The sequence below is a fragment of the Streptomyces sp. NPDC046931 genome (assembly GCF_040644655.1).
GTDB lineage: Bacteria > Actinomycetota > Actinomycetes > Streptomycetales > Streptomycetaceae > Streptomyces.
Map to the genome: position 1 here is coordinate 112,767 of NZ_JBEYWX010000004.1, position 323,955 is coordinate 436,721.

Sequence of the window (323,955 nt, forward strand, 5' to 3'; positions counted from 1 at the left end):
GTGCGGGACGTGCGCGTCGACCGGCAGCTCGATCTTGACCTCGAGCGGCGGCTCCTCCTCCACGCCGCCCTCCAGGGAGGCGCGGTAGTCCGCGACCGCCTCGCCGACCATCCGCACATACAGATCGAAGCCGACGCCCGCGATATGGCCCGACTGCTCGCCACCGAGCAGATTGCCCGCGCCGCGGATCTCCAGGTCCTTCATCGCCACATACATGCCCGCGCCCATCTCCGTGTGCTGGGCGATGGTCGCCAGACGCTCGTGCGCCGTCTCCGTCAGCGGCTTCTCCGGCGGGTACAGGAAGTAGGCGTAACCCCGTTCGCGGCCCCGGCCGACACGGCCGCGGAGCTGGTGCAGCTGCGAGAGGCCGAAGTTGTCGCCGCGCTCCACGATCAGGGTGTTGGCGTTGGAGATGTCGATGCCCGACTCGACGATCGTGGTGGAGACCAGGACGTCGTACCTCTTCTCCCAGAAGTCCACGACCACCTGCTCCAGCGTCTGCTCGGACATCTGGCCGTGGGCGGTGGCGATGCGCGCCTCCGGCACGATCTCGCGCAGCCGCGCCGCGGCCCGGTCGATCGACTCCACCCGGTTGTGGATGTAGAAGACCTGGCCCTCGCGCAGCAGTTCGCGGCGGATGGCGGCGCCGATCTGCTTCTCCTCGTACGGCCCGACGAACGTGAGCACCGGGTGGCGCTCCTCCGGCGGGGTCGTGATCGTGGACATCTCGCGGATTCCCGTCACCGCCATCTCCAGCGTCCTCGGGATCGGGGTCGCGGACATGGTCAGCACGTCGACGTTCGCCCGCAGCTTCTTCAGCTGCTCCTTGTGCTCCACACCGAAGCGCTGCTCCTCGTCGACGATGACGAGGCCCAGGTCCTTGAACTTCGTCTCCGACGAGAACAGCCGGTGCGTGCCGATCACGATGTCCACCGAGCCCTCGCGCAGGCCCTCCAGGACCGCTTTCGCCTGCGTGTCCGTCTGGAAGCGGGACAGCGCCTTCACCTGCACCGGGAACTGGGAGTAGCGCTCGGAGAAGGTACCGAAGTGCTGCTGCACCAGCAGTGTGGTGGGCACGAGGACCGCGACCTGCTTGCCGTCCTGCACCGCCTTGAAGGCGGCCCGGACCGCGATCTCCGTCTTGCCGTAGCCCACGTCGCCGCAGATCAGGCGGTCCATCGGGACCGACTTCTCCATGTCCTCCTTGACCTCGGCGATCGTGGTCAGCTGGTCGGGCGTCTCCGCGTACGGGAAGGCGTCCTCCAGCTCCCGCTGCCACGGCGTGTCCGCGCCGAAGGCATGGCCGGGCGCCGCCATCCGCGCGCTGTACAGCTTGATCAGGTCCGCGGCGATCTCCTTGACCGCCTTCTTCGCCCGCGCCTTGGTCTTCGTCCAGTCGGCGCCGCCAAGGCGGTGCAGGGTCGGGGCCTCGCCGCCGACGTACTTGGTGATCTGCTCCAGCTGGTCGGTCGGAATGTAGAGCCGGTCACCGGGCTGGCCGCGCTTGGCCGGGGCGTACTCCACCACCAGGTACTCGCGGGTCGCGCCCTGGACCGTGCGCTGCACCATCTCGATGTAGCGGCCCACGCCGTGCTGCTCGTGGACGATGTAGTCGCCGGACTCCAGGGTCAGCGGGTCGATCGTCTTACGGCGGCGGGCCGGCATCCGGGCGCCGTCGCGTCCGGCGGTCCGCTGGCCGGAGAGGTCGGTCTCCGTGAGGACGGCGAGCTTCAGGGCCGGATCCACGAAGCCGTACTCGATCGAGCCGCACGCCACATGCACCACCGACGGGGTCACCGCCGCGAGGTCGGCGTCCAGGCGGGCCGCGATGCCCTCGTTCCCCAGCACCTCGACCGTGCGGGACGCCGGGCCGTGGCCCTCCGTCACGAACACCGCGCGCCAGCTGTCGGCGAGCCAGCCTTTGGTGTCGGCGAGCGCCTTCGCGGTGTCGCCGCGGTAGGTCTCCGGGGCGTGCATACCGAGCTTGAGGGTGTCCCCGTCGAGCGTGTCCAGGTCGTCGGCGCCCGCCGCGAACGGTGACACCGACCACCACATCATGCCCAGCTCACGGGCGCGTTCCCGGACGTCCGCGAGGGACCACAGGGAGGCCGCGCCGACGTCGATCGGCGCCTCGCCGCCGCCCGCCGTGGCCGCCCAGGACGCCTGAAGGAACTCCTGACTGGTCGCCACCAGGTCCGCGGCCCGCGTCCGCACCCGCTCCGGGTCGCACACGACGGCCATGGCGCCCTGGGGCAGCACATCGAGCAGCAGCTCCATGTCGTCGACCAGGACGGGGGCGAGGGACTCCATGCCCTCCACGGCGATGCCCTCGGCGATCTTGCCGAGCAGCTCGCCCAGCTCGGGGTGCTGTTCGGCGAGCGCGGCCGCCCGTGCCCGCACCTCCTGCGTGAGCAGCAGCTCACGGCATGGAGGTGCCCACAGGCCGTGCTCGGCGACCTCCAGGGAGCGCTGGTCGGCGACCTTGAAGTAACGGATCTCCTCGACGTCGTCGCCCCAGAACTCGATCCGCAGCGGGTGCTCCTCGGTGGGCGGGAAGACATCCAGGATGCCGCCGCGCACGGCGAACTCGCCGCGCTTCTCGACCAGCTCCACCCGGGAGTACGCGGCCGCCGCAAGGGCGTCCACCACCTCGTTCAGATCGGCCTGCTGTCCGCTGCGCAGGGCGACCGGCTCCAGCTCGCCCAGGCCCTTGACCTGGGGCTGGAGCACGGAGCGGACGGGGGCGACGACGACGGAGACCGGGCCGGTCTCCGGGTCGTCCTGGCTCGGATGGGCGAGGCGTCTGAGGACCGCGAGCCGCCGGCCCACGGTGTCGCTGCGCGGGCTGAGCCGCTCGTGCGGGAGGGTCTCCCACGACGGGTACTCCACGACGCCGTCCGGCGGCAGCACGGAGCGCAGCGCGGCGGCGAGGTCTTCGGCCTCGCGTCCCGTCGCGGTCACGGCGAGGACGGGCCTGCCCGCGTCCCGGGCGAGCGCGGCCACGGCGAAGGGCCGCGCCGCCGGGGGGCCGACCAGGTCGACGTACCTCCGGTTGCCGTCGGTCGCGGCCTTGACCGCTTCCGCGAGTGCGGCGTCCTTGACGACGGCGTCGAGCAGACCGTGCAGGCTCATGAGGGGGTATCCCGTCCCGAGTGGGCAACACGAACGCCCGGCCACGAGGTTTTCGGGGCCGGGGGTCTCCAGCGTACGACGCCGGGTTCGGCAATGCCGGGGCTGTGGACAACGCCTCCCCGGAAGGATCCGAAGCGGGGGGCAAGGCATAGGAACAGAGCGTGGGAACGCGGGAACAGTGCGGCGGGAACAGGGCACGGGGTGGCCCGGTGCCGGAGAGCCACTGCCCCCGGCACCGGGCCACCCCCCGTGCCCCCGTGCCTCTCGCCCCGGGCTACTCCGTGGCGATCGCGTTCAGTACGTTCATCCGGCCCGCCCGGAACGCCGGAACCAGGGCGGCGAGCAGGCCCACGAACGCCGAGCCGACGAAGACCGCGATGATCGTGGGCCACGGGATCTCCAGGACCTTCAGGCCTTCCAGGGCGAGGAGCTTCTGGGCGGTCGCGCCCCAGCCCATGCCCAGGCCCAGGCCCAGCAGGGCACCGAACAGGGCGATCACCACCGACTCCAGCCGGATCATCCGGCGCAGCTGGCGGCGTGACAGGCCGATCGCACGCATCAGGCCGATCTCCCGTGTGCGCTCCACCACCGACAGCGCCAGCGTGTTCACCACACCCAGGACCGCCACGATGATCGCAAGGGCCAGCAGACCGTAGATCATGTTCAGCAGCCGGCCTATCTGGTCCTTCAGCGCCTTCTTGTAGTCGGTCTGGTCACGGACCGTGTACTGCGGATAGTCGTGCAGCGCCGACTTCAGCGCCGTGTACGCGGCGGCCTGCTGCCCGTCCCTGGCCGAGGCGAAGACCAGCACGTCGAGCGGCATCCTGTCGGACGGGACGTACCTCGCCACCGTCGCGATCGACACATACATCGCACCCTTGTCGATCACGACGTCGTCGCTGGTGATCGCGCGGACCGTGAGATGGGCCGTCCTGCCGTCCCGGAAGGCGACCGCGACCTTCGAGCCGAGCCGGATGCCGTGCTTCTCGGCGAAGCCCTCGAAGACGGACATCGAGTCGGGCCGGTAGGCGTCCGCGAGGTCGCCGGCGACCGTCTTGGTACGCAGGTCCTGCGCGTACGTCGGGTCCGCGGCGTTGACGGTCTCCTTCGTGGTGGTGCTGCCGTCGGGCGTGGTCAGCGAGACGTCCAGCACCTTGTACTCGGTGACCCGCTTCAGGCCCGGCGTCGACTTCATCGCCCGCACCGCCTGGGGAGTGATCAGCTGGCCGCTGTCCGACTGCACGATGAAGTCGGTGCCGACCGTCTTGTCGAGCTGCTCCGTCGCCGAGGCCACCATCGAGGAGCCGACCACGGACAGGCAGGCCACCAGTGCGAGACCGATCATCAATGCGGCGCCCGTCGCACCGGTGCGGCGCGGATTGCGCAGCGCGTTGCGCTCGGCCATGCGTCCGACCGGGCCGAAGACCCGCAGCACGACCGCGCCGAGCGCCCGGACCACCCCGCCCGCGAGCAGCGGGCCGACGACGACGAGGCCGATGAGCGAGAGGACCACGCCGAGCCCGAGCCACAGCGAGCCGTCCTTGGCCCGGTCGTCCGCGGCGGCCGCATACAGGGCGCAGCCGCCGGCGCCGGTGAGGACCAGTCCGAGCGCGGCCCGCAGCCGGCCGGCCTTGGCGTCCACGGGGGCGCCCGCGTCGCGCAGCGCGGCCATCGGGGAGACCTTCCCGGCACGCCGGGCAGGCAGGTACGCGGCCAGCACCGTGACCACGACACCCAGCGCAAGGCCGATCACCGGAGTCGTCCAGGCGACCGTCAGGTCGTCGGTCGACAGATTCATGCCCATCGACCCCATGAGCTTCATCAGCCCGATCGCGATGCCGACGCCGGCGCCGACGCCGAGCACCGAGCCGAACACACCCAGCAGGAGAGCCTCGACCAGCACCGAGCGGTTGACCTGCCGGCGTGAGGAGCCGATGGCCCGCATCAGGCCGATCTCACGGGTGCGCTGGGCGACCAGCATGGAGAAGGTGTTGATGATCAGGAAGACGCCGACGAGGAAGGCGATCCCGGCGAAGCCGAGCATCGCGTACTTCATCACGTTCAGGAAGCTGCTGATGCTCTTCTGGTTGGCGTCGGCGACCTCCTTGGCGGTCTGCACCTTGTAACCGCCGCCGAGCCGCGCCGCCACGTCCCGCTTCAGCCGGGCGTCGCTGACGCCGGAGGCGGCGGTGACATTGACGTTCGTGTAGACGCCCGTCTTCCCGACCAGGGTCTGCTGGGCGGTCCTCGTGTCCAGGTAGAAGACCGCGGCACCGGGGTTGGTGACGGTGAACGAGGCGATGCCCGAGATCTTCGCCGTGTGCGTACCGACCGCGCTGATCACGCCGATCTCGTCGCCGAGCCGCAGGTGGTGCTGGTCGGCGGTGTCCGCGTCGACCATGACCTGACCGAAGCCGTGCGGCGCAGCGCCGGCGGTGATCTTCATGGTGCGGGCGTCGTTGCCGTTCCAGCTGCCGACGATGGTCGGCGCGCCGCTCTTCGGCGACAGGTTCCGCTTTTCCGTGTCGACGACGGTCACCGAGGTCGAGAAGACCGTGCCCTCCGCCGACTTCACCCCGTCGGTCCCGCGCACTTCGCCGAGCACGGAGGCGGGCATGGTGGGCGGCCTGCCGTTGCCCGAGCGGGTCTCGCCGGTGTCCGAGGCGTCCTTCGCGCTGACCGTGACGTCGGACGCGGTCGCCGTGAACAGTTTGTCGAACGTCGTGTTCATCGTGTCGGTGAACACGAGCGTGCCGCACACGAACGCCACCGACAGCAGGACCGCGACGGCCGACAGGGCCATGCGTCCCTTGTGCGCGAAGAAGTTGCGCATCGATGTCTTCAGCACGGTCATGACGTGCGCCCCCGGGCGTCGAAGTCCTTCATCCGGTCCAGGACCTGATCCGCCGTCGGCTGGTGCATCTCGTCCACGATCCGGCCGTCGGCGAGATACAGCACCCGGTCCGCGTAGGACGCGGCGACCGGGTCGTGGGTGACCATGACGATGGTCTGGCCCAGCTCGTCCACCGAGCGGCGCAGGAAGCCGAGCACCTCGGCGCCGGCCCGGGAGTCGAGGTTCCCGGTGGGCTCGTCACCGAAGATGATCTCCGGGCGGGCGGCCAGGGCCCGGGCCACGGCGACGCGCTGCTGCTGACCGCCGGAGAGCTGGGCGGGCCGGTGCTTGAGGCGGCCCGCCAGGCCGACGGTCTCCACGACCCGCTCCAGCCAGGCGCGGTCGGGCTTGCGGCCCGCTATGTCCATGGGAAGCGTGATGTTCTCCAGCGCGTTCAGCGTCGGCAGCAGGTTGAACGCCTGGAAGATGAAGCCGATCCGGTCCCGGCGCAGCTGGGTGAGCTTCTTGTCCTTCAGGCCCGTGATCTCGGTCTCGTCGAGGAATATCCGACCGCTGGTCACGGTGTCGAGTCCGGCGAGACAGTGCATCAGCGTGGACTTGCCGGACCCGGAGGGACCCATGATCGCGGTGAAGTGACCGCGGGCGATGTCCACGTCGACGTGGTCGAGGGCGACGACCCGGGTCTCCCCGGCCCCGTACGCCTTGACGACCTGTCGCGCTCGCGCGGCAACGGCCGTACGCCCTCCAGTGCCCCCGTGCCTGGGAATGGTTACGGCCGATGTCATGACAAATCTCCTCTTTCCATTACGACTAGGACTCGTTGTGAACAGGACTCATTGCGAATCAGACGTGCGGTGCCGCGTCGGGTGACATGCCACGAGACGCGTGCAACCGCGCCCCGTGGCCGAAGGAATGACTGGCGATGTCGACCAGTCTGGTGGCGGAGGGGTCCAGTCCGCGCTGGTGCCCGGCCCCGTCTTCCACTGGGGAAAACCCCACCCTCTCCGCTGCGGCCGGCACGACCCCCGTGCGTGCCGACCGCTCCCCAGCGGCGTAAAGCCAGGTTAAGGACGGTCCGCCGCCCGCTCCTCCTCCGTCGGGACGAAACCACCCCGGGCCACAATGCGGAGATACCCCTAAGGGCCGTCCACCGACGGGTGGACCCTTTCTCAGGGTCGGCTCCACCCCCCGGCGGACCGAGCCTCCACCCTCCCCCCGCGTCAGGGTCAAGTGGGAAGCTTGCGTGCGGCGGACAACAGGCCCTGGGGAGGGGAAACCGGTGGACCGTACGAAACCCGCTCTACGCGACACCGCACGGCGCACCGGAACCGACCGGCGTGGTGCCGTGGTCGCCGCGCTGATGCTGGCGATGGCGCTCGCCGCGCTCGACTCGACGATCGTGGCGACCGCCGTACCGCAGATCGTCGGCGACCTCGGCGGCTTCTCCGTCTTCTCCTGGCTGTTCTCGGGGTATCTGCTGGCCGTGACGGTGACACTGCCCGTCTACGGCAAGCTCTCCGACACCTTCGGCCGCAAGCCGGTGCTGATCGCGGGCGCCTCCGTCTTCCTGCTCGGCTCGCTGTTGTGCGCGCTCGCCTGGAACATGGGAGCGCTGATCGCCTTCCGTATCGTGCAGGGCCTGGGCGGCGGCGCGCTCCAGGGCACGGTCCAGACGCTCGCCGCCGATCTGTACCCGCTCGAGGAACGCCCGAAGATCCAGGCCAAGCTGTCCACGGTGTGGGCGGTGTCCGCGATCGCGGGTCCGGCGCTCGGCGGGATCCTCGCCGCCTATGCGGACTGGCGGTGGATCTTCCTCGTCAACCTGCCGATAGGGGCGCTCGCGCTCTGGCTGATCGTCCGCCATCTGCACGAGCCCCACCGCGCGGCGCGCGCCCGGCCCCGTATCGACTGGGCGGGCGCGCTCACGGTGTTCGCCTGCGGGGGCGTGCTGCTGACGGCGCTGGTGCAGGGCGGCGTGGCCTGGCCCTGGCTGTCGGCGCCCTCCCTGGCGCTGTTCGGCACGGGCCTCGCCCTGCTCGCGGTGGTGGTGGCGGTCGAACGCCGGGCGGCGGAGCCCATCATCCCCGGGTGGGTGTGGCAGCGCCGTACGATCGCCGCGGTCAATCTGGCGCTCGGCGCGCTGGGCCTGCTGATGGTGGCGCCGACGGTCTTCCTGCCGACATACGCGCAGGCGGTGCTCGGACTCGCCCCGCTCACGGCGGGATTCGTGCTGTCCGTCTGGACGGTGAGCTGGCCGGTGTCCGCCGCGCTGAGCCAGCACGTGTACCGGCGCATCGGCTTCCGCGACACGGCGATGCTCGGTATCGGCACCGCGGCGCTGCTCCTGCTGGCCTTCCCCTTCCTGCCGTACCCCGGCGAGGCCTGGCAGCCCACCCTGCTGATGCTCCTGCTGGGCGGTGCGCTCGGCCTCTTCCAGCTTCCGCTGATCATCGGCGTCCAGTCGACCGTGGGCTGGGCGGAACGCGGCACGACGACCGCTTCGGTCCTCTTCTGCCGTCAGACCGGCCAGACCGTGGGGGCGTCGGTGTTCGGCGCCGTGGCCAACGGCGTGCTGTCCGCACGTCTGGGCGGCACGGGCGACCTCGACTCGGTCACTCGGGGCCTCGGCACCGGCACCACGGCCGAGACGACACGCCGGGCGATCGCGGCCGCGGTGCACGCGGTGTACCTGGGCGCCTCGTGCGCGGCCGCACTCGCCTTCGTGGTCCTGCTGTGCGTGGCACCGCGCCGCTTCCCGGTTCTGATCCGGGACGCCCCGGACAGCCGGGACTGAAGTACACACCGGTGACGGCACAGCCGAGGCGGCGGTCCAAGAAGTAGTCGGGGAAGTAAGCGCATACCGACCGATCAGTTTGGTGAAAAGCCCGCACAGGGCCGATCGCCGCGAGTAGCGTGCGTCGCCGCCCACCGCTCCCTGCGGTCCGCCGCCACAGGCCCGAGCCATGCAAGGAGAAACCGGATGTCCGATGCATTCCGGTCGCCGTACTCGTCCCCCGAACACGTTCCTCCGCACCACTCACCACCGTCGTATCCCACCTACCCCTGGCAGCCGCCGCCCGCCGAGCAGGTCCGGCGGCGGCCACCGAGCCACCCGCCACTCGGACACCACAGCGACCTGCGGGTGCTGCGCACCGCCTACCGCTGGCAGCGCCGCGTGGCCACGCTCACCGCGCTGGGCTACTTCACGCTGTTCCTGATCCTGTCCGCGTTCGCGCCGTCGTTCATGACCACCGAGGTCTCGGGCGGTCTGACCACGGGCCTGCTGCTGGGCCTGCTCCAGGTCCCCGTCGCCTGCCTGGCGATCGGCGTCTACGAGTACACCGCCCGCCACACCGTCGACCCGATCGCCGACCGCATCCGTAGGCAGGCCAGCCTGGACGCCAGGCAGGAGACCATGCGATGACCGCAACGAGCGCACTCGGCACGATGAGCACGGCGAGCGGGGCGAACCCGGCCGGCGGATTCACCGGGTTCAGCAATTCCTCGCAGGCCATGTCGCTGGTCGCGTTCACCACCGTCGCCACGATCACGCTCCTGCTGTGCGTGATGACCGGACCCGACCGCGACGACCTCGACGAGTTCTACACCGGCTACAACTCCCTGTCCCCGATGCGCAACGGCCTCGCCATCGCCGGGGACTACATCTCCGCCGCGACCGTGCTCGGCACCAGCGGGATCATCGCGCTCACCGGCTACGACGGCGTCGTCCTCGCGCTGAGCACGGCCCTGTCGCTGATGCTGCTGATGTTCCTGCTGGCCGAACCCCTGCGCAACGCGGGCCGGTTCACCATGGGCGACGTGCTGGCGCGCCGCATGCCGGGGCGGGCGGTGCGCACGGCCGCCTGCGGGGTGACCCTCGCCGCGCTGCTGCCGATGATGCTCGTCCAACTCGCCGGCACCGGCGACCTGCTGGCCTTCCTCCTCGGGTTCTCCGGCGACTCCGTGAAGACGGGCTGCATCATCGGGCTCGGCGCCCTGATGATCAGTTACGCGGCCATCGGCGGCATGAAGGGCACCGCCCTCATCCAGATCATGAAGATCGTGATGCTGCTCGGCACCGGCTTCGCCGTCGCCGCTCTGGTGCTGCGCCGCTTCGACTGGGACCCGGGCGCGCTGCTCGCGGCCGCCGCCGGCAACAGCGGGGTCGGCAGCGCCTTCCTGCACTCGGGCCTGGAGTTCGCGGGCGGACCGGCCCCCCGCCTCGACATGATCACCTCTGAGCTGACGGTGGTGCTCGGCGGCGCCTGCCTGCCGCACATCACCATGCGGATGTACACGGCGAACAGCGCCCGGCAGGTACGCCGCTCACTGTCCTGGGCGGTGCCCTCGGTGGCCCTGTTCGTACCGGTGATCACCGTGATCGGATTCGGCGCGACCGCTCTGATCGGGCGCGAGACCATCGCGGCGGCCGACCCTCAGGGCAACACCGCCTATCTGCTGGGCACCCGGGCCGCGTTCGGGGCGACCGTGTCCACCGCGGGGACGGTGCTGTTCACCGCGGTGGCCACGGCGGTCTTCCTGACCCTGCTGGCATCCGTCGCCGGGATGATCCTCGCCTGCGCCAACTCCCTGGCGCACGACGTGTTCGCGGCCCGCGTGCAGGAGATGCCGGCGCGCCGTGAGATGGCCCTGGCACGTCTGTCGGCGCTGGCGGTGGGCGTCACGGCGATACTGCTCGCCGCCCTCGTCCAGCACCGCAGCCTTCAGCCGCTGGTGACGCTCTCCTTCTGCATCGGCGCGTCGGCGATCGCACCGGCCCTGGTGTACGGCCTCTTCTGGCGCCGCTACACCCGGACCGGACTGCTGTGCACCCTGGTCGGCGGCACGCTGACGGTCCTCGTCCTGATGACCGGCACCAACCTGGTGTCCGGCTCGCCCTCGTCGGCCTTCCCCGAAGCCGACTTCAACTGGTTCCCGTTCACCACCACCGGCCTGGTCTCCATTCCCCTGGGCTTCGCCTACGGCTGGCTGGGCACGATCGCCTCCGGCCGCCGCCAGGCCGCCGAGCAGCGCCGGCAGTACGAGGCGGTGGAGGGGTGGATCCTGGCGGGGGCGGTCCGCAGAGATAGGTGATCACCGAGCGGGGGAGACGGCGCCCGCGGGGTCGGTCCTCGCGGGCCCTCATTGGCCCTCATTGGTCTTCATTGGTCTTCATTGGTCCTCATTGAGCCTCGTGGGGCCTTGATGGGGCCTGACGGGGCCTGACGGGCCTAATGGGGCCTGATAGGGCTGGTGGAGCCCGATAGGCCTGATGGGCGCCCTACTCCGCGGGAGCTCGGCCCGTCAGCATGGCGAGGCTGTTGCGCACATGGTCCATCTGGGCCTGGACGCAGTCCCACGCCTCGCCGTGCTCCCGCAAAACCCTTTCCGTCTCGCGCGCGATACGGTCCTCCCGCAGCCGCGCCTCGGCGACCAGCTCCGCGGCACGCGCCTGGGCGTCCCGCTGCACCCGCCGCGCCGACTCCCCGGCCTCGGCGAGCGCCCGCTCCGCCTCCGCCAAAGCGGCCTCCGCGTGCTCCACCCGTTCCGCCTCCCACGCCTCCAGCCGCGCCAGCCGTTCGGCCTCCGCGCGCTCCTCGCCCTCCCACAGTTCGGCCTGCTCCCGCTCCTGACCGACGAGCAGGGCCTCGGTGCGCTGCCGTACCTCCCGCAACGCGGCGAGCGCCTGCGCGCGCCCCTCCTTGACCTCGCGCCGCGCCGCGACCCGTACCTCGTCGGCCTCGGCACGGGCCGCCAGCAGCCGGGTACGGATCCGCTCCTCGGCCTCCCCGCGCACTTCGTCGGCGTACGCCTGCGCGGCCTCGCGCACCCGCCGCCCCTCCTCCTCCGCCTCCGCGACCAGCTGCGCCGCGTCCCGCCGGGCGCCCTCCCGCACGGCCTGGGCCTCCTCCTGCGCCAGGCCGAACACCCGACGGGCCCCGTCGCCGAGGGCCTCATAGGTCTGCGGGGGCAGTTGCGCCACCGTCTCGTGCAGCCGCGCCAGTGCGGCCTCCATGTCCTTGGCCAGCACGGTCAGTCGGGCGGCCCTCTCCCAGGCGCCGTCACGCTCCCGCGAGAGGGCCGCGGTATACGCGTCGGCCTGGTCGGGACGGTAGCCGCGCCGCACGGACACAAAGCCGTGCGGCGACCCCGATGCGCTGCTCATCGTGGAACCCCTCTCCACCTGACCCACACGAAGCGACGATTCGCGCACATCCTTATGGATCAGACGGAAGTGTTCATAACACGACACTCCGCGCATAAGCAATGGACAGGGATGAGTCAGGAGGTGCACGCGGGGTATCGCGCGCGCGGTCGCACCGGGGGCCCCACACGCCGTCGCACACCACGGCGCGCACACGGCACAACAACCGCTCGGCGCGCACCCGGACACACAAGCGGAAGCAGAAGCGGGCCCGGCAACGGACCGAAAGCGGCCCAGAAGCGGCCCGAAAACGGCCCGAAAACGGGAACGGAAAAGGGCCGGGCCCGGTCGCACGAAGGAGTACGGCGACCGGGCCCGGCCCTTGACGGAGCGTCAGCGGAGGATTGTCACAGCAGACCGTCCCACATCTGCTCGAGCAGCACCGACCACCAGCTGTCCGGCGAACCGAGCGCCGCCGGATCGAGGGAGGCCAGCTGCGCCTGGAAATCGACGGTCCAGCGGCCCGCCTGCTCCTGATTGAGCCCGTACCTCAGCCGCCACATCCGACCGAGCAGCGCCAGGCAGCGCACGAACTCGGGCAGCCCCGTGTTCACGTACTGCGGCGGTACGGAAACACCACCGGGCCCGGCCTCCACCGGCACCGCGACGATGTTCGCCGTCCCGTACTGCACACAGATCGCCTTGCCGAAGTCGCTGCCGAGGACGAGGTACGAGCCCGCGTCCGCGGCCGGCTGCAACCCGCGCTCCTGCGCCAGTTCGGCCAGCGTCGGCACCGGACGGCCCGGCTGGGCCTGCGCCCAGAAGAACGGACCCATGTCGACCGGCAGTCCCGCCATCATCAGAAGCTGCGCCACGATCGGCGGTACGCCCTGCCGGGAGACCGCGGCCTGCTCGAACCGGAAGATCCCCGGCCCGAAGGCGGCAGCCAGTTCCTGCGCGATGCCCTCCGGCGGGATCGGCGGCGCGGGCTGCAAGGGCGGCAGTGGCGCACGCACCGGACCCGGACGCGCCGGGCCGTCCGCCACCTGATGCAACTCACCCTGGTGCGCGAGCAGTTGCTGCATGCCCTGCCGGCGCGAGGCATGGTCGGTGCCGTACGGGGCGATGCTGGCGATCCGGGCCTGCGGCCAGTTCTCCCGGATCATCCGCGCGCAGTAGGCGCCCGGCAGCTCGCACGACTCCAGCTCCGTGTGCAGCTCGAGCACCTGGTCCGGCGGGACGTTCAGGGCGCGCAGCTCATGGAAGATCTGCCATTCCGGGTGCGGGGTGCCCGGCGCCGAACGCCGGATCAGCTGCTGCTCGGAACCGTCCTGCGCACGGTAGCGCAGCACGGCCTGATAGCCGGGGCCGACCGTCGGCACGCCCTGCGGATAACCGTACGACGGCTGCGGCCCGGGCACCGGCTCCGGGGCCCCGGGCGCCGCACCCGGACCCCCCGGCGGCGGGGACACCCCCGGACCTCCCACAGGGGGCCCGGCCAGCACGGTCTCGGCATGGTGCACGGCACCGGGGCCGACCGGGGCGCCGGGAGCCGCCGGGACCCCCGGGACCCCCGGGACCCCCGGGACCCCCGGGACCCCCGGGACCCCCGGGGCGCCCGGGGCGCCCGGGGCAGCCGGGATCCCGGATGCGGCCTTCACACCGAGAGCCGCAGGAGCACCCGGCACACCCGGAGCGTTGGGCGGGCCCGGAGGGTTGGGCGCGCCCGGGGTGCCCGGGGGCACACCCGGACCGACGGTCGGACCGGCCAGCATCGTGGCCGCGTGGTGCACATCACCCGGCGTGCCGGTCGACGGCTGCGGCGCACCCGGCAGCGGTGCACCCGGGGCCACCGCGGCGCCGGGGCCCTCCGGGCCGAGCTGCGAGACGAGCTGTGTGGGCACGTAGCCGCCCGCGGGAGCGCCCGGCGCCGACGGCTGCGGCGTGACACCCGGCCGCGCCCCCGGCGCGCCAGGAGCGCCCGGCGGAGGCGGCGCACCACCCGCGCGCGCGGCCCGCGGCGGCGCCGCCTTGCTGGTCGCCGCGTCGGCGATGTCCTCGGCGTTCGGCGCGAGCCGACGCCCGGGCGCGGGCGAACCGTCCGCAGCCTGGGGCACGTTCGGGATCTGCGGCACACCTGGAGCCTGCGGGCCACCGGGCGGCGGCGGTCCGGGAGGCGGAGGCGGCCCCTGCGGCACACCTGGAGCCTGCGGGCCACCGGGCGGCGGCCCCGGACGCGGAGGCGGCCCCTGCGGCACACCAGGCCGGGCCTGCGGCACAGGCCCACCCTGAGGCACACCCGGTACCCCCTGAGGCACACCAGGCACCCCCTGAGGCGCGCCCTGCAACGGGGTCTTCGCGTCCGGCGCGGACGCGGGCGGCGGCGTACCGTCGTCGGCGTCGCTCAGCGGGGGCGCGATCACGGTCGCCGGAAGCGGTACCGAACGGTCCTCGCCCCCGTCGGCGTTGGTGTCGGTCCCCGCCCACGGCGTCGCCCCCTCAGGCACGCCGGGTACCGCGTCCCGTATCTCGTCCTCGCCCCCGGCCGCGGGCCACGCCGTCGCGGGTGTCGCACCCGGGACCCCCGGGACTCCAGCCCCCGAGGACCCGGGAGCGGCGGCAGCGGCAGGCGCGGCCGGCGCGTTCGCGGCAGCGGCCGGAGACGACCCGGCGCCTGCCGGCGCCCCCGCGGGCGCACCGGACGGCGACGCGGACGGCGCCCCGCCACCCAGCGGCCGATCCGGGGCCCCCCTCCGGTCCGCCTCCTGCTGGAGCCACTCCGGCGGACTCAGCAGAAACGACGTCTGGTTCAGATCGCCCCGGGCGGCAGGCGCCGGCACCTGCCGCGCCGCCGTCTCCCTCGCTCCGTACTCCTCCTCGTAACGGCGGATCACCTCACCCACCGGCAGCCCCGGCCACAGCGTCGCCTCACCGCTGTCACGGGCGATGACGAGCCGCTGCTCGCCCCCGTCCGACCGCGGCCCCCCGGCCCGGTCCTCCGCCCACACCACGAACCCGAGCCCGAACTCCCGTACGCGCACCTCACGATGCAGGTACGACGGAACGTCCCCGTTGATCCACTCTTCCGCGCGCTCCTGCGCCTGCGCGAACGTCACCATGGCCCGAACTCACTCCCCTGCCCCGGACACCGACGACACCGGCATCACACGCGCGAACCCGCCGTCCACCATCAGATTCGCCACGGTCTCCAACTCCGGCGGATTGCCCGCGAGCCGCGCCAGGAACGCGTCGAAGTCGTCGCCACACGGAAGCAACAGCCGCTCCGCCCGCTCGGCCGGCGTCCACGACGCATCCACATCACGCGCGTCGTCGTACGCACAGAACCAGACCGAACCGATGCGGTCACCCTTCACCTTCACGGCCAGCAGACCGCCCTGCACAAAAGCGACGCCCAGATAGTCCTTCGTCAGATGGTCCCGCAGGCACTTGTTCACGTACACCAGGTCGTTGACCGCCGCCTCGTCCCGCACCGTGAAGAACGGCTGGTCGACCAGCAGCCCCAACCCCACGTCCAGCGCCGCGCCCACCGGCGCACAACCACCCGCGGCCTTCAGGAACGACCGGTAGGCACCCGGCAGCCGGTACCCCAGATCCTCCTCGACGCCCTGAACCTGCTGCTCCGTCACCGCGACCGAGGACTTCGGCAGCCCGAAGTGCGCCGGCCTCGTCTCCTGCAACGGCCGCGTCCCCCGCTTGTCCTGGTCGACACCCGTGGTCGCGATCCCGCCGTGGTGCCGAAGCAAAGCCTTCACCTCGACCGGGACCAGCTCCAGCCGACGCGACCCGCGGACGTGGTGCCATGTCCAGCCGTGCGGCGTCGCCACCGCCGGAACCGTGTCCCACAGCTCGTGCCCGGACGCCGCGAGCGCCGCGTTCGCCGACACATAGTCAGTCAGCCGCAACTCGTCCACGCCGAAACCCTCCGGCGGCTCCGCGATCTCCGCTGCCGCACGGGCGTAGAGCGAGAAGTCCGGGTAGCCGTACTCGTCCACGCGCACCCCGCCCGGATGACGAGCGGCCCGGACCGGGTCCGGAAAGTGCACGACCTGGCCCGCGTAGGCCGCATTGGGCGGCGCGGCCTGCCCTCCGGCCTGACGGCCGGGAGGTACCCCCAGCCCGAGCCGACCTGTCGTCATGACGGTTGCCCCCTGCGGCGTTCTGTCTGGCCTGTACGGCGGTGTCGTTGGCGGACATCGACAGCCTATGCGGTACGACGACACAGGTCATCGGGCCACCGGTGGCACCCCGGCCGACGGCCCGCCCGGTACCGTGACCAGCCGTCACACAGATGTGACGGTGAGCCGAAGCCCTGGCGTGTCGCGGCGCCCCAGCTTCCGCACCGGGCACGGCATTTGGCAGTCTGTGTCCCGCCCGGGGGATGTAAGGGAGGGGAAGACGACCCATGAACGCGACACAAACAGATACGTCGGACGACCCGCGCATCGGCTGGAGCACCACCGGGACGGCCCCCATCCCCACCCTCCGTCACCGCCGCGACGGCATACTCCCCACCGTCGCCGCCGCCCTCTCCGTCCGCGGCGCCACCCTCACCGGCACCGCCGCACGCGGCGACCAGCCACCCGCCCTGCACCCGCTCGTCCAGGACTTCCTCGACAGCCTCACCAGCGGCCAGCGCGACCGCTTCACCGGGCGGTGCGCCGAAGCGATCCTCATCTCCCGCCACATCACCGCCGCCGACGCCGCCCGCAGCAAACGCGCCTCCCGCAAGCCGATGACCAACGGCGAGGCCCGCAAGGCCCTCAAGCAGGCCAAACTCACCGCCCGCCGCATCCGCGAGGACGGCGACCCGCTGCACGGCAGCTTCGCCGCCCCCTGCCGTGCCTGCACCGCCCTCAGCAACCACTTCGGCGTACGCATCGTCGACCCCACGGCGCAGGGCTGACACTCCCCCCGGCCCCGAACCACCGCACACCTCGCCCCCCACACACCACACACCACGTACACACCGCACGACGGCGCACGCGCGCCGGTCCACGGCACTCGACGAACGAAGGGCAGATGCACACCGACCGCTCCTCAAGCACACGCTTCTCCGTCCCCGTGGACGCCGCACTGCGCGCCGCCGGCTGGCAACCCGGCCGCTGGAACATAAGACAGGCGGAAGTCTGGGCCGACGCCCTGCGCGAGCACACCTCCCCCGCGGGCCACCGGCACACCGTGTTCCCCGCGGCCGTCGAGGCATGGGCGGAATTCGGCGACCTCCGCATCACCGCACAGGGCCCCGGACGGCAGCTCTCTCCCGCCGCCCTCCACCTGGACCCCCTGCACGGCCTCCACATGGCCCGCACCCTCGGCGACCTCGGCCGCGCCCTCGACACCGACGTCTGCCCCCTCGGTGAGGAATCCGACAGCCGCGCCCTGCTCGCCATCGACACCGAAGGCCGCGTCTACGCCCTCGACCACACCGGCGACTGGTACCTGGGACCCGACATCGACCACGGCCTCACCACCCTGCTGACGGGCATCGAGCCGGTCCGCCTCACCGCCGGGTGACGGTGACGCCGAAGGCCCGCGCCGACCGGCACCCCCGCGGCCCGCATGCCCAACGGCACCCCCGCCGACCAGATGCCCACCGGCACCACCCGCACCGCGACCGGCCGTACGAGCCCCGCACCCCCGCTACGCCGCCTCCGCCGGAATCACCGCCGACACCCGGAAGCCACCCGCATCCGTAGGCCCCGACACAAACACCCCGCCCAGCGCACTGACCCGCTCCTTCATCCCCACCAGGCCATTGCCCCCACTGGGCAGCCGCGCCTCCCGAGCCGACCCCGGCTCCGGCGGCGGCTCGTTCTCCACCTGCATCGCGATCTCCGCCGCACGATGCGCGAGCCGCACATGCGTCTTCGCGCCCGCCGCATGCTTGTGCACGTTGGTCAGCGCCTCCTGTACCACCCGGTACGCGGTCTGCTCGACCTCACGCGCGTACGACCGCGCCTCGCCCTCGACCGACAGGTTCACGACCATCCCGGCCGCCGCCGACTGCCCGATCAGCTCCTCCAGCTCCGCCAGGCACGGCCCCTCGGAGGAGTCCTCGAAAACCCGCGACGCCGCCGCGGCCGCCGCCCCCACGGCCGCCAACGGCACCGTGGACCGGGCAGGCCGTCCCACGGCCCCATCCCCCGTCCGCAGCACTCCGAGCATCTCCCGCAACTCGGTCAGCGCCTGCCGCCCCATGTCCCCCACCAGCACGGCGTTCCTGACCGCCTTCTCGGGATCCTTCCGCGCCACCGCCTGGAGCGCGGCCGCGTGCACGACCATGAGGCTCACCCGGTGCGCCACCACGTCGTGCATCTCCCGGGCGATCCGGGTCCGCTCCTCGTTGCGCGCCCACTCGGCCCGCTCCTCCGCCCGCTCCGCGAGCAGCATCAGCTCCCGCTCCAGCGAGTCCGCCCGCTCCCGCAGGCTCTCCATCAGCCGCCGCCGGGCACCGATGTAGAGCCCCAGCAGGACCGGCGGGGCCGTCATGCCCAGCGCCGTCGTGACGGACAGGAAGGGGATGAACCCGCCGGCGATCGACAGATCCCCCCGAACCAGCCCCTGGTGGGCCCGCACGTACGTCACGATGAACATCCCGGCGAACGACATGCCCGCCAGGGCGGCGGTGATCCGCCGGGGCAGCTCCGAGGCGGCCAGGGTGTACAGCCCCACCACGCCCATCAGGAACCCCATCTGGGCGGGCGTGATCGCGATGGACACCAGTACGACGGCGACCGGCCACCGGCGCCTGAGCAGCAGGGTCACACCGGCGAACAGCCCGAACGCCATCCCCACGGGGACGGGCAGGCCGGCGTCCCGCGAGAACTGGATCCCCTCGACCGCGCACTCCACGGCGGACAGCGCGGCGAGCGAGATGTCGAGCACGGCACTGCGCCACCGCGCCCACCACCAGGGGCCTTCCCCGGCCCCTGTGCGGACTTCCCCCGTCCTGGTCATGGCTCCAGCCTACGGGCGCGGGGCGGGGGTTTTCCGGTGAGTTTCGGCTGCCGCGTCACACCACACCCCGTAATCGAACAGAAGCGAAACCGTCCGGAATCCCTCGAACTGCTGAATCGCACACCGTTCGACCCTGGAAGCCCGGATTCCGCCCCGAGGCTATGCCCATGGCACACGCACAGGGCAAGTACGCGGACTTCGAGAGCCTCAGGGAGCGGGCGGTGACACTGCGACGGGCCGGCTACAGCCTTCGCCAGATCCGCGACGAGCTGAAGATCTTCAACAACGACATCCTCAGCCGGCTGGTGAAGGGCGAGCCCCCACCGTCCTGGACGAGGCGCCCGAACGCCAAGGACGACCTCCGCGCGAGGGCACGGGAACTACGCCTCCAGGGCTGGACGTACGACCGGATCGAGGCGGAGCTGGGGTGCTCGAGGAGCTCGGTCTCGCTGTGGGTGCGGGATCTGCCGAGGCCCGAACCTCGCTATACCCCGGAGGAACAGCAAGCCCTCATGCGCGAGGGACTGGCGAGGCGCCGCGCCGCGGAGCACGATGACCGCAGGAAAACCAAGTTCGCGGCGTTCCGCGAGATCGCAGCGCTGACGGACCGCGAGCTGTTTCTGGCGGGAGTCGCGCTCTACTGGGCCGAAGGGTCGAAGAGCAAGCCTTACGACCGACGCGAGCGGGCGATCTTCGTCAACAGCGACCCGGGGGTGGTCCAGACCTACCTCGCGTGGCTCGACCTGCTCGAGGTGGACCGGGAGCGCCTGGGTTTCCGCGTACTCATCCACGAGTCCGCCGATGTGCAGGCCGCACAGCGCTACTGGGCCGACATCGCCGGCGTCGACGTGTCGGCCTTCGCGAAACCGACGCTCAAGAAGCACAACCCCAAGACGGTCCGCAAGAACACCGGGGACGACTACCACGGCTGCCTGGTCATCGCCGTGGCGAAGAGCGCTCATCTGTACAACCGCATCGAGGGCTGGTGGGAGGGAATCGTGGCCCACGCGCAGGCACGTCTCCGGTAAGGTCTGAGGCGCTGTCCCCCGTGGTGTAACTGGCAGCACACTGGTTTTTGGTACCAGCAGGACAAGGTTCGAATCCTTGCGGGGGAGCCACAGCACACAAGACCTCGCTCCGGGCCCTGACAGCACCGTCAGGGCCCGCTCTCATGTCCCCCCAGGAACACCCCGGTATCCTGCGGATGTCCACCCCACCCCATGAAGCCGAAGGGCATCCCCGTGAGCGCCATCCGCCCGGCCGCCGTCGTCGTTCTCGCAGCGGGTGAGGGCACCCGTATGAAGTCGGCCACACCCAAGGTCCTGCACGACATCTGCGGCCGTTCCCTCGTCGGTCATGTGCTCGCCGCCGCACGCGAATTGAAGCCCGAGAACCTCGTCGTCGTCGTGGGCCACGCCAGGGAGAAGGTCGGCGCCCATCTCGCCGAGATCGACCCGGGTGTCCGCACGGCCGTCCAGACCGAGCAGAACGGCACCGGCCACGCCGTCCGGATGGCCCTGGAGGAGCTGGGCGGGTCCGTCGACGGAACCGTGGTCGTCGTGTGTGGAGACACCCCGCTGCTCACCGGTGAAACGCTCCGCCGCCTGGCCGGCACGCACCAGGAGGACGGCAACGCCGTCACGGTGCTCACCGCGGAGGTGCCCGACGCCACCGGCTACGGCCGTATCGTCCGGGACGGCACCGGTGCCGTCACCGCGATCGTCGAGCACAAGGACGCCTCCGACGCCCAGCGCGCGATCCGTGAGATCAACTCCGGGGTCTTCGCCTTCGACGGGCAGCTTCTCGCCGAGTCCCTGAAGAAGGTCAGGACCGACAACAGCCAGGGTGAGGAGTACCTGACGGACGTGCTCGGCATACTGCGGTCGGCCGGGCACCGGGTCGGCGCGTCCGTGGCGGGCGACCACCGGGAGATCGCCGGCATCAACAACCGGGTGCAGCTGGCCGAGGCGCGCCGCATCCTCAACGACCGGCTGCTGACCGAGGCGATGCTGGCCGGGGTCACGATCGTCGACCCGGCGACCACGTGGGTCGATGTGACGGTCACCTTCGAGCAGGACGCGGTGGTGCAGCCGGGGACACAGCTGACCGGGGCCACGCATATCGGTGAGGGGGCCGAGGTCGGACCCAACTCGCGGCTGAAGGACACCCGGGTGGGCGCGGGGGCACGGGTGGACAACACCGTCTCCGACGGCGCGGTCGTGGGGCCCCAGGCGTCGGTGGGCCCGTACGCGTATCTGCGGCCCGGTACGCATCTGGGCGTGAGGTCCAAGGTCGGTACGTATGTGGAGACCAAGAACGCCTCCATCGGTGAGGGCACGAAGGTGCCGCATCTGTCGTACGTGGGCGACGCGACGATCGGTGAGTACACGAACATCGGTGCGGCGAGCGTGTTCGTGAACTATGACGGACAGGACAAACACCACACCACGGTGGGGTCGCACTGCCGTACCGGTTCGGACAACATGTTTGTGGCTCCTGTCACGGTCGGGGACGGTGCGTACACCGCCGCGGGGTCCGTGATCACGAAGGACGTGCCGCCCGGTTCGCTGGCCGTGGCCCGTGGTCAGCAGCGGAATATCGAGGGTTGGGTGGCTCGTAAGCGTCCGGGGAGCGCGGCGGCGAAGGCGGCCGAGGCGGCTTCCCGGGAGCCGGAGGGCGAAGACTGAGCGGAAACAGGTGCGTCTGACACGGCGTACCGTGATAAGTGCACACCCGCACCCCCACCAGCCGAGACGGCGGATCGCATCCCGCGGACGTGGGCTGCGAGGCCCCTTGGCGCCGAGCTGAGAACACCTCTGAGGAGACAGTGTCGTGACCGGGATCAAGACGACCGGCCAGAAGAAGTTGATGTTCTTCTCCGGCCGCGCCCACCCCGAGCTTGCCGAGGAGGTCGCCCACCAGCTGGATGTCGGGGTCGTCCCGACGAAGGCCTTCGACTTCGCGAACGGTGAGATCTACGTCCGCTACCAGGAGTCGGCGCGTGGCGCCGACTGCTTCCTGATCCAGAGCCACACGGCTCCGATCAACAAGTGGATCATGGAGCAGTTGATCATGATCGACGCGCTGAAGCGCGCGTCGGCCCGCTCCATCACGGTGATTGTGCCCTTCTACGGTTACGCGCGGCAGGACAAGAAGCACCGGGGACGTGAACCGATTTCGGCGCGTCTGATCGCGGACCTGATGAAGACGGCGGGTGCGGACCGCATCCTCACGGTGGATCTGCACACGGACCAGATCCAGGGCTTCTTCGACGGGCCGGTGGATCACCTGTTCGCGCTGCCGCTGCTGGCGGACTACGTGGGTCACAAGGTGGACCGCGAGAAGCTGACCGTGGTGTCGCCGGACGCGGGCCGGGTGCGGGTCGCGGACCGTTGGTGCGACCGTCTGGGTGCACCGCTGGCGATCGTGCACAAGCGGCGCGACAAGGACGTGGCGAACCAGGTGACGGTGCACGAGGTCGTCGGTGATGTGCGGGGCCGGATCTGTGTCCTGGTCGACGACATGATCGACACGGGTGGCACGATCTGTGCGGCTGCGGACGCGCTGTTCGCCCATGGTGCGGAGGACGTGATCGTGACGGCCACGCACGGTGTGCTGTCCGGTCCGGCGGCGGACCGTCTGAAGAACTCGAAGGTGAGTGAGTTCGTGTTCACGAACACGCTGCCGACGCCGGGTGAGCTGGAGCTGGACAAGATCACGGTGCTGTCGATCGCGCCGACGATCGCGAGGGCGGTGCGCGAGGTGTTCCAGGACGGCTCGGTGACGAGTCTGTTCGACGAGCAGTGATGCCGGACGGTGCACGAGCGGTGATGCCGCTCGGCCGGTGACGGTGTCCGGCCGGTGACGGTGTCCGGCTGATGATCCTTTTGGGTGCGGCCTCCCCTCCGAGTAGACTGCTCGAGTTGCTCGGCGAGGGAGGCCGTACTCATGCGTACGGCGGTCCGTAATCGACGCGCTCTTCGTAGCAGGCCGTTCGTGGCCGGGTGACCACGTTCGTTCGCTGATTTCTACGAGGAGTGAAGATGTCCGAGGTGAAGCTCGTCGCCCAGACGCGCACCGAGTTCGGTAAGGGTGCCGCGCGTCGTATCCGTCGTGAGAGCAAGGTTCCGGGTGTGCTCTACGGGCACGGTACGCAGCCGCTGCACCTGACGCTGCCGGGTCACGACCTGCTGCTGGCGCTGCGTACGCCGAACGTCCTGATCTCGCTGGACATCGACGGCAAGACCGAGCTGGCGATCCCGAAGGCCGTGCAGCGTGACCCGCTGAAGGGCTTCCTGGAGCACGTCGACCTGCTGCTGGTGAAGCGCGGCGAGAAGGTCACCGTCGAGATCCCGGTCCACACCGAGGGCGAGCTCGCCGCGGGTGGCAATCTGCTGGAGCACGTCCTGAACGCGCTGCCGGTCGAGGCCGAGGCCACGCACATCCCCGAGGCGCTCACCGTCTCGGTCGAGGGTCTGGCGGCCGGTGCCTCGGTCCACGCCAAGGACATCGCTCTGCCGAGCGGTGTGACGCTGGCCGTCGACGAGGACGCGGTCGTGCTGCAGGTCCTGGCCGCGCAGGCCGAGGAGGCGCCGGCGGGCGAGGAGGCCGAGGGCGAAGAGGCCGCCGAGGCCTGATCCTCACCGTCATCGTTTTGTCAGCCGCTGTTCCCGGGAGGGGCAGCGGCTGGCGCGTATCAAGGAGACATGGACGTGACGACCGACGCGGGCGGTCCCTGGCTGGTTGTGGGTCTCGGGAATCCGGGGCCTGATTACGCGATGAACCGGCACAATGTCGGGTTCATGGTGGCCGATCTGCTGGCGGAGCGGATCGGGGGGAAGTTCAAGCGGGCGGGCAAGGCGCAGGCGCAGGTAGTGGAGGGGCGGATCGGTCCGCCGGGTCCGGCGAGCCGTCGGGTGATCCTGGCGAAGCCGATGTCGTACATGAATCTGTCGGGTGGTCCGGTGAACGCCCTGCGGGACTTCTACAAGGTGCCGGTGGCGAACATCGTGGCGGTGCACGATGAGCTGGACATCGACTACGGGACGCTGCGGCTGAAGCTGGGCGGCGGCGACAACGGGCACAACGGGCTGAAGTCGATGACGAAGGCGATGGGGGCGGACTATCACCGGGTGCGGTTCGGGATCGGGCGTCCGCCGGGGCGTATGCAGGTCGCGGATTTCGTGCTGAAGGACTTCTCGTCGGCGGAGCGCAAGGAGCTGGACTACTTCGTGGACCGTGCGGCGGACGGGGTGGAGTGTCTGGTGATCGAGGGGCTGGAGCGGGCGCAAAGCACGTACAACTCCTGACTTGTCGGTCCGCGGGGCGGTGCCGGAGTTGACCGGGCACAGCGGCATGGCCAAGGATCGCGGCCATGCCTTCTGCTGCCTCCTCCAGCCAGGGCTCGGTCGCGGTGCTGCGCCTCGGGCGGTTCGCGGCGATGGGTACGGTCGCCGCGCTGATCCTGATCGCCGGCGTCTGGGGTTCCTGGGGCACCGCGCAGTACGTGATGCTGACCAAGGGCCGTGAGCGGGGCACGGTGGAGGTGACCCGGTGCGGGGAGGACACGTGCAGTGGTCCGTTCACTCCTCTGTCGGCCGGGGCGAGGCCGCGCGCGAGGGTTGTGATCCGTCAGACGGTCGCGGTGCAGCAGGGGCAGACGTACACGGTGGTCGTGAAGCCGGATTCGGACGACGTCGTGCGGTCGGGCCCGGCGGGAATCCTGTATGCGTGGATTCCGCTGGGCGGGGCGCTGTTGCTGGCGTCGGTCGTGGTGGCGGGCGGGTTGCGGCTGGTGCGTGCGGCGTGGGTGCTGGCGGGGGCGGGGATCGCGCTGCTGACGGCCGCGTTCGTGGTGCTCTGAGGGTGTTCGGGCGACTTCCATGTCTGTGGAAGGTCCATGTGTTGTGCGTTCGTGATTGACCCGTCGCCGGGCTGGGCCGGAAGCTGAGCCGCCCCCTCCACATCTTCCGTCGGCCTTTCTCGAAGATGGACTGCCCATGCGTACCCTCACGTTCTCCGGCGCTTTCGTCGCCGCCGCCTCAGCGGCCCTGCTGTCCGCTCCCTCCGCCCATGCGACGGCCCCGGGCGACAACGGCACGGTGAAGATCCATGACGCCTCGACCGGCGAGGAGCTGCGCCGTAACGAACCGCACGTCTGCACGTTCTACCTCGACGCCTTCGGGTTCGACGGCGTCCAGCAGGTCGACTGGCACATCGAGGCCTGGGCTCCGACCGCCGCCACCAAGGGCGAGACGGTGAAGTCGGGTGCCCTCACCCTGGACTCCGGGGGCCACGGCCGTACGCAGGACCTGTCGCTGCCCGACGGGCACTACAAGCTGTTCTGGAACTTCGACGGTGAGAAGGGCGCCGCCAAGCACAAGGTGTTCTGGACGGACTGCGGCGACGGCAAGGGTTCGGGGCCGGGCGGTGGCCCCTCCGCGAGCGCGACGCCGTCCGCGAGCGCGACGCCGTCCGCCCCGGTGTCCGGCGGGCCGTCTCCGGCCGCGTCGACTGGTGCGGCGTCGTCCGCGTCGCCCGGTGCGTCCGCCGCGGTGTCGTCGGCTCCGTCGCCTCAGGGCGGGGGTGGCGATCTCGCCGAGACCGGCAGCGCTGCCCCGGTGGGTGCGCTGGCCGGGGCCGCGGCGGCGCTGGTCGCCGCGGGCGGTTACCTGGTGGTCCGCCGCAGGGCGGCCGGCCGGGGCTGACCTATGGCACGGCAGTGCCCCCGGGCCCGTGCGGGGCTCGGGGGCACTGTCGTGTTCAGGGGCGTGTCAGCCGGTGTTGCGCAGTCCGGCCGCCACGCCGTTGACCGTCAGCAGCAGGGCGCGGGAGAGCAGCGGGTCGGGTTCGGCGCCGTCGGCGGCGGCGTCGCGCTGGCGCTTGAGCAGGGCGACCTGGAGGTAGGAGATCGGGTCGAGGTAGGCGTCGCGGATGGCGAAGGTCTGCTTGAGGACGGGCTGGGCGTCCAGCAGTTCGCTCCCGCCGGTGATCCGCAGGACCTCGCGGACGGTCAGCTCGTGTTCGGCCTGGATGGTCTCGAAGACGTGCTTGAGTTCGTCGGGTACGAGGGTGTCCACGTAGTGGCGCGCGATCCGCAGGTCGGTCTTGGCCAGGGTCATCTCCACGTTGGAGACGAAGTTGCGGAAGAAGTGCCACTGTTCGTGCATCTCGGCGAGCACGGTGTCGAGGCCGGCCTCGCGCAGCGCCTTCAGGCCGGAGCCGACGCCGAACCAGCCGGGGACGATCTGCCGGGACTGGGTCCAGCCGAACACCCAGGGGATGGCGCGCAGCCCGTCGAGTCCGGCGCCGGAGTCGGGGCGGCGGGAGGGGCGGGAGCCGAGGTGGAGGTCGGCGAGCTGGTCGACGGGGGTGGAGGCGAAGAAGTAGGCGGGCAGGTCGGGGTCCTCGACGAGCCTGCGGTAGGCGGCGTGGGCGGCGTCGGAGACGACGTCCATGGCGGCGTCCCAGCGGGCGAGGGCCTCGTCGGACTGGCGGGGGGCGGTGTGCAGCGCGGATGCCTGGAGGGTGGCGGCGACCGTGAGTTCCAGGTTCTCGCGGGCGAGGGAGGGGATGAGGTACTTGTCGGAGATGACCTCGCCCTGTTCGGTGACCTTGATCTCGCCTTCCAGGGTGCCCCAGGGCTGGGCGAGGATCGCGTCGTGGGTCGGGCCGCCGCCCCGTCCGACGGTGCCGCCGCGGCCGTGGAAGAGCCGCAGGCGCACGCCGTAGCGGTGGGCGACGTCGCGCAGGCGGCGCTGGGCGCGGTGGATCTCCCACTGGGAGGTGGTGATGCCGCCGAACTTGGAGGAGTCGCTGTAGCCGAGCATGACCTCCTGGACGTCGCCGCGCAGGGCGACGAGGCGGCGGTAGGAGGGGTCGGCGAGCATGTCCTCGAGGATGGTGTCGGCGGCCCTGAGCTCGTCGGTGGTCTCCAGGAGCGGGACGATGCCGATCTTCGCCCAGCCGGCGTGCAGGTCGACCAGGCCGGCCTCGCGGGCGAGGACGGCGGCGGCGAACACGTCGTCGGCGCCCTGGCACATGGAGATGATGTAGGACTCGACGACCTCGGGGCCGAAGACGTCCAGGGCCCGCTTGACCGTCTCGAAGACGCCGAGGGTCTTGGTGCCGGCCGCGTCGAGGGGAGCGGGGGTGGGGGCCAGGGGCCGCCGGGAGCGCAGTTCCTTGGCGAGCAGCTTGTGCCGGTACTCGCGGGGCATGTCCTCGTAGCGCCAGGATTCCTCGCCGAGCCGGTCGAAGAGCTGGCCGAGGGCGTGGTGGTGGGCGTCGGCGTGCTCGCGGACGTCCATGGTGGCGAGCTGGAGACCGAAGGCGGCGAGGGTGCGGATGGTGCGGGCGAGGTGGCCGTCGGCGAAGAGGTGGCCGCGGTGGGTGCGCAGGGAGGTCTGGATGATCCGCAGGTCGTGCAGGAGCTCGTTGGTGCCGAGGTAGTCCCGCCCGGGCTGGTGTGCGGTGCCCTTGGCCAGGCGCTTCTTGGTGTTGACGAGCTTCTGGCGGATGCAGGTCGCCTTGAGGCGGTAGGGCTCCTCGGCGTTGAGGCGCTTGTAGCGGGGGCTGATGCCGGGCAGCCGGTCCAGGTCGGCCTTCAGGGACTCGAGGAGTTCGTCGGTGGCGCCGGTGTAGCGGATGGACTGGGAGAGCAGTCCGCGCAGCTCGTCGATCATGTCCAGCGCGTCGTTGATGCCGTGCTCGTGCTGGAGGATGAGCACCTCCCAGGTGACCTCGGGGGTCACGTTGGGGTTGCCGTCGCGGTCGCCGCCGATCCAGGTGCCGAAGGTGAGGGGGCGGGTGTCGTCGGGCAGCTTGACGCCGACGCGCTCCAGTTCGGCGGTGAGGTCCTCCAGGACGTCGCCGACCGCGCCGGCGTGCAGTTCGTCCAGGTAGTAGATGGCGTTGCGGGCCTCGTCGGCGGGTTCCGGGCGGACGACCCTGAGCTCGTCGGTCTGCCAGACGAGGTCGATGTTCTCGGCGAGCCGGGTGTCGTGGCGACGGCGGTCGCTGACCAGGACCGGGGTCTCCAGGAGCGCGGCGATGCGCCGGAGCTTGTTGAGGACGGAGCGGCGCGCGGCCTCGGTGGGGTGCGCGGTGAAGACGGGGCGGACGTTGAGGTGGCGGACGGTGTCGCGGAGGTGCTCGGCGTCGGCGTCCTTGAGCCGGTCGGCGGTGCGGGCGAGGAGTCCGCCTTCGGCGGCGCGCTTGGCGCGCAGTTCGCGGCCGCGGTGCACCTGCTCGGTGACGTTCGCCAGGTGGAAGTAGATCGAGAAGGCACGTACCAGCTTGGCGGCGGTCTCCAGTTCGGTGCCGCGCAGCAGCTCGGCGGCGGCCTCCCCGTCCTCGCGGGTCAGCCGGCGGACTCGCTCGACCAGTTCCAGGAGCTCGGGGCCCTCCTGTCTGACGAGGGTCTCGCCGAGTAGATCACCCAGTCGGCGGATGTCCGCGCGCAGCTCGCTGCTGGTCGTCGTGGTCTGGTCGTCGGCACTGCTCACAGGTGCGGCTCCTTGCAGTGTTGAAGCTCATCTGGGAGGGGACCCGGAGCGGTGCCGCGCGGCGGGTGCCGCATACGGGCCGGGCATCCGGGAAGAAAACAGAGCGGACCGCGCTGTCCGACCGACTCCAAGGATAGGTGGCCACGCTGACGCGCAGCCTCAGGGGCTCTTGCCGCCGGGCGGCGCGCTGCCATACTTACGACGCCGTAGGTTACGGAAGCGTAAGGTCTCCGTCGGATCCGGGGAGCCCTCTGGGTCCGTATCCCGGGCACCTGCCTCAACCCTCGACCCTCGACCCCACAGGGGACGCCCATGACCACAAGCTCCGATGTGATCGAAGACGCCCCGGAGGCGAACGACGACACCGCGCTGCCCTCGGCGACGCTGGGTGGCGAGCAGAAGCGCTCGATCGAGCAGATCACCCTGCTGCTCTTCATCACCGTCCCCTTCCTGGCGCTTGTCGCCGCGGTGCCGCTGGCCTGGGGATGGGGTGTGAGCTGGCTCGATCTGGGTCTGCTGGTCTTCTTCTACTACCTGGGCTGTCACGGCATCACGATCGGTTTCCACCGCCACTTCACCCATGGCTCGTTCAAGGCGAAGCGGCCCTTGAAGATCGCTCTGGCGATCGCCGGGTCGATGGCCGTGGAGGGGCCGCTGGTGCGCTGGGTCGCCGATCACCGCAAGCACCACAAGTTCTCGGACGCCGAGGGCGACCCTCACTCTCCCTGGCGTTACGGGGAGACGGTGCCCGCGCTGATGAAGGGCCTGTGGTGGGCTCATATCGGCTGGATGTTCGATGAGGAGCAGACGCCGCAGGACAAGTACGCGCCGGATCTGATCAAGGACCGGGCGCTGCGGGCGATCTCCCGCCAGTTCGTGCTGTGGACGGTGTTGTCGCTGCTGCTGCCGCCGCTGATCGGCGGTCTGGTGACGATGTCCTGGTGGGGCGCTTTCACGGCGTTGTTCTGGGGATCCCTCGTCCGGGTGGCGTTGCTGCACCATGTGACCTGGTCGATCAACTCCATCTGTCACGCGGTCGGCAAGCGCCCGTTCAAGTCCCGGGACCGGTCGGGGAACGTGTGGTGGCTGGCGGTCCTGTCGTGCGGCGAGTCGTGGCACAACCTGCACCACGCGGATCCGACGTCGGCGCGGCACGGGGTGGAGCGGGGCCAGCTGGACTCCTCGGCGCGGATCATCCGCTGGTTCGAGCAGCTGGGCTGGGCATACGACGTGCGCTGGCCGTCACGCTCGCGTATCGATTCCCGCCGCAGCACCGAGGGGAAGGGCTCCCGGCGCGGGAAGGCGACCGCCGGCACGGCATGATTGACAGCGTGGCGACCGACTCCTCCAGCACTCCCAGCACCGACAAGCCGCGGCGGACCCGCCGCACCCGGATGACCGGGGCGGAGCGCCGTCAGCAGTTGCTGGAGATCGGTCGCACGCTGTTCGCCGCGAAGGGGTTCGAGGGCACGTCGGTGGAGGAGATCGCGGCGAAGGCCGGGGTCTCCAAGCCGGTGGTGTACGAGCACTTCGGCGGCAAGGAGGGCCTGTACGCGGTGGTGGTCGACCGCGAGATGCGGCGCCTGCTGGACATGGTGACGAGCTCGCTGACGGCGGGGCATCCGCGGGAGCTGTGCGAGCAGGCGGCGTTCGCGCTGCTGGACTACATCGAGGAGTACACGGACGGGTTCCGCATCCTGGTCCGTGACTCGCCGATCCCGCAGTCGACGGGTTCCTTCGCGTCCCTGATCTCGGACATCGCCACGCAGGTGGAGGACATCCTGGGCCGCGAGTTCAAGAGCCGCGGCTTCGACCCGAAGCTGGCCCCGCTGTACGCGCAGGCGCTGGTGGGCATGGTGGCGCTGACGGGCCAGTGGTGGCTGGATGTGCGCCGCCCGAAGAAGGCCGAGGTCGCGGCGCATCTGGTGAATCTGGCGTGGCACGGGCTGGACGGTCTGGAGCCGAAGCCTCGGCTGATAGGTCATCGCAAGAGCTGACGCCCGGGGTCCCTGATCACCCGATGTGATGAGCTTTGTCGGTCTCGCCCGCTACGGTGGGTACACGGTCCGAGAATCCCGTTCATGGGACGAATCCCATGTCTGCCGAGCCGTTCGCCATCGACATCGACCTCGACATCACGCTGGACGCTCTCAGGCGTCTGTAGCCAGCGGCTCCAGGAACTCCAGCCGGTTCCCCACCGGATCCTCCGAGTAGAAGCGCCGGTGGCCCGGCAGGTCGCCGTCCCAGGTCACCGTCGCTCCATGCGCGGCGAGCCGGGCGGCGTACGCCTCGATGTCCGTCACCCGCAGCCCCGGGTGCGCCTTCCGCGCGGGCCGGAAGTCCTCCTCGATCCCCAGGTGCAGCTGCACGGCCCCCGCCTGGAACCAGCAGCCACCGCGCCCCGCGAGCACCGGCGGCTTGGGGATCTCGGCCATGCCCAGGACATCGCCGTAGTACGCCCGCAGCAGCTCCTCGGAGCCGGGCGGGGCCGCGAGCTGGACGTGGTCGACGGCGGCCAGCACGGCTCAGGCCCCCTTCGTGGCGACGGCGAAGATGCGGCGGAACGGGAACACCGTGCCGTGGCCGCCGGCCGGGTACGCCTCGCGCAGGGCCGCGCGGTAGTCGGCGAGGAACTTTTCCGCCTCGTCGCCCAGCTCGGTGAGGACGGGCCGCAGTCCGGTGCCCTTCACCCAGTCCAGGACCGGGTCCTCGCCCTGGAGCAGATGCAGGTACGTCGTCTCCCAGACGTCCGCCTCGCAGCCGAGGCCGGTGAGGTGCTCCAGGTAGGCGTGGGGAGTGAGCACGGCGTCGTCATGGCGCAGGGTCCCGGCCAGGCGGTCCTTCCAGCGGGCGGAGTGAGCGAGCTCCCGCATCAGCCGGTGGCTGGGGGAGTCGAAGTTTCCGGGCACCTGGAAGGCGAAGGTGCCGCCCGGTTTCAGCGCGGCCACCCAGTCGGGGAAGCGGCCGGCGTGTCCGGGCACCCATTGCAGGGTGGCGTTGCTGATGATCAGGTCGTACGGCTCCGCGGGCGTCCAGGTGCGGGCGTCGGCGTGGGCGAAGTCGAGGCGGCCTCCCCCAAGCTCTCGGCTTCGCTCGAACAGGGAGGCACCCCCATCCGCGGTGGGGCCTTCGTGGTGGGTGTGGGCCCGGTCGAGCATCTCGGGCGAGTTGTCGTAGCCGGTGATGTGGGCGGTGGGCCAGCGGTCGGCGAGCAGGACGGTGACGTTGCCGGGGCCGCAGCCGAGGTCGGCGATGCGGGGCGGGCTGTCGGGCAACGTGGGGACGCGGGCGAGCAGGTCGACGAAGGGGCGGGCACGGTGACCGGCGTGGCGCAGGTACTGCGCGGGGTCCCAGGTGGGCGCGGCGGGCATAGCAGGGCCTCCTCGTGGTGAACGGCTCGACGTCCGCGTACGGAGGCGTCGCCCCCGTTTGACGACGCCTCCGCACGCAAGGTCATCCTCGTATCCAGCTATCTCGACGTCAAGAGACTCCACATCAAGAGACTTCATGTCGACACAACCACTACACTGATCGTCATGGAGGACGAGGTCGATCGGCTGGTCGCGGCATGGCGCCGAGAGCGCCCGGACCTCGACGTGGAACCGCTCGAGGTCCTCAGCCGGGTGAGCAGGCTGGCCCGGCACCTGGACCGTGCGCGCCGGCTGGCATTCTCCGAGCACAGTCTGGAGCCCTGGGAGTTCGACGTTCTCACCGCGCTTCGCCGGGCCGGCACCCCCTATCAGCTCTCCCCCGGCCAGCTGCTGACCCAGACACTGGTCACCTCGGGCACGATGACCAACCGCATCGACCGCCTGGCGAAGAAGGGCCTGGTCGAGCGGCTGCCCGATCCCAGCGACCGCCGGGGCGTACTGGTGCGCCTCACCGACGAGGGCCGGGACCGGGCGGACCAGGCGCTCGCCGGACTGCTCGACCAGGAGCGCGCGATCCTGTCGGAGCTGAGCTCGGCCCAGCGCGGTGAACTGGCCGCGCTGCTACGCCAGCTGACCGCCCCGTTCGACAACATCCCCGGCTAGGTCGACCGGCCCGACCCCGGCACGGCGGGCGAGGGCGACGGCGGCGAGGGTGGAGTGGACGCCCAGCTTCCCCAGCACGTTCTGCATATGGGTGCGGACGGTGTGCGGGGACAGGAACAGCCGCTCGGCGACGGCCTTGCGGCCGAGCCCGGCGACCATACACCGCAGCACTTCCCGCTCTCGGGGCGTCAGGGACTCCACCAGCCGCTCGCTCTCGGTGCGGTGCTTGCGGGCCGCGGTCAGCTCGCGCAGGACACCGGTGAGCAGGGCGGGCGGAAGGTGCGTCTCGTCGCGCAACACGCCCCGGATGACGGTGAGCAGCCGGGACAGCGAGCAGTCCTTGGCGACCCAGCCGGAAGCGCCCGCCTGAAGGGCGACGGCGGCCCGGCGCGGGTCGTCCTTCTCGGCGAGGACGACGATCCGCACACCGGGCTGTCCGGAGCGGACACCGGCGACGAGTGAGATGCCGTCGACGAGCCCGTCCTCGTTGGCCTCCTGGACGGGAACCGCGGGACGAGAGCCCGGCAGATTGCCGCCGAGGTCCGCGTCGACGAGCATCACGTCGAATCTGCGGCCCTCCGCGGCCGCGCGGTCCAGGCAGCGCAGAGCGGCCGGACCACTGCCGGCCGCGGACACCTCGACATCGGGCTCGGCGGCCAGGGCGGCCGCGAGCGACTCGGCGAAGATACGGTGGTCGTCGACGACCAGGACTCGGATGCGCACCACTGAAAACCCCCACTGCTCGGGGGACGACCGGCGCGAGTACGGCGCCCGGAATGCTCCCCGGTTTTCCGCTGGGACGGGGCACCGCAGCCACACGGCCGCCGCCGTGCTGGAACAGCTACCCCACCCCGGGCGTCGTACCCGACTGTCTCGCCCCCTGATCAGCACCGGCCCCCACCGGCGCTGTTCACAGGGTAGGGCCGTCGGCCTGGAGCGGAAGGAATTTTGCAGAACTGGTTGTCCAGGGCGTTTATGGTGTGCCGCATGTTTCGTATCGAGACAGAAGTCGACAAGGAGCGGCGCGATCTGCTCCGCGCTCGGCTGCTGGAGGCGAACACGGCGGCCTCGCCGGTGCTGCGCGCGTTGCGCGGAACGCCGGGGGAGCGCGAAGTCCCGCTGCATGTCTGGGCGTTCGACGCGGCAGGGGATCTGGCGGGCGGACTGGTCGGCCACACCTGGGCGAGCTGGCTGTACGTGGCCTATCTGTGGGTGGACGAGCACCACCGCGGTGCGGGCCTCGGCACGCGTCTGCTCGCTCAGGCGGAGCGCGTCGCGCGCGAGGAGCGCGGCTGCCTGGCCGCGCGCCTGGAGACCTGGGACTTCCAGGCCCCGGAGTTCTACCGGAAGCAGGGTTACGAGGTGGTGTGCGTGATCCCCGACTATCCGCCGGGGATCACGGAGTACACGCTGACCAAGAAGCTCAGCCGAGCTGCCGGGCCCCTGCCGACGGCACCGCCGGGAACACCCGGGGCGCGGTGAAACCGGCGGCGCCGAACGCCTCCTCGATCGCCTTCGTGACCGTGTCCGCGTCGGCGGCCTCCGTCAGGACGATCGCCGAGCCGCCGAAGCCGCCGCCCGTCATCCGGGCACCCAGTGCGCCGGACGCGTTCGCCGTGTCCACCACCAGGTCCAGCTCCGGGCAGGAGATGCGCAGGTCGTCCCGCAGGGAGACATGGCCCTCCGTCAGCACGGACCCGATCGCCCGGATGTCGCCCGTGTCCAGCAGGGCGACGACCCGGTCGACACGGTGGTCGTCCGAGACCACATGGCGCACATAGCGGCGCGCTCGCTCGTCCGGCAGGCGCGCGAGCGCATCCTGAAGGTCCTCGTAGGCGACGTCCCGCAGATGCGAGACCCCGAGCTGCCGTGCGCCCTCCTCGCAGCCCTCGCGCCGCTCGGCGTACGCCCCGTCGCCCAGCGCGTGCTTCACCCGGGTGTCGACGACGAGCAGCGCGAGGCCCTGAGCGGCAGGGTCGAAGGGGATCTGGCGCAGGGACAGGTCACGGCAGTCCAGGTGCAGGGCGTGGCCCTGTGTGGAGCACGCCGACGCCATCTGGTCCATGACGCCGCACGGCACGCCCACGAAGTCGTTCTCGGCGCGCTGGGCGAGCTTCGCCAGCTCGGGTCGGGTCAGGCCGAGCCCGTAGAGGTCGTTCAGCGCGAGGGCGGTGACCACCTCCAGCGCCGCCGACGAGGACAGTCCCGCGCCCGTCGGCACCGTGGAGGACAGATGGAGGTCGGCGCCGGTGACCGGGTGGCCCGCCGCACGCAGCACCCAGACGACGCCCGCCGGGTAGGCGGCCCAGCCGGTGTCCGTCCGCGGCCGGAGCTCGTCGACGTGCAGTTCGACGACCGGTCCCCCGATGTCCGCCGAGTGCAGCCGCAGCACGCCGTCGGTGCGGCGGGAGACCGCGGCGAGCGCCGTGTGCGGCAGGGCGAACGGCATCACGAACCCCTCGTTGAAGTCCGTGTACTCGCCGATCAGGTTCACCCGGCCCGGTGCCGCCCAGACGCCATCCGGAGCCGTCCCGTACAGCTTTGTGAACCCCTCGCGTACGCCCATCTACTCTTCCCCTGCGACGCTCTGCGCGAACTCCCAGGCGTCCGCGACGATGCCCGCGAGGTCCGCGCGGGACGGGTTCCAGCCCAGCCGCTCACGGGCGGTGGCCGCGGAGGCGACCAGGACCGCCGGGTCGCCGCCCCGGCGCGGGGCCACGACCTCCGGGATCGGATGCCCGGTGACCTGACGCACGGTCTCGATGACCTCGCGCACCGAGAAGCCGTTGCCGTTGCCGAGGTTGCAGATCAGATGCTCGCCGGGGGTGGCGGCGTCCAGGGCCAGCAGGTGGGCCTCGGCGAGGTCCGCGACGTGGATGTAGTCGCGGACGCAGGTGCCGTCCGGCGTCGGGTAGTCGTCGCCGAACACCGAGATGGCCTCCCGCCTGCCCTGCGCGACCTGGAGGACGAGCGGGATCAGGTGGGACTCCGGGTCGTGCCGCTCACCGCAGCTGCCGTAGGCGCCGGCGACGTTGAAGTAGCGCAGGGACACCGCGCCCAGGCCGTGCGCGGCCGCCTCACCGCTGATCATGTGGTCGACGGCGAGCTTGGAGGCGCCGTAGGGGGAGGTCGGCGCGGTCGGGTCGGTCTCGGTGATCGGCGTGCTGACCGGCTCGCCGTAGGTCGCCGCGGTGGAGGAGAAGACGAGCTTGCGCACGCCCGTCTCGCGCATCGCGGCGAGCAGCGCCATCGTGCCGCCGACGTTGTTGTCCCAGTACTTCTCGGGCTTCATGACCGACTCGCCGACCTGCGAGAACGCGGCGAAGTGCAGGACCGCGTCGAAGGAGGGGTCGAGCCACTTGGCGGCGTCACGGAGGTCGCCCTCGACGAAGGAAGCGCCCGCCGGTACGCCTTCGCGGAAGCCGGTGGAGAGGTTGTCGAGGACGACGACCTCGTGGCCCGCTTCCAGCAGGTGCTGCGCGACCACGCTGCCCACATAGCCCGCGCCACCGGTGACCAGGTACTTCCCACTCATGAACTCGCTACCTCTCGCAGTCGCTGGGCCGCGGCTTCCGGCGGCACGTCGTTGATGAACACGTTCATGCCGGACTCGGAACCCGCGAGAAACTTCAGCTTGCCGGAAGTGCGGCGAATGGTGAAAAGCTCGAGGTGGAGCGCGAAGTCGCCACGGTTGACGGCTGTGCCTTCCTCGCCCTGCCTCGCGCCGAACGGCGCCTGGTGCCAGGCGGCGATGTAGGGCGTCGGAGCCTCCCGGTCGCCGAAGATCCGGTCGAAGCGCCTCAAGAGTTCCAGATACACCTGGGGGAACTCTGTGCGGGCGGCCTCGTCCAGCGCGAGCAGGTCGGGCACGCGGCGCCGAGGATAGAGGTGGACCTCGTACGGCCAGTGCGCGGCGTAGGGAACGAAGGCGGCCCAGTGTTCACCCCGCAGGACGACCCGCTCGTCGGCCAGCTCGCGCTCCAGCACGGCGTCGAACAGGTTCTCGCCGCCGGTCGCCTCCTTGTGGGCGGCGAGCGAACGGAGCATGAGGGCGGTGCGCGGGGTGGTGAAGGGGTACGCGTAGATCTGGCCGTGCGGATGGCCGAGGGTCACGCCGATCTCCTGGCCGCGGTTCTCGAAGCAGAAGACCTGCTCGACGGCGGGCAGATGGGACAGCTCCGCGGTGCGGTCGGTCCAGGCGTCCAGTACCAGCCGGGCCTGCTCCTCGGTCAGGTCGGCGAAGGACGCGTCATGGTCGGAGGTGAAGCAGACGACCTCGCAGCGGCCGGAGTCGCCGGCGAGCGAGGGGAAGCGGTTCTCGAAGACGACGACGTCGTAGGAGGAGTCCGGGATCTCGCTCAGCCGGTCCCCCCGGGAGGGGCACAGGGGGCACTCGTCGGCGGGTGGGAGGTAGGTGCGCCCCTGGCGGTGGGAGGCGACGGCGACACAGTCGCCGAGCAGCGGGTCGCGGCGGATCCCGGAGGTCGTGACGGTCCGCTCCAGCGGCCGGCGGTCCACCGCGTCGCGCACGGTGTCGTCGTGCAGGTCGTAGTAGATGAGCTCACGACCGTCGGCCAGCCGGGTCGAGGTCTTCTTCACGACGCCTTGCCTTTCTGCTGCACTGCCGGACTCCCCGTCCACGACCCTGCCCTCTTCGAACATAACTCAACACAACAAACCACGATTCACCACAGCAGTCAACATCACAATCCAACAAAGGGCATCATCAGAACTGTTCAAAAATCGAATGCTGAGGCGTAGGTTCCGCACTGTTCGGTTCACGCAACGAAGCGGGTGATCATGCAGACCCCCACATACCCGGCCGTCGGCCACGCCGTTCTGGCAGCCGGTCTACGGCTGCCGACCAACGGCCTCGACTACACGATCCTCGGGATTTACTTCGCCGTCGTCCTGGGCATCGGCTTCGCCGCCCGCCGCTCCGTGAAGACCAGCCTCGACTTCTTCCTCTCCGGACGCTCCCTGCCCGCCTGGATCACCGGCCTGGCCTTCATCTCGGCGAACCTGGCCGCCACCGAGATCCTCGGCATGGCCGCCAACAGCGCCCAGTACGGCGCCTACACGGTGCACTGGTACTGGATCGGCGCCATCCCGGCCATGGTGTTCCTGGGCCTGGTGATGATGCCCTTCTACTACGGCTCCAAGGTCCGCTCGGTCCCCGAGTTCCTGCTGCTCCGCTTCGACAAGTCGGCCCACCTGCTCAGTTCCGTCCTGTTCGCCTTCGCCGCCATCCTCATCGCCGGGGTGAACCTCTACGCCCTCGCGATCGTCGTCGAGGCACTGCTCGGCTGGCCCCAGTGGGTGGCGATCGTGGTAGCCGGCTTCTTCGTCCTCGCCTACATCACCCTCGGCGGCCTGTCGTCCGCGATCTACAACGAGGTACTTCAGTTCTTCGTCATCCTCGCGGCCCTCATCCCCATCACCGTGCTCGGTCTGAAGAAGGCCGGCGGCTGGGGCGGGCTGACCGACAAGCTCAGCGCGATCCATGGCCACGACTTCACCACCGCGTGGGGCGGCACCGGCATCGGTCATGCCAACCCGCTGGGCGCGAACTGGCTGACGATCGTCCTCGGCCTCGGCTTCGTCCTGTCCTTCGGCTACTGGACGACCAACTTCGCCGAGGTGCAGCGCGCCCTGTCCGCGAAGAACCTCTCCGCCGCCCAGCGCACCCCGCTGATCGCCGCCTACCCGAAGGTCTTCATCGTGTTCCTGGTGATGATCCCGGGTCTGGTCGCCGCCGCCCTGGTCCCCAAGATCGGTACCCCCGGCTCCGGCCTCCAGTACAACGACGCCATCCCGTACCTGATGCAGGAGCTGCTGCCCAACGGCGTGCTCGGCATCGCGGTGACCGGACTGCTCGCCGCCTTCATGGCCGGCATGGCGGCCAACGTCTCGTCCTTCAACACCGTGTTCACCAACGACATCTGGGCGAAGTACGCGGTCAAGCACCGCGAGGACCTGTACTACGTGCGGTTCGGCCGCCTCATCACGGCGATCGGCGTGCTCGCGTCGATCGGCACGGCGTTCCTGGCGTCCTCGTTCTCGAACATCATGAGCTACCTCCAGACGCTGTTCTCCTTCTTCAACGTGCCGATGTTCGTCGTCTTCATCGTCGGCATGTTCTGGAAGCGCGCGTCCGCGAAGTCCGGCTTCTGGGGTCTGCTCGCAGGCACGGTGACCGCGATGGTGAACTACTTCGTCATCTACAAGAACGGCATCATCCGCATCCCCTCCGACCAGGGCGCCAACTTCGTCTCCGCGATCGCCGGGTTCGTGGCCGGTGCGGTCGTCATGGTGGTGGTGTCGCTGTTCACCGCGCCCAAGCCGCAGGAGAGCCTCCAGGGACTGGTGTACGGCACCAGGTCCCCCGGCATGGCCGAGCCGCCCGCCGCGGGCGACGACGCCTGGTACCGCAAGCCGGCCCTGCTGGGCTGGGGCGCGGTCGTCCTCGCCGCCGCCTGCTACATCCCGTTCTCGATCTGACCGCGGGAGGATGGAGAAACCATGTCCGAGTACTCCGAGCACGAGGTCCAGCGCGAAGTCACCGAGCTGGAGTCCAAGTCCGCGACCGCGGCCCGCATCTTCGACCTGCGCCGCATCATCGGCGGACTGTTCGTGATCTACGGCGTCATCGTCATGATCGCGGGCTTCACGGCCTCCGACGCCGAGATCGCCAAGGCCCAGGGCGTCAACATCAACCTGTGGACGGGCCTGGGCATGCTGCTGCTCGGCCTGTTCTTCCTGCTCTGGCTCATGCTGCGCCCGGCGGCCCCGCCGCTGACGCCAAAGGAGAAGTCCGAGTGACACGGGCGGGCGGCCGGGGCCCCTCGGGACCCCGGCCGCGGCGCCCTTGCCGCCACCTGAGGGGCTCGCCCTACTGAGGAGTCCCCGAGCCCGTCCGCGGCGAGGCGATGGGCGGCCGAGGGCCCGCACGGTCCAGCAGGCCGGTGCGCGCCGCGAGGGCCGCCGCCTCCAGCCGGGAGCCGACGCCCAGTTTCATCAGGACCCGCTGCACATGGGTGCGGGCCGTGGAGGGGGCTATGCCCATGCCGGCCGCGATCAGCCGGGTGTCCTCGCCGTCCGCGACCCGCACCAGGACCTCCACCTCGCGCGGGGTGAGCATCTGGAGCAGACGCTGCCCCTCGTCGTCCGGCTGCGCCGCCGGGTTGAGCAACTCGCTGAACGCTCCCTGCAACAGCTGCGGCGCCACCGCCGCCTCACCCGCCCGCGCCTTCATGATCGCCCGCTCGACGCCCTCGATCCGCTCGTCGTGGCGTACGTAGCCCGCGGCGCCGGCGGCGAAGGCCGCCGCGATGCCCCGCGGGTTCGGCACCGGCCCGAGGACCAGCACCGCCACCTGCGGACGCTCCCGCTTGATGCGCACCACCGGGTCGAAGACCCCGGGCTCGGCGGGTGTCGCCGTGCCCAGCAGGCACACCTCGGGTGCCCTGGCGATCACCAGTTCCGCCGCGCCCGCGGCGGGCGCCGCCGCGGCGAGCACCCGGTGCCCCCGCAGTTTCAGCGCCGAGGCCAGTGCCTCGGCAAGCAGCCGGTGGTCGTCGACCACCATGAGCCGCACTCCCATCGAGCAACCCCCCAGTCCCCCCCATGGATGCCCACTATGGATGCCCACTGGCCCGCACGGACAGAGGTCCCCCGGCGCACCCCCCGCCCTCCATGCCCCCGGAAGCTACACGCTTGTTCGACGTTGCGCTTCCCTTACCGGTGAGAAGCGCCCCGGATTGCCGAAATCCCGCCCATTCGCGCCTGATGAGGGGTACGTGCAGGATCCCGCCCCTGAACAGGAGCGAGGCCCTCACCGAGAGCGCCCGAGCGCTCCCGCGCGCTCCCTGGTACCCGACCCGGGGGGTGTACGACGCCGGGCACCGTGTGCGCACCGCCCGCCGAACGCCTACGCGTCCTCGGCGAGTTCCAGCCAGCGCAGCTCCAGCTCCTCCCGCTCGCCGACGAGTCCCCGCAGTTCGGCGTCCAGCCCGGCCACCTTCTCGAAGTCCGTCGCGTGCTCGGCGATCTGCTCGTGGAGCCCGGCCTCCCGCTCGGAGATCTTGTCCAGCTGCCGCTCGATCCGCTGTAGTTCCTTCTTGGCGGCACGGGCGTCGGCGGCCGAGACGGCGGACTTCGCGGCCACGGGCGCCGGGGCGGCGGCCGCGGCGGCTTCCTCCATGCGGTGACGCCGCTCCAGGTACTCGTCGATGCCGCGCGGCAGCATCCGCAGCGTGGAGTCGCCGAGGAGGGCGTACACCCTGTCGGTCGTGCGCTCCACGAAGAACCGGTCGTGGGAGATCACGATCATCGAACCGGGCCAGCCGTCGAGCACGTCCTCGAGCTGGGTGAGGGTCTCGATGTCGAGGTCGTTGGTGGGCTCGTCGAGGAACAGCACGTTCGGCTCGTTCATGAGCAGCCGCAGGAGCTGAAGCCGTCGGCGCTCACCACCGGAGAGGTCCCCCACCGGCGTCCACTGCTTCTCCTTGGTGAAGCCGAAGGTCTCGCACAGCTGCCCCGCGGTCATCTCGCGCCCCTTGCCGAGGTCGACCCGCTCCCGCACCCTCTGCACGGCCTCCAGCACGCGCCAGCTGGGGTCGAGTTCGGTGACCTCCTGCGACAGATAGGCGAGCTTGACGGTCTTGCCGACGACGATCCGGCCGCCGGCGGGCTGCGTCTCCCCCTGGCTGCGGGCGGCGTCGGCCAGCGCACGCAGCAGAGAGGTCTTGCCGGCGCCGTTCACCCCGACCAGGCCGATGCGGTCGCCGGGGCCGAGCTGCCAGGTGACGTGCTTGAGCAGCACCTTGGGTCCGGCCTGAACGGTGATGTCCTCGAGGTCGAAGACGGTTCTCCCGAGCCGGGAGGAGGCGAACTTCGTCAGCTCGCTGCTGTCCCGGGGCGGCGGCACGTCCTTGATCAGCTCGTTGGCGGCCTCGACGCGGAAGCGGGGCTTGGAGGTCCGGGCGGGCGCCCCGCGCCGCAGCCAGGCCAGCTCCTTCCTGACCAGGTTCTGCCGCTTGGCCTCCTCCGTGGCGGCGATGCGCTCGCGCTCGGCACGGGCGAAGACATAGTCGGAGTAGCCGCCCTCGTACTCGTGGACCGTGCCCCGCTGCACGTCCCACATACGGGTGCACACCTGGTCGAGGAACCACCGGTCGTGGGTGACGCACACCAGCGCGGAGCGGCGCTCGCGCAGGTGGTTCGCGAGCCAGGAGATGCCCTCGACGTCGAGGTGGTTGGTGGGCTCGTCGAGAACGATCAGGTCCTGCTCGGCGATCAGCAGCTTGGCGAGCGCGATACGGCGCCGCTCGCCGCCGGACAGGGGGCCGATGACGGTGTCGAGCCCCTTCGGGAACCCCGGCAGGTCGAGCCCGCCGAACAGACCCGTGAGCACGTCCCGGACCTTGGCGTTGCCGGCCCACTCGTGGTCGGCCATGTCCCGGATGACCTCGTGCCGGACGGTGGCGGCGGGGTCGAGGGAGTCGTGCTGGGTGAGCACGCCGAGGTGCAGCCCGCCGGAGTGGGTGACACGGCCGGAGTCGGCCTCCTCCAGCTTGGCGAGCATCCGGATCAGGGTGGTCTTGCCGTCGCCGTTGCGTCCGACGACACCGATCCGGTCGCCTTCGGACACGCCGAGCGAGACACCGTCGAGCAGGGCACGGGTGCCGTACACCTTGCTGATGTTCTCGACATTGACCAGGTTGACGGCCATTTCACTCCTGCGCACGGGGGACGGTCAGCCTTCAAGCGTAGGGCCTCCGGGGCGGGTGACGGCGCGCGAGGGCTCGTCACTCTTTGTGGTGACGTGATCCGGGAACGGCGGCTACCGTGGACGACAGGCAGCAGGAATCCCGTCCATGGGAGGAACCATGACCGCCGAGTCCACCGAGCAGTCTCGCTGGCCGATGCCGCCGATGGACGGTTACACCGTGGACGACCTGTTCACACTGCCCGATCTCCCGCCGCACACCGAGTTGATCGACGGGAGCCTGGTCTTCGTGAGTCCGCAGCGCTACTTCCACTTCACGGCGATCGATCTGCTCGTGAGTGGCTTGCGCAGCACCCTGCCGCCCGAGCTGAAGGTCGCCCGCGAGATGACCGTCGTGCTGGACAAACGCAACGGGCCCGAGCCGGACATCTCCGTGGTCAAGGCGAGCGCCAAGACGGGACCGGCGCAAACGCACTTCAACGGCACGGATGTCTTGCTGGCCGTCGAGGTCATTTCCCCGGAGTCCGAATCACGCGACCGCCACACCAAGCCCCACAAGTACGCCGCAGCGGGAATTGACCACTTCTGGCTGGTCGACATGGCCGGCTCGGACAGCCGCCCGGCCGTGCAGGTCTACGAGCTGTCCCAGACCACCCACACGTACGCCTTGACCGGAATTCACCACGATCACCTCAAAGTCGACGTGCCGTACACCATCGACATCGACCTGACCGCCATCGACACCCTCTGAGCCCCCGGGCCGCCTTCACGCGGCCCCACCCCGCCCGCGCCCCGCCCGCTCCACCAGCAGCCACCCCGCGAGAGTCATCGTCACGGCTGTGGGCGCGGTCACGTGAACGGCTATCAGCAGGGCCGTACGGCCTTCGAGGAGTCCCCCGAAGCCGACCATCGACAGGCCCAGCACCCCGAACAAGGACAGGGTGACGCCGAGCGCGGCAGCGGGTCCCGCCCAGGCGCGCGGCGCACTGGACTCCCGTACGCCCGACGGTTTTTCGAAGGTACGGAAGAGGGCCACCAGGACCGCGGTGAGTATCGCGGCGGCCGCGATCCGCAATGGTACCTGCACCAACCACGTACCCGAGCCGGGTGCCGGGAGCCGCACGCCCGCCGCCAGCAGCACCCCGTAGACGCCGAGCATCGCCGTGAGATGCCACAGGAAGGCGGTCATGGAGACGCCGCCCGCCGTGACGACCGCGCGCCACACCCGCGGGCGCCGCAGCCACCGTGTGACGGGGACACGCAGCAGCTCCACCGCCCCGACCAGCCACAGCCCGTGGCACAGCAGCGCGAGGGTGGGCGGCGCCATGTTGGAGATCTTCTCTCCGGGCATCCCGACCATGGACAGCGGATAGGGCCCGTACGCGACCAGCAGCACGGCCCCCGCGAGTCCGGCGCCGCCGAGGAGGTACGGCCGGCGGATCCTGCCGTCCGCGCGCAGGAATCCGAGCTGGTGGATCGCGAGCCAGACGAAGGCGAAGTTCAGGAACTCGACGTAGGGGACGCCCGGTCCGAAGCGGAGCACATCGACGGCCACGGCGGCCGCGACGAGCGCGCCGAACGCGCCCCATCCCCAGCGCTCGTGGAGCCGGAGCAGCGGCGGGGTGAAGGCGACCATCGCGAGATAGATCCCGACGAACCACAGCGGCTGGGCCACCAGCCGCAGCGCTATGTCGAGCAATCCACCACCGGCCCCGGCCAGTTGGAGGACGAGGGCCGCGGCGCCCCACACCCCTGTGAACACGACCGTCGGCCGCAGCAGCCGCCGCAGCCGGGCGCGCAGGAAGGCCGAGTACGCCTTGGGGGTCTGGCGCCGGGCGGAACGGCAGGACAGTGCGTGCGCGAAGCCGCCCACGTAGAAGAACACCGGCATCACCTGGAACAGCCAGGTCAGCGGCTGGAGCCGGGGCTGGAGGGCGAGCAGGTTCCCCACCTGGACATGTCCGTCCGGGTCCAGGGACACGGCCGCCATCAGCCAGTGCCCGAGCACGACGACGCCGAGCGAGCCGGCCCTCAGCAGATCGACGAACCGGTCACGGGATTCCGGGGTGGCCGCGGCCAGATCACTGGGTCTCATGCCGGTACGGTCGCGCGGCGCCCGGGTGCCGCGGCAGCGTGCTCGTACTCAACCGTCGTCTGAGTACGAGCACGGACCGGGCCGTCTCAGACGACGGTCGCCCCCGGCGCCGGCGACGACGCCACCCGCGCCGAGCGGCAGGTGCCCGAAGCCATGAGCGCCCGCGCGATCCGTGCCGCGGCGGCGGCGTCCCTCGCGAGGAACGCCGTCGTCGGTCCCGACCCCGACACCAGCCCGGTCAGCGCCCCCGCCGCGCGCCCGGCGGCCAGTGTGTCCGCCAGCTCGGGGAACAGGGACAGCGCGGCCGGCTGGAGGTCGTTGGAGACCGCGGCCGCGAGCGCGTCCGCGTCCCCCTTCGCCAGTGCGTCCAGCAGATCCTGCGAGGCGACGGGCTCGGGAATCCGTACGCCCTCGTTCAGCCGGTCGAACTCCCGGAAGACGGCCGGCGTGGACAGTCCCCGCCCGGCCGTCGCGAACACCCAGTGGAACGTCCCGCCGACCTCCAGCGCCGTGAGCTTCTCACCCCGCCCGGTGCCCAGCGCCGCCCCGCCCACCAGGCTGAACGGTACATCGCTGCCCAACTCGGCGCAGATGCCGAGGAGTTCCTCCCGGGAGGCGCCCGTTGCCCACAGCGCGTCGCACGCCACCAGCGCCCCGGCGCCGTCCGCGCTGCCGCCCGCCATACCGCCCGCGACCGGGATGTCCTTGACGATGTGCAGGTGCACATCCGGCGTGCGGCCGTACCGCTCGGCGAGCGCGAGGGCCGCGCGGGCCGCCAGGTTCGTACGGTCCAGGGGCACTTCGCCGGCGTCCGGGCCGGAGCAGGTGATGCGGGGGCCGCCGGCGGACGGGGTCACCGTGATCTCGTCGTACAGGCCGACGGCCAGGAAGACGTTGGCCAGGTCGTGGAAGCCGTCCGGGCGGGCCGCGCCCACCGCGAGCTGGACGTTGACCTTGGCGGGTACGCGTACCGTCACGCTCACTTACTCGGACTCCTCCGTGCGGAATGCGGCCCGCCGCGCAGCGGCCGTCTGATGCTGTGCCGTCCGCGGTCCCGCGGCCTCGGCGATGCGCGCGAAGTCCTCGATCGTCAGGGACTCGCCGCGCGCCTGCGGCGAGATGCCGGCGGCGACGAGTGCGGCCTCGGCCGCGGCGGCCGAACCCGCCCATCCGGCGAGCGCCGCCCGCAGTGTCTTGCGCCGCTGCGCGAACGCCGCGTCCACCACCGCGAACACCTCCGCCTTGGACGCGGTGGTCCTGACCGGCTCGGCCCGCCGGACCAGCGAGACCAGCCCGCTGTCCACGTTGGGCGCGGGCCAGAAGACATTGCGCCCGATGGCCCCGGCGCGCTTGACGTCGGCGTACCAGTTGGCCTTCACGGACGGCACCCCGTACACCTTGGAGCCGGGCGCGGCGGCCAGCCGGTCCGCGACCTCGGACTGCACCATCACCAGCGTCCGCTCGATGCTCGGGAACGTGGCGAGCATGTGCAGGAGCACGGGGACGGCGACGTTGTACGGCAGGTTCGCGACGAGCGCGGTGGGTGCGGGACCCGGCAGCTCCCGCACGTGCAGGGCGTCGGAGTGCACCAGCGCGAACCGTTCGGCGCGCGCGGGCATCCGCGCGGCGATGGTCGCGGGCAGCGCCCCCGCCAGCACGTCGTCGATCTCGACGGCGGTGACCCGCTCGGCGACCTCCAGCAGCGCCAGCGTCAGGGATCCGAGGCCGGGCCCCACCTCCACCACCACGTCGTCGGGCCGCACGTCGGCGGTGCGCACGATGCGCCGCACGGTGTTGGCGTCGATGACGAAGTTCTGGCCGCGTTGCTTGGTGGGGCGTACGCCGAGGGCCGCCGCCAGCTCACGGACGTCGGCGGGGCCCAGCAGGGCGTCGGGGGTGGGGCTGCTCACGGACCAAGGGTACGGGGCGGCGCGGGGCGCCCGTGCCCGCGCCGGCCCCGCCCGCCCCGCTCACCTGTACAGCCGTGACCCGCAGTGCGGCCAGGGGCTGGTCCCCTGGCGCACGTACAGCTTCTTCGCGCGGTAGGTCTGCTCCTCCGCCGGGGCGTCCTGCGGCCGGCCGGAGCCGCCGGTGCTGCGCCAGGTGCGCCGGTCGAACTGGTAGAGGCCCCCGTAGGTGCCGGACGGGTCCACCGCGCGCGGCTCGCCCCTGGACTCGCAGTACGCGAGCCCCTCCCAGTCGAGGTGGTCCGCGCCCGCCACAGACTGCGGGCGCGCCCTGGTGCCCACCCGGACCAGCTGGGCGGTGGGCCGCTGCACCACCTCGGCGCGGACCCGGCGCGGCCGCTGCCGGACGCCGTTGACGGAGCGCAGGGCGTAGGTCACCCGGCGGGTGCCCGGCTGTCCGGCGCGGGCCACGAGCACGGTGCCCCGGAACAGGGTCGGGTCCTTGGTGAGGCGCACGGCGAACGGGATGGGCTCCTCGCGCACCTCCCGGGAGCCCCGCACCCGCAGCACGGTCACCGTCTGCCCGTCGACCGGGAAACTGCCCGGCGACACGGAGGTCGTGTCCTCCCCGCGCAGGGTGATCCCGGCCTGTCCGAGGGCCTCCCGGACGGTCGCCGCGTTCGTGCGGAGCGTGCGCAGCCGCCCGTCCGCCATGACCGTCAGCGTGCGCTCGGTGCGGACGTCCAGCGCGAGCCCTTCGCGATGGATCCGCACGGAGCGCGAGGTCGATACGTACGCGCCCTCGGCACGCACCCCGAGCTGCTCGAGCGCGCCGTCCACCGTGTGCGCCGTCGTCCACACCACCCGCCGGTGCCCGTCGAGAGTGAGGCGCACCGGGCGTCCGTAGTGCACCACGACCTCTTCGCCGCTGGTCAGCGGTGTGCCGGGCGAGGGCGCGACGACGTCGTGGGTCCCCACCGCCACCCCCTCCTGGGCGAGCAGTTCGCCCACGTCGTCGGCGAACGTGTGCAGGATGCGGTGCCTGCCGTCCACGGTCAGCTCGACGGCCTTGTCCTTGGCGATGAACGCGGTGGTGCCTCCGGCGAGGAAGGCGACCACCAGGGCCTGCGGGAGGAGACGGCGCACGGGGTGGGTGCGCGCGGCGCCCTTCCGGCGGCGCGCCGCATGCCGGGCCTGGGTGCGGCCCCCGGTGCGCGGGGCGGCCTCCGTCTGCCGGCGCAGCAGCGGCCCCGTGGTCTGTCTGGCGCGCGCCGCGTGGACGCGCGCCTCGTATGCGGGCCGGTAGGTGTCCTGGTACATCCGGCCGTACGGTTCGTTGTCCTCGTACTCCGGTCTGGGGCCGTACTTCCCGTACGGCGGGTACTGCCGGTTGCTCACGACGACACGCTCCAGAGAAGGTCCGAAACGGGCGACCAACGTAGCGGCTGGCCGTCACTCTCCAAAGCAACGCCGTCACACGGTGTCGCGACACGCCCACGGGCGGCGGCCGCGCGTACCCCGGGAGGCCGTCGCCGGGGCGGCGGGGGTCAGTAGCCGAAGGCGCGTGCCGTGTTGTCCGCGAGGGCCGAGGCCAGCTCGTCCTCCGCGATGCCCCGCACCGCGGCCATCGCACGGACCGTGACCGGAACGAGGTACGGCGCGTTGGGCCGTCCGCGGTACGGCGCGGGCGTCAGGAAGGGCGCGTCGGTCTCCACGAGGACGAGGTTCAGGGGGGCCACGGCGAGCGCGTCGCGCAGCGGCCGAGCGTTCTTGAAGGTCACGTTGCCGGCGAACGACATGAAGTATCCGGCGCGCGCGCAGACCTCGGCCATCGCCGCGTCGCCCGAGTAGCAGTGGAAGACGGTCCGCTCGGGCGCGCCCTCCTCCTTGAGGATGCGCAGCACGTCGGCATGGGCGTCGCGGTCGTGGATGACCAGCGCCTTGCCGTGCCGCTTGGCGATCTCGATGTGCGCGCGGAAGGACCGCTCCTGCGCGGCCTTGCCCTCGGGCCCGGTGCGGAAGTAGTCGAGGCCGGTCTCGCCGACGCCCTTGACCTCCGGCAGCGCGGCGAGACGGTCGATCTCGGCGAGCGCCTCGTCCAGGGCGGCGTCCCCGCCCGGCTCACGCGCGCCCTGCCGGGACCAGCCGTCGGGGTCCCCGTGCACGATGCGCGGGGCCTCGTTCGGGTGCAGGGCCACCGCCGCGTGCACCGCGCCGTACGTCGCGGCCGTCTCGGCGGCCCAGCGCGAGCCCTGCACATCGCAGCCGACCTGGACGACCGTCGTCACGCCGACCGCCGCCGCCTTGGCGAGGCTCTCCTCGACGGTGCCGGACTGCATGTCGAGGTGGGTGTGCGAGTCGGCGACGGAGACGCCGAGGGGCTCGGGAAGCGGGGGCGGCGCGTGCTTGTCGGACGCTGGGGAAGGCATGCCCCGATCCTACGGAAGGGGCACGCCGCCCCGGAAAGGCCCGCCTGCCGGTCTCGTCCCGCCGCCCGGTTGCGGCTCGTCCCGCGCCCGGCCCCGGCTCATCCCGCTTTGCGGTGGTGGAACGGGTGGAGCAGGTCGGACAGATGCCAGTGGTGATGCTCCTTGGGCTTCGCCGGCTCCGTCCGGGGCTCGTCGAGGCCGCTGCCGACGGCCCGTGTCACCGGGCGGTGGTGCGGGTGCAGCGAGTTCTGCGCGGAGGACACCTGGCCGGGGCGCATGATGCGCACCACAGGGCTGTCGCAGTTCAGACAGGCGGGACGGCGCAGCGGCGACGGCACCACGCGGCCGCCCGCCACGTATATGACGAACTCGTTGCCGGCGCCGTCGAGGTGGTGCTCTATCTCGTACGACTGCTCCCAGCCGTGCCCGCATCGCATGCAGGCGAAGGAATAGGACTCATGGACGACGGCGGTCGCGGCACCTCGGTCGTACTGCCCGGTGACGTCACCGGCCGCTGCGCCCTGGCCGGTGCGCCCTGCGATCTCACTCATGCCAGCTCCTCTTGTCCGCTGGACAAGCGCCCCGGTGGGGCGGGCTTCCCCTGAATCCCGCGGGCCCCACGGCGGGCGAGGGACGGGTACGTCCCTGCCCCCAGTGGACGCCTCCACCAGTGCGAAGGCATCAGTGCCTGTCGAGTGTTGGAGGCGATTTGGACGTTGCTTGCCCAAGTGCCCCGGATGGGGGCGTTACGGCTTTGCCTTCCACGACAGCCCTTTGCCCGTCCATGGGGCGCCCGCTCATGGGAGATGCCCCCTGCTCAGAGGGGGTACGAGCGCCCAGGGACCGCCACCTTCGGCCGCACCCGGGCGCCGACCAGTCACCGTTCGGACCGCGCCCCGTCGGCGTTCTTCGCGGCCACCACCGCATCGAAGACCTCCCGCTTCGGCAGGCCCGCCGCCGCGGCCACCGCCGCGATCGCCTCCTTGCGGCGCTCCCCGGCCTCCTCCCGCACCCGGACGCGGCGCACCAGCTCGGCGGCGTCCAGTTCCCCGGCCGCCTGCTCGCCGGCCCCCTCCACGACGACGGTGATCTCGCCCCGGACGCCCTCGGCTGCCCACTCCGCCAGCTCACCCAGCGGACCGCGCCTGACCTCCTCGTACGTCTTGGTCAGCTCACGGCAGACGGCGGCCCTGCGCCCGGCGCCGAACACCTCGGCCATGGCGGCGAGGGTGGCCTCGAGCCGGTGCGGCGCCTCGAAGTAGACGAGGGTGCGCCGCTCGCCGGCCACCTCGCGCAGCCGCGACAGCCGCTCGCCCGCCTTGCGCGGCAGGAACCCCTCGAAGCAGAAACGGTCCACGGGCAGCCCGGACAGCGCGAGCGCGGTGAGCACGGCGGAGGGACCTGGCACGGCGGTGACCCGGACGTCCTTCTCCACGGCGGCGGCGACCAGCCGGTACCCGGGGTCGGACACCGAGGGCATCCCCGCGTCGGTGACGAGCAGCACCCGCGCCCCGCCCGCCAGCGCCTCGACCAGCTCCGGGGTGCGGGCGGACTCGTTGCCCTCGAAGTAGGACACCACGCGCCCGGCGGGCTGCACCCCCAGCGCCTGGGTGAGCCGGCGCAGCCGGCGGGTGTCCTCGGCGGCGATCACATCGGCGATGGCCAGCTCCTCGGCGAGCCGGGGCGGCGCGTCCGCGATGTCCCCGATCGGGGTGCCTGCGAGGACCAGGGTTCCGGGCGTTACTGTCACGTTTCCATCCTCGCAGGCGCCATGCACGGGACTCACACAGACGTGTTCCCTACGATGGCGCGGTGACCAGTACCGCGTCCTCCACGGACACCCGGCAGGGCCAGGCCACCGCAGACCAGCGGCCGACGTGGCAGCAGCGGCTGCGCCGTTTCGGATACGCGGCGCCTGAGAGAAGCGACGTACGCGACCGGCTGATGCCGCCGTACAGCGAGCCCAGCCCGCGCATCAGCGCGGCGCTCGGCCTGCGCGGGGAGGTCGCCGGCCGCATCACCCGCTGGTCGGCGTGGGGCGGCCCGCTGCTCGTGACGCTCATGGCCGGGCTGATGCGGTTCTGGAACCTGGGCAGTCCCAGGGCGGTGATATTCGACGAGACGTACTACGCCAAGGACGCCTGGGCGCTCGTCCACAACGGGTACGAGTCGAACTGGGCCAAGAACGCCAACGACCTGATCCTTCAGCACAACGGCCATGTGGCGATCCCCACGGACGCCGCGTACGTGGTGCATCCGCCGGTCGGCAAGTACGTCATCGGCCTCGGGGAACTGCTCTTCGGGTTCGATCCCTTCGGCTGGCGCTTCATGACGGCGCTGCTGGGCACGCTCTCGGTGCTGCTGCTGTGCCGCATCGGCCGCCGCCTGTTCCGCTCGACCTTCCTCGGCTGCCTGGCGGGCGCGCTGATGGCGGTGGACGGGCTCCAGTTCGTGATGAGCCGCACCTCGCTCCTCGACGGCGTCCTGGAGTTCTTCGTCCTCGCGGCGTTCGGCTGTCTGCTCGTCGACCGCGACCGGGCGCGCGCGAAACTGGCGGCCGCGCTCCCCGCGGACGCCGACGGCCGGGTGCGTCCCGACGTGTACGCCGCCGAGACCACCCGGCTGGGGTGGCGTCCCTGGCGCTGGGCGGCGGGCGTGCTGCTCGGCCTCGCCATCGGCACCAAGTGGAACGGCCTCTACATCCTGGCGGCCTTCTGTGTGATGGCGGTGCTGTGGGACGTGGGCGCGCGCCGGGTGGCGGGCGCCCGCCGTCCGTACGCGACGGTCCTCAAGCGCGACACCGGCATCACCTTCCTGGCGACGGTCCCGGTGGCGCTGGTCGTGTACGTGACCTCCTGGATCGGCTGGATCCTGTCCCCCGCCGACGGCTCGGGCGGCTACTTCCGCAACTGGGCGGCCACGGACGGCAAGGGCGGCACCTGGACGTTCCTGCCGGACTGGCTGCGCAGCCTGTGGCACTACGAGCACGAGGTCTACCTCTTCCACGTGGGCCTGTCGTCCCCGCACACGTACCAGTCGAACCCGTGGAGCTGGATCGTGGCGGGCCGCCCCGTCTCGTACTTCTACGAGTCCCCCGCCCCCGGCCAGTCCGGCTGCCCCTCGGACGCGGGCGAGAAGTGCGCCCGCGAGGTCCTCGCGATCGGCACCCCGATGCTGTGGTGGGCGGCCTGCTTCGCCATCCTGTACGTCCTGTGGCGCTGGGCGTTCCGCCGCGACTGGCGGGCGGGAGCGATCGCCTGCGGTATCGCGGCCGGCTATCTGCCCTGGTTCCTGTACCAGGAGCGCACGATCTTCTACTTCTACGCGGTCGTCTTCGTCCCCTTCCTGTGCCTGGCGGTGGCGATGATGATCGGCGCCCTCCTCGGCCCCCCCGGCTCGGACGAACGCCGCCGTGTCGTGGGAGCGGCGGGCGCGGGCGTCCTGGTCCTGCTGATCGCCTGGAACTTCATCTACTTCTGGCCGATCTACACGGGCACGGCCATCCCGATCGACCAGTGGCGGTCGCGGATGTGGCTGGACACCTGGGTCTAGCTGGGCGAACCTGCTGGGTGGGCGTGGCCGCTGGCCGCGCCCACCCGGTCGTTGTTGGTCGTTAGGGCGGCGGCACGCCGGCACTCGCACCCAGGCTGCAAACCACCATCGAGCGTCGTCGCCAGCGCGTCGAGAAGCCCCCACAGGCCTGTAAGCGCTGCTTCGTCCAACTGCCCTCGACGGGCGTTTGTGACTCGTGCGGTTAGTCCCACAGCGCTCGAGAGCCCTCAGGACGGCGCGACAAATGGCCGCGCCCGTGTTGGTCGTTAGGCAGTCGTACTGCGCCGGCTCCGGAGGCCCCTTGCATGTTGCGAGATTCGGCTGGTTGGAGCGTTCTGCGCCCTGCCGTAGCCAGTCTCATCCCGCAAACCCGCCGCGGGTGCCCCCGGCAGCCGCTGCCGCAGTGATCACTGGAAGGGGCAGCCGGGGTTCGGCGCATCCTCCGAGAACGGGGCGCCGTGCGGCAGGACGTAGAGCACGTCCAAGACGAGGGGCGTGTCCCCCATGTTGCGGCCGATGTGGACGTAGCCGGCTCCGGCCGGTTCCTGAATGGCGCTGCCTGTGGGGTACACGCCGTCGGAGGCGCAGGTGGAATCGAAGTGGCTGAGGGTGCCCTGCTTGACGATGCCGTACAGCGGGCCGTCGTGGTAGTGCCAGCCTGTGCTCTGCCCGGGCGGGACGGTGATCTCCCGCAGGGTGTAGTCGGTGCCGTTCACGGTGGTCTGACGGATCACGCGGGCGGTGACCCCCGGTCCCGGAGGCGTGGCCTGGGCGGTGCCGCAGACCAGGACGGTGGCAGCGGTCACCACCCCTGTTATGGCGGTACGGAGAGCGTGGCGCATGCGGGGCCTCCTGCAGGTACGAGAGCCGATACCGCCGTGAACATAAGGCCGGACAGGGGCCGTTGGGGCCGGAACCCACTCATCCGCAGCCGACCTCGGGCGGTGGCGCCCCATGAGGGAGGAAGATTGCCCCGGTCCGTCACTCCTCGCCGCTCTCCTCGGCAACCTGGTCGAGTGTGCCGCCGGTGCGGACCGAGCGGGCCCGGCGCGCGTCGGGCGTACCGTGCCCGCTCGCCCGTCCGCTGTCCTTCTTCGGCAAGGCCCAGGTTCCGGACCTCCGCCGGAAGACCTGGTCCTTCGCCGTGACGTGGGGCGGGTGGGCACAGACGGATTTTGGCCGCTCGACGTGGCCCCGACCACAGGTAAACGCCCTGGCCGGGGCCCTACCGGGCTGGATCACGCAGACTTCATCCACTTCTGGCCGTTCTACTCTCTTGCACCACCTGAACGCGCCCCTCGCCGAAGGCTGCCGCCTGCGCGGAGTCCTGCCCGCCCCCGGCGCCGTACGGATCGCCATCCATGCCGGAGACGACGAGACCGGCATGACGTTCCTCCACGAAACCCCCAACGACACGGTGGCTCCCGCCTACCTCCCTGGCATCCTGCGCACCGTCCTGGCCGGAACCCGGATCCACGGCAGCAGCGACGTCAGCGATGCCATGGGGATGACGCTCATCCGGCTACGCCCGGAGGAGATCACCTGGGACCCGGAGCCCGAACAGGGCCAGGCGCTCACCGTCCTACGCGCCCTGACCGACCCCGGCGACGACGAGAACCCCTTCCTGATCGGGTTCCTGATGCACGGCAACAGCCTGCTGCGCCTGTATGTGCGGCGTCCCGGCCGCTCAGGCGTCATCGGCGCCGACATCCGCCTGACCGACACGCCTACCGCGCTGATCGCCTCCCTCCCCGCCCTCATCGAGGAAGACGGGCGTCACCAGCCCGCCGCGGACGACCCCCACTGCGATCCGCTGGTAGACCTGACCGACAGGCAGGGCTGTACCTCAAGGACAGCGCCGTCCAGTGTTCGCATCCCGGATCACGGCCCATCTGCTTCCGGCCCACGGGTGTAGCCACGACCGCTAGCCCACGTCCGCCCCACCGGACGGTGGTCTCGGTTCGCCGTCGAGCCGGTCCGCGAGGATCATCGCGACATCGTCCGCCAGGTCGCCTTCGGCATGGCGGGTCAGCGCCTGGTGCAGCTGCTCCAGGAATTCCGGTGGGGTGGTGCCGGCGTGTATCCCCTCCATGGTCTCCGGAAGAGCGAAGAATTGGCTGTCCCGGTCGCGGGCCTCGATCACGCCGTCGGTGTACAGCAACAGACGGTCACCGGGGAGGAAGGGATAGCTCTCGGCTTTGGGGGGAGGGCCGCTGATGAAATCTTCCAGCCCGAGAGGCGGCAAGGGCGAGCTCGGCATCAAGGCCGTCGTCCTGCCCTGGCGCAGCAGCAGCGGCGGCGGATGACCACGGTTGACCAGCTGCACCACGGGTTCGTCCGGCACCTGCGCGATGAGCGCCGTGACGAACCCCTCCATCAGGACCTCCTGACCGTATGCACCCGGTACGGCGACTTCCCTTCGCAGCGCGGCGGCACAGTGGTTCATGACCTCGACCAACTCGTCCTCGTAGTGCACGGCCTCCCGGAACGCACCCAACGTCGCCGCGACGGCTCGGACCGCGGTGAGCCCCTTGCCCCGGACGTCCCCCACGATCATCCGGACGCCGTACCGGGTCTGCACGGCCTCGTACAGATCACCGCCCACCTGTGCCCCCGTACCGGCCGCAAGGCACATGCTGGCCGCCAGCACCGGGCCCAGTCGCGCGGGTACGGGCCGCAGCACGACCTCCTGTGCCGCCACGGCGATCCGGCGAACCTGGTCGAGCTCTCTCTGCCGGCGCGTCTGCACGGCGCTGCTCGCGACGAAGCCGGCCACCGAGACCAGGACCAGGGCCAGGAAGTTGGTGTAGACCTGCACGGTGCCCCATGCCTGGTTGTAGGTCGCCGTGATGATGCTGATCGCCAGCGCTAGAGCCGCTGCCGCGGTGGTCCCCCTGGGGCCCAGCGTGACCCCCGCCAGCGCCGGGATCGCGGTGAGAAGGGGACCGGTGTAGATGAAGTGGGCAGGCGTGAGCTCGATGAGCAGGACGGCCAGCGCGATCAAGAAGGGCACACACTGCATCAGTGCGAACAGGACCCGGCTTCGGCTCCCTGTTCCGTGCAGAGGGGACGAGCGCAAGCGCGACCGCATGCATTCAGCCTGCCCCGCCGAAGCTCACGGCTCCACTTTCCGCTCTCACGGTATCCTCGCCGCCTGACGCCCAGGGCACTGCCGGATCACGCGGCAGGAGAGACATGAGCTGGGCTTTCGGCCGCTGGGCGCCACGACGCCGGGAGCCGGTGGGGCGGAGCCAGATGATCGTTCGCGTGAGGTCGGCGTCCTCGGCCCGGGTGACGCGGTCGGGGGCCGCCGACTTGCGGCGCTCGCCGCAGTGCGCAGCGTGAGCGTCAGCTCCTTCGGGCGGCCCTTGGACGCCCGGGCGCCGTCCGCCCTGATGAACGCCATGGCCGGGTAGATCCCGCCGTTGCGGATAACGGTCCGCGACACCCGGGTGGTCGGCTTTCGCCTCAGCAGCGACCGTGTCCGATGTTGCAGGCGCAGGCGCCTGCGCCTTGAGTCTCCCCGGGCCAGCGCCGGCGGGCGCACGCCCGCGTTCGCGGATGTGGCTGGGCGCAGGGATCTGGGTTGTTTTCGGGCATGTTTCTGATCACTCTTCGGACAACGAACGAAGACGTCAGTCACAAACGTCTCCTGAGTCGCTTACATTGCGAGACCGACGGGGAAGGGGGAGCGCGCCATGCGCAAGGGGGCCAAAGCCGCCATAGTCGGCGGGGTGTTCGTGGTGATGCTGGGGGGTGCCGGGTACGGGGCGTACAACGTTCTGTCGGCGCTCCACGGGAGTTCGGCGAGCGGTGGCGTCGGCGCTCCCGCAGCCGTGAAGAGCGGGCCGCCGTCCGCGGACGAGGTCAAGGAGGCGAGTGCCAGGTTCCTCGCCGCCTGGGCGAAGGGCGACGCCTCCACCGCGGCCTCGTACACCAACAACGCGGGGGCCGCCGGGCAGTTGCTGGCCGCGTACGGCGGCAGTGCGCACATCACCGCGGTGCACATCACTCCGGGCGCCCGCAGCGGGGATTCGGTGCCGTTCTCCGTCAAGGCGGCCGTGTCCTACGGGGGAACGTCCAAGCCGCTAACGTACGACAGCGAACTGACCGTCGTACGCGGGATGACCACCGGTCGTGCGCTGGTCGACTGGCAGCCGTCGGTCGTGTATCCCTCCCTGGAGAAGGGCGACACGCTCGTCACCGGTGAGGCCAAGGTCCCGCCGATCGAGGCGGTGGGCCGCGACGGCGTGGTGCTGACCGCGGAGAAGTACCCGTCCCTCGGCCCGATCCTGGACGCACTGCGCGAGAAGTACGGTGACAAGGCCGGCGGGAAGCCGGGCATCGAACTCTCCGTCGAGCGCGCAAACCCGAACACGCCCGGCAAGACCCTGCTGACACTCGTCAAGGGCACGCCCGGCAAGCTGCACACCACGATCCGCGCCGCCGCGCAGGCGGCGGCCGAACGGGCCGTGCGGCAGTACCCGGAGTCGTCGGTGGTCGCGGTGCAGCCGAGCACGGGCGAGGTGCTCGCGGTCGCCAACCACCGCAAGGACCAGTTCAACGCGGCCTTCGAGGGGCGCCTCGCGCCCGGATCCACGATGAAGATCGTCACCTCGGCGATGCTCATCGACAACCGTGTCACCTCGATGAACGGCCCCGCGCCCTGTACGTCCACGGCCACCTGGCAGAGCCAGACCTTCACCAACCTCAAGGGCCTCACCGCCAACGAGCACGCGAGCCTCGCCAACAGCTTCATGCGCTCGTGCAACACCGCGTTCGTGAAGCTGATCGACGAGAAGCCGCTCACGGACGCCTCCCTGACGGCCGAGGCCGAGCAGCGCTTCGGTCTCGGGCAGAACAACTGGAAGACGGGCATCGTCTCCTTCGACGGCAGCGTCCCCGCCTCCACCGGCCCCGACCGCGCCGCCAACGCCATCGGCCAGGGCCAGGTCCAGATGAGCCCGCTGAACATGGCGTCGGTCACAGCCACCGCGATCACGGGCACGTTCCGGCAGCCGTACCTCGTCTCCCCGAAGCTGGACGGCCGTCAACTCGCCACCGCCAAGGGCCTGTCGTCCGGCACGGTGGCCCAGCTGCGCGCGATGATGCGACTGACGGCGACCCAGGGCACGGCCGCGCGCGCGATGTCCGGGCTCGGCGGGGACATCGGTGCCAAGACCGGATCCGCCGAGGTCGACGGGCAGGCCAGGTCCAACAGCTGGTTCACCGGCTACCGGGGCGACATCGCGGCGGCGGCCATGACCCAGCAGGGCGGGCACGGCGGCGACGCGGCAGGCCCTATCGTCGCAGCTGTGCTACGAACCGGCGGCTGACGTCACCCCTGTCACCCCGGGACTCTAGTGTGGTTGTACTCGTTGAGGAGCGTGAGGGCACAGGGGACCCGGAGACTGCGGAGGATCGAAAGCGGTGGGCAAGAGAAGACGCGCGGCCGAGCGGACGAACAGCCGCCCGCTGGTGATCGGAGGGCTGATCGCCCTCGCCGGTGTGGGCGGGGCGGTCGGCGCCTACAGCCTGTTCGGCGGGGGCGCGGCGGCCGACGACGGCAGGGCGTCCACGGCCCACCACAAATCCGTGAAGTCGGGCCCGTTGTCGGCGTCCGAGGTCCGCACGACGGCCGCGGCGTTCCTCACCGCCTGGCAGCAGGGCGACACCACCAAGGCGGCCGCCGTCACGGACGACGCGGCGGCCACGGACCAGGCCCTGACGGGCTACCGCAAGGACGCGCACATCACCGGTGTGACCCTGACCCGCGGTACGCCCTCCGGGGCGTCGGTCCCCTTCTCCGTCAAGGCGACGGTGTCGTACCAGGGGAAGAGCAGGCCCCTGACGTACGCGACGAAACTGACGGTCGTACGCCGCACCGAGGACGGCGCGCCGCGGGTGCGATGGCAGTCGTCGGTGGTGCACCCGGACCTGGCCGAGGGTGACCGCCTGGTGACGGGTGAGGCGGGCGCTCCGCCCGTCAAGGCGCTGGACCGCGCCGGCGGCGAGCTGACGACCGCTCGCTACCCCTCGCTGGGCACGGTGCTGGACGGCCTGCGCGAGAAGTACGGCAAGAAGGCCGGGGGGAAGGCGGGCATCGAACTGCGCATCGTGCGCAAACCGGCCGCCAAGGGCAGCCAGAAGACGCCCGACAAGACCCTGGTGACGCTGAGCGAGGGCACGCCGGGCACGGTGAGGACCACGCTGAACCCGGCGCTCCAGGCGAAGGCGGAGCAGCAGGTGGCGGGCAAGTCCAAGGCGTCCGTCGTCGTCATGCGGCCCTCCACGGGCGAGATCCTGGCGGTGGCGAACTCGAGCCACGGCTTCAACGTGGCCTTCCAGGGCTCCCTCGCCCCGGGCTCCACGATGAAGATCGTGACGTCGACCCTGCTGTTCGAGAAGGGCCTGGCGAAGGCGGACAAACCGCACCCATGCCCCAAGTACGTGACGTACGGCGGCTGGAAGTTCCAGAACGACGACAAGTTCGAGATCAAGAACGGCACGTTCAAGGCGAGTTTCGCGGCGTCCTGCAACACCGCCTTCATCAGCCAGGCGAAGGAGCTGGGGAACGACGACCTCACCCGGGTCGCCCAGCAGATCTACGGCCTGAGCAGTAACAACTGGGCGATCGGCGTCCCGTCCTTCGACGGCGCGGTCCCGGTGCAGAGCTCGGCCCAGATGGCGGCGTCGCTGATCGGCCAGGGCGGGGTGCGCATGAACCCGCTGAACATGGCCTCGGTGGTGTCGACCGCGAAGACGGGCGTCTTCCACCAGCCGTACCTGGTCTCCCCCTCGGTGGACCACCGCACGACGGCGAAGGCGACCCGCACCATGTCGTCCTCCACACAGGCCCAGTTGAAGGAGGTCCTCCAGTACACGGCCGCGGCGGGAACGGCCGCCAAGGCCATGGCGGGTCTGGGCCCGGACTACGGCGCGAAGACGGGGTCGGCGGAGGTCGACGGCCAGAAAAAGCCCAACGGCTGGTTCACCGCCTGGAAGGGCGACCTGGCGGCCGCGGGCGTGGTCCAGGCCGGCGGCCACGGCGGTGACTCGGCGGGCCCGATCGTGGCCGCGTTGCTGCGGGCGGGGAGCTGACGGACGGCGACCGGGCGCCACGTAACCAGGTCGCTTACGCTGTACACACACCGCTAGCGTGCCTTGCATGACGTCTTCGGAATCAGGAGCCCACCCCCGTTTCGCCGACGCCCTCGAGGAGCTGGGGCTCGGCGAACTCCATGCCCGGATCCGCCGTTTCCCGGACGCGACCCGGACCGCCGCCGAGGCCGCCGCGGCGATCGGGTGCGAGCTGAGCCAGATCTGCAAGTCGCTGGTCTTCGCCGCGGACGGGGTCCCGGTGCTGGTGCTCATGGACGGTGCCTCCCGGGTCGACGTCGAGCGCGTCCGGGAGGAACTCGGTGTGGAGACGGTCACCCGGGCGGGCGCTGGCCTCGTGCGGGAGACCACCGGGTACGCGATCGGCGGTGTGCCGCCGTTCGGGCACCGGACTAGGACACATGTGCTCGCCGACCGTTCGCTGCTGGACCACGACACCGTGTGGGCCGCCGCCGGCACCCCGCACACCGTGTTCCCGATGGACCCGAAGACATTGATCGCCCACGCGGGCGGCACGCTGGTGGACGTTCGCGAGCGGTCCGCGTGACGCCGGCCGTCACCGTGGCGGTCCTGCTCGCCGCCGTCACGCACGCATCCTGGAACGCGATCGCACACCGCATCACCGACAAGCTCATCGGGTTCACCCTGATCGCGGGCGGCGGCGCGCTCATCGGGCTCGCGATGATCCCGTTCACGGCGTTCCCCGCGGCGCCGGCCTGGCCGTACCTCTTCGCCTCCGCGGCCGTCCACATCGTGTACTACGCCCTGCTGATGAGGTCGTTCCGGCTGGGCGATTTCGGGCAGGCCTACCCGATCGCGCGCGGGACCGCTCCGCTGGTGGTGACCGTGCTCGCGGCGGTGTTCGCGCACGAGGTGCCGGACGGCTGGGCGGCGGCCGGTGTCGCCGTGTCGTGCGCCGGGCTGACCGGGGTGGCGCTGTGGGGGCTGCGCGGGCACCGGCCCCCCTGGGCGGCCATCGGCGCCGCGCTCGCCACGGGACTGACGATCGCCGGTTACACCGTCGTGGACGGGCTCGGGGTCAGGGCGTCGGGCTCCTCCTTCGGGTACATCGCGTGGCTCATGGCCGTCCAGGGAGTCGTGATCCCCCTGTACGCCGCTTACCGTTGGCGGGGCGAACTCCCCAATCGGCTAAGGCCGTTCGCATCCCTGGGATTCCTGGGCTCGGCGCTGTCGGTGGCGGCGTACGCCCTGGTCCTGTGGGCCCAGACGCGGGCCGAACTGGCCCCGATCGCGGCTCTGCGGGAGTCCTCGATCATCGTCGGCGCCGCGATCGGCGCTGTGTTCTTCAAGGAGCGATTCGGGCTCCCGCGGATCGCGGCGGCGGGGCTGCTGGTGCTCGGGATCGGGCTGATGCTGCACGCGGGCTAGCGGGCCCTACAAGTGGCGGCGGCGCACACAGCGGCCGACGATGCAGCCAGAGGGAGGCACCCGACCGGCCGCCAGGCGCGGCTCCGGGGGCTTGTCCGCGCCGCCTTCGGGAAGGTTCGCCCCTGAGTGAGGAGTCCGAGCATGGTCCTGAGCGAGCATGATCCTCGGCGAGCTTGCCGAAGCGCACTGTCCACCGTATGGATCAGGAAGTCGACGTCATGACCGACCAGCTCACCGTGAGCGTCCTGGGCACCGGAATCATGGGGGCCGCGATGGCCCGCAACATCGCCCGCGCCGGACACACCGTCCGTGCCTGGAACCGGACCCGCGCCAAGGCCGAACCCCTGGCCGCGGACGGCGCGCACGTCGTCGACTCGCCCGCCGAGGCCGTGCGGGACGCCGACGTCGTCCTGACCATGCTCTACGACGGCCCCGCGGTCCTGGAGGTCATGCGCGAGGCCGCACCCGCCCTGCGCCCCGGCACCGTCTGGGCCCAGTCGACGACCGCGGGGCTCGACTCCGTCACCGTGCTGGCCGGCTTCGCCCGCGAACACGGTCTGGTCTTCTACGACGCCCCGGTGCTCGGTACCCGCGAGCCCGCGGAGGCCGGCCAGCTGACCGTGCTGGCCGCGGGCCCCGCCGAGAGCCGGGACACGGTCACGCCCGTCTTCGACGCGGTCGGCGCCCGGACGATGTGGATCGGCGAGGAGGGCGCCGAGGCGGGCGCCACCCGCCTCAAGCTGGTCACCAACAGCTGGGTCCTCGCGGTGACCGCGGCGGGCGGCGAGGTACTGGCCCTGGCCCGGGGCCTGGGCGTGGACCCGGACCGCTTCTTCGACCTCATCGGGGGCGGCCCGCTCGACATGGGCTATCTGCGCGCGAAGGCCGACGTCATCCTCGGCGGCAAGCTGACCCCGCCCAGTTTCGCGGTGGCGACCGCGGAGAAGGACGCCCGTCTGATCGTGCGGGCCGGGCAGACGAGCGGTGTCCGCCTCGACGTGGCCGCCGCGACCGCCGAGCGCCTCCGTCGCGCGGCCGCCCAGGGCCACGCGGACGAGGACATGGCCGCCGCCTACTTCGCCAGCTTCGACGACAGTCCCCGTTCCTGAGGCCGAGGAGGTCCCATGTCCGAACCGCCCCTTCCCGCCGAGGCCGTGGCGCTGCTGCGCCGTCCCAATCCCGGTGTCATCGCCACCCTGCGCGCGGACGGCGCGCCCGTCTCCACCCCCACCTGGTATTTGTGGGAGGACGGCCGGGTGCTGGTCAACATGGACGAGGGCCGGGTCCGCCTGAATCACCTGCGCCGGGACCCGCGCGTGAGCCTCACCGTCCTCGACGATGGCAGCTGGTACACCCATGTCACGCTCCTCGGCCGGGTCACGGAGATGTACGACGACGAGGGCCTCGCGGACATCGACCGCCTCTCCCGGCACTACCTCGGCAAGCCCTACCCGGAACGTGCGCGGGCCCGGGTCAGTGCCTGGATCGAGGTCGACCGGTGGCACGGCTGGGGAGAGTTGAAGGACAGCGACCAGGCGTCCCCGTGATCCGTGCGCCGCGTGCCCGTGCGGAGCCGGACCCGCTCAGGCCGTGCGTCCAAGGGCGAGGAGGAGCACCCTGGAATCAGCGGTTCCGGAGGTGATCGTCATGATGCACACCGCAGTCGGATGGCATGTCGAGCTGGAATTCGAGGAGGACGACGAGCGCACGCGGGCGGCGGCACTGGTACGGCTTCCCGACGGGAACGAAGTACGGTCCCACGGGTACGCCAGCCGTCACCACACCGACTCGAATCAGCCCCGGGTCGGGGAGGAGATCGCGGGTGCGCGGGCGCTGAACGAGCTGGCGATGCAGCTGCTCACGAAGGCGCACGATGAGATCGACGAGGCGTCGGGCAGGTCGTCGCGCCCACTGACGCACTGAACTCCTGAGGGCGACGCCCGCACGCGACCGCGCGACCGGGCCTCGGCCTGCTCCATCCTGCCCCGCGGACGGCCTCGGGGGCGGGCAGTTTTGCGTCTCAGTCGTGTCTCCGCGCCGCGTACGCCTCCCGTCGCGCCGTCTACGCCAGTGAGGTGCGCACCGCGCGTACCAGTGCCTGCGCCCTCGGGTCCGCCGTCACGCTTTTGCGGAAGCCGTTCGTGACATAGCCGAAGGCGATGCCCGACTCCGGGTCCGCGAAGCCGAGCGCGCCGCCGCGGCCCGGGTGGCCGAAGGAGCCGGGGCCGAGCAGCGGGGACGCACTGCCGTGCAGCATGTAGCCGAGGCCGAAGCGGGTGGTGACGACCAGCACACGGTCCGGGCCGGCCGAGGCCTCCGCGCGGGCCCGTTCCAGCGTCTCGGGGGCGAACAGCCGTACGCCGTCGATCCCGCCGCTCAGCGCCGCGTAGAAGCGTGCGAGACCGTCCGCCGTCGCGATGCCGTTAGACGCGGGCAGGACCGCCGCGCGGTAGGCGGGGTCGTTCTCGTCGGGCCCCGGGGTGATGGCGGCGAAGGCGCGGCGGGTGAGGCTCGCGGGGTCGGCGTACGCCTCGGCGACCGCGCGCTTGGGGCGGGCGCGCAGCGCACCGTCCTGCGCCGGAGGCTCGACGGGCCCGACCCGTCCCACCCGGTGTGCCTGCGTTTCGGGCAACCCCACCCACAGGTCGAGGCCCAGCGGTCCGGCGATCTCGTCGGCGATCCACGCGCCGATCGAGCGGCCGGTGGTCCGCCGCACCAGCTCGCCCGTCAGCCAGCTGTACGTCTGCGCGTGGTAGCCATGGTCCGTGCCGGGCTCCCAGGCGGGTGCCTGCGCGGCCAGCACGGCGGCGGCGAGATCCGGGTCGTCGGCCTCGGCGAGCGTGAGCGTACGGTCGAGCACCGGCACACCGGCGCGGTGCGCCAGCACATGCCGCACCAGTGTGTGCTCCTTGCCCTGCGCCTTGAACTCCGGCCAGTAGTGGCCGACCGGCGCGTCCAGGTCCAGCTCACCGCGCTCGGCCAGCATCAGCAGGACGGCCGCGGCGACCCCCTTGGTGGCGGAGCGCACGATCTGTGCGGTGCCCTGCTCCCACGGCCGGGTACCGTCGACGTCCCGGCTGCCGCCCCACAGGTCCACGACCTTGCGTCCGTCCCGGTACACGGCGACGGCCGCCCCGCGCTCCCCCAGCGCCTCGAAGTTCCGTACGAACGCTTCCCTGACCGGCTCGAAGCCCTCGGCCACCACACCGTTCACGTCCACGTCCACGTTCCCTTCACTCACCTGCGACAGTGAGTGAAACACGGGCGCCCGGCCTTCGATTCCTCACTCGTCGAGCCGAAGGGCCCCGGCCATTGCCACTTTGCCCAGCAGCGTCGAGCCGAGGGGCCCCCGGCCTTTGCCCAGCAGTGGCGAGCCCTCGCCGACGGTCCTCGTTGGTCACCCGCTCACGGTCACGGACGGCCCGCCCCCGTCGGCACGGATCGGGGATCGAAGCCGAAGGGCAGCTCCAGACGGTGGGCCCGCATGAGTACGTCGTCGGCGAGCAGCTCGGCCGTCGTCCCGTCCGCCGCGATCACGCCCTCGCTCAGGATCAGGGAGCGCGGGCACAGCTCCAGCGCGTACGGCAGGTCGTGCGTGACCATGAGGACCGTGACGTCCAGCGAGCGCAGGATGTCGGCGAGTTCGCGCCGCGAGGCGGGGTCGAGGTTCGACGAAGGCTCGTCCAGGACGAGGATCTCCGGCTCCATGGCGAGGACGGTCGCCACCGCCACCCGGCGACGCTGGCCGAAGGACAGGTGGTGCGGCGGGCGGTCCTTGAAGTCCGCCATGCCGACCTGTGCGAGGGCACGGTCGACGCGGGCCTCGAGCTCCGCGCCCTTCAGTCCGGCGGTGGCGGGCCCGAAGGCCACGTCCTCGCGGACCGTGGGCATGAAGAGCTGGTCGTCCGGATCCTGGAAGACGATGCCGACCTTGCGGCGGATCTCGGCCATGTGCCGCTTGCCGACGGGCAGCCCGGCGACCGTCACCGTGCCGGTGCCGCCGCTCAGGATGCCGTTGAGGTGCAGCACGAGCGTGGTCTTCCCGGCGCCGTTCGGCCCGAGCAGCGCGACCCGCTCGCCGCGCCCGATCGAGAAGTCGACGCCGTAGAGGGCCTGGTGCCCGTCGGGGTAGGCGAAGGCCAGTCGGGCCACTTCCAGCGAAGGTGTCACAGGGTCCATCCCAGCAGGCAGACGACGAGGGCGGCGAAGGGCAGGGCCAGGGCGGAGGACCACTGGGCACGGGACGCGGTCACCTGGTCGATGACCGGCAGGGAACCGGCATAGCCGCGGCTGACCATCGCGAGGTGCACGCGCTCGCCGCGCTCGTACGAGCGGATGAACAGCGCCCCCGCGGACTTGGCGAGCACCCCCCAGTGCCGTACGCCCCTGGCCTCGAAGCCGCGCGACTCCCGCGCGATCCGCATCCGCCGCATCTCGTCGGTGATGACATCGCCGTAGCGGATCATGAAGGAGGCGATCTGCACGAGGAGTGGGGGGAGCTTGAGCCGCTGGAGTCCGAGGAGCAGTTCGCGCAGTTCGGTGGTGGCGGCCAGGAGCACGGAGGCGGCCACGCCGAGGGTGCCCTTGGCGAGGACGTTCCAGGCCCCCCACAGTCCGTTGACGCTCAGCGACAGGCCGAGGACGTCGACGCGGTCGCCCTCGGCCACGAACGGCATGAGCACGGCGAAGGCGACGAAAGGTACCTCGATCAGCAGCCGCCGCAGGAGGAAGGCGGCCGGGACGCGGGCCGCGTACGCGACGAGGCCGAGCAGGCCGGCGTACAGCGCGAACGCCCATATGGCCTCGCGGGGCGTCGACACCACGACCACCACGAACGCGAAGGCGGCTGCGAGCTTGGTGTGCGGCGGCAGGGTGTGCACGGGCGAGTGCCCGTGCCGGTAGAGCCTGTGCGCGTGGCCGGCCCCCACGTCAGCCCGCCTCGACGGGCTCGCCGCCACGGCGTCGGCGCAGGGCCCAGAAGACCGCGCTGCCTGCGACGACGGTGGCACCGACACCGATCACGCCCGCCAGTCCGCCGGAGAGGCGGGCGTCGCGGATGTCCTTGACGGAGTAGTCGGCGAGCGGGGAGTCGGCGCTCGGGTGCCGCTCGGTCTTCTTGTCGATGCCCTGGTCGGCGGCGACCTTTTCCAGGCCGTCGGGGCTGGAGGAGGCATAGAAGCTGACGACACCGGCGAGGACGAGGGACGTGACGAGGCCGGTGATCCACAGCCCGCGGCGGGAGCGGGCGGCGACGGGTTCGGAGGTGGCTGCCGGCGCGTCGACCAGTTCGCCGCCGAGGCGCAGCTTGAGGCGCTGCGTGAGGCCCCGGGCCCCGTGGACGAGATCGGGCCGTACGGCGATGACGGCGCCGACCGTGAGGGCGGTGATGGTGGCCTCGCCGATGCCGATGAGGACATGAACGCCGATCATCGCGGTGGCGACCTTGCCGATCGCGACGTCGGTGGTGCCGCCGATCGCGTAGATCAGCGTGAAGACGACGGCGGCGGCCGGGACGGAGACGAGGGCAGCGAGGAAGGAGGCGACGGTGACCGAGCGACGCGTGCGGGGCAGGGCCTTGACCAGCCCGCGGAAGACGGCGTAGGCGACCACGGTCGTCACGATGGCCATGTCGGTGATGTTGACGCCCAGGGCGGTCAGGCCGCCGTCGGCGAAGAGGATGCCCTGCATCAGCAGCACGACGGAGACGCACAGGATGCCGGTGAACGGCCCGGCCAGGATGGCGGCGAGCGCCCCGCCGAGCAGATGACCGCTGGTGCCGGCGGCGACCGGGAAGTTCAGCATCTGCACGGCGAAGATGAAGGCGGCCACCAGGCCGGCCAGGGGTGCGGTCCGTTCGTCGAGTTCACGCCGGGCGCCCTTGAGGCTGACCGCCAGGGCGCCCGCGGCGAGGACGCCGGTCGCGGCGGAGGTGGGAGCGTCGATGAATCCGTCGGGCACATGCACGCAGGGAGGATACCCGCTTATTGCGAATGGCTTGCAAGAGCTGGGAGAGAGTGAGAGCAGATTCCAGGCGACAGGCGCCGCTTTCCTCCCGCTATGCGACATTGGAAGGGGCACAGAAAGCGGATTCACAGGTCCTGCTCGGGTGAGCGGCGTGAGGAGTGGTCCGATGTCCGTGGTGGAACAGTACGCACGAGCCCATCTCGTCACCGACTCCCCGGAAGCCCCGGACGCGGTCCCCGTGATCCTTCGCTACGACCCGGACCGGGACCCCCGCTCCGTCCGCATCGGCCTCCCCGGCCCCCACGAGTGGGCCTTCTCCCGGGAGCTCCTGGAAAAGGGCCTGCGCGCCCCGGCGGGCCGCGGCGACGTCCGCATCTGGCCGTGCGGCCGGGTCCAGGCGGTGATGGAGCTGCACTCGGCGCGGGGGGTGGAGGTGGTCCAGTTCGAGTCGAAGGAACTGGTGCACTTCCTGCAGCGCACCTATCTCGCGGGAGCGACCGCACTCCACTGACCCCGCCCTCTACGCCCATGCAGCACGCACGCCGAGTACAGGCTGCCGCCCGTCCTCCTCGTGGTCCGCCAGGACCGGGGGTACCGCCGAGTGGGCGTCCCGGCCTGTGAGCATCGGCCCGCCGGAGTGGTCCGCCCTGACCCTGCGTCCTCTGGTCCTGGGACCGGACCAGGTCCCCATCGTCGATGACCCCGCCGAGGCCGCCCGGGACATCCCGCTGGCGGTCTTATCCGCCATGCTGCACAGCCGCGATCACCGCGTCGACCATGCTTAAGGCCCTCGTAGCAGCCCTGAAGAGCCCGCCGGCTCGGCCGCCGAAGTCTTCGCCGACGACGGCCCGGCCGAGTAGGACCACCGAACGCCGCCCACGGCACGGCAGCAGGGCGCCCCACCCGGTGGTGGGGCGCCCTGTTCGTGTTCGGGCAGCGGCGATCAGGCCCGTACCAACTCGCGGTCCGAGCCGCGGTCGGCGTCGGCCGCGGTGCGCAGGCTCTCACCCTCGACGTCCACATTGGGCAGGACCCGGCCCAGCCATTTCGGCAGCCACCACGCCCTGCGGCCGAGGAGCGCCAGGATCGCCGGCACGAGCGCCATGCGGACCACGAACGCGTCGAAGAAGACCGCGACCGCGAGACCGAAGCCGATCATCTTGATCATCGACTCGCTGGAGCCGATGAAGCCGGAGAAGACGGCGATCATGATGACCGCGGCCGCGGTGACGACCCGGGCACCGTGCTTGAAGCCGGTCACGATCGCCTGGCCCGGGGTCTCCCCGTGGACGTACGCCTCACGCATCCGGGTCACCAGGAAGACCTCGTAGTCCATCGCCAGGCCGAAGACCACGCCGATCATGAAGATCGGCATCATCGACATGATCGGGCCGGTCTCCTCGACACCCATCAGTCCGGACAGCCAGCCCCACTGGAAGACCGCGACCACCGCGCCGAGCGCCGCCGTCACCGAGAGCAGGAAGCCGAGCGCCGCCTTCAGCGGGACCAGGATCGAGCGGAAGACCACGATCAGGAGGAGGAAGGCGAGGCCGACCACCAGCGCCAGATAGGGGACCAGCGCGTCGTTCAGCTTCTGCGAGACGTCGATGTTCATCGCAGTCGTGCCCGTGACCAGCAGCTTCGCATCGGTGTCCGCCTTGATGCCGACGCCCGCGTCACGGATGCCGTGCACCAGGTCCTCGGTGGTGCCGGAGGACGGCTTGGAACCGGGGATCACGGTGATCATGGCGGTGTCACCGGACTTGTTGTACGTCGCCGGCGTCACCGTCACGACGTCCTTCATGCCCTTGATGTCGCTGGTCACCGTGGTGACCGCCGCCTTCGGATCGTCGCTGGCCTTAGCGTCGACGACCACCATCAGCGGCCCGTTGAACCCGGGACCGAAGCCCTCGGAGAGCAGGTCGTACGCCCGGCGCTGCGTGGTGGACGTCGGCTGCGAACCGTCGTCCGGCAGGCCCAGCTGAAGCCGGGCCGCCGGAACGGCCGCGGCGCCGAGCCCCACGACACCCAGCAGCAGGACGGCCAGCGGACGGCGGACGACGAAGCTCGCCCAGCGCGTGCCCATGTTCGGCCGGTCCTTGCCGGCGGTGGCCCGCCCACCGCCCAGCAGCCTGCTCTTCTCGCCAGCGGGCTTGACCCTGCGGCCCGCGTAGCCCAGCAGAGCCGGGATCATCGTCAGCGCGATCAGGACCGCGATGGCGACCGTGCCCGCCGCGGCGACGCCCATCTTCGTCAGCATCGGGATGTTGACCACGGCCAGGCCCACCAGCGCGATCACGACCGTCAGGCCCGCGAAGACCACCGCCGAGCCCGCCGTTCCGACCGCCCGGCCGACCGCCTCCTCACGCTCACGGCCCTCGGCCAGCTCCGTCCGGTAGCGGGAGACGATGAACAGCGCGTAGTCGATGCCCACCGCGAGACCGATCATCGTCGCCAGCGTGGAGGTGGTCGAGCCCAGGTCCAGGGCGTTCGCCAGCGTCGTGATCGTGGAGACGCCGATGCCGACGCCGATCAGGGCGGTGAGCAGGGGCAGTCCGGCGGCCATCAGCGAACCGAAGGTGATGACGAGAACGACCGCGGCGACCGCGATGCCGATGATCTCGGTCGAACCGGTCTCAGGCACGGCCGACAGCGCGTCACCGCCGACCTCGACGGTCAGCCCGCTGCCCCGGGCGCTCTGCGCGGCCTCCTTCAGGGCGTCCTTGGAGGCGTCCTTCAGCTCCATGCCGGAGACCTTGTACTTCACCTGGGCGTAGGCGACCGAGCCGTCCTTGCTGACGGCGTGGGCGGCGAACGGGTCGGCGACGGAGACGACTTCGGAGCCGGCGCGCAGTTCCCTGACGGTCTTCTCGACGACCGCCTTGTTGTCCTTCGCCGTCACCTTCTCCCCGCCCGGCGCCTTGAAGACGACACGTGCGGTCGCCCCGTCGGCGCTCATCCCGGGGAAGCGCTGTTCCAGCAGGTCGAAGGCCCTCTGGGCCTCGGTGCCGGGGACGGAGAAGGAAGAGGAGCCCGCTACAGGGGCGCTGGCGGCGCCGACGCCCGCGAGCGTCAGCAGCGCCACCCATATCAGGGCGACGAAGTGCCGTCGCCGGAAGGCGAGTCGGCCGAGTCTGTAGAGAAACGTGGCCACGAGGGCGTACTCCCGGTCATGTCGTGAGGTGTTCAGGGCAGGATTGATCAGCCCGACGACGTGAGCGGTGACGTCAGGTGGGGGCTAGCTGCGGGGACTGGTCAGGTGGTGGGCGCGCCGAGGGCGGGGAGGACCACGGCGTCGAGGTACGAGATGAGGAAGGCCTGGGTCGGCGGCTGGTCGTCCAACAGCGTGCGGGTGGCGAAGCCGCCGACCAGCATGTGCACCAGGAAGTCCAGCGCCGGACAGTCCGGACGGATCTCGCCCCGCTCGACGGCGCGTTGCAGCACACGCTGGAACTCCGCCATCTCGGGTTCGATGAGCTGCTCCCGGAACGCCCGGCGCAGGTCGTCGTTGTGGTGCATCGCCATGGCGACACCCCGCATCAGAGCGGAGTTCTGCTCCATGACGCAGTCGTCCTCGCGTGCCACGAGGGCGTGCAGGTCGCCCCGGAGCGAGCCGGTGTCGACATCGCCGACGGGGCCCGGCTTACCGTGCCGGATGGCCTTCACGACCAGCTCGGCCTTGCCGCCCCACTGGCGGTAGAGGGTGGCCTTGCTGGACCGGGTGCGGGCGGCCACGGCGTCCATCGTCAGGGCGTCGTACCCGACCTCCCTGAGCAGGTCGAGCACGGCCTCGTACAGCTCGGCCTCGCGCTCCGGGGTGATCCGACTGCGCCGCGCCGTTGCGGTCTCAGTCATGCGGCTCACCTTCCTGCTTCGCGTCCGGGGCGGCGACGCTCCGAACGACACCCTTTCGTACTACGGAAGATACTCCTCCCGGCGAGCGAAACGAAACCGTTTCGTACGTGCCCTGAATCACGGACTCGCCGCTCAACCGATGCAGCGTGCGCGCGAGCACCTGAACGGCCCACGAGTTGCCGCGACCCGTCGGCAGGAAAAGCATGGGTAGGTGAGCGACACGAGCGACGTGTACGAGAACGGCCCCGGCTATCTCCACTACCCGCATCTGCACGGCGACCGACTCTGCTTCGCCGCCGAGGACGACCTGTGGGTGGCCCCGCTGGAGGGACCCGGCCGCGCCTGGCGGCTCACCGTCGACCGCACGAAGATCGGTCACCCCCGCTTCTCGCCGGACGGCCGCCACATCGCGTACACGAGCTGGCGCAGCCTCGTTCCCGAGATCCATCTGACGCCGGTGGACGGCGGTCCCAGCCGGCGGCTCACGTTCTGGGGCAGCGGCGACACCCGGGTCTGCGGCTGGACACCCCCCGACGAGGACGGAACCACCCACATTCTCGCCGTCGCCTCGCACGGCGAGCCCTTCACCCACTTCACCTGGGCCTACAAGGTCCCCACCGACGGCGCCCCCGGCGGCAAGCTCCCCTGGGGTCCCGTCTCGGACATCGCCGTGGCCGACATCGGCGACGAGCACATGACCCTGCTGCTCACCGGCACCCCTCCGCACGAACCGGCCTCCTGGAAGCGCTACCGCGGCGGCGCGACGGGCCGGCTCTGGCTGCACGGACAACGGCTGCTCGCCGACCTCGACGGCCACCTCAGCTCGCCGATGTTCGTGGCCGGGCGGATCGCCTTCCTCTCCGACCACGAAGGCGTCGGCAACCTGTACTCGTGCGCCTACGACGGCTCCGACCTGCGCCGCCACAGCGACCACGACGCCTTCTACGCCCGGCACGCCTCCAGCGACGGCTCACGGGTGGTGTACCAGTGCGCGGGTGACCTGTGGATCGTCGACGACCTGTCCGCCGACTCGGTCCCGCGCCGCCTCGACATACGCCTGGGCGGGCCACGTGCGGGGCGCCGCAGGTACCAGGTGCCGGCCGCGCACCACCTGGACGGCATCTCTGTGGACGAGACCGGCCGGGCCAGCGCGGTCGTCGTCCGCGGCAGCCTGTACTGGCTCACCCACCGCGACGGCCCCGCGCGAACGATCACGGACACACCCGGCGTCCGGGTGCGGCTGCCGGAGATGCTGGGCCTCGGCGGGCAGGTCGCCTACGTCACCGACGCGGAGGGCGAGGACGCGATCGAGATCGCGTATCTGCCGAGGGCCTCCGGCGACCCTGCCCCGCGCAGGCTGGCCTCCGGGCAGCTGGGCCGGGTCCTGGAGATGGTGTCGGACCCACAGGGCGAGCGTCTCGCGGTCGCCTCGCACGACGGGCGGCTGCTGCTGATCGACGCGGAGGGTCCGGAAGAGGCCGGTGCCGCGGAGGAGTCGGCCGGTGTGGCGGGAGAGGCGGCGGGTGCGGCGGGAGAGGCGGCCCGTGCGGCGGAGGAGACGACAGGGGCCGCCGAGGCCGCTGCGGCTGACGGCGAAACCGCTGTGGCAGAGGGGGAAGCCCCCGCGCGGAAGACCACCGCTGCGGCGCAGAAGACCACGATGCAGGAGTCCGCGGGCACGACCGGCGACGCGGGCACGACCGGCGACGCGGCGGGTACGACCGGCGACGCGGCGGGTACGACCGGCGGCCTGGCGAAGTCGACAGACGGCTCCGCGAGGACGACCAGTGGCTCGACGGAGACAACAGACGACTCCCCGGAGACAACAGACGACTCCCCGGAGACGACCAGCGACTCCCCGGAGACGACCAGCGGCTCGCCGGAGGCGACGGCGAACTCCGCGGGGACCGGGACCACGAGCGAGGGAGTCATCGAGCTGATCCGGTCGGTCAACGGCCCGGTGCGGGATCTCGCGTTCTCCCCGGACGGGGCCTGGCTGACGTGGTCGCACCCGGGGATCGGCCGGTCGCTGCGGCAGATCAAGATGGCACGGATAAAGGACCGGCTCACCGTCGATGTCACCAACGGCCGCTTCGAGGACGAGAATCCGGTGTTCACCCGGGACGGCCGCTATCTGGCGTTCCTGTCCTGGCGCGGGTTCGACCCGGTGTACGACGTGCACACCGGGGACCTGTCCTTCCCGCTCGGCTGCCGCCCCTACCTGGTTCCGCTGTCGTCGGCGACCCCTTCCCCCTTCGCGCTGAACCCGGAGGGACGCCCCGCGGCCGGCGGCCTGGACCCGCTGGAGGAAGAGGAGGGCGACGGGGTGGTGACCGTCGAGGTCGAGGGCCTGGCCAGCCGGGTGACGCCGTTCCCGGTCGCGGCGTCGAAGTACTCGTCGCTGCACCCGGTGGCGGGCGGCGGGCTGGTCTGGCTGCGCTGGCCGATCTCCGGGGCACTCGGCGAGACGTTCGTGAACCCGGACGACACCTCCGGCCGTCCCACCCTCGAGCACTTCACGATCAGCAAGGCCAAGAAGTCCGAACTGGTGGGCCATCTTGACTGGTATGCGGTGAGCGGGGACGGAACGCGGCTGGTGGTCGTCGACGAGGGCGATCTGCGGGCGGTTCCCTCGACGGAGGTCGGCGACAGCGACACCTCGGTCTGGATCGACACGCGGCGCATCATGCACGAGGTGGACCCGGCGGCGGAGTGGCGGCAGGCGTACGCGGAGGCGGGCCGCCTCATACGGGCGTACTTCTGGGAGCCGCACATGTGCGGGCTCGACTGGGACGGGATTCTGGAGCAGTACCGCCCGCTGGTCGAACGGGTCGCGTCGCCGGACGAGTTCGCCGACCTGCTGCGGGAGGTACTGGGCGAACTGGGCACCTCGCACGCGTATGTGGCAGCGGCACGGCGCAACGAGGGGCCGGCCCACTACCAGCGCCACCAGGGCCTGCTCGGCGCCAATTTCGTGTGCCGTGACGGCAGCTGGGTGGTGAAGCGGATCCTGCCGGGCGAGTCCTCGGACTCCAAGGCGCGCTCGCCGCTGGCGGGTACGGGGATCCGGGAGGGAGCCGTCCTGACCCATGTGGACGGACGGCCGGTGGATCCGGTGAGGGGACCGTATCCGCTGCTGGCGGGCGCGGGCGGTACGACGGTCGAGCTGACGTTCCGGCCGGCCGAGGGCGGCGGGGGGCCGCCGCGCAGGGTCGCGGTGGTTCCGCTGGTCGACGAGCGGCCGTTGCGCTACCAGGACTGGGTGGCCAAACGCCGGTCGGTCGTACGCGAGCTGAGCGGAGGCCGCTGCGGATATCTGCACATCCCGGACTTGGGGGGCTCGGGCTGGGCGCAGTTCAACCGGGACGTGCGGAAGGAGGTCTCGCTGCCGGCGCTCATCGTGGACGTACGGGGCAACGCGGGCGGCCACATCAGCGAACTGGTCATCGAGAAGCTGACGCGCAAGATCCTGGGCTGGGACCTGACACGCAACGCCCAGCCGGTGTCGTACCCCTCGAACGCGCCGCGCGGGCCGATCGTCGCGCTCGCCGACGAGGCCACGGCCTCCGACGGCGACATGATCACGGCGGCGTTCAAGGTGCTGAAGCTCTGCCCGGTGGTGGGCCAGCGCACCTGGGGCGGTGTGGTCGGCATGACGGGCCGCCACCGACTGGGTGACGGCACGGTGATCACGGTCCCGATGAACGCGGCCTGGTTCGAGGCGTACGGCTGGTCGATCGAGAACCACGGAGTCGACCCGGACCTGGAGATTCTGCGCACCCCGCTGGACTGGGCGGAGGGCCGTCAGAAGCAGTTGGACGACGCGGTCCGGCTCGCCCTGGATCTGCTGCACACCCAACCGCCGGCCACACCACCGGACTACAGCGACGTCCCGGACAGAGCCCGCCCGAAACTGCCGCCGCGGACGACGGGTTAGCGCGCGTGGGGCGTCCCCCTCCGGAGGGGGACGCCCCACGCGGGTCAAGACCGGACGGCGAACTACATGTCGTAGTCCTGGTTGAAGCGGTCCTCCGCGTCGTCCTGCAGCCGTCGCGTGTCGTCTTCGCGCTGCCGGCCGCGCTGCTGGGCCTGCTGGCCGCGCTCCTGACCCTGCCGGCCACGCTCCTGAGCCTGCTGGCCGCGCTCCTGACCCTGCTGGCCGCGCTCCTGACCCTGCCGGCCACGCTCTTGCGCCTGCTGCTTCGCCTGCTGCGTCTTCTGCTTGGCCTGCTGCTTCACCTGTTCGGCCTTGTCCTGGAACTGGTCCTTCATGCCCATGTGGGTTCACTCCCGTAGTGGGTGAGGGGATCGGGCTCGACCAGACTTACACGCACCGACAAAGCACGCATTTCGATCAGTTACGCAGCGTATGGCGATGCTGCTCATCGGCCTCCCCGCCGGCGCCCACCAGCCCCGTCCGCACCGCCTTGAGCCGCGGCTCGAAGCGCCGCATCTCCCGCTGTCCCACCGTGGCGATGATCCCGGGCAGATAGCCGCGCACGGCCTGCATCCCGCGCAGCCACGCCTGCCCGTAGACATGGCTCGACCGCCGCTCGATCCCGGTCACGATCCGGTCCACCGCCGGTCCCAGCGGATACGTCTTGCTGGACGGCCACGGCAGTCGCTGCCGCAACTCCCGCATGACGTCGTCCCGGTCGGCCCCCCGCACCATGTCCGTGTCGGTCCAGGACAGGTATCCGACGCCGACGCGTACGCCGTGGTGCGCGACCTCGGCGCGCAGGCTGTGTGCGTACGCCTCCACGCCCGACTTGGACGCGCAGTAGGCCGTCATCATCGGCGCGGGCGTGATCGCCGCGAGCGAGGCGATCTGGAGCAGATAGCCGCGGCTCTCGATCAGCGCCGGCAGGAAGGAGCGGGCCGTGACGGCCGAGCCGATGAGATTGACCTCGATCACCCGCCGCCATGCCTCGGGATCGGATGCGGCGAACGGCCCTCCGTTGGCCACACCCGCGTTGGCGACCACGATGTCCACCTTTCCGAACCGCTCCCGCACCTCCCCCGCGACGCGCGTCATCGCCTCCTGGTCGGTGACATCGGCGTACCAGTGGCCGCTGTCCCCGTACAGCCCCTCGGAGACCCGCTTGAGCGCGTCCGCCTCGAGACCGACGAGCGCGACCCTCACCCCGCGGACCGACAGCTTGCGGGCCAGCAGTTCGCCGACGCCCCGCGCGGCACCGGTGACGACCGCCACCCGGCCCTCCAGGCTCACCCTGCTCATGCGCCCTCCCTGACCTGTGCGTCTTTCGCGTATGCCACGACGAGTTTTCGGATCTTCCCGGTCACCAGCTCCGGCGCCTCCACCGGGGTCATATGGCCGAGCCCCGGCAGTTCCGTGCTGCCCACGCAGTGGGGCAGCGAAGCGACCAGCGCCCGTGTGTGCACCGGCGGGGTGAGCCGGTCGGCGGTGCCGACCAGGACCTCCGTCGGAACGCTCAACTCCGCTACGCCGCTCTCCAGATCCAGCGCCTCCAGCATGCGCGACCAGGTGTGACGCACTTCCCGCGGGCAGCCGTGCACGACCCGCGCGCACGCCTCCACCATGGCGGGCGCCGAACGGGCGCCCATGGTGGCGTACTTGAGGATGCGCAGGGACAGCGGTGTGACCGGCCCGAGCGGGGCGCGGGAGCCTAGCACGCGCGCCGTGAGCCAGGTGCGCACGCGCCCGGCGCGCATCGGCAGTACACGAGCCTCGGCAACCAGGCGCGCACTCCCCGTACTGCACAACAGAACAGCCGCCGTGTGCGCCCGGAAGCGGGCGCGCGCGGCCGCGGCCAGCACCGTCATCCCGCCCATGGAGTGCCCCACGACCACGGCCTTCTCGCCCGGCGCGAGCGTGGCGGAGAGCACCGCTTCCAGGTCGTCGGCGAGTGCTTCGGGGGTGCACGTGGGGCTCGCGGGACTGCGCCCGTGTCCCCGCTGGTCGTAGGCGATCACCCGGTGATCGGCGGCGAGGTCCCGGATCTGCGCCGCCCAGAAGGCGGTCGAGCAGGTCCAGCCATGGGCGAGGACCACCGGGGGCGCGCCCTCGGGTCCGTGGACCTCGACGTGCAGCCGGGCGCCGTCGACCGAGCGGACGGTCAGCTCCCGGGCGGGGGCGGGCGGCGCGTACGCCCCGCTCGTGACATACGCCGGCCGGCTCATGCGGGCGCCTCCGTCCTCGCCCCGGCGGGGCGCTCGTCCTGCCGGGGCGTCCGGGAGGCCCGGACCGCCTCGTACTCTCCCAGATCGACCCGGCGGGTCGCGCTGCGGAACTCCGTTGTCGTACCCGGCCAGATGGTGGTGTTGCGGCCGCTCGCGTCGAGGTACCAGCTGGTGCAGCCGCCGGTGTTCCACACCGTGCGCTTCATACGCTCCTGCACCTTGTGGTTCCAGGCGTCGACGGCGGCCGGCCGGGCGTCGAGCGCGACCCGGCCGCCGAGCACGTCCAACTGCCGCAGGAAGTCGGCCATGTAGTTCAACTGGGACTCGATCATCAGGATCATCGAGGAGTTCCCGAGACCGGTGTTGGGCCCGATGATCGACATCCAGTTGGGGAACCCGGCGGCGGTCGCGCCACGCAGCGCCTTCATGCCGCCGCTCCAGGACCGGGCGAGCGTCCGCCCCTCGGCGCCGACCACCCGATCGGCGATCGGCATGTCCGTGACGTGGAAGCCGGTGCCGAAGACGATCACATCGGCCTCGGTCTCGGTGCCGTCCGCGGCGATCAGGGTCGGGCCGCGGACCTCGCTCAGCCCGGATGCGACGACCTCCACATTGGGCCGGGTGAGCGCCGGATAGTACGAGTTGGAGAGCAGGATCCGCTTGCAGCCGATGCGGTAGTCCGGGGTCAGCTTGGCCCGGAGCGCCGGGTCCTTGACCGCCCGTGCGATGTTCCGCCGGGCCATCCGCTCGATCAGGCCCAGCTCGTCGGGGTGCTTGGTGAACGCCTGGACCTGAAGTTCCCGGATGCCCCACAGGAGGCCGCGGCGCAGCTGCGTGGTGAACGGCAGGGCGCGGTGCAGCCGGCGCTCCAGGCCGCTGATGTCGCGGTCGACGCGGGGCATCACCCACGGCGGTGTGCGCTGGAAGACGGTGAGCCTGCCGACGACCGGCTGTATCTCGGGAACGATCTGGATCGCGGAGGCCCCCGTACCGATCATGGCGACGCGCTTGCCGCGCAGATCGTGGTCGTGGTCCCAGCGGGCGGAGTGGAAGATCTTCCCCGGGAAACCGTCCAGGCCCGGAACGGCCGGGATCTTCGGGTCGGACAGCGGTCCGGTGGCGGAGACGACGACATCTGCGGTGAGCGGCCCGCTGCTGGTCTCGATCGCCCAGTGCAGCTTCTCGCCGTCCCAGGTCATGAGCTTCACTTCGGAGTCGAAGCGGAGGTGGGGCCGCAGCCCGAAGACGTCCGCCACATGCTCCAGATAGGCGCGGATGTGCTCCTGCCCGGAGAAGGTGCGGGGCCAGTCGGGGTTGGGCGCGAACGAGAACGAGTACAGATGCGACGGGACGTCACATGCGCAGCCGGGGTAGCTGTTGTCGCGCCAGGTCCCGCCGACGCCGCTCGCCCGCTCCAGGACGACGAAGTCGGTGACGCCCTCCCGGCGCAGCCGCACGGCGGCCCCCAGCCCGCCGAATCCGGACCCGATCACCGCCACCCGTACATGAGGCACATGTTCGTGCTCGGCCATCCCGAAGCCTCCCGGTCCCTGGGCCGGCTCACCTGGCGCCTGGTCAGGGGAGCCGCTACGACTATGCCAGTAGACACTGGCATAGTGGGGAGAGTAGGGCAGCGGCGTACCGATGGGTAGAGGGCGGTACGAGGAAAGTTACCGACGGTACGACGTAGGGTGCGGGCGTGGCAGAGGACGGGGAGCGGCGCGAGTACCGCATGGAGGAGCTGGCCAAAGAGGCCGGCATCACGGTGCGCACCCTGCGCTTCTATCGCGAGCGCAAGCTGATCCAGCCGCCGCGCCGCGTGGGCCGTATCGCCTGGTACGACGACACCCATCTGGCCCGACTGCGCACGATCTCGGCGCTTCTGGAGCGCGGCCACACCCTCAGCGGCATCGCCGAGCTCGCCGAGGCGTTCGACCACGGGCGCGACGTCGGCGATCTGCTGGGGCTCGGCGCGCCCACCGAGGAGACCCCGGTCCGCCTCACCCCGGAGGCCCTGGCCGACGAGTTCGGCGCCGAGGCGACCCCGGAGAACCTCGCCGCGGCCCTCGAGCTCGGCTACCTCGGCACGGACGGCGGCAAGATCGTCCACATCAGCCGTCGGCTCCTCGACGTCTCGGCGGCGCTGGTCCGCGAGGGCATCCCGCTCGCGGACGTCCTGGCCGCCGCCCGCCGCGTGCGCGACCACACGGAGGCCCTGGCGGATGTCTTCGCGGACCTGATGAGCGCACACCAACGCTCCCCCGAGGACGCCGAGCGCCTGCGGCCGCTGGCCAAGAGCGTGGTGGACGCGGAACTCTCACTGGCCCTGGACCGCCGCCTGCGTGGGGCGTAGGACCGCCCGGCCGTCAGGCCCTCGCCCGGGTCACTCGAAGGCCACCGTCACGGGAGCGTGATCGGACCACCGCTCGCCATGGGAGGCCGCCCGCTCCACCACGGCCTTGACGGCCCGGCCGGCGAGTCCGGGGGTCGCCACGGCCAGGTCGATCCGCCACCCCGAGTCGTTGTCGAAGGCGCGCCCCCGGTAGGACCACCAGGTGTACGGCCCCTCCGCGTCGGGGTGCAGCGCCCGCACCACGTCGACGTAACCGCCGTCCTCGGGATCGAAGACCCGGCTCAGCCACTCCCGCTCCTGGGGCAGGAAGCCGGAGTTCTTCTGGTTGCCGCGCCAGTTCTTGAGGTCGGCCTCGCGGTGCGCGATGTTCCAGTCGCCGCACACGAGGACCTCGCGTCCGTCGGCGGCCGCCCGCCCCCGCAGCTCCTTCAGATAGCCGAGGAACTCGGCCATGAACCTGACCTTCTCGTCCTGGCGTTCGGTGCCGACCTCGCCGGAGGGCAGATAGAGGCTGGCGACGGTGACACCGGGCAGGTCCGCCTCGATGTACCGTCCGCTGCCGTCGAACTCTGCCGACCCGAACCCCACGCGGACGCGGTCCGGCTCGCGGCGCGTGTAGAGCGACACCCCGGCGCGCCCCTTGGCGGCGGCGGGCGCGTGCACGGCATGCCATCCGTCGGGCGTCCGCACGTCCACGGGAATCTGCCCGGGTTCGGCCCGGACCTCCTGAAGGCACAGCACATCGGCCGAGGTCCCGGCCAGCCACTCCACGAACCCCTTCTTCGCGGCGGCCCGGATCCCGTTCACATTCACGGAGGTCACAGTCAGCACGCCGGAACCCTACCGGCACACTGGGAGGGACCCGTCCGCGATAATGAATAGTTGTACGATCATCAGCATGAATATACGCCGCGTCTCCTTCGACCACCCCGACGCCGTCAAGCTCAGCGACCAGGTCCAGGCCGAGTACCACCTGCGTTACGGCGACGGCGGCGACGCCACCGCTCTGGACCCGGCGATGTTCCAGCCTCCGGCCGGCCTGTATCTGATCGCATACGACGAGTGGGAACGCCCCGTCGCCACGGGCGGCTGGCGGGGCCAGGAGAAGAACGACGAGGGTTATCTCGACGGGGACGCCGAGGTCAAACGCATGTTCGTCATAGCGGAGATGCGGGGCCGCGGTCTGGCGCGCCGCATCCTGGCCGCCCTGGAGGAGGACGCCCGTGCAGCGGGCCGCACCCGCATGGTCCTGGAGACGGGCAGCAAGCAGCCGGAGGCCGTGGCCCTCTACACCTCCAGCGGCTACGAGCCGTGCGCCAAGTTCGGCTACTACCGCTTCCACGACCTGAGCCTCTGCTTCGCAAAGCCGCTGTAGGCCGCCCGGGGGCCCGCCAGCCCTGCCCTGCGGGCTCGCCGCACACAGCCGACGCCTGCGGCTCCCGCACCGGACGAGGCCTGCGGGCTCCCGCACCGACCGGCGCCTGCGGACTCCCTCACACCGCCACACCGCCACACCGCGCGCCGCGCCCCGAACTGTGCGGCGCCCGGGCCGTGTTCGGCACAACGAAAAATCCCGCCCGATCTTCCGATCGGACGGGATCTTCTCAACTGCCCTGAGCTTCAGGGAGTTGTTGCGGTGGACCTGAGGGGATTTGAACCCCTGGCCCCCTCGATGCGAACGAGGTGCGCTACCGGACTGCGCCACAGGCCCTTGCAACGAGTGAAACTCTAGCATCCCCATCGGCCGGTCTGGAAATCCGTTCCGCGCAGGTCAGCCGCGGGGGTGCGACCGGGCCCCACCGGTCCCTACTCGTTGGCGGCCCGGGGACGTTCTCCGTCCTCGTACTGATCGAACAGCGGAGTGCGTCCGCGCTCCCGGGACCGTCTCGCCGAGGCCGCCCTGCGGGCGTCGCTCCGGCCGCCGTCACCGGCTCCCGGTCGCTCCTGGGCCCCGGCGGGTTCCTCCGGGTCCGGTTCGTCGCGATCGGCCGCGGAGACCCCGGGCACGGGCGCCGCCGCCTCCGCCGCGCTCGACCGGGCGGAGCTCCAGGCGTCCGGCTTCCCGAGGTCCACGCTCGGCGTCGCCCGCGGCGCGACCGGCGCGGTCACATACGTCGGCAGCGGCACCGGCACGGGATCCCAGCTGTCCCCGTGCCCGGGCCTGCGCTGCCGCTCGCGCTGCTGGTCCACCCACTCGGCGTGATCGGTCTGCTCGACCAGGGCCCGCCGGTCCGCGGCGAGCGCTGACATCCCGGGGTCGCTCTCGGGCTCGGATCCGTCCTCCGGCTGCTCGTCCGCGTCGGACGGGGCCGGGGGCCGCCGCCGGGGCTGCCGTTCCCGCAGCCGCTGTGCGGCCGCCTCGGCCCGGCGGCGGTCCATCGTGTAGATGAACCGCTTGCGCTCCTGCGACCGCAGATAGGCGATGTACGCGCTCAGCAGCACGGCGGGCACGCCCGGTGCCCACAGGAACGCCAGCCCCCCGACCGCGGCGACGATCGCGCCGAGCGTGAAGGCGAGGAAGAGCACCACGGTGGTGCGCCGGCGCCGCGCGAGCACCTTCGAGCGCCGGGCGCGGGCCCTCGCCTCCGCCGAGGGCGCCTTCCGGGCCCCGGGCGCGCCCCGGCCGGCCGGCTCCCGGCGGGCCGGGGCCTCCGGCTCGGCCCGCGTACGCTCCCGCCGACCTTTCGGAGGCATGGCGAAGGCCCGGACGTCCACCGAGCCGGTGACGCCGTCCGGGTGATCACTGGGCTCCCCCTCCTCGGTGGAGCGCGCCCGCAGGTCCTTGGCGTATCGACGCTCCATGCCCGCCCGTCCGGACAGCAGCCGGATGGCGGTGCTGAAGCGTTCCGTCGGACGAGACTCGTTGAGCTCGTCCTGCCTACGGAGCCACATCGGCACCAAGTAGGCGGCCCAGGCCCCGACAATGACTGCGTAGATGAGGCCGCTGCTGCTCACGCCTCACACGGTAGAGGGGTTTGCATGAGGCCATCTGCCAATTGGGCCGGTGTGTCGCACGATCTGGCTGATATTTCGAACTTTTTTTGGGATCGATGCGATCAACAGGCCGACGGGACCGCTAATGCATTGGCCCAAGGCGATCGTCACCCGATCAATTTCGAACACATTTTTTATTTTCCGGGGTGGGCCTGCCGGGAACGCGCCTGACGCCAGCGCGCGAGAAGTCCCTCGGGCACCTCTTCGGCGGTGAGCGCGAAGACGAGGTGGTCCCGCCAGGCCCCGTCGATGTGCAGATAACGCGGCCGGAGCCCCTCCTCGCGGAATCCGAGTTTCTCCACCACCCGGCGGCTCGGCCCGTTCTCGGGGCGAATGCAGACTTCGATGCGATGCAGCCCGACGGTCCGGAAGCAGTGGTCGACGACGAGCGCCACGGCCGTCGGCATCACCCCGCGGCCCGCGACCGCCTCGTCCACCCAGTAGCCGACGTGCCCCGAGCACATCGAGCCCCAGGTGATCCCGGCCACCGTCAACTGACCCACGAGACGCCCCTGGTACTCGATGACGAAGGGCAGCATCCGGCCCGCGGTCGCCTCCCTGCGCAGATGCCGGACCATCTGGCGGTAGGTCGGCCGGTGCGCGATCGGGCCGCTCGGCGTGGGCGGCGGAATGGTCGCCTCCCACGGCCGCAGCCACTCCCGGTTGCGGCGGTTGACCTCGCGCCAGACCCGCTGGTCGCGCAGCCGTATCGGCCGGAGGACGACATCGCCGTCCGCCAGCTCAACGGGCCAGGATGGGCTGTTCAGCTCGCACCCCCACTCGGTCTGGGGCGGTTTTCGCCGGCCGTCGCTCCGCCCGCGCCGGCCCCCGGGGCCGCCGGTCCGCCCGCGTCGGCTCTCGGGTGGTCGCCGCCGCGGATCTGGTCGACTGCGTGCACCAACAGTGGTTCCAGGACGGTCAGACCGTCCCTGACCCCGCCGGTGGACCCCGGCAGGTTGACGATCAGCGTTCCCTCGGCGACCCCGGCGGTTCCCCGGGAGAGGGCCGCAGTCGGCACCTTCTCCCTTCCGAACGCCCTGATGGCCTCGGGAATGCCCGGAATCTCGTAGTCGATCACCGCACGGGTCGCCTCGGGGGTGCGGTCCGTGGGCGAGATCCCGGTGCCGCCGGTCGTCACGATCACGTCGTAGCCCGCCCGGACGCCGGTCCGCAGCGCCTGCTTCACCGGGTGGCCGTCCGGGACGACCCACGGTCCGTCGGCGGCGAAACCGCACCGGGTGAGCGCCTCCACGATCAGGGGGCCGCCCTTGTCCTCGTACACGCCCGCGGCCGCGCGGTTGGACGCGGTCACCACCAGGGCCGCGTACGGCGCGGTCAGGGCGCCGCCGGCCGGCCGACCGGCCGGCGCCGTCATGCCCGGCTCCAGTCGCCCGACTTCCCGCCGGTCTTCTCCTCCACGCGCACGTCCGTGATCACGGCTCCCTTGTCGACCGCCTTGACCATGTCGATCACGGTGAGCGCCGCGACGCTGACCGCGGTGAGCGCCTCCATCTCGACGCCCGTGCGGTCGGTGGTCTTCACGGTCGCCGTGATCTCGACGGCGTCGTCCGTGACGGACAGATCCAGCTTCACACCCGACACCGACAACGGGTGGCACAGCGGGATGAGGTCCGGGGTGCGCTTGGCGCCCATGATGCCCGCGATACGCGCGGTGGCGAGCGCGTCACCCTTGGGGACACCCTCTCCGCGCAGCAGCTCCACCACGCGCGCGGAGACCAGCACGCGTCCACTGGCGCGGGCGGTGCGCTCGGTGACGTCCTTCCCGGAGACGTCGACCATGCGGGCCGCCCCGGCGTCGTCGATGTGGGTCAGTCGGTCCTGCGTACTCATCTGCTGCGGTGCTCCCCATCCGGGCCCTGCGGTGCAGCGCACGGGCCTGTTGTGCGCGACACGGTACCGCCAAGTCGGCGGGCCCGGCCGGTCAAGGTCCACGGTCCGGACGCACCGGCGGACATCCCCCTCCCGGCGCCCGGACGAAGCCCCCCAACCCGGGCACCGCCCGGGGCCTCGGGTCGCGGGATCACCCGAGGAGGACCACCTCGACCTCGGTGCCCGGCTCGACGGACGTGTCGTCCTCGGGAACGACGATCAGCGCGTCGGCCTGCGCGAGGGCCGCGATCAGGTGGGAGCCCGCGCCGCCGACCGGTGTCACCGTGCCGTCGGCGTACCTGCCGCGCAGGAACTGCCGCCGGCCCGCGGGAGAGGTCAGTGCCTTGTCCGCCTCCAGGACGGCCCTGGTCCTGGGGCGGTGCACGTCCTTCAGGCCCATCAGGGTGCGGATCACGGGACGGACGAACAGTTCGAAGGAGACGTACGACGACACCGGGTTGCCGGGCAGCGCGAGCAGCGGTGTGTGGTCGGGGCCGATGGAGCCGAAGCCCTGTGGCTTGCCGGGCTGCATGGCGAGCTTGCGGAACTCGACGCCGCCGCCCTCCTCCGTGTCGCCGACGGCGGAGAGTGCCTCCTTGACGACGTCGTACGCCCCCACGCTCACCCCTCCGGTGGTGACCATGAGGTCGGCGCGGACGAGCTGGTCCTCGATGGTGGCGCGGAGCGTGTCCGCGTCGTCGGCGACCGCGCCCACCCGGTAGCCGATCGCCCCGGCGTCCCGGGCGGCGGCGGTGAGGGCGAAGCTGTTGGAGTCGTAGATCTGGCCGTCCGCCAGTTCCTCGTCGGGCTGGACGAGTTCGCTGCCGGTGGACAGGACGACCACGCGCGGGCGCGGACGCACCCGGGCCGTGCCGCGGCCGATCGCGGCGAGCAGCGCGATCTGCGGCGGCCCGATGACCGTACCCGCCGTGAGGGCGAGATCGCCGGCCTGCACATCGCTGCCCTTCGCGCGTACGTGCGCGCGTGCCTCGGCCGGGCGGTGCACCCGCACCTGCCCGGAGGCACCCTCGGGCGAGAGGCTGCGGGCGCGCATCCCGGTGACGGGGCCGCCGCCCAGTCCGCCATCGGTCCACTCCACGGGCACCACGGCCTCGGCGCCGGGCGGCAGGGGAGCGCCGGTCATGATGCGCGCGGCCTGGCCGGGACCCACCCGGAGCAGGTCGGCCGCCCCGGCCGCGACGTCCCCGATGACCGTGAGGGCGGCCGGGAACTCCTCGCTCGCGCCCGCGACGTCCGCGACCCGCACCGCATAGCCGTCCATGGAGCTGTTGTCGAACGGCGGCAGGGAGACAGGCACCGTGACGTCGTCGACCAGCACACAGCCCAGGGCGTCGAGCAGTTGCAGCTCGATGGGTTCCAGCGGGCGGACGGTGGCGAGGATGTCCTCCAGGTGCTCGTCCACCGACCAGAGGCGGTCCTGGCCGGTGGCGGGGGTCGCGGCGGCGCTCAAATCGCTACATCTCCTCGGATACGTAACTGCGAAGCCAGGCCCGGAAGTCCGGCCCCAGGTCCTCACGTTCGCACGCGAGTCTGACAATGGCACGCAGATAGTCGCCGCGGTCGCCGGTGTCGTAACGGCGGCCCTTGAAGACGACGCCGTGCACGGGGCCACCGATCTTCTCGTCCTCGGCGAGCTGCTGGAGGGCGTCGGTCAGCTGGATCTCGCCGCCGCGGCCCGGCTCCGTCTTGCGCAGTATGTCGAAGATGTGCGGGTCGAGGACATAGCGGCCGATGACCGCGAAGTTCGACGGGGCGTCCGCCGGGTCCGGCTTCTCGATCAGCCCGGTCACCTTGACCACGTCGCCGTCCTCGGTGGTCTCGACGGCCGCGCACCCGTAGAGGTGGATCTGCTCCGGCGCGACCTCCATGAGTGCGATGACGCTTCCGCCGCGCTGCTCCTGGACCTCGACCATGCGGGCCAGCAGGGGGTCGCGCGGGTCGATGAGGTCGTCGCCGAGGAGGACGGCGAAGGGCTCGTGGCCGACGTGCGGGGCGGCGCACAGCACGGCGTGGCCGAGGCCCCTGGGGTCGCCCTGGCGGACGTAGTGCATGGTGGCGAGGTCGCTGGACTCCTGGACCTTCGAAAGCCGCTCGGCGTCGCCCTTATTCTCCAGGGCCGATTCGAGCTCGTAGTTGCGGTCGAAGTGGTCCTCGAGGGGGCGCTTGTTGCGGCCGGTGACCATGAGGACATCGTCGAGCCCCGCGGAGACGGCCTCCTCGACCACGTACTGGATCGCGGGCTTGTCCACGACCGGCAGCATTTCCTTGGGAGTGGCCTTGGTGGCCGGCAGGAACCGGGTGCCGAGACCTGCCGCGGGGATGACAGCCTTGGTGATCCGGGGGTTCGACTCAGTCATGCCCGCCACCTTATCGGGTGGCTTTGTGAGGTATCTGTGGCCCCGGTTAATTCGCTCTCATATGAGCAGATTAAGGAAGGCAGGACGGCGACCAGTGGTTCCCAGGGAACACGAGGCAGAGCCTGACAAGCGAATGTTGCGGCGAGGACTCCTCTCGGTGAGAAGCAGGTTGACGGCGGATGACGTCGACGAGGCGGCGGCCGCGCTGGCCGAGCGGGCCCTGGAGCTGCCCGAACTGGCGAACGCGCGCACGGTCGCGGCATACGTCTCCGTGGGAGCGGAACCCGGCACGCTCGCGCTCCTGGACGCGCTGCGCGCGCGGGGCGTGCGCGTTCTGCTGCCGGTGCTGCTGCCGGACAACGACCTGGACTGGGGCGCGTACACCGGGCCGGACCGCCTGGTCCGCGTGCGGCACGGCTCCAGGATGGCCCTCTTGGAGCCCGCGGGCGAACGCCTGGGCCCGGAAGCCGTCCAGCAGGCCGACGCGGTACTGCTGCCCGGCCTGGCCGTGGACGCGCGCGGCATGCGCCTCGGCCGCGGCGGAGGCTCGTACGACCGCGTGCTGGCCCGCCTGGAGCGCTCGGGAGCCGACCCGGCGCTGGTGGTGCTCCTGTACGAGGCGGAGGTCGTCGAACGCGTCCCAGAAGAGGCGCATGACCGTCCGGTGCACGCGGTGGTGACGCCGTCCGGCGTGCGCCGCTTCCACTAGCCCCTGGAGTGCGGGAACGGCCCTCCACGCACGCGTGGAGGGCCGTTCTCAGCCGGCGCCGGAGGTCAGGGCTTGAGCTCCAGCGTGTCGGACGTGCCCTTGTCGACCGCGCCCTTCGAGAAGTTCCACGGCAGCAGTTCGCCCTCGGCCCACTTCTCCGTCTGGTCGGTGTAGTGGGCGCTGTAGGCGTGCCCCGAGGCGCCGGACAGGTTGATCCACTTGGACTTGTCGAGGTCGTCCAGGTTGACCACCATGCGCATCGACGGCACCCAGACGACGCTGTAGCCGCCCGCCGCGTTCCAGCCCGTGGCGTTCACGGTCGCCTCGCCGCCGTCGAGCTTCCAGGGCCCGCGGTTGAGCATGTACTGGAGTATGCCGGGACCGTCGGCACCGAGGGTCTGGTTCTTCAGGAACAGACGGTGCAGCCGGCCCCAGCTCCAGGTGTCCAGGTCCTTGCCGAGCTTGGCGGTCAGCTCCCAGCGAGCGTCCTTCATGGCCCGCGCGAACAGCTCGTCACGCGTCGTGCCGGCCTTGTCGGTGCGCGTCTTGGGCATGTGCCACCAGTCGTTCTTCTCGTCGTCGACGAGGGTGCGCACCACCTCGAACCAGCGGTCGCCGCCGTCGGGCTGCGCCTGGTCGGCGTCGCGCTGGCCGCACTCGCGCACCTTCCGGTCCGCGTCCGCGGGGCCGGTGACGTCGGCCGGCTCGACCCACAGGCACTGGCCCTTGACCCTCAGTTCCCTGGGCAGCTTGTTGCCGAACGCGAGCTTGAGGATGTTGCGCCACACGGCGTTGAAGTACGCGGCCGCCGCCGAGTCGGCGTCCTGGGTGTAGTCCCAGCCCTCCAGCAGCTTCTGCGCCTCACGGACGTGCTTGTCGGAGACGTCGATCTTGAGCAGCTTGGGCACCAGGAGCTTGGCGATCTCGCTGCTGCTGTCGAGCTGCATCTGCCGCATGTCGTCGGTCGAGATCTTGCCGCCGCCCTTGATCTTCGACTCGATCAGGTCGGTGATCCGCTGGCTGCGGGTGCCGTAGCCCCAGTCCGTGGTGAGCGTGTAGGGGTACTCGTTCTTGTCGATCACGGCCTGGTTGGCGGTGACGATGTAGCCGCGGCCGGGGTTGTACTCGTACGGCAGCGCGTTCTTCGGGATGTATCCGGTCCACTGGTACTTGGGGTCCCAGCCGGGCGCCGGGAGCGAGCCGTCGTCACCCGACGCGCGCGCGGGGATCTTGCCCGGCAGCTGGTATCCGATGTTGCCCTTGGTGTCGGCGTAGATCAGGTTCTGCGAGGGCACGTCGAAGCCCTTGGCCCCCACGCGAAACTCGTTCCAGTTCGACGCCTTGTCGATCTGGAAGACGGCGTCCATGGAGGTGCCCGGGTCCAGGGCGGTCCAGCGCAGCGCGATGGCGTAGCCGTCGCCACGGTCGGGGGCCGCGGTGTCGACGACGGCCTTCCTGCCGACCTTGACGAGCTCGTCGTCGCGGTCGGAGAGCAGCGGGCCGTTGTTCGTCTCCCGGACCACGATCTCCTTGGAGTCCCCTCCGGCGACCTTGATCGTCTCGGTACGGGTGGTGAACGGCTTCACCTTGCCGTCGTAGAGGTATCCGGCTCCGGACAGCTTCTCCAGGTAGAGATCGGTGACGTCGACGCCGGAGTTGGTCATGCCCCAGGCGATGTTCCCGTTGTGGCCGATGACCACCCCGGGCATGCCGGCGAAGGTGTACCCGGTCACGTCGTACTGGCAGGAGCGGGACAGGGTCGTGCAGTGCAGGCCCATCTGGTACCAGACCGACGGCAGCGAGGCCGACAGGTGCGGGTCGTTGGCCAGCAGCGGCTTTCCGGTGATGGTGTGGCTGCCGGCGACGACCCAGGAGTTCGAGCCGATGCCGTTGCCGTTGACACCCACGGCGGTGGGAACGCCGTCCAGGGCCTTGGACAGACGCGCCAGCTGGCCCTGCAGACCCGAGGTGCCGGACGTGCCGGTCGCGCCCGTCGTGCCACCGGCGCCCGTGCCCGTGCCCGTCGTGCCCCTCGTGCCGGTGGTCGAGGAGCGGGAGGTGCCGGTCGCCGACCCGGAGCCCGTCGCGCCGCCCGGCTCGAACGCCTTGGTGAGGGCGTTGTACTGGCCCCCCTGGACGATCGGCTTGTTACGGCCGTACGGGTACTGCGGGTACAGGTCCGCGACCTGCTTCGGACCGAGCCGGCTGGCCATCAGCGAGCGGTCGATCTCCTCCTGCATGTTGCCGCGCAGGTCCCAGGCCATGGCCTTGAGCCAGGAGACCGAGTCCACCGGCGTCCACGCCGCGGGCCTGTAGTCGTTGCTGAGGGCCAGCGCCGCGTACTCCAGGGAGATGTCCTTGCCGTCCTTGCCCTGAAGATAGGCGTTGACTCCCTTGGCGTACGCCTGGAGGTACTTCTTGGTGGCGGCCGACAGCTTGGTGTCGTATTCCTCGCGCGCCACCCGGTCCCAGCCGAGGGTGCGCAGGAACTCGTCGTTCTTGACCTGGCTCTTGCCGAACATCTCGGACAGGCGCCCGGAGGTCATGTGGCGGCGCACGTCCATCTCGTAGAACCGGTCCTGCGCCTGGACGTATCCCTGCGCCATGAACAGGTCCTCGTCGGAGGAGGCGTAGATCTGCGGGATCCCGTAACCGTCACGCTTGACCTGGACGGGACCCGACAGGCCGTCGAGCGTGATCGAACCCTTGGTCTGCGGCAAAGAGGCGCGGACGGTGCTGACGGACCAATACCCGCCATAGCCGAAACCTCCCACAAGGGCCACAACCAGGACGATCACGAGCAGACGGGCTCTGCGCCCCTTCTTCCTGCCGGACTTGCCGGGCTTCTGGCCGGAAGAGGCGGTGGTGTTGGGGGGCATCGCTGTCCTTGCTGTCCTAACACGAGCGGCAGGGCGGGCTGTGCTTTCTACTGAGCGCTGGAGCAACCATAGGCGCAGGGCCCCCGCGGCCTTGACGCGGAGTCGGGAACGCGCCCGGACGGGAGTTCGATCGTGCGGCCTGGAGCGTCAAGAAAGCGTCAAGAGTTAGGTAAGGTAACGAAGTAACTGTCCTGAAGATCCCGGCAGGACCGCATTCACTGCCGGGCCCAGGGCGTCCGCACCGCGGCGCCCGGATTGGCGAGAAGGGAACGGCCGCTGACTGTCCACCACCTCAACCAGCTCCTGCTCGTCTGTTCGCTCGTCCTGCTAGTCGCGGTGGCAGCGGTACGCGTCTCCTCACGCAGCGGGCTCCCCAGCCTGCTCGTATACCTGGGCATCGGTATCGCCATGGGGCAGGACGGGGTCGGCGGCGTCCACTTCAACAACGCCGTGCTGACCCAGGTGATCGGCTACGCGGCTCTGGTGGTGATCCTGGCCGAGGGCGGTCTCGGCACCAAGTGGAAGGAGATCAAACCCGCGCTCCCAGCGGCCTCCTCCATGGCACTCTTCGGCGTCGCGGTGAGCGTGGGGGTCACGGCCGCCGGCGCGCACTACCTGATCGGCCTGCCCTGGCGGCAGTCGCTCATCATCGGAGCGGTGGTGTCGTCGACCGACGCGGCGGCCGTCTTCTCGGTGCTGCGGAAAATCCCGCTCCCCACGCGTGTGACGGCCGTTCTGGAGGCCGAGTCCGGCTTCAACGACGCCCCCGTGGTCATCCTCGTCGTGGCCTTCTCGGCCGCCGGCCCGGTGGAGCACTGGTACACGCTGCTGCTGGAGATATTCGCGGAGCTGGCCGTCGGCGCCGCCATCGGCCTCGCGGTGGGCTGGCTCGGCTCCTGGGGCCTGCGGCATGTCGCGCTGCCCGCCTCCGGCCTCTACCCGATCGCCGTCATGGCCATCGCGGTCATGGCGTACGCGGGCGGCGCGCTCGCGCACGGCAGCGGCTTCCTCGCCGTGTACCTCGCCTCGATGATGCTCGGCAACGCCAAGCTGCCGCACTGGCCCGCGACACGCGGTTTCGCCGAGGGGCTCGGCTGGATCGCCCAGATCGGCATGTTCGTCCTGCTCGGTCTTCTGGTCACCCCGCACGAACTGGGCGACGACGTGCTGCCCGCGCTGGTCATCGGCCTGGTGCTGACCATGGTGGCGCGCCCCCTGAGCGTGGTGCTGAGCCTGGCGCCGTTCCGGATGCCCTGGCAGGAGCAGACGCTGATGTCGTGGGCCGGGCTGCGCGGTGCGGTGCCCATCATCCTGGCGACGATCCCCATGGTGAACGGAGTCGAGAGCAGCCGCCGCATCTTCAACATGGTCTTCGTGCTCGTCGTCGTCTACACCCTGATCCAGGGCCCGACCCTGCCGTGGCTGGCTCGCACCCTGCGCCTGGGCCAGGGCCCCGAGGCCGCCGACCTCGGCATCGAGTCGGCACCCCTGGAGCGGCTGCGCGGGCATCTGCTGTCCGTCGCGATCCCCGAAGGCTCCCGGATGCACGGCGTGGAGGTCAGCGAGCTGCGGCTGCCGCCCGGGGCGGCGGTCACCCTCGTGGTCCGGGACGGCAGCTCGTTCGTGCCGCTGCCCACGACGGTGCTGCGGCGCCGGGACGAGCTCCTCGTCGTCGCCACGGACGAGGTCCGCGACGCGGCGGAGAAGCGGCTCAGAGCCGTCGGCCAGGGCGGCAAGCTGGCCGGATGGCTGGGGCTGGGGAACGGGCGCCCGGGAGCCTGACCTGCGAAAGCAGGTGTTACGGCAGCATTTCGAGCGGTTCACACCTCTGGCAATCACAGGCGAACGATCCAGTGGTGCCCTTTTTCACAGGCATGCCCGCCTGCCACCTCGGTACAATCAAGGCGACCTTGATCGAACCAACTCTGCCTGACGCAGAGCTGGCGCGACCGTATGGCGGCCGGGCACCCCGAGAGGTGGCACCGGTATCTACCGCAGTCCGCGCAAGAGGACAGCTCTCGGCGCGCCCTCGCACGGCGAGCCGGCCCATGGAAGGGGCCGCGCGCTACCAGGCGGCAGAAAGGCACGGGCCGTGGTGTCCACGGTCACCTCGAAGTCGTCCCGTCCGGGCTACGGACAGCTGCTGCGCACCCGCGGCGCCTGGACGTTCCTGCTCCCCGGCTTCGCCGCTCGCCAGCCGTTCGCGATGCTCACCCTGTCCATCGTGCTGCTGGTCCAGCACACGGCCGGCTCCTACGGGACCGCGGGCGCCGTCGCGGCGGCCACCGGCGTCTCCATGGCGCTGTTCGCGCCCTACAGCGGGCGTCTCGCCGACCGTCACGGCCAGCGGGCCGTGCTGCTCCCCGGCGTCCTGGCGCACACCGTCGCGGCCTCCTCCCTCACCGCGCTCGCCCTGGCCCACGCGCCCCTGTGGGCCCTGTTCGCGGCGGCCGTCCCGACCGGCGCCTCGGTGCCCCAGATCGGCCCCATGGTCCGTGCCCGCTGGGGCGTGAAGCTCAAGGACTCGCCCCTGATGCCGACGGCGGCGGCCTTCGAGTCGGTCACCGACGAGCTGACCTTCGTGCTCGGACCACTGCTGGCGACGGCCCTGTGCACCGCCGTGGCCCCGGCCGCGGGCCTGGTGGCCGAGGCGGCACTGACCCTGGTCGGCGGTGTGCTGTTCGCCGCCCAGAGGGGCACACAGCCGCCCGCCGCCGAGCTTCACGCGCGCGTGAAGCAGGCCTCAGCGCTGAGTGTCCCCGGAGTGCGGGTGCTGGTCGTGACCTTCCTGGGCATCGGTTCCGTCTTCGGCGGCATGCAGGTCTCTCTCGCCGCGTTCAGCGAATCGATCGGCTCCCCCGGCCTGAACGGCGTCCTGTACGGCGTCTTCGCCGCCGGCAACATGCTCTCGGGCATCGTCTGCGGAGCCGTCGCCTGGAAGGCCGCCCCGCAGCGCCGTCTCGTCCTCGGCTACGCGGCCCTTGCGCTGGCCGCCTCCGCCCTGTGGACCGCGCACTCCGTGGCCGTCCTGGGCGGCCTCGGCCTCCTGGTGGGCATGTGCATCGCGCCCGCCCTGATCACCGGCTACACGCTCGTGGAGGGCCTGGTCCCGGCGAGCGCCCGCACCGAGGCCTTCACCTGGCTGACCGGCGCGGTCGCGTTCGGCCAGGCGGCCGCGGTCACCGTCGCCGGGCAGCTGGAGGACCGCCTGTGGAACGGCGCCGGCTTCCTCGTCCCGATGGGTGGCACGGTGCTGGCCCTGGTGACCCTGGTGGCACTGCGGTCACGGCTGGCGGCACGGCCTCGCGGGCGCACCGTGGCACGTGGTGTCGGTCACCGCTCCCCGGTCACGGTGGACTGATCCCGAGGAATACGTCACTATGGATCGTCGTTAGCACTCATCGAGTCAGAGTGCCAGGAGGAAGACAAGTGCCGACCTACCAGTACCAGTGCACCGAGTGCGGCGAGGGCCTCGAGGCGGTGCAGAAGTTCACCGACGACGCCCTGACCGAGTGCCCCAACTGCGGTGGCCGCCTGAAGAAGGTGTTCTCCGCGGTCGGCATCGTCTTCAAGGGCTCCGGCTTCTACCGCAACGACAGCCGCGGCTCGTCGTCGAGCAGCAGCCCGGCGTCCACGAAGTCGTCGAGCTCCTCGACGTCCTCGTCCTCGTCCGACTCCGGGTCGTCGTCGACGAGCTCCGCGTCCAGCTCAGCAGCGTAGGGCTCCGCCCCGGCGCGAGGCTCCGCCCCCGGCGCGAGGCACTGCCTCGGACCCTGCCGTCGCACCGACGGCGGGGTCCTCAGGTTTCCCGCCCGCCCCTGGACGGCACTGCGGGGGCGGGCGGTCTCCCACTCGCCTGTGTTCCCCCGCGTTCCTCTGCGTTCCCCTGCTTTCCGGTCCGGACGGAGGCAGGGGATTCATGCCGCCCGGGGCCCGCTACTGTGCTGGCCATGGCGAACGCAGAGATCGGTGTCATCGGCGGCTCGGGCTTCTACTCGTTCCTCGACGATGTGACCGAGATACAGGTCGACACCCCGTACGGGGCACCCAGCGACTCCCTCTTCCTCGGCGAGATCGCCGGGCGGAAGGTCGCTTTCCTCCCCCGCCACGGCCGCGGCCACCATCTCCCGCCGCACCGGATCAACTACCGCGCCAATCTCTGGGCGCTGCGCTCCGTCGGCGTACGGCAGGTGCTCGGGCCGTGCGCCGTGGGCGGGCTGCGCCCCGAGTACGGCCCCGGGACACTGCTCGTCCCAGACCAGCTGGTGGACCGTACGAAGGCCCGGACGCAGACGTACTTCGACGGCCTTCCGCTGCCCGACGGCACCGTGCCGAACGTGGTGCACGTCTCGCTCGCCGACCCGTACTGCCCCGTCGGCCGCAAGGCCGCGCTGACAGCGGCGTACGGGCGGGACTGGGAGCCGGTGGACGGCGGCACGCTGGTCGTGGTCGAGGGTCCGCGGTTCTCCACCCGTGCCGAATCGTTGTGGCACCAGGCGCAGGGCTGGTCCGTGGTCGGCATGACCGGCCACCCCGAGGCCGCGCTCGCCCGTGAGCTGGAGCTGTGCTACACGTCGTTGACCCTCGTGACGGATCTGGACGCGGGGGCCGAGACCGGTGAGGGCGTCTCGCACGACGAGGTGCTGAAGGTTTTCGCGGCCAACGTGGACCGGCTGCGGGGCGTGCTGTTCGACGCGGTCGCGGGGCTGCCGGCGAACGAGGCGCGGGACTGCCTGTGCACGAGCGCGCTGGGCGGGATGGACCCGGGTTTCGAGCTGCCGTGACGTCGCGGGGGCGGCGCGGCCGGAACGTCCCGTTCGGGTGACCAGGTTGTCCACAACCGGCCGGTAGTCCACGGGCGTCGGCGGAGTACGCCGCGAAGCCTCATCGTGGAGGGCGTCTCGCTCCCACGACGCAGGTGGTGATCACCATGGCTCGGCTCTCTCCGTCTCACCTCGGCCCGTCCGCGCATCCGGCACACGTCCACACCTCCCCGCAGGTCCACACCGCCGCACCTCCGCCGTACCTCGGCGTTTCCCCCCACCCTCCGTACCTCGACGCGTCCGTGCATCCGCCGGACAGGGGCGCCTCCCCTCCCCCGCCGGACGGTGACCCCTTTACGCACCCGCCGGACCTCGGGGCCGGCGACCGCTCGGACGCGCCCCCGACATGCCCGGTGCCGCACTTCGCGCCTGTGCGCGTGCGCGGCGGGCGGCATCGGCTGCACCGTCTGCTGCGGCATCGGAGGCGGGCCGTGGCCACGGGGCTGGCGGTCACCGCCGCCGCGCTGGTCGCGGCGGGCCCGCACGGCTCCGCAGGGGCGCGGGGGCATCCGGGAGCCGGCAGACCGCCCACGACGACGGCGGGGCCCGCAGGACCCCCGCGCCCGGCCGAGATGGTCACGGCCCCGGTGCGGATCGCGGACGGAGCGGCCGCGCGGCTGTTACGCCCGGGCGACCGGGTCGATGTGATCGCGGCCGACGGCGGCGGCAGCGCCAGGGTGGTCGCGTCTGGGGTGCGGGTGATCCGGGTGCCGGACGTCGAGCCCACCGACAGCGGCGCGCTGGTCGTGCTCTCCGTTCCGCGCGCCACGGCCACGCGCCTGGCCGGTGCCGGCGCGACCTCACGTCTGGCGGTGACGCTGTGCTGAGCACGCCGGGGACGCTCGTCGACCGGGCCCCGAGCCGCGGCTGTCCGTCCCTGGGGTGGACAGCCGCCGGAGGCCGTGACGTAGGTTGCGGAGCTGTTCGTTCCGGAGCTTGTGCAGTCGAGGAGGGGTCACCGGTGAGCGAGAAGAAGGCGCCGAGCGCCATGCAGGGGTTCAAGGCGTTCCTGATGCGGGGGAACGTCGTCGATCTGGCGGTCGCGGTGGTCATCGGCGCCGCCTTCACCGGCATCGTGAACTCCGTGGTGAAAGGAGTCATCAACCCGGTCGTGGGTGCGCTCGGCACCCAGAGCCTGGAAGGCTACAGCTCCTGCATCAAGGGGCCCTGCACGGGCACGGGGGCGAGCGCGACGGGGGTCCGGATCCTGTGGGGTTCGGTCCTCGGCGCCACGCTCAACTTCTTGATCACCGCAGCGGTCGTCTACTTCCTGATGGTTCTGCCCATGGCCAGGTTCCTGGCCCGGCAGGAGGCGCGCCGCAAGGCGAAGGAGGGAACGCACGAGGTGATCGAGGTGACCGAGCTGGAGGTGCTCAAGGAGATCCGCGACGCCCTCGTCACCCAGCGCAGCTCGGGGCGAACCGGGTCATAACGGCACGGTTCCTGGGGGAACGGATCCTCGCGAACCCGATCCTCGGGGAACAGGCCCGTGCGGAACTGGCCCGTGCGGATCGAGAGCTGACAGGCACTGGCAGGCAGACCGCCCCCTACCCCCACGCGCTCACAGGTGGTGGGGCGGCTTCTCGTCGAGGAACCGCGCAAGATCGGCCGCGCCGTCGCCGGTCGCGCCGGACCCTTCGCCCCACCCCCGGTCCGTGTCGTCCGAGGACGGCCGGCTCAGCGGGTCGTCGAACACAAGGGCGTCCTTCGGGTCGGGCTTGGCATCGCGCGGCGCACTGCCGGGGGTGGTGCTCATACCTCCAGCGTACGTCCGCGGCACCCGGGGGCCGTGGCCGGTCCTTTCCGCCGGGCGGCAAGGACCGGGGCGGCCGAATACCGGTGCGGGTGGCCGTGTGCCGGTACGCGTGACCGCCGGAGTGGCCCGGCGGTGCCGTGGCAACCCCGAGGGGTACGGCAGCGCGGTGCGGCGACGGATCATGGGGGAATGACAGTTGACGCTCTGACAGATGTCGTGGGCTTGCGGGTGGGCCATGCCACCCGGACCGGGGACGGCTGGCTGACCGGCACCACGGTCGTCCTGGCCCCCGAGGGCGGGGCCGTGGCGGCCGTGGACGTGCGCGGTGGCGGGCCCGGCACCAAGGAGACCGACGCACTGGACCCGCGCAATCTGGTGCAGAAGGTCGAGGCGGTCGTCCTCACGGGAGGCAGCGCGTACGGACTGGACGCGGCGTCGGGGGTGATGGCCTGGCTGGAGGAGCGCGGGCGCGGGGTGCGCGTCGGTGCCGATCCGGCGCACGTGGTGCCCGTCGTGCCCGCCGCCTGCGTGTTCGACCTGGGACGCGGCGGCGACTTCAAGGCCCGTCCGGACGCGGCGGTCGGCCGGGCCGCGGTCGAGGCGGCCGCGGCGAGCGAGCCGGGCGCGCCGGTGGCGGAGGGCTGTGTCGGTGCGGGCACGGGGGCGACGGCCGGCCCGGTCAAGGGCGGGATCGGCACGGCGAGCACCGTGCTCGGCTCGGGAATCACGGTGGGTGCCCTGGTCGTGTGCAACGCGGTCGGCTCGGTGGTGGAACCGACGACGGGCGCGCTGTACGGGGAGTTGGCCCAGGGCCGGGTCGACCTACCGGCGCGGGAGGTGCACGAGGCCGCGCAGCGGCGGCTCACCGAAAAGGCGGCGAAGTCCGGGCCCCCTCCGCTGAACACGACCCTCGCGGTCGTGGCGACCGACGCCGACCTCACCAAGGCGCAGGCGCAGAAGCTCGCGGGCACGGCGCACGACGGCATCGCACGCGCCGTACGGCCCGTACATCTGCTCAACGACGGGGACACGGTGTTCGCGCTGGCGACCGGCGCGCGCCCGCTCGCCTCCACGGGCCCCCTCGCGCTGAACGAGGTGCTCGCGGCGAGCGCGGACCTCGTGACGCGCGCGATCGTGCGGGCCGTGCGCGCCGCCGGATCGGTCGACGGGCCGGGCGGATCGTGGCCGTCGTACGGGGAGTTGTACGGGCGGCTGTAAGGGGGGTGGGGGCGAAAGGGGCCGGGACGGGAGATTGTCCCGGTTCTGTCACATGGTGGTGTTCGTCGGGGAGGCACGGGAACCCATTGCCGGGACGTGCGCTCTTTCTCCACGTACTCGAGCGGATCACGCACATCACAAAGACCTGGAGAAGCCCGTGACAACGCCGGACATACGAGCGCGGCGCGTACTGGGGGCCTGTGCCGCCCTGATGGTCGGCAGCCTGACCCTCACCGCCTGCGGCGGCAGCGCCAACGCCGACAACAAGAGCGCAAAGGACTCGAAGGACTCCAAGACCTCCGCCGCGACGATCGCCATCTCCGCCAAGGATGGCGCCACCGACGCGTCGATCAACGCGACCGGGGTGAAGGTCAGCGGCGGGAAGCTCACCGAGGTGAAGATGACGGTGTCGGGGACGAGCGCCGTCGTCCCGGGGGAGATCTCCGCGGACGGGACGTCCTGGAAACCGAAGGAGCAGCTGGAGCGCGGGACGAAGTACGCGATCTCGGCGACCGCCAAGGACGCGAACAACCGGGTCGCGGCCGCCAACTCCATCTTCACGACGGTCTCTTCGGCGAACAGCTTCATCGGTACCTACACACCCGACAACGGCACGACGGTCGGTGTCGGTATGCCGGTGTCCTTCACCTTCAACAAGGCGATCACCGACAAGAAGGCCGTGCAGTCGCACATCACGGTGAGCTCCAGCAGCGGGCAGCAGGTCGTGGGGCACTGGTTCGGCACGCAGCGGCTGGACTTCCGGCCCGAGGAGTACTGGAAGGCCGGCTCCAAGGTCACGATGAAGATCGACCTGGACGGGGTCGAGGGGGCGCACGGTACATACGGCGTCCAGAAGAAGACCGTGACCTTCACCATCGGCCGTTCCCAGGTCGCCACGGTGGACGCCCGGACGCAGACCATGACGGTGGTGCGCGACGGACAGACCGTCAAGACGGTCCCGGTCTCGACCGGAAGCCCGCAGCACACCACGTACAACGGGCAGATGGTGATCTCCGAGAAGTTCACGCAGACCCGTATGAACAGCCAGACGGTCGGACTGGGCGGCGAGTACGACATCCCGGATGTGCCGCACGCGATGCGGCTGACCACCTCCGGAACGTTCATCCACGGCAACTACTGGTACAGCAAGGGCAACCCGCCCTTCGGCCGCGAGGGCACCAGCCACGGCTGCGTCGGACTCGCGGACGTGCAGGGCGCACAGGGGAGCACAAGCGCGAAGTGGTTCTACGACAACTCGCTGATCGGGGACGTCGTGATCGTCAAGAACTCCCCGGACACGACGGTCGCTCCGGACAACGGCCTCAACGGCTGGAACATGCCGTGGAGCGCATGGACCGCAGGAAGTGCCGTCTGACCAGCAAGTTCTGACGAGATCTCGGGCCGCGCGGGAACCAGCCGCGCGGCCCGCGCGTTTTCCCACCGTACGTTTTCTCGGTTCCCGGACATGATGTCCGACCAAGGGGCTACGGTATGCACCCACTAGGTGACATGCAGCAACGCCGGGAGAGACCTTGAGCGTTCCGTACGAGACGGCAGCGCACGAGCCAGCCGAGTCGCCCGAGTCTCCGGAGGAGCACCTCGCGCGACTGCTGGGCCGCGCCCTGAACTCCTTCGAGCTGCCCGACGAGGCGATAGGGATGCTGGACTGCGCGCTGGCCGACGACAGTTCGCTGCACTCGGCGCACCACAGCGCGGGCCTGCACCGGGAGACGTACCGGCACACATGGCTGCTGGCGGACGGCTCGGCGGTCACTCTGTGGGAGCTCGTCCACAACACGGGGCCCGGCGGCCATCTGGAACACGAGGTGTACGTGGACGAGGAGGAACTGCGCGCCGCCACGGCCCGGCTTCCGCTGCCTGTGGACACCCCCGACTTCGAGCTGCCCGTGCCGGTGCAGCTGTCCCCCGTGCCCGAACCCCGTCACGCCTACCGCCCCGACGACTCGGCGGACCACGCCCGCCGGCTGCTGCGCCGGGCGGAGAACGCGGACCGCCCGGGCGCGGATGTGGAGTCGTTACTGCTGCGCTCGGCGTTCGCGCACGAGATCACGCAGTCCTTCGGTCGGCCGGGCCCGGCCGCGCGGGCGCGACTGAGCTTCTCGCTCTACGAGCACGCGTTCCTGCTCCGCGACGGCCGGGAGCTGTCCTTGTGGGAGGTCGAGCACACGGCGACGCCGGACGGACGGCACATGTGCGAGGTGTACGCGACGGAGGATGCGGCGCGGGAGGCGATGGAGCGCCGGGCGGCGGCGCCTGCCGGCACCGCTGACGACTCCTGAGGCCGCAAGGCCCCGGACGACAGGGCCTAGGAGCGCCCCTCACGGAACTGCCGCATCAGCACGGCGAAGGCGTCCCGTTCGGCGGGCGTGAGTTCGACGCTCTCCAGGTCCGGACCCGACTGCGACTGCTGGGGCAGGGCCCGTAGCACCTCGCGGTGCCGCCGGGCGGCGCCCTCGGAACGGGCGTACCGCTGGGCCGCCTCCTCGAAGCGGCGCCGGCGCAGAGCGCGGCCCACGCAGCCGATACAAACGGCGGTCACCAAGACGAGGGCGGGCACGCCCAACAACTGGAGGGTCGACACATGCGCAGGCATGAACCCCAGTAGACACCATGATCCGGGCCTTTGATGCCGGACCGTGACGCATCTCGCAGGTACGACGAGTACCACCAATACGGTAAAAACGTCCGTAAGTACAGCAAATACCTCAAGTACGGCGAACGGGCTCAGAGGCGAGTGATGAGGCCGTCATCCCCGAACCCGCGCTGCCGCGCGCGCGTGTCGGCCGCAACAGCCTCACCGGGGTTGCGGCCGACGCGTGTTGTGGTGCGGTCTCCGGTCAGGCGGCGACCGGCTCCTGTGACTCGGACGGGGCCGCTACGGCGGTGCCGGCTTCCGTGGCCGCACCCTCGGGGCTCCGCTCGCGCATGCCCTTCAGGACCACCACCAGGGCGGCGGTCACGCACACGCCGGCGGCGATCGCCACCAGGTAGAGGAGCGGGTTGCCGATCAGCGGGACCACGAAGATGCCGCCGTGGGGGGCGCGCAGGGTGGCGCCGAAGACCATCGACAGAGCACCGGTGAGCGCGCCGCCGATCATCGACGAGGGGATCACCCGCAGCGGGTCGGCCGCCGCGAACGGGATCGCGCCCTCGGAGATGAAGGAGGCACCCAGCACCCAGGCGGCCTTGCCGTTCTCCCGCTCGGTGTGCGTGAAGAGCTTGCCGCGGACCGTCGTCGCCAGGGCCATCGCCAACGGCGGGACCATGCCGGCGGCCATCACCGCGGCCATGATCTTCATCGCGGAGTCGCCCGGGTCGGAGACCGCGATACCGGCCGTGGCGAAGGTGTACGCGACCTTGTTGACGGGGCCGCCGAGGTCGAAGCACATCATCAGCCCGAGCAGTGCGCCGAGCAGGACGGCGTTGGTGCCCGTGAGACCGTTCAGCCAGTCGGTCAGCCCCTTCTGCGCGGACGCGATGGGCTTTCCGACCACGACGAACATCAGGAATCCGACGATCGCCGAGGAGATCAGCGGTATCACCACCACCGGCATGATGCCGCGCAGCGCCGCCGGGATGTCGATCCTCTGGATGGCCAGGACCACGCCGCCGGCGAGAAGACCGGCGACCAGACCGCCTAGGAATCCCGCGTTGATGGTGAGGGCGATCGAGCCGCCGACGAAGCCGGGGACGAGACCGGGCCGGTCCGCCATGCCGTAGGCGATGTAGCCGGCCAGGACCGGGACGAGGAAGCCGAAGGACACCACGCCGATCTGGAAGAGCAGCGCGGCCCAGCTGTCCGTCTGGGCCCACACGAAGTGGTCCATGACCGACGGCGCCTTGTTGATCTTGTAGCCGCCGATCGCGAAGCCGAGGGCGATCAGCAGACCGCCCGCGGCGACGAACGGGACCATGTAGCTCACACCGGACATCAGCCACTTGCGCAGCTTGGTGCCGTAGCCCTCGCCGGAGTCACCGGCGCGCTCCACCGGGGTCCCGGGAGCCGCGGCCGCCGTCACCTCCCCGCGCGCGGACTTGTCGCGCACCTCGGCGATCAGCTCGGCGGGCCGGCTGATGCCCGCCTTCACGCCGACGTCGACGGTCGGCTTGCCGGCGAAGCGGTCCTTGTCCCGTACAGGCACATCGTGAGCGAAGATCACGCCGTCCGCCGCCTCGATGACGGCCGGGTCGAGCCGGGTGAAGCCGGCCGAGCCCTGGGTCTCCACGACGACTTCGATGCCCACCTCGCGGCCCGCGTTCTCCAGCGACTCGGCGGCCATATAGGTGTGCGCGATCCCGGTGGGGCAGGAGGTGACGGCGACGATACGGAACGGCTGCCCGGCCGGGGCACCGGTGGCACCTTCGGAGCCCCCGGCACCCTCCGAACCCTCAGCGCCTTCCGAGCCCCCGGCACCCTCGGAGCCTTCGGAGCTCTCCCCGGTGGCCAGGGCTTCGTCCCCCCGGATGAGCGCGGCAGCCGTCGCCGCGTCGTCCACCGACCGCAGCGCGGAGGTGAACTCGGCGTTCATCAGCTCGCGGGCGAGGGACGACAGGATCGTCAGATGCGCGTCGTCCGCACCCGCCGGGGCGGCGATCAGGAAGATCAGGTCGGCCGGGCCGTCCGCGGCGCCGAAGTCGATGCCCCCTGCGCTGCGTCCGAAGGCGAGCGTCGGCTCGGTGACGTGCTCACTGCGGCAGTGCGGGATGCCGATGCCGCCGTCGAGGCCGGTGGGCATCTGCGCCTCGCGGGCCGCGACATCGGCGAGGAAGCCCTCCAGGTCGGTCACCCGGCCCTGGGCCACCATCCGCTCGGCGAGGGCACGTGCCGCCGCCTCCTTGGTGTCGGCGGACAGGCCGAGATCGACCAAATCCGCGGTGATCATCTCGCTCATCGCGGGCTCCTTCGCACGCGTATCGCCCGACGGGTGGGACGGGCGCTGATGGGGACGGGGGTGCAGGGCGGTGGTACGGGGAGGAAGGGGGTGCCACGGGTGCGCGCGCTCATGACACCGGCTCCGTCAGCACGCGGTCCGCGGGCACCTCCGACGTGACCGTGACGGCGGAGGGGTCCAGGTCGCCCGGGGTCGGCATCACGCTGCCGGGCAACTGGACCGCCGCGGCGCCGTGGGCGACGGCCGAGGCCAGGGCCTCGGGTCCGGCACCGCCCGCGATCAGGAAGCCGGCGAGGGAGGAGTCACCGGCGCCGACGTTGCTGCGCACGGCGTCGACGTGTGCGCTGCCGAACCACACGCCCGCGTCGGACACGAGCAGTTGCCCGTCCGCGCCGAGACTCGCGAGCACGGCGCCCGCCCCCATGGCGCGGAGCTCCTCGGCCGCCTTGACCGCGTCGCCGACGGTGGCGAGGGGGCGCCCGACGGCCGCCGCGAGTTCCTCGGCGTTCGGCTTCACCACGTCCGGTCGCTCGCGCAGCGCCTCGAGGAGCGCGGGGCCCGAGGTGTCGAGCGCGATCCTGGCACCCGCGGCGTGGGCGCGGGCGACCAGGTCGGCGTACCAGGACGGGGCCAGGCCGCGCGGGAGACTGCCGCAGCAGGTGATCCAGGTGGTGTCGGCCGCGCGGTACTGCTCGCGAACCGCCTCCAGGAGCAGCTCGGCCTCGGCGGGGGAGAGTTCGGGACCGGGAGCGTTGATCTTGGTGAGGACGCCGTCGGGTTCGGCGACCGAGATGTTGGAGCGGGTGGCTCCGGCGATCGGTACCGGCGCCACGTCGATGCCCTGGTCGTGCAGCAACTCGGCGACGAGCGCCCCCGGCGCCCCGCCCAGCGGGAGCACAGCGACCGTGCGCCGCCCGGCGGCGGCGACCGCGCGCGAGACGTTCACACCCTTGCCGCCCGGGTCCATGCGTTCGCCGGTGGCCCGGATGACCTCGCCGCGGTCGAGTGACGGGACCTCGTACGTACGGTCGAGGGAGGGGTTCGGGGTGACGGTGAGAATCATGCGCGCACCACTTCCGTGCCGCCGCGTTCGATCGCGAGGGCGTCCTCGGGGCTCAGTCCCGTGTCGGTGATCAGCAGGTCCACATCACCGAGGTCTCCGAAGCGGGCGAAGTGCTCCTGGCCGTGCTTGGAGGAGTCGGCGAGCAGCACCACCCTGCGTGCGGCACGGATGGCGGCGCGCTTGACGGCGGCCTCGGCGAGGTCGGGCGTGGTCAGCCCGTGGTCGGCGGAGAAGCCGTTGGCGGCGATGAACACGACATCGGCGCGGATCTCGCCGTACGCGCGCAGCGCCCAGGCGTCCACGGCGGCGCGCGTACGGTGCCGTACGCGCCCCCCGACCAGATGGAGCTGGATGCCGGGGTGGTCCGCGAGGCGGGCCGCCGTGGGGAGGCTGTGGGTGACAACGGTGAGGGCGGCCTCCAGGGGGAGGTCCCCCGCCAGCCGGGCGACGGTCGAGCCGGCGTCGAGGATCACCGTGCCGTCGCTCGGCAGTTCGGCGACCGCCGCCTTGGCGATCCGGTCCTTCTCGTCGGCCGCGGTGGACTCCCGCTCGGCGAGATCCGGCTCGAAGTCCAGGCGTCCGGCGGGTATGGCACCGCCGTGCACCCGGCGCACCAGACCGGCGCGGTCCAGAGCCTTCAGATCGCGACGGATCGTTTCCGCGGTGACCTGGAACTCCTCGGCCAGCGACACCACGTCCACCCGGCCGCCCTCACGGGCGAGCCGCAGGATCTCCTGCTGCCGCTCCGGTGCGTACATGTCCGTTCGCCTCCGACCGATGCCCGAACGTGTGGTTTCCCTGCGGAGGCTACGACCGAGTTTCGGAAAAGTAAACAGGTTCGGACATGCCACCGGACACAAGCGGGCGCGCCTCGGGCCGACGCGAACTCCGCCTGCCGGGCCTCGCACACACGGCGGCGCCCGGCGGGGTCGCATGGAACGCGACCCCCGGGCGCCGTCGGCACCGCACACTTCGGCACCGCACACTCAGGAGACCAGCACTCGCCCGTCGACGGCCTCCGGCTCCGCCTCGGCACCCTCCACATGCTGCGCCGGCCGCTTCGGCAGCGCGAACATCAGCAGGAAGATCGCCACCATCACCGCCACGACCCAGCCCAGCGCGTGCTGGAAGGCGTGCGCGAAGGCCGGACCCACCTCGGCGGGGGCGAGCCGGTCGTCGATCTCGCCGAAGAAGACCACCGACACCAGCCCGAGGCCCAGCGCGTTGCCCATCTGCTGCACCGTGTTGATCAGCCCCGACGCCGAACCGGAGTGCTCCCGCGGCACCTCGGAGAGGACGGCGTCCGTCAGCGGCGCGACGATCAGCCCCATGCCCGCGCCCATGACCACCAGCGGCAGCGCCATCTGCCAGGAGGCTATGGACAGGCCGTAGCGATGGGCCTCTGCGATGTAGAGGAGCACACCCGCCGCCATCACCAGCGCGCCCGCCTGGAGCACCTTGCGGCCGAAGCGCGGGACCAGCTTCTGCACCGACATCCCGGCAGCCGTGGAGACCGCGAGCGAGAACGGCACGCCCGTCAGCCCCGCCCGCAGGGCGCTCCAGCCCAGCCCCACCTGCATGTACAGCGTCCAGACCAGGAAGAAGACACCGAGGCCGATCCCGAACACCGTCTGCACCGCTATGCCCGCGGCGAAGCTCTTCACCCGGAACAGCGACAGTTCGACGAGAGGGGAGCCGTCACGGGCGGCCTTGCGCCGCTCGTACGCCACCAGCAACCCGAAGACGACCAGCGCACCGGCCATCGACAGATACCCCCACAGCGGCCAGCCCAGCTCCCGGCCGCGCGTGAGCGGGTAGAGCAGCATCAGCAGGCCGAGCGTCACCAGGGCCACCCCGACCAGGTCGAGACGCAGTGCCCGCGGGGCCTTCGACTCCGTGATGAACCGCCGGCCGAGCAGGTACGCCGCCACGCCGACCGGCAGGTTGATCAGGAAGATGGGGCGCCACTCAAGCCCGAACAGGTTCCACTCGGTCAGCAGCGCGCCGAGCAGCGGTCCGGAGACGGCTCCGAGCCCGACGATGGCGCCGAACAGTCCGAAGACCTTGCCCCGCTCGTGCGCCGGGAAAGTGGCGTGCACGATCGACAGCACCTGCGGCACCATCATCGCCGCCATCGCGCCCTGAAGGATCCGCGAGGCGACCAGCATCTCCGGGTTCGCCGCGAAGCCGCACAGGGCCGACGCGAGCGTGAAGCCGCCGACGCCGATCAGGAACAGGCGCTTGCGGCCGTGGATGTCGCCGAGGCGGCCGCCGGTGATGAGGCCGGCGGCGAAGGCGAGCGCGTATCCCGCGGTGATCCACTGGATCTGGCTGAAGGAGGCGCCCGCGTCCCGCTGGATGGAGGGGATGGCGATGTTGACGATCGTGACGTCGACCAGGTCCATGAAGGCCGCGGTCATCACGATCGCGAGCGCGAACCAGCGACGCCGGTCGCTCGCGCCCGGGTGGGCGCCGGCCGGGTGCGCGCCGGCCGCGTCGGTACTGAGGGTGCTGTCGGTGGAGGTCATGCTCCGAAGGTAGAGGCCCAATAGGTCAGATCATGACCTAATACGTCGGCATCCTTGTCTCATGACGACCGACACCCCGGCACGGCTCCTCCACTTGCTGTCCCTGTTGCAGACACCTCGCGAGTGGCCCGGCGGCGAGCTCGCCGAGCGGCTCGGGGTGTCACGGCGCACGGTCCGGCGCGACATCGACCGGCTGCGCGAGCTGGGCTACCCGGTTCAGGCCAGCAAGGGCGCCGACGGCGGGTACCGGCTGGTCGCCGGGAAGGCGATGCCGCCGCTCGTGCTCGACGACGAGGAGGCCGTGGCGATCGCGGTCGGGCTGCGCGCGGGCGCCGGACACGCGGTCGAGGGCGTGGAGGAGGCCTCCGTACGGGCCCTGGCCAAGCTGGAGCAGGTGCTGCCGGGACGGCTGCGTCACCGCGTCGCCACACTCCAGGCCGCCACCACCGCGCTGACCAGCGGCGACGGCGCGAGTATCGCGCCGGAGACGCTGACCGTGATGGCCTCGACGATCGCGGGCCGGGAGCGGCTGCGGTTCGCGTACCGTGCCAAGGACGGCACCGAGTCACGGCGCCTGACCGAGCCGTACCGGCTGGTGTCGACGGGACGCCGCTGGTACCTCGTCGCCTACGACCTCGAACGCGACGACTGGCGCACGTTCCGGGTCGACCGGGTCACCACGCCCTTCGCGACGGGCGTGCGGTTCACGCAACGTGAGCTGCCGGCACGGAGCGCGGAGGAATATCTGCGGCAGTCGATGTACCGGCGCCAGGAGACCTACGAGTTCGAGGCGACCTTCGCCGCGCCCGCGGACGTGGTGGCGGCGCTTCTGCCCCGCTGGTTCGACGCCCCCGAGCCCCTCGACGACCGCAGATGCCGGGTGCGCGGCACGGCGAGCGACTCGGTGGACTGGCTGGCGGTGCGACTGGCCATGGTGGACTGCGCGTTCACCGTCCACCGGCCGCCCGAACTGGTCGCCCGCACCCGGGAATTGGGGGCACGCCTGAGCCGAGCGGCGGACACCGGGCCGATGTGAGACGACCGAGGCACGACGGCCGGTCCCTCTGACAGCCCGGAACGCCCGACGGAAAGGAGCCGACGAGAAGCAGGGGCGTCAGCCGGTCCCCCACGCGAACTCCCCGAGGGCCTCGAGGTTGCGTACGGCGAGAGCGGCGGGCCCGTGGGGGCCGTCGGCCGGGCGGTCGCCCGCGGCCCAGGTCTCCACCGCCACACGGACGGCGGCGCCGGCGATGGCGGCCGCGAAACGGAGGGCGGGCGTGACGGTCGCTGACGCCTCGTCACCCTTCCCCGTCCGCACCGCCAGCACCTGTGCCAGCTCCCGCTCCGCGGCCTGGCAGATCTCGGCCCAGACCTTGGTGAGCGCGGGATTGGTGTCGATGAGGCGCAGCAGGGTGCGGACCCACTCCAGGGAGGTCGCGGACACGCCGACGCCCGGGGTCAGGGTGTGGACCGCCGCGTGATGCAGGGCCTCGGCGACGGTCAGCTCGGCGGGGGCCTCACGTACCGCCTGCGCCCATCGGTGGGCGCCCTCGGAGAACAGCGGCGCGAGCGCCTCCTCCTTGGTCGCGAAGTAGCGGTAGAAGGTGCGCGGGGCGACGCCGGCGGCGCGGGCGATGTCCTCGGCACGGGTGGCGCGCAGACCGTTCCGCATGAACAGGCCCGCTGCGGCCCGCGCTATCTCCATGCGCGTCGCAGCCTTGCGCCGCTCGATCAGCGACTCGCCCTTGTCGCGCCGGTCACGCTGGTCCTGCTGATCACGCCGGTCCTGCTCGTCCTGCCGGTCCTGCTGATCACGCCGGCGCTGCTCGTCCTGCTGCTCTTGCTCGTCCCGCCGGTCCCGCCCGTCCCGCTCGACCTGCCGGTCGCGCATGGTGCGTGGATCGCGTTCGTCGCGCTCAGGGGTACGCCGCCCGTCTGCGGACGCGCCCCCGGGTTGTTGCGTCGTACGGCGGGAGGAGGTCCCGCCCGTACGGTTGGTACCGGTCACGACGGCAGGTTATGCCGCTGTGGCACAATCTGCCATCCGGGCCGCCCCGGGGTTCAGGTCCGGGGCGACCCGGTCGACCTGCCCCTGTCCGAGCACAGGGCGGCGCCGGACCCCGGCGCCAGGGGGGAGCGGCGCCGGACCCCGGCGCCAGGGGGGAGCGGCGCCGGAGCCCGGCTCGGAAAGAGTCCCGCCGCCGGGGGGAGTGCGTCGGGACCCGGCTGGGAGGGCGCGGGCGGGCACAGCCCGTACGAGGGCCCGGAGGTCTTGTGCCCCGGACCCGGCGGGTTGAAGCGACGCAACAGCGCCAAGTCGCGCCACCCGGCGCGGCGGGCCGGGTACACGCCCCGGCCCCGCGGACGCCGTTACGCCGCCGCGTCGAACCCGGTGTCCCGGGCCAGCTTCTTCAGCTCCAGCAGCGCGTGCTTCTCGATCTGCCGGATCCGCTCGCGCGTCAGACCGTGCTCCTTGCCGACCTCGGTCAAGGTGCGCTCCCGGCCGTCCTCGATGCCGTACCGCATCTTGATGATCGACGCCGTGCGCTGATCGAGCCGGCCGATGAGGTCGTCCAGTTCCTCGCTGCGCAGCAGCGTGAGCACCGACTGCTCCGGAGACACCGCGGAGGTGTCCTCGAGCAGGTCGCCGAACTGGGTCTCGCCCTCGTCGTCCACCGACATGTTCAGCGACACCGGGTCGCGGGCCCAGTCGAGGACGTCGCTGATGCGCGCCGCCGTCGAGTCCAGCTCGGACGCGATCTCGGCGGGCTCGGGGTCCCGGCCGTGCTCGCGGTTGAACTCGCGCTGCACGCGGCGGATGCGGCCCAGCTCCTCGACCAGGTGCACGGGAAGCCGGATGGTCCGGGACTGGTCGGCGATCGACCGGGTGATGGCCTGACGGATCCACCACGTCGCGTAGGTCGAGAACTTGAAGCCCTTGCGGTAGTCGAACTTCTCGACCGCGCGCACCAGGCCGGCGTTGCCCTCCTGGATCAGGTCGAGCAGCGGCAGGCCACTGCGCGGATAGCGGCGCGCGACGGCCACGACGAGCCGCAGGTTCGACCGTATGAAGATGTCCTTGGCCCGCTCGCCCTCGGCGACCAGAGCCTCCAACTCCTCACGGCTGGCATCCGCCTTGGCCTCCTCCTCACCGTCGAGGATCTGCCGCGCGAACACACCGGCCTCGATGATCTGGGACAGCTCGACCTCCCTGGCGGCGTCGAGCAGAGGTGTACGCGCGATCTCGTCGAGGTACATGCCGACCAGGTCGCGATCGGCGATCTCGCCGCCATGGGCGCGAACACTGTTTGCCGCGTCTACGGTCTCGCCTTCGGCGGCCTGGCGACGGGCGACGGCACGGGTTGCCATGCGTGCTCCCTTGCGATGGTGGGCTGGCGGATGGTCCTGTGGCGTTTAAGACACCCTTCCGGGTGCCCTGCATCCGAAGGAAACAACGACTGCAATCCGGACAGAATTCCCACCCTGACCCTCGATTTTTCTGATCATGCAGTACCCTGTGCCGCCACCGGGGAGGCAGGATGACGTCGCAACGTACAGAGGTGCAGGTCAGGCCGGGCAGGGAGAGCGACCTCTCCGCCCTCACGGACATCTACAACCACTACGTACGCGAGACGCCCATCACCTTCGATACCGCAGTCTTCACGCCGGAAGAGCGACGCCCTTGGCTGCTCTCCCACCCTGAAGACGGGCCCCACCGGCTGATGGTTGCCGTGGACCGGGACTCACAGGAGGTTCTGGGGTACGCCACATCCAGCGGCTTCCGCGCCAAGCCCGCCTACGCGACCTCGGTGGAGGTGACGGTCTACCTCGCCCCGCACGCCACGGCCCGCGGCGTGGGCACGAGTCTGTACGGGGCCCTCTTCGAGGCGCTCGCGAACGAGGACCTGCACCGCGCCTACGCGGGCATCGCCCAGCCCAACGAAGCGTCCGTGCGCCTGCACGAACGCTTCGGCTTCCGGCACGTGGGCACCTACCGGCAGGTGGGCCGCAAGTTCGGCCGGTACTGGGATGTGGCCTGGTACGAGAAGGAGCTGTGACCGCGGGGATCGACCGCGCGGCGGCTCAGCCGAACTGGACCGACCTCTTCGCCAGCCCCATCCAGAACCCGTCGATCACCGGCCTGTGCGTGTCCAGTTCCCCCATGGCGTCCGCCGCGCCCAGCGTCACGAAGAGCGGGGCGAAGTGTTCCGTGCGGGGGTGGGCGAGCCGGCCCGCCGGGGATGTGCGGGTGAAGTCCAGCAGCGCATCGATGTCGCCGGCCTCCAGCGCGCGGTGGCCCCAGTCGTCGAACTCCGCCGACCACGCGGGCACTGACCCGCCCGGGTGCCGCAGGGCCGCCAGATTGTGGGTGAAGAAGCCGGAGCCGATGATCAGGACGCCCTCGTCGCGCAACGGCGCCAGCCTGCGGCCGATCTCCAGAAGCTTCACCGGTTCGAGGGTCGGCAGGGAGATCTGAAGGACCGGGACGTCGGCCTCGGGGAACATCTCGACCAGCGGCACATACGCGCCGTGGTCCAGGCCGCGGTCCGGGAAGTCCTGGACCGGCATACCGGGGGCCCGCAGGAGTTTCCGTACGGAGTCGGCGAGGTCCGGGGCGCCCGGGGCGGCATAGGCCACCCGGTAGTAGTGCTCGGGGAAGCCCCAGAAGTCGTAGACCAGCGGGACCGTCTCCACCGCACCGAGAGCGAGCGGGGCCTCCTCCCAGTGGGCCGAGACCATGAGGATCGCCCGGGGGCGGGGCAGACCGGCGGACCAGGCCCCGAGCTGCCGGGGCCAGACCGGGTCGTCGGCCAGCGGGGGTGCACCATGGCTCAGATAGAGGGCGGGCATGCGCTCGGGCGCGGTGCGCTCCTCGGCGACGGCGGACATGGCGGCGGCTCCCTTCGGCCTACTTGCTTGAATCCTCAAGCTCTCTCGAAAGGGTAGCGACGACTTGTTTAAGTTTCAAGAAGGAGCCTCGTACAGTGGAGCACATGAAGACGGCACCCGCTGAGGACACCCGCTGGCTCACCGACGGGGAGCAGCGCATATGGCGTGCTTACATGCACGCCGTCACCCTTCTCGAGGACCACCTCGACCGTCAGCTCCAGCGCGACGCGGGCATGCCGCACGTGTACTACGGACTGCTCGTCCAGCTCGCCGAGGCGCCGCGCAGGCGGATGAGGATGACCGAGCTGGCGATAGGCGCGAAGATCACCCGTTCCCGGCTCTCGCACGCCGTCGCCCGTCTCGAGAAGAAGGGCTGGGTGCGCCGCGAGGACTGCCCCTCCGACAAGCGCGGCCAGGTCGCGGTCCTCACGGACGCGGGCTACGAGGTGCTGGCACGTACCGCGCCCGGTCATGTGGCGGCCGTGCGCCAGGCACTGTTCGCCCGGCTCACCCCGGAGCAGCAGAAGTCCCTCGGCGAGATCATGTCGGTGATCGCCGAGGGACTCCAGCCCAAGGATGCGGGGGCGGACCTGCCCTGGCTCCGCTGAGCCCGGACGGACAACGGCCCGCGGCGTACGTCGCCCGCACCCACCGCGCACGCGGCCGCCCCGGCCCCGCCCGAGAGCGGAGCCGGGGCGGGTCCGGCGTCCGGTGGGAGGCCTCCACCGCCCGTGCGGTCAGTGGGCGACCACCGGGACGTGCACCTCGTCCTCGGCCCCCTCGCCCGTGCCGCTGCCCGAGACCTGTGCGGTGCCCGGGCGTCCGGCGTTGACGAAGGTCAGGGCGACCACCGCGGCGACCACGAGGATGCCGACGGCGAACCAGATGGCGTTCGCGTAGCCGTGCACCATGCCCTGGAGCTGGACCAGCTGCTGCTGGGGCTTGGAGGCAGCCGTCGCGATGTGGTCCTTGATGTAGGACGTGGTCGCCGAGGCAGCGATCGTGTTCAGCAGGGCCGTACCGATCGCGCCGCCCACCTGCTGCGAGGTGTTGACCATCGCGGAGGCGACACCCGCGTCCCGCGGCTGCACGCCGTGCGTGGCCAGGGACATGGCCGGCATGAACGCCGTACCCATGCCGAGGCCGAGCAGCACCAGCGCCGGCAGCACGAGGGCCGCGTAGGAGGAACCGATCTCCAGCTGCGCCAGCAGGAACATACCGGCGGCGGCCACCAGGAATCCGGGGCCCATCAGCAGACGCGCGGGGAGGCGGGTCATCAGCCGGGTGCCGATCTGGGTCGAGCCGGTGATCATGCCGGCCACCATCGGCAGGAAGGCGAAGCCGGTCTTGACCGGCGAGTAGCCCTTCACGACCTGGAGGTAGTAGGTCAGGAAGAGGAACGTGCCGAACATCGCGATGACCGCGAGGCCGAGGGAGAGGTAGACACCGCCACGGTTGCGGTCGGTGACCACGCGCAGCGGCAGCAGCGGGGCCTTGACCCGGGACTCGGTGACCACGAACGCCAGGATCAGGACCGCCGACGCGACGAACAGGCCGACCGTCAGGGAGGCGCCCCAGCCGTCGGACTCGGCACGCGTGAAGCCGTAGACGAGGGAGACGAGACCGAGGGTGGAGAGGATGACGCCCGGGACGTCGAGCGGCGAGCGGTTGCGGCCGCCCTCGGGCTCCTGGATGACGAAGTAGGCGCCGGCCGCCGCGACCACGGCGAACGGGATGTTGACGAAGAACGTCCAGCGCCAGTCCAGGTACTCGGTGAGGAAGCCGCCCAGGATCAGACCGACGGCGCCGCCGCCACCGGCGATCGCGCCGTAGATGCCGAACGCCTTGGCGCGCTCCTTGGCCTCCGTGAACATCACCGCGAGCAGGGACAGCGCGGCCGGGGCGAGGAGGGCGCCGAAGACGCCCTGGAGGGCGCGGGCGCCGAACATCATCGCGCCGGACTGCGCCGCGCCGCCGAGCGCGGAAGCGGCGGCGAAGCCGGTCAGGCCGATGACGAAGGCCCGCTTGCGGCCCCACAGGTCGGCCACCCGGCCGCCGAAGAGCAGCAGCCCGCCGAAGGCGAGGGCGTACGCGGTGACGACCCACTGACGGTTGCCGTCGGATATCCCGAGGTCCTGCTGGGCGGACGGCAGCGCGATGTTCACGATGGTGGCGTCGAGGACGACCATCAGCTGGGCGAGCGCGATGAAGACGAGCGCCCGCCAGCGTCGGGCGTCGGGAGCGGAAGCGGCGGGGGCGCTTCGGGCGGTTGCAGACATGGAGGTACCCACTTCGGGACTTTGTGACGGAAAGATCGGGAAGGCCGGACAGGTCGGAAAGGGGAGGTGGAGAAGGACGTGGAAGGGCGTGGAAGGGCGGGACTGGGCTGGGCGGAGCTTCGGCTCGTCGGCGGTGACGCCGGGGCGTCCTTCGTCGTCACGTCTGCGGGCGGTACGTGAGGTCCGCGCTCGCCGCAGAACGTCGTCCGTCGGTACAGACGGGTGAGGCTCGCGGAACTAATCGGTACGGGTCGCTGTCGGTCGTTGCCGGTCGGCAGTGATCACTGCCAGTCGCTACGGGTCTCTCAGGATCGGCGCAGGTCCTCCATGGTCATGGCCGTACCCGGCAGCTCGGAGCGGGCCGGGGCCCGCAGTCCGTCCAGGAACAGCTGAAGATGACGATGCATGAAGCGGTCGGCGCTGAAGCACGCCGTACCGGCCGGCGGCCTGCTGAGCTGGGCGACGGCGATCGTCAGATCACCGACGCCCACGTCCGGACGGAGCTGCCCGGCGGCCTTGGCCCGGTCCATGATCTTCTCGATGAGCCGCTCGATCCGTTCACCTGCGGCTTCCAGGTCGGGGTGGCGCTCGTCGAATGTGCTGGAGACCATCGGGCACAGGGCGCTGATCCGCTCGTCGGCGGCGGCGTGCGCGAAACGCTCCAGCGCCTCGAAGGCGTCGGCGCACTCGGCGAGTGCCCGCTCGGCTTCCTCGGACGTACGGTCGAGGACCCAGCAGAGCACCTCGCGGACGAGTGCGTCGCGGTCGGGGAAGTTGCGGTACACCGTGGCGTTGCCGACGCCCGCCCGGCGGGCGATCTCGTCGAACGGCACATCGGGGCCGAACTCGACGAACATCTCCCGGGCGGCGGTGACGATCCGCTCCCGGTTGCGCAGGGCGTCGGCGCGCGGCCTGGACGCTCGGCGCTGTACGGGGGTTGCGGTCTGCACGGCGTACTCCTAGGCGAGTGGAACGCGAACCGGGGACTCGTTCCCCGTTTCGCTCGGACACCGGTCTAAACGGGGAATCCGTCCCCGGTTATTTCCACGGCATCGCCTCAATTCCCGTGACCTGCGTCACACCCCTGGGCTCGGTCGGGCCGGCCCCCTCCCCGGCACCCGATCCCCGCGATCCCCGCCCCGGCATGCGATCCGCGCCCGGGCACGCATCACCGACACGATCCCCGCCCCGGCACCCAATCCGCGCCCGGAGCACGCGATCCCCTCCCCGGCACCCGATCCCCGCCTCGGGCACCCGCCCCCTCCTCAGCACCCGATCCCCACCCCGGCGCGATCCCCACCCCGGCACCCGATCCCCGCCCCGGCGCGATCCCCACCCCGGCACCCGATCCCCGCCCGGGCACGCGATCCGCGCCCGGGCACGCGATCCGCGCCCCAGACTCCCCGCACCCGTTTCACGCCTCCCCTCGCCCGCCTTCACCCCCTCCGCGCCCGAGAACCCCTCGTTCGGTCTCCTCCAGCGCGCGCCCCCCGAGCGCGCGCCACAGGGTGATCGCAAGGGTGCAGCCGGACACCGGCGGCTGCCGTGGAGCGGAGGGCCACCGCATGCAGCTGTCCCGTCGCCGGGTACACCCTCGCCGCGCCGCCTCCCTCGCCTCGGTCACCGCTCTGACACTGGCGATCTCCACCTCGGCCGGCACCGGGCAGCTGACGGCGGACTCCGCGACACCCGGCCCCGTCGCCCCGGTCCGTTCCTCGGCACTGCGCCCCTGCCTGATCCACGGCCACCCGAACATCCAGATGCCCGAAGGCATCCCGACCCCCTCCGGCTACGCCCGCTCCACCGGCACCATCCACGCCCTGACCGTGATGGTCGACTTCTCCGACGCCCCCGGCCAGGGCAGCGCGCTGGGCCGGTTCGCCGAGTTCTTCCCGCAGACCCGGCAGTGGTTCGCCACCGGCTCGTACGGCCGCCTCAACTACCGCGCGGAGACGCCCATACGCCACTGGCTGCGGATGCCGAAACCGTTCAAGGCGTACGGGATGGAGCGCGGCGCCCCCTTCGACCCCGGCTACCGCCGACTCGTCCAGGACATCGTCGCCGCCGTCGACCCCAAGGTGGACTTCCGCCGCTACGACCTGCTGAACGTGCTGGCCACCCCGAACGCCGGCCCCTCCGCCCTGGACACCGTCCTGTCCGTGACCTTCGCCGGCAACACCGACGCGCCCCTCGCCGACGGCGTCCCCGTCGCCAACGCGTCCTTCATCTACAGCCGCCAGGACGACGGCTCGGGCTCCTACACCGCGACCGGCTACCGGGTCCTGCCCCACGAGAACAGCCACACCTTCGGCCTGCCCGACCTCTACACCCAGGAGGGCGGCACTGCCGTCGGGCACTGGGACATCATGAGCGAGGACTGGGGCGCCGACAACGATCTGCTCGGCTGGCACAAATGGAAGCTCGGCTGGCTCGACGACACCCAGGTCGCCTGTGCGGCCGGACGCGGCACGACCTCGTACAGGCTGACCCCGCTGGCCCGGGCCGGCGGACGCAAGCTGGTCTTCGTACCGCTCAGTTCCCGGGCCGGATACGCCCTCGAAGTGCGCACCCGCGAGGGCAACGACGCGGCGGTGTGCCGGCCCGGCGTCCTCGTCTACCGCGTCGACGCGGACGTCGACACCGGCAACGGGCCCATCACTGTCCACGACTCCCGGCCCGGCAGCGGCGGCTGCACCCGCAGCCCCAATGTGCAGGCCGAGCTGTCCGATGCGACGTTCCTCCCCGGGCAGTCCTTCAAGGACACGAAGGCGGGAATCGTCATCAGCGTGGTGGGAAAGGACCGGTCGGGCAACTTCCGGGTGCACGTCACACGTCACACGCCGGCGAAGCGGTAGCCGCCACACGCTGGTGGGGCGTAGCCGCCACACGCCGGCGAAGCGGTAGCCGTCACACGCCGGTGAGGCGGTAGCCGTCGCACGCCGGTGAGCACGGAGGGTCAGCTCGGAGGGTCAGCTCGCCTCCGCCCGCCTCCCCGCCGCCACCACTCCCCGCAGCGCCGGCGCCGAGGCTATGCGCGGAAGGAGCAGCGACCAGAAGCGGGTGAGGGTGGTGTGCGACAGCCAGCGCACGTCGTACTCCCCCAGGGCGGCGAAGCCGACCGTCGCGCCGACCACCGTCGCCACCAGGTCCCGCGGTGCCACGTCGGAGAGCAGCCCCTCGTGTGCGGCCCGCACCACGGCGTCCTCCACCCAGGCGTGCCACCGTTCGTGCAGATCTCCGCTCCGGCCCGCGTCCCGCGCCCCGTCGCCGAGGCCGAACCCCGCACGCAGCACGACGTCCTGGCGCAGGCCCTGCAACAGGGCATGGCTCGTGTCGACGAGCGACTGGAGTGAGCCGCCGAGCTGCGGCGGCGGCCGCTCGGCGGAAGTGATCCGCTCGAAGCGCCGGGCCGCCGCATCCCGTACCGCCGCGGCGAGTGCGGCCTTGCTGGGGAAGTGGAAGTGCAGCGCTCCGTTGCTGACCCCCGCACGGGAGCTGATCATCGAGAGCGAGACACCCTCGAAGCCGTCCTGGGTGAAGAGTTCGGCGGCGGACTGGATCAAGGCATTGCGCGTTCGTACCGCACGTTCCTGCTTGGCCATCACACGCTCCGTTGGGCTGGATCAGGAGCATAACAAACCGCATGTGCGGTTTTCAATTGCGCGAGCAACTACCCCGGAAGCTCTCCCCCGACACATACGGAGGGGCGGAATCCTGCTCCCCGAAAGCGACGGATTTCGTCTGAATCGGGCCGGAAATCACATCAGTTCGGTCGCAGTACGACTGGAAGCGACCCATACCCGTTGACGATGAAGGACTGCACCGGTTCGACCCCCTCCACCGGAATTACAGACTCCAGATCAGGGAAGCGGGTGAAGAGCGCCGACAGCGCGGAGGTCGCCTCGAGCCGCGCCAACGGGGCGCCCACACAACGGTGTACGCCGTACCCGAAACCCAGGTCGTCCCGCCGGCCGGTCCTCAGCACATCGAAGACTCCTACGTCGTCCCCGTACGCCCCGGGATCCGAGGCCGCACCGGCGAAGGAGACCAGGATCGCGTCGCCCTTCTCGATCCGTACACCGTCCAGATCGATGTCCTCCACGGCGAACCGCATCGGCGAGTACGCGGCGGGGCTGTGCGTGCGCAGCGTCTCACCGACCACGTCGGCCCAGCCGGCACGGCCCTCCCGCACATGCGCGCGCTGCTCCGGGTGCGCGCACAGCGCGCCCACCGCGTTGGTGATGAGGGTGCACGAGGTCTCCTGACCTGCGGCGACCATCAGATAGAGAGTGCCGAGGAGTTCCTGCTCGGTCAGCCGGCCCTCCGTGCCGTCCCGGGCCTCGATGAGGGCGGTCGTCAGATCGTCACCGGGCGCGGCCCGCTTCTCGGCGACCAGTGCGGCCAGCATCCCGAAGACCCTCACCTGCGCCGCGGCCATCTCGTCCCCGGGCACCGCCGTACCGAACACCAAGTCCAGGTCCGTGCACAAGGGTTCACGGTCCCCCTCGGCGACGCCGAACAACTCACAGATCACCCGCATGGGCAGTGGCTTGGCGAACCGCGCCCGCAGATCGACCACTTCGCCCGCCGGAACCGCGGCCAGTTCGTCCAGCAGCGCCTCGGCGATCTCCTCGACGCGGGGCCGCAGGGCCTCCGTGCGGCGCGCGGTGAAGGCGGCGGCGACCAGCCGGCGCAGCCGCGCATGCCGCTCCCCGTAGGCGAAGAGCATGTTCTCGTTCGCCACCCACGGGTAGAGCGGCCAGTCCTCGCGGATGCGGCCCGCGACGAAGTCGGGCCAGTGCCGCCGGGCGTCCTTGGACACCCGCGGGTCCATGAGGAGTTGTTTGACGTACGTCTGCCGTACGACGGCCCAGGCGCGCACCCCGCCGGGCAGCTCCACCTCGACCGCGGGTCCCCGCGCCCGCAACATGGCGGTCTCGCCCGCCAGATCACGCCCCGTCACATCCAGGGCGTACGGGCATGTGGTCATGTCCATCGTGCACTCCGCTCGGTCGGTCGGTCCGTTCGGGATTCGGTGTGGCACGCCGCCCGGCGCACCACGGTGGTACTCACGCACCTGCACGGGGAGACACGCCCGCCCTCCCCGTACGAGAGCCGGAGGCTTCCGCCCGACTCCCCCGTCACCTCCCCTGGCACCCCCGGCGCCCCACCCCCGGCTCCGGCTCCGTTCGCCGGCCGGTAAACTCACCGGCCCCGGCCGGCCGGGGGCACTCGTCACCGCGCGCCACCCGCCTCGCGAACCGTGGCCACGACACACCCCCCGCGCCCGCGCATCCGTGGCCGCGCCCCCCAGCCAGGCCCGCGACCCCGTGGTCGCGGCACACCCCTCGCCTCGGGCCGCGCCCGCCGCCATGTCACCCGTCCGCGCTCGTCGCCTCCGACTGACGCTGTCTCATGGCGGCTTCGTACACCTTCGGCCCCCGGTCGGGGGAGAAGTCCAGGCGGACCAGCACACCCGGCACGGCGACCGAGGGCATCAGATGCCGGTAGAGGTCGGCGACCCGCTCGGCCAGATCCACCCGCTCGGTCATGATCCGCGAAAGGACCTGGACGCCCGTGAAGGCACCGACGAACAGTTTGGCGAGTGCTTCCACATCGGCGTGCGGAAGTATCTCGCCCCGCCGCTTAGCCTCCTCGAAGAGGGACTGCGTGTGCTCGGTCCACGCCTGCATCGGCACCCGCCGGTTGAGATGGTCCTTGGGCGACCCCTGGTCCACGGTCAGCCGCACACTGCCCTGGACGATCGGGTCACCGGTGTCCTTCCGGAGCAGATAGGCGAGCAGCAGCGCCTCGTCCAACGACTCCTGAAGCTTCAGTTCCTGCGCCGGGACGAGCGGGAGGGAGGAGACCTGCGCGGCCAGGACCGCCTGGGCCAGCTCCTCCTTGGAGGTGAAGTGGAAGTAGAGCGCGCCCTTGGTCACCCCGGACCTCTGCAGCACATCGGAGATCGTCGCCGCCTCGTACCCGACCTCGTCGAACACCTCGGCCGCGGCGAGCAGGATCGCCTGCCGCGTCCTGATGGCCCGCTCCTGCCGTGCCACAAGCACCCTCCGCACCAGCCCGCACCGCGGGGAAGAGACCAGACGGCCTCTACTCGACGCCTCAGGACAATAAAACCAGCCATACGGTTTTTCAACCCGGAGGCGTCGGGGCCACCAACTATCCCATCTCCTCCCAAAGTTCTGCAGAAGTGTCGACGTTCACCGGATGCAGGGACAGAAGGCCCTTGAAATAAAAACCGGATGGTACGTATCTTCGCTCACGTGCTTCACACCTGACCGAACCTACCCAGGGGGAAGCTCGATGACTGTCACGTCGTCCGAGGCCTTAACTACGGGGACAGCCGTACACCCGGCACCAGCCGCACATCCGGCGGCGGCGGAAATCCCGGCCCCAGCGGCACACCCGACGGCAACCCAAAGCACGGCACGAACCGCACACCCGGCGGCGGCCGAAAACCCGGCGACGCACGAACACCCGGTGATACCTCAACACCCGGCCATGCTCGACCACCCGACGCCGCTCCATCACCCGACGCCACTCCATCACCGGGTGACCGCTGAAGCCATGGCCGACTCAGCGGCCTCGACCCTCTTCAAGGCACCGTCGCCCTCCGAAGTGCCGACGCCCCCCGAAGTGCCGACGCCCTCCGAAGAGGTCGCCGCCGACCTCACGCGCCTCCTGTTCGAGGGCCCGCACCGCGAGCGGCGGCACGGGGTCTGGCGCAGGACGATCTCCGGCCGCGCATTCTCGTACCGGCCCGGGCTGCCCCCGGGCGAGCGGGCCGCCCTCTCGTACGACCGTCTGCGCCTCCTCAACGACGTCCTCGCGGACCCCGAGCGGTTCGCGGCCGACCCGCACCGGCTGGCTGCCCTGCACGAGTGGATCGGACCGGTGGACGGAGGGCTGACCACCCTCGCGAGCATCCACTACAACCTGTTCCTCGGCAGCCTCGTCGACCACGACCACGAGGGCCGTGATCTGTCCGCCTTCACCGCACTGGACTGCACAGGAACGTTTCTGTGCACCGAGCTGGAGCACGGCAACGACGTGGCCTCGATGGAGACCGTCGCGGTCTTCGACCGCAGAAGCGGCGGCTTCCGTCTGCACACCCCGACGCCGGGCGCGCAGAAGTTCATGCCCAACACCAGCCTCACCGGCGGCCCCAAGACCGCGGTCGTCGCCGCCCGGCTCCTCATGGACGACGAGGACCAGGGCGTCTTCCTCTTCCTCACCCCGCTCAGCGACGAGAGCGGACATCTGCCCGGGGTCACGGTCCGCCGGCTGCCGGACCGCACCGGCACCCCCGTCGACCACTGCCTGACCTCCTTCGACCAACTGTGGCTGCCCCGCGAGGCACTCCTGGAGGCCGACCACGGCCGCCTGAACCGCGACGGCACGCTCACCAGCAACCTCGGCAACAAGCGCAAGCGGCTCCTGCGCTCCATCAACCGCGTCACCATGGGCAAGCTCTGCATGAGCGCCGGCACCCTCGGCATGGCACGCGCCGCGCTCACCGTCGCGGTCCGCTACTCCCACAGCCGTCTCATCGCCGGGCCCCGTGCCGGTGAGCGCATCCCGCTCGCCGCCCACCGCAGCCACCACAGCCGGCTGCTCGACGGGCTGGCGACGGCGTACGCGATGACGTTCCTGCACCGCGCGATGGTCGACCGGTTCGCCGCCCAGACCGAGGAGGACCGCGACGAGGTCGAGCGGCTCACGGCCATCGCCAAGGGCTGGATCACCTGGGAGGCACGGGGGATCGCCACCGAGTGCCGCGAACGCTGCGGCGCACAGGGCCTGTTCCCCGCCAACGGCATCTCCGACCTCACCGCGAACATCGAGGGCGGCATCACCGCTGAGGGCGACAACCTGGTGATCTGGGTGAAGGCCGCCTCCGAGATGGTCTTCGGGCACGAATGCGCAAAGCCGGAGACACTGCCGGCCGGAGACCTGACGGACCTGCCGTTCCTACGGGGACTGCTCGCCCAGGTCGAAGCCATCTGGCAGGCCCGGGCCCGCACCGCCCTGCGCGAGGGCCCGTCCGGCGATCCGGTCGGCCGCTGGAACGCCACCTCCGGTGCCGCCCTGGAGATGGTCTCCGCACACGCCTGCCTCCAGGCCACGGACGCCCTCGCCGCGGCGGCCGACGAGGCGGCGGACCCGAGGTCGGCCGCACTGCTGCGCTCCCTGTGCCGCCTGTTCGTGCTCCGCCGCCTCCGCGAGCACACCGGCGACCTGCTCGCCGAGGGCCATCTCACCCCGGACCAGGTCCGCGCCCTGCCGAAGACCCTGGACGCGGCCGTCGCCGACCTCGCGCCGCACATGATGACCCTGGTCGACGCGTTCGACTTCCCGGCGGAACTGCTGTCCGCGATCCCGATCGCGAGCGGGCGAACGATCGTACGAACCATGCCGGACCAGCAGCCAGGACCGCACTGAGACGACAGCCGGCGAACCAGGGAGCACCACCCCCCGAAAAGGGCCCGTCCACCGGCGGACGCCCCACGAACGGACGCCCCACGAACGAACCTCCCACGGACGTACCTCCCACGGACGGGCCCTTCGCCTGACCCCCCGACCGGAAGCGGTGAGAGAATGCCGGTGTCTCTCATTTGGTGATAACTACCTCTTTGGTGATATCCGGCTATCAAGAAAAGTGCACGCCATGACGACCCGCCCCGGACTCCGGGAGAGGAAGAAGACCAAGACCCGCCGACTGCTGCGACAGGAGGCACTCCGCCTCTTCACCGAACAGGGATACGACCACACGACCGTCGAGCAGATCTGCGACGCGGTCGAGGTCTCGCCGAGCACGTTCTTCCGCTACTTCCCCGCGAAGGAGGACGTCGTCCTCAGCGACGATCACGACCCGCCCCCACAGCCGCCGACCACAAGCCGGGACCCTTCGGAACCACTCAAACCACTCACCGACGTCGTACGCGCAACACTCTTCGACCTACTGGAACAGCGCATCAGCCAGGACCGGGAGACCATGCTGGCCCGCCTCCGGCTGGTCTCGCGGGTACAGCCCCTGCGGGCGCGTATGTGGCAACAGCAGGAAGCCCGGATCGCCAGCACTGCGGCCCTGCTCGCCGAACGCGCCGGCAAGGACCCGAACGCCTACGACGTCCGCGTCACCGCAGCCGTGCTGATCGCGGTGACCACGGAGACGCTCCTGTACTGGGCGGACCACAACGGCGAGCCCGACCTCACGGCCCTCTTCACCCGCGCCCTGACCCACCTGGGCGGCCTCACCCTCTGACACAGCCCCGCCGACCGCCAATGCCCGGAGTCCCGGAGCCCCGGCATCGGGACGTCTCGGCGTCTCGGAGACCCGCGAACAATCGATCAGCCCAAGACCCCGGCCTCGTCCCCACCGCCCCGCCCCGATCCGCTAACCTGTTGGAACCGCCTCCAGGGGCGGCGATAACCTTGCAGAAGCGGGGACGAACGCTCACCCAGAGCATTCACCACGCCTTCCGCCAGGCCCCGCCTTCGTAGCTCAGGGGATAGAGCACCGCTCTCCTAAAGCGGGTGTCGCAGGTTCGAATCCTGCCGGGGGCACCAGCCAAAAGGCCCCGGACCGATCTTGGTCCGGGGCCTTTGACGGCACCAATTGACGGCAGTCGTCTCTCAGGCGTCTGGCAGACGGCGCTTGAGCGGCCGGTCCATGTGGCTGATCGCTTCCCGCTGGGTGTCGTGCACGACGTGCGTGTACACGTCCATCGTGATGCTGATCTGACTGTGCCCGAGGATCTCCATGATGACCCGCGGCGCGACGCCGGCCGCCGTCAGCAGCGTGGCGCAGCCGTGCCGAGCGTCATGCAGCCGGACCACCCGCAGCCCCGCATCGGCCGCGACCCGCGTGAAGGACCGGTAGACGTTCCGCGGCTCGATCGGCCGACCGTTCCGCGTGGCGAAGACATAGCCGGTCTCGGACCAGGCGACGCCTGTGCGCGCGAACGTCTGCCGCTGCCGAAGCCGGTGCCAGCGCAGCGGCGCGATGCACAGGGCGGGCATCGGCACCACACGGCTACGGCGGCTCTTGGGGTCGTCGTCGTACAGAGTTCCCCTGCGACGCTGGGTCTGCTGTCGCACGTGCAGGACGCGGTTGTCCAGGTCCACATCCGACCAGCGCAGGCCCACCAGCTCCCCGCGCCGCAGGCCCATGGCGATGGCCAGCACGAACATGGCGTACAACGGATCCGTGCGCGCGGCCTCCAAGAAGGCCAGCGTCTCCTCCAAGGTCCATGGGCGGATCTCCCGCTGCTTTACGCGCGGCGACTCCACCAGGGACGCTACGTTCCGCGTGATCAATTCCTCGCGCACGGCTGCGGTGAGCGCTGTGCGCAGTACCCGGTGCGCCTCCTTCGCCAACGACGCGGCGACCTCGGTCACCGTCGCTCCCGCCAGCACCGCCAGAACAGCCCGGTATCTCTGCTCAACGACCGACAACTCCACCAGCGCCAATCCCGACCTCCCCACACACGCCGCAACGACGCGCACAGAAAAGCCGATCACGGCCACTGTCAACCATCAGCTGGGATCGAACTGTCAAGCATCACCCGGGATCGGACAACTAGCGCGAGCACCAGCGCGGCCAAACTTTCCCTACTTCATCAAGCACCCGTCGTCGCTTCGCTCCTCCGGGCGGGCGCGGGCGGCCGGCGGCGCCCGCGCTCATGTCTCCGCCCCGCTCGGCACCGCCGGCCGCCCGCTCCCGCCCAAGAGGCAGGCACACAGCGCATGAGGTCAGAACACGTCGTGGCTGGGGCGCGCCAAAGCAGCTCCGTAAGTTGTTCGGTGGCCCGGGAGGGCCGGATGTGGCTTCAAAGCAGCTTGCCGACCGTGGCTTGGCTGGAGTGGCCGTCCGGTCCTTCGGGGCGCCCTGGTCGCTGATTGAAAAGCGCGGAACGCGTCGCTGTTTACGGAGCTGACGACGGGGTGTCCTACGAGCGGGAGTCACGATCCCGCAGGGCACTGATGCTGCCACTGGCATCACTGAAATGCTCATAGGCATGAGCCCGCCGACGCGCGTCACGAAAGGCTCTCGTAGCCGCCGCTTCGATTTGCTGCGCTTCCGGACTCGAAACCATCCGGCGCCGTTCACGGCGCACCAGCACGACCATTGCGGCCGCCACGATCGAAGCGAGCGTTAACGCAGTCAGCACCAGGTAGACCATCGTCACCCCCTACTCGTCTCAAACCGCGCCGCGCGATCTGGTGCGCCTCGGCACTGATCACCAGGGGCTGCGAGGGAAGCGTACCCATCGGCCATCACAGCTGAACAGGCCAGCGTCTCGCCAGCTCAGCCCCCACCCGCATACGCGATCTCCCAAGCTAGCGACGGCCCTGGAATGGAGCCCCGGGGCCGTCTCGGGGCCGTTGAAGGGTGCTCAACGACAACCAACGCTGACAACCGCCGACAGTTAAGTCACAGGTCGCAGCGTTGGTCGATTGCACGGCCGCAGGTCAGAAAACCGGCCCTTCACTTCCAGAAGAACTGAGGGGGCATGATGCGCGGGTCAGCGAACGAGCAGCCGGTGTTGGGGAGGTTGGCTCACCATCGGCTGAGCACTCAGACTGGGACCATGCCCCGCAAGCCCCGTCGTAGCCAGTCGTTTCAGCAGTTCCTCGCATCGATGGAACCAGCTGATCCGCCCGCACAGTGAATGCCCGTCGTCGAGACTGGTGTGATCGACGAGCACGCCGGAACTCGGTGGCAGCTGAAGCGTGGTCCTCTGGACGTTCGGGTGGCTCGGCGATTGGCCACTTCAGCATCGTTGATGGTCGTTGGGGACGGGGCAAGTGCGAGGTTCCGAGACGTCCCCGTTAACCAGCGCACCGAGACCTGGACGCGTGCAGAGGCGCGCTACGAAGGTCCGGGAGGGACCATCAAGGGCCCGGATTGGCCGATCGAGCCTGTGTTACGGCCGTTCGATGTTGCTGCTGGATAAGACTTGCTAGACCTGTACAGCAGCGAGGTACAGCAACCGCTGCGACCGCAGACAGCCAGCAGTAGCCCTACCTGGCTCTCCGCCCAGCGCAACGACGGTCAGCGACCGTCGCGCCCGTAGTTCGCATCAAGGAGGCAGTCGTGCCCGTGCAGCGATCAGAAGTCAGTTCGGGACGCTTTGATGGTCTTGCACTCGAGCTTCTTGGCGTCCTTGATCTCGTCCGCGTTCACCAGCGCACCAGCGTCCTTGTCGGTGAACTTCTGGCCCGGGGCGAGGTTCTCGGCGGTTGACATGAAGTCGTTGACCTTCTTGCCGTCGGCCAGGACCTCGCCCTCAACGAAGTACGAGTATCGGCGGTCGCCGTTGTTGGCGTAGTCGACGTGGATGGCCATCTCCTTGATGCCGAGGTCGCCGGTGACCACGTCGCACTTAGTGACCTTGAAGTCCTTCATGACCTCGGACTCCTTGGCGCCGCCGGTCTTGGACTTACCGTCGCCGACGGTGGTGGAGTCGTACGACTTGTCCAGCTCCTTACCGGCCTTGTCGACGGCGGAGAAGAACAGGGCGTTCATGGCGAAGAACATCACGATCGCTACAGCCGACGTGACGAGGCCGGTGATGCCGGCGCCCTTGCCCTTGCGGACCTTGCCCGCCTTGGAGAGGCCGATGGCGCCGAAGATGATGCCAAGGATCGCGAGCGGCCAGACGACAACGTTGAGGACAGGGATGAAGCTGACTACGACGGCGATGATGCCGAGGACGAGTGCGGTGGTGGCCAGGCCGTTGCTGCCGGGCTGCTGGGGCTCGCCGTAGCCGGGCTGCTGGGGCTGGGGCGGGTACTGCTGGCTCATGGTCCCCCCTGGGGCTTGGGTTGTGACTTGCGAGTGTGTGACTTGTGGAGCTGCTGTGTGGTTGCCTCGATCTGGTGTTATTCACCTGATCGTTATGAACTGCCGGGGGCTGCGAGGCCGGGCCCCCTGCCTGTCAGTGATTGAGCTTGCGGTGGGCATGCCGCGCGATTCCAGGTCACCGAAGGAAGCCCACGGCATCCGAGCTGGTCAGAGCCGTGGGCTTCGTCAGGACCACTGGTCAGCCAGAAGGCTGATCAGTAGACCGGCTTGTGAGCACACTCCCGGGCCTTCCTCGGCGCGCGGAAGGGTGTTCAGTGATGATCAACGTCGACGCACGCAGCGATTACGGAGTGGTGTTCTTCTTTAGTGTCTGCGTCACGCTCGTCAGGCACGCCTGCATGAACTCGCCCCGGTCGATCGCGATCGAGGTGTACTGGTTGCTCAGCGACGTGTAGAAGTCGGAGCACGTCGAGTCGTTCGGGGTGAACACTTGGTTGCCCGCGCTGTCGTACGTGCCCTGCTGGATCGCACCCGACGCGAAAATCCCCATCAGCGTGGACTTCCCGAACGTCGGCACCTTCTTGGTCACCGTCTTCGTGACCGTCTTCGGCGGCTGGTTCTTCAGCGCCTTCGCCTCGGCCTGCGCCTTGTGTTCTCCCTTGCGCGCGGCGTCGACCTGGCTCTGTCCGTACATCCCCACGGTCACCGCAGCAGCGATGGCCAGGACAGCGACCCCGGCCGCACCTGCCGCGAGGAACTTCAGCTTGCCCCCGCCTCGCTTCTCCTCGATCTCCGGCACCTCCGCCACCAGTCCCTCGACCGGCAGCTCGTCCGTCTCGCTCACTTGCTCAATCCTCCCCAGTGCGACAGCTTCTCGGTGCCTCCCCTAGGCCACGCCGCCGCGGCTGAATTTTCACGGTTCAACTACCTCTCGTCAAGTGATCGTCCCGCCCGTAGTTCGCATCGCGGGGCGCACCGCGGCACCCCCGCTCGGGCCGTCTCTGGGCCGTCCGAGGGCGGCCGACGACGACAGGCAGGAACAGCAACCATGCAGTTCCTTGGCCGGGTGCTGCGCGCGCCGCCAAGCGGATCCTGACGGCAGTAGATGACGGCAACAGGGCCGTACGCATGGGGACCTTGGCGGTAGCACGAGGACTGCCTTGAGCCCTTGGTGTAGCAACGCGGCAGCGCGCATGCAGCTAAGAATGAACTCCTAAAGCGGGTGTCGCAGGTTCGAATCCTGCCGGGGGCACCAGCCAAAAGGCCCCGGACCGATCATGGTCCGGGGCCTTTGACATCTACTTCTGACATCAGCGGGTGCGGTCACCCGCGATCGGGGCGCCTCTTTCGCAGCAGCCGGTCCATGTGGCTCATGGCCTCGCGCTGCGTGTCCTGGACGACGTGGGTGTAGACGTCCATGGTGATGCTGATCTGAGAGTGGCCCAGGATCTCCATCACGACGCGGGGTGCGACTCCAGCCGCCGTCAGGAGAGTCGCGGTGCCGTGGCGAGCATCGTGCAGCCGGATCACTCTGAGGCCGGCGGACTGGGCGACGCGGGTGAAGGAGCGGTAGACGTTCCGCGGCTCGACCGGGCGGCCCGTCCGAGTGGTGAAGACGTACGCGGACTCCTGCCACCCCTCCCCCGCCTTCGCATGGGCAGCCGCCTGTCGCACGCGGTGCCAGCGCAGGGGCGCGATGCAGAGGGCGGGCAGCGGAACGGCACGGCGACGGCGGCTCTTCGGATCGTCGTCGTAGAGGACACCACGGCGCCGCTGCATCTGCTGGCGGACGTAGAGCACCCGGTTGTCCAGGTCGACGTCCGACCAGCGAAGCCCAACGATCTCTCCCCGGCGCAGCCCCATTGCGATGGCGAGCACGAATGCCGCATAGAGCGGGTCCGTGCGGGCGGCGGCGAGGAAGTCGAGGGTCTCGTCCAGGGTCCAGGGGCTCAGCTCCCGCTCCTTGACCCGGGGCGGCTCGACCAGCTTCGCCACGTTCCGCGTGATCAGTTCCTCCCGGCAGGCCGAGGACAACGCCGACCGCAGCACGCGGTGAGCCTCCTTGGCCGTGGCCGTGGCCGCGGTCGCCTCCAGCTCCAGGCGCACGAGGAAGCGGCGCACGTCGGCGCCGCCCAGCGATTCGAGCCGCTTCGCGCCGAGGAGCGGCACCAGATAGAGCCGCGAAGGCGACCTCGACTGGGTCGTCGCGGTCGACTCGACCATCGTCCGTGCCCACCAGCACGCCGCCGGGGCTCGACAAAAAGGGCACCGGCCGGCGAGCCGGACGACCATGCCATCGGACGGTCCCGCGGCGGGCTGACCACCAAGATCCATCTTGCCGCACACAGTCACTGCCGCCCACTGGCCTTCGTCATCACGCCCGGCCAGGCAGGTGACGCACCCGCGTTCACCCAGGTCATGTCGCGCTTACGGGTGCCCAGGCGGACCGGCCGTGCCAGAATCACGCCGGATGGTCCTGGCCGACAAGGCGTATTCGTCCCGCGCGGTCCGATCGCATCTGCGCCGGCGCGGGATCCGGGCAGTGATTCCGCAGCCCGCCGACCAGGCCTCCAACCGCAAACGCCTCGGCCGTCGCGGCGGCAGGCCACCCGCCTTCGACCGCGACGCCTACAGCCAACGCAACACGGTCGAGCGGTGCGTCAACAAACTCAAGCAGCGGCGCGGCCTGGCCACCCGCTACGACAAGACCGCCACCATCTACCTCGCCGGACTCCACCTCGCCGCCATCTTCATCTGGTCAGCGAGGTGATCCGAGAGAAATGGCCTAGCTCTCGGCGGCAGCCTTCAACATCCGCAAAACGTCTTGATGCCCCTTGCGGAGCTTCTCGTCGCTGTAGAAGAGCGTGAGGAGCGGGCCGGAGAGCGACTCTTCAAGGGTAGCGAGGGTGCCGCCGTCCGCAGTCGGCGCCAACCGCATCCGATCGATCGCCTTCATGTAGCCCATCGCCAGGCCCGTCCAGGTGAGCTCCCGCTCAGGTGTGACGACGGCGAAGGTGGACTTGATGGATGTGCCGCGGACCTTCCAACGGAAGCAGGCATCCGGCTCCATGATCCCGAGCTTGGTAACGCGAGCGTCGGAGCGCCAGGCGGGCCAGTTGCGCATGTCGCTGATCAGCCGCCACACGGTGGAGACCGGGGCATTGATCGTGACCGAGCTGATCGACTTGACCGGCGCATCCTCGTCCAGGAGTCCTTTCTTGGCGTACTCCTCGTGCAACTTCATGAGTGACGGACCCGCGTAGAAGAGCTTCATGACCTTCCCCCTGACTGTAAGAGCAATGCTCTTTTATGAGAGCGGAGCTCTCCAACGAGAGCAATGCTCTCTACGTTGGCGAGGGACGTCAAGCCCTTCCCGAGCTGACCTTGCTGCCGCACAGCGCCCGCGGCGTCTGGGCTGTCCGAGGTGACCGCAGCAGCCAACAGCGACAGGTGACGACCAGTGGCATGGAAGGCGTCCACCGGCATGTGGAACCAGAGCCCGTCGAGGATGTCGAGTAGTGGCGTCAGCCTGGGCAAGCAGGGCGGTGAAGACCTTCTCCCAGGTGCCGTCGACGGCCCACTTCCGCAGCCGGTTGTGAGCTCCCTTCCACGAGCCGAAGTGCTCGGGTAGGTCCATCCACGGCGTTCCGGTGCGGTACTGACGGGTCAACCAGGCTGTACCGGATCGACGTTCGATCTCTCTCAGCAGGTATCGAACCCGCAGGTCATCGGGCACGACGGCCCAGCCCTCACACTGATGTGGATCTTGCCGTCCGGCTCTGTGTCGAACGCGACGTGCACGGCCGCAGCGAATGAGACACCCGCGGGCGCATACTGGAGGCGATGACAAAGCCTGCTGCACCCAAGCGCCACTTGCCTACCAGCCCCTTCAAGGCTCGGCTCACCCCGGCTCCCAAGCACTTCGCCGTGGGCGACCAGGTCACGCACGACACGTACGGCCTCGGCCGGGTGATCGGCCTCGAGGACGGGATCGCGGCACTCGTGGATTTCGGCTCGACGCGAGAGCGGATTTTGAGCCCGTACGCCAAGATGACCAAGCTGTAGGACCGCTGCGCCCAGTCGCGGCAAGCCACGTCCCTTCAGCGACCTGACCAAGGGAGACCTCTCATCGATCCGACCTCGCTGTTCTCCGCTCTCGAAGGGGCACCCCGCTGTTCTGCCACAGCCTTGCCGCCTCCGACGACAAACCCCTTCCAGGCCCCGGACTTCGGAGAAGACGAAACTTCCGTAGTCGAGGACGCGCAAGGACACGTCTCGGGCTCGAGTGCGGCGTGACCCGCGTGGTCCAAAGCAGCCGGATTCCACCGATTACGGGGATTCGGCAGCCGTCCACGGGTCTCCCGTCTCCGTTTCCGTTCTCACAAGCGGTACGGATCAGCAGGCTTCTCTGACATCCACGGCTGACATCGACAACGCCGGACGGAGGCGTACACCAGCGTCTCCATCCGGCCGTCTCGTCAGTCGACGGCAGCAGCCGTAGCGGGGTCCGTCGGTGACGACCGGGACGCCGGGACGCCTCCCGGGCAGCCGATCCATGTGACTCATGGCCTCACTGCGTGTCCTGGACGACTTGCGTGCACACCTACTTGGTGATGTTGACCGGGAGTGCCCGAGGATCTCGTTCGGGACGTTGTGCAGCCGGATGACGCGTCGGATGCGCGGCCGGCGCACGGGCCCCGGTCTCTGGCCCCATGCCGGCTCCCGACCAAAGCCGCGCCACCGCCCGCGCGGGCACGCTCCCCGTGTCTTCGACCCGCAGGGCTATGATCGCCAGAGTGGATGACACCGTGATACCCGGAGCTCTGACCAGTGAGGCGCAGCTCCGAGAGTTGTACGCGGACCCCGGGGAACGGGCGGTACGCAAAGAACTCGACCACATCGACGAGATGTCGCGCCGCCTCATCGCGATCTCGCCCGTGGTGTTCGTCGCCACCAGCGATGCCGATGGCCGCTGTGACGTGGCCCCTCGGGGCGGCACCCCCGGTTTCGTCACGGTTCTCGACGAGCGTCACGTGGTGATTCCGGACGCGACGGGGAACAACCGGCTGGACAGCTGTCGCAACATCCTGGCCAACGGGCACGCCGGGCTCAACTTCGTCATCCCTGGCCGGGACACGACGCTTCGTGTCAACGGGGAAGCCTGGATCACGGCCGATGAAGACCTGCTGGCGCGGCTGACCCCGGTCGGCAAGCCGCCGAAAACTGCGCTGGTCGTGCGGGCCGACGAAGTGTACGTCCACTGCGCCAAGGCGTTCGTCCGGTCGAAGTTCTGGCGCCCCGAGGCATGGCCGCTCAAGGAGGAGCAGCCGACGCCGGCCGAGGTCGCTCTTGCTCATCAGCGCGACCCCAACCTGACGCTCGCCGAGGTCGAGCAGGATCAGCGTGACTCCCTCCTGCACCGACTGGCCTGATATCGGTTCGCCGCGGCGACACGCATCAGGTGCCGAGTCCGATCAGGAGTGACCCGCTGTCAGCCTGATCGGCACACGCGTATGCCGCACCACCGCATGTGCGAGCGGTACAGCGGCGAAGCACAGCAACCACCGCCCCCCGACCGACCGTTCTTCAGACGGCCAAGTGGGTAGGATCCGGTCCCTGCTTCAGGTGATCGGCTCGTGTGAGGGACACCCCGGGAGTGTATGCATGCGACGCGACTTCTACGCGACGGTGGCGCAAGTGCTGCCGGTGTTATTACTGGCGCTCGTGTTCGAATCCCGGCACTTGGAGCGCATAGGCGGCCAGCGGCGTCGGTTACGCCGCGAAGATCCGGAGAATGGCGTGCGGTTCTGGACCAAGGGCCGGGTTCGCGTCTACACGCTGTCCGTCGCTGTGATCGTGCTTGGCGACGTGGGGTTGTGTGTGCTGGTTCTGGCCGGAAGCGTCCCTGACAGCACGCCGCTGCGTGGCTTCGTAGTGGCAGGAGTGATCCTGACGTTGGCGACCTTGTTGTTTCGGATTTCGGTCGACGTCGTGGGTGCCACCCGTGAGTTGCAGACACGCACTGGGTCCGGCCGTTGAGGCTCCGCATGAGACACAGAGGGCTTAGCCCCCAACCGAGAACCCGGGACGAAGAAGTCGCGCCGGACGCGTGCCAACCGCGTGCCGGATCGTGCGGGGAACCAGGGGGACAGCGGGGAAGCAGCAGACCGCCCACCGGGCGTCTACACCCCTGCGCCGCAGGCCAGACCCGCAGCGAGGGTCAGGATCGCGAGGGGGGATCATCCGCTCATGCGCATACGACGAGAGGTCCGCTGGGTCTTGTGGGGGCTGTGGCTTGCGTGTCTGGTGTTCTCCGTCTGGTTCTTCGCGGAGGTGATCACGCTGTTCCTGCAGGCCGAGTCCTGGTGACACGTACGGGGTGGTGGCCGGTTCGGCCGCGGCCGGTTTCAGGGGAGTCACACTCGCAGGCTGGGATGTGGGAGAAGGGCACGCGTGCCCCCTGTGTGCCCCATCGGACGGCCATAGGCGGGGAACAGCGAGGGTCGGCACGCGAGGGGGAGCCTTCCACTCCGTTCGAGGGTGCTTGGAGGCGCTCCCTGTGCAGACCACCATCTTCCTGCTGCGGAGCGCACTGGGTCTTGGAGGCGGTTTGGTGGGCCTCTGGGAGCTGACACGCCAAGCTTCGGGACCGGGATGGCGAAAGCCGCGGTTCATCACTGCGATGGCGGCTTTGGCTCTCGCCGCGCTGCTCGCCGTCTAGAGATGGCGGCCGGGAATTCCGGTGAGAGAACCCGTCGACGACGCCGGACGGCGGCGCACACGAGCGCTCCTGTCCGGCCGTAGCGGTGCCGGCCCGCGCCGCCAAGGCAGCTTGCGGCATGCACATGCCGACAATGCTCTCGGCTCCCTCCAGCGAGGAGCGCACGACCGCTCCCACACCGGCCCGGATCGTGGCACCGAGTCGGCTTCGCAATGGCCCGATCGCGGTCACTGGCCATGTGCCGACAGATCAGCGCAGCCCGAGACACAGCCGGCACCGCTCCGCATGACGCGGTGATCACAGGAAAGACGTTCGGCTTCCAACGGGTGAATCCAGCCGTTCGGTGAGTGGCGGCCGGCGGGGCAGCGGGTAGGTCATCCTGCATACCGGACAAGTAGCGGGCAGGGAGCAGCCCTATGCCGAAGTTCCTCATCCAGGCCACCTATACGCCTGAGGGCACGAAGGGTCTGCTCAAGGATGGCGGGAGTGGCCGCCGCGAGGCCGTCGACCGGGTCGTCGCCGACCTCGGCGGGACGGTCGAGGCCATGTACTTCGCCTTCGGGGAGGACGACTTCGTGTGCATTCTCGACTTCCCCGATCCAGTGTCGATGGCCGCCGCCAGCCTCGCCGTCAAGGCCAGCGGCGCCCTCCACACCCGGGCCACCCCCCTCCTCACCCTCGAAGAGATCGACGAGGCCACCCGTCGGCAGGTCACCTTCCGCGCTCCCGGCAAGTAAAAAGGGCGCAGAGTCGATCTGCCCCAGCCGTACCGGTTGGCCAAGTCGGTCGAGGAGCTCCACGGCGCCTTCCAGACCGATGGTCTCGGCGCCCTTGCGGCGCGTGTGCCTGAGACGGTGTCCGTAGACATGAGCGTGTGACTCGGCGGAAGTGGGGCCCTCCCGAGCAACGTGAGACGCGCCGCTGCGGAGCGCAGCAAGGGCGGCGTCCCTGGCCGTCCGACGGCAGCCGACGACGACCCAGGGCGAGAAGACATCTGCGGATAATCGTCGGCGCGCACCGCAATGACGGCTCACGATGCCTCCGTGACCTTCATGATTGTTCGCGGAAGCGCTGAAGACGGGCCACACCGAGATGCGGCGGTGCCGATGTCGACCACGGTATGGCCAGGCTGCCCACGAACGAAGTGGGCTGGAAGTGGTGGGTAACTTCGTCATGACCTACTTGAACCCGCGGGTTTGGCTCGCCGGGTGTGCAGTGGCGACATCGGTGCTTCTGCTCACCTCCTGCACCTCCGACGAGGGGGAGGACAAGGCCGGAGGCTCGTCGCAGTCGTCTGCGCCAAGTAACTCGGCAGCGACAACTGGTCCGTCCGAGAAGAAGGTTACCGAGCAGGCTCAGGCGGCCCTTGCCGCTGTGCACAGCGGCAGGCTCTTCGCTGCCGGCGCGGAGCGGGTGACCGACGGCGTCCACGCCGGGACCATCCTGAGCAAGGGCAAGAACTACAAGCTCAACCTGGTCTGTGTCGGCAGTGGCAGCGCTCAGTTGTCGTTCACACCGGCGAGCACCGGCCCGAAGGCCACGGTGCCGTGCGATCAGTCGCTGGTCCAGCGGCGGATCACAGGAGACGGACCGGTCCGCATCAACGTCGACGGCGTCAAGGGTGCGACAGGCGTGATCGCCTGGCAGGTCGACGCCATCTGACCTACGCGAACAGTGAGCGTCCTCCGGCATCGCCGCTGAGGGCGCTCACCGCGTGCGGTGGACCCCAGCGATCGCGTCCACCATGAGCGGCATGCCGAAGCAGAGCTCACCCAACGTGAACCCTGGTGCCCTTCTGCGTACCTGCTCCATCGATCTTGCGACCGGGCGGCACGGTGAGCAGATGACACCTGTGCGTCACCACCGCTCACCGGGTTGTTCGTAGACTACGCGCGAACGGCGATAAACTTACCCAAATCGGTGGCCCGGCTTCCGGACCTGGGCTGCCGCTCGACCTGTGCGACCTTGTGGAGCGGCATGGTGGCGAGGTCTCCTGGGGAACGCGGAGTCACGCGCAGCGCTGGTGCGCGGGGCAGGTTGCTGCCCGTGCTGCCTGTTCTGCTGATGGTCATGGGCCTGTTCATCGGCCTGTTCACACCCCGCGATGTCAGGCCGGATGCCTTCCTGGCCACGGCCATGGTTTCTGCCGCCGCGCTGCTGCCCCTGTGGGGGACCGTGCTCGTCGGAGTGGGCTCGTGCACCGTCTTTGTCGGCCTGATGGTGGACTTCCATGCGCTGCAGGATGCGACCGCCTACTCGGAGCTGGCCACCCTCGCGGCGATTGCGGCGTTCTCCGTCTTCTTCAACCGCCTGCTCGGCCGACGCGCCCATCAGCTGGTTCAGGTCCGCTCGGTGGCCGAGGCCGCCCAGCTGGCGGTGCTGCATCCGGTACCGCGACACCTCGGGGCCGTCACCCTCGAGAGTCTGTACCTGGCTGCCGCGGCGGAGGCCCGGATCGGGGGCGACCTGTACGAGGCGATACGCACCCAGCACGGCGTGCGGCTGCTCATCGGCGACGTACGTGGCAAGGGTCTGCTCGCGATCCAGACGGCCGCGACGCTGCTCAGCGCTTTCCGCGAGGCCGCCCATGACGCGCCCGACCTGCCCCACCTGGCGTGCCGCCTGGAGACGAGCATGAGCCGCGATGCTTCCCGGTACCCGGGGGTTCCGGGCTCGGAGATCGCTGAACGTTTCATCACCGCGCTCCTGGCCGAGATCCCGGATGATGAGCCGGTCGTCCGGACCGTCACCTGCGGGCACCCGCCCCCGCTGCTGCTGCACCGCGGCGAGGTCCGGGAGCTGCGGCCCGCCGCCCCCTCGCCGCCGCTCAACCTGGGCATGCCGGTGAGCGGCGGGTACCACGTCGATCTCGCCCCTTTCCACCCCGCAGACCAGCTCCTGCTGTACACCGACGGGGTCACTGAGACCCGCGACCGCTCCGGCGCCTTCTACCCCCTCGCCGAACGCATCCGCTCATGGAGCGGCGAGGCGCCGCACCAGCTCCTCGACCATCTCCACCGCGACCTGATCGCCTACAGCGGCGGTGAGCTCGACGACGACATCGCTGTCCTCGTCGCCTGGCGGCGCTCGAGTCACTGAGCCTGAGACGCGCGCTACGCTGGCTCGGCCAGCGGAGCCGTGAGCCGCAGGTCACATTTGGCTCACATCAACGACACCGGACGACGGCGTACACATGCACCTTCCCCTCCGGTTGTCACGACGGCGAAAGGCCCAGCTCGGGGTGGATTCCCGACCTGGGCCTTGCGCTGTCCAGACCAATACAGCCGTCCATATCCATCCGAAGCGTCTCTTCGCCCTTCGCTGTCAGCCGGATATGACGCTTGGGACTGCTCGGCCTTCCCGTTCACCACACCGCATCTGACGGTGCGGTGAACGGGCCGGCCTGCCCTGGCGAGTGCTCGCCGTCAGGCCGCGCAACGGGCGAAAGCCTGCACAGTCCCGGGCTGCTGCGACTCGTTCTGGAACTGGATCTGCCACTGTGTGGCGCTCATTGCACGGCTGCCCGTCACGTCGATGGTGGCTGAGGACACATTCCAGCCACCGCTGAGGGCATTGGCGCCCGCAGGGCAGGTGACGATGATGACCTTGGTCTGGCCGGCCGCTATGGACTCGACCGGGCTGCTTGCGACGGGGGCCGGGTCCGTCACATTCACGGCCAGCGCGGGGGACGCCAGGCCGAGGGCCAGCGCGGGGACGGCGGCCAGAGCGAGGAGCTTGGTGCGACTCATGGTTTGACCTCCTTGGGTGGTTCATGCGTTCTGGATGAATCGAACGCATGAGCCCAGGCTAGGAGCGAGGCGGACGGGACCGCCATCTGATGCCACCCGTTAGAGTGATGGTCTGTTTACTCACCGTTACCGGCCGTGGTCGCTGGGAATAGCTGCGACCGTCTGCCCGCGGCGTGTCCGGTGCACCGGTGAGTGACGGGAGCAACGGACCCTGACGCCCATGACCGAGAAGTCGGTCCGCGACCAACTCCCCCGGCGGCAAACCGATTCCAAGGCGCTGCACACCCCGAGCGGTCACGCTGCCGGCCAGCTGAGACAGCCCCCACCCCGGGACGACCGATATCGAAACCGACCGGTCCACCAACATCGGCCGCGCAAAGGCCGGTTGGGCGGGCACCTGCGGCCAACGGCAGCCAAGGGCCGTTTATCCAGCGGTCGTCGGCTTCGGCGGCTGGTCGCTAGCGCGCGACGAGTGACCCGGCACTTTCCGTGGGGAAGAGCGGGTAGACCCAGACTCGCCCATTCGACGTGACAGCGGGGCCCTCACCCTGACTCAAAGGGCCCCAGGAGCCAAAACGTCCCGCCAGAAAGATCCGGCGGACCGCCATGAACGCCGAGGTCGGCCCGCCCCTCTTGAGATAACACGCGCATTCGGGTGATTCCGCAGCGGTTGTTGAGCCACCGGCCCGGAACGACACGAAGAGTTCAACCTCGCTGATTGCGTTTGCGTGTTGCCCCGACACGTATACGGTGATACTTGCTCGCATCGCAGCAAGCAATCGCCGTCGGAGAGGAAACGTTTATGCCCATTTCAAAGTGGTATCTGGTGGCCGCTTCGATGCTCGCACTATCAGCTGCCGGACTCCCTGCCTCCGCGTCCTCAAGCTCCCAGCCTCGGAGCAATGAGGTAGAGGGAAAGCGTCACGAAGCAATCCCGAACCCCTACGAAGTCATCCGCCTTCACGGGCAGATGACACACTACAAGAGGCTTAGCAATGGAGATCGCGCAACCGGCGTAGGCAATCAGGTCTTCATCACGGAAAAGCTCTTCCGCAACAAGGTTCAGTACGGCTTTTCCGCAACGGAGTGCACCCAGGTCGGAGGACCCTTGAATCCGACCCCTGCGAATCCGACCACTCAGCTGTGTTCAGGCGTTTACAGCCTTCGCAACGGGCAGGTCAGCTGGCAGAACACGCTCTCCGTTTCGCGCGAAGGGATTCCGGCGCCGTGGAAGACCGCTATCACAGGCGGCACGGGCGCGTATACACATGCTCGCGGGTACATCCTCGTCGACGGGAAGGCGCGGAACTACACGCTTTATCTCCTTCGGACGTCCCCGTCCCCGTCGTGAAAGCGCGAGGCTAGGACCCTCTTCGCCCGCATTGCCTTGATTGCCTCCGCGATACCTCGCACCACGATGTCGGGGCCGCGGAGGCAATCAGCCCATCGACAGCCATGGACACCCCACGCCGCGCGCAGTCCGGCCTCGCGGCCCCCTGAGAGGCCGCCTCGGGGTTGTCCCTGGCATCTGGCAGCACCTCTTTGCCATTCAGCGCGACACGAGAATCCAGCCCCTACGGCCCAGGTCTTCCAGGGGCTTCAGAGTGCGCCGGCCGGGTCACGTTCCTCGTCCTCGCCCTCAGGGTCCGCACTTACGCCGATTCCGGACCCGCGTGCCCATCCATGACGGCGCGCCTCGGCATCTGCCCGTCACCCGCCCGCCGTAGCGCGGCCCCTTCACTCCCTTCCCGCCACTGACGTCCCGCCACTGACTGCAAAGTCTATCGACATCAAGTATCTTGACGTCGAGATTGACTCGAACGGCGGAACGGGGGCCTGGCCATGCGATGGGCGGGGGATGGACTGCTAGCGCAGCTGCGGCGGCCGCCAGGGGGGCGGGACGCGCGGATCATGCTGCTCGCGCAGTGCGTGGACCGGGCCGGGACGGGGATGTGGGCCGCGGCCTCCGTGCTGTACTTCACCTTCGTGAGCCGGCTGGACGCGCGCGAGCTCGGACTGCTGCTGGGGGTGGGGGCAGTCGCGGGGATCGCCGGGTCGCCGCTGGCGGGGCGGGCCGCCGAACGGTTCACGGTGCGTGGCCTGCTGATCGGCAGTCATCTGCTGCGGCTCGGAACAATGGGTCTGCTGCTGGTCGCCGACGACTTCGCCACCCTGCTGCCCGTGGTCGCCCTCACCTGTCTGGGAGAGCGAGCGGCCAAGACGCTGGAGATGCTCTTCGCCACCCGGGTCGCGGGTGAGCAGCGAACCACCTACCAGGCGCTGTTCCGCAGCGTGGCCAACGCCGGATACGCGCTCGGCGCGGGCATCGCCGCGATCGGCCTCGGAGTAGGGACCACGAACGCCTATCGCGCGCTGATCCTGGCCAACGCGCTCTCCTTCATACTGGCCGCCGCACTGGTCTGGCGGACCCGGGAGCCGGTCGGCCACGGCCTGGTTGTGGCACAGAGCGGCGACGGCGGCACCACTGACGAACCGCCCCACGCCGCCAGTCCTTGGCGGGATCGCGGCTACCTGCTCTTCGTACTGCTCGACATCCCGATGAACCTGGACGACTCGGTTCTCAACGTCGGCCTGCCGCTGTGGCTGGTGCACCACACCAGCGCGCCGCATGCGGTCGTGCCCGCCTTCCTGGTGGTCAACACCGTGCTCGTGGTGGTCCTCCAGCTTCGGGTCTCGGCACGGGTCCAAGGCCGGCGCGGGGCGGCTGTGGCAGTGGGCTGGTACGGCATGGCGCTGCCCGCCTGCTCCCTGGTACTGGCGACCGCGACCGGCGGCGGGGCCTGGTCGGCCTCGCTCGCCATGCTGGCGGCCGCGATACTGGTCACCCTGGCGGAACTCATACGGTCGGTGAGTTCCTGGGAACTGGCGGTCAGCCTGGCGCCGCCGCGTGCCCGGGCTTCCTACCTGGGAGTGGCCGGCATGTCCCAGTCGGTACAGAAGTCGCTGGGTCCGCTGCTGCTGACCGGTGCGGTCATGACGGCCGGTCCGGCGGGCTGGCTGGCGCTCGGCGCAGCCGTCACCGGGCTGAGCCTGGTGCAACGACGCGCCAGCCTGCGGCGATTGGAGACCCTCTACGCGCCGTCACGGGCCGTCAGCGCCGTTGGCGGTCGGATTTCGCAAGGGCGATCACAGTGGAGGCGAGAGCCGTCGTGACGAGGCTTCCCCTCATGACCAGCCCCACGCCGACTATGAAAAGGCCGCTGGAGTCGTCCGACCGGTCGCCGTAGGCGGCAACCGTCAGGCCGGCCGTGGTGCCGAGCACAGCGCCTGCGATGTAGCCGCGGGACGCCGCCCAGCACACAGGGGCCAGCAGAGTCAGCACCAGCCCGCTCACCTGCCACGCCTCGTAAGAGCCGGTCGCCGTACCGTCTGGCTGCATGTCACGCTGCTGGTCCCAGCCCAGCCAGGCAGCCCATAGCGCCTGCGATACCCCGGCCAGGACGAGGATCGACAGCGGCTGGAGAACGGGTTTCGGTGGAAGTCCTTCGCGCATGATCCAACGGTGTCGGCTCGCCCGATCGCCGGCCGGAGCGCGAGTACTCGGTTCCACCCGAGTACATGAGTCATGGGCATCGTGGCCTGGACGGCCAAGGGCCGGCTCAGGAGGGTTTCCCTCCCAGGCCGGCCCTTGGCCGTCTCAGCCGCCGTGCCGCACGGTCCGGCAGATCAGTGGGCGGGGCCAGGATCCGGGCCAGGATGTTGTGGACGGTCCCCGTGACGGCCGCGGGCCCGCTTGCGAACCGCTTCACCGGCAAGCACGCCAACACCTACCTGCCCGCGGGTCACTCGGAGGTGCGGACGGCCTCCGGCTTGCCCGCCGAAGCTTGTTCACCACCGGGTACCGGCGCGAAGGCCGCCGTGGCGATGCCCCGGATGTACGGGGACTCGGCGCCCTTCAGGCCGGTGGGGTTGAGCGAGTACACCACGCGGCGGGCGAGGTTCCTGGTGGCGAACATGCCGCTGGTGTAGCCGGGGCGCGAGCCGGTCTTGCCCCAGATCTCGGTGCCGTCGGGGAAGGTGAAGCGCATCAGCCCCATGCTGAAGCAGGCATGCGCGGCGGTGGGGCCCTGCTCGCAGTTCTTGTTGTCGTGGTTGGGCACGTCCGGGACGTTGAACAGCAGCCTCTGCTGGGCGGGCGGCAGAAGCCGGCCGCCGAGCAGCGCGGTCAGGAAGCGGTCCAGGTCGGCGGCGCTGGAGATCATCCCGCCCTCGGCCCACGGCCACGCGGCCTGCTCGGTCACGTCGGCCTCCCGGGTGGTGCCGTCCGCGCCGATGACCGTGAGATAACCGTGGGAGTGCGGGCCGGGCAGCCGGGTGTCGTCCACCGCGGGCGCCGAGGTAGCGTGCAGGCCGAGCGGCCGGATGATCCGGTCACGCACCTCCTCGGCGAAGGAGCGGCCACCGACCCGCTCGACGACCAGGCCGGCGATGAAGGTGTTCAGACCGTTGTACTCCTGTGCGGTGCCGGGCGCGAAGTCCATCGGCCGGCCTTCGACCAGGCCCTCCACCACCTGGCGCGGAGTCCAGCTCTCGAAGCGGTGGTCGACGAACCACTGATTGCTGCCGTCGCCCCAGAAGGCCGCTCCGCCGCCACCGGGCAGGCCGCTGGTGTGGTTGAGCAGCTCTCCCACCGTGACCGGCGGGTAGTCGGCGGGCAGCAGTCCGGGCAGGTACTGCTGGACCGTGCCGTCGAGGTCGAGTCGGTGTTCGGCGGCCAGTTGCAGCACGACGGTGGCGGTGAAGACCTTGGAGATGCTGCCGATCCGGAAGCGGGCGTCCGCCGGCACCGGCTGTCCGGTGGCGAGGTCGGCCGTGCCGGAGGTGCCTGCCCACCGGCCCGCCCTGCCGGACACCCGGAGCAGCGCGCCGGTGACGTCGGCGTTGGGCAGCCCGGCGATGGCCTTCCGCAGCGCGGCGGGGCTCAGCGGAGGCAGCGACTCGGCGGCGGGTGTGGTCGCGGCGGCCGCCCCGGCGGCGGACGCCGGTACGGCCGCGCCCGCCGGTACGGCCGCGCCCGCCGGTACGGCCGCGCCCGCCGAGAGGACGGCGAGCAGGCCGGTGGCGGCGGCCACGGTGGTCCAGCGGGCGAGGCGTGAGGTGCTGTGCACAGTCGGACTCCGGAGTGATTCGACGTCAGGGCCCGTCTCTCGGGCCGCACTTGACTCTGCCCCGCATCGCCCCGCGCGGTCATCCGGGTCGAGCCCTCAAGATCCCCTGATGTATCTCCCGGGGTTTTCCCTGAGACCGGCCGACGCCCAACCGCCCGCGGCCGGCACCGCCACGCCGCCCCGTTCTTCGAATGTCCTCCGCATGGCCCCGGCGCGGCTCGGCTCGGTCGTGGGAGTCGCTGGTTAGCTAAGAGTGGTCAGGTCTTCGGCGGAGCGAGGCGGACATGGGCGACGTGAACGAGGTCAACAAGAGGATCATCGGTGAGTTCCGGGCGCAGGGCGGCGTCGTCGGCGGCTTCTTCGAGGGCAAGCATCTGCTGCTTCTGCACACGGTCGGCCGCCGTACCGGCCAGGCGCGCGTGAACCCCCTGGTCTACGCGGCCGACGGCGACAATCTGCTGGTCTGCGGCTCCTCGCGCGGTGCGGAGAAGGACCCGGCGTGGGTGGGAAACGTCGCCGTCATGTCCGAGGTGACCGTCGAGGTGGGCGACCGCGTTCTGAGGGCGACGCCCACCGTCGTGCGGCATCCGTCGCCCGAGTGGGAGCGTCTCTACGGGATCTGGTCGGCGTACTGGCCCGACAGCACGCAGTACGAGAACAAGACGTCCCGCAGGTTCCCCGTCGTGAAACTGGAGCCCGTAGCGGTGGTGCCGGCTTCCGCGGGTGAGAACGGGGCGGCTCACGGGGCCTTGGTGCAGGGCCACGAAGGCCGGGTGGCACTCGAGGAGAGATGACCGCGGACCGGGTCTGGGTTCTGGGCGCCACGGGCCGCTGCGGCCGGGCGATCGCCGCCCGGCTGACGGCCGGCCATCTGCCGCCGGTCCTGGTCGGCCGCGATCCCGGGCGCCTGCACGAGCTGGCCGGGGCACTCGGCGGGAAGCCGCGGATCGTGGTGACCGGGTCGGTCGACGCCATCACGGCGCAGCTGACCCGGCACGCGCCGGCGGTCGTGATCAACACGATCGGTCCGTTCACCGAGACGGCGGCACCGATCGCGCGCGCGTGCCCGCCCGGTACTCACTACGTCGATCTCGCGAACGAACTCTCCGCCGTCACTGGGCTGCTGGGACGGCGTGAGGAGGCGATCGCGGCCGGACGGTGTCTCGTGACGGGTGCCGGATTCGGCGTGCTCGCCACGGAGAGCCTCGTACTGAGGCTGTGTGAGGACCGGCCCCCGGCGGCGTGCGTGAGGGTCGACGCGGTGCCGAAGGCCGTGGCCGGGGACGGCCTCGTCGGCTGTGCCCTGGCGGCGAGCATCGTCGACAGTCTCGCGCTCGGCGGACGCCGCTACGAGCACGGCCGGCTCGTACGCACCAGGCTGGGGGCCGATGCCGAGTGGTTCGCCCTGCCCGACGGGACGAGGGCGCACACCGTCGGCGGTCCGAGCGGCGAGCTGGAGGCCGCCCACCGGGCCAGCGGTGCGCCGTTCGTGGTCGCCGCCACGAGCGCGGTGCCTGCCGGCCGGGCGGCGCGCGCCGTCCTGCCGGTGGCGGCGGTGTTGCTGTCGCATCCGGTGCCGGCTCGCGCCGCCAAGCGCCGGCTCGCTCGCGTCCGGGTCACCACGCGCGGGCGCAGCGGGGAGTTCTCCTGGGCGCGGGCCCGGGTGCGGGACGTCGACGGCCGCACCCTGGAAGGGTGGCTGCGCACCGGTCCGGCCACGGAGTTCACCGCCGCGGTGGCGGCCGGGGTCGCGAGCCGTCTCGTCCGTGGCGAGGGCCGGCCGGGCGCCCACACACCCGGTTCGCTCTTCGGTCCGGAGCTGGCCGTGGAAGCGGGCGGGCGGTTCCTCCTCGGCCGGCCGTCCCTCCTCGACGGGCGGTTCACCTCGTTCCCCTCGGGCAAGGGGCACCCGGGCCACGCGAGCGATGGCTGAAGCGGGTCACCGGTCTGCCCGCGCGAGCCCGTGCGGGGGACGCGCCGGGGAGATGAACCCGTGTGGCCTGCACCGAGTGGTGGAGCGTGCGCCGGGGAGATGAACGCGTGTGGTCCGCGCTACGGGGACGGGCGTGCGCCGGAACGTCGGGATACCAGCCGCGCCGCCATGCTCCGCGGCGGACGGCGGCGGCTCGAAAGCCGCCGGTGAGGGGTGCTCGCGGGCAGCCGGACCCGGGAACGGCCGGGGGTCCTCCGCTTCCCGGCCGCGGCGCTTGTTGCGGGGCGGGCGCTGGGGCCACCACAGCACGTACGCGGCGGAGCCGACCGCGAACGCCAGCCGGATCAGCCCCCGGGCGGAGTCGGAGGGGACCAGCAGCGCGCTGCCGTACAGCGAGATCAGCGCGATCCAGCTGACCCACGGCACCAGTCGCCGCTGCCCGATCGAGTCCCAGATCAGGGTGCCGAGCAGGACCGAGGCGTTGTAGTACGTGTACACGCTCGGGTCCAGGACGATCCGGGCGTCGGCGGCGAGCAGTACCACGGCCGCCCAGCGGCGCCGGAGCACCGCCAGCCCGCCCAGGCCGATGCCGAGTGCCATCTGCGCCGGCCGGTCCCACCAGGGGGTGTCCGGGTCGTCCACACCGAACCAGCGCAGCGACGACGCGGACTGGTTGGGGATGGTGAAGCGGGCGGCGGCCAGGGTGTCCATATGGGTGAGGTAGAACGGCAGCCACGCGGCGGCCACCAGCCCGGCCGCCCAGGCGGCGGAGCGCAGCAGCGCGGGCCGGGGCAGGACCAGCAGCAGCGGCAGAAAGCCCACCGCCCACGGCTTGGAGTCCATGGCCAGCGCCAGGAAGACGCCGACGGCGACGGCGTTGCCGCGCACCAGCGCTCGTACGGCGAACGTGGTGAAGAACAGCGCCAGCACGTCGTCGAGATGCGCGAACCGCACCGAGACCTCGACCCACATGGGGATGAAGGCGGCTCCGGCCACCAGCACCCGCTGCTGGAGGCGCCTGTGGTTCAGCCCGGTGCCGAGGTTGTGGTCGGCGGCCGCGCGGCCGATGAGAACCAGCATGTACAGACCCAGCCCGGACATGAAGGCCTCGGCCAGGTTCTCGCCGACGGCCGCGGGGTACGGGGCGAACAGCCCGGCGACCAGGAAGCTGACCGGTCCGATCTGGAGTTCGGGATGGTTGGCGTAGAGAGCGAGGCCGCCGCCGGGCACCTGACTGAACAGCAGCTCCTCACCGGTCTTCAGATAGTGCCAGGACACGGCGCCGTGGCGTTCGGCCACGAAGAACCAGGCCGCCGTCCACAGGGTCAGCAGCGCATGGTGCCATCGCACCGGCCAGTGTCCGATCCGGCCGATCCGTGCCCTGTCCCCGGACGCGGATCGCGCCGTCTCCGCATTGCGCACATTCCGTCCTTCCCCTGCACGGCAAGACGCTTGCTGATTTGCGCAACTATAGAGTGAGCTCCTGACGCGTACGCACGCACCCGGACCCGATGCGCCGTATCCCGCCGCACGTTGGGTGATAATCCCAGCCATGGACTCACCGTCCCGGCGTCTGCTCGCCGACGTCCTCGCCGTGGGCGCCCCGTACCCTCTGGCGATCGCCGGTGGCTACGCGGTCCTCGCGCACGGTCTGGTGGACCGGCCCAGCCGGGGCGTGGACGTCGCCACGGAGAGCCCTGAGCGGATGGAGGTCATCGCCTCCGCCGTGCGGGCGGGCCTGGCGGAACGGGGCTGGCTCGTACGCTCCCTGGAGTCGGACCCGCTCTCGGCGCGGCTGGTCGTCGGCGACCCGGACTCGGGCGGGGAGTGCGAACTCAACGTCCTCAAGGAGGTGCTGTGGCGTCCGCCGGTCCTCACGGATCTGGGTCTGACCGTCTCCCTCGAGGACGCGGTCGGCACCAAGGTGCGCGCCCTGGCCGACCGCGGTTTCGCCCGGGACCTCATCGACGTGCACGCCGCCTCGGACCGCTGGAGCCGTCCCGAGCTGGAGGAACTCGGCCGGCGCCACGCCCGTGACACCTTCGACCTCACCGATCTCCAGGCCCGGCTGACCGGCATGGAGTGGGTGGAGGACAGGGAGTTCGCGGCCTACGGGGCCGACGACGACGCGATCGCCCAACTCCGGCGGTGGGCGCAGGAATGGGCCGACGACATCGCGGAGCGGCTCGCGGAGTCGGAGGAACCACCCGAGGAGTGAGGCCGGCGCAATCCCGCAGGAGTGAGGCCGCCGCGACCGTCAGCGGAAATCCGGGTCATCACTCCTAATGATCATTCATTCCTTCATACCGCAACGCGCGGACGGGGGCGGGTGTTGGGCGTGGTGTCCGGCACGGCACCACCGAAAGGGAGAACCGTCATGGCTTCGCGTCACGTCATCCGTCTCGCCACGGCGTTCACCGCCGCCGCGACGCTGCTCCTGACCGTCCCGCACGCCGCGCAGACCGCACAGGCCACCACTTTGACGGGGTGCAGGGTCCCCGCCGTCGTCCGGATCGACGGACACGTCACCCACAGGACGTACCACACGTCCCGCGGCATGACGCGCCCCCGCCCGCGTCCGCACGGTGACGCGTTACGGCACGCCGGTCCGTGCCGCCGCATCACACGGTGAGCCCGTACGGTTTCTTGACGAACTCCTGACGCGACGGCCGCATCCGGTGATCCGGTCCGTGGTGTCCCCTTGGATGTCACTCATCGACACCCTGTGAGGGAAGTGAAGTGCCATGGAAGGCACCGTCGTCGCGGTTGTGCTGGTCGCCGTGCTGGTCCTGCTCGTGCTGCGCAGTGGGATGCGCGTGGTCAACCAGGTCGAGCGTGGGGTCGTGTTCCGCTGGGGGAAGGCGCTGCCGCAGCACCGGCAGCCGGGCATCACCTTCCTGATCCCGTTCGCCGACCGGATGCGCAAGGTGAACGTGCAGGTGGTGACCATGCCGGTGCCGACGCAGGAGGGCATCACCAAGGACAACGTCTCCGTCAAGGTCGACGCCGTCGTGTACTTCCGGGTGACCGACCCGGTGCGGGCCTCGATCGAGGTCCAGGACTACATCTTCGCGGTCGGCCAGGTCGCCCAGTCCTCACTGCGGTCCATCATCGGCAAGAGCGATCTGGACGACCTGCTGTCCGACCGGGAGCGGCTGCACGAAGGCCTGGCCCTGATGATCGACAGCCCGGCCGCCGGATGGGGCGTGCACATCGACCGGGTCGAGATCAAGGACGTCCAGCTGCCGGAGTCGCTGAAGCGCTCCATGTCCCGGCAGGCGGAGGCGGAGCGCGAACGGCGCGCCCGTGTCATCACGGCGGACGGCGAGTTCCAGGCGGCCCGGCAGCTCGCCAACGCCTCGCGCATCATGTCGGACACACCGGAGGCCATGCAGCTGCGACTGCTTCAGACGGTCGTGGAGGTGGCGGCCGAGAAGAACTCGACCCTCGTGATGCCCTTCCCGGTGGAACTGCTGCGCTACTTCGACCGGGCGGCGCGCCAGTTCGGCCCCGAGGGCGGCCTCGAGAACGGCCACGCGGAGCATCGCCGGGACGACCCCGCGGACGGCCGCAAGGACGGGGCCGAGGACGGCCGCAAGGACGGGGCCGAGGACGGCCGCAAGGACGGGGCCGAGGACACCGGCACCTGAACGATCGCGGTCCCGGGCCTGCCCGCCCGGGACCGCCGGCAAGCACTCAGTCCCGTCGGACGCCGGGGCCGGGAGGCCGAACAGGTTCCGGGACCGAGCCCGCGGCCGTCCCGAGGGACGGCCGGCGGCCGGCCGCCGCTCCCGCCCACGCCAGGACCGAGGTCGCCAGGAGCGACGCCGTCGCCATCAGCGCCATCGCCACTGCGGGGGCGGTGAGTTGGGCCAGTGTCCCGGCCAGGGCCGCGCTCACGCCCTGCATCGTGAGCATGCCGGCGGAGTGCAGGCCGAGGGCGTGGCCGCTCAGCTCCCGTGGGGTCAGGCTCATCAGGCGTTCCTGCTGGATGAGGCTCGCGCCGAAGCCGACCGAGGCGAGCGCCGCGCAGGCGGCCGCCACGGGCACGGCGGGACGCAGCGCGAACAGCAGATACGGGGCCGCCAGGAGCAGCAGGAACGGAATGCCCAGCCGGCGGCGCAGGGCGGGCGGAAGGAGTCGGCCCGTGGCGACGTCCCCGGCGAACATGCCGAGCGCCGCGCATGCGAACAGCACGCCCGCCCGGTCGGGCGCGTAGGAGACGTAGAGCGATTCGCAGCCGACGACCAGGCCGTTGGGGACCCACAGCAGGAGGTAGGTCGTCCGGCGCGGCGGGGACGACCACAGCAGCCCGTTGGTGCGCCAGGTCTGCGCGATCGTCGGACGGCCGGAGGTACGCGGAGTACGACGGGTCAGACCGAGGCGGGCGCCCACGGCCGCCGCGAGATACAGCGCCGACGCGATCAGCAGGGTCGTCCGCGGAGACAGCACCGTCACCAGGACGCCGCCCGCCGCGTACCCGCAGACTTGCAGGATGCCGTTCATCATGTTGAAGACGGAACGGCCCAGCAGATAGCCGTCCCGCGACAGGATGTCGTTGAGCAGACCCCAGCGGACACCGCCGCCGAGGGACTGGACCAGGCCCAGCAGCAGAACCAGCGCGAAGACCGCGCCCAGCGGCAGTCCGGGCGCCGCCATCGCCGCCGTACCCACCGCGAACACACTCGCGATGCCCGTCATCGTCGCGCGTGGCGGCAACCGGTCCGCCGCCGACAGCAGCGTCGTGGCGCCCACGACCTGGGCCAGCTGCGGCCCGAACATGCTCACCGCGGACAGCAGGGGCGAGTCGGTGGCCCGGTACACAAGCGTGCCCAGCGCCAGGCCGCCGAGGGTGGAGGCGGCCGTCTGGAGGGAGGCGGTCAGGAAGAGCGGGGCGAACTCGCGGGCGCGGAAGAGGTCGGAGTAGCTGCGCATGGCCGGAGTCTGAGCGGGCGCCGGGAGCCGTCGTTAATCTTTCGCGTACCTGCGAAAGGTCGCAGCCGGCCGTCGACGCCCATGAGTCGATGACACACATGAGTCGACGACGCCGGCCAGTCGATGCCGCCGACGAGCCGGGAGGGGCGCGGACACCATGGGTCTCTGGTACGTCAACGCCGACACCCTCGCCGGAAGCCGCTTCGTGCTCTCGCCGCTCGCGGAGACCTTCGCCGGCCTCAAGGTGCTGCACGCGGGCAGCGCCTCCCACCCCGGGGAACGCCCCTGGCTGCAGACGCATCTGCCCGGCTACCGCCGGCGCCTGGCCGGGGACCCCGTCACCGCGCTCCTCGTCCGCTGCGGCCTGGGCATGGAGTGGATCGCGGACTTCCTCACCCCCACCCCGAGGGACGGGGAGACCTTCGAGGAGGGGGTCGCCCGGATCCGCGCCGCGTCACCGGACGAGGCCCGCGCCCATCTCACCGTCTCTGTGCGCGGCCCGCTCCCGTCCCTCCTGGACCGCGACGACCTGCCCGAGCGCGCCGCCGACCTGCTGACCTACGTGTGGACGCAGACCGTGCTGCCCTCCTGGGACCGGCGGCGCCATGTCCTGGAGGCCGATGTGGTCGCGCGGACCGCGCGGCTCGCCCGGGACGGCTGGGCGGCCGCGGTGGACACCCTGCGGCCGGGCCGGACACGCTGGCTCGGCGGAAACCGGCTCCAGGTCAACCTCCACGAGAATCCGCCGCGCGAGATCTCCGGCGCGCAGCTGGTGTTCGTCCCCGTCACTCCCCAGACCGGCTGGGTCTCCTGGGAGGAACGCGACCGGTACGCCGTCGTCTACCCGTGCACCGGAGTGCTGGCCGGGGGTCCGCACCGGGCGGTGCCGACGAGCCTCGCCACGCTTCTCGGGCCGGCGCGGGCCCGCGTCCTCGTGCTCCTCGACTCGCCGCTGAGCACCAGCCAGCTCGTCGCCGTGACCGGGCAGGGGCTCGGCTCGGTCGGGCGCCATCTCAGGGTGCTGCTGGACGCGGGGCTGGTGGAGCGGCGGCCGGCGGGACGCTCGGTGCTGTACTCGCGCTCGGCCGCGGGTGAGGTGCTGATCACCACACAGCATGGCTGACGGGAATGTCACGGGGCGGGGTTAGCATCCGCTGCATGACGACTACTGACGACACCGCCGGATCCGTACTCGACGTGGAGATCGGCGCCCTTCAGGGCGGTCCCGCGCAGCTCGCCCAGTACGCGGGCAAGGCCGTGCTCGTGGTGAACGTGGCCTCCAAGTGCGGTCTGACCCCGCAGTACGCGGGCCTGGAGCGGCTCCAGGAGCGGTTCGCGCCGCTGGGCTTCACCGTGCTCGGGGTGCCCTGCAACCAGTTCCTCGGGCAGGAGCCCGGCAGCGCCGAGGAGATCGCGGAGTTCTGCTCGGCGACGTACGGCGTGACCTTCCCGATGACGGAGAAGATCGAGGTGAACGGCGAGGGGCGGCACGTGCTGTACGACCGCCTCGTCGGCTTCGCGGACGCCGAGGGGCACAGCGGGGACATCCGCTGGAACTTCGAGAAGTTCCTGATCGGGAAGGACGGCCGAGTCGCCGCCCGGTTCTCGCCACAGGCCGAGCCGGAGTCGGCCGAGGTCGTGGCGGCCGTGGAGAAGGCCCTCGCCTGAGCCCGGCGCACGCTTGACCTTGCCGCTTGACCTTCACCCTGGGGCAGACGCGAGCGTCCTCGTCACCGGGCGGAAGGCGTCCGGTGACGGAGGAGGACGGGGTGACCGACGACCTGCTCACCATCGGCGTGTTCGCCGCCCGCTCGCGGCTGTCGCCGAAGGCACTGCGGCTCTACGACCGGCTGGGGCTGCTCGCCCCCGCGTACGTCGACGAGACGAACGGCTACCGCTACTACCGCGCCGACCAGGTCGAACGCGCCCGTACGGTGGCCCTGCTGCGCCGGCTCGACATGCCGCTCGCCGGGATCACCGAGGTGGTGAGGGCGGCCGAGTCGGACGGCGTCCGGGCGTCCGCGCTGCTCGCCGCCTACTGGGCGGACGTCGAGAGGCGGATCGCCGCTCAGCGGACCCTCGCCGAATACCTCCGTGGACGGCTGTCGGGGAGGAGTTCCGAGATGTACGGGAAGTTCGTGGTGGAGACGGTGGAGGTACCGGAGCAGGTGCTGATCACCGAGACGCGGCATGTGCTGGCCGAGGAGCTGCCGGCGTGGATCGGGGCCTCGCTGGGGCGGCTGGAGGGCGCGGCCCGGGAGTGCGGCGCAGTGGCCGGGGCGCCGTTCGTGGTCTACCACGCGGAGGTGTCGCAGGAGAGCGACGGACCCGCGGAGGCGTGCGTGCCGGTGGCCGACCGGGAGGCGGCGCGGGCGTGGGCCGAGGAGCAGGGACGGGCGTGGGAGACCCGGGTACGGGTGGAGCCCGCGCAGCGGCTCGCGTACACCCGCATCGCCAAGGCGCAGGTCGCGCATCCGCAGATCCTCGCGGCGTTCGAGGCGGTGGAGGCGTGGGTGTCGGAACAGGGGCTGGAGTACGCGGGGCCCTGCCGGGAGGTCTACTTCGCGGACTGGGACGCGGCGGGGCCCGAGGACGCGGTGTGCGACGTGGCGTTTCCGGTAGGGGGTCCCGCCGCGGCCGGGGCGTAGGGCGCGTCGGCCCGGGTGGCGCGGCGGTTCCGGCCGCGCCACTCCGGCGAACGAGCGGGCCACCGGGGCTCGCGCGCCCCGGCCGCCGGGCGCTCCACCGTCAGCGCAGCTCCTCCGGGCACGGCGTCCCCCGCGGCAGCTGGTACGGCGCCGCCAGGCGGTAGGTGCCCGCGCGCGGGGCCACGAGTTCCGTCCACTTGTCGCCCGACGCGTCCTGCGGCGTCTCCATCAGACAGCCGTTGACGTTGTCGTACGTCTTCGGCGTGCCCTCGGGGCGGTGCTTGGACTGCCGCGTCTCCTGCGGCGGCTTGACGCCCTTGCCCTGCGCGTCGACCAGGCCCAGCCACGGCGAGTACGGAATGCGGATGAGCACCCGGCCCGCCCTCTTCACCTCGATCGTCAGTTCGCCCTGGTCCGCGCGGTCGACGACCGCCGGGGGATCCGCCAGCGGCACGGGGTCGGTCACCGCGAACAGCTGCCAGTTGGCGTCGACCCAGATCTGCCTCAGATAGGGCATGCCCCGCTGGACGAGCTGCCGCTCGCGTTCGCCGCCGCCGTTCCCGTCCGGTTCGTCCTTCGGCAGCACCACGTAGTGCACCGCCCAGCGCTGGAGCCACTCGTGGTAGTTCGCGGAGTTGAGCGTGTCGTCGTAGAAGAGGGGGTTGCGCTCCATGTCGGCCTGCCGGTTCCAGCCGCGGGCCAGGTTCACATACGGCGCCAGCGCAGACGCCTCGCGGTGCGAGCGCGCGGGGACCACCTCCACACGGCCCTTCTCGGCACCCACCACCTGAAGCTGGTTCACCAGCGGGGCCAGCTCACGCGCCCAGGACGCCGTCGGGGTGGTGTGGATGATGTCGTCGACCGTCTTGATACCGATCCAGGTGGTGAAGCCGGCGACGGCGATGACGGTGACGTACCACTTACGGCTGCGCGGCACCGTGAACGGCAGCGCCGCGACCAGCGCCACGCCCGCGAACAGCATCGCCAGCCGGGTGATGTTCGAGCCGATCTGGGAGCTGATCAGCCAGACGAGCACCACGGACAGCCCGTACACCGCCGCGGTGATCCGTACCGTCTTCCACTCCTCGGGGACCAGGTAGAAGACCAGAACCGCGAGGAGGAACGGCAGGATCACCGACGCCCAGGTCATCGGCTGCGTACCGGAGAACGGGAACAGCCAGGCCGAGAGGGCCACCACCACGGTCGGGGCGAGGCCGAGGGCCCAGGCGCCCGGGCGGCGCTTCTGGAGGAACAGCGCCACCGCCACCAGGCCGACGAACAGGCCCGCCACCGGTGACGACATCGTGGCCAGGGCGGCCAGCGGGGCGGCGCTCAGGGCCTTCGCCCAGCGTTTGTGACGCCAGCGGTACGGCCAGCAGAAGACGCACGCCGTCGCGCCCAGGGCGAACATCGTGCCGAGACCGAACGTCACCCGGCCCGAGATGGCGTTGCACACCAGCGCGAACACTCCGGCCAGGGCGGGCCACCACGGCTCGCGGACCGCTCGGCTGCGGATGAGGACCAGCGTCAGCAGCCCCGCCGAGACCGTCCCCGCGATCATCATCGTCGTACGGACCCCGAGCACCGACATCAGATACGGCGACACCACGCTGTACGACACCGGGTGCATGCCGCCGTACCACGCGAGGTTGTACGCCGAGTCCGGGTGCCGTCCGACGAACTCCGCCCACGCGTCCTGCGCGGCGAGGTCACCGCCACTGTTCGCGAAGGCGAAGAACCACACGATGTGCAGCAGCCCGGCGAGTGCCGTGACCGCGAGCACGGGGTGCCTGCGGGCCAGGTCCGCGCCACGCGAGGACCTCAGACGGGTGAGCAGGATGCGCGGCCTGGGGGCCGCCGGGCCGCCCTCGGGCGGTGTGGCCGGGTCGGGGTGCACGGTCGTGTCAGCGGCGGGCTCGCCCCGCGGTATTCGCGGGCCCGTGTTCCGGGCCGGATGCCGGCCCCGATCGGCGTCGTCGGCGTGTGTCGGCTCCGCTGTGGCCACCTGAAGGCACTCCCCGTGTCCCGTTTCCGTTCTCGCCCGCGTCCGGTTCCGTTCCCGTCCCGTGCCCGGACACCCGCGAAAGTTCCGTGACTGTTCCGTCGGGGTTCCCTCGGAAGTCCGTCCCGGGCCAGGCATCGCGGCTCGGGCCTGCCCCGGTCTCGCGACGCTAGCACGCACCCCGCCGACGGGCCCCCGGGTGGGGGCCGCCGACGGGGTGCGCCACGTCCGTACCTGCGGGACGGGTTCTACGGCGACTCAGCCCAGCCGGGTGAACTTCGCGCCGTAACCCGGCTCGGCGAGGTCCTTCTCGAGGGCGACCGGAATCGTCACCGCATGGCTGGAGCCGTCACCGACCGTCAGCTTGCCGACGACCGTGCCGGCCTTCGCCTCGTGCGGGACCGCCTTGCCGTCGCCCCCGATGGAGAGCGTGGTCCGCAGGCCCGGCCAGCCGACCGCCTTCATGTTCCGCGTGGCGACCACCGGCGTCCTGCCGCCCAACTGGTCGTCCACATACCCGACGACCTCGCCCTTCTTCACCACCGTCGCGGTGGTCAGGCTCTGCTGGACCTTGTCGATCAGCTTCTGGCTGTTGGTGATCGCCAGCTGGAGGCTGTCCCAGACCCGGCCGCTGTGGGCGTCCTGGTTGAGGACCGCGCCGTAGATCGTCTGCGTCTTGCCGTCGACGACCTTCGTGGCCGCCCACACCAGGTTGCCGCCGGCCGGGGTCGACGAACCCGTCTTCAGACCGATCACACCGACCTGCTTCACCAGCAGGTCGTTGTTGTTGTAGATCGCCCCGGTGAGACCGGGGATATCCGCCTTGGCCATCCCGACGATGCCGCGGAACACCGGGTTCTGCATGACCTTCTTCGCCAGCTTCAGCTGGTCGACGGCGGTGCTGACCGTCGACTTGTCCAGGCCGCTCGGGTCCGTGTACGTGGTGTGCGTCATACCGAGCTGCTTCGCGGCGGCGTTCATCTTGCCGACGAAGGTCTTGTGGTCCGAGTCCCAGCGGGCGAGCAGGCGCGCCGCGTTGTTCCCGGAGGGGATCATCAGCATCTGGAGCATCTGCCGCTCGGTGAACTTCTGACCCTTCTTCACGGCCGCCGTCGACTCGTCCTCGTTCTTGGACTCGTCCTCGGCCTGCTGGTCCACGGTGATCTGCGGGCCGCCGTCGTTCCCCTTGAGCGGGTGCTCCTGAAGGGTGACGTACGCCGTCATGATCTTGGTGACACTCGCGATCGGCCGCGGGGTCTGCGCGCCCTGACTGCCGACCATGCCGACACCCTCGACCTCGATGGCCGACTGCCCCTGCCCCGGCCAGGGCAGGTCGAGCCTGCTGCCGTCGAAGGTGTACGTCTCGTCGGCGCTCAGCCCGAGGGTCGGGCTCGGCAGCGGACGGACCGCCTGCACGACCGCAAAGATGATCACGAGCAGCACGGCGAGCGGGGTCCAGATCTTGACCCGCCGCAGGACGGTGCGCACCGGAGTCTCCGGCGGCGGCGGAGTGTTCGTCAGCTCGGCGAGCAGGTCCAGCGGGGGCTTCGGCGGCAGCGGCTGCTGGGTGGTGCGCTCGGGGCCGACCCGGGGCAGCGCGGCGGTCGCGTCGGCGGGCTTGACCTGTCCGGGCTCGGGCTCTGCGGTCTTGGGCTGCGGGGCCTTGGGCTGCGGAACCCTCGGCTGCGGGGACCTGGGCTCGTCCAGCGGCTTCAGCGCGACGAACTTGCTGGTGCGGTCGGCGGGTGCGGAGGACTTGGCCGCCCATGAGGGGGCGGGCTTCTCCGCCTTATCCGCCTCCTCCGCCGTATCTACCTTTTCGGGCTCTTCTGACTTTTCCGGCGAGTCCGGCGAGTCCGACGACTCCTGCGACTTGGTGGCGCCACCGAGCTTGAGCATGGTGGTGGGCTGATCGACGGATTTACCGGACGTCCCGGACTTTTCGGACTTCTCCGACTCCTCGGCGGACTTGGCCGACTTGGCGTCGCCGAGCTTGAGCATGGTCGTGGGCTGATCGACGGACTTACCGGACGCCTCAGGCTTCCCGGACTTCTCCGACTCCTTGGCGGACTTGGCCGACTTGGCGTCGCCGAGCTTGAGCATGGTCGTGGGCTGGTCCACGGCGGGACGACGCGGCGCCTTGAAGACGGCGGTGGGCTGGTCCACGGGCGGCTCGGAGTCGCTCTCAGCGTCGCCCTCGGCGCCGTCCTCGGTGTCGTCCTCGGTGTCGGCGTCAGCGGCCTCTGCCTCATCGGACTCCGCATCCGCCTCCGCGTCGGCATCGGCATCGGCATCGGCATCGGCATCGGAGGAACCGTCAGGCGCGTCCTCACTCTCCGACGTTGCCGTCGCGCTCTCCTCCTCGGAGCCCTCGGCGGCCTCCTCGGCACCCACGCCCGCCGCGTCGTCGGGCTCCGCCTCAGCGGATCCCTCGTCATCGGACTCCGCGTCATCGGACTCCGCGTCATCGGACTCCGCGTCATCGGACTCCGCGTCATCGGACTCCGCCTCGACAGGCCCCTCGTCGCCGGACCGGCCCTCCGTCTCCTCGGCCTCGGCCCCGGCCCCGGCCTCCGCGCCCTCGTCCGCCCCGGCAGCCTGGTCCTCGGCGGCGTCGGCGGCGTCGGCGGCGTCCTCGGACGCGGTCTCCGCCTCCGACGTGTCCTCCGCCGCGTCCCCTGCCTCGTCCGCGCTGCGCACCCAGGACGCCAGCGACGCCTGCTGCCGCCCGCCGCCCCCGGCGGACCCCTTGGAACCGCCAGAAGCCGCGGTGGCCTTGGTGGCTCCCTCGCCACCCCCGGCGTCCTCGGAGAGCCCTTCACCGTCCCGGACGTCCTCGTCCACGGCCGTGCCGGCGGAGCCCCGCAGTTCACGCGTGGACAACACCGCCGTCGCCTGGTCGACTCGCGCCTTCTCGCCGGTCACCGCGAGCCGGGGGTCGCGGTCGCCCGCCGCCGGCCCCGGAACCGCAGCCCCGCTCCGCGACGTCGCTTCCGCCGACGACGCGTGCTGCTTCGACCTGTCGGGGGACTCGCCCGCCACCGATGCCTCCTCCTTGCGCCACGCACCCACTCGCGCGCCTCGCCCAACCGTGAACCGCCGCCCGGACACCGCTGTCCGAACCATGTACCAGTGTCCTGTGTGAGGGATTGACCCCTGCGCTAGACGAGAACGACATACCTACCGGTTCCACTACATTCCGGTCACGCACTCTCGACAGACCAATGTGAGAGGGGTCACCCTGTCATTCATCCACGCGGGGAGGCATGGATGGGCAGGAGCCGCAGAACACTTCCGGAAGAACTTCTGCTGCTGGCACTGGACCCGACCACGGGTACCACTGCACAGCCGCAGTCGCTCGACCTCGGTCTGGCCGGAGCACAGCTAGTGGAGCTGGCGCTGGCCGGACGGATAGCCCCAGACGGGGATCGTATCGCCGTGGTGGTACCACGGCCGACTGGAGATCCGACTCTGGACTGTGCGTTGGAGTTGCTGCGCAGGCGCGGCGCTCCGGTACGGGCCGTCCACTGGATCGGCGGGCCACGTCTCGGGCTGCGCCAGACCTACCTTTCGCATCTGGAGCGGTGCGGCATGGTCCATGCCGTGCCGGGCCAGATGTGCGGGGTGTTGCCGACGACGCGCTATCAGGCGACGGACACGGCCATCAGCCGGGAGATCAAGGCCCGGCTGGATTCCGCGATCCGCACCGGCGTTCCGCCGGACCCGCGGACCGCGGCGCTCGCCGCGCTGGCCCATGCGGTCGGTCTCGGCAAGCACCTGTATCCGGGCAACGAGGGACGCTCGTCCCGCTCCCGGCTGCGGGATCTGATCAGGCACGACCCCATGGGCGGCCTCGTGGCGCACGCCGTGATGGACGTCCAGAACGGCGCGGTCGCGCAACCGCGCCGCAGCCCGGCCCAGGCCGGCCGCCAGGCCACCGCGGCCAGGCCCGCACCGGAACCCGCCCGCGGTGTTCCCATGCAGCCGCGCCGCGGATCGATGGCACGCGTCGTGGCCCACTGAGCCGCAGTACAACGGCCCGGCACGACCGGCCGAGCCGGCGGCACCGGTACGGCCGGAACCGCACGACCCGGCGCCTGCGCCACCCCGAGACCCGGTTCGGGAGCCGCCGGCCCGCGCGGGGCGATGAGACGGACGTCCACAGGACGGCACACTCACCGCCCCGCGCGGCCGCATGCGCGCGTCGTCGGCCAAGCGGCGTGCGCGCGACGCATATCCGCCGTTTTCCAGCGGTAGAAAGCACCTTGGTGGCAATCTGCTCAGCAGCAGATACGCAAAGTAGAGGCAGGCAGCCGGAGGTGCACGTCCGTGGCGTCGAATGTCAATCCCACCGTCCGGCGACGCCGGCTGGGCCAGGAGCTGCGCCGGCTCCGTGAACTGAAGGGCATGACCGCAGAAGAGGTCGCCGAACGGCTGCTCGTCTCCCAGTCCAAGATCAGCCGACTGGAGAACGGCCGCCGCAGCATCAGCCAGCGCGATGTCCGCGACCTGTGCGGAGTCTACGAGGTCGACGACCAGCGCGTCGTCGACTCGCTGATGGAGATGGCGCGCGACTCCCGCCAGCAAGGCTGGTGGCACGCGTTCGGGGACATCCCCTACAGCGTCTACATCGGCCTGGAGACGGACGCGGAATCCCTGCGCGTCTACGAACCCCAGGTCATCACCGGCCTGTTGCAGACCCGCTCCTACGCCGAGGCCCTCATCCAGGGCGCGCTGCCCGAGACGTCCGCCGCGGACATCGAAAAGCGCGTACAGGTGCGGATGCGGCGCCAGGAACGCATCGCCGCCGAACTGCACCCGCTGCGTCTGTGGGTGGTGCTGGACGAGGCCGCCCTCCGCCGGGCCGTGGGCAACAACCATGTGATGCGGGAGCAGTTGGAGCACCTCGGCGAGATGTCCCAGCTTCCGCATGTCACGGTGCAGGTCCTGCCGTTCAAGGCGGGCGCCCATCCCGGCCTCAACGGCCAGTACGCGATCCTGGAGTTCGCCGACGCGGCCGACTCCAGCGTGGTGTACCTCGAGGGCGTCACCAGTGACCTGTATCTGGAAAAGGCCCACGACGTGCAGAAGTACGCCGTGATGTACGAGCATCTGCGGGCTCAGGCGCTCAGCGTGGAGGAGTCCCGCCGGTTCATCGCGGACGCGGCCAAGGACTACGCGCAGTGAGGCCGTCGCGGGCCTCCGCATAAGAGGGCCGCGGATTTTACATCAGTGAAACCTTTAGGCGGAAGGCCCGACTGGAATATGCCATCCGGTCGAGTGAATAGACCCTCCAGCCCAGCAGGTTGCCGAGTAGCTTCGATCACGCCATCAGCCAAACAAGTTGGCGCGATTCGCACCGCGGGACAGACACGTCTCGCGGGGCGAGGGCAGCAACTCAGCAACTCGCTACCGGAGTGAACATGGCCGTTCTTCAGGGGACCACGGAAACGTGGACCAAGTCGTCGTATTCGACGGGCAACGGCGCCTGCGTCGAGGTCAAATCGCCCAAGGCGGCGGCGCTCGCCGTGCGCGATTCCAAGGTTCCCGAGGGGCCCGTCCTGGCTTTCCCGGCCGATGCCTGGAACGCCTTCGTGACGTCGATCAAGTAGCACCGCCCACCACAACTCCACAGACAGCACCGACAAGGCCCTCTCGACTGGTCCGCCGTCCCGGCCGAGGGGGCACGTCCTTGTTCTCCGAGGGTGTGCGCCGGGGCATTCAGCGGAGATCGCTCACGTACCGGTCCGTCCCCGGCACCGTAGGAACGAACGGCGCCACCAGTTCCACCCTCCCCAGCCCCGCTTCCGCCACCTCCCCGTCCAGGCCCGTGAAGTGGGACTCCCAGCAGTGCCTCGGGTCCGTTTCCAGGAACCACAGCAGGGTCAGGCGGGTGTCCACGCCCTCCACCTGCTTCACGTACGTCATCCGGTCACCGGGCAGCGGGGTCGGACGAAAAAGCGTGACCATGGCCGAGGGTGAGCCCGCGAGGCGCCCGGGGAGGTGGCGGGCCCGGAGCCACTCCAGCAGCTCGGCGCGCTGCTGCGGCCCCTCCGCGTCGACGACCTCCAGGACCAGGCCCGCGTACGGGTGGTCCAGCGCGTGCATGTCGCGCGGACCCGCCGCGCCGTCCCGGTACACCGTGGCCACGTGGTCCTGGAAGGCCGTGAAGACGTGGGTGCGGTCCCGGTACACGCGCGCGTCGCGGTTGAGGCGCTTGTTGATGGCGACCGTCCAGCGCATGTGGTCGTCGTAGCGGCCCTTGGTGATCCAGTACGTGGAGAGATAGCAGCCCGCCGTGACCGGCTGCGCCACCGCCGACTTCTCGGGATACCGAAGCAGTTGCAGGTCCCGGGCGGCTACCCAGCGGCGGCCGGCGAACATCCAGGGCATGGCCATGGCGCCGGCGTAGTAGTGGTCGTCCTCGTACCAGCGGTTGTACGCGTACTCGTGTCCGGGGTGCGGCTCCACCATGGTGATCAGTGCATGGCCCGGGTGGACGCCGTAGGGCCCGAGGGCGGCCAGTTCCGCGTACACCGCGCTGTGTGTGTCCTCACCCATCGCCTTCCCCTTCCCTCCTCCGCAGGACCCCCTTACTCTGACGCTCCGTCAGACGATGCGCCATATCCGGGAGGGCCCGATGTCACTGCTCCGGGACAAGACCGTCGTGGTGTCGGGCGTCGGCGCCGGGCTCGGCCACCAGGTCGCTGCGGCCGTGGTCCGCGACGGCGGCAACGCGGTGCTCGGCGCCCGTACGGAGGAGAACCTCGCCAAGACCGCCGTCGCGCTCGATCCGGACGGCGCGCACACGGCACACCGGGCGACGGACATCACCGACGAGACGCAGTGCGAGGCGCTCGCGGCGCTGGCGCTGGAACGGTTCGGCGGAATCGACGCGGTGGTCCATGTCGCCGCATGGGACAGCCACTTCGGCGGCCTTCAGGACGCGGACTTCGCCACCTGGCACTCGGTCATCGACGTGAATCTGCTGGGCACCCTGCGGATGACACGGGCCTGCCTGCCGGGCCTCAAGGACGGCGGCGGCTCGGTGGTCTTCATCGGCACGCAGTCGTCGGTCGCCGCGCCGTCCCAGGTGCGACAGGCGGCCTACGCGGCGTCGAAGGGGGCGCTGACCAGTTCCATGTACTCGCTGGCCCGGGAGCTCGGCCCGTACCGGATCCGGGTCAACACCGTGCTGCCGGGCTGGATGTGGGGCCCGCCCGTCCAGGCGTACGTCCGGTTCACCGCGCACACCGAGGGCGTACCGGAGGCGGAGGTGACACGGCGCCTGACGGACCGGATGGCTCTGCCGGAGCTGGCCACCGACGGCGATGTGGCGGACGCCGCGGTGTTCCTGGCCTCCGACCGGGCGCGGGCGATCACAGGCCAGTCCCTGCTCGTGAACGCCGGCGAACTGATGCGCTGAACGCCGCCCGGGCCCCCGCCCGGGCCGGCCGGTGCAGCCGCATGCCCCACGTCTCCCCTCCGGGCGGCACGGGACCCGCATCCCGTGAGCCCGATCCATCGGATGTCTCCGGACTGGTGAAGTGCCCGCCGATGGTGTGGTCCGCGTCACGAGCGCGGCAACCGGCGCACCAGTCAAGGGACGGTGAAGTCGTTCGACTCACTGACTTGCGTTCATACCTGTGACCGGGGAGGTCTTGACCACCTGCCTGGCCGGCGGTTCAATGATCGCGATCCCGTTCATCCTGGGCCTGCGGCGCCCGTTCCGCAGATCGGGCCCGACGGCGGCGCTCGGCAGCTGGGCGGCCGGCCTGCTGGCGTTCTTCTTCGTCAACTACCATCCGGACTTCTCCCAGCGCACGGACGTGAAGCTGGAGTACCGGGTGGCGCTGCCGATGGCCGTCTCGCTGGTGCTGTACGTCCTGATCGGCCTGGTGAAGCCGGAGGACACACCGGAGCGGGACGCGATCATCGAGTCGGTGAACACGGACGACGACGGGGCGACCGCGTCCCTGCCCGCTCCGGATTCCGTCCAGCCCGCCCCGGGTACGACAAGCCCCTCCGGCGCCTGAGGGGGGCTCCTACGCCCGGGGGTAACGCGCCAGCCACCCCGGCGCGGAGCCCGTAGGGCTGTGGAGCGCGGGACCCTGCGTCATCTCCATGGCGAAGTCGTCCGCCAGGACCAGCATCGTGGGACGGCCCTCCAGCTCGGCCAGCCAGGCCGGCGGCAGGGCCGTCTCGCCGTGCAGGGCCCCCAGCAGCCCGCCCGTCAGCGCCCCCGCGGCCCCCGAAGGCCCACCGTGGTTCACCGCGAGGCACAGCCCGTGCCGCATGTCCTCCCCCACGAGCGCGCAGTACACGGCGACCGCCAGCACCCCCTCCGCCGTACCGGGGGCCGCCAGCTCCTCGATCCGGGCGGGCGTGGGCATCCCCTGCCGTACGGTGCCCAGCGCACGCTGAAGCGCCTCCGCGACCGGCTGCTGCTCCGGCCGTGGGGCGAGCAGCGCGAGCGCCCGCTGCACGGCCGCGTCCAGGGTCTCCCCGCGGGCCAGCGCGTGCACGATCACGGCGTACGCGCCCGCGGCGAAGTACGCGGTGGGGTGCCCGTGCGTCTGTGCCGCGCACTCGATCGCGAGTTGCAGCACCAGCTGCGGATCCCAGCCGACGAGCAGCCCGAAGGGCGCGGAGCGGGTCGCCGCCTCGGGGCCCCGCTCGCCCGGGTTCTTGGGCGCGTCCAGCGTGCCCATGGTGTCGTCACCGAGCCCGAGCAGACAGGCCCGGGCCGGGGAGCGGGGCGAGTACAGCCACTCCTCGCGGGCCAGCCAGCCGTCCTCCGTGCGGCGCTCGTCAGGCCCCCAGTCCCGTTGGGTGACCGCCCAGCGCAGATACGCCCGGTGCAGATCGCTCGGCGGATGCCAGGCGCCGGTGTCACGGCGGACCTGGGCGCGGATGAGCCCGTCGACGGAGAACAGGGTGAGCTGGGTGTGCTGGGTGATCGCGCCGCGCCCGGCGGGGCCGGCGGCGAGGTCGACGAGCCCCTCGGGCCCGTGCGTCTGCTGGATCTGCTCCAGCGACAGCCCGTCGAGCGGAGCGCCCAGCGCATCGCCGACGGCAACCCCGAGCAGCGTACCGCGCACCCGGCTGCGGAAGTCCTGCTGCTCGGTGCGGCCCCAGATGGCACCGGTTGTCGCACCCACCCCAGGCCTCCTCATGGCACCGCCCGCACGTCCGACGCGCAGCACTGTAATCGAACGGGGACGACCGGTCGGGGCGCTGGAGGGTCATGCACACCACACTTCGGTGCCCGAAAATGATCTAGGAGTCGCCGGAAGCCCTCTCCATAGTTGGACCATGGCCGAAACCAGAACCCCCCACACCCCGCCCGCCCTCGGCGTCGCCGCCACCCTCCTCGTCGGCACCGTCGCCCTGTACATCGCGCTCGTCGCGTTCGGGAACATCACCGACTTCGGGACCAATCAGCAGTTCGTCCGCCATGTCCTCGCGATGGACACCACGTTCAAGGACGACGACCTGATGTGGCGCGCGATCACCTCCCAAGCGGTGCAGGACTCCGCCTACGTCGCGATCATCGTCTGGGAGACACTGGCCGCCCTCGTCCTGATCGCCGCGACCTGGCTGTGGACCCGGCGCCACCCGCGCGCCCGGCAGCTCTCCACCGTAGGCCTGTCGATGCTCCTGCTGCTGTTCGGCGCGGGCTTCGTCGCGATAGGCGGGGAGTGGTTCGCCATGTGGCAGTCCAAGTCATGGAACGGCCTGGACGCGGCCACCCGGGTCATCGTCCTCACCGGAGTGGTCCTGCTGGCGACACATCTGCCGGGGGCGGCCCCGGAGGACAACTGATCCCTCCGGGACGTCCCGATCGATCCCGCGTGCCTGTCCGCTGGGCACGCTGCCGGTGGCCGTCACTCCAAGACCGGCAGCAGCTCCGGCAGATGGCCGTCCGACGCCGCCGCCGCACGCTGTCGCTCCTCCGGCACCTCGCCGTAGAGCGTGGTGCGGGGCTTCGCCGGGCGGCCCGCCGCCTCCGCCACCGCGACCAGTTCCCCGACCGACTTGTAGGAGCCGTACGAGGAGCCCGCCATACGGGAGATGGTCTCCTCCATCAGGGTGCCGCCCAGGTCGTTGGCGCCGGAGCGGAGCATCTCCGCGGCACCCTCCGTGCCCAGCTTAACCCAGCTTGTCTGAATATTGGGGATATGGGGGTGGAGCAACAGCCTCGCCATCGCCGTCACCGCCCGGTTGTCCCGCATCGTCGGGCCGGGGCGGGCGATGCCCGCCAGGTAGACGGGCGCATTGGTGTGGATGAAGGGAAGGGTGACGAACTCCGTGAAGCCGCCCGTCCGCTGCTGGACGCGGGACAGGGTACGGAGATGGCCGAGCCAGTGGCGGGGCTGGTCGACATGGCCGTACATCATCGTCGAGGAGGAGCGGATGCCCAGTTCGTGGGCCGTGGTGACGACCTCGATCCACGTGGCCGTCGGCAGTTTGCCCTTGGTGAGGACCCAGCGGACCTCGTCGTCCAGGATCTCCGCCGCCGTGCCGGGGATCGTGTCGAGACCGGCCTCCTTCGCCGCCGTCAGCCATTCGCGGATCGACAGACCGGTGCGGGTGGCACCGTTCACCACCTCCATCGGGGAGAAGGCGTGCACATGCATGCCGGGGACCCGGGACTTCACCGCCTTCGCGATGTCGAAGTAGGCCGTTCCCGGCAGGTCGGGGTGGATGCCACCCTGCATGCACACCTCCACCGCGCCCACGTCCCAGGCCTGTTGAGCCCGGTCCGCGACCTGCTCCAGCGACAGCGTGTAGGCGTCGGTGTCCGTACGGCGCTGGGCGAACGCGCAGAAGCGGCAGCCGGTGTAGCAGACGTTCGTGAAGTTGATGTTCCGGGTGACGACATAGGTGACGTCGTCGCCCACCGCGGACTTCCGCACCTCGTCCGCGGTCCGGCACAGCGCGTCCAGGGCGGGGCCGTCCGCGTGCAGCAGGGCCAGCGCCTCGGCGTCCGTCAGCCGCGTGGGGTCGTCCGCCGCCGTGCGCAGCGCCGCCCGTACGTCCGCGTCGATGCGCTGCGGCGCCATGCCCGCGGCGGCCGCCTCCCGCAGCACCTCCCAGTCGCCGTACACCTCGTCGAAGTCGTCCCGGCGGTCGCCCGTGCGGCCGTCGGTGTCGATCGTGCGGTGCAGATCGGTGCGCCCCGAGGGGGTGAACACCTCCTCGGGCTCCTGCCACGGATGCCCCTCCACCACCGCGTCCGCCCGGGCCAGGCCCGTCTCCGGGTCGGCGAGGGCGTCCACGTGCGGGCGCAGCCGCGGGTCCAGCCACGGCTCCCCGCGCCGCACGAACTCCGGGTACACACAGAGGCGTTCACGCAACGCGAAGCCGGCCGCCGCGGACCGCTCCCTCAGCTGCTCGATCTGCGGCCACGGCCGCTCCGGGTTCACATGGTCGACGGTCAGCGGGGACACCCCGCCCCAGTCGTCGATACCGGCGCCGATCAGCCGCTCGTACTCGCCGTCCACCAGGTTCGGCGGTGCCTGAAGGCAGGCGCTCGGCCCCATGATGTGGCGCGCCACCGCCACCGTCGCGACCAGTTCGTCGAGTTCCGCGTCCGGCATCCCGCGCATCGCCGTGTCCGGCTTGGCGCGGAAGTTCTGGATGATCAGCTCCTGGATGCCGTGGTACGTCCGCGCCACCTTCCGCAGCGCGAACAGCGACTCGGCGCGCTCCTCGTACGTCTCGCCGATCCCGATGAGGATCCCGGAGGTGAAGGGCACCGAGGAGCGGCCCGCGTCCTGAAGGACCCGCAGACGCACCGCGGGTTCCTTGTCGGGGGAGCCGTAGTGGGGTCCACCCGGCTCGGACCACAACCGCCGGGCCGTCGTCTCCAGCATCATCCCCATCGACGGCGCCACCGGCTTGAGGCGCTGGAAGTCCGTCCACGACATGACGCCCGGGTTGAGATGGGGCAGCAGGCCCGTCTCCTCCAGGATCCGGACGGAGACGGCCCGGACGTAGGCGATCGTGTCGTCGTAGCCGTGCGCGTCCAGCCACTCGCGTGCCTCCGGCCAGCGGTCCTCCGGCTTGTCACCGAGGGTGATCAGGGCCTCTTTACAGCCCAGGGCCGCGCCCTTGCGCGCGATGTCCAGGACCTCGTCCGGGGACATGAACATCCCGTGCCCGGCCCGGCGCAGCTTGCCCGGCACGGTGACGAAGGTGCAGTAGTGGCACTTGTCCCGGCACAGGCGGGTCAGCGGGATGAAGACGCTCTTCGAGTACGTGATGACACCGGACCGGCCCGCCGCCCGAAGGCCAGCGTCCCTGACCCGGGCGGCCGACGCGGTGAGGTCGTCGAGGTCCGCGCCGCGGGCCTGGAGCAGCACCGCGGCCTCGGTGACGTCGAGTGCGACACCCTCGCGGGCACGTTTGAGGGCGCGACGCAGGGAGTTCTCGGTGGGTCCGGTTCCGGAGGTCGCGGAAGTCGTCATCCCCTGAGCATACGTTTGCCGTGATCACCCCAGGGAGGGTCCAGCAGGCCCATGGGACGGGCGGTCGCCACGCGGCGTCGTCACCGGCCGGAGCGGGCACCTGATGTTCCGCCGACACGCGGTGGGCGATCGGCTTCCCGTGCACCGCAGTTCACGGCCGGGGACGACAGTGGAACCCGCTACCCCTGCCCACCCCCTGTCATCCGACACGTTGGGAGCAGCAGCATGTGCGAGGACGACCACGGCATCGGCAGACGCGCCCTGTTCGTGACGAGTGCGGCCGTCGCGCTTACGTTGGGAACCGTGAGCTTCTCCCACGGTCCCGCCGCCGAGGCGGCCGACAACCAGGAGACGAGGACCGTGCGCGGCACGCTGCCCGCCGGTTCCCCCGACTTCGTCTACCTCCCCGTCGACGTCCCAGGGGGCGTCCGGGAGATCAAGGTCGCCTACACCTACGACAAGCCGTCCGTTCCGGCCGGCACCCAGGGCAACGCCCTCGACATCGGCCTCTTCGACGAACGCGGCACCGAACTGGGCGGCAAGGGCTTCCGCGGCTGGTCCGGCGGCGCGCGCTCCGAGTTCTTCGTCCGCGCGGACGACGCGACCCCCGGCTACCTGCCCGGCCCGGTCCACCCCGGCACCTGGCACATCGCGCTCGGCCCCTACACGGTGGCCCCGCAGGGCCTGACCTACGAGATCACCATCACCCTCACCTACGGCGAGCAGGGCGTCACCCCGACGCCGGTGTATCCGCCGTCGCGGGCCAAGGGCCGGGGCCGCGCCTGGTACCGGGGCGACTGCCATATGCACTCCTGGTACTCCGACGGACGCCGCACCCCCGCGGAGATCGCGGCACTGGCCCGGGCCGCGGGTCTGGACTTCATCAACAGCTCCGAGCACAACACGCACTCCTCGCACGCCCACTGGGCCGAGCAGGCGGGCGACGACCTGCTGATCCTGCTCGGGGAGGAGGTGACCACCCGGAACGGGCACGTGCTCGCCCTGGGCACCGACCCGGGCACCTTCGTCGACTGGCGCTACCGGGCGCGGGACAACCGCTGGGCCCGGTTCGCCGGGGAGATCCACCGGGCGGGCGGACTGGTCGTCCCGGCCCATCCGCACGCCACCTGCGTCGGCTGCGGCTGGAAGTTCGGCTTCGCCGAGGCGGACGCGGTGGAGGTGTGGAACGGCCCCTTCACGCCGGACGACGAGGCGACGCTGGCGGAGTGGGACAACACACTGGTCGCGTCGGTCCGGGAGGGGCACGGCCGATGGCTCCCGGCCATCGGCAACAGCGATGCGCACCGCGACCCCGACGCGATCGGCAGCCCGCAGACGGTGGTCCTCGCCGACGACCTGACCAGAGGGGCCATCCAGGAGGGCATCCGCGCGGGCCGCGCGTACGTCGCCGAGTCCAAGAACGTCTCGCTGGCCTTCACCGCGGCGGGCGGCCGCGGCGAGCACACGGGGATCGGCGGGCGGCTGCGGGTGGACCGCGACGCCCCGGTCACGGTCCGGCTGGAGGTCCAGGGCGCGCCCCGCTGCACGATCCGTTTCGTCACCGACCAGGGAGTGCTGTTCACCAGCGATCCGCTGCCGGTGTCCGGTGCGGGCACGGTGGAGTGGCACACGACACCGGCGTACGCGGCCTACGTACGGGCGGAGCTGCGGCACGAGGCGGCGGCGGGCCCGGTGCCGGGCGCCATGGCCGCGTTCACGAACCCGATCTTCCTCGGCAGGGCGTAGGCCACCGGGGCGCGCGGCTGATTTCCGCGCGCCCCGCGGAGCGGTCTGCGAGACTGCGCGCAGTGCCTCGCCCGTCACGTCGTCAGGGGAACACGACACCATGCCAGGCTTCGCCGACCTCAAGTACCGTGCGGTCACCGCGCTTCAGCGCCACGTCGTCAATCCGGTGCAGCGCCGCATGCCGCTCCAGACGCTCCTGGAGACCACGGGCCGGGTCTCGGGCCTGCCGCGCCGGACCCCCCTGGGCGGGCGCCGCATCGGTGACTCCTTCTGGCTGGTGTCCGAGCACGGCGAGAAGTCCCAGTACATTCGCAATATCCGGGTCGACCCCCGGGTACGGGTCCGCATCCGGGGCCGCTGGCACACGGGCACGGCCCATGTGCTCCCCGACGACGACCCTCAGGCCCGTCTCAGGACGCTGCCCCGCCTCAACAGCGCGGCGGTACGAGCCCTCGGCACAGGGCTGCTCACGGTCCGGGTGGACCTGGACTGACGCTCATGCCACCCGGGCGGCGAGCTCCAGCACCAGCCGCCGCACCGTCTCCGGCGCCCGCAGCGCCCGCAGCGTCGGCAGGTGGTCGCATGCCGGAAGACGCACCAGGGTGCAGCCCGGGATGCGGGCGGCCATCTCCTCGTTGCAGCACACCACTTCGGGCATGTCCCGCTCACCGAGGACGAGCACACAGGGCACGGCCGGTTCGCCGAGGCGGGGGAAGGCCGGCGGGTCCTCGGCCTGGTGGCCGTATGTGCTGAACCAGGCGGGGATCGCCCTCCTCACCGGCCTCGCTCATCCCGGCCACACGATCGCCTGAAGCTCGCCGTACGCGTGCAGGGCGTACGAGCCCACGTCGCGGCCGACCCCGCTCTTCTTGAAGCCGCCGAACGGGGCCTCCATATTGCGGCCCACGGTGTTGACGCCCACCTGGCCCGCCCTCAGCCGGCGGGCGACACGGAACGCGCGGGCCACGTCCCGGGACCAGACGTAGTCGATCAGGCCGTAGTCGGTGTCGTTGGCCAGGGCGATGCCCTCCTCCTCGTCGTCGAACGGCACGACCACGACCACCGGGCCGAAGATCTCCTCCCGCACCACCCGCATGTCGGGCGTGCAGTCCGCGAGGAGGGCGGGAGCGACGTAGAAGCCCCTCTCCAGCGGCGGGCGCCGGCCCCCGGCCACCAGCCGCGCCCCCTCCTTGCGGCCCAGTTCCACATATGCCTCCACGCGGTCCCGGTGCGCCGCCGAGATCAGCGGCCCCACCACCGTGCCCGGGTCGCGCGGGTCGCCCACCGTCAGCCGCCGTGCCAGCTCGGCCAGTTCGGTCACCATCCGGTCGTACACCTCCCGCTGGGCGATCACCCGGGTCGGCGCCGTGCAGATCTGGCCGCTGTAGAAGGAGAACGTGGTGGCCGTGCCGGCGACCGCCGCGGCGACGTCCGCGTCGTCGAAGACGAGCGCCGCGCCCTTCCCGCCCAGCTCCATCAGCTGCCGTTTCATGGACCGGCCGCACACCTCGGCGATCCGCTGCCCCACGGCCGTGGAGCCGGTGAAGCTCACCATGTCCACCTCCGGGCAGTCCACGGCCGCCTCGCCGACCTCCGGCCGTGCACCGCTCACCACGTTCACCACGCCCGGCGGCGCACCCGCCTCCTGAAGGGCCTCCGCCATGCGGTAGACGGACAGCGGGTCCTGCGGAGCCGGCTTGACGACCACCGTGTTGCCCATGGCCAGCGCGGGTGCGACCTTGCCGGCCGCGTTCGCCCAAGGGTTGTTGTACGAGGTGATGCAGGTGACCACGCCGACCGGCTGACGCACCGCGAGCGCCCCCAGGACGGCGGCCCCGCCGAACGGCCCCGCCTCGCTGATCTGCGGCGGCAGCGGCTGCTCCACGGGCTCCACGCGTGCGTACCGCTGGAACCGGGCCGCCGCGACCCCGACCTGCATCCCGCGCGCCGTACGGGTGGTGGCGCCGCTCTCCGCCTGCGCCAGGCCCGCGTACGGCACGAGGTTGCGCCGTACCACGTCCGCCGCCCGCGCCAGGATGGCCGCCCGTTCCTCGGGGGCCGTCCGCGACCAGGGTCCGAGGGCGGTGCGGGCCGCGGCGGCCGCCGCGTGCACCTGCTCCGGTGATGCCTCCGGCGCCCATCCGACGGCCTCCTCGGTCGCCGGGTCGACGACCTCGTAGTAACCCCCGTCGGGCTCGGCCCACGCCCCGCCGATGAACAGCCGCTGCCGCGTCGTCACGTGGTGCCCACCGTCCTGGTGTCCCGTCCGGAGCGCAGCACCCTGCCCGGCACGGCCCCGGTCACCACGTCGTCCCGTATCACCTCGACCCCGTTGACCCAGACCGCGCTCACCCCGATCGCCCTGGAGTCCAGCCGCGGGCTCTCCCCCGGCAGGTCGTGCACCAGGACGGCCCGGCCGGCGTCGATCCGCTCCGGGTCGAACAGGACCAGATCCGCATGGAAGCCCCCCCTCACCAGGCCGCGCTCCCGCAGCCCGAACAGCCGGGCGGGATCGTCGGTCAGCATCTTCACGGCCCGCTCCAGCGGCACCAGCTTCCGGCCGCGCAGACAGTCCCCGAGGAACCGGGTGGTGTACGGGGCCCCGCACATGCGGTCCAGATGGGCGCCCGCGTCGGAGCCGCCGAGCAGGACGTCCTCGTGCCGCCAGGTCTCGGCCCGCAGCGCCCAGGAGGCCGGGTCGTTGTCGGTGGGCATGGGCCACAGGACCGTCCGCAGCTCGTCCTCGGCGCAGATCTCGACCAGACAGGTGAAGGGGTCCTGGCCGCGCTCGGCGGCGATGTCCTGCACCACCCGCCCGGTCAGGCCCTCGTTGCGCGGGCTGTAGGTGTCCCCGATGACGTACCGCCCGAAATCGGTGAGGCGTCGGAGAACGCCCGCCTCCTTGGAGGCGGCGCGCCGGAGCATCTCGGCCTGTACCTCCGGGTCGCGGAGCTTCACGATCCGCTCGGGCACCGGCAGGCCGAGGACCGGACCCCAGCCGGGGATCAGGTTGAGCGCGCAGAAGGTGCGGAGCGACATGTTCATCGGCGTGAGGATCGGCATGGTGAGGGCCACCACACGGCCGCCCGCCTTCCGGGCACGCTCGCTCGCGAGCAGCTGGCGCGGCACGCGCTCCGGGACGGCGGCGTCGATCGTGAGCACATTCCAGTTCAGGGGCCGTCCGGCGGTCGCGCTCATCTCCATGAGCAGGTTGATCTCGACGTCGCTGAACTGGTCCATGCAGCCCGCCACGATCGCCTCGATCTGGGTGCCCTCGTGCTGGCCCACCGCCCGGGACAGGGCCAGCAGCTCGGCCGGCCGGGCGTGGCGGGAGGCGACCGGCCGGCCGTCGCCGTCGGCGTGCGTGGCCGACTGGGTGGTGGACAGGCCCCAGGCACCCGCGTCCATGGCCTCGTGGAAGAGCCGGAGCATGGCGTCCATCTGCTCGGGGGTTGGCTGCCCGCCGACCGCGTCCGGTCCCATCACATGGCGGCGCAGCGCGCAGTGTCCCGCCATGAAGCCCGCGTTGACGGCGATCCTGCCTTCGAGGGCGTCGAGGTACTCCCCGAAGCCGCCCCAGTTCCAGGGCGCCCCCTCCTCCAGGGCGACCAGGGACATGCCCTCCACCTTGGCCATCATCCGGCGGGTGTAGTCGGCGTCCTCCGGGCGGGCGGGGTTGAGCGGGGCGAGCGTGAAGCCGCAGTTGCCGGCGGCGACCGTGGTGACCCCGTGGTTCAGGGACGGCGTCGCGTAGGGGTCCCAGAAGAGCTGGGCGTCGTAATGGGTGTGCGGGTCGACGAAACCGGGGGCGAGAACGAGCCCGGTCGCGTCCTCCCGCGTGCGCGTCTGCTCGGTGACTCGGCCGACTGCGGCGACACGGCCGTCCCGTATGCCCACGTCCGCCGTGTACGCGGGCGCTCCCGTCCCGTCCACGACGGTCGCACCCTTGATGACGTGATCGAGCATGGAACCTTGCCTCCTTGACCTCCGGTGCGGGTAAGCGTCCCGAGCGGGGCGCGGAGCTGTGTCGATATCCGGCTCCGCCGCGTGGGCGCGAACAGCGGCTTCGGACCGGCAGTCGCCGGACGGCCCGCGGTCCGACGGCGATCAGGCGCTCTGCCTGAACCGCGAGGTGCGATGCACCGGGTCCGTGTCGATCTTCGGGATCACGTGCTCGCCGATCAGCCGGATCGTCCGGAGCGTCTCCTCCTTGGGGATCCCGACCGGCAGCCCGAAGCTGAGCTGGTCGGCCCCGGCCTGCTCCCACCGCTTGCACTGGGTGAGGACCTCGTCCGGGTCGCCGCAGATCAGCAGCTCCTCCTCGATGAGCAGTTCGATGAACTCCTCGGTGTACTCGGGAAGCGTCTCGGGCCAGACGGGGAAGCCCTCCGGGCGCGGGAAGGTGTCGTGGTAGCGGAAGACGAGGGAGGGCAGGTAGTGCAGTCCGCCCGCCGCCGCGACCCGGATCGCCTCCTCGTGCGTGGGCGCGCACACGGCGGTGGTCGTCACCATCACGTTGTCGTTGACGAAGTCCCCGACGGGCTCGGCGTCCACGATCGCCGTCTTGTACTGCTCCAGGACCCACTCCATGTCGGAGACCTTCTGCACGCTGAACCCGAGCACCCCGAGGCCCTTGCGCGCGGCCATGGCGTACGAGGGCGGGGATCCGGCCGCGTACCACATCGCGGGGTGCGACTTCCCGTACGGCCTGGGGAGCACCTTGCGCGGCGGCAGCGACCAGTGCTTGCCCCTGAAGCCCGGATACTCGTCCTGGAGCCACATCTTGGGGAACTCGGCGATGGTCTCCTCCCAGATCTCCTTGGTGTGGTTCATGTCGGTGATGCCGGGGAGGAAGCCGAGGATCTCGTGCGAGCCGGCCCCTCGGCCGCTGCCGAACTCGAAGCGGCCCTCGGTGAGGTGGTCGAGCATGGCGACCTTCTCGGCGACCTTCACCGGGTGGTTCACCGGGGCGAGGGGATTGAAGATGCCGGAGCCGAGGTGGATGCGCTCGGTGGCGTGGGCCAGGTAGCCGAGGAAGACGTCGTTGGCGGACAGATGGGAGTACTCCTCGAGAAAGTGGTGTTCGGAGGCCCAGGCGTACTTGAAGCCGGACCTGTCCGCCTGGATGACGTACTCGGTCTCCTCCATCAGCGCCTTGTGCTCCGCGAGCGGGTCGGTCTCGGCCCGCTTGCCGACGTATCCCTGTACAAAGAGCCCGAATTCCACGGAGTTCACCGTCCCCACGGTTGTCTTTCCGACCTGCCTGACGCACGCGCCCGGATATCTGACATACCGTCAGCTCCATTGCCGCCGACTGTGACACCGCCCGATGACACCGTCAATAGCTGACGGGTCGTCAGGCGACGGCATCACAGGACGGACACCCCGGCCAGCCATCCCCCGTCGATCACGAACGGCTGCCCGGTGACATAGGAGGAGTCCTCCGAGGTCAGGAAGAGAGCGAGCCGCGCCACCTCCTCCGGCCTGCCGATCCGGCCGAGCGGCACCAGCCTGCGGTACAGCTGGTCAAGGGCCCTGGACGTCTCCTCGACGTCCGCGTCGCCGTCCAGCAGGGACGGGTTGGACATCGCGGTGTCGATGGCGCCGGGGCACAGGGCGTTGACGCGAATCCCCCGCGGCGCCAGCTCGATAGCAGCGACCCGGGTGAGGCCCAGGACGGCGTGCTTGGTCGCCGCGTACGTGCCCACGGCCGCCATGCCCGTCATCGCGGTGTACGAGGCGGTGTTGACGATGGTGCCGCCCCCGGCGGCCGCGATCTCGGGCGCGACCGCCCTGATACCGAGGAAGCAGCCCACCTGGTTGACCTGGACGACCTGCATGAACTCGTCGAGGGGCGTGTCGACCAGGGAGTTGAACCGGAGGATCCCGGCGTTGTTGACCAGCCCGTCGATCCGCCCGTACACGTCCTTCGCCCGGGCCACGGCGGCGGCCCAGTCCGCCTCCCGGCCCACGTCCAGATGGACATAGCGCTGCCCGAGCTCCTTGGCGAGGGCCTCCCCCTGGTCGTCGAGCACGTCCCCGAGCACGACCCGGGCGCCCTCCGCGGTGAACAGCCGCGCCTCCTGCTCGCCCTGCCCGCGCGCCGCACCCGTGACGATGACGACGCGCCCGTCCAGCTTGCCCATGACCCTCCTCAGTGCAGACGGGGCGCGACCTCGGCCCCGAACGCCGCGATCTGGTCGCTGAGTTCCGCGCGGCACCGGCTGCGGAACCGCACCTGGATCTGGTGCACGCCCATCGCGCGGTAGGCGCGCAGGGAGTCGGCGACCGCCTCCGGCGCGCCGCTGACCGTGCGCCGCCCGACCTCCCAGCCCGGCTCGCCGACGTACAGCGGTTCGGTGAGGGCGCCCACGGTGAAGGGCTCCTCGAGACCCGCCTCGGCCCGCAGCCGCGTCAGACGGGCGATCTGGGCGGCCAGCCGGTCACGCGGGTCGCCCTGCGGCAGCCAGCCGTCCCCCTTGAGCGCGGCCCGGCGCACGGCGGCGGGCGAGGAGCCGCCCACCCAGATAGGAATACGGGCCTGGGCGGGCCGGGGGCGCTGACCGAGCCCCTCGAAGTCGTACGCCTTCCCGTGGTGGACGGGGAACTCCTGCGGCCCCAGCGCCGCCCTGAGTGCGTCGATCGCCTCGTCGAGCAGGGCACCCCGCTGCCGGAAGTCCACACCCAGCGCCTCGAACTCCTCCGGTACGTGCCCGGCCCCCACCCCGAGGACGAGCCGCCCGCCGCACAGACGGTCGAGGGTCGCGTACTGCTTGGCCGTGACGAGGGGGTGCCGCAGCACGACGACCGCGACATGGCTGAGCAGCCGTACCCGCGCGGTGACGGCCGCCAGATAGGACAGCGTGGCGACGGGGTCGTACCAGACCGTCCCCATGTCCGCGGCGAGCCGGCGCGGAATGGCGACATGGTCGCAGCTCGCGAGGTAGTCGAACCCGGCCCGGTCGGCGGCCCGGGCGATCTCCGCCAGGTCCTCCGGGCCGGCGCCGGCCTCCCAGGACTCGGCGAAGAGCCTGCTCAGGGACTGGACGGGCAGCTGCATCCCGTACCGCAGGGGCCCGCTCACCGCCCGCCGCCCGGACCCGCCCACAGACCGTCGTCCGTCAGCCCCAGCAGCTCGATGGCGTTGCGCCGCACGATCCGGTCGACGGTGTCCGCGTCCAGGTGCCCCATCTGGGCCTCCCCGACCTCACGCGACTTCGGCCATGTGGAGTCGGAGTGCGGGTAGTCGGTCTCGTACAGCACGTTTCCGGCCCCGATCGCGTCCAGGTTGCGCAGGCCGAAGGCGTCGTCGAAGAAGCAGCCGTAGACGTGGTCGGCGAAGAGCTCCGACGGCGGGCGGTGCACCTTGTCCGCGACACCGCCCCAGGCACGGTTCTCCTCCCACACCACGTCGGCCCGCTCGAGGATGTAAGGGATCCAGCCGATCTGGCCCTCCGCGTACATCACCCTCAGCCGGGGGAACCGCTCGAACTTGCCGCTCATCAGCCAGTCGACCATCGAGAAGCAGCAGTTGGCGAAGGTGATCGTGGATCCGACGGCCGGCGGGGCGTCCGCGGACGTGGACGGCATCCGGCTGCTGGAGCCGATGTGCATCGCCACGACGGTGCCTGTCTCGTCGCAGGCGGCGAGGAAGGGGTCCCAGTCGTCGGTGTGCACGGACGGCAGCCCGAGGCGCGGCGGGATCTCCGAGAAGGCGACGGCACGCACGCCGCGCTCGGCGTTGCGGCGAACCTCCGCGGCGGCGAGCTCCGCGTCCCAGAGGGGGATGAGGGCGAGCGGTATGAGCCGGCCGTGCGCCTCGGGGCCGCACCACTCCTCCACCATCCAGTCGTTGTACGCACGCACGCACAGCAGCCCCAGCTCGCGGTCCTGGGCCTCGGTGAAGGTCTGGCCGCAGAAGCGCGGGAACGTCGGGAAGCAGAGGGCGGACCGGACATGGTTGACGTCCATGTCGGCGAGGCGCTGGGGCACGTCGTAGGAGCCCGGCCGCATCTGCTCGTAGGTGATCACCTCGAGCCTGATCTCGTCCCTGTCGTACCCCACGGCCGTGTCGAGGCGGGTGAGGGGACGGTGCAGGTTCTCGTACACCCACCAGTCGCCGAGCGGGCCCTCGTCGCCTGGCTCGCCCATCACGGGGGCGAACCTCCCGCCGAGGAAGGTCATTTCCTTCAGTGGCGCACGGACGATACGCGGGCCGATGTCCCGGTACTTCCCGGGCAGCCGGTCCTGCCAGACGTGCGGGGGCTCCACCGTGTGGTCGTCGACGGAGATGATCTGCGGGAACGTGCCGTTGCTCGGTGAGGTCTCCATGCCGGTCACCGTAGCGCTGATCTGACGAACCGTCAGCTAGCCGACGGCCTCCCCGTATGTATCCCGACCGACCGGTATGGGAAGACTGTGTGTGGGCCATGTGACGCCCGGCACCACGGCCTGTGATCGCCGTCTCCCACAGCTGACGCATCCGCCATGAACAAGGCAAACTGGCCTCTCGGTTGTGGACGTTCGGCAGGGTGCCAGGGGGCAGCGATGGACGGTGTACCGCGGGTGCCGGAGCGGCGGAGTGCCGGGGAGTCGGCGGCTCTGCGCTTCGGCGTGCTCGGACCGGTGCGCGCCTGGCGCGGGGAGGAGCCGCTGGCCACGGGCTCACCACAGCAGCGCGCGCTGCTGGCCGCGCTGCTGCTGCGCGAGGGACGCACGGCGACGGCGTCCGAACTGATCGACGCGCTCTGGGGCGGCGAACCGCCGCCGCGCGCCCTGGCAGCGGTACGGACGTACGCCTCCCGGCTGCGCAAGGTCCTCTCCCCCGGCGTACTCGTCAGCGAGTCCGGCGGGTACGCGCTGCGCCTGCCCGACGCCCGCTCCCTGGACCTCGCCGCCGCCCAGGAACTGGCCGCGGAGGCGGAGAAAGCCAAGAACTCCGGGGACCTGTGCCATGCCCGGCACCTCCTGAACGAGGCACTGTCCCTGTGGGACGGTGAGCCGCTGGCGAACATACCCGGCCCCTACGCGGACACCCAGCGCACCCGCCTGGAGGAATGGCGCCTCCAGCTGCTGGAGACCCGCCTCGACATGGACCTGGAGCAGGGCTGCCACGCCGAGGCGGTCTCCGAACTGACCGCCCTGACGGCGGCACACCCGCTGCGCGAGCGGCTGCGCGAACTGCTGATGCTGGCGCTGTACCGCTCCGGCCGCCAGGCGGAGGCGCTCGCGGTGTACGCGGACACCCGCCGCCTCCTGGCCGACGAACTCGGAGTCGACCCACGCCCCGGCCTGAAGGACCTCCAGCAACGGATCCTCCAGGCGGACCCCGGCCTCGCGGAACCGTCGGCACCGGCGCCGGAGCCCGCCGCCGCCCCGGTACGGCCGGCTCAGCTGCCCGCCACCGTCCCCGACTTCACCGGTCGGACGGCCTTCGTGGAGGAGCTGGGCAAGGTGCTGGCGTCGGCGGAGGGCCGGGTGATGGCGGTGTCGGCGCTGGCCGGGATCGGCGGCGTCGGCAAGACGACGCTGGCGGTCCACGTCGCCCACCAGGCCCGGGGCGCCTTCCCTGACGGCCAGCTGTACGTGGACCTCCAGGGCGCGGGCCCGAGGGCGGCGGAACCGGAGACGGTCCTCGGCTCCTTCCTGCGCGCCCTCGGCACGGCGGACTCGGCGATCCCGGACTCGCTGGAGGAACGGGCCGCCCTCTACCGCTCCGTCCTGGACGGCCGACGGGTCCTGGTCCTGCTGGACAACGCGAAGGACGCGGCCCAGGTCCGGCCGCTGCTCCCGGGCACGGAGGGCTGCGCCGCGCTGGTGACCTCGCGCGTGCGGATGGTGGACCTGGCGGGCGCGCACCTGGTGGACCTGGACGTGATGTCGCCGGACGAGGCGCTGTCGCTGTTCACGAAGATCGTGGGCGGGGAGCGGGTGACCTCCGAGCGCGAGGCCGCGCTGGACGTGGTGGCGGCGTGCGGATTCCTGCCGCTGGCGATCCGGATCGCGGCGTCGCGGCTGGCGGCACGCAGGACATGGACGGTTTCGGTGCTCGCGGCGAAGCTGGCGGACGAGCGACGGCGGCTGGATGAACTCCAGGCCGGGGACCTGGCGGTGAAGGCGACCTTCGAACTGGGCTACGGCCAGCTGGAGCCGGCCCAGGCCCGGGCCTTCCGCCTGCTGGGCCTGGCGGACGGCCCGGACATATCCCTGGCGGCGGCCGCCGCGGTCCTGGACCTCCCGGTGGACGAGACGGAGGACCTGCTGGAGTCCCTGGTCGACACATCCCTGCTGGAGTCGGCGGCCCCGGGCCGCTACCGCTACCACGACCTGGTCCGCCTCTACGCGCGTGCGTGCGCGGAACGGGACGAGCATCCGCCGAGCGAGCGGGACGCGGCGATGTCCCGACTGCTGGACTTCTATCTGGCGACGGCGGCGGGGGTCTACGCGATCGAACGCCCCGGGGACCGGCTGGTGGACCATCTCCAGCCGACCCAATATCCGGGGTTGACGTTCGAGGACCGGCATCAGGCACAGGACTGGCTGTACGCGGAGGCGGCCTGCCTGCTTGCCTGCATGCGCCAATTCGGGACGTCAGGAACGCTGCTCCGCGCCATCGACCTCCTGTGGGCGGCAGTCGATCTCTCGGAGTCCGGTGCCAACGCCAGGGAATACGAAGCCGTAGCCATAACCCTGCGCGACGCCGCGCGCTCGAGCCAGGACCGGCGGACGGAGGGCCGAGCCTCCGTCGTCCTCGCCGTCGCCCACCACCTTTCCGGGCGCTTCGCGGAAGCGGACGACGCGGCACGCGAGGCCCTGCAACTCGCCGAATCGCTGACGGACCCCCTGGCGCGCTGCTGGGCGGCCAACATCCGCGGCGCGATGGCTTTCTACCAAAGCCGGTACGCGGACGCGGAACAGCACATGGAACAGGCCCTGGCGGACTTCCGCGACTGCGAGGACCTGGCCGGGGAGGCGAGTGTGCTGTGCAACCTTTCGCGTATCCACCTTGCCACGGGGCGGCCGCGCAGCGCCGTGGTGCTCGCCCAGCAAGGCATCGAAACCTATGAGGCCTTGGGGCACGCCCTGAAGGGCGCGAACGGCCGCTACGCACTGGGCATGGCCCTCACCCGGAACGAGTTGTACGGGGAGGCCAACGACCAGTTGCACGCGGCTCTGAAGGTCTTTCGCGACAGCCGCCAGCGCCTCTGGGAGGGGATGACCCTGCTCAGGCTCGCCGAGGTGGACCTGGCGGCCCAACGCCCCGCACAGGCCTCGACCAACGCCGAAGCCGCCCTGACCGTGCTCCGTGGCATCGGCGGGGAGTGGCGGCGTGGCAACGTCCTCACCGTGCTGGGACGGGCTCTCAGTGGAATCGGGCAGTCGGGAAGGGCCCAAGTGTGCTGGCAGGAAGCCCTCACCACCTACGAGGCGCTGGGATCTCCCGAGGCCGAGACCGTCCGGGCGTTGCTGGCACCGGCCGCTGCCGCATAGGCACGCCACGGCGTTCATCGTTCGTTTATCGCCGGACGGCACTCTCGTTCTGTCGATCCGTTGCGTCGGGGGGCCGACGGACCGCCGATGAGGTCGTCCAGCCCACGGTCTAGGGTGAGGCGACCCGGTGGCTCGCCCGGCCGTCCATTCGGGGGAACGGCCGGGCGGGCCCTGCTTTTCAGTTGAGTTCCAAGGGGAGGAAGCACCATGAGCGACACCACGAAGGACGAGCCGGTCGTCGACCCGGACAACGTCCACATCACCGGTGGCAAGGACGACGGCACGGTCAAGCCGGACAACGTCCACATCACCGAGGCCGAGGACAACGGCATCTTCAAGCCGGACAACGTCCACATCACGTCCGAACCCAGCTAGACCTTCCTCCCACACGGGGATCGGCCGCGGCGGCGCGGAGGGGGAGCCGCCGCGGCCGAAGTGTGTCAGGGGGCAGGGCCCTCTTCCACTTCCAGGTCGTCGTCCCCCGGGGTGCCGGGTTGTCCACGGGGGCGGCGGGACTCCCGGGGACTCCGCGACCTTGGCGGTATGGAGCGGAAGGCCTTACGGGAGTCGGTCGAGGGCGGGGTGCTGCTCACCTCACGAGCCCTCGCCGCGGGCTGGCCCCGGCGGAGCCTCGCTCGGGCTCTACGGGCGGAAGGCTGGACTCCACTGCAATCCGGCGCTTGGGCAGAGCCGGGGCGGGTGCCTGACCTCGCCACACCGCTTGGGGCCGTGCAGTTCCTCAAGCCGCGGCTCGTCGTGAGCCACCACTCGGCGGCGGCACTCTGGCGGATCGAGACGCTCGCCCGGACCCGCGAGACGCCCCTGGAATTCACCGACCCCTCGCTCACTCTCCGCCGCGACGGCAAGAGCGTACGTGTGCATCGCATCCCCCTCCCCCAGGTCGAGGTCGTGCAGCGGTGCGGACTGCTCGTCACGGAGGTCCCCCGGACCCTTGCCGACCTCCTGCGTACCGGCCCCAGGGACGAAGCCCTCGTCGCGGTGGAGTCGGCGCTCGGCCGGCGCACCGTCGGCAGGGCGCGCCGCCTGCCGCTCACCACCCCAGCCGACCCCCGGGTGCTTCGCCGCGTCGCGCCGCCCGGGCCAACCCCCGAGCGCCCGGCCGCCCCGCCTCCGCCTCAACGGCCCCGCCCCCGGAGGTCGCCCTTCAGTACCTTGCCGCTCGCGTTTCTCGGGAGTTGCGGGAGGAACTCCACCTCCCTCGGGACCTTGTAGTTCGCCATCTCCCTGCGGGACCAGGCGATCAGGTCGTCGCCGGTCAGCACGGCACCCGGCCGCCGTACCACGTAGGCTTTGCCGACCTCGCCCAGCCGGGTGTCCGGTACGCCGATCACCGCCACGTCCGCCACGTCCGGGTGCAGAGCGAGGAGTTGCTCTATCTCCGCCGGGTAGGCGTTGAAGCCGCCGACGATGAACATGTCCTTGATGCGGTCCGTGATGCGGAGGTTGCCCGCTCCGTCCAGTACGCCCACGTCGCCCGTGCGGAGCCAGCCGTCCGGGCCCAGGACGTCCGATGTGGCCGTAGCGTCCTCGAAGTAACCCTGCATGACGTTGAAGCCTCGGACCAGGATCTCCCCGGGGGCGCCCGGGGGCAGGGGCTCGCCCTTCGGGTCCACCACTCTGACCTCCGTGCCGGGGATCGCCCTTCCCGACGTCGACGCGATCAGTGACGGGTCGTCGCCGCGACGGCACATCGTCACGAAACCGCTCGCCTCCGACAGGCCGTACGCCGTCAGGACCGTCGCGACGCCGAGTTCCCCGCGCAGGCGTTCCACCAGGCGCAGCGGTACCACCGCAGCTCCCGTGACCACCAGCCGCAGTGCGGAGAGGTCGTGGGCGTCACGCGAGGGGTGGTCGAGGAGGGACTGGTGGAGGGTGGGCGGGCCGGGGAGGACGGAGATCCGCTCCGCGGCGATGTTCGCCAGCGCCGTGTCCACGTTGAACACCGGCTGCGGGATCATCGTCGCGCCCCGCATCAGGCAGGCCAGCACTCCGGCCTTGTAGCCGAACGTGTGGAAGAAGGGGTTCACGATCAGATAGCGGTCGCCCTGCCGCAGGCCCGCCAGGTCGCTCCAGATCCCGTACGCGCGCAGTGTCTGGGCATGGGTGATCAGCGCGCCTTTGGGGCGGCCGGTGGTGCCGGAGGTGAAGATGATGTCCGACGGCGCCTCGCCGGTCACGGCCGAAGCCCGTCGCCGCACCTCCGGCTCCCCGACGCCCTCCCCGCTCGCCAGGAAGTCCTTCCAGGTGCGGAAGTCGGCCGGGGCGTCGTCCGCCAGGACCACCACCTGCTCCAGGTGGGGCAGGCGAGGGAGCGGGCCGTTTCCAGGGCCGTCACCCGCCGCGCGTCGCAGCGAGGCCACGTACGACGTGCCCAGGAACGTGCCCGTCACGAACAGCAGCCTCGCCCGGCTCCGCTCCAGGACGTACGCGGCCTCGCCGCCCTTGAAGCGCGTGTTGAGGGGGACCAGGACCGCGCCCGCCGAGACCGCGCCCAGCGCCGAGACGATCCAGTCCAGGGTGTTGGGGGCCCAGATCGCCACGCGGTCGCCGACGCCTACGCCGTTCGCGATGCAGGCCGCCGCCGCGCGGTCCACGCGGGCCCCCAGTTCGGCGTACGAGATCCGGGTGCGGCCCTCGACCACCGCCTCCACGTCGCCGTAGCGACGGACGGCGCTCCGGACCAGGCCCGGAATGCCGCCCCACTCCACGTCACCGCGCACAGCGACCTCCCCACGGCACGCATAGCTGACTGACCGTCAGATTAGCTGTAGCCTGACGACCTGTCAGCTAAACCGCTCGGGGGGAGAGGTGCACCCATGGCAGGGCTCAAGGACGCCACCGCCATCGTCGGCATCGGCCAGACCGCCTTCGCCAGGCGGCTCCCGGAGTCCGAGAAGGCCCTGGCCTGCCGCGCCATCCTCGCCGCCCTCGACGACGCCGGGATCGCACCCGGCGAGGTCGACGCGCTCGCCTCGTACACCATGGAGGAGACCGACGAGGTGGAGGTGGCGAAGGCCCTCGGGCTCGGGGACCTCACCTTCTTCAGCAAGGTCGGTTACGGAGGCGGCGGTTCCTGTGCCACCGTCGCGCACCTGGCCGCCGCCGTCGCGACCGGGCAGGCGACCGTCGGCGTCGCCTGGCGGTCCCGCAAGCGCGGCAGCGGGCCACGGCCGTGGCGGAACACCGCCGCCCAACTGCCCACTCCGGCCCAGTGGACGCGGCCCTTCGGACTGCTCAGGCCGGTCGACGAGATCGGCATGCTGGCCCGCCGCTACATGCACGAGTACGGGGCGACCAGGGACCACTTCTTCAACGTCGCCCTCGCCTGCCGGAACCGGGCCAACCAGAATCCCGCCGCCATCATGTACGAGCGGCCGCTGACGCGGGAGATGTACATGACCTCCCGGTGGATCAGTGAGCCGCTCTGCCTCTTCGACAACTGCCTCGAGACCGACGGCGCGCTGGCCTGCGTGATCGTCTCCGCCGAGCGCGCCCGCGACTGCCCGCACCGGCTCGTGTACATTCACGCGGCCGCCCAGGGGCTGCCCGCCCAGCACCACGGCATGGTCAACTACTGGAACGACGACCCGCTCACCGGACCGGCCTGGACGGCGGCCCGACATCTGTGGAAGCACGCCGACTTCACCCCGGACGACGTGGACGTCGCACAGATCTACGACGCGTTCACCCCTCTCGTACCGCTCTCCCTCGAGGGCTACGGCTTCTGCGGCAGAGGGGAGGGCGCCGCCTTCACCGAGGGTGGAGCCCTGGAGATCGGCGGGCGACTGCCCGTGAACACCGCGGGCGGCGGTCTGTCCGAGGCGTACGTCCACGGATTCAACCTGATCAGCGAGGGCGTGAGGCAGCTGCGCGGAACCGGCACCGCGCAGGTTCCGGGCGCCACCACCTGTCTGATCACCGCTGGTGAGGGCGTACCGACCTCCGCCCTGCTGCTGAGGAGCTGATCCATGGCCGACAGCCTTCTGTCCCCCGTTCCCGACGACGACGGCGCGCCCTTCTGGGAGTACGCCGGGCAGGGCGAACTGCGCGTCCAGGCCTGCACCGACTGCGGTGAGCTCCGTTTCCCGCCGCGGCCCTGCTGCCCGCACTGCCGGTCGTTCACGAGCGAGTGGCGGCGGGTGAGCGGGAAAGGGCGGATCTGGTCGTACGTCGTCCCGTATCCGCCGCTGCTCCCGGCCTATGCGGCGCGGGCGCCGTACAACGTGGTCGTGGTGGAGCTGGCCGAGGCCCCGCGTATCCGGCTGGTCGGGAACCTCGTCTCCGACGACGACGCGCCGCTGGACTCGATCCCGCCCGACCAGGTCCGGATCGGTGCGAGGGTGCAGGTCGTCTTCGGCGCGGACGGGCTGCCGCGGTGGGTCGAGGAGCGGCCGTGAGCCGGGGGCTGCGGGTCGCCGCCGACCGGTCCACGGGTGTCGCGGTCGTCACTCTCGACCGGCCGGCCAAGCTCAACGCGATCGATACGGCGATGGCCGGAGAACTGCGCTCCTGCTGGGGGCGGTTGCGGTTCGACGACTCCGTACGGGCCGTCGTGCTCACGGGGGCGGGTGAGCGGGCCTTCTGCACGGGGATCGACCGGGACACCCGGGTGCCGCAGCCCCGTTCGCCGTACATGGTGGACGATCCGCTGCTCCGGGTCGGGCCGAAGGCGAACGACCTGTGGAAACCGGTGATCGCCGCCGTGCGGGGCATGGTCTGTGGAGGGGCGTTCTATCTCCTCGGCGAGAGCGAGTTCGTCGTGGCGGACACCACCGCGACCTTTTTCGATCCGCACACCACGTACGGGATGGTCAGCGCGTACGAGTCGGTCCACATGGCGCACCGGATGCCCTGCGGAGAGGCGGCGCGCATGGCCCTGATGGGCACCGCCGAGCGGATCTCCGCACGTCGGGCCTACGAGGTGGGCCTGGTGTCCGAACTCACCGGGGCCGGTGGCGCGGTGGAGGCGGCGGTGCGCTGCGCCGAGGTCATCGCGTCCTATCCGCCCGAGGGGGTCCAGGGCACCGTGCGGGCCCTGTGGGCGGCGAAGGAGGCGGCTCGTGCGCAGGCCTTCGCGCAGGCGCCGCAGCTGATCGCGCTCGGGAACCTGCCGCCCGAACGGCAGGCGGAGCTGTTCGCCGCCCGGCGGACGGAGGGCCACCGGGTGCGGTGAGCACGGGGCGCCCGAGGGCGGCCGTCACTCCGGTACGACGGCCGTCCACGCCCGCGGGGCTCAGGCCGTCCGCGCCGTACCCGTTCCCTTCTCCGCGTCCAGCGCGTACACACAGCGGTCCTTGCTGCACGCGTACACCACGCCGTCCTTCACCACGGGCGCGCCGGTGATCTCCCCGCCCGTGGCCAGCTTCCAGCGCAGGCGCCCGTCGTCGGCCTTCAGCGTGTACAGCAGGTGGTCCGTGGAGCCGAAGTGGATACGGCCGTCCGCGACCGCCGGGGTGCCCACGATGTCGCCGCCCGCCTGGAAGCGCCATTTCGGGGTGCCCGTCACCGCGTCCAGGGTGTACAGGCCCTTGCCGCTGCCCACGTGGACGTGTCCCGCGGCGACCAGTACGGGGTCGATGGCCGCCCGCGACTCGGTCGCGATGCGCCAGCGGTCGCGGCCGTCCGCCGCGTCGAGGGCGTAGACCGTGCCGAGGTAGTCCGCGAGGTAGATGCCGCCGCCGGTGACCGCCGGGCCGGGCACGAAGGCGGGCGGGGACAGGAACACCGCCGGCGCCTCGAAGTGCCAGCGCACCATGCCGGTCGCCACCTCGACGGCCAGCACCCGGGTGCCGGCCGAGACGTACACACAGCCGTCCGACGCGTGCGTCAGGCGCAACGGGACGCCGCCGCAGGACGCCGCGTCGCCGATCGGGTACGACCAGCGTTCCTCGCCCGTACGGGCCTGAAGGGCCCGCAGCCGGGCGTCCTTCCACACGTACACGGTGCCGTCGTGGACCACCGGCCCGGCCTCCGGCGACTCGAAGTCGGTCTGGGCGCCGGTGATCTCCCACAGCTTCTGCCCGTTGGACGCCTCCCAGGCCTGGACGCCACCGCCGCGGGTCCCGGTGACGACCGTGCCCCGGTCGGCCTTGAGCGAGTACACCCAGCCGTCCAGGGACAGCCGCCACAGGTCCGTGCCCTCGCGGGCGTCCAGGGCGAAGAGCGTGGGGCCGTCCGAGGCGTGGACGCGGCCGTCGGCGACCGCCATCGACCAGGCGACGTCGCGTGTCTTGAAGCGGCGGCGGCCCGTGGCCACGTCCAGGGCGTGCACTTCGAAGGAGGTCACGTACACCAGATCGTCGGCGACCGCCGGCGTGCCCCATACGTCGTTGGACATGCGGAAGCGCCACGGGCGCCAGCCGGAGGCCGTCTCGGGGGCCGCGGGCGCGATCGCGGGTACGGCTCCGGCCGCGCCGTTGACCCCGGCGGCCGGACGGGACCAGGACGCGGCGAGGCCGGCCTCGGGGGGAGGGGCCTTCACGGCGGCCGCCCGCGCGTCGGCGACCCGGGGCCCGGGACCGATGGGGACCGATGCGCCCGCGAGCCGTACCGGTCCGGCGTCGGGCGCGCCGACCGGCATCGGCACCGGGTCGCGGGACGGCGGGGGCGGCACCGCGGGCCGTCCGGCGCCTGCCCCGCCGCTGCGGTTGCCGGCGGAGGGCGGGCTGGCCGGCGGGCGCCCGCCGCGGCGGGCCTCGATCAGGCTGACCGCCTTCTCGGGCAGCCATGCCGAGGCCGTACCGCTGTCGTCGGAGCCGGAGCCGAAGAGGTGGGGTGCGAGCTGCGCCTGGAGGTCGGCCGGGTTGGGGCGGGCGGTGGCCTCCATCTGCATGCAGGACTCGATGAGCGGGCGCAGCTCGTCCGGCAGGCCGGACAGGTCCGGGCCCTCGCGCAGCAGCATGAAGACGGTCTCGACCGGGTTGGCGCCGTGGAAGGGGGGATGTCCGGTGGCCGCGAAGACGAGCATCGAGCCGAGCGAGAAGACATCGCTCGCGCCGGTCACGCTGCGCGAGTCCTTCGCCTGTTCGGGGGACATGTAGGCGGGCGTACCGACCGCGACGTTCGTCATCGTCAGACGTGTGTTCGATACGCCGGAGGCGATACCGAAGTCGATCACACGGGGGCCGTCCTCGACGACGAGGACGTTCGACGGCTTGAGGTCACGGTGGACCAGGCCCGCCCCGTGGATGGACTGCAAGGCCTCCGCCACGCCCGCGGCCAGCCAGCGCACCGCCTGGGCCGGCAGTGGCCCGCATTCGGTCACTATCTCCTCGAGGGAGGGCGCGGGCACATAGGCGGTGGCGAGCCACGGCACGGCCGCGCGCGGGTCGGCGTCGACCACGGCCGCCGTGTAGAAGCCGGAGACCGCCCGGGCGGCCTCCACCTCACGTGTGAAGCGCACCCGGAACAGCTGGTCCTCTGCCAGCTCCGTGCGCACCGTCTTGATCGCCACGCGCCGGCCCGACGCCGAGCGCGCGAGATAGACCAGCCCCATGCCGCCGGCACCCAGCCGTCCCAGCACCTCGAACGGCCCGATCCGCCGCGGATCGTGCTGCGTCAGCTGATCCACCACTTGCCTGCCACCTCCCCGTACGGGTCGCGTCATCCGCCACGTGCACGCGACCCCGTGCAGCGTCTCACCACCGCACCGCCGTGGCGGCACGCACCCCGATTCTTCCTGTCCGGGCCACCGGTTGCGAACCCGGGGGCGGATCGGGGTGTCTCCGGACAAAACCACGTCAGACCGCTCCGGGGGAAGCGGGCGCCCGCATGGTGGAACGCCCGGCGTACCCCGGAAGTGCCGCGGAAAGCCGCGGAAATGCCGCCCCCGGCGGCATTTCCGGAACGCCCTCGGCGGCCTGTGGAGCGGCCGAAGCGGCGCCTGCTACCTCTGGAGCAGCGCGAAGGAAGCCCCCTGATTGTCCGTGACCACCGCCACTCGTCCGTACGAGGCCTCGAACGGCGGTACCTGTACCCGGCCGCCCAGACGGCCCACCGCCTCGATCGCCGCCGCGGCGTCCTCGACGCCGAAGTGGACGAGGAAGTGGGGCGGCATCTCGGCGGGGAAGACGTCCTCGATCGGCGCGCGCCCGAAGTCGGGGACGGCGCCCGGCCCGAACAGGGCGTCGTGGAAGAGTCCCGTGTAGAAGGCGTCGGCGACGGCCGTGTCCCGCGTGTACAGCTCGGACCAGGTGAAGGTGCCGGGTTCGTGCCGCTTGGCGAAGCCCGGGTGCGTCCCGGCCTGCCACAGCCCGAACACGGCGCCCTCGGGGTCCGCGGTCAGTGCCATGGTGCCGAGACCGCCCACGGGGGTGGGCGGGATGACGACCTGGCCGCCGGCCGCCCGGATACCCTCGGCGAGCGCGGCGGCGTCGGGCGTCGCGAAGTACACCGTCCAGACGGTGGGCATGCGGCCGTCCCGCTTGCGCACCAGCGCGGCCACCGGTTCGCCGTCCAGGCGCGCCCACACGGACGAGCCGTACGCCTCCTCGAAGGTCCACCCGAAGAGCGCACCGTAGAACCGCCTGCCCGCCTCGACGTCCGGCAGCTGGGCGTCGACCCAGCAGGGGACGCCTTCCGGGAAGGCGGTGCCGTCCGGACCCGCGCCACCGGAGGGCAGTTTTTCGGCCATGCCGCCAAGTTAAAAGGGATTCCCGCGGGGCGCTCGGCGTACGTACTCCCTTCTCACCAGCCACAGGAGCAGTCACCAGCCCCTGCACTCCCCATTTGCAGTCGGCCGAATCGCGCTCCCATCACCCCTCGGTAAGCTGACGGCATGACAGGACAAGTACGTACCGTCGACGGCCGTGTGGCCGGTCGGCGCGGGCAGGCGACCCGGCAGAAGCTGCTCGACTGCCTCAGCGAGATGCTCAGCTCGTCGCCGTACCGGGACGTCAAAGTCATCGATGTCGCCCGGAAGGCCGGGACGTCCCCCGCCACCTTCTACCAGTACTTCCCGGACGTCGAGGGCGCCGTCCTGGAGATCGCCGAGCAAATGGCCGCGGAGGGCGCCGGGTTGACCCGGCTGCTCGAGGGACGCTCATGGACCGGCAAGGCGGGCTGGCAGACCGCGCAGGAACTCGTGGACGGTTTCCTGGAGTTCTGGCGCAAGCACGACGCGATCCTCAGGGTGGTCGACCTGGGCGCGGCCGAGGGCGACAAGCGCTTCTACAAGATCCGCATGAAGATCCTGAACTCCGTGACCAACTCCCTCGCGGACTCGATCGCCGAACTCCAGTCCAAGGGCAGGGTCGACAAGGACGTGAGCCCGGCGGCCGTGGCCGGCGCGCTCGTGGCGATGCTCGCGTCCGTGGCCTCCCACCAGAAGGGGTTCACTTCCTGGGGCGTCAAGCAGGCCGAACTGAAGCCGAATCTCGCGCTGTTGGTGCACCTTGGCGTGACCGGGAGGAAGCCGACGAGATAGTGCTTGTGCGCACCTTTTTCCCTGACGGTCGTACCTTTCGCTGCTTTCGCTGACCAGGCCGGCTGTTACTGCATACGTTCTGTCATACGGGCGGTGGTCCACTCCGGTGGGCCGCCGCCCGCTGTTCATGCCCGCTTCATGGGCAGCGGGCGGTCCTCCACCACGTGCTTCATCACCAGGGTGGACGTCAACCGCTGCACGCCCGGCAGCGTCGCCAGACGCTCGTCGTAGAGCCGCTGGAAGGCGGCGAGGTCGACGGTGGCGATCCGCAGCAGATAGTCGGGGTCGCCGAAGAGCCGCTGGGCCTCCAGGACGTGCTCCACCTCGCTCAGCGCCCGCTCGAACCCGGCGACGGTGTCCCGGTCCTCCTGGCGCATCGAGACGAAGACCAGCGCCTCGAAGTTCAGCCCGACGGCGGCCGGGTCCACCACCGCCCGGTAGCCGCGGATCGCGCCGCTGCGCTCCAGCTCGCGCAGCCGCCGGTGACACGGCGAGACGCTGAGCCGCACCCGCCCGGCCAGTTCGGTCACGGTCAGCCGCCCGTCCTGTTGCAGCTCGGCAAGGATTTTCTGGTCCATGGTGTCCATGGGGTAGATCTTCCCCCATTACTGACGAGATCGGAGAAACTTCGGGAACACTTTCGGCCTCTTCACGCCTAATGTCACCGTCATGAACACGGGTGCGGTGATGTCCTTCCTCGCCGTGGACCTGCTGCTGGTCTGCGTGCCGGGCGCCGACTGGGCGTATGCGATCGCGGCGGGCCTGCGCGGGCGGTCGGTGGTGCCCGCCGTCGCCGGTCTGGTGGCCGGGTACGCGGTGCACACGGCCCTGGCGACGGCGGGGCTCGCGATGGTGGTGGCGGGGTCGCCGGGGTTGCTGACGGTGCTGACGGTGGCGGGTGCCGGGTACCTGGTGTGGCTCGGCTGGGGAGTGCTGCGCCGCCCCACCGCCCCGGGCGCGGCCGCCGGGCGGGCCGCCGACGCGAGCGTGGCCCGGGTCTTCCTGCGGGGCGCCGGCATCAGCGTCCTCAACCCCAAGGGCCTGCTGCTCTACCTCTCCGTGCTGCCGCAGTTCCTGGACGCGAGGGGCGCGCGGCTGCCGGTGGCGGCGCAGACGGCGGTGCTCGGGCTCGGGCACATGGTGTGCTGTGCGGCCGTCTACCTCACCGTCGGGGTCCTGGCCCGGGCGCTCCTGGCCGCCCGGCCCGCCGCGGCCCGCGCGGTCACCCGGACGAGCGGTGCCGCGATGCTGGGGATCGGCGCGTTCCTGCTGGTGGAGCGTCTGGCGACGCTGTGACCGTCGTATGGGCCGGGCGACGGGACGCGCGACGGGGTCCGCTTCGGCCGCCCGACGGCCCCGCATCGGCGCCGACGGGGTCCGCTTCGGCCACCCGACGGGCTCCGCATCGGCGCCGACGGGGTCCGCTTCGGCCACCCGGCGGGCTCCGCATCGGCCGTGCGAGCGGCCGCGCGGGCTGCGCCCTCAGCGCCGTACGAGCCGGAAGAGCCGGATCTCGCGCTCCACCCTCGCCTGGTAGGTCGCATACGGCGGCCAGAAGGCCAGCACCGCCCTCCAGGCCGCCTCCCGCTCCTCGCCCGTCAGCAGATGGGCCGTGACCGGGATGTCCTCTCCCTGCCAGCTGATCCCGGCGTCGGGGTGGACGAGAAGGTTGGCGGTCCAGGCGGGGTGGCCGGGCCGCCCGAAGTTGGAGCCGATCAGGATCCAGCTGCCGCCCCGCTCTGGCATGCATGCCAGGGGTGTGCGGCGCTCGAGGCCGCTCCTCGCGCCGGTGCAGGTGAGGATCACGCCCGGCAGCATCCGTGCGCTGAGCAGCACCTTGCCCCGGGTCATCCGGTGCACCGCACGGTCCAGCGCGGGCACGACGTGCGGCGCGACCTTGGCGAAGGCCCGGGCCGAGGACACCTTCTGAACGATCCGCACCCCTCTGGCCGTCATACCGCCACCTCCTTCTCCCCGAAGAGCCGGGCCGTGTCGGCCGCGTGTGCCCGCAGCCGGTGGACGGGCCCGAACAGCAGCTCGTCCCCTGCCGCCCGTTTGAAGAACAGATGGGCCTCGTGTTCCCAGGTGAATCCGATGCCGCCGTGCAACTGGATCGCCTCCGCGGCCGCGGTCCGCAGCGTGCGGAGCGCCTGGGCGAGGGCGAGCCCGCCGACCCGCTCCCCGTGGCCGCCGGCCCAGGCCGCGTAGTACGCCGCCGAACGCGCCGCCTGCACCCGGACGTACACATCGGCCAGCCGGTGCTTGACGGCCTGGAAGGAGCCGATCGCCCGCCCGAACTGTTCCCGCTGCTTGACGTACGCGACGGTCCGCTCCAGGGCACGGTCGGCGGCCCCGACGGCCTCGCAGGCGACGACCGCGGCGGCGCGGTCCCCTACGGCCGCGAGCACCTCGGGCACATCGGTGCCGTCCTCGCCCAGCAAGTCCGCCTCGGCATCGCGCAGTTGGATGCGCGCGCAGGGGCGCGTCGCGTCGAGGGCGGTTCCCCGCGTCCGTACCCCGCCGTCCCGCACCAGGAACAGCAGGGTCCGGGACCGGGCGAACCCGCCGGTGTGCGCGGCGACGACCAGCAGCCCGGCGCTGTGCCCGTCGAGCACCTGCCCGGCCTCCCCGTACAGCCGCCAGGCCCCGTCCGACCGCCGGGCCTGCATCCCGCCGGCGCGTCCGCCGCCCGCCCAGCCGCCCCGGTTGTCACCGACCAGGCGGAGGGCGGTGGCGAGTGCGGTCCCGGGCACGGCGAGGGCGGCCGTCAGCTCTCCTGCGGCGATGCGGGGGAGCAGGTCGGCGCGCTGGGCGTCGGTGCCCAGGGCGAGCAGCAGGGGAGCGGCGAGAACGGCCGTGGACAGCAGCGGGGAGGGGGCGAGGCAGCGTCCCGTCTCTTCGCAGGCGAGGGCGAGTTCGGTGGTGGTGCAGCCGGAGCCGCCGTAGGTCTCGGGGAGCGCGAGCCCGGGCAGGCCGAGCCGGCGGGCGAGCACGGCCCACAGAGCGGGGTCGTATCCGGTGTCCGTGTCGACGGCGGCCCGGACGTCCTGCGGCCCGCAGTGCCGCGCGAGCACGTCCCGCACCGTGCGGCGGATCTCGTCCTGTTCGGCGGTGAAGCGGGCGTCCATGAGCAGGTCCCCTCTGCGTCTGACGAACCGTCATATTAGGACGGGTCCGCACGCATGCACAGGTCCGGCGGCCGACTATCTGATGTACCGTCAGATACATGAGTGCTGTGACCGGGCGGCCCAAGGCCGCGATCGCGGGCGTGGCCCTGTCCGACTGCGGCCGGCTCGACGACGTGACGCCGTACGCCCTGCACGCCCAGGCCGCCCGCCGCGCCCTGGCCGACTCCGGGCTGGACCGCTCGGTGATCGACGGCTTCGCCTCCGCGGGCCTGGGCACGCTCGCCCCGGCGGAGGTCGCCGAGTATCTGGGGCTGCGGCCCACCTGGGTCGACTCCACGTCCGTCGGCGGCTCCACCTGGGAGGTCATGGCGGCGCACGCGGTGGACGCGATCGCGGCGGGCCACGCGCGGGCGGTGCTCCTGGCCTACGGCTCCACGGCCCGCGCGGATGTACGGGCCGGCCGCCGCACCGGCACCCTGTCCTTCGGTACACGCGGGCCCCTGCAGTTCGAGGCCCCGTACGGTCACACGCTGGTCGCCAAGTACGCGATGGCGGCCCGCCGCCATATGCACCGGTACGGCACCACGCTCGAGCAGCTCGCCGAGGTGGCCGTGCAGACGCGGGCGAACGCGGCCGCGAACCCGGAGGCGATGTTCCGCACTCCGGTCACCGTGGACGAGGTCCTGTCCGGCCCGGTGATCGCGGACCCCTTCACCAAGCTGCACTGCTGCATACGGTCCGACGGCGGGGCGGCGGTGCTGCTGGTGGCCCGGGAACTGGTACGGGACTGCCGTACGGCACCGGTGTGGGTGCTGGGAACCGGGGAGCACGTCTCGCACACGGCCATGTCCGAATGGCCCGACTTCACCGTGTCCCCGGCGGCGGTGAGCGGCCGTCTCGCCTTCCGGCGGGCGGGCGTACGCCCCGAGGAGATCGACTTCGCGGAGATCTACGACGCGTTCACCTATATGACCCTGGTCACGCTGGAGGACCTCGGGTTCTGCGGGAAGGGTGAAGGCGGGGCCTTCGTGGAGAAGGGGCGGCTGCTGGTGCGGGGCGGACAGCTGCCGGTGAACACGGACGGGGGCGGCCTCTCGGCCCAGCACCCCGGGATGCGGGGGCTGTTCCTGCTGGTGGAGGCGGTACGGCAGCTGCGCGGGGAGGCCGGGGACCGGCAAGTGCGCCGCCCTGAGGGCGAGTTGCCCCGACTGGCCGTCGCGTCCGGTACCGGGGGCTGGTTCTGTTCGTCGGGGACGATGGTGCTGGGGCGGTGAGCCGAAGGGCTGGGCCTACGGCCGCCATGTGCTGGACGTGAACCCCGTGGCCCCGCCACCCTCGGCGGGCTGGTTCCGCGAGGGTGGGCCCGGTCCCGCGGGGCCGGTGAACCGGGCGGCGGCGCGGGGCCGGGCGGGGTGGACCGGGACGGGTCAGGCACCCAGGGCGCGGACCATGCGGACGATGGCGGTCATCTGCGGTGCGCTCTTGACCGCGTAGTCCGCCGCATGGGTCGCCTTCGCCACCACGGGCGATCCCGGCTGGCCCGCGTACCGTGAACCCGACCGCGCGGTCCGCCGGTTCGGCGACTCGCCGGACATCGTCCACGATCCCCGCGGCGACCTGCGGGTCCGGTGGGAGGGCGTGCGCTGAAGCGCCGCCGCTCGTCCGCGCGTCGCCGCTCGTCCGCGCGCCCGGCCCCGAGCGCGGCCCCTCCGGGACCGCCAGGCCCGGGAGGCATACTCGGGACATGGGAACGGATCTTCATGAGCTGCTCAGGTCCCTCCGGGTCTGGGACGTCGAGCTGCCCTCCTTCGATCCGGCGACCGCGCCCGCTGACCCGCTGACGCTGTTCACGGAGTGGTTCGCGGAGGCGGTGGCAGCGGGCCAGACCGAGCCGCACACGATGTCGCTGGCGACGGCGGACGCCGACGGCACACCCGACGTCCGCACGGTGATGCTGCACGGAGCGGATGCGCAGGGCTGGGCGTTCGCGACGCACGCGGGCAGTCGCAAGGGGCGGCAGCTGGCGGTGCGCCCGTATGCCGCCCTGGGTTTCTACTGGCCCGTCCAGGGCCGCCAGGTCCGGGTGCGCGGGCCGGTCACGGCCGCGCCCTCCGAGGAGGGACAGGCGGATCTGCACGCGCGCTCGACGGGCGCGCTGGCGGCGGCGCTCACGGGCCGCCAGAGCGAATTGCTCGGTTCGCCCGAGGAGTTGGCGCGGGCGTCGGAAGAGGCGTGGGAGCGGGCACAGCGGGAGCCGGACACTCCGGTCCCGTCCTGGACGCTCTTCCGGCTCCGTCCGGACGAGGTGGAGTTCTTCCAGGGGGACGCAGGACGCCGGCACGTACGGCTGGTTTACCGCCGTGAGCGCGAGGGGTGGGCCAGGCAGCTGCTGTGGCCCTGACGGCGCGCGGTCAGGAGAGCCCCGGTCCGGGATCGAGCTCGGGCTCCGGGTCGCTCGCAATGCGCGCATGCAGGTGCACGTCCCGGAAGGCGTCCTGCCGGCCCTGCTCGAACATGGCGCCGCGCAACGTTCCCTCGTACCGGAAGCCACAGCGTTCCGCGATACGGCAGGACGCCTCGTGGCCCAGGGCGTGGCCCAGTTCCAGGCGGTGGAGACCCAGGTCGGTCAGGGCCCAGCGGGCGGCGACGGCCAGGGCGCGGGTGGCGACGCCGCCGCCGCGGGCCTCGGGCAGCACCCAGTAGCCGACGCGGGCGACACTCAGGACATGGTCGATGTCGTTGACGCCGATGTGCCCCAGCGTCGTACCGCTCGCCGCGTCCGTGATCCGGAACGAGGCGTTCCTCCCCTCCGCCGCACCCGCCGCCTTCGATCGCAGCGACTCGCGCGCGTCGGCCCGGTCCCGCACGATCTTCAGCGGTGTGTTCCACCGCCCGAAGTCCGGGTCCGTCAGCCCCCGGAACCATGCGTCCAGCTGCTCCTCGGACTCCGGATCCCAGCCGGTCAGCCGCAGTCCGTGGCCCTGTTGTTCGGGGATGGGGGACGAGGGGAGGGAGGTCGAGGTGAGGGGGGACGGGATGGGGGTCTTCGGGTGTATGTCGGCCATCGGGCCATTCAACCAACTGCGTGCACCGTGATCAGCGGCCCGGCGGCCGGAACACCGGCACGCCCTCCCTGAAGGCCGCCTCCAGCTCCATCCCGACCCGCAGTCCGGACTCCCCGCACTCCACCACCTCGGTCATCATCCGGGGCCCCTCCGCGAGCTCGACCACGGCGGCGACGTACGGTGTGCGCTCCCGGAAGGGCGGCAGATCGTTGCGATGGACGACGGACCAGGTGTGGAGCGTGGCGCGCCCGCTCGCCCGCTCCCAGGTCACGTCCTCGCTCCAGCAGTGCGGGCAGAACTCCCGCGGGTAGTGGTGGGCGCGTCCGCATGCCGAGCAGCGACGGATCAGCAGCCTCCCCTCGGCTGCCGCGTCCCAGTAGGCCCGTGTGAAGGCGTCCGCCTCGGGGACGTCGAAGCGCCCGCTCACCGGAACAGCCCCAGCGCGCTGTCGACCGACCAGGTCTGCCATGCCATCCCGAACAACCCGACCAGCGAGATCAGCGCCATCATCGAGTTCTGGCCCTGCTCGGCCCAGTCATGGATCATGAGCGTGAAGTAGAGGAGGTTGAGGAGCAGCCCGCCGGCCAGGGCGACCGGGGTCAGAAAGCCCGCGATCAGGCCGAGTCCGAGGGCCAGTTCGGCGTAGGCGACCACGTACGCCATCGTCCGCGGCCGGGGCGCCACCACCGCGTCGAAGCCTTTGCGTACCGCCGCCCACCGGTGCCTGGCCGCGATGTCCGCGGCCCAGGCGATCCCGCTGCCCTGCTCGAACCACGCCTTCTTGTCCTTGTGCCGCCAGCTCTCCAGCCACCACAGTCCGAGCCCGATGCGGAGCACGGCGAACCATTCCGCGCCGGTGAGCCAGATCGTGTCCATGAGACGCCCGCCCTCCCACCCAGAGCTTCCTGACGGTACGTCAGTTCAGCGCAGGGGGACCGACCATGCAAGACGCGTGCGGACACGAGGTACGCGGATGCGACGCATGCGGATGCGACGCACCCGGGCAGGATTCCCACCTCCGGGCCTCGGCCCCGCACCCCGGGCACGATTCCCACCTCCGGGCCTCGGCCCCACACCCCGGCCCCGCACTCCGACCCCGTCCTCCGGCCACGCGCCCCTCCCACACGACCCGTGAACCGGCCACCGGCCCGCCACAATCGGTCCGTCTACGTCACCGGACCCATCCGGTCCTCCTACAGCCGTGATCAATTCGCAATCGATTCCGGTCTTGACCGAGACCCATCAACCACCAGCGGGATTACGCTCCCGCTCATGGCCGACTCGACTGCTGTTCCGCCGCACTCCGTGGTGCCGGTCCACGAGGACCGACCGGTCTACGTCATCGGCGGCGGACCGGGCGGTCTGGCCGCGGCCTGCGCGCTGCGCGCCCGGGGCGTACGCGCCGTCGTACTGGAGAGGTCCGACCGCGTCGGGGCGTCCTGGCGGCGCCACTACGACCGGCTGCATCTGCACACCACCCGGCGCCTCTCGGCCCTGCCCGGGCTGCCGATGCCGAGGTCCTTCGGACGCTGGGTGGCGCGCGACGACATGGTGCGCTACCTGGAGAAGTACGCCGAGCACCACCAACTGGAGATCGTCACCGGCGTCGAGGTCTCACGCGTCGAGCCCGCTCCGGACGGCACCGGCTGGCTGCTGCACGCCACCGGCGGCCGCCGGCTGACCGGCAGCGCGGTCGTCGTCGCCACCGGCTACAACCACACCCCGCGCCTGCCCGACTGGCCGGGTCTCGACACCTATACCGGCGAGTTCCTGCACGCCGGCGACTACCGCAGCGCGGGGCCCTTCGCCGGGCGTGACGTCCTCGTCGTGGGCGTCGGCAACACCGGCGCCGAGATCGCCGTCGACCTGGTGGAGGGCGGGGCCTCCCGGGTGCGGCTGTCGGTACGGACGCCACCCCACATCGTGCGCCGTTCCACCGCGGGGTGGGCCGCCCAGTACACGGGGGTGCTCGTCCGCCGGCTGCCGGTGCGTCTCGTCGACCGGCTGGCCGGGCCGATGGCGAAGCTGAGCGTGCCCGACCTGTCGGCGTACGGGCTGCCCCGGCCCGGCACGGGGCTGTACAGCCGGGTCAACGAAGGCGCCATCCCGGTGCAGGATGTCGGGCTGATCGAGGCCGTGCGCAAGGGGCGGGTCGAGATCGTGGCGGCCGTCGAGAGTTTCGAGGACGGCAAGGTCGTCCACGCCGACGGCAGCCGGACCGAGCCGGAGGCGGTGATCGCCGCCACCGGGTACGTCCGTGCGCTGGAGGGGCTGGTCGGCCACCTCGATGTCCTGGACGTCCACGGCAGGCCGGTCGCGCACGGCGCCCGCACCGCGGACACCGCACCCGGCCTCCACTTCACGGGATTCACCAATCCGATCAGCGGCATGCTCCGCGAACTGGCCCGCGACGCGGAGAGGATAGCGAAGGCGGTGGCCCGCAGCGTGGAGCGGACCCGCACCGCCCACTGACCCGGCCGCGACCCCCCAGCCCGGCCCTCTGGCCGCACTCCCAGGGGCTTCCGTCGTCACGGCGGCGTGGTTGCCCGCCGCCGCCCGCGGGCAGTCTTTGTCTGCACGAGCGTTCCTGACACGACATCAGTTCAGTAACCTGACGATGCGTCAGTTTTTGGAGCGGTCTCACAGGAGCGGGCGGAGCGATGCTTGGATCAACCCATGGCAGCCTGACCACCGACTCCCGCAGGGCCCGGGTCGTCGCCTGCGAGGAGCGGACCTCGCCCGTGGTGCACGGCAGGCCGGCCGGCGCCGGGGAACTCGACGTCAGCGGACGGCCGCTGTACGCCGGCGTCCCCGATCTGGACCGGTTCTTCCGGCCCGAGTCCGTCGCCGTCGTCGGGGCCTCCGACACCGAGGGACGGCCCAGCACCGGGATCACCCGGCAGCTGCTGTCCTGGGCCGAACGCATGGGCGCCCGGCTCTACCCCGTGCACCCCACACGCCCGTCCGTCTTCGGCCTTCCGTGCGCTGCCTCCGTCTCCGACCTGCCCGAACAGATCGATCTCGCCGTCCTGCTCGTCTCCGACCCTCTTCCGGTCATCGAGGAACTCACCACCGCCAAGGTGAAGTTCGCCGTCTCCTTCGCCTCCGGGTTCGCCGAGACCGGTGAGCCGGGCGCGGCCGCCCAGGCCCGGCTCGCCGCGGCCGTGGAACGGTCCGGGATCCGGCTGCTCGGCCCCAACACCAACCTCAACGCCTTCGAGCGGTTCCGGGACGACCTCGACGGGCCGGCCATTGCGCTCATCACCCAGTCCGGCCACCAGGGGCGGCCCGTCTTCGCGCTCCAGGAGCTGGGCGTACGGCTCTCCCACTGGGCCCCGACCGGCAACGAGGCCGACCTGGAGACCGCCGACTTCATCTCCTACTTCGCCGAGCGGCCCGAGGTCGGTGCGATCGCCTGCTACATCGAGGGGCTGAAGGACGGCCGCTCCTTCCTCCTGGCCGCCGACCGGGCCGCCCGGCGCGGGGTGCCGGTCGTCGCGATCAAGGTCGGCCGCACCGAGACCGGCGCCCGCACCGCCACCTCACACACCGGCAAGCTCACCGGCGCGGACGACGTGGTCGACGCGGCGATGCGGCAGTTCGGGATCATCCGGGTCGACGGGCTGGACGAACTCCAGGACACCGCCACCCTGCTGGCCCGGGCCCGCGCCCCGCGCGCGGACGGTGTCGTCGTGTATTCGATCTCGGGCGGCACGGGCGCGCACGTCGCGGATCTCGCGGCCGAGGCGGGGCTGCGCCTGCCGCTGCTTTCCGAGGCCAGGCAGGCCGAGCTGCACCAGTGGATACCCCCGTACCTGAGCGTGGCCAACCCCGTCGACAACGGCGGTCACCCGGTGGGCGACTGGCGCGGACGCAAGATCATCGACTCGATCCTGGACGACCCGGAGGTCGGGGTGCTCATCTGCCCCGTCACCGGGCCCTTCCCCCCGCTGAGCGACAAGCTCGTACAGGACCTCGTGGACGCGGCGGAGCACACGGACAAGCTGGTGTGCGTGGTGTGGGGGTCGCCGGTCGGCACCGAGGCCGCCTATCGAGAGACGCTGCTCGGGTCCTCGCGAGTGGCCACCTTCCGCACCGTCACGAACTGCCTCACGGCCGTCCGTGCCCACCTGGACCACCACCGCTTCGCCGATGGCTACCGCTCCCCCTTCGACGAGGCCCCCCGCACCCCCTCGCCGTCCTTCCGCAAGGCGAGAGCCCTGATGCGGCCCGGAGAGCAGCTGAGCGAGCACGCGGCGAAGCAGCTGCTGCGGGCCTACGGCATCCGCGTGCCGCGCGAGCAGCTGGTGACCAGCGCGGCGGCCGCCGTGCGCGCGGCGGGGCTCGTCGGCTACCCGGTGGTGATGAAGGCGTCCGGCGCGCGGATCGCCCACAAGACCGAACTCGGCCTGGTGAAGATCGGGCTCACTTCCGCCAGCCAGGTCCGGGACGCCTACCGGGAGCTGACGGACATCGCGCGCTACGAGGGGATCGCGCTCGACGGCGTGCTCGTGTGCCAGATGGTGGAGCGTGGTGTCGAGATGGTCGTCGGCATCGGTCACGACCGGCTCTTCGGGCCCACGGTCACGGTCGGGCTCGGCGGTGTGCTCGTCGAGGTGCTGCGGGACGCGGCCGTGCGTGTCCCGCCGTTCGGCGAGGAGCAGGCGCGGGCCATGCTCCTCGAACTGCGCGGGCGGCCCCTGCTGGACGGCGTGCGCGGGCGTCCCCCGGCCGATGTGGACGCGCTCGTCGAGGTCGTGCTCCGCGTCCAGCGCATGGCCCTGGAGCTCGGGGACGAGATCGCGGAACTGGACATCAATCCGCTCATGGTGCTGCCCAGAGGGCAGGGAGCCGTCGCCCTGGACGCGCTGGCGGTGTGCCGCTGAGTCCCGGACCAGCCGACCCGTCAACCAGCCCGCCAACCGGCCCGCAAGCCGGCCCGCCGGCCGACCCGCCAGAAGAACGACGAAACGGAACATGATGGTGTCCTCCCCCGAAGATCCCGTCGAGTCATTGATACGGCACACCACTGACAGTCGCGTCTGCTGGCTCACCCTCAACCGTCCCGCATCCCTCAACGCCATCAACCCTGCCCTGCGGGAACACCTGATCCAAAGCCTTCTCGACGCGTCCGCCGACCCGGCCGTGCGCGCCGTGGTCCTCACCGGTGCGGGCCGCGGCTTCTGCGCGGGCGCGGACCTGCGCGGCGGCCCGGCGGCCGGTGAGCGGATCCCCGGCGACGTCGCCCGGACCATCCGCCGGGGCGCCCAGCGTCTGATCGCCGCGGTCCTCGACTGCGAGAAACCGGTGATCGCCGCCGTGAACGGCACCGCCGCCGGCCTCGGCGCACATCTCGCCCTCGCCTGCGACCTCGTACTGGCCGCCGCGTCTGCCCGGTTCACCGAGGTCTTCGTGCGGCGTGGGCTGGTGCCGGACGGCGGCGGCGCCTATCTGCTGCCCCGGCTGGTCGGCCCGCAGCGCGCCAAGGAACTGATGTTCTTCGGCGACGCGCTGACCGCGCAGGACGCGGAGCGTCTGGGCCTGGTCAACCGGGTGGTGCCGGCGGAGGGTCTGGAGGAGGCCGCCCGCACCTGGGCGGAGCGGCTGGCCGCCGGGCCGACCCGCGCCCTCGCACTCACCAAGCAGCTGGTCAACGCCTCCCTGGACGGCGACCGGGCCACCGCCTTCGCCGCCGAGGCGGCGGCCCAGGAGATCAACATGACGACAGCGGACGCGAACGAGGGCGTCGCGAGCTTCGTCGAGCGCCGGGACCCGCGCTACCGGGGCCGTTGAGGGCTGTCGAGGGGTTCACTTCTGACATTTCGTCAGCTTCAATGAGTGCCGTGATGGGACACGCAGGGATGGCGGCCACCGCCGTCCGCTACCTCAGGTCGGTCGGGGCTCCCACGGTCGCGGAGCCTGTCGAGGCGCTGCCGAGGCCCGAGCTGCGGGCCGTCGGCGACGACGAACGCGCGCCGGCCGACCCGGGGGAGTTCCGGCGCGTCCTCGGGCATTTCGCGACCGGGGTCACCGTGATCACCGCGCCCGACGCGGACGGCGGGACCGGGCCCGCCGGGTTCGCCTGCCAGTCCTTCTCGTCCCTCTCCCTCGACCCTCCGCTGGTCGTCTTCCTCGTCGGCCGGACGTCGCGGACCTGGCCGCGGATCGCCCGCGCGGGCGTCTTCTGCGTCAACGTGCTGGGCGCGGACCAGGGCGAGCTGTGCCGCGGCTTCGCGGTGAGCGGCGGGGACAAGTTCGCCGGCGTGGACCATGAGCCCGCGCCGTTCTCCGGCTCGCCGCGCCTTGCCGGCGCCACGGCGTGGATCGACTGCGCGATCCACGCCGTGCACACGGGCGGGGACCATCTGATCGTGGTGGGCCGGGTGGAGGCCCTGGGAACCGGCGAGGGCAGCACGGACGCTCCGCTGCTGTTCCACAAGGGCCGGTTCCTGTAGTGCTGTTGGGCTGTGCCTGATGGCCCTGAGCGCTGTGCCCTGTCACCCCATCCCCCGTCGCCCCGTCGCCCCGTCGCCCCGGGCGACCGTCACGCGCGCGCCGGCACGCCCGTCGGCCGGCGGCGGATCACCAGCGCCATCAGGGCGGCCGCCGCGCACAGGGCGCCCGATGCGTACCAGACCACGTCATAGGAGCCGAACGTGTCCCGCGCGACACCGCCGAGGAACGCGACGAGGGCGGCGCCGACCTGGTGCGAGGCCAGGACCCAGCCGAAGACGATGGCGCTGTCCTCGCCGTACTGCTCCCGGCACAGGGCCAGGGTGGGCGGGACGGTGGCGACCCAGTCCAGGCCGTAGAAGACGATGAAGAAGATCATCGGCGGGTGGACGCCGGGGGCCAGCAGCATGGGCAGGAAGAGCAGCGAGACGCCGCGCAGGGCGTAGTACACGGCGAGCAGCCGGCGCGGTTCGAAGCGGTCCGTGAACCAGCCCGAGGCGATGGTGCCCGCCACGTCGAAGACCCCGATGACGGCGAGCAGCGAGGCGGCCGCCGTGATCGGCATGCCGTGGTCGTGGGCCGCCGGCACGAAGTGGGTCTGGATCAGGCCGTTGGTGGAGGCGCCGCAGATCGCAAAGGTTCCGGCCAGCAGCCAGAACGGGCCCGTGCGCACCGCCGAGAGCAGCACGGTGACGGCCCGGCGGGCGGCGCCGCGCACGGGTTCCGGGCGCGGCACGAACTCCCCTGCTCCGTAGGGCTTCTGGCCCACGTCCGCCGGGTGGTCCCGCAGCAGCAGCCATACGAAGGGGACGACCGCGAGGGCGGCGAGGGCCACCGTCACCGCGGCCGGGCGCCAGCCGTGCCGCTCGACCGTCCAGGACAGCACGGGCAGGAAGATCAGCTGCCCGGAGGCCGACGCGGCGGTGAGTATGCCGCTCACCAGTCCGCGGCGCGTGGTGAACCAGCGGTTCGTGACCGTCGCCGCGAACGCGAGCGCCATCGCCCCCGTGCCCAGGCCGACGAGCAGACCCCAGCAGAGCAGAAGCTGCCAGGCGGCGGTCATCCACACGGTCGCGCCCGAGCCGAGCGCGATGACCGCGAGGGCCACGGCGACGACACGGCGGATGCCGAAGCGGTCCATCAGGGCGGCCGCGAAGGGCGCGGTGAGCCCGTACAGCGCCAGGTTGACGGACACCGCCGCGCCGATCGTGCCCCGTGACCAGCCGAACTCCTGATGCAGCGGGTCGATCAGCAAGCCAGGCAGTGAACGGAAGGCGGCGGCGCCGATGATCACCACAAAGGTGACGGCGGCGACGAACCACGCCCGGTGGATGCCGTGCGGCGTCTTGTCGGTCCGGGGTTCCTCTACGGCTGCGGCTTCCGTTGTCTGGGTCACGTCCTAGAGGATTCTGGCCGGGATCCCTCCGATCGAGTGGCCCGGAAGACATCCTTCATTAGGATCGGGCCATGACCCGTGAGCCAGCGTTCCGGCCGCACCGCGTCGTCGTCCTCGCCCTGGACGGGCTGCTCCCCTTCGAGCTGGGCATTCCGCACCGGATCTTCGGGCGCCCGAAGGACGCCGAGGGACGGCATCTGTACGAAGTCGTCACCTGTTCGGTCCGGCCACCCGGGCCGGTGGAGACCGAGGCCGACTTCGTCGTCCAGGTGGCGCACGGCCCTGAGGTGCTGGCCACCGCCGACACCGTCATCGTGCCCGCGTCGTACGAGCTGGGTCCGGTCTTCGAGCGGGGCGTCCTCACCGACGAACTGGCCGCCGCGCTCGCGCACATCCGGTCCGGCACCCGGCTCGCCTCCATCTGCACGGGCAGCTACGTCCTCGCGGCCGCCGGCCTCCTCGACGGGCGGCCCGCCACCACGCACTGGGCCGACGCCGAGCACTTCCAGCGGACGTTTCCGCAGGTCCGGGTCGATGCGGACGTCCTGTTCATCGACGACGGCGACATCCTGACCTCCGCCGGGGTGGCGGCCGGGATCGACCTGTGCCTGCACATGGTGCGCCGCGACCACGGCACCGCGATCGCCAACGAGGTGGCTCGCCGAACGGTGGTACCCCCGCATCGCGACGGCGGCCAGGCCCAGTACATCCACCGCCCCGTGCCGGACCCTCAGCTGGCCACCACGACCACCGCCCGCGCCTGGGCCCTCGGCCGTCTCCACCAGCCCATCCAGCTGCGCGACATGGCGGAGCAGGAGTCCATGTCCGTACGCACCTTCACGCGCCGCTTCCGCGAGGAGGTCGGCGTCAGCCCCGGCCAGTGGCTCACCCGGCAGCGCGTCGAACGGGCCCGCCACCTGCTGGAGTCCACGGACCTGACGATCGACCAGGTGGCGCGGGATGCCGGCTTCGGCACGGCCCAGTCGATGCGGCAGCACCTACAGGCGGCACTCGGGGTCACGCCCACCGTCTACCGGCGGACGTTCCGCACCGGTGCCGCGGACCCGGTCGGCGGCCGTACCGCCGGCGCCGGCGGCCAGGACCGCGCCGTCGCCTCCGCCGACCGGGAGTGAGGCCGGACGACGGACGCCCTCGCCCCATGCGCCGGCCGCCGTGAGCATGAGGGTCAGGGCGATGCCCGCCAGGATCGCCGTCGACGGCGCGGCGAAGCGGAGCAGCGCGCCCGCGAGGGAGCCGGTGGCCGCGTAGCCGACGCCCACCGCCGCGTACATCACCGAGTAGCCCGCGGCCAGGGCACCGGCCGGGAGGACCTCGCGCAGCGCCAGATTGCGGGTGACCATCGCGCCCCCCTGGAGCATCCCCGCGACGACCAGCGCCCCGGCGACCAAGGCCGTGACCGGTATCAGCGCGGCGAACGCCAGGCACAGGGAGAGCCCGCACAGCAGCACCACGCTCCGGGTGCGCAGTGCGCCCGGCCACGAGCGCAGCCCGTACACGAACGCGCCGATCCCCGAGCCCACGGAGAGCCCGGTCAGCAGCGGTCCCGACCAGCCGACGGGCGCTCCGCGCTGTTCCAGGAGAGCGGGCAGCACGAGTTCGGCGAGCGAGAGCAGGGACAGGCCGGCGGCCGCCGTGACATACACCGGCCAGGCGCGGACGAGAAGCCGGGACACCGATCCGCCGTCGCCGCCCACGGGGTCCGCCTCCCATCCGGGCGGCAGCAGCAACAGACCGGGGACGGACGCGGCCATGAGGGCAGCCGCCAGCAGCAGCGGAACCCGGGATGCCACGCCGAGGGCGAGACCGGTGACGGCGGCCGGGGAGACGGCCCAGATCCCGGACGTCAGCAGGGACTCGACGGACAGGGCCTGGGCGGCCGCCCGCCGGGGAACGAGCCCGGTGAGCAGGGACCGCAGTCCGCCGGGGACCGCGGCCGGGGCGCCGCCGGCCAGGAACGCGAACGCCCCGAGGACCGCGGGGTGGGCGGCCGGGAACGTGCCGAGGCCCGCGAAACCGGTCGCTCCGGCCGCGAGGCCCACGGCCAGGTGGGGGCGGGCCCGGTCAGAACGCATCCGCATGCCGAGAACGGGGGCGCCGAGGATCTCACCGATGACGTAGACCGCGGCCAGGGTCGCGCCCAGGGTGTAGCCGCCGGGGCGGTCACGGGCGAGGAAGACCAGGGCGAGCGGGGCCATGGCGACCGGCATGCGGGCGCCGATCGCCACCACGGCCCAGGTCAGGACCGGCCCGGAGGCCACGTCTCGGTATGGCATGCGTCCGAAGGTAGGGGAGGGCACCGACAGCGGCCCACGGAATTTCCGGCCCTGTGGACAACGGTCTCAGAAGGTCAGCACCGCCCTCGCCACCCGCCCCTCGTGCGCGTCCGCGGCGGCCTTCTCGTAGTCCTCGACCGGGTATGTCGCCGTCACCAGCTCGTCCAGCAGCAGGCGGCCCTCGCGGTACAGCCGGGCGTAGAGCGCGATGTCCCGCTGGGGGCGGGAGGAGCCGTAGCGGCAGCCCAGGATGGACTTGTCCAGGTACATCGACGACACCCGGAAGGCCGCCTCCGCCGTCGCGGGCGGCACCCCCAGCAGGACCGCCTGCCCATGGCGGTCCAGGGAGTCGATCGCCGCGCGGATCAGCTCCACCCGGCCCACACACTCGAACGCGTGGTCGGCTCCGGTCGGCAGAACGTCCCTCACCCGGTCGGTCGAGGTCAGGAAGTCCGTCGCACCGAAATGCCGTGCCACCGCCTCCTTCTCCGGGTTGGCGTCCACGGCCACGATCCGTGACGCGCCCGCGATCCGGGCGCCCTGAAGGACGTTGAGACCGATCCCGCCCGCGCCGATGACGAGGACGGTGTCGCCCTGGTCCACCCGTGCCCGGTTGAGTACGGCGCCCACCCCGGTCAGGACACCGCACCCGATCAGCGCCGCCGAGGGCATCGGGATGTCCTCGGGGAGGCGCACCGCCTGGACGGCCTTCACCACGGTGCGTTCCGCGAACGCGGAGTTCGACGCGAACTGGTACACCGGCCGGCCGCCCCGGGTGAACGGCCGTCCGGGCCGGCCGATCGCCTCCCTGCACATCGTCGGCCGGCCCCGGTCGCAGTCCGCGCACGCCCCGCAGTTCGCCAGGGTGGACAGCGCCACATGGTCCCCGGGCCGGACGTGGGTGACACCGTCGCCCACCGCCTCCACCACCCCCGCGCCCTCATGGCCGAGCACCACGGGCACCGGGAAGGGTATGGTCCCGTCCACCACGGACAGATCGCTGTGGCACAGTCCCGCCGCGGCGATCGCCACCCGCACCTCGCCCGGGCCCGGGCCCCGTACCTCCAGGTCGTCCACGACCCGCGGCTGTGCGCCGTCGTAGATCACGCCTCGTATCGCGCCTGGCATCGCAACTCCCTCAGGCTGCCGGTCCCCTGGGTTCCTTGGGCAGGCCGAGCACGCGCTCGGCGATGATCGTGCGCTGGATCTCGTCCGAGCCGCCGTAGACGGTGTCGGCGCGGCCGAAGAGGAACAGGTGCTGGTCGGCGTCCAGTTCGTACGGGGTTCCCGGCGTCCAGTCGGCCGGGCCCGCCGCCCCCGCCGCCCCGCGTACCAGCATCGCCAGCTCGCCCAGCCGCTGGTGCCAGCGGCCCCATAGCAGCTTGGCCACGCTGGGGGCGCCCGCGTCCGCCGTGCCGCCCAGGGTGCGCAGGGCGTTCCAGCGCATGGTCCGCAGTTCGGCCCACTGGTCGACGAGCCGGGCGCGTACGACGGGGTCGTCCGCCGCGCCGGTCGCCACCGCCGTCCGTACGACCTCGCCCAGCTCCCGGGCGAAGCCGATCTGCTGGGCCAGGGTGGAGACGCCGCGCTCGAAGCCGAGCAGGCTCATCGCGACCCGCCAGCCCCCTCCCTCGCCGCCCACCACGTGCTCGGCGCGGGCCGCCGCCCCGTCGAAGAACACCTCGTTGAACTCGCTGGTCCCGGTGAGCTGCCGGATCGGCCGGACCTCGACGCGGCCGGGCTGGTCCATCGGGACGAGGAGGAAGGTCAGGCCGCGGTGCCGGGGTGCGGCCGGGTCGGTGCGGGCGAGAACGAAGCACCAGTCGGCCTCGTGGGCCAGGGAGGTCCAGATCTTCTGGCCGGTGACACGGTAGGTGCACGGGGTGTCGCGTACGGCGGCGGTGCGGACGCCCGCGAGGTCGGAGCCGGCGCCGGGCTCGCTGTAGCCCTGGCACCAGAGTTCCTCGCCGCGCGCTATGGGAGGAAGGAAGCGGGACTTCTGCTCCGGGGTGGCGTGCGCGATGAGGGTGGGGGCGAGGAGGTTCTCGCCGATGTGGCCGGACCGGGGCGGCGCCCCCGACCGGGCGTACTCCTCCGCCCAGACGACCTGCTGGGTGAGGGTGGCGCGGCGGTTGCCGTGGCCGCCCTCCGGCCAGCCGAGGCCGATCCAGCCGGCGGCGCCGAGGGTGCGTTCCCAGTCGCGCCGGCCGGTGTCGGGGGCGAGGTGGGCCCGCAGCCAGGCCCTCGCCTCGGCTCGGAAGGCCCGGTCTTCGGGGTTGGGGCCGAACTCCACGGTCACCGCCTCATGTCGGGTTGCCTGGTGTGCTCAGCCGCGGTCGGTGACCGCGTCACGCGTTGGGCCGGGCGCCTTCCCGGGCCGCCCGCTCCATCGCCTCCAGCTGCGCGAGGAGCGGCATCGGGTCCGTCCCCACCGCCCCGGTCAGGACGCCGGCGATCCTCTCCGGCGTCCAGGGGCCCTCCGCGTAGGCCGCCCTCAGCTCCCTCGGCTGGGCCCAGACGGCGAGCTTGGGACCGGCGATGGTGTACACCTGACCGGTGATGCGCTGCTCCCGGGCGCGGTCCGACAGCAGGTAGACCACCAGCGCGGCCACGTCCTCCGGTTCGCCGATCTCCTTGAGCTCCAGGGGGACGTTCGCCGACATCCGGGTGCGGGCCACCGGCGCCACCGCGTTCGCCGTCACCCCGTACTTGTGCAGGCCCAGCGCGGCGCTGCGTACCAGGGAGATGATGCCGCCCTTGGCCGCGCTGTAGTTGGCCTGCGCGACCGATCCCCGGTGGTTGCCGCTCGTGAAGCCGATCAGGGTGCCCGACCGCTGGGCGCGCATCACGGCGGATGCCGCGCGGAACACCGTGAAGGTGCCCTTGAGATGGGTGGCGACCACGGGGTCCCACTCCTCCTCCGTCATGTTGAACAGCATCCGCTCGCGCAGGATCCCGGCCACGCACACAACGCCGTCCAGGCGGCCGTACGACGCGAGCGCCTCGTCCACGACCCGCTGCCCGCCCCTCATCGTCGCGATGTCGTCGGCCACCGCGACGGCCTCGCCGCCCGCCGTCTCGATCTCCTTGACCACGGCCTCGGCGACCGCGCTGGTGGGTGCGGCGCCCTCCACGGACACCCCGAGGTCGTTGACGACGACCCGGGCTCCCTCGGCGGCCGCGGCCAGCGCGACCGCCCGTCCGATCCCGCGGCCCGCACCGGTCACGGCGACGACCTTGCCTGCCAAGAAGTTCCCCATGCCCGGCCCCTTCCCACAGATTCTGACGGTCCGTTAGTTTCTTGATTCTACGGCCCGTCAGCTGCTCGGAGACAAGCCCCGGGGAGGAGTCATGTCACTGCCGGCCGAGTTCCGTGACATCGCCAAGCGCGTCAACAACTGGGGGCGTTGGGGCGGCGACGACGAGATCGGGACGCTGAACCTCATCACCGACGAGGTGGTGCGTGAGGCCGCGGCCTGCGTGCGCGGCGGGCTGCGCGTTCCGCTCGCCCTCCCCCTGCGGCAGGACGGGGTGCAGACCGGTGTGATCCCGGGACGGGTCAATCCGCTGCACGTCATGGTGCAGATCAATCAGGAGCTCTTCGGACCCGGCACCGTGGCGTGCAGCGACGACGCGGTGACCATGGGGTTGCAGGCGGGCACCCACTGGGACGCGCTCAGCCATGTCTCGCACTCCGGGAGGCTCTACAACGGGCGCCCGGCCGGGACCATCACCCCCCACGGCGGCGCGGCGTTCGCCGGGATCGACAAGCCGCGGCACATCGTCTCCCGCGGTGTCCTGCTCGACGTGCCCCGCGCGCTCGGCAGGGAACGGCTCGGCGGCGGGCACGCCGTCGCCCCCGAAGACCTGGACGCGGCCGAGGAGTTCGCCGGTACGCGCGTGCGGGCCGGGGACATCGTGCTGGTGCGGACCGGGCAGATCCGGACCTATCTCGCCGGCGACCGGCACGCCTACGGATATCCGTCACCGGGACTGTCCGTGCGCGCCCCGGAGTGGTTCCACGCGCGCGATGTGGCGGCCGTCGCGAACGACACGCTCACCTTTGAGATCTTTCCTCCCGAGATCGAGGATCTGTGGCTGCCCGTCCATGCGCTGGATCTTGTGGAGATGGGGATGCCGCAGGGCCAGAACTGGAATCTCGAAGAGTTGTCCACAGCCTGTGGAGAAACGGGGCGCTTCACCTTCCTGCTGTCGGCGACGCCCGAGCCCTTCACCGGCGGCACGGGAGCACCCGTGGCCCCGGTGGCGATCCTCTGAGAAGTGGTACCGCTGGTGATCCTCTGAGAAGGGGATGGCGGCGCGTCCGTGCCCGCCCCGAGCGCGGCACCGCGCACCGCCATCCCGCTCCGGCGCGCCCGCCCCGCTCCTCGGACGGTCTCGAGGAGACCGTCTGGCCCCGTAAGGAGCCGACGCCGAATCGCGATCCGCACTCGTCGAGGGTTTCCGTCACCGCAACCCTCGTCGTCCCCTCGCGGCGCATCGCTGGACACCAGCGTGATCACCCGGGCACCCCGCGTCAACAGCCCCTCGGCAATTCCTGACTGACGGTCTTTTCATGAGGGCGCGCGCGGAAGCGCACCCCGGCGCACCGACGGTGCACCGCTCCCGGCGACCGGGGCCGTGCGGGCGCACATCCGGGCGCGCGCCCGTGCCGCGGACCGCCGGGGCACCCCGGGGGCCCGCCGGATGGCGCCCGTCGGAGGAAGTTCGCCCGGAGAGTGCCGACCGGACCGGGCTTGCTAGACCGCGCCGTAGGCGAGGTCGGCAAGCGCCGACTCCGCCGTGCGTACCCCGATCCGGCGGGTCACTCCCGCGGTACAGCGGTCCACTTCGCACCAGATGCGCTTGCCCGGACCCTCCGGGTCCCAGCCCCAGCGGTCGGCGAGACCGTCGACGAGTTCCAGGCCGCGGCCGCCGGTCTCGTCACCCCGCGCGTGCCGGGGGACGGGCGGGCGGGCACTGGTGTCGGCCACCTCGAGACGGACGGTGCCGGCCGGGGCGCCGGAGGAGTCGTCCCGGACACCTGTCAGCAGCAGGCGCAGCACGGCCGGGCAGCCGGTGTGCACCACGGCGTTGGTGACCAGTTCGGAGACGAGCAGGATCAAGGTCTCGGCCAGCGGCTCGTCCGCGCCTATCCCCGACCCGGCGAGCCGGGAACGGGCCCACCTTCGCGCTCGCCCCACCTCCGCGGGGTCGGGCCGGACCTCCAGCTGCACTTGAAGCACCTGCACCGCTCACACCATCCGAACCGGCGGACACATCGCCTCGCGCCTCACGAGCGCCACGATCGTGGTCATCGTCTGCATGGCAGGAACCAGGATCACGCACCGTGATTCCCTTGCACGACAGCATGGTTGACGTACAGTCACCCCAACAAGCGCTTCGGGCATATTCCAGCGCGAAGGAGTACGCGTACGGCATACTGTGCGACGCTTGCCACGGGGAGTCGAACAGGCAGGTGCGGGGGTCCGCACCGCCCAGCGAGCGGCACGCATCGCCGGATCCGGCGCCGCCACAGGGGCCGCGTCGGTATGGCTCGCGCTCGGGACCACTCGCATCTCACACAAGGTACCGGAGCCCCGCGCCGACTCCAGCCCGTGACAAGTCACGCATAGGACACAACCCGATATCAACGCTCTGTGATTACGGATTGACACAATCCGCGACATCCATGGCACCCCATCCCGGAGAATGCCTGTACAGAGCCCCTCAGGCCGTTCCGGAGAGAAGATCCTCGGCGAGCATGTCGTCACTGTGTGCATTCGGCCCCGCACGGTGGGTCCGCACCCAGGCCCGCTTCAGGAAGAGGTGCACCTCGGACTCCCAGGTGAAGCCCATCCCGCCGTGCACCTGGAGGCAGTCGCGCGCCCCGCGGACGGCCGCCTCGTCGGCGAGCAGGCGGGCCGTGGCGATGTCGAGGGGATCGGCGGTGACCGCGGCGGCGTACACGGCCGCCCGGGCCGTCTCCACCCGCACCAGACCCTGCGCGCACAGATGCTTGACCGCCTGGAAGGCACCGATCGGCCGTCCGAACTGCTCCCGGGTCCGTGCGTACGCCACCCCCAGCTCGCAGGCCCGGGCGGCGCCGCCCAGTTGCTCGGCGGCGGTGAGCAGGACGGCCACCGGGTCCGGGGCGGGGGTCGCACCCCGGACCGTTGCCACCCGGTGCAGGGGCGTGAGCGGATCCACCGAGCGGACCGGTACGGCGCCGCTCGCGTCCCCCCGTACGACGTCCGCCTGCGCCAGCCACTCCACCAGGCCACCCGACACGTCCGTGACCACCGTCTCACCGCTCGCCGCGCCCGCCACCTCGCCGGCCGCCAGGTGTGTGGCCACCAGCGGACCCGGCAGGAGGGCCCGGCCCGCCTCCTCGAAGGCCAGCACCGCCTCGGGCAGCCCCGCTCCGGCCCCGCCCTCCGCCTCCGGCAGCCGCAGCGCGAACAGGCCCGCCGCGCCCAGCTCGCGCCAGAGCGCGCGGTCCAGCACGCCGGGCCGCCCGACGGCGGCCCGCAGCGCGTCCCGGCCGAAGCGGCGCGCCAGCAGTGCGCGCACGCCCGCCCGCAGAGCCTCCTGTTCGTCGTTCAGTCGGAAGCGCACGGTGAGTCACCGCCCTTTCGGCAGGCCCAGAATGCGTTCGGCCACGATGTTCCGCTGAATCTGCGAGGTGCCCGCCGCGATCGTGTAGGACAGCGAGGACAGCCGGTCCAGGACCCAGGGGTGGTCGAGGTCGAGGGAGCCGGCGCCCAGCACCTCGGCGGCGGTGTCGAACAGTTCCTGACGGGCGTGCGAGTACCTCAGTTTGAAGACCGAGCCTCCGACGCCGGGCACTCCCCCGGTCTTCTCCGCCTCGCTCACATTCCACTGCGTGAGCCGCCACAGGGCACGGAACTCCGCGTTCAGCCGGCCCAGCCGCCGCCGGAGCGGGGCGTCGTCCCAGCGGCCGCCGTCGTGTGCCGCACGGGCCAGCTCGCGCAGTACGCGGCGGCAGGCCACCACCTCCCCGACGAACGCCGTGCCGCGTTCGAAGGAGAGCGTCACCATGGTCACGCGCCAGCCGTCGTTCTCGGCGCCGACCCGGTTGGCCACCGGCACCCGCACCTCGTCGAGGAACACCTCGGCGAACTCGTTCGACCCCGCGAGCGTCCGCAGCGGCCGTACGGTGACGCCCGGCGCGTCCATGGGCATCGCGAGCCAGGTGATGCCCCGGTGTTTCGGCGCCGAGGTGTCCGTACGGACCAGCAGCTCGCACCAGTCGGCCACTTCGGCGTGCGAGGTCCAGATCTTGGACCCGCTCACCACATAGGTGTCTCCGTCCCGCCACGCGCGCGTGCGCAGCGAGGCCAGGTCGGAGCCGGCGTCCGGCTCGCTGAACCCCTGGCACCACACCTCCTCGCCGCGCAGCACGGGCGGCAGCCAGCGCGCCCGCTGCCCGGGGGTGCCCTCGGCGGCGATCGTCGGTCCCGCGTGCAGCAGCCCGACGAAGTTGGCACCCACATAGGGGGCGCCCGCCTTCTCCGTCTCCTCCAGGAAGATCAGGTGCTGGGTGGGGGTGGCCCCCCGTCCGCCCGCGTCCACGGCCCAGTGCAGACCCGCGTATCCGGCGTCGTACAGCATCCGCTGCCAGCCCAGGTCGTAGGCGCGCCGGGCCGGCCAGTCGTCGGGGGACGGCTTCGGGGGCAGGGTCGGCAGCACCTCGGCCAGCCATGCGCGCAGCCGGGCCCGGAACTCCTCCTCCTCGGGCGAGTGGGCGAGTTCCACTAGCGGTCCGGGTACGACGTGCTCACCATTGGTTTCCGGCCCCTCCCTGTCGCACATTATCTGATGGTTCGTCAGTTCGGTCCGGGAAGCAGATTAACTCCGCACCCCTGGACCGGCAAGGCGAGCGGCCCTACGCTCGGCGCACTATCTGACTAACCGTCAGCTCAGGGGGCCGATGTGAACGACACCGCGCACGCGCTGGGCACCTCCCGGACGCTGTGGGAACTGGCCGCCCGGCGCGCCGCCCTCACCCCCGACCGGCCCGTTCTGCTCCAGGACGACCGTTCCCTGAGCTTCGGTGAGCTGTGCGAGCGGGCCGAGCGGGTGGCCGCCGGGCTGTACGGCATGGGTGTACGCCCGGGGACCGTGGTCGCCTGGCAGCTGCCCACCCGGATCGAGACGGCCCTGCTGTCCTTCGCACTGGCCCGCCTCGGGGCCGTCCAGACGCCGGTCATCCCCTTCTACCGCGAACGCGAGGTCGGCTTCGCGCTCCACCGGGCGGGGGCGGAGTTCTTCGCGGTGCCGGGCACCTGGCGGGGCTTCGACCACACGGCGATGGCGCGGCGGCTCGGCGCGCGGGGCGTCTTCCGGGCGTACGACGGCGAGGACCTGCCCGACGGGAACCCGTCCGTGCTGCCTCCCCCGCCCGCCGACGGCACCTCGGTCCGCTGGATCTACTGGACCTCCGGGACGACCTCCGACCCCAAGGGCGTGCTGCACACGGACCGTTCGCTCATCGCGGGCGGGTCCTGCCTCGCGCACGCGCTGCACCTGTCCGAGCACGACGTGGGCTCGATCGCCTTCCCGTACGCGCATATCGGCGGCCCCGACTACACGGTGATGCTGCTGCTGTACGGCTTCCCGGCGGTGATGTTCGAGCGGTTCGCGCTGCCGGAGGCGCTGGAGGGCTACCGCAGGCACGGGGTGACGGTGGCCGGCGGGTCCACCGCCTTCTACTCGATGTTCCTCGCCGAGCAGCGCAAACAGCCGGGAGTCCCGCTCATCCCGACGCTGCGGCTGCTGGCGGGCGGAGGGGCGCCCAAGCCCCCCGAGCTCTACCACCGCGTCGTGCGCGAGATGGGGGTGCAGCTCGCCCACGGCTACGGCATGACCGAGGTGCCCATGATCACCATGGGGCGGCCGGACGACTCGGCCACGGACCTGGCGACGACGGAGGGGCGGCCGCCCGAGGGGATGGAGATACGGATCGTCGACGGCGAGGTGCGCCTGCGGGGAGAAGCCGTCTGCCAGGGGTATCTGGACCCGGCCCGGACGGCGGAGGCCTTCGACGATGAGGGGTTCTTCGTCACCGGCGACCTCGGACACCTCACCGACAGCGGTCATCTGGTGCTGACCGGACGACTGAAGGACGTCATCATCCGCAAGGGCGAGAACATCTCGGCCAAGGAGATCGAGGACCTGCTGCACGGGCACCCCGCGGTGCGGGACGTGGCGGTGATCGGGCTGCCCGACGAGGAGTGCGGCGAACGCGTCTGCGCGGTGGTGGAACGTCAGCCTGGCGCGCGGGTGTTGACCTTGGACGCGGTCGCCTCGTATCTGCGCGCCGAAGGACTGTCCGTGCACAAGCTGCCGGAGCGGCTCGAGGTGGTGGACGCCCTTCCGCGGAGCGACACCCTGCGGAAGGTGCTCAAGTACAGGCTGCGGGAGCGCTACTCCGGCACGGTGAAGTAGCGCGCGAACGCGGCCACGATCTCCGTCTCGCCGACGTGGCCGTCACTGTCCGCGTCGAGCGCCTCGGCGGCCGCCCGGGCGGTGTCCTCGCCCACCCCGAGCGCCCTGAGGACACGCGCGGTCTCCTGCACGGTGGCCCGGCCGTCGTGGTCACCGTCCGCGACGGCGAGCGCCGCGTGCAGGAAGGGGCGGGCGATCTCCGCGAACCGCTCGGGGTTGTCGCGCAGCCGCTTGACCGCGCTGCCCACGAACTCCTCACGGGTGATGCGCTGGTCGCCGTCCCGGTCCGCTATGCCGGCCATGCCCTGCCAGAACGCCTCGCCACCCGCGTACAGAGCCTGCCCCTGCTCGGATCTGGCCGCGGTGCCGAACTCGGTGAGGACGGACTTGGCCGCCGCACTGAAGTCCTCGCGGTCGATATAGCCGTTGCCGTCCTGGTCGAAGGTGGCGAACCGGGCGGCGATCCTGCGCTCGTACTCGGTGCTGACCATGATGTTCTCGGGCCGCCTTACGTGAGGTCGGTGGTGCGTCTGGCACGGAGCGTACGATGCCGGAGGTGCGCGGGGAGACGGAAAACGACGCTTGTACCAAGACCGCAGGAATTCTGCGACAACAGTGTGGCCGTCCTGCGACGTTCCGTTGACCGGCATGCGCCGGGCGCGCCGTCGCGCGTGGGCGCAAGGACTGGAGCCGGGGGGGCGCAAGGGCTCACACGGGGAGCGCAGGGCTTACGCGGAGAGAGGGCGTGACTCCTCGTCGGTGGCCGAGACGACATCCGCGTAGACCTCGAAGAGGCGGCGCACCCCGAGGGCGGCGAGGACGCGGTTGACGTGGGAGCCCTCCACCGCGCTGCGTCCGGGCAGGATCAGTCTGAGCCCGCCCCGGCAGGAGCGGATCAGCCGGCGGGTGGCGATGAGCACGCCGACACCGCTGGAGTCGCAGAAGACGACCTCCGACAGGTCGAGGACCACGCGATGGCGGCCGTCCGCCACGGCGTCGTGCACCCGCTGGCGCAGCACCGGGGAGGTCACCAGGTCCAATTCGCCCGCGACATGGAGCACGGCCCACTCACCGCGCTCCCCGTAGGTCACCTTGAGCGTCACCGCCACGCCTCCCGCTCGCTTGCGTCCCGACAAAAACGGAAGCCGTCCCTACGCTTCCATCAGCGTGGCTGCCCCAACGCCTCTCCATGAAACACCGAACTATCGATCGAAAGCGCGTGGTAGATGAGCCAATCCGGTCGGTAACGATCCGGTCCGTTCATTCCCGATCGGAGGCCGTGGATGGGAGTCGTCGTCCGCGACACCGGTCCCATGCGGCTGCTCCCCCTATCACCTGCGGCGCGCCGAGGGGCGCACATTGCCGCAAAGGGGCGTGCGCTGTCCGACGTGCCGACTACATTCGAGGAGGCAGGGGCCACAGGCTGGGCCGGACCGGGGCGCCGGGCAGGGAGGGGGGAGGAGGGGCCGCATGGCGAAGAAGGACGCACCACCCCGGTGGGACCGCAGGATGCAGCAGCGGCTCACCCGCGGCGAGGCGGCCGCGCTCGGCGAGTGCTACGACCGGTTCGCCTCGCTCGTGCACGGGCTCGCCCACCGTGTGCTCGGGGACGAGGAAGCGGCCGACGGCATCACGCGAGAGGTGTTCGCCCATGTCTGGCACAACCCCGAGGCCTACGACCCGAAGCAGGGTCCCCTGCGTTCCTGGGTCGCCATGCTGACCCACCGGCTCGCCGTCCAGCGGCTGCGCGCCACCGAGACCGCCGCGCTCGCCCGGTGCGGCCGGGGCACCCCCGAGGAGCTGGAGCACAAGGTGCGCCACGCCGCGGTCACGGCCCGCGCGGACTACATCGTCACCTCGATGCCGGCACCGCTGCGCGCCGCCCTGGAACGGGCCTACTTCCAGCGCCGGGACTACCGCCAGACGGCCACCGACCTCGGCATCACGGAGGACGAGGCCCGCCGCCGTCTCCGCCTCGGCCTCCAACTGCTGTCCACTGCCTACGAGACCGACCCCTCGGGACCCGACGCCGCCCCGGACGAACCGGGGGCCGCGTGACGTCCCAAGGACCGCCCGTGCTCGAGCACCGGGTGCTGAAGTCGCTGCTCGGGGCCTGGGCGCTCGCCGCCTGTTCGGCGGAGGAGACCGCGGCCGTGGAGGCGCACCTCGGCGGCTGCGGCCCGTGCGCGGACGAGGCGCGGCGGCTGCGCGAGGCCGTGGGGCTGTTGCAGCGCCCGGAGAGCCTCGACCTGGATCCGGGCCTGCGCACCCGGGTCCTGGAGAGCTGCCTGGACCGGCGCCCGCCCCGTATCCCGGTACCGGACTGGGCCGCTCCGTACGACGCGGAGGCCGCGCGCCTGGACGCCCTGCTCCAGGACATAGGCGAGGCCGAGTGGCACGCGCCCGTACGGCTGCGGTGGTTCGACGGGAACCGGCCGGCGAGTCGTCGTACGACCGTCGCGGGGGTGATCGCCCATCTGCTCTCCGTGGACGGGCTGGTGGCGGTGACGCTGGGGCTCGACGACCCGCTCGCGGGCGCGGCCGCCGGGTCCGCCACGCCACGCGGGCGCACGGAGGCGTACTGGCGCGACTCCCACTTCCCGCCGACCCGGTCCGTGCGGGTTCCCTGGCGCGAGCAGAGTCACCAACTGGTGCGGACGGTGTCGTTCACCGGCGGGACCGGGAAGCTCTCGGTGCCGTACGGCGGGTTCGAGCTGCCGCTGCGCGACGCGATGCTGGACCGGGCCTTCGAGTGCTGGGTGCACGCGGAGGACATCGCGGGCGCCGTCGACTATCCGTACGAGCCGCCGGCGCCGCGCCATCTGAACCGGATGATCGACCTGGCGGCGCGGATGCTGCCCGCCGTGCTTGCGGCACGGCGGCGAGCCGGGCTGGCCTCGCCCGCCCGCACCCGGCACCTGGTTCCGGCGGGGGAGCCCGGGCGCAGCCTGCGTCTGGAGATCGAGGGCTCGGGCGGCGGCGAGTGGCTGATCGCCCTCGAATCCCCCGGCGCGGTCGCCTCCGCCGAGCACGAGGTGGCGCATGTCGCACTGGACGGAGCGGAGTTCTGCCGGCTGGCCGCCGGCCATGTGCCGCCCGAGGAAGCGGCCGCGGGGCAGCTCGGCGACCGGGAGGCGATCAGGGACGTGCTGTTCGCGGCCGCGTCCCTGAGCCGGATGTAGACCGGGGCCCTACGCGAACACCACCGTGCGCCGGCCGTTCAGCAGGATCCGGCGTTCGGCGTGCCACTTGACCGCGCGCGCCAGCGCCTGGCACTCCACGTCGCGGCCGATCGCCACCAGCTGGTCCGGGGTCACTCCATGGCCGACCCGCTCGACCTCCTGCTCGATGATCGGGCCCTCGTCGAGGTCGGCCGTGACGTAGTGCGCGGTGGCACCGATCAGCTTGACCCCGCGCGCGTGGGCCTGGTGGTACGGCTTCGCGCCCTTGAAGCTCGGCAGGAACGAGTGGTGGATGTTGATGATCCGGCCGCTGAGCTGCTTGCACAGGTCGTCCGAGAGCACCTGCATATAGCGGGCCAGGACCACCAGCTCGACGTCGCACTCGCGGACCAGCTCGAGCATCCGCGCCTCGGCCTCGGGCTTGGTGTCCTTCGTCACAGCGATGTGGTGGAAGGGGATGTTGTACGAGCCCACCAGCTCGGCGAAGTCGGTGTGGTTGGACACGACGGCCGCTATCTCGACGGGCAGCGCGCCGGTCCGGGCGCGGAAGAGCAGGTCGTTCAGGCAGTGGCCGAACTTGCTGACCATCAGGATGACGCGCATCTTCTCGTCGGCCCGGTTGATCTGCCATTCCATCTGGAAGGAGTCGCCGATCGCCGCGAAGCTCGCCCGCAGTTTGTCCACGGTGACCGGAGCTTCCGCGGAGAAGTGGACCCGCATGAAGAACAGTCCTGTGTCGTGGTCTCCGAACTGCTGGCTGTCCACGATGTTGCAGCCGGTCATGAAGAGGTAGCTCGACACGGCGTGCACGATGCCCTGCTTGTCCGGGCACGAGAGGGTGAGGACGTACTGGTCGGCGGGGGCCGCGGCCCGGGAGGACTGCTCACTCATGCACGCCAGGGTCTCATGTCCGCGGGCCCGCAGGGGGCGCCGTCCCGCCACGCGGACGGCGCAGCGGGACGGCTACGCCGTCCGCGTGAGGATGCGCAGCACCTCGAGCGTCCGCGGGGGCGTGTCCGGGTCGTCGCCGTCGCTCACCGAGAGCCGCACATGCGCGTCGCGTGCCGCCCGCACCGCCTCCGGCCAGCCGTGGTGGTCGAGGTACGCCGCCACGGGCGCGTCCGGCCCGACCTGGTGCATGATCCGCAGCACGCGCAGGACGGCGGTGTCCACGAGGGCCGCCTCCTGCGAGTCGCGGAAGATCGTGCCGACGTACTTCTCGGCCGACCAGTTGTCCAGCCAGGTGTCCTCGACCAGGCGGTACACGGCGTCGGTGAAGTCGCCGTATCCGTCGATACCGGCCATCCAGACATCTCGCTGGAACACCGGGTCGGAGAGCATGTGCAGCGCGGAGCGCACATTGCTGCGCCAGCGCCACCACGGCATGTCGTTGAGTGGCATGCCGCCCATGGTGGAGGAGCGACGGCCGCGACGGGAAGAGTTCTCCGAACCTTGCACGGTCACCGATCGTACGTTCCCCGTTGAATACGCATCACCGGCCCCCGCAATTCACCTCTGAGTCACCTCGCGTTGACCGGAGGTCACTTCCGGGTTAGTGATGTGACGGAATCGTGAGTGTCCATGACCGGCAGGCGAGACACCAGCTCCTCCCCCACCCGCACCCCTGTGCAGGGCTCCGTCCGCAGAGCAGCGACTCCCCGTGTCAGGGCGGCCCTGTTCTCCGCGGGCGCGCTGGTGGCGGTCGCGTCGATCGCCGCCGCATGCGGTGTCGTCCCCGGGACCACGGGGGGATCCGGGGACAACACCGTGACCGTCATGACCTGGGCGCCGGAGAAGACCTCGGCGACCAACAAGCCGGGCATGCCGGCCATGGCCAGGGCGTACGCGCGCTACATCAACGCGCACGGCGGACTCGGCGGCCGCAAGCTCAACGTTCTGACCTGCAACGACCACAACGACTACGTGGGCGCGGCGAAATGCGCCCGCACCGCCGTCAAGGAGAACGTCGTCGCGGTCGTCGGCTCCTACAGCCAGTACGCGTCCTCCTTCCTCTCCCCGCTGGAGTCGGCGGGCATCCCCTACATCGGCGGCTACGGGCTCACCGACGACGAGTTCAAGAGCGTGCTCTCCTACCCCGTCAACGGCGGTCAGCCCGCACTGCTGGCCGGACTCGGCGAGGAGCTGGGCGCGAAGTGCGGTCCCGTCGCGCTGGTGCGGCCCGACACCATCGCCGGCGACCAGCTCCCGCTGCTGCTCAACGCCGGGCTGAAGGCGGGCGGCCACGACGCGGCCGCCGACGTGCGCGCCGCCGAGGACGCCACCGCCCTCGACGTCCAGGCGCAGGAGGCACTTCGGAAGGCGACCACGACCCCTCAGAGGAAGGGGTGCGTGGTGCCCTCCCTCGACGAGCGCACCGGCACCTTCATGGACTCCTTCCGCCGGCTGAGCGACGGGTACCCGGCGGTGGGCACGGCCTCCGTGCTCGGCAGCGTCGACCAGTCCGCCATCGACGCGTCGGGCGGCAAGTCGGGTCCGTACGAGGGCGCATACGTCACCAGCTGGTACCCGGAGGCCTCCGACGCGCGCTGGGACTCCATGAAGAAGGTGATCCGCGAGCAGGCCTTCGGCGACAACCGGATCGATCCGGCGGACGCCGGGGTGCAGACCACCTGGATCGCGTACACCGTCCTGGCGAAGGCCGTCGCCTCGCTCGGCAACGGCGAGGTCTCGGCGCGGACGATCCGCGCGGCCCTCGACAACGGCCTGCAAGTGGACACGGGCGGTCTCACGCCGACCCTGAGGTGGCGCTTCCAGGACCTGACCGCGGTCGTCGACTTCCCACGCCTGATCAACTCGGACGTGACCTTCCAGGTCGTCCGCGACGGGCAGCTGGTGGGGGCACGCAAGGGCTTTGTGAACGTGTCGAAGACCCTGGAGAACGCGACGAGCTCGTGATGCGCCCCCTCCCCGCAACCGGGTGATGCGCCCCCTCCCCGCAACCGGGTGAGGCGCCCCGCCGCGAGGACCGGGTGAGGCGCCCCGCGGCGGTCAGAGCTGGGTCGGCTGGCGCTGGGTCAGGCCGTACTTCTGCGCGATGGCGTTCCACAGGCCCGCGGCCTTGCTCTTCTGGGCGCTGGCGGTGACGCTGGCCCGGTTGCCGGCCGCGGTCTGGCCGGTGGTGCGCGCCTGGCCCTTCTTGCACGCCTTCTTGTTGCCCGAGACCTGGTCGGCCCAGGCGGCGTAGTGGGTGTCGGCGGCCGCGGACGCCTTCCAGGCGCTGGTGAGCGCGGCGGTCAGCTCGCCGTGACCGGGGAGCTTGTCCACCGCGAGCCCGGACAGCCGGGTGACCAGGTCGTTGCGCTGCTTAGCCGCGTCGCGCAGGGCGTTGGCGGCCTGGTCGAGGTTCTGGCAGCCCTTGACGTCGGCCACCGCCTTGATCACCGTGCCGCGGCTGTTGCCGCTGTCGGCGAGGAGCTTGTCGAGCGCGGCGGCCTGCGCCTGGGCGGGGTCGGCACCGTCCGGGGAGGAGGACGAGGAGTCCTTGGCCGGTCCGGTCGCCGCGACGGACGTGCTGTGGTTGTCCTTGCCGTCGCCGCCCCCACCGCCGAGCAGGGCGCCCGCCCCGATGCCGAGGACCACGATGCCCACGCCGACGGCCGCGAGGAGCGGGATGCGCGAGCGGATACCGCCGCCTCCCTCGTCGCCGCCGTCCCGGCCCGCGGGCATGCCCGGTGCGCCCGCCGCGTCGAACCGCGGCAGGTGCTGGGTGGACTCGGCTCCGCCCGAGCCGTCGCGGAAGAGGTTGTCGAACACGGCGGGCGGCTGACCGGCGGTCCCGGGCGCAGCCGGCGGCGCACCGTAGGGGGCCGGGCCCGGCTGCCCGGGTACGGGCGGGAGGTACTGCGTGGCCTGCGCATCGGGACCGGGGGCGGAAGGCACGGCCCCGGCACGCCCGAGGAACCGGGTCGCGTCGTCCGCCGGCATCTCCGGCGGCAGGGCTCCCGCGCCGACCGGCGGGAGGAACTGCGTCGCGCCCTCGTCGGGCGCGTTGGTCACCGGGGGGATGTACTGCGTGGCGCCCTCGTCCGCGGGTGGCAGGGGCGCGGAGTGCTGCGGGTGCGGTGCGGCCTGGGCGCCGGGCTGTCCGTGCATCCCGTACGGGGACGGCTGCGCGCTCTCGGGCGGCAGGGGTCCGGCCCCCTGCTGCGGTGCGGGACCGGTGCCCCAGGCGGTCCGTGGGTCGGCGGACTCCCAGGACGGCTGTGCGCCCCAGGACTGCCCCGCGTCGGCGCCGCCCCAGTTCTGGGCGGGCGGCGTCTGGGCGGACTGCCCCGGGCCCCACGGCTGGCCCCAGCTCTGTCCGCCTGCCGGGGCTGCCTGGCCGTCGCGACCACCCGTCGGGACGGTGGAACCGTTCGTTCCGCCCGCCGTGCCCGGCAGCAAGGGCTCGCCGCCGTCGGAGGGCAGCACGATGCCTTCGCGCGCGGGCCGCGCCGAGGGCTCCTCGCCCTGTCCACTCTGCGTCACCGGGACTCCTACGAATGGGGGAACCTACGGAATCGTCGGCTCACGCTACCGGGTCCCTGGAGCCGGGTGCCACGCAGCACGGGCGGAGCGTCCCGCCGAGGGGCGGGGGAACCGCGCGAGCAGCCACAAACCACCCGGCAGCGACGATGCTCCGCCGACGGGGATGCGTCCCGGGGGCCGGACGCGCCGCCCGGGCATACGCCGCCCCGGCCGGCACCAGGCCCGTCACCGGGACCAGCCCCGCCACCGCAGCCCGGGCCTCGCGCCGACAGCCCGACCCCGGGAACGGACCCCGCCCCTCAGCCTCAGCCTCAGCCTCAGCCCGCCAGGATGGCCGGGCCCCGGAACACGCCCCGCCACCGCGCCCCAAGCCAAGCCGCAAGCACAGCCCGACTGCGCGACCCCGCCCGGCCTACGCCGCCGCGGCCAGTTCCATTCGGGCCCCGAACTCCCGTACCACCGCCTCCTCCCGGTACGGCTCCAGCCGCTGCTGCAAGTCCTCCAGATACTCTGCGCCACGGTTGGAGCGCAGGGAGGCGAGCAGTTCCACCGCCTTCAGGCCGGTGTGGCAGGCCTGTTCCACCTCCCGCTGCTGCACCTGGGCGGTGGCGAGCAGCACATAGCCGATCGCCCGGCGCCTGGCCCGGGACTCGGGGTGCCCCTCGAGGGATTCCTCCGCGCGCCGCACGGCCGCCTCGGCCTGCCCCAGATCCCGGTGGCAGTGGGCCAGTTCGTCCGCCAGATACGCATGGTCGAAGTGGGCGATCCACGCCGGATCGTCCCCGGAGGCCGCATTGACCGCCTCCAGCGCCGTGACCGCGCGCCCCGCCGCGAGCTGCGTGGCACGCACATCTCCCATCAGCGCATGCCCCCGCGCCTCGGCCGCATGGAACATCGCCTCCGCGCGCGGTGTGACCCGCCCGCGCGCCCCCTCCTGGGCCGCGCGCGCCAACTGTGCGATCTCGCGTGGGTTTCCGAGCTGCGCGGCGAGGTGGCTCATGGAGGCCGCGAGCACATAGCCGCCGTAGCCCCGGTCCCCCGCCGCCTGGGCGAGCCGCAGCGCCTGGATGTAGTACCGCTGGGCGAGACCGGGCTGCCCGGTGTCGACGGCCATGTACCCGGCGAGCTCGGTCAACCGCGCGACCGCGGCGAACAGCTCACGCCCCACGGCCTCCCGGTAGGAGCCGGCCAGCAGTCCCGAGACGACACTGTTGAGGTAGTGCACGACGACCGGGCGCACATGCCCGCTGCCGTACTGGTGGTCCAGCTCCACCAGCGCCTGGGTGGTCGCGCGCACCGCGGCCACGTCCGACGGGCCCACCCGCGGCCCGGCCGACCGGGCGACCTGCGCGTCCGGCGCGGAGATCAGCCAGTCCCGGCTCGGCTCGACCAGAGCGGACGCGGCCACCGACGAGCCGGACAGGAAGTCCCGGCGGCCGACGTCGCTGCGCCACAGCTCGCAGACCTGCTCGATGGCGCCGAGCACCGTCGGCGAGAACTGCAGGCCCACGCCGGACGCGAGGTTCTTGCCGTTGGCCATGCCGATCTCGTCGATCGTGACCGTGCGGCCGAGCTTGCGGCCGAGCGCCTCGGCGATGATCGCCGGGGCCCGGCCCCTCGGCTGCTGTCCTCGCAGCCAACGGGCCACCGACGTCTTGTCGTAACGCAGATCGAGGCCGTGTTCCGCACCGCACATGTTGACCCGGCGGGCCAGCCCCGCGTTCGAGCAGCCCGCTTCCTGAATGAGTGCTTGCAGCCGTTCGTTCGGCTGTCGCGCGACGAGTGGCCTTGCGGCCATGGCGTACCCCCTGTGGCTGCGGTGCCTGCTCACGCACCGAGTTGACGTGTCTTCAGCGGCCGGACCGCCGGAGCACCTTCGTGTGCACCGAAAAGATCCGGCCTTGAAGATCGATGCCCAGCGGACATGCCTCTGATGCGAGACATGCGAGGATTGCCGGGGTAACGACTGTTGCCGAACCCCTCACCTGGTTACCCCACCCCCGCTGCCGTTCCTCTTGCGCGCCCCCACCCGTGCATCCATGCGCCCCGCCCGCGAAAACGATGCTCCTCCCCGGCGCATGTAGGACAAAAAGGACATGCCCAAAAACCGTTTCCGGAACGGGAGATGGCTCGCGGTAAGCGGCCGTAACCCCCGGTGACGGCTGGAGTTGAGTTCATCGTGGAAGAGACCATCGCGGGCCCTGAAGCTGCCCACATCCCGAAGCAGCGCGGCGACTCCCTCCTGGAAGCCGCGGTTCGTTACATCGAGGAACGCCACTGGGAGGTGTTTCCGGGGACGTGGCTGGAAGCCGTGGACGGGATGCACCGCTGCTCCTGTGGTCAGCCCACGTGCCCCACGCCCGGCGCCCATCCGGCACGCGACGACTGGACGACGCAGGCGACCGGCAGTGCGACGGTCGCACGCCGTCTGTGGTCCAAGCAGCCCAGGGCGTCCATCCTGCTGCCCACCGGACGCACCTTCGACGCCGTCGACGTCCCGGAGACGGCCGGCTTCCTCGCCCTCGCACGCATGGAGCGGATGGAGCTGACCCTCGGGCCGGTGACGCTGACGCCGGACCGGCGTATGCAGTTCTTCGTCCTCCCCGGCGCTTCGGCGAAGGTCACCGACCTGGTGCGGAACCTGGGCTGGTCGCCGTCCTCCCTCGACCTGGTCACCCTCGGCGAGGGCGGGTACGTGACAGTGCCGCCCACACGGTATGGATCTCGGGGGGCCGTGCAGTGGGCCTGCCGGCCGACGCCGGCGAACCGGTGGCTGCCGGACGCGGAGGAGTTGATCTCTCCGTTGGCGTACGCGTGCGGCAGGGACCGGTAGGCGGTATCCGGCCCGGTCCGCGGGATGCGGGTTCCCCGGCGGCTGCCGGCCCCCTTTGCGATCGCTCGCCCCCGCGCTGCGGAGCCGTATGACGGTCACGGTCCCGCGCCCCTGCCGGGGCACGCCTCCCCCTAAGGTGCTCCTATGAGCGAGGGAGCTGGGGCGGGTATGGCCGCCGTACGGGTGCAGGGGCTCTGGAAGAGGTACGGGGAGCAGGTCGCCGTCGCGGGCATCGATCTGGAGTTGCCCGCCGGACGGTTCATCGGGCTCGTCGGGCCGAACGGCGCCGGAAAGACCACCACCCTGTCCATGGTCACCGGGCTGCTGCGGCCCGACCAGGGAACCGTCGAGATCGCCGGGCACGACGTGTGGCGGGACCCGGTCGCGGTCAAGGCCCGTATCGGCGTACTGCCCGAGGGGCTGCGTCTCTTCGAACGCCTCTCCGGGCGCGAACTGCTCGCGTACACGGGCAGGCTGCGCGGACTGCCCGGCGCCGAGGTGGACAAGCGGGCCACCCAGCTCCTCGACGTCCTCGACCTGGCCGGGGCCCAGCACAAACTCGTCGTCGACTACTCGACCGGCATGCGCAAGAAGATCGGGCTGGCCGCCGCCCTCCTCCACAACCCGGAAGTCCTCTTCCTGGACGAGCCGTTCGAAGGCGTGGACCCCGTCTCCGCGCAGACCATCCGCGGCGTCCTGGAGCGGTACACCTCCTCGGGTGCCACCGTCGTCTTCTCCTCCCATGTCATGGAGCTGGTCGAGTCGCTGTGCGACTGGGTCGCGGTCATGGCCGCCGGGCGCATCCGCGCGCACGGCCCGCTCGCCGAGGTGCGCGGCGGCGCGCCCACGCTCCAGCAGGCGTTCCTCGAGCTCGTCGGTGCGCGCGCCCACAGCGCCGGCACCGACCTCGACTGGCTCGGCGGCGGCGCCCGATGAGCACCACCGGTCTCACCGCCACCGTCGTACGCCTCAAGCTGTCCCTGCTGCGCAACGGGCTGCGGCAGTCCGCCGGGCGGCGGGCCGTGTATCTCACGTCCGTCGTCGTCGTGATCCTGTTCGCCGCCCTCCAGCTGATCGGTCTGATCGCCCTGCGCGGCAGCGCGCACGCCACCACCATCGCCGTGCTGCTGGCCGAGATCCTGGCGCTGGGCTGGGCCGTCATGCCGCTGTTCTTCCCCAGCGGGGACGAGACGCTGGACCCGACCCGCCTGGTGATGCTGCCGCTGCGCCCGCAGCCGCTCATACGGGCCCTGCTGGCGGCCTCCCTGGTCGGCATCGGGCCCCTGTTCACGCTGTGTCTGCTCGCCGGTTCGGTGCTGGCCGTGGCGCACGGGGCGGCCGCCTACGCGACCGCCGTCGCCGCCGTGGTTCTCGCGCTGCTGGTGTGCGTGGCGCTCGCGCGGGCCGTCGCCGCCGCCAACGTCCGGCTGCTGACCAGCCGCAAGGGCCGCGATCTGGCCGTCCTGAGCGGGCTTGTCATCGCGGTCGGCACCCAGCTCGTGAACTTCGGCGCCCAGCGGCTGGGAACGGCCGGACTGGGACAGCTGGACCCGGTCGGGAACGTGCTGCGCTGGATCCCGCCCGCCTCCGCGATCGGCGCGGTGGACTCGGTGGGCAAGGGCTCCTACGGCACCGGGCTCGCCCAGCTCGCGCTGAGCGCCGCCGCCGTGGCGGGGCTGGGAGCCCTGTGGTCGCGCAGTCTGACGAAGTTGATGACCGCGCCGGACGAGTCCACGCTCCAGGCCGCCGAACCGGGCCCCCGGGAACGCGGCTCGGCGGGGCCCTCCCGGCTGCTGCCCCAGGGCCGCACCGGCACGGTGATGGAGCGCAGTCTGCGCTACGTGTGGCGCGACCCCAAGACCAAGGCGGCGTGGGTGACCTCGCTCGCGATCGGGCTGATCGTGCCGGTCTTCAACGCCCTCCAGGGCACCGGCTCCCTCTACTTCGCCTGCTTCGCGGCGGGGATGCTCGGCATCCAGATGTACAACCAGTTCGGCCAGGACACCTCCGCCTTCTGGATGGTCGCGATGGCGATCTCCTCGCCCCGTGACGCCTACGCCGAACTGCGCGGCCGTGCGCTGGCCCTGCTGCTGATCACACTGCCGTACGCCACTCTCGTCACCGTCGTCACCACCGCGCTGCTCGACGACTGGCCCAAGCTGCCCGAGGTGCTCGGGCTGTCCTTCGCCCTGCTCGGCGCCATGCTGGCCACCGGCGCCTGGTCCTCGGCCCGCTTCCCGTACTCGATCCCGCAGGAGGGCTACAAGAACGTGGCCCCCGGGCAGGCCGGGCTCGCCTGGATCTCCATCCTCGGCGGCATGGTCTCGGCCGCCCTGCTCTCCTCGCCCGTGATCGCGGCCACGATCTGGCTGAACGTCACGGCGGGCGGGGACCGCTGGAGCTGGCTGCTGCTGCCCGCCGGCGCCGCGTACGGGGCGCTGCTCCTCCTCCTCGGCCTACGCCTCGCGGCTCCCCGTACGGCGAAACGGCTGCCGGAGATCCTGGCGGCGGTCAGCAAGGGCTAGGGAACGTCCGGCGGCCGTCGTCGGTGGGCCGGCAGGTGCGATCGCCGGGCGGCCGGTCAGGACGGGGTGAGCAGGCCGTCCAGGAACGGTTCGATCGCGGCGCGCCATGCATCCGGCTGGTCGTAGTGGACGAGGTGGCCGGCATCGGGCACCTCCGCGTACCGGCCGTGCGGCAGGACGCGCACCATCTCCTGGGCCTCCGCCCGGCCCAGTTCGCCGTCCAGGCCGCGGACGACCAGGGCCGGGCACTGGACCTGTGCCAGTTCCTCCCAGTGCGCGTCGTACACCCACGTCTGGCGCGACTTGAGCATCTGCTCGGGTTCGAAGACGGGCCGCCAGCCGTCCGCGGACTCGGCCATCACCTCGGCGTAGAACGCGCCGCGGGCCGGATTGGGGCGCTCCACCCAGGGGTCGTCCTCACCGAACCACTTGCGGACGTCGGCGAGGGTGGCGAAGGGCAGGGGCCAGGACTTGAACCAGCCCTCCCACTCGCGCTGCGAGGCGGCGCCGAGCGCGGAGGCCCGCATATCGCAGATGACCAGGCCGCGGACCAGATCGGGGCGCTTGGCGGCGAGCTGCCAGGCGGTCAGGGCGCCCATGGCGTGGCCGATGAGGACGGCGGGGGCGAGGCCGAGCTGTTCGACGGCGGCCTCGGCGTCGTCGACGTAGTCCTCGCGGGTGTAGTCACCCTCGGGCGGTTTGCCGCTCCGGCCGTGACCGCGCTGGTCGAGCGCGACGGCGCGACGGCGCTCGGACAGCCAGCGGGCGGTGGAGGCCCAGTGCGAGGCCCGCCCCATGAGCCCGTGCAGTAACAGCACTCCGGGCACACGCTCGTTCTCCCCGGTCTTGGGAGGGTCGGCGAACTCCCATGCGGCGAGGCGTACGCCGTCCGCTCCCGTCACGTCGATGCGCCGCACCATCCTCCAGGCACCCCCCTGCTCCGCTCGGACCGCTCGCCCCGCTTCGCGCGGTCGGTCCACGCGCTCGTCCTGCTGCCGCTGTCGCCCTGCTGCTCCTGCTGTTTCCGCTGTTTCTGACGCACAATGCGCCGATTGGTACAGCGCACGGTCCGATGAGACCGTCACCCCCACGCTATCGAATGACTATTCGAAAATGCGGTTCCGGAGGGCAACACCCCTCCTTCGAGTGACCCCCCTCGATGATTGGCCGCCGTCTGCGCGGGGAGATCTTCTGCGGGAGGCGGACCGCTCGGGGAAAACCGGTCCGAGGGGGATGACCCTGAGAGCTCGGGGCTCCGGGTCAGAACAGGGGAGGACAGGCCCCGGCGCCCAAGGGCGCCGGGGCTCACCCCATGCCCGTGGCACATCCGCCCGCTCCCTTCCTGACCAGGCGACATCGCCGTCATCCACCGGCCAAGAGCCCTCAGGTCATATGCCTTATGCGACAGCCTCGCACGCGAACGGCCGAAGCGCTGCGATTCCGCACACTGAATCTTGGTTCCGGCGGTAACGCAAGACCGCCACAACCGCCCCTGGAATCACGGGAGTTGACGGGCTCGGGATGAACGCCGCGTGCGTCGGGGGCGATTGAGGGCCGCCGGAGCGTACGGCTCTCGATGTGGAACCGCTCAGCGCTTGGCCACGAACACATGGGACGCGATGTCCGACGCCAGCTCGGCGGCCTCCCCGCCGCTGCCGACCAGGACGCCGCCCGCGGACTCCGTCACGCTGACCACCGAGCCGGGCTGCACGCCCGCCCGCCGCAGCGTGTACATCAGCTGCGCATCCGTCTGGATGGGCTCGCCGATGCGCCGCACGACGACGGTCTTGCCGTCCGTGCCCGGGTCGAGCTCGGCCAGCGAGACCATGCCCTCGTCCAGGAACGGGTCCGCGCCGTCCTTCTCGCCCAGCTCCTCCAGGCCCGGGATCGGGTTGCCGTAGGGCGACTCGGTGGGGTGGCGCAGCAGCTCCAGGACACGGCGCTCCACCGCCTCGCTCATCACGTGCTCCCAGCGACACGCCTCGGCGTGCACCTGCTCCCACTCCAGCCCGATCACGTCGACCAGCAGGCACTCGGCGAGGCGGTGCTTGCGCATCACGCGGGTGGCGAGGCGACGGCCCTCGTCCGTGAGCTGAAGGTGGCGGTCCGGCGCGACCGCCACCAGACCGTCACGCTCCATCCGCGCCACCGTCTGGCTGACCGTCGGACCACTCTGGTCCAGCCGCTCGGCGATGCGGGCGCGCATGGGGACCACGCCTTCCTCCTCGAGCTCGAGGATGGTGCGGAGATACATCTCCGTGGTGTCGATCAGTCCGGACATACGTGCCCCTCGATGAGATCTGCCGGAGGCTCCACGGCTCACCGGCGCGTGCGCTGGCCCTGGATTCAATTCTGACGCATCCCACTGACAACCGGGGCGCGGCGAAGCAACCAGGGGGTTACGGGGGTCCCGGCGGCGGGTATGGGAGCGCGTCCGAACGCGCGGGTGCCGTGTTGACATCCCACTGGTCCAGACCGCAACGTGATCCGCGACACGGGCCGTCACGGGCGCCGGTGCGTGGTCGGTGTGCCGTGTGGGCGCCGTCCGCCGGGATCGAGACACCGAGACTACGAAGGGGACGCCGCCGATGAGCGAGAGGCCGAGTGGCGGGGAGCCACGGGGCGGGGAGCGGCCGGGCGGGGAGCCGCGGCAGGCGAGCACGCCGGCCGAGCGGTTCTTCGACGCGGCGATCGGGCTGCTGCGGCGGGTTCGGGAGGAGGAGGCGGAGCCGGTCGCGGCGGCGGGCGCCCTGATCGCGGACACCGTCGCCTCGGGCGGCCGCCTGTTCGCCTTCGGCGCGGGGCACTCCTCGCTGGCCGCGCAGGACCTCGTCTACCGTGCGGGCGGCCTCGCCCTGATGAACCTGCTCGCGGTCCCCGGTGTCGTGGGCGTCGACGTCATGCCGGCCACCCTGGGCTCCGCGCTGGAGCGGGTCGACGGCCTGGCCAGCGCGGTGCTCGACTCCAGCCCGCTGCGGTCGGGCGACCTGCTGTTGATCATCTCCCTGTCCGGACGCAATGCGCTCCCGGTGGAGATGGCCGTGAACGCCCGCGCCCTCGGCGTCAAGGTCATCGGGGTGACCTCGGTGGCGTACGCCTCGGAGACGAAGTCGCGGCACGCCTCCGGCACGTACCTCAAGGACCACTGCGACCTCGTGCTCGACTCGAAGATCGCGGTGGGTGACGCCGAGCTGACCCTCGACACCATCCCCGCGCCCTTCGCCCCCGCCTCCACCGTCGTCACCACGGCCCTGCTCCAGGCGGTCATGGCAACGGCCGCTGCCGACCTCGCCGACCGCGGCATCGAGCCGCCGCTGCTCAGGTCGGGGAACGTCGACGGCGGCCACGATTGGAACAGGCGGGTGCTGCGGGAGTACGGCGACCGGATCTTCTACCGGCAGCAATAGCCGGCCGCGCCCCCGCGCCGGCTACCGCGCGTCCCGCGCCAGGTCGGCCAGGTCCAGGGCGGCGGCGATCCGTACCGCCACGTCCTCCCCGTAGACCGCGTCGGCGCGTTCGAACCGGCTGCGTCCGGCGCCCCGCAGAAACGTGACCACCCCCAGTGTCCGGCCCCGGCTGCGGAGCACCGCGCACAGCGCGTGGACCGCGTCCGGGGGCCACTGCCGGGCGAGCGCCCACTCCCGTGCCCGCTCCGGGTCCACCGAGCCCGCGCCGGCCCGCACGCATCCGGCGCGCTCCACGCACTGGAGGGCCGGGTGTCCCTCGCCGTACCGGACGGGCAGCCCGGCCTTTCCGGCGAGCAGGCTGGGGCCGGGTGCGCCGGCCGGTGTCTCGGCGGCCCGCACCAGGCGCACCGGGCCCTCCCCGTCCGCCACCGGACCGCCCGCCACCCGGTCGAGCACGGCGTGATCGGCGAATCCGGCGAGCGCGAAGTCCAGATGGACGGTGGCCGCCTCCGCCGGGTCCTCGCACTCGGCGGCCGCCCGCGCGGCGCGGTGCAGCTGGTTGGCGCGGAAGCGCAGCAGCGCCGCCTCCTGCTCGCTCTGTTTGGCCTCGGTGACGTCCTGGAACAGCCATCCCACACCCAGCGGGACCGGTTCCTCCGCGAGCGGGGTGGCCAGCCGTACGAATCCGCTGCGCCAGCACCGCCGCTTCTCGCCCTCCGCCGTGCGCAGGCTCACCCACATCTCGGCCGGTGCGGGCGGCGCGCCCTCGGCGAGCACATGCGTCAGCGCGCTCTCCAGCTCCTCGACCCCCTGCGCCAGCAGCTCCCCGAGCGGACGTCCGAGCACGGCCGTGCGGCCGATGCCGAGCGCCCGGGCGGCGTGGGCGTTGACGACGGCGGGCCGCAGGTCGGCGTCGACCAGCACCACGCCCCAGCTCGCGTCCTCGAACAGGGCCTCGCTGAGCGCGATGGAGCGCTCCAGGTCGATCTGCGCATGGACCTCGCTGAAGGCGCAGTAGACCCCGGCGGGCTTCCCGTCGGGTCCCCGCACGGCCGCGGACTGGGTGCGCACCAGCACCCGCCCGCCGTCCTTGGTGAGCAGCGCGAACTCGTGCACCTGGCGCCCGGGGGCCTGCATCGCGGACATCAGCCACGCCTCGACCTCGGCGGCGTCGGCGCTGCGCACGGCCCAGCCGGCGAATCCGTGCCGCCCCACGGCCTCGGCGGCGGCCCAGCCGAGAATCCGCTCGGCCTCGCGGTTCCAGTGGGTCACGACGCCCTCGGCGTCCAGGGCGCACAACGCCGCGTCCATCCCGTCGAGGAGCGCGGCCAGAAGATCGGAACCGTCCCGCTCGGGCTCGCCCGGCCCCAGCTCGTCCGTGGTCCCCCTACGCCGGGAAGCACTCACCTGGAACCCCCTGCAGGCTGCTGCGTCCGTACGTACGGCGCTCGTCCCCTCACTCCTTCTCATTCAACTCGAACGTGACCCAGCCCACATGCGCTTCCGGAAAGATTCTACGAAATCGTTGCACCGGCACCGGCCTCGCTCCCGGCGTGCCGGGGACCGCGCCAAACAGCGCCGCCGGTCTCCGGAAAAAGCTGTTGATCGGTGGCGAACCGGTTCTTAAGGTGGGGAGCACCGAAGAAAGGAGGTGGTTCGGAGCATGTACGCACACCGGACGTCGGAGGTGGCTGCGGGCTAGCGCCCGTCACCACACCCGTTGCGGTGCCGGACCAGCGCGTACGCGTTACGTGCAGCCGGCCTAATCCAACGCAGTCACCCGACCCGCGAGCTCGCCGGTACGTCCGGCCGGCTTCTCCGCCGCCAGGCGGGGGGACCAGAGCTCGCGGGTCGTCTGCGTTCGACGGCGGTTCGACGGCGGATTCAGGGGCTGAGCCGCTCCACCCGCCAGGTCCCGTCGGGTTCCGCGACATAGCGGAGTCGGTCGTGGAGGCGGTTCGCGCGGCCCTGCCAGAACTCGACGGTCTCCGGAACGACGCGGAAGCCGCCCCAGTGCGGCGGGAGGGGGACCTGGGAGTCCTCCGGGTAGCGGGCACTCAGCTCCTCGTAGGCGGCGTCGAGCTCGGCCCGGGTGCGGATGACCGAGGACTGCGTGCTGGCCCAGGCGCCGAGCTGGGAGCCGTGCGGGCGGGTGCGGAAGTAGGCGGCGGTCTCGTCGCGGCCGGTGCGGTACGCGGTGCCGGTGACGATGACCTGGCGGGCCATGGGGTGCCAGGGGAAGAGCAGCGAGATCCGGGCGTTGGCCGCGAGGTCCTGGGCCTTGCGCGAGTCGTAGTTGGTGTAGAAGACGAAGCCCTGGTCGTCGTACTGCTTCAGAAGGACCGTGCGCGAGCTGGGACGGCCGTCCGCGTCCGCGGTGCAGACCACCATCGCGTTCGGCTCGTAGATCATCCCGGCCACGGCGGCCTGCGCGGCCTGCTTGAACCAGAGGGCGAACTGGTCCATGGGGTGGGCGGCGAGCGAGGTCTCGTCGAGCCCCTCGGCGCGGTAGTGCGCCCGCATCTCGGCCGGGTTGTGGGTGAGTTCCTCGGCGGGGCCTTCGGCCGCGCGTTCGACGATGGGTTCGAGGACGGGTTCCGCGGCGGCCGAGGCCGCGGCCGCGGCGGCCTCGGCGGCGGAGAGGTCCTCGGCGGAGGGGACGGAGGACCGGGCGGGGTATGTGGATCCGGCTTCGGCTGCGGGTTCGGATGCCGGTTCGTCCGGGCGGCGGTCGGTCACGCCGTCATCTTGCCGCATTGTCCGCGGCTCCCGAGAGGGGTGCGGTTCACCACCGCGTGGCACCGAGTGCCGCTTGCTCTCCCCAAAGGTGACACCCGGGGATATCGTGCTGATGCCGTTCGGATGGGGTGACCGCCGACCGATCGGGGCATCACCGGAGTGACCGTTTTGGACCGCGAGTCTTCGAGAACGACCGTGAAGGACCGTGGAACCGGGACGGGCACTCCCCTTCCCGCAGCCGACGTCCACCGCCCGAGTCCGTCCCACCGGGCCGTGGACCGGGGCCGACGGGAATCCCATTGACCACATCCGCCGCACACATCACGAGGAGCCGCCTGATGTCCGACTTCGTACCCGGGCTCGAAGGAGTCGTCGCGTTCGAGACGGAGATCGCCGAACCGGACAAGGAGGGCGGTGCCCTGCGGTACCGGGGCGTCGACATCGAGGATCTGGTCGGCCACGTCTCGTTCGGCAATGTCTGGGGACTGCTGGTCGACGGGGCCTTCAACCCCGGACTGCCGCCCGCCGAGCCGTTCCCGATCCCGGTGCACTCCGGTGACATCCGGGTGGACGTGCAGTCGGCGCTCGCCATGCTCGCCCCCGTGTGGGGCCTGAAACCGCTCCTCGACATCGACGTGGAGCAGGCCCGCGAGGACCTCGCCCGCGCGGCCGTCATGGCGCTGTCGTACGTCGCCCAGTCGGCCCGTGGCCAGGGGCTGCCGATGGTGCCGCAGCGCGAGATCGACAAGGCGCACTCCATCGTCGAGCGCTTCATGATCCGCTGGCGGGGCGAGCCGGACCCCAAGCACGTCGCGGCCGTCGACGCCTACTGGACGTCGGCCGCCGAGCACGGCATGAACGCCTCGACGTTCACGGCCCGGGTGATCGCGTCCACGGGCGCGGACGTGGCGGCCGCGCTGTCCGGCGCCGTGGGCGCCATGTCCGGACCGCTGCACGGCGGCGCGCCCTCCCGTGTGCTCGGCATGATCGAGGAGATCGAGCGGACCGGTGACGCGGAGGCGTATGTGAGGCACGCCCTGGACCGGGGCGAGCGGCTTATGGGCTTCGGGCACCGCGTGTACCGCGCCGAGGACCCGCGGGCACGGGTGCTGCGCCGCACGGCCCGGGAGCTGGGCGCTCCCCGCTTCGAGATCGCGGAGGCGCTGGAGAAGGCGGCCCTGGAGGAGCTGCACAACCGCCGCCCCGACCGGGTCCTCGCCACGAACGTGGAGTTCTGGGCGGCGATCATCCTGGACTTCGCCGAGGTCCCCGCGCACATGTTCACATCGATGTTCACCTGCGCCCGGACGGCCGGCTGGTCGGCGCACATCCTGGAGCAGAAGCGCACGGGCCGCCTGGTGCGCCCGTCGGCCCGCTATGTGGGCCCCGGCCCCCGCAGCCCTCAGGAGATCGAGGGCTATGCGGACATGACCCGCTGAGGCCGCTCAAGGCCTGCGGGAATCACCTCCCCGGCCGCCGGCGCCCCCCGGCGGCCGGGGTCACGCCGGGGTGAGCAGGGCCGCGTGGTGGCGTTCGGCGGTACGGGGGTGGGCCCGGAGCTTGCCCTTGAGCTCGTTGTAGCCGTACTCGGCGAACAGCGGGTTGGCCGGGTCGGCGGTGATGCCGGGTGCGGTGGAGGCGCCCGGGAAGGCCAGCGGCTCGATACGGGCGTCCAGGCGCGGGTTGAAGAAGAACGGCACGGAGAACCGCTCGGTGGCGCCGAGCGGGCTGACGACCCGGTGGTTGGTGGCCAGCAGACAGCCGTTGGTGGCCACCTCCAGCAGTTCGCCCAGGTTCACCACGAACGCCCCGTCCAGCGGCGGCACGTCGTGGAACCGCCCGTCCTCGCGCTGCACCTGGAGCCCGCCGACCCGGTCCTGGAGCAGCAGCGTCAGGAAGCCGTAGTCCTTGTGGGCGCCGACGCCCTGGTCGGCGCCGTCGTCCGCGCTGCCCGGATAGCGGACCAGCTTGAGGTGGGGGTGGGCGCGGTCGCCGAAGACCGGGTCGTAGAAGTCGGGGGCCGCGCCGATCGCGGCGAGCAGCTCGTGCAGCAGCCGCTCGGCGACCCCGCTGAGCCGGTCGATCCAGGCGAGCGCGGCGGTGCGCAGCTCGGGGAGGGCCGCGGGCCACTGGTTGGGCCCCTGGAGCCACCAGTAGGGGGCCTCACCGGGGCCGGGGGCACGGACGGGCCGTTCCGCGCCTATGTCGAGCTGGTCGCGCCAGTCGCGGGCGCCGGCGGTGCGTTCGTCGCCGATGCGCGTGTAGCCCCGGAAGTGGGGCGAGTTCGCGTTGTCCAGGGCTAGACGGTCCGCTTCGGGCAGGGCGAAGAAGGCCCACATGGCGCCGAGCAGGGCCTCGGTCTCGGCCCGGCTGACACCGTGCCCGACGAGCTGGAAGAAGCCCACGTCGTGGGCGGCGCTGTGGAGCTGCGCGTGGAACAGCGCCCGGTCCTCGGGGCCGCGGTCGGCGGCGGAGAGATCGATGATCGGGAGTTGGTCGTACGACGGGTTCGTCATGGGTGCGTCCGCAGGGTGTACGGGGGCACGGGGCGGCCGCCGGGGGTGGGGCGGAGCCCCTGGGTGCCACGGAAGGGCGAAGAGGGGGCTGGGTCAGGCGGAAAGCCGACAGCCCATGCTCGTGACGCGCACGTAGTCCACGTGTCGGCGTCGAACGAGCATCGGAAGCATGGGCCAAGGGTAACGCTCCCCGGCCACGCTCCCGGTGCCTCTTCGGTCACACCCGCCGGCTCAGCCCAGTGCCTCCTCCAGCAGGGCCCCCCACTGCGCGACCACCCGTTCCCGGCGGGCGGCGTCGTCCGTGAGAAGGTTCGCGAGGCCCAGCCCGCGGGCCATGTCCATCAGCCCCTGCACCGTCTCCCGCACGCCGGGCCGGGACTCGTCGGCGCCCAGCAGATCGACCGCGATCCGGTGCGTCTCACGGCCGACGCGGGCCTCCAGTTCCGTCACACGCGGGCGCAGCTGTTCCTCGTCGGAGGCGGCGACCCACAGATGCAGAGCGGCGCGGAACAGCGGCCCGGTGTAGAGGTCGACGAGGGCCGCGACCACCGCACGGCGGTCGGCGGCACCCCCCGGGAACAGCGCCCTCAGCGCCGTGGAGCGCTCCTCGGCCACGTACTCCACGGCCGCCGTGAACAGGTCCTCGCGGGTCGGGAAGTGGTGCTGGGCGGCGCCGCGGGAGACGCCCGCGCGTTCGGCGACGGCGGAGACCGTGGAGCCCGCCCAGCCGTGTTCGGCGAGGCACGCCACCGCGGCTTCGAGCAGCCGTTGCCTGGTGACCCTGCTGCGGTCCTGCTTCGGAACGCGTTCGGCCGTGCTCACACCACCCATACGGGATCCCGTCTCTCGAGGAAGGCCGTCATCCCCTCGCGGGCCTGCGGGGAGGCGAACAGCCGGGCCGAGAGCGCGGTCAGATCGGCCGCGTCCCGGTCGAAGGTCTCCAGCACAGTAGCCGTGAGCAGCCGCTTGGTCTCGGCCAGGCCCTGGGGCGAGGCCCGGCGCAGTCCGTCGAGCACGGGGGCGAGGACCTCGTCGACATCGGTGCCCGAGACCGTGAGCAGTCCGGTGCGCACGGCCTCGGCGGCGTCGAAGCGCTCACCGGTGAGGTAGTGGCGGGCGAGGGCACGGGGGTTAGTGCGGGGCAGCAGGGGCAGGGAGATCACGGCGGGGGCCACCCCGATGCGGACCTCGGTGAAGGCGAAGGTGGCGCCGGTGGAGGCGGCCGCGATGTCGCAGGCGCCGAGCAGGCCGAGGCCGCCCGCCCGTACGTGCCCGGTGACCCGGGCGACGACGGGTGTGCGCAGCTCGACGATCCGCCGCAGCAGCCCGACCATCGCGTCGGGGTGCGGGGGGTCGCGCAGATCGGCGCCCGCACAGAAGGTGGTGCCGGTGTGGGTGAGGACCACGGCGCGTACGTCGTCGTCCTCACCGCAGCGGATGAGCGCGTCCGTCAGGTCCCCGGCCAGCGCGGCCGAGAGGGCGTTGCGGTTGCCGGGCGAGTCGAGGGTGAGGGTGGTGATGCCACGGTGGTGCGTGGCATGGACGAGTTCGGTCACGGCTGCTCCCCGGGTGCCGGCGGACGGTCTTTCTAGTACGACTTCGGAAGGCCGAGGCTCTGGTGGGAGACGTAGTTGAGCACCATCTCCCGGCTCACGGGCGCGATGCGGGCCACGCGCGCGGCCGTGACGAGCGAGGCGAGCCCGTACTCGCGGGTGAGGCCGTTGCCGCCGAGGGTGTGCACGGCCTGGTCGACGGCCCGCACACAGGCCTCGCCGGCGGCGTACTTGGCCATGTTGGCGGCCTCCCCGGCGGCGATGTCGTCCCCGGAGTCGTACAGGAAGGCGGCCTTCTGCATCATCAGCCGGGCCAGTTCGAGGTCGATGTGCGCCTGCGCGAGGGGATGGGCGATCGCCTGGTGGGCGCCGATGGGCTGCTTCCAGACGGTGCGGTCGCGCGCGTACTCGACTGCTCTGCCGAGCGCGTACCGGCCCATCCCGATGGCGAAGGCCGCCGTCATGATGCGCTCGGGGTTGAGTCCGGCGAACAGCTGGAGCAGCCCGGCGTCCTCGTCGCCGACGAGCGCGTCGGCGGGCAGTCGTACGTCGTCCAGGACCAGCTCGAACTGCTTCTCGGCCGCGTTGAGTTCCATGTCGATCGGCCGCTTCCGGAAGCCCTCGGCGTCCGTCGGGACGATGAACAGGCAGGGCTTGAGCCGTCCGGTACGGGCGTCCTCGGTGCGGCCGACGATCAGCACCGCGTCGGCCATGTCCACACCGGAGATGAAGACCTTGCGGCCGGTGAGCAGCCAGTCAGCGCCGTCGCGCCGGGCCGTGGTGGTGATGCGGTGGCTGTTGGAGCCGGCGTCGGGTTCGGTGATGCCGAAGGCCATGAGCCGGGTGCCGTCGGCGAGTCCGGGGAGCCAGGCGTGTTTCTGCGCCTCGGTACCGAAGCGGGAGATCACTGTGCCGCAGATGGCCGGGGAGACGACGAGCATGAGGAGAGGCGAGCCTGCGGCGCCGAGTTCTTCGAGGACGATGGAGAGTTCCGTGATGCCGCCGCCTCCGCCGCCGTACTCCTCGGGCAGGTTGACGCCGAGGTAGCCGAGCTTTCCGGCATCGGACCAGAGTTCGGTGAGGGGCTTGCCTTCGGCGACGGTGCGGGTGAGGTATTCACGGCCGTAGCGCTTGCCGAGGGCGGCTACCGCGGTTCGCAGTGCCCTGTGCTCTTCGGACTCGATGAGGGTGGTCATGCGATTCCTCCGGGTGCGGCTTGTCGTGTGGTTGCTCGCGCTCACGCGGCGGTGGCCGCGTGTCGAAACAGCCCCGCGCCCCTAGCGCGGGTCGCTCTCGACCACGGCCAAGAGCGTGCCCGGCTCCACCTGCTGTCCAGGGGTCACCGGGAGGGCGGTCAGGGTGCCTGCCGCCGGGGCCGTGATCTTGTGCTCCATCTTCATCGCCTCCAGCCAGAACAAGGGCTCCCCGGCCCGTACGGCCGATCCGACGGCCAGGCCCTCGGCGACGCGTACGACCGTTCCCGGCATCGGCGCGAGCAGGGAGCCGGGGGCGTGGTGGGCGGTCGGTTCCCGGAAGCGGGGCAGGGCGGTGAGGGCGGTCGGTCCGGCGTACACCTGGTCGCCGTATCGGGCCATCTCGAACTTCCGCCGCACCCCGTCCACTTCGAGGACCACGAGCCGGGCGTCCGCGTGCACGACCCGGACCCCGTCCGCCGCCAGGCCCTCGCGGGTGTGCCGGTAGCGCACCTCGTGCTCCTCGCCCGCCACGAGGTACCGCTTGACCTGCTCCTGGGACGGCAGATTGCGCCAGCCGCCGAACCGTGAGCGGCCGTGCGCGTCGGCGAGGGCGGCGGCCAAGGGTGCGTACGGGTCGGGGGCGGGCTCGGTCAGCCCCGCCAGATGGCGGTCGTAGAAACCGGTGTCCATGCCGGCGGCCGTGAAGTCCTCGTGGCGCAGGGAGCGTACGAGCAGGTCCCGGTTGGTCACCGGGCCATGGATCTCGGCCCGCTCCAGGGCGCCCGCGAGCCGTCGGACGGCCTCCGCGCGCGTGGGGGCGTGGACGACGGCCTTGGCGAGCATCGGGTCGTAGTGGACGCCGATCGTGTCGCCGTCCGCGTAGCCCGTGTCCAGGCGGACGCCCGGCACTGCCAGGCGGTGCAGGGTCCCCGTCTGCGGGGCCCAGCCTCGCGCCGGGTCCTCGGCGTAGAGGCGGGCCTCGATCGCGTGGCCACGCGCGCGTGGAGGCTCCGGGTCGAGGGCGGCGCCTTCCGCGATCCGTATCTGAAGCGCCACCAGGTCGATCCCGAACACCTCCTCGGTGACGGGGTGTTCCACCTGGAGCCGGGTGTTCATCTCCAGGAAGTGCGCGCGGCCGTCGGCGACCAGGAACTCCACGGTGCCCGCGCCCACGTAGTCGACGGCACGGGCGGCCCGTACGGCCATCGCGCACAGGGCGCCGGCGAGTTCGGGCGCGAGGCCGGGCGCCGGGGCCTCCTCGATCACCTTCTGGTGGCGCCGCTGAAGGGTGCAGTCGCGGGTGCCGAGCGTCCACACCGTTCCGTGGGTGTCGGCGAGGACCTGCACCTCCACATGGCGTCCGCCCTCCACGTACGGCTCGACGAAGACCTCGTCGTCGCCGAAGGCGCCGAGGGCCTCGGCGCGCGCGGCGGTCAGCTCCGCGTCCAGGTCGGCGAGGTCCCGTACGACCCGCATGCCGCGTCCGCCGCCGCCGGCCGCCGCCTTGACCAGGACGGGCAGGTCGGCGGCCGTGACCGTGGCCAGGGGTTCCAGGCCCATCAGCTTCTTCGCCCGCGTCTTGGAGGCCATCGCCTCGATCGCCTGCGGGGGCGGCCCGATCCACTTCAGGCCCGCGTCCAGCACCGCGCGCGCGAAGCCGGCGTTCTCGGACAGGAAGCCGTACCCGGGGTGCACCGCGTCGGCGCCCGCCGCGCGGGCCGCCCGCACGATCAGGTCGCCGCGCAGATACGTGTCCGCGGGCGCCGCGCCCGGCAGCCGTACCGCCGCGTCGGCCACGCGCGCGTGCAGGGCGTGCGCGTCGGCGTCCGAATGCACGGCGACCGTACGGATGCCCAGCTCGCGGCAGGTACGGACGATACGGCAGGCGATCTCGCCGCGGTTCGCCACCAGAACGGAATCAATCACGGGGCCTCACATCCGGAAGACGCCGAATCCGCCACGCGCGCCCTCGTAGGGCGCCGTGTGGATCGCGGACAGGCACAGGCCGAGGACGGTGCGGGTGTCGCGGGGGTCGATGACCCCGTCGTCGTACAGCCGCCCGGACAGGAACATCGGCAGGGACTCGGTCTCGATCTGCTGCTCCACCATCGCGCGCAGGGCGGCGTCCGCGTCCTCGTCGTAGGGCCGGCCTCTGGCGGCCGCGGACTGGCGGGCGACGATCGACAGGACGCCGGCGAGCTGCTGGGGGCCCATGACGGCGGACTTGGCGCTGGGCCAGGCGAACAGGAAGCGCGGATCGTACGCCCGCCCGCACATGCCGTAGTGCCCCGCCCCGTACGAGGCGCCCATGAGCACGGACAGGTGCGGGACCCGGCTGTTGGACACCGCGTTGATCATCATCGCGCCGTGCTTGATGATGCCGCCCTGCTCGTACTCCCTGCCGACCATGTAGCCGGTGGTGTTGTGCAGGAAGACCAGCGGGATGTCCCGCTGGTTGGCCAGCTGGATGAACTGGGCGGCCTTCTGGGACTCCTCGCTGAAGAGCACCCCCTGGGCGTTGGCCAGTACCCCGACCGGGTAGCCGTGCAGGGTGGCCCACCCGGTGCACAGGCTGGTCCCGTACAGCGGTTTGAACTCGTCGAAGTCCGAGCCGTCGACGACACGGGCGATGACCTCGCGCGGGTCGAAGGGCACCTTCAGCTCGCCGGGCACGATGCCGAGGAGTTCCTCCTCGTCGTACAGGGGAGGGAGCGCGGGGACGGGATCGGGGTACGCCTTGCGGTGGTTGAGGCGGGCGACCACGCGACGGGCCTGGCGCAGGGCGTCCCGCTCGTCGACGGCGTAGTAGTCCGCGAGGCCCGACACGCGCGCGTGCATCTCGGCGCCGCCCAGGGACTCGTCGTCGCTCTCCTCGCCGGTGGCCATCTTCACGAGCGGAGGTCCGCCGAGGAAGACCTTGGCCCGCTCCTTCACCATGATCACGTGGTCGGACATGCCGGGGACGTAGGCCCCGCCGGCGGTGGAGTTGCCGAAGACGACGGCGACGGTGGGGATCCCGGCGGCGGACAGACGGGTCAGATCCCTGAAGATCGCGCCGCCGGGAATGAAGATCTCCTTCTGGGAGGGCAGGTCCGCGCCCCCGGACTCCACCAGGCTGATGCAGGGCAGCCGGTTGGCGAGCGCGATGTCGTTGGCCCGCAGCGCCTTCTTCAGGCTCCACGGGTTGCTGGCGCCGCCCCGCACGGTGGGATCGTTGGCGGTGATCAGGCACTCGACACCCTCGACGACACCGATGCCGGTGACGAGCGAGGCGCCCACCGCGTGGTCGCTTCCCCAGGCGGCCAGGGGCGACAGCTCCAGAAAGGGGGTGTCGGGATCGAGAAGCAGTTCGATCCGTTCACGGGCGAGGAGCTTGCCACGCCCGCGGTGCCGCTCGACGTACTTCTCGCCGCCTCCCGCCAGTGCCTTGGCGTGTTCGGCGTCCAGCTCGGCGAGCTTGGCGAGCATGGCCTCGCGGTTGGCCCGGTACTCCGGGCCACCCGTGTCCAGGGCCGAGGCAAGGACGGTCACAACAGGTCCTCCGGTATGTCCAGGTGGCGGGCGCGCAGCCATTCGCCCAGGCCCTTGGCCTGCGGGTCGAAGCGGTGCTGCGCGGCGACGCCCTCGCCGAGGAGTCCCTCGACGACGAAGTTCACGGCGCGCAGGTTCGGCAGGACGTGGCGTACGACGGGCAGGCCGGCCGTCTCCGGCAGGAGTGCGCGGAAGCGGTCGACGGTGAGCGTGTGGGCGAGCCAGCGCCAGGCCGGGTCGGTGCGCGCCCACACTCCGACATTGGCGTCGCCGCCCTTGTCCCCGCTGCGGGCCCCCGCGACCAGACCGAGGGGTGCCCGGCGGACCGGGCCCGGCGGCAGCGGTTCGGGCAGGGGCGGCTCCGGCACGTCCTCGAGGTCGCGGGTGTCCCGGGCGGGGGTCACGGGGATCCGCCGCCCGTCGTGGAGCACCGCCACATGGCCGACGGTGTCGCGGTCCACATGGGCCGCCTCGAAGACCCCGTAGGGGGAGCCCTTGCCCGGTGGGGCGACCACGTGGAAGCCGGGGTAACTGCCGAGCGCCAGTTCGATCGCAGCGCCGCCGACCGCCCGGCCCACGGCCTCCTGTTCGGGGGAGCGCACGACCATCCGCAGCAGGGCGCTCGCCGTCTCCTCGGTCGGGGCGTCGGGGTGGTCGGTGCGGGCGAGGTCCCAGCGCACCTCGGCGGGCCGGGCCTTGGCCGCCGCCAGGGCCTCCTCCATCTGGGTCCTGACGTACGCGGCCTTGGCCTCGATGTCGAGCCCCGTCAGCACGAAGGCGACCTCGTTGCGGAAGCCGCCGAGCCGGTTCAGGCCGACCTTGAGCGTCGGGGGCGGCGCCTCTCCGCGCACGCCCTCGACGCGCACCCGGTCGGCCCCCTCCCGGGTGAGCCGGACGGTGTCGAGGCGGGCGGTGACGTCCGGGCCCGCGTACCGGGCGCCGGTCGTCTCGTACAGCAGCTGCGCGGTGACCGTGCCGACGTCGACGACACCACCGGTGCCGTCGTGCTTGGTGATCACGCTGCTGCCGTCCTCGTGGATCTCGGCGAGCGGGAAGCCGGGGCGGCGCAGAGTCGCGGGCGGGTGCTCGGTGAAGAAGGCGTAGTTGCCGCCGGTGGCCTGCGTCCCGCACTCCAGGATGTGGCCGGCGACCACGGCGCCGGCCAGCCGGTCGTACTGGTGCGGCGTCCAGCCGAAGTGGGCGACGGCGGGCCCGGTGACCAGTGCGGCGTCCGTGACGCGCCCGGTGACCACGATGTCGGCGCCCTCGCGCAGGCAGGCGGCGATGCCATGGCCGCCGAGGTAGGCGTGGGCGGCGAGGGTGCCGGGGTGGGAGGCGGTGAGGTCGTCGCCCGCGACGTGCGCCACCCGGACGGGGATGCCGAGGCGGTCGGCGAGCTCCCGTACGGCGTCGGCGAGCCCGGCGGGGTTGAGGCCGCCCGCGTTCGTCACGATCCGCACACCCCGCTCCTGGGCGAGGCCCAGGCACTCCTCCAACTGGCCCAGGAAGGTGCGTGCGTAGCCCCCGGTGGGGTTCTTGAGGCGGTCCCGGCCGAGGATCAGCATCGTCAGCTCGGCGAGGTAGTCGCCGGTGACGACGTCGAGCGGGCCGCCGGTGAGCATCTCGCGCAGGGCGTCGAAGCGGTCGCCGTAGAAGCCGGAGGCGTTGCCGATGCGCAGCGGCCTCACGCGGTGGCCCCCTTCGGCGGGCGTCCGGCGCCCGCCGGGCCCGCGAAGGCCTGCGCGATGTCCAGCCAGCGGTCGGCGTCCGGGCCCTCGGCGCGCAGGCCGAGGTCGGCCCGGTGTGCGCGCTGGGTGACCAGGAGGCAGAAGTCGAGGGCCGGACCGGTGACACGTTGCTGGGCGTCATCGGGGCCGTACGCCCACACGTCTCCGGACGGGCCGACGAGTTCCACACGGAACGGATCGGCGGGGGCGGGCAGTTCGTTGACCGCGTAGGCGAAGTCACGGGTACGGAAGCCCAGTCTGGCGATGTGCCGGAGCCGGTCGCTCGAGGTGGGCGGAACACCGAGCGCGTCCGCCACGTCCAGGCCGTGGGCCCAGGTCTCCATGAGACGGGCGGTGGCCATGGAGGCGGTGGACATCGGCGGGCCGTACCAGGGGTGACGGGCGCCGTGCGGTGCCTCGCGCAGGGCCCGGTCGAGCGCCGCACGGCTCTCGCGCCACTCGGCGAGCAGTCGCGCGGGCGGCAGCGCGGCTCCCTCGCGCGCGGCCTCGTCGACCCAGGTACCGGGCGACCGGAGCGCCTTCTCGACCTCCGCCGCGAACGCCTCCGGCTCCGTGACGGCCACCAGGGCGGCCCGGTCCGTCCAGGCGAGATGCGCGATCTGATGGGCGACGGTCCAGCCCGGGGCGGGCGTGGCGAGCGCCCAGCGCTCCTCACCCGACTCGGCGACCAGCCGGTCGAGTTCCTCGCCCTCCCGGCTCAGATCGTCGATCACTGACGACACGTCGGACACGATGCGCTCCCCTCGGGGCACGACGGTGTGCGTGGCGGTGCGCTGAGGAGCATGGCAGCGGGCCAGGAAACAATCAAGCATGCTTGCACGGATTTTGTTTCCACATCCCGCCACCCCTGTGTGCGGATATGGCTACTCTGCGTGATGGGAGGTGGTCGGCATGCGAAGCCGTGAACTCGACCCGAGCGCGTCGCCGTTGGACTACTACGGCTATGAGCTGCGCAGGGCGCGGGAGGCAGCGGGTCTCACGTTGGCACAGCTCGGGTCGGTCGTCTTCCGCACCGGGTCACTGATCGGCCAGATCGAGACGGCCGCGAAGGTGCCCCAGCGGGACTTCTCGGAGCGGCTGGATGCGGCGCTGGGGACGGACGGGTTGTTCTCGCGGTTGGTGGGGCAATGAACCCGGGCGGGGCTCCGGATGCCACGGTCTGACAGGCCTCTCGGACGGATTCGTCAAGGGTTCACACACCCGGTCGAGTGCACTACCCTGGACCGTTAGGTACAGCATGCTGCACAATCCCCGACTCGAATCCCCCGGAAGGCCCCGTGAACCCCGCCGGCACCGCCCCCTCCTCCCCGGCCCCGGCCGCGACCGCGCCGAAGTCCGCGCCGTCGTCGCCTCGCGGGCCGGGCCGTCGCGGTTCTCTCGGGCCCGTGGGGCTGGTGCTCGCGGGAGGCGTCTCCGTGCAGTTCGGCGGGGCGCTCGCGGTGAGTCTGATGCCGCGGGCCGGCGCGCTCGGCGTGGTCACCCTGCGGCTCGTCGTGGCGGCCGGGGTGCTGCTCCTGGTCTGCCGGCCCCGGTTGCGCGGGCACTCGCGCGCCGACTGGGGCACGGTGGTCGTCTTCGGCATCACCATGGCCGCGATGAACGGCCTCTTCTACCAGGCCGTCGACCGCATTCCACTGGGCCTCGCCGTGACGATGGAGGTCCTCGGCCCGCTGGCCCTGTCGGTGCTCGCCTCCCGCCGGGTGGTGAACCTGGTCTGGGCGGGCCTCGCCCTGGCCGGAGTCTTCCTCCTGGGCGGCGGAGGCTTCGGCGACCTGAACACGGCGGGTGTCGCCTTCGCCCTGTCGGCGGGCGCGATGTGGGCGGCGTACATCGTCTTCAGCGCCCGTACCGGACGGCGTTTCCCGCAGGCCGACGGGCTGGCGCTGGCGATGGGGGTCGCCGCGTTGCTGTTCATGCCGCTGGGGATCGCCGAGTCGGGCACCAAGCTGCTCGTACCGACGACGCTCGGGCTGGGCGCGGGCGTGGCGATGCTCTCCTCCGTGCTGCCCTACACCCTCGAACTCCTCGCCTTGCGCCGGCTGCCCGCCTCCACGTTCGCGATCCTGATGAGCCTGGAACCGGCGCTCGCGGCGACCGCCGGATTCCTGGTCCTCGGCCAGTCCCTGACCACGACCCAGGCGGTGGCGATCGCCCTGGTCATCGCGGCGAGCATGGGCGCGGTCCGGACCCAGACCCGCCGGGCCGCGCCTCTGGCCCAGCCCGAAGCCTGATCCGGCCCGCCTCGGCCTGACCCGGCCTCACCGGCGGGACATGTACAGGTTCAGTGCCTTGTGCAGCAGCCGGTTGAGCGGGAAGTCCCACTCGCCCAGGTACTCCGCCGCATGCCCGCCCGTGCCGACCTTGAAGCGGAGGAGGCCGAGAAGGTGGTCGGTGTCCTCCAGGGTGTCGGTGATGCCGCGCATGTCGTAGACGGCGGCGCCCAGCGCGTGGGCGTCGCTCAGCATCCGCCACTGGATCGCGTTGCTCGGCTGCACCTCGCGTCTGCGGACGGTGGAGGCGCCGTACGAGTACCAGACGTGTGTGCCGACCCTCAGCATCGTCGCGGCGGCCAGCACCTCCCCGTCGTGATGGGCGAGGTAGAGCCGCATGCGGTCCGGGTGCTCCGCCGTCAGCGCGGTCCACATCCGCCGGAAGTACGGCAGCGGGCGCGGGATGAAACGGTCGCGTTCGGCGGTCTCCGTGTAGAGGGCGTAAAAGGCGGGCAGATCGCCGTAGCCGCCCTGGACCACCTTCACGCCCGCCTTCTCGGCCTTCTTCACATTGCGGCGCCACTGCTGGTTGAGGCCGCGGTGGACCTCGTCCAGCGTCCGTCCCGCGAGCGGCACCTGGAAGACGTACCGGGGCTGTCCGGCCGCGAAGCCGTCCTCACCGCCCGGTTCCGCCTGCCGCCAGCCCATGCGGCGCAGCCGGTCGGCCACCTGAGACGCGCCGGGTTCCTCCTCGGTCGACGGGACGTCCCCCAGCCGCCGCGCCGCCGGGTCGGCGATCGCCGCCTTGACAGCCTCGGCGCTCCAGCGGCGCACCAGCACGGGCGGGCCCATCTTCACCGAGAAGGCGCCGCGGCTCCTCAGACAGTCGAGCAGTGGCGCCAGCCACCGGTCCAGGTCCGGTGCGTGCCAGTCGATCACCGGGCCCTCGGGCAGATACGCCAGGTAGCGCCTGAGCTTCGGCAGCGGGCGCAGCAGGACCAGGCCCGCACCGACCGGCCGCCCGCCGCCCTCCTCGAACCAGCCGAGGCTCTCCGCCCGCCAGTCCGGCTTCACCTCGCCCCACGACGGCACCTGCATATGGCTGACCGACGGGCGCGCGGTGACGAAGTCCAGGTGTTCCTCGCGGGAGATCGGGCGGACGCGAAGGGTCATGCGGGGCTCCTCGGTGAGTGACACGGTGACACCGGCACGGCCCCCCGCTCCTCGATCGTGCCGGACACCCGCCGACCCTTCATCCCGGCCAGGGGGATTTCACCGCGCTGGCCGTCACCCGCCGGTTGCCCTCCCGGTGCCTTTCCCGGTTCCCCCCAAGCCGGCCCCGGTCCTTCCCAGCCCTTCCGGGCCGGTCCCGGTCCTCTCCAGCCCCTCCGCCAGCACCTCCGCCAGGTGCCGTGCCCTGCGGCCCGCGAGCTGGTCCAGCTGGGTGCGGCAGGAGAAGCCGTCCGCCAGGACCACCGCGTTCCCCGGCGCCGACCGCACCGCCGGGAGCAACTGCTCCTCCGCGCATGCCGTCGAGACCTCGTAGTGGCCCTTCTCGAACCCGAAGTCGCCGGCCAGCCCGCAGCAGCCGCCGCTCAGCTCTCCCGTCAGACCCGCCGCCGCGCGCAGCCGCCGGTCGGCCGCGTCACCCAGGACGGCATGCTGGTGGCAGTGCGTCTGGCCGACCACCGGGGCGTCCACCGCCGGGGGTGTCCAGTCGGAGGCGTACCGTTCCAGGGCTTCCGCGAACGTCACCACCCCCGCCGCCAGCCGGGCGGCGCGCGGATCGTCGTGCAGCAGCTCCGGAAGGTCCGTGCGGAGGGCGGCCGCACAGCTCGGTTCGAGGACGACCACCGGGAGGCCGGCCGCCAGGACGGGTTCCATCAGATCGAGGCTGCGGCGCATGACGGCGCGGGCTCGGTCGAGCTGGCCCGTGGAGACATAGGTCAGGCCGCAGCAGACCCGGCCGTGGCGCGAGGTCGGCCGGGCGGGCCGGCTCCGTACCGCCGGCGGCAGCAGTACCCGCAGGCCCGCCGCCTCCAGCACCCGTACGGCCGCCATGCCGACGGACGGTGACAGATGCTCGGTGAACGTGTCCGGCCACAGAACGACCCGGGCGGCGGCGGGCGCCCCGGCGCCCGCCCAGTCCCGGCGCGCCGCCCGGCGGCGCCACCACCGGGTGAACGTCTCCCGCGCCAGAGGCGGTATCCGCCGCTCGGGGGCGATGCCCGCCATCCGCTTGGCGAGTGCGGCGGCCGGGCCCAGGGACGCGAGCGCGTTGACCGCCGGCGCCGTGCGGGTGCGGGCGACGGCCCGCAGCCACAGCGGCAGCCACCCCATCGCGTAGTGCGCGGCCGGTCTGCGCCGCCCGGCGTAGTGGTGGTGCAGGAACTCCGCCTTGTAGGTGGCCATGTCGACGCCGACCGGACAGTCCGTGCGGCAGCCCTTGCAGGACAGACACAGGTCCAGGGCGTCCCGTACCTCCGTCGACCGCCAGCCGTCGGTGACGACCTCGCCCGCCAGCATCTCGTGCAGCAGCCGGGCCCGTCCGCGCGTGGAGTGCTCCTCCTCGCCGGTCGCCCGGAACGAAGGGCACATGACGCCCGCGCCGGACACCGTCGTGGTACGGCACTTGGCGACGCCCACGCAGCGCCGGACCGCCGCCGAGAAGTCGCCGCCGTCCGCCGGATAACCGAAGGAGACGTCCACCGGTTCACGGGGCAGCACCGCGAACCGGAGGCCCGCATCCAGCGGGGCCGGGCGGACCAGCATCCCGGGGTTGAGCAGGTCGTCCGGGTCCCAGACGCCCTTCGCCCGCTCGAACAGGGCGACCAGGTCCGGTCCGTACATCGCCGGCAGCAGCTCGGCCCGGGCCTGCCCGTCGCCGTGCTCCCCGGAGAGCGAGCCGCCGTGGGAGACGACCAGGGCGGCGAGTTCCTCGGAGAAGCGGCGGAAGCGGGCGACGCCCGCCGGTGACAGCAGGTCGAAGTCGATGCGGACGTGGATGCAGCCGTCCCCGAAGTGCCCGTACGGCGCCCCGTGCAGGCCGTGCTTCGCCAGCAGGCCTCTGAAGTCCCGGAGGTACTCCCCGAGGCGGGCCGGGGGAACCGCGCAGTCCTCCCAGCCCGGCCATGCCTCCCGGCCGTCCGGCCTGCGGGTCGCCGCACCGCTCGCGTCCTCGCGCAGCCGCCACAGGGCGCGCTGCGCGACCGGGTCCGTGACCACCACGGCGTCCGTGACATCCGCGGCCCGGACGATCGCCTCGGCACGCGCGCGTGCCTCGGCCGCGCTCGCGCCGCCCGTCTCCACGAACAGCCAGGCACCGCCGCGCGGCAGCCCCGCCGAGGCCGGTACGAGGTCGGCGGCCATGCCCTCCACGGTCAGCGGGCCCCACGGCAGCAGTCCGGCCGCCGCCTGGGCCGCCGCGCTCTCGTCCGCGTACGCCAGCACGGCCAGGGCCTGGGCGCGCGGAGCCTCGACGAGGCCCACGACCGCCTCCGTCAGCACGCCCAGGGTTCCCTCGGAGCCGCAGAACGAGCGGGCCACGTCCGCTCCGTTCTCGGGGAGCAGCGCGTCCAGCGCGTACCCGGAGATACGGCGCGGGAGGACCGGATATCCCGTGCGCAGCAGCGCCAACTCGCCCTGCACCAAGGGGAGCAGGCCCTCGGGCGCGCCCTGCCCGCCACGGCCCGGCGTGAGCGCCTCGCCCCGCGCGGTGAGCACCGACAGCTCGCGCACGCTGTCCGCCGTGGTGCCCCAGGCCACGGAGTGGGAGCCGCACGCGTTGTTGCCGATCATTCCGCCGAGGGTGCAGCGGGCGTGGGTGGAGGGGTCCGGGCCGAAGCGCAGCCCGTGCGGGGCGGCGGCCTCCTGAAGACGGTCAAGGACCAGACCGGGCTGGACCACCGCCGTGCGTGCCTCGGGGTCGAGGGACACGACCCGGTTCATGAACCGGGTGAAGTCGAGCACCACGCCCGTCCCCGTGGCCTGCCCGGCGATCGACGTGCCGCCGCCGCGGGCTACCACCGGCGCGGCGTGCGCCCGGCACACGCTCAGCACGGCCGCCACGTCGTCCGCGTCCCGGGGGGCGACCACGCCGAGCGGCACGCGCCGGTAGTTGGAGGCGTCCATGGTGTGCAGTGCCCGCGCCGTCGTACGGAAGTCGACGGTGCCGCGCACCACGGCGCTCAGGTCCGCGCACAGCGCGGCGGCGTCCACACCCGTGGCCGCAGGCCGCCGTTCCTCGGGATCCGTCATGGTCCCCAGCATGCCTCCCCACGACGGACCGTGACCGCCCACACCGTCGGGCGAACCCACACCGTCGGGCGAACCTGGAAGCCGGGACGGGGCTGCCCGCGCTCCATGTCCTCGCCGTCCCCGTCGCCCTGCCGGTGCGGCTGACCTGGTAGGTCCTCACAAGTCCACGGGCCGGAGGGCCTCGTCTCATCGAACGGACACGTTTCCGCCCGGTTTCGCCGAGGGGATACGCTCCGGCTCGTGGCTGACATCCAGATTCCTGCTGACCTCAAGCCCGCGGACGGCCGTTTCGGCGCGGGTCCCTCCAAGGTGCGGGTGGAGGCGCTGGACGCGCTCGCCGCCACGGGCAGCTCCCTGCTCGGCACCTCTCACCGCCAGGCCCCGGTCAAGAACCTGGTCGGCAAGGTACGCGAGGGCGTCCGCGAGCTGTTCCAGCTTCCCGACGGCTACGAGGTCATCCTCGGCAACGGCGGCTCCACCGCGTTCTGGGACATCGCGACCCACGGTCTGATCGAGAACAAGTCGCAGCACCTCAGCTTCGGCGAGTTCTCCTCCAAGTTCGCCAAGGCCGCGAAGCTCGCCCCCTGGCTCGCCGAGCCCACGGTCATCTCCGCCGCCCCCGGCACGCACCCCGAGGCCGAAGCGGAGCAGGGCGTCGACGTCTACGCCTTCACGCACAACGAGACGTCCACGGGCGTCGCGATGCCGATCAAGCGCGTCGGGGGCGCGGACCCCGGGTCCCTGGTCCTCGTGGACGCCACCTCCGGCGCGGGCGGCCTCCCGGTCGACATCGCCGAGACGGACGTCTACTACTTCGCCCCCCAGAAGTCCTTCGCCTCCGACGGCGGCCTGTGGATCGGCGTCTTCTCCCCGGCCGCGATCGAGCGCGCCGAGCGGATCCACGCCTCCGGCCGCCACGTTCCGGAGTTCTTCAGCCTTCCCACGGCGATCGACAACTCCCGCAAGAACCAGACGTACAACACCCCGGCCCTCGCCACCCTGTTCCTGCTCAACGAGCAGCTGGAGTGGCTGAACGGCCAGGGCGGCCTGGACTTCGCGGTCCGCCGCACGGCCACCTCCGCCCGGACGCTGTACGGCTGGGCCGAGGACGTGAAGTTCGCGACCCCGTTCGTCGCCGATCCGGCCAAGCGCTCCCAGGTCATCGGCACGATCGACTTCTTCGACGAGGTCGACGCGTCGGCGGTCGCCAAGGTGCTGCGCGCCAACGGCATCGTGGACACCGAGCCGTACCGCAAGCTCGGCCGCAACCAGCTGCGCGTGGCGATGTTCCCGGCGATCGACCCGGCGGACGTCGAGGCGCTGACCCGCTGCATCGACTACGTGATCGAGAAGCTCTGACCTTCCCGGCTCACGACGTGCCGCGCGTACGTCGGCGAGGGGCGCCCGGTGAGCACCGGGCGCCCCTCGGCCGTCTCTACGACTTCCTGCCCAGCAGCCGTTTGAGCCCGAACACCAGCGCAAGGCCCACGGCCAGGACCACGGCACCGACCTTGTAGTCGGCGTTCAGAGGCGTGCCGCCGTCCGAGCCGGCCCGTGAAGTCCCCTTCTGCGAAGGCGATGCGGAACCGCCGGATCCGTGGGCTCCGGGCACGCTCCCGGGCTGCACCGGGCTGTCGGAGCCCTCGCTCCCGTACAGGAGCCTCAAGCCGTCGACGGTGTAGGTGACCGACTCGCCCTGCCGCTGAAGGGGCACCTCGAGGCGGGCCTGCCGCTTGATGCGCCCGCCGTTCCACGCGTAGGCGATACCGCCGAAGTAGCCGCGGACCGCGAACTGTTCACCGTCGGGCGAGAAGGCCGCGTCGGTGGCCCACAGGTCGACGGCGGCGACGGGCCGGAAGACGTTCGTCCCGGTGGACGACAGCCGGGCCGGGCCCTCGTACAGGTGCCCGCCGTCCTCCTTCTTGTCGATGATGTAGACCCGTCCGGTCCTGGGGTGCACCATCAGGGACTCGGCGTCCCGGGGGCCGTTCGCGTACTTCACCACGTACTGGGTGGCGCGGACCGTCTGGTCCTTCAGCACCCTGGGCTCGGGCAGCTGGTAGATCCACACATAGGGCCACCGGCCGCCGAAGTTGTCGCCGATGTCGCCGACGTAGATCTCGTTGCCCGGGCCGATGGAGATCGCCTCGACGTCGCGGGGCCTGCCGACGCCGCGGAGGGTGACGGTGGCGACGGTCTTCCCGGTGCGGCCGTCCACCGCGTACAGGTACGGGCCGTCGTCGCTGTCGTTGTGGGTCCAGTAGATCCCCGGGTGCAGACGCGAGGCGGCGAGCCCGCTGGACTCGGTGATCCGGGGGTCCTTGATGGTGAAGCCGCCGTCCGAGTCGGCGGAGGCGGGTGCGGCGCAGGCACCGGCGAGAAGGGCCCCGGCAAGGAACGCGAGCGATCGACGCATGCCCCAAGCCTGCCATCCGGCGCCCCTGTTCAGCGGCCGGGCGGGTCCGCCCGCCGGTGCCGGGCAGGCGTGTCGATCCTCACACCGGCCCGCCCCATACGTCCCTCCTGTGGCCCACCGTGATCGTCCATGATGAGCGGATGCTCCGGTTCATGCCCGTAGGCGACTCCATGACGATCGGCAGCGCGGGCGAGCACACGTGGCGCTACCGGCTGTGGCGGCACCTGTGCGAAACGTACGACGGCCCGTTCTCGCTCGTCGGCCCGCGCGAGACTCTCCACGACAAGGCCACGGACACGCCGACGTCGTACGCCTACGCCGACCCCGGCTTCCCCCGCGCCCATCTCGCGGGCTGGGGCGAGGGCTGGGTCCATATGGCGCCGCTGATCGGCGGGGCCGTGCGGGAGTCACGGGCGGACGTGCTGCTGGTCTCCCTCGGCCTGATCGACCTCGGCTTCTACACGAACGCCGAGCAGACGGCGGAGAACGCACGGAAGTTCGTGGCGGAGGCACGGCGGGCCAACCCGCGCATCCGTATGGTGCTGCTGCCGGTGATCCCGAACATCCGGGCCGAGGCGGACGCCACGTTCGGGGCCGAGGTCGCGCTCTTCAACGACCTTCTGGCGAAGTCGGTGGCGGACCTCGACGAGCCCCGGTCGCCGGTCCTGCTGGCGTCTCCCCCGCCGTCGTACGACATCCACCGGGACACCTACGACGGCACGCACCCGAACGCGAGAGGCGAGCACAGGATCGCGGAGGCCTTCGTGGATGCGATGTACCAGGGGTGGGGGATCGCCGGGCCTTACTCGGCCTGAACGTATCGACCGAATACGGGCGTGCCTCGGTCACTGTGCGTATCGTTGTACTGCGCGGCCGCACTCGTGCGGAGGGGCGGCCGGGCACGAGCGCCATGACCGTCCTTGACGACAGGATCGAGATGGCCGACGCCAACACCAAGCGTTTGGACGAGTGGTTCGAACGCCTCGAGCGCATGCCCGTCCCCGAAGGCTTCAGGGTCGAGATCGTCGGGGGCAACGTCCACATGACACCGCAGCGTGACACCCACTGGCTGATCATCCGCCACATTGTGCGGGCGCTGGAGGACAGGTTCGGCAGGAACGTCACCGTGTTCTCGGACGTCCGGATCGACTTCCCGGGGCATGAGAACGGCTTCTGTCCTGACGTGGCCAAGCTCGGCGACTCCGCCGAGAAGGACGACGAGGGCCGCTGGCGCTACCAGGATGTCGAGTTCGTCGCCGAAGTCATCTCCGAGGGCACCGCCGCCAACGACTACGGCCCCAAGAAGCGTGCGTACGCCCTCGCCGAGGTCCCCCTCTACGTCATCGCCGACCCGTACCAGGGCAGGTGCCGCATCTACAGGCACCCCAAGGGCGGCGACTACATCACCGAGACGACGGTCCCCTTCGGAGAGGATCTGGACCTCACCGACACCGTTGTCGGCCTCACCCTCGAGACAGCCGGCTTCCCCCGCGACTGACCCGGGCCGCCGCCCAAAACCCCCTTGCCTAGAGCGCACTCCACGCCTTTGGGTAGGCATTCATGAAGTACACGCAGCTCGGACGTACGGGACTCAAGGTCAGCCGGCTCGTCCTCGGGACCATGAACTTCGGTCCGCAGACCGACGAGGCCGACAGCCACGCGATCATGGACGCGGCGCTGGACGCGGGCATCAACTTCTTCGACACCGCCAATGTCTACGGCTGGGGCGAGAACAAGGGCCGTACCGAGAGGATCATCGGCAGCTGGTTCGCCAAGGGCGGCGAGCGGCGCGACAAGGTCGTGCTCGCCACCAAGGCGTACGGCAACATGGCGCCGGACGGCGACGCCTGGCCCAACCACGACAAGCTCTCCGCACTCAACATCCGGCGGTCGGTTGACGCCAGCCTCAGGCGGCTGGGGACCGACTACATCGACCTCTACCAGTTCCACCACATCGACCGCGCCACTCCCTTCGAGGAGATCTGGCAGGCCATCGACGTCCTGGTGCAGCAGGGGAAGATCCTCTACGCCGGATCCAGCAACTTCCCCGGGTACAAGATCGCCCAGGCCAACGAGATCGCCGCCCGCCGGCACGGCACGATCGGCCTCGTCAGCGAACAGTGCCTGTACAACCTCTACGAGCGCCGCGCCGAGATGGAGGTCATCCCGGCGGCGCAGGACTACGGGCTCGGGGTCATCCCGTGGTCGCCGCTGCACGGCGGGCTGCTGGGGGGCGTCATCAAGAAGGAGGTCGAGGGTGGCCGCCGGGCCGGTGGCCGGACCGCCGAGGCGCTCGCCGATCCCGCCGTACGGACGCGGATCCAGGCCTACGAGGACCTGCTCGACAAGCACGGCATCGAGCCAGGCGAGGCGGGCCTCGCCTGGCTGCTGACCCGCCCCGCCGTCACCGGCCCCATCGTCGGCCCCCGCACCGCCGGGCAGCTGGAGTCGGCGCTGCGGGCGGTCGAGCTGGAACTCCCGGAGGAGCTTCTGGCCGGGCTCGACGAGATCTTCCCGGGCCCGGGGCCGTCCCCGGAGGCGTTCGCCTGGTGAGCCGGCACGGCTCCCGGCAGGACGGGCCGGCCGCGCTCCGCATCACCTGCCGAGCGCGGCCGCCACGGCTACGAGGGCGAACATCAGCACAAGCGCACCGGCCATGATCCGGTTCCGGGTTTTCGGGTCCACGTCTTCGAGACTAACCGGCCCGTCCTAGGACCCGTCCGCCGGACCGTGCTCCGCCGGCCGGAGCGGCCAGCGGGCGACCTCCTCATAGCGGGGCTGCTCGCCGGGCACTCCGGACTTCGGCAGATGGCTGCGGACCAGACTCAGCCCGTCCACCGTCCACATGCGGCTGCCGAAGCCGCGCAGGGCATCGACGTAAGGGCGTACGTCCACCGCGTCCCGGCTGCGCGCCACCGTCAGGTGGGCCTTGTAGCGGCGGTGCTCCCCCATCGGTACGCCCGCCTTCCGCGCCGCCGCCTCCGAGCGCTCGGCCAGCAGCCGCAGGGTCGGCAGGTCGCCCTCGGCGCCCGTCCACAGCGCCCGCCCGTGCCCGAACTGTCCGCCGCCCCGCAGCGCGAGCCGGAAGGACGGCGTGCGGCGGGCCGCGCGCTCCAGGTGCGCGGAGAGGTCCGGTACGACCTCCTCGTCGACCTCCCCGTAGAAGGCGAGGGTGAAGTGCCAGCCGGGGCGGCCGGTCCAGCGCAGTCCGTCCGCTCCGGGCAGCCGCTTCAACTCGGCGACTTCTCGGCCCAGTGCCCGGGTGACGTCCTCCGGTGGCAGAAGCGCGGCGAAGAGTCTCATGGCACCAGTCTCCCCGGGGCGACCCCGAACGTCCGGGCGTGTCCTGGTCACCGTGCGTATCGTTGTACCGCGCGGCTGCATGCGACCAGGCAGCAGCGGGGAGGAGCGGCACAGTGACTGTTCTCGCAGACAGGATCGAGATGGCCGACCAGGGCGAGGAGCTCAGCCTCGACACTATGTTCGAGTGGCTGGAGCGGATGCACATCCCCGAGGGTTTCAAGACCGAGATCGTCGAGGGGGGCATCTTCGTGACGCCGCAGCGGGACACCCACTGGGAAATCATCCTGGACATCGTCGAGCAACTGCGCACCAAGTACCCGCGCAAGCACGTGAAGTCCGATGTCCGCATCGACTACCCGGGGCATCTCAACGGCTTCGCGTCCGACGTCGTGGGGCTCACGAAGGATGCCCGGCCGGACGACAAGGGCCACTGGCGTCACCAGGACGTCGAGTTCGTCGCCGAGGTGATCTCCAGGGACACCGCCCGCAACGACTACGGGCCGAAGAAGGCCGCGTACGCCGCCGCCGAGGTGCCGGTGTACCTGATCGTGGATCCGTACACCGGAACGTGGCACCTGCACACTCTGCCGCAGGACGGCGAGTACCGAGGCAAGCTCACCCTCGACTTCGGCGAGGAGATCGACCTGACCGGGACCGTGGTGGGCCTCGTCCTCAAGACGGACGAGTTCCCCCGGGGCTGACCCCGGACCCCGGGGTCCGGGGCCTGGATCCCCGGGATCCAGGGTCCGGTCTACGCCGCCGTCGCCAGCTCCTCCCGCCGTTCGCGCGGCACGAACCGGACCTTCGGATGGCCGTGGCTCCAGGCGACCGACAGGCGCAGGCCGCCGGCCCGGGCCAGAAACAGGCCGATGGTCACGGCCGCCGCCAGCGAGATCAGACCGCCCACGGCGAAGCCGATCCGGGCGCCGTACACGTCCGTGATCCAGCCGACCACGGGCGCCCCGAGGGGCGTACCGCCCATGAAGACCATCATGAACAGGGCCATGACGCGGCCGCGCATCGCCGGATCGGTGCCCATCTGGACGGCCGTGTTCGCCGTGACGTTGACCGTCAGCCCGAAGATGCCGATCGGGACCATCAGCAGCGCGAACAGCCACAGCGACGGGGCCCCGGCCGTCACGATCTCCAGCCCGCCGAACAGCGCCGCCGCCGCGATCAGCACCCGCAGCCGGGCCGTGCCGCGGCGGGCGGCGAGCAGCGCGCCGGTCAGCGAGCCGAGCGCTATCAGCGTGTTGAACAGGCTGTAGGCCCCGGCACCCGCGTGGAAGACGTCGTCCGCGTAGGCCGACAGCCACACCGGGAAGTTGAAGCCGAAGGTGCCGATGAAACCGACCAGGACGATCGGCCAGATCAGCTCCGGGTGCCCGGCGACATAGCGCAGCCCCTCGCGGAGCTGGCCCTTGCCGCGCGGGGCGCGCTCCACGACGTGCAGCTCGCGGGCGCGCATCAGCAGCAGTCCGGCGATGGGGGCGAGAAAGGACAGGCCGTTGAACAGGAAGGCCCAGCCCGTGCCGACGCCGGTGATCAGGATGCCCGCGACCGCCGGGCCGACCAGGCGGGCGGACTGGAAGTTCGCCGAGTTGAGGCTGACCGCGTTCTGAAGCTGCCGGGGGCCGACCATCTCCGAGACGAAGGACTGACGGGCGGGGTTGTCCAGGACCGTGGCGAGTCCGACGGCGAAGGCGGCGACGTACACATGCCAGACGTGGACGTGGCCGGAGAGGGTCAGCAGGGCGAGGACGAGGCCCGTGGCACCCATCGCGGACTGTGTGACCAGGAGGGTCGGGCGCTTGGGGAGCCGGTCGACGAGCACTCCGCCGTACAGCCCGAAGAGCAGCATCGGCAGGAACTGGAGTGCCGTGGTGACACCGACGGCGGTGGAGGAACCGGTCAGGCTCAGCACGAGCCAGTCCTGTGCGATGCGCTGCATCCAGGTGCCGGTGTTGGAGACGGCCTGGCCCAGGAAGAAGAGCCGGTAGTTGCGGACCCGCAGGGAGCTGAACATCGAGGACGTGCGGGTCCCGGCGCGTTCGGCGGAGTCGGAGCCACCGGAATCCGTGGGGGGCTTGGGGTGCTCCGGGCGTTCGGGGTACTCAGGGCGCTCCGGGTACTCCGGGTACTCGGGGCTTTGGGGGCTTTGGGGGAGAGTGGACAGGGAGTCGTGGGTGGCTGGTGCGGGGGCGGAAGCTGCTCCGGTTCCCGTACTCAAAGGGGTTCGCCTCCTTGCGATGACGGCTTCGTACGTACGCGGGTGGGGGCCGCGTCCGGCGGGGACGCCCGCCGTCACAGATGTGCGAGCTTTTCCAGGACGGGGGCGGCCGCGCGGAGCTTCGCCCACTCGTCGTCGTCCAGGCCCTCGACCAGGCCGGCCAGGAACGCGTTCCGCTTGCGGCGGCTCTCCTCGAGCATCGCCTCGGCCCGCTCGGTCTGGGTGACCACCTTCTGGCGCCGGTCTTCGGGGTGCGGCTCCAGCCTGACCAGGCCCTTGCTCTCCAGCAGTGCCACGATGCGGGTCATCGACGGCGGCTGGACGTGCTCCTTGCGGGCAAGCTCGCCGGGCGTGGCGGAGCCGCAGCGGGACAGGGTGCCGAGCACCGACATCTCGGTGGGGCTCAGCGACTCGTCGACCCGCTGGTGCTTGAGTCGGCGCGAGAGGCGCATCACAGCGGAGCGGAGAGCGTTCACGGCGGCAGCGTCGTCGCCATGGGTCAGGTCAGCCATGCTCTTTAGGGTAACTCATTACTTTCCCTAAAGACCACCCCGAGACCCCGGCTCCGGGGTGACTCCGGCCACTGCCGGCCGTACGGTTCCGGGACCTCCCGGGAAACCGCTGAGCAGCACAGACCACCCGAACGAGTGATCCCGCGGGGGAACGCGGCGCACCGGCCGCAGGGATCCGGCGACCCTCGTACGCATGGGAACCAGCGTGCTCAGCGTGCGGATAGACGGGGAGCTGCTCGAGCGGCTCCGCCGGCACGCCGCCAGAAGAGGAATGAGCGTCCAGGACTATGTCGTCCGGACGCTCATTCGGAGTGACTTCGACGAGCGGTTCCGGGCCGCCGTCGAGGAGACGGAGAGGTTCTACGGGGTCACCTGACCCCGCCCCGCGGGGAGCGGGTCAGGTCAGGCCCAGCGCCGGCATCAGGTAGTAGAAGGCGAACACCGCCGACACCACGTACATCGCGACGGGGATCTCGCGGGCGCGGCCCGCGGCCAGGCGCAGGACCACGAAGGTGATGAAGCCCATGCCGATGCCATTGGTGATCGAGTACGTGAAGGGCATCATCAGCATCGTCACGAAGGCCGGGACGGCGATCGTGTAGTCCGCCCAGTCGATCTCCTTGACCGAGTGGGACAGGATCAGGAAGCCGACCGCGACCAGGGCCGGGGTGGCCGCCTGGGACGGGACCATCGTGGCGACCGGGGTGAGGAAGAGGGCCGCGGCGAAGAGGGCACCCGTGACGACGTTCGCGAAGCCCGTGCGCGCACCCTCGCCGACGCCTGCCGTGGACTCCACGAAGCAGGTGGTGGCCGAGGAGGAGCTGGCACCGCCCGCCGCGACCGCGATGCCGTCGACGAAGAGCACCTTGTTCATGCCCGGCATATAGCCCTCGGCGTCGGTCAGCTTGGCCTCGTCGCCGATGCCCATGATCGTGCCCATCGCGTCGAAGAAACACGACAGCAGGACCGTGAAGACGAAGAGGATTCCGGTCAGGACCCCGACCTTGCCGAAGCCGCCGAACAGGCTGACCTTGCCGATCAGGCCGAAGTCGGGGGTGGCGACCGGGTTGCCGGGCCACTTCGGGACGGTCAGACCCCAGGAGGGGATCCTGGCGACCGCGTTGAGCACCACCGCGAGGACCGTCATCGCGACGATCGAGATCAGGATCGCACCCGGCACCTTGCGCACCATCAGTGCGAAGGTGAGCAGCGTACCGAGGACGAAGAGCAGGACCGGCCAGCCGGTGAGGTGTCCGCCGGTGCCGAGCTGGAGCGGGACCGTGGTCTGCGCGGCGTCCGGTATACGGGTGACGAAGCCGGAGTCCACGAGGCCGATCAGCATGATGAACAGGCCGATGCCGATCGCGATGCCCTTGCGCAGACCGAGCGGCACCGCGTTCATCACCCGCTCGCGCAGACCGGTGGCGACCAGCAGCATCACCAGGAAGCCGGCGAGGACGACCATGCCCATCGCGTCCGGCCATGACATACGCGGGGCGAGCTGGAGAGCGACGACCGTGTTCACGCCGAGACCGGCCGCGAGCGCGATCGGGACATTGCCGATCACCCCCATGAGCAGCGTGGTGAAGGCGGCGGTCAGGGCGGTCGCGGTGACCAGCTGGCCGTGGTCCAGGTGGTGCCCGTACATGTCCTTCGCGCTGCCGAGGATGATCGGGTTCAGCACGATGATGTACGCCATCGCGAAGAAGGTGGCGAAACCGCCCCGGATCTCGCGCGAGAGCGTGCTGCCCCGTTCGGAGATCTTGAAGTAGCGGTCGAGGGCACCGGACGGGGGCCGGGTGCCCGGCTGCTGCGGAGCGGCCTTGGCGGGGGCCGAGGTGGACATGCGGGACCTCAGGGATGTGGGGGACTGCGGATGGACGCTGACAAACGTGATCGAGTCTCGCCCTCGCGTGATCGCCAGCAGGTCTCCCCCATGACGCTGTTGGCATTTCATACGAACATAAGCGGCCAGACTCGAACTGTTTCAGTATGAACATATAAGGCGCAGATCGCTATCTCCGCGCGTAGACCCTTCAGCGGCAAGGCTCCCGGGGTCCGCCCCGGCCGCCTTGCCCGGCCCTCGTAAGCTGTGCGCATGGCGAAGTGGACCCCCAGACACGAGGCGCCGGAGCCCCTGGAGGGCCCCGTGGTCGCCACCATCACCGGCGGCACGATCCTCTGGTTCGTCCTCTTCCTGGTCCAGCTGCCGTTCTACGGCTGGTTCGCCGACCACGGGCACACCTGGTGGCTGTGGACGTGCCTGGCGGGCGCCGGGCTCGGCTGCATCGGCATCTGGTACGTGCGCAGGCGGGACGCGGCGATCAAAAGGGCTGCGGCCGAGCGGTAGTTCAGGGGCCGTCTCGTACAACCACCGCAGGAGAGCCGTCCTCCCCCGGTCGGATCTTCGAGGCGCTCGAGGGGTGAGGGCGCACATCCGCACGTAACGTCGAATGCATGACCCACATCGACGCGGGCGCCGAACTCGATCCCGTGCACCCCGCCCCCGTACCCGGGCGGACACGAGGACTGTCCGCCGCCGAGGTGGCCGGGCGGGTCGCCCGCGGTGACGTCAACGACATCCCCGTCCGCAGCAGCCGCTCCCTGGGCGAGATCGTCCGCGCCAACGTCTTCACCCGCTTCAACGCGATCATCGGCGTTCTCTGGCTGGTCATGCTGTTCGTGGCGCCGTTCCAGGACAGCCTCTTCGGCTACGTGATCATCGCCAACACCGGTATCGGCATCATCCAGGAGTGGCGGGCCAAGAAGACCCTGGACTCGCTCGCGGTGATCGGCGAGGCGAGGCCCACGGTACGCCGGGACGGGGTGGCCGCCGAGATCGGCACCTCCGAGATCGTGCTCGACGACATCATCGAGATCGGACCCGGTGACAAGATCGTGGTCGACGGCATCTGCGTCGAGACCGACGGACTGGAGATCGACGAGTCACTGCTGACCGGTGAGGCCGACCCCGTCGTCAAACGGGCCGGGGACCCCGTCTTGTCCGGAAGCTTCGTCGTCGCCGGTGGCGGCGCCTTCCGGGTGACCAAGGTGGGACGCGCGGCGTACGCCGCCCAGCTCGCCGAGGAGGCCACCCGGTTCACGCTCGTCCACTCCGAGCTGCGCAGCGGCATCTCCACGATCCTCAAGTACGTGACGTGGATGATGGTCCCGACGGCGATCGGCCTCGTCATCAGCCAGCTCGTGGTCAAACAGCACGGGTTCAAGGACTCCGTCGCGCGCACGGTCGGCGGCATCGTGCCCATGGTCCCCGAGGGACTCGTCCTGCTGACCTCCGTGGCCTTCGCCATCGGCGTCATCCGGCTGGGGCGCAAACAGGTCCTCGTCCAGGAACTGCCCGCCATCGAGGGCCTCGCCCGCGTCGACACGGTCTGCCTGGACAAGACGGGGACGCTCACCGAGGGCGGCATGGACGTCACCGAGCTCCGGCCGCTCCAGGGCGCCGACGAGACGTACATACGCAAGGTCCTCGGCGCGCTCGGCGAGTCCGACCCGCGCCCGAACGCCTCCCTCCAGGCGATCATCGACGCCTACCCGGACAGCGAGGACTGGCGTTGCACCGAGGCCCTGCCCTTCTCCTCCGCCCGCAAGTACAGCGGCGCGTCCTTCAGCGAGGGCAACGGCGAGGCCAGCACCTGGCTCCTGGGCGCCCCCGACATCCTGCTGGACCCCGACGACCCGGCCCTGGCCGAGACCGAGCGCCTGAACGAGCAGGGGCTGCGCGTGCTGCTGCTGGCCCGCACCTCCCGGGACCTCGACGACCACCGGGTCAAGGACGGCACCCGTCCCACCGCCCTGGTCGTCCTGGAGCAGCGGCTGCGCCCGGACGCCGCGGACACCCTGCGGTACTTCGGCGACCAGAACGTCCGCGCCAAGGTGATCTCCGGCGACAACGCGGTGTCCGTGGGCGCGGTGGCCGGAAAGCTGGGCATCGCCGGCCGGGTCGTGGACGCCCGCCGCCTTCCCCCCAACCAGGCGGAGATGGCCAAGTCGCTGGACAAGGGCACGGTGTTCGGACGGGTCACCCCACAGCAGAAGCGGGACATGGTGGGCGCCCTCCAGTCGCGCGGGCACACGGTGGCGATGACGGGCGACGGGGTGAACGACGTGCTCGCTCTCAAGGACGCGGACATCGGCGTCTCGATGGGTTCGGGCTCGGAGGCGACACGGGCCGTGGCACAGATCGTGCTGCTCGACAACAGCTTCGCGACACTGCCGTCGGTGGTCGGTGAGGGCCGGCGGGTGATCGGGAACATCACCCGGGTCGCCACCCTCTTCCTGGTGAAGACGGTCTACTCGGTGCTACTGGCGGTACTGGTGGTGTGCTCGCAGGTGGAGTACCCGTTTCTGCCCCGGCACCTGACCCTGCTGTCGACCCTGACGATCGGCGTGCCGGCCTTCTTCCTGGCGCTGGCCCCCAACACGGAGCGGGCCAGGCCCCACTTCGTCCGGCGGGTCATGCGGTACTCGATCCCGGGCGGGGTCATGGCGGCCGTCGCGACCTTCGTGACCTATCTGGTCGCCCGTCACCACTACACGGGCCCGGGCTCGCTGGAAGCGGAGACCAGCGCGGCGACCCTCACGCTCTTCCTGATCACGATGTGGGTGCTGGCCATCGTCGCGCGGCCCTACACCTGGTGGCGGATCTCCCTGGTGGCCGCGATGGGCCTGGCATTCCTGTTCGTCCTGGCCGTGCCCGCGCTCCAGCACTTCTTCGCACTGAAGCTGGTGGGCGTGACGGTCCCCTGGATCGCGGTGGGGATCGCGGCGATCGCGGCGGCCGCCCTGGAATCCGTCTGGAAGTGGGTCGACCGCCGCGTGCCCGCCTAGACGGGACCGTCTGGAGGGGACCGCCTGGCAGAGGCGTCCTGCCGAGTACTACACGGTGGGCCACATGCTCTTGCCGGCCGCCACCTTGCCCTTGCCGTCACCCGCGTACCAGCGCAGGTCGCCGTTGGACCACAGGGCGGCCAGGTCCGCCTTGCCGTCTCCGTCGAAGTCGCCGCCCAGCACGGCCCGCATGCTGCCCCAGCTCTTGTCGGGGTACATGGAGCGGGCCTTGTCGAAGGTTCCGTCGGCCTTGCCCGGGTAGAGGTTCAAGGAGCCGTCGGCCCCGACGGCGGCGATGTCGTCGCGGCCGTCTTCGTTGAAGTCACCGGTGGCGATGCGCTTCGCCTTCCAGGTCTTGTCCGGCCACATGGCCTTCTTCTGGTTGACCAGGTTGCCGCTCGCGTCCCTCTTGTACGTGTAGAGGGAGCCGTCGGGCCACTGGAACAGCAGGGTGTCGCGTCCCGGGGTCTTGCTGTGGAGGGTGGCGACGGGCAGGCCGTCCTTCCAGGCCGAGTCGGACCACATCTTGGGCCGCGTCCACAGGTTCTGGGCCCAGGAGCGCCGCTCGCCCATGAAGAGGTCGCCGTCGTCCTCGACGGTGACCACCTCGAGCCCCGCGCCCTCCTTGAAGTCACCGGCGATGATCTGCTTCTGGTTGGGGCGGCCGAGGCCGGGCAGGAATGCGCCGTATTCCAGCTTGCCGTCGGGGCGGCCGTAGAAGACGTGCGCGGGGCCGCGCATCAGGACGGCCGCGATGTCCGTGCGTCCGTCGCCGTTGAAGTCGGCTGCCGTGACGGCGTCGGTGAGGTAGTCCTTGCTGGACATGAGCCGGACCTGCTGCACCCAGCCCGCGATGTCGTCGACGCGAGAGGCGATGGCCCCGGTACGGGTCTCCTCGGTGCCGAAGCAACCGCCGTTCCAGGAGGCCTTGACCACGCCGATCACGTGGCCCCTGGCGTTGAGGACCGGGCCGCCCGCGTCGCCCTGGCACAGGGCGCCACCGCCGTTGCTCGGGGAGATCGCGAGGGTCGAGGCGTTCACGGTGTCCACGGTGAAGGAACCGGTGTGCGCCCGGCCGGGGACCCACTCGTCCTTGGTGCGTCCGTACCCGACGGCCCTGAGCTGGTCGCCCTGGACCGGTGCGGTGGTGTCGAGCTTGGCCTCGTCGATGTCCGGGAACGGGCCGTCCAGGGGGTTGTCGAACGTGACCGGGTTGTTGATGCGCGCCATGACCAGGTCGCGGTCGGGGTGCGGGACCAGCTCGATGACCTTCTGCTTCAGCAGCGCCTCCGGGCCGGGCCGGTTGCCGTCGGTGGTCACCACGGTGGTGTACGGAGGGTCGCCGGCCTTGAGCTTGGAGGCCTGCTGGGGATCGGCGGCGAAGCAGCTGGCGGCGGTGAGCACCCACTGGGGGTCGACCAGGGTGCCGGAGCAGCCGCGTTCGTTGTCCTTGTCGTAGGCGATGTGCAGCTTCACCGCGAACTGGTCGGTGCCGTCCTGGACCTGGTCACCGTTGACGGACTGGGCCGGGGGCGCCATCAGCAGTCCGGTCGCGAGACCGGCCGTCAGAACACCGGCCGTCCAGACCGTGCGCTTCCCGCGCGGGCGGGGATGAGTCACGTTTTCCTCGAATCACAGGGCTTGCTCTGCGTGTGCAGAAGGCGTGTCGGATCCATGCGCCGTGTGGCGCACGGAAGTTGGGGGGCGCGGCGCGGGGGCAGCCGGTCAGCCGGTGACGCGGAGCTCCACGAGCACCGACCTGGCACCTCCGTGATGGCGCCTTTGGCGGTGAGGTCCGTGCTGGCCGGGTGGTCGGCGGCCGGAACGAAAAAGCCTGCGGATACGCCGAAGAAGGTCAGACGAGTGCCCGGCGATGACAGGCCGGTCCGCACTGCTGAAGACGCCTCAAAATGAACCCCCGTGACTGCGTCAGAACTCAAGGCGCCGGCGACTTGACAGCCGAAAAGGCGCGAGTGGTGAAATCCCCTTGGCCGAAAGCCACCGCTGGTCAGACGGGGCAAAGGCGGGTCATACGCTAGCCAAAGCCTCACTATTCGTCAACACAACACCTCCACGCACAACTTGACAAGCCATCACAAGCCCGCGGTCGATACCCCGCCAAGAGGGATTAAAGGGACATTGTTCCGGCTGGCCTCCGCCACCGCCGCCCCACGGCACCGTAAATCGGATTGAATTGCGCGCATCACCGGCGGCGCGCTGCCCATTCCCCGAATCCGAAGGCTCGCATTCATGAATAACGGCCGCTTCGCCGGGATCCCGGCGAAGCGGCCGTGGTGCGGCAGAGATTTACTTCACATCGACGAAGTCACCCGCGGCGTTGACCGCCGGGGTCGTCGTAGTGCCCGCGAAGGAGTAACGGAAATAGCCGTCGGTGGAGGCCGTGACGGTGGTCTTCAGGTTGCCGTAGGTGTCCGTCTTGATGGTCTTCAGCGTGGTGTAGGTGCTGGAGCCCTTCTTGCGGAACTGCAGCTTCACCGACTGGCCGCTGTACCCGGCGTACTTGTTGGTCTCCCAGTTGGCGCGCGACAGCTTGCCCTTGACCGTGAGCGTCTTGCCCTTCGTCACCGGCTCCGGGGAGGCGTCGGTCGTCAGCGTGGAGTTGCGCTGGATCAGGGTCTTGCCGAGTCCGCCCTGCTCGGCGACGCCGACCTTGGAGATGTCCGGGTCGGCCGTGTCCAGCTGGCCGTTCCAGTCGATGGCCCCGGCGGCGGCGCCCCAGGTGCCGGCGTTCGCGTTCTCCAGGTCCCCGTAGGCCGGGTAGATGTCGATCGTGCCCTTGCAGGTCGCGGCGGTCGACGAGGTGGCGGTGCAGGTGGCCGACCTGTCCCCGATGAGGATGTTGTCCGGGCTGTCGTAGGAGCCCTTGTAGAGGTAGGGGTCCGTCTCGAAGTCCGACGAGGTGATGTCGACGTCGGCGCCGTGGGTCAGGGTGTACGAGACCGGGACGGAGACGTGGGCGGTGGTGCCCACCTTGTACGCCTTGCCGATCTTGAAGTTGGAGAAGGTGACGTTCAGGTCGTACGGCGCGCCGTCGGTGCCGGTGCGGGCGGTGAACGCCTGCTTGCCGGAGGTCGCGTGGGCGGACTGCAGGACCTTCGCGACGGCCGCGCGGTGGGAAGGGGCGGCGTCGGCGGCCTGCGCGGCCGGAACGGCGAAGGCGGAAAGGGCCAGGGCGCCGGATACGGCGGCCGCAGTGGCACGAATGCGCATGGCGTTCTCCAGGTGGAGAAAGGGCCCGCGGTTGACTCACGCGGGACCCGAGTGTCTGGGGAGTCTGTTGACTCGCATGATCAGATCCACGGCCGGATCAGAAGGTTGTATACGGCCGGATGATTTCCTCGGGCAACCCGTCCGGCCGCCGGTCCCGGAAAAGGGCCGGTCCCCGCGCCCTGCCGGGGCGCGGGGACCGGGCGGTGCCTCTCAGGTCACTGCACGTCGACGTAGTCACCCGTGGCGCTGACCGCCGGGGTCGTCGTGGTGCCCGCGAAGGAGTAGCGGAAGTAGCCGTCGGTGGAGGCCGTGACGGTGGTCTTCAGGTTGCCGTAGGTGTCCGTCTTGATGGTCTTCAGCGTGGTGTAGGTGCTGGAGCCCTTCTTGCGGAACTGCAGCTTCACCGACTGGCCGCTGTACCCGGCGTACTTGTTGGTCTCCCAGTTGGCGCGGGCGAGCTTGCCCTTGACCGTGAGCGTCTTGCCCTTCGTCACCGGCTCCGGGGAGGCGTCGGCCGTCAGTTTCGACAGGCGCTGCACCTTGGTGTAGCCGAGGTCGCCCTGCCAGGTGATGTGGTTGCTCTTGTCCACGGCGACGCCGCCGACCTTCCACGTACCGGCGTCGGCGTTGAACAGGTCGCCCTCGGTCGGGCGGATCTCGATGGTCCCGGTGCAGTGCAGCACCGTCGAGGAGGCGGCCGTGCAGGTGCCGGGCTCGTCCCCGGCCTCCAGAGCGGTCGGCGAGGTGATCTTGTCGCCGCGGTAGATGACCGGGCCGGTGGCGAAGCTGCTCGGGCTGAGGCTCGCGGGGTGCGTCACGGTGTAGGTGACGGGGACGGAGACCTTGGCCGTGGTGCCGACGACGATGTTCTTTGCCTTGTTCACCTTGACGTTCGAGAAGGTGACGGCAGGGCCGGCCGTACCGGCGGCGTGCGCGGCCGGTACGGCGAAGGCGGAGAGGGCCAGGGCGCCGGAGACGGCGGCCACGGTGGCACGAATGCGCATGGGTTCCCCAACTGGAGAAAAGGGCCCGCGGGTTGGCTCACGCGGGACCCGAGTGTCTGGGGAGTCTGTTGACTCGCATGATCAGATCCACGGCCGAAACTCATGGTTGTACGCGGCTGGATCTTTTTGTCACCGCATTACCCGGCCTCAGTCGAACCAGCGGTCCCGGGCCAGCTCCTCCGTGCGTGAGGGGTCCTCCAGGAGCGCGGCGACCTCGAAGCGGCGCGGCCACTGGCCCGCCGCCCAGGCGAGACCCGCGGCGACGCCCTCCAGGGTGGCGGCGTGCAGCACACCGTCCGAGGTCAGCCGCCAGTCGATGTCCACGCCGTCGACGACCAGCTCCTCGTGCTCGACGTACGACGCCGGGGTGGACGGGCCGAGCAGCACCCGTACGGAATCCGGAACGTCGTGCTCGGCGCCCTCGGAGGTCACCTCGCCCGTCACCGACTCGCTCAGGCGCCGCACCTGGAACAGCTCCGCGAGATCGGCGGCCCGCGTCGGGCGCACCGGCAGCAGCGGGACGCCCTCGGTGAAGGGCAGCAGGTCCGGCGAGTCGACGACCACCGCGTCGGCGGCGTCCACGACGGTCACCCGGCCGTCGACGACCGCGCGCAGTTCGTCCGGCAGGGTCACCTGGTCCGGGTCGAGGTCGGCCAGCGCCGTGTAGAGGGCGTGCAGCTGGGCGGCGGACACGGGCCGCTCGGGGCCGGCGAGCCGGTCGAGCAGTTCGGCGGCACCGCCGGGCTCGTCGAGCAGGGCGGCCACGGACGTGCGTACGCCGAGCGCCCGCAGCACCTGCTCGTCGTCGAAGCCGGTGGCGTCGGCCTCGTCGTACAGTCCGCGCAGCAGCGGGTCGCCGCCCGCAGCGCGCAGGCCCGCGGGGCGGCGGCCGTCGAGCACCGGGTGGCCGCGCAGCCACCAGGCGGTGTACGGCCGTACGACCTCATGGGTGCCGTCGGGCAGCAGAATGCGCACCGGCTGGGTGAGCGCGTCCCGCAGCGGCGGCTCGGACAGCAGGGCGAGGGCCGCCGGCCAGCGGCCGTCGTCGACGAGGTCGAGGTCGCGCACGGCGACGATCTCGGTCGCCACCGGCGGCACCGGGGTGTCGGGCAGCCGGTCCAGGACGTCCTCGCACCACACGTCGACGGCGTCGAGCAGCCCGGCGTCGTCCGGCTCGGCGAAGTCCGAGTCGCGGGGCTCCAGTTCGTCGGGGTCCAGGACCACGTCGGTGGCGCGGACCAGGGCGAAGTTCGCCAGCACCCCGCAGGCGGTCAGCGGCTGTTCGCCCCAGCGCTCGGCCAGCTCCTGGTCGACCAGCGCGAGTTCGCCCTCCCGCAGCACGCTCGCGAAGGGGCTTCCGGGCAGCACGAGTTCCCCGGCGGGCGCGAGTTCGCCGTCCTCGTCGGGCAGGGCGAGGGCACCGAGCCAGGGCTCGTCACCGGGGTCGAGCGCGGCCTCCCGGACCAGGGCGAGCACGGTGTCGGCGAGTTCCTCGGCGTCCAGGCCCTCCTGGTCCCAGCCGGGCCCCTCGTCGTCGAGGGAGGCGGCGACGGCGGCCCGCACCTGCGGAGTGGTGAGCACGGCACGCGGGGTGGCCGGCAGCGCGCCCAGCTTCTCCAGGAGCGGATGGGAGGCGTCCGGGTGGGCGACCTTCAAGCCCAGTCGCGCCAGGACCTCGGGCGTCACCGGCGGCCCGTCGACGGTCGGCAGCAGCACCTGCCGGGGGCCGATGGTCGTACGGGCTCCCCCCGTGCCGAAGCCCTGGGAGATGTCCCCGGCGAGCGGCACCGGAAGCCCCGTCAGCCGGTCCGGGTCGACCCCGGCCAGACTGTCGTACAGCCGCCACCACCAGTCGGGCTCCTTCTCCAGGCCCGCCAGCCGGTCGGCCGCCTCGGTCAGCTGCACCCGGGCGACGCCCAGCGTCCGCAGCTCCGCGCGTCGTTCGAGACCCGCGGGCAGCAGGCTGGGCAGCACCTCGGCGAGGACCCGCACGGTCTCGGCACCGGCCCCCTCGACGATCTCGGCGTCCCGCGGCCGCAGCGCCTCGGGCAGCTCGGGGTCCTCACCCGGGTCATGGGCGGGCGGCAGGAAGGCGGTGCGCGGCAGCCGCTCCAGGACGGCCCGGCGCAGGGCGCCGTCCAGCTCGCCCTTGCCCAGCGGACCCGGCACCAGGTCGATCAGGCCGGCGGTCACCGGGCGCCAGTCGGCGAGGAGTTCGGCGTACGCGTCGGCCGCGCGCTCCACCAGGAAGCCGGTGAGCGGGCCGGGCGCGGCGCGGCGGCGGGTGGTGTCCAGCGGGAACGAGGCGATGAGCAGCGCGGGCACGCCGAGCGGCTCGTCGCTGGGCGTGGGAGCGTGCACGACCGGTGCGGTACGGGGCCGCACGGGGGTGCCGTCGTCGGCGGCGGGGACGGCCCAGGTGACGGACCAGTGGGGACGCAGCCGCTCCTCGACCGGGCGGTCGGCGAGGAGGTCCGGCGTGAGGGGGCCGTGCCGGGAGACGGTGCGCCAGCGGGTGGTGCCCTCGCGGGAGTCCTCGATCACGGTGTCGGTGCCCTCGGCGCGGCGGCGCAGGGTGCGTACCTCCTGGTCGCCGATCTCGACGACGACTTCCTGAAGACCGGGCAGGGCGAGCAGGAGGGCGTCGTCGACGGTGTGCAGCAGCCGCTCGGCCAGGTCGGTGGCGGCCGCGTCGCGCAGCGGGAGGATGACGACGGTGTCGTACGGGTCGGGAGCGCTGCCCTCGGCGGCGTACGGCAACCGCAGCAGCGGCACATGCCCGTCGCGGCGGCGGATCTCGTCCCCGAGGCCGGGGCTGTGCCGGGCGGTCTCCCCGGCCAGCTCCCGGGCCTCGGCCAGGGACCAGCGGACTCCGCCGTGCCGGCCGACGACGGCGGGCTCGTCGCTGACGGCGAGGACGGACGCGAAGCCGACGCCGAAGCGGCCGACGGCCTGCTCGTGGGTGTCGCGCTTGGCGGAGGCGCGGAGGGTGGACAGCGACTCCACGCCGGCCGCGTCCAGGGGGGCACCGGTGTTGGCGGCGACCAGCACACCGTCGCGGAGGGTGAGCCGCAGCCGGCCGGGGACCTTCGCCCTGCCCGCCGCGTCGGCGGCGTTCTGCGCGAGCTCGACGACCAGGCGGTCGCGGTACCCGCCGAGTACCAGGTCCTCCTCGGCGTTGGCGTCCTCGCGGAACCGGGCCGGGCTGGTGGCCCAGGCGTCCAGCACCCCGCGCCGCAGCCGGGCCGTTCCGAACGGGTCCGCGCCCTCGGCCGCAGGCCGCACGAATACGCTCACGCTTTCACTCTCCCTCTCGCGGCGTGCCCGTGCCTGCCGCGGGACGAAAGTACCGTCTGCCGGGGCGGCCGGTGCCGGGGGCTGCGCCCGGGGATCCCCGCCGCGGCCCGGACGGGCATGCCCCCGGCGGCCGGGCCGACCGGATCGTGCGGGAGCGGGACCGCCTTGTGCCTGGACAGGGGCGTGCGGGGGTGACGGCTAGGAGTGCCCCAGCTCGGCCGCCGACTCGTCCGCCACCGCCGGTACCGAACCCGAGTCCGGGGAGGGACGCAGCGGGAACGGCTCCACCTTCGTCTCGTCGACCACCGGCGGGGGCGGCTGCGGAGCCTTCGGCATGACCGCCGCCTCCGAGTGGGCGCCGCAGCCGTACGCCAGGGAGACCACATGGCCGTCGGCCGGGGAGAACTCGTTCGCGCACACGCCGAAGGCCTGCCCGAGCGAGCCCCCGATCGGCACCAGGAAGCCGCAGCTGACACAGGAGGCCGGAGCCGCCTGCGCCATCGGCGTCTTCGGGCCGAAGGCCTCGTCCCAGCGGTCGGCGGCGGTGTACAGGCCGTAGCGGGACAGGACCCGGGCGCGGCGCATGCCCAGCTCCTCCGCGACCGCCGAGATCGAACCGCGCGAGGGCGCCATCGGCAGGTTCGCGGGAGCGCCCGCGGTCACCTCCACGTCCTCCGCCTCGACCAGCTCCGCCATCTCGCCGGAGACCGGGGAGTTCGGCGCGGGCTCCGCCTCGCCCGAGAAGCCGGGCTCCAGGCGCAGGTCCTCGGCGTCCGTCGGCAGCAGGTCGCCGGGGCCGAGGTCGCCGGGACGCAGCCGCTCGCTCCAAGGCACCCACTCCGGCGCGAGCAGCGCGTCGGAGCCGGGCAGGAGCACCGTCTCGTCGAGCGTGACGATCTTCGCGCGGGACGCCCGCGCGACCGTCACCGCCCAGCGCCAGCCCCGGTACCCCGGCTCCTTGCACTCGAAGAAGTGCGTGACAACGCGGTCGCCCTCGGACACCATCCCGACGTGCTCGCCGACGACGCCGGGCGCGGCGGCCTCCTCGGCGGCGGCGCGGGCGAGGTCGACGGCCTCGGCGCACAGGCGGTCGGGGGTGCGGCTTCGCGGTGTCGCTGCGCTCACAGGTATCGCTTCTCTCCTACGCCGTCTCACGGGTGCGCCCTTCCCGGCTGGGGGAGCGGACGGAGCGGACCGGCGGACCGCGTCGACGTCCGCGCCCGATTGCGCTCGGGCGCACCTACCCCACCCATTCTGCGGGATGGATGAGAGGCGCGCGGCCGAGAACAATCGCCACGGCGCGCTACGCACGCTACCCTCTCCGCGCCCCGGGGCCCACACCGAGTGCCGCGCTCTGTCTGACGCGGGCTCTCCGTGCGCCGGGCCGGTACGCCGTCGGCATGGTTTCCGGACCGTCCGGCACGGCTCGCGGCCATCCGGCACGATGGCCGGTTCCGCACCCCGGCCGCTCGCTCCCACGCGCCCCCATCCGTGCGGTAACCGCACTACCCCCGGCCTTCTCGGGGCACTATGACGGGGTGGCAGCCGCGAGGTCGTCCCACGAAGCCGCCGGGGTGGGCGGAGTCGAAGGGCGCAGCCGGGAGAGCGGTTCGGGCCGGTTCGCAGGGTCCGTCCGCGCGGTCGGCCGTGCCCTGCACTTCCCCGTCACCGGCGCCGCGCGCGGCATCCGCAAGATCACCCACGCACACGGCGCAGGGGAGTCCGGCCTCGGCAGGCTGATCGAGCTGCACGCCGTGAACGGCGCCGGTGACGTCATGGTCACCGTCGCTCTCGCCTCCACCGTCTTCTTCTCCGTGCCGACCGACGAGGCCCGCGGACGTGTCGCCCTCTACCTCGCCATCACCATGGCCCCGTTCACGGTCCTGGCGCCCGTGATCGGCCCGCTCCTCGACCGGCTGCCGCACGGCCGCAGGGCCGCGATGGCGGGCGCGATGCTCGCCCGGGCCCTGCTCGCACTGATCATCTCCGGGGCGGTCGCGAGCGGCAGCCTGGAGCTGTACCCGGCCGCGCTCGGCGTACTCGTGGCCTCCAAGGCGTACGGCGTCGTCCGCAGCGCTGTGGTGCCCCGGCTGCTGCCGCCCGGCTTCTCCCTGGTGAAGGCCAATTCCCGGGTGACCCTCGGCGGTCTCCTCGCCACCGGCATGGCCGCCCCCGTCGCTGCGGGCCTGCACACCATCGGACCGGCCTGGCCGCTGTACGGAGCATTCGTGATTTTCGTCGCGGGGACGTTCCTGTCGTTCTCGCTGCACCCGAAGGTCGACTCCGCCAAGGGCGAGGACATCGCGCTGCTCGCCGCGGACGCCGAACACCTGCACGGGCCGCACCGCAGGACGACCCTGCGCCGCCCCGGGCTGCGCACGGTCGGCCCGGCCGTCACCCATGCCCTGGCCGCCAACGCCTCGCTGCGCTGCCTGTCCGGCTTCCTGATCTTCTTCCTCGCCTTTCTGCTGCGCGAACAGCCGCTCGCCGGCGAGAGCGCCGCGGTGTCGCTGGGGATCGTGGGTGTCGCGGCGGGCGCGGGCAACGCGCTGGGAACGGCCGTCGGCGCCTGGCTGAAATCACGCGCACCGGAAGTGATCATTGTGACGGTCGTGGCGGTCGTGCTGGCCACGGCGATCACCACGGCGGTCTTCTTCGGCGCGTTCCTGGTGGCCTGCCTGGCGGCGGTCGCCGGGTGCGCGCAGGCCCTCGCCAAGCTGTCGCTGGACGCGCTGATCCAGCGGGACGTGCCGGAGCCGGTGCGGACCTCGGCGTTCGCGCGCTCGGAGACGCTGCTCCAGATGGCCTGGGTGCTGGGCGGCGCGATCGGCATCGTGCTGCCGCTGAACGGGGTGCTGGGGCTCGCGGTGGGCGCCGCGCTGGTCGCCGCCGGCTGGCTGACGACCGTACGGGGCCTGCTCGGCTCGGCCGGGCGCGGCGGGCGCGCGGGCACCTGATCGCACGAGCGCGCGGCACGTCGCACACCCCACGTGGGGAGGGGACTGGACGTGCCCGATAGCCTTCGGCCATGACCGCACTGCGTTCCCGTCGCGCCGTAGCCGCCCTCGGCGCCGCTTCCGCCGGACTTCTCCTGCTGTCCGCCTGTAACAAGCCGACACCGATGGCGACCGTCACGGTCGGCACGGACTCGGTGAGCTCCCAGACCGACTGCTACAACGACGGCAAGGAAGTCGCGGCGGCGGAGCTGGCGAAGTGCCTCAAGTCCAAGGACGTCAAGTCGATCACCGTCGACCCCGATGAGACGGTCCGCTTCGGCGTCGACCCGGCCATCGCGGACAACGGCTGGACGATCCTGATGAACGGTCAGCCGCTGACCGACTCCAGCAAGAAGACGTACCGCACCATCCCGGGCAGCGTGTTCTTCAACGCGCAGTACGGCGCGAGCGGCAACTCCACGCTCGTCTCCATCAAGGAGGGCGAGAACAAGGTGCTGGGCCTGTGGTCCTTCAAGCTCAAGAAGGAATCCTGACCACGTCCTCCGCCCGATACCTGGTGGCCACCGCTGTCCCGGCCGAACGGGACGCGGTGGCCGGGGCGTTCCCGGGACCCGCCGCCGAGGTGCCGCTGCCGACCGCGGTCCTGCACCGGACCGGGGGCTTCGACCTCCTCGCCGTCGGCGTCGGCCCCGCGCTCGCCGCCGCCTCCACCGCCTCCGCGCTGACCGCCGCCGCCCTCCGGGGCGCCCCCTACGACCTCGTCGTCTGCGCAGGCATCGCGGGGGGCTTCGCACCGGACGCACCCGTCGGCTCGCTCGTCGTCGCCGACGCCATCGTGGCCGCCGACCTCGGTGCCGAGACCCCGGACGGTTTTCTTCCGGTCACCGACCTCGGCTTCGGAACCGTCAGCCACCGGCCGCCGGCATCACTCGTACGAGAACTCGCAGCCGCCTCCGGCGCCGTCACCGGCACCGTTCTCACCGTCTCGACCGTGACCGGGACCGCCCGGCGCGCCGCCGAGCTGCGCGCCCGGCATCCGGGGGCGCTCGCCGAGGCGATGGAGGGGTTCGGCGTCGCGGAGGCGGCCGCCGCGCACGGCACGCCCGTCGTGGAGATCCGGGCCGTCTCCAACCCCGTCGGCCCGCGCGACCGCGCCGCCTGGCGCATCGGCGACGCCCTCGGGGCCCTCACCGAGGGCGTCGGGAAGCTCGCGACCGCCCTCGAGAGTTGGACACAGCATGACCGCACCCAATGAGCCCCAGCCCCTGAAGATCGCCTACTCCCCCTGCCCGAACGACACGTTCGTCTTCGAGGCATGGGCCCACGGCCGTGTCCCCGGCGCACCGGCGCTCGACGTCACCTTCGCCGACATCGACATCACCAACGGCATGGCCGAGCGCGGCGAGTTCGACGTGCTGAAGGTGTCGTACGCGGTACTGCCCTACGTCCTGGACGAGTACGCGCTGCTGCCGTGCGGCGGCGCGCTGGGCCGGGGCTGCGGGCCGCTGGTGCTCACCCGGGAGCCGGGGGCCCGGCTCACCGGCCGGACGGTCGCCGTGCCGAGCGAGACGTCGACGGCCTATCTGCTGTTCCGGCTGTGGGCCGCGGACACGGTGCCCGGCGGGGTCGGCGAGATCGTCGTCATGCCGTTCCACGAGATCATGCCGGCCGTGCGGGACGGCAGGGTCGACGCGGGGCTCGTGATCCACGAGGCGCGGTTCACCTATCAGAACTACGGGCTGCACAAGCTCGCCGACATGGGCGAGCACTGGGAGGCCACGACCGGCCTGCCGATCCCGCTGGGCGCGATCATCGCCAGGCGCTCCCTGGGCGCGGACACGCTGAAGCTGCTCGCCGAGTCCGCCCGGGCCTCCGTGCGGGCGGCCTGGGACGACCCCGAGGCCTCCCGCGCGTATGTCATGGAGCACGCGCAGGAGATGGACCCCGCAGTGGCGAACGCCCACATCGGGCTGTACGTCAACGAGTTCACGGCGGACCTGGGCGAGGACGGCTACGCCGCGGTCCGGGGGCTGCTCACGCGCGCGGCGGCCGAGGGGCTGCTGCCGCCCCTCGGCCCGAACGCGCTCGCGTTCCCCTGACGGACGTCCCGGACCGGACCGCGCGCGGTCGGACGCCGCCCGGGTCAGACGTCCAACTGGTCGGCGACCGCGCGCAGCAGGCCCGCGATCTTCTTGCCGGAGGCCTTGTCGGGGTAGCGGCCCTTCTCCAGCATCGGGGTGATGTTCTCCAGGAGCGTCGTCAGATCCTGGACGATGGAGGCCAGTTCGTCCGGCTTCTTCCGCTGGGCGGCCGCGACCGAGGGGGCCGGCTCCAGAAGGGTGACGGAGAGCGCCTGGTCGCCGCGCTGGCCGGCGACGACTCCGAACTCCACGCGCTGTCCCGGTTTCAGGGAATCGACTCCGGCGGGGAGAACCGAGGAGTGAACGAAGACGTCGCCGCCGTCGTCGCGGGAGAGAAAGCCGAAGCCCTTCTCGCTGTTGAACCACTTGACCTTGCCGGTAGGCACGTCTGTCCTCGTCCTCGTACTCGTCGGAAACTGCGTCTGCAAAGTATTTCGGGAAAGTGCTTCGAAGAGCACCGCAGCGGGCCGCCCGGACCCGCCGGTACCAAGGCTAATGGTCCGGGGGCCGGTGACAAGACGTCGCCGAGTCGTTCCTCGCGACGGGAACTACCCTGGTCCGGTGCGTGACGAAACCCAAGCGAATTCCGCCTCGGCCGGCGACCGGCTGATCCGTGCCGGTGCGATCGTCTTCTTCATCGGGGCGGTGGCCACTTTGGTCACCGTGGCCCCGTTCCTGCTCGGCACCAAGCCTTTCCCGACGTTCATGTTCGGCCTGAGCATGCTCATGGGCGTCGGGTTCCTGATCGCCGGCGCGGGTGTCCTCCAGTCGATCGCGGAGGGCCGCCGAAGGGCCCGCGGGGCGCGGACCTAAGCGGCCCCGAGCCGCCCGAGCAGCCCTGCGGCGTCGCCCTCAGGAGTGGGCGTGCGCCGTCAGCCAGCCGGGGAACTCGGTGAGGTCGGCGAGGACCACGTCCGCACCCGCCGCCCGCAGCTCCTCGGCGGGGCAGGGGCCGGTGGCCACGGCGACGGAGTGCGCCTCGGCGGTACGGGCACCACGGACGTCCCCGACATGGTCGCCGACGTAGACGTCCGCGCCGTGCTCGAGGAGCGCCTCCGCCTTCTGCTCCGCCCACAGGTCGCCGATCACCGCGTCGGGCTCCATCCCGAGGTGCTCCAGATGCAGCTTGGCGTTGGGCTCGTACTTGGCCGTGACGACGATCGCCCGCCCGCCCGCCGCCCGCACGGCCCGGATCGCCTCACGGGCGCCGGGCAGAGCGGGCGTCGCGGCGATCGCGATGGTGGGGTACATCTCGCGGTACAGGTCGGCCATCGCGTCGACCCGCTCCGCCGGGAACCAGTTGACCAGCTCGTCCACCAGTGGGGGACCGAGCCGGGTGATGGCGAGATCGGCGTCGATGTACGTCCCCGAACGCGCGGAAAGCGCCCGGTAGCAGGCATGGATCCCGGGCCGGGAGTCGATCAGCGTCATATCGAGGTCGAAGCCGACGGTGAGGGCGCGAGACGTCATGGCGGCCATTGTCCCAGGGCCGGGGGCCGGCCCGACGACACCGAAGTGGCACGGACGACTGCCGGAGTGTGACAGGCCGGGGCCTCCGCCCCGGGACGTCGGCCACCACCCGCGCGGCGGCGCCTCACCGCTGCCGCCGCGACCGCCACACCAGATACAGGGCCGAGGCGACGGCCGCTCCCCGTACCACCCAGGGCCAGGTCTGGGCGACGGCGTCGTTCATGTGCCCCTGGGCGATCGGATCGCCCCAGCGGCCGCTCGTGCGGCCCCACAGCCAGACGATCCCCGCGGCCGCGGCCAGACCGGGCAGGCCCATGACGGCCCACTTGGACTCGGCGGGGGTCAGCCGGCGGGACGCCCAGGCGAGGAACCAGCCGAGACCGAGGGCGAGCCAGCTGCCGATCACGGCCCCGGCGACGAGGAGTCCGGCCGCCAGGAGCAGCAGGGGGTTGCTCCGGCCGGTGAGGCGGGGAAGGCGGCGGCGCGCGGAGGCGGGCTCCCCGGCGGCGGGGGCGGCCTCGGCCGCCGGCTCCACGGCGGCCGGCTTCTCGACGGCGGCCTCCGGCTTCGACGGGCTGCCGGGCGCGGGCGGCGGCTTCAGCAGTTCGGGGATCTCCACGCCGCCCACGAACCCCGGTACGGCGTCGCCGAGCTCGAAACCGCCTGCGGACCCGCCGTCCACACGCCACCAGTCGGGCCGGGTCGCACTGTCGCCCAGTTCGTGCGCACCGGCCAGATGCGGCGGCGAGGGGGCGCCGCGGGAGGGGCCCGCGGGACCGGGTTCGGCGGGGCGGGGACGGGGCACGACCCGGCGCAGGCCCTTGGGGCGGTCGTGGTCCCCGAAGCCGTTGGTCCGCTGCGGGGGAACGGCTGCGGGAAGGCTCGGGGCGGCGCCGCCGGAGGTGCCCCCGGACGCGGCGGCCACCACCTCGTCGGGGGTGCCCAGCCGGGAGAGGATGCGCCGCACGGCGGCCGGGCTGTCGACCGGGGACTTCGCCCGCCGCCGGTCGATCTCCTCGCGCAGCTCGGACACGAGCCGCATACGCGCGGCCGACGGCAGCTGACGCTGCTGGGCCACGTCCCCGACCCGGCTCAGATAGTCGAAGACAAGCTGATCGCTCTCGATCCCCACGAAGCCCCTCCGGGGTGGGCCGCTGTCGTTCCGTACCGTATCCCGCGCATGCCCTCCCCGGGGGCCGCGTCCCCGGACCCCGGCCTCGGCCTGCACCAGGTCATCGCCGGACCGTGGCCGCTTCGACACCCCTTCCGTGGGTGTCACCCGCTACCGTTGACCGGATGACCCCCGAGGAGCGCTCACGCAAGGAGGCCGCGGGCAAAGGCGCCGCCGCGCCCCGCTCGCTGGCCGAATCCCTGCGTGCGCGGGACGACGCCTCCCTGTCCGCCCTGCTGCGCGCCCGCCCGGACCTCATCACCCCCGTCCCCACCGACCTCACCCAGCTGGCCACCCGAGCCGCGACCCGCGCGAGCGTCGTCCGCGCGCTGGAGCGCCTCGACCGGTTCGCCCTCCAGACGGCGGAGGCTCTGGCCGTGGCCCCGGACCCGGCGTCGTACGACGAACTGCTCGGACTGATGGCCGGTGACGGCGGCGCGGAGGCCGACCCGGTCGTCGCCGAGTCCCTCCCCCGCGCCCTCGCCACCCTGCGCGAGCAGGCCCTCGCCTGGGGCCCCGACGACCGCCTCCGCCTCGTGCGCACGGCCCGGGAGCTGCTCGCCCCCTCCCCCCAGCACCCCTCCCCCACCGGTCTCGGCCCCACCGTCGCCGAGGCCGGCTCGGGCATGTCGCCGGGCCGGATCCAGGAGATCCTGACCGCCACCGGGCTGCCGACCACCCATGACGCCGTCTCCGCGGTGGCCTCCCTCACCGCCCTGTTCACCGACCGCGCCCGAATGGCCGCGCTCCTCGCCACCGCCCCCGCCGAGTCCCTGGAGGTGCTGTCGCGCCTGGTATGGGGACCGCCGTACGGCCAGGTCACCGCTGATCCGGCGCCGCGGCTGCGCTGGCTCCTGGACCACGGACTGCTGCTGCCGACCGCCCCGGGGACCGTCGTCCTCCCCCGTGAGGTGGCGCTGCACCTGCGCTCCGGGCGGGCGCACCGGCACACCGAGCCGCTGCCGCCCGCCCTCGCCACCGCCGCGAGCCACCGGCCGCAGATGGTGGACGCCACGGCGGCCGGCCAGGCGTACACCGCGCTCGCGACCGTCGAGGAGCTGCTGAAGGACTGGGACGAGGGAGGGCCGTCGGTGATGCGCGCGGGCGGTCTGAGCGTGCGGGACCTGAAGCGGACGGCGGTGGCGCTCGACGTGCCCGAGCCGTTGGCCGCCTTCTGGGTCGAACTCGCCTACGCGGCGGGGCTGCTGGCCTCGGACGGCGAGGCCGACGAGCGGTACGCGGCGACCCCCGCGTACGACGAGTGGCGGGAGCTGCCGGCGGCCGAGCGCTGGAGCCGGCTGGCCACGGCCTGGCTGCCGGCGACACGCACCCCTGGCCTGGTCGGCGGCCGGGACGCGAAGGACCGCGCGCTCTCGGCGCTCGGCCCCGGCCTGGACCGCTCGGCCGCTCCCGAGGTCCGCCACCGGGTGCTGACGCTGCTCGCCGGACTGCCCGAGGGCGCCTCGCCCGCCCCCGACTCGGTGCTGGCCCGGCTGCGCTGGGAACGCCCCCTGCGCGGAGCCCAGCCCGCGGCCGACGATCTGCGCGGGCACCTCGCGGAGTGGACGCTGTCCGAGGCGGAGCTGCTGGGCGTCACCGGCCGCGGCGCCCTGTCCGCGCACGGCCGCGCCCTGCTCGGCGAGAGCCCGGAGCACGCGCCGGCCGCCGAGCCGGCCGGCCCCGGCGACAAGCTTCCCGTCCACCACCGGCACCACCCTCCCGCGCTCCGCGAGCCCCTCACGGCGGCCGAGCAGGCGGCGGCCGCCTCCCACGCCGCACGGCTGCTCGCCCCGCTGCTGCCCGAGCCCCTGGACCACGTGCTGCTCCAGGCGGATCTGACGGCGGTGGCGCCCGGCCCGCTGGAGCGGCCCCTGGCCGACATGCTCGGGGTGCTCGCGGACGTCGAGTCGAAAGGCGGCGCGACGGTCTACCGGTTCACGCCCGCCTCCGTGCGCCGCGCCCTGGACGCGGGGCGCAGCGCGACGGATCTGCACGCGTTCCTCGCCGCGCACTCCCGTACCCCGGTCCCCCAGCCGCTCACCTATCTGATCGACGACATGGCGCGCAGGCACGGGCACCTGCGCGTCGGGGCGGCCTCGGCGTACGTGCGCTGCGACGACGACACGGTGCTGAACGAGATCCTCGCCGACAAGCGCTCGGCCTCACTCCGTCTGCGCCGGCTGGCCCCGACGGTGCTGGCCGCGGGCGCCGACCCGGCGACGCTCCTGGAGGGACTGCGCGCCCTGGGCTTCGCCCCTGCCGCGGAGTCCGCGGAAGGCGATGTCCTGATCACCCGGGCCCACGCCCACCGGACCGGGCCCCGCACTCCGCCGGAGCCGGTCCCGGAGGGCCCTCCGGTCCCCGACGCGACGCTGCTGACCGCGGCCCTGCGCGCCGTCCGGGCCGGCGACCTGGCCTCGACGACTCCCCGCAAACCCGGCCCGGCCCCCGCCGCCGACGGCGACCCGCCGCGCACCACCTCCGCCGAGACCCTCGCCACCATGCAGGCCGCCGTTCTCACCGGCAGCGCCCTGTGGATCGGCTACGTCAACGCCGAGGGCACCGCGTCCCAGCGGGTCATCGCCCCGCTCCGGGTGGAGGGCGGGTTCGTCACGGCGTACGACCACACGGCGGACGAGGTCCGCACCTATCCGCTGCACCGGGTCACGGGAGTGGCCGAGCTCGCGGACGACCAGCCCTGATCGCCTCCGGATGAGGCACACTGGACGTTTGACCGTGCAGAGCCGTGCAGAAAGGCAGCCGCGCGTGAGTGGTCCGCTCATCGTTCAGTCCGACAAGACCCTGCTCCTGGAAGTCGACCACGAGCAGGCCGACGACTGCCGTCGGGCCATCGCGCCGTTCGCCGAGCTGGAACGGGCGCCCGAGCACATCCACACCTATCGGGTGACCCCGCTCGGGCTGTGGAACGCGCGGGCCGCGGGGCACGACGCCGAGCAGGTCGTGGACGCCCTGGTGCAGTACAGCCGCTATCCGGTGCCGCACGCGCTGCTCGTCGACATCGCCGAGACCATGGACCGGTACGGGCGGCTGACCCTCAGCAAGCACCCGGCCCACGGTCTGGTCCTGACGACCACCGACCGGCCCGTCCTGGAGGAGGTGCTGCGGTCCAAGCGGATCATCCCGCTGGTCGGGGCCCGGATCGACCAGGACACCGTGGCCGTGCATCCCTCCGAGCGCGGGCAGATCAAGCAGGTGCTGCTCAAGCTGGGCTGGCCCGCCGAGGACCTCGCGGGGTACGTCGACGGCGAGGCGCACCCCATCGAGCTGGCCGAGGACGGCTGGGCGCTGCGGCCCTACCAGAAGCAGGCCGTGGAGAACTTCTGGCACGGCGGCAGCGGCGTCGTCGTGCTGCCCTGCGGTGCCGGCAAGACCCTGGTCGGCGCCGGGTCCATGGCCCAGGCGAAGGCGACCACCCTCATCCTGGTCACCAACACCGTCTCCGCCCGGCAGTGGAAGCACGAGCTGGTGAAGCGGACCTCGCTCACCGAGGACGAGATCGGCGAGTACTCCGGTACGCGCAAAGAGATCCGCCCGGTCACCATCGCCACGTACCAGGTGCTCACCACCAAGCGGAAGGGCATCTACCCGCATCTGGAGCTGTTCGACTCCCGGGACTGGGGTCTCATCGTCTACGACGAGGTGCACCTGCTGCCCGCGCCCGTCTTCAAGTTCACGGCGGACCTCCAGGCGCGCCGGCGGCTCGGGCTGACCGCGACGCTGGTGCGGGAGGACGGCCGCGAGTCTGACGTCTTCTCCCTGATCGGGCCCAAGCGGTTCGACGCGCCCTGGAAGGAGATCGAGGCCCAGGGCTACATCGCGCCCGCCGACTGCGTGGAGGTGCGGGTGAACCTCACCGACTCCGAGCGGCTCGCGTACGCCACCGCCGAGCCGGAGGAGAAGTACCGTTTCTGCGCGACCACCGACACCAAGCGGAAGGTGACCGAGGCGCTGGTGCGGCGCTTCGAGGGGCAGCAGATCCTGGTCATCGGCCAGTACATCGACCAGCTGGACGAGCTGGGTGAACACCTGGGCGCGCCGGTCATCAAGGGCGAGACCTCCAACCTGCAGCGGGAGAAGCTCTTCGGCGCCTTCCGCGAGGGCGAGATCAACGTGCTCGTCGTCTCCAAGGTCGCGAACTTCTCCATCGACCTGCCGGAGGCGACCGTCGCCATCCAGGTGTCGGGCACGTTCGGATCACGGCAGGAGGAGGCCCAGCGGCTGGGGCGGGTGCTGCGGCCCAAGGCCGACGGCCACCAGGCGCACTTCTACTCGGTGGTCGCCCGCGACACCATCGACCAGGACTTCGCCGCCCACCGCCAGCGCTTCCTCGCGGAACAGGGCTATGCCTACCGGATCGTGGACGCGGACGAACTGCTGACAGGGAACTGACGGCGAGGTCGAGGGAGCGGGCGAGGCGGCGCTCGGCGAACCGTCGTCAGCGACGGCTGCGAACGCCCGCCTCCTCGCCGTACTCGCCGAGGACGACCACGTCGATCGCGGCGCCCAGGAACACCTTGACGGCGCGCAGGGCATCGCCGACGACATGGCGGCGGTGCTGCTCGTCGAGGGCGGTCGCGCCGGACGGCGGGCCGTGCCGGGCGGGGGTGAAGGTTACTGCGCTCATGTCTCCATGGTGGAACCGCCGGCCCCGAATGGCGTCGGTCCAAGGACGTAACCTGCGGGGCGGTTCCGTACCCCTTCCGGCAGCCCCCGTCGTACTCCGGAGGGACCTCGTCCCCTAGGGGTGGCCGACAATTCCCACCGGGCCCGCGACCTGAGGCGCCGGGAAAACCGTTGGGCGCCACGGGCGCCCGTCGCCTAAAATCTCCTGTCTTGCCCGCCTCCCTTCACGGAGAGCCGTCGTCCGGACGGAAACCGGACGGCACCATCGCAACCGTCACCGCGCCGGCCCACCGCACCGGAGGCAGCTTTCCGTGTCCACCCCGTCAGCCCCGGACTCCACGTCCGCTCCGTCCGAGACCGGCCCCCTCTCCCGCGAACGCGCGCATCTCGCCGCCTCCCGGGCCGCGCTGCGCGCGATGCGCGAGGACGTGGAGAACCTCGACATCAGCGACGTCACCGCGAACTGGGTCAACGCCGAGGTACTGGCCCGCCAGATCGACGAGCGCATCAAGGCCCTCGCCGACCTCAGCCACACTCCGCTGTTCTTCGGCCGCCTCGACTACCTGCACGCCCCGGGGGCCGACCGTGCGGAGGGTGCCGAGGGCGAACGGTTCTACATCGGGCGGCGGCACGTCCACGACGCCGACGGGGACCCGATGGTGATCGACTGGCGCGCGCCCGTCTCGCAGCCGTTCTACCGGGCCTCGCAGAAGGACCCGATGGACGTCGGGCTGCGCCGCCGCTTCGGCTACACCGGCGGCGAGCTGACCGCGTACGAGGACGAGCACCTGTCCGACCCCGCGGAGGCCGCCACCACCAGCAAGCTGCTCCAGCAGGAGATCGAGCGCCCGCGTGTCGGCCCGATGCGCGACATCGTGGCCACCATCCAGCCCGAGCAGGACGAGATCGTGCGGTCCGGGCTGTCGGGAACCGTCTGTGTGCAGGGCGGTCCCGGCACCGGTAAGACGGCCGTCGGCCTGCACCGGGTCGCCTACCTCCTCTACGCGCACCGCGAGCGGCTCGCCCGTACCGGCACCCTCGTCATCGGTCCGAACGCATCCTTCCTGCACTACATCGAGCAGGTGCTGCCCGCGCTCGGCGAGCTGGAGGTGAGGCAGGCGACGGTCGACGACCTCGTCGCGCACGTCGAGGTACGCGGCACGGACAGCGCGGCGGCCGCCGTCGTCAAGGGCGACGCGCGCATGGCGGAGGTGCTCCGGCGCGCCGTGCGCGCGCAGGTGACGATGCCCACCGAGCCCGTCGTGGTGGTGCGGGGCTCCCGGCGCTGGCGCGTGCCCGCGTACGAAGTGGAGGAGATCGTACGGGAGTTGCTCGACCGGGACATCCGCTACGGCGCCGCCCGCGAGGCCCTGCCGCAGCGGATCGCGCACGCCGTGCTCGTCCAGATGGAGCGGGCCGGGGAGGCACCGGACGACCGGGTGCAGGACGCCGTGGCCCGCAGCACCGCCGTGAAGGCGGCGGTCAAGGCGATCTGGCCGCCGGTCGACCCGGCGAAGCTGGTCCTGCGGCTGCTCACCGACGCCGACTTCCTCGCCGAGCACGCGGCGGGACTCCTCGACGAGGACGAGCGGAAGGAGATGCTCTGGACGAAGCCGGTGCGCTCGGTGAAGTCCGCCCGGTGGTCGCCCGCCGACGCCGTACTGATCGACGAGGCCACCGACCTGGTGCAGCGCACGCACTCGCTCGGGCATGTGGTGCTCGACGAAGCGCAGGACCTCTCCCCCATGCAGTACCGGGCGGTCGGCCGGCGCTGCACCACCGGTTCGGCGACCGTCCTCGGCGACCTCGCCCAGGGCACCACTCCCTGGGCGACGCGCAGTTGGCAGGAGGCACTCGCACACCTGGGCAAGGCGGACGCGCTGATCGAGGAGCTGACGGCCGGTTTCCGCGTGCCGACGGACGTGATCACCTACGCCTCCCGGCTGCTGCCGCACATCGCGCCGGGACTCACACCGGTGGCGTCGGTGCGCGAGAACCCGGGCTTCTTCGAATTGCGTACGGTCACGGACGCCGCCGATGTGGTCGCCGCCTGTGCGGAGTCGCTTGGCCACGAGGGCTCGACCGGCCTGATCGCGGCCGACGCCCGGATCCCCGTGCTCGCCGAGGCGCTCGCCGCCGCGGGCATCGGCTACCTGGGCCCCGGCGAGGAGACGACCCCTGAGACCCGGCTGACCCTGGTCCCGGCGTCGCTGGCCAAGGGTCTGGAGTACGACTACGTGGTCCTCGACGAGCCTCAGGCGGTCGTCGACGGCGAACCCGACGAACGGACGGGCCTGCGCCGCCTGTATGTGGCCCTCACCCGTGCCGTCTCGGGCCTGATCGTGACCCATGCGGCCCCGCTGCCGCCTCAGCTGGGCTGAGGGAACCGGGGTTACGGCCGGCCGTCGAGGGCGGTGCGCCACTGCCGTACCGCCTGCGCGGAGACGGGTGCGGTCCAGCCGTCCGGGCGGGCCGCGCCGCCGATGTGGAAGGCGTCCACGCCGGCGGCGCGCAGCGGCGGAACGTGCTCGAGGCGGAGGCCGCCGCCGACCATGAGCCGCTGGGTGTAGCCGGGTTCGCCGCGCCGGGCGGCCTCGGCGACGAGGGTGGGCAGGCCGTCGTCCACGCCGTCCGCCGAGCCCGCGGTGAGATAGGTGTCCAGGCCCGGCAGATCGGCGAGCTGCTTGCGCAGGGCCTCCCGGTCGGCGGCGTGGTCGATCGCACGGTGGAAGGTCCAGCGGCAGCCGTCCAGCTCCGCCAGCAGCCGCTCCACGGTCTCCAGATCGGGCCCGCCGTCCTCGCCGAGGAACCCGAGCACGAAGGCGTCGGCACCGGCCGCGCGCAGCTCGCCCGCGGCACGGACCAGCGCCCCGGTGTCACCGGCCGCGAACCCGTCCCGCTTCCGGAGCATCACACGCAGCGGGATGTCGACGGCGGCGCGGATTCCGGCGAAGACCGCCACCGGCGGGGTGAGCCCGTCGGCGGCCATGTCGGTGACCAGCTCGAGGCGGTCCGCGCCTCCGGCCTGGGCGGCGACCGCGTCCTCGGGCCCGAGGGCGATCACCTCCAGGACTGCACGCGTGCTCATAGGACCCCTTCCGTCGGTGTTCCCTGGAGCGACTATAGGTCTAGTCCAATCCAAGGGTACGCCGCCCGGGGAAGCCGCTGCAGCGTCAGCTCGACCTCATCCGGACGCCGGACCGCCGCCGGGCCCCCGACCCGGCGCGAGGACGGTGGTCCGGACGCGTTCGCCACCGAGGCGTCACTGAGCTGGGCAGCCGCACACCGTCTCCACGCAGGACCCGGGGGAGAATGACGGCATGGCCGATCCAGACGACCTGCGCGCCCGTTTCGCCCGTGCCCTGGAAGGAGCCCGCGGCCCCGGCGCCGGCCCCGACCCGGCGCCGTACGCGGAGAACCTGCTCTCCCGCTGGCGGGAGCCGCAGCGCCGGTACCACACGCTTGCGCATCTCACCGCGGTCCTCGACCACATCGATGTGCTGGAGGAGTACGCGCACGATCCGGACGTGGTGCGGCTGGCCGCCTGGTTCCACGACGCCGTCTATCTGCCCGACCGCTCCGAGAACGAGGAGCGGTCCGCCCGCCTCGCCGAACGCGCTCTTTTCGAGGCCGGAGTCGCCGGGGACCGGACCGCCGAGGTCGCCCGGCTGGTCCGGCTCACCGTCACGCACGACCCGGCCGACGACGACCGCGACGGCCAGGTCCTGTGCGACGCCGACCTCGCGATCCTCGGCTCGCCCCCGGCCGCTTACGCCGCCTACACCGCCGCCGTCCGCGAGGAGTACGGCTTCGTGCCGGGCGACGCCTTCCGCGAGGGCCGCGCCGCGGTCCTGCGCGAACTCCTCGCCCTGCCCCGGCTGTTCCGCACTCCCTACGGGCAGGGCCGGTGGGAGGCGACGGCGCGGTACAACATCGGCTCGGAGCTGGAAATGCTGTCGACCCCGGGACCGGCGACCTCCTAGCCTGCTCACCATGCGCATCATGGGCGGGGAACGAGTGGAAGAGGCCGTCGCGAGCTGCACGGGCCTGCTGCGGACGGCGACGGACCTGGACTGGGAGGGGGTGAAGGCCGGGCGTCTGGAGTGGAGCTGCCGCCGGACCGCGGAGCACATCGCGAGCGATCTCCTCGCCTACGCGGGGCAGTTGGCGGGGCGGCCCCAGGACGCGTACGTCCCCTTCGACCTCACCCTCGACGAGGGCACCGGCCACGCGGGTGTCCTGGACGTGATCGAGACGACCGGCGCCCTGCTCGCCGCGGCCGTCCGGACCACCCCGCGCGAGGTGCGCGCCTTCCACCCGTATCCGTTCCGCAGCGTGAACCGTGAGGGCTTCGCCGCGATGGGCGTCGCCGAAGTCCTGCTGCACACCCATGACATCGCCGAGGGCCTGGGCCTCGCCTACGAGCCGCCCGCCGACCTGTGCGAGGACGTCTTGAACCGGATCTTCCCGCAGGTCCGGCCGGGTCCGGACGCCTGGCCCACCCTGCTGTGGGCCACCGGGCGCGGTGACCTGCCCGGCCGTGCCCCGGTCACGGAGTGGCGCTGGCACAACACCCCGGTGGTCCCGGCGGAACGCCTGACGCTCGAGGGTGTCACGCCCGCGGCCGCCCGCGATCTGTCCCTGGGCGGCGACGGGGGGTTCGCATGGATCGAGGGCGGGCCCTTCCAGGGCACCCGGGAGGCCGCCGGGATGGTGACCGCCGCGTACGAGGACGGGGCGTACCGGCCGGAATGGGGCCTCTACGTCCTCGTACGGAAGGAGGACGGGCGCGCGGTGGGCGGAATGGGCTTCCACGGCGCCCCGGACGGGGAGGGACGCGCGGAGGTCGGGTACGACCTGGCGCCGGCCGCCCGGGGTCACGGCTACGCGACCGAGGCCCTGCGCGCGCTGGCGGCCCGCGCCCTGGCCCGGGAGGACGTCCACACCCTGCTCGCGGTCGTGGACGGGGACAACCTCGCCTCGCACGGGGTGGTGGCGCGCGCCGGGTTCCGGCGGACGGGTGCGGCCGGCGAGGACGGCACCCAAGTGGCGTACGAGCTACGGGGCTGACCGGCGCGCCGCGGTGTGCGTCCGGCGCTTGCGCCGGCGCAGACCGGAGGCGTGCAGCAGACGCACCACCTCGCGGCTGTCCACCTCCACCGCCCCCGCCCGGACGGCCTCCGGGTACCGGTGGGCGGGCAGATCGTAGTGGTCGCGTTCGAAGGCCCGGCGGGGCACGTCCAGCCGCTCGGCGAACCGGTGCAGTTCGTCGTAGGAGACGTCGCTGATCAGGTGGGACCACAGACGGCCGTGGCCCGGCCAGGTGGGCGGGTCGATATAGACCGTCACGAGGACGCCATTCCGCCCGTCGCCCTCCCCAGCGAACCCACCGCCGCGACCTTCACGCCCGCCTTCGGGCACACCCAGTGCGGGTCGGGGCCGAGTTCGGGCTCGACGTCCAGGGCGTGCGGGTCGCCGGAGCCGCAGACGGGGCACAGCGGCCAGCGGCCGTACCGCTCCAGCAGCGCGTCCTGGACGTCCTGGGCGATCAGCCCGGCCACATAGGCAGCGCCGTCCGGCCACTGCTCGACCCACCAGCGGCGCTGGACGACGGAGTCCTCGACGAGCGAGACGACGTCCGCCTCGGCGACCTCTCCCGCGACCAGGTCGGCGAGCACCAGGGCACGGGCCGCATGCAGGGACTGCTCCAGGGGGCTGATGGGATCCATGTCCCCATTGTGCGCACTCTTGACCGGACGTCCGAACGGAAAATATCTTTCATAGTGTGGCCAATCGCGTGAAGGGAATTTTCTCGGGTTCGCCGGGGCCGGGTGTGGCGGGCCGGGACGCGCCGCCCGCCCCGGCCGCGCTCGCCGCCAAAGTGCGCACTCTGGCGCCCTCCATGACCCGGTCCATGCAGCGCGTCGCGGAGGCCGTCGCGGGCGACCCGGCCGGGTGCGCGGCGCTCACGGTCACCGGGCTCGCCGAGCTGACCGGCACCAGCGAGGCCACCGTCGTGCGCACGGCCCGACTCCTGGGCTACCCCGGCTACCGCGACCTGCGGCTCGCCCTCGCCGGCCTCGCCGCCCAGCAGCAGTCGGGCCGCGCCCCGTCCGTCACCGCCGACATCGCCGTCGACGACCCGATCGCGGACGTCGTCGCGAAACTCGCCTACGACGAGCAGCAGACCCTCGCTGACACGGCGGCCGGTCTCGACACCGTGCAGCTCGGCGCCGCCGTCGCCGCGCTCGCCGCCGCCCGCCGTATCGACGTGTACGGCATCGGCGCGTCCGGGCTCGTCGCCCAGGACCTCGTCCAGAAGCTGCTGCGGATAGGGCTCATAGCCCATGCGCCCGGCGACCCGCATCTCGCCGTCACCAACGCCGTACAGCTGCGCGCCAAGGACGTGGCGATCGCGATCACGCACTCCGGTTCCACCGGCGACGTCATCGAACCGCTGCGTGTGGCCTTCGAGCACGGGGCGACGACCGTCGCCGTCACCGGCCGCCCGGACGGGCCCGTCACGCAGTACGCCGACCATGTCCTGACCACCTCCACGGCGCGGGAGAGCGAGCTGAGGCCGGCCGCGATGTCGTCCCGCACGAGCCAACTCCTGGTGGTCGACTGCCTGTTCGTCGGTGTGGCGCAGCGGACGTACGAGACCGCCGCACCGGCGCTGTCCGCCTCGTACGAGGCCCTGGCGCACCGTCACCACCCGCGGGGCGGAAGGAAGCGCTAGCCCCTGCCCGTCCTCCCTCCAGAGCAGTGCCGTACCGGAAAGAGCCACACCCGATGACCTCCTCGCCCCACCCGCGTGATCTGCGAGCCGAGCTGGAGACACTGACCACCGAGGCGTTCCGCCCCGAGCTGGCCGCCATCGACCAGCTTCCGACGCTCGAGATCGCGAAGATCATGAACGGTGAGGACGCGACCGTTCCGGCCGCGGTCGCCGCGCGGCTGCCGCAGATCGCCGCCGCGATCGACGCCGTCGCCGAGCGGATGGCCCGGGGCGGCCGGCTGGTGTACGCGGGCGCGGGCACGGCCGGGCGGCTCGGGGTCCTCGACGCCTCCGAGTGCCCGCCCACCTTCAACACCGACCCCTCCCAGGTCGTGGGCGTCATCGCGGGTGGGCCCGGCGCGATGGTGACATCGGTGGAAGGCGCGGAGGACTCCCGGGAGCTGGCGGCCGAGGACCTCGACGCGCTGCGGCTGACGGCCCGTGACACGGTGGTCGGCGTCTCGGCCTCGGGTCGGACCCCCTACGCGGTGGGCGCGGTGGAGCACGCCCGGGCGTGCGGAGCGCTGACGGTCGGCCTGTCCTGCAACGCGGACAGCCCTCTCGCGGCGGCCGCCGACCACGGCATCGAGATCGTGGTCGGCCCCGAACTGCTGACCGGCTCGACGCGGCTGAAGGCGGGCACGGCGCAGAAGCTGGTCCTCAACATGCTCTCGACGATCACGATGATCCGGCTGGGCAAGACGTACGGGAACCTGATGGTCGACGTCCGCGCCTCCAACGAGAAACTGCGCGCCCGCTCCCACCGCATCGTGGCGCTGGCGACGGGAGCGGGCGACGAGGAGATCGAACGCGCTCTCGCGGCCACGGACGGCGAGGTCAAGAACGCGATCCTCACCATCATCGGCGGAGTGGACGGCCCCTCGGCGGCCCGGCTCCTCGCCGAGAGCGACGGCCACCTGCGCACGGCCCTGGAGAAGGCGGCGGGCTGACCCGCGGACCGTCGGACTGTCCCCGGCGGCGCCCCAGACGGGCGGGTCGTCACGCCTGTCCCCCGTTCCGGCGCCCGGCCGTGCCCTTGCGACGGCGGTGCAGATGGCGGGCGACGAGGAGCACGACGAGCACGGCCAGGGCGAGGAGCACATACAGCTCGTAGCGGCGGGCCGCCGGGTACAGCGTCTCCAGGTGCGCTCCGGCGAGGGCGCCGAATGTGACCCAGACGCCGACCCACAGGGCGGCGCCGAGGACGTTGAAGAGGAGGAAGCGCCGCCAGGACATCCCGGCCAGCCCGGCGATGATGCCGTTCGCCTGGCGCAGCCCTTCGATGAACCTCGCCACGCTGACGATCTTGCCTCCGTGCCGGGTGAAGAAGGCCTCCGCCTTGGCGACCCGTGCCGGGGTGAGCAGCACATGGCGGCCGTAGCGCTCCACCACCCGGTGGCCGCCGAAGCGGCCGATCGCATAGCCGACGTTGTCGCCGAGGACCGCGGCGAGGAAGGCGACGACGGCCACCAGGACGATGTTCAACCGGCCCGCGCCCGCGTACACGGCGGCGACGATCAGGGTGGTCTCGCCGGGCGCGGGTACGCCGAAGTCCTCGACGAACACCAGGGCGGCCACGGCCGGATAGCCCCAGTGGTCCAGGATCGGCGCCACATCGGCGAGAACTCCGGGGAGCGGGGGCTCGGTCATCGGCGATCTCCCGTGCGGCTGGACTTCGGCGGTCGGCACCGTTCTTCATGGTCCAGCACACGAGTGCCCTCGAGGGAATTCCCGCGCGCAGGCGCCCTTCGTCACCGGCCCCGCCCTCCTTCGGTCCGGAGCCTTACGGCCCCACGCCCCTCGGGGCGCGGGGACCGCCCGGCCCGGATCAGTGCAGGGTCTTCAGCGCCGCCGCGTCGTACGGCGTCAGGTCGTCGAAGCGGCCCGCCAGGACCTTCGCCGCCCACTCGGGGTCCTGGAGCAGGGCGCGGCCGACGGCGACCAGGTCGAACTCGTCCGCCTCCAGGCGGTCCAGGAGGTTGTCGATGCCCTTGACCGGGGCACCCTCGCCCGCGAAGCCGCGGATGAAGTCGCCGTCCAGGCCCACCGAGCCGACCGTGATGGCCGGCTTGCCCGTGAGCTTCTTGGTCCAGCCCGCCAGGTTGAGGTCCGAGCCGTCGAACTCCGGCAGCCAGTAGCGGCGCGTGGAGGCGTGGAAGGCGTCCACCCCGGCCGCGGTGAGCGGGGCGAGGATCGCCTCCAGCTCCTCGGGCGTCTCGGCGAGCCGGGCGTCGTAGGCCTCCTGCTTCCACTGCGAGTAGCGGAAGAGAACGGGGAACTCCGGCGAGACCGCCTCCCGCACGGCGGCCACGATCTCCGCCGCGAACTGAGTACGGGCCACCCGGTCGCCGCCGTAGGCGTCGGTGCGGCGGTTGGTGCCCGCCCACAGGAACTGGTCGACGAGGTAGCCGTGGGCGCCGTGGATCTCCACGCCGTCGAAGCCGATGCGCTCGGCGTCGGCCGCGGCCTGGGCGAACGCGCCGATGACGGCGTCCAGATCGGCCCGGTCCATGGCCTTGCCGGTGACCTCGGTGCCGCCGATGCGCAGACCGGAGGGGCCTACAGCGGGGGCCTCGGCGAACGGGGGCTGACCCTGCTCGCGGACCATGCCGATGTGCCACAGCTGCGGGACGATCGTGCCGCCCACCGCGTGCACCGCCTCGGCGACCTTCGCCCATCCCGCCAGCTGCTCCTCGCCGTGGAAGCGGGGCACGCGGTCGCTCTGACCCGCCGAGTCGTGGCCCACGTATGTGCCCTCGGTGACGATCAGACCGACACCGGCGGCGGCCCGGCGGGCGTAGTACGACAGCACGTCCTCACCGGGAACGCCGCCCGGGGAGAACATGCGGGTCATCGGGGCCATGACGATCCGGTTCGGGACGGTGAGGCCGTTGAGGGCCATCGGCCGGGACAGGATCCGGGCCGCGCGGGAGGCGGGGGGCGTGGTGACGGTCACGTGGGGACTCCTCGGGGGTGGGCTCTGGCGACCAGCGGGTATGTGCACGCGCATTGTTGCACCTGCTCAAACAAACGCCCGCGCGGTGTCGCGCATTCCACACACCGGGCGGCCGCCGCGTGACCCCGGACACGCCCGAGGGCGGCACCCTCTGTGGGAACAGGGGGTGCCGCCCTCGGCAAGGACGTTGATCAACCTTCAGGTCGATCAGAAGTCCATGTCACCGCCCGGCATGCCGCCACCGGCGGGCGCGGCGGCCTTCTCCGGCTTGTCGGCGATGACGGCCTCGGTGGTGAGGAACAGCGCGGCGATGGAGGCGGCGTTCTGCAGAGCGGAACGGGTCACCTTCGCCGGGTCGATGATGCCTTCCTTGACCAGGTCGACGTACTCGCCGGTCGCGGCGTTCAGGCCGTGACCCGGGGTCAGGTTGCGCACCTTCTCCACCACGACGCCGCCCTCGAGGCCGGCGTTGACGGCGATCTGCTTCAGCGGGGCCTCGAGCGCCAGCTTGACGGCGGCGGCACCGGTGGCCTCGTCGCCCTGGAGCTCCAGCTTCTCGAAGACCTGGGAGGCCTGGAGCAGGGCCACGCCACCACCGGCGACGATGCCCTCCTCGACGGCCGCCTTCGCGTTACGGACGGCGTCCTCGATGCGGTGCTTGCGCTCCTTGAGCTCGACCTCGGTGGCGGCACCGGCCTTGATGACGGCCACGCCGCCGGCCAGCTTCGCCAGGCGCTCCTGGAGCTTCTCGCGGTCGTAGTCGGAGTCGCTGTTCTCGATCTCGGCGCGGATCTGGTTCACGCGGCCCTGCACCTGCTCCGGGGAGCCGGCGCCGTCGACGATCGTGGTCTCGTCCTTGGTGATGACGACCTTGCGGGCGCGGCCCAGGAGGTCCAGGGTCGCGTTCTCCAGCTTGAGGCCGACCTCCTCGGAGATGACCTCGCCGCCCGTGAGGATGGCGATGTCGCCGAGCATGGCCTTGCGGCGGTCGCCGAAGCCCGGGGCCTTGACGGCCACGGACTTGAAGGTGCCGCGGATCTTGTTGACGACCAGGGTCGACAGGGCCTCGCCCTCGACGTCCTCGGCGATGATCAGCAGCGGCTTGCCCGACTGCATGACCTTCTCGAGGAGCGGGAGCAGGTCCTTGACCGAGGAGATCTTGGAGTTGGCGATCAGGATGTACGGGTCGTCGAGGACGGCCTCCATACGCTCCATGTCGGTGGCGAAGTACGCCGAGATGTAGCCCTTGTCGAAGCGCATGCCCTCGGTGAGCTCGAGCTCCAGACCGAAGGTCTGGGACTCCTCGACGGTGATGACGCCTTCCTTGCCGACCTTGTCCATGGCCTCGGCGATCAGCTCACCGATCTGGGTGTCGGCGGCGGAGATGGAGGCCGTGGAGGCGATCTGCTCCTTGGTCTCGACGTCCTTCGCCTGCTCCAGCAGGGCGGCGCAGACGGCCTCGACGGCCGTCTCGATACCGCGCTTCAGAGCCATGGGGTTCGCACCGGCGGCCACGTTGCGCAGGCCCTCGCGGACCAGCGCCTGGGCGAGCACGGTCGCGGTGGTCGTACCGTCACCGGCGACGTCGTCCGTCTTCTTGGCGACTTCCTTGACCAGCTCGGCGCCGATCTTCTCGTACGGGTCCTCGAGCTCGATCTCCTTGGCGATGGAGACACCATCGTTGGTGATCGTGGGGGCGCCCCACTTCTTCTCGAGGACGACGTTGCGGCCCTTGGGGCCGAGCGTCACCTTCACGGCGTCCGCGAGCTGGTTCATGCCGCGCTCGAGGCCGCGCCGCGCCTCCTCGTCGAACGCGATGATCTTGGCCATGTGAAGTGGTCCCTCCAGGACTGGGGGTGATTCCTTCGGACCGCGCCCGCGCCCGCGACGGACGGCCCCGGCCGGAGGTTCCTTGCCCCACCCGGCCCGCGGCCTCACCGACCCGGTCCATCTTTGTCACTCTCACCTTCAGAGTGCTAACGCCAATGATTAGCACTCGGCCCCCCCGAGTGCAAGGCGCGCCGACGAAGCGGGCTCGATGAGGGGTGGTGGCCGGGTGGCGGTTGGGCGCAGGGCGCGCCCGCGAAGCGGGGTCGTCGAGAGGGGCGCGCGTGCGGTTCTGCCGCACCCCCTCACACCTCACCCCGCCCGGCCCCGGACAGACCGAGGGGCCCGTACCCCATGGGATACGAGCCCCTCGACACGTCGAACAGTTCAGTCGTCGGCGCGCAACCTCAGCCTGCCAGGCGGACCATGTCCGCCTGCGGCCCCTTCTGACCCTGCGAGATCTCGAACTCGACCCGCTGACCCTCTTCCAGGGTGCGGTAGCCGTCCATCTGAATCGCGCTGTAGTGGACGAATACATCCGCACCACCGTCGACCGCGATGAAGCCGTACCCCTTCTCCGCGTTGAACCACTTGACGGTGCCCTGAGCCATGCCTAACTCCCCTATTACTGGCCCTTGCACAGATCCACACTTCGCGGATCCGGGTCAGACCTCACCCCCCAACGGTTGGGGGCGTGCGCCGGAACGCGTCGACCGCGGCTGAATGTATCTGTCCAACTGCCGTCTGCAACAGGTCAATCGGACGAGAAATCCGGGCATGACCGGTCGGGAATGTACGAAGAATTCACCTGAATTCAGGGCAAGTCGGGCCCGACAAAAGGAATGGATGGCGTAAAAGCCCCGCCTACTTTGGCTGCTTCTAGTCGGGTGGGCCGCAGGGGCCGGCGGCGTCCGCCGGAGGGACCGGGAACGCGTTCCCCAACTGTACCGCGCTCAACCATACAGAATTGCCCCCTCCGCTTCTCTCACGGAGAGGGCAATTCGATGAACTCTCGGTGTTGTCGTTACCGAGGGTAATGGTCGTACGGGAGGTGAGCGGCCGTCAGCCGCCCGCGACCGCCGGGATGATGGAGACGCCCGCACCGTCCGGCGTCGCCGTGTCCAGACCCTGCTCGAAACGCACGTCGTCGTCGTTGACGTACACGTTGACGAAGCGGCGCAGCTTGCCCTGGTCGTCCAGGACGCGGGCGGCGATGCCGGTGTGGTTCTTCTCCAGGTCGGCGATGACCTCGGCGAGGGTCGTGCCCTCGGCGGCGACCTCGGCCCGGCCCCCGGTGTAGGTGCGCAGGATGGTGGGGATGCGAACGGTCACGCTCATGCGAGGCCAGCCTCTCGGAAGGAGTCCAGGGTCGGACGGATCGTCGCGGTGAGGCCGGTGCCCGCCACCGCGTCCAGGGTCTTCAGGCCGTCGCCGGTGTTGAGGACGACGGTCGTCTTCGTCGGGTCGAGGACACCGCTCTCGATCAGCTTGCGTGTCACGCCCACCGTCACACCGCCCGCCGTCTCCGCGAAGATGCCCTCCGTACGGGCGAGCAGCTTGATGGCGTCCACGATCTGCTCGTCCGTCACGTCCTCCACGGCCCCGCCGGTGCGGCGCGCGATGTCGAGGACGTAGGGACCGTCCGCCGGGTTGCCGATCGCCAGCGACTTGGCGATCGTGTCGGGCTTCTGCGGCCGTACGACGTCGTGGCCCGCCTTGAACGCGGTGGACACCGGCGAGCAGCCCTCGGCCTGCGCACCGAAGATCTTGTACGGACGGTCCTCGACCAGCCCGAGCTTGATCAGCTCCTGGAGCCCCTTGTCGATCTTCGTGAGCTGGGAGCCGGAGGCGATCGGGACCACGATCTGGTCCGGCAGCCGCCAGCCCAGCTGCTCGGCGATCTCGTACGCCAGAGTCTTGGACCCCTCCGCGTAGTACGGACGCAGATTGACGTTGACGAAGCCCCAGCCCTCGCCGGCCGGGTCGCCGATCAGCTCCGAGCAGAAGCGGTTCACATCGTCGTAGTTGCCCTCGATGCCGACCAGCTCGCCGCCGTAGACCGCGGCCATGACGACCTTGCCCTGCTCCAGGTCGTGCGGGATGAACACGCAGGAGCGAAAGCCGGCCCGGGCCGCCGCGGCGCCGACCGCGCCCGCCAGGTTGCCGGTGGAGGAGCAGGAGAGGGTGGTGAAGCCGAAGACACGCGCCGCCTCCAGCGCCTGGGCGACCACGCGGTCCTTGAAGGAGTGCGTCGGGTTGCCGGAGTCGTCCTTCACATACAGCCCGCCGGTCACGCCCAGCTCGCGCGCCAGGTTGTCGGCCTTGACCAGCTTGGTCCAGCCCGGGTTGAGGTTCGGCTTGTCGGCGACGTCCGCCGGGACGGGCAGCAGCGGCGCGTAGCGCCAGATGTTCGCGGGGCCCGCCTCGATGCGCTTGCGCAGTTCCTCGGTGTCGTAGCCCGAGAAGTCGTAGGCGATCTCCAGCGGGCCGAAACACTCCTCGCAGGCGAAGACCGGGCCGAGCGGCACCCGATGGCCGCACTCACGGCAGGACAGGGCCTTTGCCGGACCGAGGTTCACGGAGTCGGTGGGGGTTGCAACTGTCTGCACAGCCATGTCAGGCGAGGCCCTTTCTCCTCATCTTCCTCACGACGCATCTCGCCGTGAGACGGATTTGGCACCTTCCCTAGCCGGGAGCCTCGCGGTGGAAGACGAGAATCGGCTGGAGGGTTGCCGGGGCTTCATCGGGCCGTGTCCCTCTGCCCCTCTGGATGAGCTGTATGCGGTTGTTTCACTGGTGATGAGCGGCGGCGACCCACGACATGCGATGGTCACCGGCGTTGTTCAAGACTGTAACCGAAGGCCACGACAGTTGAGATAGTCGTCCGAACCGCGAGATGGATCACCACATGTGAGGAGCCGCAGACTGTGCTGGAAGAAGTCGAGCGCTGGCTGAGCACCCGCTCCTGGTCCGTGGCCGATCGCCCGCTCCATCAGATCCTGGCCGCCAAACGCTCCTCTGGCTCGTCGGTCAGCGTCGTGCTGCCCGCGCTCAACGAGGAGGAGACGGTCGGCGAGATCGTCGCCGTCATCCGCCACGACCTCATGCAGCAGGTGCCGCTCGTCGACGAGATCGTCGTCGTCGACTCGGGCTCCACGGACCGTACCTCCGAGGTGGCCGCGGCGGCCGGCGCGACGGTGGTGCACCGCGACGCCATCCTGCCGCGCATCCCCGCCGTGCCCGGCAAGGGCGAGGTGCTGTGGCGCTCCCTCCTGGTCACCCGCGGGGACATCATCTGCTTCGTCGACGCGGACCTGAGGGAGTTCTCCTCGGACTTCGTCTCCGGGATCGTGGGCCCGCTGCTCACCGAACCGGGGGTGCACCTCGTGAAGGCGATGTACGACCGGCCGCTGACCCCGGCCGGTGAGCACGCCCCCGGCACGGCCGCGGCGGGCCAGGGCGGCCGTGTCACCGAGCTGATGGCCCGCCCGCTGCTCAATATGCACTGGCCTCAGCTGGCCGGCTTCGTACAGCCGCTCGGCGGCGAGTACGCCGCCCGCCGCTCCCTGCTGGAACGGATCCCGTTCCCGGTCGGGTACGGCGTGGAGCTGGGCATGCTGGTCGACGCCCTGCACCTGGTGGGCCTGGACGCGCTGGCCCAGGTCGATGTCGGCGTGCGCCTCCACCGCCACCAGGGCGGTCAGGCGCTCGGCCGTATGGCCGCGGCGATCTACCGCACCGCACAGCTGCGGCTGGCCCGCGGCCATCTGATCCGCCCCGCCCTCACCCAGTTCGAGCGCGTCGAGGGCGGCTTCGAGCCACGGACTTACGCGGTGGACACGGAGGAGCGGCCGCCGATGACGGAGATCACGGAGTACGCGAACCGGCGGGCGGCCTGAGCCTTCGCCTCCGCCGGCGACGGCCTGCGGCCGTCACGCCGCCGGTCGTATACGGCTCCGCATACGGCCGAAGGGAACGTTTGAGCGTTTTCGCCTCGGGCTAGGTTTCGTGGCATGGTTTCGAATGCGGCTTCCGTTCTCGTGGCGTCCAACCGCGGCCCGGTCTCGTACGCGCTGGACGAGACCGGACGGCTCACCGCCAGGCGCGGCGGGGGCGGACTGGTCTCCGGCCTGTCGGCGATCGGCCCCGGCACGGACGCGGTGTGGGTCTGCTCGGCGCTGAACGACAGCGATCGGGAGGCCGTACGGCGCACGGGCGGTGCGCTCGATCCGGCCGACACCGGCGGCCAGCGCGTACGGATGCTCGACATCGACGCGCAGATGCACGCCGACGCGTACAACGGCATCGCGAACTCGGTCCTGTGGTTCGTGCACCACATGCTGTACCAGACGCCGATGGAGCCGGTCTTCGACGCGGAGTTCCGGCGGCAGTGGGCGGCGTACGAGAGATACAACCGGGCGTTCGCCGAGGCGCTGGCGCAGGAGGCGGCCGAGGGCGCGGCGGTCCTGGTCCAGGACTACCACCTCACCCTGACTCCCCGGATGCTCCGCGAGCTGAGGCCCGACCTGCGGATCGGCCACTTCTCGCACACGCCGTGGGCGCCGCCGGAGTACTTCCGGCTGCTGCCCGACGACATCGCCGCGCAGGTGCTCGGCGGGATCCTGGGCGCGGACCGGGCGGCGTTCCTCACCGAGCGGTGGGCGGGCGCGTTCACGGACTGCTGTCATGCGGTCCTCGGCCCGGGCATCCCCGCCGGCACCCGCATCGGTGTCCACGGGCTGGGGGCCGACGCGGAGTTCCTGCGCGAGCGGGCGCACCGGCCGGACGTGGCGGAGCGGATGCGCACCCTGCGGGACCAGATCGGCACGGCCCCCGACGGCGGACCCCGCAAGACGATCGTGCGGGTGGACCGCACGGAGCTGTCCAAGAACATCGTGCGCGGGCTGCTGGCCTACGAGGAGCTGCTCCAGTCGCGTCCGGAGTGGCGCGAACGGGTCGTCCACGTGGCGTTCGCGTACCCGTCCCGGCAGGACCTGGCCGTCTACCGTGACTACACGGCGGAGGTCCAGCGGGTGGCCGCGGAGATCAACTCCCGTTTCGGGACCCCCGGGTGGACCCCGGTGGAGCTGCACGTCAAGGACGACTTCGCGCGCTCGCTCGCCGCGTACCGGCTGGCGGACGTGGCCCTGGTGAACCCCATCCGGGACGGTATGAACCTGGTCGCCAAGGAGGTCCCGGTGGTCTCCGACGAGGGCTGTGCGCTGGTGCTGTCGCGGGAGGCGGGGGCCTACGAGGAGCTGGGCGAGGACGCGGTGACGGTGAACCCGTACGACATCGTGGGCACGGCCCGGGCGCTGCACGAGGCGCTGTCGATGGGGCCGGGGGAGCGCGCGGAGCGCACGAAACGGCTCGCCGCGCAGGCCACGGCGCTCCCTCCGGCCCGGTGGTTCCTGGATCAGCTGGCCGCGCTGGACGGCTGACGGCCGCCGCGCGCCATCCGGACGGTACCGGAGCACTTCACCGGACGGTTCCGGGGGCGCTTCACCGGGCGGCCCCAGGAGCACTTCACGCGAGCCTGCCCGCCAGGGCCCTCAACAGCGCCACGACCCCTTCCGGGCCGTCGGTCACGAGATCGGCCCTGTCGGCCAGTTCCGTGACCTCCTCGCTGCCGCTGCACACCAGCAGGCCGGGGACGCCGTCCGAGCGGAGTTTGTCGACCGCGGCGAAGGCCGGGAGATCGCCGAGATCGTCCCCCACGTACATGACCGCTCCGGCGCCGACCTCGCGGACGTACTCCGCCAGGGCCACTCCCTTGTCCATGCCCGGCGGGCGCAGCTCCAGGACCATCCGGCCGGGTTCGACGATCAGGCCGTGGCGGGCGGCGAGGCCGGAGAGCGGTTCGCGCAGGGCCTCGAAGGCGGCCTGCGGATCGTCGGCGCGGCGGGTGTGCACGGCGACGGCCCGCCCCTTCTCCTCGATCCAGGTGCCCCGCCAGGCACCGATCTCGTCCAGGAAACCGGGGAGTTCGGCCCGGACGGCGGCGACGCCGGGATGCGGGGCGGGAGCGTTGACGGTGCCGGTGCGGGCGTCCCAGCGTTCGGCGCCGTAATGGCCGAGGACGACGAGGTGGTCGAGGCCGGGCACTCCGGCGAAGCCGCCGTGGCGGACGGCGACGCCGGCCGGGCGGCCGGTGACGACCGCGACGGAGGCGACCTTCGGGGCGAGCGCCGCTAGAGCGGGGACCGCGTCCGGGTGGGCGCGGGCCTGGTCGGGGTCCGGGACGATCGGGGCGAGCGTCCCGTCGAAGTCGAAGGCGAGGACGGCCCGCTCCGGCCGGGCGAGGATGGCGTCGAGACCGTCGCGCCCGGCCGGAGTGGCGGGCGTCGGCAAGGAGTCCGTGTGGCTGCCCATGCAACGACCCTATCCGCGTGGGAGGCGATGCACGCCTGCCTCACGAATCCGGCGCCCCGCGCGGTCGGCGCCCCGCGCGGTCGGCCCGCGCGGTCGGCCCGCGCGGTCAGCGCTCCGAGCGGCGGGCGTCGCGCAGACGGCGGAGGCGGTTGACCGTGACCGGGGCGTGGGCCAGGGCCCTCGGGTCGTCGAGGAGGGCGTTGAGCAGCTGGTAGTAGCGCACGGGGGCGAGACCCAGCTGCTCACGGATGGCCCGTTCCTTGGCCCCCGGCCCGGAGAAGCTGCGCCCCTCCAGGGCGAGGACGGCCTTCTCTCGGGGGTTGAGCTGTTCCATGGGGGAACGGTAGCCGCAGGGGCCGACAGAGCGGACCGCTCGGCCGGTCGCGTCAGCCGGTCGCGCTGTCCGCCGTCACCGCCGCCCGCTGGAGCCGGCCAAGGATGGCCTCCGGGTTGCCGCCGGGGCCGACCGCCTTGCCGATCTGCTTCTTGATGTCCGCGCTGACACCCGCCCAGGACGTCTTGCCGACCGGGTACAGCTCCGAGCTCGGCAGCTGCTCCAGGAAGGGCTCCAGAGCCGCGTCCCGGGGCGACGCCGCCATCGTCTCCTGCGCCGAGTTCGTGACCGGCAGCAGGTCGTACCGGCGCGAGAAGTCCAGCACGTTCTTCTCGTCGTACACATAGTCGAGGAACTCGCGGATCTGGTCCTTGTGGCCGTTCTGCTTGAAGGCCATCATCCAGTCGGCCACGCCCATCGTGGACTTCGCCCGGCCGCCGACCCCCGGCATCGGCACCATGCCGAAGTTCACGCCCTTGGCCCGCGCCGCCTTCATCAGGGAGGGATGGCCGTTGAGCATGCCGACCTCACCGCGTGTGAACGCGGCGAAGGCGTCGGCGCGGTTGAGCCGGCCCGGCGCCACCGGGCCCGTCAGCCCCTTGCCGACCAGTTCGTCCTTCAGCCAGGTGAAGGTGCCCACGTTCTGCGCGGAGTCGAGGTCGTATGAGCCGAAGCCGTCCAGGTAGCCGTCGCCGCCGCTGAGCAGCCACTGCATGGTCTCCGCCTGGGCCTCCTCCGGCCCGAGCGGCAGCGCGAAGGGGAACTTCACGCCCTTGACCTTGAGCGCCTGCGCGTCCGCCGCCAGGTCGTTCCAGGTCGTGGGCGGCTGGATGCCCGCCTGGGAGAACAGCGTCTTGTTGTAGAAGAGCAGCCGCGTGGACGCTGCGAACGGCATGCCGTACTGGGTCCGGTTCACCTTGCCCGCGTTGCTCAGCTCCGAGGCGAAGTCCGCCTGGACGGGGATCGAGAGCACCTCGTCGGCCTGGTACAGCCGGCCCGCCGCCGCGTGGTCCGCGTACGCCCCGATCTGCGCCATGTCCGGCGCGTGGCCCGCGGCCACCATCTCCTTGACCTTGCGGTCCACGTCGTTCCAGGAGTAGACGCTGACCTCGACCTTGATTCCGGAGTGCTCCGCCCGGAAGTCCCGGACCAGTGCGTCCCAGTACTTCTTGGAGCTGTCGGCCGAGGAGTCCCCGTAGTCCGCGGCCACCAGCCGCAGCGTCACGTCCCCCGAGCCGGGCGAGCCCGAGCAGCCCGCCACCGCCGCTGTCATGCCCAGTGCGGATACCCCCGCGATCAGACCCCTGTGCCACGCCGTCCTACGCGCCCCGCGCCCCTGCACCGCTCTTGACCAACCTTGCTGTCTCGACATGTGGAATATCAACTACATAGGTCTACACCACGCGAGTGGACTAGACCTCTTCGGGCCCAGGGGTCACACTGTCTCCGTGAGACATGTCATCGCCCTCGACGTGGGCGGCACCGGGATGAAGGCCGCCCTGGTCGGTGCGGGGGGCGAGCTGCTGCACCGGGCGCGCCGGACCACCGGCCGCGATCGCGGGCCCGACGCCGTGGTGGAGTCGATCCTCGGTTTCGCCGCCGAGCTGCGCGCGCACGGCGAGCGGAACTTCGGCGAACCCGCGGCCGCCGCGGGCGTCGCCGTACCCGGCATCGTCGACGCCGACCGCGGTGTCGCCGCCTACTCGGCCAACCTCGGCTGGCGTGACGTGCCGCTGCGCGATCTGCTCAGCCGCCGCCTGGCCGGCGCGCCCGTCGCCCTCGGTCACGATGTGCGCACCGGCGGCCTCGCCGAGGGCCGCATCGGCGCGGGCAAGGGCGCGGACCGCTTTCTGTTCGTCCCCCTCGGCACCGGTATCGCGGGCGCCATCGGGATCGACGGCCGGGTGGAGGCCGGCGCGCACGGCATCGCCGGTGAGATCGGCCATATCGTCGTACGACCCGGCGGGGCCCCCTGCCCGTGCGGGCAGTCCGGCTGCCTGGAGCGCTACGCGTCCGCGGCGGCCGTCAGCGGAGCCTGGGCCGAGGCGTCCGGGGATCCGCACGCCGACGCGGCCGACTGCGCGCGGGCCGTCGCGTCCGGTGATCCGAATGCCGTCCGGATCTGGCAGGAGGCCGTGGACGCGCTCGCCGACGGCCTGGTCACCGCCCTCACCCTGCTGGACCCGCGCACGGTGATCGTCGGCGGCGGGCTGGCCGAGGCGGGGGAGACCCTGTTCGCACCGCTGCGGGACGCCGTCCGGCGGCGGCTCACCTTCCAGAGGCCGCCGTCGGTCGTCCCCGCTGCGCTGGGGGAGCGCGCCGGATGCCTGGGCGCGGGACTTCTCGCCTGGGATCTCCTGGAAACCACTGACCGTTCGGAGGTAACCGCCTGATGGCCCCCAGCAAGGTTCTCGCCGGTGCCCGGGTGGTGCTGCCCACCGGGATCGTGAGCGACGGCAGCGTCGTCGTGGAGGGCACACGGATCACCGAGACCCCTCCCCCGGACGCGGAAATCCTCGATGTACGGGGCCACTGGCTGGTCCCCGGCTTCGTCGACCTGCACAACCACGGGGGCGGCGGGGCGTCCTTCTCCGGTACGGCCGAAGAGATCCTGACGGCCGTCCGCACCCACCGGCTGCACGGCACCACCACCCTTGTCGCCTCGACCGTCACCGACGACATGGACTTCCTCGTCCGGCAGGCCGGACTGCTGTCCGAGCTGGCGGAACAGGGCGAGATCGCCGGCATCCACTTCGAGGGGCCGTTCATCTCGCCGTGCCGCAAGGGCGCGCACTCGGAGGAACTGCTGCGCGACCCGGACCCGGCCGAGGTGCGCAAGCTGATCGACGCCGCCCGCGGCCGGGCGAGGATGGTCACGCTCGCCGCCGAACTGCCCGGCGGCATCGACTCCGTACGGCTGCTCGCAGAGCACGGAGTGATCGCGGCGATCGGGCACACGGACGCGACGTACGAGCAGACGGTGCGGGCGATCGACGCGGGCGCGACGGTGGCGACACACCTGTTCAACGCGATGCCGCCGCTCGGCCACCGCGCCCCCGGGCCCATCACCGCGCTCCTGGAGGACGAGCGGGTCACGGTCGAGCTGATCGACGACGGCACCCATCTGCACCCGGCCGCCCTCCAGCTGGCGTTTCATCACGCCGGGGCCGCCCGGGTCGCGTTCGTCTCGGATGCGATGGACGCGGCGGGCATCGGCGACGGGCGGTACATGCTCGGTCCGCTGGAAGTGGAGGTGGCCGACGGGGTGGCACGTCTGGTGCAGGGCGGCTCGATCGCGGGCTCGACGCTCACCCTGGACCGCGCCTTCCGGCGGGGGGTCACCGTCGACCGGCTCCCGGTGGAGGACGTCGTCGCGGCCGTCTCGGCCAATCCGGCCAGGCTGCTGGGCGTCTACGACCGGGTGGGTTCCCTGGAGCCCGGAAAGGACGCCGACCTGGTGCTACTGGACGAGGAGTTCGCCCTCAAGGGGGTGATGCGCCGCGGCGCATGGGTGGTCGGTCCGCAACTGGGGTGATTCATCCGCTTGTTGGTGCAGGGCGGTCGACCCGGGGACTGGGCCGACCGCCGACTCATTTGGCATGATCGAGCCTCCGCACACCGCCGACGGCGGGAGCACCCTGGAATTCCGCACACGGGGAACCGACGTACGGAACCACCAGGCGCGCCGCCACGACATTCGAGGGAGGTCCCAGGTGATCCTGACGGTCACGCTGAACACCGCTCTCGACATCACCTATCGCGTACGGGCGCTGAGGCCGCACAGCTCGCACCGGGTGACCGAGGTGGCCGAACGGCCGGGTGGCAAGGGCCTGAACGTGGCCCGGGCGCTCGCCGCGCTCGGCCACCGGGTGACCGCCACGGGATTCGCCGGCGGCGCGACGGGCCGCTCCCTGAAGGACCAGCTCACAAACACCCCCGGGATCGTGGACGCGCTGGTTCCGGTGGCGGGCGCCACCCGGCGCACGGTCGCGGTGGTCGACGGGACGACCGGCGAGACCACCCAGCTCAACGAACCGGGCCCGGCGATAGCGCCGGCCGAGTGGTCGGCCTTCCTGGACACCTACGCGGACCTGGTGGGTTCCGCGGCGGCGGTGGCCCTGTGCGGCAGCCTGCCGCCGGGGGTGCCGGTGGGGGCGTACGCCCAACTGATCCGCACCGCACGGGCGACGGGCGTTCCCGTCCTGCTCGACACGAGCGGGGAGGCGCTACGCCGCGGGGTGGCGGCCCGCCCGGACATCGTCAAGCCGAACGCCGACGAGCTGGCCGAACTCACCGGTTCCCACGAGCCGTTGCAGGCCACCAGGGACGCCCGCAGACGCGGGGCGCATACGGTGGTCGCCTCGCTGGGCGCGGAGGGGCTGCTCGCCGTGAACGCGGAGGGCATCTGGCGGGCCGTCCCGCCGCGGCGCATCCGGGGAAATCCGACGGGCGCCGGCGACTCGGCCGTCGCAGGCCTGCTGTCGGGGCTGGTCGACCATCTGCCCTGGCCGGCCCGCCTGGCCCGCGCGGTGGCCCTGTCCGCGGCGACCGTCCTGGCGCCGGTGGCGGGCGAGTTCGACCGCCACACCTACGAGGGACTACTGGACCGGGTGGCGGTGACGAGCGAGGCGACCGCGGCGTAGCCGGTGCCACCCGGGCCGGCTAGGCCGCCGACCAGCCCTCGGTCAGCCACAGCTGGTCGAGGTAGGCGTTGCACTGGTTCCCCTGCTCGCAGGAGATGCGGATCGTGTTGGTGCCCTTGGTGAGCTGGACGTAGTTGAACGTCTTCGTCCAGCCCTTCTCCCAGTCACCCTGGGGCGCCCCGGCCCAGTTCTTCAGCTTGAGCGGGCCGTCCTGCGCCTTCCCGTTGATCGAGAGGGTGGCGGTGGCGTCGACACCGGGCACTCCGTAGCCGGTGTGCAACGTGTACTTGCCGTCCGCGGGAACGTCCACGCTCCATGTCACGGCGGCACCGACGGCGTTGAAGCCGGACACATAGACCCCGCCGTCGGCCTTGGCGCCCTTCACGTCGGAGGCGGTGGTCGTGCCGCCCTCCAGCCGCAGGGCCTTGGCGTCGATCTTCGGCAGTTCACCCGCGGCCGGGGAGGCCGATCCGGACGCGCTCGGGGAGGCGCTCTGCGAGGCGGTCGGGCCGCTCGACGTGCCGCCCGCCGTGTCCTTCTTGTCGTTCGAGTCGCTGCCGATCATGGCCACCCCGATGCCGATGACGACCGCGGCCACCACCGCGATCGCGCCGATGAGCAGGCCCTTGGTGTTGGGGCCCCGGCCGCGGCCGCCGCCGCCCGTGCCCGTCGGCGTCTGACGGGTCGTGGCGCCGCCGCCCGGCACGGTCTCGGGCGCCGCGTAGTGGGCGTTCGGCTGGCCGGGGCCCTGCTGCTGGGGCACCTGCCCGTAGGCTGCCGTCGGCGCCTGGGGCTGGCCGTACTGCCGTTGACCGACCGTACGCACTCTGTTGACGGATCCCGGGTAGCCGTAGCCGCCGGTGGGCGGCTGGGCGCCGTTGGCCTGACCATCGGCGTAGAGATAGCCGAACGGGTCGTCGTCCTCGGGCGTGCTCGCGCCGTTGTTGCCGGGCGTCATCCCTAGGTACTCCTCAACAGGTGCGGGTCCGATTGCGCATGTGGCTGAATGGCGAGCCTACCCGCTCCACGGGCCCCAAACGGCTGTTCTTCTCATCACCCGCACACTGACCTGGGATTTACCCCGCGCGTCGGTGCTGTTTGGGACGAGATCGTTTCTCCACGTACATCCGCTCGTCAGCGGACTTCAACACTTCGTCCGCGGTCATTCCACAGTGGGCCCAGCCGATGCCGAAACTGGCGCCGACCCGCATGGCGCGGCCGTCCACCCGGATCGGCTGGATGATCTCGTTGCGCAGGCGCACGGCGAGGTCCTGGGCGTCGGCCTTGCCGAGCCCGTCCGCGAGGACGACGAACTCGTCGCCGCCGAGCCGGGCCACCGTGTCCCCGTCGCGTACGCCGCGGCTGAGCCGCCCGGCGACCTCGATGAGGACGGCGTCCCCGGCGTTGTGGCCGAAGCGGTCGTTGATCGACTTGAATCCGTCCAGGTCGCAGAAGAGCACCGCGAGACCCTTGGTGCCGTCGTCGGTGTCCCGGTCGGGGGCGACGGTGTGCACATGGTGGTCGAAGGCGTCGTACGGCCCCGGGCCGGTGTGGAAGTCGAAGGCGTGCCCGCCCCCGTCGAACGCGGCCGGGTGACCGGCCTCGTACGCGGCGTACGCGGCGTCCAGGGATTCGGCAGCGCCCGTCGGCAGGGACTGCGGCCGCTGGCACAGCCGGGCCGACAGCCGCGAGCGCAGCTCCGCCGAGTTGGGCAGACCGGTGAGCGAGTCGTGGGAGGCGCGGTGGGCGAGCTGCAACTCGCGGCGCTTGCGTTCTTCGATGTCCTCGACGTGGGTGAGCAGGAAGCGGGGCCCGTCGGCGGCGTCCGCCACGACGGAGTTGCGCAGGGACACCCAGACGTATGTACCGTCCCGGCGCCCGAGCCTCAGCTCGGCCCGGCCGCCCTCGGCGGAGGTGCGCAGCAGGGTGCCAATGTCCTCGGGGTGGACGAGGTCGGAGAACGAGTAGCGGCGCATGGCGGAGGCGGGCCGGCCGAGCAGACGGCACAGGGCGTCGTTGGTGCGCAGGATCCGCCCGTGCTGGTCGCCGCCCATCTCCGCGATGGCCATGCCGGAGGGGGCGTACTCGAAGGCCTGCCGGAAGGACTCCTCGCTGGCGCGCAGGGCCTGCTGCTCCCGCTCCAGGCGGACGAGCGCCCGCTGCATGTTGGCTCGCAGCCGGGCGTTGCTGATGGCTATGGCGGCCTGGAAGGCGTACATCTGGAGCGCCTCGCGCCCCCAGGCGCCCGGCCGCCGCCCGTTGCGCGGGCGGTCGACGGAGATGACCCCGATCAGCTCGCCGGGGCCGCCCTGGACGCCCGGTGTGTACATGGGCGCGAAGAGGCGGTCGGAGGGGTGCCACTCGTCCTCGAAGCGGGGCTCCGGGCCGTCGGTGTACCACTGCGGGACGTCGTCCTCGTCGAGGACCCAGCCCTCGGTGTGCGATATGAACCTCAGGTCGCCCCAGGCCTCGCCCATGGTGAGCCGGCGCTCCCAGGAGGCGCGGGAGCCGACACGGCCGGTGATCAGCGCCTCGGCCGCGGAGTTCCCGGCGAGCGCGGCGACGACGAGGTCCCCGTCCGGGCGTACGAGGTTGACGGCGGCCAGCTCGTAGCCGAGGCCGGTGACGATGCCCTCGGCGACGTTCTGCAGCGTGTCCGCCAGGCTGCGGGCGGTGTTCATGTCCGCCATCACCTGATGGAGCTGCCGCAAGGTGGCCAGGCGGACATACGGCTCCGACTCGGTCTCCATTCGCCCTCCCCTCGAGGTCTCGCAGCAACTCCAGGGACGCTTCGGCGTACTACGGTTCCCTTCGTCTTCCTCGGTGCGCTACTCGGCGTACTCCGGGTGTAGCGTCGAGCAGCGTCCCCGCCACTGAATCACAGCGCGCTGCCCACTAGGTACACAGGGTCAACAAAATACGCCTCCTGTGACTCAAGTCACAGAAAAACATGAACAATTGGGTGGGGATTCCGCGTTTTTCCGGCGCATTCCGCGCACACAATGCGTCACTCCGTGCAGACGCTGTGATCATACGTGCCAACCGGCCGTGACGAGAGCCGAGTTGAAACCGGGAGATGACCGGCGGGCCTCCCATGGCCTCGGCCGCGGGTCCTAGGTCCCGGCTCGGCCCCGGGGCCGATGCGCGGGCCCGGGGACGCCGACTAGCTTTCCCGTGTGCTGAACACTCGCCCCGCCCCGCTGCTGACCGCCGTCCCGCCCGCCTCCGGGCATCCTGAGGGGGTGAGCAACGACGAGTTCCGCGCCGCCATGTCCCTGCTGGCCACGGGCGTGGTGCTGGTGACCGCGCACGAGCCGGCGCTGGACCCCGAGGGCCCCAGCGGCGAGGACGTCGGCATGACGGCCAACGCGTTCATGTCGGTGTCCCTGGACCCGCCCCTGGTCCTGGTCAGCCTGCGCGAGGGCTCCCGCATGGACGACCTGCTCGCGGAGCAGCCCCTGTGGGCCGTCTCCGTGCTCTCGGAGAGCCAGCGGCACATCGCGGGCCGCTTCGCGATGAAGGGCCGTATCAGCGACCGGCTGCTGTTCGAGGACATCGCCTACGTCCGGGGCGAGGCCTCCGGTGCACCGCTGGTCGGCGGCGCCCTGGCGACCCTGGAGTGCCGCACGGAACAGCGGGTGCGGGCCGGTGACCACACCCTGGTCATCGGCCGGGTGCTGACCGCCCATGTACCGAGCGCGGAGGGCGGCCCGCTGCTGTACTTCCGGGGGCGGTACCGGCACCTGGGCTAGCCGGGGCTCAGGACCAGTCCCGTCCGGAGCGGCCCCGCTTGGTGTCGGCGCGGCGCTTCTTCTCCCGCAGCCGGCGTTCGTTGATCCCGCGGGGGATCCGGGTCGGCTTGCGCGGCTTCGGCGGTGGTGCCGTCGCCTCCGCGAGCAGGGAGGCAAGGCGTACGGCGGCGGCCTCGCGGTTGCGCCACTGCGAACGGTGCTCCGAGGCGCGGACGGTGACGACGCCGTCGACGAGCCGCCCCGCCAGCCGCAGCAGCGCCCGCTCCTTCCACACCGGAGGCAGCGCCTCGGTCCGCGCGAGGTCGAAGCGCAATTCCACCTGGGTGTCGCTGGTGTTGACGTGCTGTCCGCCGGGCCCTGAGGAGCGCGAGAAACGCCACATGAGCTCGGCCTCGGGAAGCGAGACGGAGCCGCGGATGACGTGGGGACCGGACATGGGATCCATGTTCCCGGCTTCAACGGTCCGCGTCACCCGGATTTCCGAACGGCAGGTAAAAGAGGTAAAGAGACCCGGAACCATGGGTACCCCCCTTGGCGTTCCTAAGGGTGGCGGTAGCTTCATCCGCACACGCACCGAGGGAAGGGACTCCCAACAATGGCTGTAAGCCTGTCCAAGGGCGGCAACGTCTCGCTCACCAAGGAGGCTCCGGGCCTGACCGCCGTCACCGTGGGCCTCGGCTGGGACGTCCGCACCACCACCGGCACGGACTTCGACCTCGACGCCTCCGCGATCGCGGTCAACCCGCAGGGCAGGGTCTACTCGGACCAGCACTTCGTCTTCTTCAACAACAAGCAGACCCCGGACAACACGATCGTCCACACGGGTGACAACCGCACGGGTGAGGGCGCGGGCGACGACGAGGCGATCAACGTCAACCTGGCGGCGCTCCCGGCCGACGTCGACAAGGTCGTCTTCCCCGTCTCCATCTACGACGCCGAGGCCCGTTCGCAGAACTTCGGCCAGGTGCGCAACGCGTACATCCGCATCGTCAACCAGGCCGGCGGCCAGGAGATCGCCCGCTACGACCTGTCGGAGGACGCGGCCACGGAGACGGCCATGGTCTTCGGCGAGCTGTACCGCAACGGCGCGGAGTGGAAGTTCCGCGCGGTCGGCCAGGGCTACGCCTCGGGTCTGGTCGGCATCGCCACGGACTTCGGCGTCAACGTCTGACGCCGGGGGACGCCTCACCGGAGGCCCCCGGCCCGCGGAGCGCCGCGGCCGGGGGCTCCGATCCTCTCCGGGTCCCCTGACGCCCGCGCGGGATACGTTGGCGTCCGTGATCCTCCAGCCTCTCCCGCTCTCCGCCGACCACGACATCCCGGCCCCGCTGCTCACCGAACTCACCGCGCTGTACGCCTCCCAGCGCGACTTCCACGCCCTCAGCGGCGACTTCCCGGACCCGGACGACATCCGCCCGGAACAGGTGGCGGCCGCGCTGGCCGAGGAGCTGGCGAACCCGGACGTGGAGGTTCTGCTCGCCCGCGGACAGGGGCGCCTGGTGGGCATCGTCATCACCCTCGCCCGCCATCCCGACCCCGCCGACCCGGACCCGTGGATCGGGCTGCTGATGGTGGACGCGGCCCTGGAGCGGCAGGGGTACGGCCGACGGATCGTCTCCGTCGTCGAGGACCGCCTGCGCGCCGCGGGGCGGACCGCCGTACGCCTCGCGGTCCTGGACGGCAACGCCCGGGCCCTCGCCTTCTGGACGTCGCTCGGCTACGAGACCATCGACCACCGGCGGGACCGCCGACTGGGCCGCCCCTGCACCGTGCTCCGCAAGCCGCTGCCGCCCTCGTGAGCCACAGGGGCGGTGAGTCCGGCGACCCGGCCTACGGCCGCTTGGGCTTTCCCTCCCCGTACAGCCAGTCCCGCCAGAGGGGACCGAAGTCCTCGTCCGGGGCCTTCTTCTCCACGTACGCCGTGAAGTCGGCCGTGGACGCGTTGCCGTGGCGGTGGGCGGCCGCCCAGCCCTGGATGATGTCGTAGAAGGTGTCGTCGCCGACCGTCTGCCGGATCTTCTGGAGGACCATCGCGCCCCTTTCGTAGACGGGGCTGTCCGAGACATGTGCGGCGCCCGTCGGCTTCGCGGGCGGGAACGCCCAGATCGCCTTGTTCTCCTCCGGGTCGTCGTAGTAGTCGCCCCGGTAGAGCGCGTCGAAGGTCTGCTGGGCCGTGTCGCCGCCGTGGTCCTCGCGCCACAGCCACTCCGCGTACGTGGCGAACCCCTCGTTGAGCCACATGTCGCGCCAGCTCTCCGGGGTGACGGAGTCGCCGTACCACTGGTGGGCGAGTTCGTGGACGAGGGTGGCGGTGTCGGGCGCGCCGGGGAAGACCGGGCGGGTCTGCGTCTCCAGGGCGTAGCCCGCGGCGTCCGCGCTGCCGACGACCGCGCCGGCGGAGGAGAAGGGGTACGGACCGAAGTTGTCCTCCTCCCACTCCATGATCTCCGGGATCCGCGCCAGCACCTTGCGGCTCGCCTCGGCCTGCGCCCGCTCGACGGCGGCATACACGGGCAGGCCGTTCTTCAGGGCGGAGCGGGTGATGTCGTAGCGGCCGATCGCCACCATGGCGGCGTAGCTCGCCATCGGCTGGTCGGTGTGCCAGGCGTAGGTGGTGCGGCCGTGCTCCGTCGTCCGGCCCGTCGGTTCGCCGTTGGAAACGGCCTGGAGGCCCTCGGGGACGGTGACCGCGATGTCGTACGTCGCCTTGTCGGACGGGTGGTGGTTGCCGGGGAACCACGCCATCGAGCCCGCCGGCTCGCCGAGCGCCAGGGCGCCGTCGGCGGTCCTGAGCCAGCCTTCCTTCGAGCCGTCCGGGTCGGTGAGCGTCTCGGGTGTGCCCGAGTAACGGACCGTCGTGCGGAACGTCTCGCCCCGGTCGAGGTCGGTGCGCGGGCGCACGGTCAGCTCCTGGCCGGCGCGGTTCCAGCGGGCTCCCTGACTCTCGACCGTGACACCGTCGACGTCCAGCCCCTGGAGGTCCAGGTCGAAGGCGGACAGGTCCTCGGTGGCGCGGGCCGTGATCACCGCCGTGCCGGTGAGGTGTCGGTGCGCCGGGTCGTAGGCCAGGCTCAGGCCGTAGTGCGTGACGTCGTACCCGCCGTTGCCGGCGCGCGGGAAGTAGGGGTCGCCCAGCCCCGGGCCGCCGGGGGTGCCGTGCACACCTCCCCCGCACGCCGTGAGCACAACGGCCAGCAGCAGGGCAGGGAAAGGGCGTATGGGGCGTATGTACCGGGACACGTACGCGATCCTACGGTGGCGGCCCGCGACGGCGGAGGCAGGCGCGGCGTGACACCATCGCCCCGTGCTCGACATCGGCTACGCCCTCTCCAACCGCTTCCCCGACCCCCCGCAGACCGACTACCGCCGCGCGGACGTCCGCGCCCTGCGACACGACCTGTTCTGCGGTGACGTCTACCTCGCAGACACCGAGGCGGACCGGGAGCTGTCCACAGCCTGGGGATGGGTGCCCGTGCTCGACTTCGCGTGGGCACTGTGCGACATCGTCGAACTGCTCGACCGGGATCCGCTCGGCAGCCGCGCCGCCCGGCCGCAGCGCGCGGAGCTGGACTTCACCGAGTCCACCGACCGTCTGCTCTTCCAGCGCCGCTTCGGCTGGGTGGACATCGACGCGGAGTGGCTGCCCGCGGCCGAGCCCCCGCTGACCTTCTCCCACACCGAACTGCGCCGCGAGGCACGGGACTTCCTGCACGACCTCGTCGCCGACCTCACCGACCTCCACGAGGACCTCGCCGACAACCCGGCGATCTGGACCCTTCAGGCCCGCTTCCCCCGCGTCGGCTGAGCGGGCGGTGCGACGCGGAGGGAACGGGACGGCGTCCGGGCCGTCGTCGCAGGCCGGGGCGAGTGTCAGTGGCGGGGTGCAGCATGGGGGCATGGTGCGCGGCGATCGGGTGGTGAAGCCGGCACGGCGGCCGGAGGTGCGGCTGCCGGAGCTGGTGGCGTTCACGGACGGGGAGTTGACGCCGGACGGGGACTACGACGGGCTGGAGTTCCGGGACGTGGACCTGGCCGGGCAGGAGGGCGCGGGCGCCCGCTTTCTGGACTGTGCGCTGACTGGGTGCGCACTGGACGAGACGGAGTTGCACCACGCGCGCGTGGTGGACTCCGTCCTCACCGGAATACGGGGCGTGGGCACGGACCTCGCCGAGGCGAGCCTGCGCGATGTGGAACTGGTGGACGCCCGGCTCGGCGGTGTGCAGCTGCACGGCGCGGTACTGCAGAGGGTGCTGGTACGCGGGGGGAAGATCGACTGTCTGAACCTGCGCAGGGCCAGACTCACGGACGTCGTCTTCGAGGGCTGTGTCCTGGTCGAGCCGGACTTCGGGGGCGCCCGGCTGGAGCGGGTCGAGTTCGTGGACTGCGTCCTGAAGGAGGCGGACCTCACGGCGGCGACTCTGGTGGACGTGGATCTGCGGCGCGCGGCGGAGCTGGACATCGCCCGTGGCGCGGACCGTCTCTCGGGCGCGGTGATCAGCCACGCCCAGCTTCTGGACCTGGCGCCCGTGCTGGCGGCGGCACTGGGCGTACGGGTGGCGGAGGCCGGCTGAGCCGACGGGTGCCCGGGCGGCGGCTTCCGCGGCCCGCGCAGCCTGCCCTCGTCCGCCGTGTCCGCCCGCGGTCTAACCGCGCCGTCCCAGCTCGGCCAGCGCCCCGTCCGTCAGGCGGTACACCGTCCACTCGTCCTGCGGGCGGGCGCCCAGGGCCTCGTAGAAGTCGATCGCGGGACGGTTCCAGTTCAGGACCGACCACTCCAGGCGCTCGTAGCCGCGGGCCACGCATATCCGGGCCAGTTCCGTGAGAAGCGCCTTGCCGTGGCCGCCGCCGCGGGCCTCCGGGCGGACGTACAGGTCCTCGAGGTAGACACCGTGCACGCCCCGCCAGGTGGAGAAGTTCAGGAACCACAGGGCGAAGCCGACGACCTCGCCGTCCTCCTCGGCCACGTGCGCGAACGCCGCCGGGCGCTCTCCGAACAGGGCCTCGCGCAGCTGTTCCGGGGTCGCCCGTGCCTCCTCCGGCGCCTTCTCGTACTCGGCCAGCTCGCGGATCAGGGCGTGGACGACGGTGATGTCGTCGGGTGTCGCGGTGCGGATCATGCCCGCAGTGTCACACGGAGGGAGCGAGGCCCGGCAGGCCCCGCCCGCGCACCCCGAGGCGATCACGGCCGGCAATGGGTGGGTCAGTGCCGCCCGGCCACCCGGTCCGCAAACCGTGCCAGCCTCGACGACTGGGCACCGGGCGCGGTGAGTTCACGCCGGTCCGCGGTGCGGTAGGTGGTGTACATGCCGTGCACCCCGAGCCAGCGCAGCGGCTCCGGCTCCCACTTGCGCACCCGGTGGTTCACCCAGGGCAGCGTGGTGAGCTCGGTCCCACCGGCCTGGCCCGAGTCCTGCTGGACGAGGTCGCGGAGGGTACGTGCGGCCAGATTGGCGGTGGCGACGCCCGAGCCGACGTAACCGCCCGCCCAGCCGAGCCCCGTCGCACGGTCCAGAGTGACCGTCGCGCACCAGTCGCGCGGCACCCCGAGCACACCCGACCAGGCGTGGGCCACCCTCACCCCGGCCAGCGACGGGAAGAAGCGGACCAGGATCTCGTGCAGCGCCTCGACGGTGGCGGCCTGCGTGCGGCCGTCGTTGTCCGTGCGGGAGCCGAAGCGGTAGGGCACGCCACGGCCGCCGAGCGCGATCCGGCCGTCGGCGGTGCGCTGCGCGTACATGTACGCGTGCGCCATGTCGCCCAGCGTCTCGCACCCCTCCCAGCCGATCCCGGCCCACTGCGCGTCGGTCAGCGGCTCGGTCGTGATCATGGAGGAGTTCATGGGGAGCCAGGTGCGCCGCTGTCCCTTCAGCGAGGCCGTGAAGCCCTCCGTACAGCGCAGGACATAGGGCGCGCGGACCGTGCCGTAGGGCGTCACCGCGTGCTTGGGACGGATCTCGGTGACCGGTGTGCCCTCGTGGATCGTCACACCGAGCGCCTCCGCGGCCGCCGCGAGGCCCTTGACCAGCTTCACCGGGTGCAGCCGCGCCCCGTGCGGGGTCCAGGTCGAGCCGACCGCGTGCGCAACCCGGATCCGCTCGGCGGTCTCCCGGGCGCCGTACAGCTCGCGGTCCTTCTCACCGTAGGACAGCTCCTGCTCGTGGAACGCCTTCAGGCGGGCGAGCTGGGCGGGTGTGTACGCCACCTCAAGGACACCGCCGACGCGCACATCCGCGTCGATGCCCTCCTCCTCGGCGACCCGGACGACCTCGGCGACCGTCTCGTTCATCGCCGTCTGGAGGCGTACGGCGGCGTCGTGGCCGTGCAGTCGCGCGTACCGGTCGCGGCCCGCGATGCCGTTGTAGAGCCAGCCGCCGTTGCGGCCGGAGGCGCCGTAGCCGCAGAACTTCTGCTCCAGCACGGTGATGCGCAGGAAGGGTGCCGCCTTCTTGAGGTAGTAGGCGGTCCACAGACCGGTGTATCCGCCGCCCACGATCACCACGTCGGCGGACGCGTCCCCGGCCAGGGGCTCCCGCGGGGCGGGGAGGCCGTCGTCGGCGTACCAGAAGGAGATGCCGCCGTTGACGGCACCGCTCGCTGCGCTGTTCATGCGCGGGACGTTAACCCCTGAGGGTGGCCAGTGTCTCCTTCGGATTCCATGCTTTTCCGCGGCTCCGGGTGAGCGGATAGCAGCCAAGACCGATCAGTACCGATATGAAATGCCCGAAATCGGTGAAGGTGGGGTTGAGGGCGAGAGGGGTTGCGTACACGAGGAGGACGACCGGCAGATACGCGTAGCGCCAGGGCGCCGCGATCCGGTAGGTGAGCACCGCGACGACGCCGGCCAGTGCGTAGCTGACCCCTATGTCCAGGGTGTCGGCGGCGGACAGGGGGGCCACCCCCCGGCGTATCGCCTGGAGCAGGGCTCCCTCGCTGGCGAGGGTGGCCAGGACGTGCGCGGCGGCACACACCGCCAGCCAGCGCGCGGTACCCAGCCAGCGCTCCGCCTGCGCGTGGAAGACGGTGTAGAGCGCGGCGTACGGCAGCCAGTGCCCGCCGTCGATCCACATCGCGCTGGTGATGAACGCACGGAGCGGGTTGGACGACAGCGCGTGGAGGTTGGTGGAGCGCTGCCGCAGGAAGTGCTTCTCGAACTCCGGCGGCATGTGGTGCAGGGCGACGGTGGTGACGAAGAGGATCGCCAGCCAGAGATAGGTCCCCGGGGCGCTGCGGACGTACGCCGCCGCTGCCCCGAGTCCACGCCTCAGCGGTATCACCGGGTCCACAGACGTAAGTATGGGCGGCTATGTGGTCGGGGTGCCCGGCGAGCCGGGGGAGCGACCTGCGGTGACGGTGCCGCGGACGGCCCGCGAAATCCCACCCTCGTACGTGCGTTCAAGCGGACACGCCATCGAATGAACGATCCGGTCTTCCATCGGCCATAAGGGTTCACGGCGGGCCGCGGTGAAGACCGCGCTCCACGTCCGGCGCGTGAAGCCGTCACCGCTCAACCGCTCGCACCGGCGAAACGGTCACCGCTCAACCGCTCACACAGACCGGTCGCCGGGTCCGCGTCCATCGCACGGGCCCGGCGACCGGTGGCCGTATGGGCGGTTCAGGGGGTGACATCACGCTCCCAGAGGTAGAAGCGCCGCGCCATCGCGTCCTTCGGCGAGCGCCAGGTCGCGGGGTCGTAGGCGCTGACGTATGCGGAGAGCCGCTCGCTGATGTCCCGGAACTCCGGGTGCCCGACCACTTTGGCGACGGCGGGACCGGGATCCCGCTCGGACTCGATGAGATGCAGGTACACATCGCCGAACTGGAAGAGGCTGCGCCGGGCGACCCCGACCAGATGCGGCAGCTCTCCCCGGTCGGACTCCTCGAACACCTTGGCGATGTCCGGGGCGGACCCCGGGGTCATCCGGGCGACGATCAGGGCTTGGTGCATCGGGCTGTCCTCCGTCCGGCTCAGTCGGTGAGGGCAGGTGCGGTCCGGTGCTCGGCGGCGACCTGCTCGATCCGGTCCCGGATCAGGGCCATCTGCACCTTGGAGTTGCGGTTGATGTTGTCGGTCATCCAGGCGTCGTCGACCGGCGCGTCCGGCTTCATCTCGAAGTCCTGCGTCCACACCATCCGGGTGCCCTCGGCCACCTCCTCGTACTGCCACCGGATGTTCATGTAGGCGAAGGGGCCCGGCTCGACGCGGCGGGCCCGGACGCTGAGCCCGGGGCGGTCCGTCTCCCGCTCCGACACCCAGCTCCACACCGTGCCGTTCTCGTCGGGGTGCATGGTCAGCCGGAAGGTCGTCCGGTTCCCGTCACGCGACAGGACCTCACAGGAGGCGTACTCGCTGAACAGCCGCGGCCAGTTCTCCAGGTCGTTGGTCATGTCCCAGACCAGGTCCAGCGGGGCGGCGATGGTGATGGCGTTCTCGGTGTGTCCGGCCATGTCAGGCTCCAGCCATGAGGGTGGTGTTGACGAGATCGAGGAACTGCCGCGGGGTCTTGCAGCGTTCCGCGTCGGGCGGCATCGGCGTGTCGTGCCGGTTCTCCAGCTCCCCGACGATGCCGAGCAGGCCGAGCGAGTCGATGCCGAAGGCGTCGAAACCCGAGTCGTAGCGCTGCTCGAGGTCCGCCGGGTCCACGGTGACCCCGGCGGCCGTCTTCATCAGTTCGGCCAGTTCTTCCACGGTGATTCGGTCACTCATGCGGTTCCTCTCCTTTGCTGCGGGACGGCCTCACCAGGAGGCGTCGCCGGCGCCGTGCCGCAGCACGAGCGCCGAGTTCGAGCCCATGAGCCCCCGGCTGAGGACCAGCACCGTGCGCAGCTCGGCGGCACGCGCGCGGACGGTCACCAGATCGAGGTCATGGCAGATGTCGAAAACGTTGGGAGTGGGCGGGATCAGGTCGTGCTCCATCGCGAACACCGCCGCGGCGGCGTCCAGTACGGGCGCCGCGCAGTAGCCGCGGCCGACACCCGTCTTCGGCGCCGTGACGGGCACGTGCCTGCCGTGCGCGCCGAGGGCGTCGGCGATCGCCAACGCCTCGGCACGGTCCGCCGCCGGCACCCCGAGAGCGTCGGCGAACACCACGTCGATCTCCTCGGGCGCACAGGCGGCCTCGTCCAGGGCGCCGCGGATCGCATGGACGAGCCCCTCCCGGGACTCCTCCCAGCGGGAGGCGCCGGTGAACGTGGCCGCGTGCCCCGCGAGGACGGCACGCACGGGCACGCCCCGCTCCCGAGCCGAGGCCACCTCCTCCACGACGAGCATCGCGCCGCCTTCCGCGGGCACGAACCCGCAGGCGTCGGCGGTGAACGGACGGTAGGCGCGGACCGGGTCCTCGGCGGTGCTCAGCTCCTCGTACCCGAGCTGGCAGACCCCGGAGTAGGGAGCCAGCGGCGCCTCCGTCGAACCGGCCACCATCACATCGGTGCCGCGCCCCACGGCCCGCGCGGCGTGCGCGAGGGCATCGAGGCCGCCGGCCTCGTCGGCGGCCACGACCGAGCAAGGGCCCTTGAACCCGCGGCGGATGGAGATCTGACCGGTACTTGCGGCGTAGAACCAGGCGATGGACTGGTACGGGCCCACGAAGCGGCTGCCTTTTCCCCACAGCCGCTGCAACTCCCGCTGTCCGAACTCGCCGCCTCCGGACCCGGCCGCGGTGACCACCCCGGCGGAGAACGGCGAGCCGCCGAGGTCGGTCTGGCCGAGCCGGGCGTCCTGCAACGCCAGGTCGGCCGCGGCCATCGCGAAATGCGAGAACCGGTCGGTCTGAACGAGGAGGCGCTCCTCGATCGCCGCCGCCGGCTCGAAGGAACGGACCTCGCCCGCCACCCGCATCGGCAGATGCTCGCATCCATCGCGGGTGACCCGGTCCAGGACACTGACACCCGCCTGGGTGGCCTTCCAGAAGGTGTCGGTGCTCGTTCCGTTGGGCGCGACGACGCCGATTCCGGTGACGCCGGCACGCCTGACGTGCGGTGCGCTCATGGTGTCCTCTCCCTTGGCCGGCTCAGCACCACCGCCGACTGGAACCCGCCGAACCCGCTCCCCACGGAGAGCACGTTGTTCAGCCTCCGCTCACGGGCGACGCGCGGCACATAGTCCAGGTCGCACTCGGGGTCCGGGGTCTCGTAGTTGGCGGTGGGCGGTACGACCTGACGGTCCAGGGCCAGCACACAGGCCACCACCTCGATCGCCCCGATCGCCCCGAGGGAGTGCCCCACCATCGACTTGATGGAGCTCATGGGCGTGTCGTAGGCGTGGTGCCCCAAGGCCCTCTTCACCGCCGCGGTCTCGTGCCGGTCGTTCTGCCGGGTGCCCGAGCCGTGCGCGTTGACGTAGTCGATCGCCGAGCCGTCGAGCCGCGCATGGTCCAGCGCCTCGTCGATCGCCCGGGCCATCTCCAGGCCCTCGCTGGTGAGACCGGTCATGTGGTAGGCGTTTCCGAAGGTGGCGTAGCCGCTGAGCTCGCAGTACACGCGCGCACCGCGGGCCCGGGCGTGCTCCAGCTCCTCCAGGACGAGCACCGCGCCGCCCTCGCCCATGACGAACCCGTCACGGTTGTTGTCGAAGGGACGGGAGGCATGCGCGGGGTCGTCGTTGTTCGGAGACGTCGCCTTGATCGCGTCGAAGCACGCCATGGTGATCGGGGAGATCGGCGAGTCCGAGGCGCCCGTCAGGCACACATCGGCCCTGCCCTCCTCCACGGTGTGCAGGGCGTATCCGACCGCGTCGAGCCCCGAGGTGCAGCCCGTGGACACGGTCTGCACCGGCCCGCGGGCCCCGAAGCGCTCCGCCACCGTGGAGGCGAGGGTGCTCGGCGAGAACGCCCGGTGCAGATGCGGCTCGGCCCGCCGGTGATCCACGTCCCACCGCTCCCCGTGGTTGCTGACCAGGACGTAGTCGTGCTCCAGCCGGGTCGTGCCGCCGACCGCGGTGCCCAGGGAGACCCCCATCCGCCAGGGGTTCTCCCGCTGCGTGTCGAGACCGGCGTCACGCACCGCCTCATCCCCGGCGGCCATGGCGAACTGGATGTACCGGTCGCAGCGCGCGACCTCCTCCGCGTCCAGCCCATGGGCCACGGGGTCGAAGTCGCACTCGGCGGCGATCCGCGAACGCAGGCTTGACGGGTCGAAGAAGGTGATGCCCCGCGTCGCGGTACGGCCGGCCGCGAGCAGCTCCCAGAACGCCGGTACGCCGATGCCGCCCGGTGCCACCACGCCTATGCCGGTGACCACCACGCGCCGGGTCATGAACGGACCTGGTCTCGCTCGACCGGCCGGGCACCGCCCGCCCCGGCTGCCTCTGCCTCGACCGCGACGGCGCTGGTCTCCTCGGTGTCCACGTGGCCGAGCTGCGGGCGCGGAGCCAGCGGGCCCAGATGGAAGACGATCCGGGCTTCCGTGTCGCCGACGTTGCGGAAGCGGTGCCGCATATAGGCGGGGATCAGCAGCCCCTGCTCGGGCCGCAGCGGCTGCGCCTCGCCGTCCAGGTCGACCTCCAGCCGTCCGCAGATGACGTATACGAACTCCTCGGAGTACGGGTGGTAGTGCTCGCCGATGCGGTCGCCGGGCTGCACGATGGCCACGCCCATGAATCCGCTGGTGGAACCGACCGTGGCCGGGGTGAGCATGGCGCGCAGATCGCCTCCGCGCTTGGTGTTGGGCTGGGTCTCGTGGAGATTCACGATCCTGGGCCGGGGTTTGATCACGACGTTTCTCCAGTGGTGTGCTGCATCGACAAGGGGGGCTGCGCGGCCGCTGTGGCCCGCGAGTGGCGGTCAGACGTCGGCCGACCGTCGGTCCGTGACGAGTTCCATGCGGGCGAGCTTGAACAAGCGCGCCGCGTCGCCGCTCTCCAGCGCCGGCCCGTCCGCACCGAGGGCCTCGCCGTCGAGGAGGGACATCAGCTTGGCCGCCTGCGTGGAGTCCGCGCGGCCGAGGGAGTGGGCCGGATCGCCGCCGAGGCCGCTTTGCACGTCGACCAGCCGCACCACGATGTCGTCGCGCTGGAAGATCGTGCTGCGGACGACCGGGCACTCCGGGTCGTTCGCCGCGGCTTCGTCCTGCTCCGCGAGCAGCCGGGCCACCTCCATCCCGCGCCCCGGCCGGGCCGGGTAGTACAGCGCGTGCCGCGCCGCCCCCGGGAACTCGTCGTCCGCCGTCACATGGTGGACGGCCGGCACGGCGGCCGTGAAGAAGAAGATCCGCGCGGCCTCGGGGTCGCTCAGGTCCCGCTCCTGCTCCAGATAAGGGTTGATGGCCTCCTCGACGGCCCGCACCTGGGGCTGCCGGGCGACGTGGCGCAGCGCCGCGGGCAGGTCTCCCTCCACCTCGACGGCGCGTACGACCCGGTTGCCGTGCATGAACAGCGAGGTCCGGCACAGCCGTGTGGTGTCGTCGACCCGCGACTCGGGCGGGGCGTAGTCGGCGAGGATCTTGGCGACGGTCTGCTCGCTGCCGGGCTTCACCGTGAAGGTGAGCGCGTGACGGATCTTGCCGTCACCGATCCGGGCCGCCGACTGAAGACGACGCGTGCCGGACTCGGCCGGCGCGGGGACGCCGGTCTCGCGGACGATGTGGAAGCGCAGCGACCGGGTGTCCCGGACACAGTTGCGCAGCGGCCGCACCATCTCCATGTGCTCCTGGCTGTTCACCCAGGCGAGGAACGGCGGAGCGCTCTCCCACTCGCTGGTGATGAGCCACTGGGAGGGGTTTTCGATCGACTGGCAGATCTGGTCGCTCACATGCCCGGGAACGGACGCTACCTGGCTGCACAGATGCTCGTACGCTTCCAGGAACTCCTGCTGGGCTTCGTCGTGGACGTCCACCAGCAGAACGACCCGGAGACTGGAGCCGTCGAAGACGGACTGGGCGACACGTTTCGGCACCTGCCGTGTCACCGGTCCTGACACACGCTCAGACATTGTGGTCATCCTGCGCACATCTCCTTGCTCGGGGGAGGCAGAGGGGCACGCCGACGAGGCGTGACGCAACGTCAGCGTTCCTCGATCTTGAGCCGGTGACAGAGTGCGCGCGACTCGTATGAACCACGTGGGTGAGTGGAGCCCGCGGACCCACGCGGATGGCTGTCCCGGCACCGTGCTCCGGAGGGGGCCTCGCCCGTCTCGGCGGCCGGCGCCCGCGCAACCGGACGGGCTCGTGACCTGCCGGCCCCGAGAGGCGGGTGGGAACCCGGAGGCGGCCCTACGCAAGCGGGGGGCGAGCCCGGGAGGAGCGACCCTACGAAAGTGGGGGAACCCGGACGCGGCCCTACGCAAGCGAGTGGGAACCCGGACGCGGCCCTACGCAAGCGCGTGGGAACCCGGACGCGGCCCTACGCAAGCGAGTGGGAACCCGGACGCGGCCCTACGCAAGCGCGTGGGAACCCGGACGCGGCCCTACGCAAGCGAGTGGGAACCCGGACGCGGCCCTACGCAAGCGCGTG

Annotated in this window: 281 protein-coding genes, 3 tRNA genes, 8 pseudogenes and 1 riboswitch (1 of these 293 cut by a window edge); of the genes and pseudogenes, 131 read left to right on the plus strand and 161 right to left on the minus strand. The window is 71.5% G+C overall.

Features of this window, described 5'->3' with window-relative positions:
- The 3 genes from mfd to ABZ876_RS10265 all read right to left on the minus strand — a co-directional run.
- Positions 1-3,132: the 5' portion of a transcription-repair coupling factor gene (mfd, locus tag ABZ876_RS10255; protein ID WP_361777311.1), read on the minus strand. 411 nt of this gene lie to the left of the window's left edge; 3,132 of the gene's 3,543 nt are visible here — the first part of the coding sequence; the start codon lies at positions 3,130-3,132; the stop codon falls past the left edge of the window.
- Positions 3,133-3,406: 274 nt separating this feature from the next.
- Complete coding sequence (locus tag ABZ876_RS10260; protein ID WP_361777314.1) at positions 3,407-5,986, minus strand: FtsX-like permease family protein; 2,580 nt, start codon at positions 5,984-5,986, stop codon at positions 3,407-3,409.
- Positions 5,983-6,771 (minus strand): ABC transporter ATP-binding protein, encoded by a 789-nt coding sequence (locus ABZ876_RS10265; protein WP_361777316.1) that lies wholly within the window; start codon positions 6,769-6,771, stop codon positions 5,983-5,985. The genes ABZ876_RS10260 and ABZ876_RS10265 overlap by 4 nt, the downstream gene beginning before the upstream one ends.
- A gap of 494 nt (positions 6,772-7,265) precedes the next feature.
- Here ABZ876_RS10265 and ABZ876_RS10270 point away from each other — a divergent pair, with 494 nt between their 5' ends.
- The 3 genes from ABZ876_RS10270 (at position 7,266) to ABZ876_RS10280 (ending at position 11,080) form a co-directional block, all read left to right on the plus strand.
- Positions 7,266-8,780, plus strand: a complete 1,515-nt coding sequence (locus tag ABZ876_RS10270; protein WP_361777319.1) for an MFS transporter — start codon at positions 7,266-7,268, stop codon at positions 8,778-8,780.
- A 186-nt stretch (positions 8,781-8,966) separates the two neighbouring features.
- Positions 8,967-9,410 (plus strand): DUF485 domain-containing protein, encoded by a 444-nt coding sequence (locus ABZ876_RS10275; RefSeq protein WP_361777322.1) that lies wholly within the window; start codon positions 8,967-8,969, stop codon positions 9,408-9,410.
- A 23-nt stretch (positions 9,411-9,433) separates the two neighbouring features.
- The gene (locus ABZ876_RS10280; protein ID WP_361778106.1) at positions 9,434-11,080 is read left to right on the plus strand and encodes a cation acetate symporter; all 1,647 of its coding nucleotides are present in this window, start codon (positions 9,434-9,436) and stop codon (positions 11,078-11,080) included.
- Positions 11,081-11,267: 187 nt separating this feature from the next.
- Here ABZ876_RS10280 and ABZ876_RS10285 read toward each other — a convergent pair whose 3' ends face one another.
- From ABZ876_RS10285 to ABZ876_RS10295, 3 genes are all read right to left on the minus strand, one after another.
- Entirely contained in the window at positions 11,268-12,152 is an 885-nt protein-coding gene (locus ABZ876_RS10285) for a cellulose-binding protein (RefSeq protein ID WP_361777325.1), read from the minus strand.
- Positions 12,153-12,538: 386 nt separating this feature from the next.
- Positions 12,539-15,250: an SUKH-4 family immunity protein gene (locus ABZ876_RS10290; protein WP_361777328.1), complete on the minus strand. Its 2,712-nt coding sequence runs from the start codon at positions 15,248-15,250 to the stop codon at positions 12,539-12,541.
- A 9-nt stretch (positions 15,251-15,259) separates the two neighbouring features.
- Positions 15,260-16,288, minus strand: a complete 1,029-nt coding sequence (locus ABZ876_RS10295; protein WP_361777331.1) for an SMI1/KNR4 family protein — start codon at positions 16,286-16,288, stop codon at positions 15,260-15,262.
- Between the two features lie 266 nt (positions 16,289-16,554).
- Here ABZ876_RS10295 and ABZ876_RS10300 point away from each other — a divergent pair, with 266 nt between their 5' ends.
- Positions 16,555-17,055 carry a YwqJ-related putative deaminase gene (locus ABZ876_RS10300; RefSeq protein ID WP_361777334.1) on the plus strand — a complete coding sequence of 167 codons (501 nt, stop codon included), beginning with the start codon at positions 16,555-16,557 and terminating at the stop codon, positions 17,053-17,055.
- Between the two features lie 116 nt (positions 17,056-17,171).
- Positions 17,172-17,666, plus strand: coding sequence for an SUKH-3 domain-containing protein (locus ABZ876_RS10305; RefSeq protein WP_361777337.1), 495 nt, complete (start codon positions 17,172-17,174; stop codon positions 17,664-17,666).
- A 126-nt stretch (positions 17,667-17,792) separates the two neighbouring features.
- On the opposite strand, the gene ABZ876_RS10310 is transcribed toward ABZ876_RS10305, so the two are convergent.
- A complete protein-coding gene (locus ABZ876_RS10310; RefSeq protein ID WP_361777340.1) occupies positions 17,793-19,109 on the minus strand; it encodes a histidine kinase in 1,317 nt (438 codons plus the stop codon).
- A 167-nt stretch (positions 19,110-19,276) separates the two neighbouring features.
- Between ABZ876_RS10310 and ABZ876_RS10315 the strand changes: the two genes are divergently transcribed.
- The 8 genes from ABZ876_RS10315 to ABZ876_RS10350 all read left to right on the plus strand — a co-directional run bounded on the left by ABZ876_RS10315 (position 19,277) and on the right by ABZ876_RS10350 (position 25,816).
- Positions 19,277-20,137, plus strand: a complete 861-nt coding sequence (locus ABZ876_RS10315) for a hypothetical protein (RefSeq protein ID WP_361777343.1) — start codon at positions 19,277-19,279, stop codon at positions 20,135-20,137.
- Between the two features lie 14 nt (positions 20,138-20,151).
- Positions 20,152-20,227: transfer RNA gene (locus ABZ876_RS10320), tRNA-Gln, on the plus strand.
- Positions 20,228-20,350: 123 nt separating this feature from the next.
- On the plus strand, positions 20,351-21,796 hold the full coding sequence (gene glmU / locus ABZ876_RS10325) for a bifunctional UDP-N-acetylglucosamine diphosphorylase/glucosamine-1-phosphate N-acetyltransferase GlmU (RefSeq protein WP_361777346.1): 1,446 nt from the start codon (positions 20,351-20,353) through the stop codon (positions 21,794-21,796).
- A gap of 145 nt (positions 21,797-21,941) precedes the next feature.
- Positions 21,942-22,916, plus strand: coding sequence for a ribose-phosphate diphosphokinase (locus ABZ876_RS10330; RefSeq protein WP_361777349.1), 975 nt, complete (start codon positions 21,942-21,944; stop codon positions 22,914-22,916).
- Positions 22,917-23,152: 236 nt separating this feature from the next.
- Complete coding sequence (locus tag ABZ876_RS10335) at positions 23,153-23,746, plus strand: 50S ribosomal protein L25/general stress protein Ctc (RefSeq protein WP_361777352.1); 594 nt, start codon at positions 23,153-23,155, stop codon at positions 23,744-23,746.
- A gap of 69 nt (positions 23,747-23,815) precedes the next feature.
- Positions 23,816-24,418 carry an aminoacyl-tRNA hydrolase gene (gene pth, locus ABZ876_RS10340; protein ID WP_361777355.1) on the plus strand — a complete coding sequence of 201 codons (603 nt, stop codon included), beginning with the start codon at positions 23,816-23,818 and terminating at the stop codon, positions 24,416-24,418.
- Positions 24,419-24,483: 65 nt separating this feature from the next.
- A complete protein-coding gene (locus tag ABZ876_RS10345) occupies positions 24,484-24,972 on the plus strand; it encodes a hypothetical protein (RefSeq protein ID WP_361777358.1) in 489 nt (162 codons plus the stop codon).
- A 136-nt stretch (positions 24,973-25,108) separates the two neighbouring features.
- Complete coding sequence (locus ABZ876_RS10350) at positions 25,109-25,816, plus strand: LPXTG cell wall anchor domain-containing protein (RefSeq protein ID WP_361777361.1); 708 nt, start codon at positions 25,109-25,111, stop codon at positions 25,814-25,816.
- Positions 25,817-25,882: 66 nt separating this feature from the next.
- On the opposite strand, the gene ppc is transcribed toward ABZ876_RS10350, so the two are convergent.
- Complete coding sequence (ppc, locus tag ABZ876_RS10355; protein WP_361777364.1) at positions 25,883-28,615, minus strand: phosphoenolpyruvate carboxylase; 2,733 nt, start codon at positions 28,613-28,615, stop codon at positions 25,883-25,885.
- A 312-nt stretch (positions 28,616-28,927) separates the two neighbouring features.
- On the opposite strand from ppc, the gene ABZ876_RS10360 reads away from it, so the two are divergent.
- Both ABZ876_RS10360 and ABZ876_RS10365 read left to right on the plus strand, forming a co-directional pair.
- The gene (locus ABZ876_RS10360) at positions 28,928-29,938 is read left to right on the plus strand and encodes an acyl-CoA desaturase (RefSeq protein ID WP_361777367.1); all 1,011 of its coding nucleotides are present in this window, start codon (positions 28,928-28,930) and stop codon (positions 29,936-29,938) included.
- Positions 29,935-30,612, plus strand: coding sequence for a TetR/AcrR family transcriptional regulator (locus ABZ876_RS10365; RefSeq protein WP_361777369.1), 678 nt, complete (start codon positions 29,935-29,937; stop codon positions 30,610-30,612). The genes ABZ876_RS10360 and ABZ876_RS10365 overlap by 4 nt, the downstream gene beginning before the upstream one ends.
- A gap of 153 nt (positions 30,613-30,765) precedes the next feature.
- Here ABZ876_RS10365 and ABZ876_RS10370 read toward each other — a convergent pair whose 3' ends face one another.
- Both ABZ876_RS10370 and ABZ876_RS10375 read right to left on the minus strand, forming a co-directional pair.
- On the minus strand, positions 30,766-31,137 hold the full coding sequence (locus tag ABZ876_RS10370) for a VOC family protein (RefSeq protein WP_361777372.1): 372 nt from the start codon (positions 31,135-31,137) through the stop codon (positions 30,766-30,768).
- Between the two features lie 3 nt (positions 31,138-31,140).
- Positions 31,141-31,986 (minus strand): trans-aconitate 2-methyltransferase, encoded by an 846-nt coding sequence (locus ABZ876_RS10375; protein ID WP_361777375.1) that lies wholly within the window; start codon positions 31,984-31,986, stop codon positions 31,141-31,143.
- A gap of 165 nt (positions 31,987-32,151) precedes the next feature.
- On the opposite strand from ABZ876_RS10375, the gene tamR reads away from it, so the two are divergent.
- A complete protein-coding gene (gene tamR / locus ABZ876_RS10380) occupies positions 32,152-32,649 on the plus strand; it encodes a MarR family transcriptional regulator TamR (protein WP_234511630.1) in 498 nt (165 codons plus the stop codon).
- Here tamR and ABZ876_RS10385 read toward each other — a convergent pair.
- The gene (locus ABZ876_RS10385) at positions 32,608-33,375 is read right to left on the minus strand and encodes a response regulator transcription factor (protein WP_234511628.1); all 768 of its coding nucleotides are present in this window, start codon (positions 33,373-33,375) and stop codon (positions 32,608-32,610) included. The genes tamR and ABZ876_RS10385 overlap by 42 nt on opposite strands.
- A gap of 249 nt (positions 33,376-33,624) precedes the next feature.
- Here ABZ876_RS10385 and ABZ876_RS10390 point away from each other — a divergent pair, with 249 nt between their 5' ends.
- On the plus strand, positions 33,625-34,131 hold the full coding sequence (locus ABZ876_RS10390) for a bifunctional GNAT family N-acetyltransferase/serine/threonine-protein kinase (RefSeq protein WP_361778109.1): 507 nt from the start codon (positions 33,625-33,627) through the stop codon (positions 34,129-34,131).
- Here ABZ876_RS10390 and galK read toward each other — a convergent pair.
- From galK to galT, 3 genes are read right to left on the minus strand one after another with little or no spacing between them, the layout of a single operon-like run.
- Positions 34,073-35,215, minus strand: a complete 1,143-nt coding sequence (gene galK, locus ABZ876_RS10395) for a galactokinase (protein ID WP_361777379.1) — start codon at positions 35,213-35,215, stop codon at positions 34,073-34,075. The genes ABZ876_RS10390 and galK overlap by 59 nt on opposite strands.
- Complete coding sequence (galE, locus tag ABZ876_RS10400) at positions 35,216-36,184, minus strand: UDP-glucose 4-epimerase GalE (RefSeq protein WP_361777382.1); 969 nt, start codon at positions 36,182-36,184, stop codon at positions 35,216-35,218.
- On the minus strand, positions 36,181-37,248 hold the full coding sequence (galT, locus tag ABZ876_RS10405; protein WP_361777385.1) for a galactose-1-phosphate uridylyltransferase: 1,068 nt from the start codon (positions 37,246-37,248) through the stop codon (positions 36,181-36,183). Before galT ends, galE begins: the two co-directional genes overlap by 4 nt.
- Positions 37,249-37,449: 201 nt before the next feature.
- On the opposite strand from galT, the gene ABZ876_RS10410 reads away from it, so the two are divergent.
- Both ABZ876_RS10410 and ABZ876_RS10415 read left to right on the plus strand, forming a co-directional pair.
- On the plus strand, positions 37,450-39,150 hold the full coding sequence (locus ABZ876_RS10410) for a sodium:solute symporter family protein (RefSeq protein ID WP_361777388.1): 1,701 nt from the start codon (positions 37,450-37,452) through the stop codon (positions 39,148-39,150).
- A gap of 21 nt (positions 39,151-39,171) precedes the next feature.
- Positions 39,172-39,471, plus strand: coding sequence for a hypothetical protein (locus tag ABZ876_RS10415; protein ID WP_361777391.1), 300 nt, complete (start codon positions 39,172-39,174; stop codon positions 39,469-39,471).
- A gap of 70 nt (positions 39,472-39,541) precedes the next feature.
- On the opposite strand, the gene ABZ876_RS10420 is transcribed toward ABZ876_RS10415, so the two are convergent.
- Entirely contained in the window at positions 39,542-40,252 is a 711-nt protein-coding gene (locus ABZ876_RS10420) for a LuxR C-terminal-related transcriptional regulator (protein WP_361777394.1), read from the minus strand.
- Positions 40,253-40,579: 327 nt separating this feature from the next.
- Complete coding sequence (locus tag ABZ876_RS10425) at positions 40,580-42,382, minus strand: ABC-F family ATP-binding cassette domain-containing protein (protein ID WP_361777397.1); 1,803 nt, start codon at positions 42,380-42,382, stop codon at positions 40,580-40,582.
- Positions 42,383-42,539: 157 nt separating this feature from the next.
- Between ABZ876_RS10425 and ABZ876_RS10430 the strand changes: the two genes are divergently transcribed.
- The gene (locus tag ABZ876_RS10430) at positions 42,540-43,130 is read left to right on the plus strand and encodes a Uma2 family endonuclease (RefSeq protein ID WP_361777400.1); all 591 of its coding nucleotides are present in this window, start codon (positions 42,540-42,542) and stop codon (positions 43,128-43,130) included.
- A 15-nt stretch (positions 43,131-43,145) separates the two neighbouring features.
- Here the strand turns inward: ABZ876_RS10430 and ABZ876_RS10435 are convergent, their stop codons facing one another.
- The 7 genes from ABZ876_RS10435 to rsmI all read right to left on the minus strand — a co-directional run bounded on the left by ABZ876_RS10435 (position 43,146) and on the right by rsmI (position 50,560).
- Positions 43,146-44,474 carry an acyltransferase gene (locus ABZ876_RS10435; RefSeq protein ID WP_361777402.1) on the minus strand — a complete coding sequence of 443 codons (1,329 nt, stop codon included), beginning with the start codon at positions 44,472-44,474 and terminating at the stop codon, positions 43,146-43,148.
- Between the two features lie 86 nt (positions 44,475-44,560).
- Entirely contained in the window at positions 44,561-45,457 is an 897-nt protein-coding gene (locus ABZ876_RS10440) for a 4-(cytidine 5'-diphospho)-2-C-methyl-D-erythritol kinase (protein WP_361777404.1), read from the minus strand.
- Positions 45,458-46,384: a 16S rRNA (adenine(1518)-N(6)/adenine(1519)-N(6))-dimethyltransferase RsmA gene (gene rsmA, locus ABZ876_RS10445; RefSeq protein ID WP_361777406.1), complete on the minus strand. Its 927-nt coding sequence runs from the start codon at positions 46,382-46,384 to the stop codon at positions 45,458-45,460. It abuts the gene before it with no gap.
- A gap of 60 nt (positions 46,385-46,444) precedes the next feature.
- On the minus strand, positions 46,445-47,779 hold the full coding sequence (locus ABZ876_RS10450; protein WP_361777408.1) for a ubiquitin-like domain-containing protein: 1,335 nt from the start codon (positions 47,777-47,779) through the stop codon (positions 46,445-46,447).
- A gap of 149 nt (positions 47,780-47,928) precedes the next feature.
- On the minus strand, positions 47,929-48,810 hold the full coding sequence (locus tag ABZ876_RS10455; RefSeq protein WP_361777410.1) for a TatD family hydrolase: 882 nt from the start codon (positions 48,808-48,810) through the stop codon (positions 47,929-47,931).
- A 98-nt stretch (positions 48,811-48,908) separates the two neighbouring features.
- Positions 48,909-49,361 (minus strand): hypothetical protein, encoded by a 453-nt coding sequence (locus ABZ876_RS10460; RefSeq protein ID WP_361777412.1) that lies wholly within the window; start codon positions 49,359-49,361, stop codon positions 48,909-48,911.
- A 326-nt stretch (positions 49,362-49,687) separates the two neighbouring features.
- Positions 49,688-50,560 (minus strand): 16S rRNA (cytidine(1402)-2'-O)-methyltransferase, encoded by an 873-nt coding sequence (rsmI, locus tag ABZ876_RS10465; protein ID WP_361777414.1) that lies wholly within the window; start codon positions 50,558-50,560, stop codon positions 49,688-49,690.
- A gap of 62 nt (positions 50,561-50,622) precedes the next feature.
- On the opposite strand from rsmI, the gene ABZ876_RS10470 reads away from it, so the two are divergent.
- Entirely contained in the window at positions 50,623-52,362 is a 1,740-nt protein-coding gene (locus ABZ876_RS10470; protein WP_361777417.1) for a phospholipid carrier-dependent glycosyltransferase, read from the plus strand.
- A gap of 407 nt (positions 52,363-52,769) precedes the next feature.
- Here the strand turns inward: ABZ876_RS10470 and ABZ876_RS10475 are convergent, their stop codons facing one another.
- Together ABZ876_RS10475 and ABZ876_RS10480 are read right to left on the minus strand one after the other, a co-directional pair.
- Positions 52,770-53,204 (minus strand): cupin domain-containing protein, encoded by a 435-nt coding sequence (locus tag ABZ876_RS10475; protein WP_361777420.1) that lies wholly within the window; start codon positions 53,202-53,204, stop codon positions 52,770-52,772.
- A 139-nt stretch (positions 53,205-53,343) separates the two neighbouring features.
- Positions 53,344-53,433: pseudogene (locus tag ABZ876_RS10480) on the minus strand (3'-phosphoesterase); the annotation flags it as partial.
- A 205-nt stretch (positions 53,434-53,638) separates the two neighbouring features.
- Here ABZ876_RS10480 and ABZ876_RS10485 point away from each other — a divergent pair.
- Positions 53,639-54,277 (plus strand): hypothetical protein, encoded by a 639-nt coding sequence (locus ABZ876_RS10485; protein ID WP_361777423.1) that lies wholly within the window; start codon positions 53,639-53,641, stop codon positions 54,275-54,277.
- 9 nt (positions 54,278-54,286) lie between these two features.
- On the opposite strand, the gene ABZ876_RS10490 is transcribed toward ABZ876_RS10485, so the two are convergent.
- Positions 54,287-55,384: a PP2C family protein-serine/threonine phosphatase gene (locus ABZ876_RS10490; protein WP_361777425.1), complete on the minus strand. Its 1,098-nt coding sequence runs from the start codon at positions 55,382-55,384 to the stop codon at positions 54,287-54,289.
- Between the two features lie 676 nt (positions 55,385-56,060).
- Here ABZ876_RS10490 and ABZ876_RS10495 point away from each other — a divergent pair.
- From ABZ876_RS10495 to ABZ876_RS10525, 7 genes are all read left to right on the plus strand, one after another.
- Complete coding sequence (locus ABZ876_RS10495; RefSeq protein WP_361777428.1) at positions 56,061-57,698, plus strand: penicillin-binding transpeptidase domain-containing protein; 1,638 nt, start codon at positions 56,061-56,063, stop codon at positions 57,696-57,698.
- Positions 57,699-57,792: 94 nt separating this feature from the next.
- Positions 57,793-59,463, plus strand: coding sequence for a penicillin-binding transpeptidase domain-containing protein (locus tag ABZ876_RS10500; protein WP_361777431.1), 1,671 nt, complete (start codon positions 57,793-57,795; stop codon positions 59,461-59,463).
- A gap of 67 nt (positions 59,464-59,530) precedes the next feature.
- Positions 59,531-60,028 carry a YbaK/EbsC family protein gene (locus tag ABZ876_RS10505; protein WP_361777434.1) on the plus strand — a complete coding sequence of 166 codons (498 nt, stop codon included), beginning with the start codon at positions 59,531-59,533 and terminating at the stop codon, positions 60,026-60,028.
- Positions 60,025-60,870 (plus strand): DMT family transporter, encoded by an 846-nt coding sequence (locus ABZ876_RS10510; protein ID WP_361777437.1) that lies wholly within the window; start codon positions 60,025-60,027, stop codon positions 60,868-60,870. Before ABZ876_RS10505 ends, ABZ876_RS10510 begins: the two co-directional genes overlap by 4 nt.
- 218 nt (positions 60,871-61,088) lie before the next feature.
- Positions 61,089-61,979, plus strand: coding sequence for an NAD(P)-dependent oxidoreductase (locus ABZ876_RS10515; protein WP_361778112.1), 891 nt, complete (start codon positions 61,089-61,091; stop codon positions 61,977-61,979).
- A 15-nt stretch (positions 61,980-61,994) separates the two neighbouring features.
- On the plus strand, positions 61,995-62,417 hold the full coding sequence (locus ABZ876_RS10520; RefSeq protein ID WP_361777440.1) for a PPOX class F420-dependent oxidoreductase: 423 nt from the start codon (positions 61,995-61,997) through the stop codon (positions 62,415-62,417).
- Between the two features lie 100 nt (positions 62,418-62,517).
- Positions 62,518-62,793 (plus strand): DUF1876 domain-containing protein, encoded by a 276-nt coding sequence (locus ABZ876_RS10525; protein WP_361777443.1) that lies wholly within the window; start codon positions 62,518-62,520, stop codon positions 62,791-62,793.
- A 139-nt stretch (positions 62,794-62,932) separates the two neighbouring features.
- On the opposite strand, the gene ABZ876_RS10530 is transcribed toward ABZ876_RS10525, so the two are convergent.
- From ABZ876_RS10530 to ABZ876_RS10545, 4 genes are all read right to left on the minus strand, one after another.
- The gene (locus ABZ876_RS10530; RefSeq protein ID WP_361778115.1) at positions 62,933-64,090 is read right to left on the minus strand and encodes a serine hydrolase domain-containing protein; all 1,158 of its coding nucleotides are present in this window, start codon (positions 64,088-64,090) and stop codon (positions 62,933-62,935) included.
- 191 nt (positions 64,091-64,281) lie between these two features.
- Positions 64,282-65,049 carry an ABC transporter ATP-binding protein gene (locus ABZ876_RS10535; protein WP_361777446.1) on the minus strand — a complete coding sequence of 256 codons (768 nt, stop codon included), beginning with the start codon at positions 65,047-65,049 and terminating at the stop codon, positions 64,282-64,284.
- Positions 65,037-65,798: a cobalt ECF transporter T component CbiQ gene (gene cbiQ / locus ABZ876_RS10540; protein WP_361777449.1), complete on the minus strand. Its 762-nt coding sequence runs from the start codon at positions 65,796-65,798 to the stop codon at positions 65,037-65,039. The genes ABZ876_RS10535 and cbiQ overlap by 13 nt, the downstream gene beginning before the upstream one ends.
- 1 nt (position 65,799) lies before the next feature.
- Positions 65,800-66,834, minus strand: a complete 1,035-nt coding sequence (locus ABZ876_RS10545; RefSeq protein WP_361777452.1) for an energy-coupling factor ABC transporter permease — start codon at positions 66,832-66,834, stop codon at positions 65,800-65,802.
- Between the two features lie 166 nt (positions 66,835-67,000).
- Here ABZ876_RS10545 and ABZ876_RS10550 point away from each other — a divergent pair, with 166 nt between their 5' ends.
- Complete coding sequence (locus ABZ876_RS10550; protein ID WP_361777455.1) at positions 67,001-67,345, plus strand: SsgA family sporulation/cell division regulator; 345 nt, start codon at positions 67,001-67,003, stop codon at positions 67,343-67,345.
- 106 nt (positions 67,346-67,451) lie between these two features.
- On the plus strand, positions 67,452-67,619 hold the full coding sequence (locus ABZ876_RS10555) for a hypothetical protein (RefSeq protein ID WP_361777458.1): 168 nt from the start codon (positions 67,452-67,454) through the stop codon (positions 67,617-67,619).
- 158 nt (positions 67,620-67,777) lie between these two features.
- Here ABZ876_RS10555 and ABZ876_RS10560 read toward each other — a convergent pair whose 3' ends face one another.
- Positions 67,778-69,988, minus strand: coding sequence for an MMPL family transporter (locus tag ABZ876_RS10560; RefSeq protein WP_361777461.1), 2,211 nt, complete (start codon positions 69,986-69,988; stop codon positions 67,778-67,780).
- 101 nt (positions 69,989-70,089) lie between these two features.
- Positions 70,090-70,689, minus strand: coding sequence for a TetR/AcrR family transcriptional regulator (locus ABZ876_RS10565; RefSeq protein WP_361777464.1), 600 nt, complete (start codon positions 70,687-70,689; stop codon positions 70,090-70,092).
- A gap of 211 nt (positions 70,690-70,900) precedes the next feature.
- Between ABZ876_RS10565 and ABZ876_RS10570 the strand changes: the two genes are divergently transcribed.
- Positions 70,901-74,626 carry a S41 family peptidase gene (locus ABZ876_RS10570; RefSeq protein WP_361777467.1) on the plus strand — a complete coding sequence of 1,242 codons (3,726 nt, stop codon included), beginning with the start codon at positions 70,901-70,903 and terminating at the stop codon, positions 74,624-74,626.
- A 62-nt stretch (positions 74,627-74,688) separates the two neighbouring features.
- On the opposite strand, the gene ABZ876_RS10575 is transcribed toward ABZ876_RS10570, so the two are convergent.
- The 4 genes from ABZ876_RS10575 to ABZ876_RS10590 form a co-directional block, all read right to left on the minus strand.
- The gene (locus tag ABZ876_RS10575; protein WP_361777470.1) at positions 74,689-74,967 is read right to left on the minus strand and encodes a hypothetical protein; all 279 of its coding nucleotides are present in this window, start codon (positions 74,965-74,967) and stop codon (positions 74,689-74,691) included.
- A 76-nt stretch (positions 74,968-75,043) separates the two neighbouring features.
- Positions 75,044-75,928: an SDR family oxidoreductase gene (locus tag ABZ876_RS10580; protein ID WP_361777473.1), complete on the minus strand. Its 885-nt coding sequence runs from the start codon at positions 75,926-75,928 to the stop codon at positions 75,044-75,046.
- The gene (locus ABZ876_RS10585; RefSeq protein WP_361777476.1) at positions 75,925-76,851 is read right to left on the minus strand and encodes an alpha/beta hydrolase; all 927 of its coding nucleotides are present in this window, start codon (positions 76,849-76,851) and stop codon (positions 75,925-75,927) included. Before ABZ876_RS10585 ends, ABZ876_RS10580 begins: the two co-directional genes overlap by 4 nt.
- A complete protein-coding gene (locus tag ABZ876_RS10590) occupies positions 76,848-78,383 on the minus strand; it encodes an NAD(P)/FAD-dependent oxidoreductase (RefSeq protein WP_361777479.1) in 1,536 nt (511 codons plus the stop codon). Before ABZ876_RS10590 ends, ABZ876_RS10585 begins: the two co-directional genes overlap by 4 nt.
- A 167-nt stretch (positions 78,384-78,550) precedes the next feature.
- Here ABZ876_RS10590 and ABZ876_RS10595 point away from each other — a divergent pair, with 167 nt between their 5' ends.
- The gene (locus tag ABZ876_RS10595) at positions 78,551-79,204 is read left to right on the plus strand and encodes a MerR family transcriptional regulator (protein ID WP_361777481.1); all 654 of its coding nucleotides are present in this window, start codon (positions 78,551-78,553) and stop codon (positions 79,202-79,204) included.
- Positions 79,205-79,234: 30 nt separating this feature from the next.
- On the opposite strand, the gene ABZ876_RS10600 is transcribed toward ABZ876_RS10595, so the two are convergent.
- Complete coding sequence (locus ABZ876_RS10600) at positions 79,235-80,035, minus strand: exodeoxyribonuclease III (protein WP_361777484.1); 801 nt, start codon at positions 80,033-80,035, stop codon at positions 79,235-79,237.
- A gap of 67 nt (positions 80,036-80,102) precedes the next feature.
- Between ABZ876_RS10600 and ABZ876_RS10605 the strand changes: the two genes are divergently transcribed.
- On the plus strand, positions 80,103-80,579 hold the full coding sequence (locus tag ABZ876_RS10605) for a GNAT family N-acetyltransferase (RefSeq protein ID WP_361777487.1): 477 nt from the start codon (positions 80,103-80,105) through the stop codon (positions 80,577-80,579).
- Between the two features lie 262 nt (positions 80,580-80,841).
- Here the strand turns inward: ABZ876_RS10605 and ABZ876_RS10610 are convergent.
- The 7 genes from ABZ876_RS10610 to galU all read right to left on the minus strand — a co-directional run bounded on the left by ABZ876_RS10610 (position 80,842) and on the right by galU (position 86,466).
- A tRNA-Ala gene (locus tag ABZ876_RS10610) sits at positions 80,842-80,915 on the minus strand.
- A 95-nt stretch (positions 80,916-81,010) separates the two neighbouring features.
- A complete protein-coding gene (gene glpR / locus ABZ876_RS10615) occupies positions 81,011-82,159 on the minus strand; it encodes a gephyrin-like molybdotransferase receptor GlpR (RefSeq protein WP_361777489.1) in 1,149 nt (382 codons plus the stop codon).
- A gap of 173 nt (positions 82,160-82,332) precedes the next feature.
- On the minus strand, positions 82,333-82,965 hold the full coding sequence (locus tag ABZ876_RS10620; protein WP_361778118.1) for a GNAT family protein: 633 nt from the start codon (positions 82,963-82,965) through the stop codon (positions 82,333-82,335).
- Positions 82,962-83,573: a MogA/MoaB family molybdenum cofactor biosynthesis protein gene (locus ABZ876_RS10625; RefSeq protein WP_361777492.1), complete on the minus strand. Its 612-nt coding sequence runs from the start codon at positions 83,571-83,573 to the stop codon at positions 82,962-82,964. Before ABZ876_RS10625 ends, ABZ876_RS10620 begins: the two co-directional genes overlap by 4 nt.
- Positions 83,570-84,049, minus strand: coding sequence for a cyclic pyranopterin monophosphate synthase MoaC (gene moaC, locus ABZ876_RS10630; protein ID WP_361777495.1), 480 nt, complete (start codon positions 84,047-84,049; stop codon positions 83,570-83,572). The genes ABZ876_RS10625 and moaC overlap by 4 nt, the downstream gene beginning before the upstream one ends.
- 190 nt (positions 84,050-84,239) lie before the next feature.
- The gene (gene glp / locus ABZ876_RS10635) at positions 84,240-85,559 is read right to left on the minus strand and encodes a gephyrin-like molybdotransferase Glp (protein WP_361777498.1); all 1,320 of its coding nucleotides are present in this window, start codon (positions 85,557-85,559) and stop codon (positions 84,240-84,242) included.
- Positions 85,560-85,563: 4 nt separating this feature from the next.
- Positions 85,564-86,466, minus strand: a complete 903-nt coding sequence (gene galU, locus ABZ876_RS10640) for a UTP--glucose-1-phosphate uridylyltransferase GalU (RefSeq protein WP_361777501.1) — start codon at positions 86,464-86,466, stop codon at positions 85,564-85,566.
- A gap of 133 nt (positions 86,467-86,599) precedes the next feature.
- On the opposite strand from galU, the gene ABZ876_RS10645 reads away from it, so the two are divergent.
- Positions 86,600-87,175, plus strand: coding sequence for a 5-formyltetrahydrofolate cyclo-ligase (locus tag ABZ876_RS10645; RefSeq protein ID WP_361777504.1), 576 nt, complete (start codon positions 86,600-86,602; stop codon positions 87,173-87,175).
- Between the two features lie 65 nt (positions 87,176-87,240).
- Here the strand turns inward: ABZ876_RS10645 and ABZ876_RS10650 are convergent, their stop codons facing one another.
- Entirely contained in the window at positions 87,241-90,054 is a 2,814-nt protein-coding gene (locus tag ABZ876_RS10650) for a penicillin acylase family protein (protein WP_361777507.1), read from the minus strand.
- 255 nt (positions 90,055-90,309) lie between these two features.
- On the opposite strand from ABZ876_RS10650, the gene ABZ876_RS10655 reads away from it, so the two are divergent.
- From ABZ876_RS10655 to mscL, 6 genes are all read left to right on the plus strand, one after another.
- Entirely contained in the window at positions 90,310-91,836 is a 1,527-nt protein-coding gene (locus ABZ876_RS10655; RefSeq protein ID WP_361777510.1) for a potassium/proton antiporter, read from the plus strand.
- A gap of 310 nt (positions 91,837-92,146) precedes the next feature.
- Positions 92,147-93,415 (plus strand): MFS transporter, encoded by a 1,269-nt coding sequence (locus ABZ876_RS10660; RefSeq protein WP_361777513.1) that lies wholly within the window; start codon positions 92,147-92,149, stop codon positions 93,413-93,415.
- Between the two features lie 68 nt (positions 93,416-93,483).
- Positions 93,484-93,774: an FmdB family zinc ribbon protein gene (locus ABZ876_RS10665; protein ID WP_361777516.1), complete on the plus strand. Its 291-nt coding sequence runs from the start codon at positions 93,484-93,486 to the stop codon at positions 93,772-93,774.
- A gap of 230 nt (positions 93,775-94,004) precedes the next feature.
- Positions 94,005-94,838, plus strand: a complete 834-nt coding sequence (locus ABZ876_RS10670) for an S-methyl-5'-thioadenosine phosphorylase (RefSeq protein ID WP_361777519.1) — start codon at positions 94,005-94,007, stop codon at positions 94,836-94,838.
- Between the two features lie 392 nt (positions 94,839-95,230).
- Positions 95,231-95,704, plus strand: coding sequence for a hypothetical protein (locus tag ABZ876_RS10675; RefSeq protein ID WP_361778120.1), 474 nt, complete (start codon positions 95,231-95,233; stop codon positions 95,702-95,704).
- Positions 95,705-95,838: 134 nt separating this feature from the next.
- Positions 95,839-96,309 carry a large conductance mechanosensitive channel protein MscL gene (gene mscL / locus ABZ876_RS10680; RefSeq protein WP_361777522.1) on the plus strand — a complete coding sequence of 157 codons (471 nt, stop codon included), beginning with the start codon at positions 95,839-95,841 and terminating at the stop codon, positions 96,307-96,309.
- A gap of 129 nt (positions 96,310-96,438) precedes the next feature.
- On the opposite strand, the gene ABZ876_RS10685 is transcribed toward mscL, so the two are convergent.
- A complete protein-coding gene (locus ABZ876_RS10685; protein WP_361777525.1) occupies positions 96,439-96,633 on the minus strand; it encodes a hypothetical protein in 195 nt (64 codons plus the stop codon).
- A 189-nt stretch (positions 96,634-96,822) separates the two neighbouring features.
- On the opposite strand from ABZ876_RS10685, the gene ABZ876_RS10690 reads away from it, so the two are divergent.
- The 3 genes from ABZ876_RS10690 to ABZ876_RS10700 all read left to right on the plus strand — a co-directional run bounded on the left by ABZ876_RS10690 (position 96,823) and on the right by ABZ876_RS10700 (position 100,151).
- Entirely contained in the window at positions 96,823-97,851 is a 1,029-nt protein-coding gene (locus tag ABZ876_RS10690) for a P1 family peptidase (protein WP_361777528.1), read from the plus strand.
- 157 nt (positions 97,852-98,008) lie between these two features.
- Positions 98,009-99,226, plus strand: a complete 1,218-nt coding sequence (locus ABZ876_RS10695; RefSeq protein ID WP_361777531.1) for an Ig-like domain-containing protein — start codon at positions 98,009-98,011, stop codon at positions 99,224-99,226.
- A gap of 157 nt (positions 99,227-99,383) precedes the next feature.
- A complete protein-coding gene (locus ABZ876_RS10700; RefSeq protein ID WP_361777534.1) occupies positions 99,384-100,151 on the plus strand; it encodes a DUF6227 family protein in 768 nt (255 codons plus the stop codon).
- A 26-nt stretch (positions 100,152-100,177) separates the two neighbouring features.
- Here ABZ876_RS10700 and ABZ876_RS10705 read toward each other — a convergent pair whose 3' ends face one another.
- The 5 genes from ABZ876_RS10705 to ABZ876_RS10725 form a co-directional block, all read right to left on the minus strand.
- Positions 100,178-100,465 (minus strand): hypothetical protein, encoded by a 288-nt coding sequence (locus ABZ876_RS10705; RefSeq protein WP_361777537.1) that lies wholly within the window; start codon positions 100,463-100,465, stop codon positions 100,178-100,180.
- Positions 100,466-100,709: 244 nt separating this feature from the next.
- Positions 100,710-102,764, minus strand: coding sequence for a fructose-specific PTS transporter subunit EIIC (locus ABZ876_RS10710; RefSeq protein WP_361777540.1), 2,055 nt, complete (start codon positions 102,762-102,764; stop codon positions 100,710-100,712).
- 109 nt (positions 102,765-102,873) lie between these two features.
- Positions 102,874-103,827, minus strand: a complete 954-nt coding sequence (pfkB, locus tag ABZ876_RS10715) for a 1-phosphofructokinase (protein WP_361777543.1) — start codon at positions 103,825-103,827, stop codon at positions 102,874-102,876.
- Positions 103,824-104,585, minus strand: coding sequence for a DeoR/GlpR family DNA-binding transcription regulator (locus ABZ876_RS10720; protein ID WP_361777546.1), 762 nt, complete (start codon positions 104,583-104,585; stop codon positions 103,824-103,826). The genes pfkB and ABZ876_RS10720 overlap by 4 nt, the downstream gene beginning before the upstream one ends.
- Before the next feature lie 228 nt (positions 104,586-104,813).
- Complete coding sequence (locus ABZ876_RS10725; protein WP_361778123.1) at positions 104,814-106,247, minus strand: MFS transporter; 1,434 nt, start codon at positions 106,245-106,247, stop codon at positions 104,814-104,816.
- Positions 106,248-106,416: 169 nt separating this feature from the next.
- Between ABZ876_RS10725 and ABZ876_RS10730 the strand changes: the two genes are divergently transcribed.
- On the plus strand, positions 106,417-107,391 hold the full coding sequence (locus tag ABZ876_RS10730; protein WP_361777549.1) for a YafY family protein: 975 nt from the start codon (positions 106,417-106,419) through the stop codon (positions 107,389-107,391).
- Positions 107,392-107,469: 78 nt separating this feature from the next.
- On the opposite strand, the gene ABZ876_RS10735 is transcribed toward ABZ876_RS10730, so the two are convergent.
- Both ABZ876_RS10735 and ABZ876_RS10740 read right to left on the minus strand, forming a co-directional pair.
- Positions 107,470-108,060, minus strand: coding sequence for a TetR family transcriptional regulator (locus tag ABZ876_RS10735; protein ID WP_361778126.1), 591 nt, complete (start codon positions 108,058-108,060; stop codon positions 107,470-107,472).
- A 665-nt stretch (positions 108,061-108,725) separates the two neighbouring features.
- Positions 108,726-109,724 (minus strand): sigma-70 family RNA polymerase sigma factor, encoded by a 999-nt coding sequence (locus tag ABZ876_RS10740; RefSeq protein WP_361777552.1) that lies wholly within the window; start codon positions 109,722-109,724, stop codon positions 108,726-108,728.
- A 170-nt stretch (positions 109,725-109,894) separates the two neighbouring features.
- Here ABZ876_RS10740 and ABZ876_RS10745 point away from each other — a divergent pair, with 170 nt between their 5' ends.
- Positions 109,895-110,413 carry an N-acetyltransferase family protein gene (locus ABZ876_RS10745; protein ID WP_361777555.1) on the plus strand — a complete coding sequence of 173 codons (519 nt, stop codon included), beginning with the start codon at positions 109,895-109,897 and terminating at the stop codon, positions 110,411-110,413.
- Positions 110,414-110,438: 25 nt separating this feature from the next.
- Here the strand turns inward: ABZ876_RS10745 and ABZ876_RS10750 are convergent, their stop codons facing one another.
- Positions 110,439-111,245: a class III extradiol ring-cleavage dioxygenase gene (locus ABZ876_RS10750; protein WP_361777557.1), complete on the minus strand. Its 807-nt coding sequence runs from the start codon at positions 111,243-111,245 to the stop codon at positions 110,439-110,441.
- A 104-nt stretch (positions 111,246-111,349) separates the two neighbouring features.
- Here ABZ876_RS10750 and ABZ876_RS10755 point away from each other — a divergent pair, with 104 nt between their 5' ends.
- Positions 111,350-111,853, plus strand: coding sequence for a MarR family transcriptional regulator (locus ABZ876_RS10755; RefSeq protein ID WP_361777560.1), 504 nt, complete (start codon positions 111,350-111,352; stop codon positions 111,851-111,853).
- Between the two features lie 129 nt (positions 111,854-111,982).
- Here the strand turns inward: ABZ876_RS10755 and ABZ876_RS10760 are convergent, their stop codons facing one another.
- Together ABZ876_RS10760 and ABZ876_RS10765 are read right to left on the minus strand one after the other, a co-directional pair.
- On the minus strand, positions 111,983-113,524 hold the full coding sequence (locus ABZ876_RS10760) for an MFS transporter (protein WP_361777563.1): 1,542 nt from the start codon (positions 113,522-113,524) through the stop codon (positions 111,983-111,985).
- A gap of 305 nt (positions 113,525-113,829) precedes the next feature.
- Positions 113,830-114,474 carry a helix-turn-helix domain-containing protein gene (locus ABZ876_RS10765; protein ID WP_361777566.1) on the minus strand — a complete coding sequence of 215 codons (645 nt, stop codon included), beginning with the start codon at positions 114,472-114,474 and terminating at the stop codon, positions 113,830-113,832.
- A gap of 615 nt (positions 114,475-115,089) precedes the next feature.
- On the opposite strand from ABZ876_RS10765, the gene ABZ876_RS10770 reads away from it, so the two are divergent.
- Positions 115,090-116,379, plus strand: a complete 1,290-nt coding sequence (locus ABZ876_RS10770; protein ID WP_361777569.1) for a M6 family metalloprotease domain-containing protein — start codon at positions 115,090-115,092, stop codon at positions 116,377-116,379.
- A 114-nt stretch (positions 116,380-116,493) separates the two neighbouring features.
- On the opposite strand, the gene ABZ876_RS10775 is transcribed toward ABZ876_RS10770, so the two are convergent.
- The 3 genes from ABZ876_RS10775 to ABZ876_RS10785 all read right to left on the minus strand — a co-directional run bounded on the left by ABZ876_RS10775 (position 116,494) and on the right by ABZ876_RS10785 (position 119,586).
- Positions 116,494-117,126: a ScbR family autoregulator-binding transcription factor gene (locus ABZ876_RS10775; protein ID WP_361777572.1), complete on the minus strand. Its 633-nt coding sequence runs from the start codon at positions 117,124-117,126 to the stop codon at positions 116,494-116,496.
- 161 nt (positions 117,127-117,287) lie between these two features.
- Positions 117,288-118,520 carry a cytochrome P450 gene (locus tag ABZ876_RS10780; RefSeq protein ID WP_361777575.1) on the minus strand — a complete coding sequence of 411 codons (1,233 nt, stop codon included), beginning with the start codon at positions 118,518-118,520 and terminating at the stop codon, positions 117,288-117,290.
- Positions 118,521-118,899: 379 nt separating this feature from the next.
- Positions 118,900-119,586, minus strand: coding sequence for a ScbR family autoregulator-binding transcription factor (locus tag ABZ876_RS10785; protein WP_361777578.1), 687 nt, complete (start codon positions 119,584-119,586; stop codon positions 118,900-118,902).
- Between the two features lie 526 nt (positions 119,587-120,112).
- Between ABZ876_RS10785 and ABZ876_RS10790 the strand changes: the two genes are divergently transcribed.
- The 3 genes from ABZ876_RS10790 to ABZ876_RS10800 all read left to right on the plus strand — a co-directional run bounded on the left by ABZ876_RS10790 (position 120,113) and on the right by ABZ876_RS10800 (position 123,115).
- Positions 120,113-121,987: an acyl-CoA dehydrogenase gene (locus ABZ876_RS10790; RefSeq protein ID WP_361777581.1), complete on the plus strand. Its 1,875-nt coding sequence runs from the start codon at positions 120,113-120,115 to the stop codon at positions 121,985-121,987.
- Positions 121,988-122,213: 226 nt separating this feature from the next.
- Complete coding sequence (locus ABZ876_RS10795) at positions 122,214-122,810, plus strand: TetR family transcriptional regulator (RefSeq protein WP_361777584.1); 597 nt, start codon at positions 122,214-122,216, stop codon at positions 122,808-122,810.
- Between the two features lie 229 nt (positions 122,811-123,039).
- Positions 123,040-123,115, plus strand: a tRNA-Arg gene (locus tag ABZ876_RS10800).
- Positions 123,116-123,181: 66 nt separating this feature from the next.
- Here the strand turns inward: ABZ876_RS10800 and ABZ876_RS10805 are convergent.
- From ABZ876_RS10805 to ABZ876_RS10825, 5 genes and pseudogenes are all read right to left on the minus strand, one after another.
- A pseudogene (locus tag ABZ876_RS10805) lies at positions 123,182-123,931 on the minus strand (site-specific integrase); the annotation flags it as partial.
- 566 nt (positions 123,932-124,497) lie between these two features.
- A complete protein-coding gene (locus ABZ876_RS10810; RefSeq protein WP_361777587.1) occupies positions 124,498-124,737 on the minus strand; it encodes a hypothetical protein in 240 nt (79 codons plus the stop codon).
- Between the two features lie 923 nt (positions 124,738-125,660).
- Complete coding sequence (locus ABZ876_RS10815; RefSeq protein WP_361777590.1) at positions 125,661-126,356, minus strand: DUF4190 domain-containing protein; 696 nt, start codon at positions 126,354-126,356, stop codon at positions 125,661-125,663.
- 343 nt (positions 126,357-126,699) lie between these two features.
- Complete coding sequence (locus ABZ876_RS10820) at positions 126,700-127,200, minus strand: hypothetical protein (RefSeq protein WP_361777593.1); 501 nt, start codon at positions 127,198-127,200, stop codon at positions 126,700-126,702.
- Positions 127,201-127,679: 479 nt separating this feature from the next.
- Positions 127,680-128,579, minus strand: a complete 900-nt coding sequence (locus ABZ876_RS10825) for a site-specific integrase (protein WP_361777596.1) — start codon at positions 128,577-128,579, stop codon at positions 127,680-127,682.
- 72 nt (positions 128,580-128,651) lie between these two features.
- Between ABZ876_RS10825 and ABZ876_RS10830 the strand changes: the two are divergent.
- Positions 128,652-129,126: pseudogene (locus ABZ876_RS10830) on the plus strand (IS5 family transposase); the annotation flags it as partial.
- Positions 129,127-129,141: 15 nt separating this feature from the next.
- Here ABZ876_RS10830 and ABZ876_RS10835 read toward each other — a convergent pair.
- Positions 129,142-129,630 carry an SRPBCC family protein gene (locus ABZ876_RS10835; RefSeq protein ID WP_361777599.1) on the minus strand — a complete coding sequence of 163 codons (489 nt, stop codon included), beginning with the start codon at positions 129,628-129,630 and terminating at the stop codon, positions 129,142-129,144.
- 246 nt (positions 129,631-129,876) lie between these two features.
- Positions 129,877-130,026 (minus strand): annotated as a pseudogene (locus ABZ876_RS10840) (transposase); the annotation flags it as partial.
- Positions 130,027-130,199: 173 nt separating this feature from the next.
- On the opposite strand from ABZ876_RS10840, the gene ABZ876_RS10845 reads away from it, so the two are divergent.
- From ABZ876_RS10845 to ABZ876_RS10870, 6 genes are all read left to right on the plus strand, one after another.
- A complete protein-coding gene (locus ABZ876_RS10845; protein ID WP_361777602.1) occupies positions 130,200-130,421 on the plus strand; it encodes a hypothetical protein in 222 nt (73 codons plus the stop codon).
- Between the two features lie 647 nt (positions 130,422-131,068).
- Positions 131,069-131,788, plus strand: a complete 720-nt coding sequence (locus ABZ876_RS10850; protein ID WP_361777605.1) for an MSMEG_1061 family FMN-dependent PPOX-type flavoprotein — start codon at positions 131,069-131,071, stop codon at positions 131,786-131,788.
- A gap of 232 nt (positions 131,789-132,020) precedes the next feature.
- Positions 132,021-132,395 carry a hypothetical protein gene (locus tag ABZ876_RS10855; protein WP_361777608.1) on the plus strand — a complete coding sequence of 125 codons (375 nt, stop codon included), beginning with the start codon at positions 132,021-132,023 and terminating at the stop codon, positions 132,393-132,395.
- A 1,098-nt stretch (positions 132,396-133,493) separates the two neighbouring features.
- Positions 133,494-133,814: a GYD domain-containing protein gene (locus ABZ876_RS10860; RefSeq protein WP_361777611.1), complete on the plus strand. Its 321-nt coding sequence runs from the start codon at positions 133,494-133,496 to the stop codon at positions 133,812-133,814.
- 421 nt (positions 133,815-134,235) lie between these two features.
- On the plus strand, positions 134,236-134,739 hold the full coding sequence (locus ABZ876_RS10865; protein ID WP_361777614.1) for a hypothetical protein: 504 nt from the start codon (positions 134,236-134,238) through the stop codon (positions 134,737-134,739).
- A 384-nt stretch (positions 134,740-135,123) separates the two neighbouring features.
- Positions 135,124-136,176 (plus strand): PP2C family protein-serine/threonine phosphatase, encoded by a 1,053-nt coding sequence (locus ABZ876_RS10870; protein WP_361777617.1) that lies wholly within the window; start codon positions 135,124-135,126, stop codon positions 136,174-136,176.
- A 326-nt stretch (positions 136,177-136,502) separates the two neighbouring features.
- Here the strand turns inward: ABZ876_RS10870 and ABZ876_RS10875 are convergent, their stop codons facing one another.
- On the minus strand, positions 136,503-136,826 hold the full coding sequence (locus ABZ876_RS10875) for a hypothetical protein (RefSeq protein ID WP_361777620.1): 324 nt from the start codon (positions 136,824-136,826) through the stop codon (positions 136,503-136,505).
- A gap of 1,911 nt (positions 136,827-138,737) precedes the next feature.
- Between ABZ876_RS10875 and ABZ876_RS10880 the strand changes: the two genes are divergently transcribed.
- Positions 138,738-140,000: an MFS transporter gene (locus tag ABZ876_RS10880; RefSeq protein WP_361777623.1), complete on the plus strand. Its 1,263-nt coding sequence runs from the start codon at positions 138,738-138,740 to the stop codon at positions 139,998-140,000.
- Here the strand turns inward: ABZ876_RS10880 and ABZ876_RS10885 are convergent.
- Positions 139,939-140,340, minus strand: coding sequence for a hypothetical protein (locus ABZ876_RS10885; protein WP_361777626.1), 402 nt, complete (start codon positions 140,338-140,340; stop codon positions 139,939-139,941). The two genes, ABZ876_RS10880 and ABZ876_RS10885, sit on opposite strands and share 62 nt — an antisense overlap.
- A 289-nt stretch (positions 140,341-140,629) precedes the next feature.
- Positions 140,630-141,955, minus strand: a complete 1,326-nt coding sequence (locus ABZ876_RS10890; RefSeq protein ID WP_361777629.1) for a serine hydrolase domain-containing protein — start codon at positions 141,953-141,955, stop codon at positions 140,630-140,632.
- A gap of 284 nt (positions 141,956-142,239) precedes the next feature.
- Here ABZ876_RS10890 and ABZ876_RS10895 point away from each other — a divergent pair, with 284 nt between their 5' ends.
- Together ABZ876_RS10895 and ABZ876_RS10900 are read left to right on the plus strand one after the other, a co-directional pair.
- Positions 142,240-142,749: a nitroreductase/quinone reductase family protein gene (locus ABZ876_RS10895; RefSeq protein WP_361777632.1), complete on the plus strand. Its 510-nt coding sequence runs from the start codon at positions 142,240-142,242 to the stop codon at positions 142,747-142,749.
- Positions 142,746-143,888 (plus strand): hypothetical protein, encoded by a 1,143-nt coding sequence (locus tag ABZ876_RS10900; RefSeq protein WP_361777635.1) that lies wholly within the window; start codon positions 142,746-142,748, stop codon positions 143,886-143,888. Before ABZ876_RS10895 ends, ABZ876_RS10900 begins: the two co-directional genes overlap by 4 nt.
- A gap of 6 nt (positions 143,889-143,894) precedes the next feature.
- Here the strand turns inward: ABZ876_RS10900 and ABZ876_RS10905 are convergent, their stop codons facing one another.
- Positions 143,895-145,310, minus strand: a complete 1,416-nt coding sequence (locus ABZ876_RS10905) for a hypothetical protein (protein ID WP_361777638.1) — start codon at positions 145,308-145,310, stop codon at positions 143,895-143,897.
- Between the two features lie 130 nt (positions 145,311-145,440).
- On the opposite strand from ABZ876_RS10905, the gene ABZ876_RS10910 reads away from it, so the two are divergent.
- The 3 genes from ABZ876_RS10910 (at position 145,441) to ABZ876_RS10920 (ending at position 147,538) form a co-directional block, all read left to right on the plus strand.
- A complete protein-coding gene (locus tag ABZ876_RS10910) occupies positions 145,441-146,106 on the plus strand; it encodes a nucleotidyl transferase AbiEii/AbiGii toxin family protein (RefSeq protein ID WP_361777641.1) in 666 nt (221 codons plus the stop codon).
- A gap of 159 nt (positions 146,107-146,265) precedes the next feature.
- A complete protein-coding gene (locus ABZ876_RS10915; RefSeq protein WP_361777644.1) occupies positions 146,266-146,520 on the plus strand; it encodes a hypothetical protein in 255 nt (84 codons plus the stop codon).
- Between the two features lie 112 nt (positions 146,521-146,632).
- Positions 146,633-147,538: a slipin family protein gene (locus ABZ876_RS10920; protein WP_361777647.1), complete on the plus strand. Its 906-nt coding sequence runs from the start codon at positions 146,633-146,635 to the stop codon at positions 147,536-147,538.
- Positions 147,539-147,584: 46 nt separating this feature from the next.
- Here the strand turns inward: ABZ876_RS10920 and ABZ876_RS10925 are convergent, their stop codons facing one another.
- Positions 147,585-148,823 (minus strand): MFS transporter, encoded by a 1,239-nt coding sequence (locus ABZ876_RS10925; protein ID WP_361777650.1) that lies wholly within the window; start codon positions 148,821-148,823, stop codon positions 147,585-147,587.
- A 157-nt stretch (positions 148,824-148,980) separates the two neighbouring features.
- On the opposite strand from ABZ876_RS10925, the gene ABZ876_RS10930 reads away from it, so the two are divergent.
- The 3 genes from ABZ876_RS10930 to ABZ876_RS10940 all read left to right on the plus strand — a co-directional run bounded on the left by ABZ876_RS10930 (position 148,981) and on the right by ABZ876_RS10940 (position 151,471).
- On the plus strand, positions 148,981-149,946 hold the full coding sequence (locus ABZ876_RS10930) for a winged helix-turn-helix domain-containing protein (protein ID WP_361777653.1): 966 nt from the start codon (positions 148,981-148,983) through the stop codon (positions 149,944-149,946).
- Between the two features lie 35 nt (positions 149,947-149,981).
- Positions 149,982-150,491, plus strand: a complete 510-nt coding sequence (locus ABZ876_RS10935; protein ID WP_361777656.1) for a glutathione peroxidase — start codon at positions 149,982-149,984, stop codon at positions 150,489-150,491.
- 83 nt (positions 150,492-150,574) lie between these two features.
- Positions 150,575-151,471: a MerR family transcriptional regulator gene (locus ABZ876_RS10940; protein WP_361777659.1), complete on the plus strand. Its 897-nt coding sequence runs from the start codon at positions 150,575-150,577 to the stop codon at positions 151,469-151,471.
- Between the two features lie 100 nt (positions 151,472-151,571).
- Here the strand turns inward: ABZ876_RS10940 and ABZ876_RS10945 are convergent, their stop codons facing one another.
- Positions 151,572-153,476 carry an MFS transporter gene (locus ABZ876_RS10945; protein WP_361777662.1) on the minus strand — a complete coding sequence of 635 codons (1,905 nt, stop codon included), beginning with the start codon at positions 153,474-153,476 and terminating at the stop codon, positions 151,572-151,574.
- Positions 153,477-153,731: 255 nt separating this feature from the next.
- Positions 153,732-156,515, minus strand: a complete 2,784-nt coding sequence (locus ABZ876_RS10950; RefSeq protein WP_361777665.1) for a serine hydrolase — start codon at positions 156,513-156,515, stop codon at positions 153,732-153,734.
- Positions 156,516-156,743: 228 nt separating this feature from the next.
- Between ABZ876_RS10950 and ABZ876_RS10955 the strand changes: the two genes are divergently transcribed.
- From ABZ876_RS10955 to ABZ876_RS10965, 3 genes are all read left to right on the plus strand, one after another.
- A complete protein-coding gene (locus tag ABZ876_RS10955) occupies positions 156,744-157,496 on the plus strand; it encodes a GPP34 family phosphoprotein (protein ID WP_361777668.1) in 753 nt (250 codons plus the stop codon).
- 306 nt (positions 157,497-157,802) lie between these two features.
- Positions 157,803-158,660: a helix-turn-helix transcriptional regulator gene (locus ABZ876_RS10960; RefSeq protein WP_361777671.1), complete on the plus strand. Its 858-nt coding sequence runs from the start codon at positions 157,803-157,805 to the stop codon at positions 158,658-158,660.
- Between the two features lie 236 nt (positions 158,661-158,896).
- Positions 158,897-159,085, plus strand: a complete 189-nt coding sequence (locus ABZ876_RS10965; protein WP_361777674.1) for a DUF397 domain-containing protein — start codon at positions 158,897-158,899, stop codon at positions 159,083-159,085.
- 109 nt (positions 159,086-159,194) lie between these two features.
- Here ABZ876_RS10965 and ABZ876_RS10970 read toward each other — a convergent pair whose 3' ends face one another.
- Complete coding sequence (locus ABZ876_RS10970) at positions 159,195-160,034, minus strand: hypothetical protein (protein ID WP_361777676.1); 840 nt, start codon at positions 160,032-160,034, stop codon at positions 159,195-159,197.
- Positions 160,035-160,113: 79 nt separating this feature from the next.
- Here ABZ876_RS10970 and ABZ876_RS10975 point away from each other — a divergent pair, with 79 nt between their 5' ends.
- Complete coding sequence (locus tag ABZ876_RS10975; protein ID WP_361777679.1) at positions 160,114-160,899, plus strand: SDR family oxidoreductase; 786 nt, start codon at positions 160,114-160,116, stop codon at positions 160,897-160,899.
- Between the two features lie 265 nt (positions 160,900-161,164).
- Positions 161,165-161,509, plus strand: a pseudogene (locus ABZ876_RS10980) (Na+:solute symporter); the annotation flags it as partial.
- A gap of 9 nt (positions 161,510-161,518) precedes the next feature.
- Here the strand turns inward: ABZ876_RS10980 and ABZ876_RS10985 are convergent.
- A complete protein-coding gene (locus tag ABZ876_RS10985; RefSeq protein ID WP_361777682.1) occupies positions 161,519-162,634 on the minus strand; it encodes an ADP-ribosylglycohydrolase family protein in 1,116 nt (371 codons plus the stop codon).
- A 154-nt stretch (positions 162,635-162,788) separates the two neighbouring features.
- On the opposite strand from ABZ876_RS10985, the gene ABZ876_RS10990 reads away from it, so the two are divergent.
- The gene (locus ABZ876_RS10990) at positions 162,789-163,298 is read left to right on the plus strand and encodes a DUF2165 domain-containing protein (RefSeq protein WP_361777685.1); all 510 of its coding nucleotides are present in this window, start codon (positions 162,789-162,791) and stop codon (positions 163,296-163,298) included.
- Positions 163,299-163,360: 62 nt separating this feature from the next.
- On the opposite strand, the gene ABZ876_RS10995 is transcribed toward ABZ876_RS10990, so the two are convergent.
- Positions 163,361-165,946, minus strand: a complete 2,586-nt coding sequence (locus ABZ876_RS10995; RefSeq protein ID WP_361777688.1) for a bifunctional FO biosynthesis protein CofGH — start codon at positions 165,944-165,946, stop codon at positions 163,361-163,363.
- A 225-nt stretch (positions 165,947-166,171) separates the two neighbouring features.
- Here ABZ876_RS10995 and ABZ876_RS11000 point away from each other — a divergent pair, with 225 nt between their 5' ends.
- Positions 166,172-167,692, plus strand: a complete 1,521-nt coding sequence (locus tag ABZ876_RS11000; protein WP_361777691.1) for a CehA/McbA family metallohydrolase — start codon at positions 166,172-166,174, stop codon at positions 167,690-167,692.
- Between the two features lie 100 nt (positions 167,693-167,792).
- Positions 167,793-168,185 (plus strand): nitroreductase/quinone reductase family protein, encoded by a 393-nt coding sequence (locus ABZ876_RS11005; protein WP_361777693.1) that lies wholly within the window; start codon positions 167,793-167,795, stop codon positions 168,183-168,185.
- A gap of 3 nt (positions 168,186-168,188) precedes the next feature.
- On the opposite strand, the gene ABZ876_RS11010 is transcribed toward ABZ876_RS11005, so the two are convergent.
- The 7 genes from ABZ876_RS11010 to ABZ876_RS11040 form a co-directional block, all read right to left on the minus strand.
- Positions 168,189-168,470: an alpha/beta hydrolase gene (locus ABZ876_RS11010; protein WP_361777696.1), complete on the minus strand. Its 282-nt coding sequence runs from the start codon at positions 168,468-168,470 to the stop codon at positions 168,189-168,191.
- A gap of 9 nt (positions 168,471-168,479) precedes the next feature.
- Complete coding sequence (locus ABZ876_RS11015) at positions 168,480-169,931, minus strand: aldehyde dehydrogenase family protein (protein WP_361777699.1); 1,452 nt, start codon at positions 169,929-169,931, stop codon at positions 168,480-168,482.
- The gene (locus tag ABZ876_RS11020) at positions 169,928-171,724 is read right to left on the minus strand and encodes a D-aminoacylase (RefSeq protein WP_361778129.1); all 1,797 of its coding nucleotides are present in this window, start codon (positions 171,722-171,724) and stop codon (positions 169,928-169,930) included. The genes ABZ876_RS11015 and ABZ876_RS11020 overlap by 4 nt, the downstream gene beginning before the upstream one ends.
- A 75-nt stretch (positions 171,725-171,799) precedes the next feature.
- Positions 171,800-172,918: an LLM class flavin-dependent oxidoreductase gene (locus ABZ876_RS11025; RefSeq protein ID WP_361777702.1), complete on the minus strand. Its 1,119-nt coding sequence runs from the start codon at positions 172,916-172,918 to the stop codon at positions 171,800-171,802.
- A gap of 143 nt (positions 172,919-173,061) precedes the next feature.
- Positions 173,062-173,838 (minus strand): SDR family NAD(P)-dependent oxidoreductase, encoded by a 777-nt coding sequence (locus ABZ876_RS11030; RefSeq protein WP_361777705.1) that lies wholly within the window; start codon positions 173,836-173,838, stop codon positions 173,062-173,064.
- 8 nt (positions 173,839-173,846) lie between these two features.
- Positions 173,847-174,752 (minus strand): LLM class F420-dependent oxidoreductase, encoded by a 906-nt coding sequence (locus ABZ876_RS11035; RefSeq protein ID WP_361778132.1) that lies wholly within the window; start codon positions 174,750-174,752, stop codon positions 173,847-173,849.
- Between the two features lie 20 nt (positions 174,753-174,772).
- On the minus strand, positions 174,773-176,023 hold the full coding sequence (locus ABZ876_RS11040; protein WP_361777708.1) for an amidohydrolase family protein: 1,251 nt from the start codon (positions 176,021-176,023) through the stop codon (positions 174,773-174,775).
- A gap of 216 nt (positions 176,024-176,239) precedes the next feature.
- Between ABZ876_RS11040 and ABZ876_RS11045 the strand changes: the two genes are divergently transcribed.
- Positions 176,240-179,182, plus strand: a complete 2,943-nt coding sequence (locus ABZ876_RS11045; protein WP_361777711.1) for a BTAD domain-containing putative transcriptional regulator — start codon at positions 176,240-176,242, stop codon at positions 179,180-179,182.
- A 207-nt stretch (positions 179,183-179,389) separates the two neighbouring features.
- Positions 179,390-179,557, plus strand: a complete 168-nt coding sequence (locus ABZ876_RS11050) for a hypothetical protein (protein WP_361777714.1) — start codon at positions 179,390-179,392, stop codon at positions 179,555-179,557.
- A 761-nt stretch (positions 179,558-180,318) separates the two neighbouring features.
- Here the strand turns inward: ABZ876_RS11050 and ABZ876_RS11055 are convergent.
- Positions 180,319-181,923: a FadD3 family acyl-CoA ligase gene (locus tag ABZ876_RS11055; RefSeq protein WP_361777717.1), complete on the minus strand. Its 1,605-nt coding sequence runs from the start codon at positions 181,921-181,923 to the stop codon at positions 180,319-180,321.
- Between the two features lie 96 nt (positions 181,924-182,019).
- Here ABZ876_RS11055 and ABZ876_RS11060 point away from each other — a divergent pair, with 96 nt between their 5' ends.
- The 3 genes from ABZ876_RS11060 to ABZ876_RS11070 are packed head-to-tail and all read left to right on the plus strand — an operon-like array spanning position 182,020 to position 184,376.
- Positions 182,020-183,168, plus strand: coding sequence for a lipid-transfer protein (locus ABZ876_RS11060; RefSeq protein WP_361777720.1), 1,149 nt, complete (start codon positions 182,020-182,022; stop codon positions 183,166-183,168).
- A 3-nt stretch (positions 183,169-183,171) separates the two neighbouring features.
- Positions 183,172-183,600, plus strand: coding sequence for an OB-fold domain-containing protein (locus ABZ876_RS11065; RefSeq protein WP_361777723.1), 429 nt, complete (start codon positions 183,172-183,174; stop codon positions 183,598-183,600).
- Positions 183,597-184,376 carry an enoyl-CoA hydratase/isomerase family protein gene (locus ABZ876_RS11070; RefSeq protein WP_361777726.1) on the plus strand — a complete coding sequence of 260 codons (780 nt, stop codon included), beginning with the start codon at positions 183,597-183,599 and terminating at the stop codon, positions 184,374-184,376. Before ABZ876_RS11065 ends, ABZ876_RS11070 begins: the two co-directional genes overlap by 4 nt.
- A gap of 60 nt (positions 184,377-184,436) precedes the next feature.
- Here the strand turns inward: ABZ876_RS11070 and ABZ876_RS11075 are convergent, their stop codons facing one another.
- Entirely contained in the window at positions 184,437-186,776 is a 2,340-nt protein-coding gene (locus ABZ876_RS11075; RefSeq protein ID WP_361777729.1) for a serine/threonine-protein kinase, read from the minus strand.
- A 312-nt stretch (positions 186,777-187,088) separates the two neighbouring features.
- Positions 187,089-187,835, minus strand: a complete 747-nt coding sequence (locus tag ABZ876_RS11080; RefSeq protein WP_361777732.1) for a VOC family protein — start codon at positions 187,833-187,835, stop codon at positions 187,089-187,091.
- 144 nt (positions 187,836-187,979) lie between these two features.
- On the opposite strand from ABZ876_RS11080, the gene ABZ876_RS11085 reads away from it, so the two are divergent.
- Positions 187,980-188,627: a TetR family transcriptional regulator gene (locus ABZ876_RS11085; protein ID WP_361777735.1), complete on the plus strand. Its 648-nt coding sequence runs from the start codon at positions 187,980-187,982 to the stop codon at positions 188,625-188,627.
- A 125-nt stretch (positions 188,628-188,752) separates the two neighbouring features.
- On the opposite strand, the gene ABZ876_RS11090 is transcribed toward ABZ876_RS11085, so the two are convergent.
- Positions 188,753-189,214 carry an Lrp/AsnC family transcriptional regulator gene (locus tag ABZ876_RS11090; protein ID WP_361777737.1) on the minus strand — a complete coding sequence of 154 codons (462 nt, stop codon included), beginning with the start codon at positions 189,212-189,214 and terminating at the stop codon, positions 188,753-188,755.
- 82 nt (positions 189,215-189,296) lie between these two features.
- On the opposite strand from ABZ876_RS11090, the gene ABZ876_RS11095 reads away from it, so the two are divergent.
- Positions 189,297-189,923, plus strand: coding sequence for a LysE family translocator (locus ABZ876_RS11095; RefSeq protein WP_361777740.1), 627 nt, complete (start codon positions 189,297-189,299; stop codon positions 189,921-189,923).
- Positions 189,924-190,109: 186 nt separating this feature from the next.
- On the opposite strand, the gene ABZ876_RS11100 is transcribed toward ABZ876_RS11095, so the two are convergent.
- Both ABZ876_RS11100 and ABZ876_RS11105 read right to left on the minus strand, forming a co-directional pair.
- A complete protein-coding gene (locus ABZ876_RS11100; protein WP_361777743.1) occupies positions 190,110-190,583 on the minus strand; it encodes a nitroreductase/quinone reductase family protein in 474 nt (157 codons plus the stop codon).
- Complete coding sequence (locus ABZ876_RS11105; protein ID WP_361777746.1) at positions 190,580-191,755, minus strand: acyl-CoA dehydrogenase family protein; 1,176 nt, start codon at positions 191,753-191,755, stop codon at positions 190,580-190,582. Before ABZ876_RS11105 ends, ABZ876_RS11100 begins: the two co-directional genes overlap by 4 nt.
- 98 nt (positions 191,756-191,853) lie before the next feature.
- Between ABZ876_RS11105 and ABZ876_RS11110 the strand changes: the two genes are divergently transcribed.
- On the plus strand, positions 191,854-193,029 hold the full coding sequence (locus tag ABZ876_RS11110) for an acetyl-CoA acetyltransferase (protein ID WP_361777749.1): 1,176 nt from the start codon (positions 191,854-191,856) through the stop codon (positions 193,027-193,029).
- A 153-nt stretch (positions 193,030-193,182) separates the two neighbouring features.
- On the opposite strand, the gene ABZ876_RS11115 is transcribed toward ABZ876_RS11110, so the two are convergent.
- The gene (locus tag ABZ876_RS11115) at positions 193,183-193,350 is read right to left on the minus strand and encodes a hypothetical protein (protein WP_361777752.1); all 168 of its coding nucleotides are present in this window, start codon (positions 193,348-193,350) and stop codon (positions 193,183-193,185) included.
- A 149-nt stretch (positions 193,351-193,499) separates the two neighbouring features.
- Between ABZ876_RS11115 and ABZ876_RS11120 the strand changes: the two genes are divergently transcribed.
- Positions 193,500-194,156, plus strand: coding sequence for a pyridoxal 5'-phosphate synthase (locus ABZ876_RS11120; RefSeq protein WP_361777755.1), 657 nt, complete (start codon positions 193,500-193,502; stop codon positions 194,154-194,156).
- 10 nt (positions 194,157-194,166) lie between these two features.
- Here the strand turns inward: ABZ876_RS11120 and ABZ876_RS11125 are convergent, their stop codons facing one another.
- From ABZ876_RS11125 to ABZ876_RS11135, 3 genes are read right to left on the minus strand one after another with little or no spacing between them, the layout of a single operon-like run.
- Entirely contained in the window at positions 194,167-194,820 is a 654-nt protein-coding gene (locus tag ABZ876_RS11125; RefSeq protein ID WP_361777758.1) for a GNAT family N-acetyltransferase, read from the minus strand.
- A 31-nt stretch (positions 194,821-194,851) separates the two neighbouring features.
- Positions 194,852-195,247, minus strand: a complete 396-nt coding sequence (locus ABZ876_RS11130; protein WP_361777761.1) for a Zn-ribbon domain-containing OB-fold protein — start codon at positions 195,245-195,247, stop codon at positions 194,852-194,854.
- A complete protein-coding gene (locus tag ABZ876_RS11135) occupies positions 195,244-195,696 on the minus strand; it encodes a DoxX family protein (protein ID WP_361777764.1) in 453 nt (150 codons plus the stop codon). The genes ABZ876_RS11130 and ABZ876_RS11135 overlap by 4 nt, the downstream gene beginning before the upstream one ends.
- A 396-nt stretch (positions 195,697-196,092) precedes the next feature.
- Between ABZ876_RS11135 and ABZ876_RS11140 the strand changes: the two genes are divergently transcribed.
- From ABZ876_RS11140 to ABZ876_RS11155, 4 genes are all read left to right on the plus strand, one after another.
- Positions 196,093-197,292: an NAD(P)/FAD-dependent oxidoreductase gene (locus ABZ876_RS11140; RefSeq protein WP_361777767.1), complete on the plus strand. Its 1,200-nt coding sequence runs from the start codon at positions 196,093-196,095 to the stop codon at positions 197,290-197,292.
- Between the two features lie 188 nt (positions 197,293-197,480).
- Positions 197,481-199,706 (plus strand): acetate--CoA ligase family protein, encoded by a 2,226-nt coding sequence (locus tag ABZ876_RS11145; protein WP_361777769.1) that lies wholly within the window; start codon positions 197,481-197,483, stop codon positions 199,704-199,706.
- Between the two features lie 91 nt (positions 199,707-199,797).
- Positions 199,798-200,613, plus strand: a complete 816-nt coding sequence (locus ABZ876_RS11150; protein WP_361777771.1) for an enoyl-CoA hydratase-related protein — start codon at positions 199,798-199,800, stop codon at positions 200,611-200,613.
- Positions 200,614-200,666: 53 nt separating this feature from the next.
- Positions 200,667-201,275: a flavin reductase family protein gene (locus tag ABZ876_RS11155; RefSeq protein WP_361777774.1), complete on the plus strand. Its 609-nt coding sequence runs from the start codon at positions 200,667-200,669 to the stop codon at positions 201,273-201,275.
- An 89-nt stretch (positions 201,276-201,364) separates the two neighbouring features.
- Here the strand turns inward: ABZ876_RS11155 and ABZ876_RS11160 are convergent, their stop codons facing one another.
- Positions 201,365-202,669: an MFS transporter gene (locus tag ABZ876_RS11160; RefSeq protein ID WP_361777777.1), complete on the minus strand. Its 1,305-nt coding sequence runs from the start codon at positions 202,667-202,669 to the stop codon at positions 201,365-201,367.
- A 71-nt stretch (positions 202,670-202,740) separates the two neighbouring features.
- Between ABZ876_RS11160 and ABZ876_RS11165 the strand changes: the two genes are divergently transcribed.
- Complete coding sequence (locus ABZ876_RS11165) at positions 202,741-203,802, plus strand: helix-turn-helix domain-containing protein (protein WP_361777780.1); 1,062 nt, start codon at positions 202,741-202,743, stop codon at positions 203,800-203,802.
- An 18-nt stretch (positions 203,803-203,820) separates the two neighbouring features.
- Here the strand turns inward: ABZ876_RS11165 and ABZ876_RS11170 are convergent.
- From ABZ876_RS11170 to ABZ876_RS11185, 4 genes and pseudogenes are all read right to left on the minus strand, one after another.
- Positions 203,821-204,963: pseudogene (locus ABZ876_RS11170) on the minus strand (MFS transporter); the annotation flags it as partial.
- A gap of 66 nt (positions 204,964-205,029) precedes the next feature.
- The gene (locus ABZ876_RS11175) at positions 205,030-206,079 is read right to left on the minus strand and encodes a Zn-dependent alcohol dehydrogenase (protein ID WP_361778135.1); all 1,050 of its coding nucleotides are present in this window, start codon (positions 206,077-206,079) and stop codon (positions 205,030-205,032) included.
- 22 nt (positions 206,080-206,101) lie between these two features.
- Entirely contained in the window at positions 206,102-207,256 is a 1,155-nt protein-coding gene (locus tag ABZ876_RS11180; protein WP_361778138.1) for an acyl-CoA dehydrogenase family protein, read from the minus strand.
- Between the two features lie 55 nt (positions 207,257-207,311).
- Positions 207,312-208,223, minus strand: coding sequence for an SDR family oxidoreductase (locus tag ABZ876_RS11185; protein WP_361777783.1), 912 nt, complete (start codon positions 208,221-208,223; stop codon positions 207,312-207,314).
- A gap of 91 nt (positions 208,224-208,314) precedes the next feature.
- On the opposite strand from ABZ876_RS11185, the gene ABZ876_RS11190 reads away from it, so the two are divergent.
- Positions 208,315-209,241, plus strand: coding sequence for a cyclase family protein (locus ABZ876_RS11190; RefSeq protein ID WP_361777786.1), 927 nt, complete (start codon positions 208,315-208,317; stop codon positions 209,239-209,241).
- 482 nt (positions 209,242-209,723) lie between these two features.
- Here ABZ876_RS11190 and ABZ876_RS11195 read toward each other — a convergent pair whose 3' ends face one another.
- The 3 genes from ABZ876_RS11195 to ABZ876_RS11205 form a co-directional block, all read right to left on the minus strand.
- Positions 209,724-210,215, minus strand: a complete 492-nt coding sequence (locus ABZ876_RS11195; protein ID WP_361777789.1) for an ATP-binding protein — start codon at positions 210,213-210,215, stop codon at positions 209,724-209,726.
- A gap of 478 nt (positions 210,216-210,693) precedes the next feature.
- Positions 210,694-211,581 carry an acyl-CoA dehydrogenase family protein gene (locus tag ABZ876_RS11200; protein WP_361777792.1) on the minus strand — a complete coding sequence of 296 codons (888 nt, stop codon included), beginning with the start codon at positions 211,579-211,581 and terminating at the stop codon, positions 210,694-210,696.
- 6 nt (positions 211,582-211,587) lie between these two features.
- The gene (locus ABZ876_RS11205; protein WP_361778141.1) at positions 211,588-212,742 is read right to left on the minus strand and encodes an acyl-CoA dehydrogenase; all 1,155 of its coding nucleotides are present in this window, start codon (positions 212,740-212,742) and stop codon (positions 211,588-211,590) included.
- Positions 212,743-212,919: 177 nt separating this feature from the next.
- Between ABZ876_RS11205 and ABZ876_RS11210 the strand changes: the two genes are divergently transcribed.
- The gene (locus tag ABZ876_RS11210; protein ID WP_361777795.1) at positions 212,920-214,434 is read left to right on the plus strand and encodes an AMP-binding protein; all 1,515 of its coding nucleotides are present in this window, start codon (positions 212,920-212,922) and stop codon (positions 214,432-214,434) included.
- On the opposite strand, the gene ABZ876_RS11215 is transcribed toward ABZ876_RS11210, so the two are convergent.
- Both ABZ876_RS11215 and ABZ876_RS11220 read right to left on the minus strand, forming a co-directional pair.
- The gene (locus tag ABZ876_RS11215) at positions 214,413-214,925 is read right to left on the minus strand and encodes an EF-hand domain-containing protein (RefSeq protein WP_361777798.1); all 513 of its coding nucleotides are present in this window, start codon (positions 214,923-214,925) and stop codon (positions 214,413-214,415) included. The two genes, ABZ876_RS11210 and ABZ876_RS11215, sit on opposite strands and share 22 nt — an antisense overlap.
- Before the next feature lie 237 nt (positions 214,926-215,162).
- Positions 215,163-215,543, minus strand: a complete 381-nt coding sequence (locus ABZ876_RS11220) for an STAS domain-containing protein (RefSeq protein WP_234511885.1) — start codon at positions 215,541-215,543, stop codon at positions 215,163-215,165.
- A 361-nt stretch (positions 215,544-215,904) separates the two neighbouring features.
- Between ABZ876_RS11220 and ABZ876_RS11225 the strand changes: the two genes are divergently transcribed.
- Positions 215,905-216,492, plus strand: coding sequence for a sigma-70 family RNA polymerase sigma factor (locus ABZ876_RS11225; protein WP_361777801.1), 588 nt, complete (start codon positions 215,905-215,907; stop codon positions 216,490-216,492).
- A 14-nt stretch (positions 216,493-216,506) separates the two neighbouring features.
- Positions 216,507-217,616 (plus strand): annotated as a pseudogene (locus ABZ876_RS11230) (zf-HC2 domain-containing protein); the annotation flags it as partial.
- 9 nt (positions 217,617-217,625) lie between these two features.
- On the opposite strand, the gene purU reads toward ABZ876_RS11230, so the two are convergent.
- A complete protein-coding gene (gene purU / locus ABZ876_RS11235; protein ID WP_361777804.1) occupies positions 217,626-218,507 on the minus strand; it encodes a formyltetrahydrofolate deformylase in 882 nt (293 codons plus the stop codon).
- Positions 218,508-218,579: 72 nt separating this feature from the next.
- Complete coding sequence (locus ABZ876_RS11240; RefSeq protein ID WP_361777807.1) at positions 218,580-219,080, minus strand: hypothetical protein; 501 nt, start codon at positions 219,078-219,080, stop codon at positions 218,580-218,582.
- A gap of 117 nt (positions 219,081-219,197) precedes the next feature.
- Between ABZ876_RS11240 and ABZ876_RS11245 the strand changes: the two genes are divergently transcribed.
- A complete protein-coding gene (locus tag ABZ876_RS11245) occupies positions 219,198-220,532 on the plus strand; it encodes an ABC transporter substrate-binding protein (protein WP_361777810.1) in 1,335 nt (444 codons plus the stop codon).
- A 93-nt stretch (positions 220,533-220,625) separates the two neighbouring features.
- On the opposite strand, the gene ABZ876_RS11250 is transcribed toward ABZ876_RS11245, so the two are convergent.
- Both ABZ876_RS11250 and ABZ876_RS11255 read right to left on the minus strand, forming a co-directional pair.
- A complete protein-coding gene (locus ABZ876_RS11250; RefSeq protein ID WP_361777813.1) occupies positions 220,626-222,104 on the minus strand; it encodes a hypothetical protein in 1,479 nt (492 codons plus the stop codon).
- 412 nt (positions 222,105-222,516) lie between these two features.
- Positions 222,517-223,902 carry a transcriptional regulator gene (locus tag ABZ876_RS11255; protein WP_361777816.1) on the minus strand — a complete coding sequence of 462 codons (1,386 nt, stop codon included), beginning with the start codon at positions 223,900-223,902 and terminating at the stop codon, positions 222,517-222,519.
- 381 nt (positions 223,903-224,283) lie between these two features.
- On the opposite strand from ABZ876_RS11255, the gene ABZ876_RS11260 reads away from it, so the two are divergent.
- The 3 genes from ABZ876_RS11260 to ABZ876_RS11270 all read left to right on the plus strand — a co-directional run bounded on the left by ABZ876_RS11260 (position 224,284) and on the right by ABZ876_RS11270 (position 227,462).
- Positions 224,284-224,937, plus strand: coding sequence for a bifunctional DNA primase/polymerase (locus ABZ876_RS11260; RefSeq protein ID WP_361777819.1), 654 nt, complete (start codon positions 224,284-224,286; stop codon positions 224,935-224,937).
- 144 nt (positions 224,938-225,081) lie between these two features.
- Positions 225,082-225,873 (plus strand): ABC transporter ATP-binding protein, encoded by a 792-nt coding sequence (locus tag ABZ876_RS11265; protein ID WP_361777822.1) that lies wholly within the window; start codon positions 225,082-225,084, stop codon positions 225,871-225,873.
- Positions 225,870-227,462 carry a transporter gene (locus ABZ876_RS11270; protein ID WP_361777825.1) on the plus strand — a complete coding sequence of 531 codons (1,593 nt, stop codon included), beginning with the start codon at positions 225,870-225,872 and terminating at the stop codon, positions 227,460-227,462. Before ABZ876_RS11265 ends, ABZ876_RS11270 begins: the two co-directional genes overlap by 4 nt.
- A gap of 56 nt (positions 227,463-227,518) precedes the next feature.
- On the opposite strand, the gene ABZ876_RS11275 is transcribed toward ABZ876_RS11270, so the two are convergent.
- Together ABZ876_RS11275 and ABZ876_RS11280 are read right to left on the minus strand one after the other, a co-directional pair.
- Complete coding sequence (locus ABZ876_RS11275) at positions 227,519-228,382, minus strand: alpha/beta hydrolase (RefSeq protein WP_361777828.1); 864 nt, start codon at positions 228,380-228,382, stop codon at positions 227,519-227,521.
- Between the two features lie 668 nt (positions 228,383-229,050).
- Positions 229,051-229,743: a metal-dependent transcriptional regulator gene (locus ABZ876_RS11280; RefSeq protein ID WP_361777831.1), complete on the minus strand. Its 693-nt coding sequence runs from the start codon at positions 229,741-229,743 to the stop codon at positions 229,051-229,053.
- Positions 229,744-230,050: 307 nt separating this feature from the next.
- Between ABZ876_RS11280 and ABZ876_RS11285 the strand changes: the two genes are divergently transcribed.
- Entirely contained in the window at positions 230,051-230,869 is an 819-nt protein-coding gene (locus tag ABZ876_RS11285) for an SIS domain-containing protein (RefSeq protein WP_361777834.1), read from the plus strand.
- A gap of 21 nt (positions 230,870-230,890) precedes the next feature.
- On the opposite strand, the gene ABZ876_RS11290 is transcribed toward ABZ876_RS11285, so the two are convergent.
- Positions 230,891-232,276 carry a PAS domain-containing protein gene (locus tag ABZ876_RS11290; protein ID WP_361777837.1) on the minus strand — a complete coding sequence of 462 codons (1,386 nt, stop codon included), beginning with the start codon at positions 232,274-232,276 and terminating at the stop codon, positions 230,891-230,893.
- Between the two features lie 477 nt (positions 232,277-232,753).
- On the minus strand, positions 232,754-233,392 hold the full coding sequence (gene pdxH / locus ABZ876_RS11295) for a pyridoxamine 5'-phosphate oxidase (RefSeq protein ID WP_361778144.1): 639 nt from the start codon (positions 233,390-233,392) through the stop codon (positions 232,754-232,756).
- 554 nt (positions 233,393-233,946) lie between these two features.
- Between pdxH and ABZ876_RS11300 the strand changes: the two genes are divergently transcribed.
- Positions 233,947-235,047, plus strand: coding sequence for a citrate synthase 2 (locus tag ABZ876_RS11300; protein WP_361777839.1), 1,101 nt, complete (start codon positions 233,947-233,949; stop codon positions 235,045-235,047).
- Positions 235,048-235,107: 60 nt separating this feature from the next.
- Here the strand turns inward: ABZ876_RS11300 and ABZ876_RS11305 are convergent, their stop codons facing one another.
- The 8 genes from ABZ876_RS11305 to ABZ876_RS11340 form a co-directional block, all read right to left on the minus strand.
- Positions 235,108-236,124: a 2-oxoglutarate and iron-dependent oxygenase domain-containing protein gene (locus tag ABZ876_RS11305; RefSeq protein ID WP_361777842.1), complete on the minus strand. Its 1,017-nt coding sequence runs from the start codon at positions 236,122-236,124 to the stop codon at positions 235,108-235,110.
- Between the two features lie 231 nt (positions 236,125-236,355).
- On the minus strand, positions 236,356-236,955 hold the full coding sequence (locus ABZ876_RS11310; RefSeq protein ID WP_361777845.1) for a TetR/AcrR family transcriptional regulator: 600 nt from the start codon (positions 236,953-236,955) through the stop codon (positions 236,356-236,358).
- The gene (locus ABZ876_RS11315; protein WP_361777848.1) at positions 236,943-237,680 is read right to left on the minus strand and encodes an enoyl-CoA hydratase family protein; all 738 of its coding nucleotides are present in this window, start codon (positions 237,678-237,680) and stop codon (positions 236,943-236,945) included. The genes ABZ876_RS11310 and ABZ876_RS11315 overlap by 13 nt, the downstream gene beginning before the upstream one ends.
- Before the next feature lie 32 nt (positions 237,681-237,712).
- Positions 237,713-238,873 (minus strand): acyl-CoA dehydrogenase family protein, encoded by a 1,161-nt coding sequence (locus ABZ876_RS11320; RefSeq protein WP_361777851.1) that lies wholly within the window; start codon positions 238,871-238,873, stop codon positions 237,713-237,715.
- 81 nt (positions 238,874-238,954) lie between these two features.
- Positions 238,955-240,799: a biotin carboxylase N-terminal domain-containing protein gene (locus ABZ876_RS11325; protein ID WP_361777854.1), complete on the minus strand. Its 1,845-nt coding sequence runs from the start codon at positions 240,797-240,799 to the stop codon at positions 238,955-238,957.
- Positions 240,800-240,805: 6 nt separating this feature from the next.
- Positions 240,806-242,404 (minus strand): carboxyl transferase domain-containing protein, encoded by a 1,599-nt coding sequence (locus tag ABZ876_RS11330; RefSeq protein WP_361777857.1) that lies wholly within the window; start codon positions 242,402-242,404, stop codon positions 240,806-240,808.
- On the minus strand, positions 242,401-244,092 hold the full coding sequence (locus ABZ876_RS11335) for an acyclic terpene utilization AtuA family protein (protein WP_361777860.1): 1,692 nt from the start codon (positions 244,090-244,092) through the stop codon (positions 242,401-242,403). Before ABZ876_RS11335 ends, ABZ876_RS11330 begins: the two co-directional genes overlap by 4 nt.
- Positions 244,089-244,883, minus strand: a complete 795-nt coding sequence (locus ABZ876_RS11340; RefSeq protein WP_361777863.1) for a TIGR03084 family metal-binding protein — start codon at positions 244,881-244,883, stop codon at positions 244,089-244,091. Before ABZ876_RS11340 ends, ABZ876_RS11335 begins: the two co-directional genes overlap by 4 nt.
- Before the next feature lie 160 nt (positions 244,884-245,043).
- Here ABZ876_RS11340 and ABZ876_RS11345 point away from each other — a divergent pair.
- Positions 245,044-245,280 (plus strand): annotated as a pseudogene (locus ABZ876_RS11345) (helix-turn-helix transcriptional regulator); the annotation flags it as partial.
- A gap of 149 nt (positions 245,281-245,429) precedes the next feature.
- Positions 245,430-246,383 carry an EamA family transporter gene (locus ABZ876_RS11350; protein WP_361777866.1) on the plus strand — a complete coding sequence of 318 codons (954 nt, stop codon included), beginning with the start codon at positions 245,430-245,432 and terminating at the stop codon, positions 246,381-246,383.
- A gap of 27 nt (positions 246,384-246,410) precedes the next feature.
- Here the strand turns inward: ABZ876_RS11350 and ABZ876_RS11355 are convergent, their stop codons facing one another.
- Positions 246,411-247,535 (minus strand): peptidoglycan bridge formation glycyltransferase FemA/FemB family protein, encoded by a 1,125-nt coding sequence (locus tag ABZ876_RS11355; protein ID WP_361777869.1) that lies wholly within the window; start codon positions 247,533-247,535, stop codon positions 246,411-246,413.
- Positions 247,536-247,649: 114 nt separating this feature from the next.
- Entirely contained in the window at positions 247,650-250,619 is a 2,970-nt protein-coding gene (locus ABZ876_RS11360; RefSeq protein ID WP_361777872.1) for an FAD-binding and (Fe-S)-binding domain-containing protein, read from the minus strand.
- A 240-nt stretch (positions 250,620-250,859) separates the two neighbouring features.
- On the opposite strand from ABZ876_RS11360, the gene serC reads away from it, so the two are divergent.
- Entirely contained in the window at positions 250,860-251,978 is a 1,119-nt protein-coding gene (gene serC, locus ABZ876_RS11365) for a phosphoserine transaminase (RefSeq protein ID WP_361777875.1), read from the plus strand.
- 76 nt (positions 251,979-252,054) lie between these two features.
- On the opposite strand, the gene ABZ876_RS11370 is transcribed toward serC, so the two are convergent.
- Positions 252,055-253,035, minus strand: coding sequence for a WD40 repeat domain-containing protein (locus tag ABZ876_RS11370; RefSeq protein WP_361777878.1), 981 nt, complete (start codon positions 253,033-253,035; stop codon positions 252,055-252,057).
- A gap of 140 nt (positions 253,036-253,175) precedes the next feature.
- On the opposite strand from ABZ876_RS11370, the gene ABZ876_RS11375 reads away from it, so the two are divergent.
- From ABZ876_RS11375 to ABZ876_RS11385, 3 genes are all read left to right on the plus strand, one after another.
- Complete coding sequence (locus ABZ876_RS11375; protein ID WP_361777881.1) at positions 253,176-253,850, plus strand: SGNH/GDSL hydrolase family protein; 675 nt, start codon at positions 253,176-253,178, stop codon at positions 253,848-253,850.
- A gap of 95 nt (positions 253,851-253,945) precedes the next feature.
- Positions 253,946-254,533: a Uma2 family endonuclease gene (locus tag ABZ876_RS11380; protein ID WP_361777884.1), complete on the plus strand. Its 588-nt coding sequence runs from the start codon at positions 253,946-253,948 to the stop codon at positions 254,531-254,533.
- Positions 254,534-254,595: 62 nt separating this feature from the next.
- Positions 254,596-255,588 carry an aldo/keto reductase gene (locus ABZ876_RS11385; protein ID WP_361777887.1) on the plus strand — a complete coding sequence of 331 codons (993 nt, stop codon included), beginning with the start codon at positions 254,596-254,598 and terminating at the stop codon, positions 255,586-255,588.
- A gap of 156 nt (positions 255,589-255,744) precedes the next feature.
- On the opposite strand, the gene thpR is transcribed toward ABZ876_RS11385, so the two are convergent.
- Positions 255,745-256,338 carry an RNA 2',3'-cyclic phosphodiesterase gene (gene thpR / locus ABZ876_RS11390; protein WP_361777890.1) on the minus strand — a complete coding sequence of 198 codons (594 nt, stop codon included), beginning with the start codon at positions 256,336-256,338 and terminating at the stop codon, positions 255,745-255,747.
- Positions 256,339-256,451: 113 nt separating this feature from the next.
- Between thpR and ABZ876_RS11395 the strand changes: the two genes are divergently transcribed.
- The gene (locus tag ABZ876_RS11395; protein WP_361777893.1) at positions 256,452-257,039 is read left to right on the plus strand and encodes a Uma2 family endonuclease; all 588 of its coding nucleotides are present in this window, start codon (positions 256,452-256,454) and stop codon (positions 257,037-257,039) included.
- 50 nt (positions 257,040-257,089) lie between these two features.
- Here ABZ876_RS11395 and ABZ876_RS11400 read toward each other — a convergent pair whose 3' ends face one another.
- A complete protein-coding gene (locus tag ABZ876_RS11400) occupies positions 257,090-258,568 on the minus strand; it encodes an MFS transporter (RefSeq protein WP_361777895.1) in 1,479 nt (492 codons plus the stop codon).
- Between the two features lie 74 nt (positions 258,569-258,642).
- Positions 258,643-259,080, minus strand: coding sequence for a MarR family transcriptional regulator (locus ABZ876_RS11405; protein WP_361777898.1), 438 nt, complete (start codon positions 259,078-259,080; stop codon positions 258,643-258,645).
- 193 nt (positions 259,081-259,273) lie between these two features.
- Here ABZ876_RS11405 and ABZ876_RS11410 point away from each other — a divergent pair, with 193 nt between their 5' ends.
- Positions 259,274-259,456 carry a ribbon-helix-helix protein, CopG family gene (locus ABZ876_RS11410; protein ID WP_361777901.1) on the plus strand — a complete coding sequence of 61 codons (183 nt, stop codon included), beginning with the start codon at positions 259,274-259,276 and terminating at the stop codon, positions 259,454-259,456.
- A gap of 21 nt (positions 259,457-259,477) precedes the next feature.
- Here the strand turns inward: ABZ876_RS11410 and ABZ876_RS11415 are convergent, their stop codons facing one another.
- Positions 259,478-260,926 carry an NCS2 family permease gene (locus tag ABZ876_RS11415; protein WP_361777904.1) on the minus strand — a complete coding sequence of 483 codons (1,449 nt, stop codon included), beginning with the start codon at positions 260,924-260,926 and terminating at the stop codon, positions 259,478-259,480.
- A gap of 252 nt (positions 260,927-261,178) precedes the next feature.
- Between ABZ876_RS11415 and ABZ876_RS11420 the strand changes: the two genes are divergently transcribed.
- Both ABZ876_RS11420 and ABZ876_RS11425 read left to right on the plus strand, forming a co-directional pair.
- The gene (locus tag ABZ876_RS11420) at positions 261,179-261,430 is read left to right on the plus strand and encodes a DUF2530 domain-containing protein (RefSeq protein ID WP_361777907.1); all 252 of its coding nucleotides are present in this window, start codon (positions 261,179-261,181) and stop codon (positions 261,428-261,430) included.
- Positions 261,431-261,537: 107 nt separating this feature from the next.
- Positions 261,538-263,931 carry an HAD-IC family P-type ATPase gene (locus tag ABZ876_RS11425; protein ID WP_361777910.1) on the plus strand — a complete coding sequence of 798 codons (2,394 nt, stop codon included), beginning with the start codon at positions 261,538-261,540 and terminating at the stop codon, positions 263,929-263,931.
- Between the two features lie 48 nt (positions 263,932-263,979).
- Here the strand turns inward: ABZ876_RS11425 and ABZ876_RS11430 are convergent, their stop codons facing one another.
- The 5 genes from ABZ876_RS11430 to ABZ876_RS11450 all read right to left on the minus strand — a co-directional run bounded on the left by ABZ876_RS11430 (position 263,980) and on the right by ABZ876_RS11450 (position 272,588).
- A complete protein-coding gene (locus ABZ876_RS11430; protein ID WP_361777913.1) occupies positions 263,980-265,551 on the minus strand; it encodes an FG-GAP-like repeat-containing protein in 1,572 nt (523 codons plus the stop codon).
- Between the two features lie 687 nt (positions 265,552-266,238).
- Positions 266,239-267,162 (minus strand): hypothetical protein, encoded by a 924-nt coding sequence (locus ABZ876_RS11435; protein ID WP_361777916.1) that lies wholly within the window; start codon positions 267,160-267,162, stop codon positions 266,239-266,241.
- A gap of 215 nt (positions 267,163-267,377) precedes the next feature.
- Complete coding sequence (locus ABZ876_RS11440; RefSeq protein ID WP_361777919.1) at positions 267,378-268,166, minus strand: hypothetical protein; 789 nt, start codon at positions 268,164-268,166, stop codon at positions 267,378-267,380.
- Positions 268,167-268,313: 147 nt separating this feature from the next.
- Positions 268,314-271,463 carry a molecular chaperone Hsp90 gene (locus tag ABZ876_RS11445; RefSeq protein WP_361777922.1) on the minus strand — a complete coding sequence of 1,050 codons (3,150 nt, stop codon included), beginning with the start codon at positions 271,461-271,463 and terminating at the stop codon, positions 268,314-268,316.
- A 198-nt stretch (positions 271,464-271,661) separates the two neighbouring features.
- Complete coding sequence (locus ABZ876_RS11450) at positions 271,662-272,588, minus strand: DUF3027 domain-containing protein (RefSeq protein ID WP_361777925.1); 927 nt, start codon at positions 272,586-272,588, stop codon at positions 271,662-271,664.
- A 413-nt stretch (positions 272,589-273,001) separates the two neighbouring features.
- Between ABZ876_RS11450 and ABZ876_RS11455 the strand changes: the two genes are divergently transcribed.
- The 4 genes from ABZ876_RS11455 to ABZ876_RS11470 all read left to right on the plus strand — a co-directional run bounded on the left by ABZ876_RS11455 (position 273,002) and on the right by ABZ876_RS11470 (position 276,519).
- Positions 273,002-274,420 carry an MFS transporter gene (locus ABZ876_RS11455; RefSeq protein WP_361777928.1) on the plus strand — a complete coding sequence of 473 codons (1,419 nt, stop codon included), beginning with the start codon at positions 273,002-273,004 and terminating at the stop codon, positions 274,418-274,420.
- Positions 274,421-274,491: 71 nt separating this feature from the next.
- The gene (locus ABZ876_RS11460) at positions 274,492-274,953 is read left to right on the plus strand and encodes a DUF2771 domain-containing protein (protein ID WP_361777931.1); all 462 of its coding nucleotides are present in this window, start codon (positions 274,492-274,494) and stop codon (positions 274,951-274,953) included.
- Positions 274,923-275,675, plus strand: a complete 753-nt coding sequence (locus ABZ876_RS11465; protein WP_361777934.1) for a futalosine hydrolase — start codon at positions 274,923-274,925, stop codon at positions 275,673-275,675. The genes ABZ876_RS11460 and ABZ876_RS11465 overlap by 31 nt, the downstream gene beginning before the upstream one ends.
- On the plus strand, positions 275,659-276,519 hold the full coding sequence (locus ABZ876_RS11470) for a 1,4-dihydroxy-6-naphthoate synthase (protein ID WP_361777937.1): 861 nt from the start codon (positions 275,659-275,661) through the stop codon (positions 276,517-276,519). Before ABZ876_RS11465 ends, ABZ876_RS11470 begins: the two co-directional genes overlap by 17 nt.
- 44 nt (positions 276,520-276,563) lie before the next feature.
- Here ABZ876_RS11470 and ABZ876_RS11475 read toward each other — a convergent pair whose 3' ends face one another.
- Entirely contained in the window at positions 276,564-276,947 is a 384-nt protein-coding gene (locus tag ABZ876_RS11475; RefSeq protein ID WP_361777940.1) for a cold-shock protein, read from the minus strand.
- Positions 276,948-277,122: 175 nt separating this feature from the next.
- On the opposite strand from ABZ876_RS11475, the gene ABZ876_RS11480 reads away from it, so the two are divergent.
- A complete protein-coding gene (locus ABZ876_RS11480) occupies positions 277,123-277,374 on the plus strand; it encodes a hypothetical protein (protein ID WP_361777943.1) in 252 nt (83 codons plus the stop codon).
- A gap of 39 nt (positions 277,375-277,413) precedes the next feature.
- Here ABZ876_RS11480 and ABZ876_RS11485 read toward each other — a convergent pair whose 3' ends face one another.
- On the minus strand, positions 277,414-278,040 hold the full coding sequence (locus tag ABZ876_RS11485; protein ID WP_361777946.1) for a haloacid dehalogenase-like hydrolase: 627 nt from the start codon (positions 278,038-278,040) through the stop codon (positions 277,414-277,416).
- A gap of 115 nt (positions 278,041-278,155) precedes the next feature.
- Entirely contained in the window at positions 278,156-279,163 is a 1,008-nt protein-coding gene (locus tag ABZ876_RS11490) for a hypothetical protein (RefSeq protein ID WP_361777948.1), read from the minus strand.
- Between the two features lie 164 nt (positions 279,164-279,327).
- On the opposite strand from ABZ876_RS11490, the gene ABZ876_RS11495 reads away from it, so the two are divergent.
- On the plus strand, positions 279,328-281,904 hold the full coding sequence (locus ABZ876_RS11495) for a helicase-associated domain-containing protein (protein WP_361777950.1): 2,577 nt from the start codon (positions 279,328-279,330) through the stop codon (positions 281,902-281,904).
- Positions 281,905-281,968: 64 nt separating this feature from the next.
- Positions 281,969-283,612 (plus strand): DNA repair helicase XPB, encoded by a 1,644-nt coding sequence (locus ABZ876_RS11500; RefSeq protein WP_361777952.1) that lies wholly within the window; start codon positions 281,969-281,971, stop codon positions 283,610-283,612.
- A gap of 46 nt (positions 283,613-283,658) precedes the next feature.
- Here ABZ876_RS11500 and ABZ876_RS11505 read toward each other — a convergent pair whose 3' ends face one another.
- The gene (locus ABZ876_RS11505; RefSeq protein ID WP_361777955.1) at positions 283,659-283,847 is read right to left on the minus strand and encodes a hypothetical protein; all 189 of its coding nucleotides are present in this window, start codon (positions 283,845-283,847) and stop codon (positions 283,659-283,661) included.
- Positions 283,848-284,262: 415 nt separating this feature from the next.
- Between ABZ876_RS11505 and ABZ876_RS11510 the strand changes: the two genes are divergently transcribed.
- Positions 284,263-286,227, plus strand: coding sequence for a UvrD-helicase domain-containing protein (locus ABZ876_RS11510; protein ID WP_361778147.1), 1,965 nt, complete (start codon positions 284,263-284,265; stop codon positions 286,225-286,227).
- Positions 286,228-286,238: 11 nt separating this feature from the next.
- Here ABZ876_RS11510 and ABZ876_RS11515 read toward each other — a convergent pair whose 3' ends face one another.
- Positions 286,239-286,934, minus strand: a complete 696-nt coding sequence (locus ABZ876_RS11515; RefSeq protein WP_361777958.1) for a copper homeostasis protein CutC — start codon at positions 286,932-286,934, stop codon at positions 286,239-286,241.
- A 232-nt stretch (positions 286,935-287,166) separates the two neighbouring features.
- On the opposite strand from ABZ876_RS11515, the gene ABZ876_RS11520 reads away from it, so the two are divergent.
- Positions 287,167-287,829: a hypothetical protein gene (locus tag ABZ876_RS11520; RefSeq protein WP_361777961.1), complete on the plus strand. Its 663-nt coding sequence runs from the start codon at positions 287,167-287,169 to the stop codon at positions 287,827-287,829.
- Between the two features lie 10 nt (positions 287,830-287,839).
- Positions 287,840-288,916 (plus strand): GNAT family N-acetyltransferase, encoded by a 1,077-nt coding sequence (locus ABZ876_RS11525; RefSeq protein WP_361777964.1) that lies wholly within the window; start codon positions 287,840-287,842, stop codon positions 288,914-288,916.
- Here the strand turns inward: ABZ876_RS11525 and ABZ876_RS11530 are convergent.
- Both ABZ876_RS11530 and ABZ876_RS11535 read right to left on the minus strand, forming a co-directional pair.
- Positions 288,905-289,195, minus strand: coding sequence for a DUF4031 domain-containing protein (locus tag ABZ876_RS11530; RefSeq protein WP_361777966.1), 291 nt, complete (start codon positions 289,193-289,195; stop codon positions 288,905-288,907). The two genes, ABZ876_RS11525 and ABZ876_RS11530, sit on opposite strands and share 12 nt — an antisense overlap.
- Positions 289,192-289,575 (minus strand): hypothetical protein, encoded by a 384-nt coding sequence (locus ABZ876_RS11535; protein WP_361777969.1) that lies wholly within the window; start codon positions 289,573-289,575, stop codon positions 289,192-289,194. Before ABZ876_RS11535 ends, ABZ876_RS11530 begins: the two co-directional genes overlap by 4 nt.
- A gap of 56 nt (positions 289,576-289,631) precedes the next feature.
- On the opposite strand from ABZ876_RS11535, the gene ABZ876_RS11540 reads away from it, so the two are divergent.
- Together ABZ876_RS11540 and murQ are read left to right on the plus strand one after the other, a co-directional pair.
- Positions 289,632-290,585: a MurR/RpiR family transcriptional regulator gene (locus ABZ876_RS11540; protein WP_361777972.1), complete on the plus strand. Its 954-nt coding sequence runs from the start codon at positions 289,632-289,634 to the stop codon at positions 290,583-290,585.
- A gap of 53 nt (positions 290,586-290,638) precedes the next feature.
- Positions 290,639-291,574 (plus strand): N-acetylmuramic acid 6-phosphate etherase, encoded by a 936-nt coding sequence (gene murQ, locus ABZ876_RS11545; RefSeq protein ID WP_361777975.1) that lies wholly within the window; start codon positions 290,639-290,641, stop codon positions 291,572-291,574.
- Positions 291,575-291,623: 49 nt separating this feature from the next.
- Here murQ and ABZ876_RS11550 read toward each other — a convergent pair whose 3' ends face one another.
- The 6 genes from ABZ876_RS11550 to thrC form a co-directional block, all read right to left on the minus strand.
- On the minus strand, positions 291,624-292,274 hold the full coding sequence (locus tag ABZ876_RS11550; RefSeq protein ID WP_361777978.1) for a DedA family protein: 651 nt from the start codon (positions 292,272-292,274) through the stop codon (positions 291,624-291,626).
- 178 nt (positions 292,275-292,452) lie between these two features.
- Positions 292,453-293,580, minus strand: coding sequence for an NADH:flavin oxidoreductase (locus tag ABZ876_RS11555; RefSeq protein ID WP_361777981.1), 1,128 nt, complete (start codon positions 293,578-293,580; stop codon positions 292,453-292,455).
- A gap of 207 nt (positions 293,581-293,787) precedes the next feature.
- Positions 293,788-295,410, minus strand: coding sequence for a chaperonin GroEL (gene groL, locus ABZ876_RS11560; RefSeq protein WP_361777984.1), 1,623 nt, complete (start codon positions 295,408-295,410; stop codon positions 293,788-293,790).
- 404 nt (positions 295,411-295,814) lie between these two features.
- On the minus strand, positions 295,815-296,018 hold the full coding sequence (locus ABZ876_RS11565; RefSeq protein ID WP_009339379.1) for a cold-shock protein: 204 nt from the start codon (positions 296,016-296,018) through the stop codon (positions 295,815-295,817).
- 451 nt (positions 296,019-296,469) lie between these two features.
- Positions 296,470-296,745: a MoaD/ThiS family protein gene (locus ABZ876_RS11570; protein ID WP_361777987.1), complete on the minus strand. Its 276-nt coding sequence runs from the start codon at positions 296,743-296,745 to the stop codon at positions 296,470-296,472.
- Positions 296,742-298,022 (minus strand): threonine synthase, encoded by a 1,281-nt coding sequence (thrC, locus tag ABZ876_RS11575; protein ID WP_361777990.1) that lies wholly within the window; start codon positions 298,020-298,022, stop codon positions 296,742-296,744. Before thrC ends, ABZ876_RS11570 begins: the two co-directional genes overlap by 4 nt.
- Before the next feature lie 18 nt (positions 298,023-298,040).
- A riboswitch (SAM riboswitch) is annotated at positions 298,041-298,184 on the minus strand.
- Between the two features lie 150 nt (positions 298,185-298,334).
- Between thrC and ABZ876_RS11580 the strand changes: the two genes are divergently transcribed.
- Together ABZ876_RS11580 and ABZ876_RS11585 are read left to right on the plus strand one after the other, a co-directional pair.
- On the plus strand, positions 298,335-299,306 hold the full coding sequence (locus ABZ876_RS11580; RefSeq protein ID WP_361777993.1) for a glucosyl-3-phosphoglycerate synthase: 972 nt from the start codon (positions 298,335-298,337) through the stop codon (positions 299,304-299,306).
- A gap of 114 nt (positions 299,307-299,420) precedes the next feature.
- On the plus strand, positions 299,421-300,848 hold the full coding sequence (locus ABZ876_RS11585; RefSeq protein ID WP_361777996.1) for a trehalose-6-phosphate synthase: 1,428 nt from the start codon (positions 299,421-299,423) through the stop codon (positions 300,846-300,848).
- Between the two features lie 85 nt (positions 300,849-300,933).
- Here ABZ876_RS11585 and otsB read toward each other — a convergent pair whose 3' ends face one another.
- The 3 genes from otsB to ABZ876_RS11600 form a co-directional block, all read right to left on the minus strand.
- A complete protein-coding gene (otsB, locus tag ABZ876_RS11590; RefSeq protein WP_361777999.1) occupies positions 300,934-301,779 on the minus strand; it encodes a trehalose-phosphatase in 846 nt (281 codons plus the stop codon).
- 106 nt (positions 301,780-301,885) lie between these two features.
- Positions 301,886-302,113 (minus strand): DUF3263 domain-containing protein, encoded by a 228-nt coding sequence (locus ABZ876_RS11595; protein WP_361778002.1) that lies wholly within the window; start codon positions 302,111-302,113, stop codon positions 301,886-301,888.
- 52 nt (positions 302,114-302,165) lie between these two features.
- Complete coding sequence (locus tag ABZ876_RS11600; RefSeq protein ID WP_361778005.1) at positions 302,166-303,386, minus strand: extracellular solute-binding protein; 1,221 nt, start codon at positions 303,384-303,386, stop codon at positions 302,166-302,168.
- Positions 303,387-303,561: 175 nt separating this feature from the next.
- On the opposite strand from ABZ876_RS11600, the gene ABZ876_RS11605 reads away from it, so the two are divergent.
- The 3 genes from ABZ876_RS11605 to ABZ876_RS11615 all read left to right on the plus strand — a co-directional run bounded on the left by ABZ876_RS11605 (position 303,562) and on the right by ABZ876_RS11615 (position 306,756).
- A complete protein-coding gene (locus tag ABZ876_RS11605) occupies positions 303,562-304,506 on the plus strand; it encodes an ROK family protein (protein ID WP_361778008.1) in 945 nt (314 codons plus the stop codon).
- Complete coding sequence (gene nagA, locus ABZ876_RS11610; RefSeq protein ID WP_361778011.1) at positions 304,506-305,648, plus strand: N-acetylglucosamine-6-phosphate deacetylase; 1,143 nt, start codon at positions 304,506-304,508, stop codon at positions 305,646-305,648. The genes ABZ876_RS11605 and nagA overlap by 1 nt, the downstream gene beginning before the upstream one ends.
- Positions 305,649-305,826: 178 nt before the next feature.
- Entirely contained in the window at positions 305,827-306,756 is a 930-nt protein-coding gene (locus ABZ876_RS11615) for a 1-phosphofructokinase family hexose kinase (RefSeq protein WP_361778014.1), read from the plus strand.
- A gap of 19 nt (positions 306,757-306,775) precedes the next feature.
- Here the strand turns inward: ABZ876_RS11615 and ABZ876_RS11620 are convergent, their stop codons facing one another.
- A complete protein-coding gene (locus ABZ876_RS11620) occupies positions 306,776-307,714 on the minus strand; it encodes a carbohydrate-binding protein (protein ID WP_361778017.1) in 939 nt (312 codons plus the stop codon).
- Positions 307,715-307,832: 118 nt separating this feature from the next.
- The gene (gene cdgB / locus ABZ876_RS11625) at positions 307,833-309,506 is read right to left on the minus strand and encodes a diguanylate cyclase CdgB (RefSeq protein ID WP_361778020.1); all 1,674 of its coding nucleotides are present in this window, start codon (positions 309,504-309,506) and stop codon (positions 307,833-307,835) included.
- 426 nt (positions 309,507-309,932) lie between these two features.
- Between cdgB and ABZ876_RS11630 the strand changes: the two genes are divergently transcribed.
- A complete protein-coding gene (locus ABZ876_RS11630; RefSeq protein WP_361778023.1) occupies positions 309,933-310,508 on the plus strand; it encodes a flavin reductase family protein in 576 nt (191 codons plus the stop codon).
- 7 nt (positions 310,509-310,515) lie between these two features.
- Here ABZ876_RS11630 and arfB read toward each other — a convergent pair whose 3' ends face one another.
- Entirely contained in the window at positions 310,516-310,944 is a 429-nt protein-coding gene (gene arfB / locus ABZ876_RS11635; protein ID WP_361778026.1) for an alternative ribosome rescue aminoacyl-tRNA hydrolase ArfB, read from the minus strand.
- A 159-nt stretch (positions 310,945-311,103) separates the two neighbouring features.
- Between arfB and ABZ876_RS11640 the strand changes: the two genes are divergently transcribed.
- Positions 311,104-311,679 carry a TerD family protein gene (locus tag ABZ876_RS11640; protein ID WP_361778029.1) on the plus strand — a complete coding sequence of 192 codons (576 nt, stop codon included), beginning with the start codon at positions 311,104-311,106 and terminating at the stop codon, positions 311,677-311,679.
- 106 nt (positions 311,680-311,785) lie between these two features.
- Positions 311,786-312,307: a GNAT family N-acetyltransferase gene (locus ABZ876_RS11645; protein ID WP_361778032.1), complete on the plus strand. Its 522-nt coding sequence runs from the start codon at positions 311,786-311,788 to the stop codon at positions 312,305-312,307.
- 31 nt (positions 312,308-312,338) lie between these two features.
- Here the strand turns inward: ABZ876_RS11645 and ABZ876_RS11650 are convergent, their stop codons facing one another.
- Positions 312,339-313,748: a M1 family metallopeptidase gene (locus ABZ876_RS11650; RefSeq protein ID WP_361778035.1), complete on the minus strand. Its 1,410-nt coding sequence runs from the start codon at positions 313,746-313,748 to the stop codon at positions 312,339-312,341.
- Between the two features lie 64 nt (positions 313,749-313,812).
- On the opposite strand from ABZ876_RS11650, the gene ABZ876_RS11655 reads away from it, so the two are divergent.
- Positions 313,813-314,313: a hypothetical protein gene (locus tag ABZ876_RS11655; RefSeq protein ID WP_361778038.1), complete on the plus strand. Its 501-nt coding sequence runs from the start codon at positions 313,813-313,815 to the stop codon at positions 314,311-314,313.
- Positions 314,314-314,404: 91 nt separating this feature from the next.
- Positions 314,405-315,079, plus strand: a complete 675-nt coding sequence (locus ABZ876_RS11660; protein WP_361778041.1) for a pentapeptide repeat-containing protein — start codon at positions 314,405-314,407, stop codon at positions 315,077-315,079.
- A 72-nt stretch (positions 315,080-315,151) separates the two neighbouring features.
- Here the strand turns inward: ABZ876_RS11660 and ABZ876_RS11665 are convergent, their stop codons facing one another.
- From ABZ876_RS11665 to ABZ876_RS11710, 10 genes are all read right to left on the minus strand, one after another.
- Entirely contained in the window at positions 315,152-315,625 is a 474-nt protein-coding gene (locus tag ABZ876_RS11665) for a GNAT family N-acetyltransferase (RefSeq protein ID WP_361778044.1), read from the minus strand.
- Positions 315,626-315,708: 83 nt separating this feature from the next.
- A complete protein-coding gene (locus ABZ876_RS11670; RefSeq protein ID WP_361778047.1) occupies positions 315,709-317,115 on the minus strand; it encodes an FAD-dependent oxidoreductase in 1,407 nt (468 codons plus the stop codon).
- Between the two features lie 10 nt (positions 317,116-317,125).
- Positions 317,126-317,791, minus strand: a complete 666-nt coding sequence (locus ABZ876_RS11675) for a rhomboid-like protein (RefSeq protein ID WP_361778050.1) — start codon at positions 317,789-317,791, stop codon at positions 317,126-317,128.
- Between the two features lie 329 nt (positions 317,792-318,120).
- Positions 318,121-318,453 carry a TcmI family type II polyketide cyclase gene (locus ABZ876_RS11680; protein WP_361778053.1) on the minus strand — a complete coding sequence of 111 codons (333 nt, stop codon included), beginning with the start codon at positions 318,451-318,453 and terminating at the stop codon, positions 318,121-318,123.
- 20 nt (positions 318,454-318,473) lie between these two features.
- Entirely contained in the window at positions 318,474-318,953 is a 480-nt protein-coding gene (locus ABZ876_RS11685; RefSeq protein WP_361778056.1) for an SRPBCC family protein, read from the minus strand.
- Position 318,954: 1 nt separating this feature from the next.
- A complete protein-coding gene (locus ABZ876_RS11690; RefSeq protein WP_361778059.1) occupies positions 318,955-319,212 on the minus strand; it encodes an acyl carrier protein in 258 nt (85 codons plus the stop codon).
- A gap of 30 nt (positions 319,213-319,242) precedes the next feature.
- Positions 319,243-320,496 (minus strand): beta-ketoacyl synthase N-terminal-like domain-containing protein, encoded by a 1,254-nt coding sequence (locus ABZ876_RS11695; protein WP_361778061.1) that lies wholly within the window; start codon positions 320,494-320,496, stop codon positions 319,243-319,245.
- Positions 320,493-321,761, minus strand: coding sequence for a beta-ketoacyl-[acyl-carrier-protein] synthase family protein (locus tag ABZ876_RS11700; protein WP_361778064.1), 1,269 nt, complete (start codon positions 321,759-321,761; stop codon positions 320,493-320,495). Before ABZ876_RS11700 ends, ABZ876_RS11695 begins: the two co-directional genes overlap by 4 nt.
- Entirely contained in the window at positions 321,758-322,219 is a 462-nt protein-coding gene (locus tag ABZ876_RS11705) for a cupin domain-containing protein (RefSeq protein ID WP_361778067.1), read from the minus strand. The genes ABZ876_RS11700 and ABZ876_RS11705 overlap by 4 nt, the downstream gene beginning before the upstream one ends.
- Positions 322,220-322,288: 69 nt before the next feature.
- Positions 322,289-323,443, minus strand: coding sequence for a SchA/CurD-like domain-containing protein (locus ABZ876_RS11710; RefSeq protein WP_361778070.1), 1,155 nt, complete (start codon positions 323,441-323,443; stop codon positions 322,289-322,291).
- Positions 323,444-323,955 lie beyond the last annotated feature (512 nt).

Excerpts from the sequence above, each read along its gene's own strand:
- ABZ876_RS10260 (WP_361777314.1), bottom strand. The coding sequence starts at position 5,986 with ATGACCGTGCTGAAGACATCGATGCGCAACTTCTTCGCGCACAAGGGA.
- ABZ876_RS10265 (WP_361777316.1), bottom strand. The coding sequence starts at position 6,771 with ATGACATCGGCCGTAACCATTCCCAGGCACGGGGGCACTGGAGGGCGT.
- ABZ876_RS10275 (WP_361777322.1), top strand. The coding sequence starts at position 8,967 with ATGTCCGATGCATTCCGGTCGCCGTACTCGTCCCCCGAACACGTTCCT.
- ABZ876_RS10280 (WP_361778106.1), top strand. The coding sequence starts at position 9,434 with ATGAGCACGGCGAGCGGGGCGAACCCGGCCGGCGGATTCACCGGGTTC.
- ABZ876_RS10285 (WP_361777325.1), bottom strand. The coding sequence starts at position 12,152 with ATGAGCAGCGCATCGGGGTCGCCGCACGGCTTTGTGTCCGTGCGGCGC.
- ABZ876_RS10290 (WP_361777328.1), bottom strand. The coding sequence starts at position 15,250 with ATGGTGACGTTCGCGCAGGCGCAGGAGCGCGCGGAAGAGTGGATCAAC.
- ABZ876_RS10295 (WP_361777331.1), bottom strand. The coding sequence starts at position 16,288 with ATGACGACAGGTCGGCTCGGGCTGGGGGTACCTCCCGGCCGTCAGGCC.
- ABZ876_RS10300 (WP_361777334.1), top strand. The coding sequence starts at position 16,555 with ATGAACGCGACACAAACAGATACGTCGGACGACCCGCGCATCGGCTGG.
- ABZ876_RS10305 (WP_361777337.1), top strand. The coding sequence starts at position 17,172 with ATGCACACCGACCGCTCCTCAAGCACACGCTTCTCCGTCCCCGTGGAC.
- ABZ876_RS10310 (WP_361777340.1), bottom strand. The coding sequence starts at position 19,109 with ATGACCAGGACGGGGGAAGTCCGCACAGGGGCCGGGGAAGGCCCCTGG.
- ABZ876_RS10315 (WP_361777343.1), top strand. The coding sequence starts at position 19,277 with ATGGCACACGCACAGGGCAAGTACGCGGACTTCGAGAGCCTCAGGGAG.
- ABZ876_RS10335 (WP_361777352.1), top strand. The coding sequence starts at position 23,153 with ATGTCCGAGGTGAAGCTCGTCGCCCAGACGCGCACCGAGTTCGGTAAG.
- pth (WP_361777355.1), top strand. The coding sequence starts at position 23,816 with ATGGACGTGACGACCGACGCGGGCGGTCCCTGGCTGGTTGTGGGTCTC.
- ABZ876_RS10345 (WP_361777358.1), top strand. The coding sequence starts at position 24,484 with ATGCCTTCTGCTGCCTCCTCCAGCCAGGGCTCGGTCGCGGTGCTGCGC.
- ABZ876_RS10350 (WP_361777361.1), top strand. The coding sequence starts at position 25,109 with ATGCGTACCCTCACGTTCTCCGGCGCTTTCGTCGCCGCCGCCTCAGCG.
- ABZ876_RS10360 (WP_361777367.1), top strand. The coding sequence starts at position 28,928 with ATGACCACAAGCTCCGATGTGATCGAAGACGCCCCGGAGGCGAACGAC.
- ABZ876_RS10365 (WP_361777369.1), top strand. The coding sequence starts at position 29,935 with ATGATTGACAGCGTGGCGACCGACTCCTCCAGCACTCCCAGCACCGAC.
- ABZ876_RS10375 (WP_361777375.1), bottom strand. The coding sequence starts at position 31,986 with ATGCCCGCCGCGCCCACCTGGGACCCCGCGCAGTACCTGCGCCACGCC.
- tamR (WP_234511630.1), top strand. The coding sequence starts at position 32,152 with ATGGAGGACGAGGTCGATCGGCTGGTCGCGGCATGGCGCCGAGAGCGC.
- ABZ876_RS10390 (WP_361778109.1), top strand. The coding sequence starts at position 33,625 with ATGGTGTGCCGCATGTTTCGTATCGAGACAGAAGTCGACAAGGAGCGG.
- galK (WP_361777379.1), bottom strand. The coding sequence starts at position 35,215 with ATGGGCGTACGCGAGGGGTTCACAAAGCTGTACGGGACGGCTCCGGAT.
- galE (WP_361777382.1), bottom strand. The coding sequence starts at position 36,184 with ATGAGTGGGAAGTACCTGGTCACCGGTGGCGCGGGCTATGTGGGCAGC.
- ABZ876_RS10410 (WP_361777388.1), top strand. The coding sequence starts at position 37,450 with ATGCAGACCCCCACATACCCGGCCGTCGGCCACGCCGTTCTGGCAGCC.
- ABZ876_RS10415 (WP_361777391.1), top strand. The coding sequence starts at position 39,172 with ATGTCCGAGTACTCCGAGCACGAGGTCCAGCGCGAAGTCACCGAGCTG.
- ABZ876_RS10420 (WP_361777394.1), bottom strand. The coding sequence starts at position 40,252 with ATGGGAGTGCGGCTCATGGTGGTCGACGACCACCGGCTGCTTGCCGAG.
- ABZ876_RS10425 (WP_361777397.1), bottom strand. The coding sequence starts at position 42,382 with ATGGCCGTCAACCTGGTCAATGTCGAGAACATCAGCAAGGTGTACGGC.
- ABZ876_RS10430 (WP_361777400.1), top strand. The coding sequence starts at position 42,540 with ATGACCGCCGAGTCCACCGAGCAGTCTCGCTGGCCGATGCCGCCGATG.
- ABZ876_RS10435 (WP_361777402.1), bottom strand. The coding sequence starts at position 44,474 with ATGAGACCCAGTGATCTGGCCGCGGCCACCCCGGAATCCCGTGACCGG.
- ABZ876_RS10455 (WP_361777410.1), bottom strand. The coding sequence starts at position 48,810 with ATGCCTTCCCCAGCGTCCGACAAGCACGCGCCGCCCCCGCTTCCCGAG.
- ABZ876_RS10460 (WP_361777412.1), bottom strand. The coding sequence starts at position 49,361 with ATGAGTGAGATCGCAGGGCGCACCGGCCAGGGCGCAGCGGCCGGTGAC.
- ABZ876_RS10475 (WP_361777420.1), bottom strand. The coding sequence starts at position 53,204 with ATGCGCCACGCTCTCCGTACCGCCATAACAGGGGTGGTGACCGCTGCC.
- ABZ876_RS10490 (WP_361777425.1), bottom strand. The coding sequence starts at position 55,384 with ATGCAGTGTGTGCCCTTCTTGATCGCGCTGGCCGTCCTGCTCATCGAG.
- ABZ876_RS10495 (WP_361777428.1), top strand. The coding sequence starts at position 56,061 with ATGCGCAAGGGGGCCAAAGCCGCCATAGTCGGCGGGGTGTTCGTGGTG.
- ABZ876_RS10505 (WP_361777434.1), top strand. The coding sequence starts at position 59,531 with ATGACGTCTTCGGAATCAGGAGCCCACCCCCGTTTCGCCGACGCCCTC.
- ABZ876_RS10515 (WP_361778112.1), top strand. The coding sequence starts at position 61,089 with ATGACCGACCAGCTCACCGTGAGCGTCCTGGGCACCGGAATCATGGGG.
- ABZ876_RS10520 (WP_361777440.1), top strand. The coding sequence starts at position 61,995 with ATGTCCGAACCGCCCCTTCCCGCCGAGGCCGTGGCGCTGCTGCGCCGT.
- ABZ876_RS10525 (WP_361777443.1), top strand. The coding sequence starts at position 62,518 with ATGATGCACACCGCAGTCGGATGGCATGTCGAGCTGGAATTCGAGGAG.
- ABZ876_RS10535 (WP_361777446.1), bottom strand. The coding sequence starts at position 65,049 with ATGGACCCTGTGACACCTTCGCTGGAAGTGGCCCGACTGGCCTTCGCC.
- ABZ876_RS10550 (WP_361777455.1), top strand. The coding sequence starts at position 67,001 with ATGTCCGTGGTGGAACAGTACGCACGAGCCCATCTCGTCACCGACTCC.
- ABZ876_RS10565 (WP_361777464.1), bottom strand. The coding sequence starts at position 70,689 with ATGACTGAGACCGCAACGGCGCGGCGCAGTCGGATCACCCCGGAGCGC.
- ABZ876_RS10575 (WP_361777470.1), bottom strand. The coding sequence starts at position 74,967 with ATGGGCATGAAGGACCAGTTCCAGGACAAGGCCGAACAGGTGAAGCAG.
- ABZ876_RS10580 (WP_361777473.1), bottom strand. The coding sequence starts at position 75,928 with ATGAGCAGGGTGAGCCTGGAGGGCCGGGTGGCGGTCGTCACCGGTGCC.
- ABZ876_RS10585 (WP_361777476.1), bottom strand. The coding sequence starts at position 76,851 with ATGAGCCGGCCGGCGTATGTCACGAGCGGGGCGTACGCGCCGCCCGCC.
- ABZ876_RS10590 (WP_361777479.1), bottom strand. The coding sequence starts at position 78,383 with ATGGCCGAGCACGAACATGTGCCTCATGTACGGGTGGCGGTGATCGGG.
- ABZ876_RS10605 (WP_361777487.1), top strand. The coding sequence starts at position 80,103 with ATGAATATACGCCGCGTCTCCTTCGACCACCCCGACGCCGTCAAGCTC.
- ABZ876_RS10625 (WP_361777492.1), bottom strand. The coding sequence starts at position 83,573 with ATGACGGCGCCGGCCGGTCGGCCGGCCGGCGGCGCCCTGACCGCGCCG.
- moaC (WP_361777495.1), bottom strand. The coding sequence starts at position 84,049 with ATGAGTACGCAGGACCGACTGACCCACATCGACGACGCCGGGGCGGCC.
- galU (WP_361777501.1), bottom strand. The coding sequence starts at position 86,466 with ATGACTGAGTCGAACCCCCGGATCACCAAGGCTGTCATCCCCGCGGCA.
- ABZ876_RS10645 (WP_361777504.1), top strand. The coding sequence starts at position 86,600 with ATGTTGCGGCGAGGACTCCTCTCGGTGAGAAGCAGGTTGACGGCGGAT.
- ABZ876_RS10650 (WP_361777507.1), bottom strand. The coding sequence starts at position 90,054 with ATGCCCCCCAACACCACCGCCTCTTCCGGCCAGAAGCCCGGCAAGTCC.
- ABZ876_RS10670 (WP_361777519.1), top strand. The coding sequence starts at position 94,005 with ATGGCGAACGCAGAGATCGGTGTCATCGGCGGCTCGGGCTTCTACTCG.
- ABZ876_RS10685 (WP_361777525.1), bottom strand. The coding sequence starts at position 96,633 with ATGAGCACCACCCCCGGCAGTGCGCCGCGCGATGCCAAGCCCGACCCG.
- ABZ876_RS10690 (WP_361777528.1), top strand. The coding sequence starts at position 96,823 with ATGACAGTTGACGCTCTGACAGATGTCGTGGGCTTGCGGGTGGGCCAT.
- ABZ876_RS10705 (WP_361777537.1), bottom strand. The coding sequence starts at position 100,465 with ATGCCTGCGCATGTGTCGACCCTCCAGTTGTTGGGCGTGCCCGCCCTC.
- ABZ876_RS10710 (WP_361777540.1), bottom strand. The coding sequence starts at position 102,764 with ATGAGCGAGATGATCACCGCGGATTTGGTCGATCTCGGCCTGTCCGCC.
- pfkB (WP_361777543.1), bottom strand. The coding sequence starts at position 103,827 with ATGATTCTCACCGTCACCCCGAACCCCTCCCTCGACCGTACGTACGAG.
- ABZ876_RS10720 (WP_361777546.1), bottom strand. The coding sequence starts at position 104,585 with ATGTACGCACCGGAGCGGCAGCAGGAGATCCTGCGGCTCGCCCGTGAG.
- ABZ876_RS10725 (WP_361778123.1), bottom strand. The coding sequence starts at position 106,247 with ATGACCGCGGCCTTCATGGACCTGGTCGACGTCACGATCGTCAACATC.
- ABZ876_RS10730 (WP_361777549.1), top strand. The coding sequence starts at position 106,417 with ATGACGACCGACACCCCGGCACGGCTCCTCCACTTGCTGTCCCTGTTG.
- ABZ876_RS10735 (WP_361778126.1), bottom strand. The coding sequence starts at position 108,060 with ATGGAGATAGCGCGGGCCGCAGCGGGCCTGTTCATGCGGAACGGTCTG.
- ABZ876_RS10740 (WP_361777552.1), bottom strand. The coding sequence starts at position 109,724 with ATGGCAACCCGTGCCGTCGCCCGTCGCCAGGCCGCCGAAGGCGAGACC.
- ABZ876_RS10745 (WP_361777555.1), top strand. The coding sequence starts at position 109,895 with ATGACGTCGCAACGTACAGAGGTGCAGGTCAGGCCGGGCAGGGAGAGC.
- ABZ876_RS10750 (WP_361777557.1), bottom strand. The coding sequence starts at position 111,245 with ATGTCCGCCGTCGCCGAGGAGCGCACCGCGCCCGAGCGCATGCCCGCC.
- ABZ876_RS10755 (WP_361777560.1), top strand. The coding sequence starts at position 111,350 with ATGAAGACGGCACCCGCTGAGGACACCCGCTGGCTCACCGACGGGGAG.
- ABZ876_RS10760 (WP_361777563.1), bottom strand. The coding sequence starts at position 113,524 with ATGTCTGCAACCGCCCGAAGCGCCCCCGCCGCTTCCGCTCCCGACGCC.
- ABZ876_RS10770 (WP_361777569.1), top strand. The coding sequence starts at position 115,090 with ATGCAGCTGTCCCGTCGCCGGGTACACCCTCGCCGCGCCGCCTCCCTC.
- ABZ876_RS10775 (WP_361777572.1), bottom strand. The coding sequence starts at position 117,126 with ATGGCCAAGCAGGAACGTGCGGTACGAACGCGCAATGCCTTGATCCAG.
- ABZ876_RS10780 (WP_361777575.1), bottom strand. The coding sequence starts at position 118,520 with ATGGACATGACCACATGCCCGTACGCCCTGGATGTGACGGGGCGTGAT.
- ABZ876_RS10790 (WP_361777581.1), top strand. The coding sequence starts at position 120,113 with ATGGCCGACTCAGCGGCCTCGACCCTCTTCAAGGCACCGTCGCCCTCC.
- ABZ876_RS10795 (WP_361777584.1), top strand. The coding sequence starts at position 122,214 with ATGACGACCCGCCCCGGACTCCGGGAGAGGAAGAAGACCAAGACCCGC.
- ABZ876_RS10815 (WP_361777590.1), bottom strand. The coding sequence starts at position 126,356 with ATGAGCCAGCAGTACCCGCCCCAGCCCCAGCAGCCCGGCTACGGCGAG.
- ABZ876_RS10825 (WP_361777596.1), bottom strand. The coding sequence starts at position 128,579 with ATGGTCGAGTCGACCGCGACGACCCAGTCGAGGTCGCCTTCGCGGCTC.
- ABZ876_RS10835 (WP_361777599.1), bottom strand. The coding sequence starts at position 129,630 with ATGAAGCTCTTCTACGCGGGTCCGTCACTCATGAAGTTGCACGAGGAG.
- ABZ876_RS10845 (WP_361777602.1), top strand. The coding sequence starts at position 130,200 with ATGACAAAGCCTGCTGCACCCAAGCGCCACTTGCCTACCAGCCCCTTC.
- ABZ876_RS10850 (WP_361777605.1), top strand. The coding sequence starts at position 131,069 with ATGCCGGCTCCCGACCAAAGCCGCGCCACCGCCCGCGCGGGCACGCTC.
- ABZ876_RS10855 (WP_361777608.1), top strand. The coding sequence starts at position 132,021 with ATGCGACGCGACTTCTACGCGACGGTGGCGCAAGTGCTGCCGGTGTTA.
- ABZ876_RS10860 (WP_361777611.1), top strand. The coding sequence starts at position 133,494 with ATGCCGAAGTTCCTCATCCAGGCCACCTATACGCCTGAGGGCACGAAG.
- ABZ876_RS10875 (WP_361777620.1), bottom strand. The coding sequence starts at position 136,826 with ATGAGTCGCACCAAGCTCCTCGCTCTGGCCGCCGTCCCCGCGCTGGCC.
- ABZ876_RS10880 (WP_361777623.1), top strand. The coding sequence starts at position 138,738 with ATGCTGCTCGCGCAGTGCGTGGACCGGGCCGGGACGGGGATGTGGGCC.
- ABZ876_RS10885 (WP_361777626.1), bottom strand. The coding sequence starts at position 140,340 with ATGCGCGAAGGACTTCCACCGAAACCCGTTCTCCAGCCGCTGTCGATC.
- ABZ876_RS10895 (WP_361777632.1), top strand. The coding sequence starts at position 142,240 with ATGGGCGACGTGAACGAGGTCAACAAGAGGATCATCGGTGAGTTCCGG.
- ABZ876_RS10900 (WP_361777635.1), top strand. The coding sequence starts at position 142,746 with ATGACCGCGGACCGGGTCTGGGTTCTGGGCGCCACGGGCCGCTGCGGC.
- ABZ876_RS10910 (WP_361777641.1), top strand. The coding sequence starts at position 145,441 with ATGGACTCACCGTCCCGGCGTCTGCTCGCCGACGTCCTCGCCGTGGGC.
- ABZ876_RS10915 (WP_361777644.1), top strand. The coding sequence starts at position 146,266 with ATGGCTTCGCGTCACGTCATCCGTCTCGCCACGGCGTTCACCGCCGCC.
- ABZ876_RS10920 (WP_361777647.1), top strand. The coding sequence starts at position 146,633 with ATGGAAGGCACCGTCGTCGCGGTTGTGCTGGTCGCCGTGCTGGTCCTG.
- ABZ876_RS10925 (WP_361777650.1), bottom strand. The coding sequence starts at position 148,823 with ATGCGCAGCTACTCCGACCTCTTCCGCGCCCGCGAGTTCGCCCCGCTC.
- ABZ876_RS10930 (WP_361777653.1), top strand. The coding sequence starts at position 148,981 with ATGGGTCTCTGGTACGTCAACGCCGACACCCTCGCCGGAAGCCGCTTC.
- ABZ876_RS10935 (WP_361777656.1), top strand. The coding sequence starts at position 149,982 with ATGACGACTACTGACGACACCGCCGGATCCGTACTCGACGTGGAGATC.
- ABZ876_RS10955 (WP_361777668.1), top strand. The coding sequence starts at position 156,744 with ATGGGCAGGAGCCGCAGAACACTTCCGGAAGAACTTCTGCTGCTGGCA.
- ABZ876_RS10965 (WP_361777674.1), top strand. The coding sequence starts at position 158,897 with ATGGCCGTTCTTCAGGGGACCACGGAAACGTGGACCAAGTCGTCGTAT.
- ABZ876_RS10970 (WP_361777676.1), bottom strand. The coding sequence starts at position 160,034 with ATGGGTGAGGACACACACAGCGCGGTGTACGCGGAACTGGCCGCCCTC.
- ABZ876_RS10975 (WP_361777679.1), top strand. The coding sequence starts at position 160,114 with ATGTCACTGCTCCGGGACAAGACCGTCGTGGTGTCGGGCGTCGGCGCC.
- ABZ876_RS10990 (WP_361777685.1), top strand. The coding sequence starts at position 162,789 with ATGGCCGAAACCAGAACCCCCCACACCCCGCCCGCCCTCGGCGTCGCC.
- ABZ876_RS10995 (WP_361777688.1), bottom strand. The coding sequence starts at position 165,946 with ATGACGACTTCCGCGACCTCCGGAACCGGACCCACCGAGAACTCCCTG.
- ABZ876_RS11000 (WP_361777691.1), top strand. The coding sequence starts at position 166,172 with ATGTGCGAGGACGACCACGGCATCGGCAGACGCGCCCTGTTCGTGACG.
- ABZ876_RS11005 (WP_361777693.1), top strand. The coding sequence starts at position 167,793 with ATGCCAGGCTTCGCCGACCTCAAGTACCGTGCGGTCACCGCGCTTCAG.
- ABZ876_RS11030 (WP_361777705.1), bottom strand. The coding sequence starts at position 173,838 with ATGGGCAAGCTGGACGGGCGCGTCGTCATCGTCACGGGTGCGGCGCGC.
- ABZ876_RS11035 (WP_361778132.1), bottom strand. The coding sequence starts at position 174,752 with ATGCAGCTGCCCGTCCAGTCCCTGAGCAGGCTCTTCGCCGAGTCCTGG.
- ABZ876_RS11040 (WP_361777708.1), bottom strand. The coding sequence starts at position 176,023 with ATGGAGACCTCACCGAGCAACGGCACGTTCCCGCAGATCATCTCCGTC.
- ABZ876_RS11045 (WP_361777711.1), top strand. The coding sequence starts at position 176,240 with ATGGACGGTGTACCGCGGGTGCCGGAGCGGCGGAGTGCCGGGGAGTCG.
- ABZ876_RS11050 (WP_361777714.1), top strand. The coding sequence starts at position 179,390 with ATGAGCGACACCACGAAGGACGAGCCGGTCGTCGACCCGGACAACGTC.
- ABZ876_RS11060 (WP_361777720.1), top strand. The coding sequence starts at position 182,020 with ATGGCAGGGCTCAAGGACGCCACCGCCATCGTCGGCATCGGCCAGACC.
- ABZ876_RS11065 (WP_361777723.1), top strand. The coding sequence starts at position 183,172 with ATGGCCGACAGCCTTCTGTCCCCCGTTCCCGACGACGACGGCGCGCCC.
- ABZ876_RS11080 (WP_361777732.1), bottom strand. The coding sequence starts at position 187,835 with ATGGCCGAAAAACTGCCCTCCGGTGGCGCGGGTCCGGACGGCACCGCC.
- ABZ876_RS11085 (WP_361777735.1), top strand. The coding sequence starts at position 187,980 with ATGACAGGACAAGTACGTACCGTCGACGGCCGTGTGGCCGGTCGGCGC.
- ABZ876_RS11090 (WP_361777737.1), bottom strand. The coding sequence starts at position 189,214 with ATGGACACCATGGACCAGAAAATCCTTGCCGAGCTGCAACAGGACGGG.
- ABZ876_RS11095 (WP_361777740.1), top strand. The coding sequence starts at position 189,297 with ATGAACACGGGTGCGGTGATGTCCTTCCTCGCCGTGGACCTGCTGCTG.
- ABZ876_RS11100 (WP_361777743.1), bottom strand. The coding sequence starts at position 190,583 with ATGACGGCCAGAGGGGTGCGGATCGTTCAGAAGGTGTCCTCGGCCCGG.
- ABZ876_RS11105 (WP_361777746.1), bottom strand. The coding sequence starts at position 191,755 with ATGGACGCCCGCTTCACCGCCGAACAGGACGAGATCCGCCGCACGGTG.
- ABZ876_RS11110 (WP_361777749.1), top strand. The coding sequence starts at position 191,854 with ATGAGTGCTGTGACCGGGCGGCCCAAGGCCGCGATCGCGGGCGTGGCC.
- ABZ876_RS11115 (WP_361777752.1), bottom strand. The coding sequence starts at position 193,350 with ATGTCCGGCGAGTCGCCGAACCGGCGGACCGCGCGGTCGGGTTCACGG.
- ABZ876_RS11120 (WP_361777755.1), top strand. The coding sequence starts at position 193,500 with ATGGGAACGGATCTTCATGAGCTGCTCAGGTCCCTCCGGGTCTGGGAC.
- ABZ876_RS11125 (WP_361777758.1), bottom strand. The coding sequence starts at position 194,820 with ATGGCCGACATACACCCGAAGACCCCCATCCCGTCCCCCCTCACCTCG.
- ABZ876_RS11135 (WP_361777764.1), bottom strand. The coding sequence starts at position 195,696 with ATGGACACGATCTGGCTCACCGGCGCGGAATGGTTCGCCGTGCTCCGC.
- ABZ876_RS11140 (WP_361777767.1), top strand. The coding sequence starts at position 196,093 with ATGGCCGACTCGACTGCTGTTCCGCCGCACTCCGTGGTGCCGGTCCAC.
- ABZ876_RS11145 (WP_361777769.1), top strand. The coding sequence starts at position 197,481 with ATGCTTGGATCAACCCATGGCAGCCTGACCACCGACTCCCGCAGGGCC.
- ABZ876_RS11150 (WP_361777771.1), top strand. The coding sequence starts at position 199,798 with ATGATGGTGTCCTCCCCCGAAGATCCCGTCGAGTCATTGATACGGCAC.
- ABZ876_RS11155 (WP_361777774.1), top strand. The coding sequence starts at position 200,667 with ATGGGACACGCAGGGATGGCGGCCACCGCCGTCCGCTACCTCAGGTCG.
- ABZ876_RS11165 (WP_361777780.1), top strand. The coding sequence starts at position 202,741 with ATGACCCGTGAGCCAGCGTTCCGGCCGCACCGCGTCGTCGTCCTCGCC.
- ABZ876_RS11185 (WP_361777783.1), bottom strand. The coding sequence starts at position 208,223 with ATGGGGAACTTCTTGGCAGGCAAGGTCGTCGCCGTGACCGGTGCGGGC.
- ABZ876_RS11190 (WP_361777786.1), top strand. The coding sequence starts at position 208,315 with ATGTCACTGCCGGCCGAGTTCCGTGACATCGCCAAGCGCGTCAACAAC.
- ABZ876_RS11215 (WP_361777798.1), bottom strand. The coding sequence starts at position 214,925 with ATGGTCAGCACCGAGTACGAGCGCAGGATCGCCGCCCGGTTCGCCACC.
- ABZ876_RS11225 (WP_361777801.1), top strand. The coding sequence starts at position 215,905 with ATGGCGAAGAAGGACGCACCACCCCGGTGGGACCGCAGGATGCAGCAG.
- purU (WP_361777804.1), bottom strand. The coding sequence starts at position 218,507 with ATGAGTGAGCAGTCCTCCCGGGCCGCGGCCCCCGCCGACCAGTACGTC.
- ABZ876_RS11245 (WP_361777810.1), top strand. The coding sequence starts at position 219,198 with ATGACCGGCAGGCGAGACACCAGCTCCTCCCCCACCCGCACCCCTGTG.
- ABZ876_RS11255 (WP_361777816.1), bottom strand. The coding sequence starts at position 223,902 with ATGGCCGCAAGGCCACTCGTCGCGCGACAGCCGAACGAACGGCTGCAA.
- ABZ876_RS11265 (WP_361777822.1), top strand. The coding sequence starts at position 225,082 with ATGAGCGAGGGAGCTGGGGCGGGTATGGCCGCCGTACGGGTGCAGGGG.
- ABZ876_RS11270 (WP_361777825.1), top strand. The coding sequence starts at position 225,870 with ATGAGCACCACCGGTCTCACCGCCACCGTCGTACGCCTCAAGCTGTCC.
- ABZ876_RS11275 (WP_361777828.1), bottom strand. The coding sequence starts at position 228,382 with ATGGTGCGGCGCATCGACGTGACGGGAGCGGACGGCGTACGCCTCGCC.
- ABZ876_RS11280 (WP_361777831.1), bottom strand. The coding sequence starts at position 229,743 with ATGTCCGGACTGATCGACACCACGGAGATGTATCTCCGCACCATCCTC.
- ABZ876_RS11285 (WP_361777834.1), top strand. The coding sequence starts at position 230,051 with ATGAGCGAGAGGCCGAGTGGCGGGGAGCCACGGGGCGGGGAGCGGCCG.
- pdxH (WP_361778144.1), bottom strand. The coding sequence starts at position 233,392 with ATGCGGGCGCACTACCGCGCCGAGGGGCTCGACGAGACCTCGCTCGCC.
- ABZ876_RS11300 (WP_361777839.1), top strand. The coding sequence starts at position 233,947 with ATGTCCGACTTCGTACCCGGGCTCGAAGGAGTCGTCGCGTTCGAGACG.
- ABZ876_RS11305 (WP_361777842.1), bottom strand. The coding sequence starts at position 236,124 with ATGACGAACCCGTCGTACGACCAACTCCCGATCATCGATCTCTCCGCC.
- ABZ876_RS11310 (WP_361777845.1), bottom strand. The coding sequence starts at position 236,955 with ATGGGTGGTGTGAGCACGGCCGAACGCGTTCCGAAGCAGGACCGCAGC.
- ABZ876_RS11320 (WP_361777851.1), bottom strand. The coding sequence starts at position 238,873 with ATGACCACCCTCATCGAGTCCGAAGAGCACAGGGCACTGCGAACCGCG.
- ABZ876_RS11355 (WP_361777869.1), bottom strand. The coding sequence starts at position 247,535 with ATGACCCTTCGCGTCCGCCCGATCTCCCGCGAGGAACACCTGGACTTC.
- ABZ876_RS11360 (WP_361777872.1), bottom strand. The coding sequence starts at position 250,619 with ATGACGGATCCCGAGGAACGGCGGCCTGCGGCCACGGGTGTGGACGCC.
- ABZ876_RS11370 (WP_361777878.1), bottom strand. The coding sequence starts at position 253,035 with ATGCGTCGATCGCTCGCGTTCCTTGCCGGGGCCCTTCTCGCCGGTGCC.
- ABZ876_RS11375 (WP_361777881.1), top strand. The coding sequence starts at position 253,176 with ATGCTCCGGTTCATGCCCGTAGGCGACTCCATGACGATCGGCAGCGCG.
- ABZ876_RS11380 (WP_361777884.1), top strand. The coding sequence starts at position 253,946 with ATGACCGTCCTTGACGACAGGATCGAGATGGCCGACGCCAACACCAAG.
- ABZ876_RS11385 (WP_361777887.1), top strand. The coding sequence starts at position 254,596 with ATGAAGTACACGCAGCTCGGACGTACGGGACTCAAGGTCAGCCGGCTC.
- thpR (WP_361777890.1), bottom strand. The coding sequence starts at position 256,338 with ATGAGACTCTTCGCCGCGCTTCTGCCACCGGAGGACGTCACCCGGGCA.
- ABZ876_RS11405 (WP_361777898.1), bottom strand. The coding sequence starts at position 259,080 with ATGGCTGACCTGACCCATGGCGACGACGCTGCCGCCGTGAACGCTCTC.
- ABZ876_RS11410 (WP_361777901.1), top strand. The coding sequence starts at position 259,274 with ATGGGAACCAGCGTGCTCAGCGTGCGGATAGACGGGGAGCTGCTCGAG.
- ABZ876_RS11415 (WP_361777904.1), bottom strand. The coding sequence starts at position 260,926 with ATGTCCACCTCGGCCCCCGCCAAGGCCGCTCCGCAGCAGCCGGGCACC.
- ABZ876_RS11420 (WP_361777907.1), top strand. The coding sequence starts at position 261,179 with ATGGCGAAGTGGACCCCCAGACACGAGGCGCCGGAGCCCCTGGAGGGC.
- ABZ876_RS11425 (WP_361777910.1), top strand. The coding sequence starts at position 261,538 with ATGACCCACATCGACGCGGGCGCCGAACTCGATCCCGTGCACCCCGCC.
- ABZ876_RS11435 (WP_361777916.1), bottom strand. The coding sequence starts at position 267,162 with ATGCGCATTCGTGCCACTGCGGCCGCCGTATCCGGCGCCCTGGCCCTT.
- ABZ876_RS11440 (WP_361777919.1), bottom strand. The coding sequence starts at position 268,166 with ATGCGCATTCGTGCCACCGTGGCCGCCGTCTCCGGCGCCCTGGCCCTC.
- ABZ876_RS11460 (WP_361777931.1), top strand. The coding sequence starts at position 274,492 with ATGACCGCACTGCGTTCCCGTCGCGCCGTAGCCGCCCTCGGCGCCGCT.
- ABZ876_RS11470 (WP_361777937.1), top strand. The coding sequence starts at position 275,659 with ATGACCGCACCCAATGAGCCCCAGCCCCTGAAGATCGCCTACTCCCCC.
- ABZ876_RS11485 (WP_361777946.1), bottom strand. The coding sequence starts at position 278,040 with ATGGCCGCCATGACGTCTCGCGCCCTCACCGTCGGCTTCGACCTCGAT.
- ABZ876_RS11495 (WP_361777950.1), top strand. The coding sequence starts at position 279,328 with ATGACCCCCGAGGAGCGCTCACGCAAGGAGGCCGCGGGCAAAGGCGCC.
- ABZ876_RS11505 (WP_361777955.1), bottom strand. The coding sequence starts at position 283,847 with ATGAGCGCAGTAACCTTCACCCCCGCCCGGCACGGCCCGCCGTCCGGC.
- ABZ876_RS11510 (WP_361778147.1), top strand. The coding sequence starts at position 284,263 with ATGCGCGAGGACGTGGAGAACCTCGACATCAGCGACGTCACCGCGAAC.
- ABZ876_RS11515 (WP_361777958.1), bottom strand. The coding sequence starts at position 286,934 with ATGAGCACGCGTGCAGTCCTGGAGGTGATCGCCCTCGGGCCCGAGGAC.
- ABZ876_RS11520 (WP_361777961.1), top strand. The coding sequence starts at position 287,167 with ATGGCCGATCCAGACGACCTGCGCGCCCGTTTCGCCCGTGCCCTGGAA.
- ABZ876_RS11525 (WP_361777964.1), top strand. The coding sequence starts at position 287,840 with ATGCGCATCATGGGCGGGGAACGAGTGGAAGAGGCCGTCGCGAGCTGC.
- ABZ876_RS11535 (WP_361777969.1), bottom strand. The coding sequence starts at position 289,575 with ATGGATCCCATCAGCCCCCTGGAGCAGTCCCTGCATGCGGCCCGTGCC.
- murQ (WP_361777975.1), top strand. The coding sequence starts at position 290,639 with ATGACCTCCTCGCCCCACCCGCGTGATCTGCGAGCCGAGCTGGAGACA.
- ABZ876_RS11550 (WP_361777978.1), bottom strand. The coding sequence starts at position 292,274 with ATGACCGAGCCCCCGCTCCCCGGAGTTCTCGCCGATGTGGCGCCGATC.
- groL (WP_361777984.1), bottom strand. The coding sequence starts at position 295,410 with ATGGCCAAGATCATCGCGTTCGACGAGGAGGCGCGGCGCGGCCTCGAG.
- ABZ876_RS11565 (WP_009339379.1), bottom strand. The coding sequence starts at position 296,018 with ATGGCTCAGGGCACCGTCAAGTGGTTCAACGCGGAGAAGGGGTACGGC.
- ABZ876_RS11570 (WP_361777987.1), bottom strand. The coding sequence starts at position 296,745 with ATGAGCGTGACCGTTCGCATCCCCACCATCCTGCGCACCTACACCGGG.
- thrC (WP_361777990.1), bottom strand. The coding sequence starts at position 298,022 with ATGGCTGTGCAGACAGTTGCAACCCCCACCGACTCCGTGAACCTCGGT.
- ABZ876_RS11585 (WP_361777996.1), top strand. The coding sequence starts at position 299,421 with ATGGTTTCGAATGCGGCTTCCGTTCTCGTGGCGTCCAACCGCGGCCCG.
- otsB (WP_361777999.1), bottom strand. The coding sequence starts at position 301,779 with ATGGGCAGCCACACGGACTCCTTGCCGACGCCCGCCACTCCGGCCGGG.
- ABZ876_RS11595 (WP_361778002.1), bottom strand. The coding sequence starts at position 302,113 with ATGGAACAGCTCAACCCCCGAGAGAAGGCCGTCCTCGCCCTGGAGGGG.
- ABZ876_RS11600 (WP_361778005.1), bottom strand. The coding sequence starts at position 303,386 with ATGACAGCGGCGGTGGCGGGCTGCTCGGGCTCGCCCGGCTCGGGGGAC.
- nagA (WP_361778011.1), top strand. The coding sequence starts at position 304,506 with ATGGCCCCCAGCAAGGTTCTCGCCGGTGCCCGGGTGGTGCTGCCCACC.
- ABZ876_RS11620 (WP_361778017.1), bottom strand. The coding sequence starts at position 307,714 with ATGACGCCCGGCAACAACGGCGCGAGCACGCCCGAGGACGACGACCCG.
- cdgB (WP_361778020.1), bottom strand. The coding sequence starts at position 309,506 with ATGGAGACCGAGTCGGAGCCGTATGTCCGCCTGGCCACCTTGCGGCAG.
- arfB (WP_361778026.1), bottom strand. The coding sequence starts at position 310,944 with ATGTCCGGTCCCCACGTCATCCGCGGCTCCGTCTCGCTTCCCGAGGCC.
- ABZ876_RS11640 (WP_361778029.1), top strand. The coding sequence starts at position 311,104 with ATGGCTGTAAGCCTGTCCAAGGGCGGCAACGTCTCGCTCACCAAGGAG.
- ABZ876_RS11660 (WP_361778041.1), top strand. The coding sequence starts at position 314,405 with ATGGTGCGCGGCGATCGGGTGGTGAAGCCGGCACGGCGGCCGGAGGTG.
- ABZ876_RS11665 (WP_361778044.1), bottom strand. The coding sequence starts at position 315,625 with ATGATCCGCACCGCGACACCCGACGACATCACCGTCGTCCACGCCCTG.
- ABZ876_RS11670 (WP_361778047.1), bottom strand. The coding sequence starts at position 317,115 with ATGAACAGCGCAGCGAGCGGTGCCGTCAACGGCGGCATCTCCTTCTGG.
- ABZ876_RS11680 (WP_361778053.1), bottom strand. The coding sequence starts at position 318,453 with ATGCACCAAGCCCTGATCGTCGCCCGGATGACCCCGGGGTCCGCCCCG.
- ABZ876_RS11685 (WP_361778056.1), bottom strand. The coding sequence starts at position 318,953 with ATGGCCGGACACACCGAGAACGCCATCACCATCGCCGCCCCGCTGGAC.
- ABZ876_RS11690 (WP_361778059.1), bottom strand. The coding sequence starts at position 319,212 with ATGAGTGACCGAATCACCGTGGAAGAACTGGCCGAACTGATGAAGACG.
- ABZ876_RS11695 (WP_361778061.1), bottom strand. The coding sequence starts at position 320,496 with ATGAGCGCACCGCACGTCAGGCGTGCCGGCGTCACCGGAATCGGCGTC.
- ABZ876_RS11700 (WP_361778064.1), bottom strand. The coding sequence starts at position 321,761 with ATGACCCGGCGCGTGGTGGTCACCGGCATAGGCGTGGTGGCACCGGGC.
- ABZ876_RS11710 (WP_361778070.1), bottom strand. The coding sequence starts at position 323,443 with ATGACCACAATGTCTGAGCGTGTGTCAGGACCGGTGACACGGCAGGTG.